Source organism: Aeromonas bestiarum, from assembly GCF_028751155.1.
Lineage (GTDB): Bacteria > Pseudomonadota > Gammaproteobacteria > Enterobacterales > Aeromonadaceae > Aeromonas > Aeromonas bestiarum.
In genome coordinates this window covers 795,001-1,256,373 of record NZ_CP064746.1, presented here as the reverse complement: position 1 = coordinate 1,256,373, position 461,373 = coordinate 795,001, and the positions used below count along the sequence as shown (strand labels likewise).

Annotated in this window: 416 protein-coding genes, 22 tRNA genes, 2 rRNA genes, 6 pseudogenes, 2 riboswitches and 1 other annotated feature (2 of these 449 cut by a window edge); of the genes and pseudogenes, 207 read left to right on the top strand and 239 right to left on the bottom strand. The window is 61.7% G+C overall.

The genetic code is table 11. The features are described 5' to 3' along the window. Positions 1–408 carry the 3' end of a helix-turn-helix transcriptional regulator gene (locus tag IU367_RS06125; RefSeq protein ID WP_084214094.1) on the top strand. Its footprint begins 459 nt before the window's first position, so only the last 408 of its 867 coding nucleotides appear in the window; its start codon lies beyond the left edge, outside the window; its stop codon occupies positions 406–408. A 111-nt stretch (positions 409–519) separates the two neighbouring features. Here the strand turns inward: IU367_RS06125 and IU367_RS06120 are convergent, their stop codons facing one another. Then, the gene (locus IU367_RS06120; protein ID WP_274453706.1) at positions 520–2,640 is read right to left on the bottom strand and encodes a sensor histidine kinase; all 2,121 of its coding nucleotides are present in this window, start codon (positions 2,638–2,640) and stop codon (positions 520–522) included. 25 nt (positions 2,641–2,665) lie between these two features. Next, the gene (locus tag IU367_RS06115) at positions 2,666–4,021 is read right to left on the bottom strand and encodes a sigma-54-dependent transcriptional regulator (protein ID WP_274453705.1); all 1,356 of its coding nucleotides are present in this window, start codon (positions 4,019–4,021) and stop codon (positions 2,666–2,668) included. Positions 4,022–4,260: 239 nt separating this feature from the next. Here IU367_RS06115 and IU367_RS06110 point away from each other — a divergent pair, with 239 nt between their 5' ends. The 7 genes from IU367_RS06110 (at position 4,261) to IU367_RS06080 (ending at position 10,291) form a co-directional block, all read left to right on the top strand. Then, the gene (locus tag IU367_RS06110) at positions 4,261–5,106 is read left to right on the top strand and encodes an ABC transporter substrate-binding protein (protein ID WP_241325123.1); all 846 of its coding nucleotides are present in this window, start codon (positions 4,261–4,263) and stop codon (positions 5,104–5,106) included. Positions 5,107–5,170: 64 nt separating this feature from the next. Beyond that, complete coding sequence (locus IU367_RS06105; protein WP_274453704.1) at positions 5,171–5,299, top strand: hypothetical protein; 129 nt, start codon at positions 5,171–5,173, stop codon at positions 5,297–5,299. Continuing rightward, on the top strand, positions 5,299–6,000 hold the full coding sequence (locus IU367_RS06100) for an ABC transporter permease (RefSeq protein WP_043137869.1): 702 nt from the start codon (positions 5,299–5,301) through the stop codon (positions 5,998–6,000). The genes IU367_RS06105 and IU367_RS06100 overlap by 1 nt, the downstream gene beginning before the upstream one ends. A gap of 115 nt (positions 6,001–6,115) precedes the next feature. Beyond that, positions 6,116–6,811, top strand: a complete 696-nt coding sequence (locus IU367_RS06095) for an energy-coupling factor ABC transporter ATP-binding protein (RefSeq protein WP_098983132.1) — start codon at positions 6,116–6,118, stop codon at positions 6,809–6,811. Further along, entirely contained in the window at positions 6,783–7,427 is a 645-nt protein-coding gene (gene mobA, locus IU367_RS06090) for a molybdenum cofactor guanylyltransferase MobA (RefSeq protein ID WP_274453702.1), read from the top strand. The genes IU367_RS06095 and mobA overlap by 29 nt, the downstream gene beginning before the upstream one ends. Then, complete coding sequence (locus tag IU367_RS06085; RefSeq protein WP_274453700.1) at positions 7,424–9,169, top strand: bifunctional molybdopterin-guanine dinucleotide biosynthesis adaptor protein MobB/molybdopterin molybdotransferase MoeA; 1,746 nt, start codon at positions 7,424–7,426, stop codon at positions 9,167–9,169. Before mobA ends, IU367_RS06085 begins: the two co-directional genes overlap by 4 nt. 63 nt (positions 9,170–9,232) lie before the next feature. After that, positions 9,233–10,291: an FUSC family protein gene (locus tag IU367_RS06080; RefSeq protein WP_274453699.1), complete on the top strand. Its 1,059-nt coding sequence runs from the start codon at positions 9,233–9,235 to the stop codon at positions 10,289–10,291. A gap of 68 nt (positions 10,292–10,359) precedes the next feature. Here IU367_RS06080 and IU367_RS06075 read toward each other — a convergent pair whose 3' ends face one another. The 5 genes from IU367_RS06075 to IU367_RS06055 form a co-directional block, all read right to left on the bottom strand. Next, entirely contained in the window at positions 10,360–11,733 is a 1,374-nt protein-coding gene (locus tag IU367_RS06075) for an HD-GYP domain-containing protein (RefSeq protein ID WP_274453698.1), read from the bottom strand. 86 nt (positions 11,734–11,819) lie between these two features. Beyond that, positions 11,820–12,377 carry a DUF3332 domain-containing protein gene (locus tag IU367_RS06070; protein ID WP_274453697.1) on the bottom strand — a complete coding sequence of 186 codons (558 nt, stop codon included), beginning with the start codon at positions 12,375–12,377 and terminating at the stop codon, positions 11,820–11,822. 167 nt (positions 12,378–12,544) lie between these two features. Beyond that, the gene (locus IU367_RS06065; protein ID WP_274453696.1) at positions 12,545–13,846 is read right to left on the bottom strand and encodes a methyl-accepting chemotaxis protein; all 1,302 of its coding nucleotides are present in this window, start codon (positions 13,844–13,846) and stop codon (positions 12,545–12,547) included. A gap of 48 nt (positions 13,847–13,894) precedes the next feature. Continuing rightward, on the bottom strand, positions 13,895–14,401 hold the full coding sequence (locus IU367_RS06060) for a GNAT family N-acetyltransferase (RefSeq protein ID WP_274453695.1): 507 nt from the start codon (positions 14,399–14,401) through the stop codon (positions 13,895–13,897). A 326-nt stretch (positions 14,402–14,727) separates the two neighbouring features. After that, complete coding sequence (locus IU367_RS06055; RefSeq protein WP_043136007.1) at positions 14,728–14,928, bottom strand: YbfA family protein; 201 nt, start codon at positions 14,926–14,928, stop codon at positions 14,728–14,730. 214 nt (positions 14,929–15,142) lie between these two features. Between IU367_RS06055 and IU367_RS06050 the strand changes: the two genes are divergently transcribed. Then, entirely contained in the window at positions 15,143–15,436 is a 294-nt protein-coding gene (locus IU367_RS06050; protein WP_043136003.1) for a hypothetical protein, read from the top strand. Between the two features lie 83 nt (positions 15,437–15,519). On the opposite strand, the gene IU367_RS06045 is transcribed toward IU367_RS06050, so the two are convergent. Together IU367_RS06045 and IU367_RS06040 are read right to left on the bottom strand one after the other, a co-directional pair. Next, positions 15,520–15,593 (bottom strand) — tRNA-Cys (locus IU367_RS06045). A gap of 57 nt (positions 15,594–15,650) precedes the next feature. Continuing rightward, positions 15,651–15,726 (bottom strand) — tRNA-Gly (locus IU367_RS06040). Between the two features lie 248 nt (positions 15,727–15,974). Here IU367_RS06040 and IU367_RS06035 point away from each other — a divergent pair. The 11 genes from IU367_RS06035 to IU367_RS05985 all read left to right on the top strand — a co-directional run bounded on the left by IU367_RS06035 (position 15,975) and on the right by IU367_RS05985 (position 32,570). Then, positions 15,975–19,412 carry an ATP-binding protein gene (locus IU367_RS06035; protein WP_274453694.1) on the top strand — a complete coding sequence of 1,146 codons (3,438 nt, stop codon included), beginning with the start codon at positions 15,975–15,977 and terminating at the stop codon, positions 19,410–19,412. A 402-nt stretch (positions 19,413–19,814) separates the two neighbouring features. Then, positions 19,815–21,500, top strand: coding sequence for an ABC transporter substrate-binding protein (locus IU367_RS06030; protein ID WP_043135998.1), 1,686 nt, complete (start codon positions 19,815–19,817; stop codon positions 21,498–21,500). A 117-nt stretch (positions 21,501–21,617) separates the two neighbouring features. Next, positions 21,618–22,601, top strand: coding sequence for an ABC transporter permease (locus IU367_RS06025; RefSeq protein WP_042867464.1), 984 nt, complete (start codon positions 21,618–21,620; stop codon positions 22,599–22,601). A 1-nt stretch (position 22,602) separates the two neighbouring features. Continuing rightward, a complete protein-coding gene (locus IU367_RS06020) occupies positions 22,603–23,511 on the top strand; it encodes an ABC transporter permease (protein WP_098983113.1) in 909 nt (302 codons plus the stop codon). Continuing rightward, positions 23,508–24,527, top strand: coding sequence for an ABC transporter ATP-binding protein (locus IU367_RS06015; protein WP_043556351.1), 1,020 nt, complete (start codon positions 23,508–23,510; stop codon positions 24,525–24,527). The genes IU367_RS06020 and IU367_RS06015 overlap by 4 nt, the downstream gene beginning before the upstream one ends. An 11-nt stretch (positions 24,528–24,538) precedes the next feature. Then, positions 24,539–25,531 carry an ABC transporter ATP-binding protein gene (locus IU367_RS06010; protein ID WP_042867462.1) on the top strand — a complete coding sequence of 331 codons (993 nt, stop codon included), beginning with the start codon at positions 24,539–24,541 and terminating at the stop codon, positions 25,529–25,531. A 114-nt stretch (positions 25,532–25,645) separates the two neighbouring features. Beyond that, a complete protein-coding gene (locus IU367_RS06005; protein WP_274453692.1) occupies positions 25,646–27,379 on the top strand; it encodes a glycoside hydrolase family 9 protein in 1,734 nt (577 codons plus the stop codon). Positions 27,380–27,478: 99 nt separating this feature from the next. Then, positions 27,479–28,351: a glucosamine kinase nucleotide-binding domain-containing protein gene (locus IU367_RS06000; protein ID WP_098985063.1), complete on the top strand. Its 873-nt coding sequence runs from the start codon at positions 27,479–27,481 to the stop codon at positions 28,349–28,351. A gap of 160 nt (positions 28,352–28,511) precedes the next feature. Further along, positions 28,512–30,377 carry a beta-N-acetylhexosaminidase gene (locus IU367_RS05995; RefSeq protein WP_274453691.1) on the top strand — a complete coding sequence of 622 codons (1,866 nt, stop codon included), beginning with the start codon at positions 28,512–28,514 and terminating at the stop codon, positions 30,375–30,377. Between the two features lie 214 nt (positions 30,378–30,591). Next, positions 30,592–32,145, top strand: a complete 1,554-nt coding sequence (locus tag IU367_RS05990) for a methyl-accepting chemotaxis protein (protein ID WP_274453690.1) — start codon at positions 30,592–30,594, stop codon at positions 32,143–32,145. A 68-nt stretch (positions 32,146–32,213) separates the two neighbouring features. After that, entirely contained in the window at positions 32,214–32,570 is a 357-nt protein-coding gene (locus tag IU367_RS05985) for an MGMT family protein (RefSeq protein ID WP_043135974.1), read from the top strand. A 74-nt stretch (positions 32,571–32,644) separates the two neighbouring features. Here the strand turns inward: IU367_RS05985 and IU367_RS05980 are convergent, their stop codons facing one another. Together IU367_RS05980 and topA are read right to left on the bottom strand one after the other, a co-directional pair. After that, positions 32,645–32,812, bottom strand: a complete 168-nt coding sequence (locus tag IU367_RS05980; RefSeq protein ID WP_005312189.1) for a hypothetical protein — start codon at positions 32,810–32,812, stop codon at positions 32,645–32,647. A gap of 114 nt (positions 32,813–32,926) precedes the next feature. Beyond that, complete coding sequence (gene topA, locus IU367_RS05975) at positions 32,927–35,548, bottom strand: type I DNA topoisomerase (protein WP_098983103.1); 2,622 nt, start codon at positions 35,546–35,548, stop codon at positions 32,927–32,929. Between the two features lie 361 nt (positions 35,549–35,909). On the opposite strand from topA, the gene astB reads away from it, so the two are divergent. Continuing rightward, positions 35,910–37,247 carry an N-succinylarginine dihydrolase gene (gene astB / locus IU367_RS05970; protein ID WP_274453689.1) on the top strand — a complete coding sequence of 446 codons (1,338 nt, stop codon included), beginning with the start codon at positions 35,910–35,912 and terminating at the stop codon, positions 37,245–37,247. Positions 37,248–37,317: 70 nt separating this feature from the next. Here astB and sohB read toward each other — a convergent pair whose 3' ends face one another. Continuing rightward, positions 37,318–38,325: a protease SohB gene (sohB, locus tag IU367_RS05965; RefSeq protein ID WP_274453688.1), complete on the bottom strand. Its 1,008-nt coding sequence runs from the start codon at positions 38,323–38,325 to the stop codon at positions 37,318–37,320. A 223-nt stretch (positions 38,326–38,548) separates the two neighbouring features. Between sohB and IU367_RS05960 the strand changes: the two genes are divergently transcribed. Both IU367_RS05960 and IU367_RS05955 read left to right on the top strand, forming a co-directional pair. Beyond that, positions 38,549–39,304: a YciK family oxidoreductase gene (locus IU367_RS05960; RefSeq protein ID WP_043135552.1), complete on the top strand. Its 756-nt coding sequence runs from the start codon at positions 38,549–38,551 to the stop codon at positions 39,302–39,304. Between the two features lie 109 nt (positions 39,305–39,413). Beyond that, positions 39,414–40,298 (top strand): LysR family transcriptional regulator, encoded by an 885-nt coding sequence (locus tag IU367_RS05955; protein WP_274453687.1) that lies wholly within the window; start codon positions 39,414–39,416, stop codon positions 40,296–40,298. 55 nt (positions 40,299–40,353) lie between these two features. Here IU367_RS05955 and IU367_RS05950 read toward each other — a convergent pair whose 3' ends face one another. After that, positions 40,354–41,526 (bottom strand): MFS transporter, encoded by a 1,173-nt coding sequence (locus IU367_RS05950; RefSeq protein ID WP_042867448.1) that lies wholly within the window; start codon positions 41,524–41,526, stop codon positions 40,354–40,356. A 161-nt stretch (positions 41,527–41,687) separates the two neighbouring features. Between IU367_RS05950 and IU367_RS05945 the strand changes: the two genes are divergently transcribed. Both IU367_RS05945 and IU367_RS05940 read left to right on the top strand, forming a co-directional pair. Continuing rightward, entirely contained in the window at positions 41,688–42,827 is a 1,140-nt protein-coding gene (locus IU367_RS05945; protein ID WP_274453686.1) for a MalY/PatB family protein, read from the top strand. Between the two features lie 183 nt (positions 42,828–43,010). Further along, positions 43,011–44,357: a TAXI family TRAP transporter solute-binding subunit gene (locus IU367_RS05940; protein ID WP_274453685.1), complete on the top strand. Its 1,347-nt coding sequence runs from the start codon at positions 43,011–43,013 to the stop codon at positions 44,355–44,357. A gap of 230 nt (positions 44,358–44,587) precedes the next feature. Here the strand turns inward: IU367_RS05940 and IU367_RS05935 are convergent, their stop codons facing one another. After that, on the bottom strand, positions 44,588–45,508 hold the full coding sequence (locus IU367_RS05935; RefSeq protein WP_043556333.1) for a LysR family transcriptional regulator: 921 nt from the start codon (positions 45,506–45,508) through the stop codon (positions 44,588–44,590). Positions 45,509–45,691: 183 nt separating this feature from the next. Here IU367_RS05935 and IU367_RS05930 point away from each other — a divergent pair, with 183 nt between their 5' ends. From IU367_RS05930 to ygjK, 4 genes are all read left to right on the top strand, one after another. Then, the gene (locus IU367_RS05930; RefSeq protein WP_274453684.1) at positions 45,692–46,948 is read left to right on the top strand and encodes an adenylosuccinate synthetase; all 1,257 of its coding nucleotides are present in this window, start codon (positions 45,692–45,694) and stop codon (positions 46,946–46,948) included. Between the two features lie 266 nt (positions 46,949–47,214). Next, positions 47,215–47,754, top strand: coding sequence for a YbhB/YbcL family Raf kinase inhibitor-like protein (locus IU367_RS05925; protein ID WP_098983090.1), 540 nt, complete (start codon positions 47,215–47,217; stop codon positions 47,752–47,754). An 11-nt stretch (positions 47,755–47,765) separates the two neighbouring features. Continuing rightward, a complete protein-coding gene (locus tag IU367_RS05920) occupies positions 47,766–48,569 on the top strand; it encodes a helix-turn-helix transcriptional regulator (protein ID WP_241325138.1) in 804 nt (267 codons plus the stop codon). A gap of 184 nt (positions 48,570–48,753) precedes the next feature. Continuing rightward, complete coding sequence (gene ygjK, locus IU367_RS05915; RefSeq protein ID WP_274453682.1) at positions 48,754–51,234, top strand: alpha-glucosidase; 2,481 nt, start codon at positions 48,754–48,756, stop codon at positions 51,232–51,234. Between the two features lie 87 nt (positions 51,235–51,321). On the opposite strand, the gene tyrS is transcribed toward ygjK, so the two are convergent. After that, the gene (tyrS, locus tag IU367_RS05910) at positions 51,322–52,521 is read right to left on the bottom strand and encodes a tyrosine--tRNA ligase (protein WP_241325140.1); all 1,200 of its coding nucleotides are present in this window, start codon (positions 52,519–52,521) and stop codon (positions 51,322–51,324) included. A 110-nt stretch (positions 52,522–52,631) separates the two neighbouring features. Here tyrS and IU367_RS05905 point away from each other — a divergent pair, with 110 nt between their 5' ends. Then, positions 52,632–53,954 (top strand): peptidoglycan DD-metalloendopeptidase family protein, encoded by a 1,323-nt coding sequence (locus tag IU367_RS05905; protein WP_274453681.1) that lies wholly within the window; start codon positions 52,632–52,634, stop codon positions 53,952–53,954. 367 nt (positions 53,955–54,321) lie between these two features. Next, positions 54,322–55,425 (top strand): anhydro-N-acetylmuramic acid kinase, encoded by a 1,104-nt coding sequence (locus IU367_RS05900; RefSeq protein ID WP_274453680.1) that lies wholly within the window; start codon positions 54,322–54,324, stop codon positions 55,423–55,425. A 126-nt stretch (positions 55,426–55,551) separates the two neighbouring features. On the opposite strand, the gene cfa is transcribed toward IU367_RS05900, so the two are convergent. Continuing rightward, positions 55,552–56,700 (bottom strand): cyclopropane fatty acyl phospholipid synthase, encoded by a 1,149-nt coding sequence (cfa, locus tag IU367_RS05895; RefSeq protein WP_274453679.1) that lies wholly within the window; start codon positions 56,698–56,700, stop codon positions 55,552–55,554. 259 nt (positions 56,701–56,959) lie between these two features. After that, positions 56,960–57,823, bottom strand: coding sequence for a patatin-like phospholipase family protein (locus IU367_RS05890; protein ID WP_274453678.1), 864 nt, complete (start codon positions 57,821–57,823; stop codon positions 56,960–56,962). A gap of 1,321 nt (positions 57,824–59,144) precedes the next feature. On the opposite strand from IU367_RS05890, the gene IU367_RS05885 reads away from it, so the two are divergent. Further along, positions 59,145–60,410 (top strand): RidA family protein, encoded by a 1,266-nt coding sequence (locus tag IU367_RS05885; protein WP_274453677.1) that lies wholly within the window; start codon positions 59,145–59,147, stop codon positions 60,408–60,410. 289 nt (positions 60,411–60,699) lie between these two features. On the opposite strand, the gene IU367_RS05880 is transcribed toward IU367_RS05885, so the two are convergent. Both IU367_RS05880 and tkt read right to left on the bottom strand, forming a co-directional pair. Next, the gene (locus IU367_RS05880; protein WP_274453676.1) at positions 60,700–61,125 is read right to left on the bottom strand and encodes a GNAT family N-acetyltransferase; all 426 of its coding nucleotides are present in this window, start codon (positions 61,123–61,125) and stop codon (positions 60,700–60,702) included. Positions 61,126–61,423: 298 nt separating this feature from the next. Then, positions 61,424–63,415, bottom strand: coding sequence for a transketolase (gene tkt, locus IU367_RS05875; protein WP_274453675.1), 1,992 nt, complete (start codon positions 63,413–63,415; stop codon positions 61,424–61,426). 350 nt (positions 63,416–63,765) lie between these two features. Here tkt and metK point away from each other — a divergent pair, with 350 nt between their 5' ends. From metK to gshB, 5 genes are all read left to right on the top strand, one after another. Then, positions 63,766–64,917, top strand: coding sequence for a methionine adenosyltransferase (gene metK / locus IU367_RS05870; protein WP_043135581.1), 1,152 nt, complete (start codon positions 63,766–63,768; stop codon positions 64,915–64,917). Positions 64,918–64,985: 68 nt separating this feature from the next. Next, positions 64,986–65,519 carry a SprT family zinc-dependent metalloprotease gene (locus IU367_RS05865; RefSeq protein WP_098983063.1) on the top strand — a complete coding sequence of 178 codons (534 nt, stop codon included), beginning with the start codon at positions 64,986–64,988 and terminating at the stop codon, positions 65,517–65,519. Positions 65,520–65,591: 72 nt separating this feature from the next. Continuing rightward, positions 65,592–66,275, top strand: coding sequence for an endonuclease (locus IU367_RS05860; RefSeq protein WP_043135585.1), 684 nt, complete (start codon positions 65,592–65,594; stop codon positions 66,273–66,275). Between the two features lie 125 nt (positions 66,276–66,400). After that, positions 66,401–67,132 carry a 16S rRNA (uracil(1498)-N(3))-methyltransferase gene (gene rsmE / locus IU367_RS05855; RefSeq protein WP_043135587.1) on the top strand — a complete coding sequence of 244 codons (732 nt, stop codon included), beginning with the start codon at positions 66,401–66,403 and terminating at the stop codon, positions 67,130–67,132. A gap of 51 nt (positions 67,133–67,183) precedes the next feature. After that, positions 67,184–68,137 carry a glutathione synthase gene (gshB, locus tag IU367_RS05850; protein WP_043135589.1) on the top strand — a complete coding sequence of 318 codons (954 nt, stop codon included), beginning with the start codon at positions 67,184–67,186 and terminating at the stop codon, positions 68,135–68,137. Positions 68,138–68,224: 87 nt separating this feature from the next. Here the strand turns inward: gshB and IU367_RS05845 are convergent, their stop codons facing one another. Then, complete coding sequence (locus tag IU367_RS05845) at positions 68,225–69,850, bottom strand: methyl-accepting chemotaxis protein (RefSeq protein ID WP_103471026.1); 1,626 nt, start codon at positions 69,848–69,850, stop codon at positions 68,225–68,227. A gap of 118 nt (positions 69,851–69,968) precedes the next feature. On the opposite strand from IU367_RS05845, the gene IU367_RS05840 reads away from it, so the two are divergent. Further along, entirely contained in the window at positions 69,969–70,523 is a 555-nt protein-coding gene (locus IU367_RS05840) for a YqgE/AlgH family protein (protein WP_042037546.1), read from the top strand. A 46-nt stretch (positions 70,524–70,569) separates the two neighbouring features. Beyond that, positions 70,570–70,992, top strand: a complete 423-nt coding sequence (ruvX, locus tag IU367_RS05835; RefSeq protein ID WP_042867427.1) for a Holliday junction resolvase RuvX — start codon at positions 70,570–70,572, stop codon at positions 70,990–70,992. A gap of 48 nt (positions 70,993–71,040) precedes the next feature. On the opposite strand, the gene dtpB is transcribed toward ruvX, so the two are convergent. After that, positions 71,041–72,546: a dipeptide/tripeptide permease DtpB gene (dtpB, locus tag IU367_RS05830; RefSeq protein WP_274453673.1), complete on the bottom strand. Its 1,506-nt coding sequence runs from the start codon at positions 72,544–72,546 to the stop codon at positions 71,041–71,043. Between the two features lie 745 nt (positions 72,547–73,291). On the opposite strand from dtpB, the gene IU367_RS05825 reads away from it, so the two are divergent. After that, a complete protein-coding gene (locus tag IU367_RS05825) occupies positions 73,292–73,693 on the top strand; it encodes a DUF6232 family protein (protein ID WP_274453672.1) in 402 nt (133 codons plus the stop codon). 97 nt (positions 73,694–73,790) lie between these two features. On the opposite strand, the gene ampC is transcribed toward IU367_RS05825, so the two are convergent. Continuing rightward, a complete protein-coding gene (gene ampC, locus IU367_RS05820; protein WP_274453671.1) occupies positions 73,791–74,939 on the bottom strand; it encodes an FOX/MOX family class C beta-lactamase in 1,149 nt (382 codons plus the stop codon). Positions 74,940–75,163: 224 nt separating this feature from the next. Here ampC and IU367_RS05815 point away from each other — a divergent pair, with 224 nt between their 5' ends. The 3 genes from IU367_RS05815 to IU367_RS05805 are packed head-to-tail and all read left to right on the top strand — an operon-like array spanning position 75,164 to position 79,048. Next, the gene (locus tag IU367_RS05815; protein ID WP_274453670.1) at positions 75,164–76,084 is read left to right on the top strand and encodes an AAA family ATPase; all 921 of its coding nucleotides are present in this window, start codon (positions 75,164–75,166) and stop codon (positions 76,082–76,084) included. Between the two features lie 14 nt (positions 76,085–76,098). After that, positions 76,099–77,088 carry a DUF58 domain-containing protein gene (locus IU367_RS05810; protein WP_274454349.1) on the top strand — a complete coding sequence of 330 codons (990 nt, stop codon included), beginning with the start codon at positions 76,099–76,101 and terminating at the stop codon, positions 77,086–77,088. Further along, positions 77,075–79,048, top strand: coding sequence for a transglutaminase TgpA family protein (locus IU367_RS05805; protein ID WP_274453669.1), 1,974 nt, complete (start codon positions 77,075–77,077; stop codon positions 79,046–79,048). The genes IU367_RS05810 and IU367_RS05805 overlap by 14 nt, the downstream gene beginning before the upstream one ends. Before the next feature lie 84 nt (positions 79,049–79,132). Here IU367_RS05805 and IU367_RS05800 read toward each other — a convergent pair whose 3' ends face one another. Next, positions 79,133–80,575, bottom strand: a complete 1,443-nt coding sequence (locus IU367_RS05800) for an alanine/glycine:cation symporter family protein (RefSeq protein WP_043135606.1) — start codon at positions 80,573–80,575, stop codon at positions 79,133–79,135. Positions 80,576–81,297: 722 nt separating this feature from the next. On the opposite strand from IU367_RS05800, the gene tal reads away from it, so the two are divergent. Together tal and IU367_RS05790 are read left to right on the top strand one after the other, a co-directional pair. Further along, positions 81,298–82,248 carry a transaldolase gene (gene tal / locus IU367_RS05795; RefSeq protein WP_274453668.1) on the top strand — a complete coding sequence of 317 codons (951 nt, stop codon included), beginning with the start codon at positions 81,298–81,300 and terminating at the stop codon, positions 82,246–82,248. Between the two features lie 159 nt (positions 82,249–82,407). After that, the gene (locus IU367_RS05790) at positions 82,408–82,590 is read left to right on the top strand and encodes a DUF3545 family protein (RefSeq protein WP_042867775.1); all 183 of its coding nucleotides are present in this window, start codon (positions 82,408–82,410) and stop codon (positions 82,588–82,590) included. Between the two features lie 50 nt (positions 82,591–82,640). On the opposite strand, the gene IU367_RS05785 is transcribed toward IU367_RS05790, so the two are convergent. Both IU367_RS05785 and ung read right to left on the bottom strand, forming a co-directional pair. Further along, entirely contained in the window at positions 82,641–83,189 is a 549-nt protein-coding gene (locus IU367_RS05785) for a hemerythrin domain-containing protein (protein WP_274453667.1), read from the bottom strand. Positions 83,190–83,412: 223 nt separating this feature from the next. Beyond that, positions 83,413–84,081 carry a uracil-DNA glycosylase gene (gene ung, locus IU367_RS05780; RefSeq protein ID WP_274453665.1) on the bottom strand — a complete coding sequence of 223 codons (669 nt, stop codon included), beginning with the start codon at positions 84,079–84,081 and terminating at the stop codon, positions 83,413–83,415. 734 nt (positions 84,082–84,815) lie between these two features. Here ung and grcA point away from each other — a divergent pair. Continuing rightward, a complete protein-coding gene (gene grcA, locus IU367_RS05775; RefSeq protein ID WP_042867771.1) occupies positions 84,816–85,196 on the top strand; it encodes an autonomous glycyl radical cofactor GrcA in 381 nt (126 codons plus the stop codon). Between the two features lie 164 nt (positions 85,197–85,360). On the opposite strand, the gene IU367_RS05770 is transcribed toward grcA, so the two are convergent. From IU367_RS05770 to hemA, 7 genes are all read right to left on the bottom strand, one after another. After that, the gene (locus IU367_RS05770) at positions 85,361–86,638 is read right to left on the bottom strand and encodes a dicarboxylate/amino acid:cation symporter (protein WP_274453664.1); all 1,278 of its coding nucleotides are present in this window, start codon (positions 86,636–86,638) and stop codon (positions 85,361–85,363) included. 304 nt (positions 86,639–86,942) lie between these two features. Beyond that, complete coding sequence (kdsA, locus tag IU367_RS05765) at positions 86,943–87,797, bottom strand: 3-deoxy-8-phosphooctulonate synthase (RefSeq protein WP_042037513.1); 855 nt, start codon at positions 87,795–87,797, stop codon at positions 86,943–86,945. A gap of 271 nt (positions 87,798–88,068) precedes the next feature. Next, positions 88,069–88,869, bottom strand: a complete 801-nt coding sequence (locus IU367_RS05760; protein WP_103471016.1) for a SirB1 family protein — start codon at positions 88,867–88,869, stop codon at positions 88,069–88,071. Positions 88,870–88,880: 11 nt separating this feature from the next. Beyond that, positions 88,881–89,270, bottom strand: coding sequence for a SirB2 family protein (locus IU367_RS05755; RefSeq protein WP_274453662.1), 390 nt, complete (start codon positions 89,268–89,270; stop codon positions 88,881–88,883). 43 nt (positions 89,271–89,313) lie between these two features. Next, a complete protein-coding gene (prmC, locus tag IU367_RS05750) occupies positions 89,314–90,168 on the bottom strand; it encodes a peptide chain release factor N(5)-glutamine methyltransferase (protein ID WP_274454348.1) in 855 nt (284 codons plus the stop codon). Between the two features lie 49 nt (positions 90,169–90,217). Then, positions 90,218–91,306 (bottom strand): peptide chain release factor 1, encoded by a 1,089-nt coding sequence (gene prfA, locus IU367_RS05745; protein ID WP_005317010.1) that lies wholly within the window; start codon positions 91,304–91,306, stop codon positions 90,218–90,220. Positions 91,307–91,359: 53 nt separating this feature from the next. Next, a complete protein-coding gene (hemA, locus tag IU367_RS05740) occupies positions 91,360–92,616 on the bottom strand; it encodes a glutamyl-tRNA reductase (protein ID WP_043135619.1) in 1,257 nt (418 codons plus the stop codon). Between the two features lie 121 nt (positions 92,617–92,737). Between hemA and lolB the strand changes: the two genes are divergently transcribed. The 13 genes from lolB (at position 92,738) to IU367_RS05675 (ending at position 100,783) form a co-directional block, all read left to right on the top strand. Further along, the gene (lolB, locus tag IU367_RS05735; protein WP_274453660.1) at positions 92,738–93,322 is read left to right on the top strand and encodes a lipoprotein insertase outer membrane protein LolB; all 585 of its coding nucleotides are present in this window, start codon (positions 92,738–92,740) and stop codon (positions 93,320–93,322) included. 26 nt (positions 93,323–93,348) lie between these two features. After that, positions 93,349–94,218 carry a 4-(cytidine 5'-diphospho)-2-C-methyl-D-erythritol kinase gene (ispE, locus tag IU367_RS05730; protein ID WP_274453659.1) on the top strand — a complete coding sequence of 290 codons (870 nt, stop codon included), beginning with the start codon at positions 93,349–93,351 and terminating at the stop codon, positions 94,216–94,218. Next, a tRNA-Gln gene (locus IU367_RS05725) sits at positions 94,198–94,272 on the top strand. Before ispE ends, IU367_RS05725 begins: the two co-directional genes overlap by 21 nt. A 311-nt stretch (positions 94,273–94,583) precedes the next feature. Then, positions 94,584–95,531: a ribose-phosphate pyrophosphokinase gene (locus IU367_RS05720; protein ID WP_033131039.1), complete on the top strand. Its 948-nt coding sequence runs from the start codon at positions 94,584–94,586 to the stop codon at positions 95,529–95,531. 99 nt (positions 95,532–95,630) lie between these two features. After that, complete coding sequence (locus IU367_RS05715; protein WP_274453658.1) at positions 95,631–97,619, top strand: bifunctional metallophosphatase/5'-nucleotidase; 1,989 nt, start codon at positions 95,631–95,633, stop codon at positions 97,617–97,619. 197 nt (positions 97,620–97,816) lie between these two features. Then, complete coding sequence (pth, locus tag IU367_RS05710) at positions 97,817–98,413, top strand: aminoacyl-tRNA hydrolase (RefSeq protein ID WP_274453657.1); 597 nt, start codon at positions 97,817–97,819, stop codon at positions 98,411–98,413. Between the two features lie 232 nt (positions 98,414–98,645). After that, the gene (gene ychF, locus IU367_RS05705; protein ID WP_274453656.1) at positions 98,646–99,737 is read left to right on the top strand and encodes a redox-regulated ATPase YchF; all 1,092 of its coding nucleotides are present in this window, start codon (positions 98,646–98,648) and stop codon (positions 99,735–99,737) included. Between the two features lie 235 nt (positions 99,738–99,972). Further along, positions 99,973–100,049, top strand: a tRNA-Met gene (locus IU367_RS05700). A 13-nt stretch (positions 100,050–100,062) separates the two neighbouring features. Further along, positions 100,063–100,137 (top strand) — tRNA-Gln (locus tag IU367_RS05695). A gap of 47 nt (positions 100,138–100,184) precedes the next feature. After that, positions 100,185–100,259 (top strand) — tRNA-Gln (locus IU367_RS05690). 146 nt (positions 100,260–100,405) lie between these two features. Then, positions 100,406–100,480: transfer RNA gene (locus tag IU367_RS05685), tRNA-Gln, on the top strand. A 134-nt stretch (positions 100,481–100,614) separates the two neighbouring features. After that, positions 100,615–100,691, top strand: a tRNA-Met gene (locus IU367_RS05680). Between the two features lie 8 nt (positions 100,692–100,699). Further along, positions 100,700–100,783, top strand: a tRNA-Leu gene (locus tag IU367_RS05675). Between the two features lie 182 nt (positions 100,784–100,965). On the opposite strand, the gene IU367_RS05670 is transcribed toward IU367_RS05675, so the two are convergent. Next, complete coding sequence (locus tag IU367_RS05670; RefSeq protein WP_098983016.1) at positions 100,966–102,798, bottom strand: SLC13 family permease; 1,833 nt, start codon at positions 102,796–102,798, stop codon at positions 100,966–100,968. A gap of 296 nt (positions 102,799–103,094) precedes the next feature. On the opposite strand from IU367_RS05670, the gene pnuC reads away from it, so the two are divergent. The 9 genes from pnuC (at position 103,095) to nifJ (ending at position 115,061) form a co-directional block, all read left to right on the top strand. Next, positions 103,095–103,817 carry a nicotinamide riboside transporter PnuC gene (gene pnuC, locus IU367_RS05665; protein ID WP_043135629.1) on the top strand — a complete coding sequence of 241 codons (723 nt, stop codon included), beginning with the start codon at positions 103,095–103,097 and terminating at the stop codon, positions 103,815–103,817. Next, positions 103,814–104,539, top strand: a complete 726-nt coding sequence (locus tag IU367_RS05660; protein ID WP_274453655.1) for a nucleoside phosphorylase — start codon at positions 103,814–103,816, stop codon at positions 104,537–104,539. The genes pnuC and IU367_RS05660 overlap by 4 nt, the downstream gene beginning before the upstream one ends. Before the next feature lie 128 nt (positions 104,540–104,667). Continuing rightward, positions 104,668–105,339 carry a Crp/Fnr family transcriptional regulator gene (locus tag IU367_RS05655; protein ID WP_274453654.1) on the top strand — a complete coding sequence of 224 codons (672 nt, stop codon included), beginning with the start codon at positions 104,668–104,670 and terminating at the stop codon, positions 105,337–105,339. A 34-nt stretch (positions 105,340–105,373) separates the two neighbouring features. Continuing rightward, positions 105,374–105,691 (top strand): N(4)-acetylcytidine aminohydrolase, encoded by a 318-nt coding sequence (gene yqfB / locus IU367_RS05650; RefSeq protein WP_274453653.1) that lies wholly within the window; start codon positions 105,374–105,376, stop codon positions 105,689–105,691. A 78-nt stretch (positions 105,692–105,769) separates the two neighbouring features. Beyond that, positions 105,770–106,150: a DUF1622 domain-containing protein gene (locus tag IU367_RS05645; protein WP_241278492.1), complete on the top strand. Its 381-nt coding sequence runs from the start codon at positions 105,770–105,772 to the stop codon at positions 106,148–106,150. Positions 106,151–106,338: 188 nt separating this feature from the next. Next, positions 106,339–108,045 carry an alpha-glucosidase gene (locus IU367_RS05640; protein ID WP_274454347.1) on the top strand — a complete coding sequence of 569 codons (1,707 nt, stop codon included), beginning with the start codon at positions 106,339–106,341 and terminating at the stop codon, positions 108,043–108,045. Positions 108,046–108,414: 369 nt separating this feature from the next. After that, entirely contained in the window at positions 108,415–109,974 is a 1,560-nt protein-coding gene (locus IU367_RS05635; protein ID WP_274453652.1) for an ABC-F family ATP-binding cassette domain-containing protein, read from the top strand. Positions 109,975–109,984: 10 nt separating this feature from the next. Continuing rightward, positions 109,985–111,121: an MFS transporter gene (locus IU367_RS05630; RefSeq protein WP_274453651.1), complete on the top strand. Its 1,137-nt coding sequence runs from the start codon at positions 109,985–109,987 to the stop codon at positions 111,119–111,121. Between the two features lie 409 nt (positions 111,122–111,530). Then, positions 111,531–115,061 (top strand): pyruvate:ferredoxin (flavodoxin) oxidoreductase, encoded by a 3,531-nt coding sequence (gene nifJ, locus IU367_RS05625; RefSeq protein ID WP_274453650.1) that lies wholly within the window; start codon positions 111,531–111,533, stop codon positions 115,059–115,061. An 84-nt stretch (positions 115,062–115,145) separates the two neighbouring features. Here the strand turns inward: nifJ and IU367_RS05620 are convergent, their stop codons facing one another. Next, entirely contained in the window at positions 115,146–116,510 is a 1,365-nt protein-coding gene (locus IU367_RS05620) for an MDR family MFS transporter (RefSeq protein WP_241278498.1), read from the bottom strand. 186 nt (positions 116,511–116,696) lie between these two features. On the opposite strand from IU367_RS05620, the gene IU367_RS05615 reads away from it, so the two are divergent. After that, on the top strand, positions 116,697–117,293 hold the full coding sequence (locus IU367_RS05615; RefSeq protein ID WP_241278499.1) for an HAD family hydrolase: 597 nt from the start codon (positions 116,697–116,699) through the stop codon (positions 117,291–117,293). 7 nt (positions 117,294–117,300) lie between these two features. Here IU367_RS05615 and IU367_RS05610 read toward each other — a convergent pair whose 3' ends face one another. The 21 genes from IU367_RS05610 to tapM form a co-directional block, all read right to left on the bottom strand. Then, complete coding sequence (locus IU367_RS05610; protein WP_274453649.1) at positions 117,301–117,516, bottom strand: hypothetical protein; 216 nt, start codon at positions 117,514–117,516, stop codon at positions 117,301–117,303. Beyond that, the gene (locus IU367_RS05605; RefSeq protein ID WP_156140160.1) at positions 117,516–117,767 is read right to left on the bottom strand and encodes a hypothetical protein; all 252 of its coding nucleotides are present in this window, start codon (positions 117,765–117,767) and stop codon (positions 117,516–117,518) included. Before IU367_RS05605 ends, IU367_RS05610 begins: the two co-directional genes overlap by 1 nt. An 81-nt stretch (positions 117,768–117,848) precedes the next feature. Then, positions 117,849–118,103 carry a hypothetical protein gene (locus IU367_RS05600; RefSeq protein WP_043135646.1) on the bottom strand — a complete coding sequence of 85 codons (255 nt, stop codon included), beginning with the start codon at positions 118,101–118,103 and terminating at the stop codon, positions 117,849–117,851. 184 nt (positions 118,104–118,287) lie between these two features. Next, positions 118,288–119,085 carry a DUF1338 domain-containing protein gene (locus IU367_RS05595; RefSeq protein WP_274453648.1) on the bottom strand — a complete coding sequence of 266 codons (798 nt, stop codon included), beginning with the start codon at positions 119,083–119,085 and terminating at the stop codon, positions 118,288–118,290. Positions 119,086–119,215: 130 nt separating this feature from the next. Beyond that, positions 119,216–120,685 carry a succinylglutamate-semialdehyde dehydrogenase gene (gene astD / locus IU367_RS05590; RefSeq protein ID WP_274453646.1) on the bottom strand — a complete coding sequence of 490 codons (1,470 nt, stop codon included), beginning with the start codon at positions 120,683–120,685 and terminating at the stop codon, positions 119,216–119,218. 71 nt (positions 120,686–120,756) lie between these two features. Beyond that, entirely contained in the window at positions 120,757–121,776 is a 1,020-nt protein-coding gene (gene astA, locus IU367_RS05585) for an arginine N-succinyltransferase (RefSeq protein ID WP_043135651.1), read from the bottom strand. A 75-nt stretch (positions 121,777–121,851) separates the two neighbouring features. Next, positions 121,852–123,069: an aspartate aminotransferase family protein gene (locus IU367_RS05580; protein ID WP_241278504.1), complete on the bottom strand. Its 1,218-nt coding sequence runs from the start codon at positions 123,067–123,069 to the stop codon at positions 121,852–121,854. 277 nt (positions 123,070–123,346) lie between these two features. Then, the gene (locus IU367_RS05575; RefSeq protein WP_241278505.1) at positions 123,347–123,928 is read right to left on the bottom strand and encodes an aminodeoxychorismate synthase component II; all 582 of its coding nucleotides are present in this window, start codon (positions 123,926–123,928) and stop codon (positions 123,347–123,349) included. 21 nt (positions 123,929–123,949) lie between these two features. Then, positions 123,950–124,165 carry a hypothetical protein gene (locus IU367_RS05570; RefSeq protein ID WP_042867714.1) on the bottom strand — a complete coding sequence of 72 codons (216 nt, stop codon included), beginning with the start codon at positions 124,163–124,165 and terminating at the stop codon, positions 123,950–123,952. Positions 124,166–124,288: 123 nt separating this feature from the next. After that, on the bottom strand, positions 124,289–125,293 hold the full coding sequence (trpS, locus tag IU367_RS05565) for a tryptophan--tRNA ligase (protein WP_042867712.1): 1,005 nt from the start codon (positions 125,291–125,293) through the stop codon (positions 124,289–124,291). 39 nt (positions 125,294–125,332) lie between these two features. Next, positions 125,333–126,001, bottom strand: coding sequence for a phosphoglycolate phosphatase (locus IU367_RS05560; RefSeq protein WP_274453645.1), 669 nt, complete (start codon positions 125,999–126,001; stop codon positions 125,333–125,335). Further along, positions 125,988–126,662 carry a ribulose-phosphate 3-epimerase gene (gene rpe, locus IU367_RS05555; RefSeq protein WP_042867708.1) on the bottom strand — a complete coding sequence of 225 codons (675 nt, stop codon included), beginning with the start codon at positions 126,660–126,662 and terminating at the stop codon, positions 125,988–125,990. The genes IU367_RS05560 and rpe overlap by 14 nt, the downstream gene beginning before the upstream one ends. 373 nt (positions 126,663–127,035) lie before the next feature. Beyond that, positions 127,036–127,908, bottom strand: a complete 873-nt coding sequence (locus IU367_RS05550; protein WP_043135660.1) for a Dam family site-specific DNA-(adenine-N6)-methyltransferase — start codon at positions 127,906–127,908, stop codon at positions 127,036–127,038. A 70-nt stretch (positions 127,909–127,978) separates the two neighbouring features. After that, positions 127,979–129,580: an SPOR domain-containing protein gene (locus IU367_RS05545; RefSeq protein ID WP_274453644.1), complete on the bottom strand. Its 1,602-nt coding sequence runs from the start codon at positions 129,578–129,580 to the stop codon at positions 127,979–127,981. Beyond that, positions 129,573–130,652: a 3-dehydroquinate synthase gene (aroB, locus tag IU367_RS05540; RefSeq protein WP_274453643.1), complete on the bottom strand. Its 1,080-nt coding sequence runs from the start codon at positions 130,650–130,652 to the stop codon at positions 129,573–129,575. The genes IU367_RS05545 and aroB overlap by 8 nt, the downstream gene beginning before the upstream one ends. A 14-nt stretch (positions 130,653–130,666) precedes the next feature. Then, positions 130,667–131,185: a shikimate kinase AroK gene (gene aroK, locus IU367_RS05535; protein ID WP_005298388.1), complete on the bottom strand. Its 519-nt coding sequence runs from the start codon at positions 131,183–131,185 to the stop codon at positions 130,667–130,669. A gap of 191 nt (positions 131,186–131,376) precedes the next feature. After that, on the bottom strand, positions 131,377–133,575 hold the full coding sequence (locus tag IU367_RS05530) for a type IV pilus secretin PilQ (RefSeq protein WP_274453641.1): 2,199 nt from the start codon (positions 133,573–133,575) through the stop codon (positions 131,377–131,379). 15 nt (positions 133,576–133,590) lie between these two features. Then, on the bottom strand, positions 133,591–134,121 hold the full coding sequence (locus IU367_RS05525; RefSeq protein ID WP_274453640.1) for a pilus assembly protein PilP: 531 nt from the start codon (positions 134,119–134,121) through the stop codon (positions 133,591–133,593). Further along, positions 134,118–134,717 carry a PilO family type IV pilus biogenesis protein TapO gene (gene tapO / locus IU367_RS05520; RefSeq protein ID WP_274453639.1) on the bottom strand — a complete coding sequence of 200 codons (600 nt, stop codon included), beginning with the start codon at positions 134,715–134,717 and terminating at the stop codon, positions 134,118–134,120. The genes IU367_RS05525 and tapO overlap by 4 nt, the downstream gene beginning before the upstream one ends. Continuing rightward, on the bottom strand, positions 134,714–135,292 hold the full coding sequence (tapN, locus tag IU367_RS05515; RefSeq protein ID WP_043135670.1) for a PilN family type IV pilus biogenesis protein TapN: 579 nt from the start codon (positions 135,290–135,292) through the stop codon (positions 134,714–134,716). The genes tapO and tapN overlap by 4 nt, the downstream gene beginning before the upstream one ends. After that, positions 135,280–136,353 (bottom strand): PilM family type IVa pilus assembly protein TapM, encoded by a 1,074-nt coding sequence (gene tapM, locus IU367_RS05510; RefSeq protein ID WP_156994840.1) that lies wholly within the window; start codon positions 136,351–136,353, stop codon positions 135,280–135,282. The genes tapN and tapM overlap by 13 nt, the downstream gene beginning before the upstream one ends. A gap of 285 nt (positions 136,354–136,638) precedes the next feature. On the opposite strand from tapM, the gene IU367_RS05505 reads away from it, so the two are divergent. Beyond that, complete coding sequence (locus IU367_RS05505; RefSeq protein ID WP_103470991.1) at positions 136,639–139,128, top strand: penicillin-binding protein 1A; 2,490 nt, start codon at positions 136,639–136,641, stop codon at positions 139,126–139,128. Positions 139,129–139,191: 63 nt separating this feature from the next. On the opposite strand, the gene oxyR is transcribed toward IU367_RS05505, so the two are convergent. From oxyR to IU367_RS05485, 4 genes are all read right to left on the bottom strand, one after another. Further along, the gene (oxyR, locus tag IU367_RS05500) at positions 139,192–140,088 is read right to left on the bottom strand and encodes a DNA-binding transcriptional regulator OxyR (protein ID WP_043135675.1); all 897 of its coding nucleotides are present in this window, start codon (positions 140,086–140,088) and stop codon (positions 139,192–139,194) included. A gap of 161 nt (positions 140,089–140,249) precedes the next feature. Then, positions 140,250–141,890, bottom strand: coding sequence for a methyl-accepting chemotaxis protein (locus tag IU367_RS05495; protein ID WP_241278513.1), 1,641 nt, complete (start codon positions 141,888–141,890; stop codon positions 140,250–140,252). A gap of 225 nt (positions 141,891–142,115) precedes the next feature. Next, on the bottom strand, positions 142,116–142,751 hold the full coding sequence (locus tag IU367_RS05490) for a DsbA family protein (RefSeq protein WP_274453637.1): 636 nt from the start codon (positions 142,749–142,751) through the stop codon (positions 142,116–142,118). An 82-nt stretch (positions 142,752–142,833) separates the two neighbouring features. Further along, complete coding sequence (locus IU367_RS05485; protein WP_043555148.1) at positions 142,834–143,694, bottom strand: Vmh family MBL fold metallo-hydrolase; 861 nt, start codon at positions 143,692–143,694, stop codon at positions 142,834–142,836. A gap of 127 nt (positions 143,695–143,821) precedes the next feature. Between IU367_RS05485 and IU367_RS05480 the strand changes: the two genes are divergently transcribed. Then, a complete protein-coding gene (locus IU367_RS05480; RefSeq protein ID WP_043135682.1) occupies positions 143,822–144,721 on the top strand; it encodes a LysR family transcriptional regulator in 900 nt (299 codons plus the stop codon). Between the two features lie 66 nt (positions 144,722–144,787). On the opposite strand, the gene IU367_RS05475 is transcribed toward IU367_RS05480, so the two are convergent. Beyond that, entirely contained in the window at positions 144,788–145,564 is a 777-nt protein-coding gene (locus tag IU367_RS05475; protein ID WP_241278514.1) for a BPSS1780 family membrane protein, read from the bottom strand. Between the two features lie 177 nt (positions 145,565–145,741). On the opposite strand from IU367_RS05475, the gene IU367_RS05470 reads away from it, so the two are divergent. Both IU367_RS05470 and IU367_RS05465 read left to right on the top strand, forming a co-directional pair. Continuing rightward, positions 145,742–146,587, top strand: coding sequence for a hypothetical protein (locus IU367_RS05470; RefSeq protein ID WP_274453636.1), 846 nt, complete (start codon positions 145,742–145,744; stop codon positions 146,585–146,587). 47 nt (positions 146,588–146,634) lie between these two features. Beyond that, positions 146,635–147,459 (top strand): M23 family metallopeptidase, encoded by an 825-nt coding sequence (locus tag IU367_RS05465; RefSeq protein ID WP_274453635.1) that lies wholly within the window; start codon positions 146,635–146,637, stop codon positions 147,457–147,459. 99 nt (positions 147,460–147,558) lie between these two features. Here the strand turns inward: IU367_RS05465 and IU367_RS05460 are convergent, their stop codons facing one another. Next, complete coding sequence (locus IU367_RS05460) at positions 147,559–148,893, bottom strand: MATE family efflux transporter (protein WP_274453634.1); 1,335 nt, start codon at positions 148,891–148,893, stop codon at positions 147,559–147,561. A gap of 155 nt (positions 148,894–149,048) precedes the next feature. Between IU367_RS05460 and mscM the strand changes: the two genes are divergently transcribed. The 7 genes from mscM to frdD all read left to right on the top strand — a co-directional run bounded on the left by mscM (position 149,049) and on the right by frdD (position 158,887). Next, the gene (gene mscM / locus IU367_RS05455) at positions 149,049–152,330 is read left to right on the top strand and encodes a miniconductance mechanosensitive channel MscM (RefSeq protein ID WP_241325186.1); all 3,282 of its coding nucleotides are present in this window, start codon (positions 149,049–149,051) and stop codon (positions 152,328–152,330) included. Positions 152,331–152,354: 24 nt separating this feature from the next. Further along, positions 152,355–153,041, top strand: coding sequence for a glycerophosphodiester phosphodiesterase (locus tag IU367_RS05450; protein ID WP_274453633.1), 687 nt, complete (start codon positions 152,355–152,357; stop codon positions 153,039–153,041). Positions 153,042–153,197: 156 nt separating this feature from the next. Beyond that, positions 153,198–155,075 carry a methyl-accepting chemotaxis protein gene (locus IU367_RS05445; protein WP_043555132.1) on the top strand — a complete coding sequence of 626 codons (1,878 nt, stop codon included), beginning with the start codon at positions 153,198–153,200 and terminating at the stop codon, positions 155,073–155,075. A gap of 517 nt (positions 155,076–155,592) precedes the next feature. Beyond that, positions 155,593–157,377 (top strand): fumarate reductase (quinol) flavoprotein subunit, encoded by a 1,785-nt coding sequence (frdA, locus tag IU367_RS05440; protein ID WP_043555131.1) that lies wholly within the window; start codon positions 155,593–155,595, stop codon positions 157,375–157,377. After that, positions 157,370–158,104: a succinate dehydrogenase/fumarate reductase iron-sulfur subunit gene (locus tag IU367_RS05435; RefSeq protein ID WP_043135695.1), complete on the top strand. Its 735-nt coding sequence runs from the start codon at positions 157,370–157,372 to the stop codon at positions 158,102–158,104. The genes frdA and IU367_RS05435 overlap by 8 nt, the downstream gene beginning before the upstream one ends. A gap of 16 nt (positions 158,105–158,120) precedes the next feature. Continuing rightward, positions 158,121–158,519 carry a fumarate reductase subunit C gene (locus tag IU367_RS05430; protein ID WP_021138209.1) on the top strand — a complete coding sequence of 133 codons (399 nt, stop codon included), beginning with the start codon at positions 158,121–158,123 and terminating at the stop codon, positions 158,517–158,519. An 11-nt stretch (positions 158,520–158,530) separates the two neighbouring features. After that, positions 158,531–158,887 carry a fumarate reductase subunit FrdD gene (frdD, locus tag IU367_RS05425; RefSeq protein ID WP_042867662.1) on the top strand — a complete coding sequence of 119 codons (357 nt, stop codon included), beginning with the start codon at positions 158,531–158,533 and terminating at the stop codon, positions 158,885–158,887. Between the two features lie 54 nt (positions 158,888–158,941). Here frdD and IU367_RS05420 read toward each other — a convergent pair whose 3' ends face one another. The 3 genes from IU367_RS05420 to IU367_RS05410 form a co-directional block, all read right to left on the bottom strand. Continuing rightward, positions 158,942–159,718, bottom strand: a complete 777-nt coding sequence (locus IU367_RS05420; RefSeq protein WP_274453632.1) for a substrate-binding periplasmic protein — start codon at positions 159,716–159,718, stop codon at positions 158,942–158,944. A 57-nt stretch (positions 159,719–159,775) separates the two neighbouring features. Continuing rightward, positions 159,776–160,999, bottom strand: coding sequence for a winged helix-turn-helix domain-containing protein (locus IU367_RS05415; protein ID WP_274453631.1), 1,224 nt, complete (start codon positions 160,997–160,999; stop codon positions 159,776–159,778). Between the two features lie 144 nt (positions 161,000–161,143). Beyond that, the gene (locus IU367_RS05410) at positions 161,144–161,782 is read right to left on the bottom strand and encodes a class I SAM-dependent methyltransferase (protein ID WP_274453630.1); all 639 of its coding nucleotides are present in this window, start codon (positions 161,780–161,782) and stop codon (positions 161,144–161,146) included. 219 nt (positions 161,783–162,001) lie between these two features. Here IU367_RS05410 and IU367_RS05405 point away from each other — a divergent pair, with 219 nt between their 5' ends. The 7 genes from IU367_RS05405 to IU367_RS05375 all read left to right on the top strand — a co-directional run bounded on the left by IU367_RS05405 (position 162,002) and on the right by IU367_RS05375 (position 168,460). After that, complete coding sequence (locus IU367_RS05405; protein ID WP_241325192.1) at positions 162,002–162,646, top strand: thermostable hemolysin; 645 nt, start codon at positions 162,002–162,004, stop codon at positions 162,644–162,646. Further along, positions 162,643–164,109, top strand: coding sequence for an AMP-dependent synthetase/ligase (locus IU367_RS05400; protein WP_274453629.1), 1,467 nt, complete (start codon positions 162,643–162,645; stop codon positions 164,107–164,109). The genes IU367_RS05405 and IU367_RS05400 overlap by 4 nt, the downstream gene beginning before the upstream one ends. After that, positions 164,106–164,765 (top strand): iron-containing redox enzyme family protein, encoded by a 660-nt coding sequence (locus tag IU367_RS05395; protein ID WP_274453628.1) that lies wholly within the window; start codon positions 164,106–164,108, stop codon positions 164,763–164,765. Before IU367_RS05400 ends, IU367_RS05395 begins: the two co-directional genes overlap by 4 nt. Continuing rightward, the gene (locus tag IU367_RS05390; protein WP_274453627.1) at positions 164,762–165,607 is read left to right on the top strand and encodes an SDR family oxidoreductase; all 846 of its coding nucleotides are present in this window, start codon (positions 164,762–164,764) and stop codon (positions 165,605–165,607) included. The genes IU367_RS05395 and IU367_RS05390 overlap by 4 nt, the downstream gene beginning before the upstream one ends. Before the next feature lies 1 nt (position 165,608). Next, positions 165,609–166,247 (top strand): tetratricopeptide repeat protein, encoded by a 639-nt coding sequence (locus IU367_RS05385; protein WP_241325196.1) that lies wholly within the window; start codon positions 165,609–165,611, stop codon positions 166,245–166,247. A gap of 84 nt (positions 166,248–166,331) precedes the next feature. Further along, positions 166,332–167,021, top strand: a complete 690-nt coding sequence (locus IU367_RS05380) for a response regulator (RefSeq protein WP_043555117.1) — start codon at positions 166,332–166,334, stop codon at positions 167,019–167,021. After that, positions 167,018–168,460 carry an ATP-binding protein gene (locus IU367_RS05375; RefSeq protein ID WP_274453626.1) on the top strand — a complete coding sequence of 481 codons (1,443 nt, stop codon included), beginning with the start codon at positions 167,018–167,020 and terminating at the stop codon, positions 168,458–168,460. The genes IU367_RS05380 and IU367_RS05375 overlap by 4 nt, the downstream gene beginning before the upstream one ends. A 78-nt stretch (positions 168,461–168,538) precedes the next feature. On the opposite strand, the gene rloA3 is transcribed toward IU367_RS05375, so the two are convergent. Continuing rightward, a complete protein-coding gene (gene rloA3, locus IU367_RS05370; RefSeq protein WP_274453624.1) occupies positions 168,539–169,045 on the bottom strand; it encodes a retropepsin-like aspartic peptidase RloA3 in 507 nt (168 codons plus the stop codon). A gap of 393 nt (positions 169,046–169,438) precedes the next feature. On the opposite strand from rloA3, the gene IU367_RS05365 reads away from it, so the two are divergent. From IU367_RS05365 to IU367_RS05345, 5 genes are all read left to right on the top strand, one after another. Next, positions 169,439–170,482: a GMP reductase gene (locus tag IU367_RS05365; protein ID WP_042867634.1), complete on the top strand. Its 1,044-nt coding sequence runs from the start codon at positions 169,439–169,441 to the stop codon at positions 170,480–170,482. Between the two features lie 94 nt (positions 170,483–170,576). Further along, on the top strand, positions 170,577–171,818 hold the full coding sequence (gene earP, locus IU367_RS05360) for an elongation factor P maturation arginine rhamnosyltransferase EarP (RefSeq protein WP_274453623.1): 1,242 nt from the start codon (positions 170,577–170,579) through the stop codon (positions 171,816–171,818). A gap of 45 nt (positions 171,819–171,863) precedes the next feature. Then, positions 171,864–172,430, top strand: a complete 567-nt coding sequence (efp, locus tag IU367_RS05355) for an elongation factor P (protein WP_042867629.1) — start codon at positions 171,864–171,866, stop codon at positions 172,428–172,430. A gap of 119 nt (positions 172,431–172,549) precedes the next feature. Beyond that, the gene (locus IU367_RS05350; RefSeq protein WP_103470965.1) at positions 172,550–173,314 is read left to right on the top strand and encodes a DUF3530 family protein; all 765 of its coding nucleotides are present in this window, start codon (positions 172,550–172,552) and stop codon (positions 173,312–173,314) included. Positions 173,315–173,442: 128 nt separating this feature from the next. Next, positions 173,443–174,399 (top strand): D-2-hydroxyacid dehydrogenase, encoded by a 957-nt coding sequence (locus IU367_RS05345; protein ID WP_241325200.1) that lies wholly within the window; start codon positions 173,443–173,445, stop codon positions 174,397–174,399. Between the two features lie 82 nt (positions 174,400–174,481). On the opposite strand, the gene IU367_RS05340 is transcribed toward IU367_RS05345, so the two are convergent. Together IU367_RS05340 and IU367_RS05335 are read right to left on the bottom strand one after the other, a co-directional pair. After that, positions 174,482–174,952, bottom strand: coding sequence for a YMGG-like glycine zipper-containing protein (locus tag IU367_RS05340; RefSeq protein WP_043555106.1), 471 nt, complete (start codon positions 174,950–174,952; stop codon positions 174,482–174,484). A gap of 210 nt (positions 174,953–175,162) precedes the next feature. Continuing rightward, positions 175,163–176,722 (bottom strand): GGDEF domain-containing protein, encoded by a 1,560-nt coding sequence (locus tag IU367_RS05335; RefSeq protein ID WP_274453622.1) that lies wholly within the window; start codon positions 176,720–176,722, stop codon positions 175,163–175,165. Positions 176,723–177,010: 288 nt separating this feature from the next. On the opposite strand from IU367_RS05335, the gene IU367_RS05330 reads away from it, so the two are divergent. Further along, positions 177,011–177,613 carry a nitroreductase family protein gene (locus tag IU367_RS05330; RefSeq protein WP_043135718.1) on the top strand — a complete coding sequence of 201 codons (603 nt, stop codon included), beginning with the start codon at positions 177,011–177,013 and terminating at the stop codon, positions 177,611–177,613. Positions 177,614–177,670: 57 nt separating this feature from the next. On the opposite strand, the gene IU367_RS05325 is transcribed toward IU367_RS05330, so the two are convergent. Together IU367_RS05325 and IU367_RS05320 are read right to left on the bottom strand one after the other, a co-directional pair. After that, on the bottom strand, positions 177,671–178,324 hold the full coding sequence (locus IU367_RS05325) for an HAD-IA family hydrolase (RefSeq protein WP_043135720.1): 654 nt from the start codon (positions 178,322–178,324) through the stop codon (positions 177,671–177,673). Continuing rightward, entirely contained in the window at positions 178,321–178,566 is a 246-nt protein-coding gene (locus tag IU367_RS05320) for a hypothetical protein (RefSeq protein ID WP_274453621.1), read from the bottom strand. Before IU367_RS05320 ends, IU367_RS05325 begins: the two co-directional genes overlap by 4 nt. A gap of 114 nt (positions 178,567–178,680) precedes the next feature. Between IU367_RS05320 and IU367_RS05315 the strand changes: the two genes are divergently transcribed. Continuing rightward, entirely contained in the window at positions 178,681–179,589 is a 909-nt protein-coding gene (locus IU367_RS05315; protein WP_274453620.1) for a LysR family transcriptional regulator, read from the top strand. A gap of 45 nt (positions 179,590–179,634) precedes the next feature. Here IU367_RS05315 and IU367_RS05310 read toward each other — a convergent pair whose 3' ends face one another. The 4 genes from IU367_RS05310 to IU367_RS05295 form a co-directional block, all read right to left on the bottom strand. Then, positions 179,635–180,591 carry a sensor domain-containing diguanylate cyclase gene (locus IU367_RS05310; RefSeq protein ID WP_274453618.1) on the bottom strand — a complete coding sequence of 319 codons (957 nt, stop codon included), beginning with the start codon at positions 180,589–180,591 and terminating at the stop codon, positions 179,635–179,637. Between the two features lie 261 nt (positions 180,592–180,852). Next, positions 180,853–181,503, bottom strand: coding sequence for a cold-shock protein (locus IU367_RS05305; RefSeq protein WP_274453617.1), 651 nt, complete (start codon positions 181,501–181,503; stop codon positions 180,853–180,855). A gap of 119 nt (positions 181,504–181,622) precedes the next feature. Beyond that, on the bottom strand, positions 181,623–182,189 hold the full coding sequence (locus tag IU367_RS05300) for a cysteine hydrolase family protein (protein ID WP_274454346.1): 567 nt from the start codon (positions 182,187–182,189) through the stop codon (positions 181,623–181,625). A 33-nt stretch (positions 182,190–182,222) separates the two neighbouring features. Continuing rightward, entirely contained in the window at positions 182,223–183,386 is a 1,164-nt protein-coding gene (locus IU367_RS05295) for an FAD-dependent monooxygenase (RefSeq protein WP_274453616.1), read from the bottom strand. Between the two features lie 267 nt (positions 183,387–183,653). On the opposite strand from IU367_RS05295, the gene miaB reads away from it, so the two are divergent. The 5 genes from miaB (at position 183,654) to lnt (ending at position 189,614) form a co-directional block, all read left to right on the top strand. Then, on the top strand, positions 183,654–185,087 hold the full coding sequence (gene miaB / locus IU367_RS05290) for a tRNA (N6-isopentenyl adenosine(37)-C2)-methylthiotransferase MiaB (RefSeq protein ID WP_103470955.1): 1,434 nt from the start codon (positions 183,654–183,656) through the stop codon (positions 185,085–185,087). Between the two features lie 56 nt (positions 185,088–185,143). Further along, on the top strand, positions 185,144–186,184 hold the full coding sequence (locus tag IU367_RS05285) for a PhoH family protein (protein ID WP_274453615.1): 1,041 nt from the start codon (positions 185,144–185,146) through the stop codon (positions 186,182–186,184). Beyond that, positions 186,181–186,651, top strand: a complete 471-nt coding sequence (gene ybeY, locus IU367_RS05280) for an rRNA maturation RNase YbeY (protein ID WP_042867601.1) — start codon at positions 186,181–186,183, stop codon at positions 186,649–186,651. The genes IU367_RS05285 and ybeY overlap by 4 nt, the downstream gene beginning before the upstream one ends. Before the next feature lie 295 nt (positions 186,652–186,946). Further along, positions 186,947–187,831, top strand: a complete 885-nt coding sequence (corC, locus tag IU367_RS05270) for a CNNM family magnesium/cobalt transport protein CorC (RefSeq protein ID WP_042034712.1) — start codon at positions 186,947–186,949, stop codon at positions 187,829–187,831. A gap of 286 nt (positions 187,832–188,117) precedes the next feature. Then, positions 188,118–189,614 (top strand): apolipoprotein N-acyltransferase, encoded by a 1,497-nt coding sequence (lnt, locus tag IU367_RS05265; RefSeq protein WP_274454345.1) that lies wholly within the window; start codon positions 188,118–188,120, stop codon positions 189,612–189,614. A gap of 74 nt (positions 189,615–189,688) precedes the next feature. On the opposite strand, the gene IU367_RS05260 is transcribed toward lnt, so the two are convergent. Next, complete coding sequence (locus tag IU367_RS05260) at positions 189,689–190,171, bottom strand: zinc ribbon-containing protein (protein WP_043135733.1); 483 nt, start codon at positions 190,169–190,171, stop codon at positions 189,689–189,691. Between the two features lie 145 nt (positions 190,172–190,316). On the opposite strand from IU367_RS05260, the gene leuS reads away from it, so the two are divergent. The 14 genes from leuS to lipA all read left to right on the top strand — a co-directional run bounded on the left by leuS (position 190,317) and on the right by lipA (position 205,066). Beyond that, positions 190,317–192,896 carry a leucine--tRNA ligase gene (leuS, locus tag IU367_RS05255; RefSeq protein WP_274453613.1) on the top strand — a complete coding sequence of 860 codons (2,580 nt, stop codon included), beginning with the start codon at positions 190,317–190,319 and terminating at the stop codon, positions 192,894–192,896. Positions 192,897–193,012: 116 nt separating this feature from the next. Next, entirely contained in the window at positions 193,013–193,495 is a 483-nt protein-coding gene (locus IU367_RS05250) for an LPS-assembly lipoprotein LptE (protein ID WP_042867584.1), read from the top strand. A gap of 13 nt (positions 193,496–193,508) precedes the next feature. Next, complete coding sequence (holA, locus tag IU367_RS05245; protein ID WP_274453612.1) at positions 193,509–194,543, top strand: DNA polymerase III subunit delta; 1,035 nt, start codon at positions 193,509–193,511, stop codon at positions 194,541–194,543. Between the two features lie 76 nt (positions 194,544–194,619). Further along, entirely contained in the window at positions 194,620–195,264 is a 645-nt protein-coding gene (gene nadD / locus IU367_RS05240; protein WP_043135740.1) for a nicotinate-nucleotide adenylyltransferase, read from the top strand. 173 nt (positions 195,265–195,437) lie between these two features. Further along, positions 195,438–195,779: a ribosome silencing factor gene (gene rsfS, locus IU367_RS05235; RefSeq protein ID WP_043135742.1), complete on the top strand. Its 342-nt coding sequence runs from the start codon at positions 195,438–195,440 to the stop codon at positions 195,777–195,779. Positions 195,780–195,801: 22 nt separating this feature from the next. Then, positions 195,802–196,269 (top strand): 23S rRNA (pseudouridine(1915)-N(3))-methyltransferase RlmH, encoded by a 468-nt coding sequence (gene rlmH / locus IU367_RS05230; RefSeq protein WP_042034723.1) that lies wholly within the window; start codon positions 195,802–195,804, stop codon positions 196,267–196,269. A 101-nt stretch (positions 196,270–196,370) separates the two neighbouring features. Beyond that, a complete protein-coding gene (mrdA, locus tag IU367_RS05225; RefSeq protein WP_043135745.1) occupies positions 196,371–198,287 on the top strand; it encodes a penicillin-binding protein 2 in 1,917 nt (638 codons plus the stop codon). Then, positions 198,280–199,383 (top strand): rod shape-determining protein RodA, encoded by a 1,104-nt coding sequence (gene rodA, locus IU367_RS05220; RefSeq protein WP_043135747.1) that lies wholly within the window; start codon positions 198,280–198,282, stop codon positions 199,381–199,383. The genes mrdA and rodA overlap by 8 nt, the downstream gene beginning before the upstream one ends. After that, positions 199,383–200,381, top strand: coding sequence for a lytic murein transglycosylase B (mltB, locus tag IU367_RS05215; protein WP_274453611.1), 999 nt, complete (start codon positions 199,383–199,385; stop codon positions 200,379–200,381). Before rodA ends, mltB begins: the two co-directional genes overlap by 1 nt. Further along, positions 200,323–201,303: a septal ring lytic transglycosylase RlpA family protein gene (locus tag IU367_RS05210; protein ID WP_274453610.1), complete on the top strand. Its 981-nt coding sequence runs from the start codon at positions 200,323–200,325 to the stop codon at positions 201,301–201,303. Before mltB ends, IU367_RS05210 begins: the two co-directional genes overlap by 59 nt. Before the next feature lie 195 nt (positions 201,304–201,498). Continuing rightward, on the top strand, positions 201,499–202,689 hold the full coding sequence (locus tag IU367_RS05205; RefSeq protein WP_043555087.1) for a D-alanyl-D-alanine carboxypeptidase family protein: 1,191 nt from the start codon (positions 201,499–201,501) through the stop codon (positions 202,687–202,689). A 279-nt stretch (positions 202,690–202,968) separates the two neighbouring features. Beyond that, on the top strand, positions 202,969–203,232 hold the full coding sequence (ybeD, locus tag IU367_RS05200) for a DUF493 family protein YbeD (RefSeq protein ID WP_042867550.1): 264 nt from the start codon (positions 202,969–202,971) through the stop codon (positions 203,230–203,232). Positions 203,233–203,325: 93 nt separating this feature from the next. After that, complete coding sequence (gene lipB / locus IU367_RS05195) at positions 203,326–204,015, top strand: lipoyl(octanoyl) transferase LipB (RefSeq protein WP_241325213.1); 690 nt, start codon at positions 203,326–203,328, stop codon at positions 204,013–204,015. A gap of 85 nt (positions 204,016–204,100) precedes the next feature. Continuing rightward, a complete protein-coding gene (lipA, locus tag IU367_RS05190) occupies positions 204,101–205,066 on the top strand; it encodes a lipoyl synthase (protein WP_042867544.1) in 966 nt (321 codons plus the stop codon). A 127-nt stretch (positions 205,067–205,193) separates the two neighbouring features. Here the strand turns inward: lipA and IU367_RS05185 are convergent. After that, positions 205,194–206,344: pseudogene (locus IU367_RS05185) on the bottom strand (IS3 family transposase). Positions 206,345–206,409: 65 nt separating this feature from the next. On the opposite strand from IU367_RS05185, the pseudogene IU367_RS22105 reads away from it, so the two are divergent. After that, positions 206,410–206,586, top strand: a pseudogene (locus IU367_RS22105) (hypothetical protein); the annotation flags it as partial. Positions 206,587–206,778: 192 nt separating this feature from the next. Here the strand turns inward: IU367_RS22105 and IU367_RS05180 are convergent. Next, a tRNA-Ser gene (locus tag IU367_RS05180) sits at positions 206,779–206,866 on the bottom strand. A 198-nt stretch (positions 206,867–207,064) separates the two neighbouring features. Between IU367_RS05180 and IU367_RS05175 the strand changes: the two genes are divergently transcribed. Next, positions 207,065–207,814 (top strand): DsbA family protein, encoded by a 750-nt coding sequence (locus tag IU367_RS05175; protein WP_274453609.1) that lies wholly within the window; start codon positions 207,065–207,067, stop codon positions 207,812–207,814. Positions 207,815–207,994: 180 nt separating this feature from the next. Here IU367_RS05175 and galE read toward each other — a convergent pair whose 3' ends face one another. The 21 genes from galE to IU367_RS05070 all read right to left on the bottom strand — a co-directional run bounded on the left by galE (position 207,995) and on the right by IU367_RS05070 (position 225,676). Beyond that, complete coding sequence (galE, locus tag IU367_RS05170; RefSeq protein ID WP_043554742.1) at positions 207,995–209,020, bottom strand: UDP-glucose 4-epimerase GalE; 1,026 nt, start codon at positions 209,018–209,020, stop codon at positions 207,995–207,997. Between the two features lie 85 nt (positions 209,021–209,105). Continuing rightward, a complete protein-coding gene (locus IU367_RS05165) occupies positions 209,106–210,113 on the bottom strand; it encodes an FAD-binding oxidoreductase (protein ID WP_274453607.1) in 1,008 nt (335 codons plus the stop codon). 132 nt (positions 210,114–210,245) lie between these two features. Further along, complete coding sequence (gene hcp / locus IU367_RS05160; protein ID WP_043554876.1) at positions 210,246–211,895, bottom strand: hydroxylamine reductase; 1,650 nt, start codon at positions 211,893–211,895, stop codon at positions 210,246–210,248. Between the two features lie 218 nt (positions 211,896–212,113). Continuing rightward, positions 212,114–212,581, bottom strand: a complete 468-nt coding sequence (locus IU367_RS05155; RefSeq protein WP_021140949.1) for a Dps family protein — start codon at positions 212,579–212,581, stop codon at positions 212,114–212,116. A gap of 129 nt (positions 212,582–212,710) precedes the next feature. Further along, a complete protein-coding gene (locus tag IU367_RS05150; protein WP_274453606.1) occupies positions 212,711–213,253 on the bottom strand; it encodes a DUF3833 domain-containing protein in 543 nt (180 codons plus the stop codon). A 14-nt stretch (positions 213,254–213,267) separates the two neighbouring features. Next, positions 213,268–213,810, bottom strand: coding sequence for a chalcone isomerase family protein (locus IU367_RS05145; protein WP_274453605.1), 543 nt, complete (start codon positions 213,808–213,810; stop codon positions 213,268–213,270). After that, a complete protein-coding gene (locus IU367_RS05140) occupies positions 213,767–213,985 on the bottom strand; it encodes a TIGR02450 family Trp-rich protein (protein ID WP_274453604.1) in 219 nt (72 codons plus the stop codon). Before IU367_RS05140 ends, IU367_RS05145 begins: the two co-directional genes overlap by 44 nt. Next, positions 213,982–214,461, bottom strand: coding sequence for a DUF2878 domain-containing protein (locus IU367_RS05135; RefSeq protein WP_274453603.1), 480 nt, complete (start codon positions 214,459–214,461; stop codon positions 213,982–213,984). Before IU367_RS05135 ends, IU367_RS05140 begins: the two co-directional genes overlap by 4 nt. Positions 214,462–214,463: 2 nt before the next feature. Continuing rightward, a complete protein-coding gene (locus IU367_RS05130; protein ID WP_274453602.1) occupies positions 214,464–215,720 on the bottom strand; it encodes an SAM-dependent methyltransferase in 1,257 nt (418 codons plus the stop codon). Beyond that, entirely contained in the window at positions 215,720–216,472 is a 753-nt protein-coding gene (locus tag IU367_RS05125) for a DUF1365 domain-containing protein (RefSeq protein ID WP_274453601.1), read from the bottom strand. Before IU367_RS05125 ends, IU367_RS05130 begins: the two co-directional genes overlap by 1 nt. Continuing rightward, positions 216,469–217,728 (bottom strand): NAD(P)/FAD-dependent oxidoreductase, encoded by a 1,260-nt coding sequence (locus tag IU367_RS05120; RefSeq protein ID WP_274453600.1) that lies wholly within the window; start codon positions 217,726–217,728, stop codon positions 216,469–216,471. The genes IU367_RS05125 and IU367_RS05120 overlap by 4 nt, the downstream gene beginning before the upstream one ends. After that, positions 217,725–218,459: an SDR family NAD(P)-dependent oxidoreductase gene (locus IU367_RS05115; protein ID WP_274453599.1), complete on the bottom strand. Its 735-nt coding sequence runs from the start codon at positions 218,457–218,459 to the stop codon at positions 217,725–217,727. The genes IU367_RS05120 and IU367_RS05115 overlap by 4 nt, the downstream gene beginning before the upstream one ends. Next, a complete protein-coding gene (locus IU367_RS05110) occupies positions 218,456–218,884 on the bottom strand; it encodes a nuclear transport factor 2 family protein (RefSeq protein WP_098984874.1) in 429 nt (142 codons plus the stop codon). The genes IU367_RS05115 and IU367_RS05110 overlap by 4 nt, the downstream gene beginning before the upstream one ends. Before the next feature lies 1 nt (position 218,885). Beyond that, positions 218,886–220,307: a deoxyribodipyrimidine photo-lyase gene (gene phrB / locus IU367_RS05105; RefSeq protein WP_274453598.1), complete on the bottom strand. Its 1,422-nt coding sequence runs from the start codon at positions 220,305–220,307 to the stop codon at positions 218,886–218,888. Next, positions 220,304–221,191 (bottom strand): MerR family transcriptional regulator, encoded by an 888-nt coding sequence (locus IU367_RS05100; RefSeq protein ID WP_274453597.1) that lies wholly within the window; start codon positions 221,189–221,191, stop codon positions 220,304–220,306. Before IU367_RS05100 ends, phrB begins: the two co-directional genes overlap by 4 nt. A gap of 59 nt (positions 221,192–221,250) precedes the next feature. Next, positions 221,251–222,195: a YbgA family protein gene (locus tag IU367_RS05095; protein WP_274453596.1), complete on the bottom strand. Its 945-nt coding sequence runs from the start codon at positions 222,193–222,195 to the stop codon at positions 221,251–221,253. Positions 222,196–222,368: 173 nt separating this feature from the next. After that, complete coding sequence (locus IU367_RS05090) at positions 222,369–222,998, bottom strand: outer membrane beta-barrel protein (RefSeq protein ID WP_274453595.1); 630 nt, start codon at positions 222,996–222,998, stop codon at positions 222,369–222,371. Between the two features lie 207 nt (positions 222,999–223,205). Then, on the bottom strand, positions 223,206–223,754 hold the full coding sequence (locus IU367_RS05085; protein WP_274453594.1) for a DUF3157 family protein: 549 nt from the start codon (positions 223,752–223,754) through the stop codon (positions 223,206–223,208). A gap of 97 nt (positions 223,755–223,851) precedes the next feature. Beyond that, a complete protein-coding gene (locus IU367_RS05080) occupies positions 223,852–224,724 on the bottom strand; it encodes an adenine nucleotide alpha hydrolase family protein (RefSeq protein WP_043554728.1) in 873 nt (290 codons plus the stop codon). Between the two features lie 45 nt (positions 224,725–224,769). Then, positions 224,770–225,048 carry a DUF6482 family protein gene (locus IU367_RS05075; protein ID WP_274453593.1) on the bottom strand — a complete coding sequence of 93 codons (279 nt, stop codon included), beginning with the start codon at positions 225,046–225,048 and terminating at the stop codon, positions 224,770–224,772. 31 nt (positions 225,049–225,079) lie between these two features. After that, entirely contained in the window at positions 225,080–225,676 is a 597-nt protein-coding gene (locus IU367_RS05070; RefSeq protein ID WP_274453592.1) for an HAD family hydrolase, read from the bottom strand. Positions 225,677–225,845: 169 nt separating this feature from the next. After that, positions 225,846–225,968 (top strand) — a sequence feature (Phe leader region). 38 nt (positions 225,969–226,006) lie between these two features. On the opposite strand from IU367_RS05070, the gene pheA reads away from it, so the two are divergent. Beyond that, positions 226,007–227,179, top strand: coding sequence for a prephenate dehydratase (pheA, locus tag IU367_RS05065; protein ID WP_043139906.1), 1,173 nt, complete (start codon positions 226,007–226,009; stop codon positions 227,177–227,179). A gap of 60 nt (positions 227,180–227,239) precedes the next feature. Here the strand turns inward: pheA and IU367_RS22100 are convergent. After that, a pseudogene (locus IU367_RS22100) lies at positions 227,240–227,362 on the bottom strand (LPP20 family lipoprotein); the annotation flags it as partial. Between IU367_RS22100 and IU367_RS05060 the strand changes: the two are divergent. The 3 genes and pseudogenes from IU367_RS05060 to IU367_RS05050 all read left to right on the top strand — a co-directional run. Next, a pseudogene (locus tag IU367_RS05060) lies at positions 227,360–227,984 on the top strand (IS1595 family transposase); the annotation flags it as partial. The pseudogenes IU367_RS22100 and IU367_RS05060 sit on opposite strands and share 3 nt — an antisense overlap. A gap of 130 nt (positions 227,985–228,114) precedes the next feature. Continuing rightward, positions 228,115–228,618 (top strand): GNAT family N-acetyltransferase, encoded by a 504-nt coding sequence (locus tag IU367_RS05055; RefSeq protein WP_274453590.1) that lies wholly within the window; start codon positions 228,115–228,117, stop codon positions 228,616–228,618. Positions 228,619–228,755: 137 nt separating this feature from the next. Next, positions 228,756–229,328 carry an RBBP9/YdeN family alpha/beta hydrolase gene (locus IU367_RS05050; RefSeq protein WP_274453589.1) on the top strand — a complete coding sequence of 191 codons (573 nt, stop codon included), beginning with the start codon at positions 228,756–228,758 and terminating at the stop codon, positions 229,326–229,328. A gap of 41 nt (positions 229,329–229,369) precedes the next feature. Here the strand turns inward: IU367_RS05050 and nqrE are convergent, their stop codons facing one another. The 4 genes from nqrE to IU367_RS05030 all read right to left on the bottom strand — a co-directional run bounded on the left by nqrE (position 229,370) and on the right by IU367_RS05030 (position 233,233). Beyond that, positions 229,370–229,969 (bottom strand): NADH:ubiquinone reductase (Na(+)-transporting) subunit E, encoded by a 600-nt coding sequence (nqrE, locus tag IU367_RS05045; protein ID WP_042867538.1) that lies wholly within the window; start codon positions 229,967–229,969, stop codon positions 229,370–229,372. 154 nt (positions 229,970–230,123) lie between these two features. Then, complete coding sequence (locus IU367_RS05040) at positions 230,124–230,435, bottom strand: hypothetical protein (protein WP_274453588.1); 312 nt, start codon at positions 230,433–230,435, stop codon at positions 230,124–230,126. Positions 230,436–230,820: 385 nt separating this feature from the next. Continuing rightward, positions 230,821–232,551 (bottom strand): single-stranded-DNA-specific exonuclease RecJ, encoded by a 1,731-nt coding sequence (gene recJ / locus IU367_RS05035; protein ID WP_274453587.1) that lies wholly within the window; start codon positions 232,549–232,551, stop codon positions 230,821–230,823. Beyond that, positions 232,517–233,233: a disulfide isomerase DsbC N-terminal domain-containing protein gene (locus IU367_RS05030; RefSeq protein ID WP_274453586.1), complete on the bottom strand. Its 717-nt coding sequence runs from the start codon at positions 233,231–233,233 to the stop codon at positions 232,517–232,519. Before IU367_RS05030 ends, recJ begins: the two co-directional genes overlap by 35 nt. Before the next feature lie 260 nt (positions 233,234–233,493). On the opposite strand from IU367_RS05030, the gene mscL reads away from it, so the two are divergent. After that, entirely contained in the window at positions 233,494–233,901 is a 408-nt protein-coding gene (mscL, locus tag IU367_RS05025; protein WP_005317444.1) for a large-conductance mechanosensitive channel protein MscL, read from the top strand. A gap of 66 nt (positions 233,902–233,967) precedes the next feature. On the opposite strand, the gene xerD is transcribed toward mscL, so the two are convergent. Next, positions 233,968–234,879, bottom strand: coding sequence for a site-specific tyrosine recombinase XerD (xerD, locus tag IU367_RS05020; RefSeq protein ID WP_043555079.1), 912 nt, complete (start codon positions 234,877–234,879; stop codon positions 233,968–233,970). A gap of 207 nt (positions 234,880–235,086) precedes the next feature. On the opposite strand from xerD, the gene fldB reads away from it, so the two are divergent. The 6 genes and pseudogenes from fldB (at position 235,087) to IU367_RS04985 (ending at position 239,999) form a co-directional block, all read left to right on the top strand. After that, on the top strand, positions 235,087–235,605 hold the full coding sequence (fldB, locus tag IU367_RS05015) for a flavodoxin FldB (RefSeq protein ID WP_042867526.1): 519 nt from the start codon (positions 235,087–235,089) through the stop codon (positions 235,603–235,605). A 144-nt stretch (positions 235,606–235,749) separates the two neighbouring features. Then, positions 235,750–235,872, top strand: a pseudogene (locus tag IU367_RS05005) (flavodoxin FldB); the annotation flags it as partial. 188 nt (positions 235,873–236,060) lie between these two features. Beyond that, positions 236,061–237,461, top strand: a complete 1,401-nt coding sequence (locus IU367_RS05000; RefSeq protein ID WP_274453585.1) for a TldD/PmbA family protein — start codon at positions 236,061–236,063, stop codon at positions 237,459–237,461. Continuing rightward, positions 237,461–238,801, top strand: a complete 1,341-nt coding sequence (locus IU367_RS04995) for a TldD/PmbA family protein (protein ID WP_274453584.1) — start codon at positions 237,461–237,463, stop codon at positions 238,799–238,801. The genes IU367_RS05000 and IU367_RS04995 overlap by 1 nt, the downstream gene beginning before the upstream one ends. Before the next feature lie 276 nt (positions 238,802–239,077). Then, a complete protein-coding gene (locus IU367_RS04990; protein WP_274453583.1) occupies positions 239,078–239,470 on the top strand; it encodes a VOC family protein in 393 nt (130 codons plus the stop codon). A 229-nt stretch (positions 239,471–239,699) separates the two neighbouring features. Continuing rightward, positions 239,700–239,999 carry a type 1 fimbrial protein gene (locus IU367_RS04985; protein ID WP_274453582.1) on the top strand — a complete coding sequence of 100 codons (300 nt, stop codon included), beginning with the start codon at positions 239,700–239,702 and terminating at the stop codon, positions 239,997–239,999. Between the two features lie 72 nt (positions 240,000–240,071). On the opposite strand, the gene IU367_RS04980 is transcribed toward IU367_RS04985, so the two are convergent. From IU367_RS04980 to IU367_RS04960, 5 genes are all read right to left on the bottom strand, one after another. Further along, complete coding sequence (locus IU367_RS04980) at positions 240,072–240,998, bottom strand: L,D-transpeptidase family protein (RefSeq protein ID WP_043135772.1); 927 nt, start codon at positions 240,996–240,998, stop codon at positions 240,072–240,074. Positions 240,999–241,267: 269 nt separating this feature from the next. Further along, positions 241,268–242,551 carry a glycosyltransferase gene (locus IU367_RS04975; RefSeq protein WP_274453581.1) on the bottom strand — a complete coding sequence of 428 codons (1,284 nt, stop codon included), beginning with the start codon at positions 242,549–242,551 and terminating at the stop codon, positions 241,268–241,270. Then, on the bottom strand, positions 242,551–243,426 hold the full coding sequence (locus IU367_RS04970) for a TauD/TfdA dioxygenase family protein (RefSeq protein WP_274453580.1): 876 nt from the start codon (positions 243,424–243,426) through the stop codon (positions 242,551–242,553). The genes IU367_RS04975 and IU367_RS04970 overlap by 1 nt, the downstream gene beginning before the upstream one ends. Before the next feature lie 10 nt (positions 243,427–243,436). Further along, a complete protein-coding gene (locus IU367_RS04965; RefSeq protein WP_241278555.1) occupies positions 243,437–244,411 on the bottom strand; it encodes an L-tyrosine/L-tryptophan isonitrile synthase family protein in 975 nt (324 codons plus the stop codon). 544 nt (positions 244,412–244,955) lie between these two features. Continuing rightward, positions 244,956–245,804, bottom strand: coding sequence for a patatin-like phospholipase family protein (locus IU367_RS04960; RefSeq protein WP_274453579.1), 849 nt, complete (start codon positions 245,802–245,804; stop codon positions 244,956–244,958). A gap of 141 nt (positions 245,805–245,945) precedes the next feature. Between IU367_RS04960 and IU367_RS04955 the strand changes: the two genes are divergently transcribed. The 6 genes from IU367_RS04955 to fumC all read left to right on the top strand — a co-directional run bounded on the left by IU367_RS04955 (position 245,946) and on the right by fumC (position 254,532). Next, complete coding sequence (locus tag IU367_RS04955) at positions 245,946–247,310, top strand: endonuclease/exonuclease/phosphatase family protein (RefSeq protein WP_274453578.1); 1,365 nt, start codon at positions 245,946–245,948, stop codon at positions 247,308–247,310. Between the two features lie 224 nt (positions 247,311–247,534). After that, complete coding sequence (locus IU367_RS04950) at positions 247,535–249,229, top strand: sensor histidine kinase (RefSeq protein WP_274453577.1); 1,695 nt, start codon at positions 247,535–247,537, stop codon at positions 249,227–249,229. Continuing rightward, entirely contained in the window at positions 249,223–249,960 is a 738-nt protein-coding gene (gene btsR / locus IU367_RS04945; RefSeq protein ID WP_274453576.1) for a two-component system response regulator BtsR, read from the top strand. The genes IU367_RS04950 and btsR overlap by 7 nt, the downstream gene beginning before the upstream one ends. Before the next feature lie 216 nt (positions 249,961–250,176). Beyond that, a complete protein-coding gene (locus tag IU367_RS04940) occupies positions 250,177–251,985 on the top strand; it encodes a carbon starvation CstA family protein (RefSeq protein WP_103470929.1) in 1,809 nt (602 codons plus the stop codon). A 286-nt stretch (positions 251,986–252,271) separates the two neighbouring features. Then, positions 252,272–253,012 (top strand): dipeptidase PepE, encoded by a 741-nt coding sequence (gene pepE, locus IU367_RS04935; RefSeq protein ID WP_274453575.1) that lies wholly within the window; start codon positions 252,272–252,274, stop codon positions 253,010–253,012. A gap of 125 nt (positions 253,013–253,137) precedes the next feature. Beyond that, positions 253,138–254,532 (top strand): class II fumarate hydratase, encoded by a 1,395-nt coding sequence (gene fumC / locus IU367_RS04930; RefSeq protein ID WP_274453574.1) that lies wholly within the window; start codon positions 253,138–253,140, stop codon positions 254,530–254,532. A gap of 65 nt (positions 254,533–254,597) precedes the next feature. On the opposite strand, the gene IU367_RS04925 is transcribed toward fumC, so the two are convergent. Continuing rightward, complete coding sequence (locus IU367_RS04925; protein ID WP_043140218.1) at positions 254,598–254,972, bottom strand: DUF1090 domain-containing protein; 375 nt, start codon at positions 254,970–254,972, stop codon at positions 254,598–254,600. A gap of 178 nt (positions 254,973–255,150) precedes the next feature. On the opposite strand from IU367_RS04925, the gene IU367_RS04920 reads away from it, so the two are divergent. Both IU367_RS04920 and IU367_RS04915 read left to right on the top strand, forming a co-directional pair. Continuing rightward, positions 255,151–255,504: a DsrE/DsrF/TusD sulfur relay family protein gene (locus tag IU367_RS04920; RefSeq protein ID WP_274453573.1), complete on the top strand. Its 354-nt coding sequence runs from the start codon at positions 255,151–255,153 to the stop codon at positions 255,502–255,504. Positions 255,505–255,638: 134 nt separating this feature from the next. Then, positions 255,639–256,721, top strand: coding sequence for a protoglobin domain-containing protein (locus tag IU367_RS04915; protein WP_241278565.1), 1,083 nt, complete (start codon positions 255,639–255,641; stop codon positions 256,719–256,721). Here IU367_RS04915 and IU367_RS04910 read toward each other — a convergent pair. The 16 genes from IU367_RS04910 to rlmE all read right to left on the bottom strand — a co-directional run bounded on the left by IU367_RS04910 (position 256,718) and on the right by rlmE (position 273,447). Then, positions 256,718–257,938 (bottom strand): MFS transporter, encoded by a 1,221-nt coding sequence (locus IU367_RS04910; RefSeq protein ID WP_274453572.1) that lies wholly within the window; start codon positions 257,936–257,938, stop codon positions 256,718–256,720. The two genes, IU367_RS04915 and IU367_RS04910, sit on opposite strands and share 4 nt — an antisense overlap. A gap of 132 nt (positions 257,939–258,070) precedes the next feature. Continuing rightward, positions 258,071–260,212 (bottom strand): polyribonucleotide nucleotidyltransferase, encoded by a 2,142-nt coding sequence (gene pnp, locus IU367_RS04905; protein ID WP_043140206.1) that lies wholly within the window; start codon positions 260,210–260,212, stop codon positions 258,071–258,073. Between the two features lie 167 nt (positions 260,213–260,379). After that, entirely contained in the window at positions 260,380–260,649 is a 270-nt protein-coding gene (gene rpsO, locus IU367_RS04900) for a 30S ribosomal protein S15 (RefSeq protein WP_005317514.1), read from the bottom strand. Between the two features lie 129 nt (positions 260,650–260,778). Then, entirely contained in the window at positions 260,779–261,729 is a 951-nt protein-coding gene (truB, locus tag IU367_RS04895; RefSeq protein WP_274453571.1) for a tRNA pseudouridine(55) synthase TruB, read from the bottom strand. 1 nt (position 261,730) lies between these two features. Continuing rightward, positions 261,731–262,162 (bottom strand): 30S ribosome-binding factor RbfA, encoded by a 432-nt coding sequence (gene rbfA / locus IU367_RS04890; protein ID WP_042866616.1) that lies wholly within the window; start codon positions 262,160–262,162, stop codon positions 261,731–261,733. Positions 262,163–262,217: 55 nt separating this feature from the next. Next, positions 262,218–264,914, bottom strand: a complete 2,697-nt coding sequence (infB, locus tag IU367_RS04885; protein ID WP_098982805.1) for a translation initiation factor IF-2 — start codon at positions 264,912–264,914, stop codon at positions 262,218–262,220. Between the two features lie 20 nt (positions 264,915–264,934). Then, a complete protein-coding gene (gene nusA, locus IU367_RS04880; protein ID WP_043140200.1) occupies positions 264,935–266,437 on the bottom strand; it encodes a transcription termination factor NusA in 1,503 nt (500 codons plus the stop codon). A 14-nt stretch (positions 266,438–266,451) separates the two neighbouring features. Then, positions 266,452–266,910, bottom strand: a complete 459-nt coding sequence (rimP, locus tag IU367_RS04875; RefSeq protein WP_005317527.1) for a ribosome maturation factor RimP — start codon at positions 266,908–266,910, stop codon at positions 266,452–266,454. 166 nt (positions 266,911–267,076) lie between these two features. Continuing rightward, a tRNA-Met gene (locus IU367_RS04870) sits at positions 267,077–267,153 on the bottom strand. Between the two features lie 92 nt (positions 267,154–267,245). Continuing rightward, positions 267,246–267,330: transfer RNA gene (locus tag IU367_RS04865), tRNA-Leu, on the bottom strand. Between the two features lie 9 nt (positions 267,331–267,339). Next, positions 267,340–267,666 (bottom strand): preprotein translocase subunit SecG, encoded by a 327-nt coding sequence (gene secG, locus IU367_RS04860; RefSeq protein ID WP_025326063.1) that lies wholly within the window; start codon positions 267,664–267,666, stop codon positions 267,340–267,342. Next, a complete protein-coding gene (gene tpiA / locus IU367_RS04855; RefSeq protein ID WP_098982802.1) occupies positions 267,667–268,431 on the bottom strand; it encodes a triose-phosphate isomerase in 765 nt (254 codons plus the stop codon). It abuts the gene before it with no gap. Positions 268,432–268,562: 131 nt separating this feature from the next. Next, complete coding sequence (gene glmM, locus IU367_RS04850; protein WP_043140194.1) at positions 268,563–269,897, bottom strand: phosphoglucosamine mutase; 1,335 nt, start codon at positions 269,895–269,897, stop codon at positions 268,563–268,565. A gap of 17 nt (positions 269,898–269,914) precedes the next feature. Further along, positions 269,915–270,760, bottom strand: a complete 846-nt coding sequence (gene folP, locus IU367_RS04845; RefSeq protein ID WP_274453570.1) for a dihydropteroate synthase — start codon at positions 270,758–270,760, stop codon at positions 269,915–269,917. 62 nt (positions 270,761–270,822) lie between these two features. Continuing rightward, positions 270,823–272,772, bottom strand: coding sequence for an ATP-dependent zinc metalloprotease FtsH (gene ftsH, locus IU367_RS04840; protein WP_098982797.1), 1,950 nt, complete (start codon positions 272,770–272,772; stop codon positions 270,823–270,825). A 45-nt stretch (positions 272,773–272,817) separates the two neighbouring features. Next, positions 272,818–273,447 (bottom strand): 23S rRNA (uridine(2552)-2'-O)-methyltransferase RlmE, encoded by a 630-nt coding sequence (gene rlmE / locus IU367_RS04835; protein WP_042866625.1) that lies wholly within the window; start codon positions 273,445–273,447, stop codon positions 272,818–272,820. Between the two features lie 97 nt (positions 273,448–273,544). Between rlmE and yhbY the strand changes: the two genes are divergently transcribed. After that, positions 273,545–273,841, top strand: a complete 297-nt coding sequence (yhbY, locus tag IU367_RS04830; protein ID WP_042035811.1) for a ribosome assembly RNA-binding protein YhbY — start codon at positions 273,545–273,547, stop codon at positions 273,839–273,841. A gap of 105 nt (positions 273,842–273,946) precedes the next feature. Further along, on the top strand, positions 273,947–274,540 hold the full coding sequence (locus tag IU367_RS04825; RefSeq protein ID WP_043555046.1) for a hypothetical protein: 594 nt from the start codon (positions 273,947–273,949) through the stop codon (positions 274,538–274,540). Between the two features lie 47 nt (positions 274,541–274,587). On the opposite strand, the gene greA is transcribed toward IU367_RS04825, so the two are convergent. The 3 genes from greA to pomA all read right to left on the bottom strand — a co-directional run bounded on the left by greA (position 274,588) and on the right by pomA (position 276,866). Then, on the bottom strand, positions 274,588–275,064 hold the full coding sequence (gene greA, locus IU367_RS04820) for a transcription elongation factor GreA (protein WP_042866628.1): 477 nt from the start codon (positions 275,062–275,064) through the stop codon (positions 274,588–274,590). Between the two features lie 144 nt (positions 275,065–275,208). Beyond that, positions 275,209–276,102 (bottom strand): flagellar motor protein MotB, encoded by an 894-nt coding sequence (locus IU367_RS04815; protein ID WP_274453568.1) that lies wholly within the window; start codon positions 276,100–276,102, stop codon positions 275,209–275,211. 5 nt (positions 276,103–276,107) lie between these two features. Further along, entirely contained in the window at positions 276,108–276,866 is a 759-nt protein-coding gene (gene pomA / locus IU367_RS04810) for a flagellar motor protein PomA (protein WP_043140183.1), read from the bottom strand. Between the two features lie 220 nt (positions 276,867–277,086). On the opposite strand from pomA, the gene xseB reads away from it, so the two are divergent. From xseB to dxs, 3 genes are read left to right on the top strand one after another with little or no spacing between them, the layout of a single operon-like run. Next, the gene (gene xseB / locus IU367_RS04805; RefSeq protein ID WP_005317577.1) at positions 277,087–277,338 is read left to right on the top strand and encodes an exodeoxyribonuclease VII small subunit; all 252 of its coding nucleotides are present in this window, start codon (positions 277,087–277,089) and stop codon (positions 277,336–277,338) included. Next, positions 277,339–278,229: a (2E,6E)-farnesyl diphosphate synthase gene (gene ispA, locus IU367_RS04800; protein ID WP_274453567.1), complete on the top strand. Its 891-nt coding sequence runs from the start codon at positions 277,339–277,341 to the stop codon at positions 278,227–278,229. A 21-nt stretch (positions 278,230–278,250) separates the two neighbouring features. Then, positions 278,251–280,116: a 1-deoxy-D-xylulose-5-phosphate synthase gene (gene dxs / locus IU367_RS04795; protein ID WP_274453566.1), complete on the top strand. Its 1,866-nt coding sequence runs from the start codon at positions 278,251–278,253 to the stop codon at positions 280,114–280,116. A gap of 211 nt (positions 280,117–280,327) precedes the next feature. Here the strand turns inward: dxs and IU367_RS04790 are convergent, their stop codons facing one another. From IU367_RS04790 to glyA, 15 genes are all read right to left on the bottom strand, one after another. Next, positions 280,328–281,269 (bottom strand): ABC transporter permease, encoded by a 942-nt coding sequence (locus IU367_RS04790; RefSeq protein WP_043140174.1) that lies wholly within the window; start codon positions 281,267–281,269, stop codon positions 280,328–280,330. Between the two features lie 101 nt (positions 281,270–281,370). Then, positions 281,371–282,345: an ABC transporter permease gene (locus IU367_RS04785; RefSeq protein ID WP_043140172.1), complete on the bottom strand. Its 975-nt coding sequence runs from the start codon at positions 282,343–282,345 to the stop codon at positions 281,371–281,373. 97 nt (positions 282,346–282,442) lie between these two features. Beyond that, positions 282,443–283,999: an ABC transporter substrate-binding protein gene (locus IU367_RS04780; protein ID WP_241278572.1), complete on the bottom strand. Its 1,557-nt coding sequence runs from the start codon at positions 283,997–283,999 to the stop codon at positions 282,443–282,445. A gap of 70 nt (positions 284,000–284,069) precedes the next feature. Continuing rightward, positions 284,070–285,794, bottom strand: a complete 1,725-nt coding sequence (locus IU367_RS04775; RefSeq protein ID WP_241278573.1) for an ABC transporter ATP-binding protein — start codon at positions 285,792–285,794, stop codon at positions 284,070–284,072. Positions 285,795–286,305: 511 nt separating this feature from the next. Then, on the bottom strand, positions 286,306–286,800 hold the full coding sequence (locus tag IU367_RS04770) for a phosphatidylglycerophosphatase A family protein (RefSeq protein ID WP_043555036.1): 495 nt from the start codon (positions 286,798–286,800) through the stop codon (positions 286,306–286,308). Then, a complete protein-coding gene (thiL, locus tag IU367_RS04765; protein ID WP_043140161.1) occupies positions 286,797–287,756 on the bottom strand; it encodes a thiamine-phosphate kinase in 960 nt (319 codons plus the stop codon). The genes IU367_RS04770 and thiL overlap by 4 nt, the downstream gene beginning before the upstream one ends. Before the next feature lie 57 nt (positions 287,757–287,813). Beyond that, a complete protein-coding gene (gene nusB, locus IU367_RS04760; RefSeq protein WP_042035824.1) occupies positions 287,814–288,227 on the bottom strand; it encodes a transcription antitermination factor NusB in 414 nt (137 codons plus the stop codon). Between the two features lie 14 nt (positions 288,228–288,241). Beyond that, positions 288,242–288,712 carry a 6,7-dimethyl-8-ribityllumazine synthase gene (gene ribH / locus IU367_RS04755; RefSeq protein ID WP_042866640.1) on the bottom strand — a complete coding sequence of 157 codons (471 nt, stop codon included), beginning with the start codon at positions 288,710–288,712 and terminating at the stop codon, positions 288,242–288,244. Positions 288,713–288,843: 131 nt separating this feature from the next. Then, positions 288,844–289,953 (bottom strand): bifunctional 3,4-dihydroxy-2-butanone-4-phosphate synthase/GTP cyclohydrolase II, encoded by a 1,110-nt coding sequence (gene ribBA / locus IU367_RS04750; protein ID WP_043140152.1) that lies wholly within the window; start codon positions 289,951–289,953, stop codon positions 288,844–288,846. Between the two features lie 142 nt (positions 289,954–290,095). Then, the gene (locus IU367_RS04745) at positions 290,096–290,749 is read right to left on the bottom strand and encodes a riboflavin synthase (RefSeq protein WP_274453565.1); all 654 of its coding nucleotides are present in this window, start codon (positions 290,747–290,749) and stop codon (positions 290,096–290,098) included. Between the two features lie 55 nt (positions 290,750–290,804). Continuing rightward, positions 290,805–291,914: a bifunctional diaminohydroxyphosphoribosylaminopyrimidine deaminase/5-amino-6-(5-phosphoribosylamino)uracil reductase RibD gene (ribD, locus tag IU367_RS04740; protein ID WP_274453564.1), complete on the bottom strand. Its 1,110-nt coding sequence runs from the start codon at positions 291,912–291,914 to the stop codon at positions 290,805–290,807. Between the two features lie 189 nt (positions 291,915–292,103). Next, on the bottom strand, positions 292,104–292,553 hold the full coding sequence (gene nrdR / locus IU367_RS04735; RefSeq protein ID WP_042866644.1) for a transcriptional regulator NrdR: 450 nt from the start codon (positions 292,551–292,553) through the stop codon (positions 292,104–292,106). A gap of 134 nt (positions 292,554–292,687) precedes the next feature. After that, positions 292,688–293,020, bottom strand: coding sequence for an NIPSNAP family protein (locus IU367_RS04730; protein ID WP_098982781.1), 333 nt, complete (start codon positions 293,018–293,020; stop codon positions 292,688–292,690). A 65-nt stretch (positions 293,021–293,085) separates the two neighbouring features. After that, positions 293,086–293,514: a hypothetical protein gene (locus IU367_RS04725; RefSeq protein ID WP_241278576.1), complete on the bottom strand. Its 429-nt coding sequence runs from the start codon at positions 293,512–293,514 to the stop codon at positions 293,086–293,088. A 108-nt stretch (positions 293,515–293,622) separates the two neighbouring features. Next, positions 293,623–294,876 carry a serine hydroxymethyltransferase gene (gene glyA, locus IU367_RS04720; protein ID WP_043555030.1) on the bottom strand — a complete coding sequence of 418 codons (1,254 nt, stop codon included), beginning with the start codon at positions 294,874–294,876 and terminating at the stop codon, positions 293,623–293,625. 350 nt (positions 294,877–295,226) lie between these two features. Between glyA and IU367_RS04715 the strand changes: the two genes are divergently transcribed. From IU367_RS04715 to IU367_RS04680, 8 genes are all read left to right on the top strand, one after another. Beyond that, a complete protein-coding gene (locus IU367_RS04715; protein ID WP_274453562.1) occupies positions 295,227–295,457 on the top strand; it encodes a hypothetical protein in 231 nt (76 codons plus the stop codon). Continuing rightward, positions 295,447–295,734 carry a hypothetical protein gene (locus IU367_RS04710; RefSeq protein WP_043140140.1) on the top strand — a complete coding sequence of 96 codons (288 nt, stop codon included), beginning with the start codon at positions 295,447–295,449 and terminating at the stop codon, positions 295,732–295,734. The genes IU367_RS04715 and IU367_RS04710 overlap by 11 nt, the downstream gene beginning before the upstream one ends. Positions 295,735–295,760: 26 nt before the next feature. Then, positions 295,761–296,165 carry a GFA family protein gene (locus tag IU367_RS04705; RefSeq protein WP_043140138.1) on the top strand — a complete coding sequence of 135 codons (405 nt, stop codon included), beginning with the start codon at positions 295,761–295,763 and terminating at the stop codon, positions 296,163–296,165. Positions 296,166–296,313: 148 nt separating this feature from the next. Continuing rightward, positions 296,314–296,958 (top strand): molecular chaperone TorD, encoded by a 645-nt coding sequence (torD, locus tag IU367_RS04700; RefSeq protein ID WP_274453561.1) that lies wholly within the window; start codon positions 296,314–296,316, stop codon positions 296,956–296,958. Positions 296,959–296,962: 4 nt separating this feature from the next. Next, positions 296,963–297,331, top strand: coding sequence for a hypothetical protein (locus tag IU367_RS04695; RefSeq protein ID WP_043140136.1), 369 nt, complete (start codon positions 296,963–296,965; stop codon positions 297,329–297,331). Between the two features lie 169 nt (positions 297,332–297,500). Beyond that, entirely contained in the window at positions 297,501–298,640 is a 1,140-nt protein-coding gene (locus IU367_RS04690) for a hypothetical protein (RefSeq protein ID WP_043555023.1), read from the top strand. After that, positions 298,630–299,268: a porin family protein gene (locus IU367_RS04685; RefSeq protein WP_274453560.1), complete on the top strand. Its 639-nt coding sequence runs from the start codon at positions 298,630–298,632 to the stop codon at positions 299,266–299,268. Before IU367_RS04690 ends, IU367_RS04685 begins: the two co-directional genes overlap by 11 nt. Before the next feature lie 150 nt (positions 299,269–299,418). Further along, positions 299,419–301,869 (top strand): sensor domain-containing protein, encoded by a 2,451-nt coding sequence (locus tag IU367_RS04680; RefSeq protein ID WP_043555019.1) that lies wholly within the window; start codon positions 299,419–299,421, stop codon positions 301,867–301,869. Positions 301,870–301,909: 40 nt separating this feature from the next. On the opposite strand, the gene IU367_RS04675 is transcribed toward IU367_RS04680, so the two are convergent. Beyond that, positions 301,910–302,209, bottom strand: coding sequence for a hypothetical protein (locus IU367_RS04675; RefSeq protein ID WP_274453559.1), 300 nt, complete (start codon positions 302,207–302,209; stop codon positions 301,910–301,912). A 168-nt stretch (positions 302,210–302,377) separates the two neighbouring features. Between IU367_RS04675 and acs the strand changes: the two genes are divergently transcribed. The 8 genes from acs (at position 302,378) to IU367_RS04635 (ending at position 310,367) form a co-directional block, all read left to right on the top strand. Then, positions 302,378–304,324 (top strand): acetate--CoA ligase, encoded by a 1,947-nt coding sequence (gene acs / locus IU367_RS04670; RefSeq protein ID WP_043140130.1) that lies wholly within the window; start codon positions 302,378–302,380, stop codon positions 304,322–304,324. 2 nt (positions 304,325–304,326) lie between these two features. Further along, entirely contained in the window at positions 304,327–304,449 is a 123-nt protein-coding gene (locus IU367_RS04665) for a hypothetical protein (protein ID WP_262108529.1), read from the top strand. A gap of 265 nt (positions 304,450–304,714) precedes the next feature. After that, positions 304,715–305,164 carry a type II 3-dehydroquinate dehydratase gene (gene aroQ, locus IU367_RS04660; protein ID WP_043140128.1) on the top strand — a complete coding sequence of 150 codons (450 nt, stop codon included), beginning with the start codon at positions 304,715–304,717 and terminating at the stop codon, positions 305,162–305,164. A 36-nt stretch (positions 305,165–305,200) separates the two neighbouring features. Continuing rightward, positions 305,201–305,656 (top strand): acetyl-CoA carboxylase biotin carboxyl carrier protein, encoded by a 456-nt coding sequence (gene accB, locus IU367_RS04655; RefSeq protein WP_043140125.1) that lies wholly within the window; start codon positions 305,201–305,203, stop codon positions 305,654–305,656. Between the two features lie 15 nt (positions 305,657–305,671). After that, entirely contained in the window at positions 305,672–307,012 is a 1,341-nt protein-coding gene (gene accC, locus IU367_RS04650) for an acetyl-CoA carboxylase biotin carboxylase subunit (RefSeq protein WP_042866664.1), read from the top strand. A gap of 127 nt (positions 307,013–307,139) precedes the next feature. After that, a complete protein-coding gene (locus IU367_RS04645) occupies positions 307,140–307,403 on the top strand; it encodes a YhdT family protein (protein ID WP_131729601.1) in 264 nt (87 codons plus the stop codon). Further along, positions 307,393–308,850 carry a sodium/pantothenate symporter gene (gene panF, locus IU367_RS04640; protein ID WP_241278585.1) on the top strand — a complete coding sequence of 486 codons (1,458 nt, stop codon included), beginning with the start codon at positions 307,393–307,395 and terminating at the stop codon, positions 308,848–308,850. The genes IU367_RS04645 and panF overlap by 11 nt, the downstream gene beginning before the upstream one ends. An 89-nt stretch (positions 308,851–308,939) precedes the next feature. Then, a complete protein-coding gene (locus tag IU367_RS04635; protein WP_274453557.1) occupies positions 308,940–310,367 on the top strand; it encodes a PTS transporter subunit EIIC in 1,428 nt (475 codons plus the stop codon). 2 nt (positions 310,368–310,369) lie between these two features. On the opposite strand, the gene IU367_RS04630 is transcribed toward IU367_RS04635, so the two are convergent. Continuing rightward, positions 310,370–311,242: a LysR family transcriptional regulator gene (locus IU367_RS04630; protein ID WP_043140115.1), complete on the bottom strand. Its 873-nt coding sequence runs from the start codon at positions 311,240–311,242 to the stop codon at positions 310,370–310,372. A 100-nt stretch (positions 311,243–311,342) separates the two neighbouring features. Between IU367_RS04630 and IU367_RS04625 the strand changes: the two genes are divergently transcribed. From IU367_RS04625 to IU367_RS04610, 4 genes are all read left to right on the top strand, one after another. Beyond that, the gene (locus tag IU367_RS04625; RefSeq protein ID WP_274453556.1) at positions 311,343–312,359 is read left to right on the top strand and encodes a zinc-binding alcohol dehydrogenase family protein; all 1,017 of its coding nucleotides are present in this window, start codon (positions 311,343–311,345) and stop codon (positions 312,357–312,359) included. Between the two features lie 527 nt (positions 312,360–312,886). After that, positions 312,887–313,765 carry a 50S ribosomal protein L11 methyltransferase gene (prmA, locus tag IU367_RS04620; protein ID WP_043140108.1) on the top strand — a complete coding sequence of 293 codons (879 nt, stop codon included), beginning with the start codon at positions 312,887–312,889 and terminating at the stop codon, positions 313,763–313,765. 215 nt (positions 313,766–313,980) lie between these two features. After that, complete coding sequence (locus IU367_RS04615) at positions 313,981–314,955, top strand: D-2-hydroxyacid dehydrogenase family protein (RefSeq protein ID WP_274453555.1); 975 nt, start codon at positions 313,981–313,983, stop codon at positions 314,953–314,955. Positions 314,956–315,065: 110 nt separating this feature from the next. Then, positions 315,066–315,620, top strand: a complete 555-nt coding sequence (locus IU367_RS04610) for a sugar O-acetyltransferase (RefSeq protein WP_274453554.1) — start codon at positions 315,066–315,068, stop codon at positions 315,618–315,620. A gap of 507 nt (positions 315,621–316,127) precedes the next feature. Here the strand turns inward: IU367_RS04610 and IU367_RS04605 are convergent. After that, positions 316,128–316,676, bottom strand: coding sequence for an NAD(P)H nitroreductase (locus IU367_RS04605; RefSeq protein WP_043555009.1), 549 nt, complete (start codon positions 316,674–316,676; stop codon positions 316,128–316,130). 100 nt (positions 316,677–316,776) lie between these two features. Continuing rightward, on the bottom strand, positions 316,777–318,792 hold the full coding sequence (locus IU367_RS04600) for an NADPH-dependent 2,4-dienoyl-CoA reductase (protein ID WP_274453553.1): 2,016 nt from the start codon (positions 318,790–318,792) through the stop codon (positions 316,777–316,779). 331 nt (positions 318,793–319,123) lie between these two features. Between IU367_RS04600 and sppA the strand changes: the two genes are divergently transcribed. Then, positions 319,124–320,968, top strand: coding sequence for a signal peptide peptidase SppA (gene sppA, locus IU367_RS04595; protein ID WP_241325248.1), 1,845 nt, complete (start codon positions 319,124–319,126; stop codon positions 320,966–320,968). Positions 320,969–321,034: 66 nt separating this feature from the next. On the opposite strand, the gene IU367_RS04590 is transcribed toward sppA, so the two are convergent. Together IU367_RS04590 and IU367_RS04585 are read right to left on the bottom strand one after the other, a co-directional pair. Beyond that, the gene (locus IU367_RS04590; protein ID WP_043140095.1) at positions 321,035–321,592 is read right to left on the bottom strand and encodes an NUDIX domain-containing protein; all 558 of its coding nucleotides are present in this window, start codon (positions 321,590–321,592) and stop codon (positions 321,035–321,037) included. 5 nt (positions 321,593–321,597) lie between these two features. Further along, positions 321,598–322,398 carry a DUF2989 domain-containing protein gene (locus tag IU367_RS04585; protein WP_274453551.1) on the bottom strand — a complete coding sequence of 267 codons (801 nt, stop codon included), beginning with the start codon at positions 322,396–322,398 and terminating at the stop codon, positions 321,598–321,600. Between the two features lie 197 nt (positions 322,399–322,595). Between IU367_RS04585 and IU367_RS04580 the strand changes: the two genes are divergently transcribed. Both IU367_RS04580 and IU367_RS04575 read left to right on the top strand, forming a co-directional pair. Further along, positions 322,596–324,026, top strand: coding sequence for a glyceraldehyde-3-phosphate dehydrogenase (locus tag IU367_RS04580; RefSeq protein ID WP_274453550.1), 1,431 nt, complete (start codon positions 322,596–322,598; stop codon positions 324,024–324,026). Positions 324,027–324,066: 40 nt separating this feature from the next. Then, positions 324,067–324,360, top strand: coding sequence for a YeaC family protein (locus IU367_RS04575; protein WP_043140085.1), 294 nt, complete (start codon positions 324,067–324,069; stop codon positions 324,358–324,360). A 251-nt stretch (positions 324,361–324,611) separates the two neighbouring features. Here the strand turns inward: IU367_RS04575 and ansA are convergent, their stop codons facing one another. Next, complete coding sequence (ansA, locus tag IU367_RS04570; RefSeq protein WP_274453548.1) at positions 324,612–325,619, bottom strand: asparaginase; 1,008 nt, start codon at positions 325,617–325,619, stop codon at positions 324,612–324,614. 472 nt (positions 325,620–326,091) lie between these two features. Here ansA and gltS point away from each other — a divergent pair, with 472 nt between their 5' ends. Beyond that, positions 326,092–327,291, top strand: a complete 1,200-nt coding sequence (gene gltS / locus IU367_RS04565; RefSeq protein ID WP_042866683.1) for a sodium/glutamate symporter — start codon at positions 326,092–326,094, stop codon at positions 327,289–327,291. Positions 327,292–327,528: 237 nt separating this feature from the next. Here gltS and IU367_RS04560 read toward each other — a convergent pair whose 3' ends face one another. After that, on the bottom strand, positions 327,529–329,400 hold the full coding sequence (locus tag IU367_RS04560; RefSeq protein WP_274453547.1) for a methyl-accepting chemotaxis protein: 1,872 nt from the start codon (positions 329,398–329,400) through the stop codon (positions 327,529–327,531). Positions 329,401–329,652: 252 nt separating this feature from the next. Between IU367_RS04560 and prfB the strand changes: the two genes are divergently transcribed. Continuing rightward, a protein-coding gene (gene prfB / locus IU367_RS04555; RefSeq protein ID WP_098982715.1) for a peptide chain release factor 2 occupies positions 329,653–330,751 on the top strand; the annotation gives its coding sequence in 2 pieces (ribosomal slippage) (positions 329,653–329,727 and positions 329,729–330,751; 1,098 coding nt in all). A gap of 23 nt (positions 330,752–330,774) precedes the next feature. After that, positions 330,775–332,313, top strand: a complete 1,539-nt coding sequence (lysS, locus tag IU367_RS04550) for a lysine--tRNA ligase (protein WP_042866684.1) — start codon at positions 330,775–330,777, stop codon at positions 332,311–332,313. A gap of 120 nt (positions 332,314–332,433) precedes the next feature. On the opposite strand, the gene IU367_RS04545 is transcribed toward lysS, so the two are convergent. Then, positions 332,434–333,240, bottom strand: a complete 807-nt coding sequence (locus IU367_RS04545) for a PhzF family phenazine biosynthesis protein (protein ID WP_274453546.1) — start codon at positions 333,238–333,240, stop codon at positions 332,434–332,436. A 199-nt stretch (positions 333,241–333,439) separates the two neighbouring features. Between IU367_RS04545 and IU367_RS04540 the strand changes: the two genes are divergently transcribed. The 3 genes from IU367_RS04540 to IU367_RS04530 are packed head-to-tail and all read left to right on the top strand — an operon-like array spanning position 333,440 to position 337,762. Next, complete coding sequence (locus IU367_RS04540; RefSeq protein WP_274453545.1) at positions 333,440–335,230, top strand: assimilatory sulfite reductase (NADPH) flavoprotein subunit; 1,791 nt, start codon at positions 333,440–333,442, stop codon at positions 335,228–335,230. Continuing rightward, on the top strand, positions 335,230–336,954 hold the full coding sequence (gene cysI, locus IU367_RS04535; RefSeq protein ID WP_274453544.1) for an assimilatory sulfite reductase (NADPH) hemoprotein subunit: 1,725 nt from the start codon (positions 335,230–335,232) through the stop codon (positions 336,952–336,954). The genes IU367_RS04540 and cysI overlap by 1 nt, the downstream gene beginning before the upstream one ends. After that, the gene (locus tag IU367_RS04530; protein WP_274453543.1) at positions 336,944–337,762 is read left to right on the top strand and encodes a phosphoadenylyl-sulfate reductase; all 819 of its coding nucleotides are present in this window, start codon (positions 336,944–336,946) and stop codon (positions 337,760–337,762) included. The genes cysI and IU367_RS04530 overlap by 11 nt, the downstream gene beginning before the upstream one ends. A gap of 128 nt (positions 337,763–337,890) precedes the next feature. Here IU367_RS04530 and proX read toward each other — a convergent pair whose 3' ends face one another. From proX to IU367_RS04495, 7 genes are all read right to left on the bottom strand, one after another. Further along, on the bottom strand, positions 337,891–338,886 hold the full coding sequence (proX, locus tag IU367_RS04525; RefSeq protein WP_103472631.1) for a glycine betaine/L-proline ABC transporter substrate-binding protein ProX: 996 nt from the start codon (positions 338,884–338,886) through the stop codon (positions 337,891–337,893). Next, positions 338,883–340,034, bottom strand: a complete 1,152-nt coding sequence (gene proW / locus IU367_RS04520) for a glycine betaine/L-proline ABC transporter permease ProW (protein ID WP_043140069.1) — start codon at positions 340,032–340,034, stop codon at positions 338,883–338,885. Before proW ends, proX begins: the two co-directional genes overlap by 4 nt. Next, positions 340,031–341,227, bottom strand: a complete 1,197-nt coding sequence (proV, locus tag IU367_RS04515) for a glycine betaine/L-proline ABC transporter ATP-binding protein ProV (RefSeq protein WP_043556197.1) — start codon at positions 341,225–341,227, stop codon at positions 340,031–340,033. Before proV ends, proW begins: the two co-directional genes overlap by 4 nt. A gap of 488 nt (positions 341,228–341,715) precedes the next feature. Next, positions 341,716–342,210, bottom strand: a complete 495-nt coding sequence (folA, locus tag IU367_RS04510; protein WP_274453542.1) for a type 3 dihydrofolate reductase — start codon at positions 342,208–342,210, stop codon at positions 341,716–341,718. Positions 342,211–342,234: 24 nt separating this feature from the next. Continuing rightward, positions 342,235–342,702 (bottom strand): threonine/serine exporter family protein, encoded by a 468-nt coding sequence (locus IU367_RS04505; RefSeq protein ID WP_042866694.1) that lies wholly within the window; start codon positions 342,700–342,702, stop codon positions 342,235–342,237. Next, a complete protein-coding gene (locus tag IU367_RS04500) occupies positions 342,699–343,496 on the bottom strand; it encodes a threonine/serine exporter family protein (RefSeq protein WP_052159096.1) in 798 nt (265 codons plus the stop codon). Before IU367_RS04500 ends, IU367_RS04505 begins: the two co-directional genes overlap by 4 nt. A gap of 233 nt (positions 343,497–343,729) precedes the next feature. Continuing rightward, positions 343,730–344,071, bottom strand: coding sequence for a DUF3135 domain-containing protein (locus tag IU367_RS04495; protein WP_043140058.1), 342 nt, complete (start codon positions 344,069–344,071; stop codon positions 343,730–343,732). Positions 344,072–344,481: 410 nt separating this feature from the next. On the opposite strand from IU367_RS04495, the gene mog reads away from it, so the two are divergent. Further along, positions 344,482–345,012 carry a molybdopterin adenylyltransferase gene (gene mog, locus IU367_RS04490; RefSeq protein ID WP_274453541.1) on the top strand — a complete coding sequence of 177 codons (531 nt, stop codon included), beginning with the start codon at positions 344,482–344,484 and terminating at the stop codon, positions 345,010–345,012. Positions 345,013–345,046: 34 nt separating this feature from the next. Here the strand turns inward: mog and IU367_RS04485 are convergent, their stop codons facing one another. The 18 genes from IU367_RS04485 to IU367_RS04400 all read right to left on the bottom strand — a co-directional run bounded on the left by IU367_RS04485 (position 345,047) and on the right by IU367_RS04400 (position 360,941). Then, entirely contained in the window at positions 345,047–345,463 is a 417-nt protein-coding gene (locus IU367_RS04485) for a DUF2541 family protein (RefSeq protein WP_274453540.1), read from the bottom strand. Between the two features lie 90 nt (positions 345,464–345,553). Then, positions 345,554–346,780, bottom strand: a complete 1,227-nt coding sequence (locus IU367_RS04480; protein ID WP_274453539.1) for a beta-ketoacyl-ACP synthase — start codon at positions 346,778–346,780, stop codon at positions 345,554–345,556. 91 nt (positions 346,781–346,871) lie between these two features. Beyond that, positions 346,872–347,597, bottom strand: coding sequence for a 3-ketoacyl-ACP reductase FabG2 (locus IU367_RS04475; protein ID WP_274453538.1), 726 nt, complete (start codon positions 347,595–347,597; stop codon positions 346,872–346,874). Continuing rightward, positions 347,594–348,067, bottom strand: a complete 474-nt coding sequence (locus IU367_RS04470; protein ID WP_274453537.1) for a hotdog family protein — start codon at positions 348,065–348,067, stop codon at positions 347,594–347,596. Before IU367_RS04470 ends, IU367_RS04475 begins: the two co-directional genes overlap by 4 nt. Beyond that, positions 348,064–349,245, bottom strand: a complete 1,182-nt coding sequence (locus IU367_RS04465) for a beta-ketoacyl-[acyl-carrier-protein] synthase family protein (RefSeq protein ID WP_274453536.1) — start codon at positions 349,243–349,245, stop codon at positions 348,064–348,066. The genes IU367_RS04470 and IU367_RS04465 overlap by 4 nt, the downstream gene beginning before the upstream one ends. Next, the gene (locus tag IU367_RS04460) at positions 349,242–349,799 is read right to left on the bottom strand and encodes a DUF3261 domain-containing protein (protein ID WP_274453535.1); all 558 of its coding nucleotides are present in this window, start codon (positions 349,797–349,799) and stop codon (positions 349,242–349,244) included. Before IU367_RS04460 ends, IU367_RS04465 begins: the two co-directional genes overlap by 4 nt. Continuing rightward, positions 349,796–352,156, bottom strand: coding sequence for an MMPL family transporter (locus IU367_RS04455; RefSeq protein WP_274453534.1), 2,361 nt, complete (start codon positions 352,154–352,156; stop codon positions 349,796–349,798). The genes IU367_RS04460 and IU367_RS04455 overlap by 4 nt, the downstream gene beginning before the upstream one ends. 50 nt (positions 352,157–352,206) lie before the next feature. Then, complete coding sequence (locus IU367_RS04450; protein ID WP_241278604.1) at positions 352,207–352,821, bottom strand: outer membrane lipoprotein carrier protein LolA; 615 nt, start codon at positions 352,819–352,821, stop codon at positions 352,207–352,209. Next, positions 352,818–353,243 (bottom strand): acyl-CoA thioesterase, encoded by a 426-nt coding sequence (locus tag IU367_RS04445; protein WP_103472620.1) that lies wholly within the window; start codon positions 353,241–353,243, stop codon positions 352,818–352,820. Before IU367_RS04445 ends, IU367_RS04450 begins: the two co-directional genes overlap by 4 nt. Positions 353,244–353,367: 124 nt before the next feature. After that, a complete protein-coding gene (locus tag IU367_RS04440) occupies positions 353,368–354,930 on the bottom strand; it encodes an HAL/PAL/TAL family ammonia-lyase (protein ID WP_274453533.1) in 1,563 nt (520 codons plus the stop codon). Beyond that, a complete protein-coding gene (locus tag IU367_RS04435) occupies positions 354,917–356,620 on the bottom strand; it encodes a glycosyltransferase family 2 protein (protein WP_274453532.1) in 1,704 nt (567 codons plus the stop codon). The genes IU367_RS04440 and IU367_RS04435 overlap by 14 nt, the downstream gene beginning before the upstream one ends. Then, positions 356,617–356,988, bottom strand: coding sequence for an ApeI family dehydratase (locus tag IU367_RS04430; RefSeq protein ID WP_274453531.1), 372 nt, complete (start codon positions 356,986–356,988; stop codon positions 356,617–356,619). The genes IU367_RS04435 and IU367_RS04430 overlap by 4 nt, the downstream gene beginning before the upstream one ends. Continuing rightward, entirely contained in the window at positions 356,972–358,342 is a 1,371-nt protein-coding gene (locus IU367_RS04425) for an AMP-binding protein (protein ID WP_274453530.1), read from the bottom strand. The genes IU367_RS04430 and IU367_RS04425 overlap by 17 nt, the downstream gene beginning before the upstream one ends. Continuing rightward, complete coding sequence (locus IU367_RS04420) at positions 358,339–358,926, bottom strand: COG4648 family protein (protein WP_169047518.1); 588 nt, start codon at positions 358,924–358,926, stop codon at positions 358,339–358,341. The genes IU367_RS04425 and IU367_RS04420 overlap by 4 nt, the downstream gene beginning before the upstream one ends. 19 nt (positions 358,927–358,945) lie before the next feature. Further along, positions 358,946–359,194, bottom strand: coding sequence for an acyl carrier protein (locus IU367_RS04415; RefSeq protein WP_043138192.1), 249 nt, complete (start codon positions 359,192–359,194; stop codon positions 358,946–358,948). A 3-nt stretch (positions 359,195–359,197) separates the two neighbouring features. Then, on the bottom strand, positions 359,198–359,464 hold the full coding sequence (locus IU367_RS04410; protein WP_005317803.1) for a phosphopantetheine-binding protein: 267 nt from the start codon (positions 359,462–359,464) through the stop codon (positions 359,198–359,200). Positions 359,465–359,481: 17 nt separating this feature from the next. After that, entirely contained in the window at positions 359,482–360,240 is a 759-nt protein-coding gene (locus IU367_RS04405; RefSeq protein ID WP_274453529.1) for a lysophospholipid acyltransferase family protein, read from the bottom strand. Further along, positions 360,225–360,941, bottom strand: coding sequence for a beta-ketoacyl synthase chain length factor (locus IU367_RS04400; protein WP_274453528.1), 717 nt, complete (start codon positions 360,939–360,941; stop codon positions 360,225–360,227). Before IU367_RS04400 ends, IU367_RS04405 begins: the two co-directional genes overlap by 16 nt. A gap of 250 nt (positions 360,942–361,191) precedes the next feature. Between IU367_RS04400 and IU367_RS04395 the strand changes: the two genes are divergently transcribed. Genes IU367_RS04395 through IU367_RS04385 form a run of 3 tightly spaced genes read left to right on the top strand, consistent with a single transcriptional unit; the run spans position 361,192 to position 362,938 of the window. Further along, positions 361,192–361,584 (top strand): hypothetical protein, encoded by a 393-nt coding sequence (locus IU367_RS04395; protein ID WP_241278612.1) that lies wholly within the window; start codon positions 361,192–361,194, stop codon positions 361,582–361,584. Positions 361,585–361,602: 18 nt separating this feature from the next. Beyond that, entirely contained in the window at positions 361,603–362,679 is a 1,077-nt protein-coding gene (locus IU367_RS04390) for a methyltransferase (RefSeq protein WP_274453527.1), read from the top strand. A 43-nt stretch (positions 362,680–362,722) separates the two neighbouring features. Then, positions 362,723–362,938 carry a hypothetical protein gene (locus IU367_RS04385; RefSeq protein ID WP_043138177.1) on the top strand — a complete coding sequence of 72 codons (216 nt, stop codon included), beginning with the start codon at positions 362,723–362,725 and terminating at the stop codon, positions 362,936–362,938. A gap of 37 nt (positions 362,939–362,975) precedes the next feature. On the opposite strand, the gene IU367_RS04380 is transcribed toward IU367_RS04385, so the two are convergent. From IU367_RS04380 to IU367_RS04370, 3 genes are all read right to left on the bottom strand, one after another. Next, entirely contained in the window at positions 362,976–363,731 is a 756-nt protein-coding gene (locus IU367_RS04380) for a DNA/RNA non-specific endonuclease (RefSeq protein WP_241278614.1), read from the bottom strand. Between the two features lie 248 nt (positions 363,732–363,979). After that, the gene (locus tag IU367_RS04375; protein WP_274453526.1) at positions 363,980–364,957 is read right to left on the bottom strand and encodes a cytochrome-c peroxidase; all 978 of its coding nucleotides are present in this window, start codon (positions 364,955–364,957) and stop codon (positions 363,980–363,982) included. A 248-nt stretch (positions 364,958–365,205) separates the two neighbouring features. Then, the gene (locus tag IU367_RS04370) at positions 365,206–365,340 is read right to left on the bottom strand and encodes a hypothetical protein (protein WP_274453525.1); all 135 of its coding nucleotides are present in this window, start codon (positions 365,338–365,340) and stop codon (positions 365,206–365,208) included. Positions 365,341–365,405: 65 nt separating this feature from the next. Between IU367_RS04370 and IU367_RS04365 the strand changes: the two genes are divergently transcribed. Further along, the gene (locus IU367_RS04365; RefSeq protein WP_274453524.1) at positions 365,406–366,131 is read left to right on the top strand and encodes a carbonic anhydrase; all 726 of its coding nucleotides are present in this window, start codon (positions 365,406–365,408) and stop codon (positions 366,129–366,131) included. Positions 366,132–366,369: 238 nt separating this feature from the next. Here IU367_RS04365 and IU367_RS04360 read toward each other — a convergent pair whose 3' ends face one another. From IU367_RS04360 to IU367_RS04315, 10 genes are all read right to left on the bottom strand, one after another. Next, a complete protein-coding gene (locus IU367_RS04360; RefSeq protein WP_065402598.1) occupies positions 366,370–367,278 on the bottom strand; it encodes a pseudouridine-5'-phosphate glycosidase in 909 nt (302 codons plus the stop codon). Continuing rightward, positions 367,272–368,363, bottom strand: coding sequence for a PfkB family carbohydrate kinase (locus tag IU367_RS04355; protein WP_043138162.1), 1,092 nt, complete (start codon positions 368,361–368,363; stop codon positions 367,272–367,274). Before IU367_RS04355 ends, IU367_RS04360 begins: the two co-directional genes overlap by 7 nt. Positions 368,364–368,508: 145 nt before the next feature. Next, complete coding sequence (nirD, locus tag IU367_RS04350) at positions 368,509–368,931, bottom strand: nitrite reductase small subunit NirD (RefSeq protein WP_274453523.1); 423 nt, start codon at positions 368,929–368,931, stop codon at positions 368,509–368,511. Beyond that, the gene (gene nirB / locus IU367_RS04345) at positions 368,928–371,513 is read right to left on the bottom strand and encodes a nitrite reductase large subunit NirB (protein ID WP_274453522.1); all 2,586 of its coding nucleotides are present in this window, start codon (positions 371,511–371,513) and stop codon (positions 368,928–368,930) included. Before nirB ends, nirD begins: the two co-directional genes overlap by 4 nt. Positions 371,514–371,539: 26 nt before the next feature. Continuing rightward, the gene (locus IU367_RS04340) at positions 371,540–372,361 is read right to left on the bottom strand and encodes an ABC transporter ATP-binding protein (RefSeq protein WP_098982638.1); all 822 of its coding nucleotides are present in this window, start codon (positions 372,359–372,361) and stop codon (positions 371,540–371,542) included. 107 nt (positions 372,362–372,468) lie between these two features. Continuing rightward, positions 372,469–373,398: an ABC transporter permease gene (locus IU367_RS04335; protein ID WP_098982635.1), complete on the bottom strand. Its 930-nt coding sequence runs from the start codon at positions 373,396–373,398 to the stop codon at positions 372,469–372,471. 14 nt (positions 373,399–373,412) lie between these two features. Continuing rightward, positions 373,413–374,771 (bottom strand): CmpA/NrtA family ABC transporter substrate-binding protein, encoded by a 1,359-nt coding sequence (locus tag IU367_RS04330; RefSeq protein WP_274453521.1) that lies wholly within the window; start codon positions 374,769–374,771, stop codon positions 373,413–373,415. Positions 374,772–375,060: 289 nt separating this feature from the next. Next, a complete protein-coding gene (locus tag IU367_RS04325; RefSeq protein WP_043138149.1) occupies positions 375,061–375,645 on the bottom strand; it encodes an ANTAR domain-containing response regulator in 585 nt (194 codons plus the stop codon). Between the two features lie 139 nt (positions 375,646–375,784). Beyond that, positions 375,785–376,543, bottom strand: coding sequence for a uroporphyrinogen-III C-methyltransferase (gene cobA / locus IU367_RS04320; protein WP_098982629.1), 759 nt, complete (start codon positions 376,541–376,543; stop codon positions 375,785–375,787). Positions 376,544–376,712: 169 nt separating this feature from the next. Further along, positions 376,713–379,355 (bottom strand): nitrate reductase, encoded by a 2,643-nt coding sequence (locus tag IU367_RS04315; RefSeq protein WP_274453520.1) that lies wholly within the window; start codon positions 379,353–379,355, stop codon positions 376,713–376,715. A gap of 365 nt (positions 379,356–379,720) precedes the next feature. Here IU367_RS04315 and IU367_RS04310 point away from each other — a divergent pair, with 365 nt between their 5' ends. Next, positions 379,721–380,236 (top strand): RNA methyltransferase, encoded by a 516-nt coding sequence (locus tag IU367_RS04310; protein ID WP_098982624.1) that lies wholly within the window; start codon positions 379,721–379,723, stop codon positions 380,234–380,236. Between the two features lie 238 nt (positions 380,237–380,474). On the opposite strand, the gene IU367_RS04305 is transcribed toward IU367_RS04310, so the two are convergent. Then, positions 380,475–381,212, bottom strand: a complete 738-nt coding sequence (locus IU367_RS04305) for a type 2 periplasmic-binding domain-containing protein (RefSeq protein ID WP_241278624.1) — start codon at positions 381,210–381,212, stop codon at positions 380,475–380,477. Positions 381,213–381,420: 208 nt separating this feature from the next. On the opposite strand from IU367_RS04305, the gene IU367_RS04300 reads away from it, so the two are divergent. Then, the gene (locus tag IU367_RS04300) at positions 381,421–381,849 is read left to right on the top strand and encodes a universal stress protein (protein WP_043138135.1); all 429 of its coding nucleotides are present in this window, start codon (positions 381,421–381,423) and stop codon (positions 381,847–381,849) included. A gap of 77 nt (positions 381,850–381,926) precedes the next feature. Here the strand turns inward: IU367_RS04300 and IU367_RS04295 are convergent, their stop codons facing one another. From IU367_RS04295 to gpt, 6 genes are all read right to left on the bottom strand, one after another. Next, complete coding sequence (locus IU367_RS04295; protein WP_043138133.1) at positions 381,927–382,562, bottom strand: murein L,D-transpeptidase catalytic domain family protein; 636 nt, start codon at positions 382,560–382,562, stop codon at positions 381,927–381,929. Positions 382,563–382,718: 156 nt separating this feature from the next. After that, positions 382,719–383,972 carry a glutamate-5-semialdehyde dehydrogenase gene (locus tag IU367_RS04290; protein WP_274453519.1) on the bottom strand — a complete coding sequence of 418 codons (1,254 nt, stop codon included), beginning with the start codon at positions 383,970–383,972 and terminating at the stop codon, positions 382,719–382,721. A gap of 26 nt (positions 383,973–383,998) precedes the next feature. Beyond that, entirely contained in the window at positions 383,999–385,102 is a 1,104-nt protein-coding gene (gene proB, locus IU367_RS04285) for a glutamate 5-kinase (RefSeq protein ID WP_043138127.1), read from the bottom strand. Positions 385,103–385,309: 207 nt separating this feature from the next. Continuing rightward, positions 385,310–385,702 carry a sigma factor-binding protein Crl gene (crl, locus tag IU367_RS04280; protein WP_043138124.1) on the bottom strand — a complete coding sequence of 131 codons (393 nt, stop codon included), beginning with the start codon at positions 385,700–385,702 and terminating at the stop codon, positions 385,310–385,312. 62 nt (positions 385,703–385,764) lie between these two features. Further along, complete coding sequence (gene frsA, locus IU367_RS04275; protein ID WP_043138123.1) at positions 385,765–387,033, bottom strand: esterase FrsA; 1,269 nt, start codon at positions 387,031–387,033, stop codon at positions 385,765–385,767. 119 nt (positions 387,034–387,152) lie between these two features. Beyond that, positions 387,153–387,620 (bottom strand): xanthine phosphoribosyltransferase, encoded by a 468-nt coding sequence (gene gpt, locus IU367_RS04270; RefSeq protein WP_042866764.1) that lies wholly within the window; start codon positions 387,618–387,620, stop codon positions 387,153–387,155. A 928-nt stretch (positions 387,621–388,548) separates the two neighbouring features. On the opposite strand from gpt, the gene IU367_RS04265 reads away from it, so the two are divergent. Continuing rightward, positions 388,549–390,000, top strand: coding sequence for an aminoacyl-histidine dipeptidase (locus IU367_RS04265; protein WP_274453518.1), 1,452 nt, complete (start codon positions 388,549–388,551; stop codon positions 389,998–390,000). Positions 390,001–390,674: 674 nt separating this feature from the next. Here the strand turns inward: IU367_RS04265 and IU367_RS04260 are convergent. The 5 genes from IU367_RS04260 to IU367_RS04240 form a co-directional block, all read right to left on the bottom strand. Continuing rightward, positions 390,675–391,676, bottom strand: coding sequence for an ABC transporter ATP-binding protein (locus IU367_RS04260; protein ID WP_098982605.1), 1,002 nt, complete (start codon positions 391,674–391,676; stop codon positions 390,675–390,677). Further along, positions 391,673–392,731, bottom strand: a complete 1,059-nt coding sequence (locus IU367_RS04255; protein ID WP_098982603.1) for an ABC transporter ATP-binding protein — start codon at positions 392,729–392,731, stop codon at positions 391,673–391,675. Before IU367_RS04255 ends, IU367_RS04260 begins: the two co-directional genes overlap by 4 nt. Positions 392,732–392,756: 25 nt before the next feature. Beyond that, positions 392,757–394,574, bottom strand: a complete 1,818-nt coding sequence (locus tag IU367_RS04250; protein ID WP_098982600.1) for an extracellular solute-binding protein — start codon at positions 394,572–394,574, stop codon at positions 392,757–392,759. Positions 394,575–394,656: 82 nt separating this feature from the next. After that, positions 394,657–395,700 (bottom strand): ABC transporter permease, encoded by a 1,044-nt coding sequence (locus tag IU367_RS04245; RefSeq protein ID WP_172955286.1) that lies wholly within the window; start codon positions 395,698–395,700, stop codon positions 394,657–394,659. Between the two features lie 210 nt (positions 395,701–395,910). Continuing rightward, on the bottom strand, positions 395,911–396,936 hold the full coding sequence (locus IU367_RS04240; RefSeq protein WP_337999332.1) for an ABC transporter permease subunit: 1,026 nt from the start codon (positions 396,934–396,936) through the stop codon (positions 395,911–395,913). Positions 396,937–397,669: 733 nt separating this feature from the next. Here IU367_RS04240 and IU367_RS04235 point away from each other — a divergent pair. From IU367_RS04235 to IU367_RS04205, 7 genes are all read left to right on the top strand, one after another. Then, complete coding sequence (locus IU367_RS04235) at positions 397,670–400,225, top strand: TonB-dependent receptor (protein ID WP_274453516.1); 2,556 nt, start codon at positions 397,670–397,672, stop codon at positions 400,223–400,225. Between the two features lie 109 nt (positions 400,226–400,334). Continuing rightward, on the top strand, positions 400,335–401,099 hold the full coding sequence (locus IU367_RS04230) for a DUF3450 domain-containing protein (protein WP_098982590.1): 765 nt from the start codon (positions 400,335–400,337) through the stop codon (positions 401,097–401,099). Beyond that, positions 401,096–402,469 (top strand): MotA/TolQ/ExbB proton channel family protein, encoded by a 1,374-nt coding sequence (locus tag IU367_RS04225; RefSeq protein WP_274453513.1) that lies wholly within the window; start codon positions 401,096–401,098, stop codon positions 402,467–402,469. The genes IU367_RS04230 and IU367_RS04225 overlap by 4 nt, the downstream gene beginning before the upstream one ends. A gap of 10 nt (positions 402,470–402,479) precedes the next feature. After that, positions 402,480–403,007, top strand: coding sequence for a MotA/TolQ/ExbB proton channel family protein (locus tag IU367_RS04220; RefSeq protein ID WP_043138094.1), 528 nt, complete (start codon positions 402,480–402,482; stop codon positions 403,005–403,007). Between the two features lie 67 nt (positions 403,008–403,074). Then, entirely contained in the window at positions 403,075–403,482 is a 408-nt protein-coding gene (locus tag IU367_RS04215) for an ExbD/TolR family protein (protein ID WP_010633018.1), read from the top strand. 16 nt (positions 403,483–403,498) lie between these two features. Continuing rightward, positions 403,499–404,134 (top strand): energy transducer TonB, encoded by a 636-nt coding sequence (locus IU367_RS04210; RefSeq protein WP_043138091.1) that lies wholly within the window; start codon positions 403,499–403,501, stop codon positions 404,132–404,134. Positions 404,135–404,145: 11 nt separating this feature from the next. Continuing rightward, positions 404,146–405,381, top strand: coding sequence for a tetratricopeptide repeat protein (locus IU367_RS04205; RefSeq protein ID WP_274453512.1), 1,236 nt, complete (start codon positions 404,146–404,148; stop codon positions 405,379–405,381). A gap of 373 nt (positions 405,382–405,754) precedes the next feature. Here IU367_RS04205 and IU367_RS04200 read toward each other — a convergent pair whose 3' ends face one another. Then, positions 405,755–408,790 carry a glycosyl hydrolase family 18 protein gene (locus IU367_RS04200; protein ID WP_420796492.1) on the bottom strand — a complete coding sequence of 1,012 codons (3,036 nt, stop codon included), beginning with the start codon at positions 408,788–408,790 and terminating at the stop codon, positions 405,755–405,757. A gap of 116 nt (positions 408,791–408,906) precedes the next feature. Beyond that, positions 408,907–408,992: riboswitch (cyclic di-GMP riboswitch) on the bottom strand. Positions 408,993–409,287: 295 nt separating this feature from the next. On the opposite strand from IU367_RS04200, the gene IU367_RS04195 reads away from it, so the two are divergent. Then, positions 409,288–411,432, top strand: a complete 2,145-nt coding sequence (locus IU367_RS04195; protein ID WP_274453511.1) for an ExeM/NucH family extracellular endonuclease — start codon at positions 409,288–409,290, stop codon at positions 411,430–411,432. Between the two features lie 139 nt (positions 411,433–411,571). Here the strand turns inward: IU367_RS04195 and IU367_RS04190 are convergent. The 7 genes from IU367_RS04190 to gltX all read right to left on the bottom strand — a co-directional run bounded on the left by IU367_RS04190 (position 411,572) and on the right by gltX (position 413,950). Further along, positions 411,572–411,647 (bottom strand) — tRNA-Ala (locus IU367_RS04190). A gap of 48 nt (positions 411,648–411,695) precedes the next feature. Then, positions 411,696–411,771: transfer RNA gene (locus IU367_RS04185), tRNA-Ala, on the bottom strand. Positions 411,772–411,830: 59 nt separating this feature from the next. Continuing rightward, positions 411,831–411,906: transfer RNA gene (locus IU367_RS04180), tRNA-Ala, on the bottom strand. Between the two features lie 64 nt (positions 411,907–411,970). After that, positions 411,971–412,046: transfer RNA gene (locus tag IU367_RS04175), tRNA-Ala, on the bottom strand. 28 nt (positions 412,047–412,074) lie between these two features. After that, positions 412,075–412,150: transfer RNA gene (locus IU367_RS04170), tRNA-Ala, on the bottom strand. A gap of 237 nt (positions 412,151–412,387) precedes the next feature. After that, complete coding sequence (locus tag IU367_RS04165) at positions 412,388–412,519, bottom strand: glutamyl-tRNA synthetase (protein WP_223955721.1); 132 nt, start codon at positions 412,517–412,519, stop codon at positions 412,388–412,390. A 15-nt stretch (positions 412,520–412,534) separates the two neighbouring features. Beyond that, positions 412,535–413,950: a glutamate--tRNA ligase gene (gene gltX, locus IU367_RS04160; RefSeq protein WP_098982580.1), complete on the bottom strand. Its 1,416-nt coding sequence runs from the start codon at positions 413,948–413,950 to the stop codon at positions 412,535–412,537. Positions 413,951–414,224: 274 nt separating this feature from the next. On the opposite strand from gltX, the gene IU367_RS04155 reads away from it, so the two are divergent. The 3 genes from IU367_RS04155 to IU367_RS04145 all read left to right on the top strand — a co-directional run bounded on the left by IU367_RS04155 (position 414,225) and on the right by IU367_RS04145 (position 417,564). Beyond that, positions 414,225–416,327 carry a methyl-accepting chemotaxis protein gene (locus tag IU367_RS04155; RefSeq protein WP_241278636.1) on the top strand — a complete coding sequence of 701 codons (2,103 nt, stop codon included), beginning with the start codon at positions 414,225–414,227 and terminating at the stop codon, positions 416,325–416,327. A 99-nt stretch (positions 416,328–416,426) separates the two neighbouring features. Further along, positions 416,427–417,083: a LysM-like peptidoglycan-binding domain-containing protein gene (locus IU367_RS04150; RefSeq protein WP_043556257.1), complete on the top strand. Its 657-nt coding sequence runs from the start codon at positions 416,427–416,429 to the stop codon at positions 417,081–417,083. Between the two features lie 271 nt (positions 417,084–417,354). Further along, positions 417,355–417,564 carry a cold-shock protein gene (locus IU367_RS04145; protein WP_005327092.1) on the top strand — a complete coding sequence of 70 codons (210 nt, stop codon included), beginning with the start codon at positions 417,355–417,357 and terminating at the stop codon, positions 417,562–417,564. A gap of 470 nt (positions 417,565–418,034) precedes the next feature. Here IU367_RS04145 and IU367_RS04140 read toward each other — a convergent pair. The 6 genes from IU367_RS04140 to orn all read right to left on the bottom strand — a co-directional run bounded on the left by IU367_RS04140 (position 418,035) and on the right by orn (position 419,270). Continuing rightward, positions 418,035–418,110: transfer RNA gene (locus IU367_RS04140), tRNA-Gly, on the bottom strand. Between the two features lie 25 nt (positions 418,111–418,135). Continuing rightward, positions 418,136–418,211: transfer RNA gene (locus IU367_RS04135), tRNA-Gly, on the bottom strand. A gap of 25 nt (positions 418,212–418,236) precedes the next feature. Continuing rightward, positions 418,237–418,312 (bottom strand) — tRNA-Gly (locus IU367_RS04130). A gap of 35 nt (positions 418,313–418,347) precedes the next feature. Further along, positions 418,348–418,423, bottom strand: a tRNA-Gly gene (locus IU367_RS04125). 36 nt (positions 418,424–418,459) lie between these two features. Continuing rightward, positions 418,460–418,535: transfer RNA gene (locus tag IU367_RS04120), tRNA-Gly, on the bottom strand. A gap of 189 nt (positions 418,536–418,724) precedes the next feature. Beyond that, entirely contained in the window at positions 418,725–419,270 is a 546-nt protein-coding gene (gene orn, locus IU367_RS04115; RefSeq protein WP_241278638.1) for an oligoribonuclease, read from the bottom strand. Between the two features lie 91 nt (positions 419,271–419,361). On the opposite strand from orn, the gene rsgA reads away from it, so the two are divergent. Genes rsgA through IU367_RS04090 form a run of 5 tightly spaced genes read left to right on the top strand, consistent with a single transcriptional unit; the run spans position 419,362 to position 422,219 of the window. Then, positions 419,362–420,396 (top strand): small ribosomal subunit biogenesis GTPase RsgA, encoded by a 1,035-nt coding sequence (gene rsgA, locus IU367_RS04110; protein ID WP_042870911.1) that lies wholly within the window; start codon positions 419,362–419,364, stop codon positions 420,394–420,396. Positions 420,397–420,426: 30 nt separating this feature from the next. Continuing rightward, the gene (asd, locus tag IU367_RS04105; protein ID WP_098985053.1) at positions 420,427–421,299 is read left to right on the top strand and encodes an archaetidylserine decarboxylase; all 873 of its coding nucleotides are present in this window, start codon (positions 420,427–420,429) and stop codon (positions 421,297–421,299) included. Further along, positions 421,296–421,565, top strand: a complete 270-nt coding sequence (locus tag IU367_RS04100; RefSeq protein WP_274453507.1) for a VF530 family protein — start codon at positions 421,296–421,298, stop codon at positions 421,563–421,565. Before asd ends, IU367_RS04100 begins: the two co-directional genes overlap by 4 nt. After that, positions 421,555–421,818, top strand: coding sequence for a DUF2960 domain-containing protein (locus tag IU367_RS04095; RefSeq protein WP_005317932.1), 264 nt, complete (start codon positions 421,555–421,557; stop codon positions 421,816–421,818). The genes IU367_RS04100 and IU367_RS04095 overlap by 11 nt, the downstream gene beginning before the upstream one ends. A 2-nt stretch (positions 421,819–421,820) precedes the next feature. Further along, positions 421,821–422,219 (top strand): hypothetical protein, encoded by a 399-nt coding sequence (locus IU367_RS04090; protein WP_098982569.1) that lies wholly within the window; start codon positions 421,821–421,823, stop codon positions 422,217–422,219. Between the two features lie 213 nt (positions 422,220–422,432). On the opposite strand, the gene IU367_RS04085 is transcribed toward IU367_RS04090, so the two are convergent. Next, positions 422,433–422,927, bottom strand: a complete 495-nt coding sequence (locus tag IU367_RS04085) for a hypothetical protein (RefSeq protein ID WP_017410927.1) — start codon at positions 422,925–422,927, stop codon at positions 422,433–422,435. Positions 422,928–423,098: 171 nt separating this feature from the next. Here IU367_RS04085 and IU367_RS04080 point away from each other — a divergent pair, with 171 nt between their 5' ends. Next, entirely contained in the window at positions 423,099–425,072 is a 1,974-nt protein-coding gene (locus tag IU367_RS04080; protein WP_098982566.1) for a sensor domain-containing protein, read from the top strand. Positions 425,073–425,095: 23 nt separating this feature from the next. Here the strand turns inward: IU367_RS04080 and IU367_RS04075 are convergent. From IU367_RS04075 to IU367_RS04055, 5 genes and pseudogenes are all read right to left on the bottom strand, one after another. Beyond that, a pseudogene (locus IU367_RS04075) lies at positions 425,096–425,450 on the bottom strand (IS4 family transposase); the annotation flags it as partial. 287 nt (positions 425,451–425,737) lie between these two features. After that, positions 425,738–426,436, bottom strand: coding sequence for a DUF3334 family protein (locus IU367_RS04070; RefSeq protein WP_042865686.1), 699 nt, complete (start codon positions 426,434–426,436; stop codon positions 425,738–425,740). A gap of 98 nt (positions 426,437–426,534) precedes the next feature. Beyond that, positions 426,535–426,972, bottom strand: coding sequence for an HIT domain-containing protein (locus IU367_RS04065; protein WP_241280046.1), 438 nt, complete (start codon positions 426,970–426,972; stop codon positions 426,535–426,537). A 71-nt stretch (positions 426,973–427,043) separates the two neighbouring features. After that, entirely contained in the window at positions 427,044–427,676 is a 633-nt protein-coding gene (locus tag IU367_RS04060; RefSeq protein WP_043141793.1) for a DUF2057 domain-containing protein, read from the bottom strand. Positions 427,677–427,754: 78 nt separating this feature from the next. Then, on the bottom strand, positions 427,755–428,654 hold the full coding sequence (locus tag IU367_RS04055) for a LysR family transcriptional regulator (RefSeq protein ID WP_241280047.1): 900 nt from the start codon (positions 428,652–428,654) through the stop codon (positions 427,755–427,757). A gap of 97 nt (positions 428,655–428,751) precedes the next feature. On the opposite strand from IU367_RS04055, the gene IU367_RS04050 reads away from it, so the two are divergent. After that, positions 428,752–429,354 carry a short chain dehydrogenase gene (locus tag IU367_RS04050; RefSeq protein ID WP_043141788.1) on the top strand — a complete coding sequence of 201 codons (603 nt, stop codon included), beginning with the start codon at positions 428,752–428,754 and terminating at the stop codon, positions 429,352–429,354. Positions 429,355–429,479: 125 nt separating this feature from the next. On the opposite strand, the gene IU367_RS04045 is transcribed toward IU367_RS04050, so the two are convergent. The 3 genes from IU367_RS04045 to dapA all read right to left on the bottom strand — a co-directional run bounded on the left by IU367_RS04045 (position 429,480) and on the right by dapA (position 432,730). Then, positions 429,480–430,583, bottom strand: a complete 1,104-nt coding sequence (locus tag IU367_RS04045) for a phosphoribosylaminoimidazolesuccinocarboxamide synthase (RefSeq protein WP_043554624.1) — start codon at positions 430,581–430,583, stop codon at positions 429,480–429,482. A gap of 142 nt (positions 430,584–430,725) precedes the next feature. Then, the gene (gene bamC, locus IU367_RS04040) at positions 430,726–431,850 is read right to left on the bottom strand and encodes an outer membrane protein assembly factor BamC (RefSeq protein WP_103473022.1); all 1,125 of its coding nucleotides are present in this window, start codon (positions 431,848–431,850) and stop codon (positions 430,726–430,728) included. Continuing rightward, positions 431,843–432,730, bottom strand: coding sequence for a 4-hydroxy-tetrahydrodipicolinate synthase (gene dapA / locus IU367_RS04035; protein WP_241280048.1), 888 nt, complete (start codon positions 432,728–432,730; stop codon positions 431,843–431,845). Before dapA ends, bamC begins: the two co-directional genes overlap by 8 nt. Positions 432,731–433,016: 286 nt before the next feature. On the opposite strand from dapA, the gene IU367_RS04030 reads away from it, so the two are divergent. From IU367_RS04030 to IU367_RS04020, 3 genes are all read left to right on the top strand, one after another. After that, complete coding sequence (locus IU367_RS04030; RefSeq protein WP_241280049.1) at positions 433,017–433,550, top strand: glycine cleavage system transcriptional repressor; 534 nt, start codon at positions 433,017–433,019, stop codon at positions 433,548–433,550. A 17-nt stretch (positions 433,551–433,567) separates the two neighbouring features. Further along, positions 433,568–434,032, top strand: a complete 465-nt coding sequence (gene bcp / locus IU367_RS04025) for a thioredoxin-dependent thiol peroxidase (protein ID WP_241280050.1) — start codon at positions 433,568–433,570, stop codon at positions 434,030–434,032. 438 nt (positions 434,033–434,470) lie between these two features. Then, positions 434,471–434,971, top strand: a complete 501-nt coding sequence (locus tag IU367_RS04020) for a YfbU family protein (protein WP_043556017.1) — start codon at positions 434,471–434,473, stop codon at positions 434,969–434,971. Between the two features lie 60 nt (positions 434,972–435,031). Here IU367_RS04020 and yfbV read toward each other — a convergent pair whose 3' ends face one another. Next, positions 435,032–435,472 (bottom strand): terminus macrodomain insulation protein YfbV, encoded by a 441-nt coding sequence (gene yfbV / locus IU367_RS04015; protein ID WP_042865674.1) that lies wholly within the window; start codon positions 435,470–435,472, stop codon positions 435,032–435,034. Positions 435,473–435,774: 302 nt separating this feature from the next. On the opposite strand from yfbV, the gene IU367_RS04010 reads away from it, so the two are divergent. Further along, the gene (locus IU367_RS04010; RefSeq protein WP_043556015.1) at positions 435,775–436,977 is read left to right on the top strand and encodes an acetate kinase; all 1,203 of its coding nucleotides are present in this window, start codon (positions 435,775–435,777) and stop codon (positions 436,975–436,977) included. A gap of 70 nt (positions 436,978–437,047) precedes the next feature. Further along, the gene (gene pta / locus IU367_RS04005; protein WP_043141774.1) at positions 437,048–439,201 is read left to right on the top strand and encodes a phosphate acetyltransferase; all 2,154 of its coding nucleotides are present in this window, start codon (positions 437,048–437,050) and stop codon (positions 439,199–439,201) included. Positions 439,202–439,606: 405 nt separating this feature from the next. Here pta and ilvN read toward each other — a convergent pair whose 3' ends face one another. The 6 genes from ilvN to IU367_RS03975 form a co-directional block, all read right to left on the bottom strand. Continuing rightward, positions 439,607–440,101, bottom strand: a complete 495-nt coding sequence (gene ilvN, locus IU367_RS04000) for an acetolactate synthase small subunit (RefSeq protein ID WP_040097800.1) — start codon at positions 440,099–440,101, stop codon at positions 439,607–439,609. Positions 440,102–440,180: 79 nt separating this feature from the next. Next, the gene (locus IU367_RS03995; RefSeq protein WP_043141768.1) at positions 440,181–441,899 is read right to left on the bottom strand and encodes an acetolactate synthase 3 large subunit; all 1,719 of its coding nucleotides are present in this window, start codon (positions 441,897–441,899) and stop codon (positions 440,181–440,183) included. 389 nt (positions 441,900–442,288) lie between these two features. Beyond that, complete coding sequence (locus tag IU367_RS03990) at positions 442,289–442,441, bottom strand: hypothetical protein (protein WP_010673158.1); 153 nt, start codon at positions 442,439–442,441, stop codon at positions 442,289–442,291. Positions 442,442–442,477: 36 nt separating this feature from the next. Next, positions 442,478–443,587: an MJ1255/VC2487 family glycosyltransferase gene (locus tag IU367_RS03985; protein ID WP_274453504.1), complete on the bottom strand. Its 1,110-nt coding sequence runs from the start codon at positions 443,585–443,587 to the stop codon at positions 442,478–442,480. After that, entirely contained in the window at positions 443,584–444,087 is a 504-nt protein-coding gene (locus IU367_RS03980) for a phosphatase PAP2 family protein (RefSeq protein WP_043125038.1), read from the bottom strand. Before IU367_RS03980 ends, IU367_RS03985 begins: the two co-directional genes overlap by 4 nt. Before the next feature lie 127 nt (positions 444,088–444,214). Then, positions 444,215–444,838 (bottom strand): TetR/AcrR family transcriptional regulator, encoded by a 624-nt coding sequence (locus IU367_RS03975; RefSeq protein WP_042865668.1) that lies wholly within the window; start codon positions 444,836–444,838, stop codon positions 444,215–444,217. A gap of 407 nt (positions 444,839–445,245) precedes the next feature. Between IU367_RS03975 and leuA the strand changes: the two genes are divergently transcribed. The 5 genes from leuA (at position 445,246) to IU367_RS03950 (ending at position 451,074) form a co-directional block, all read left to right on the top strand. Continuing rightward, positions 445,246–446,820, top strand: coding sequence for a 2-isopropylmalate synthase (leuA, locus tag IU367_RS03970; protein WP_241325508.1), 1,575 nt, complete (start codon positions 445,246–445,248; stop codon positions 446,818–446,820). A gap of 2 nt (positions 446,821–446,822) precedes the next feature. Continuing rightward, on the top strand, positions 446,823–447,908 hold the full coding sequence (gene leuB / locus IU367_RS03965; RefSeq protein WP_274454343.1) for a 3-isopropylmalate dehydrogenase: 1,086 nt from the start codon (positions 446,823–446,825) through the stop codon (positions 447,906–447,908). A 33-nt stretch (positions 447,909–447,941) separates the two neighbouring features. Next, positions 447,942–449,339, top strand: a complete 1,398-nt coding sequence (leuC, locus tag IU367_RS03960) for a 3-isopropylmalate dehydratase large subunit (protein ID WP_098980669.1) — start codon at positions 447,942–447,944, stop codon at positions 449,337–449,339. Positions 449,340–449,351: 12 nt separating this feature from the next. Then, positions 449,352–449,951, top strand: a complete 600-nt coding sequence (leuD, locus tag IU367_RS03955; RefSeq protein WP_098980670.1) for a 3-isopropylmalate dehydratase small subunit — start codon at positions 449,352–449,354, stop codon at positions 449,949–449,951. A 193-nt stretch (positions 449,952–450,144) separates the two neighbouring features. Further along, positions 450,145–451,074: a transglutaminase-like domain-containing protein gene (locus IU367_RS03950; RefSeq protein ID WP_274453503.1), complete on the top strand. Its 930-nt coding sequence runs from the start codon at positions 450,145–450,147 to the stop codon at positions 451,072–451,074. A gap of 83 nt (positions 451,075–451,157) precedes the next feature. Here the strand turns inward: IU367_RS03950 and IU367_RS03945 are convergent, their stop codons facing one another. After that, entirely contained in the window at positions 451,158–451,448 is a 291-nt protein-coding gene (locus IU367_RS03945) for a PilZ domain-containing protein (protein WP_274453502.1), read from the bottom strand. Positions 451,449–451,540: 92 nt separating this feature from the next. Beyond that, positions 451,541–451,631: riboswitch (TPP riboswitch) on the top strand. 54 nt (positions 451,632–451,685) lie between these two features. Between IU367_RS03945 and thiB the strand changes: the two genes are divergently transcribed. From thiB to thiQ, 3 genes are read left to right on the top strand one after another with little or no spacing between them, the layout of a single operon-like run. Further along, a complete protein-coding gene (gene thiB, locus IU367_RS03940; RefSeq protein ID WP_274453501.1) occupies positions 451,686–452,666 on the top strand; it encodes a thiamine ABC transporter substrate binding subunit in 981 nt (326 codons plus the stop codon). Then, positions 452,663–454,285 carry a thiamine/thiamine pyrophosphate ABC transporter permease gene (gene thiP / locus IU367_RS03935; RefSeq protein ID WP_274454342.1) on the top strand — a complete coding sequence of 541 codons (1,623 nt, stop codon included), beginning with the start codon at positions 452,663–452,665 and terminating at the stop codon, positions 454,283–454,285. Before thiB ends, thiP begins: the two co-directional genes overlap by 4 nt. Continuing rightward, positions 454,272–454,979 carry a thiamine ABC transporter ATP-binding protein gene (gene thiQ, locus IU367_RS03930; protein WP_274453499.1) on the top strand — a complete coding sequence of 236 codons (708 nt, stop codon included), beginning with the start codon at positions 454,272–454,274 and terminating at the stop codon, positions 454,977–454,979. The genes thiP and thiQ overlap by 14 nt, the downstream gene beginning before the upstream one ends. A gap of 69 nt (positions 454,980–455,048) precedes the next feature. Here thiQ and IU367_RS03925 read toward each other — a convergent pair whose 3' ends face one another. From IU367_RS03925 to IU367_RS03900, 6 genes are all read right to left on the bottom strand, one after another. Then, positions 455,049–456,419, bottom strand: coding sequence for a PhoH family protein (locus tag IU367_RS03925; protein WP_043556002.1), 1,371 nt, complete (start codon positions 456,417–456,419; stop codon positions 455,049–455,051). Positions 456,420–456,630: 211 nt separating this feature from the next. Continuing rightward, entirely contained in the window at positions 456,631–457,314 is a 684-nt protein-coding gene (locus tag IU367_RS03920; protein WP_274453498.1) for a TSCPD domain-containing protein, read from the bottom strand. Between the two features lie 9 nt (positions 457,315–457,323). Continuing rightward, the gene (locus IU367_RS03915) at positions 457,324–459,471 is read right to left on the bottom strand and encodes an adenosylcobalamin-dependent ribonucleoside-diphosphate reductase (protein ID WP_274453497.1); all 2,148 of its coding nucleotides are present in this window, start codon (positions 459,469–459,471) and stop codon (positions 457,324–457,326) included. 210 nt (positions 459,472–459,681) lie between these two features. After that, positions 459,682–460,131: an early set domain-containing protein gene (locus tag IU367_RS03910; protein ID WP_043141731.1), complete on the bottom strand. Its 450-nt coding sequence runs from the start codon at positions 460,129–460,131 to the stop codon at positions 459,682–459,684. A gap of 298 nt (positions 460,132–460,429) precedes the next feature. Beyond that, positions 460,430–460,544, bottom strand: a 5S ribosomal RNA gene (gene rrf, locus IU367_RS03905). Between the two features lie 126 nt (positions 460,545–460,670). Further along, positions 460,671–461,373, bottom strand: a 23S ribosomal RNA gene (locus tag IU367_RS03900) (it continues 2,187 nt past the right edge of the window).

Genomic DNA, 461,373 nt, shown 5'->3' with positions numbered 1-461,373 from the left:
CAGCCGCAGGAGGCAAAACAGGCGCTCGACTGGCGCTGGGCTATGCGCCAGGAGGGGGCCGGCAGCCAGCGCGCCCTGCAGGAGTGGCTGCAAACCCAGGGGGAGTCGCTGACCCGGCTGGAGAGCACTGTGCAGGTCAACAGCGAGCGGGAGCTGGCCGCCGCCATCAGCCGGGGCGATGCCGACGTGGGGCCCGGCGCCCAGAGCACGGCCACCGAGTTTGGCCTCGGCTTTATGCCTCTGTCGCAGGAGTGCTTCGATCTGGTGATGCCGCAGGGGGTCTTCTTTCGCACCCTGTTGCAGCAGCTGATCGGCTGGCTGCAATCCCCCGAGGGGCGCGAGCTGGCGGCCCGCCTCGGCGGCTATGACCTGACCCAGAGCGGCAAGCTGGTGTGGAGCCCGCAGTAGCGAAAGCGGCCATCCCCTCTCTTTGCGCCACCAGCCCTGACCAGCACGGGCCTGCCACCCTGGCAGGCCCGTCTGTTTTATTGCCATCCGCTCTGATAAATGAACAGGCGCTTACCCAGGCCTTGACTCATCCGCTGCCGAGTCAGGCTCATGCCCCGCCGAGCCAGATCCACGCCCCTCGGCCCCGAGCGCAATGCGCCACCCCTCCAGCTGAGTAGGCTCGCCGCCGCTGGGCAGCAGGGCATGGCTGCGCAGCCTGATGGTAAAGCAGCTCCCCTGCCCGGGAGTGGAGTCCACCACCAGCTCCCCGCCCCAGCGGCTGATGATGCGATGGCTCAGGGCCAGCCCCAGACCTGTGCCTGTGGCCCGAGTGGTGAAGAAGGGGTCGAAGATCTTGTCCATGATGGCGGCATCTATGCCGCTGCCGTTGTCGATGACCCGCACCTCGGCCCCTTGCAGCCCACCCGCCTCGTCGAACCAGTCGCGGCTCTCGACCCGGATCTCCCCCTGCTCTCCCAGCGCGTGGCTGGCGTTGACCAGCAGGTTTATCAGCACCTGCAACAGCTGCTGGCGATCCGCCTCTATGGGCTGCTGGGCCTGCAAGTCGGCCACCAGGTTCACCTGCTGCTGGCGCAGGGCGGAGCGCACCAGGGTCAGGCTCTCTTCGATGATGGGGGTGAGGTGCTGCCACACCGGCGCCGTCTCGTAGTCGCCGGGGCGGGAGTATTGGAGCAGGCTGCGGGTGATGGCGCGAATGCGCTCTATCTGCGTCAGCACCAGCGCCAGCTCCTCGCTGACCGGGGCGGCGGCCTCCCCCAGCTCCAGCTTCATCAGCTCCACATTGCCGAGGATCACCGCCAGCGGGTTGTTGATCTCGTGGGCCACCCCGGCGCACAGCTCGCCGAGGGCCGCCAGCTTCTCGCTGATGAGCAGCTGCTGGCGCGCCTGGGTCAGCATATGGATATGGTGCTCCAGCTCGGCAGTCTTTTGCTCCAGGCTGCCCGTGCGCTCGGCCACCTTCTGCTCCAGCTCGTCGGCGCTGCGGGCCAGCTGCTGCTGGTGCGCCGCCTGCCGATCCAGCATGGCGTCAAACTGGCGCCCCAACTGGGCCAGCTCGTGGTCGGGGTCGAGCGGCAGCGCCCCCACCCTGGCCGACTGGTCATGCTGCACCTGACGCACCACGCCGTGCATACGCTCTATGGGGGTGAAGAGATCCCGGGCGCCGCGATAGACCAGCAGGCCCGAGAGCAGCAGGAGCAGCACCACGCCTGAGCCCAGCTCCAGCAGGTTGGTGAGGTAGGTACGAATGAAGGGCCACTCCAGAAAGCCGACGTAGAGCATGCCGATGCGCTCGCCGTGCGCCCCGAGCAGGGGCTCGTAGCCGGAGACATACCAGGCGTCGTGCACGAAGGCCCGGTCGACCCACAGCTCCCCCCGATCCAGCACCTGCTCGCGCACCGGCGCCGAGACCCGCGTCCCCACAGCCCGCCCCAGCTGGCGACTGCTGCTGGCGGGCACGTTGGTGCTCACCCTCAGATCGCCGAGAAACAGGGTGACAGTGCCTATGCTCCCATCCGGCAGGGTGTTCTTGGCAAACACCTGTCCCTTGAGCTCGTCCACCAGCCGGGTGCTGCCGTTGATAAGCTCGCCCCCCTCCAGCACGGCCCAGAGGCTGCCGTCCCGTCCCATCACCGGGGTCAGGGAGAGGCTGACGAGCCCCCGGGTCTCCTGGCCCAGAGCGGCCGTGTGCTCCCTGTCCAGCACGGCGCGGCTGGCAAGGGCAGGCGAGAGGGCCAGCAACTGCTCCCGCGACCAGACCACGAAGTGGCTGACGCTGCGCCCGGCGGCGAGGGCCGTGCGCTCCCTGGCCGTCAGCAGATCCAGTTCGGCGCCACTGCGCAGGCGCAGAAAGTCGAGATCGTAGTTGGCTGCCAGCGGCATCACCCAGGCCGGCAGCGCTTCGGGCGTCTGGCGCAGCCGCAGCTGGAAGGCCCAGGCATCGCGCAGGTGTTCCAGATGTTCGGCCTGACGCTGCTGCTGCACATTGACCGCATGGTGGGCCACCCCCAGGTCGCCGCGCACATTGGTGAGCAGGTTCTGCCAGCTGTAGGTGAGGGTCCAGTAAAGCGTCAGCCCTATCATGCCCACCAGGGTCAGCATGATGGGCACCGAGGTGAGCAGCAGCAGGCGCCAGCGTACCTTGGTCTTGAGCCAGCGCGGCAGCAGGGTCATAGTGGTGCCGTCCGGTTGCGGGTTGTCATTCGATGGCCCACTCCTTGAACTTGCGCTCCAGGGTCTTGCGCGCCACCCCCAGCACCCGGGAGGCGGCGGATTTGTTGCCATCATGGCTCGCCACCACTTGCAGGATATGGGCCTTCTCCACCTCGGCCAGCGGCCACGCCAGCGGATAGCCCTCCTCGCTCGCCTCCTGTTCTGCCGCCTTGCTGCTCTGCCAGTAGTCGGCGGGGGGCTTGCCCAGCAGCAGGCAGCGCTCGATCAGGTTGCGCAGCTCGCGCACGTTGCCGGGCCAGGGATAGGCCTGCATGGCCACCACGTCCTCGTGGGTCCAGCTAAGCGAGCCCATCCCCATCTCGGCGGTGAGCTGGCGGGTGAAGTGGTGCACCAGGGCCGGGATGTCGTCGACGCGATCGCGCAGGGGCGCCACCGGCAGCGCCACCACGTTGAGGCGGTAGAAGAGATCTTCCCGAAAGCGGCCCGCCTCCACCTCGGTTTTGAGGTTGCGGTTGGTGGCGGCGACGATGCGCACATCCACCGACAATTCACGTTCGGCGCCGACCGGCCGAATGGCTTTTTGCTCCAGCACCCGCAGCAGGGACGATTGCATGGCGAGCGGCATCTCGCCTATCTCGTCCAGAAAGAGGGTGCCCTGGTGGGCGACCCGGAACAGGCCGTCGCGCCCCTTGCGGGCGCCGGTGAAGGCCCCCTGCACGTGGCCGAACAGCTCGCTTTCGAGCAGCTCGGGGGCGATGGAGGCGCAGTTGAGCGGCACGAAGGCCCCCATGCGGCCGGAAAGCTGGTGCAGGGCGCGGGCCACCAGCTCCTTGCCGGTGCCGGACTCCCCCTCCACCAGCACGGCGGCGTTGGAGGGGGCCACTCTGGCGATGAGCGTCTTGAGCTCGCGGGTCTTGGCGCTGTCGCCTATCAGGGTGGGCGGGAACAGCTTGCTCACCTCCCGGCGCAGCAGCAGGTTCTCCCGCTCCATCTGGCGGCGCTCTATCACCCTGTCCACCGCTTGCACCATCTGATCCAGGTTGAAGGGTTTGAGGATGAAGTCGCTGGCGCCGAGCCGCAACGCCTTGAGGGCTGTCTCCATGTCGCCGAAGCCGGTCATGAAGATGATGTCGCTGCGCCGGGTGGCAGGGTCTATGGCCTCGTGCCACTCGATGCCGGAGCGCCCCGGCAGCCGGATGTCGGCGATGATGAGATCGAAATGCAGACGGCAGCGCAGGGCTTCCGCCTCCTCCACGCTGGCGGCCGTCTCTATCTGGGCGAAGCGCCTGGCCAGCGCCTTGGCCAGAAAGCTGCGCATGCCGGGCTCGTCATCGACGATGAGCAGAGAGAGGGCGGACCAACGGCTGGCGGGTGCAGTCATGAAAAAAGTACCTCAGATTCGACAAGGTTCCGGGATTGTCCCACCGACCTTATAAACTGTGGGACATTTTGTCGCTAACCGGCCCCGAGTGCCAACCCCCTTTATTAAAAGCAACGGGGCCATCACGCAATTAACACCCTTAACCGACTGTTTTAGCATTGAAAACCTCGCTGCTGGCAGCTTGGCACCCTGCTTGCTTAGTCCTGCCCTCTCCCCATCACCCGGATACGATGAACATCATGATCACAGGAACCGTGCGCCAACGTCTCGCCCTTGCCCTCTCCACCGCCCTGCTGCTGAGCCTGCCCTTGTTGAGCACAGCCAGCCACGCCGAGAGCGCCAAGGCGCCCATTCGCCTCGCCACCACCACCAGCACGGAGCAGTCCGGCCTGCTGGGCTGGCTGCTGCCCCAGTTCACCCAGGAGACGGGTTATCCGGTACAGGTGATGGCGGCCGGTACCGGCCAGAGCCTGAAGATGGGTGAGAACGGCGACGCGGATCTGGTGATGACCCATGCTCCGTCTGCCGAGAAGGCGTTCGTCGACGCGGGCTTTGGCATAGAGCCGGTGCACCTGATGTACAACGACTTCGTCATCGTAGGCCCGGCGAAAGACCCTGCGGGTCTGGGCAAGCTGCACGACGCCGCCAGGGCGCTGCAGGCCATCAAGGATAAGAAGCAGACCTTCATCTCCCGCGGCGACGAGTCCGGCACCCACATCAAGGAGAAGACCCTGTGGCAGGCGGCCGACGTCAAACCCGAGTTTGCCGGCTACAAATCCATCGGCCAGGGCATGGGCCCGACCCTGACCATGGCTTCCGAGCTTGGCGCCTATACCCTGACCGACCGCGGCACCTGGCTCGCCTATCAGAGCAAGCTGGATCTCGCCGTGCTGCTGGAAGGCGACAAGCGCTTGTTCAACCCCTATCAGGTGATCCTGGTCAACCCCAAGCGCTACCCGGATCTCAATACCGAAGGGGCCCGCACCCTGAAGAACTGGCTGGTCTCCGAACACGGCCAGACGCTTATCGGTGACTTCAAGGTGGCAGGCCAGGCGCTGTTTGTGGCCGATGCCAACGGGAAATAATGCAGCCCTTGTTCCATACGATCACATGGATGGCTCTCGCCCCGCACGATAGGGGAAGCGTCTGATGCCGACCCTGGTCGAAACGACGCTGGCCGCCCTCGCCCTACCCCATGAGGAGAGACGCCTGATGCCGACCCTGCTGGATATGACTGCATTGACGGCCCTCGCCCTGCCCCATGAGGCAAGCGTCTGATGCCGACTCTGCTGGATACAACGCTGGCGGCGCTTGCCTTGCTGTTCGGGGGCGACACAGATCTGTGGCAGGTGGTGGGGGTCTCCTTCTCCGTCTCCTGCCTGGCACTGGCGCTGGTGCTGGTGCCGGCCCTGCTGCTCGGCTTTGCGCTCGCCTATCTGCCGATCCCGGCGCGCTGGCTCTGGCTCTCCTGCATCAATACCCTGCAGTCGGTGCCGACCGTGGTGATAGGCCTGCTGCTCTACATGCTGCTGTCGCGGGCCGGCCCCTTCGGCGACTGGAAGATGCTGTTCACCCAGCAGGCCATGGTGGTGGGGCAGATGCTGATCGCCTTCCCCGTCATCGCCACCATGGCCCACGCCGCCTTTATCCAGAGCGACAGGCGCGCCTGGGAGACGGCGCTCACCCTGGGGCTTTCCTGGCCGAGGGCGCTGCTCGGGCTGATGCGCGAGTGCCGTTTCGGCCTCTTGGCTGCGGTGATCGGCGCCTTCAGCCGCATCGTCACCGAGGTGGGCTGCTCCATGATGGTGGGGGGCAATATCCTGCACTTCACCCGCAACATCCCCACCGCCATCGCGCTGGAAACCCAGAAGGGCGCCTTTGCCCAGGGGGTGGCGCTCGGCATAGTGCTGCTGAGCCTGGCCCTGCTGCTCAACCTGCTGCTGACCGCGTGCCGCGGTCACAGTTATTTGAAAAACTGACCATGGCGCCGCGCACTATTATCCCTGACCGGATGCTGCTGACCCCATCTCTGTCGTGGTCACAGCGAGTTGAAGAACCGACCATGCCCCCACTGTTTATCAACTGGAGTACCCCATGGCCCTGACCGCCCACCAGCTGATGATGCGCTTTGGCGAGCGCAACCTGTTCCAGATAGAGCGGCTCTCCATCGCGGCGGGCGACGCCATCTGGCTGCGCGGGGCGAACGGGGTGGGCAAGACCACGCTGCTCAAGATACTGGCCGGCCTGCTGACGCCGACCCTAGGCCACACCAACCTGGCCCGGGGCTGGCGCGCCAGGCTCGAGCAGTGGATCACACGGGATCCCGGCCCGGGCCGGGTCACCTACCTGCACCAGACCCCCTATCTGTTCGATCGCAGCGTGCACGACAACGTGGCCTGGGCCCTCGGCCATCAGGCCGCCGACGAGGTACGGGTGTTCGAGGCGCTGCGCCGGGTCGAGCTGGAGGGGCTGGCGCGGGAGCACATCAGCATTCTGTCCGGTGGCGAGCGCCAGCGTCTGGCCATGGCCCGCGCCTGGGCGCTGCAGCCCGCCTTCTTGCTGATGGATGAACCCACCGCCAATCTGGATGCACATTCGGTTGCCCTGATGGCCGCCTTGGCGCAAGATCTGCGGGAACAAGGCAGCGGCCTGGTCATCATCAGCCACCAGAGCAACGATCTGACCGACCTGTGCGAGCGGCAATGGACCCTAGCCCGGGGCCGGCTGCACGAACCCACCCCTTTGAAAATCATCGAGCGACATGACCTCAAACAGCGAACCCAGAACTGATGCCTTCCCCGTCTCTGCCGTGATCCTGGCCGGTGGCCGCGCCACCCGCATGGGGGGCGAAGACAAAGGCTGGGTCCAGCTTGCGGGCCGCCCGCTCATCGACCACGTGCTTGACCGGCTAAGGCCCCAGGTGGACGAGATACTGATCAACGCCAACCGCAGTCAGGCCCGCTATCAGGCGCTGGCCCCTGTCATCAGCGACGACAACCCGGACTATCTGGGCCCGCTGGCGGGCATGCAGGCCGGCCTTGCCGCCGCCCGCCACGACTGGGTGCTGTTCGTCCCCTGCGACGGCCCCGCCCTGCCGCACGATCTGATGAGCCGCTTTCGCGCCGCCCTCACCCCGGATACCGAGCTGGTGGTGGCCCACGACGGCGACTGGCTGCAACCCGTGGTCGCCCTGCTGCACAAGTCCCTGCTGCCGTCGCTCACCCGAGCCCTGGCCGAAGGGGAGCGCAAGATAGATATCTGGTTTGCCCGCCACCGGATGGCGGTGGTGAGCTTTGCCGACCAGCCGGATGCCTTCATCAATCTCAACAGTCCGGCCGAGCTGGCCGCCTACGAGGCGCGCCTGCTGAACTCGTCTACCGACCCCCAACAAGGAGCCACCCCATGACCCCGGCCCCCACCCTTCCCCTGCTCGGCTTTGCTGCCTGGAGCGGTACCGGCAAGACCACGCTGCTGGAGCAGCTCATCCCCCTGCTGGTGAGTCGTGGCCTGCGCCTCGGGGTGCTCAAGCACGCCCACCACGACTTCGACATCGACCAGCCGGGCAAGGACAGCCATCGCCTGCGCAAGGCCGGCGCCAGCCAGATGATGGTCGCCTCGCGCCGCCGCCATGCACGAATGATTGAAACCGAGCTGGCCGAGGCCGATTTTCGCGAGCTGCTGGCCAGCTTCGATCAAACCAGCCTCGACCTGCTGCTGGTGGAGGGGTTCAAGCACGAGCACTTCCCCAAGATAGAGCTGCACCGCGCGGCGCTCGGCAAGCCGCTGCTGTTCCCGATTGATCGCGACATAATCGCCCTGGCAAGCGATCAGCCCCAGGAGACAGCCCTGCCCCGGCTCGACATCAATGATCTGGACGCCATCGCCGACTTCGTCTGCGCCTACCTGACGCAGAGCCGGCAGCAGGAGCAGGCGCCGGGGGCAGGTTTTCTGTCGGTGGAAGGGGCCCGCAGCGCCATTCTGGACGCCCTCACACCCACAGCACGCAGCACGGACACGCCGCTGGCCCGCTGCCACGGCGCCGTGCTGGCCGCCGATCTGGTCAGCCCCATCAATGTGCCCCCCCACGCCAACTCGGCGATGGACGGGATTGGCCTGCGCGGCGACGACCTCGCCGCCGGTCGCTGGCAACTGGTGGGTCAGGTGTTGGCAGGCCAGCAGCGCCACGAGCCGGTACTGGCGGGTCAGGCGGTGCAGATCATGACGGGGGCGCCGCTTCCCCCCGGCGTCGATACGGTAGTGATGCGCGAAGAGACTCAAGTTGACGGCGACTGGGTCACCATCAGCGCTCCCATCAAGGCGGGGCAGAACGTGCGCCAGGCCGGTGAAGATCTGGCGCTGGGCGCGGTCGCCATCCCGGCCGGGACTCGCCTCGGCGCCCCCCAGCTGGGACTGGCGGCATCGCTCGGTCAGGCCACTCTCAACGTGCGTACCCCGCTCAAGGTGGCGCTGTTCAGCACGGGTGACGAGGTGCAGGCGCCGGGCGAGACGCTGGCCCCGGGCCATATCTTCGACAGCAATCGCTTCACCCTGATGGCGCTCATCGCCGCCGCCGGCTGCGAGGTGATGGACTTGGGCATCATCCCGGATGATCCCGCCATACTGCGCCGACAGCTGGCACAGGCCGCGGCCGACGCCGATCTGGTGCTGAGCTCGGGCGGCGTCTCGGTAGGCAATGCCGACTTCATCAAGCAGGTGCTGGCCGAGCTTGGCCAGATAGCCTTCTGGCGCATCCAGATGCGGCCGGGCCGCCCGCTGGCGTTTGGCAAACTGGGGCAGACCCCCTTCTTCGGCCTGCCGGGCAATCCGGTGGCGGCCATGGTCTGCTTCCTGCAATTTGTCGAGCCCGCCATCGCCCGCCTGCAGGGCCGGCTCTGGCAGCCGCTGCGCCTGTCGGCACAGGCCGAGCAGAAGATGCAGAGCCGCCCTGGCCGCACCGAGTTTCTGCGCGGCGTCTTCCATCAGGATGCCAGCGGCGTGCTGCGGGTGCGCACCACAGGGCCGCAGGGCTCCGGCATTCTCAGCTCCATGGCCGATGCCAACTGCCTGATTGAAATTGTCCCCGCCCAGCCGGCCATCGCGGTCGGCGAGCGGGTCTGGATCCACCCACTCCAGGGACGAGTGGCCTGATACATAGCGATCACCCCGCCGGGCGTGGCGGGGTGGCTGCACCCATGACCCGAGGCTTGTCCCTTGCGCCTGAATACCCCGCTCTCCCGGCTCGATCTGCTGATCTATGGCCGCTATCGCATCGTCCACGGCCTGCGCATCGCGCTCGCCTTCATGCTCACCTTTCTGCTGACCCGTGAACTCAAGCTGCCGGAAAGCACCTGGCCGCTGATCACGCTGGTGGTGGTGATGGGGCCCATCTCGTTCTGGGGCAATGTGCTGTCACGGGCCCTGCAACGGGTGGTCGGCACCATCTTCGGTGCCGGTTGCGGTGTGGTGGCCCTCTATCTGGAGCTCTACTCCCTGCCGCTGACCCTGGTATGGTGCGGCTGCATCATGTTCCTGTGCGGCTATCTGGCGCTCGGCAAGCGCCCCTACGTGGGGCTGCTCATCGGCATCACCCTGGGCGTCACCATGGGGGCCATGCCGGGGGACATAGAGACGGCGCTGTGGCGCAGCGCCGACGTGATCCTGGGCTCCCTGCTGGCGCTGCTGTTTTGCAGCATCTATCCCCAGCGCGCCTACAGCCACTGGCGGCTGCAGATGCACGACACCCTGCTGCAGGCGCACCGGCTCTACCATACCCACCTCTCCCCCAACATTCTGGAGCGACCCAGGCTGGCCCAGAGCCACTCGCGCCTGCTCTCCAAGATGGTGAGCCTACGCCCCCTGCTGACCCCGGCGGTCAAGGAGACCCGCCTTGGCAGCGCCCTGTTCGAGGCCATCCAGACCACGATGCGCAACACCCTCTGCACCCTGGAGATGCTGGCCAACACCTACTGGCGCGATCGCCAGAGCCACTTTCTGATGCAGAGCACCCCCGAGCTGCGCGCCTGCCAGCAGGCGACCGAGGCCGTGATGATCCAGCTGGCGCTCATGCTCAAGAGCGGCGAGTTGAAGGGGGCTGAGCAGGCCATCAGCGAGTTGCAGGAGGCCGCGACCCGGGTGCGGCTCGATGCCGGGGGCGAGGCCGCCATCAGCGGCTATCTCTGGCTGAGCCTGCAGCTCACCGAGCAGCTCACCCATTTGCGCCGCCTGCTGGGGCTGGTGATGTACCCGCCCCGCAGCCAGAGCCACCCATAGCAAAACGCCCCGCAATGCGGGGCGTTGTCATATCGCGCTGACCACTCAAGCCATGTACGCAACCCGCGTTAACTGGCATCCGCCAGCGGCTGCTCGGCTGTGAGGTAGATGGAGAAATCCTTGATCCCCGCCTCCAGCGCAGCAAAACAGTCGGGGTCTATGGCAGATCCCAGTTGCTCGGCCATCATCTCCAGCGCCTGGGGCACGGGAATGGCACCACGGTAGGGACGCTTGGCGGTGATGGCATCGAAGATGTCAGCCGTGGTGATGATGCGGGTCTCAAGGGCAATCTCCTCTGCCTTGAGTCCCTTGGGATAGCCCTTGCCGTCGAGCCGCTCATGATGAGCCCCCGCCACCTGGGCCAGCTCCTTGAAGGCACCGATCCGGCTCAGGATCTCCTCGGTATAGGCGGCATGCATCTGCACCGCCACCCACTCATCGGCATCAAGCTTGCCCGGTTTGTCGAGAATGGCGTTGCTCACCCCGAGTTTGCCCACGTCGTGCAGCAGAGCGCCGCGCTTGAGCCAGCGCCGCCGCGGCTCCGGGATCCCCATCTGGGTGGCGAGGATGTCGGTATAGAGCGCCACCCGGCCGCTGTGACCGGCGGTGTAGGGGCTCTTGGAGTCCACCACCTGACCGAAGGCGGCGGCAATCTCGTCCAGATAGTCCTCGTCGAGCGCCACTTCCCCCTGCCCGGCCGGATGGATAAATACCCACTCAGCCAGCTGGGGATCCGCCAGCCCTTGCCAGAAATGCTCATCGGCCATGGCTTCGAACTGCCTGACCAGCTCGGGGTCGAACCAGCTGCCACTGCGCCCGCGCAGCTCCTTGAGCACGGCCTGCGGGCCTACGGCGGCATGAAACACATCCACCACCTGACAGAGCAGGGCGATGCGGGAGAAGAGCGGGATCGCCTCGCCAGCCAGCTGCAGCGGCCGCCCCTTGCCATTCCAGTGCTCGTCGAGAGAGAGGATGCCGCCGGCGACCTCATCGCTGAAGCGCAGCTGGCGAGCGATATCGGCGCCGCGATGGCAGCGGGTCTGGATCAGCTCGTTGGCAATCTGATCGCCGTTGCGAAAGATGTGAAACAGGCTGCGAAAGCGCCCCAGCAGATCGGCCTGCAGGCCGGTGTGGCCCAGCACGAAGTTGACCACCTCGGAGAGGGAGCCATCCACCAGCTTGAAATCGCGTTTGAAGTGCAGATCGTCGGTGAGATAGAGCTCGCAGATGCGGGCCGCATTGCTGCTGCAACCGAGATCCTTGAGCAGCAGGGTGTAATAGAGGTCGTGGCGCTGCCCGGCATCCAGGCCAAGCTGCTCCCCCAGCCGGGAACCAATCCAGCAACAACGGATGCAGTGCCCTCTGGGCTGCCCCTCAGTCATGTCGAGGGCATGACTGAGGGAACCGATCAGTTCCGATAATCGCAGACCGCTGAAGGTCATAAGCTACTCCCTGGCCACAATAGCAATGTTGCATGCAGGGAATACTATACCCAATTCAGGCCAGAACGGATCTCGGACCTGCAGGATCAGGCCTGCACACGGCCAGCGACCGCAGCATCGTCCAGCTGGGCCTGAGTCAGGGTCGAGACCAGCCGGCCATCGAAGTAGATATCAAGCAGCTCGCCGCGCCTTTCACCGCGCATCAGACTGCTGCGACCATCCAGGTAGTGCACCTCCATCTGGGCGGTACGCTCGTCCGGATAGCTCATCTCGACCTCGCGCACCCCTTGCGGCAACATGGCCAAGGGCACCTTGTTGAGAGCCGGGTCCAGATGCTGGTTGACCTTGATCAGGGCATCGAGCTTCTGATCCACCAGCGCAGGTGACTTGCCGGTGATGGGGTTCTTGCCCGACCAGAATTCGATGGTATTGAACACGAACAAGTCCGCCGTCGCCGCCAGACCATAGACGGGGGAGAGCAGCAGGAAGACCCCGGCCCGACCGTAACGGTTGTCCACCACGCTGAGATTGCCCTTGGTCACCATGGAGGAGAGCCCCATCTGCCCCATGCAACCACTCAACCCCATGCTCGCAAGCATGCCCGCCAACAGGGCCAAGGCCCTGCTTTTTGCTCTTGTTGCCATTACGTTTTCTTGCTCCAGAATCGTGAGGCGGCAAGCCTAAACAGGCCGCCCCCGGCGGGCAATTGACAAGCAGGGGGTGATACAGCAGGGGTTCAGATTGGTGAGCTGACCGCTCGGATTGTGCACAGCCGCCAGGACGGCAGCCGTGCTTGGGGAGGAAAAATGACTCAGGCGCCGATGGCCAGACCCGAAACAGTCTGGGTCACGTTGGTCGCCCCCTGCTCTATCTGTACCATCACGCTGCTCACCTCGACGATCTGTTCCTTGCCACGCAGGGCACTCACGGCGACTTCGTTGATGTTGTTGGTGATCTGTGCCGTCAGTTCACGGTTTTTCTGTACCACGCTGTCAATCTCGCTGGTAGAGAGGGAGGTTCGGGCGGCCAGTTGCCGCACCTCATCCGCCACCACGGCAAAGCCACGGCCCTGATCCCCGGCCCGCGCCGCCTCTATGGCCGCATTGAGCGCCAACAGGTTGGTCTGCTCGGCGATGCTGCTGATGGTGGAGACGATGGCCTCGATACTCTTGGATTGCTCGTTGAGCAGCCCGATCAGATCGGACATCCTGCCCACCTGCTCCGAGATGGCCGTGGAGATGCTGACCGAGGAGTTGAGCAGAGTCGCCCCGGTTGCCGCCGCCCTGGTCGTCTCCTGCGATATGCTGTGGGCGATGCGGGCCGCCTCGCTCACCGCCTGCGCACGCTGGATCCGCTCGGTCACATCGCTGGCAAACTTGATCACCTTGATCACCTTGCCGGCCTCGTTCTTGATGGGGTTGTAGCTCGCCTCCAGCCAGATCTCGTTGCCATGGCTGGTGCGACGCAGGAACAACCCGGACTTGACCTGTCCCTTGGCCAGATCCTCCCAGAAGTGCGGCTGCTCCCGATAGAAGCTCTCATCGCAGAAGATCCTGTGATGCTGGCCCTTGAGCTGCGACAAGGAGTAACCCATGCAGGAGAGAAAGTTCTGGTTGGCGCTGACAATCTCCCCCTTGGGGGTGAACTCTATGATGGCCTGGGAACGATCGAGGGCGGTCGAGGTGGCCTCCTGGCTCAGCAGCTGCTCATGGCTGTGTGTGATGTCGGAGGCAATCTTGATCACCCGCACCACACGCCCCCCCTGCTTGACCGGGAAGTAGGTGGCATCCAGCCACAGGGTGTGGCCCTGCTTGTTCAGCCGCCGGAACACGCCACTGTGGCTGCGCCCCTGACGCAACTGCTCCCAGAACTGCTGGTAAGCGCTCGACTGGGCATACAGGCCGTCACAAAATATCCGGTGCGGCTGGCCCACGACCTCCTGCTCGCTGTAACCCACCACGCCCAGAAACAGCGGATTGGCATCCAGGATCAGCCCCTCTGGGCTGAAGGTGATCACCGCCACCCCGCCCTTGACCGCATCGATAAAGGTCTGTGCCTGCGTCAATTGCTCCTGACAAGCCAGCAGTTCGGCTTTGAGTTTAAGATTGAACATCTTGTCTATACCTCGTCATCAGGGAAAGCTCCCCCGCCTGAATTGATCTTAGTCAAGGTTTCTAGCTTCTCGGCGCTCAGATAGCAACGGGGAAGGGGTGGCCGGCCACTCCAAATAGGCCGGGTTGGCCACAAAACCGACTCGTTCATACAGAGGGCGCCCCTCATCGCTGGCATGCAGCCACACCTTGCCCAGTCGTTCCGCGCAGGCATGGGCCACCATGGCATCGAGCAGGGCGCTGGCCATGCCCTGCTTGCGGTAGGCCGGCAGTGTATACATGTTGAGCAGATAGGCCTCCCGTCCCGACAGGTTGCCGGGATAGGGCGGCCGCACAAACAGGGCCAGCGTGCCGCTCGCCACCACCTCACCCCCGACCTCGGCCACCCAGGAGCGCGCGCTGCCATCGGCCTGCGCCGTGCTGAAATAGGCACGGGTCGCCTGCCAGAGATCCAGATCGGCCAGCGGATCGCTCAGCTCGCCCACCTCGCAAAACAGCCCCATGCGCAGACTCACCAATGCGGGAATATCAGCCTGCGTTGCCTGACGAATGATCATCTGCACCTCCTGGTGTCATCACGGCTCCAAACATGACAAGGCGCCCCCGAAGGCACGCCTTGTGGAGGGAGCAGTGTGTGCAGATATGTCCCCCTTGGCAAGGCGACCGGGCTCCCGTACCCGGGGACGCCGACTCTCACGGGCCAGCCACATCCAGCCCGCGGCGGGCGATCAAAAAAGCCCCGCCAGAGGACGGGGCCAAGCAGCCTGACAGCCAGGGTGAACCGGGCGAGACATGACCTGGTCACCCACCAGGCCGGTTGCTGCAATCTCTTGATAACAATAAAAAAGACAGCCGAAGCTGTCTTTTTTGTCTGAAGCCGAGCTTAGTAGAAGATCCGCTCGCCACGTTCGCTCATTTTGAGCCACACCGGCTTGGTGCTGGTCTTGCTCCAGATGCGGTGCAGATAGCTGTAGAAACGGGCGCGATCACTGCGAAACAGCATCACGGGGAAGGCCAGAATACCCACCAGCAGCACATAGATGCGACGAAGAATTATCTGAGTCAGGGAATAGGGATGAAACATGATAGCACTCCTTACTGGTAAGACCACTGAGCAAAGATTACTCCACAATTTGTAGGATTACTACACCAACAACTTCGTTTTTTCGCAAAAAAGTTCGTCAAAAGCCACAAAATGAAATTAGGTTACATCCATTAACTTACAAGCAACAAAATCTGGCAAAGCGGCGCCGTTTGACCAGATTTAATGAGTTGGCAGTCAACATGGAGTCTGTGCGATGAAACCCGCAGAAGTGGCGATCATAGGAGTGTTGGGCCTGTTGCTCTGGTCGGAGTGGCAGGATTGGCGGCTCAATCAAAACGACAGCATAGAGCTGGCCTACAAGGGGGCTCCGACCATCAGCCTGTGGCAATGCGGCCAGTTGAAACAGAAGATGATGGATCTGACCGAGCATTCGGCCGAGGTGCAGTTTCAATTCCGGGGACAGGATCTGGTGGAGGTCAATCGCTATCTGGAACGGGAGTGGCAACAACAGGGCTGCGAACCCTTGCTGACGCAGCAGGGATATTGAGAAAACCGGAATAGCGGGAAACAAAAACACACACATGAATGTGTGGGAGCTTGGTGCAAGTACGAGGCTGAACAGAAAGATGATGGAGGCACGTTCCGGAGTCGAACCGGACTAAACGGATTTGCAATCCGCTGCATAACCGCTTTGCTAACGCGCCATGCTGACAAGGCTGATTGCCTTGAAAGTGATACCCATAGTTGGTGCTATGAGAAATTGGAGCGGGAAACGAGACTCGAACTCGCGACCCCGACCTTGGCAAGGTCGTGCTCTACCAACTGAGCTATTCCCGCCTGACTGCCGTGTGCCAGTTACCTGACAACGAGGCGCATTATACGTACCCCAAGCGCGGGCACAACCCTTTTTTCGCACTTTTAGCCCTTGCCCGTGCTGTTTGCTCAGGGTTTAGACGGCTTGGCCAAAAAAACCACATCAGGCTGTGACCCCACGGGCGAATTTAAGATAAAGTCATTGAAATGATTAGTCTTTAGTCAGAGACTTGTGGCGCTTAGTAACTGGATTCTCAATTGAAAATCACACGATGAAATGGATCTTCAAGCCTCGTGGGCTCAGGCCGCAGCTAATGCTGGCTTTTTTCATGCTGGCCATGGTGCCCTTCCTGGTCGTCACCCTGTTCTTCCTCTACAGCCACGGCAAAGATCTTACCACCCAGACCTCCAATCATCTGGTGTCGGTGCGCAACATCAAGAAGAGCCAGCTGGAGGATTACTTCGGCAACCTCAAAGAACAGATCATCAACTTCTCCCAGCAGGATTTTGCCGGCAACAGTATCGGCCGCTTCTATGGCTTCACCGGTGCCTTCGAAAAACTCGGCGTCACGCCACAGGAGGCCCGCGCTCGCGCCCAGGCCCGCTATGTGCCCGGCTCCTGGGATCAGTTGCAAAAACCCGACGACAAGGCCGACATAGAGCCCTCCATCAGCGCGCTGATCCTGGCGGACGAGATGTATGGCCGGGTGCACCAGCGCTTTCATCGCGGCTATGCCGACATGGTGCGCAAATCCAACTACAGCGACATCTTCCTCATCGATCTCAACGGCGACGTGGTCTACTCGGTCACCAAGCGCCCCAACTTCGCCACCAACCTGCTCTCGGGCCCCTATCAGGCGAGCGGCCTTGGCAGCACCTTCGCCAAGATCAAACGGCGCCTCGACGGCGGCCAGAAGCCGCAGCAGATCTTCGAATTCACCGACTTTGGCCGCAACGAGCTGACCGGCCAGGTGGTCGCCTACATGGCCGCCCCCGTGATGCAGTACGACTATGTGCGCGGCGTGGTGATCTTCGAGCTGCTGCCGGACAAGCTCAACCAGATCATGGCGGAGCGGGAAGGCCTCGGCGAGACCGGCGAGACCATCCTCATAGGCCCGGACAAGCGGATGCGCGCCAACGCCTGGCTGGCGCCGGAATTCAGCGTGGAGAACAGCTTCAGCCCCAATTTCAGGCCCCTGCAGACCCCGCTGGTGGTCAAAACCCTCTCAGGTGAGCAGGGAGTCGGGCTGTTTCGCTCCTATCACGATGACGAGGTGCTGGCCGCCTACACCCAGGTGAAGGTGTTCGACACCGAGTGGGCCTTCATCGCCGAGATCTCCACCAGCGAGGCCTACCGCCCCATCCGTCAGCTGGAGACGCTAGTGATCCTGCTCGGGGCAGGCTCCCTGCTGCTGCTGATCCTGTTCTCGCGCTGGCTCTCCCACTCCATCACGGCCCCGCTGCGCTCCCTCACCGCCGCCGCCGAGCAGGTGGCGGACGGCGCTTTGGATCACCCCATCACAATCCCCCGCACCGACGACGACATAGACAGGCTGGCCCAGGCGTTTCGCCACATGCAGCGCTCGGTGAAGGACAAGATAGAGCTCATCGAACGCCAGACCCAGGAGCTGCAACAGCAGGTCAAGCTGACCCACAAGCAGAACCTCAGCCTGCAGCAGGCGGACAAGCTCAAGGATGAGCTGCTGGCCAACACCTCCCACGAGCTGCGCACCCCCATCCACGGCATCAAGGGGATGGCCGAATCCATGCTCGCCAGCCAGCAGGATCTCACCGAGGGGCAGCAGAAGCAGCTCGGTCTCATCATCAAGAGTGCCGACGGCCTGGCCCGGCTGGTGGACGATCTGCTCGACTACCACCAGATGCGCTACGGCCAGCTGGAGATACACCCCCAGCCCGTCGCCTCCAAGGGAGTCATACGGCTGGTGCTGGATCTCTGCCAGCACCTGGTGCAGGCCAAGCCCCTCACCCTGGTGGACATAAGCCCGGCGGAGCTGCCGCCGGTGCTGGCCGACGAACAGCGGCTCGAACAGGTGCTCTACAACCTGGTGGGCAACGCCATCAAGTACACGCCGCAGGGCAAGGTGGTGCTGAGCGCCCTGGTGGAGGGCAACTTCCTGCGCATCAGGGTGACCGACACCGGCATCGGCATAGCCCCGGACCATCTGGAGCACATCTTCGAGCCGCTAGTGCAGATGAGCCCGGAAGTGAGCAAGCAGGGGGCGGGCCTCGGCCTCTCCATCACCCGCCAGCTGGTGCACCTGATGGGGGGTGAGCTGTTCGTGGAGAGCGAGCCGAGCGTCGGCTCCACCTTCGCCTTCACCCTGCCGCTCGCCAGCGGCAAGGCGGGCAGCCTGACGCTGGACAGCCGCCAGATCGAGCACCAGCTGGTGCGCCAGCAGCCGCTCATCCTGCCGGACTGGGAGAGCGATGACCTCCCCCCTCCCCCCGAGGATGCGCCCCTCATTCTGGTGGTGGATGACGAACCCATCAACCTGCACATACTGCGCCACCTGCTGCAGCCCTGCGGCTACCGCATACTGCCCAGCAGCGACGGCCACGATGCGCTGGCCAAGCTGGCCCAGGAGCCGGTGGACCTCATATTGCTGGACGTCATGATGCCGACCCTGTCGGGATTTGACGTCTGCCGCCGCCTGCGCCAGCAGCATCCCAAGGATCAGCTGCCGGTGCTGCTGCTCACCGCCCTCAACCAGCCCAAGGATATAGAAGAGGGCTTCAACGCCGGCGCCAACGACTATCTGGTGAAACCCTTCTGCAAGGAGGAGCTGTTTGCCCGGGTCAGGGCACTGCTGGAAGCCCGGGCCGGCCGCGCCTCTCTGGTGGAGAACCGGTTGCTGAAACAGGAGATAGAGCACCGCCTCACCCTGCAGGAGCGGCTGCATCAGGATCAGGAGCGGCTGCTGGCCCTGCTCGGCGAAGGGGCCGATCCCATGGTCTTCATCGACGAGCAGGGCACAGTGCTGTTTGCCTCGCGGGTGCTGGCCCGCTTGCTGGGCCAGGAGCCGGAAGCCATGGAGGGTCAGCTGCTGGACGACTGGCTGGCCAGCCCGCTGGCCACCCAGTGGCCCGATCTGAAGGCCCGCCAGGAGCAGCGTCTGGAATTCCTGGTGGCCGGGCTGAAGGACGAGCTCAATGCCCGTGCCCTGCCCATCAGCCTGGGGGGACAGGCCGCCTTCGCCCTCACCCTCAGCACTGAACCGCGCCAGGACGAGAACCGGGTGATGGCGCTGGAGAATGCCCTCAAGAGCCTGTCGCGCCAGGCCATCATAGAGGACGGTCAGCTGCTGGGTGAGCTGAGCCGGTTGGGGGGAGAGTTCCGATCGCTCGCCGACGATCTCATCCGTCAGCAGGATGACGAGCCGCTGCGCCGGGCCCTGGTGGATACCATGCGCCTCACCCTGGATGCCTGGCAGCAGAGCACGGGCAAGGGCAAGATAGTGCTGGCGGAGAAGAGCAAGCTGTGGCGGGTCTACATGGACAGATCCAGCCCCCAGACCCGCACCCTCGACAAATACCTGAGCCTGGACACCCTGCCCAAGGCGCCGCGCTGGAAGACGGTGGTGGCCACCGCCGAGTACGTGCTCACCCACGGCCCCCTGAGCGATCCCCAGCGCCAGCAGTTGCACCACAGCGCCCAGACCCTGCGTCAACTCGCCAACCGCAAACCCTGACATACCCGCCTCGATCTGCGCCCTGGCTCACACTTGCCGGGGCGGTTTTTTTTTGTGCAGAATTAAGCTGGCAAAAGGCGTCAAAACGAGAGCCGATCCAATTCACACAATTGTCATGACGAGCGTATGGATGGGGACTTATTACGCCAAAGCAAATAACATAACTTAATGATTTAAAATGAGTTAAAAGTCATTTTGACGGAATTGACGTAAGGGCCGTGATTTTTACGATATCGACGAACGGAACAGTTGTTGTTTTCCTGTTAACTCTGCTTTGCTAGGGACGTTGGATGACACAACTACAAGGGTGAAAAACCTGACCAACATTGAGGGCCGACCTCCACAGCATGCGATGTCGGTGCTCAAATCCGAACAAGGAATATAAATAAGAAAGGACATAATATGCTTGCCAAAGTATCCAAAATCTCTACTGCTGTACTGCTGGGAACCATGATGCTGGCCGGAGCTGCCGGCACTGCCATGGCTGCCGACAACAAGACGGTGCTGACTCTGGTCGCCCAACAGGAGACCGCCTGGGTCAAGAACTTCAACCCCTTCCTGCAAGCGGGCCTGCTGCACACCACACGTCACTTCATCTATGAACCCCTGGTGATCTTCAACGATATGCAAGGGGGCAAACCCGTCTATCGTCTGGCCACCAACTACGCCTTCAGCGATGACCTGAAATCCGTCACCTTCGATCTGCGTGACGGGGTCAAGTGGTCTGACGGTCAGCCCTTCACCGCCGACGATATCCTCTTCTCCTTCAACCTGGTCAAGGCCAACAAGGCGCTGGACGAGCGCTCTATCTGGACCCAGATCAAGAGCGTCGAGAAGCTGGCCCCCAACAAGGTCAAGTTCGAGCTGACCGACGTCAACACCAACGTGGTGAATGACCTGGTACTGGTGCCCATAGTCCCCGAGCACCAGTGGAAATCCGTGAAGGATCCGGTTGCCTTCACCAACGACAAGCCGGTCGGTACCGGTCCCTTCACCGAGGTGGACAACTTCTCCGCCCAGCTCTACACCCAGTGCCGCAACCCGCACTACTGGGACAACGCCAACCTCTCCATCGACTGCCTGCGCATGCCGCAGATGGCCACCAACGATCAGGTGCTGGCCGCCGTGATGAAGGGTGACGTGGACTGGTTCGGCTCCTTCGTGCCGGACATAGAGCGCCTCTACGTCGGCAACGATCCGAAGAACAACAAGTACTGGTTCCCGGCCTCAGGTACAGTGGCATTCAACGTCAACTTCCAGACCAAGAATCCCGGCAACCACGAAGCCTTCAACGACATCAACTTCCGCCGCGCCTTCTCCATGGCGATGGACCGTCAGTCCATGGTGGACATCGCCGGCTACGGCTACCCGACCGTCAACGAATACCCGTCAGGTCTGGGCAAGGCGTTCGCCTCCTGGGACAACCCGGAAGTCGAGAAGAAATACGGCAAGTTCAACAAGTTCGACCTGGAAGGGGCCAAGGCCCTGCTGAAACAGGCCGGCTACAAGGACTGTGACGGCGACAAGTTCCTCGACACCCCGACCTGCCAGAAGATCACCTTCAAGGTGCTGGTACCGAACGGCTGGACCGACTGGGTCAACACAGCCCAGATCGGGGTCGAAGGCTTGCAGGCCCTGGGTCTGAACGCCAAGACCGCCACCCCGGAAGCCACCGTCTGGACCGAGAACCTGATCACAGGTGACTTCGACGTTGCCCTGCAGGGATACTTCGCCGGTGCCAACCCGCACAAGTACTTCGAGACCGCCTTCCACTCCCGCAACATGGGTGAGCGTGGCAACCGCTTTGCGGCGCCCCGCTACAAGGATCCGGCACTGGACAAGCTGATCGATGACTTCACCCAGACCGCCGATGCCGCCAAGCAGAAGGCCATCATGTTCGAGATCCAGGACAGGGTCGGTGCCAACCAGACCATAATCCCTGTGTTCAACAACCCGACCTGGTACGAATACAGCACCAAGCGTTTCCACGGCTGGTTCAGTGCCGACAACCCGGTCGCCAAGCCGCAGGTTCACCCGGATACCCCGGAGCGTCTGCTGCACGTGTTGTCACTCAAGCCAAACAGCTAACCACCCCGGCCCCCTGCGGGGGGCCATTTTCCCCGCCATGTCTTCCATCCCTCTGATTGTTCGGGGTTGGGGGAGCTTTGCCCGGCGCGGGGCAGGCTTGCAGTAAAAGGGTTTACCATGGGATTTATACTGAGACGTTTCTCCTTCTATCTGGTCGCCTTCCTGGTGGCCGCCACCATCAACTTCCTGCTACCCAGAGCCATGCCGGGGGATCCTGTCTCCGTCATGTTTGCCCGGGCTGGCGCCATGATGGAACCCGCCGCACTGGAGGCCCTCAAGGCGACCTTCGGCTTTGTGGACGGCCCCATCAGCACCCAATTTCTCACCTATGTGAAGAGCGTCTTCACCTGGGATCTCGGCACCTCGGTGCGCTACTACCCCCAACCGGTCGCTGACGTGCTCGGTCGCGCCATCGGCTGGACCCTGTTCCTGGTGGGCACCTCCACCATCCTCAGCTTCTCCATCGGCTCCATCGTCGGCATCTTCGCCGCCTGGCACCGGGGGGGACGCATGGACAGCATCCTCTCCCCGCTCACCCTGGTGATGCAGGCCATTCCGCCCGTGGTCATCTCCCTGCTCGCCCTCTTCCTGTTCGGGGTCAGTCTGGAGTGGCTGCCCATCGGCTATGCCTACAGCCCGGAGATCACCGCCGATTTCGGCTGGGAACACATCAAGAGCATCATGCTGCACGCCGTCATGCCGGTACTGACGCTGGCCATGGTGCAGGTGGGGGGCTTCCTCATCACAATGCGCAACAACATGATCAACCTGCTGGGGGAGGACTACATCACCATGGCCAAGGCCAAGGGGCTCTCCAGCAATCGGGTCATCTTCAACTACGGTGCCCGCAACGCCATACTGCCGAGCGTCACCGCGCTCTCCATGGCGCTCGGTTTCGTCATCGGCGGCTCCCTCATCACAGAGGTGATCTTCAACTATCCCGGCCTGGGTCTGACCCTCTATCAGGGCATCCTGGCCCGCGACTACCCGCTCATTCAGGGGCAGTTGCTCATCATGACCATCACCATGCTCAGCTTCAACTTCCTGGCCGACGTGCTCTACGTCTTCCTGGATCCCCGTCTGCGTACAGGAGGCAAATAAGATGCGCATGCCGACTATCTTGAAAATCCTGCTGGGCAACAAGAAGGCCGCCTTCGGCCTCTTCATTGTGGTCAGCTTCGTGCTGATGGCGCTGCTCGCCCCGCTGCTGGCCAGCAACGAACCGACCAAGCGGGTCTCCCGTCCGCACCAGCCCCCCAGCGCCGAGTACGTGATGGGCACCACCCGCATGGGCCACGACATCTGGTCCCAGTTTGCCAACGGCGCCCGCATCTCCCTGATGGTGGGCTTCGGGGCCGGCATACTGGTGTGCGCCCTCGCCATCACCATCGGCATCACAGCCGGCTACTTTGGCGGCGTGATCGACGAATGCCTCACCTTCCTGATGAACGTGGTGCTGGTGATCCCCAACCTCCCCCTGCTACTGGTGCTGGCGAGCTTTATCGGGGAGGCGTCACCGACGGTGATTGCGCTCATCATAGGCTTTACCTCCTGGGCCTATGGCGCGCGCGTCATCCGGGCCCAGACCCTGGCCCTGCGCGAGAAAGAGTTCGTCATCGCCGCCGAGGTGCTGGGGGAGCCGGCCTGGCGCATCATTCTGGTGGAGATACTGCCCAACCTCATCTCCATCATAGGGGTCAGCTTCATCGGCTCCATCATCTACGCCATCGTCACCGAGGCAACCCTGGAGTTCCTGGGGCTCGGCGATCCGACCGTGGTCAGCTGGGGCATCATGCTCTACAACGCCCAGACCTCCAGCGCCATCCTGGTGGGTGCCTGGTGGGAGATCCTGGCCCCCTGCTTCGCCATCGCCACCCTGGGCGCGGGCCTGGCCCTGCTCAACTTCGCCATCGACGAGATAGCCAACCCTCAGTTGCGATCCCATAAAGGGCTCAACCGCTGGAAAAAACTCGCCGCGCCCGTCTCAGCACCCCAGGAGAGGACAGCATGAAGACCCCACCCCTGCTGTCGGTACGCAACCTCTGCGTCGACTACATCACCGAGAGCGGCGACGTGCGCGCCGTCAACTCGGTCAGCTTTGACATAGCCCCCGGCGAGGTATTCGGCCTCGCCGGCGAGTCCGGCTGCGGCAAGTCCACCATCGCCTTCTCGGTGGCCCGGCTGCACAAGCCGCCCGCCTACATCAGCGGCGGCGAAATCCTGTTCAAGGGCGAGAACATACTCCACTACGGCGAAGAGCGGTTGCGCTCCTATCGCTGGCAACAAGTCTCTGTGGTGTTCCAGTCCGCTATGAACGCGCTCAACCCAGTGCTGCGCATGGAGGAGCAGTTCTGTGACGTGCTGCTGGCCCACAACCCCGGCATGACCCGTTATGAGGCGATCAAGCGCGCCCAGGTGCTGCTGGAGATAGTCGACATACACCCGAGCCGGCTGCGGGATTATCCGCACCAGTTTTCCGGCGGCATGCGCCAGCGGCTGGTGATCGCCATCGCCATGGCGCTCAACCCCGAACTCTTGATCATGGATGAGCCGACCACGGCGCTGGACGTGGTGGTGCAGCGGGAGATATTGCAGAAGGTCTACGCCCTGAAAGAGCAGTTCAACTTCTCCATCCTGTTCATCACCCACGACCTCTCGCTCATGGTCGAGTTCTGCGATCGCATCGGCATCATGTACGCCGGTGAGCTGATCGAGGTGGCGCCTTCCAAGGCGATCCTGACCTCGCCCCTGCACCCCTATACCCGCGGGCTCGGCAACTCCTTTCCGCCCCTGCACGGCCCGAAAACCGTGCTGGAGGGGATCCCGGGCACCCCTCTCAACCTGCTGGAGGTGCCGGTCGGCTGCCGCTTTCAGGCCCGCTGCGGCAAGGTGCACGCGCGCTGCCGCCAGGAGTACACCCGCCTGGTCGAGATCCGGCCGGGACAACAGACCGCCTGCCACCTCCATGAGGCGCAGGATGAGCAACAAGATCCTCTGATCTATCTGGACAAGGCCGCTGGCTGTTAAGGATGTCTGTCATGCAAATCGCCCAAACCGACGCGCCCATCATCGAAGTCCAGCACCTTTACAAGGACTTCCCCGTCAACTCCAATGCCATCAAGAGCGGCAAGATGCGGGCCCTCTCCGACATCACCTTCAACCTGCACCGGGGCCGCGCCCTGGCGGTGGTGGGGGAGTCGGGCTCCGGCAAGAGCACCATCGCCAAGATCATCGCCAAGATGTACAAGCTCTCCAGCGGCCGCATCCTCTATCGCGGCCGGGACCTGGAGGAGTTCAACAAGGGCACGGCCCTGCTCGACTATCGCCAGAGCGTGCAGATGGTGTGGCAAGATCCGTTCGGTTCGCTCAACCCGACCCACACCATCTACCACCACATAGCCCGCCCCCTGCTGCTGCACAGCAAGGTGATCGACAAGAAAGATCTGCCGGACATGGTCCATGCCCTGCTCGAAAAAGTGGGGCTCACCCCGGCCAAGGCAACGGCGGCCAAGTACCCGCACCAGCTCTCCGGCGGCCAGCGCCAGCGGGTCAACATAGCCCGCAACCTGGCGGTGGAGGCGGAAGTGGTGCTGGCGGATGAGCCCACCTCCATGCTCGACGTCTCCATTCGCATCGGCATCCTCAACCTGATGGAGCAGATGAAGAACGAGCTGGGCGTCTCCATGCTCTACATCACCCACGACATCGCCACCGCCCGCTACGTGGCGGAAGACTTGGCGGTGATGTACGTGGGCCACATGGTGGAGTGGGGCGAGGTGGACGAGATACTGCACCACCCCCAGCACCCCTACACCCAACTGCTCATCTCGGCGGTGCCCGACCCCGAGAAGAGCATCCACGCCGAGCTGGAGGGGGGCCGCAAGGGAGAGATACCACTCTGGACGCCGGAATCCTGCGGCTGCCCCTTTGCCGGGCGCTGCAATCAGGCCATGGCCCGCTGCAAGGATGAGCTGCCCCCCATCACCAAGCTCGCCGACAACCACTTCGTGCGCTGCTACCTCTACGAATGAGGGTGAGCCTTATAGCGGCCGGACAGCACTGTCCGGCCATGCCTCGCTACGGGGCAGCCACAGCCCCGTGATGTGCCTCACCGCCCGTCGGTGAACCACAGGAGTAATACCTTGATGGAACTCTTGATCAATCAGGTGGGCTACGAGTGCGACGGGCAGAAGATAGCCCTGCTGCAGACCACCACCCAGCTGGCTATCAGCGGCCATGTCAGGCTGCTGCGCCAATGTGATGACCAGATCCTGTTTGAAGCGCCGCTGCAACAAGCCGGCAGGGTCGATGGCTGGCAAGGCCGAGCCTACTGGCGCGCCGATTTCTCCTCTTTCAAGGAGCCCGGTCACTATCGGCTGGAGGCGATTACGGCCCCCACAGCCGCGATGGATGAGCGCATGGTCCGCTCCGCCCCCTTCACCATCGGCCAGGGGTTGCTGGCGAGCCACTGCCTCTCCGACGTCATTCACTACTTCAAAGGCCAGCGCGCCAGCGGCGTCTTCGATCGGGCCGACCGCACCGCCCGGCTGTTTGGCGCCGATCAGCGCAAAGACGTACACGGCGGCTGGTTCGATGCCAGCGGCGACATGAGCAAATACCTGAGCCACCTCTCCTACGCCAACTACCTCAACCCCCAGCAGACCCCCATGGTGGTATGGGCCCTGCTCAGGTGTAGGGAACTGCTGGCATCGCGCCGCGACATAGACGGGGTCAACCTCTGCAAGCGGCTCAATGACGAGGCGCTGCACGGGGCGGATTTTCTCTGCCGGATGCAGGATGAGAGCGGCTTCTTCTACATGACGCTGTTCGACAAGTGGAGCAAGGATCCCGAGCAGCGCGAGCTGTGCGCCTACGCCACCCAGCAGGGGCTCAAGTCTGCCGACTGGCAGGCGGGTTTTCGGCAAGGGGGCGGCATGGCCATCGCCGCCCTGGCCCGCGCCGCCCGCGAGAGCGTCAGCGGCGACCTTGATGCGAGTCACTATGCCGAGGCGGCCAGGTGCGGCTACCTGCACCTGCGCGAGCACAACCTCGCCTATCTGGACGACGGGGTCGAGAACATCATAGATGACTACTGTGCCCTGCTGGCTGCGGTCGAGCTGACCAAGACCCTGGGCCATGAGTGGCTAAGCGAGGCGAGGGAGTGGGCCGGCAAGCTTTGCGCCCGCCAGCGCCCGCACCCCGATCTCGGCCACCATTGGTCCGCCAACCAGGATGGCTCGCGTCCCTACTACCACGCCGCCGAGGCGGGACTGCCGGTGCTGGCGCTGCTGGAATACCTAGGCGTAGAGCCGGACAAGGAGCGCAAAGCCCAGGTGCAAACCGTGGTGCAGCAGGCGCTGGCCGCCGAGCTGGCACTGTGCGCCCGGGCAGGCAACCCCTTCGCCCTCGCCCGCCAGTATGTAAAAGGAGTGGATGAAGCGCCTCGCGTGAGCTTCTTCATCCCCCACCACAACGAATCCGGCTACTGGTGGCAGGGGGAGAACGCCAGGCTGGCCTCTCTGGCCGCCATGGCCTTTGCCGCCGCCGAGCAGCTCCCGCCACAATCCGGGCCGCTGCTCGACTTCGGCCAGCGCCAGCTCGACTGGATCCTGGGGCAAAACCCGTTCAACGCCTGCATGCTGGCGGGCCACGGCATCAACAACCCGAGCTACACAGCCGGTTATCCCAATGCCCTCGGCGGCATCTGCAACGGCATCACGGCCGGCTTCGATGACGAGGCTGATGTGGCCTTTATTCCTGAGCAGTACAAGGATCGGCTGGACCAGAACTGGCGCTGGGGCGAGCAGTGGATCCCCCACGCCGCCTGGTTTGCCCTGGCCATCAGCTGGCAGAGCGCGCTGGGAGGCCGGCATGATTGAGACGTACAAGGATCGGCTGGATCAGAACTGGCGCTGGGGTCTGCCATGCATTCTGGTTTGCCCTGGCCATCAGCTGGCAGAGTGCGCTGGGAGGCCGGCATGATTGAGTTCTGGGTCGGCGTGGATGGTGGCGGCACCCACACCCGCGCCCGCATTCGGGACCGGGCCGGCAAGCTGCTGGGCGAGGGGCGCGCCGCCGGCTCCAACCTGGAGCTGGGCATAGAGGTCGCCCACGCCAACGTGCTGGCCGCCATCGAGCAGGCCCGCACTGCGGCCGGTCTGCCGGCGGCAAGCGTGCAGCAGATGGGGGTCGGGCTGGCGCTCGCCTCCGCCGAGCTGGCGGAGTGCTATCACGCCATGCTCGAGATGCCCTTCCCCTTTGCCAGCGTGCGGCTCACCTCGGATGCCTTCGGTGCCTGCCTGGGTGCCTTTGGTGGCCGGGAGGGGGCCATTCTCATCGCCGGCACCGGCTCGGCCGGGCTCCTCTATCGGCATGGCCAGCTCCACACCTGCTCCGGCCGCGGTTTTCCCATCTCGGATCTGGGCAGCGGCGCCTGGCTTGGGCTGCGTGCCATCCAGCAAGCCCTGCTCTGCCATGACGGCATCCTGCCCCCCAGCACGCTCGCCATCCGCTTGCTCGACCACTTCAAGCGGGATCAGGCCGACGTCGTGCGCTGGGCATCCCGCGCCATTCCGGCCGATTATGGCCGCTTCGCCCCCTGGGTGTTCGATGCTGCCAGCGACGGCGACGAGCTCGCCTGCCAGCTGCTGGACGAGACCTGCGAACAGTTGCGGATCCTGCTGGAGGGGATGCAACAGCTGGGGGCCAGCCAGATTGCCCTGCTCGGTGGCATCGGCATGCGCCTCGCCCCCCGGCTGGCGCACCTCAACCTGGTCAACCCCAAGGCCGATGCGCTGGAGGGGGCCATACTGTTTGCCCAGTCGGAGGCGTTCCCATGTCTGCACTGCTGAGCCTTGTCCAATGCGATCTGCCCGCCGGCGGGGACAGAGTCCCCCTCTGCCCGCTCCGGGGTGTGCCCATCTCAGCACTCGGGCTCCCTCCCCGGGTTGACCAGTACCACAAGGAGATGATCGCCTTGTTTGTTCCCTTAACTCCATCAGAGGAATTTTCATGTCTGCACCCCTGATCCACACCCAGGTCGACCGACGCGATGGCGAGGACGTCTGGTTCCGCTTCAACCTGAGCCAGCTGCCGGCCGTCCCCTGGAAGCTCCACTTCTGCCTGGCGCGCCACATAGACCCGGCCTCGGTGCAGGGGGGGGAGCTGGAGCGCCAGAGCGGCAGCTACAAGGTGCTGATCCCGGCCGAGGGGCAAAGCGAGCTGCGTTTTTGCTGTCGCAACACTCCCATCAAGCGGCTCTCCGACATGCCGCGCGGCTTCTTCCTGAGCCTGCCCGAGGCCAGCACGGGCCCGCAGCTGATGCCTGTGGTGCTGGCCGATGAGGCGCTGGGCCTGCCGCCAAGCGCGCCCGGCGCCCCGGATCTGCCCGAGGTCGAGTCCCTGGCTGGCATAGTGCCCCAGCCGGATCAGCTGGTGCTGCTGGAGGGCAACTTCCGCTTGGCAGAGCGGGCCCATGTCAGCGGGCCCGGGTCGCTGACCGGCCTGCTGGCCCATTTCAACGAGCTGACCGGGCTGGCGCTGGAGCAGGATCACGATGCCGAGATCCGGCTGCTCGAGGAGCCTTTGGCTGCGGAGGCCTATCGCCTCATCATCACGCCTGAGGGGGTGACCATAGCCGCGGCCGGCGAGGCCGGTTGGCGCCATGGCCTGACAAGCCTGGCCCAGTGGGCCCTGCAGCACGGGGAGAGCCTGCCCTGCATCGAGCTGGTCGATGCCCCCCGCTTCGGTTTTCGTGGCATCTTCCTCGACTGTGCCCGCCACTTTCACAGCCTGCCCACCCTCAAGCGCCTGCTCAAGCTGATGAGCCTCTACAAGTTCAACCGCTTCCACTGGCACCTGACCGATGACGAGGGGTGGCGGCTCGAGATCAAGGCCTTCCCCCAGCTGACGGAACGGGCCGCCTGGCGCGGCCACGCCCTGCCGGTGGGGCCCCAGCTCAGCGGCGGCGCCGAGCCCTACGGCGGCTACTACAGCCAGAGCGAGGTGCGCGAGCTGGTGGCCTATGCCGCCGGGCTAGGCATCACAGTCATTCCCGAGATCGACATACCGGGCCACTGTCATGCGGCCATCAAGGCGCTGCCCGAGCTGCTGGTGGAAGCAGCCGACAGCTCCCGCTACCTGTCGGTACAATATTTCGACGACAACGTGCTCAACCCGGCCCTGCCCGGCACCTACCGGTTCCTGGAGGCGGTGATCGACGAGGTGTGCGAGCTGTTCCCGGGTCCGCTGGTACACATGGGGGGGGACGAGGTGCCGACCGGAGTCTGGACCGACAGCCCGGCCTGCCGGCAGTTGATGGAGCAGCAGGGGTATCAGGATTGCCGCGAGCTGCAGGGCCACCTGCTGCGCCACTGCCAGCAATATCTGGCTGGCAAGGGCAAGCGGATGCTGGGCTGGGAGGAGATATTGCACGGCGACAAGGTGAGCCGGGATGCCACCATCTTCGCCTGGACCAGCTTCCAGGCAGGGCTGGATGCAGCTGCGGCTGGCTATCCGGTGGTGATGGCACCGGCCCAGCACCTCTATCTGGATCTGGCCTGGAGCCAGGACATCCATGAACCCGGCCTCTACTGGGCGGGCACCCTCAATCTGGAGCAGGTCTATCGATGCGATCCTGCCCCGGCCGATTTCCATGCCAACGATAACATCCTGGGGGTGCTGAGCCCCTTATGGTCGGAGCTGGTGACCTCTCGTGACCGCCTCGACTATATGTTGTTCCCGCGCATGCTGGCCACCGCCGAGGTGGCCTGGAGCGATCCCGCCCGCAAGGCGTGGGATCACTTCGCCGCCCGCCTGCCGGGCCAGCTGCAGATCCTCGACCAGCTACAGGTGCGTTACCGGGCGCCGCAGAGGTAGTGTTATCTTTCTGTTTGGCGACCTTTCGGTCGCCTTTTTTTACCATCCACCAACAAAAAACCAACTTTCCCCTACCATTCATCCGCCATTGTTGGCAAAATTCAGCCCCCTATGAAGCCGACTTGGCGCACCCTGACAAGCACCTGCAACCACGCCCGGATCTGCCACAATAACAACGATAAAATTATCAACAAGAACATCGGAGCCTATCCCTATGACTCGCAGAGACGTCCATACCCTGGACAGCGAAGTGGAGTTTCCTGCCGACGAACAACTGGTTTCCACCACGGACCTGCGCGGGGTGATCACCTACGCCAACCCTGCCTTCTGTCGCATCGCCGGCTACCCCGTTGAAGAACTGGTCGGCCACAACCACAACCTGGTGCGCCACCCCGACATGCCCAAGGCCGCCTTCGCCGATCTCTGGGCCCGCCTCAAGGAGGGCAAGCCCTGGCGCGGCATGGTGAAGAACCGCTGCAAGGATGGCCGCTACTACTGGGTCGATGCCTATGTGACCCCCATCTACGAGGGGGGCAGAGTCAGCGGTTACCAGTCGGTGCGCTGCAAACCTGAACCCCAGCTCAAGCGAGTCGCCAGCCAGACCTATCAGGCCCTGCTCAAGGCGGAGCGCGGCGCGGCCAGCAGCCTCCCCTCCCTAGCCCGCGTGCGCCTGCCTGTGCTGGGCCTGCTGTTGCTCGGCCTGTTTGGCTGGGCCTTCAGCAGTCAGGGCCCCATGACAGCCCTGCTGATGCTGCTGCCCCTGCTGCTCATAGGCGGCGCTTGCTGGCGCGAGCTCTTTGCCCTGCCGCTCTATCTGCAGCAGCTCGGCCGCGAATACGACAGCCTGACCCGGCTGGTCTACTCGGGCGATGGCCCCGGCGCCATCGCCGACTTTCACATCAAGATGCTGCAGGCCCGCATCCGCACCGTGCTGGGCCGGGTCAACGATGCGACCCAGCCGCTGCAGACCCTGGCTACCAACCTGAAACAGGCGTCCCATCAGGCCTGCCTCGACATCAACGAGCAGGATGCCCAGACCCAGCAGATGGCTGCCGCCATGACCCAGATGGCCAGCACGGCCCACGAGATAGCCCACAACATCCAGGACTCCAACGGCCAGGTCAACGAGGCCCGCAGCCGCTGCGAACACACCAATCAACAGCTGAGCCAGACCGAGCAGCGCATCGAGCAGCTCGCCAGACAGGCGGAGCTGGCGTTCAACTCGGCGGTGGCGCTGGCCAGCGAGTCGGAGCGGATCGGCAGCGTCATGGGCGAGATCCAGGGCATAGCCGATCAGACCAACCTGCTGGCCCTCAACGCCGCCATCGAGGCGGCGCGGGCCGGTGAGCAGGGCCGCGGCTTTGCGGTGGTGGCCGACGAGGTGCGCACCCTGTCGACTCGTACCCACAAGGCGACCGAGCAGATCCAGGGCAGCATACAGCAGATCCAGCACACCCTGGGCCGCTGGAAGGGGATGATGCAGGAGAACCTGCAACAGACCCGCGAATGCGCCGAGATGACCCGCCAGGGCGCCAGCAGCCTGCACTCTGTGCTGGAAGAGATAGAGCTGGTCACGGAGCACTCAACCCAGATCGCCGCCGCCGCCGAGCAGCAACAGGCGGTGGTGGAGGAGATCAGCCGCAGCATCAACCAGATCTCCCAGTACTCCCACGCCAACAGCCAGAAGATGCAGGAGGTCGACGACTCCAGTCAGGAGCTGCTGGAACGCACCAAACAGCTCAAGGGGCTCAGTCAGACCTTTGGTTGAAGCGGTTGCCACCCCCATCACAGAAGCGCCACAATGGTGCTTCTGTTGTTTCTGGAGAGTCATTACCCATGAGAATGGAGCCAGCCCCTGTCACCCTGAACAAGGTCGCCCGCATCGAGGCGATCCTCGCCCTGATCCCGGCCGGCAAGGTGGTCAGCTATGGTCAGGTGGCGGATCTGGCTGGACTGCCCGGTCGGGCCCGGCTGGTAGGCAAGGTGCTGCGGGAAACGGACAAGGTGCTGCCCTGGCATCGCGTGCTGGGCGCAGGCGGCACCATTTCACTGCCAAAAGGGTCGACAGGCTTCACGGAACAAACGGGGCGATTGCAGCAGGAGGGAGTGCCTGTGGTAGGCGGGCGGGTCAGGATGCGGGAGTGGCAATGGCAGCCCGACCTGGCCGAGCTGCTATTCCTCATTCCCTTTTAAACCAGGGTGTCACGGCTTCTCATGACGTTTTGTTGAGCCAAAGAGCGCCCATGACGCCTTGCCTTCCTGGTACATCACAGCGTGAGAGGAGCCAGGATCTCGTCGCTGCGCACCTGCACGGGTATGGTTTCATACTCCCGTTGCAGCAACACCAGCAGACTCTGCCTGTCCACCTCCAGCACATAGGCAGTCCCTTCCCGGGTCAGACAGGTCATTCCCGGCCGGATCTCGTTAATCTCCATCACAACCTCCGTGTACAGCGCTGCCATCCTTGCAGCGGTTTCAGTATACCGCCATCTCCCAACAAAAAGGCCCCAGCAAGGGGCCTCTTTCATCATAGTGTGAACTGCGCGCCATCAGGCCTTCTTCGACTTGGCCAGGCTCTCCTGCCACTTGCCGTTGTCGTAGTGCGCCGTCCAGCCCGTTGCCTTGCCGTTGACCTCCGTCATCACGTACTGCTCCTTGGTCTTGCGACTGAAGCGCACGATGGAGGCGTTACCGTCAGGATCTGACGCCGGGGCGTCGGCCAGGTACTGGTGCTTGGGCGAGAGGCGATCCTTGAAGCGCTTGAGCTCTTCCACCAGGGGCGCACGGGTCTCACGGGATTTCGGGAAGTTGCTGGCAGCCAGGAACAGGCCGGCCGCCCCGTCACGCAGCACGAAGTGGGCGTCAGACTGGGTGCACTTGAGCTCGGGCAGCGGTACAGGATCTTCCTTCGGCGGCGCTATGTCGCCGTTTTTCAGGATCTTGCGGGTGTTCTTGCAAGTCTCGCTGGTGCAACCCATGTACTTGCCGAAGCGGCCGTTCTTGAGCTGCATCTCGGATCCGCAGCGATCGCACTCTATGCTCGGCCCTTCGTAGCCCTTGAGCTTGAACTGGCCCTTCTCTATCTCGTAGCCGTCGCAGTCCGGGTTGCGACCACAGACGTGCAGCTTGCGGCTGTCGTCAATGATGTAGGCGTCCATGGCGGTGCCACAGATGCCGCAGCGGTGCTTGGCGCGCAGCGCCTCGGTTTCGGCCTCGTCACCGTCGGTGGCGGAGACGAATTCGTCGGCGGAGACCAGGTTGATGGTCTTCTTGCAGCGCTCTTTCGGCGGCAGGGCGTAACCTGAGCAGCCGAGGAAGACACCTGTGGTGGCGGTACGAATGCCCATCTTGCGGCCGCAATCCGGGCAGTCGATGTCGGTCAGCACCATCTGGTTGGCACGCATGCCCCCCTCTTCCGCGTCCCGATCCGCTTTTGCCAGCTCCTGGGTGAATTCTTCGTAGAAGGCGTCCAGCACCTTCTTCCACTCCAGGCTGCCTTCGGCTATGCCATCGAGCTTGTCTTCCATCTTGGCGGTGAACTCGTAGTTCATCAGCTCGACGAAGTTCTCGACCAGACGGTCGGTGACGATTTCACCCATCTTCTCGGCGAAGAAACGGCGGCTCTCGACCCGCACATAACCGCGATCCACGATAGTGGAGATGATGGAGGCGTAGGTGGACGGACGGCCAATGCCGCGTTTTTCCAGCTCGCGTACCAGGGCCGCTTCGGTGAAACGCGCAGGCGGCTTGGTGAAGTGCTGACGGGGATCCAGCTTGACCAGTTTGAGGATCTCACCCACCGTCACCGCCGGCAGCTGGCTGTCGTCGCCCTTGCGACCCATGGGTGGCAGCGCCTTGGTCCAACCGGCGAAGCGCAGGGTGCGACCACGGGCCTTCAACTCGAACTCACCGGCCTTGACGGTCAGGGTGGAGGAGTCGTACTGGGCCGGGGTCATCTGGCAGGCGACGAATTGACGCCAGATCAGGTCATAGAGCCGCATCGCATCCGGCTCCATGCCTTCCAGCATCTCGGCCGTGACCAGTACGCTGGAGGGACGGATCGCCTCGTGGGCCTCCTGGGCACCGGCCTTGGAGCCGTAGAGATTCGGTTCGCTCGGCAGATAGGCGGCGCCATACTGCTCGCCGATATATTCCCGCAGCGCCTCGACCGCCTCTTTGCTGAGGTTGGTGGAGTCGGTACGCATGTAGGTGATGTAGCCCGCCTCATACAGACGCTGGGCCATCATCATGGTCTTCTTCACCCCGAAGCTCAGACGGGTCGATGCCGCCTGTTGCAGGGTGGAGGTAATGAAGGGGGCGGACGGCTTGGAGCCGGTCGGCTTGTCTTCCCGGTTCACCACCTTGTAGTCGACCCCTTCCAGGGCGGCCACGGCGGCAAAGGTCTCGGCCTGGGTGACCGGCTTGAAGTCGGCGCCGTTGCGGCTGACCACTTCCATGCGCAGGTCGGCCTTGTCACCGGTCAGCAGGTCGGCGTTGAGATCCCAGAACTCCACCGGCACGAACGCCTTGATCTCGCGCTCTTTATCGACGATGAGACGCACGGCGACGGACTGCACCCGGCCGGCGGAGAGACCGCGAGCCAGCTTCTTCCAAAGCAGGGGGGAGACCATGTAACCCACAACCCGATCGAGGAAACGACGGGCCTGCTGGGCATTGACGCGGTGGATGTTCAGCTCGGATGGCTGGGCAAACGCCTCCTGAATTGCGGTCTTGGTGATCTCGTTGAACACCACCCGCTTGTAGCGGCTGTCGTCACCACCGATGATCTCGCGCAAGTGCCAGGCGATCGCCTCTCCCTCTCTATCCAAGTCGGTTGCGAGATAGATGGTGTCAGCCTTGGCGGCCAGACTTTGCAACTCACTGACCACTTTCTCTTTGCCGGGCAAAATCTGGTAGTTGGCCTGCCAGCCTGCGGTCGGATTGATCCCCATCCGTGAGAACAGGGCATTGCGATCCTTGGCAGCCTTCTCTGATTCGCTCAGCTTGATGCCGCGAATGACAGGTTTTTTGGGCTCGTTGCTGGCGCTGCCACTGGTGGGCAGATCGCGAACATGACCGACGCTGGATTTCACCACGTAGTCCTTGCCCAAATATTTGTTGATGGTCTTGGCCTTGGCCGGAGACTCCACTATGACCAGTGATTTGCCCATGCTGTAACTATTATCCTCATTGCACCCGACGGGGTTGGTGTGCGGTTTTGTGGGGCTGTATAAGAGATTTGACGCGAAAAAGCAATCTTGTGAGCAAATTAGCTCACCCGCCCGAACCAGCTGACCTCTTTATTTATTAATGCGAAGCCGAGCCGCGGGAAGCAACCGCTTTTTTATTTTTATGCTATATCCACCCCCTTTTTATATTTGAAACGACATAACCAACCGCTCTTGTAACATAACAAACCACTTTGGTTATCAGCTTGTTACAAAAGACAAAATCTCCTTATAATGGCTGCATCCCGCAGCTTTGTGCGCGGAAGGAACCGCTACCCATATAAAAATCGAAAGGATGTACGCAATGAAGCACTTCGAGGTCAACTTCGACGGCCTGGTCGGCCCGACCCACAACTATGCCGGCTTGTCCTATGGCAACGTCGCCTCCCAGAGCAACGCCAAGGAGGCGTCCAACCCGAAGGAGGCGGCCAAGCAGGGGCTGCGCAAGATGAAGGCGCTGACCAAGCTTGGCATGACCCAGGGGGTGCTGGCACCGCAGGAGCGGCCGGATCTCGCCACCCTGCGCCGCCTCGGCTTCACCGGCAATGATGCAAGCGTGCTGGCCCAGGCCGCGAAACAGGCGCCCGCCGTGCTGGCCGCCTGTTATTCGGCCTCCAGCATGTGGACCGCCAACGCCGCCACCGTCTCCCCGAGTGCCGATACCCAGGATGGCCGCATTCACTTCACCCCCGCCAACCTGACCAACAAGTTCCACCGCTCCCTCGAACCCGAGGTGACGGGCCGCATACTGCGCGCCGTGTTCAACAACGATCGCCACTTCTATCACCACCAGCACCTGCCGGAGAACGACCACTTCGGTGACGAGGGCGCCGCCAACCACACCCGGCTGTGCCGTGCCTATGGCGAGGCCGGGGTCGAGCTGTTCGTCTATGGCCGCAGCGCCTTTGACGTCTCCCAGCCCGCCCCCAAACGCTACCCGGCCCGCCAGACCCTGGAGGCCAGCCAGGCCATCGCCCGTCTGCACGGTTTGAGCGAAGAGAGCGCCGTCTTCATCCAGCAGAATCCGGAGGTGATCGATCAGGGGGTGTTCCACAACGACGTGATAGCGGTAGGCAACCAGAACGTGCTCTTCTTCCACCAGCAGGCCTTCCTCAACACGGCGTCGGCGCTGGCCGAGGTGCGCACCAAGTTCGGTGACGGGGAGCTGCACTTCATCGAGGTGCCGACTGCCGAGGTGTCGGTGCAGGATGCGGTGAAATCCTATCTGTTCAACACCCAGATCCTGACCCTGCCCTCCGGCGAGATGGCGATCATCGCCCCCACAGAGTGTCGCGACAATCCGGCCGTATCGGCCTACCTCGGCCAACTCCTCGCCCAGGGCACCCCCATCAAGCAGGTGCACTACATGGACGTGAAGCAGAGCATGCGCAACGGCGGTGGCCCCGCCTGCCTGCGGCTGCGGGTCGCCATGAACGATCAGGAGCTGGCGGCGGTCAATCCGGCCTGCCTCATCAACGACAGCCAGTTTGCCCGCCTCGACAACTGGGTGGATCGCCACTACCGCGACAGCCTGGCGCTGGATGATCTGCGCGACCCGGCGCTGGTACAGGAGTCCCGCAGTGCGCTGGACGAGCTGACCCAGATCCTGAAACTCGGCTCCGTCTATCCCTTCCAGCGCTGAGTCGCTGGATAGCAAAAGCCGGGCAAGTGCCCGGCTTTTTCATGTTCATGCCCGTAGTGCAAGCGAGGCCTCAGCGCCAGGGGCTCTGCTGCCACAGGCGACCCAGGCTCGACTCCAGCGCCAGGGCGGCCTGCTGGCCCAGTTTCTGGGTCAGGCTCTTTGGCTTGCGATAGCTGATGCCGACCACCTTGTGATGGCTGGCCTGGGCCAGCAGGTAGTCGTCGCTGGTGCAGAGGGTATCCACCAGCCCCAGCCCCTTGGCCTGACTCGCCAGCCAGTGCTCCCCCGTGGTGACGCTGTCTATGTCGAGGTGGGGCCTGTGCTCGGCCACGAACGCCTTGAACCGCTCGTGGATGGCGCCCAGCTCCTCGCGAAACTTCTCCCGCCCCAGATCGTCGTTCTCACCGAACATGGTGATGGTGCGCTTGTACTGGCCTGCGGTGTGCATCTCGAATTCGATGTCGTGCTTTTTCAGGAGCTTGTTGAAGTTCGGCAACTGGGCTATCACGCCGATGGAGCCGACGATGGCAAAGGGTGCAGCCAGGATCTGATCCGCCACGCAGGCCATCATGTAACCGCCGCTCGCCGCCACCTTGTCGATGGCCACTGTGAGCTTGATGCCCTTGTCGCGCAGCCGCTGCAGCTGGGATGCGGCCAGGCCATAGCCATGGACCACGCCGCCGCCGGATTCTAGCCGCAGCAACACCTCGTCACCGGACTGGGCGACGCCTATCACGGCGCTCACCTCTTCCCGCAGGGAAGCCACCTCTTTGGCATCCATGCTGCCGTTGAAATCGAGCACAAACAGCCGGCTGCGCTCGTCTTCTGTCTTGGCGCGGGCCTTGTGTTCGGCCTTGCGGGCCTTCTCCAGCTGCTTGCGCTCAGTCTTGCCGGCCAGCGCCGCCTGCAACTGGTGACGCCCCTGCTCCAGTTCGCTGGAGAGATCTGTCACCACCAGCTCACCCTTGCGGGATTTCGGCTGACGGCTGCTGATCACCATCAGGATGACGGCGGCTATGGCCAGCAGTAAGGTGAGGGTCTTGGCCAGGAACAGGCCATATTCGGTCAAAAATGCCACTTGATGCTCCGCTCAGTGTTCGAGTTTTTCACATTCTAGGGAGTTTGCCGGGCTCGCGCAAAAACTCTGCGACAGTGGCTCAAAAAACACACTCTGCAATCACAACCCCTCTATTTTCTTCACATTTTTGCCGTCTCATACTGGTCAAATGCCGTGCGGGGTCAGTACACTTGCCCCTCTATTGCCGCGCGCATCTGCCACGAACTTGTTAACAGGAGTTGTCATGCTCGATTATCAGGCCCCCCGGGATCTGCTCAAGCACAAGGTCATTCTGGTCACAGGTGCCGGTGACGGCATAGGCCGCGAAGCCGCTATCACCTATGCAGCCCACGGCGCTACCGTGATCCTGCTCGGCCGCACCAGCGCCAAACTCGAGGCGGTTTATGACCAGATCGAGGCCGCCGGTTATCCCCTGCCCGCCATAGTGCCGGTGGACCTGAAAGGTGCGACCGCCGCCCACTACCGCGGCATGGCCGAGACCTTCGCCCAGCAGTTTGGCCGCCTCGATGGCGTACTGTTCAACGCCGGCCTGCTCGGTACCCTCTCCCCCTTCGAACACATCCAGGAGCAGGAGTGGGACGAGGTGATGCAGGTCAACGTCAAATCCGAATTCCTGCTGACCCAGGCGCTGCTGCCGCTTATCCGCCAGACCGCCAAGGAGCACGGTGAGGCCTCCATCGTCTACACCTCCTCCAGCGTGGGCCGCAAGGGCCGCGCCTACTGGGGCACCTACGCCATCTCCAAGTTCGCCATCGAGGGCATGATGGAGGTGCTGGCCGACGAGCTGGAAAACACGGCGGTGCGGGTCAACACCCTCAACCCGGGCGGCACCCGCACCAAGATGCGCGCCAGCGCCTTCCCGGCGGAAGATCCCCAGCAGCTCAAGACGCCGGCCGACCTCATGCCGCTCTATCTCTATCTGATGGGGGCCGACAGCCGTGGCAAAACCGGCCAGACCTTTGTGGCCCAGCCCAAATAAATCAACAAAATAACCGGAACCCTGCGCCGCATGGGGTTAAATTCAATAGGGTGCCGCCGGCACCCCGTTGCAGCCCCTTACCACATACGATCCCTGATCAGGTTGAGATATGTTTCGTCCCAAGAGCACGTTTGAGCAATGGCGGATCTTTCAGGCCGTGGTGGACTGTGGCGGTTATGCCCAGGCCGCCGAGGCGCTGAACAAGAGCCAATCCTCTCTCAATCATGCGGTGGCCAAGCTGCAGCAGAGTCTGGGGGTGCCTCTGCTGGAAGTGAGGGGGCGCAAGGCGGTATTGACCCAGGCCGGGGAGATCTTCCTCAAGCGGGCGCGTCAGCTCAGCCAGCAGGTGGAAGAGCTGGAGAACCTGGCCAACAACCTGGAACGGCAGTGGGAGCCGCAGATCAACCTCTATGTTTCCGTGCTGCAGCCACGGGAGCGCCTCTATCGGGCGCTGGCCCACTTCTATCCCCGCAGCCGGGGCTGCCGTGTCAATCTGCACGAACGCATTCACTGCCACTTCAACGCCTTGCAAGTAGGGGATCTGATGCTCTCCGAGCACCTGCCCCAGGATCGCACCGGCCTGCCGCTGGACGAGGTGTGCCTGCTGCCGCTCTGCTCGGCCGACCATCCCCTCGCCGCCCTGGCCGGCGCCGTCTCCACCGACGAGCTTGCCAGCCACAACCAGATAAGCCTGCATCCCCCCATTCACCGCTCGGTGGACTGGAACGATGCGGACGACACCGGCTGGAAGGCGACCCACTATCACGAAGTGATCGCCATGCTCAAACTCGGCCTAGGCTATGCCTGGCTGCCTCGCCATCTGGTGCAGGAGGAGCTGGCCAGCGGCGTCCTGATGCCGCTGGATCTGGCAAGCGGCAACGAGCGCCATCTCTACACCTATCTGCTGACCCCGTCAGCGGATTCGCTGGGGCCGGCCACCGAGCTGCTGCTGCGCTGCCTGCGCAACGAATATCAGAACGACAACGACAAGTAAGCCCAAGCCGTCAGGCAGCCTGCGTCACCCATAGCCAACCGGTCACAGACCCGCCTCACACATTGGGCACCCGCCAGCAGGCGCCCAGTGCCGCCAGCGCCAGCGCAGTCGCCACCATGAAGACCCCGTGAAAACTCCAGATCTCGGCCACAGTCCCCGCGATGGCCCCCGCCATGATGGAGCCGGTGCGTATGCTGTTGGCAAACAGGGTAGTCGCCACCCCGGCGCGCCCCGGCATCAGATCCTGGAAGTAGGACATGCCGATCCCGGCGACTATGCCGATGAAGATGGCGTTGAGCAGTTGCAGCGCGATGAGCGCAGACTGGCTCGACAGGGTGACCAGCCCCACGTAGAAACCCACCCCGGCCAGCACGGCCACCAGCATCATGGGACGCTTGCCGAAGCGCTGGGTGTAGTAGCCTGCCAGCAGCATGAAGGGGATCTCGAGGGCTGCCGCCGTGCCCATCAGCACACCGGCCAGCTTCTCCTCCAGCCCCAGCTCGCGGGTGATGTAGAGCGGCATGTTGATGAGGTACATGCTGTTGCAGGTCCACATCAGGGTGGAGGCGATGAACAGCGCCCGCACCGAGGGATCCTTCCAGCTGCTGACCCGCTCAACCTCGCTGTTTGGCGTGGGCAGCGGCAGGGAGGGCAGCCAGCGCCACACCACGAAGGCACAGATGAGGTAGGCCAGGGCGGAGGCGAGATACATCACCTCGAAGCCATAGCCGATGGCCAGCGCGAAGGCGATGGGAGGGCCAATCACCCAGGCCAGGGAGAACTGGGCCCGCAGCACCGAGCTGAACATGTCCGCCCGCTTGTTGCGGCTGTCGGCATATTCCCGCGCCAGAGCAAATAACTGGGGGCTGGCGGTGGCGGCCAGGCTGGCCAGCACCACCCCCAGGCTCACCAGCAGCCAGTAGTTGCGATTCCAGGCGAACAGCAGGGAGAGCACCACCCCCGCAAAGCAACAGCGCAGGATCAGCCGCTTGCGATCCCCCTTGCTGTCGGAGCGGTGGCCGAGCCACTGGCTGATGAGGATGCCGATCACGGCGTTGACCGTGTAAAACAGTCCGACCAGCAAGGGGCGCACCTGCACCTCTTCGGCTAGAAACAGGCTCAAGGTAGGCACCTGGAGCGCCACCGCCACCCCGGTCATAAAGGTCACGGCCAAAAAAGAGAGGGAGACGGGATCCGACCTCTTCAGAGCGGCGGTCAACAAGCTCATAGGATTACCACTGATTGGGGGGAAGAAAACTGGCCAAAATTCGGCAAGTGCATGAAATAGCGTCGCTTATTTTATGTCATTATCAAGAGTCACCTCAAGGCTTGCGACCCCGCGCCCGACCCCGTACATTGAAAGCCCACTGCCCAGCATAAGGATTTCACATGTTTGATTTTGACCGGGAAATAGATCGTCGCGATACCATGAGTCTGAAATGGGACAAGTACAAGGGACAGGACGTGCTGCCCATGTGGGTAGCCGACACCGACTTTGTCTCGCCGCCCGCCGTCGTCGAGGCCCTCACCCAGCGGGTCGCCCACGGCATCTTCGGTTACTCGCGCCCCTCTGCCCGGCTGATCGAACTGATCATGGCGCGTCTGGCCAGCCGCTACGGCTGGACCATCCAGCCCGAGTGGCTCGTCTTCCTGCCCGGCGTGGTACCCGGCTTAAACCTGGCCTGCAAGGCCTGGAGCCAGCACGGCCGCGGCATCATCACCCCCAAGCCGGTCTACTACCCCTTCCTGCAGGCACCCGGGTTCAACGATCGCCCCCTGCTCACAGTGCCCATGGTGGAAGAGGCCGGTCGCTGGGTGCTGGATCTGGAGGAACTTGAGCGTCAGGCCCCGGCGGCGGATCTGCTGCTGCTGTGCAACCCGCACAACCCGGGCGGTACAGTGTTCACCCGCGCCGAGCTCGAAGCCATAGACGCCATCGCCGAGCGCCACAATCTGGTTGTCTGCTCGGACGAGATCCATTGCGACCTGCTGCTGGACAAAGATGCCCGCCACATACCCTATGGCGCCATCAGCCCGGACGCTGCCGAGCGCTGCGCCGTCATGATGGCACCGAGCAAGACCTTCAATATCGCGGGTCTGTGCTGCGCCTTCGCCGTGGTGCCCAACGCCCGCCTGCGCCTCAAGCTGCAACAGGCGATGCGCGGCATCAGCGCCGACGTCAACCTGCTGGGCTTCGTGGCGGCCGAGGCGGCCTATGAGGGAGGCGACCCCTGGCTCAGCGAACAACTCGACTACCTGGCCGCCAACCTGACGCTGATCGAGCAGGCGGTCGCCCGCTGGCCCGGCATCAAGCTGGCGCGCCATCAAGCCACCTACCTCGCCTGGATCGACGTCAGTGCGCTCGGTCTCGAGGATCCCATCGCCTTCTTCGAGCAGGCGGGGGTGGGACTCTCCCCCGGCGCCCAGTTCGGCGATGGCCAGTTCGTGCGGCTCAACTTCGGTTGCACCCGGGCACGGCTGACCGAGGCGCTGGCCCGGATGGAGAAAGCGATCCAGACTCGCATCTGATGGCAATAGGGTATATTTTTGCGGCTGAATGTCAGCTGCACCAGCCACCGCCATAAGCGATGAGATCGGGTTTGAATGGCACATGCCATGCAAACCCGGCTCTGCGCCAAACAGCGGCAGGCCGTGATGTCAGACGGGATGGGCTTGGCCCATCCTTTTTATCAGCCATTGATCCGGTTCATTATGTTGCCAAGCGCCCTGCACCACCTGTCGACCCTGTCTCATACCGCCCTGCCCTGGCTGGCTGCAGCCCTGGTGCTGCCCCTGCACGCCGCCACGCCGGCCTATCTCACCATAGGCACGGGGGCGCTCAACGGCGTCTACTATCCGGCGGGAGGGGCCATCTGCCGCCTGCTGAACGAAGATAACGCCAACCACGGGCTGCACTGCGCCGTGCAGAGCACCTCGGGCTCCCTCGCCAACCTGAAGGAGCTGGGCCAGGGGAAAATCCAGCTGGCGCTGGTGCAGTCGGATGTGGTGCACCACGCCGCCCACGGCACAGGCCCCTTCGTGGGCCAGCCGCCCAACGACCGGCTGCGCAGCCTGTTTCGACTCCATCAGGAGTCGCTGACCCTGCTCGCCGGTGCCAACAGCAACATCAACACCCTGGCCGACATCGAAGGCAAGCGGGTCGATCTGGGCAATCCGGGGTCGGGAGAGCGCGTCACCAGCCAGGCCCTGCTCAATGCCATGGGCTGGCAGGAGAGCAGCTTCGCGCCCGTCATTCCCTCCTCCATCAACAACCGGCTGGAGGGGCTCTGCGACGGCACCCTGGACGCCGCCTTCATGGTGGCGGGCCACCCCAATCAGGGCATAGGGGATCTGACCGGTCGCTGCAAGGCGCGCATCATCCCCATCGAGGGGGAGCAGATCGATCGCCTGCTCAAGAACCACCCTTATTACCAGCGCGGCCGCATCGGCGCCAACCTCTACCCGGGCCAGCCCAGCGGCGTCAACACCTTTGCCGTCACCGCCGAACTGGTTGCGCTGGACAGCCTGCCAGACACCCAGGTGCGCACAGTGCGCGATGTGCTGACCGCACGGCTCAAGCAGTTCACCCGTCTGCATCCGGCGCTGACCACCCTCACCCTGGACTCCATGCTGGCGGAGGCCGAGGTGCCGCGTCACCCGGGCATGGAGGATGCCGTCCTGCCGCCGCCATCACTGCTCCCCGAATCCCTGACCCCCCAGGAGTCAGAGGACTCGGCGGCGACGGCAAGCCTGGCAGCCCAGTCGGCAGCGCAGGCCACCGGGGATGGCGCAGCAGCACAGGCAGCAATCTCGGGTGCAGTGGCAACCCAGCCGGTGGCACCCGTCTCGGCCGCCCAGACCACGCAAGCTGTGACTGTGGACGCCCCCTCGGCCGCCCAGACCACGCAAGCCGTGACAGCCGCTGCAGCCACACAAGCCGCCTCGGCCGCACTCGGCTCGGCGCCAGCCGATACGCAAGGGGCTGCGCCCAGTGCCGCCAGTAGCAGCCTGAACCAGCCCCTGCCGGTCACCCCTTCGGCAAGCGTGCCCGCCCAGTAATCTCAGCCACCGCCAACGAAAGAGGCCACCTGTCTGGGTGGCCTCTTCTTTTGCATTGCAGCTGTTGCCTTGCACCTTTTACCTTGTTCTGTAGCAACTCATGCGCACACGGGCCGCAACACTGTGGCCGATCGCTATCTTCCCTCCCGGCCCAGCCAAACCCGGTCAGGCACTCGCCGTGAAACCGGCCGCACAAGGCGCATCCCGCCTGCTTGTTCCGTCTGACCTGATCAGCCTTCTGCCCTGGGCGCCGCTTGATGGCGGGCGTCGGGCTGCAATATCTCCTCCTCCACCCAGTGCAGCAGCTGTTTGATGGCCCGCGACAATACCTGATTCTGGCGCACCACATAGCCCAGGCTGGTGCCGGGAAAGTCGGTCAGACGGGCCACGGGCGCGGTGAGCTTGAGGCGCGGGTGGAGCGAGAAGTCCGGCACTATGGCGACCCCGAAGCCCGCCTCGGCCCAGTCGAGCTGGGCATCCACGCTGCCCACCTCCATGATGCGGCACGTCGGCAGCCCGAGCAGGGGCAGCGAGGGGTCGATCAGGGCCCGGGTGCGGGTGTCGTGGCCGAGCAGGATCAGGGTTGGCTCGTCGAGGGGATCGCTCTCACCCGCCTTGGCCCTCGCCTGCCAGCGGGCCAAGCCGTGTCCCAGCGCGCACCAGGTCACCTGCTGCAATTCTGTGTAGAACAGCGGTTCGCTGCGCTTTTGCGCCATCACGAAGCCGAGATCCGCCTTGCCGGCCTTGACCAGCTCGGCCGCCTGATCCGAGGTGGTGTTGAACAGGGTGAGGTCGATGCCGGGAAAGGCCTGCTTGAAGCGCTGGAACGGCTGGATCAGCAGCAGGCGGGAGATGATGTCGCTGGCGGCGATGGCCAGCGTGCCCTGGCTCAGCTGGTTGAGGGCATTGAGATCGGACTGGCACAACAGCAGCTCGTTGATGGCGCGCTCGGCGCTTTGCAGCAGTCGCTCACCGGCCTGGGTCAGCCGAAACGGGCTGCGTTCAATCAGCTTGACCCGGGTGGCCTGCTCCAGATTCTTGAGATGCAGGCTGACGTTGGGCTGGGTCATGTGCAATTCGGTGGCGGTCTGGCCGAAGTGCTGCAGGCGGGCCAGGGTAACGAAGGTGTGCAGCCAGTGAATGTCCAGCATGGGGGTCCTCTTGTTTTTCCACATCTGCGCCCATGACGCGGGCCAGCGCGGCAACACTGGGTGTCTTGCCGGTAAATTCACCACGAGTATATGGTTTTCTTATCGGAATTATAAAGATAATTAATTTTTCTAATCCGCCCCAGCCTCCTAGGATGGACGCCTAACGTCTTAGGAGAAAGAGTCATGTCGTCTATCGTAGTCGTAGGTGCTAACTGGGGTGATGAAGGCAAAGGCCGCATCGTCGATTATCTGGCAGGTCAATCCGCCGCCAGCATCCGTTTTCAGGGCGGCAACAACGCCGGCCACACCGTCGTCAACGACCTGGGCACCTTCAAGCTGCACCAGTTGCCGAGCGGCGTATTCAACCCGGAGTGCCTGGTTGTCCTCGGCCCTGGCATGGTCATCAGCCCGGAGCCGCTGACCCGCGAGCTGGCTGAAGTGAAAGCCGCCGGCGTGACCCCGAAACTGGCCATCTCAGATCGCGCCACCTTCTGCCTGCCGATCCATGCGCTGGAAGATACCCTGGAAGAAGTCCGTCTGGGTGATGGCGCCTATGGCTCCACCCGTCAGGGCATAGCCCCGGCTTACGGTGATCGGGTCATGAAAAAAGCGATCCTAGTCGGCTGGCTGAAACAGCCGGACGTGCTGGTCGAGCGCATCCAGTTCTTCCTCGACTGGAAACTGCCGCAGCTCAAGGCCCTCTACCCGAGCTTCGAGTTCAGCCAGACCGCCCAGGAAATGGCCGACTGGCTGCTGGAAGTGTCCGCCCCCTGGATCGACGCCGTCTGCAACGTCAGCGAGCCGCTCAAGGCGATCCAGGCCCAGAACGGCACCCTGCTGTTCGAAGCCCAGCTGGGCGCCGGCCGTGACCTCATCTACGGTGAGTACCCCTGGGTGACCTCTTCCCACGTTTCCGGCGCCTACGCCGGTATCGGTGGCGGCCTGCCGGCCCTGCGCCCCGAGCGCGTGATTGCCGTGGCCAAGGCGTTCAGTACCTCTGTCGGTACCGGCACCCTGATCACCGCCATGGAGAACCAGGAAGAGTTCCGCAAGTTCGCCAACGAGTTCGGTGCCACCACAGGCCGCCCCCGTGACATCGGCTACTTCGACGCCGTTGCCACCAAGCAGGGTCTGGAGATCCAGGCCGCCAACGAGATCGCCCTGACCAAGCTGGACTGCCTCTCCGGCATGCCGGATCTGAAGATCTGCGTCGCCTACGAAGGCGCCAACACCGAGAACCCGATCTGGCCGCAGACCGCCGGTCTGAAGCCGGTGTACGAGTCCATGGAAGCCTGGAGCGAAGACATCTCCCACATCCGCAAGTTCGAAGACTTGCCCAATGCTGCCCAGCACTACGTGCTGCGCATCGAAGCCCTGCTGGGTGTGCCGGTTCCCATGGTCTCCGTCGGCCCGGGCCGCGAGCAGATGATACTGCGCTAAGCCGCCTCGCTGCTGCCAGCAAGATGTCAAAACCGGCCTCCATGAGGCCGGTTTTTTTATGGCCGCCATATACCACAAGCCGTCCACTCCCTTACCACCTCGCCGTCCCACTCTTTTCCCGCCCAGATGCAGTTCGGCTCACAATCCGCCACCGACAACCCGATATTGAGCCTTTTGGTTGCACCCGAATCGCCCCGCTTCGCTAGACTGATCCCGTCATCAGGATCCTCCCGGCGGGATCCCCTCATCCATAAAGGAGCACCACAATGAAATTACCCCTGCGTTCCACCCTGCTCTCCCTGCTGTGCCTGGCGGCCCTGCCCGCCTCTGCCATGACCTTGAAGAGCGCTGACATTCAGGAAGGCCAGCTGATGGACAAGGCGTTCAGCTTCAACGGCTTCGGCTGCAAGGGGGAGAACCGCTCGCCCCAGCTGAGCTGGCAGGATCTGCCGGCCGGCACCAAAAGCGTCGCTATCACCGCCTATGATCCCGACGCCCCCACCGGCAGCGGCTGGTGGCACTGGCTGGTGGTGAACCTGCCGGCCAACCAGAGTTCACTTGCCAGCAACGTCTCCGGCAAACTCAAACAGGGCCTTGAGCTCAGAACCGACTTCGGCAGCCAGGGCTACGGCGGCCCCTGCCCGCCCGCCGGTCACGGCATGCACCGCTACCAGTTCACCGCCTGGGCTCTGCCCGAAGCCACACTCGAGGTGAAGGCAGATACCCCGCCCGCCATGGTAGGCTACATGCTCAATGCCATGGCGCTGGGCAAGGCCACCCTGACCGCCACCTTCGTCACCCCCTAGGAGCCCGCCGGATGAGCGCCCCCTTGCTGCAACTGCATCACTATCTCGGGATCCGTCAGCAGCCGCTGCACAGGGTGCTCATCTATGCGCCGACCATCATCTGGGTACAACAGGGCCACAAGCAGCTGTGGTGGCAGGACAGGCGCCTGTCGTTTGACAAGGGGAGCTGGCTGCTGATCCCGGCAGGCCACCAGCTCACCTTCGTCAACCAGCCCGAACAGGGCAAGTTCAGCTCCCATGCCCTGACCCTGCTGACCCCGCCCCCTACCGAGTGGCTGACTGACGCCCCGGGCACCCGGCTCAGGGAACCACGCCTTGAGATAAGTCCGGCGCTGGCGTTCTGCTTCGAGCTGATCTGCTCCATGGCCAGCCGCACGCTGAGCCAGGCCACCCAGACCCAGCTGCTGCACGGCTTCTATGCCGAGCTGCAGGCCGCCGGCGGTCTCGACCTGCTGTTTCCCGCCAGCACAATGACGCTCGGGGAGCGGCTGGCCCGCTACCTCGGGGTGGAGCCGGGCGCCGACCACAGGCTGGAGACCATAGCCCCCCACTTCGCCATGAGCCGCGCCTCCCTGGTGCGCAAGCTGGCCGCCGAGGGGCGCAGCTTTCGCCAGCTGCTGACCCAGGTGCGCATGAGCCACGCCCTCACCCTGCTGCAACAGGCCCTCACTCCGCTGGAGGTGGCCCTCGCCTGCGGTTATGACTCTCCCAGCCGCTTCGCCGCCCGTTTCAAGCAGGAGTTCGGTCTGACTCCCCACCAATATCTGCGTACCTGTCCCTCAATGGACACTCAACGCCAAGTAAATAGTTACTAAAACACCCTGCAATGTAACCTCGTGTAACCCGGTGATCCGGCTCACATCCCCTCGCTCCACAGTGTGACGAAGCGCCAATATGGCCCGCGGCATTCCCCTACAATGTCTCTTGCAAACGATTTCACTAAAATAAACGCTAAAAAAGCACCTTCCTTAACCTACAAAATCGTAATTGGAGCGAGACATGTTTCGTAAAAGTTTACTTTCCATCACCCTGAGCGTCGCCCTGTTTGGCCTCACCGCCTGCAACGGCAATGACTCCAGCGCCCCGACTCCGCCCAGTGCGACCCTGGCGAGCCAGTACCAGAACGTGATCGATCGCAGCGGTACCCCGCTCCAGTTCCGAGACTTTGACGGCTACTCCAACCTCAAATACAACCCGCTGCTCGATCTGGGGGCCTGGCACGGCTTCCTGCTGCCCGCCAGCGACAGCGAATGGGGTGGTTTCACCGGCCCCATGGTCATCTCGGAGGAGTACAGCCTCTTCTTCGCCAGCGAGCTGGACCGGCTCAGCCTGAGCGATGAGAGCGGCCGCTCCTATCCGCTCACCGCCGCCAGCAAGTACGAGATCTACGCCATCCCGGGGGCGCTCATCCAGCGATTCGAGTTCGCGCCCTTCACCCTGGAGTTGGAGCTGCGCTACGGCGATGCCCGCACGGCCCTGGTCCGAACCCGACTCATCAACAATCAGGACGCGCCGCTCACCCTCAACCTGACCTGGCAGGGGGAGTTGCTCCAGCAGTGGGATGCCAACAAGACGGTGGCCGAGCAGTACCCGGATTGGACCCGCACCATCAGCCAGAGCGAGCAAGGCATAGAGTTCCAGTTCGGCGAGCTGCGCAGCACCTGGAACATGATGCAGAGCGGCAGCGCCCGCTATCGCATCGATCGCACCCTGCCCAGCCGCACCATCCTGGACGAGAAGGCACTCGGCTACCGGAGCGAGGCCAGCCTCACCCTGGCCGCCAAGGGGAGCGAGGATATCTACACCCTGCAGAGCTACGTTCACAGCAGCGATGACGCCAGCCGCTTCCAGCAGAGCCGCAACGCCCTGCTGGCCAAGCCCGCCAGCTATTTCGACGACTCCATCCGCCGCTGGGAAGGCTATCTCGAGCGCGGCCTCTCCAACCAGGGGATCCCGGAAGCCGAGCGGCGCATCGCGGTCAAGGCGATGGAGACCCTCAACGGCAACTGGCGCTCACCGGCCGGCGCCATCCTCCACGACGGGGTCACCCCCTCCAACACGGCCCGCTGGTTCGACGGCGTCTGGGCCTGGGACAGCTGGAAGCACGCCTACGCCATGGCTCACTTCAACCCCGAGGTAGCCAAGAACAACGTGCGCGCCATGTATGACTACCAGATCCAGCCCGATGACCCGGTGCGCCCCCAGGACGCCGGCATGGTGATCGACGCCGTCTTCTACAACAAGCTCTCCGATCGCGGCGGCGATGGCGGCAACTGGAACGAGCGGGACACCAAGCCGCCGCTCTCCGCCTGGGCCATCTGGGAGATCTACGGCGCGACCCAGGACAAGGCCTTCATCGCCGAGATGTATCCGAAGATCCAGGCCTATCACAACTGGTGGTACAGGGCGCGGGACAACAACCACAACGGCATCATCGAATACGGCGCCACCAAGCACGTCGAGCACAACGACGAATTCGGCAATATCACCTTCAAGGTGCAGTACGCCAGTGGCGTGCCCGCCGGACTGGATCTGTCGAGCTGCACCGCCGAGGGGGACGGCTGGTACGGCTGCGCCGGCATGGCGCTCTATCAGCAGGTATTGAGCGTCGGCGGCTACGCCGACATGGATATAGGTGCCCAGCACGGCGCAGGCTGGGAGTCCGGCATGGACAACGCCGCCCGCTTCGGCTTCATCGAGCCGGATCAGCTGCAGCGCTACGCCGACAAGACTTACGCAGGGGATCTAGCCAAGGCGCGCCAGGACTGGAACGTCGCCTTCTTCGAGAACCACGAAGATGACGGCAGCCTCATCGGCTTTTCCATCGATCAGGAGTCGGTGGAGCTGAACGCCTTCCTCGCCAAGGAGAAGCGCATCCTGGCGGACATGGCCGATCTGCTCGGCAAACCGGACGAAGGGATCCGCTACCGCGAGGGCGCTACCCAGCTAGCCGGTTACATCAATACCTGTTTGTTCGATGAGGCCTCCGGCTTCTATTACGACCGCCAGATCCATCAAGGAGATGTCGCAGACGCCAATGGCTGCGTCGGCAAGCTGCTGACCGCCCGCGGCCGTGGCCCGGAAGGCTGGAGCCCGCTCTGGGCCGAGGTAGCGGACAAGGAGAAGGCGGCGCGGGTGCGCGAGGTGATGCTGAGTAGCCAGGAGTTCAACACCAGGGTGCCGCTCGGCACGGCGGCCCTGACCAACCCGGCCTACGACCCCGACATCTACTGGCGCGGCCGAGTCTGGCTGGATCAGTTCTACTTCGGGGTGAAGGGGCTGGAGAACTACGGCTATCGCAGCGATGCCCAGCTGCTGGTCAACAAGCTGTTTGCCAACGCCGAAGGGCTGGCGGGCAGCGGCCCCATCCGCGAAAACTACAACCCGGAGACAGGCGCCATGCAGGGGGCCAGCAACTTCAGCTGGAGCTCGGCCCACCTCTATATGCTCTATCGCAACTTCCTTAAAACAGAGGGCTGATACTCGTACCCCTTGGGAATGACGCAACAAAAAGGCCTCCGTGATGGAGGCCTTTTTTATCGGCAGCGCGGGGCTGACGGGAGGGGCTTACTTGACGGTCACCCGGGCAAACTTGCGCTTGCCGACCTGATAGACGGCGGTGCCGGCACCTATGAGTGCCTTGCCATCGTCCAGCTTGTCGCCGTCCACCTTGACCGCGCCCTGCTTGATCATGCGCAGCGCCTCTGAGGTAGTGGTCACCAGATCGGCGTCTTTAAGCAGGTTGGCGATCGGCAGACCTTCGCCTTCCAGTGCCAGCTCGACTTCCGGCATCTCGTCCGGAATGGCGTTCTTGGAGAAACGCTGGGTGAAATCTTCGTGAGCCGCTTCGGCTGCCGCTTCATCGTGGTAGCGGGTGATAATCTCTTTGGCCAGCCAGATCTTCACATCGCGCGGGTTCAGGGTAGCGGCAGCGATGCCCGCCTTGAAGCCTTCGATGTCGGAAAGTGGGCGAGAGGAGAGCAGCTCGTAGTAGTTCCACATCAGGTCATCTGTGATGGACATGATCTTGCCGAACATCTCGCCCGGGGCGTCGTGCACGCCTATGTAGTTGGCGGCGGACTTGGACATCTTCTTGACGCCGTCCAGACCGACCAAGAGCGGCATCATCAGCACGCACTGGGCGGCCATGCCGGCATCTTTTTGCAGCTCGCGGCCCATCAGCAGGTTGAACTTCTGATCGGTACCACCCAGCTCGACGTCCGCCTTCAGCGCGACCGAGTCATAGCCTTGCAGCAGCGGATAGAGGAATTCGTGAATCGCGATGGATTGGCCGCCGGTGTAGCGCTTCTTGAAGTCGTCGCGCTCCATCATGCGGGCCACTGTCTGCTTGGCCGCCAGCTTGATCATGCCGGTCGCGCCCAGCTCGCCCAGCCAGCTGGAGTTGTACTCGATACGGGTCTTGGCGGGATCGAGGATCTTGAACGCCTGCTCGGCATAGGTGAGGGCGTTGTGCTTGATGGCCTCTTCGGAGAGCGGCGGACGGGTGCTGTTCTTGCCGGAGGGGTCACCCACCATGGCGGTGAAATCGCCGATCAGCAGGATGATCTCGTGGCCCAGATCCTGGAAGGTCTTCAGCTTGTTGAGGATCACGGTATGACCCAGGTGAATGTCGGGGGCCGTCGGATCCATGCCCAACTTGATGCGCAGCGGGCGCCCTTCCTTCAACTTGGCGACAAGTTCTTCTTCCACCAGAATTTCTTCCGCTCCGCGCTTGATCTCGGCTAGCGCCACCTCGAGCTGGGACATTTTTTGACTCTCCAATCACGATTCCACAGGGCCAAACATATTACTGGAATGGCGGGCCAATTGGAAAGGCTGTAAAATCCGCCCATTCTGCCCGACTTCGTCAGCTTCGCATGGTTATTTGGAACGCCTTCAACTCTCTCCCCACCTGGCACCGCAAGATGGTGCTGATCCTGAGCATCATGGTGATGATGCTGGCGGCCTGGCCAAGCGAACAGGCGGTCGCCACTCGGGTCGATGACAGCGGCAACGAGCTTGCCGCCGAGCCGCAAGCCGACGAGGACGAGCTGCTGGCCCAGGCCGAGCTGCCCGTCACCCCGCCCAAGCCCAGCTACATCACCAAACAGGTGAAGGTACGCAGCGGCGACAACATGGGGGTCATCTTCCAGCGCCTTGGCCTCAGCACCACGGATCTGCACCTGATCGATCAGCTCGAGGGCACGGATACCCTGCGCCTGCTCAAGCCCGGCCAGGAGCTCACCTTCAAGCTGACCAAAAATGGCGATCTGCACAGCCTCTATTATCCCCACAGCCTGGAACAGGCGCTGAAAGTGAGCCGCAAGGCCGACAGCTTCGTGGCCAGACCGGTCAAGCTGGAACTCGATACCCGCGAGCAGGTGGCCAAGGGCGAGATCCGCTCCAGCTTCTGGGGCGCCGCCGCCGAGGCGGGCATGACAGAGGATCAGATCATGGATCTCGCCGCCATCTTCGGCTGGGACATCGACTTCGCCCAGGACCTGCAACCGGGGGACAGCTTTCGGGTGGTCTATCAGGAGAAGTATCAGGATGACGAGCGGGTGGCCTCCGGCGACATCCTGGCCGCCGAGTTCGTCAACCAGGGCGCCACCTATCGCGCCGTGCTGAACGAAGATGGCAACTACTACACGCCGGAAGGCAAGGCGATGCGCAAGAGCTTCCTGCGCGCGCCGGTCAACTTCAAATACATCAGCTCCAACTTCAATCCGCGCCGCCTGCACCCGGTCACCGGCAAGATCCGCCCCCACAACGGCATCGACTATGTGGCGCCTGTGGGCACCCCCATCATGGCGGCGGGTTCCGGCAGCGTGGTGGCCGCCGGTTACAACCAGTTCAACGGCAACTATGTCTTCATCAAGCACGCCGGCAACTATGTGACCAAGTACCTGCACCTCTCCCAGCGCACCGTCAACAAGGGCCAGCGGGTGAAGCAGGGCCAGACCATAGGCAAGCTGGGCGGTACCGGGCGCGTCACGGGCCCGCACCTGCACTATGAATTCGTGGTGGGCGGCGTGCACAAGAACCCGCGCACCCTCAATCTGCCCCAGGCCGAGACGCTCAGCGGGCGGGCGCTGGCCAACTTCAAACTGCTGGCGATGCCGCAACTGGCCAAACTCGACCAGCTTGACAAACCTGAGCTGCAGCTGGCCCAGAACAAGCGGACCAACGGCGGTAACTGAGCCGCCGTTGCGGGCCAGAGACCTCGACCCACAAGGAGCAGTCATGAGCGAACGCTATATCGGATGGGTGTCGGGTACCAGAATACGGTATGGGATAGAGGCCGCTCCCTCTCTCAAGTACTTTTTCCCGGCCTGCAAGTAAGGAAGCCCCATGACCGAACGCTATATCGGCTTGATGTCAGGCACCAGAATACGGTATGGGATAGAGGCCGCGCCCTCTCTCAAGTACTTTTTCCCGGCCTGCAAGTAAGGAAGCCCCATGACTGAACGCTATATAGGCTTGATGTCCGGCACCAGAATACGGTATGGGATAGAGGCCGCTCCCTCTCTCAAGTACTTTTTCCCGGCCTGCAAGTAAGGAAGCCCCATGACTGAACGCTATATAGGCTTGATGTCCGGTACCAGCATGGATGGTATCGATGCCGTGCTGGTGCTGATCGAGGGGGATGAACTGAGGGTCGAAGCGGCCCTCAGCCACCCCTGGCCCACCGCTCACGAGCTGCACCGGCTCTGCACCCCGGGCGACAACGAGATCGACCGCATGGGGGTTGCCGACAACCTGGTCGCCCGCGAGTTTGCCGCAGCCACCCACGCCCTGCTGGCCAAGGCCGGCCTCACGCCTGCCGATATTCGCGCCATCGGCAGCCACGGCCAGACCATCCGCCACCGCCCCAAGCTCGGCTTTACCCTGCAGATCGGCAACGCGGCCCTGCTGGCGGCGCTGACCGGCATCGATGTGGTGGCCGATTTTCGCACCATGGACATGGCCCTCGGCGGCCAGGGGGCGCCGCTGGTGCCCGCCTTCCATCAGGCTTTCTTTGCCCGCCCCGGCGCCCTGCGGGTGGTGCTCAACCTCGGCGGCATAGCCAATATATCTGTGCTGCCGGGCCAGGCCGACGGCGTCTATGGCTTCGATACCGGCCCGGCCAACACCCTGCTCGATGGCTGGTATCGCCGTCATCACCCCAAGGGGGCCGGCTACGATGCCGGCGGCCAGTGGGCGGCCAGCGGCAGGCTTGTCCCTGCACTGCTGGAGCAGTTGTTGGCTCACCCCTACTTTGCCGCCCCCCACCCCAAGAGCACGGGGCGGGAGATGTTCACCCTCGACTGGCTCGATGGCGAGCTGGCTGGCCACGCCCATGTCCCGGCGGATGTGCAGCGCACCCTGCAGGCGCTCACCTGCCACAGCATAGCCCGCCAGCTGCCCGCACTGGATGATGCGCAAAGCTGGCCCGAGCTGTATGTCTGCGGCGGCGGCGCCCATAACGCCCCGCTGCTGGCGGAGCTGGCCAGCCTGCTGCCCGGCTGGCGCATCGCCAACACGGCCGAGCTGGGGATCGCCCCCGACTGGATGGAGGGCGCGGCGTTTGCCTGGCTGGCACAGCGCTTTATCCACCGCCAACCGGGCAACCTGCCCGCCGTTACCGGTGCCAGCCGTCTTGCAGTCCTGGGCGCCCTCTATCCCGCCTGAGCACCAACCGGGACCACCACCTTTACCTATCACTGCCAGCCAGCACCTCTAACGGCGCCATTGAGTGCACAATGGCAGGAATGGCAGGATCAGACAGGCTCCCATTGAACGGATGCCGGCATGCCGCTATCGAGGCACCCGGATCCCGCCAGCCACCCCTTTCGGGCTGAAGAGCACCTGCCAGAGCTGGATATTCCGGGCACGAAATGCCCCGGCACAGGCGCCCAGATAATAGGTGAACATCCTGTAGAATTGCTCATCGTAATTTGCCTTCAATTTTTTCCAATTGGCATTGAAACGGGCTAACCAGGCCATCAGCGTGCGATCATAATCCGCACCGAAGTTATGCCAATCCTCCATGACAAAATGCTTTTCACTGCTCTGTGAAACCTGAAGTACCGAGGGAAGGCAACCGTTGGGGAAGATATATTTATCGATCCATGGATCCACATCAAGATCGCTTTTATTGGAACCTATGCTGTGCAACAAAAATAATCCATCATCAACCAGACTCTTTGCTACCACATCAAAGTAGGCGGCATAGTTTTTCGGCCCAACGTGCTCAAACATCCCAACCGAGACGATTCGATCAAATTGCTCATCAAGATCGCGATAATCTTGCAAGCGAATATCCACGGGCAAACCGGCACAATTTTTCTGCGCCAGAACCTGCTGCTCCACCGATATGGTCAGCCCGACGACAGAAACACCATAATGCTCTGCGGCAAAACGGGCTAATCCTCCCCAGCCACAGCCAATATCCAGCAGCCGCATATTTTTCTGCAGTTGCAGCTTCTCGCATATCAGATGCAACTTGTCGTTCTGCGCCTGCTCCAACCCGCTGGCATTAGCCCAGTAGCCACAGGAGTACTGCATGTAGGGATCCAACATAAGCTCGAACAGATCGTTACCCAGATCGTAGTGCTCCCTGCCTACCTGCCACGCCCGCTTACGGCTCTGCTTGTTGATGAGACGGCTCGACAGCACATAGAGAATATCGGCAAAGTGGCGCGGCATGCGCTCCTCCACCCCGGTGGCAAGCAAGCGACTGAACAATATGTCGAGGCGTGGGCACTCCCACCACCCATCCATATAACTCTCGCCCAATCCTAGTGATCCCTCTTTAATGACTCGCTGAAAGAAGAGGGGATTATGTACATGAATATCATAGGGATGGGGACCATTAATCGTGATCCCAGAATATAAGAGCAGTTCTTCTACAATCTTATAATAATGGTTTTTAGGCACATTCAGATTCAACACTTTTGTTGCCATTGCAATATTCCTGTTTTTTATTTTTATGCGACTGACCATGACATTAAGACAGTCGCAACGAGTGGGCTTGGTAAAAAGTTGAAAAATGCAGATATTCTCGATGCAGAGATAATTAAAAAACATCTGGCATATCATTCATCCAAGCTTATGAAGTCAATTCATGCACATCCCGGTCTGGTAGGGATATATAACGAAGAGGCGAGGCGTCAAACAACAGGGTTGTTATTATTCTGGCTCGGACAAACCGGCAGGGTCAGGCTCAGGCCACCTCTCTCGCCTCGTCGGCAGCCCGCAGCAGGCTCTGGCGACCGAGCCAGTAACCCTGCAGATAACCGGACTCCAGCTTGGAGAGATCCTGAGTAAAGCGGGAGACCCGAAAATCGGCCGGCGGCGCTATCACCTCGATCTCGCAATCGGCGGGAGGATTGGCGATGAAGTCGAGGGCACTGTTGTAGGAACGATCCCGCTCCAGCAAGGCCTGTACCAGTGCCGGCTGGGTTTTCAGCAGCGCTTTCAACATCCAGCAGAAGCGGGGGGGCTTCTTGCGATAGCCATGGGGTTCAGATAACACCACCGTCATCCGGCGCACACCACGGCGATAGGCTTCTATCACAGGTATGGAGTCGCTGATCCCACCATCGGCCATGGGGCGGCCATCGACGCAAGGGGTATCGTGCTGCACCACCGGCAGGGCGCAGGTCGCGGTGAGCACCTCGTCCATGTTATCGGGCCGAACCTGCAGGTAGACGGCGGCGCCTGTCGTCACATCGGTCGCGACCGCATAGAAGGGGATCTGGTGGGCGCAGAAGGTCTCGAGATCCAGCGGGAAACGATGACGACTGGTCCGCCACAACCAGCCAATATCCACCAAGTCCCCCCCTTTTACGAAGCGCATGGGATCGAGAAAATCGCTGCTACAGGCCAGCTCGGTGATGATGTGATGGCTGCGGCGCGGCTGTTCGCTCAGGTAGGAGACCAGATTGGTCGCACCGGCCGACACCCCGATGATCAGATCGAAGGGGTAGTAACGGCTTTCAACAAAGGCATCGAGCACACCGCTGGCAAAGATGCCGCGCATCGCACCTCCCTCGACAATCAGGGCGGCAGAATGAGAATTTACCATGACAAGGCTCCGTCAGCTGTAATAGGCACAGGGAATAATCCTGCCCAGCGATGGACGCCTTCATGCAGAACACCAAGACGCCGCAGCAGGACGGATCAGGCAAGCATTCTGCGAGGCGAGGGCCAGGCAGGTGCAAACCTGAGACCGTGAAGCGGCTCCCAGTATATGCAGAGCCATAACCTTCAAAAAATGAATTTAAATAATAAAAAACATGCCATTTTGGAATGTTTTGTTTCACCACAGCCTGGCTGACGAAATGCATCCGCCTGCAGTGGCCCGCCGGGATCAGGGCAGACCCGGTCAGGAGGTCTCTTTGGGGGGCTCTATGGTAGTCCCTGACAGCCAACATCCCCCCGGCAACGGCTGGTCTAGCTCAAACAACCGCCGCTGATGAGCTTGGCAAACCGGGAGAGCAATCGCTGCTCAAGAACTTGTTGTAGTTCGACCAGTTGACGACAGGGTGACTGGATTTCCCCATGGTGAGGCTAAGAGACTGACACCACAGGCTGCAAGACTTCGTCCTGCCCTCCCTACCTCTGGCGGCGAGACGGCTCTCATATCATCCAGGTGCCTCCGCAAGAATGCGGCGATGGCCTCGCCGGCGAGGAGCGCTGTCAGCCCCCATTGATACGCGATCGATGGCGGCAGATCCCGTCATCAAGGTGGCACGCCCAGAGACTGGCAGCGGATCTCTTTCCCCGTGGCTTATCAACGAGAGCGGGCCGGAAAATATATGCCTGATCCAATGAGTAATATCGCGCCCCGGCGCCTCCCTGATACATTCCCCATGCAGAATGACTGAATCATATTTCAGGGGCATCTTATTGGCGGCAAACTGGTCGTCGGCTAGCATATTTCGAGTCGGCTTGATAGCCCCTGAAAGGGTTTTAAAATACATATCTATGCACAATAAAAACTATTAACTGCAGGATGGCGAATATTTTTAACGCCTCATTCACAGCACAGCCCCTCCCCACTGGAGGGAAGAACCCAGTCTACACGGGCTCGCCCGCGATACCAGACCTGTTTGATCCACTCAGGAATGGTATTCACCCTGAATTGAATAGCAAAACAGCTATATTTCCAAGCGTTGAGCCATCTCATAGAAACGTAATCACCGGTTTGCATCCCCTGATTAGCACTCATAGAATCGCCTCGTCTGAAATAATCAACCCCGTCCCTTCCTCTCTTATCCCATTCAGCTAGTGAGTGGATTAAACATAATAACCTTGGATGCACCCGCTGGCGCAGTCGGCTGGCGCTCTTGGACGGGACGAACCTGTACCTGAGTTAACAACGAATACTAAAAAGAGGAATATCTATGAGTGGCACCATCATCAAGGCTGCAAGAAATACCACCAATGCCCCCCAGGATCTGGGCCCCTACACCCAGACGGTGGCCTTCTCTCATTACAACAATATTTCTGCCCAGCTGCCGGTCGATCCCAAGACCGGCAAGATGGTGAGTGGCGACGTCAAGGTACAGGCCAGACAGTGCCTGAATAACCTCAAGGCGATCATAGAGAGCATCGGCCACGTGATGGACGATATGGTCAAAGCCACCATCTTCCTGAAAGACATGGCGGATCTGGAGGCGGTCGACGCCGTCTATCGCGAATTCTTCCCGGGCTATCTGCCGACCCGCACCACACTCGCCGTGGCCGCCCTGCCGCTGGATGCCCAGGTGCAGATCGACGCCATCATCTCCAATGGCGAAGGCACCTTCCCGCAGGCGCCCTGCGCTCTGGTGAAGCTGGCCCGCAACAGCGACAAGGCCCCGCACAACCCGCTCTCGACCCATACCGTTGCCTTCTCCCACTACAACAACATAGGCGCGCAACTGCCGGTCGATGCGGCCTCGGGCCAGCTGGTCGCCGGTGGCATCCGCGAACAGGCGGGTCAATGTCTGCGCCACATCAAAACCGTGCTGGAAAGCATCGATGTGCCGTTTGACGACATCGTCAAGGTGAACATCTACCTGACCAGCCTCGCCGATCTGGACGCCGTCAACGAGGTCTACACCACCTTCTTCCCGGACTCCGCCATTGCCCGCGCCGTCGCCTATCTGCCGGCCCGCTCCGTGATCAGCGCCACTGCCCTGCCGCTGGGAGCCAGGGTGCAGATGGATGCGGTCATCTCCCACGGTGACGGCACACCGCCGCAGCTGGTAGAAGACAGACACAATCTGGTGATCGCTGCCCGCAATACCGACAAGGCGCCACGCAGCCCGCTCCATTGCCAGACAGTCGCCTTCTCCCACTACAACCATCTGGCCGCTCAGCTGCCGCTGGATATCACCACTGGCAAGATCCTGACCGGTTGTGTCAAAGAGCAGACCGCCCAGTGCCTGAGCCATATCAAAGCCATCGTCGAGAGCATCGACCACGTGATGGACGATATCGTCAAGGTCAATATTCAGGTCAAAAACATCGCGGATCTGGATGTGATCAACGCCATCTATACCAAATACTTCCCGAGCTATCTGCCGGCCCGTACCGTGATTGGCGTGAGCGAGCTGCCCGCCGGTGCCCTGGTGCAGATGGATGCCGTGCTCTCCAATGCGGAAAGCACCCCGCCGCAAGCGTAATAGATATTGAAATACAGGACCTTACGAGAAACCTGTTACCAGGTCATTGCCAAGGTCCTGTTCCATTTCAGTACCACTGACTTGCCCCTATTTGGTTTTCCAGTCAGGAAAACGTATCCACAAGTCCATTTCGCAAGCTGATATGCGATGTGAAATGGTACCGAGCCTAAATAATATGAAACAAGGCCTCAGTCTCACCTTAATACAGTGAAACTGAGGCCTTGATATAAAACATCACTGCAATCCGTCATATCACATTTCAAAATTACCGTTCAGCATGCGATGTCACTTATAGATACTTGATCAAAAATGTTTTTGTAAGCTTGCTGTTGCTTTTATTTACGCGAACAAACTCGATATCATAACCACATTTTTTGTAGAACAGAGGGGCTTGAAACTCATTGGTGACGAGATTTATATTGTTGTAGCCCTTGCCATCAAAGTAATGCTCAAGCGTTTGCAATAATTTTCTGCCATACCCTTTTTGACGAAGAGACTCATCAACCCACAAGTCCTCAATATATATCTCTGAATATGCTGTGTATGCGCTAAGTACACCAAATACCTCCCCTTTTTCATCAGATAAAGTAAAAGAGAAGTTTTTAAAATTTATCGCTATGCCATTTTCACGCTCATAATTTTCATGACCTTCCGTCATTTTTGCATCAGCGGCTTCACTTAAATCTTCTGTATATTCAATATGTAATTCATTCACTGTATGACTGCCTATATAAAATGGGAAAGCCCACTGTTTCCATTTCTACCGACTATGATGCCATAAGTTCAGTGCTTAGTGCTAAACGAGAGTCTTGCTGGCAAGGGAGCGTATGACGCCATAAATGGAAGAAACCCGTTGCCCGAAGGCGATGAACGGTTATAGTCTGCTCTGAAATAGTCAGCGCTATACACTGCACATCACCCAATAAAAACACCCTCCATCTTGCGATGGAGGGCGTTTTATCGTTCCGGCTATTGGGCCAGGTTGGCCCAATGTTCAGGAATTACAGGGGCTGTTACAGGGACTCTGCGGTCGCAACCACGTTTTCCACGGTAAAGCCGAATTCCTTGAACAGCAGCTCGGCCGGCGCGGACTCACCGAAGGTGGTCATGCCGATGATCTTGCCGCCGAAGCCCACGTACTTGTACCAGTAGTCGGCGATACCCGCTTCGATGGCGACACGCTTGGTCACGCTCATCGGCAGGACGGACTCTTTGTACTCGGCAGACTGGGCGTCGAACACATCGGTACAAGGCAGGGAGACCACGCGCACGGCACGGCCCTTGGCAGTCAGCTGATCAAAAGCGGCCACGGCCAGCTCCACTTCGGAACCTGTGGCGATCAGGATGAGTTCCGGGGTACCGGCGCAATCCTTCAGCACATAACCACCCTTGGCGGTATCGGCCAGTTGCTGGGCAGTACGGTCCATCTGGGCCAGGTTCTGGCGGGAGAAGATCAGGGAAGTCGGACCGTCGGTACGCTCGATGGCGTGCTTCCAGGCGATCGCGGATTCAACCTGGTCACACGGGCGCCAGGTGCTCATGTTCGGGGTCAGACGCAGGGACGCGATCTGCTCAACCGGCTGGTGAGTCGGGCCATCTTCACCCAGACCGATGGAGTCGTGGGTATAAACGAAGATGACGCGCTGCTTCATCAGGGCGGCCATGCGCAGGGCGTTGCGGGCGTACTCCATGAACATCATGAAGGTGGCGCCGTAGGGGATGAAACCACCGTGCAGGGCGATGCCGTTCATGATGGCGGACATGCCGAACTCGCGTACACCGTAGTGGATGTAGTTGCCGGACGCATCGTCGTTGGTCAGGGACTTGGAGCCGGACCACATGGTCAGGTTGGACGGGGCCAGGTCGGCGGACCCCCCCATGAACTCGGGCAGCAGCTTGCCGAAGGCTTCCAGAGAGTTCTGGGACGCTTTGCGGGTCGCAATCTTGGCCGGGTTGGCTTGCAGGGTTTCGATGATCTTGGCGGAATCGCTTGCCCAGTTGGCTGGCAGCTCGCCTGCGGTACGACGCTTGAACTCGGCAGCCAGCGCCGGGTGAGCGGCTTCATAGGCGGCAAACTTGGCAGCCCAGTCGGCTTCCAGCTTGGTGCCCTTCTCCTGACCATTCCACTCGGCGGCGATGTCAGACGGGATGACGAAGGGCGCGTGGTCCCACTTCAGGAAGGCACGGGCGGCGGCGATCTCGTCATTGCCCAGCGGTGAGCCGTGGCAATCATGGGAGCCGGACTTGTTCGGTGAACCGTAGCCTATGATGGTGCGGCAGCAGATCAGGGTCGGCTTGCCGGTCTCGGCCTTGGCGGCTTCGATGGCGGCATTGATGGCTTCCGGGCTGTGGCCGTCAACGGCGGCAATCACGTGCCAGCCGTACGCTTCGAAACGCTTGACGGTGTCGTCGGTGAACCAGCCTTCAACGTGACCGTCGATGGAGATGCCGTTGTCATCCCAGAACGCGATCAGTTTGCCCAGTTGCAGGGTGCCTGCCAAGGAGCAAGCCTCGTGGGAGATGCCTTCCATCAGGCAGCCGTCGCCCATGAAGGCGTAGGTGTAGTGGTCAACGATGTCGTGACCCGGCTGGTTGAACTGCTCGGCCATGGCCTTCTCGGCGATCGCCATGCCCACGGCATTGGTGATGCCCTGACCCAGCGGACCCGTGGTGGTTTCAACGCCCGGCGCATAGCCATACTCGGGGTGACCCGGGGTACGAGAGTGCAGTTGGCGGAAGTTTTTCAGGTCGTCGATGGAGAGGTCATAACCGGAGAGGTGCAGCAGGGAGTACAGCAGCATGGAGCCGTGGCCGTTAGACAGAATGAAACGGTCGCGGTCGGCCCACTTGGGGTTGTTCGGGTTATGCTTGAGGTGGCTGCGCCACAACACTTCGGCGATATCTGCCATTCCCATGGGGGCGCCCGGGTGACCGGAGTTGGCTTTTTGAACGGCATCCATACTCAATGCGCGAATGGCATTGGCAAGCTCTTTACGAGAAGGCATCTGTATCTCCTGCGATTGCTTCATTTGATGGCCAAGATTAAGGCGCGTTATTGTCCCAGCAGGGCGCGTGCGGTGCAAATATTATCTGGGCGAATAAAGTGGCTTTGGGAGCTCAATCGCTTTTCTGGCCGGGGCAAACGATTGAGTTGTAAACGGCTTGCACCCCAAATGGGGTAAAGCACGGATCTTGTTCGGCCAGCGCGCGGCAAAACCAAAATAGTGCTGGCAATCGAGGGGGGCGCTAACTAAAATGGACGTCCAGATGTAGATACCTCTACAATCATCCTATCATCCTATCATCACCCGGTTATTGCTGTGGCGATAACCCCAGACAAGCTGAGAATCCCATCATGGCAAAGCTGTTTACTTCCGAGTCGGTCTCCGAAGGCCATCCCGACAAGATTGCGGACCAGATCTCCGATGCGGTACTGGACGCCATCCTCAAGCAAGATACCAAGGCCCGTGTTGCCTGTGAGACCCTGGTCAAGACCGGCATGGTCATGGTGGCCGGTGAAGTAACCACCTCTGCCTGGGTTGATATCGAAGAGATAGTGCGCAACACAGTGCGTGACATCGGCTACACCCACTCCGACATGGGCTTCGATGCCGACTCCTGCGCCGTGCTGAACGCCATCGGCAAGCAGTCCCCCGACATCAACCAGGGTGTTGACCGCAGCGATCCGCTGGAGCAGGGCGCCGGTGACCAGGGCCTGATGTTCGGCTACGCCACCAACGAAACCGACGTGCTGATGCCAGCCCCCATCACCTATTCTCACCTGCTGGTGAAGCGTCAGGCCGAAGTGCGCAAGAACGGCACCCTGCCGTGGCTGCGTCCGGATGCCAAGAGCCAGCTGACCTTCGCCTACGACGACGCGGGCAAGATCCTGGGTGTGGATGCCGTTGTGCTCTCTACCCAGCACAGCGAGTCCATCAGCCACAAGGATCTGGTGGAAGCGGTGCGAGAAGAGATCATCAAGCCGGTGCTGCCGGCCGAGTGGATCACCAAGGACACCAAATACTTCATCAACCCGACTGGCCGTTTCGTCATCGGCGGCCCCATGGGTGACTGCGGTCTGACCGGTCGCAAGATCATCGTCGACACCTACGGCGGCATGGCCCGTCACGGTGGTGGCGCCTTCTCCGGCAAAGACCCGTCCAAGGTTGACCGCTCCGCAGCCTACGCCGCCCGCTACGTGGCCAAGAACATAGTCGCCGCCGGTCTGGCGGATCGCTGCGAGATCCAGATCTCCTACGCCATCGGTGTGGCCGAGCCGACCTCCATCAGCGTCGAAACCTTCGGTACCGCCAAGGTGGCCGAGGATCTGCTGGTCAAGCTGGTACGCGAGCACTTCGAACTGCGCCCGTACGGCCTGATCCAGATGCTGGATCTGAAGCGCCCCATCTACCAGGCTACCGCTGCCTACGGTCACTTCGGTCGCGAAGAGTTCCCGTGGGAGCAGACCGACAAGGCCGAGCTGCTGCGCTCCGCCGCTGGCCTCTAAGCCACTCAGTTGTGATAAAAGGGGAGCCTGGCTCCCCTTTTGCTTGTCTGCCGACCGACGGAAATCCCATGTCTGCCACCCCAGCTCAACTCGAACAACTGCTGCATCAGCGGGTCGAGGCCTGTTTCGTGCAGGCCGAGGCGCGCCTCGGCCGCACCTTTGCCCGCCCGCGCATCCACTGCAACATGCGGGGCCGGGCGGCGGGCTCGGCGCGGCTGCAGACCTGGGAGCTGCGCTTCAACCCGGCCCTCTACCAGGCCAACCAGCAGGCGTTTCTGGACGAGGTGGTGCCCCACGAGGTGGCCCATCTGCTGGTCTATGCGCTCTGGGGCCAAGGGCGCGGCAAAGCACGGGTGCTGCCCCACGGCCAGCAGTGGCAGTCGATGATGCGGGAGCTGTTCGACCTTGAGCCCAAAACCACCCACAGCTTCGATCTGACTGTGCTGGCCCAGCGCACTGTGCCCTATCGCTGCCACTGCCAGCAGCATCAGCTGTCGGTGCGTCGCCACAACAAGGTGGTGCGCGGCGAGGCCCGCTATCACTGCCGCCGCTGCAAGCAGCCGCTGGAACGGGAACGGCAGGTGCCTGTGCCTGCGCAGTAAGCCAGCCCGTGTCGCAACCCTGTGCTAGGGTGCCCCTCTCTTCATCCAACCACTTCATTGCCAAGGATCTTCATGTTTCGTCCCCTGTTTTCGTTCACTCTGGCCCTGCTGGTCAGCCTGCCCCTGCATGCCCAGACCTTTCGCGCTGCCAAGCAGGATCTGAACCGCCTCTATCAGGATCACCCCGTCACCTTCTACTGCGGCTGCAAGATTGAGTATCAGGGCAAGAAAATGAGCCCGGATCTGGCCAGCTGCGGCTATGAACCGCGCAAGCAGGCCAAGCGCGCCAACCGCATCGAGTGGGAACACGTGGTGCCGGCCTGGGAATTCGGCCACCAGCTGCAGTGCTGGCAGCAGGGTGGTCGCAAGAACTGCGGCAAGAGCGACGAGTTCAACCAGATGGAGGGGGACATGCACAACCTCTTCCCCGCCATCGGCGAGGTGAACGGGGATCGCGCCAACTACCGCTTCTCCGACTGGAACGGCACCCCGGATCAGTACGGCCAGTGCCAGATGCTGGTGGATTTCAAGGCGCGTCAGGTACAGCCGCCCAAGGGGCTGGTACGGGGCCAGATCGCCCGCGCCTACCTCTACATGAGCCAGCAGTATGGGCTGCGCCTCGCGGCGCAACAGCGTAAACTGTTCGAAGCTTGGGACAGGCAGTACCCGGCCGATGGCTGGGAGTGCGAACGCAATCGCCGCATCGGCAAGTTGCAGGGCAATACCAATCCCTTCATTGAAAAGCAGTGCCAATAACCCCATTTGACAGGGAGGGATCACACCCCTCCCCTAACGAGACGCGTCAATAGTCGAGTGAGCCGTGAACCCGGCCTCACAGCAAGACATTGACGCGTTTCCAAGCAAGAGACTGACACTTAGCCATGCGCATTCCACGTATCTATGAAGCGGCCGCCCTGCAGGTTGGCCAGACCCTAGCCCTGTCGGAAGACGGCGCCAACCACATAGGCCGGGTGCTGCGCATGCAGCCGGGCCAGCAGCTGGAGCTGTTCAATGGCGACGGCAATCAATATGCCGCCACCATAGCCCTGGTCGGCAAGAAGTCGGTGGAGGTGACCATAGACGGCTGCGAGGCTCAATCTGTGGAGTCCCCCTTCGCCATCCATCTGGGCCAGGTGATCAGCCGGGGCGACAAGATGGACTTCACCATCCAGAAATCCGTCGAGCTGGGCGTCACCTGCATCACGCCGCTCTTCTCCGAGCGCTGCGGCGTCAAGCTGCCGGCGGACAGGCTGGAGAAGAAGCGCGAGCAGTGGCAGAAGGTGGTGATCAGCGCCTGCGAACAATGCGGCCGCAACCTGGTGCCCGAAGTTCGGATGCCCATGGAGCTGGACGCCTGGCTGGCGGAAGAGACCAAAGAGCTCAAGCTCAACCTGCATCCACGCGCCGAGTACAGCATCAGCACACTGCCGGTGCCGGAGCACGGGGTGCGTCTGCTGATCGGCCCGGAAGGGGGCTTGTCCGGCGACGAGATCGCCCGTACCGTGCAGGAAGGTTTCAAGGAGATGTTGCTGGGTCCGCGGGTGCTGCGCACCGAAACCGCCGCCCTGACCGCAATAACAGCGCTGCAGTGCCGCTTCGGCGATCTGGCCTGAAACGGGTTCTGACAATCTCAAACGCAATCGAGCTACCAGAAGGACATTCGGATGACCATTAAACTCGGCATAGTGATGGACCCCATCTCGGCCATCAATATCAAGAAGGACTCCAGTTTCGCCATGCTCGAAGAGGCGCAAAAGCGCGGCTATGAGCTCTTCTATCTGGAGATGTCGGATCTTTACATGGAGGCGGGCCGCGCCTTTGGCACCATGCGCCCGCTGACGGTCAAATATGACTACGCCGACTGGTTCAGCCTGGGCGAGGTGGTGGATCAGCCCCTCTCCACCCTGGACGTGATCCTGATGCGCAAGGATCCGCCGTTCGATACCGAGTTCATCTACGCCACCTATATGCTGGAGCGGGCCGAGGATGAGGGCTGCCTCATCGTCAACAAGCCGCAGAGCCTGCGCGACGCCAACGAGAAGCTCTACACCGCCTGGTTTGCCGAGCACACCCCGACCACGCTGGTGACCCGTCGCTCTGACAAGCTGCGCGCCTTCCACGCCCGGCACAAGGACGTGATCTTGAAGCCCTTGGACGGCATGGGCGGCGCCTCCATCTTCCGCATGAAGGAAGATGACGCCAACGTGGGCGTCATCATCGAAACCCTCACCGAGCACGGTAGCCAGTACTGCATGGCCCAGACCTATCTGCCCGCCATCAAGGACGGTGACAAGCGGGTGCTGGTGGTGGACGGTGAACCGGTGCCTTACTGCCTGGCCCGTATCCCGGCACAGGGGGAGACCCGTGGCAACCTGGCGGCCGGTGGCCGTGGCGAGGCGCGCCCCTTGAGCGAAGCGGACTGGGCCATCGCCCGCGCCGTCGGCCCGACCCTGAAAGAGAAGGGCCTCATCTTCGTCGGCCTCGACATCATAGGCGATCGGCTGACCGAGATTAACGTCACCAGCCCGACCTGCATCCGCGAGATCGAGGCGGCCTTCCCGGTACACATCACCGGCATGCTGATGGATGCCATCGAGCGTCGGCTGGCGAAAGCCTGAGTGGCCAGAAGCTAAACGGCAATAACAACAGAGGCGGCCCCGGGGCCGCCTCTGTTGTTTCTCCTGCCAGAACGCCGGGCACGCCCCTCAGCAACGGAACTGCCCCACCTTCACCTTGAGGTCGCTGGAGAGCTGCTCCAGCTCATGGCAGCTCTGATTCAGCTCGGAGGCCGCCGCCGTCGACTCGGTGGCAATGTGGGCAATATTGACCACGTTGCGGCTGATGTCCTCCGCCACCTTGCTCTGCTCCTCCGCCGCCGTGGCGATCTGGGTGTTCATCTCGTTGATCACGTTGACCGAGCTCACTATCTCGCCGAGTGCCTGGCCGCAGGCCAGCACGGTACGATTGGACTCTTCCACCTGACTCAGTCCCAGCTCCATGCTGGAAGCCGCCTGGGTGGCCCCCTGCTGCAGCTTGACTATGGTCTTGCCGATCTCTTCGGTCGAACGCTGCGTGCGCTGGGCCAGGGTACGCACCTCGTCGGCCACCACCGCAAAACCACGGCCCTGATCGCCGGCCCGCGCCGCCTCGATCGCCGCATTGAGCGCCAGCAGATTGGTCTGCTCGGCGATGCCGCGGATGGCATCCATCACGCTGCTGATATTGCGGCTGTCATCCGCCAGCTGGGTGATCATGGCGGCCGTGTTCTGGATCTGGGCGGAGAGACCGGACATGCGCAAGATGGCATCTTCGACTATGTGGTGACCGTGACGGGCGCTCTCGTCAGCATGGTGCGCCGCATCGGCGGCGGCGTTGGAGCTGTTCGCCACCTCGGCCACTGTGGCGCTCATCTGGTTCATGGCGGTCGCAGTCTGATCCGTCTCCGCCTGTTGCTGGGCGAAACGGCCCCGGCTCTGGGTGCCGATATGGGCCAGGTGAGCCGACTCTTTGGCGAGCTGCTCCGCCATGCCGTTGATCTGGGTGATGAGGTCACGAAAATGACAGATCACCTCGTTGAGGGAGTGGGCCAGCCCGCCCATCTCGTCCTTGCGCAGCACGGGCGCCAGCTTGCTCAGGTCGAGATCCGTCTGCATGCCGCGCAAGATCCCGCCCATGGCCGCCAACGGCTGGCTGACGCTGCGCCCCGCCCACACGCCGAAGAACAGGATACAGGCGCCACCCACCACAAACAGCAGGATGAACAGCCGGATCAACTGCACCCTGAGTTCATTGAGCTCGGCCATGTTCTTCTCGGCCTCCTGCAACTGGTACTCCACCAGGGCGCTGACCCCGTCACTGACCGGGTCGATCACCCGATAGAGTGGCATGATATGGGCGGCCAGCTGGCCCTGGTTGTCACCCTGCATGCTTGCCAGTATCTGCATCACGGACTCAATTTCCCGATCCGCCGCCGCGAACAGCGCCTGCATCTTGTCGGCTTCCCGCTGCTCGGCCTGGCTCATCTCCTGACCGCGATACTCTCGCCAGATCCGGTTGATCTCCTGCTGGGCGGCGCTCATGTCCGCGCGCGATTTGGCGGGGTCAAAGCCCCCCACATTGGCCTTGTTGGCGGCGTCTATCACCTTGACCGCGTAGAGATCGGCGATCTGCTTGAGCTCCTTGAGCTGGACGACCTCCCCCTGATACATGGCATTCATGCCCGCCATCAACTGGGACATGGCCTGGGTCGCCCCTATCACCAGCAGCAGGAGCGTCAGCAGGGGAACCACACACCCCAGGATCAACTTCTGTCTGATCGAAATACCTTCCATGGCGTTCTCTCCATCCTGACCATGTCGCTGGACAGGACCGCAAGCGATAAAAAGCGGTTTTGCCCGACACAGTGAGCTGCCATAATTGACCCAAATACCTTTGCAATATTTGGCCCATATGCAAACACTGCAAAATCATTTCCTGCTCGCCATGCCGAGCCTCTCCGATCCCTATTTCGAGCGTTCGCTGGTCTACCTGTGCGAACACAACGAGGAGGGTGCCATGGGGCTGGTGGTCAACATACCGGTGGACATGTCGCTGGACGCCATGCTGACCCAGCTCAAGCTCGCCCCCCCGGCCAGCCCGGACCTCAAGCAGCCCGTGCTGCAAGGGGGGCCGGTACACGCCGATCGCGGTTTCGTGCTGCACAGCTTCCGCCCTGGGTTCAACTCAACCCTGCAGGTGGGGGATGAGCTCATGGTCACCACTTCCAAGGATATACTGGAAACCCTGGGCACAGAGCAGGCCCCGGATCACTGGCTGGTGGCGCTCGGCTACGCCGGCTGGAGTGCGGGTCAACTGGAACAGGAGCTGGTGGACGGCGCCTGGCTGGTGATACCGCCCAACCCGGATCTGGTCTTCAAGACCCCGATCCATCAGCGCTGGCAGCAAGCGGCCGCCAGCATAGGGGTCAATCCCATTCATCTATCCAGCGACATCGGCCACAGCTGATGCCGTTTGCCACGCATTTTGCGATGCGTTTTGAGGAAAAAATTCAATGTCATCACGCAGTATCATGGGCTTTGACTACGGCACCAAGAGCATAGGGGTCGCCATCGGCCAGGAGCTCACCGGCACGGCCCAGCCCCTGCGCGCCATCAAGGCCAACGACGGCGTCCCCAACTGGGACGACGTCGAGAAGCTGCTCAAGGAGTGGCAACCGGATCTACTGGTGGTCGGCCTGCCGCTCAACATGGATGGCACAGAGCAGGAAATCACGGTACGGGCCCGCAAGTTCGGCAACCGTCTGCACGGCCGTTTCGGCAAGCAGGTGGAGTTCAAGGACGAGCGGCTCACCACCACGGATGCCCGCGCCCGCCTGTTTGAACGGGGTGGCTACAAGGCGCTCGACAAGGGCAGCGTGGACGGGGTCTCAGCCCAGCTTATCGTCGAAGCCTGGATGGAAGAGCAGTACGGTTGACCGGCAAGGGGGAGGCAGCGAACGCCTGCCTCCCCCTCACCATATCCATCAGGCCTTGGCCTGTTGCGGGAGCAGATCCTCCCCTTCTTCACCCTGACCGGCATGCATCATGCGGTTGAGCCAGGGCACCATCAGCGCCATCACCACGGCCACCAGCAGGGTCGCCAGTCCTATCTTGCCAAACACATCCGTATAGATCGGCAGCGTCAGCAGCGGATCAGTCACCCCTTGCGGCACTGCGGTAAAGGTCGCCACATAGCCCCCCAGCAGGGATGCCATCGCCTGGGTCAGGAACCACATCCCCAGGATGAAGCCCATCAACCGCTGCGGTACCAGCGCCGCCACCATGGCCAGCCCCAGGGCGCTGATCATCAGCTCGCCCAGGCTCTGGAACAGGTAGATGAGCACCATGAACCAGGGCGAGGTCAGCCCGCCGGCATCGGCAAACCAGATGCCCGCCGCCGCCGCGGTCAGGAAGCCAAGGGAGCAGAAGAACATGCCCAGGGTAAACTTGAGCGGCATGGTCAGATCCCGCCCCTGGCTGCCCATGCGGGTATAGATCATGGCCAGCACTGGGCTGCCCACCACCACCCAGAAGGGGTTCAGGGCCTGAAAGCTGATCGGATTGACGGTAAAGCCCAGCATCTCATGGTGCATGTTGTTGATGGCAAAGAAATTAAGCGAGGTCGGCATCTGGGCATAGAGCACATAAAACACCACGGCCTCCAGCATCAGCACGAAGGCCACGTACATCTTGTTGCGGTGGATGCGATCCAGCTTGAACGCCTCGCGGAAGAAGAAGATCACCACCACCAGGGTCACCGTCATCAACACCATGTTGGCGATCACCACGTGGTGCATCAGCCAGGCGCAGAAGAAGACCAGCGCCACCGCCCCCAGCAAGACCAGCAGCAGCTTGCCGTAATCGAGCGGCAGATGATCCGGCTCCGAGCCTATGTCCCTGACCATGTTGCGGCAGGCAAAGAAGGTCAGCAGCGCTATGATGAGGCCGACCCCACACAGGTTGTAGGTCACCGTATAGCCGTAATGATCGGCAATGACCGGGGCCAGCGAGAGAGAGATCAGGGAGCCAATGTTGATCGACATGTAGAACAGGGTGAAGGCCCCGTCCAGACGGGGATCCCTTGGCCCATAGCACTTGGCGAGCAGGCTGGCCGGGTTGGCCTTGAACAGGCAGTTGCCCACGGCAATGGTGCCCAGGGCATAGAAGATGAGGTCGGGATTGTAGATCGACATGCCGGTCATGAAATAGCCGATGACCAGCACTATGGCCCCCAATACCATGGTGCGCTTGGTGCCCAGAATATGGTCACCCACATAGCCGCCGACCGAGATCAGTCCATATACCAGCGCCGAGAAGGCGCCGAAGGTAATAAACGACTGCTCCTGTGAAAAACCCAGTTGCTGGACAAAGAAAACCGCCAGAATGCCTTGCACGCCGTAATAGCCAAAGCGTTCCCAGAGTTCGACGAAGAAGATCATGAAAAACGGTTTGGGTTGCTGTAACAACCCGGTCGGGGCGGATGGATGCATACTAACCTACCTGTGTGTATGTTCTTTTATTCATGTCAAAGCGGCAGGGTCCACGCATTGATGCGCAGTCCTGCGCCTGATATGTCATATGGGGCGACAGCCAGGCTCGACGAGATGAATATTCATCTACCCGCAGTCATGCTTATTTGGCCTGTATCAGGGTGCCTGTTTAAATATCGGAGGCGGACACTGAGTTCACTTGGCAAATGGCTAAATAGCGCGGCCTCGCGCAGACAGCATTGCCTGATCTCACCCGTGCCTCCTCTCCCCCGGATCAGGTTCCCTATTCTGATGTAATGGCGCCTGGTACCCCGCTCACCGGCTCGGCCAGCAGGCAAGGCCGCACTTCGCAACCAACCAGACAAGGTTAAAACCATACGATCAAGGATTGGCATGCTATATCACTAGCATCTGACGAACTTAATGGTTGATCACACCAGAAGATAACCAATTAATGACATTTTCTAATGAAACCGGATTACTTTTTGTAGCGCAAACAGCGCCATATGGGGCGTGAATTTTCGACCCTGACATGCCTGGCAAGCGAGCAGGTGGTATGGCGAACAGGGTGGCGGCAACCACCATCACTGACATGAAGAGAGGGGCAACAGACCCGTCATGACCCAGGTACTGACAAATACTGATACGCACCCGCGAGTATTAACCAATCTGGTCCGTTGACGCCCCCGGGTATATCAATTCCAATGGGCCGCCCGCATGATGTCGGGCGCTGTGGGAGTGAAACATGTATCAGTCATCGGATTTTGATATCGGCGGAGATCGACTCAGGATCAAGCGGGAGCAATATCCGCTCGCCAAAATAGTGAATATCAAGGCCAGACAATCCAGCCTGACAAAACAGCTGCTGCGGGCGGCCGGCATAGGCCTGATATTCTCCTTCGCCGTCTGGCTGCTGCCCCTGTTCAATACAGCGCCCGAGGTGACGACCATATTGGCCCCCCTGCTGTTTATTGCGGGCATGCTGTTCGCACTGCTGCAATACGCCAGATATGAGTTGCTCATCGAGGTGCGGCATGGGGATGAGACCGGCATCCAATGGATCACTGTGGCCAGAAGCCGCCGCCAGCAAGACTTCGCCCTGTTCCGGCAACAGGCGGATATTCTCACCCGTCGGCTGATGCAATAGTCCGGGTGCCTGACACGAATACGCCGGGGCAGCCCCGGCGTATTTCATGACATTTATCCATAGCCCCCTTGGCCGACAGACAGATGGATACGGCTGATCACAACGCCAGCTGGCTCAGGATGGCGTGGGCCGCCTTGACCCTGGCCTCGTTGGGATAGTTGCGGTTGGCCAGCATGACGATGCCGATTCCCTTGGCGGGCACGAACGCCACATAGGCGCCAAAGCCGTTGGTCGAGCCCGTCTTGTTGTAGAGTCGCGCCAACCCCGTCTCTTGGGACGCGGCAACGGGTTTGACCGGGTTGGCATTGTAAATCACCGCCGAGGAGTTGCCCGCCAGCAATGTCTGCTCGGTGACGGGATAGGCGTAACTCTCCCAGCCCAGTCCCTGGGTCATGTCCCCCACAGAGTAGAAACCTGTGTGGGTCAGCGCGATCGCGCTCTTGACTGCCTCATCCCCCTGATAGCCGATGTTGGCCTCGACAAATCTCAGCAGATCCGCCGAGCCGGTCTTGATGCCATAGGCCTCTGCCGCCAGCACGCCCGGATTGACCCTGATGGGCTTGTCTTCCTTCGAATAGCCATAGGCATAGTTCGCCATGGCCGCGTCGGGGACCTGAATATAGGTGTGGTGCAGACCCAGCCTGGGCAGCAGAGTCTGGCTCATCAGTTGCTCAAACGGCTGGCCCAGGCTGCTCGCCGCCAGGTGGCCGAACAGGCCTATGCTGGGGTTGGAGTATTGGCGATGGCTGCCCGCCGGATAGGCCGGTGCCCAGTGCCGGTAATACGCCCGCATCTTGTCGCTCGAATCCACCTCGTCGGGGAACTGCAGCGGCAGGCCACCCGCGCTGTAGGTGGCGAGCTCAGCCATTGTGATGCCATCAAAGGCGGAGCCTTTGAGCCAGGGCGCATGCTGGCTCGCCTTGTCCTCCAGCTGAAAACCACCCTTGATCGCGGCATAGGCGCCAAGGGTCGCGGTCAGGGTCTTGCTGACCGAACCAATCTCGAACAGGGTCTGCTCGCTGACGCGAGCACCGCTCTCCCGATCCGCCACCCCGTAGTTGAAGTAGTGCGCCTTGCCATCCTTGAGCACGGCGACCGCCATGCCCGGAACCCTGTGCTCCTTGAGCAGAGGCTGGATGACGCCGTCGACCACGGTCGTCAGGGGATCCGCCCCCTCGCCGTGGGACAGGGGGGAGAGCAGCAGGGCACTCAGTGCAAGCAGTGACACGGCAGTGTTTTGTTTCATTGGATGAGTCTCGCGATGGATAAAAGCGCCGGCATGGTGGCAGGCGTGGTCAAGGTGTGAGACCAGCATAACCGGCCAGCATGTGTCCACTGTGCGCCTGGGTGAAGTCTGTGTGAAGTCGCCCCCAAACATGACCCATCTCAAGGGTTTATCCCGGAGTTGCCCGCCTTCTCCCGCCGCTGACGTATAAGCTGTAGGGGCGAAAGGAGACAAGGGAGGCGCGGGTGAAGGGACAAGAGCACATAGCACGACTGCTGGCGGCACTGGAGCAGGTGATCCTGGGCAAGCCGCTGCAACTCAAGATAGCCCTGGTGACCCTGCTGGCCCGTGGTCACCTGCTGATCGAGGATCTGCCCGGCATGGGCAAGACCACCCTGGCCCATGGACTGGCGCAGGTGCTGGGACTGGATTGTCGACGGGTGCAGTTCACCGCCGATCTGCTGCCAGCCGACCTGCTGGGGTTGCAGATCTTCGACCCCCACCAGCAGCAATTTCGCTTTCACCCCGGCCCCGTCTTTACCCAGGTGCTGTTGGCGGACGAGATCAACCGCGCCAGCCCCAAGGTGCAGAGCGCCCTGCTGGAGGCCATGGCCGAGGGCAAGGTGAGCATAGAGGGCCACACCCACCCGCTCCCCTCCCCCTTCTTCGTCATCGCCACCCAGAATCCGGCGGATCAGGCGGGCACCTATCCACTGCCAGAATCCCAGCTGGACCGCTTCGCCGTGCGGCTGTCGCTTGGCTTTCCACCACGGGAAGCGGAGCGTCAGCTGCTGCGTGGCCACCGCCAGAGCCAGCCCCTGCCCCCGCAGTTGCATGCCACCGAGCTTGCTGCCCTGCAGGCCGAAGGGGATGCCATCCATGTCTCCGATGCCACCCTCGACTACCTGCTGGCCCTGGTGCAACAGAGCCGTTTCGATGCCGAGCTGCCCCAGCCCCTCTCCCCCAGAGCAGCCCAGACCCTGCTGGCGGTGAGCCGAGCCTGGGCGCTGGTGGCGGGGCGCCGCTTCGTCACTGTGGAAGATGTGCAAGCCGTCTTCCCCTATGTGGCCGAGCACAGGCTCAGGGGCAGCTTCGGCGTGCAGCGCGGCGAGGCCTGTCCCCTGAGTCAGCGCCTGCTGGCCAGGGTCGATCCGGACAATCCTTGATGAGACGCTCCCTGATGGGCTGGCGCCAGTTGAGGGAGCGCTGGCAGCAACGCTGGCTGGCCCGCCGCATCCCCCCGGCCCGCCAGATGACGCTGGGGCCGCGCAGCCTGTTTATCCTGCCTACTCGCATGGGGCTGCTCTATCTGCTGGTGATGATCGCCATCTATCTGCTCGGCACCAACTACCAGAACAACCTGGTGCTGCTGGTATCTTATTGCCTCGGCAGCCTCTTCATGGCCGCCATGTGGCTCACCCATCGCAACCTGCTGGGGCTGGCATTGCTGGGAGGACCCGCTGTGCTGGGAGAGGCGGGCAGCCAGCTGCCCATGCGGGTGACGGTGCAGAGCCCGCGCCCGGTACAGGCGCTGCACTTCAGTCTCAACGAGGGGTCGCTCTGGCTGGCACAGGCCGGCTCGGCTCCCCAGTGCCTGACCCTGGCGGTGCAGGGCCTGCGACGGGGCCGTCTGCCATTGGGCCGCTTGCGGGTGGAGAGCCGCTACCCCCTCGGCCTGTTTCGCTGCTGGTCGCTGCTGGATCTGCAACTGGAGGCCTGGCTCTCCCCCAAGCCCCTGCATGGGCTGTTGCGAAGCGAGGAGCTGTCAGCTCAGCACGGCGCGCAGGGCCAGCCAGGCCCGGCCCCCCTCGGCGACTTTGACATGCTGCGGGCATACCAGAGTGGGGAGCCTTTCGGCCGGATCGCCTGGAAGCAGCTCGCCCAGGGACGCGGCCTGCTGGTCAAGCAGTTCCACGAGCCTAGGCTGGATGACACGCACCTCAGCCTGGCGCGGGTAACGGGCACGGATCTGGAGCAGCGGCTGGCGGTACTGGCCTGGTGGTGTGGTGATTACGGCAGGCGGGGCATTCCCTTTACCCTGACCCTGGCGGGGCAGACGCTCGGCCCTGACTGTGGCCCCGCCTTTCTCCAGCGCTGCCAGCTGGCGCTGGCCAGCGTCGACAACCCGCAGGCTCAGGCAGACGAGGCCAGCCCGTATGCCGCTCGATAACCGGCGCCTGCTGCCCCTCATCGCCCTGCAACAGCTGCTGCTGGTGCTGGCACTCTGGCCCCAGCTGCAGCTCTGGATCGTCGCCGTCGGCGCCCTCACCCTGAGCGTGCGAGCCATGATGCTGTGGCGGGGCTGGCGCGCGCCCCCCGCTCGCGCACTGGCGCTGCTGGCCATCACCGGGACCCTGCTGCTGGCCTGGCAGTGGCGGGCGCTGGGCACCTTGCCGGCCCTCATCAACCTGCTCTGGCTCGGCTACAGCCTGAAGATCATAGAGGTGCGGCGGGAGCGGGATATAGAGCAGGTATTGCTGCTCGCCTTCTTTCTCATCGCACTGACGCTGGTGCAGCGCCAAAGCATGGGCTGGACCCTGGCGATGGCGGGGGCCCTCTGGCTGGCGGTGACGGCGCTGGTGACCGCCGTGGCCCCCGAACAGAAACAGCCGTGGCGCAGCGCGGGTTTCTCGCTGCTGCTGGCCCTTCCCCTGCTGCTGACCCTGTTTCTGGTGCTGCCCAGGCTGCCGCCGCTCTGGCAGATGCCGACCACCAGCCGCGCCCTGTCGGGTCTTTCGGAAGAAGTGGCCCCCGGCGACATCAGCGATCTGGTCAACTCTTCCGAGCTGGCCTTTCGTGTCACCTTTGCCGACGACCCGCCCCCCGCCAATGAGCGCTATTTTCCCGTGATGCGCCAGGAGCTGTTCGATGGCCGGCGCTGGCGGCTGAGCGACGGGATCCGGCAGTGGCAACAAGCCCAACCCATGCAGACTGCGCCCCTTCAGGCCAGTGCAGGGGCTCTGCCTGGCGCCAGCTACGAGGTGATCGCCGAACCCCAGCGCCACCGCTGGACCCTGGCCCTGCCCAGGCCCAGGGTGGTGAGCGGCCCGGTGCAAGTCAGCCCGCTCACCACCCTCTATCGCCGGGACCGGGGGGATCAAAGGATCAGCTACCGGGTCACCAGCGAGCCAACAGCGCCCAAGGCCGACCTAGCCGCCCGGCGGCTCAACCTGCAACTGCCCCCGGCCGGCAACCCCAGGGCCCGCGCCCATGCCCTCACCTTGGCAGCCCGTTATCCCGACCGGGCAGCGCTGGCCTCGGCCCTGCTCGATGAGTTTCGGCGCGAACCCTTTTACTACACACTGCAACCGCCGCGGCTGGGACCGGATGGGGTGGATGACTTCCTGTTCAACAGTCGGCGCGGCTTCTGTGGCCACTACGCCATGGCCACCGCCTTCGTGCTGCGGGCGGCCGGCATTCCGGCGCGGCTGGTGACCGGCTATCTCGGCGGTGAGTGGAACCCCAGGGGCAACTACCTGGAGGTGCATCAGTTCGATGCCCACGCCTGGGTGGAATACCTGAATGAGCAGGGCGACTGGCAGCGGCTGGACCCCACGGCGGCGGTGGCACCGCAACGGATAGAGGGGGGCATGACGGCGGCCCTGAGCGACGAGTTCACCGCCGCCGATCCCCTCTCACTGCAGCGCTATCGCAACTGGGCCCTGCTCAACCAGTTGCGCTGGTGGGGCGCCAATCTCGACTACCAGTGGACCCGGCGGGTGCTCAACTACGATGCCGCCCTGTTGTGGCAACAGGTGGGAGCGCGCTGGCCTGTGTTGGCCAGCCACACCGCCTGGCTGATCCTGGCCTGCCTGCTGGGGGTGGCCACCCTGGTGGGTACGCTGCTGTTGTGGCCGAGGCGGGCGCCGCCGCAACAGCGGCTGTGGCGCCCCCTGCGCCGGCGTGCCGCCCGCCAGGGGTGGCAACCCGCCGAGGGGGAGAGTCTGGCCAGCTGGTGCGCGCGGCTCGGCTCCCTTGTCCCTCTGCTGGCGCGGCCGCTGGCACGCTGCGCCTGGCTCTATCGGCGCTGGCGCTACGCCCCCCTCTCCCCGAGACAACGACAGCGGGTCTGGCAGCAACTGCAGCGACGGCTGCGCCAGACCTGCCGCGCATGGGATGGACAGAGATAGCGCCGGGCGCCCATCAGGATCCCGCGCAAGCAAAAGGGGAGCCAGTGGCTCCCCTTGTTCATCAGGCAACAGTGTGCGTCAGGCTCAGGCCTGCTTGCTGCTCTGGGGCGGGTTGTCCCAGATCCCCTCTTCCAGCTGGCTGCGGATCTCGGGGTACTTGTTGGCATCGAAGGTGGGCACCTTGCCCAGCTTGAGCTGATCGTTGTAGTCCTTGGCCAGCTTGATGGCCACGCCGGAGAGCAGCAGTATGGCCACCAGGTTGACGATGGCCATCAGCCCCATGGAGACATCCGCCATGGCCCACACGGTCGGCAGCTCACCCACGGAACCGAACATCACCATGCCCAGCACGAACATCCGGAACAGCATCAGGCCGCCCTTGTGGTTGTGCTCCAGGAACACCAGGTTGGTCTCGGCGTAGGAGTAGTTCGCCACTATGGAGGTGAAGGCGAAGAAGAAGATGGCCGCCGCGATGAAGATGTTACCACCGCCACCTATCTGGGAGGAGAGCGCCCGCTGGGTCAGCTCGACCCCTGTGATGCCGGAGCCAGGTTCAAACTGGCCGGACATCAGTATGATGGCCGCGGTACAGGTACAGATGACGATAGTGTCGAGGAAAACCCCCAACATCTGCACATAGCCCTGGGAGGCCGGGTGCGGCGGATAGGGGGTCGCGGTCGCGGCGGCGTTGGGGGCTGAGCCCATACCGGCTTCGTTGGAGAAGAGACCGCGCTTGATGCCGTTGATCATCGCCTGGGAGATGGCGTAACCCATGGCGCCGGAACCCGCCTGCTCGATGCCGAAGGCCGACTTGATGATCAGCACAAACACCCCTGGCAATTCGCTGATGTTCATCGCCACCACGAACAGCGCCATCAGTATGTAGGCCAGCGCCATGAAGGGCACCACCAGTTCGGCGAAGCGGGCTATGCCACGAATGCCGCCGAAGATGATGAGGCCGGAGAGCACCACCAGCGCCAGGCCGGTCGCCCAGTCAGGAATGCCGAACGCCACGTTCATCGCCAGGCTGATGGAGTTGGCCTGCACCGCGTTGAACACCAGGCCGAATGCCAGCAACAGACAGAGGGAGAATACCACCCCCATCCAGCGCATGCCGAGGCCGCGCTCCATGTAGTAGGCGGGGCCACCACGGTAGTTGCCATCCTCGTCCTTCACCTTGTAGAGCTGGGCCAGAGTGCTCTCCACGAAGGCCGTCGCCATGCCGATGAAGGCGATCAGCCACATCCAGAAGATGGCACCCGGGCCACCTAGGTAGATGGCCACGGCCACACCGGCCAGGTTGCCGGTACCCACGCGGGCGGCAAGGCTGGTACAGAGTGCCTGGAAGGAGGAGATGCCGGCCTTGTCCGATTTGCGGCTATTGCGCAACACGGAGAACATGTGGCCGAAATGGCGGATCTGGATAAAGCCCAGCCGGAAGGTAAAGAAGATGCCGACCCCGATGAGCAGGTAGATGAGCACGGCTCCCCACATCAGGTCGTTAATCATTGCGATCAAGGTGTCCATATTTCTCTCGTTGTTATCACGTCCATGGCCAGTCTGCGCTGGCCCCTTGCTGTCTGTTTCTGAATTAGCGGTTCACTAAAGGGGCGGAATCTAGCATAGCGAGGGAGTTCAGAATAGTGATCGCGATCACTGAGAAAACAAAAAACGAGCTGTCCGGCGCAATAAAGCTTCATTTAACACGCAAATTTTCAACAAAACTTGAAACTCAATCAATCAGCCGACAAATTAGACCCAAAAGAGCACAATTTGGCAATTATCTACATAGAGGTAGATGCGTTCACGGGGAAGCAAATCAGGGCGCAAGCGTTTACCTGAAATGGATTTCAAAATGGCCCCATTTTGCCAAACGTTTTACACGTAATAAAATTTCAAGTGGCTGACCACACAATTTATGTGACCGATGACACAAAACCGATAATCAACCAAAAAAGTTGTTTTTATCGGGGGATAAATCCATTTGCTGGAAATAGATAAAAGTCGTTTTTTATCAATTACTTTTATCCACTTCTTCCCCGCGCCGCCGGCGACTGGCTGATAAGCATACAAGCCCCCCTATTGCAGGATGCGCCACATCCGTATTAATTAGGCAGGCAATGGCGATGGGCCTCCCCCATCGTGCTTTTCTGAGCCTGAGCCGCCGGGATTTTGTAATTTTATTTCAGAACTGTCGTCTCATGCCCGCAACCCCGGGATCCCTCCCTCATTAAGAGATGATATTTGCTATGGCCGATAAATTAACCCAGCTGAAAGCCCTGACCACAGTTGTCGCCGATACCGGTGATATCGAAGCCATCAAGCGCTACCAGCCCATCGATGCCACCACCAACCCCTCCCTGGTGTTGAAGGCATCCGAGATCCCCGAATACGCGGCGCTGATCGAAGACGCCATCAACTGGGCCAAAGCCCAGAGCCAGGACAAGGCACAGCAAATCATCGACGCGGGCGACAAGCTGGCGGTCAACATAGGTCTGGAAATCCTGAAAATCGTTCCGGGCCGCATCTCCACCGAGGTGGATGCCCGTCTCTCCTTCGATACCGCCGCCAGCATCGCCAAGGCCCGCAAACTGATCCGCCTCTACAACGAAGCCGGTATCAGCAACGATCGCATCCTGATCAAGCTGGCCTCCACCTGGGAAGGGATCCGTGCCGCCGAGGTGCTGGAGAAAGAGGGTATCCAGTGCAACCTGACCCTGCTGTTCTCCTTCGCCCAGGCCCGTGCCTGTGCCGAAGCCGGCGCCTTCCTGATCTCCCCGTTCGTGGGCCGCATCCTCGACTGGTACAAGGCCAAGCACAACCGTGACTACACCGCGAGCGAAGATCCGGGTGTGGTTTCCGTCACCGCCATCTACGACTACTACAAGCAACACGACTACCCGACCGTGGTCATGGGTGCCAGCTTCCGCAACACAGGCGAGATCCTGGAACTGGCCGGCTGCGACCGCCTGACCATAGGCCCGGCCCTGCTGGAAGAGCTGAGCAAGACCGAAGGCGCCGTGGTACGCAAGCTGAACTACACAGGCGAGCGCAAGGCCAAACCGGCTCCGATGAGCGAGGCCGAATTCCGCTGGGAACTGAACCAGGACGCCATGGCCCACGAGAAGCTGGGCGAGGGCATCCGCATGTTCGCCGTCGATCAGGGCAAGCTGGAAACCATGCTGGCCAGCCGCCTCTAATCAGGGCGCCAAGAGCAGACAAAAACCGGACTCCCGCGAGGGAGTCCGGTTTTTTTATGGGCGCCGGACCCCTGTCATGAGTTCGTCACGAAAACGTTTTAATTTTAATGGCGTTATGTTATACGGGTGATGAAAACGAGAATAACCAAGGAGGGAGCCATGGAAATGTTCAACTTCGATTATGACGATGTGGTTGAGCTCGGTTCACGTAGCCGCGGGACAACGGGAAAGAAACGTAAATGGCGTGAGATTGAGGCGTTGAAAGACAAGCATCGCCTGCAGAAGGAGCTGCAATCCATCGACATCGCCTACGAAGGTCTCTCGGAAGAGATCGAACTGTAAAAACAGCGCCCCGGTTAACCGGGGCGCTGTTTTTTAGTGGCTTGTGACTGTCAGGAGGAGAGTGGTAACGACAGGCGTTTGGCCAGCTCCTGGAAATGCTGGCTGATCTCGGCGCCAAACAGGGGATCCCCTATGGCCCGGTTATGCCAGATCTGCTCCAGGTGACGCCAATCGTCCTCGGTCAGCGAATCGCGCAGATGGGGGAAGATGACCCCCTCTTCATAGTTCATGTGCGCCTCTTGCAGCACCACAAACTGCTCCAGCTTGGCCGTGAATTGATCCAGCGGGATGACCGCATCCATCAGTATCATCTCCACCATCTCCTTGAGCTCGGCACCGGCCTCCAGCAGTCTGGCGTGCTCCTCCTGCAACCGGTTGGCGACCTCGCCCTCCACCACCCGGTATTTCAGGTAGTAGTCGTAGATCATGTCCTCTTTCGGGTGGTGGTACTTGTCCGACACCTCCCGCAAATAATCCACCACATCCCGGATAAGAAAGTAGCTGACCGGCTGTTCACTGCGAATGGCGGCAAGCTTGTTCTTGAGCAATTGCAACAGCTTGGCGATGTTGAGGTGGTCCTTATGCAGACTGGCTAACATGGGCACTCCTTGCACTGATTTGAGAAAGATCCTGTCTCGAGTATACGGTCATTTATTGCGCTAACTTTGCACTCAATCAAATCTGACGCAGACAATCCCGGCTCATACCTCCTCCTTCAGATGACCTCGCTTGCCGCCTCCTGCCTGTCCGCAGACGACCAGAAACAGTGCGAGCCCTCTCGGGCTCGCACTGTCGGGGTCACATCAGTCTGGCCTGGGCCGGCTACTCGCAGACCGAATGCCAGTTGATGGGGCTCATCCCCTGCAGGGCCAGCAGACGGTTGGTTTCGGAGAAGTGGCCACAACCTATGAAGCCGCGATGGGCGGAAAGCGGGCTGGGATGAGGGGCACTCAGCACGTGATGGCGCTGCCGGTCGATGAAACGGCCCTTCTTCTGGGCATGAGCCCCCCACAGCAGGAAGACAACCCCCTGACAGCTGGCGTTGATCTGCTCTATGACCCTGTCGGTGAAAGTTTCCCAGCCCAGATGGGCGTGAGAATGGGCCATGCCTGCCTGCACCGTCAGCACCGTATTGAGCAACAGCACGCCCTGCTGGGCCCAGGACTCCAGAAAACCGTGATTGGGTGTGACAAAACCCGGCAGATCCCGCAGCATCTCCTTGTAGATGTTGACCAGCGAGGGAGGCGTGCGCACCCCGGGCAACACGGAGAAGCAGAGGCCATGGGCCTGGTTCGGGCCGTGATACGGGTCCTGACCCAGGATCACTACCCTGACCCGATCCAGCTCGGTCAGCTTGAAGGCGTTGAACACCTCGGTCGCCGGGGGGTAGATCAGCTTGCCCGCTTCCCGCTCGCTCCTGACGGTCGCCAGGGTCGCCTTGAAATAGTCCTGCTCTTTCTCAGAGCCAATCACATCTGTCCAGCTCGGCACCCCAGCCTCCTCAATCAATGCGGCAGGATCAGACCCCTGCGGTCCTCTCCCTTTCTCCTCTTTCTCCGAATCCAGTACATCTGTCCAGGTCAGCACCCCAATATCCTCAATTAATGCGGCAAGGGGCTCAGGATAGGGGGGCAGACCACAAGACGCAACCGCAGCGCCGCCGGCTGAGCCCCATATGGCTGGTCGCCATGGCCATTATGCCCCCTTCATCGAGAGCGGCAGAAAACGCGGGGGGCCGAACCAGCCCGCTTCGCCAAGTATGCCAAGGCGGAGGGCCTCACCTTCCTCTGACCCCCTGCCGGCGGATCCGCTTCCTTTTATAGCGAAGACGAGAATCCTGGGTTGCCGGACGATGGACATCCAGCCCTGCACCCTGGCCCAGTCAACCGGTGGGGCCGGCTGCGCCCTGACTTCCACGGAGTGAAATAGCCATAACATGTAGTTAAATTACTAGATTTAATTAATGAAAGATGCATAATCTGGATATCTTACATAATCAGAAAAATGACCTATTTTTGATTAATCTCAATAATTTAATCCCTACAGACAGGCACAAATCGCGTATTTTTTGATTTAGATCAATTTTCGTATTATTACCATCGTGGTATATATGACCCAACAAAGTAAAGGTGTAAGGCAAGGGCCCTTTAAATCATCCCGGTGGTTTAAATACATCAGGGTAATTTCCTTACAGTTGAATCCGCTTTCCTATGAGGAGTCATACCATGATCAAGGGCATCCAAATCACCCAGTCCACCAACGCAGCTCTGCTGAACTCTTTCTGGCTGCTGGACGAAGAGAAGCAACAGGCTCGTTGCATCTGCGCCAAGGGCGACACCTTCACCGCCGATCAGGAAGTCAGCGTCTCTGACCTGGGTCAGTTCGAATACCGTGAGCTGCCGGTTCAAGCCGAACCTGCCGTGGAAGGTGGTCAGCACCTGAACGTCAACGTCCTGCGTCGCGAGACCCTGGAAGACGCCATCGCCAACCCGGAGAAGTACCCGCAGCTGACCATACGTGTTTCCGGCTATGCCGTGCGCTTCAACGCACTGACCCCGGAACAGCAGCGTGACGTGGTCACCCGTACCTTTACCCAGAGCCTGTAATTCCCTCTGCGGTGATCTGCACCATGAAAAACGGCCCTCTCGGGCCGTTTTTTTATGTCTGACTGTCCGCCCCTGGCTGGCCTATGGGTCAGTGCCTGCGGGCGGCAAATCTGGCTCTGGCAGGGCCCGGTGCATGACAGCCATGCCCCGGGCCCCGCTCGTCGCTATCCCTGTTGATCCGCCTTCTGGGCCGACGATCCCAGCACCGCGTTCATCTGCTGCTCATCGAGCTGATCGCAGTAACGGGCCACCACCACGGTAGCCACCCCGTTGCCGATCAGATTGGTCAGGGCACGCGCCTCCGACATGAAGCGATCTATCCCCAGGATCAGCGCCAACCCGGCGAGCGGCAGGTGCCCCACCGCCGAGATGGTGGCCGCCAGCACGATAAAGCCACTGCCGGTGACACCGGCCGCCCCTTTCGAAGAGATGAGCAGCACCACCAGCAGGGTTATCTGCTGGAACAGATCCAGCGGCGTGTTGGTCGCCTGGGCGATGAAGATGGCCGCCATGGTCAGATAGATGGAGGTGCCATCCAGGTTGAAGGAGTAACCGGTCGGGATCACCAGCCCCACTACCGACTTCTTGCAGCCGAGCGCCTCCATCTTGACCAGCATGCGCGGCAACACGGATTCGGAAGAGGAGGTTCCCAGCACGATCAGCAGCTCTTCCTTGATGTAGGAAATAAAGCGCAGGATGCTGAAACCATTCGCCCTGGCGATGCTGCCCAACACCAGAAAAATGAACAGCAGACAGGTCATATAGAAGCAGGCGATCAATTGGCCCAGCTGGATCAGCGAGCCAATACCGTATTTCCCTATGGTAAAGGCCATGGCTCCAAATGCCCCGACCGGTGCCAGTCGCATGATCATGTTGATGATGCCGAAAATAACCTGGGAGAAGCTGTCGATGACATTGAAGATTAATTTTCCCTTCTCGCCAATATGATGCAGGGAGAAACCAAACAGCACAGCAAACAGCAACACCTGGAGAATATTGCCGCTGGCAAAGGCGCCGATCACGCTGCCCGGGATCACGTCAAGCAGGAAGGCGATGATGCCCTGCGACTTGGCCTGCTCGGCATAGGCCGAGATGGAACTGGCGTCCAGCGTGGCGGGGTCCACGTTCATGCCCACCCCGGGCTGCAACAGGTTGACCACGCACAGCCCAATGACCAGCGCTATGGTGCTCACCACTTCAAAGTAGAGCAGCGCTATGGCACCGGTTTTCCCCACCGCCTTCATGCTCTCCATGCCGGCGATACCTGTCACCACGGTACAGAAAATAACGGGGGCTATGATCATCTTGATTAATTTAACGAAGCCATCACCCAGTGGTTTCATATCCGCCCCGAGGTCGGGATAGACGTGTCCCAGAAATACCCCCAGGGTGATCGCAAGCAGCACCTGGAAATAAAGGCTGCTGAATATTTTCTTTCGCATTATTAACGTCCTGTTAATTAATCGACATCTCATATGGCAGAAATAAGCATGCAGGGAGCCGTAACGAGAGATCATAGTTCTCTCGCCAGCTTCATGCTATTTCGTCATCGTAACGGCGCCACTTTCACACGTTATAAGAAGCAATTAAGAGACATTAATCACACAACACATTTAACATCATTAACACCACGGCAACCGTGATATATTTAGTCGGTGATTTATTTAAGGCTTTATTGAATACCTTTCGGATATAAAAATGCCCCGCATGGCGGGGCACTTGGCATCACGACACAGGCGCCGTGGATCAGGCGGAGGTATCGAGGGGCTCGAAGCCCTTGATGAGATCGTCGATCGCCTTCATCTGCTTGAGGAAACCTTCCAGCTTCTCCAGCGGCAGGGCACTCGGGCCATCGCAACGGGCCACTTTCGGGTCCGGGTGTGACTCGATGAACAGACCGGCCAGGCCGACCGCCATGCCGGCACGGGCCAGCTCGGTCACCTGATCCCGACGACCACCCGAGGCAGCCCCCAGCGGATCGCGGCACTGCAATGAGTGGGTCACGTCAAAGATCACCGGATAGCCGCCTGTGCTCTTCTTCATCACCCCCAGACCCAGCATGTCCACCACCAGGTTGTCATAACCGAAGTTGGCGCCGCGCTCGCACAGGATCAGCTGATCGTTGCCGCACTCCTCGAACTTGTCGGTGATGTTCTTCATCTGGCTTGGGCTCAGGAACTGCGGTTTCTTGATGTTGATGACGTTGCCGGTACGGGCCATGGCCTCCACCAGATCGGTCTGACGCGCCAGGAAGGCGGGCAGCTGGATGACGTCAACCACTTCGGCCACCGGCTTGGCCTGATGCACCTCGTGCAGATCCGAGATGACCGGCATGCCGAAGGTCGCTTTCAGCTCCTGGAAGATCTTCATCCCCTCTTCCAGGCCCGGGCCGCGGTAGGAGTGGATGGAGGAGCGATTGGCCTTGTCCCAGCTCGCCTTGAACACGAATGGTATGCCCAGCTTGCTGGTCACTTCCACGTACTTCTCGCACACCGCCATCGCCATGTCGCGGGATTCCAGCACGTTCATGCCACCGAACAGCACGAACGGTTTGTCGTTGGCTACATCGATGTCATTGATCTTGATATTCTTCTGTTCCATCTCAGGCATCCTTAAGTGAAGGGGCTTGAATCCAAATTAGTCCGCTGCGCCTTGGGCACACCGGCCTTGATACTCTTCTGTTTCAGTTCCCAGCCATCCTTGAGTGAAGGGGCTTGAATCCAAATTAGTCCGTTGTGCCTTGGCACACCGGCCTTGATACTCTTCTGTTTCAGTTCCCAGCCACCCTTGAGTGAAGGGGCTTGAATCCAAATTAGTCCGCTGCGCCTTGGCACACCGGCCTTGATACTCTTCCGTTGCAGCTCCCGGCCCCTTAATGGAGAGGCTTGGGGCTCAGATCCAGCGCGGCCAGTTGCACCTTGAGCACATCGGCCACAGGATCGTCCGGACATTGTTCAATAAAGTATTCAAAATCGTCGGCGGCGAAGCGCGGGCAGTCGAGTTGCTCGTAGATGAAGCCGCGATCCCGCGTCTCCAGCGGATCGCCAGGCTTCATGCGCAGCAGCAGTTCGCTGCAGCGCAGCGCTTCCGTCATGCGATCTTCCCGCAGCAGGGCACCCTTGCTGACGTTGAGCAGCCGCTCGATGATTTCCCACTGGCCCGAGGGCTGCAGGTGTTCGGAGGTCAGGGTGGCCAGATTGCCCAAGGCGCCGCGCAGCAGCAGCTCGATGCGGTGCAGGCTCAGCTCGTCGCCGGTGAAGGGGTCCACATAGACCTCGCCTTCGCTGCCGGCGAAGCTCACCAGGAAGTGACCGGGGAAGCAGATCCCCTCCACATCCAGCCCGAGCTTGCGGCCAAGCTGTATGATGAGGATGCCGAGGCTGACCGGAATGCCCTGCTTGCGGGCGAGCACCTGAGCCAGATCGCAATTGGCGGCGGAGAAGTAATCCTGCCAGTCACCGTGAAAACCCAGGGTCTGGTAGAAGCCCTGCAGCAGCTGACGACGCACCTCGTCGCAGTTGCCCTCGTCGATCGTCTCGTCCAGCCAGGCATCGAGCCGGGCCAGCTCGGCATCGCCACGGCCGCCGATACCATGGATCTCGTCGCTCACCGACAACGCCAGCTCGGCGATGTCGTGGGCCTCGAAATCGGTCCATTCGTCTACGCGTATCATAGTCATCATCCTTAACCGAACAGACCGGCCTGCTTCTGCAGCGCAAGCTTGGCGATAAAGAAGAGCCAACCCAGGGCACCGAGGAAGGCAAACCAGCGGATACCCTTGTTGCGGGCCAGCCGCAGCGCCATCATGGCCAAAAAGGCCACCACCAGGATGGCGGTCAGCTTCTCGCTGAGCCAGGGGGTGCCATTGTTGAGCGGATTGAGATCCAGCACCATGCACAGCAGCACGCCGGAGAGCACCACCAGCCCATTCAACCAGCCGCTCAGTTGCAGGACCCGGCTGCCATAGGCGCCGGCCGTCCCCTTCTGAACCCAGTAAAAACGCAGCATAAACATCAGCACGGCCGAGGCGATCAGCACCAGATGCAGATGCAGATGTTTGAGAGCAACATACATAACATGTCCTTGAACAGAGGCAGGCCGGGCCCGCCCGTCATCATCACCGAGCCAGGCGCCCCAGGGTCACCCGCTCGTTATCGCCGTAATCGCGCACGGTTTCCACCTGGCTGTAGCCGTGCTGCAGCAGGAGTTGACGCACCGCCTCACCCTGTTGCCAGCCGTGCTCCAGCAGGAGCCAGCCACCGGGCAGCAGATGGGCAGGCGCACCGGCCACTATCAGCCGGATATCCGCCAGCCCCTGCTCGTCGGCCACCAGGGCGGAGCGCGGTTCGAAACGCACATCCCCCTCGGCCAGATGGGGGTCGGCGCCGTCGATGTAGGGCGGGTTGGAGACTATCATCCCGAAGCGCGGCGCGCCCGAGAGCGGTTCAAACCAGCTGCCGTCCCGCACCTCTATGGGCAACCCCAGCGCGGCGCTGTTGGCGCGCGCCAGTGCGGCCGCCTCCGGCATACGATCCACCGCCCATACATCGGCATCAGGTCGCTCCGACTTGAGCGCCAGTGCGATGGCCCCTGTGCCTGTGCCGAGATCCAGCAAGGTACAAGGCGCCTGATCCGGCGCGACTGGCCTTGGGGGCAAGCGCGCCAGCGCCTGCTCCACCAACACCTCGGTGTCGGGGCGCGGGATCAGGGTGGCCGGGCTCACCTTGAGCGGCAGTGACCAGAACTCCCGCTCGCCGATGAGGTGGGCAATGGGCTCGCCGTCGAGGCGACGGCTCAGCCAGTCTTGCAGCCTTCCCTGCTGGGCCGCATCCAGGGTGCGCTCCGGCCAGGTCATCAGATAACTGCGCCGGCAACCGAGCAGATGGCAGAGCAGCACGTCGGCGTCGGCGCGGGGAGACTCGCCCCCGGCCAGGGTTGCCATTATGTGGGCGCGAGCCTGCTGGATCTGCATCAGCGGCACGCCATCGCCGTGACGGCGATATCTGCACAAACGGGCTGCATCAGCTGTTTTCCGCCAGGGAGGCGAGCTGATCGGCCTGATACTCCTGGATCATGGGGCTGATGATGCAGTCCAGATCCCCCTCCATGATCTCGCCGAGGCGATAGAGGGTGAGGTTGATGCGGTGCTCGGAGAGGCGGCCCTGCGGGTAGTTGTAAGTGCGGATACGCTCGGAGCGATCGCCGGACCCCACCAGGTTGCGACGGGTGCTCTGCTCGGCGGCGCGGTGGCGCTCATCCTCGGCCGCCTGCAGGCGGGCGGAGAGCACGGACATCGCCTTGGCGCGGTTCTTGTGCTGGGAACGCTCATCCTGACACTCCACCACCAGGCCGGTCGGCAGGTGGGTGATGCGGATGGCGGAATCCGTCTTGTTGACGTGCTGGCCACCGGCCCCGGAGGCGCGGAAGGTATCTATCTTCAGGTCGTTCGCATTGATCTCGATCTGCTCGGCTTCCGGCACTTCCGGCAGCACGGCAACGGTACAGGCGGAGGTGTGCACCCGGCCCTGGGATTCAGTCTCGGGTACCCGCTGCACCCGGTGGCCGCCGGATTCAAACTTGAGGCGGCCGTAGACGTGCTCGCCGTCCACCTTGGCGATCACCTCCTTGTAGCCACCGTGCTCGCCGTCGTTGCAGCTGACGATGGAGATGCGCCAGCCCTGACGCTCGGCGTAACGGGAATACATGCGAAACAGGTCACCGGCAAAGATGGCCGCCTCGTCACCGCCGGCACCGGCCCGGATCTCGAGGTAGCAGTTGTTGTCATCCTTGGGATCCCGCGGCAGCAGCATCACCTGCAGTGCCTGCTCCTGCTCCTCCAGCGTGCTCTTGGCCAGCGGCAACTCCTCCTGCGCCATCTCGCGCAGGTCGGCGTCATCCTCTTCCAGCATCAGCTTGGTAGCCTCCAGGTTCTCTTCGGCCTGGCGGAAACGCTGGAAGGCGTGAACGATATCTTCCAGCTGGGCATATTCCCGGGTCAGGGCGCGGTAGCGATCCTGATCCGAGGCCACCCCGGGCTCGCCGAGCATGGCCTGTACTTCTTCGTGGCGCTCGATGAGGCCTTCCAGCTTTCTGATCAGTGACGGATTCATAAATCTTGTTTTCTCGATGGAGGAAGGGGCCGCCAGCCGGCCACCCCGAACAATTACTCTGGTGACAATCCCAGCACCTGACGCAGGCGGGAGAGCTGATGGTGATCCCCCTGGGCCGCCGCCTGGCGCAAAGCCTGGGTCGGTGCGTGGATCAACTTGTTGGTGAGGCGGTGCGCCATGGCCTTGAGGGCCTGCTCGGCATTCTCGCCCTGTTGCAGGGCCAGCAAGGCGCGCTGCAACTCCTCATCGGCCACCTGCTGGGCCTGATGACGATAATCGCGGATGAGGTCCACCGAATGCTGGCTGCGATACCAGCCCATGAACTCATCGCGCTCTTCCTGCACTATGAGCTCCGCCTCGGCGGCGGCCCGTTTGCGGGTCTCCAGGTTCTGCTCGATGATGCCCTGCAGGTCATCAACCGTGTAGAGGTAGGCATCGGAGAGCTCGTCCACCTCGGCCTCGATATCCCGCGGCACGGCGATATCCACAAGGAACATGGGCTTGAAGCGACGGGCCTTGAGGGCGCGCTCCACCATGCCCTTGCCGATGATGGGCAATGGGCTGGCGGTCGAGCTGATGACGATGTCCGCCTCATGCAGATAATCGGGGATCTCTTCCAGGGTCATCACCCGGGCGCCGAACTCCTCGGCCAGCAGCTGGGCCCGCTGCAGGGTACGGTTCGCCACCATCATCTGGGTGACGTTCTGCTCGCGCAGATGGCGAGCCACCAGTTCTATGGTTTCGCCGGCACCGACCAGCAGCACCTTGGTCTGGGAGAGATCGGAGAAGATCCGGCGACCCAGGCTGACGGCGGCAAAGGCCACCGACACGGCGCTGGCGCCTATCTCGGTGTCCGTGCGCACCCGCTTGGCCACGGAGAAGGATTTCTGGAACAGCCGCTCCAGCGACCCCTTCACCGCCTCGGACTGCTGGGCATGGGCATAGGATTGCTTGATCTGCCCCAGGATCTGCGGCTCCCCCAGCACCAGGGAATCCAGGCCGCAGGCCACCCGCATCAGGTGACGCACCGCCTCTTCGTCCCAGTGCTGGTAGATGGCGGACACCACTTCGGCCGCGTCCAGGGCATGGAAACGTTGCAGCCAGTGCAGTACCTGCTCCCCCTGCCCCTGCGCCAGGCTGCAGTAAAGCTCGGTGCGGTTGCAGGTCGAGACGATCACCGCCTCGCTTACGCCGGGTTGGGTGACCAGCTCACGCAGGGCGCGATCGATGCAGTCCGGGCCGAACGCGACCCGCTCCCGCAAGGCGACACTGGCGGTGTTGTGGTTGATTCCGAGGGCAAGCAAACTCATGAGTGGGTGGTGATCGTATCTGTGCGCTGGGAGTAAAGGCCGTCAATTGTACGAGAAAGGGTAAGGCTTTAAAAGCAATACGGCCGCCCCTTATACTGTGGCAAATCCCCGTATCTGGAGCATGACCTTGTTGTTGCGTATTTTCACCTTCGCCTGCCTGCTGTTGCTGGCCGGTTGTGCCACCACCCAACCCCAGCGGGATCAGGTCAACTGGCAGCAGGAGCGGGCCCGTCTCGAGCAGCTCACCCACTGGCAGCTGTCGGGCAAGATGGCCATCATCACGGTCCAGCAGAAGGGCAGCGCCCGGGTCAACTGGCAGCAGGATGGGGACGACTATCGCCTCAACCTGAGCAGCATAGTCGGCACCCACATACTGGAGCTCTCCCGCAGCAAGGGCGAGATAACCCTGATCGACAACGAGGGCAAGCCGCACCAGAGCCAGGATGCCGAGGCGCTCGTCTATCAGCTCACCGGCTGGAACATACCGGTGCAGGGGCTGCCGGAGTGGATCAAGGGGCTGCCGGGCAAGGCCGAGTTCGAACTCAATCCCGACAGCAGCCTGGCCAGCGTACGTGACGGCCAGTGGCAGATCGTCTACGGCGACTACCGGGATCAGGACGGCTACCGCCTGCCGCACCAACTGACCATGACGGGCCAGGGCAGCCGCCTCAAGTTGCAGATCAACCAATGGACGCTCGTTCGCTGATGGCTGCGACTGACAAGGAGGCGACAATGACCGCCACTCGCTGGCCCGCACCGGCCAAACTCAACCTCTTCCTGCACGTCAATGGCCGTCGTCCGGACGGCTATCACGAGCTGCAGACCCTGTTCATCTTCCTCAGTCACGGCGACTGGCTCGAATTCGAGCCACTGCCAGACACGGACCTGCTCACCCTGAGCCCGGCCATTCCCGGCGTGCCCGATGAGCAGAACCTCATCATACGCGCCGCCCGCCTGCTGCAGGCACGGCTGCCGAGCCCGCAGGGGGCCCACATCCGGCTGGAGAAGGTATTGCCCATGGGCGGCGGCATAGGCGGCGGCTCCTCGGATGCGGCCACCACGCTCGTCGCCCTGAACCATCTCTGGCAGGCGGGCTTGAGTGAAGACGGGCTGGCGGAGCTTGGCGTGCAGCTGGGGGCCGACGTACCAGTGTTTGTGCGCGGCCGTGCCGCCTTTGCGGAAGGGGTGGGCGAGCGACTGCAACCGGTCGAATTGCCAAGCGCCTGGTATCTGGTGCTCAAGCCCGATTGCCATGTGGCCACCGCCGCCGTTTTCCAGGATCCGGACCTGCCCAGAGCGACGCCGAAAATGGCATTTCACAACCTGCTGGAAGGCGAGTGGAAAAACGATTGCGAATTGCTGGTGAAAAAGCGCCACCCCGAGGTTGCCAATGCGCTCGGCTGGTTGCTAGAATACGCGCCGTCAAGAATGACGGGCACAGGAGCCTGCGTCTTTGCTCAATTTGAAGACGAAGAGGCTGCTCGGGAAGTGTTGGCAAAAGTGCCGAAGAGATGGGATGGGTTTGTCGCCAAGGGCGAGAACATATCACCACTGTTCGTGACATTGCAACAAATCAGTGATTGGGGTATCGCCAAGCGGTAAGGCAGCGGGTTTTGATCTCGCCATTCCTAGGTTCGAATCCTAGTACCCCAGCCATTATCTTGGTGATTGACACGGGTGTGTCGGTAAACCGGCCGCAGAGGATCTTGACAGAGCGCAATCTCGTCAAGCCCGTCTGCAACCATTATCGTCCCCTTGTCACTCGCAAAGAGGTCATCGATCTCCTGGATGACGGCTGCCTGCAAACGCGACAGCCATCCGATTTGAAACATGTAACGATATGCACCTAGCCTGAAAGCAGCCTATAGTGGCCTGACCCGTCAACTTGATAAATCGTTTGCCCCAAAACGATACGGGTCTGAATCAGACTCCCCCACATACTGGATGCAACCCCGAGGTTTCAAACCGTGCCTGACATGAAGCTGTTTGCTGGTAACGCAACGCCGGAACTAGCCCAGAAGATCGCAGATCGCCTGTTTATCAAACTCGGCAATGCTGCCGTAGGTCGCTTTAGCGACGGCGAGATCAGCGTACAGATCAATGAGAATGTACGCGGTGGCGATATCTTCATCATTCAATCCACCTGTGCCCCGACCAACGACAATTTGATGGAATTGATCGTCATGGTGGATGCTCTGCGTCGTGCTTCAGCTGGCCGTATTACTGCCGTTATCCCCTACTTTGGTTATGCCCGTCAGGACCGCCGCGTCCGCTCCGCCCGTGTACCCATCACCGCCAAGGTTGTCGCCGACTTCCTCTCCAGCGTGGGTGTGGACCGTGTGCTGACCGTTGACCTGCATGCCGAGCAGATCCAGGGCTTCTTCGATGTCCCGGTCGACAACGTGTTCGGCAGCCCTGTGCTGCTGGAAGACATGCAGTCCAAGAACCTCGAATCCCCCGTGGTTGTGTCGCCGGACATCGGCGGCGTGGTGCGTGCCCGTGCCATCGCCAAGCTGCTGGACGATACCGACATCGCCATCATCGACAAGCGTCGTCCCCGCCCGAACGTCTCCCAGGTCATGCACCTGATCGGTGACGTAGCCGGCCGCGACTGCATTATCGTCGACGACATGATCGACACCGGCGGCACCCTGTGCAAAGCCGCGGAAGCCCTGAAAGAGCGCGGCGCCAAGCGTGTATTCGCCTACGCCACTCACCCGGTCTTCTCCGGTTCCGCCGTGGAAAACATCAAGAACTCGGTCATCGACGAGCTGATCATCACCGACTCCATCCCGCTCACCGCGGAGATGAAGGCGGTCGACAAGGTCAAGCAGCTGACCCTGTCAACCGTACTGGCGGAAGCCATTCGTCGTATCAGCAACGAAGAGTCCATCTCTGCCATGTTTGAGCATTGATAGACGCCGTTGTGACAAAAACCGCCAGCTGGCGGTTTTTGTCTTTTTAGCCCAGTTACACCCGGTATTGCCCTGCCCCGGCAGGTTAAGGATAGATCCATGAATCGCTTGCGCCCGCTGCTGCTCCTCGTCCTCTGCAGCTTCCTGTTCGCCTGTCAGCCCGGCAAAGAAAACCAGCCCTTCGTGCTGACCCTGGCGCACATGAACGACACCCACTCCCAGTTTGACCCGGTCAACGCCGAGCTGAAGGGGCCCATCTTTGGCAAGCAGGGGGAAACCGACACCCTCTACACCCGCTTCGGCGGCTATCCGCGCCTGCTCACCATGGCGAAATCCTTTCAGGCCGAGGCGCTGGCCAAGAACCAGCCGCTCTTGCTGCTGCACGGTGGCGATGCCTGGCAGGGCAGCGGCTACTTCAAGCTCAACGAGGGGATGGCCAATGCCGAGCTGCTGAGCCAGTTCGGGCTCGATGCCATGGCCCTGGGCAATCACGAATTCGATCTCGACAACCACAAGCTGGCCCGCTTCATCCAGGGGGTCAACTTCCCTGTGCTGGCCGCCAACCTGGACACCCGTGACGACCCGGATCTGCGCCACGCCACCAACCTCAAGCCGTTCGTGGTCTATGCCTTCGAAGGCAACCGGAAGAGCCCGGTCACCGATCTCAACAACCTGCCCCAGGGCAAGCAGCTGGTCGCCGTGATGGGGCTGGTGCTGGAAGACATGGCCAACATCTCCCCCAACGTCGGCAAGCTGCGCTTTGGCAAGGAGGTCGCCTCGGCCCAGGCGACCGTGGATCTGCTGCGCCAGAAGGGGATCCACCACGTCATCGCCCTGACCCATATCGGCAACCAGCGGGATCTCGCGCTGGCGGCCGAGGTGAACGGCATAGATGCCATCGTCGGCGGCCACTCCCACAGCCTGCTCGGCGACTTCAGCAATATCGGCTGGGGCAAGACAGGCGAATACGCCCAGCTGGTCACCAATCCGGACGGCGTCGGCCTGACCTGCGTGGTGCAGGCGGGCTCCTACGCCCAGGCCATCGGCCTGGCCCGGGTCAGCTTCGACGGCCAGGGCCGGGTCATCGCCTGCAAGGGCCAGAACCAGCTGCTGGCCAGCCGCGACTTCTTCGCCGATCCTGCCCGCAAGCAGGTGCTGGATGAGACGCGGGGCAAGCAGGCGGGCAAGTTCATCGATGCCCAGCCCAACCTGGTGACTGTGGATGAAGACCCGCGTCTGCGCGGCATCATCGACAGCCACTACAAGCCGGCGCTGGAGCAGGCGTTCGGGCCCGTCATCGCCACCCTGCCGGCGGCGCTGCAAAATGCCCGCCGCCCCGGCGACAACGGCAGCGACAGCCACGGCTCCGACGTCGCCCCCCTGGTGGCCGAAGGCCAATACTACTGGGCCAACACCCCGGCGGTGCAGGCCCTGACCGGCGGCCCTGTCCACTTCGCCCTGCTGGCGGTGGGAGGCGTGCGCGCCGATCTGCCCGCCGGCGAGTTGCGCGAAGGGGACGCGGCGCTCACCCTGCTGCCGTTCAAGAATCAGCTCTCCGTGCTGACCCTGACCGGTGCCGAGGTACGCGCCCTGCTGACCGAGACCATCACGGCCACCCTGCCTGCCAGCGCTCACGCCGGCAAGTTCCCCTACGGCGGCCACCTGCGTTACACCTTCACCGAAACCGTGCCGGGCAAGCGTGGCGAGCTGACCCGACTGCAATGGCAGAGCACCGAAGGGCAGTGGCAGGATCTGGTCGATGACCAGCGCTACCGGGTGGTGATGAACGCCTACAGTGCCAATGGCAATGACGGCTGGCAGGCACTCGCCCGCGCCCAGCGCCAGCAGGCCGAGCGGCTGGATCTCGCCTGGGTGGATGGCAAGCTGACCGGCTTCCCCATCGAGAAGGTGGAGCAAAGCGGCGATCAGCTGAGCGCCCGCTATGCGCCGGGTCAGCAACTCGACTGCAAGGCCAGCGGCGTCAACTGCGGCACTGACGCCGCCTCCTTCGTACAATACGTGCGAGAGCAGCGGCCGACCCTGACCGCATTGACGGAAGAGACGGTCACGCTGCTGCGGGCCAAATAAGCCGCCAACCCAGCCAACACCGACCTGCACGGGCCTCGACAAGGGGCCCGTTTTGCTGCCATTGGCAACCCGATCAGCGGTTATTCCCTCACGGTTGCCGAGCTTTGGTTGAGTGATCGCCAGTCGGCGGCTAGAATATTGCGTCCCATTGCCTTGGGCAGTCTGCCCATTGCAAGTAGCGAGTGAAGACATCAAGCGTGACAAGCCAAATCAAACTGATCGTGGGACTGGGCAATCCCGGCCCCGAATACGCCAAGACCCGCCATAACGCGGGCGCCTGGTATGTGGAGCAGCTGGCTCGCTGGCACAATGTCAGCCTGCGCGAAGAGCCCAAGTTCTTCGGCCACACGGCCCGCATTCAGGTGGAAGGTCAGGATGTGCGTCTGCTCATCCCGAACACCTACATGAATCTCTCCGGCAAGGCCGTGGCGGCGCTGGCCCGTTTCTATCAGATAGAACCGGAAGCCATGCTGGTGGCCCACGATGAACTGGACCTGCCCCCCGGCATCGCCAAGTTCAAGCAAGGTGGTGGTCACGGTGGTCATAATGGCCTCAAAGACATCATCACCAGGATGGGCAACAACAATAACTTCTTCCGGCTGCGCCTCGGGATAGGCCATCCCGGCGCCAAGGAGCTGGTGGCCGGATTCGTCCTGACCAAGGCCCCAAGCAGTGAACAGAGCCTGATCGAGGCCGCATTGGATGAGTCCCTGCGCGCCACCGATATCCTGTTCAAGCAAGACATGACCAAGGCCATGAATCGCTTGCACAGCTTCAAGGCCGAAAAAGTCTGAATACAGATGCCTGACACGCGTCAGGCTCGCACAATATGACAGGGTCGCCCAAGAACCTGTCCACGCACTGTGACGAGAGGTCGTCAGCAAGGTGAAGCGCAGCGCAGGAACCGGAGCGTATAGGCATACGTGAGGATTCCGAGCAGCACATGAGCCTTGATCACGGCCTCGCAGTAAGAGCGTGAACAGGTTAAGCGGCCCTCAACAGCATCCATCAATAAGGTAACAATCCATGGGTTTTAAATGCGGTATCGTGGGCCTGCCCAATGTAGGTAAATCCACCCTGTTCAATGCGCTGACCAAGGCCGGCATCGAAGCCGCCAACTTCCCGTTCTGCACCATTGAGCCGAACACGGGTGTGGTTCCCATGCCGGATCCGCGTCTCGACCAGCTGGCGGCCATCATCAATCCCCAGCGTATCGTGCCGACCACCATGGAATTCGTGGACATCGCCGGTCTGGTTGCCGGTGCCTCCAAGGGCGAAGGTCTGGGTAACCAGTTCCTGGCCAACATCCGTGAAACCGAAGCCATAGGCCACGTGGTGCGCTGCTTCGAGGACGAGAACATCATTCACGTTGCCGGCAAGGTCTCTCCGGCCGACGACATCGAGGTGATCAACACCGAACTGGCCCTGTCGGATCTGGACGCCTGCGAGCGCGCCATTCACCGCCAGTCCAAGCGCGCCAAGGGCGGCGACAAGGATGCCAAGCTGGAAGTGGAAACCCTGGAGAAGATCCGGATCGCCCTGGAAAACGGCCAGATGATCCGTGGCATGAAGCTGGACAAGGATGAGCTGGCCGCCGTGAGCCACCTCAACTTCCTGACCCTCAAGCCCACCATGTACATCGCCAACGTGGCGGAAGACGGTTTCGAGAACAACCCCTTCCTCGACAAGGTGCGTGAAATCGCCGCTACCGAGAACGCGGTTGTGGTGGTGGTCTGCTGCGCCATCGAATCTGACATCGCCGAGCTGGACGACGACGATCGCGCAGAATTCATGGCAGATCTTGGCATCGAAGAGCCGGGCCTGAACCGGGTGATCCGCTCAGGTTACGAGCTGCTCAAGCTGCAGACCTATTTCACCGCCGGCGTGAAGGAAGTGCGTGCCTGGACCATTCCGGTCGGCGCCACAGCACCGCAAGCGGCGGGCAAGATCCACACCGACTTTGAAAAAGGCTTTATTCGCGCCCAAACCATCGCCTTCGAAGACTTTATCACCTACAAGGGTGAGCAAGGCGCCAAGGAAGCAGGCAAGATGCGCGCCGAAGGGAAAGACTACATCGTCAAAGATGGCGATATCATGAACTTCCTGTTCAACGTCTAATCCCATGAGAGGCCAGCATTTGCTGGCCTCTCTTTTATCTGGCATAACGCCGTATCTTCCGGCAAATGTCGTAAAAAAAACCAGATTGTTGGGCTTTTGCACGACAGCGACCAATAACTCGCCAAACGCACCCAAATTCGGTTTTTCTGGCAAAAAAAGGGTTGACGCCCCAGAGCCAGATACGCATAATTCGGCCCGCACAGTGACGAGGCAACGACTCACTGGAAGCACGGTTGGCTATGTAGCTCAGTTGGTTAGAGCATCGCACTCATAATGCGAGGGTCACAGGTTCGAATCCCGTCATAGCCACCATTAATTGTTCAGTTGGGGTATCGCCAAGCGGTAAGGCAGCGGGTTTTGATCTCGCCATCCCTAGGTTCGAATCCTAGTACCCCAGCCATTTTTAAAAGTTCTTTGACCAGTCACATGACTGTCGAGGAGCGCTGTTGGGGTATCGCCAAGCGGTAAGGCAGCGGGTTTTGATCTCGCCATCCCTAGGTTCGAATCCTAGTACCCCAGCCATTATTGCCTTTCATCGACCTCGTCGGTGATAGCTGTGGTGAACGTAAGAGGTTTTTATCTCGTCAACGTTCCTAGGTTCGTATCCTAGTGCCACAGCCATTTTTAAAAGTTCTTTGACCAGTCACATGGCTGTTGAAGAGCACTGTTGGGGTATCGCCAAGCGGTAAGGCAGCGGGTTTTGATCTCGCCATCCCTAGGTTCGAATCCTAGTACCCCAGCCATTTTTACCCGTCATCGACCTGTCGATGATTTGCTGTGGTAAGCGTGAGAGATTTCGATCTCGTCAACGTGCCTAGGTCCAAACCCTAGTACCCAGCCATTTTTGACTTGTCAGCAATGACATTGGTGACAAGACGGCTATGTAGCTCAGTTGGTTAGAGCATCGCACTCATAATGCGAGGGTCACAGGTTCGAATCCCGTCATAGCCACCATTAATATTGCGGAAGTGGCGAAATTGGTAGACGCACCAGATTTAGGTTCTGGCGCCCTAGGCGTGAGAGTTCGAGTCTCTCCTTCCGCACCATTAATAGCAGTACCAAACAGACCAGCTCAGGCTGGTTTTTTTGTGCCCGTTTTTCGCCCTCTCCCCTTGCCATCCTGTCTCTGCCTCGCTCCCCCCTCGCTCTGCTGCCACCCGAGCTCATGCGGAGCGACAAAAAAGCGGCCCTCAGGCCGCTTGTCTCTCTTTTCCCTGGATCAACCCGGTCAGAACGGGAAGAACCAGGGGATGGCGATCACGCTCACCACCATCACCAGCAGGGTGAAGGGCACGCCGATGCGTACGAAATCCACGAACTTGTAGTTGCCGGGCCCGAGCACCAGGGTATTGACCGGTGACGAGACCGGCGTCATGAAGGCCGCCGAGGCCGCGATGGCGATGGTCATGGCAAAGGGATAGGGGGAGATCCCCATCTGCTGGGCCGTTCCCAGCGCAATGGGTGCCATCAGCACAGCCGTCGCGGTATTGGAGATGAAGAGCCCGATCAGGGCGCACAGGGCGAACAGGCTGGCCAGCATCACGCGAGGGCCCATCTCACCGACGGCCGCGATCAGACCGCCGACAATCAGGTCCACCCCACCGGTCTTCTGCAGCGCCAGGGCAAAGGGCAGCATGCCGACGATCAGGATCAGGGTGGGCCAGTGGATGGACTTGTAGGCACTCTCCATGTCGATGCAGCGGAACTTGCCCATCAACAGGCAGGCCACCAGCGCCGCGATGACGTTGGGCACGGGATCCGTCACCATCAGCACCACCATGACCCCGAGACAGATAAGGGCGTGGATGGCCTGGCTGCGAGCCGGTGCCATCTCGTCCACCTCGGCGGGCAGGCCCAGCAGCAGGAAGTCGCGGCTGTGGGTCTGCAGCAGGCGGATCAGGCTCCAGTTGCCCACCACCAGCAGGGAGTCGCCCATCTGCAAGGGGTCATCCACCAGCTTGCCGGTCAGCGCCTCGCCGTTGCGGCGGATCCCCACCACGCTCAGACCGTAGTGGGAGCGAAAGGCCACCTCGCGAATGCTCTTGCCGAGCAGGCGGGATTCGGGGATGAGCGACACCTCGGCCATGCCCACCTCCCGCGCCTGATCGGAGAAGTATTCCCCGCGCAGTATCATGGGCTCGAGCCGCGCCTCGCTGCAGAACTCTCGCACATCCACCTCGGGGTCGGACATGTCGATCAGCAGCACGTCCTTGGCCTGGAACTCGGTGACGCCGGAGACGGTCACCATCACCCGCCGAAACTTGCGCCAGCGCTCCACCCCGATGACGTTGGCACCATAACGGGCCCGCAGTTGCAGCTCGTCCAGGGTCTGGCCTATCAGGGGGGAGTCGGGCCGGATCGCCAGCCGGCGAGCGCGCCCGGCCAGCCGGTAATCGCGAATGAGATCGCGCATTGTGCTGCGCCCCGCCTGCTTGCCTTTGCCCTCCTCCCCTTCACGCACCAGGGAACCCCGCATCAACAGCATGTAGAGTATGCCCATCACCAGGATAATCAGCCCCATGGGGGTGAAGCCGAAGAAGCCGAAACCATGGATGCCGTGGCGCATCAGCTCACTGTTGACCACCATGTTGGGCGGGGTCGCCACCAGCGTCATCATGCCGCTGATAAGGCCGGCAAAGCCGAGCGGCATCATCAGGCGGCCAGCCGGGATCCCCATGCGGTTCGCCACGCTCAGCACCACAGGGATGAAGATGGCCACCACCCCTGTGCTGCTCATCACGGCCCCCAGCAGGGAGACAGCCACCATCAGCAGCACCAGCATGCGGATCTCGCTGCTGCCCGCCACCTTCACCAGCATGTCCCCCACCTGATAGGCGATACCGGTGCGCACCAGCCCCTCCCCCACCACGAACAGGGCGGCGATCAGAATGACGTTGGGATCGCTGAACCCCGCCAGCGCCTCCGGCAGGGTCAGAGTGCCGCTCAGCACAAACAATATGATGATCAACAAGGCGACTACGTCCATGCGTACCTTGTTGGTAATAAACAGATAGATGGCGCCCACCAGCATGCAGAGGACCCAGATCAGTTCGGAATTCACACTTGCTCCTTTCGTTCATGTCAGCCACTGCACAATGGGTGAAATGGCGGACTCCATCAGACCACAGCTTGTTCTGCCCCGGTTTGTTACATATCAATAAAGGGCAAGGGCCATCATCGCATATCGAGGCCCCCTGCGGTCCGCAAAAAATGGCGAGCCTTTACCACCACCCTTTATCCATTCTTTGATGTGGCTCAGGCCGGCTCGGACAAAAGTCCTGCGTTGGCCCCCGCGCAGCCCCTAGAATAGGCTCGTTCCGATCACCCCCTTCTTCCAAATTTTCAAAGGAAACGAAAATGAGCATATTCGAGTGGTTCAGCATCAATCACACCCTGGTGACCATACCGCTGGGCGGCGGTTACGCCATGTCGTGGATTGAAGCCATCGGCACCCTGTTCGGCCTGGCCTGCATCTGGTTCGCCAGCCAGGAGAAGACCATCAACTACCTGTTCGGCCTCATCAACGTCAGCCTGTTTGCCATCATCTTCTTCCAGATCCAGCTCTACGGCCTGCTGATGCTGCAGCTGTTCTTCTTCTGCGCCAACGTCTACGGCTGGTACGCCTGGACCCGCCCCGCCAACGAGCAGGGTGACAGCCTGCAGATCCGCTGGCTGAGCAAGTCCAAGCTGATGGTGACCGCCGCCCTGAGCGTGCTGGCCATCGCCCTGCTGACCCTGTTTATCGACCCCGTGTTCGCCACCCTGGCACGCACCTCGGTCGCCCTGCTCAACCTGTTCGGGGCCGGCCTGGCTACCCCTGAGCCCTCCCCCGACGCCTTCCCGTTCTGGGATGCCAGCATGACGGTGCTCTCTGTGGTGGCCCAGATCCTGATGACCCGCAAATACGTGGAGAACTGGATCCTCTGGGTGGTCATCAACATCATCAGCATCGGCGTCTATGCAGCCCAGGGCGTCTACGCCATGTCGCTGGAGTACCTGATCCTGCTGTTCATCGCCGCCAACGGCACCCGCCTCTGGATGCTGGCCGCCAAACGTCCGCAGCAGGAAGTGATCGCATGAGCCTGCTGCCCCATCTGCAATGCCGCCCGGACCAGATTGCCGAGCGGGTGGTGCTGTGCGGCGATCCGGCCCGGGTCGATCGCATCGCCAGTCAGCTGCAAGGGTGCGAGTCGCTCGGCCAGAACCGGGAGTTTCGCCTGATCAACGGCCATCATCAGGGGCTGCCCGTCACCGTCTGCAGCACAGGCATCGGCGGCGCCTCCGCCGTCATAGCGCTGGAGGAGCTGGTGCAGGCGGGTGCCCGCTCACTCATCCGGGTCGGCTCCGCCGGCGCCCTCCAGCATGAGATGGCGCTGGGGGATCTTATCGTGGTGGAGGGGGCCGTGCGCCACGATGGCGCCTCGCTGGCCTATCTGCCCCCCGAGTACCCCGCCTGCGCCGACATTCGGCTGCAGGCCGCCCTGCTCGACCATATCGCCGCCAGCGGCCAGCCTCACTGGCACGGTCTGGTGCGCTCCCACGACAGCTTCTACCGGGATGACGAGCAGGCGGTGTGCCGCTCCTGGCACGAACGCGGCCTGCTGGGGGCGGACATGGAGACGGCCTCCCTGCTCACGGTCGGTCGGCTGCGCAAGGTGCGGGTGGCCGCCGTGCTCTGCAACGTGGTGGCCTTCGAGCAGGACGTGCAGCAGGGGGTAAGCGACTACGCCAGCGCAGAGGCGGCCATGATGGCCGGCGAGCGGCTGGCCATCGCAGCCGCGCTCCATGCGCTGGCGCAATAGACCGGGTCTGCCGGGGCCGCAAGGCCCTGGCAAAACGTTAAGCCCGGCACATTCAGAGGCGCCGGGGCTGGCATCCCGACTGCGCTCTTGCTAGCCTCATGGCCCTCGTTTCCCCGCGCGGGTTTCTCATGCAGCAACAACCCTATCCCCTCGGTCGCTTTCACGCCGAACTTGCCGCACTCGAACCGCGCTTTGCCGCGGCGCTGGAGGCCTGCACCCTGTTTCTGCGCCGCTACCTGCCGGGCGAGCCCATCATGCGTCAGGGGGAGCTGAGCGAATGCCTCTATCTGGTGGCGACGGGACGGGTCTCCCTCAACAGTGCCGTGCACTCGGGGCGCCTGTTTCAGCTCGGGGAGATAGCGTGCCAGCGCCAGATCTTCGGCGAGATGGAGTTCTTCAGCGCCACCCCGGTGCAGTGGAGCGTGGTGGCCGAGACAGAGCTGGATGCCAGCGTCATCTGTGCGCACAAGCTGGCCCAGCGGCTGCTGGCCGAACCCGAGCTGACCCTGTTCTTCGCCTCGGCGCTGGCCAGCGACTATCTGGATACCCTGGACATCACCACCAGCCGCCTGCTGCACCCCATCGCCTACAACATCGCCTTTGAACTGTGGCGCGAGCGCCAGCGTACCCCCATGCTGGGCTCGCGCAAGCGCTCCCACGAGGCGGCGCGCTTTGGCACCACGGAGCGCGTCTACCGCCGCGCCCTCAAGGAGCTGGTCGAACAGGGGATAGTGTGCGAGGGCGCTGACGGCCCCACCATCGCCGATCTGGCAAGGCTGCGCGCCTATCTCGACCTTTAATCTCGATTCACTCTTCACCCCTATCGGAGCATCCATGTCTACCTATCCCGAGTTCACCTTCTTCAGCCGCTTCGTGGCCGATATTCAAGCCGGCCGCAAGACCATCACCATACGCGACGAAAGCGAAGCCCAATGGCAGCCCGGCCATCGGCTCTCACTCTTCACCAATCCCGAGCAGCAGCCGTTCGGTGCCATAGAGGTGATCTCTGTCACTGCGGTCGCCTTCGATGAACTGAGCGAGGAACACGCCCGCCAGGAGAACATGACCCTCCCTGAGCTCAAACAGGTGATCCGCGACATCTACCCCGCCCTGCCGCCACTCTATGTGATTGAATTCAAATTGATTGCCTGATTGATGACCCGAACCGGATTTGGCCCTGGCCGAGCAATATGTTAATAGTGTTCCTTTTGAATCGTGGAGAAGCCGAACGTGTTTGAGATAGCGAGCCTGAAAGAGGGCATGATGCACGGGGTCGAGCTGTTCCAGCTGCTGCTGGAGATCATCTCCATCGCCTGCGTGGTGATAGGGCTTGGCAAGACGCTCTGGCTGGCGGCACGAGTCCGGGATCACGCCCCCGGTTTCCCCCGTATCCGCCTCTGTTTTGGCAGCTGGCTCATTCTGGCGCTGGAGTTCCAGCTCGCCGCCGACATACTGGCCACCACAGTGGCGCCGAGCAAGGAGGAGCTGATCCGTCTCGCCATCATCGCGGTGATCCGCACCTTCCTGAACTACTTCCTCGGCAAGGAGCTGGAAGCCCAGGCTGAGCGCCAGCAGGAGCAGCACGGCGAACCGGCCAGGGCAGCCCAATAACACGCCCGAAGCCGCTTGCGCCAAGGCGCCGCCATCCCTGCCCCGGCACAGGATGGCGGTATTGTGACCCTCCCCTCACTTTTGACAATCAGTCACTTATGGAACCCTTTTCAGCCACTCCCCCGCCCTGTTGAGGCCAACCCGGAGCGCCTAGAATGGGGTTACCCCTTCCCCAGCCGACCCGCGCCATGATCCCTCTCGACACCTGTGTGATTTACCAGATCTACCCCATGAGCTTTCAGGACAGCGATGGCGACGGCATGGGCGACATCAAGGGCATCTGCCAGCGCCTGGACTATCTGGCGACTCTGGGGGTCGACCTGCTGTGGCTCACCCCTGTCTATCGCTCCCCCAAGCGGGACAACGGCTATGACGTGGAGGACTACCGCGCCATAGACCCCGCCTTCGGCACCCTGGCCGAGATGGAACAGCTGATCAGCGATGCGGCCGCTCACGGCATCGGCATCATGATGGACATAGTCGCCAACCACACCGCCACCGAGCACGCGTGGTTCAGGCAGGCGCTGGCGGGGGATCCCCATTATCAGGCCTACTACGTGTTTCGGGATCAGGCCTTTGTCGATGCCCACCCGGTGGAGTCCATCTTTGGCGGCAGCGGCTGGCAATACGTACCGGCGCTTGATCGCTACTATCTGCACAACTTCGACATGAGCCAGGCCGATCTGGACTGGGACAACCCGGCGGTGCGCGCCGAAATGGCGGAGGTGATCAACTTCTGGCTGGCCAAGGGGATAAAGGGGTTCCGCTTCGATGTGATCGACATGGTGAGCAAGACCTGGTCGCCCCTTGCCATGAGCAACGGCCCCCGCCTGCACGACTATATCCGCGAGCTCAACGCCGCCAGCTTCGGCAACAAGGGGATCGTCACGGTCGGCGAGACCTGGGGAGCGGATCTCGCCCACATGCAGCACTATTCGAACCCGAATGGCAGCGAGTTCAGCATGGTGTTCAACTTCGAACACCTGGGGCTGGGGCAGGACAAGTGGGCATCGCATTTTGACCCCCTCGCCTTCAAGCGGGCCATGGTCCGCCACCAGCAGGGGCTGCACGGCCAGGGCTGGAACAGCCTGTTTCTCAATAACCACGACCTGCCCCGCGCCGTCTCCCGCTTTGGCGACGACAGGCCAAAGTGGCGCGAGCCGAGTGCCAAGCTCTGGGCCCTGGTGCTGCACATGATGCAGGGCACCCCCTTCATCTATCAGGGAGAGGAGCTCGGCATGACCAACCGCCACTGGCAAGCCGATGAGCTGCGCGATGTGGAGGCCATCCACTACAGTGCCAGCCAGCCGGATCTGGCTCCTGCCGAGCTGAGCCGACGGCTGGATGCCATCGGCCGCGACAATGCCCGTACCCCGATGCAGTGGGATGCCGGCCCTCACGCGGGCTTCAGCACAGCCAAGCCCTGGATCGCGCTCAACGACAACCACATCGAGATAAATGCCGCCGAGCAGCTGGCCCGCCCCGACTCGCCGTTTCACTGCTATCGCCAGCTGATTGAATTGCGCAAGGCCCACCCCGTCATTCGCCACGGCGACTTCGAGCTGCTGGATGGGGAAGACCCCGAGCGCATCGGCTACCGCCGCCACTGGCAGGATCCGGCAAGCGGAGAGCGGCACACCCTGCTGCTGCTCGCCAACCTCACCGCGGGCACCTTGCCCATGCCCCAGCTTGAGCTGGTAGAAAAGGAAGCCACCCTGCTGATGGGCAACTACCCGGACGCACCCACGGCCACCTTCGCCCCCTATCAGGCCGCCGTCTGGCTGATGCAGGCAAGCGAGCAGCCACAGGGAGGGATTGAACCAGGCGGAGGCCCTGCTCAGGGGCAGCGGTGGCCTGGATTGCATCACCTTGCACCACGAGTAGCGAGCGCTTGAGTCAAATGTTCAACCGACGGTCATTTGACTCGCAGGCGGGTTCTGTGTACTTTGCGACCAGAATTTTTGTTGGACTGCTTTTCCATGTTGTACATCCTGTTCAAATGCTCTGTCAGGAGGCTGTGCTCCGTGCACTAACACGATGAAGTGTTGCCCGGAGCCATTCCTCTTCTGAATCTTCATCAGCTGCGTGCATGCCCTCTCACAGGGAGGCTGCCCCGCATCTGATGAAAACAGGAGACTCAGGCCGGCGAGATGCTTCATCGCCGGCCTTTTTGTTTCTGATATTCAGGACAAAGTTTCAATATTGCTTGAAACGGGGGGCCGGTACGCCAAGTACCGCCCCCCGTTTTTTATGGATGTAGCACCATGAGTTTACTCACCATTCAAAACCTGACTTGTCACCTGGGTGACAAGACCCTCTACCAGCAGGCCAACTTCACCCTCTTCGCCGGTGAGCATATCGGCGTCACGGGCAAAAACGGCGCGGGGAAAAGCACCCTGCTGAAACTGCTGCAGGCGGAGCTGTTGCCCGACGGAGGCGACATCCTCTGGCAGCCCGCGGTGCGCCTCGGTTATCTGGATCAGCATGGCGAGATGGATCCGCAGACCAGGGTGCGCGATCAGCTGCAATCCGCCTTTGCGGATCTCTACCGGCAGGAGGCCGAGATGATGGCCATCTACGCCTGCCCGGCGAAAAGTGCCCAAGCCCGCCACCTAGCACGCGCCGCCACCCTTCAGGCCAGCCTGGAAAGCCGGTCGTTTTATCAGATCGACAGCCACATAGATGCGGTGGCTGATGGCCTGGGGATCACGCCATTGGGCATGCATACCCGGCTGGGGGAATTGAGCGGTGGACAAAGGCACAAGGTCATGCTGGCCCGCCTGCTGTTGCTCGCGCCGGATGTCCTGTTGCTGGACGAGCCGACCAATTATCTGGATACCCGTCACCTCGACTGGCTGGCGGACTATCTGGGCGGCTTCAAGGGAGCCTTTATGCTGGTCTCCCACGACCAGGCCTTCCTGAACCGGATTGCCACGGCCATTTGCGACATAGACAGGCAGAAAATCCGCAAGTTCAAGGGCAATGTCGACAAGGCCATGGCCCAGAAAGCCAGCGAGGATGCCGCCCACGGGAGGCAATATCTGGCGCAGCAGCGACATATCGACAAGCTGGAACGGTTCATCGACAAAAATGGGGCCGGGGTCAATGCCAGCATCGCCAATGGCCGCAAGAAGCAGCTGGCACGCATAGACAGGCTGGCCGCACCGGGACAGGAGAAGCCCCTCTCCTTCTCGTTTCGCTCGGCCCCGCACAATGGCCAGCAGCTGATCGCCGCCTCGAAACTGGTCATTGGCTATCAAGGCCCCTTGCTGGCGCCCATCTCGCTGACCCTGAGCCGTGGCGACAAGCTGGTGATTGCCGGGTTCAACGGCATAGGCAAGTCCACTCTGCTGAAAACCCTGGTGGGGGAACTGCCCGCGCTGGCCGGTCAGCTCGCCCTGTCACCGGCGCTCAAGCTCGGTTATTTCGAGCAGGCGCTGTGCTGGCGCTACCCGGATGCCACACCTGTCAATCTGGTGAAAGCTGTGTGCCCGGGCGTGGATGACAACGCGGCCCGGCAGCATCTGGCGCGGTTTGGCATCACGGGAAAGCAGGCCGTGCAGCCGATTGCCTCCCTCAGTGGTGGCGAGCAGACCAGAGTCAAGCTGTGCCGACTGGCCCTGCAACCCAGCAACCTGCTGGTGCTGGATGAACCGACCACGCACCTGGATGCCGGCGTCAAAGCGGCCCTGCAACAGGCATTGCAGGACTATCCAGGTACCGTGGTGCTGGTCTGCCACGAACGGGAGTTCGTCGCCCACTGGCCGGATCGGGTGGTGGAGATCCCGTCCCTCACCGCCGCCGACCACATTGAGCATCGTTAAGGTAGAAGATATGTTATTGAAAATATTACTGTTCTTGATTGCATTCCTGGTGGGTGCCGATGAACTTATGCTGGGCCCCATACTGGCGCCCATAGGCCGGGAGCTGGGGGTTCAGCCCGAGCGCGTGACCCTCTTCATCACGGCCTACAGCCTGGCGCTGGCGATGATAGCCCCCTTGCTGGGTACCCTCTCGGATCGTCTGGGCCGAATGAAGGTGATGCTGCCTGCCACCCTGCTGTTTGGCGCCGCCTCTGTGGTCACGGGTCTGGTGGTGAGCTTTGAATGGGGGCTGGCAAGCCGGGTGCTCACCGGCCTCGCCAGTGCCGGCATGCTGCCCATCGCCTTTGCCATGGCCGCAGACAGCGCGGGGACAGACGCCATGAAGCGCATTGCCTGGGTCCAGGCAGGCCTGACCCTGGGCATGATAGCGAGCCCGGCCATCGGGGCTCTGCTGACCCAATGGCTCTCCTGGCGGGCTGCCTTCATCCTGCTCGGCGTGTGCGCCTGGGGGGTGGCGGCGGCGCTGACCTTGCTGCCCGCAGGTCAAGATCCGGCAGAAAAATCGGCTGCGCATCAGGAGGACAAGGACCCCCGCCTGCTGGCCATCCCGGGCGCGGTCGGGGCCCTGCTGGCCATGTGCCTGGGCCTTGGCGGCGGCATAGGTCTGTTCAATCTCGTCGGTCAGCACCTGCGCGATGCCCAGGAGTGGTCCATCGGGTCCGTGGGGGGCTTGTACGCCCTGCTTGGCATCATCAGCGTCGTCGGCAACCTGCTGATGCCCCGCCTCTCTGGCCGGGTCGAAAGCGGGCGTACCCTGATGCGCCTGGCCTTGATGGTCTGCCTGCTGGTCAGCGTCTGCTTCTATCTCTCTCCGGCCGGGCAACTCATGCTGCCGATACTGCTGCTGTGGGCGCTGGCGGGCGGCATAGGCTCGCCGGCACTGCAGGGCTATATTGCGCAGCTCTCCAGCGCTCACAGAGGCATGCTGATGTCGCTGGCGATGACCATGATGCACCTCGGGGTCGCGCTCTGGTCCGCCGTCGCCGGGTTCGCCTACAGTGCCGGGCCTCTGGCCATGGCGCTGCTGGCCATGCTGCTGTTCGGCAGCGCCATTGCGCTGCTGCGCCCCGTCAAGCCCGCCGGCTGAAAAAGGGAGCGCGTACTTCGGGCCCACGCCCATCCCGTACACGGGCCGCCCATCCGCCAGGATCGGCGGCCCCATATCTCACTGTGCCGGCACTGCCAGCCCGCACGCTTCCCACTCACACCATACTCGCTGGCCCTCATACCAGGCTCAGCTCTCGCGATGAAGTATCTTAATCTATTGATTTATCTGACGTAAAAAGCGCATTTCAGCTTGCTCATATCCACCGCCAAATGCGCTGAGGCAAATAGATCCCATTGCGTTCAGGGTGCGGACAATGAATAAAAGATGTATTCACTGATTATTTATCCCGTTTGATGCCTTCTCTCCAACCCTCTTACTATGCCTGCGACCTATCCATGGCCGGTTGCCTGCAACCGGCCTTCAAACTGGCATAGCAAGTGGACAACTCATGATCACCACAGACGGTAACAACGCGGTCGCCTCAGTGGCGTACCGCACCAGCGAAGTCATCGCCATCTACCCCATCACCCCCAGCTCCAGCATGGCGGAGCAGGCGTCGGCCTGGTCGAGCGATCGGGGCCTGAACCTGTGGGGCGACGTGCCTCGCGTGGTCGAGATGCAGTCGGAGGGCGGGGCCATCGCCACCGTCCACGGCGCCTTGCAGACAGGCGCACTGGCGACCTCCTTTACCTCATCCCAGGGCCTGCTGCTGATGATCCCCAACCTCTACAAGTTGGCGGGTCAGCTCATTCCCTTCGTGCTCCACGTGGCGGCGCGTACCGTCGCGACCCATGCCTTGTCCATCTTCGGCGATCACTCGGACGTGATGGCGGTGCGCCAAACTGGCTGCGCCATGCTCTGCGCCAGCAACGTACAGGAGGCCCAGGATTTTGCCCTGATCTCCCAGGTGGCCAGCCTCAACAGCCGGCTGCCCTTTATCCACTTCTTCGATGGCTTTCGTACCTCCCACGAGATAGCCAAAATAGTGCCGCTGGCGGACGATACCCTGCGTGCCCTGCTGCCGGAGGCGGCCATCCGTGCCCACCGCGAGCGCGCCCTGAGCCCGGATCACCCCGTCATTCGCGGCACCGCCGCCAACCCGGACACCTATTTCCAGTGCCGGGAGGCCACCAACCCCTGGTATGACGACGCCTACCGTCACGTGAGCGAGGCGATGCAAGCCTTCGGTGAACAGACCGGCCGTCACTACCAGCCGTTCGAATATCTGGGTCACCCGGAGGCCGAGCGGGTGCTGGTGCTGATGGGGTCCGCCATCGGCACCTGTGAGGAAGTGATAGCGCGGCTGACTGAGCAAGGGGAGAAGGTGGGGCTGGTGAAGGTGCGCCTCTACCGTCCCTTCTCAGCCTCGCATCTGCTGGCTGTCATTCCCGAGAGTGCCCGCAAGATTGCGGTGCTGGATCGCACCAAGGAGCCGGGTGCCCATGCCGAGCCGCTCTATCTGGACGTGATGAGCGCGCTGGCCGAGGCGGTCAGCCGGGGCGAGCGTGCCAACCTGCCGCGGGTCATCGGCGGTCGCTACGGCCTCTCCTCCAAGGAGTTCAATCCGGCCTGTGTGCAGGCCATCTTCGATGAGCTGATGCTGGACAACCCAAGGCCGCGCTTCACCGTCGGCATCTTCGACGACGTCACCGGCCTCTCCCTGCCGCTGCCGACGTTGGATTATCCAAGCCAGAGCAAGCTGGAGGCACTATTCTACGGCCTTGGCAGCGACGGCACCGTCTCGGCGGCCAAGAACAGCATCAAGATCCTCGGCAACCACACAGAGCTCTATCCCCAGGGCTATTTCGTCTACGACTCCAAGAAGGCGGGCGGCCTCACCGTCTCCCACCTGAGGGTGAATGAACGGCCGGTACAGTCGGCCTACCTGGTGGACGAGGCGGACTTCATCGGCTGCCACCAGTGGCAGTTCATCGACATGTACCAGATGGCGGAGCGACTCAAGCCGAACGGCATCTTCCTGCTCAACAGCCCCTACGACGCCGATCAGATCTGGCAGCGACTGCCGCAAGAGGTGCAACAGGTGCTGCACGAGAAGCGCGCCCGCCTCTACACCATCAACGCCGCCAAAATTGCCCGGGAGTGCCAGCTCGGCAGCCGCATCAATACCGTGATGCAGATGGCCTTCTTCCAGCTCACCGCCATCATACCGCCGGCAGAGGCCACCGAGTTGCTCAAGCAGGCCATCGCAGCTAGCTACGGCAACAAGAGCGCCGAGCTGGTCGAGCGCAACTGGCAGGCGCTGGCCGCCACCTGCGAGGCGCTGATCCCGGTGCCGCTGCAGGCGCTTGACCACTCCAGCCACCAGCGCCCCCCCGTGGTGTCCGCCAAGGCCCCCGACTTCGTCCAGACCGTCACCGCCGCCATGCTGGCGGGGCTCGGCGACAGCCTGCCGGTCTCCGCCTTCCCGCCGGACGGCACCTGGCCGGTGGGCACCACCCGTTGGGAGAAGCGCAACATCGCCAAGGAGGTGCCGATCTGGCAGGCGGATCTCTGCACCCAGTGCAACTACTGTGTGGCCGCCTGCCCGCACTCGGCCATCCGCGCCAAGGTGGTGGACAAGGACGCGCTCGAGGGTGCCCCCGCGACCCTGGATGCGCTGGATGTGAAAGCCCGCGACATGCGCGGCCAGCAATATGTGCTGCAGGTGGCGCCTGAGGATTGCACCGGCTGCAACCTCTGCGTCGAGGTCTGCCCGGCCAAGGATCGCACCGATCCGAGCCGCAAGGCGATCAACATGGCGTCCAGGCTCGACCATCTCGATGCCCAGAAGGCGAACTACGACTTCTTCCTGGACTTGCCCGAGCGCACGGCCGAGCAGCTGGAGCGCATCGACATTCGCACCTCCCAGCTCATCTCGCCGCTGTTCGAATACTCGGGCGCCTGCTCCGGCTGCGGCGAGACTCCCTACATCAAGCTGCTGACCCAGCTCTACGGGGACAGGCTGCTGATCGCCAACGCCACCGGCTGCTCCTCCATCTATGGCGGCAACCTGCCCACCACCCCCTACACCACCAACGCCGAGGGCCGTGGCCCAGCCTGGGCCAACTCCTTGTTCGAAGACAACGCCGAATTTGGCTTGGGCTTCAGGCTCACCGTGGATCAGCACCGTGAGCGGGTACGCCGCCTGTTGACCGGTCTGGGGGACGCCGTTCCGGCCGAGCTGCAACAGGGGCTGCAAGACGCCAGCCTGCCGGTCTCCGAGCAGCGCGCCCACATTGAGCAGCTGCGCAGCCTGCTGCAGGGTCGCACCGAGCCTGGCGCGGCTGAGTTGGCGAAGGATGCGGATCACCTGGTGGACAAGTCGGTCTGGCTCATCGGCGGCGATGGCTGGGCCTATGACATCGGTTTCGGCGGGCTCGACCACGTGCTGAGTCTGGGGGAGAACATCAATGTGCTGGTGCTCGACACCCAGTGCTACTCCAACACCGGCGGCCAGCAGTCCAAGGCGACGCCGCTCGGCGCCATCACCAAGTTTGGCGAGCAGGGCAAGCGCAAGGGGCGCAAGGATCTCGGTGCCAGCATCATGATGTATGGCCACGTCTATGTGGCGCAGATCTCCCTCGGCGCCCAGATGAACCAGACGGTGAAGGCCATTCAGGAAGCGGAAGCCTATCCGGGCCCATCGCTCATCATCGCCTACAGCCCCTGCGAGGAGCACGGCTACGATCTGGCCCAGAGCCACGAACAGATGAAGCAGCTGACCGCCACCGGCTTCTGGCCGCTCTACCGCTACGACCCCCGTCGCAGCGAGGAGGGCAAGGCACCGCTTGCGCTGGACTCTAGGGCGCCAAACGCCTCGCTGACCGAGACCCTGCAGCAGGAGCCCCGCTTCAAGCGGCTGGAGCGCCAGCTGCCGGAGATCGCCACCCAGCTCTACCGGGAGGCGGAGCTGGATGCAAACCGCCGCTTCGCCTGGCTGAGCCAGCTCGCCGGCAAGGAGGCCCCCTCGCAGGAGTGATCAAACTGCCGGCGACCAGTGAAACCGGATAACGAAGAGGGCTCCCCGCGGGGAGCCCTCTTGCTATTGCATGCCAGCGGTTGCTCAGGCGTGGATGCTGGCCAGCTCGTGGCGTTTCAACGCCAGCAGCGTGATGAGGAAAGCCGCGGTGGCGATCAGCGCCATGCCGATATAGGTGGCACTGAAACCGGGAGCCAGCTCGGCCGGGCTCAGGCTGGCCAGGTTGTGGCTGGTGCCCGCCGGCAGGGCGGAGTGGAACAGCACGGAACAGATGGCGACCCCGACCGCGCCCCCCAGCTCACGGCCGAAGTTGAACAGGGACATGCCGATGCCGCGATCTTCCCGTGGCAGGGCATTTTGCACCACCACGGAGAGCGCCGGCAGCACCAGGCCCAGCCCCAGACCGGCGAAGCCCAGCCCCAGATTGGCCCAGACATCGAAATGGATCTGCCACAGCGCCAGCGCCGACAGGGCGAAGCCCACCACCACGAAGCGTTTGTAGTAACCGGTGCGGCCGATCAGCTTGCCGCCGACGAAGGCTCCCGCCGTGATGCAGACCATGAAGATCACCATGTAGAGACCGCTCTCGCTGGCTCCCATCCCCTTCTGCCACTGCATCTGCAACGGCAGATAGACCAGCACGGCAAACATCAGCAGCTGGGAGGCCAGCGCCAGCAGCACGCTCACCAGATAGCCGGGCAGCCGGACCAGATGGGCAGGTAATATGGGGTCATGGGCGCGCCGCTCCACCAGGATCAGCAGCAGCAGGGCTATCGCCAGTCCTGCCGCCAGCCAGATGGCGGGCAGCGCCGTCTCGGGCGAGAGCAGCAGCAGGCTCAGCGTGGTGACGGTGATCAGCAGCGCCGCCCCCTTCCAGTCGAAGCGACTGTGGCGGCGCACATTGAGGTGGCCCAGGTTGCGGTTCACCAGCCAGAGCGCGAGCGCCCCGAGCGGCAGATTGATCCAGAAGATCCAGCGCCAGCTCAGCTGTTCGGTGAAGTAGCCGCCGAGCAGGGGCCCGGCGATGCTGGAGACCGCATAGACGGCTGAGATGTAGCCCTGATACTTGCCCACCTCCCGCGGCGGTATGCTGTCGGCGATGACGGTGAAGGCGAGCGCAATCAGGCCGCCGCCCCCCAGCCCTTGCAGCACGCGGGCCGCCAGCAGGGTCGGCAGATCCTGGGCCAGGCCGCAGGCCACGGATCCGGCCAGAAACAGGCCGATGCCGATGTTGAGCATGCGCACCCGGCCGAACATGTCGCTCAGCTTGCCGTAAATGGGCAGGGCGGCGGTGGCCGCCAGCAGGTAGGCAGTGACCACCCAGGTGAGGGCGGCGCCGGCGTTCAGCTCGGCGCCTATGATGGGCAAGGGGGTGGTGACTATGCTCTTTTCCAGTGAACCCAGGGCGATCACCAGGGCCACGCTCGAGAAGATGGTTTTTGGGGACATATAGGGGCTCGCTAATTTGAAATGCCAGAATCTGCGGCGCAGAACTTGTTATTGTCTCATAAATCACCAGCCGATGGCCAAAACCACTGCCATGGCGCCGCCAGCCCGCAACCATGACGGCGGTCGCGGCACTGCCTCCTGCATTCTGATAGGCTGGCTGTTCACACCCCAAGAGGAAGCAGCCCCATGTCCGAGCAGTTCCGGTTTGATCAATACGACGCCCTGATTTTCGATATGGATGGCACTCTGGTGGACTCCATGCCCCTGCATCTGGATGCCTGGGAGGCAACCAGCGCCGAGTTCGGTCTGCCGTTTGATCGGGCACGGCTCAATGAATACGGCGGCATTCCCACCCGCAAGATAGTCGCCATCCTGGCCGAGCAGCATGGGCTGGAGATCGATGTGGATGCCTTCACCCGACGCAAGGTGGCGCTCTATCTGGCGCATATCGACAAGGTCAGCGTGTTTCCCGCCATGTGGGAGCTGGTCAAGCGCTGCCACGGCAAGGTGCCCATGGGCATAGGCACGGGCTCATCGCGGGATCATGCGCAGCGCATTTTGAAAAATACCGGTCTGGATGCCTATATCTCTGTGCTGGTCAGCGCCGATGACATCGACAACCACAAGCCCCACCCCGACACCTTCCTGAAAGTGGCCGAGCTGCTCGGCGCCAATCCCGCCAACTGCCTGGTGTTCGAAGATACCCAGATCGGCATTCAGGCAGGCAAGGCCGGCGGTATGGCCACCCTGCTGGCCACCGAAGGCGAACTGCAGCGGGTGTGAGACCGGGTTAGCGACGCGCCCGCCACTGCTGCCAGAGTCCGCCAAGGAAGGCGAGCAGGAAGAGGCCCAGGGCCATCTCCCAATGGAAAATGAAATAGAGATCCTCTGGCAGGGACGCCAGATAGATAAACAGGGCGCTGAACAGGCCGCGACAGAGCGGCCCTTTCAAGACAGACCAGCGCAGCAGCGTGGCAACGCCGGCCCCCTTGCCAGACAGGGCCATCAGCTCATCCCCAGCAGGCCGAGAATGCCGGCGACTGTGTACCACGGATTGTGCACCCTGCGCTCCTCTTCCAGCGCCTCATGATCCTGCAACAATGTCAGCGCCTCGGCCGGGGTATCGGCAAAAGAGGGGGCAACGACAGTCACAAACCCCTGCTCGACCAGTTGGCGACGCTCATCGTCATAACCGACAGCCCAGGTATCGAGATAGGTAAATGACTGACCTTGTTTGAAGAAGTGATAGCGAGACATGGCGGGCTCCGAGGCATTGGACCCCCACTCTACACCGGCGGTTGCAAACTGGCTCACCCCGAATGGGTAGCCAGCTCACTCTCAGTTTGCCGTCACCTCATCCTCCCCCTTGTCACCGCCAGGGGCGGCGCCCGTCGGTCTGGCAAAACCCAGCTCGGCCATGCAGCTGTCAAACGCGGCCTCCCCCGGTTTGCCACTCTCCTTGCAGCTCTCAAAGGCCGCCTTCATCTCGGCCGACATCTCGCGAGGCGGCTTGGGCGGGGTGCGGCTGCCCTGATCGGCGGCCATGGCGGTGGCAGTGGCGAGGAATAACAACAGGGGCAGAACACTCTTCATGGCATGACTCCGAATAACGCGCGACATCCACCGCCGGAGGGCGGCGATGGCCCGCTCAAGCGGGCGGTTTCATGCTAGCGAAAAATCAGGAAAAGCAGGGTCAAGGCGGGGTAAAGGGGACGTCAGGCCTGCGTAAAACCCATAAAAAACGCCCCTCGCGGGGCGTTTTTTCCAACCATCGCCGTTACATGGCGTTGGTGGATTCGAAGATCTTGTCGGCCGAGGCTTCGACGAAGCCCGGGTAGAGTACGCCATCGGCCTGCGGGTAGCGCAGGGCGAACTCGTAGAAGCAGCTCGGAATGGTGCGCACGCCGTCGCTGAAGGGTACATCCGCCTTGTCGGCCATGGTGGAGGATTGCTCCAGCATCACCTGCGGGTCTCCTTTCACCTCGCCACCCACGCCGTTGAGCACGAAGCCGGCCGCCTTGAGGGCGGCGTTGACCTGTTGGATGGTATCGAACTGCTTGAGGCGATTGATATTGACCGTGAAGTGATTGGCACGATAACCCCAGGCCGCCATCCAGGCTGCGTACTCACTTTCCGCCAGCAGGGTCTGGTAATCATCCCAGGAGACCTGCCAGGGAGCGCCCGTATAGAGGAATGCCTGGGTATCGGTCAGGTGATCGGGTACCTGATCCGCCAGCTTGTGAATGATGGCCTGGGCAGCCTCGGAGAGCACTTCCACCTTCAGCTCGCTGATGAACACCTTGGGGGCATCCGGATCTTGATGCTCGAAGTGCTTGGCGTAGAGCTTCTTGGCCTTGAACACGTACTCGCCCTTCTGCTCGTAGCCGAGTGCCAGGAAGTGGGCGGCCAGCTTCTCCAGCCCCAGCTTGGGCAGGTTGTAGGTGCGAAACGCCACGTGATCGTTGACGATGGGCTCGCCGCCACCCAGCAGGGTGTGGACCTTGAGGGCACTCGGGGTGACTTGAATGTAGTTATCCCACAAGTGACCGAACAGGGTGTCGATATCCTTTTGCATCTCTCTTTCCTTTGATTGCGGGTACAGACAAGGGCACCTGTTCAGTGCCCCTTTTATTTTTTGTTATCAGCGCTCAGCGCAGAGGAGGACAGTGTCAGCCGTGGCGGCCTTGCTGCCGGCCTCTTCCTTGTTAAAAGGTCAAACCCGGAGACAGCTGATCCGGCATGGCAGCCTTGCTGTCTTCGACGGAAGCCACCGGGTACGCACAGTAGTCGGCAGCGTAGTAGGCGCTCGCCCTGTGGTTGCCGGAGGCACCTATGCCGCCGAACGGCGCGGCGCTGGAGGCGCCCGTGATGGGCTTGTTCCAGTTGACGATACCGGCGCGGATCCGCTTGAAAAAGTGCTGCCAGTCCGCCTCGCTGTCACCCAGCAGGCCGGCCGAGAGGCCGAAGCTGGTGGCGTTGCCCTGGTCGATGGCGGCATCGAAGTCGTCGTAGCGAATCAGCTGCAGCAGCGGGCCGAAGTACTCTTCGTCCGGCAGCGTACCAACCGCGGTCACGTCAATGATGCCCGGGGAGACGAAACCGGTGCCCGCTTCCAGGTGCTTGAGGGAGAGCAAACTCTCGCCACCCAGCCCTTGCAGCTTGGCTTGCGCCTCAACCATGCCGAGCGCAGCTCGCTCGCTGATCATGGCGCCCATAAAGGGTTGTTCGGCGGCGTCATAGAGACCGACCCTGATCTGGCCGACCACCGCCACCAGACGCTTGACCAGGGCATCGCCCCGGGCGCCGCGCTCGACAAACAGACGGCGCGAGCAGGTGCAGCGCTGGCCTGAGGTGATGAAGGCGGACTGGACTATGGCGTGAACTGCGCCGTCGATATCGCTCACATCCTTGACGATGAGCGGGTTGTTGCCGCCCATCTCCAGCGCCAGGATCTTGCCGGGCTGACCGGCAAACTGCTGATGCAGGAAGTGGCCGGTACGGGACGAACCGGTGAAGAAGAGACCGTCGATATCCGGGTTGCCCGCCAGCGCCTTGCCGGTTTCCACCTCGCCCTGCACCAGGTTGAGCACGCCCTTGGGCAGCCCCGCCTCCTGCCAGATCTTCAGCATGGCCTCGGCCACCATGGGGGTCAGTTCGGAAGGCTTGAACACCACGGAATTGCCGGCGATCAGCGCAGGCACTATGTGACCGTTTGGCAGATGGCCCGGGAAGTTGTAGGGGCCGAACACGGCGACCACGCCGTGGGGCTTGTGGCGCACGAACGCCTTGGCGCCCGGCATGGGGTTTTCGACCGTGCCGGTGCGCTCGTCATGGGCGCGGATGGAGATGGCGATCTTGCCCTGCATGGCGGCCACTTCGGTGCGGGTCTCCCACAGCGGTTTGCCGGTTTCGCGGGCTATGGTGAGCGCCAGCGCCTCCTTGTGCTCGCCGAGCAGCTCGGCGTAACGGCGCACTATGGCAAGACGCGCCTCCAGGCTCATATCAGACCAATGGTAGAAGGCGCTGCGGGCGGCCTTGACGGCGGCATCCACCTGGGCGGCGCTGGCGGCGCCCCCTTGCCAGATCACCTCGTTCTTCGCCGGATCCCTTGACTCGAATGGCTTGCCTTCACCGGCAAGCCATTGACCGTCTATCAGTTGTACTAACTGGCTCATCCATTCACTCCCTGTGGTTCGCAAGCAGCCTTGGCTGCCTGTTTCATATGCGGTTTTACTGCCAATACGGCTCAATCGAGATCGACGGCCCGTACCATGTCGCCATCTTGCACCTTGAGTGCCGTCGCCATCTTGGGCGGAATGATGGCCTCGTGCTTGTCCAGATCGACCCGGATATTGCCGTAGCAGGCACGGTAGTGCTCGTAGCGGGCATTGCAGACCAGGTGGATCTTGCCACCTATGGGTTCGCCGATCAGCACCCGCAACTTCTGGCTGCGGCGCACGCTGCGGATATTCTTCACGTCACACTCGACTGTAGGGCCGGCATCGAAGATGTCGACATAGCCCCGGTTCACGAAGCCTTCATCCTGCAGCATCTTGATGGCCGGGCGGGTCTTCTCGTGGGTCTGGCCGATGACGGCGCGCGCCTCGTTGCTCAGCAGGTTGACGTAGATGGGGTACTTGGGCATCAGCTCGGCGATGAAGCGCTTCTTGCCGATGCCGGTGAGATAGTCGACGGTGGGAAAATCCATCGAGAAGAAATGCTTTTGCAGCCACTCGTAGAAGGGGCTGTGACCATTGCCATCGGAGACGCCACGCATCTCGGCAAAGACGGTATCGTCGAATAATTCCGGGTGCTCGGCCATGAACAGGAAACGGTGCTTGGAGAGCAGGCGGCCGTTGAGCCCCTCGCGGGCGCATTCACGCAGAAACAGGGTGCAGAGTTCGGAATTGCCTGTGTAGTCATTGGACAGGGTGAGCGTCTCGACCACGTTGTAGATGCCGAGCTTGGGGGAAGAGTGGACCACCTTGCCGATGTGATAGTTGTAGAACGGCTGGGACAGGCCCACGGCCGCATCGATGGCACAGGTACCGACCATTTCGCCGGTCTCCAGATCCTCAGCCACGAAGAAGTAGAGGCAATCACCCTTACCTGCCGGTTTGTCCGAGAAGGTCTGGGTCGAAGCATCTATCTTGCGCTGCAGCAGTTCATCGTTGACGGGCAACGAGGTCATGCCGGTGCCGGATTCGATGGCACAGGTCTTGAGACCGGCAAAATCTTTTTGCTCGATGGGACGGATAACCAACATAAATGACAACTCCCTTTCATTGACGACAGGTGGGGTCCCGGCTCCTGCCGGGAGGGCTCCCCACCTCAATTTGGATCAGGCGTTAACCACCTGGGCAACCGCTTTCTCGAACCGGGCCAGCCCTTCCTTGATGTCCGCTTCCGGGATAACCAGCGAGGGGGCGAAACGCACCACGTTGGTACCCGCGACCAGTGCCATCAGCCCCTGATCGATGGAGGCCAGCAGGAAGTCACGGGAACGGCCCTTGTAGTCGTCGTTCAGCACGGCGCCGAGCAGCAGGCCCTTGCCACGCACTTCGCTGAAGCAGTGGTACTTGGCATTGATGGCGTCGAGCCCAGCGCGGAACAGCTGCTCGCGGTGCTTGATGCCGCTCAGCACTTCCGGGGTGTTGACCACGTCGATCACCGCCTCGGCCACGGCGCACGCCAGCGGGTTGCCGCCGTAGGTGGAGCCGTGAGTACCCACTTTCAGGTGAGCCGCGATCTCGTTGGTGGTCAGCATGGCACCGATGGGGAAGCCGCCGCCGAGCGCCTTGGCGCTGGTGAGGATGTCAGGCGTAACGCCCAGACCCATGTAGGCAAACAGATCACCGGTACGGCCGACCCCGGATTGCACCTCGTCATAGACCAGCAGGGCATTGTGCTTGTCGCACAGCTCGCGCACGCCCTTGGCAAACTCGTCGGTCGGACGAATGATGCCCCCCTCCCCTTGCAGCGGCTCCATCACCACGGCGCAGGTATTGTCGGAGATGACGGCAGCCAGCTCCGCCAGATCGTTGTAAGTCACATGGGTGATATCCGCGGGCTTGGGACCGAAACCATCGGAGTAGGCGGCCTGGCCACCGACGCTGACGGTAAAGAAGGTACGACCGTGGAAACCCTGATGGAAGGCGATGATCTGGGTCTTGTGCTCCCCGAACTTCTCGATGGCGTAACGACGGGCCAGCTTGAGGGCCGCCTCGTTGGCTTCGGCGCCCGAGTTGCAGAAATAGACCTTGTCGGCAAAGGTGGCGGCAACCAGCTTCTTGGCCAGACGCAGAGCCGGCTCGTTGGTCATCACGTTGGAAAGGTGCCACAGCTTCTCACCCTGGGTTTTCAGGGCTTCGACCAGCTTGGGATGACAATGGCCGAGGCCATTGACGGCAATCCCGCCGGCAAAATCGACATACTCACGGCCTTCCTGATCCCAGACACGTGACCCTTCACCACGCACCGGGATGATCTTGGCGGGCGCATAGTTGGGAACCATCACTTCATCAAACACTTCACGTGTCACTGCCAACAACTCTGACATATTGCTCTCCTTCGATCTGGCGACAGAATAATCCACCGCCCAAAAGTTAAATCCATGTAAACACATCGGCATTGTCACAGAAAAAAAGCTAAAAGTCTGCAACAAAGCGAGTTACAGGGAACAATGTTCGATTGCCTGTGAGATTTTAGGCAACCGCATTGCATAACGGCTCAGGGGGTATTGGCAAGAGATAATTTGGACAGGGAGGGAGGTGAATAAAGTGTCAGGGAAAATATTTTTGGCCTCATTTCGATTCTGGGAGGCCGATCACAACTATTCAGGAACTTGCTAAAAAATTGGCCAGCAATTGGTGGCCCTGTTCGCTCAAAATGCTCTCCGGATGGAACTGAACCCCCTCTATATTCAACTGCTTGTGGCGCAGGCCCATGATCTCGTCAAAGGAGCCATCGGCGTGCTCGCTCCAGGCGGTGATCTCGAAACAGTCAGGCAGTGTGCCCTGATCCACGATCAGCGAATGATAACGGGTGACCCGCAGCGGGTCGTTCAGACCGCGAAATATACCCTGCCCCTGATGGCGGATGAGCGACGTCTTGCCATGCATCACCTGACGGGCGCGCACCACCCGAGCCCCGAAAGCCTGCGCCAGCGACTGGTGGCCGAGACAGACGCCCAGAATGGGAAGCTGGCCGGCAAACCGGCTGATGGCAGCAAGGGAAATGCCCGCCTCATTGGGGGTGCAGGGGCCGGGAGAGATCACCAGATAACGGGGGGATAGCTGCGCTATGGCGTCCAGCGTCAGTTCATCATTGCGCTTCACCACCACCTCTTGCCCCAGGGCGCCAAAATACTGCACCAGGTTCCAGGTAAAGGAGTCGTAGTTATCGATCAGCAACAGCATGGGGTAACCAGAAACAGAGAATCAACGATCCAGATAACGACCCTGTTCCATTTCGCGCTCGCGCTGACACTCGGCCAGATAGATGGCGGCGGCGATGGCAGGGGTCTTGTGGTATTTGTCGATGGCGTTGGAGACCATCAGCTGCAGGGTATTGAGGTTCTTGGCCTTGCGAAATTTACGCAGCCAGTGACCCTTGTCGCCCAGCTCTTCAATCATGGTATTGGATTCGACAGACATGCTTACTCTTGGGGCAGAAGCCCGCGTTTGAAATTGGAAGATGAATTAACGAATAGCAGGTCGGGTAAAACAAAGAAAGCCAGGCAAATACCCAGCTCTCTTCTACTACACCTTCCCAGTATGTCAGGCTCGAGGAACGAAGCCGACTACATCATATACGCTGGTCAGGGTTTTTTCAGCCCTTTCACGTGCCTTTTGTGCACCTGCCGCCAAAATTGTTTGCAGATGAGCCTCATCCTGACGCAGCTCGCGGAAGCGCGCCTGGATGGGTTCCAGCAAGGCGACGACCGCCTCGGCAGTCTCGGTCTTGAGGTGACCGTACATCTTGCCTTCGAAGTGCTGCTCCAGCTCTGGGATGGAGCGCCCCGTCACCCCGGACATCAGGGTCAGCAGGTTGGAGACACCCGGCTTGTTTTCCGGATCGAAGCGCACCACGGCCGGCTCGTCGGAGTCGGTTACCGCCCGCTTGATCTTCTTGACGATCTGCTTGGGATCTTCCAGCAGGCCGATGAAGTTGGCCTCGTTGTCGTCAGATTTGGACATCTTCTTGGTCGGATCCTGCAGACTCATCACCCGCGCCCCGTCGGTGGGGATGAAGGGCTCGGGCAGAGTGAACACCTCGCCGTGCAGGTTGTTGAACCGGGTGCAGATGTCGCGAGTCAGCTCCAGATGTTGCTTCTGATCGTTGCCGACCGGCACCTGATTGGCCTGATAGAGCAGGATATCGGCAGCCATCAGCACCGGATAGCCGAACAGGCCGACGTTGACGTTGTTCTCGAAACGGGCGGACTTGTCCTTGAACTGGGTCATGCGCGACAGCTCGCCCATCTGGGTGTAGCAGTTCAGGATCCAGCCCAGCTCGGCGTGCTGTGGCACGTGAGACTGGATGAAGACGGTGCTCTTGGCCGGATCAATCCCCACCGCCAGATAGAGGGCGGCGGCATCGAGACACGCCTTGCGCAGGGCAGCCGGCTCCTGGCGGGTGGTGATGGCGTGCAGGTCGACGATGCAGTAGAGGCAGTCGAAATCATCCTGCATGTTGACCCACTGACGCAGGGCCCCCAGGTAGTTGCCTATGGTCAGCTGGCCCGACGGTTGGGCCCCGCTCAGTACGATTGGTTTAGTCATGAGAGTGTTAATCCTTGTTATTCGGCCAGCCCAGCAGCCTTATTCGGCCAGCAGCGCATCGAGCTGGGCAAACTGCTCGCATACCCAGTCCGGGCGGGAATCTGCGATGGGGCGGCCGTAGTTATAGCCGTAGGTCAGTCCCACCACCTTCATGCCGGCGGCCTGAGCGGCCAGCACGTCATTCTCGGAGTCGCCCACCATCAGGGTGCGCGACGGGCTGACGCCCAGCTCGTGGCAGGCGTGCAGCAGCGGATCCGGGCTGGGTTTTTTAACGGGCACGCAGTTGCCGCCCAGCCAGAGCGCGAAACAGTCGCCGATGCCGAGGGCATCCAGGATGGGCTGCACAAAGTGACTCGGCTTGTTGGTCACCACGGCCTGTTTGTAACCCAGTTTTTGCAGGCGGCGCAGACTCTGCTCCACCCCCTCATACATGGCCAGCCCTTCCAGCAGACAGGCCTGATAATGCCGATCGAACAGGGGGCGCGCCCTGGCAAACAGTGCAGGAGCCTCGCGGTAATCCAGCGCGCGCTGGATCAGCTTGTCGGCGCCATTGCCGACCCAGGTACGCACCACGGCCTCGTCGGCCTCGGCCAGTCCCAGTTCGGTGAGGGTACGGTTGACCGCCAGCGCCAGTTGAGGGGCGCTGTCGATCAGGGTGCCGTCCAGATCGAACAGCACCAGATCAAAATCACGCTCAGCGTTCGACATGGGCAAGCTCCGCACGCATACGGTCGATCACTGCCTTGTAGTCCGGCTGGCTGAAGATGGCAGAACCGGCCACGAACATGTCGGCACCGGCTTGTGCTATCTCGCGAATGTTGTCGACCTTGACGCCGCCGTCGATCTCGAGACGAATGTCACGGCCACTCTCGTCGATCAGGCGACGCACCTGGCGCAGCTTATCGAGGGTGCCGGGGATGAAGCTCTGGCCACCGAAGCCCGGGTTGACCGACATCAGCAGGATCACATCCAGCTTGTCCATCACGTATTCGAGGCAGGAGAGCGGCGTCGCCGGGTTCAGCACCAGACCCGCCTGACAGCCCTGCTCCTTGATGAGACCCAGGGTGCGATCCACGTGATCGGACGCTTCCGGGTGGAAGGTGATCAGATTGGCGCCCGCCTTGGCGAAGTCCGGGACTATGCGATCCACCGGCTTGACCATCAGGTGCACATCGATGAGCGCCTCTATGCCATAGTCGCGCAGCGCCTGACAGACCATGGGGCCTATGGTCAGGTTGGGGACATAGTGGTTATCCATCACGTCGAAATGCACCACGTCGGCACCGGCGGTCAGCACCCTGGCGACATCATCGCCCAGACGGGCGAAATCGGCGGAAAGGATCGAGGGGGCAATCAGAAAGTCTTTCATCAGCGTCATCCATTGGCTAGCGGGCAGAAAAAGCGGCGCAATTTTACCGCAAATATCCGATGAAAACGACCCGAACGCGGGGAGGAAAAAATGGGCCGCGGCTTTACCGCCCATATCCGATGAAAACACCCCATACACAGGGAGGAAAAAATGGGCCTGCGGCTTTACCGCTCATATCCGGCGAAAACAACCCGAACGCGGGGAGGAAAAAACGGGCCGCAGCTTTACCGCCCATATCCGATAAAAACGCCTCATACACGGGGAGGAAAAAACGGACCTGCGGCTTTACCGCCCATATCCGGCGAAAACGATGCGAACACAAGGATAGCGACAGGCAGAAACAGCGGCGGCACCCAAAGGTGCCGCCAGAAGGTCAGCCGAGTGAGACAAGCTCGGCGTCGCTGGGGTAGTAACCCTGCTCCGGCTCGATACCGGGCGGATAGAGCGCCAACAGCTCGGCCACCTTGTTGCGGCTGCCGCCGTTGCGGCTGATGGTGCGCTTGACCAGGATCTCGTCCAGTCGCGCACCACGGTAGAGCTCGCGGGTCAGCTCTATGTCGTGGTTGCTGATGAGTACGGGCACCCCCTTGCGGGCCGCCGTGTGACGGGCCAGCCGCGCCAGTATGGCCTGATCATCCAGCGTGAAGCCGCCTGCGGAATAGGTAGTGAAGCTCGCCGTGGTGGAGAGCGGCGCATAGGGGGGATCGCAGTAGATAACCCAGTCCGGTTCGGCGCGCTTGATGGCATCGGCGTAGCTTTCGCAGATGAAGGTCGCCTTCTGCGCCTTCTCGGCAAAAGCCCACAGCTCTTTCTCCGGGAAGTAGGGCTTCTTGTAGGAACCGAATGGCACGTTGAAGCCGCCCTTCTTGTTATAGCGACACAAACCATTGAAACCGTGACGGTTGAGAAACAGGAACAGCAGCGCCCGCTCGAAGGTGGTCTCGGTCTGGTTGAACTGGGTACGCAGCCGATAGTAGGCCGCCTTGTGGTTGTGCTCGGCCACAAACAACTTGCGCGCCTCGGCGATGAATCGATCAGGCGTCAGCTTGAGATGGTTGTAAAGGCAGATCAGATCCGGATTGATGTCGTTGAGCACATAGGCGTCGTAGTCGGTGTTGAGAAACACGGACCCGGCCCCGACGAAGGGCTCCAGCAACACACGCCCAGCCGGCAAGCGCTCGGCAATCTCTTCAACCAGGGAGTATTTTCCCCCGGCCCATTTTAAAAAAGCGCGTGTTTTTTTCATGGAAATCCGGTGTTAAGAAGGCATCGACCAAAAAAGGGGGACGATTCTACCCCCTTACCGGGCGCAATGGCTATTGCTTCAACTCTTTTTGTACCTGAGCAAACGACTTGGGCCAGGGCTGACCCTTGAGCAGGGCGGGCGAGAGCTTGCGAATGGCGGCCTTGGCCTGGGCGGCGTTGGCATAATCCCCTTGCAGTACCACGTACCAAGGGCTGCCACGGAACTGGGTTTTGTAAACCCAGATATTGCCGGCCAGCGCATGCTCGGCCACGAACTTGTCGACGGCCTTGGTGTTGCTCGCCCCCATCAGCTGGACGCTGTAATGATTCCTGGGCTTCTTGTTCAGGGTCGCCGCCGGCGTCAATGCCACCTTGGGTGAGGGGGCCGCCACGGGTTCAACCACGGCTGGCTTGGCCGCCGGTTTGGTTGCAACCGAGGTGCTCTGGGTCTTGGGCGCAGTGGCCGGCTTGGCAAGCAGGCCCTGGGTCGATGCATTCTGAGCCTGGGCAAGCTGAGTTGCAACGACCTGGGAACCGGCACCGGTCAGCTCATCCACCACGGCCGTGGGCAAGGCACCGCTGACGTCAGGCTGCTTCATCAGTTTCTCGACCACTTCATCTGAGATCACCACCCGGCGTCCCTCGTAGTTGGTCGATTCCGTGGTCACAGTCTCGCTCTCGACCGCCTTGGGCAGCACCTTGGCATCCGGCTGCCAATCGCGCACCACTCCACCAGGATTGCCAGCGCCGCCATCATTGGTTGCGTTCTGATTGCCATTCTGGCTGGTGTTACTGCCGCCTATGGTCAGCGGATCCCCGCCAGAAACGGGTATGGGCAAGGCGGTGGTTTGTGCAGGTTCCAGCGCAGTGCTCTTGCTCTCACCGTTGAACAGGGCTGGCAGCAGATAGCTCAGGGCCAGCAAACCGGCGGCAACCAGTGCCAGCACGGTCGCAATCTTCTTGACGGGCAACTCGGCCTGACGCTTCTTGGGCCTTCTGTCGGTCATGATATCCTCCAGTAACTGCATGATGGTGGACGGATGTCCATTTGCCGCTTTCAGGATCTCTTCCACTTTCAGCTTGGGCAAGAGGGCTGTCGGGATCTTGAGCTCTTTGGCTTTCTCATACAAGAAGATACGTTGCTCTGGCGCGCTCAGTGGCGCGACTTCCAGCTCCAGTGCCGGCATGGCCCGCCCTTTCAGCTGCGCCTTCTGGTTGCGACACCAGACGTCACTGCCGGAGAGCACTATGGCCAGCTGATGGGGTACGGTCAGAGTATCGTTGTGACGACAGAGGCTCCACAGCTCGCCGACCAGCTCGGCGGGCAACTCGTCGGCGCGTTCGATCAGCAGCAGCAGGGTGGCAGGTTTGCCTTCCAGCATGCGAAAGAAGCTGTCGGCCAGCGCATCCTGTGGATTGAACAGCGGCCTTGCCACCACCTGCGGCAACAGCAACTGGCGCACGTCCGCCATCTTCATGGCAGAGCTGCCAATCAGGCTCACCACCCGTACTTTTTCGGGCAGGGCGCCGAGCAGGGATTCACACAGGGTGCCGCGACCACTGCCGTGCTTGCCACAGAGAAAAATAAAGGGGTGATTGAACTCAATCAGGTGCAGCAGCCGGTCAACCAGCTGCCGCTGGGAAGGAAGTTTAAGCAGTTTATTATTACTCACGACCAGACTCGATCACCGCCAACAATTCAGCATCAGAGACATCGGCCACCACCTGTGCATGACCGATACCGACCGGCAGCACCAGTCGCAGCTTGCCTTCCAGTACCTTCTTGTCACGCCGCATATGGCGAATGAAGGCATCAAAATCCATCTCGGCCGGTGCTTGTACCGGCAGATTCGCGGCCAGCAGCAGATCGCGAATACGGGCAACCTGCCGGTTATCCAGCTCGCCACGCGCCTCGGCCGTGAATGCGGCCAGCATCATGCCTGCGGCAACGGCTTCGCCGTGCAGCCAGTTACCGTAGCCTTTCTCGGCCTCGATGGCGTGACCAAAGGTGTGGCCCAGGTTCAACAGGGCACGCACACCGTGCTCCGTCTCGTCCTGCCCCACCACATCGGCCTTTATCTCGCAGCAGCGACGAATAGCATAGGCCAAGGCAGCCGGTTCCAGCGCCTGCAGACGGGACATGTTGGTTTCGAGCCAGGAGAAGAATTCGGCGTCCCATATGATGCCGTACTTGATGACCTCAGCCATGCCGGCGGCAAATTCACGGGCAGGCAGGGTCTTGAGGCATTCGGTGTCGATGACCACATGCTTGGGCTGATAGAAGGCCCCAATCATGTTCTTGCCGAGGGGATGATTGACGGCGGTCTTGCCGCCGACGGAGGAATCAACCTGGGAGAGCAGTGTGGTAGGCACTTGAATAAAAGGAATGCCACGTTGGTAGCTTGCCGCAGCAAAGCCGACAACATCCCCTATCACACCGCCCCCCAGGGCGATCAGTGTAGTGTCCCGACCATGGTTGGTTTCCAGCAGAGCAGACATGATCCGCTCGAAGGTTGCCAGGGTCTTGTAGGCCTCACCGTCCGGCAGGATCAGGTGTTCTACCTGAAAACCGGACAGCAACTGGATAATCCGCTCAAGATACAAGGGTGCGACAACGGTATTGGTCACTATCATGACCCGCTTGCCCTTGATGGTTTGTGTCAGCACCTCTGCATGCTGCAACAGACCCGCCGCTATCTCGATGGGATAGCTGCGTTCACCCAGTTCGACCTTCAACCTTTCCATGGACGTCCTCTAGATTACATGCCAATCAACTTAACAATTTGATTGGCAACAACTTTAGCGCTCTGATCATCAGTCTGGATGACAAAGTCAGCCACTTCTTCATACAGCGCATTGCGCTCTTGTGCCAGACGCTCTAGTACTTCGCGCGGCGGCTCTTCGGTTTGCAGCAGTGGGCGGCGCTTGTCTCTTTGTGTGCGCGCCAGCTGCTTCTCAATCGTTGTTTCGAGGTACACCACGATACCGCGAGCAGAGAGCTTGTTCCGTGTTTCACGGCTCTTGATGGCACCGCCACCCGTCGCCAGCACGATACCCTGCTGTTCTGAAAGGTCGCCTATGACCTTCTCTTCGCGGATCCGGAAACCCTCTTCGCCTTCAACATCGAACACCCAGCCGATATCGGCACCACTGCGGCGCTCAATCTCATGATCTGAGTCGAAAAACTCCATATGCAGTTGTTCTGCCAGATGTCTACCTATGGTGCTCTTGCCCGCACCCATGGGACCTATCAGGAAAATATTGCGTTTCTCAGCCATGTCTTTTCATTAGTAATTACAAACTGTACGACCCCGACAAACACTCGATCGGGGTACCTATGAACCTTGTCTTGCGATGGATCAGGAGGGGGATTATCTCAATAGAAATCGGGACTGGCAACCGCAGCCCTTACGCCCCAGCCTCATTGGGGCGTAAGGTTATATGTGTTTTACCCTCACATGTAAAGCATTCAGAAGGCGTCGGTGACTATCTTCGGCGTCACGAAAATCAGCAATTCCCGCTTTTTATTCTCGCTGGTTGTCTTGCGAAACAACACGCCAAGACCCGGGATATCACCGAGCAGAGGCACCTTGCTGACGTCGCTCTTGATGGTCTGTTGATAGATACCGCCAAGCACCAGAGTCTCGCCATTGTTGACCAGCACCTGAGTGGTGATGGACTGGGCATTGATGGAGACGGCATCACCGGTACCGGTTGGTACCGTCTCACCCTTGGTATCCTGGGTCACGGTCAGATCCAGGATAACCCGGTTGTCCGGCGTGATTTGCGGCGTGACCTTGAGGCTCAATACTGCCTTCTTGAAGGTGACCGAGGTGGCACCACTGGAGGAGGACTCCACATAGGGGATCTCGGTCCCCTGCTCGATCAGCGCCGGTTTCTGGTTGGCTGTGGTAACACGGGGGCTGGCGATGATTTCAGCCTTGCTCTCTTTTTCCAGCGCCGACAGCTCGAGGTCCAGCAGGGTGCCATCCGCCAGACGGGCCACCTGGAATGCCAGGGTGCCAGCGGCATTGGTCACCGGCAGATTGACGTTCAATCTGTCATCCACCCCGGGACGGGTGATGGCCGAACCGCCATTGTTATTGCCGGAGCCGTCATTGCCTTCGATGGTGCCTGACGTGCTGTTGCCGTGACCGTCGTTCTTGGTCACCCCCCAACGCACCCCGAGCGCCTCGTCGAAACCATCATCTATGGTCACCATGCGCGCTTCAATCACCACCTGTTTGACCGGAATGTCCAGAATGTCCAGCATGCGCTTGATGTTGCTGATGACATCTGCCGTATCTTTGACCACCAGCACGTTGGTCCGCTCATCGACACTCACGGCCCCCTTGGAAGAAAGCAGCTTGGTGCTTTCGGAGGAGAGCAGCGCCGCCACCTCGGATGCCTTGGCATAGTTGATCTGCAGGTATTCGGTATAGAGGGGTGCCAGATCAGCCACCTGATTGCGACTCTCCAGCTGCTGCTTCTCGCGGGCGGCTATCTCTTCTGCCGGCGCCACCAGCAGAATGTTGTTATCCAGTCGTTTATCCAGCCCTCTCACCTTGAGGATGATGTCCAGTGCCTGCTCCCAAGGCACGCCATCAAGCCGCAGCGTGATATTGCCCGACACCGAGTCCGTGGTGACCAGGTTGAGGTTGTTGAAATCGGCGATGAGCTGCAGCACGGTGCGCACCGGGATGTCCTGGAAGTTCAGCGAAATCGGCTTGCCCTGATACTGCTTGCCAGCGGTCACCGCGGTGCGTTTTTTCACCTCGACGATGAACGTCTTGTCCGCCTGATCGTAGCGATAATCAAACTGGCCGTTGATGGAGAGCTCGAACAGGGTGTCATTGCCCTGACGGAACACCTCCACCTGGGAGACGGGGGTGGCAAAGTCCTGCACATTGATCAGATTGAGCAGGTCATCCGGCACCCTGGTACCATGGAACTTGGCCAGCACTGTCTGGCCACGGCTGCTGACATCGACTGCCGCCGAGCTGTTGTCCAGCGTGACCAGAAACTCCCCCTGCCCCTCCTTGCCACGTCTGAAATCCACCCCCTTGACGGAGTTGAAATAGGCGCCGCTCGCCCCGGTTTGAGCCGCAGACAAGACGGGTTTACTGGCCACTGGTGCTGCCACCGGGGCTGACTGGGCGACCAGCTGGGTGTTAATCAGGGCTGATTGCGCCACTGGTTGAGGATCGACAAAGGCGGGCGAAGCCGCTGGTGATGAGACCATACCAGCCGACTGGGTCGAAGCCGGCAGCGGCATGGTTGCCTTTTCTCCCAGAGCGACCAGCAGCTTGTTGCCCTGCTGGTGCACCTGATAAGGGGTCAATTGATCGAGCGCTATCTTGATGTCGAGCCCGGCGCCCTTGCCCTCGACCTTGAGGTTATCGACACCCTGCTGCTTGATTGGCAGCGGATTGACATTGAGTGCCCCCACGGCTCCCGGCACATGCAGCAACAGCTGATTGGGCTCATAGGATAGCCGGTCGGTAAAACCGCTTACCGGTTCACTGAAGCTCAACTCCAGCAACAGCTGGTCGGCCATCAGCGGATTCACCTTCACCTCTTGCAAGGTGGCCACAGCCCAGGCCTGGCTCCATGCTCCGGCGCAAAACAGCAGGGCAACTCTGGTTACAGTACCGATTGTTGTTCTCATCGCAGTCATCCCTGATTATCGTTTTGCTTCAAGATTGGCCATGCCCAACTGGGTTTCTCTGGTGACCCAGCATCCTTTGCCATCCGGTATAGTCTCAATCAAATCCACGTAAGTGTCAGTGATCCTGATCACCCGACCCTGATCCAGTCCCATATGTTGGTTGAGACCCACCCGGACGGATTGGCCATCCGGCGTCCGGATCAAGGCCCACAACTGGCCCTGCTTGCCGAGCGATCCCTGCATGACCAGGCTGGCAAGCGAATAGCTCTCCAACACTTCCTTCTCTCTGTTGGCGACTATCTGGGCACAATCCGGTTTCACCTTGGCATCCACCTTGGCGCTGCTGGCCTCTGGCTGGGGCGCAATGAAGGGGCTGCGCTGATCGCTGAGGTGATAGGCCATGGGCGAAAAGGGTTTGATTTCAGGCAGCGGCTCGATAGGCACAGGCTGTCTGGCCTTGGTCTGAGCCACATAGTTATCCATGTCATCCTGCCCACCGCAGGCTGTCAGCAGACAGACGGGCAACAGTACGCAGATCATTCTCATTTTTTCTGCCCCACTGTCTTGCCGTTGTACTTGTAGGTCTTGGCCAGCATCGACATGCCGATCATCTCGTCCGGCTCCTTGCTCTGACCCAGGGTGAACGACTCCAGGATGACGATCCGCGGCAGCGCCGCCATGTCGGCCGTGAACTTGCCAATCTCATGGTAGGTGCCCACCACCTCGATCCGCATGGGCAGTTCGGTGGAAAACTCGTGCTTTATCTCGGGCTCCCAGTTGATGCGATTCAATTTGAGACCATTGTCGGTCGCAATGAAGCTGATATCGTCCAGCAAGCCGGCCACTTCGTGCGTATTGGGTAACTGTTTGAGCTGGGTATCGACCAACTGCTCAAGCTGTACCATCTGTATCTTGTATGCCCCCAGATTGGCCGCCAGCATCGCCTTGCTCTCGAACTGCGCCTTCAGTTCAGCCTCCTTGTTGGTTTCCTCTGTCAACAAGGTCAATGAATGCGCAATCACGTAGTAATAGATGGCACCGCCCAGCAAGGCACAGAAAAACAGGATGAAAATGCCTTTGGCCAACTTGGGCCAGCCAGCAATGTTGTTGAGATCCAGTTCATTGAGCTGTTGCAGGTTCATTCTTGCCCCTTAACCGCATCGACGGTGGCGCCAGCCGCAGCTGCGACCTGGAACATCATGGAGAACTGGCTCAGCGAGACAGGCGCAACGTCGGCCGCAAAAATCGTGCTGATCTGTGACTGCCCCAGCCAGCCGGAGCCATCGATGCGTCGCATCATGCTGGCAACCCGGCCATAGGCCTCGGTCTTGCCGTTGACGTCGATCCGGTTGTCTTGCAAGGCCAGCGTGTTCAGATACACACCATTGGGCACCAGCGAGGGCAACTGGTTGAACAGCCGAACCGGCAGATTGCGACGCATCTGCAGATGCTCGATCAGTTGCATGCGATCGATCAGCTCCTTGCGCCTTTCCTTGAGCAAGCGGATCTCGCCGAGCTGTGCGTCGAGTATGGTCATCTCCTGCTGCAAGCGTTGATTGCGCTGCTGTTGATGACTGATCTGCTGCTCCACCAGCCAGTCGGCGGCAAAGCCGAGGGAAGCGGTGATCGCCAGGAAAATCCCGAGCATGACCCCGAACTGTTTCTTCTGTCGCTGAGCTCTGGCTTCGCGCCAGGGGAGTAGGTTTATATTTGACATGGCGTGAAGCTCCTCAATGCCAGACCCAGCGCCGTCATGTACTTGGCACCATGGGCAAGCCCCCCCTCCCCTTTGGGTTTGCCAAACAGGGCGAAGGGATCGGGATGCAATACTTCACAATTGAGTTCATTGCCGACCTGGGCGACCAGCCCGGGTAGCAGGCTGCCACCGCCAGTCAGCACCAGCTTGGAGAGCTCCCTGTGTCCGGAGGAGCTGCAAAACAGCTGAACGTTGCGCCTGACTTGCTGCAGCAAGGCATTAATGTGAGGCAGCAGCACATCCAGCTCGTAATCAACCGGCAATTTGCCCTGCAGCTTGGCCTGCTCTGCATCGTCCAGCGACAGGTTGTAGAAAGAGGCCAATGCCTGGCTGTATTGATCACCGCCGAAATTCTGCAGACGGGAGTAGATCACCTCGCCCTTGACTAGCGCGGCAAAGGTCATGGCACTGGCACCGATATCGATAACGCCAACCGGCTTTTCCCAGGCAAGCAAATCGGGCAGACAGGCGAGGACGGCGCGGCCCAGCGCATGAGCCCCCACGTCCACTACCTTGGTGGTCATCTCGGCTTCGGCCAGTGCCGTGACCCGACCGCTCACGCTCTCGGTACGGGCGGCGCTCAGCAGCACCTCCTGGCGATCCTGATCATTGACCTTGCCGAGGATCTCAAAATCCAGGCTCACTTCATCGAGGGGGAATGGGATGAGCTGTTCGGCCTCCATCTGGACCTGATTTTCCAGCTCGTTCTCACCCAGGCTGGCATCAACCTGAATGACTTTGGTGATCACATTGGAACCGGTGACGGCCGTCGCCACGTACTGGCTGTTGCCAGAGATGAGGCGCTTGAGGGCCTTGAGAGACTGGCTGACCCGTTCGATATCCTGCAACTGATAATCGACCAGGGTGCCCTTGGGGGTCGCCACTTCGGCCACAGATTCAAAATGCAGCTTGCCGGGGCGCCCGGTGATAGTGACAGCCTTGATGGTCTGGCTCCCAAAATCAATACCCGCCAGAGGAAGCAGGGAACCTTTATTGAATAGCCCAAACATATACACATCCATGCGTTATTGGGTTTTAGGATTGATTGTAGGACAGCTAATCAGATGATGATGACTTAACTCATCCTAAATGCTCTATCTATCAATGTCATAAAGTTTACACCGAAAAGTGATGCATCTCGCTTTCTTGCCGCCCCCGCCTCCCCTTGGTTATTGAGCCGCAGAATGCTAACCTCCCGCCTCTTCTCGAGGAGCCTGACTGCTGACAGGAAAACCTCGAATTCCCGGAGGCAAAAGGGCTATACTCTGCGCCCGTTGGCTAATTTTAAGACGATTGGTAGTTCTTCCATGCTGAAATGGCTCGTACGCCTGTTTATTGTCATGATGCTGGGTGCAGTGCTGGGTGTTGCCAGCCTCATCGGCATCTACTTCTACATCAAGCCCCAGTTGCCCGATGTGACCGCGCTGCGCGACGTCAAGCTGGCCACCCCGATGAAGGTGTACAGCCGGGATGGGGAATTGATCTCCCAATTTGGCGAAATTCGTCGCATCCCGCTGCGTCTGGATGAAATTCCCCAGTCCATGATAGATGCCGTGCTCGCGACCGAGGATGCCCGCTTCTATGAGCACCCGGGAATAGACCCGATCGGTATCATTCGAGCCGCCACCGTCTGGGCCGTCTCCGGCCATGCCCGCCAAGGCGCCAGTACCATCACCCAGCAGGTCGCCCGCAACTTCTTCCTGAGCAATGAGAAGACCATAGTGCGCAAGGTCAAGGAAGTGTTCCTGGCCTGGCGTATCGAGCAGAATCTCTCCAAGGACGAGATACTGCAGCTCTACCTCAACAAGATACCGCTCGGTTACCGCGCGTTCGGGATAGGCGCCGCCGCTCAGGTCTACTTCGGCAAAGAGGTCAAAGACCTGACCCTGGACGAGATCGCCATCATAGCCGGCCTGCCCAAGGCGCCGTCCATGTTGAACCCGATCCGTTCACCGGAGCGTGCCTTCGCCCGCCGCAACGTGGTGCTGGGTCGCATGCTGGAAACCGGCAAGATCACCCAGGCCCAGTATGACGAGGCCTCCAAGATGCCGATCAAGGCCCGCTATCACGGCGCCGAGATCACCCTCAATGCCCCTTACCTGGGGGAGATGGTGCGCCAGAAGATGGTGGAGCAGTTTGGTGAAGACGCCTACACCATGGGCCTGCACGTCTACACCACTGTTACTGCCAAGCGCCAGCGTGCCGCCCGTCTGGCCCTGCTGGATGGCGTGTTCGACTACGATACCCGTCATGGCTACCGCGGCACGACAGCCCAGCTGTGGAAAGCGGGAGAAGCCGACTGGGATTACGACCAGATCATGGCGCACCTGGCCAAGCAGCCCACTTACGAGCCTCTGATGGCCGCCGTGGTCACCAAGCTGGGTGACAAGAGTGCGACCCTGGTGCTGAAAAATGGCAAGCAGGCAGAACTCGGCTGGAACGGCATCAAATGGGCTCGCGCCTTCATCACCGATGATCGCCAGGGCTTCGCCCCCCGCTCCGCCCGTGACATGCTGAAAGTCGGCGCCCAAATCTGGGTGCGGGAGAAGGGTGAAGAGCTGCTGCTCTCCCAGATCCCCGAGGTCAACGCCGCCCTGGTGGCCATGAACCCGCAGGATGGCGCCATCGAGGCCCTGGTCGGCGGCTTCAGCTTCGAGCTGTCCAAATTCAACCGGGTCGATCAGGCGCGCCGTCAGATAGGCTCCAACATCAAGCCCTTCCTCTATGCCACCGCGCTGGAGCAGGGCTATACCCTGGCCTCCCTCATCAATGATGCGCCGATCAACCAGTGGGACCCCTCCAAGGGCCCCATGTGGCAGCCCAAGAACTCCCCGGCCATCTACGAAGGTCCCACCTCGCTGCGGCTCGGTCTTGCCAAGTCCAAGAACGTGATGTCGGTGCGACTGATGCGCGCCATCGGTCTGGATACCTATATCGACGGCCTGACCCGCTTCGGGTTCGCACGCGACACCATATCCCGCAATGAATCGCTGGCGCTGGGCGCCGCCGAATTCACCCCGCTGGAAGTGGTGCGCGGTTATTCCGTCATGGCCAACGGCGGCTTCCAGGTCACCCCCTATTTCATCACGGACGTGACCGACAGCTTCGGGGAGCCCCTGTACCAGGCCAACCCTGCCGCCGCCTGTCGTGATTGCGGCGTGCTGGCCGCGGCAGGTCTCGACAGTGCCGATGCCTACGCCAATACCGGCGGCGACTGGAAGGCCCAGTGCCCGATCGATCCTGTCGTGCCCAACAACATGGCACCGCAGACCATCAGTGCCCAGAGCACCTTCCTGGTCACGGATACCCTGACCACCGCCATCTGGGGTGGCAACGGCTGGCGCGGTACCGGCTGGCGGGCGGCTCGCGACCTCAAGCGTCACGACATCTCCGGCAAGACAGGGACCACCAACGAATCCCGTGATGCCTGGTTCTCCGGTTACACGCCGAACCTGGTCGCCACCTCCTGGATAGGTTTTGACAACCACCAGCGGGGTCTTGGCCGGGCCGAGTTCGGCGGCGGCGCGGCCCAGCCTATCTGGATCGACTTCATGAAGACGGCGCTCAAGCAGGTGCCCGAGCGCAAGATGCCGGTACCCGAGGGGATCATCACGGTACGGGTCGATCGCGAGACCGGTCTGCTGACCAATCGCACCGATGGCAGCAGCACTGAAGAGTTCTTCAAGGAAGGCACTGAGCCGACCCGCTATGCGACCCAGAGCTCGGACGGCAATCAGGTGTATGGCGGCGACGGCTCGCCCACTGACGGACCCGTCTCTACCGACGATATCTTCTAAGCGACAGCTCAAGATAAAAAAACCGGCGCCTTGGCGCCGGTTTTTTTATCTGCTTCGGAAATATCAACCAAGCAGGCTCTTCATCAGACTGGAGATACGGGCAGCCAGCTCGTTGAAGCAGGGCCTGCGTACCGAGTAGTGGCGATAGAGCAACGAGATGGCACGGCCCGGCACCGGGTCAATCACGGGGCGATAACTGACCCCCCCTTCCTCCGCATTGGCAGGCACGGCCAGTTTGGGCACCAGCGTCATGCCGCTGCCCGCGGCGACCATGTTGCGCAACGTCTCCAGGCTGGTGCCCTTGAAGCGCTGATCCTCACCAATACCCGCGGCGAAGCAGAACCCCATCGCCTGATCCCGCAGACAGTGGCCATCGGCCAGCATCAGCAGTTTCTTGCCCTTGAGATTGCTGAGCGGTACCGACTTGGCCCTGGCTTCCGGGTGATGCTGCGGTACCGCCAGCCACATGGGCTCCTGATAGAGGGGAATCGAGCCAAACCCTTCCATCCCCTCAAGTTCGGCGAGGATGAGACAATCCAGCTCCCCTTCCTCCAGCCGCTTGAGCAGCACCTGGGTCTGCTCCTCATAGAGATAGAACTCCAGCTTGGGAAAATGCTCGCGCAGATCCTGGATGATGTGGGGCAGCAGATAGGGGCCGACAGTGGGAATGAAACCGATATGGATCTCTCCGGACATGGGTTCGGCGAAGTGCTGGCCTATGCTCTTGAGCTCACGCACCTCTTTTAGCACCTTGCGGGCCTGATGGGCCATGGCGTCACCGGCCGGGGTAAACAGCACCTTGCGGGAGGTGCGCTCGATCAGGATCACCCCCAGCTCGTCCTCCAGCTTGCGCAGTTGGCCGCTCAGGGTCGGCTGGCTGACGAAGCAGCGCTCCGCCGCCTTGCGAAAGTGCTTCTCCTCTTCCAATGCCACCAAATACTCGAGATCGCGAAGGTTCATACATCCAGAATCCTGCCAACCAATTGGGCCATTAGCATGCCCAAGAAAGACTGGAGGGACAAGGGATGGTGACTGAATGGAAAAAGAGGGGTAGATGGAAAAACAAAACGGGCCCGGATCCAGGATCCGGGCCCGCTCAAGCGGCGAGTGTCAAACCCTCATTACACCCGGAAGCGACGTACCATCTCCTGCAGCTGGGTCGCCAGGTGGTTAAGGTCGTTGCAGGCCTGTGCCATCTGGGTCGCGCCAGCCGCCACCTCTTCCGAGGCATGGCTGATGTTGACCACGTTGCGGTTGAGCTCTTCGCTCACAGCCCCCTGCTCTTCGGTCGCGGTCGCGATCTGTATGTTCATGTGGGAGATGCTCTCCACAGAGCCACTGATCTCGGAAATGGACGCTCCCGCCTCCCGCGCCGTGCTCACTGTGGAGTTCATCATGTCCTGGCTCTGCTGCATGGTGGTGCCGGCCTGTTCGGCCCGCTGCTGCAGTTCGGCAATGATGGTGTTGATCTGGGAGGTGGAATCCTGAGTCCGTTTCGCCAGGGTACGCACCTCATCGGCCACCACGGCGAAACCACGACCCTGTTCACCGGCCCGGGCCGCTTCTATGGCGGCGTTGAGCGCCAGCAGGTTGGTCTGTTCGGCGATCCCGCGGATCACTTCGAGCACCATGCCGATGTTGCGGCTGTCATCGCCGAGCTGACGGATCACCACGGCCGTGCTCTCGATGGCGCCAGCCACCTGCTCGATGCGCTTGATGGAGTCGTTGACGGTGCGAGCCCCCAGCTCGGCCGTGCTGCTGGCGGCACTGGCAGCACTGGCGGCATCGCTGGTATTGCGGGACACCTCCTGCACCGTGGCCTGCATCTCGTTCATGGCGGTCGCCAGCTGGTTCAGCTCATGCTGCTGGCTGTTCATATTGTTGGCAGACTGACGGGCTACTGCGCTGATCTCTTCCGCCGCCGAGCTGAGCTGTACCACTGAACCGGACACCTCGCTGACCAGGTTGCGCAAGTTTTTCTGCATCTCGCCAAAGCCTTTGGCCAGTTGGCCCAGTTCGTCGTTGTTGAACTGTCTCAAGTCGAGGTGCGTCGCCAGATCGCCGGCAGAGACCTTGCGAGTCTGCTCCAGCAGGGCCATGACGGGATTGCGGATCTGGCCGGTCAGCAACCAGGCCACGACGACGACGAACGCCAGCGTCATCACTCCCACCAGGATGCTCATGTTGCGCGAGTTGCTGTAAAGCTCGGCGACCGATTTGACCATGCCGTCGGCAATTTCGTTGTTGATCTCGCGCAGACGATAAGATTTGGAACCCACCTCCTCCAGTGCGATCCGGGTCTCGTTCTTGCGCAGGCTCTTGACCTTCTCCAGATCCCCGTTGGCAAAGGCGGCCACCAGCTCCTCATGCACGGAGAAATATTTGGCACCGGCAGCAATCAACTGCTCGTAGGTCTGCCGCTCTTCATCCGTGCTGAAGGGCAGCGAGCCATATTTTTGCGCCGCCGCATCAAACTCCTGCTTCGCCTTGTTAAAGGTGGCGGTGCGGTCACTGACCTCCTGGGCATCCTTGTTCAGGCCGCCGATGACCTGAGCCAGCTCGGAGCGACGGGCATCGAGAATGGCCACATGCATCTGGCTGGCATAGCGGGTCGATGGCAACAAATTCCCGGAGATGGTTTCAGTATCACCGTAGAGGCGTGACAGCTGAGCGATGGAAAACCACGCCAACCCCAGCACCAGCAAGGCCAATACGGCAAAGCCGGCACTCAACTTCTGACCTATAGACATATTTTTGAACATGATTGGTATCCTTGGCGGCTAGACGCAAACCCGTGGAGCCGAACTCCCGAGCCATCACCCATAGAGCATAGCGCGATGATCGCAAGCGGATGATTTTCAAACTATCCGCTAGTCAATATATCGTCATGCCCACGGATAGCATGAGGATCAAGCGGGTAGGAAAAATCTGTCCCTCTCAGCCTGGGTTTGCTCGTCATCCTGCCCACCAATCGACAAGACGGGGTTTCAGCGTCCCATCACCGCCTGGATCTGGCGGGCAAAGGCCGCCGGCTCGCCCAGGAAGGAAGAGGCGGACAGCGGCGTCACCTTGTCCCCTTGCACCAACCCCAGGGTCGGGTAGCCCTGCCCACCGAGGCGGCGCATCCAGCCCTGGCTGGCTGCCAGATGGCCGGCCAGATCCACGTTCTGATAAGCATCTGCAAATGCCGCGGCATCGATGCCCTGCTCCGCCGCCAGGCTGCTCAGCTGCTCGAGGGAACCGATCCAGATGCCGTCGCGGTAGTGGGACTGCTGGATGCGATGCAGCAGGGTCAGACCATTGCCGCCCAACGTCGACATCGCCAATATGGCGCGGATGGGTTGCTCCGAGTCGAGCAACAGGCCATCGCGCAGCAGCAAGTCGTTGAAATAACCCTCACCGAAGGGCTGGCCAGTCAGGGCCTGGATCCGCTCGTCATGAGGGCGGACGTAGTCACGCAGGGCCTGACCCATGGGTTGACGACGCTCGCCCAGCCAGAGGCCGCCGGCATGCAGCTCTATGTGAAGACCGGGGATCCCGGCCGCCGCTTGCAGCAAGGGGGCAGCACCATAGCACCAGCCGCAGAGGGGGTCGTATACGTAATGCAGGCTTGTCTCGTTCATGTGATTCATTCTCGATTGTTTGGCTAAAAAAACCGGGCCCTAGGGCCCGGTAAAAAAACACAGGGAAGCAGGCGTCAGGCAATTACCACTTCATTTCACCGGTGTTGACCTTGGCACCTATGGCCAGACCATCGTCGACCGGCAGGGACGGGAAGGCTTTCTTCAGGCCTTCAATCAGCTCGCCGGAGTTTTTGGACTTGGCCAGCTCCTGCTCGAAGCGCTGAACATAGTCACGGGTGAAGGTCACGGCTTCGGTACCCTTGGGCGCAGTCCCCAGGAAGTGGCCTGGCACGACACGCTCGGGTTTCATGGCCAGCAGCTCGTTGAGGGTCTTCACCCAGTGAGCGCGGGCTTCCTTGGTCTGGCTGTCCGCCATCCAGACGTGCACGCCGCTGTAGACGGGCACACCACCCAATGCTGTCTTGATGGACGGCGCCCACAGGTAAGCGGTCGGCGTGTTCATCTCCTTGATCTCGATCTTCTCGCCTTCGAGGGTCAGGTAAGAGGCGGTCATCACTTCCGGTACCGTCAGAGCTTTGGGTGCACCTGCGCCCAGGATGGGTCCCCAATAGGTCAGCTTGTCATCCTTGGTCTTGTTGATGTGGTCGACCACATGCTGGTCCGCCAGGACTTTGACTTTCGGAAACGCCTTCATGATGGGCTCCAGACCGAAGTAGAAGTCGGGATCCCCCGCGCTGATATAGACGGTGGTCAGCTGCTTGCCGCTTTGCTTGATCATGTCGACCAGGGCCTGGCCATTTTTCACATCAAACTGGGCATCGATCAGAATGGCCTCTTTGTCACCGGCCACTAGGGAAGAGGAGACAGGGAAGATGGCCTTCTCGCCCGGGTTGTAGACGGTCACTGTCAGGGGGGCTGCCATGGCGGCGCCACTCAGCAGGGTGGTGGCCAGGGTCAGGTTGCGGATCAGGGTGTTGTTCATCGGGTATTCCTCATCAAGTCATCAGGGGTTCATCAGATGGACACAGTTTATTGGATCATTAACGGTACAAATACAGCATAATAAGCACATCACTGTTGCATTAATCGAGCATATAGAGGGCCTGCAGATGGATCGACTGACCGCATTACGGGTCTTTGTCAGCGTAGTCGAACAGGGCAGCCTGAGCGGCGCCGGGGAGAAGCTGGAGATGTCGCGCGCCATGGTGACGCGCTACCTGGCTGAACTGGAGCAGTGGATGGGGGCCCGTCTGCTGCACCGCACCACCCGGCGGTTGAGCCTGACAGGACCTGGTGAAGAGGCATTGAACCGCGCCAGGGCCATGCTGGCACTGGGGGAGGAGATGGAGCAGATCGCCATCCGCGGCGATGAGGCGCCCAAGGGGCAACTGCGCATCACCAGCAGTTACTCCCTCTCAGAGGCCCTGCTGGTGGGGGCCGCCAACGACTATCTGGCCCAGTATGCGGGCACCGCCATCGACATCCTGCTGCTGGACCGCACCGTCAACCTGGTGGAGGAGCGGATCGATCTGGCCATTCGCATCACCAATGATCTGGATCCCAACCTGGTGGCCCGCCGGCTCGGCACCTGCCACTCAGTGGTCTGTGCCAGCCCGGCCTATCTGGCCAGACACCCGACGCCGCACAAGGTGCAGGATCTCGCCCTGCACAACTGCCTCACCTACACCTATTTCGGCAAGAGCCTGTGGGAGTTTCAGGGACCCGCCGGGCCTGAATCCGTGCCGGTCAGCGGCAATCTCAGTGCCAACATATCCAACCTGCTGCTGGAGGCGACCCTGGGTGGCGCCGGCATCAGCATGCAGCCCCGCTACTCGGTGCAATCCCAGCTGGAGAGTGGCGCCCTGGTGCCCCTGCTCGAGGCATGGCAACCCAAGCGCCTCGGGGTCTACGGTGTCTATGGCACCCGCAAGCAGATGTCGCCCCTGCTGCGCAGCTTCCTCGATTTCCTGGTGGTGCGCATGGCGGCCGATCCCATGTGGCAGGAGTAACGCCACCATGCAAAAGGGGCCCGCAGGCCCCTTCTTGTTCATGACATCCGATTACCCGCATCCGGATCAGGCTTCGAAGCCGGTCAGCGGAGCCTCGGACGGCGCCTCCTGCGACACATCCAGATAGATGTCCCGGTACGCCACATAGATGGAGTAATTGAGGGCCGGTATCACCACCAGCAGGCCGATCAACATCAGGGCGGCGCCAAACAGCATCAAGCCGGCGGCAATCAGCCCCCACCAGAAGAAGGGCCACATGTTGGTCAGGCAACCTTTGAAGCTGAGCTTGGCGGCCTGCAATATGCCGACATCGTGGAAATAGATGAGGGCGGGCGCGAAGGTGATGGCCATCAACACCGGGATCAGCAGTGCCAGCCCCAGCAGCAGGCAGAGCAGCAGCCCCTGCGCCTGCGCCACGCTCACCACCATGGACTCGGGATCCTGGGTCAGCAGGGAGGTCAACCCCCACATGGAGAGCAGCCCGAGGCAGATGAGCCCGATCAGAATGAACAGGGCCAGCACCAGCAGGCCACCCAGCATCAGCGGGGTCAGCTTGTTGCGAAACCCGGCGAAGAAGTCGGCAAACTTGAGCTGATTGCCCTCGTAGCCACGCTGGGCCACCACCACCCAGCCCGCGCCCCACACCATGTAGAGCAACTGGGAGATGAGGCCGCCCGCTGGCAGGCGTTCCAGCAGCAGGCCGACCGCGAACCAGATCAGGACCATGGCGACACTGACGCCCATGCCCTTGTTGAAAATATCGAAGCCGGATCGCACCCAGACCCAGCCACGCCCGATGGGGTGACGGGCGGGCTCGGCGCGCAGGGGGGACAATCCATTCATAACGTTTCCTCAGATGATGACGGGCTGGCTGCCGATTCTAGAGCCATGGGCCGGCTGACTCAATGGCGGACGATCGCGGGTTGCGGCTTCGCACGTCAGGGCTGCTTGTATCAGACGTTACGGTTATCATAAGAGACCCCCGCACCAGGGGCATTCACTTATTCAAGAGAATCCAAGATGCGTACACTTCATCTGGCGCCGATCCTGCTGGCCTCCCTGCTGCTCAACCTCTGGCAATGGCAGGATCAATCCACCCCCCCAGCGCCCCAGCCGCAACCCGACGCCGCTGACAGCTCAGCCCTGGCCCAGTGCGATACAGCGGCCAGCCAGAGTGCCAGTCAGAACCTGATGGCCAAGCTGCCCGGCAAGGGATCGCAGGGTGAGCCCGCCCCCGCACAGGAGGCCATGGCCCCCAATCCGGAGCTGGAGGCCGCCATCAGCCAGTGGAGCCAGTCCAGCGACGGCTCTGTGCTGATAGAGCGGCTCTACGATGCCGAGCAGGGCAGCCAGCTCACCACAGTGTTCGATCGGCTGGACGTGGTGGAGGACGTGCGCGCTCAGGTACAGGAGCAGCTGCGCGAACTTTATCGCCTCGGTTTCGATCACCCCGATGCCTACGAGCAGGAGAGCCAGCGCATCTGGAGCAACATCAGCAACCTGCTGGGTGACGACACCCGCACCCGGCTGGAACAGGAGCTCTACTCGGGCGACATCAACCGCCTGCTGGAGATCCAGGGCCGACTGGCGGAGCGCGGCGAGCTGCTGGCCCCGACCCAGCGCCAATCCCTGACGCGTCTGCTGAGCGATGCCAACCAGCAACTGGCCCAGCAGGAGAGTGGCGATGCCGGCACCTATCTGGAGAACCAGAAGGCCTATACCCAGCGCGTGCTGGAGAGCAGCCGCGCCTTCCTCAACCCGAGCCAGCTGAAAGTCGTGCAGGACATGCTGGAGCTGGATCTGGTACGCCAGGAGGTGTCGGTCCAGATGGAAGCCATCTATCAGCGCTTCCAGCCCGCGTCCTGATGCCCTTGCCCTGGTTCGTTTGACCCAACCCATAACGTGGAACCGTCATGAGAGTCGTTTGTTGTATCTTGTTGCTGCTGGCCAGCCAGTGCGCCCTCGCCGAGGGATTTATCAGCCGTCTGCTCAACCATCCGGTGCCGGGCGGCGTTGCCGTGGTGCCGCTTGGCAATGCAGCGCAGGCCCCCGCCGCCCGTTATCAGGACAAGCCCGTGCTGGTGGTGCGGGAAGAGGATCGCCGCTGGATCGCCATCGTCGGCATTCCCCTCAAAAGCCAGCAAGGGGCTCATACCCTGACGGTGAATGATGGTCGCACCCTCGGCTTCACGGTCGGCAACAAGCACTACCGCGAGCAGCACATCAAGCTCAAAAACAGCCGCCAGGTCAACCCGCTGGCCGAAGACATGACGCGCATCAACCGCGAACTGGCGGAGCAGACCCGCGCCTATCAAACCTTCAGCCCGACCCAGCCCAGCAACCTGCTGTTCGACAAGCCGGTGCAGGGCCCGCTCTCCAGCCCGTTCGGCCTGCGCCGCTTCTTCAACGGCGAAGAGCGCAACCCCCACTCAGGCCTCGACTTCGCGGTCGGTGCCGGCACCCCCATCAAGGCCCCGGCCTCCGGCAAGGTGATCCTGATCGGCAACTACTTCTTCAATGGCAACACCGTCTTCGTCGACCACGGCCAGGGGCTGATCAGCATGTTCTGCCACATGTCGAAGATCGACGTGAAGCTGGGCCAGACCCTGCCCCGCGGCGGCATAGTCGGCCGGGTCGGTGCCACCGGTCGCGCCACCGGTCCCCACATGCACTGGAACGTCAGCCTCAACGACGCCCGCATCGATCCCGCCATCTTCATCGGCGCCTTCAAGCCCTGACTCGAGACAGCCAATCCCGTCCATCTGCTGTGATGAGCAGGCAGGATAAAATGAAAAAGGCAGCCCGGGCTGCCTTTTTCATGGACGGATGACGGCGTATCAGGCGGCGGCGTGCAGGCCGGCCTCCTTGCGCATGGCCCACCACATCACCAGCACCAGCACTGTGCTGCAAGTCGGCAATGCCAGCCAGACCCCGGCCACCCCCCACAGGGAGGAGAAGCCCCACAGGAAGCCGCCAATCAGCACCAGCTTGCCGCCGGTGAGCAGGGAGGCGATGCGGGCCCGGTTGATGGCCTGGAAGTAGGTGGCCCCCACCAGCAACAGCCCTTCCATCGGCAGCCCCCAGAAGTAGAGCCAGATGCCGAGGCTCGCCACCGGCAAGAGGGCCGCGTTGTCGCCGGCAAACAGATAGACGACCCCTTCCGGCCACAGATAGAGCGGGATCATGCCGCACAGCGCCACCAGCAGGGTGACGCCCAGCGCCAGGTTGCGCACCCGCAGCACCCGTTGCCAGTTGCCCGCCCCCGCGTTGAAGCTGGCGATAGGCTGTATGCCCATGGCGATCCCCTCGAAGATGAGATAGAAGAAGGCCTCGCTGTAGCTGATGACGCCATAGGCGGCCACGTGCAGCGAGGTACCCACCGCCAGCAGCGCCTTGTTGTGCAACGCCAGCACCACCGACAGGTAAAGGTACATCAGAAAGCTCGACATCCCGAGCCGCAGCGTCTCCCGCATCAGTCGCCAGTCCGGTACCAGCGTATCCCAGCGAATGCGCAACTGGCTGCGCGGGGTGAAGAAGTGCCACAAACAGAGGCCGCCGGTCACCGCCTGGGAGAGCATGGTGGCGATGGCCGCCCCCGCCAGGCCCCAGGGGACGACCGCCATCAGCAGGTAATCGAGCAAGACGTTGAGTACGCCGCCGCCCACCAGGATCCAGGTGGCGAGACCGGGTCGTCCGTCATTGCGCAGCAGGGCGGTGAACGCCATGGAGAGCACGGCAAACACCCCGAGCCAGGCGTACCACTGCAGATAGGCGAGCCCGGCGTCGAATATGAGCCCCTCGGCCCCCATCCAGGCCAGCATCTCATCCCCATAATTGATGCCGATAAAGGCGAGCACGGCCGAAGCGAGCAGCACCATCACCAGCGCATTGCCGACTATGTGGCGTGCCTTCGCCTGCTCCCCCTTGCCGAGGTAGAAGGAGGCGAGCGACGAGGAACCCATGCCGATCAGCGCCCCCACCGCATAGAGCACGGCGCAGATGGGATACGCCAGCATCATGCCCGCCAGCCCGTCCTGGCCCAGGATATGGCCGACGAAGATGCCGTCTATGGTGACATAGATGCCGGTGACCAGCATGGCGGCCACGGTCGGCGTGACGTAGCGCCAAAACAGGCGGGAAAGGGGGGCCGTGCCCAGATCGACTGCTGACATAAGATGCTCTAAGGAGGGGAAAACGGCCGGAATAATAGCCAAACAAGGACCTGATCGCCCGTTATTTATGTTACAAATCATTAATATGGAAAACTTTACCCGCCTCGGCCCCTGCTTTAGGCTAGGGCGACCTCTCATGAACGGAAACGTGCGCCATGTTGCAACGCCTGCTCTCCCTGCTGCTGCTCTCCCTCTGCCTCTCCCCCGCATTCGCTCAGGCCAATGACGCCATCACCCAGGTGGAGGAGCTGCTGCAGAGCGTGCCCAAGACCGACAGCCCGGAAAACCAGAAGTTGCGGGAAAGTTATCAGCAGGCGCTGCAATTTGCCCGGGAAGCCCAGCGCTATCGCGAGCAGGGCAAGGCCTATCAGCAGATCCTCATCGACTACCCCAAGGAGTCGGCCCGCCTCAAGGAGAGCCTGCACAACTATCAGCCCCAGTCTCGCCCGCCGCTCTCTTCCCTCAAGGAGGAGCCGCTGCGCCAGGCCATAGGCCTGAGCAGCAACCGCCAGCTCAACCTGCGCAAGGAGCGCCAGGCTGTGATGGACAGCCTCAACCAGCTGGAGAGCACGGGCCAGGAGTATCACCTGCGGGTCGACGAGCTGCGCAAGCAGTTGCAACAGACCCGCACCCTGCTCGATCGGCTCAGCTTCAGCAGCGAATCGGATCGCCAGCAGGAGGCCCAGCAGCTGGTCACCCGCCTCAAGGAGCAAAGCCTCTCCGACCGGATCCAGATGCTGGAGCTGGAGCAGCTCTCCGCCCAGCAGCGCAACGATCTCGGCAAGCTGAAGCTACAGGAGCTCAACCTCGCCATCACGGACGAGGACGAGTGGCAGACCAGCCTGCTCAACCAGCAAAACCAGCTGCGACGGGAGAAGACGGAGCTGGCGCTGGCGGAGAGCGAGCGGCTGCGCAAGCAACTCACCTCCGACATGCCGCTGCTGCTGGAGCAGCAACAGCAGAACCAGGCGCTCTCCATCCAGCTCGGTGCGCTGGAAGATCAGATAGAGCGGGTGCAGGACGATCAAAGGGCCATCGACAAGAACCTCTCGGCCCTGAACGATCTGGTCAACTCGGTGCGGGAGCAATTGGAGTGGCTGCAGATCAGCAATGCCTACGGCGAGAACCTGCGCAGCAAGCTCTCCGATCTGCCGGCCTACTTCCCCCTCGACAAGCTGGAATCCGCCATCGTCAACGCGCGCATGGCCAAGTACCAGTACGAGACGGAGCAGGACGCGCTCAAGGATCCGCGCCAGCTGCGCGAGCAGCTGATGGCCACCGATGAGATGGCCCTCGACCGATCCCAGCAGGCTGTGCTCGACAACCTGCTCAAGGCCAGGCGGCAACTGCTGACCCGCCTCAACGACGCCTCCGACAGCCTGATCCAGGAACAGACCCGGCTCAAGCTGCTCTACAGTCGCCAGAACAGCAAGATCGACGAGATCCGCGATCTCAGTGCCAGCCACCTGTTCTGGATGCCGGATGTGCGCCCGCTCACCCCGGCCGTGCTGCTCGGGGTACCGGCGGCCCTCGGCCTCGCCCTCAACCCGGTCAACTGGTTGCAACTGCCCCAGGCCATCGCCGAGAACAACCCCATCACCCTCACCTTCGCCGGCATAGGCATCCTGGTGCTGGCCTGGTGCTGGTTCAAGCTGGCCCGCCATCTGACCCAATACAGCCAGCACATAGCGCCCCGCATCGGCAAGGTGACCCAAGACAAGTTCAGCCTCACCAGCCGGCTGCTGATGCGCTCCCTGCTCGCCTCCCTGCCCCTGCCCGCCATGGTGCTGATGGTGCGCGGCCTGCTCGACGGCGCCTGGCAATATCCGTTCGCGGTGGCGGTGGCCCGCGGTCTCGGCGAGATCTGGTTCCTGCTGCTGGCACTCTTGATGGCACGTCACCTGACCCTGGAGAAGGGGATCCTGATCCTCCATTTTCGCTGGCAGAAGGAGCGGGTGCAGAAGGTGTGGAGCCAGTTTCGCACCCTGCTGCTGGTGATCATCCCGAGCTTCTTCGTGCAGGGCATGGCCAACAGCTATCAGGATCACGCCTTCTACGACTCCCTCGGCCGGATGGCCTTCATCGTCGGCGCCCTCTGGCTGCTGCTGTTCTTCGCTCGTCTCAACCGGGAGCGGCTGCCGCTCACCTGGGGCCAGGCCGACATGACCAAGCCGCATTTGCTGCACCACTTCATCTGGAACAGCCTGATGCTGGCCCCGCTGCTGGCTGTGATCGGCTCCCTGCTCGGCTACTTCTACACCTCGCGCATCCTGCTGCGCCAGTTGGAGCTGAGCCTGCTGATGGGGCTTGGCTGCCTGCTCGTCTACTATCTGGCGCACCGCTGGATGCTGATCCAGCGCCGCCGTCTCGCCTTCGAGCGGGCCAAGAGCAAACGGGCCGAGATACTGGCCCAGCGCGGCCGGGAGGAGGGGCACGACGAGCTCAGCTCGGAGATCCCGGACGTGGTGGAAGATACAGAGCTGGATCTCGATACCATCAGCGCCCAGTCGCTGGGGCTGGTGCGTACCCTGCTGATGCTGGGCTTCACCATGCTGGTGGTGGTGCAGTGGTCCGAACTCAACTCGGCGTTCAGCTTCCTGCGCAGCATAGAGGTGTGGCAGGTCACCAGCAAGATTGGCGGCATAGAGCAGCTCTCCGCCATCACATTGCAGGATCTGATGCTGACGGCGTTTACCTTCATCCTGACCGTGGTCACGGCCCGCAACCTGCCTGGCCTGATGGAGCTGACCCTGCTCCAGCACCTGAGCCTCTCCCCCGGCACCGGCTTTGCCATCACCACAGTCACCAAATACATAGTGCTGGTGGTGGGGGCGCTGAGCGGTTTCTCCATCCTCGGCATCGACTGGTCCAAGGCGCAGTGGATGGTGGCTGCGCTCTCTCTCGGCCTGGGTTTCGGTCTGCAGGAGATCTTCGCCAACTTCGTCTCGGGTCTCATCATTTTGTTCGAGAAACCGATCCGGCTCGGCGACACAGTCACCATCCGCGAGCTGACCGGCACAGTCACCAAGATCAAGACCCGCGCCACCACCATAGTGGATTGGGACAGGAAGGAGATCATAGTCCCCAACAAGGCCTTCATCACAGAGCAGTTCATCAACTGGTCCCTGTCCGATGCCATCACCCGGGTACGGCTGCGCATCCGCATCGGCCTGACCCAGGAACCCAGGCGGGTACAGACCATTCTGGAAGAGTCGATCCGGGCCTCCACCCTGGTGCTGGAGACCCCCTCCCCCGAGGTGTTCCTGATCGAATTCACCGACTCGGCGCTGATCTACGAGATCCGGCTCTATGTTAACAGCATGGATCACCGCATGCCCATCACTCACGAGGTGCACTCGCTGGTGCTGGAGAAGCTGCAACAACAGGGGCTGGGGCTGCCGCACCAGCAGATCGACATTCGACTGAGCCGTGCCTGATCGCGGCGCAACAGGAGCCATATCATGCAGATCATCGCCCATCGCGGCGCCAGCGGGCTGGCGCCGGAAAATACCCTCAAGGCCATCCGGCTGGCGCTGACACTGGGCGCCCAGGCCATAGAGATAGATGTACAGCGGGCCGACGGCGAGCTGTGGGTCTTCCACGACCGGCGACTGGAGCGTTGCACCGACGGCCTCGGCGTGCTGACGGCGCAATCCCGTACCTATCTGGCGGGACTTGATGCGGGGGAAGGAGAGCCCATCCCGACCCTGTGGCAGGTGATGGAGGCCATCGCCGGCAAGGCCGAGCTGCATATCGAGCTGAAAGGGGCACAAACAGCCGACGAGGTGGCCCGACTGACCCGGCGCGCCGAGGCGGAGCTCGGTTTCACGCCAGCGCACTGGGTCGTCTCCTCCTTCCACCATCCTGAGCTGGCCCGCTTTGCCGCCTTGCGGCCCGAGATCCGGCTGGGAGCCTTGACCGCCACCATACCGCTCACCCTGGCGGCGTTTGCGGCCGAGCTCGGAGCCTGGTCGCTCAACTGCGACCTGGACTTTGTCGACGCAGCACTGGTCATGGATGCCCATCGACGGGGATTGAAGGTGCTGGTCTATACGGTCGATCACACTGCCGACCTGGCGGCACTGGCCGCCATGGGGGTGGACGGGATATTTACCAACCGGCCGGACCGCTTCCTTACTGCGGCCTGATCGGACTCATTATTTCGGCAGGAGATCGATAAATGCTGATTTAGGCTATAAATTTAAGTGCGCACCGGGATACAAAAAGTTCGACTTTGGCCGATAACAGTTGGCTCATAACAATAAAACGACACATCGCAGACTGACGCTCACAAGGATGTAAATATGAACTTATCCATCAAGAACAAGCTTGTCCTCGCCATCGGGGTCATTATCCTGGTCATCACAGGCCTGCAGGTCTGGTACAACACCTCCCAACTGAGAAGCGAAACCCAACGCCTTATCTGGAGTTTCATCGACGACAGCTCGGCTGCCAATGTGAAAGGCATCTCCCGCTGGCTGGATGCCCGGATCAGCATGGTCACCTCCACCAAGGAGGCCTTCACCAAGGAAGACGAACCCATCAGCCATCTGGCCCAATCCATGAATGCCGGCAACTTCGATCTGGTCTATGCGGGCACGAAAGATGGCAAGATGATCCAGAGCAAGCCGACCAATCTGCCAGCCGGCTATGACCCCCGTCAGCGCCCCTGGTACAAGGACGCCATGGCTGCCGGCAAGCTCGCCATCACGGCGCCCTACGCCGACATCACCACGGGTCAACTCATCATCACCATCGCCGAGCCCTTCACCCGCGGCAATACCCAGGGGGTGATCGCCGGTGACGTCTCCATCGATGCGCTGGTACGCGATGTGCTGGCCATCAACTCGGAAGGCACCTACGCCATCCTGGTGGACAGCAATGGCACCATCATAGCCCACCCGGACAAGGAGCTGGCCCTCAAACAGGCGACCGCCATCTCCCCGGATCTGACCGCCGCCAAGGTCAACGAGCTGGCCCATGACAACACCATCTCCGAGATGGAGATCAGCGGCAAACCCAGCGTGTTCGACCTGACCGAGATCCCCAACACCAACTGGTATTTCGGCATAGTGGTGGATGAGGCGGTTGCCTATCAGTCCGTGTCGCGCATGGTCACCTCCGCCCTGCTGCAGGGCCTGCTCACCATTCTCATCGTGGCCGGCTTCTCTTATGTCGCCATCAACGGCTCCCTGGCCCCGCTGAAAACCCTGGGGGAGGCCATCGCCGACCTCTCTCGCGGCAACGGTGACCTGACTCGCCGCGTCAAGATCGAGCGTGAAGACGAGGTGGGGGTCGTGGCCAAGCACGTCAACACCTTCATCGATCGCATCCACGTGATGGTGCAGGATATCTCCAACTCCTCCGGCCAACTGAACCAGCAGGCCAAGTCCTCCCACAACATGGCGGAGAAATCCAGCCAGGGCTTGGCTCGCCAGCAAAACGAGATCTCCCAGATCGCCACTGCGGTGCACGAGATGTCCGCCACCGCGGTGGAAGTGGCCAGCAACGCCGAACAGACCGCAGATGCGGCCCGCAGCTCCTCCAGCAGCTGTGATCATGGCAAGCAGGTCATAGCCCGCAACCAGCGCTCCATCACGGATCTCGCCACCCAGGTCAAACAGGCCTCCGGCATCATTCAGGAACTGGAGAAGAACGCGCAGGAGATCAACACCATACTCTCCACCATCCAGGGCATAGCCGAGCAGACCAACCTGCTGGCGCTGAACGCCGCCATCGAGGCTGCGCGGGCCGGTGAACAGGGTCGTGGCTTTGCCGTGGTGGCCGACGAGGTGCGGGTGCTGTCACAGCGTACCCACAGCTCCACCGTCGAGATCCGCAGCATGATAGAGACGCTGCAACGCAACACCCAGGGCGCCGTCAGTACCATGCACGAAGGCCAGCTGCTGGCCCAGAACAGCGTGGAAGATGCGAACGATGCCACGCAGGCGCTGGAGCAGATCACCGCCTCCATCAACCAGATCTCCGACATGGCCACCCAGATCTCCAGCGCCGCCGAGGAGCAGCGCGCCGTGACCGACGAGGTCAGCCGCAACATCCAGGCGGTCAAGGATGTGTCGGACGAACTGGCGGTCGACGCCGACAGTTCTCGCCATCTGTCTGAACAACTTAAAAATATTTCAGGTGAACTGAGCAATCAGGTCGGCATGTTCCGCATCTGATCGGCGTAAATCAAAGGGGCCACACAGGCCCCTTTTTTTATGAAAAAATGCTTTTGTTTCAATAGTTATTACCACATCAACGATCGGGACTATGGGGATGAAAATTCTCATACGAAGCGGTATCTCGTCATAAAACAACGCATCACGATCGACATTCGGATTAGTTTTTTGAACCAATCCGCGCCATTAGCCAATCCGTGAATAATTCTTATTAAATATTTTTGATAAAAAACTTAAAAACTTTATGGGTAATACCTAAAAAGAGAGGTATTTCTCATTTTTTTGAAAGAAAACTACGTATAATCCTGAGCTTAAAATAACCATAGCAATGACAGCGGCTGATACCGATAACTGAAGGATGGCGATAATTACGGCGTTTTCATCCATGGAATGGGGTGATTTTGATAAAAGTCACCATTGCCAAGCACTAAAACAAACCAGTTTGACTTGCATCAAGCCTGAATTTTTTTCATAGAGCAAAATCGTGCCCAGCAAATCTATCCCTAAGGAGGCAGATGTGGATATTATCAAGACCGATGTCGCCATCATCGGTGCCGGTGGTGGTGGCCTGCGTGCCGCAATCGCCATAGCAGAAGCACACCCGGATCTGGACATCGCCCTGATCTCCAAGGTCTACCCGATGCGCAGCCACACAGTGGCCGCAGAAGGCGGTGCCGCCGGTGTTGTCCGTGATGATGACTCCCTCGAAAACCACTTCAACGACACCGTATCCGGTGGCGACTGGTTGTGTGAGCAGGACGTGGTCGACTACTTCGTCAACAACGCCACCAACGAGATGATCCAGCTGGAGCACTGGGGTTGCCCCTGGAGCCGCAAGCCGGACGGCAAGGCCAACGTGCGTCGTTTCGGCGGGATGAAGATCCCGCGGACCTGGTTCGCGGCAGACAAATCCGGTTTCCACATTCTGCACACCCTGTTCCAGACCTCCATCAAGTACCCGAGCATCAAGCGCTTCGATGAGCACTTCTGCATGGACTTGATCGTGGACGACGGTCGCGTGCAAGGCGTGCTGACCTTCGATATCCAGAACGGCGTCTCCCGCTTCATCCAGGCCAAGTCCGTCATTCTGGCCACAGGTGGCGCCGGTCGCGTTTACCGCTACAACACCAACGGCGGCATAGTCACAGGTGACGGCATGGCGCTGGCCTACCGCCACGGCGTGCCGCTGCGCGACATGGAATTCGTTCAGTATCACCCGACCGGTCTGCCGGGCACCGGCATACTGATGACCGAAGGTTGCCGTGGTGAAGGCGGCATCTTGGTCAACAAGGATGGTTACCGCTACCTGCAAGACTACGGCCTGGGCCCGGAAACTCCGGTCGGCCAGCCGAAGAACAAACACATGGAGCTGGGTCCGCGCGATCGTCTCTCCCAGGCATTCTGGCAGGAACAGCAGAAAGGCCGCGTGATCCAGGGCCCCATGGGCGACGTGGTTCACCTCGACCTGCGCCACCTCGGCGAGAAGTACCTGAAAGAGCGTCTGCCCTTCATCTGCGAGCTGGCCAAGGCCTACGTGGGTGTGGATCCGGTCAAGGAACCTATCCCGGTACGTCCGACCGCCCACTACACCATGGGTGGTATCGAGACCAACGGTCAGTGCGCCACCCGCATGCCGGGCCTTTACGCCCTGGGCGAGTGTGCCTCCGTCGGTCTGCATGGCGCCAACCGTCTGGGCTCCAACTCCCTGTCCGAGATAGTGGTATTCGGCAAGGTAGCGGGCGAGCACGCCGGTGAATTCGCCAAGACCCAGGCGCACGGCGACACCCAGGCACTGGCCGCCAAGGCCGAGCAGTTGATCAAGCAACACCTCTCGCTGATGGACATAGACGGTACCGAAAACCCGGCCGATATCCGCAACGAGTTGGGCATGTCCATGGAAGCCGGTGTCGGTATCTACCGTACCGAAGAGCTGATGCAGGGCACCATCGACAAGATCAACGAGCTGAAGGCCCGTTACAAGAAGGTCAAGATCAACGACAAGTCCTCTGTCTTCAACACGGATCTGCTGTACGCCATCGAACTGGGCTACATGCTGGACGTGGCCGAAGCCATGGCACATTCCGCCATCAACCGGAAAGAGTCCCGCGGTTCCCACCAGCGTCTGGACGGTTATGAAGAGCGGGATGACGTGAACTACCTCAAGCACTCCCTCTCCTTCTACAACCAGGAAGGCGCCCCGACCATCGATTACTCCGATGTGAAGATCACTAAATCCCAACCGGCAAAACGCGTATACGGTTCCGAGGGTGAGAAACAAGACGAGGCTAAGAAGAATGGCTGAGATGATCGAAATTGAAATCCTGCGTTATCGCCCTGAGCAGGACAACGAGCCCTGGATGCAGACCTTCCAGGTGCCTTATCTGAAAGAGATGTCCCTGCTGGATGCGCTGCAATACATCAAGGATCAGCTCGACTCCACCCTGAGCTTCCGCTGGTCCTGCCGCATGGCGATCTGCGGCTCCTGCGGCATGATGGTCAACGGTATTCCGAAGCTGGGTTGCAAGACCTTCCTGCGTGACTATCTGCCGGGCAAGATGACCATAGAGCCGCTCAACAACTTCCCGATCGAGCGCGATCTGGTGGTCGACATGTCCGATTTCATCGAGAAGCTGGAGAGCATCAAGCCCTACATCATCCCGAGCGAACCGCGCAGCCTGTGCGAGGGCGAGTACACCCAGACCCCGGCCGACATGGCGAAGTATCACCAGTTCTCCATGTGCATCAACTGTGGTCTGTGCTACGCCGCCTGCCCGCAGTATGGCATCAACAAGAAGTTCACCGGTCCGGCGGCACTGGCACTGGCCTATCGCTACAACGCCGACAACCGCGACAGCGCGTCCAAAGAGCGGATGAAGATCATCAGCCAGGACGAGGGCGTCTGGGGTTGTACCTTCGTGGGTTATTGCTCCGATGTCTGCCCCAAGGGTGTGGATCCGGCCGCAGCCATCCAGCTTGGCAAGGTCGAGAGCGCCAAGGACTACATGATCGCCATGTTCAAGCCAGATTGAGATCAGGAATGAGACCATGAACAACACCAATAGCAAACGTAAGCCTTACGTCCGCGAAATGAAGAAAGACTGGTGGCTGAAGAATGCCTTCTACACCGGTTACATGATCCGCGAAGGCACCAGCATCTTCGTCTCCATCTATGCCGTCGTGCTGATGTGGGGTCTGCTGCGTCTGGTTCAGGGTCAGGAAGCGTTCAACGGCTGGCTGGAATCCCTGCAAAGCCCGATCGCCATCCTGTTCCACGTCATCGCGCTGGCGGCCTGCCTGTTCCACGCCAAGACCTGGTTCGCCCTGGCGCCCAAGGCCATGCGCATCTTCCGTGGTGAAGACCTGGTGCCGGAGAAGCCGATCGTCATCGCCCAGTATGTGGCGCTGGCAGTGGTATCCCTGCTGATCCTGATCATCGTGGCTTGAGGAGATTAATGATGAGACGTTCTGACGAACCCATTTACTGGGGACTGTTTGGTGCCGGTGGCATGGTGGTTGCCATGTTGCTGCCAGTGATTGTCCTCATTACCGGTCTGCTGGTGCCCATGGGCATCATGGACGTGGAGACCATGAGCTACGAACGCGCACTCGAGTTCGCCAGCTCCTGGTGGGGTGCCTGCATCCTGCTGGTGATCATAGCCCTGCCCATCTGGCACGGCATGCACCGCATCTACCACGGTCTGCATGATCTGGGGATCCACACCACCAAGCTGCACCACTATGTGTTCTATGGCTTCGCCTTCCTGGTGTCTGCCATTACCGTCGGTCTGCTGATGGTGCTGGTATTCCAGTAAGCGCATCCTGACGCAATGACAAACCGGGCCCTGTGCCCGGTTTTTTTATGGCCATCACTCCACCGGCGGCAAGAATCTGCGCATCACCTCGTCGCTGTAGCCGCTGTCCTGAAACTGGATGAGCACCTGATTGATACGGGTCACCAGCTCATAGGCGCGTGGTGAGCCCTTGCTCACCAGCAGATAGAAGCCCTTGCGACTGGGCAGGGCGAGGTTGAGCAGACCGCTCTCGCTCTGGTAGATGCCAAGGCCGATCCCGCTCGTCAGCGGCTCGATTTCACTTGGCAGAAAGTCGCAGCGATCCCGCCCCAGCATGTCCAGCGCCTGCTGCAACTGCTTGACCCGGCGCGGCTCCAGCACCAGCCCATAGGGGGCATAGTTGTAGCCAATCACACCACACACACGGGAGCGGTTGACCGTCTGCAGATCGGGCACCTCGGGGAAGCGGCGCTTGAGGTAGAAAAATCCGAGGTGGGTGTAGTAGAGCGGCACGCTGTAGAAGGCATACTCGGCCCGCTCGGGTTTGTAACTGGCATCCCAGGTCAGTTCGCACAGTCCGTTCTGGCGATAATCCGCAAGTTCCTGCTGCACCCGTGCCCAGGGCAGGTAGCGGATCTGGTGTGACAGTCCCAGTTTTTTCAGAGCATCGAGCACCAGTGTGGTGGCCGAGCCGGTGAGACGGCTGGTGTCGGGCACGCCATCCTTGCGCTCCCAATAGGTGAAGGGGGCCCACTCATTGCCCTCCCCCAGGCAGATCTGCACCTCGGGCTCCGCCGCCTCCACCAGCCCGGCCAAGCCCCATCCCAGCAGCAACAACATGGATCGCGTCATCGTCTCCCTCCTTCGCTACCCTTGCAGCTTAGTTCAGAGGGCTGAGCCGCTCATCCATCAGGCGCCGCCAAGATCGCGCCACAAGGCCAGCAGGGGCGCGGGAATGGCGCCGTACTGCAGGCTCGGGGTCTGATGCCACTCCGCCAACCGTTGCAGCGCCCTGGCCAGATCCTGCGCCAGGGTACGGGTGACCCTGACCCCCGCCTCCAGATAGAGACTCTTTATCTCGAAGATCCCCTGCTGGCGATGGGCCTTGGCGTCCATCCTGCCCACCAGCTTGCCGCGATGCAGCAGCGGCAGCACGAAGTAGCCGTACTGGCGTTTGGGCGCCGGGGTATAGCACTCGATGCGATAGTCAAAGTTGAACAGTTCACTGGCTCGCTTGCGATCCCAGACTAGCGGATCAAACGGCGACAGCGCCGTGGTGTGGGTCGCCTTGAGGGTGCCGGACAGGGCCTGGGCCAGCTCGTCTGCCAGCGAGGCGTGCACGAAGGCGCCGTGCTGCCACCCCTCCACCCGCACCGGCAACAGTTCTCCCTCATCCGCCAACTGGTGGAGCAGGGCGTCGTATTTGCCACGGCGCAACCGATAGTAATCGGCGACCCAGCCGGTCTTGACCAGCCCCAGCGCCCGGCAACTGGCCCGCACCATGTCCCTTTGTGCTTGTTCCGGGCTCGGCAGATCCCGCTCGTCACGCCAGTCGGGCATGATCCGCTCGGCCAGATCATAGACCCGCTGGAAGTTGCGCCGCTCACGCACCATCAGCTGGCCCGCGGTAAACAGCACCTCCAGATGGCGCTTCTCCGGCTTCCAGTCCCACCAGCCGTTGCCCTTCTCCCCCTTGCGCTCGAAATCGGCCGCCCGCACCGGGCCATGCTGGCGAATGCGCTCGATGATTTGGCCTATCTCCTGCTGATGGGTGGCGAGCCAGTTGGCCGAAAACTTCCAGCCCATGGCGGCGGGATCCAGCATGCGGTGACGCAGCAGGCGGTAATCCTCGCGCGGCACGAAGCAGGCCTCGTGGGCCCAGTATTCGAAAATCTCGCCATCGGCCAGCAGTTGCTCCAGCCAGCGCGGCTCGTACTGGCCAAGCCGGCTGAACAGCACCAGGTAGGGGCTGCGCGCCACCACAGAGATGGTGTCTATCTGCAGCAGCGCCATGCGGCGGATGGTGGCCAGCAGATCGGCCGGGGTCGCTTTGCTGCGACGGGGGGCAAGCAGGCCCTGGGCCGCCAGTTGCAGATGACGGGCGTCCTGCAGCGAGAGATGGGGGATCGACATGAAAAACCACTCCTTGGTTTCAGGGTGCCGCGCTTGCCGCCTCGTCGCGGCTCGCAGCGCCAGTCCGACGATAAACGGGGAAGGTAACGCCTTGCGGTCAGGCCATCAGCATGCCCAACTCGGCGGCAAATGAAAACGCCCTGCTCAGGGTTTGGTGATGACGGCCACATCGGCGTGGGGAAAGAGAACGTCTGCCTGCCAGCGGGCCGCCAAGGCGCGAAACGAGGCCTCGGCGAAGAAGACGATGTGAGTCGGATCGTGACGGTAGCGCCAGCTCTTGAAACGCTCGTCACCCAGCACCCGCTGGGTCTGCAACACCAGGATGCCGCCGGGCTTGAGGCAGGCCCAGAGCCCGTCCAGCACGGCGCGCGGGGCGGCGATGTGCTCTATCACCTCGGTACTGGTGATGAAGTCGTACTGCCGCGTCAGCAGCTCGGGGAGGTCGGTGTAGAACTTGTCGTAGCCCGCCATCTGATAGCCCGCCTCCCGCCCCATGGCGATCAGCGCCGGGCCCGGACCGCAACCGAAGTCGAGGCCGCTGGCCGGCGGCGGCAGCCGGCTCAGCACCTCGCCGAAGGCCCGCATCAGAAAGCTGCGATAGCGGGGATCATCCACCTGGTTGTCGTGGCCGTCATAGACCGCCTTCTCGCGCTCGGGATCCAGGTGCTCTGCCGCATCCAGCCAGACCAGCTCGCAGGCCCGGCAGCGATGATACAGCTTGCCGGCCACCGGCAGCCCATAGGCATCGGTGGCACAGCAGAGCGGGCAGGATAAGGGGATCATGGCATCTTCTCTCGAAAGCGGGGGGCGGTCTGAAATGGCCGCAGCTTGCCTGCCTGTCTGCTGGCTGACAAGGTTTTTGTCCTGCCAATCGGATGGCTCGTTACAGCTTCGCTTCATTTTTCAGGACGTTACATCGCCCTGATACAAATTTTTTACCTCTTAAGGGTTTCTTAAGTTTGCCCCTTTAGTCTGACAGCAACAGATCAGAAGGAGCCATCCATGACCACAGACATTCAAGCCCCCTACCGTTTGGTACTGGCCGATACCCCGCAACAGGTCATGGCATTGCAGGCCTACATACAGGCGGCCTACAGCCAGGAGTTCAACGCCCGCATTCCCCATTTTCTGCCCTGCCTGCTCGGTCTCTACCGGGCAGACGGCATCTTGGTTGGCGCCTGCGGCCTCAAGTTGGCAAGTGATGAACGCCTCTATCTGGAACAGTATCTGGACCACCCCATAGAGGTCGCCATCGAGACAAGGCTGGGTGCCCCCGCCCGGCGAAATCGCATCGTAGAGGTGGGCAATCTCGCCTGCAGCGAACCGGGCAACGCCCGTCTGATGTTTGCTGCGCTCTGCCGCCTGCTGTGCGACAACGACCTCGATTATGTTGTGTTCACCGGCACAGCCCGGCTTCGCAACAGCTTCCATCGCCTCCACCTCACCCCGGTGGAGCTGGCCCCTGCCCAGGCCGACAAGGTGGGTGACGATGCCAGCGCCTGGGGCGCCTATTACCACTGCCAGCCCAAGGTGATGGTCGGGGATCTCGGCCAGGGACGGCAGGCACTGGCCCAGGGCAGCCTGCTGCTCTCCCTGCTGGCCCCCATGCCCTCCCTGTTCAACTGCCCGCACCGGAACGCCCTATGATGCTGTTTGACCAGATAGCCCATTTCGCCCGCCATGCCCCCCACAGCCCGGCCCTGAGTGGCGGCGAGCATAGGATCAGCTACCAACAGTTGTGGCTGCAGGTGTCCGCCCTGGCCGACCGCCTGCAGATGGCCGGGATCAGCCGACTGGCGCTGCAGCTGGACAACGGCCTGCCCTGGGCGCTCATCGATCTCGCCTGCGCCATGGCCGGTATAGTAGTGATCCCGATCCCCCACTTCTTCAGTCTGGAGCAGCAGGAGTGGTTGCTGGAGAGCAGCGGCGCCGACGCCCTGATCGGCCCCCACCATCCGGGCTGGCAGGCCAGCGATCCGCTGACGCTCGCGGTCGGCGAGCTGCCGCTGTGGCGCCGCACCCCTGCCAGTCTGCCACCCCTGCCGGCCGGCACGGCCAAGATCACCTACACCTCCGGCAGCACGGGACAGCCCAAAGGGGTCTGCCTGTCGCTGGCCCAGATGATGGCGGTCTGCGCCTCGCTGGCCGAGCGGGTCGCCCCGGCCAACGTCGAGAAACACCTGACCCTGCTGCCGCTTACCACACTGCTGGAAAACCTGACCGGCCTCTACGTGCCGCTGCTCACCGGCGCCAGCAGCCGCATTCCCTCGCTGGGAGAGCTCGGCTTTGCCGGCTCCAGCAAGCTGGACCCGGCCACCCTGGCCCAGGCCCTGCTGCGCTGGCCCACCCACAGCCTGGTGCTGGTGCCCGAGCTGCTGCGCCTGCTGCTGGCCCTGTGCAGTGCCAACCCGGCGCTGGCCGAGCAGCTGGCCGGCCTGCGCTTCGTCGCAGTGGGCGGCGGCAAGGTCTCCCCCGAGCTCATCAGCCGGGCCCGCAAGCTGGGGCTGCCTGTCTATGAAGGTTATGGCCTGTCGGAGTGCGGCTCAGTGGTGGCGCTCAACGGTCCGGATGGACACAGCCTGGGCAACGTCGGCCAGCCACTGCCCCACTGCCGGGTATCGATCGCCGCCGACGGCGAGATCCTGGTAGAGGGGGCTGCCATGCTCGGCTATCTGGGCAGCGATGAACCGGCGCCAGAACTGGTCGCTACCGGCGATCTGGGCCACCTGGATGATGAGGGCTACCTGCACATCACGGGGCGCAAGAAGAACGTCCAGATCACCGCTTTTGGCCGCAACTTCTCCCCCGAGTGGATCGAGGCGGAAGCCCAGCTCTGTCCCGCCATCGCCCGCATCGTGATCTTCGGTGACGGCCAACCGGCCAACGTCGCCCTGATCCAGCCACTGCCCGGCGCCGACGCCCAGCTGGCTCAGCAGATCGAGCAGCTCAATCACCGCCTGCCCGACTATGCCCGTATCCATCACTGGCTGCCGGTGGCGCTGGATCAGCATCCGGAACTGCTGACCGCCAACGGTCGCCCCCGCCGCGAGCGGATTTATCACCACTTTTCCCGGCAGATCAGCCAATGCCTTACAGGAGAGACCTCATGAGCTTCTATCAAGTGCTGCAACAAGCCACAGCTCCGGCCCGGGAGCATCTGTTCAAGGCCCCCATCATAGAGGCGTGCCGCAAGGGGGAGATCTCCCGCGACATCTACCTGCGCTTCCTCGCCCAGGCCTTCTATCACGTGCGCCACACGGTGCCGCTCTTGATGGCCACCGGCGGCAAGCTGGGCCAGGAGTATGAATGGGTGCGCGGCGCCATTGCCGAGTACATCGACGAGGAGTACGGCCATCAGGAGTGGATCCTGAGCGACATCCGCGCCTGCGGCGGCGATGCCGAGGCGGTGCGCCACGGCCAGCCCGAACTGCCCATCGAACTGATGGTGGCCTTTCTCTACGACCAGGTACAGCGCGGCAACCCCATGGGCTTCTTCGGCATGGTGCAGGTGCTGGAAGGCACCAGCGTCGCCATCGCCCTGACCGTAGCCGATCAGCTGAAAACGGGTCTCGGCCTGCCCCTCCAGGCCATGAGCTACCTGAGCTCCCACGGCGCGCTGGATCAGGAGCACCTCAAGTTCTTCGAATCCCTGATGAACCGGGTGGAAGACCCGGCGGATCAGGCAGCCATCATTCACTCGGCCAGGGTGGTCTACCGCCTCTACGCCGACATGCTCTATCAACTGACGGAAAACCAGACATCATGAAGCTTGAAGGAAAACTCGTGCTGCTCACGGGCGCCAGCGGCGGGATCGGCGAAGCGCTGGCCCAGGAGCTGGCGGCCCAGGGGGCACACCTGTTGCTGCATGGACGCAGAGCCAGTGCGCTGGAGCGCCTCTGCAAGGAGCTGCCGCACCCGGAGCGCCACCAGACGGTGATCGCCGATCTGGGCTCGCCCCAGGAGCGGACCAGACTGCTGCAACATCCGGCGCTGGACGAGGGGCTGGACGTGCTGATCAACAACGCCGGCTGCAACCAGTTTGCCTGGCTGGAAGATCAGAGCAGCGAGCAGGTCGAGCGCCAGCTGCTGCTCAACATAGAGGCGCCAATCCAGCTCACCCGCATGCTGCTGCCCCGCCTGCGCAAGCCGGCGGTGATCATGAACATAGGCTCCAGCTTCGGCGCCATCGGCTACGCCGGCTACAGCGTCTACTGTGCCAGCAAGTTCGCCCTGCGCGGCTTCAGCGAGGCGCTCGGCCGCGAGCTGGAGGGAACCGGCATCCAGGTGCTGCACTTTGCCCCCCGCGCCACCCGTACCCGCCTCAACTCAGAGGCAGCCTACGAGATGAATGCCGAGCTCGGCACTCACACCGACAGCCCGCAGGACGTGGCCGAGGAGGCCGTCATCGCCCTGTGCAACGAGACCCGCCGCAGCTGGCTCGGCTGGCCGGAGAAGCTGTTCGTGCGGCTCAACGCCCTGCTGCCCGGCCTGGTCGATCGGGCGCTGGCCAAGCAAAAACCCATCATAGAGCGCTATGCCCGCCACACGGCGCCCGGTGCCGGCAATCCGGGGCACTCCACTTCCGTCATGACAGAGAAGGAACGTTAAGATGAAGCACGCCACTTTCCGCCCCCGTTTCAGCCACGGCGCCCTCCTGCTGCTCATGCTGGGTTCAGGTCTGGCCCAGGCCGCCGACGCCCTGCCCGTCATCCAGCAGCAGTGGGCCGTCTGTCAGTATCAGCAGACCGGCAAGGCCAAGGAGAACTGCCTCGAGCAGTTGAGCAGTCAGGCCGATCAGGCCAGCGCCAAGGAGGCCTTTCGCACCGACCTCTTGATCTGGTCTGCCATCGTCAAGAGCACCTGGGCCGGCGCCAAGGGCGGGCTGGGGGCGCTGGGCCTGGTCAAGGAGGCCAAGGCCAAGCTGGAGATAGCCCTCAAGCAGGATCCCAAGGCGCTGGAAGGCTCCGCCTACACCAGCCTGGGCTCGCTCTACTATCAGGTGCCGGGCTGGCCGGTGGGCTTTGGCGATGACGAGAAGGCCGAGCAGCTGCTCAAGCAGGCGCTGCTCATCAACCCGACCGGCATAGATCCCAACTTCTTCTACGGCGACTTCCTGCTCGATCAGGGCCGCAAGGATGAAGCCAAAACCTATCTGGACAAGGCACTGGCGGCGCCGGACCGCCCCGGCCGCGAGCTGGCGGATCAGGGCCGTCGCATCGAGATCCGGGACCGCCTCGCCAAGCTATAAAAACAAGCCGGATCAAACAGCTATTTAAACTCTGCCCGCCCGCTTGCATACTGGTGGGCAGCGTCGTTTAAGGGGGGAGTGACTATGCGGATCCTGTTGGTCGAAGATGATGTGATGCTGGGTGATGGCATGGTGGATGCCCTGCGCAGCAGTGGCTACACGGTGGATTGGCTACAGCAGGGGCTGCCCGCCCTGTCGGTGCTCAAGAGCGAGGAGTTTGCGGCCCTTATTCTGGATCTCAACCTGCCGGATATCGACGGCATCAGCCTGCTGCGCAAGCTGCGCCGGGAAGGCCAGACACTGCCGGTGCTGATCCTCACCGCCCGCGACGCCCTGGACGACCGGGTACTGGGGCTGGATGCGGGCTCCGACGACTACATGGTCAAGCCCTTCGCCCTGCAGGAGCTCAACGCCCGCCTGCGCGCCCTGGTGCGGCGCAGCAAGGGCCAGGCCCAGGCGATGCTGGAATATGGCGAGCTGCAGCTCTATCCCGAGTCTCAGCAGGTCATCTATCGGGGCGAGCCGGTCAAGCTGACCCCCCACGAATACAAGCTGTTGCAGGAACTCATCACCCAGAGCGGCCGGGTACTGAGCAAGGATCAGCTGCAACAGAGCCTCTACGGCTGGGATGAGGGGGCCGAAAGCAATGCTGTGGAGGTCCATATCCACCACCTGCGCAAGAAGTTCTACAGCGACCTCATCCGCAACATTCGCGGGGTCGGCTACATCATTCCCCAGCTTGAGCAGGCCCAACGCCGGGACGGCCGGGCATGACGAGTCCCCGCTCCATCCGCCGTTTTCTGCTCTCCGGCATACTGGCGCTGGTCAGCGTCAGCCTGGCCATCAGCGCCCTCATCGGCTATCTGGAGGCCAGCCACGAGATGGAGGAGCTGTTCGATGCCCGCCTCGCCCAGTCTTCCCGCATCACCAATCAGCTGCTCAGCCGTTATCTGGAGCAAAATGGCGAGCTGCCCGCCAACGGCACCGTCTACGAAGATTGGGAGCAACACAACCCGGATCAGTGGCAAAAGGACACCAGCCTCAATCTGAGCGGCGAAGACAGGGAGCTGACCCCCTTCGGCCACGAGTTCGAACGCAACCTCTACTTCCAGCTGCTGAACGAACAGGGCAGCATACTGCTGCGCTCCCCCAGCGCTCCGAGCCAGCCACTGGTCGAACTGGCCCCCGGCTTCAACACGGTCGAGAAAGACCAGCATCAGTGGCGCACCTTCACCCTCTACAACCGGGGCGAACATACCTGGCTGGTGGTGGCGGAGCGGGACGACGAGCGCAGCGAACTGGCCAGCAAGATGGCCACCCTGACCATGCTGCCGCTGCTCATCACCTTGCCCTTCCTGCTCTGCCTGCTGTGGTGGCTCATCTCCCGCGGCCTGGCACCGTTGCGGCTGCTGGCCCAGGCCATAGGCGAACGCCACCCCGCCAACCTGAGCCCGCTCAACCTGAAGATCCGCGCCCAGGAGCTGACCCCGCTCACCAACGAGATCAACCGCCTGATGCACGCCCTGGCAGACACCATAGAGCGGGAGAAGCAGTTCACCAACGAGGCGGCCCACGAGCTGCGCACCCCGCTGGCGGTGCTGCGCATCCACAGCGAAAACGCGCTGGCAGCCGAGGATGACGCCAGCCGCGAGCAGTCGTTGCAAAAGATGCTGCTGGCGCTCGATCGCAGCGATCGCCTGCTGCGCCAGCTGCTGACCCAGGCCCGTATCGACAACCAGCAGGGGCTGGAGCTGACCGAGCTCAATCTGAACCAGCTGCTGCAAGGCACCCTGGCCACCCTGGCCCCCATAGCCCTGAAAAAGGATCAGCAGCTGTCGCTGGAGGGGCCGGAGCAGCTCACCGTGATGGGGCAAGCCACCCTGCTGGAGCTGATGTTCAGCAACCTCATCGACAATGCGCTGCGCTACACCCAGGCGCAGGGCGAGATAGCGGTCGAGGTGCGGCACGAAGGCAACAGGGTCAGGGTCGATATCCGCGACAACGGCCCCGGCATCCCCACCGCCGCCCTGTCACGCCTGTGCGAGCGCTTCTTTCGGGTCAATCCCCAGCAAGGAGACGGGGTCGGCCTCGGCATGGCCATCGTCTCGCGCATCGCCCAGCTGCACGGCGCGGATCTGGACATCCACAACCGGTCAGAGGGAGGACTGGAGGTAAGCGTGCTGCTGCCCGTGCCGCCGCAGCCTTCTTCATGATACCGCCTCGGCGCGCATGGAAAACGGGGGCCTGAGCCCCCGTTTCTGTTGTTTGCAGCGCCTCTGGCGCGACACCACTCAGCGGCAGCCGGGCTGCACAGTGAAGGTACGGCTCGAATCCACCGCCCCCAGATCCGCCAGCAGACGGCGACCGAGCAGCACCGGATAGATCATCTTGCTGCGATCCCGCAGGGTGAACCACTCCTCATACACCTTGTCGCCCAGGCAGATGGACATGGTGACCGTGGGGCGCTGCTCCATGCCGCCGGCGCCGCGCACCGTCACCATGTGCTCCACCGGCCGCTCCAGGGTCTGGCGCACCTGCCGGTCGGTATTGGCATCCGTCACCAGCAGGGTAAAGCGCACCCAGGGTTTGCCATCGCGCTTGAAGTGGTGCAGATCCCGCGCATCCATCGAGGAGGTGAGCGCCCCGGTATCCAGCTTCATCTTCACCGCCACGCCGCTTGGCATGATGAGCCCCTTCTCGATCCAGCCGTACACGGCGGGAGCCGAGGCGGCACGGGCAGCCCCCGGCAGGGAGAGGCAGGCCAGCAGCAACAGCGGCATCATTCGCGATCCAAACATGTCAGTTCCTCGTCCAGACAGGGCCCAGGCTGGCCCGAGAGGCCCAGAATGGGGATGCAAACGGCGGCTGTCAACTGGCGAAGCGCGGCGGCAGACGGACTTGTTCCGCCCGCGTCGAAGGCGCGACATGGGTTGGTAAAAAGGCGTGATTGAGGAGTGTGTTCGCGGGGAGGTTCAGGCCGAAAAGCGGTGTTGGATGACACCCGAGGCTGCGCTCAGGTTGTGACGCCAAAGGCTAACACAATGATGAGTGAATTATCAGTCTTGTTCTGGCGGGATTTTTGCCTACACTGTTGTAAACCGGAGGCCATGAAAACCGCCGGTTTTTTTGCGCCTGCCGAAAATTGACCACTGCAAAAGTGACTTTCAACAAGGCTCAATAAGGAATTCGTCATGCGTATCGAAGAAGACTTGAAGCTAGGTTTCAAGGATGTTCTGTTCCGCCCCAAGCGCTCCACTCTCAAGAGCCGTTCCCAAGTCAGCCTGACCCGTCAGTTCACCTTCAAGCACACCCAGACTCAATGGCAGGGCGTTCCCGTCATCGCCGCCAACATGGATACCGTCGGCAGCTTCGCCATGGCCAGAACCCTGGCCGGTTTCGAGATGATGACCGCAGTACACAAGCACTACAGCCTTGCGCAGTGGCAAGCCTTCGTGAACGAGACAGACCCGGCGCTGCTGGGCCATGTGATGGTATCGACCGGCACCTCTGAAGAGGACTTCATCAAGACCCGCCAGATCCTGGCCATGTCGGCGGCCCTGCGCTTCATCTGCGTGGACGTGGCCAACGGCTACTCCCAGCACTTCGTCGAGTTCCTGCGCAAAATACGTGAAGCCTGCCCGAACCACGTCATCCTGGCCGGCAACGTGGTCACAGGCGAGATGGTGGAGGAGCTGATCCTCTCCGGCGCCGACATCGTCAAGGTCGGCATAGGCCCGGGCTCTGTCTGCACCACCAGGGTCAAGACAGGGGTCGGCTACCCCCAGCTCTCCGCCATCATAGAGTGCGCCGATGCGGCCCACGGCCTCGGTGGCCAGATCGTCGGTGACGGCGGCTGCACCTGCCCGGGTGACGTGGCCAAAGCCTTCGGCGGCGGCGCCGACTTCGTGATGCTGGGCGGCATGCTGGCAGCCCACGAGGAGTGCGGCGGCGAAGTGGTGGACGTGGATGGCACCCCCTTCATGAAGTTCTACGGCATGAGCTCATCGAGTGCCATGGACAAGCACGCCGGCGGCGTCGCCGACTATCGCGCCTCCGAGGGCAAAACCGTGCTGCTGCCCTACCGTGGCCCGGTCGAGAACACGGTGCGCGACATCCTGGGCGGCGTGCGCTCCACCTGCACCTACGTCGGCGCCAGCCAGCTCAAAGAGCTGACCAAACGCACCACCTTTATCCGGGTGCGCGAACAAGAGAACAACGTCTACGGCAAGGAGTAACCTGCCGCAGCCACCGTCACGCGCTGACGGTTAGAAGCCAGCCAACCGGTGTGCTACCCTGCGCACCGGTTTTTTTGCATCTGGATGCCCTGACATGACCAGCCCCCTCCCCCCGTTTGACTGGGATATCTTCTGCTGCGTAGTGGACAACTTCGGCGACATAGGCGTCACCTGGCGACTGGCCCGCCAGCTGGAGCGGGAAGGGCATGTCCCGACCCACGCTAGCGAAGCAGAAGAAGGGCTGGCCCACGGCAGTGAAGCAAACGTCAGGCTCTGGGTGGACGATCTGGCGAGCTTTGCCCGCATCTGCCCGGGACTCGATCCCGCGCAAGATGGCCAGTGGGTCGCGGGCATCTATATCCAGCACTGGCACGACGCGCTGCCGGCGGATGTGATCCCGGCAAAGGTGGTCATAGAGGCGTTCGCCTGCGAACTGCCCGCTCCCTTCATCGAGCGCATGGCCAGCCAACCCAGGCCCCCCTGCTGGATCAATCTGGAGTACCTCTCGGCCGAATCCTGGGTCGAGGATTGCCACGGCCTCGCCTCGCCGCAACGTCTCGTTAACCAGAGCCTCGGCGACCTGAGCCTCAACAAATACTTCTTCTTCCCGGGCTTCACCCCTAAAACCGGCGGCCTCTTGTGCGAGCGGGGGCTTATCGCCGAACGTGAACAGTGGCAACAGGATAAGGCCGGTCTTGCGGCCTATTGGGCCGGCCTGGGGCTGCCACCTCAAGCGAACGACGAGCTGAGGGTCAGCCTCTTTACCTACGAGAGCGACGCGCTGCTGAGTCTGGTCAACAGCTGGTGCCAGAGCCCAACCCCCGTCACCCTGCTGCTGCCCCTCGGCCGCTCCCTCGATGACGTGCTGCGCGGCGCCGGCCTTGAGAGCGCCATCGCCACCGCGCAAGCGGGGGACCTGCTGCATTCGGGCACTCTGCGCATCAAGCTGCTGCCCATGACCGATCAGGCCGGTTACGATCGGCTGCTGTGGAGCTGCGATCTCAATCTGGTGCGCGGCGAGGACTCTTTCGTGCGGGCCCAGTGGGCAGGTCGCCCCTTCCTGTGGCACATCTACCAGCAGGAAGAGCAGGCCCACATGGTCAAGCTGGACGGCTTTCTCGATCACTATCTGGCAGACTTGCCCGCGGACACGGCCCAGTGGCTGCGCGCCTTCAGCCACGCCCTCAATCAGGGGGAAGCGACCCGCGAACTTTGGGCCCAATGGCCGCGATACGGTGCCATTTGGCGGCAACATGCGCGAAGCTGGTCACAGAAGCCACTCGCGGACGGGGATCTCGTCACGCGGTTGGTGAAATTTTTAGAAAGCCGTATATAATCTGGCAGTTTTTATCCGTCCGTTTCACGAACAGGAATTTTTTACATGAAAACCGCACAGGAAATCCGCGCTGGTAACGTAGTCATGATCGGCACCGAGCCGATGGTGGTCCAGAAGGCTGAGTTCAACAAATCCGGCCGTAACTCCGCCGTGGTCAAGATGAAACTGAAGGGTCTGCTCAACGGTAGCGCGACCGAGACCGTATTCAAGGCCGACGACAAGCTGGACGTGGTTCAGCTGGAGCGTAAAGAGTGCACCTACTCTTACTTCTCCGACCCTCTGTATGTCTTCATGGACACCGAGTACAACCAGCACGACGTCGAGAAAGACAACCTGGGTGACGTGCTGAACTACCTGGTAGACGGCATGGAAGACATCTGCGAAGTGACTTTCTACAACGAGAAAGCCATCTCCGTCGAACTGCCGACCACTATCGTGCGTGAAGTCGAGTACACAGAGCCGGCCGCCCGTGGCGACACCTCAGGCAAAGTGACCAAGCCTGCCCGTCTGAAGGGCACCACCTACGAGCTGGCCGTTGCCGCCTTCGTAGAGATCGGTGACAAGATCGAAATCGACAGCCGCACCGGCGAATTCAAGCGTCGCATCTCCTGATCGACCCCTTGAGTTGAATGCAAAAAAGCGAGCCAATGGCTCGCTTTTTTATTGATGCCATACCCGCGCTTCAGAAAACCGGCCCCGTGCCGCTAACCCAGTTAACCGGGGAGCGCACTATGGCCAGATTATCCTTATCACTGCTGTTACTGACCCTGCTGGCAAGCAACCCTTTGCAGGCCAGCGATGTCGCGCCCCCCGTCGCCGAGCCACAGCCCCTCGACTACTGGCAAAACAGCGACTGGCAGGGGCTGCCCAACAGCACCCAGATAGACAAGCAGACTGTGCTGTTTGCCAAGCACGACAGCGACAGCTATGTCGGGCTGGCGATCCTGCTGCCGGACTGGCAGCGCAGCGGCCAGCTGTGGCAGCTGACCCGGGCCCTCGGCCGGCTCGGCTTCGATACCCTGCTGCTGCTCCCCTCCCCCCAGCAGATTGAGCTGGATCCCGCCGCCGAGAAGAAGCAGCAGGCCATCGATGACTTTCGCAAGCAGTTTGCCACCCGCATCAGCAAGCTGGGGGACGCCAAGCTGCAGGAGGGGGGCTTCAAGCTGATACTAGCGCAGGGCACCAGCGCCGCCTGGGCCACCAACCTCATCGCCAGCGAACAGTTGCCCGCCCCGGATGCCCTGGTGCTGCTGGACGGCTTCTTCCCCAACCAGCAGAGCAACCAGACCCTGGCCAAGCAGGTGGCCCAGGCCACCATGCCGACCCTGGATCTCTATCAGGAAGCGGGCGGCCGCTGGCCTCTGCTCGCCGCCGAGGCCCGCCAGAGCGAGAGCCGCCGCAGCCACAAGCTCAACTACCGTCCCTACGCCCTGATGGAGCTGGATGAGACGCCAACCCGCATTCAGGGCTGGCTCACCCACCTCGGCTGGCTCTGAGCCCTGCCGCAGCACCAAAATGCTGCCTGCCTCACATCCGTCGCGATCGGATCGCCGCTGAGCCCGTTCGGGCTGGCCCCCGAGTGCCCATGTTTGGCATCATGTCCGCACCAATGGCAGGAGGCGTCATGCAGCAAATTGTGTTTCTCGACAGCGATACCCTGGATGCGGGTGTCACCCTGCACCATCCCGGCTTCCCCCACCACTGGCAGAGCCATCCGAGCACAGATCCCGAACAGGTGGTGGAGCGGCTCCAGTGCGCCAGCATCGCCATCATCAACAAGGTGCGCATCGGCGCCACCGAGCTGGCCCAGCTGCCGGATCTGAGACTCATCGCCCTGGCTGCCACCGGCAGCGACAACGTGGATCTGGAGGCGTGCCGCGCCGCCGGGGTCGGGGTGTGCAACATCCGCAACTACTCGGGCCCCTCGGTGCCGGAGCACGCCATGGCGCTGATGCTGGCCCTGTCGCGCAATTTGTTCGCCTGGCGCCAGTCCCTGCTGGAGGGGCGCTGGCAGCAGAGCGGCCAGTTCTGCTTCTTCGATCACCCCATCATGGATCTGCACGGCAAGCGACTCGGCATCATAGGCAAAGGCACCCTGGGCCAGGCGCTCGGCGAGCGGGCCAGGGGGATCGGCATGGAGGTGCGCTACGCCCAGAGCCAGGTGGGGGCCAGCCACGATGAGGATCGGCTGCCGCTGGACGCGCTGCTGCAAAGCGCGGATGTGATCAGCCTGCACTGCCCGCTCACCCCCTATAACCGCCATCTGATAGGCGAGCGGGAGCTGGCGCTGATGAAACCGGGCGCCCTGCTCATCAACGTGGGTCGTGGCGGCCTGGTGGATGAAGAGGCCTTGCTGCGGGCACTGGCCAACGGCCGACTCGGTGGCGCCGGCTTCGATGTGGCGAGCGTCGAGCCGCCGCCCCCCGATCACCCGCTGATGCAGGCCCTGCAATACCCCAACTTCATCCTGACCCCGCACGTGGCCTGGGCCAGCGAGGAGTCAATGCAGCGCCTCGCGGATCAGCTGATCGACAACATCAACGCCTTCGCCGAGGGACGGCGCCAGCACCGGCTGGTCTGAGTCACACCATACAAAAAGGGGCCTGTTGGCCCCTTTTTGTCTATGGCTCGCCACCATGGCACGCCAGCCAGCACGGCTGACATCAGTCATCGTCGTGCCATCTGTGTTTCTTGTGCTTCTTGTGTTTCTTGTGGTGCCTGTGCTCATCGTCGTAGTAGCGATCGTTGCTGCTCTTGTGACCGTCTCCCGTCTTGGCACCTATGGCCGAGCCGCTGGCGCCGCCGATGCCGGCACCGATCAGCTGACCCGTGCTGCCTCCCACGCTCTTGCCGATGGCCGCCCCACCCAGGGCACCGACAGCGCCCCCCAGGGCGGCTTCATTCTTGTTGCCCTTGTTGGCGGTGGCGGCGCCACCGGCCGCACCACCGACTGCCGCTCCCACCAGGGCGCCGGTATCGCCCCCCAGCTCCTTGCCTATCATGGTGCCCGCCACGCCACCGGCACCGCCGCCGAGTATGGTGTTGAGGGTTTCCGAGGCCTGCACTGCGCCGCTCGCCAGCAACAGGGAGCCCAACAGGGCCAGGGCGCTCATGCCGTGCTTTTTCATCTCCATGGGGTACTCCTGCCAAACCTGATTAATTTCCCCGAACTATACAATTCCCGACAAACGGCGCCACTGTCGCAGGAGAGCGACACACAGCCCCATTCACCTCGTCCAGGCTGACAAGTTAATTCGTAACACATTGAATTTATTTGCCAAAAAAGCACAAGAAGGAAACCGTATGCAGAAGGGGTCCAAGGTTGACCGAGCGACGGAGATCACTTAACCGTTATCGCTCTGACAGGATCTGTCAGCACCCTCGCCCTGTCGGTTCCGCTCTGTCAGCGACCAGCAGTCGCGCCCCAGCCGCTTGCTCCGATAGAGACACTCGTCGGCCCGCTCGAACAGAAAGAGGGCATCATCCGGATAGTGGGCGCCGCCCGCACTCAGGGTGACCTCTGCCCTGAACTCCCGCCACTGCTGATTGCGTACCCGGGCCAGCAGCTGGTTCAGCCGGGGCTCCAGCTCATGGCGCGTCCACGGCAGCAGGGCAGCAAACTCGTCCCCCCCGATCCGGTAGGCGCTGCCGCTGCCAAGCTCGGCCACCATCAGCTCAGCCACCCGGCAGAGCACGCCATCCCCCACGCTGTGGCCCCAGCTGTCGTTGATGCATTTGAAATTGTCCACATCGAACAGCACCAGCCAGTGGGGCGTCCGATTTGCTTCCAGCTCGCTGCGGCGCTGGGTAAAGGCGCGCCGGTTCATGATGCCGGTGAGGGGATCGTGCAGCAGCGCATCCTGTCCCTGCAGGAAGCTGGTGCGGACCTGCTCTATCTCGCTGAGGCTGTTGCGTACAAACCAGGTTTTCAGATGGAGCGAAGGCTTGGGACAACAGGGTGCTTGCACTATGCCGGTCAGCGAACCCGAGACCAGCGCCTGCTCCTGACGGAACACCCGCACCAGAAAATTGATGCTGCAAAACCAGATGATGAAGAGGGAGAGCAGCGGCAACACCACCATCAGCAGGGCCTCGTAGAGGCTGTCACGAAACAGGGCGGGAGGCAGATAGATGTTGAGGTCCCAGTCTATGTCCTCCAGCTCGCGCCTCAGGTGGCTGCCATGCCAGATCACATCCAGCCCCAGCAGATGGGGCTCTGCCGTCGCGTGCGCCCTGTCATAGAGCGCCATCTTGCTGCCCACCAGCAGGCGGTCACTGCCCCGCTGGCTGAGGTAGATGGCCGCCTGGTTGCTGCCCATGGCCCGTTGCAGCGCCTGCTGAATGGCGTTGAACGACATGTCCACCATCAGGAGGCCGAGCAGCTTGCCCTCATCATCCTTCACCCGCTTGATCAGGGTGAGGATGCGCTCGTGGGAACTGTACTCCTGATAGGGGCCAAACCAGACCAGCTCGTCCCCTTTCATCGACAACACCCGGTACCAGGGGCGCAGGGCGGCGCTGTATTCGGCTGGCTGTTCCCAGAGGGGATAACTGCTGATCCGATCGAAGCGGGAGTTGTAGAAGTAGATGTAGTGATCGTCCCGCTTGATCTGATGGGCTATGGCCCAGATCGGGTTGTCGGCGGGCTCGCCACGGGCGATGGCGGCCTTGTCCAGCGATGCCTCCAGCACGGCCAGCTGACGCTGGTTGGCCAGCACCAGCTCGTGAATGAGCGCCGCCTCTATGGAGGAGATCATGTGACCGTAACCGGCCATCGTCTTGTCTATGCTGCGCAGATAACTGACCGCAGCCAGGGTCAGGGTGGCGACCAGCACCAGAGCGCCCAGCAGGAAGGAGCACGAGGTCAACACATAGTAGCGCCGGTTGAGCACCCACTGGATCATCATAGCTCCCTGAAAACAGCCGACGTGACAGGATTTTATGGTGAAAATGCCGGATTAATCATTGATTGAAATCAGCTGAATGAGGGCTAGTTGACAAGAAACATAAAGATGCGAGGTGGCTCATCCAGACTGCGCATATGAATATCCACAAAAAGTAAAAACAGTGACCACTGTGCGTTGACGGTTCAGCGGGAAGGGGGTGTTATAGTCTATAGCTTGAACAATCGGAGCCGGATGGCCTTCTTGCTGGCCGCCGAATGCGATTTTCTGTCAAACCAAGGAGATGTTATGAGCAGTCCGTTTATCGAACAGATCAAAGTACGTCGTACCATCTATGCCCTGGGCGACCAGGTCTCCCACACGCCGGAGCAGCTCACGGCCCTGATCCAGGATGCCATCAAGCACAGCCCCTCCTCTTTCAACTCCCAAACCTCCCGTGCCGTCATTTTGTTTGGCGCCCAGCACCACAAGCTGTGGGATATCGTCAAGGCGGAGCTGAAGAAGATAGTGCCGCCAGAGGCCTATGCCCAGAGCGAAGCCAAGGTGGATGGCAGCTTCCGCGCCGGTTTCGGTACTGTGCTCTTCTTCGAAGACACGGATGTGATCAAGGATCTGCAACAGAAGTTCGCCCTCTATGCCGACAACTTCCCCATCTGGTCCGAACACGGCACGGGCATCGCCCAGTTTGCGGTCTGGACCAGCCTGGCACAGGAAGGGATAGGTGCCTCCCTGCAGCACTACAATCCGCTGATCGACGAAGCGGTGCGCAAGGAGTGGAACCTGCCCGCGAGCTGGCTACTGCGTGCCCAGATGCCCTTTGGCAGCATCAAGCAGCCGGCCGGTGACAAGACCTTCATGGACGACGCAGTGCGTTTTCGCGTCTTCAAGTAACCCGACTCGTCATCCCAAGCCCCCGCTCGCCGGGGGCTTTTTGTTGGCGGCGCCCCATCAGATCAGCAGCGTCACCTGCAACGCGCCCTCCACCCCATCACCCACACTCACCTGGCGCCAATCCTGGATCACCGCCGCCACGGCCGGATCGAGCCGCCGGTTGCCACCGACCTGCACCACTGTGCAACCGGCCCGCAGGGCACTCTCTATGCCAGCCGGTGCATCCTCGAACACCAGACAGTCGGCGGGGGCAACCCCGAGCCGCGCCGCGGCCAGCAGATAGGGCTCGGGATCCGGCTTGCCCCGCATCACGTCTTCCGCCCCCACCAGCAGGGCTGGCAGTGGCAGACCTGCGCTCGCCAGCCGATGGCGGGCGACCCTCTGACTGGCGGAAGTCACCAGCGCCCAACGTCCGGCGGGCACGCTGGCCAGCACGGCCCGGCACCCCATGATGGCCTCGCCGCGCCCCGTGTGATGGATCTCCAGCTCATCGAGCAGGGCCACCTCCTGCGCCATGTCCAGCTGAGGTGCCAGGGCCCGGATCACCTCCCGCGAGCGCAGGCCGTGACACATGGCCAGCACGGGCTCGGGCGCCAGCTGATGACGTCGGCACCAGAGCCGCCACACGGTTTCCACCTCGCCGGTGGAGTGAACCAGGGTGCCATCCATGTCCAGCAGCAGGGCGGCGGCCCGCAAGGTGAGCCGGGTCATGACGGGGCTCCTGCCAGCACGGGCTCAGCCCCTGCCAGCACGCTGGCGAGGACCGACTGCTGGGCCGCCTGCTCATAACAGGCCAGCGCCTGCTCGGCATTGCCCGCCCAGACCTGCTGGGGGGCCACCACAAATCCCTGTTGCAGCAGGCTCGCCAGTAGCTCTCCCGTCTCCGGCGCCGCCAGAGGCTGGGCCATCACCAGGGTTCCCTTGATCAAAAACAGATAGCGTTCGCTAGACATGACATGGCTCCTCGTTGTGCGTCAGGCGGGCAGATGGCCCGTTACGAGACCATTAGAACAAGGCGGTTAGATAATTTATAATCAATAAATCGCCACATTGGATAACCAAACGGAATGAAATTCGACTTGAGGCAACTACAGGCGTTCGTGATGCTGGCCGAGACCGCCAACTACCGGGAGGCCGCCAGTCGGCTGTTCATCACCCAGCCGGCGCTGACCAAGCAGATCCAGGGGCTGGAGCTGGCGCTCGGCAGCACGCTGTTCAACCGGGGGCGCCACGGCGCCGAACTGACCGCCATGGGGGCACAGCTGCTCACCCAGGCCAGCGCACTGGTCGAACACGGCAAGGGGTTTGAGCGCCACGCCCTGGCGCTGGCGAGCGGCATAGCCGGGCGGCTCAAAATTGGCTTCGGGCTGTCGAGCTTCGCGCTGGCCCCTTCGCTGGTCGCCCGTTTCAAGCAGCAGGTACCAGATGTGATGGTGCATCTGCAGGACATGACCTCCGCCATCCAGCACGAGCGATTGCTGTCGGGTCAGTTGCAGCTGGGATTCATGCGCCGGCCGCACGCGCCGCAACTGCGGGAGCACAGGCTGCTGACCGACCGGCTGGTGCTGGCCGTGCCCAGCCAGATGACGAGGCCGGATCCGGCTGCGTTCGACGTGGAGTGGGCGCTGGCCCATCAACCGCTGTTGCAGATGGTCGGGCACCGCTGCCCGGGCCTCAGCCAGCAGATCGCCAGCTTCCTCGGCGCCAACCGGCTGACCGGCATGGTGCAGGAGGCGGAAGATATCCAGACTCTGGTCGCCCTGGTGGCCGCCGGCATAGGCAACGCCATATTGCCGCGCAGCGTCAGCTTCATTGCGGGCCAGGATGTTACCCTCTATCCCCTGTCCGGCCCCTGGTCAGAATGGGAAATCAGCCTGGTCTGGAATCCGGCATTTGCCGATCCCATCCGCGATCGTTTCCTGCAACTGGTCATGGCGGCGCATCCCACGCCATGCTCGGCCGTGCCCGAGCGCTGAGGCGGCTTATGCGCAAAAAAAAGCCCCATCAAGGGGCTGTGGTGCTCAAGGAGCGGGTAATGGCGGACAGCCGACGCTGTGGCAGCGATTCTTGCCCCCCTTTTTGGCCATATAGAGCGCCATGTCGGCCGCTGCCAGCAGCTCGTTCTCCGAGCCCGGCAGTTGCTCAGGGATCTGGGTGGCAATGCCGATGCTGGCACTGAGTCGGGCATCACCCGCCTCCTCGGTACTCAAGGCGTGGATCCCTAGGCGGATCGCCTCCCCCATCCGCAAGGCGGCCTCCTTGCCGGTATTGCCGAGGACCAGCGCAAATTCATCGCCCCCGAACCGACTTGGCAAGTCTGCTGGCCGCTGGCAAAAGGCGTTGAGCAGGTGGCCCACCTGCAGCAGGAAATCATCCCCGACCTGATGGCCGAAGCGATCGTTGCACGCCTTGAAGTTGTCCAGATCCAGCATGATGAAGGAGATGGGCGTACGCTCCCGCATGCTGCGGCGCCACTCGTTATGCAGGAAGCTGTTGAACAGACGCCGGTTGGCCAGGCCGGTCAGGGGGTCGTGCTGGGAGAGGTGGGTCACGTCCAGCTCCTGCAACTTGCGCTCCGTGATGTTGATGTGGGCTATGGTGTAAAACTCGACATCCACCCCCAGCACGGGAGAGACACGCATCATGAACCAGCGCTGGATATCCGGGCTGTGGCAGGGATACTCCAGAGAGAAGTGCTCCTGCTCACCACACAGCACGCGGCGGATCCCCTCTGCCGCCATCAGAACCAGAGGATCGACCAGGCTGTCGAACACCCTCAGATAGTTGACCCCCAGCCAGTTGTACCCTGGCGGCATGCCATTCTGCTCGGCAAACCGGTTCCAGGCGAGATTGGTATAGTGGATCACCCCATCCCGATCAATCACGGATATCTGGTCTTCCAGCGAGTTCAGCAAGGCCGCCAGATACTGCGCCCGATCGGAAAAGTGAAACAGAGAGCCCCGAAAATCATCCACCATGACCGTCATCCTGAAATGAAAACGCCAAGCAAAAATTAGAGACAAATGAGTCATCACCAGAAGTAAAGCAGCCCTGACTCACTTCGCCAAATGCCGTCACCGACCACAGAGGAACAAGGGGATGGCCCCTTCTCCCCGACCGTGATGACCCTTCAGGATAAAGAGCCCTTGATTATCAACCTGTTAGTCGCGACAACAATTGATCAATCCGGCCTCAGTGGCCACACGACTTAGTCGCGGCGGCGAGCGAACAGGCCGGGCTCAGTGACCACACCACTGACTTTCACAAGGAATGCCATTGCCTCTCCCTCTGCCATCCATCTTGGTATTGGGGCAATTTTGCAAAAACCAGGTCGCCTCCTCGCAGGAGGTCATCTGGGAGCAGTACTGCCGACCGTCGCACTGACGGACGAAGGTGGGGCTGTATGAGCTGCCGGCCTCCTCCTGACTGAAAGAGGAGGCCGGCGGAGGTGAGACAGACTCGGCCGAGAAGCGGGAGTAGACAGAAAACAGGCCCGCCAGTACCAGCAGGGGGATCAACTTGCCGCGCCAGTTGCTCTTGCGGCGATAGGAGGGGCCAGGGCGGGGCCTGGACGAAACGGCTGGCTGTGCTCCCCTGGCCACCGGTCGGCGGACCGAGTCTTTGCCGGACAAGGGGGGCGTGGAGGTATCAGCCAGCGACAGCGGCCGGTCGGGAAAGAACACCTGCACGGCCCTGGGCTTGTCGTCCTTGCCCCTGCCTATCTGGTAGGAGACCCGCTCCCCCGCCTCGGGCAGCCGGCCATCGGATTGCAGCGCCGAGATGTGCACGAACAGCTCGCGCCCTTGCTGCTCGCCCCCCTGCTGCTCCGGCGTGATAAAGCCGAAGCCTCGCGCCTCGTTCCAGCTCGCGATCCGTCCCTGATAACGCATGCCCTCATCCTTGTGGCCATCAATGCTGACTCCATGTTGCCCTAAAACGGCGCTGGCTCAACAGGGGACTGGCGACAAAATGTCAAAATAGTGAGCGAAAACAGCCTTGACCGGCGGGATCACGCCAGCTGGGCCACCTTGATGATCTCGGCGATACGGCCGAGCATCCGCAGCGAGCCCCGGTGCTCGCTGGCGTCGGCGGCGGCGCAGGCATCCTCCAGTATGGTGATGGCGTAGTCCCGATCGTGGCCGTCCCGGGCCGCAGCCTGAATGGCCCAGCTGGTGCTCACCCCGCACAGATAGAGGTGACCGATGCGATTGGCCCGCAGCGCCGGCTCCAGCGCGGTGCCATAGAAGGGGCTGACCCTGGGCTTGGTCAGCACCAGATCGCCGGGTTGCACGTCGAGGTCGGGGTGAAAGTCGGTGCCACTGTCCGCCAGGGAGAGCGCACCAAACTGATTGGCCCGACCAAACATGGGAGACCCCTTGGGTTGCAGCAGGTAGCCGCCGTCAAAGCCGACCTTGATCAGGATCACCAGCCAGCCGTGGGCACGGGCATGGGCCAGCGCCTGATTGGCATGGGTGATGGCATCCTGCTCCAGCACATGGGCCGCCGAGGTGGCGATGCGCCCATCCGGATGGGCTATGTCGTTGATAAAATCGATCGCCAGCAGTGCCTTGTTCATCATCTCAGCTCCCTCGTGATGGCGCCCGGCGCCTTATACCAGCCCCAATGCGTAGCGCAGCGCCATCTCCTTGAGCGGGCCTGCCTTGTCCGCCAGATTGAGGGCCAGATTGCGGGCCAGCTTGAGCGGCCCTATCTCGTTGCTGAACACACCATAGAAGAGATCCATCCCCGACTGCATCAACAGGTTGTCGGGACGACGGCGACGCTCGTAGCGCTCCGCCAGGGCCGGCTGATGCCAGTCGGCCCCCGCCTTTTCCAGCAACCCGGCCCAGCAGGCCACGTCCTTGAAACCGAGGTTGACCCCCTGCCCCGCCAGCGGGTTGATGGTGTGGGCGGCATCGCCGAGCAGCAGCACCCGACCGGCGTGATAGTCGTTGGCGTGGCGCCGCACCAGCGGGAAACTCCCCTTGGCCGTGACGGTGAAGCCGCCGAGCCGGGCCGGAAAGTGGCGGCGCACCTCCTCCCCCAGCTTCTCGTTGCTCATGGCCGACAGGGCGCGAATGCGGGCCGGGCTGTCATACCACACCAGGGAGCCGTGCCGGCCGGGCAGCGGCAGGAAGGCGCGCGGGCCGCTCGGGGTGAACTGCTGCCAGGTGATGTCTTCCTGTTCGAAGTCGGTATCGATATTGATCAGCATGCAGTGCTGGCGATACTCGAAGCGCGACACGCCTATGCCCGCCAGCCGGCGCATCTGGGATTCGGCGCCGTCGCAGGCCAGCACCCAGCGGGCGGCGAGTTCGGTGCCATCGTCCAGGGTCAGCACCGCCTCGTCGGCGCCCTGACGCAGACTCGTCACCGCCGCCGGTGTGTGGGTCTGGATAGTGGGGAAATCCTCCATCCTCTTGAGCAGGGCCAGCTGCACCAGCCGGTTCTCTATGATGTAACCGAGCTGGGGCAGGCCGAGATCGGCCGCGTCGAAGCGGGTGGCAAAGCCGTCCAGCTCCCAGGTCTCCAGCCGGCGGTAGGGACAGAGCCGCATCTGCTGCAGGTGTTGCCAGGCACCGGCCTGCTCCAGCAGCGCCACCGAGGCCTGGCTGATGGCGGAGACCCGCAGATCCAGCGGCTGCTGTGGGGCATATTGCTTGGGCAATTGAGTCTCTATGACCCGGATGGAGAGGCCCTGCGCCGCCAGCAGACAGGCGGTGGCGGCGCCGACCATGCCGGCGCCGACGATGGCGATATCACACTGTTCCATAACTTGATTCCTGAAAGGGGACGCCCCGGACAAGGGTAGGCGGGGCCAAACCGAATGGGGACATGATACCGCAAGGGACCGGCAGAAACAGTGAGACAAATTGCGAATTGCCGCGCCAAATCAAGGAGAAAGGCCGAGCAAATAGCGACTGTTCAGGAGGGAGAGAGACCCATGACGGGCTGGATATTAGCTAGGCAGTATCCAGATTGCGGAGTAAAATGCCCGGTCCTTTGACCATGCCGATTTCAAAACAAGTCAAGAGAAGCAATGAGCAAGAAACTTCACATTAAAACCTGGGGTTGCCAGATGAACGAGTACGACTCGTCCAAGATGGCCGACCTGTTGGATGCCAGCAATGGCTATGAACTGACCGAGGAGCCCGAAGAGGCAGATGTCTTGCTGCTCAATACCTGCTCCATCCGCGAAAAAGCACAGGAGAAGGTATTCCACCAGCTGGGACGCTGGAAAAAACTCAAGGCCAACAAGCCCGGTCTGGTGATCGGCGTGGGTGGCTGTGTCGCCTCCCAGGAGGGGGACAACATTCGCACTCGCGCCCCCTATGTGGATATCGTCTTCGGTCCACAGACACTGCATCGCCTGCCCGCCATGATCAAGCAGGTGCAGGAAGGGCGCGGTGCCCAGGTGGACATCGCCTTCCCCGAGATCGAAAAATTCGACAGCATGCCGGAACCCCGTGCCGAAGGCGCCACCGCCTTCGTCTCCATCATGGAAGGCTGCTCCAAATACTGCTCCTTCTGCGTGGTGCCCTACACCCGTGGCGAGGAGGTGAGCCGGCCGATGGACGACGTGCTCTACGAGATCGCCCAGCTCGCCGAACAGGGCGTGCGCGAGGTGAATCTGCTGGGCCAGAACGTCAACGCCTATCGGGGCCCGACCTTTGATGGCAGCATCTGCTCCTTCGCCGAGCTGCTGCGACTGGTGGCCGCCATCGATGGCATAGACCGCATTCGCTACACCACCAGCCATCCGATCGAGTTCACCGACGACATCATAGAGGTCTACAAGGACACGCCGGAAGTAGTCAGCTTCCTGCACCTGCCGGTGCAGAGCGGCTCCGACCGTATCCTGACCATGATGAAGCGCCCGCACACAGTGCTGGAGTACAAGTCCAAGATCCGTCGCCTGCGCGCCGCCCGTCCCGACATCACCATGAGTTCCGACTTCATCGTCGGCTTCCCGAACGAGACGGACGAGGATTTCGAGGCCACCATGAAGCTGATCGAAGAGATCAACTTCGACATGAGTTTCAGCTTCATCTACAGCCCGCGCCCCGGCACCCCGGCCGCCGACATGCCAGACGACGTCGACATGGAAGTGAAAAAGGCCCGCCTGGCCCGCCTGCAGCATGTCATCAACAACCAGTCGATGCAGATTGGCCGCGCCATGCTGGGCTCCACCCAGCGCATCCTGGTGGAAGGACCGTCCCGGCTCGACCCCATGCAGCTGTGTGGCCGCACCGAGAACAATCGGGTGGTCAACTTCGAGGGACAGCACACCCTGATAGGCGGCTTTGCCGACGTGGAGATCACAGAGGTGCGTCCCAACTCCCTGCGCGGTCGTTTTATTCGCGGTGAGGATGAGATGAATCTGCGCATCGCCACCGCGCCGCGCGAGATCCTGGCCCGCCGCCCGGACAACGTGCCGGACGCACTGGGCGTTGCCGCCTTCACTCCCCACTAATCTCTTCGTGCCCATCCGGCTTGGCCTGATGGGCACTGCGTCAAGACGAGGATATTTTGAGCCGACACATCTCGACCCTGAACCTGCATCTGGAGCCCGCCGACAATCGGCGCCTCGCCAGCCTGTGCGGTCCCTTCGATGACAACATCAAGCAGCTGGAACGCCGCCTCGGCGTCGAGATCAGCTATCGTGACAGCCACTTCCAGCTGGTTGGCAAACAGGCCCAGCTGGATGCCGCGGCCGTCATCCTCAAGCACCTCTATGTGGAAACCCAGCCCCTCAAGGGCGGCAAGGTGACCGACATAGTGCCCGACATGGTGCACCTGGCCATTCAGGAGTCGCGGGTGCTGGAGCAGGACGACGAACCGGCCGCCGGCATGCCTTATGGCAAGGAGGTGACGGTCAAGACCAAGCGTGGCCTCATCAAGCCGCGCAGCCCCAATCAGGCGCAGTACATCGCCAACATAGTCCAGCACGACATCAGCTTCGGCATAGGCCCGGCCGGTACCGGCAAGACCTATCTGGCGGTGGCCGCCGCCGTGGATGCGCTGGAGCGTCAGGAGATACGCCGCATCCTGCTGACCCGCCCGGCGGTGGAAGCGGGCGAGAAGCTGGGTTTTCTGCCCGGCGATCTCTCCCAGAAGGTCGATCCCTATCTGCGCCCGCTCTACGACGCCCTGTTCGAGATGCTGGGGTTCGAGCGGGTCGAGAAGCTGATGGAGCGCAACATCATCGAGGTGGCGCCGCTCGCCTATATGCGCGGTCGCACCCTCAATGACGCCTTCATCATCCTGGATGAGGCCCAGAACACCACCACGGAACAGATGAAGATGTTCCTGACCCGCATCGGCTTCAACTCCAAGGCGGTGGTCACCGGTGACATCACTCAGGTGGACTTGCCGCGCAGCACCAAATCCGGTCTGCGCCACGCGCTGGAAGTGCTGCAAGGGGTCGACGGCCTGTCGTTCAACTTCTTCGAGTCCAAAGACGTGGTGCGCCACCCTGTGGTGGCTCGCATAGTGCAGGCCTATGAGGCGTTCGACGCCGCCCAGGCCGAGACCATCCCTGCCAAAGCCAATAAAGAGAGTGCCCAATGAGTGTGACCCTGGATCTGCAACTGGCCTGCGCTCAGGCGGAAGATCTGCCGAGCGAAGCCAAGCTGCAAGGCTGGCTTGACGGCACCATACTCGGCTTCCAGACCGAGGCCGAAGTGACGGTGCGCATCGTCGACGAGGCGGAGAGCCGCGAGCTCAACCTCACCTACCGCGGCAAGGACAAGCCCACCAACGTGCTCTCCTTCCCGTTCGAGGCACCACCTGGCATGGAACTGCCGCTGCTCGGCGATCTCGTCATCTGCCGCCAGGTGGTGGAACAGGAGGCCGTCGAGCAGAACAAACCGCTGGAGGCCCACTGGGCCCACATGGTTGTGCACGGCAGTCTGCATCTGCTAGGTTATGACCATATCGAGGATGAGGAAGCCGAAGAGATGGAGCAGTTGGAGCGCGACATCATGCAAGAGCTCGGTTTTGCCGATCCTTATCAGGACGATGAAGTAGCAGAGTAGACAGGAGAACAAAGCCGAAGAGATGGTGCCACGCCTAGAGCGCGACATCATGCAGGAACTCGGTTTTGCCGATCCTTATCAGGACGATGAAGTAGCAGAGTAGACAGGAGAACAAAGCCGAAGAGATGGTGCCACGCCTGGAGCGCGACATCATGCAGGAACTCGGTTTTGCCGACCCTTATCTGAACGACGAAGAGTAAAGGACGGGAGAGTCATCGTCTTGAAACAGCCGATGGCCATCCTTATATCACCAAGACAATTTCAAATGTGTTCAAGCGAGTAACCAAGAGAAAAAATGACCGACGATCACCCTAGTACCGGCTCGCCGAAGAAAACCTGGCTCGACAAACTCAGCCAACTCTTCCAGGGCGAGCCAAAAGACCGCAACGATTTGGTGGATGTGATAGCCGATGCCGAGGAGCGCGATCTTATCGATCAGGACACCAAGGACATGATTGAGGGCGTGCTCGAAATTGCCGAGCTGCGCGTTCGTGACATCATGATCCCCCGCTCCCAGATGGTCACCATAGAGAAGTCCCAGCCGGTGGACGACATCTTGCCCGTGATCATCGAATCAGGTCACTCCCGCTTTCCGGTGATCAACGAAGACAAGGATCATGTGGAGGGCATCTTGCTCGCCAAGGATCTGCTGCCGTTCGGTTTCGGCGGCCACCATGCCAGCGAGCCGCTGCAGCTCGAGAAAATCTTGCGCCCTACGGTGATCGTGCCCGAGAGCAAGCGGGTCGACCGTCTGCTCAAGGAGTTTCGTGAAGAGCGCTACCACATGGCCATAGTGGTCGACGAATTTGGTGGCGTCTCGGGTCTGGTGACCATTGAAGACATACTGGAGCTCATCGTCGGCGAGATAGACGACGAGTTTGACGACATCGAAGATGAGCCGGACGAGATCCGCCGCATCAGCAAGCGGGTCTTCTCGGTCAGTGCCCTCACCGAGATCGAGGATTTCAACGACTTCTTCGGCACCCAGTTCAGCGATGAAGAGGTGGATACCGTGGGCGGTCTGGTGATGCACGCCTTCAGCCACCTGCCGAAAAAAGGCGAGGAGATAGAGCTGGACGGCTACCTGTTCAAGGTGATGCACGCCGACCGGCGCCGCCTGCAGCAGCTGCAGGTGAAGATCCCCGACAACCATGTCGCGGCCCAGTCTGAAGCCCAGTAAATCCAGCGCGGCCCCCGGCCAGCCGTGAAGCATCAGCGCCCCGCTCGTCGGGGCGCTTGCCATTTGGCCACGGGGCAAGGCAACCATATCCTCCAACCCCGCACGTCATCCCCTGCCCGACAGACCGCCCTTTATTTCCCGATCCCAGCCCGGTTGCGCCCGCCACAGCCGGGAGGCTCGCCGTTGACCGCATTTACAGGTTAAGATACCGGCCAATCAACCTGTTGCAGTCCAATCCGAGCCTCTATTGCCCGTGAAATCGAAACTCCTGACAAGCCTCTGTGCCATGGCATCCGGCGCGCTCGCCGTGCTGGCCTTCTCCCCCTTCAACTACTGGCCGCTGGTGATCCCGTCCCTGCTCGGCCTCTATGCCCTGCTGGACAAGGCCAGCCCCAGGCAGGCGGCCTGGCGCGGCTTTGGCTATGCCATGGGGCTGTTCCTGCCAGGGCTCTGGTGGATCCACGTCAGCATGACCATGTTTGGCGGCATACCGCTGCCGGTCGCCTTCGTGCTGCTGGCCGGCCTGTCGGCCTATCTGGCGCTCTACCCGACCCTGGCCTGCTGGGCCTTCGCCCGCTTCTTCAGCGGTCGCCACTGGAGCCGCTGGCTGCTCGCCTTCCCGGCGCTCTGGCTGGTGGCGGACTGGCTGCGCGGCTGGGTGATGACAGGCTTCCCATGGCTCTGGTTTGGTTACAGCCAGATCGACGGGCCGCTCAAGGGGCTGGCCCCCATCCTCGGCGTGCAGGGCATCACGCTGGCGCTGCTGCTGTCGGCCTCCGCCCTCTGGCTGGTATGGCAGAGCCGCAAGCCGGTCTGGCTGCTGCTGCCCGTCGCGCTGATCGGTGCCGCTCAGGGGCTGATGCAGCTCAACTGGGTGACCCGCGGCGAGCCGGTCAAGGTCGCCCTGGTGCAGGGCAACATAGAACAGTCCCTAAAGTGGGATCCCGAGGCGCTGGTGCCGACGGTGCGCACCTATCAGGATTTGAGCCGCGAGAACCAGGATGCCGACATCATCATCTGGCCGGAATCGGCGATCCCGGCCATCGAGAAGGAGATGGGCAACTACCTGGAGAGCCTGGACAAGGCGATGAAGGTGAACGACACCGGCCTGCTGGCGGGTATCATTCATTACGATTTCGAGCAGCAGCGCTTCTTCAATACCGTGCTGGGCATGGGAGTGCAGGACGCGGACGGCAAGGAGTCGTATCACTACGAGCACAAGAACCGCTACTACAAGTACCACCTGCTGCCCATCGGCGAGTTCGTGCCGTTTGAAGATCTGCTGCGCCCCATAGCGCCCTTCTTCAACCTGCCCATGTCCTCCTTCAGCCGCGGGAATGAGCAGCAACCGAACCTGATCGCCAAGGGGCTCAAGTTCGCCGCCGCCATCTGCTACGAGATCATCTTCCCGGACGAGGTGCGCCGCAACGTGCAGCCGGATACCGATTTCCTGCTGACCGTTTCCAACGATGCCTGGTTCGGCACCAGCATAGGTCCCTGGCAGCACATGGAGATAGCCCGCATGCGCGCGCTGGAGCTGGCTCGCCCGCTGCTGCGCGACACCAACACCGGCATCACAATCGTCACCGAGATCGATGGCAGCATCATAGCCCAGCTCCCCCAGTTCGAGGCCGGGGTGCTGAGAGCCGAGGTGCGTCCCGCCCACGGTTCGACCCCCTACCTGCGCTTTGGCAGCTGGCCGCTGTACGGGCTGACCGCCCTGCTGCTCGGTCTGGCGCTGGCGCTGCGCCCCCGTGCCCACCCCTGGGCCCGCGAGCTCTGAACCGGCGCTCCGGTTCGTCGCTGAATGAAAGAGGCGCCCCCTGGGCGCCTCTTTCATCTGGTTGTCTGACGGGATCAGGGCGAGAGCGGCTCGCGGTGATACTCATGGCCGCCGCACTCGGGGCAGGTATCGAGCGGTTGCGGGTGCAGCACAGTATGGCGCCAGCCGCACTGCTCGCACACCATGACGCCGAGGCCCACCCAGTCACCCGCCTCGTAGACGCCCTTGTGCTCCAGCTCGTCCGCCAGCTCGCGCCACTCCACCTGAGCACGGTCGGTCACGTCCGCCAGCCAGGACCAGGCGGTGTCCTTGAGCGCCAGCATGAAGGCGGACTCCTCCACCTCTGCGCGCCCCTCGTCATAGTTGCCCAGATCCCGCTTCACATACTCGGCGATCAGCGCCAGCTCATCCTGGGTCAGGTCGCCGGCCGCCTCCAGATAGGCCTGCACCTTGGCGATCATCCGGTTGAGGCGCTCCCCCTGGAACTCTTCAGTCTCTTGCCACTGCTTTTGCAGCTCTGCAATGAAGGCTTCGTACCCTTTTTGACGTTTGTCCATGGTCGTTACTCCTCTACTGAACCCTGATCATGCCCGGCATAAGGCCTGACGGATGCTGGCGGTTGTTGCCGCCGCTGGATATGGGTATTCTATTGCGATTTCCCAGCTGATTTATCTATTCATTTCACAGATCCGGATGTCACCAATGCAAGAGCAATACGTTCCCCAATCCATAGAACCAGCAGTGCAAAAGCACTGGGATGCCAAGAAAACCTTCAAGGCGGTGGAGAAAGTAGACAAGGAAAAGTTCTACTGCCTCTCCATGTTCCCCTATCCGTCTGGTCGTCTACACATGGGGCACGTTCGCAACTACACCATAGGTGATGTGATCTCCCGTTATCAACGCCTCAATGGCAAGAACGTGCTGCAACCCATAGGTTGGGACGCATTCGGCCTGCCGGCGGAGAACGCCGCGGTCAAAAACAACACGGCACCGGCGCCCTGGACCTACGAAAACATCGAATACATGAAGAACCAGCTGAAGATGCTGGGTCTGGGCTATGACTGGGATCGCGAGCTGGCGACCTGCAAACCGGATTACTACCGCTGGGAGCAGTGGTTCTTCACCAAGCTGTACGAGAAAGGTCTGGTCTACAAGAAGACCTCCTCCGTCAACTGGTGCCCGAACGACATGACGGTACTGGCCAACGAGCAGGTGATCGACAACTGCTGCTGGCGCTGTGACACCCCGGTGGAGCAGAAAGAGATCCCCCAGTGGTTCATCAAGATCACCGACTATGCCGAAGAGCTGTTGAACGACATCGACAATCTGGAAGGCTGGCCGGAGATGGTCAAGACCATGCAGCGCAACTGGATTGGCCGCTCCGAAGGGGTCAACATCCACTTCCAGGTCGCCGATCAGGATGGCGACCTCGAGGTCTACACCACCCGTCCCGATACCCTGATGGGCGTCACCTATGTGGGCATAGCCGCCGGTCACCCGCTGGCCCTGCAGGCTGCCGCCGGTAACCCCGAGCTTGCCGCCTTTATCGACGAGTGCAAGAACACCAAGGTGGCCGAAGCCGAACTCGCCACCATGGAGAAGAAGGGCATGGCCACCGGCCTGTATGCCATTCACCCGCTGGATGGCCGCAAGGTGCCGGTCTGGGTCGCCAACTTCGTGCTGATGAACTATGGCACAGGCGCCGTGATGGCCGTTCCGGCCCACGACCAGCGCGACCATGAGTTCGCCACCAAGTACGGTCTCGAGATCAAGCCTGTCATCAAGCAGGCTGACGGTGAAGCGCCAAACGTGATCGAGGCCGCCTACACCGACAAGGGCGTGCTGTTCGCCTCCGGCGAGTTCGACGGTCTCGAGTTCCAGGCCGCCTTCGATGCCATCGCCAGCAAGCTGGAAGCGATCGGCAAGGGCAAGCGCACCGTCAACTTCCGTCTGCGCGACTGGGGTGTCTCCCGTCAGCGTTACTGGGGTGCCCCCATCCCCATGCTGACCCTGGCCGACGGCACTGTGGTGCCGACCCCGGAAGATCAACTGCCGGTACTGCTGCCGGAAGACGTGGTGATGGATGGCATCCAGAGCCCGATCAAGGCCGATGCCGAGTGGGCCAAGACCACCTATAACGGCCAGGAAGCGTTCCGGGAAACTGATACCTTCGACACCTTCATGGAGTCCTCCTGGTACTACGCCCGCTACTGCTCCCCGGACTACGACAAGGGCATGCTGGATCCGGCTGCCGCCAACCACTGGCTGCCGGTGGATCAGTACATAGGCGGCATCGAGCACGCCTGTATGCACCTGCTCTACGCCCGCTTCTTCCACAAGCTGCTGCGTGATGCCGGGCTGGTGAACAGCGATGAGCCGTTCAAGCGCCTGCTCTGCCAGGGCATGGTGCTGGCCGACGCCTTCTACTACAAAGACGAGAAGGGCGGCAACGTATGGGTCAGCCCGGTTGACGTCAAGGTCGAGCGTGACGACAAGGGTCGCATCACCAAGGCCATCGACAACGAAGGCCGTGAAGTCATCCACTCCGGCATGACCAAGATGTCCAAGTCCAAGAACAACGGCATAGACCCCCAGCTGATGGTGGAGCGTTACGGCGCCGATACCGTCCGTCTGTTCATGATGTTCGCCTCGCCGGCCGAGATGACCCTGGAGTGGTCCGACTCCGGCGTTGAGGGGGCCCAGCGCTTCCTGCGTCGCCTGTGGCGCATCACCTTCGAACACGTCAGTGGCGGTGCCGCCCCGGCACTGGATGTGGCTGCCCTCACCGGCGACCAGAAAGCCGTTCGCCGCGAGCTGCACAAGACCATCGCCAAGGTGAGCGATGACGTGGGTCGTCGTCAGACCTTCAACACCGCCATCGCCGCCATCATGGAGCTGATGAACAACCTCTCCAAGCTCGGCACCGACGAGCAGGATCGCGCCCTGATGCAGGAAGCGCTGGAAGCCGTGGTGGTCATGCTCTCCCCCATCACCCCGCACATCGGCTTCGAGCTGTGGAAGATGCTGGGCAAGGGCGACGACCTGGACCACGCCGCCTGGCCGGTGGCCGACGAGGCTGCCATGGTCGAGACCGAGAAGCTGGTGGTGGTGCAGATCAACGGCAAGATGCGCGGCAAGCTGACAGTGCCGGCCGAGATAAGCCAGGCCGACGTCGAGAAACTGGCCATGGCCGATGCCTCTGTGCAGAAGTTCACCGATGGCCTGACCGTTCGCAAGGTCGTCTATGTGCCGGGCAAACTGCTCAACATAGTGGCCAACTGATGCCATATCGCGTGGCAACGCAAGCTGACTGCCTGGTTGCCAAGCGGTAACGACAAACGGATGATAACGGCGGGCCCTGCGCCCGCCGCTTTCCCCTAATGCAAAGAGGATTTCATATGGGCACCCCCCTCATTCGCTGGATGGCCATAGTGCTGATGGGCCTGCTGCTGCAGGCTTGCGGTTTTCAGATGCGAGGCACCGCCATCCCGCCCGAGTTGATGACCATGAAGGTGGTCGGTGACAACAAGAGCGACTTCTACCGACTGGTCACCACCCGCCTCAAGGCGGCTGGCGTCAAGCTCGCCGACAAGGAGGGCATACCTGTGCTGACCCTGTCCGGCGTCGGCAGCACCAGTCAGGTTGCCTCGGTTGACTCCATAGGCCAGGCCCGTGAGTACGTGCTGGGCTACAACACCCAGTTCACCGTCTCCATGCCGGGCAAACCGACCCAGGTCTTCCCCATCACCTTCAACCGCAGCTTCCTGAACAAGCCGGATGCGGCGCTGGCCTCCTCCCGCGAGCAGGAGCAGCTCGGCAAGGAGATGCAGGAGCAGGCCGCCAGCCTGGTGATCCGCCAACTGAGCCAGGTCAAGTTCTGATGCGAGTATCTTGATGAGAGTCTATCCCGAGCAGTTTGCGGATCATCTCAAGGCAGGGCTCAAGCCCTGCTATCTCGTTTTTGGTGACGAGCCTCTGCTCAAGCTGGAGGCCATCGACGCCATCCGTCAGGCCGCCCGCAAGCAGGGGTTCGATGAGCGCCATACTTTCGTGGTGGAGCAGGGACTGGACTGGAATCAGGTCTACGATGCCTGTCAGGCCATGAGCCTCTTCTCCGCCCGCCAGATCATAGAGCTGGAGCTGCCGGCCAAGGTCGACAAGGATCTGGCCGCCCGCATCACTGAAATTGGCAAGCAACTGCATCCGGATCTGCTGCTGGTACTGAGCGGCGCTCGCCTCAACCAGACCCAGATGAAGGCAGCCTGGTTCGACAAGCTCAGCCAGAACGGCACCTATGTGCCGGTCAATCACCCCGAGCCCCGCTTCTTTCCGCGCTGGATGAGCGCCCGCTTCCAGCGTTTCGGCCTCAAGGCGCTGCCGGATGCCATCAACTTCATGTGCCACTCCTACGAGGGCAACCTGCTGGCCGCCAGCCAGGAGATAGAGAAGCTGACCCTGCTGGCACCGCCCCAACCCATCAGCGTCGCCTATCTGCAAGAAACCATCATACGCCACGCCCATTTCACGCCGTTCCAGCTCATCGATACCCTGCTGGAGGGCAAGGTGAACCGGGCCCAGCGCATCCTGCTGGCCCTGCGCGCCGAGGGTACAGAGCCCGGCATGCTGGCCTGGGCCCTCTGCCGCGAGCTGGAGCAGCTCACCGAGCTGGCCCTGGCCGCCAGAGCCGGCCAGCCGCTGGTGGAGCACTTCTCCCGCCTGCGCATCTGGCAGAGCCGCCAGCAGCTGATCCAGCAGGCCCTGACCCGGCTGCCCTTCACCAAGTTGCAGCAGCTGTGGCAGCTGATGGCCCGGCTTGACGACGCCCAGCGTCGCTTCGACACAGAGCAGGCCTGGCTGATGTTGCAGACCCTGGCCCTGGGTTTTCGCGATGGTACGCCGCTGCCCCTGCTGGAGCCCGCCTCATGCTGAAGGCCCCCATCGACCTGCTGGCCCGAGCCACCTTAGACCCCATCCACATAGGTCCCCTTACTGCTGAGGACTGCTCATGCTGAAGCCACCTATCGGGCTGCTGGGCGGGACCTTCGACCCCATCCATATCGGCCACCTGCGCCCGGCCATAGAGGCGCGGGACGCCATAGGGCTGGCCGAAATCCGGCTGATCCCGAACCATATCCCCCCCCATCGCGCCAACCCCTTCTGTTCGAGCGAGCAGCGCCTCGCCATGGTCAAGCTGGCGGCGGCGGAGAATACGGGATTCGTGGTGGATGAGCGGGAACTGAAGCGGGACACCCCCTCCTGGACCATAGACACCCTCATCGAATTGCGGCAAGCGCTGCCGGGCACCCCGCTCTGCTTTCTGATGGGGATGGACTCCCTGCTCGGCCTGCCGAGCTGGCATCGCTGGCAAGAGCTGCTCGACTATGCCCATCTGGTGGTGAGCGTGCGGCCGGGCTGGCAACCTGACTACCCGGGGGAGGTGGCCGAGCTGCTGGCTCGCCATCACACCACGGATGCCACCGCGCTGCACCGGCGCCTTGCCGGCCATATCTGGCTGGCGGACAACCAGCCCATCGAGCTGTCGGCCACCCGGCTCAGAGCCCTGCTGGCGGCCGGGGAGGATCCCCGTTACCTGCTGCCGCCGTCGGTAGCCGATTACATTCGCCAGCAAGGCCTCTACCAGCCAAGCTGACCACAACCGGCGCCGACTATTGTCCCGGCCGGTTGCGCACTATATTGATCAACAGGGGCCTGGTTTGCCACACGGGCACGGCCCCCGTTCCACTCCCCTTCATCGGACTGGGAAACGGGAGTGACCATGATATAATCCGCCGCCCTCAGGCGTCGGAACACAGGAGAAGATCATTGCAAGGCCAAGAACTGCATGCCTTTATCGTCGACAAGATCGATGACATGAAAGGCCGCGACATCATCACCCTCGATGTGCGCGGTAAATCCAGCATCACAGACACCATGATCGTCTGTTCCGGCAACTCCAGTCGCCACGTCAGCGCCATCGCCCATCACTTGGCCAGCGAAGCTCGCCATGCCGGGCTCGATCTGCTGAGCGTGGAAGGCCAGCTCACGGGGGAATGGGTACTGGTGGACTTGGGGCAAGTCATAGTGCACGTGATGCAGGACGAATATCGCGACTTCTACCAACTGGAAAAACTCTGGGGCGCTACCGCTCAAGTGAATGCGCAATAACAGAGCACAAGTGTAACAAACGATGAAGATCCAGTTGATTGCAGTGGGCACCAAGATGCCTGCCTGGGTAGAGCGTGGCTTCGAAGAGTACCGTCGCCGTTTCCCCAAAGACATGCCGTTCGAGCTGGTCGAGATCGGCGCCGGCAAGCGCGGCAAGAATGCCGACATCCCCCGCATCCTGCAAAAGGAGGGGGAAGCCATGCTGGCCGCCGCCGGCCGTTCACGCATAGTGACCCTGGATATTCCCGGCAAGCCCTGGACCACGGAGCAGCTCGCCGTACAACTGGAAGCCTGGAAGCTGGATGGTCGCGATGTGGCGCTGCTGGTCGGGGGCCCGGAGGGGCTGTCGCCCGAGTGCAAGGCCGCCGCCGAGCAGAGCTGGTCGCTGTCGCCGCTGACCCTGCCCCACCCGCTGGTACGGGTGCTGGTGGCTGAGAGCCTCTACCGCGCCTGGAGCATTACCACCAATCATCCGTATCACAGGGAATGAACCATGCACATCTGGCGCATCACCCCCTTATATCACCCGTATCACAGGGAATAACCCATGGGGTTTTTGTCTTCTCCCTTCGTCTGTCATAAGGTAGCGGCATGCTGAAGAATCGCATCGAAATGCGCGACCACAGCGCCGAGGGTCGCCTCTTCTTCCGACGCACCCTGGTCGCCTATATCGGCATGATAGTGCTGATGCTGGTGCTGCTGGGCAATCTCTATTACCTGCAGGTCGAATCCTTCGAGACCTATCAGACCCGCTCCAACGACAACCGGATCCGGGTCGTGCCCGTGGCGCCGCCACGGGGCCTCATCTATGACGCCAACGGCGTGCTGCTGGCGGAGAACCGCCCCGTCTACAGTCTCGAAATCGTGCCGGAAGAGACCAAAGACCTGGACAAGACCGCCGACGAGCTGATCACCCTGCTGGCGCTGCCGGAAGGGACCAAGGAGAAGTTCCTGGCCGAGGTCAAACGCCAGCGCCGCTTCAAGCCGGTGGCCCTGTTCGAGAAGCTGACCGAGTATCAGGTCGCGCTCTTCTCGGTCAACCAGCACAACTATCCGGGCGCCAGCATAGAGGCCTACCTCAAGCGCTACTATCCGTTTGGTGACACCCTCACCCATGCGCTGGGCTACGTGGCCAAGATCAACACCCGTGACGTGGAGCGCCTCGACAAGGAGGACAAGCTCGCCAACTATGCCGCCACCAAGGATATCGGCAAGCAGGGGGTGGAGAAGTTCTACGAGGATCAGCTGCACGGGGTGGCCGGTTATCAGGAGGTCGAGGTCAACAACCGCGGCCGCGTGGTACGGACCCTCAAGTTCCAGCCGCCGGAGCCCGGCAAGGACATCTACCTCAACATCGACATTCGCCTGCAACTGAAGGCCCAGCAACTGCTGGCCGGTCGCCGGGGCGCCATCGTCATGATGGATCCCAATACCGGCGCCATCCTGGCCATGGAGTCGAGCCCGAGCTATGACCCCAACCTGTTCGTGACCGGCATTTCCAACACCAACTATTCGGCGCTGCTCAACGATCCGGCCCGTCCGCTGGTGAACCGCACCACTCAGGGCATCTATGCCCCCGCCTCCACCGTCAAGCCCATGATGGCGGTGATGGGACTCAACGAGGGGGCCATCACCCCCAACTACCGCTACTTCGGCGGCCCCAGCTTCTCCATCCCGGGCACCACCAAGAAGTTTCGCGACTGGCGCCGCTGGGGCCACGGCTGGCTCGACGTCTACCGCGCCATCGAGGTGTCGGCGGATACCTATTTCTACGATCTCGCCTATAGAGTCGGCATCGACAAGATCCACAGTTACATGACCAAGTTCGGTTTCGGTCAGTACAGCGGGGTGGATCTGTACGAGGAGACCAAGGGCGTCATGCCCTCTCGCGACTGGAAGATGGCACGCTGGCGCCAGCCCTGGTATCAGGGTGACACCATTTCCATCGGCATAGGTCAGGGCTACTGGAGCGCCACCCCGATCCAGCTGGCCAAGGCGATCAGCATACTGACCCAGAACGGTCACGATGTGACGCCGCACCTGCTCAAGAGCACGGCCTCGCTGGATGGGGTGGTCAACGCCCCGGTCAACCCGAACATGGCGCTCAAGGCCAAGAACGATGCCTATTGGCAGGTGGCCAAGGACGGCATGTGGCGCGTCATCAACGGCAATGAAGGCACGGGCCGACGCGCCTTTGCCAACACGCCCTACAAGGCCGCGGGCAAGTCAGGTACCGCCCAGGTGGTGGGTCTGAAAGAGAACCAGGTCTACAACGCGGCCACCACCAAGGTGGAGCACAGGGATAACGCCCTGTTCGTCTCCTTCGCCCCGTTCGAGGCACCCAAGGCCGTAGTGGCCCTGGTGCTGGAGAACGCCGGGGGCGGCAGCAGCATGGCCGCGCCCGTGGCACGTCAGATGCTGGATGCCTATCTGGTGCCACCAGAGCCCCAGTTGCCACCGGCTCCCAAGCAGCCGTCCCCATCACGCGAGGCCGTTTCCCATGAGTAATTCCGCGCAGCGACAGAGCATCTGGTACCGGCTGCATATCGACCTGCCGCTGTTTCTCGGCCTGCTGGCCCTGATGTCCCTCTCCATGGTGGTGCTCTACTCCGCCTCCGGTCAGAGCGTGGACTCCATAGTGCGCCAGCTGGTGCGTGGCGGCCTGGCCTTCGCCCTGATGATAGGCATGGCCCAGCTGCCCCCCTCCCTCTACGCGCGCTGGTCCGTGCCCCTGTTCGTGGTGGTGGTGCTGCTGCTCATCGCGGTGGACGTGTTCGGTCATATCGGCAAGGGTGCCCAGCGCTGGCTGGATCTCGGCTTTATGAAGTTCCAGCCCTCCGAGGTGATGAAGCTCTCCATGCCCATCATGGTGGCCGCCTGGCTCAGCCGCCATTCGCTGCCCCCCAAGTTCAGCCATGTGGTGATCGCCCTGGTGATGGTGCTGCTGCCCACCCTGCTGATCGCGGCCCAGCCCGATCTCGGCACCTCCATCCTGGTGGCCGCCTCCGGCTTCTTCGTCATCTTCCTGGCGGGGATCAGCTGGTGGCTGATCGGGCTGGCAGTGCTGCTCATCTGCGCCTTCATGCCGGTGCTCTGGTTCTTCCTGATGCACGACTACCAGCGCCAGCGGGTACTGATGCTGCTCGACCCGGAGAAAGACCCGCTCGGCCGCGGCTATCACATCATCCAGTCGAAGATTGCCATCGGCTCCGGCGGCGTCTTTGGCAAGGGCTGGCTGCAGGGCACCCAGTCCCAGCTCGAGTTCCTGCCCGAGCGCCACACCGACTTCATCTTCGCGGTGTTCAGCGAGGAGTTCGGTCTGGTGGGCGTCGCCCTGCTGCTGGTGATCTATCTCTACATCATCAGCCGCTGCCTGTTTATCTCCATGCAGGCCCAGAACAGCTTCGAGCGCCTGCTCGGTGGCGCCCTGACCCTCACCTTCTTCGTCTATGTGTTCGTCAACATGGGCATGGTGAGCGGTATTCTTCCAGTGGTAGGGGTCCCCCTGCCGCTGGTGAGCTACGGCGGCACCTCCATGGTGACCCTGATGGCCGGCTTCGGCATCCTGATGTCCATCCAGACCCACAGAAGGCTGCTGGCCTGATGAGAGGTGCCTGGCTGGCGCTCTCCCTGTGCTCGCTGACGGCGAGTGCAGCCCCTGTGCCCGAGCGGCTGGCGTTGCTGGCCGAGCAGCAGCAGGTACCGCTGGCCGAATTGCAGGAGGCCACGGCGCAGGCCCGGCTGCGCCAGGAGATACTCGACACCATCAGCAAGCCGTGGGAAGCCAGGCCCTGGCACAGCTACCGGCCCCTGTTCGTGACCCAGGCCCGCATACAGGACGGGGTCAACTTCTGGCAACGCCATGCCGATGCCCTGGCGCGGGCCGAGCAGCACTACCGGGTGCCTGCCTCCCTCATAGTCGCCATCATAGGCATAGAAACCTTCTACGGCCGCCAGATGGGCCGCCATTCCGTGCTCGACAGCCTCTACACCCTGGGATTTCACTACCCAGCGCGCGAGGAGTTCTTCGCCAAGGAATTTGCCCAGCTGGTGCTGCTGGCCAAAGAGGAGAAGTGGCCACTCACCCGCCTCAGGGGCTCCTACGCGGGCGCCATGGGCATGGGACAGTTCATGCCCTCCAGTTACCGCCACTACGCGGTCGATTTTGACGGAGATGGCAAGCGGGATCTGTTTGCCAATCCGGTGGATGCCATCGGCAGCGTCGCCAACTATTTCGCCCTGCACCAGTGGCGCTGGGGCGAGTCGGCCGTCGAGCCCGCCTTGATCGGGCTGGCGCCAGTGAGTACCCTGCTTCGGCCCGAACCCGAGCTCAAGCAGCAGTGGGCAGAGCTGGCTGCCGCCGGGATTGAACTCGCCACCCCGCTGGCACCCGACACGCCGGTGAAACTGCTGGCATTGGAACAGGCCGATGGACCGGAATACTGGGTCGCGCGCCACAATTTTTATGTGATCACCCGCTATAACCGCAGCCCTCTCTATGCGATGGCGGTGCATCAACTCAGTCAAGCAATCCAGGAAGCGTATGCATTACAGCCACAAACTTCTCCCGCTCAGCCTGAGCTTGTTGCTGGCCGCCTGTAGCAGCCAGCCGGAACAGGCTCCCCTGCCGCAGGAACCCGTCCAGCAGGAAAAACCTCAGGTCATCGAGATCCCGCAAGCCACGGGCGCCATTCCGCGTCCCGAGCCCCTGAGTGCCAGCGGCAACCGGGACTACTGGATAGGCAAGCAGAAGAACGAGGTGTGGCGCGATATCAAGCACTACACGGAAGAGGGTACCGCCAGCTGGCTGGCCCAGGATCTGGACGGTCAGCAGACCGCCAACGGCGACGTGCTGGACAGCAAGCTGTTCAGCGCCGCCCACCGCAACCTGCCGCTGCCAAGCTATGTGCGGGTCACCAATCTGGACAACGGGCTGGAGACCATAGTGCGGGTCAACGATCGCGGCCCGTCCGACAGCACTCGCCTCATCGATCTCTCCTACGCCGCCGCCAAACAGCTGGACATGGTGGAGAGCGGCGAGGCGCGCGTGCGGCTGGAGCTGATCAACGACAAGCCGGATCAGATGGTCGAGATGGTGCCCATGATGACGATGCAGCCCATGCAAGCGGCGCAGAGCCCGGTGACCCCGGCCGCTCCGCAGACTGCGGCGCAGGAAGGTTTTCTGGGTGAGCCGACCGCGCTCGCCATGGCCACGCCGGCCGCCGCTGAACCGGCCCCCGTCAAGGCCCCCGCGGCCAAACCCGCCAAACCGGCAGCGGCCAAGGCGGCCGCCCCCGCCGGCAGCGGTGACGGCAAGATGATCCAGGTGCTGGCCAGTGGCTCTCAGCCCAGGGCCGAGGCCATGGGCAAGGTGATGACCCAGCGCTACGGCGTGCCGTATCAGGTGGTGGCCCACGGCGCCATCTTCCGGGTCCTGCTGGGACCGGTCGCCGCCGATCAGCAGGCAAGCTTGCTGGAACAGATCCGTCAGGGGGGGCTGGAGCAAGCCTTTATCGTCCCCTGACACCATGCGGCTCACCTCGGGTGAGCCACCGCCGGGCGCCCGTCGTCACGTCGTTTCCCGGCGTGACGGCGGCTCCCGATGGATAAAAAACCAGACCAGATGGCACGTCGGACTATGACCGACGGTCGCTTCTGGTATAGTGAAGCCCGCATTTTTAACTTGGGTTACCCCCATCCAGGCTCCAGGAATTTCAAGATGTCCAAATTTGCCCGTTCAGTTATTCTGGCCTCCCTGTTAAGCGCCACCGCCCAGGCCAACCAGCCTGTACCGACCCCGAACGCAACCCCCATGGTCGTTCCCGCCGCGCCGGAGATCTCCGCCAAGGCCCATATTCTGATCGATTACTACTCGGGTCAGGTGCTGGCCGAGCAGAACGCCGAAGAGCGTCTGCCGCCCGCCAGTCTGACCAAAATGATGACCTCCTACATCATCGGCCAGGAGCTGCTGAAGGGGAACATCAAGCGCACCGACATGGTGACCATCAGCCAGAACGCCTGGTCCAAGAACTACACCGACTCCTCCAAGATGTTCATCGAGGTGGGCAAGCAGGTCTCCGTCGATGATCTCAACAAGGGCATCATCATCCAGTCCGGCAACGATGCCTGTGTCGCCATGGCCGAATTCCTGGCCGGCAGCACAGACTCCTTCGCCAGCCTGATGAACTCCTGGTCCGCCAAGCTCGGCATGAAGGACAGCCACTTCATGAACCCGCACGGTCTGGATGCGGAAGGCCACTACAGTACCGCCCACGACATGGCCCGTCTGGGTCAGGCCCTGATCCGCGATCTGCCTGAGGAGTACAAGATCTACTCCCAGAAATCCTTCGTGTTCAACGGCATCACCCAGCACAACCGCAACCGCCTGCTGTGGGATCAGTCCCTGCAGGTGGATGGCATCAAGACCGGCCACGTCAGCCAGGTCGGCTACAACCTGGTCTCCTCCGCCACCAACAACGAAGGCATGCGCCTGATCGCCGTGGTGCTGGGCGCCAGCAGCGAGGGTTCCCGCGCCGCCGAGAGCAAGAAGCTGCTCACCTATGGTTTCCGTTTCTTCCAGAGCCTGACCCCGTACAAGGCTGGCACCGAGCTGGTCACCCAGAAGATCTGGATGGGCGACAAGTCTGAAGTGAAACTGGGCGTCGACAAGGACGTGTCCGTGCTGGTCACCCGTGGTCAGGGCAACAACCTGAAAGCGGACTTCCAGCTCGAGAGCGAACTGAAAGCCCCGCTGGCCAAGGGCCAACGGGTCGGTACCGTGTTCCTGAAGCAGGGCGACAAGGAGATCAAGCAGGTGCCGCTGGTCGCGCTGGAAGAGGTGCAGGAAGGCGGACTGATGAGCCGTCTGTGGGATTACCTGGTGATGCTGGTCTCCAGCTGGTTCAAGTAAGAGAGACGCACAATCCTGACCAAACAGCGGCGCCAACAGGCGCCGCTGCTGTCTTTACCCGGTCATACCAGCGAATAACCCTGCAATCTGCAGGTTCCGCCGACTGGCGATTTGTGGTAAAAAGCAGCATCTCCATGTCTTGTCGCGCGGCCCGGGCCTTGATCTCTGCCCGGGCTATGCCCATATAGACTTGTACATGACGGCCTGATGAGCCATTGGCCACCAGCCACGCAAGATTAAAGATGAAGTCATCCCGTGATGACGCCAAAAGGTGAGTAGATGAATACCAAGTTTGATGAACTGCTGGAGTTCCCCTGCAAGTTCCCGTTCAAGGTGCTCGGCATTGCCGACCCGGCCCTGCCGGATCAGGTGGTTGAAGTGCTGCAGCAACACGCCCCCGGTACTTACAGCCCGACCGTTCAGCCCAGCTCCAAGGGCAACTACCACTCGGTCCGCGTAACCGTGACAGCCCAGAGCAAAGAGCACATCGAAGCGATGTACCATGCCCTTGGCAAGATCGAGCTGGTGAAATACGTACTGTAATTTCTCTCTCGCCCCGCCAGGGGCGATTGATTTTGCGTCACCCCCGAGCGCTGACCCATGGTGCCGACTCAAGCGCCAGCCTGTGAGGAAAAGATGTCACCCCAGATCCCCGCCCAGCCACAGCTGCTCGTCAGACACCTGGGTCGCCGCCCCTACCAGCCGGTATGGGACGCCATGAAGGCCTTCACCGACAGTCGCACCAGCGACACCCCGGACGAGTTCTGGGTGGTGGAGCACGACCCCGTCTACACCCAGGGCCAGGCCGGCAAGGCCGAGCATCTGCTCGCACCGGGCGACATCCCTGTGGTGCAGAGCGATCGCGGCGGTCAGGTGACCTATCACGGCCCCGGCCAGCTGGTGCTCTACGTGCTGGTGGATGTGCGCCGCAGCAAGCTGACGGTGCGCGAGCTGGTGACCTGCCTGGAAACCGCCATCATCAAGACCCTGGCCAGGAGCGGGATTGAGGCTTATGCCAAGCCCGACGCCCCCGGCGTCTATGTGAAAAGCGAGCTCGGCGCCTCGCTGCAGACAGAAGCCAAGCTGGCCTCGCTGGGCCTGCGCATCCGCAAGGGCTGCTCCTTCCACGGGCTGGCACTCAATATCAACATGGACATGACCCCCTTCCTGCGCATCAATCCGTGCGGTTATGCGGGCATGGCCATGACCCAGACCAGCGCCCTGGGCGGCCCGCAGAGCGTGGCCGAGGCGCAGGCCATTCTGGTGGCCGAACTGGCCAGCCTGATTGGCTATGAGACGATCACCCATACCGAAGAGGCGGCATGAGCGAGCCCATGCTGCGTGGCCATGAGGGCACAGAGATGACCCCGACGGCTATCTACCAAACAATAACAAACACCGAGAGTGAATCATGAGCAAACCCGTTCGTATGGAGCCGGGCGTCAAGCTGCGCGATGGCGACAAGATGGCCCTGATCCCGGTGAAATTCATGCCGGATCCCGACGAGGAAGTGCTGCGCAAGCCGGACTGGATGCGGATCAAGCTGCCGCCGTCGAGCCAGAAGATCGAGCACATCAAGAGCACGCTGCGCAAGAACAAGCTGCACTCAGTGTGTGAAGAGGCCTCCTGCCCCAACCTGGCCGAGTGCTTCAACCACGGCACGGCCACCTTCATGATCATGGGCGCCATCTGCACCCGTCGTTGCCCCTTCTGCGACGTGGCCCACGGCCGCCCGCTGGCGCTGGATCCCGACGAGCCGCACAAGCTGGCACTCACCATCAAGGAGATGGGGCTGAAATACGTGGTCATCACCTCGGTGGACCGCGACGATCTGCGCGACGGCGGTGCCCAGCACTTCGCCGACTGCATCAAGCAGATCCGCGAGCACAGCCCGCAGACCCGCATCGAGATCCTGACCCCGGACTTCCGCGGCCGGATGGAGCAGGCGCTGGAGGTGTTCCGCGAGACGCCGCCGGACGTGTTCAACCACAACCTGGAAACAGCCCCGCGCATGTACCGGGTCGCCCGCCCCGGCGCCGACTACAAGTGGTCCCTCGAGCTGCTGCGCCGCATCAAGGAGATGCACCCCCATGTACCGACCAAGTCCGGTGTCATGATGGGCCTTGGCGAGACCAACGAAGAGATCGTGCAGGTGCTCACCGATCTGCGCGAGCACGGCGTCAACATGCTGACCCTGGGCCAGTATCTGCAGCCAAGCCGCCACCACCTGCCGGTGAAGCGCTACGTGCCGCCCGCAGAGTTTGACGAACTGAAGGATGTCGCCATGGGGCTGGGCTTCTCCCACGCCGCCTGCGGCCCCTTCGTCCGCTCCTCCTACCATGCGGACCTGCAAGCCAAGGGCGAAGAGGTGAAGTAACCTCATCCACCCATTAGCTACTCCTTAAATGTGTTTACACATTTTCAGTTACTCAACGCCCCGATGTAACGTATCGAGGGCGTTGTATTTCAGCGAGAGATATGGACCACTTAACTCACTGTAGTGGTCAACTAAATCCAGACACACAGTTAAGCCGATTTTCGGCCTCTGCTGGCGGTATCCCATCATTGTGTTGATGTGGACGCCGCCAGTTATAGTAATCCATCAGGTAGGAACTGATATCCCGCTTCGCTTCCCGCAGGCTCATGTACCCCGTGGTCGGAAGCCATTCCGTCTTAAGGCTCCTGAACAGCCGCTCCATCGGCGCGTTATCCCAACAGTTGCCACGCCGACTCATGCTCTGGGTCATGCGATAGCGCCACAGCCGTTGCCGAAATACCCGACTGCCGTATTGGCTCCCCTGGTCGGAGTGAAACAGCACAACCTCGTTGCTGATACGCCATCTCGAGCGCTTTCACGGCCAAGTCAGCATCAGGTCTGTCAGACATTGACCAGCCCACGACCCGCCGGGTATGGAGGTCGAGCACCACCGCCAAGTATTGCCAGCGACCGCCGGCCCACACGTAAGTGATATCGCCACACCACACCTGATTGGGCTGCGGGGCAGCAAATTCACGCGCCAGCAGATTCGGGATGTCCGGTCGTTCAGCCCGGGCGACCTTGTAGGCATGAGAGCCGGGGTGCTTGGAGGTCAGCCCGGCTTCCTTCATCAGACGACGCACCTTGAACCGGCCAATCTGATGCTCCAACTCCCGCATCATCGACATCAAGGCCCGGCTGCCAGCTGAGCCTCTGCTCTCGTTGAACAGGCGCCGCAACTCACTTCTTTGTTGCACCCGCTCACGGTCAATTATGCGCCTGCGAGCCAGATAGTCGTAAAAACAGGCGGTTGGGATACCGCAAGCGCAACAGACCAGCGTGGTGGGGGCTTGCTCCCTTAATCGGTCTATCAGCGCGTACGTACGAGCTCGTCCGCCATCAAGAGAGCCGTAGCTTTTTTAAAATGGCCTTTTCACGTTCAAGCCGGTTGATGCGGGCTTCCAGCTCCTGGATTTTCTGCTGCTCTGGGGTCAGAGCCTTGCTGATAGGGGTTGTGCCAGTTCATTCGGATTGAAGTTGCTAAATCCATCGGCGAAGCACGGTTTCACCGACACCCAGTGAACGGCTGGCTTCGGGGACGGAATAGCCTTGGTCGAGCACCAGGGATGCGGCTTCCAGCTTGAACTCGGCAGTGAATGAGCGACGTAATCTTGTCATTGAACACCTCTGGTCATGGTGGCGACTGTACCACCTAAAACGGTGTCCGGGATGATTAGACCACTACAGTGGAGCAGATGCAGACAGGCCTGGATAGTTACCTGGAACACTACAACACCCAGCGGCCACATCAGAGCAGGATAATGGAGGGGCAAACCCCCTACAGCATGTTCAAAAAGGGTCTGAAATTGATACCGAAAGAAGTGCGCACTAAAAGTAGCGTAAACAAGGCACCGGTTTGAGGCCGGTGTCAGGTGATAACTAGATCTGTACATCTAATGAAGATTACTAACAAGGACACGGCTTATTATGCTGTCTTAAAGAAGTGTTACTAAGTAGTAAGGCCAGCCAACATCTAATGGCATACTCACTGGCACACCAAAAATCAAAAATACAAAAAAGCCCAACCGAATCAATCAGTTGGGCTACATAGATGGCGGAGGAGGTGGGATTTGAACCCACGGATGGTCGCCCATCGCCGGTTTTCAAGACCGGTGCATTCAGCCGCTCTGCCACCCCTCCGCGACAGTGCGGCGAATATTACCCATGGCGATCCGGCTTGTAAATCCCCTCGCGGTGCGTTTGCCGATTTATTGGGCTAAATGACGCATAAAGTCGACAAACTGAGCATAAGCAGCGCTTTTTCAACCAGATAACTTGACTTGAAAACAGACTCACCCACTATAGTGGCCATCACGAAATTTCCAGCAAGATGGACTTATGAGAATCAAACATGCCCTGCTTTGCGCCCTGACTGGCGCCACCCTGCTTGCGGCGCCGGTTCAGGCAAGCGAGCTGACCAAGAGCGATGTCGAGCAAATCGTGCGCGACTATCTGGTCAAGAATCCGGAGATCCTGGTCGAGATGTCCAATGCCCTGCGCTCCAAGCAGGAGAGCCAGCAGGCGGCCAACGACAAGAGCCTGATCCAGACACACGCCAAGCAGCTCTATGCCAATCAGGATCCCGAGAGCGGCAACCCCAAGGGCAGCCTGACCGTGGTCGAGTTCTTCGATTACAACTGCGGTTACTGCAAGCGCGCCCATCCGCTGATCAAGCAACTGCTGGGTGAAGACAAGGACATCCGTTATATCTACAAGCAGTTCCCCATCCTGAGCGAGACCTCCTACTTCGCCGCCCGTGCGGCGCTGGCGGTGCAGCTGGGTCAGCCTGACAAATACCAGGCCTTCCACGAGAAGCTGTACGCCCATCAGGGCCCGCTGTCTGATGAAGCCCAGGTGAAGCAGCTGGCGGAAGCGGCCGGGGTGAACTGGAGCAAGGTCGAGGCCAAGATCAAGGATGGCAGCATAGATCAGAACCTCGGCACCAACCGGGCGCTGGCCGAAGCCATGAGCATCTCAGGCACACCGGCCTTCATCATAGGTGACCAGATACTGCGTGGCGCCCCTCGCGATCTGGCGAGCCTGAAAGGCTTCATCAAGGATGTGCGCGCGGGCAAGAGCATTCAGTAACCCAGCCCTTCGCCCATAAAAAACGCCCCGGCATTGCGATGCCGGGGCGTTTTGCCATTCAGGCTTCAGTCCCTCAGGCCTGATGGGCCGTCGCGAGGAGCTGTCAGCAAGGCGAAGAGCTGCGCAGGGACCGGAATTTATATGAATAAATGAGGCTCCCGAGCAGCGCATGATCCTTGATCACGGCTTCGCAGTAGGGCCATAGCCGTTCGGGTTCTGGCTTTGCCAGCGCCAGGTGTCCACCATCATCCGCTCGAGCCCGCGCTCCGCCTGCCAGCCCAGCTCGTCACGGGCCTTGTGCGGCTCGGCCCAGCATTCGGCTATGTCACCGGGGCGGCGAGGTTTGATCTGGTACGCTATGGTGCGGCCGCTGGCCGCCTCAAACGCCCTGATCATCTGCAGCACGGAATAGCCCTGGCCGGTACCCAGGTTGTAGGTGAAGACACCGGTATCGGCAGCGATGCGGGCCAGCGCCTTGAGATGACCGAGGGCGAGATCCACCACGTGAATGTAGTCACGCACGCCTGTGCCATCCGGGGTCGGATAGTCATTGCCAAACACCCCCAGCTCCTTGAGCTTGCCGACCCCCACCTGGCTGATATAGGGCAGCAGGTTGTTGGGGATGCCGTTGGGATCTTCGCCTATGAGGCCGCTCTCGTGGGCGCCAACCGGGTTGAAGTAGCGCAGCAGCACTATGGCCCAGCGCGGATCGGATTTGGACAAGTCACGCAGTATCTCTTCCACCATCAGCTTGGAGCGACCATAGGGATTGGTCGCGCTGGTGGGGAAATCTTCCCGCAGCGGCACAGAGGCCGGATCGCCATACACGGTGGCGGAGGAGCTGAACACCAGCCGGAACACGCCCGCCTTTGCCATCTCCTCGCACAACACCAGGGTACCCGTGATGTTGTTCTGGTAATAGGTGAGCGGGATCTGGCTCGACTCCCCCACCGCCTTGAGGCCGGCGAAGTGGATCACGGATTCAATCTTGTGGGCGGCAAACAGCTGCTGCAGACAGGCTCTGTCCAGCACGTCCCCTTCCACGAAGATGACCGGCTTGCCGGTGATCCGCTCGACCCGCTTGAGGGACTCGGGGGAAGAGTTGGACAAGTTGTCCAGCACCACGACCTGCTGCCCGGCATTGAGCAGCTCAACCAGGGTATGGGAACCTATGTAACCGGCGCCACCCGTAACCAATATTGTCATTTTTTATCCCGTGTTCTGGTGAAACTGGGGCAGAGTCTACCCGCCCTGCCCGCTCGGGAAAAGAGTGAGATACTAATGACGCCCCTCAATAGTCGAGGCTGACATCCCCCCTGGCGGTACAGGAGCAGGCCAGTGCGACGCCGCCCTCCAGATCCTGCGCACTCAGCGTCATCACGCTCTGCCGTTCGATCTCGCCAGTCGTGGTACAGCGACAGGCGCCACACACTCCGGCGCGGCAGGCAGCCATCATGGTCTCGCCAGCCCCTTCCAGGGCAGCCAGCAGGGTCTGGCCCGGCAATATCTTCACCTTCTTGCCGCTCTTCTTGAGGGTCAGCCAGAAATGGTCGCTGGCGGCCGCAACCGGCGCCGCGCCCGATGTAACAGCAGGCAGGCCGAACGACTCCTGATGCAACTGCTCCGCTGGCAACCCCAGCTCCGCCAGCATGGCGCAGACGGCGGTCATGTAAGGCGCAGGGCCGCACAGATAGACGTGGCGATCGAGCAGGTCCGGTGCCAGCTCCTTGAGCATGGCGGGAGTGAGCCGGCCAACCCAGGGATGAGCGGCCGAAGCCTGCTCCAGCACCAACCCATGGCGCACGCCGGGGTGAGCCTCGGCCAGCGCAGCCAGTTCGCTTGCGAAGATCAGATCCTGAGGTGAACGGGCGCTGTGAATGAAGCGGATGTCCGCCTCGGAGCGCTTGGCCAGCTCGTCGCGCAGCATGGCCCACATGGGGGTGATGCCGGAACCGGCGCTCAGCAGCAGCGGTCGCTCGCAGGGCAGCGCCGTCAGGTTGAAGTCGCCGAAGGGGCCGTCGACCCGGATCTCGTCCCCCACCTGCAGGCTCTGGTGCAGATGGTGGGAGACCCGCCCCACATCCTTGATGGTGACTTGCCAGCGCGCGTCCTGCGGGCTGGAGGAGAGGGTATAGGCACGGCACATGGGCTGGCCGTCGATCTCTGTGTGCAGGGTCACGCACTGGCCGGCCAGCACGGGGGGCAGACTGCCTGCAAGCGGCGCGAACTGCCAGCTCACCACATCATGGGTGTCGGCGCGACGACCGATGCAACGCAGGGTGAGAGAGGTGGAGGTCATCACAAGGCTCCTCATTTTGAAAACATGTTTTTGAAACACGACGCGTTGAAAAAAAGGCGAGCTATCAGGCTCGCCAAAGGCTTACAACACGCTGAGATGATCAGGCCTACACGGCCTGCGCTATCACCGGATTCAGGCCGCCAGGATCTCGGCGAGATCCGCTTCGGCCGTGGTGGTCCCTTTCAGCCCGAACTGCTCCTCCAGCACCTTGAGCAGGGCCGGGGTCAGGAAGGCCGGTGCGGTCGGACCGGTGCGAATGTCTTTCACACCGAGCGCCAGCAGGGTGAGCAGGATGACGATGGCCTTCTGTTCGAACCAGGAGAGCACCAGGGTCAACGGCAGGTCGTTGACGCCACACTCGAACGCCTCGGAGAGCGCCAGTGCGAGCTGGATGGCGGAGTAAGCATCGTTGCACTGACCCACGTCCAGCAGACGGGGAATACCGCCGATGTCGCCAAAGTCGAGCTTGTTGAACTTGTACTTGCCGCAGCCCAGGGTGAGCAGCAGGCTGTCTTGCGGGGCTGCCTTGGCAAACTCGGTGAAGTAGGCGCGCTCGGCCTTGTCGCCGTCACAACCGCCCACCAGGAAGAAGTGGCTGATCTCACCGGCTTTCACCTTGTCGATCACCGCTGGTGCCGCCTGCATCAGGGCATTGCGGGCAAAGCCGATGGTGATGAAGTGCTCGAGTTCTGTGTGTTTGAAACCGTCCAGCGCCAATGCCTTCGCCACCACGGCGGAGAAGTCATCCCCTTCCAGGTGAGTCACGCCCGGCCAGCCGACGATGGAGCGGGTAAAGATGCGGTCGCTGTAGTCGCCCACGTTAGGGTCGATGATGCAGTTGGAGGTCATCACCACGGCGCCGGGGAAGTTCGCAAACTCCTTCTGCTGGTTCTGCCAGGCGGAGCCGTAGTTGCCCACCAGGTGGGGGTACTGCTTGAAGAAGGGATAGGCCAGCGCCGGCAGCATCTCGCCGTGGGTGTAGACGTTGATGCCAGTGCCTGCGGTCTGCTCCAGGATCAGCTTGAGATCCATCATGTCGTGGCCGGAGACCAGGATGCACTTGCCCGGCACAGGGGTAACGCGCACCTGGGTCGGTTCCGGGTGACCGAAGGCGGTGGTTTCACCGAGATCCAGCATCTCCATGATTTTGAAGTTGAGCAGGCCGATCTCCATGGCACATTTGAACAGGGGATCCAGCTCGCTCGGGTCAGTGCTGAGCCAGCTCATGATGCGATGGAACTCGGCGGCCACGGCGCTATCCTGCTGACCCAGCACCCGGGCGTGCTCCATGTAGGCGGCGGCGCCCTTGAGGCCGTAGAGGCAGAGCAGACGCAGCCCCATGATGTCTTCGTGCACCTCGCTCTTGCCGCGATTGACCGCGGTTTGCGGCGCATGGGCCAGCTGGGCGAGCAGCTCGTCACCCGGCTCGAAACCGGCAGCCTCGGGCAAGCCGGTGACTTGCACCGCCAGTGCAGCCAGACGGTCGGCCAGCTGCTGACGATGAGCCAGCGCCTGATTGACATAGCCAACGATGCGGGCGGAGTCAAAGTTGACGTTGGTGAGGGTGGCGAAGAAGGCCTTGGGCACGAAGGCATCGATCTCGTTGTCGATGACGCCGTGCTCGCGAGCGGCCAGCGCCCAGGCACTGAGGCCCTGCAGCGCATAGATCAGCACATCCTGCAGATCCGAGGTTTCGGCCGTCTTGCCGCACATGCCTTGTGCATAAGCACAGCCATTGCCTGCCGGGGTACGAATTGTCTGTTCACATTGCACACAAAACATCATGCCTCTCCTAATTGGACATTTCAGTTACTTGTTTTGTGGCGATTCTATGCCCCTCGCCAAAAACTTAATAGGCATTCAATTTGCCAATTAAGTTTTCATTGATGCAGATCAAAAACAAAAAAGCCGCCCAAACAGGGCGGCAAGCGGGTGGATAAAAGGAGAGACAACTCGGGTTTACAACAAAGGTTTACAACAAAACTCGCTTCAACAAAGGGTCAGGCCAGGTAGGCGCGCAGCATCCAGACCAGTTTTTCCTGCTGCTGCACATAGTCGGAGAGGATGGATGCCGTCCCCTCGTCACCGGCCTCGGCGGCTTGTCCCAAGATCCGGCGTTGGGCGACCAGCAGCTCACGGAAGCTCTCAAGCAGGGATTCGACACAGGCACGGCCGTCATGCAGTCCCTTCTGCTCCGGGATGGCAGAGACTTTCAGGTAGTCGCTGAAGCTGTGCATGGGCACGCCATCCAGGGTGAGGATGCGCTCGGCCAGGGCATCGACCTTGAGCAGCAGATCGTTGTAGATCTCTTCAAATTTCAGGTGTAGTTCGAAGAACTGGTTGCCGCGGATATTCCAGTGGAAGCCACGGACGTTCATGTAGAGGATCTGGTAGCTGGCCAGCAACTTGTTCAGCTCGGCGGCCAGGGCTTGTGATTGAACGGTATCAAGACCAATCGGACTTTTCATGTTTCACCTCCAGATTTGACGACGGAGCCAGATTAGCTCCCTTCAGACTCAAAAGGTAATAGTTGCTGCCTAACTGATTGATAGCGAGCGGCTATCGCCAAGTGCACCCGTCAGATGATCTGGCATGCCTCACCCCGGACGCCGCTCGATATAGAGGATCACCTCGCCCAAATGAATGCCGAACTTGCTGATCTCGGCCCGATTGATCAGGCGATCTTCATCCAGCAGATACATCCAGTCATCGAAGCTCACCCGCACCACTTCCCCATCCGGCAGGGCCAGATCGAGTTGATAGCGCCAGTTGAGGGCAAAGCCTTCCGTCTTGCCTATCGCCTCCCCCACTACATCGGATGCGGTACCGCGCCAGTGACCATCGTCCCCCTTGCTCAAGAACCAGGTGCGGGTCTGCCGGCGGCCGTCATCGAAATAGAACTGCTCGAACAACTCCCCCTTGCCACCCTGCCAATGCCCCTGCATCTCGACCCGGAAGCGACTGGTCACTTCGCCGCTGCGGTCTGTCACCAGGCCATGGGCCACCAGCTTGCCGTTGAAGAAGCGGGCGAGATCCCAGCTCGGCTCCTGACCACGGTAGTCATCCAGACTGCTGCCACACCCCGTCAGTACCACGAGTGACAACAGCAGCAGAAAGCGACAATAACGATAGAGAGACATTGAGTATTCCAGCATCAGAGTTGACCCCGCAGGCGGCGGGTGAGCGCGGGATCACGACTGTTGTCGGCGAGCCAGATGGCCAGAAAGGCTGCGGAGAATTGGGGATCGGCGAGGCTGCCGAGCGGCCGTTCGTGCCACCAGAAATGGCCAAATCCGGCCTCATCCACATAGAAGGCGAGCCTGTCTCCCGCCCCCACATCGGGCCAGAGCGCCGCCAGCTGATCGAGCCAGCGCCGGCGATCGGCATCGCTGCCGAGCCCGAGTCGCTGCCACTCCTCGGCGGTGGCGGTGAGCAAATCACTGCGTTTGATCTCTCTGGCGTAGGTGAGGATCAGCGCCTGTGGATAATGGCCCGGCTCATAACGGCCACTTGCGCTGTAGAGGGTAGCGTCGTAGAGCTTGAACCAGAGCCAGCTCATCTCCCCCTGCCCCACGGCTCGCAGCGGCTGCCAGGGGGTGGAAGGGGCCTCTTTGGCCAGTGAACACGGGCTGCTCAAGGCCACGATCAGCAGGCTAATTCCACCCCATGTGCCAGCTCGCGGGATCTTCCAGTTCATGCCAATCCATCTCCTGTTCCAGCAGGGTGTTGATATCCTGCATCACCACGCAGGCCAGTTGCCCCTGCGCATCCCGCTGGCATGACACCACCAGATAGAAGCGCTCGGTCAGCTCGTGCTGGCTCTCTTTGGTCCACTTGGAAAACAACAAGGTGTCGGTCGAAAAGGTGTTCATCTCGCTTCACCCTCCAGCTTGACCGTTACCCACAGGAGTACGGGTAACCACCACATCCAGATCACCGCCAGCAGTGCCGTGCTGATCCAGATGCCCCAGGGTAAGTGTACTGCGCCCATGGCTGCTCCCGCCACATAGGAGGAAGCACCACCCGCCATACCAAACAGCCCCTGCTGCCAGCGGGGCAAGGGGCGCAACCAGCGCATGCCGTGGGCCAGCGTCAGGGCAAAACCGAGCCAGAGCAGTACCAGCCAGAGGGGGAAACCGGCCGAAAATTGAAACAACCCGAGCTGCCAGAGCAAGCCATCGAGCAGACAGCCGGCCAGGGCCACCGGCCATAACCGCAGATCGCGCCTGCGGCTGGGGGAGAAGAGAAAGTGGAGCAACAGCATCAGCAGCAGTGGGCCCGGCTGCTGCCACTTTACCGCCAGCAACCAGTAGAGGTTGAACCCCAGCAGCTGGGCCCACTGCCACATGGTCAGTGACCGCTTACTGGCAGGTCCCCCGACCAGCCAAGGGGGCCCGGCTTGGCCGCTTCCAGCTGGACCAGGCTGATGGCCCGCTCCCAGAAGCCACCTTCGCAATAGGCAAAGTAGAAGTGCCACAGCCGGATGAAATCCTGGCTGTAGCCGAGCCTCGGCAGCTCGGGGGCCAGCGCCAGAAAGCGCTCGCACCAGTGCGCCAGGGTGCGGGCGTAATGGTGGCCGTGATCGTGCAGCCGCACCAGCTGCATGTCGGTCTCGCGGGCCAGCAAGCCCGCCATCTGGGAGACGCTCGGCAGGCAGCCGCCGGGGAAGATGTAACGCTGGATGAAATCGACCCCGCGCAGATACTGGGCGTGGCGCTGATCGGCTATGGTGATGGCCTGAATGAGCAGGCGACCACCGGGTTTGAGCAGGCGCGACAACTGGCGGAAATAGTCCGGCAGGAAGGCATGGCCCACCGCCTCTATCATCTCGATGGAGACCAGCTTGTCGAAGGTTCCCTCCAGCTTGCGGTAATCCTCCAGCAGCAAGGTAATACGATCGTCGAGCCCCTCCCGCGCAATCCACTCCTTTGCGTAGTCGTGCTGGGCCCGGGAGATGGTCGTCGTGGTTACCCGGCAGCCGTAGTGGCGAGCGGCATAAATGGCAAGGCCGCCCCAGCCTGTGCCTATCTCCAGCAGATGGTCGTCAGGTTTCAGCGCCAGCCGCTCGCAGATGGTGTGCAGCTTGGCCTGCTGCGCCTGCTCCAGGCTTGCGTCGGCACTCGGATAGATGGCACTCGAATACTGCATATGACCATCGAGAAAGCCCTGATAGAGGGTATTGCCGAGATCGTAGTGGGCGGCGATGTTGGATCTCGAGCCTGTCAGGGTATTGCGGTTGAGCCAGTGGCGCGCCTTGTTGAAGGGGAAACTCAGCCAGCCGAGCCGCCGCTCCAGGCTGTCGAGCAGCGTCAGGTTGCGGGCCAGCAGCCGCACCAGAGCCACCGGATCCGGGCTGGTCCAGAGCCCCTCCACCCAGGTTTCACCGGCGGCTATGCTGCCCCCCAGCAACAGACGGCGATAGAAGGCCGGATCCTGCACAACCACCTCGGCGTGCAGGTCAGTGCCCGCCACACCGAAACTGTGGCGCTCGCTGCCATCCCGCAGCAGCAGTTGACCATGCTCGAGACGCCCCAGCAGATTCAGCAGCAGTTGCCTTGCACCTTTGTCGATGAAAGAGGCAGAGAGGGTTGATTGCACAAGTTCCATTAGCGGCTCTCCGGATGAGTGAAGATGGGGGTTCGTTTGATAAAAAGACGCAGGGCCTGCCAGTAGATCCCGAGCAGCACCTTCAGGGTCATCCAGGGCCAGCGGGCGAGCAGCGCCACCAGCCCCTTGCGCGACAGCGGCTCACGGCTCAGCGCCAGGGTGGCGTCGAACAGCTTGGCCTCGCCAGACCTGGGATGACTCTCGATGTGGATCAGTGTCTCCTGCGCGGGCGGACGAATGCGCCAGTGGTAGCGCATGGCCAGCCCCATGAAGGGGGAGACGTGAAAATCCTTGTCGTGGGGCGCCAGCGCCGCCAGATCCAGCAGGTAGTAGTGGCGCTCGTTCCAGGGGGTGTTCGACACCTCGGCCAGCAGGTAACGCGCCTCCCCCTGCCGGTAACAGAAGTAGAAATTGACCGGGCTGAAATAGAAGCCCAGGCAGCGTACATTGCCGAGCAGCAAGACGCGCCCGTCCGGCTCGGCAGCGCCGCCAAGCTCGGTCACCTTGTCCCACACCGCCTGCTTGAGGCTTCCCTCGCGGCCTTTGAGGTAATCATTGCGGTGAAAGGAGAGCAGCCCGGCCCGCTCCACGGCGAACCAGCGCCCCTGGCCGAGGCTCGGCAGCTCGTCCAGATCCAGCCCCAGCATGAAGAGGCTGTAGGAGAAGGCATGGGCCCTGGGTGCGAAGCGACGATGGCGCACCGAGCCCTGCCAGATGGCGCTGACGGTCTGAGCCATGGCGGCAGTGCTCATAGCTCGGCTCCGAAGCGTCTGGCGACGTCCAGCGCGCTGCGCACCCCGTCCTCATGAAAGCCGTTGTACCAGTAGGCGCCGCAGAAATGGGTGTGCTGCTGGCCGCAGATCTCCAGCCGCGCCTGCTGCGCCTCAATGGATGCCTGATTGAACACAGGGTGGTGATAGACGAAGCGGCGCAGCACCTTGCTCTCGTCCACCTTGCCCCTGGGATTGAGGCTGACGCAGAAGGGCACTGGCGAGCTCACCCCCTGCAGAATGTTCATGTTGTAGCTCACCAGCGGCCGCGCCTCATCGTCCCCGTCCAGCTGATAGTTCCAGCTGGCCCAGGCCTTGCGGCGAGTGGGCAGGCAGCTGGCATCGGTATGCAGCCAGACGTCATTGGCCTGATAGGCCATGTCGCCCAGAATCGCCTGCTCCCGCTCGCTGACATCCTGCAACAGGGCCAGCGCCTGATCGCTGTGGCAGGCGAGGATCACCTCGTCAAACTGCTCCTCGCCATAGCGACTCTGGATCGACACCCCCTCGGCCTGCCGCCGGATCCCCTGCACCGGACAGGCGAGGCGGATCTGCGGCTGCCAGCCTGCGGTGAGCGGGCCTATGTACTCCCGCGAGCCCCCCGGGATCACGTACCACTGGGGGCGGTTGGCCACATCGAGCAGGCCGTGGTTGGCAAAAAAGCGCAGGAAGAAGGCCAGCGGAAAGGCTCGCATGTCCGCCAGGGTGGAGGACCAGATGGCCGCCCCCATGGGCAGAATGTAGTGGCGGGCGAAGTAGTCGCTAAAGTCCCCCACCTGCAAGAAGTCCCCCAGGCTCAGCGCGGGACACTCGCCATGGCGTTGGCCGTCGGCCAGCCAGGCACGGGCTTCCCGGTTGAAGCGCAGTATCTCGGCCACGAAGCGGTAAAAACGCGGGCTCAGCAGATTGCTGCGCTGGGCAAACAGGGTATCCAGATTGTGACCGTTGTACTCGAGCCCCTGCGGGCTCTTCACCGAAAAGCTCATCTCGGCCGGCTGGCGCGCCACCCCGATCCGCTCAAGCAGCTTCAGGAAGTTGGGGTAGGTGCGATCGTTGAACACGATAAAACCGGTATCGATGGCATAGCTGCGACCGGCCAGGCTGACATCGACGGTGGCGGTATGCCCCCCCAGAGTGGGGGCCGCCTCGAACAAGGTGATGTCGTGGCGCTTGTGAAGCAGAAAACCGGCGGTAAGCCCGGAGATGCCAGAGCCGACGATGGCAATTTTTTTCTTCATGAAGGGCGTCCTTTCGAAACAAGCGTGCTGCCAAGCCGCAGCCAGAGTCCCACCGGCAGTGCGCCAAGCAGGCGCAGCAACCAGATGAAGCGGCGGGGAAAGTGGATCTGGTGACGACCGGCGGCCAGTCCGGTCAGGATGGCGCGAGAGGCCTGCTCCACCGTCACCAGGCAGGGCATGGGAAAGTCATTTTTGGCGGTGAGCGGCGTCTGCACAAAGCCGGGGCGGATCAGGGTCACGGCTATGCCCCTGGCCCTGAGATCGAGACGCAGGGTATCGGCCAGATAGTCGAGGGCCGCCTTGGAGGCACCATAGGCTTCGGCCCTTGGCAGCGGCAACCAGCTCACCGAGGAGCCGACGATGGCGAGCCGGGCACCCCGTTCCAGCAGCGGCAGGAAGGTGGCCAGCGCCTGGCCGGTAGCGATGAGGTTGGTCTCGATCACCCGGGCAAACAGCTCGCCATCGAACCCCTCAGCCAGATCCATGTATTCGCAGCTACCGGCATTGAGGATCAGCAGATCCAGCGGCGGCAGGCTGGCCGCCACCTCTGCCATGGCAGCCGCATCCCGGCCATCAAACTGCAAGGGGGTGATGCCGTGGCGACCCAATGCCAGCAGCCGATCGCCATCGCGGCCGCAGCCCCACACCTGCCAGCCCGCCTGCCGATAATCGAGTGCCAGCTGGCGGCCCAGCCCGGAGCTGGCCCCCGTGATCAGCACACGTCCGCTCATGATCCCAGCCTCCCCTTGATGGTGCGCACCAGGGATCCGAGCAGCGGCAACTGCTCGTAGAGCATGGCGCCGAGATCGAAGTAATCGCGATGCAGACACACCTTGTCTGCGGCGTCGAACTCAAGCCGGGTCGCCCCCTCCACAGTGACGGGCCGCCCTCCGCCGAGCCTTGGGTGGGAGAAGGTCATGACCCAGCTTATCCAGGCCTCGCGACCCTGTTGCTGCTGGCTGATGATCTCGAAGCGACAGTCGGCGAGACGCTGATACAGAGCAGCAAAATAGTCGGTGAGCGCCGTCAGCCCCTCGATACGGTGGGCCGGATCGATGAAGATCACCTGCTCGGCATAGACGTCCGGCAAGCGATGCAACTGCTGCTTGTCCAGTTGCTGGTAAAGGGCAATAAAGCGGGCCAGCGGCGCGTTCATCCTATTTCTCCAGGTGTCGAAACATCTCTATGGCTCTCACCCGGGCGACGGCGTGATCCACCATGGGTGCCGGATATCCCCTTCCTCCCTTGAGTCGCAACCAGTCATGGGGCTGGTGCACATAGGCGGCGGGGACATCGGCAAGTTCAGTTACCCAGGTACGGATAAAGTCTCCTTGTGGATCAAATCGTTGCCCCTGAGTGGTGGGATTGAACACCCGAAAGTAGGGGGCCGCATCGGCACCCGTACCCGCCGCCCACTGCCAGCCGCCGTTGTTGGCCGCCAGATCCCCGTCAATCAGCTGGCTCATGAAGTAATCCTCCCCGAGCCGCCAGTGGATGTGCAGATCCTTGGTCAGGAAGCTCGCCACTATCATCCGCAGCCGGTTGTGCATCCAGCCGGTGGCGTTGAGGCAGCGCATGGCCGCATCGACGATGGGATAGCCGGTGCGCCCCTCGCACCAGGCGGCCAAGGCCTCCGGATCCCAGCCCCAGGGCAAGGCGGCTGTCTCGGGTTTGAACGGCAGGTTCATGGAGAGGGTCGGCACCAGCACCAGCAGGTGGCGATAGAAGTCGCGCCAGACAAGCTCGTTGAGCCAGACGAAACCAGGCTGCGCCTTGGATTGGGGCCGGTAACCGAGCCGCTGTTGCAGCGCCCCCACGCACTGGCGCGGACTTATGATGCCCACTGCCAGATAAGGCGAGAGGATGGAAGTGCCCGCCTGCGCCGGAAAGTCCCGGGTCTCGCCATAGTCGAGCACCGCCCGTTCCAGAAAGGCGTGCAGACGGCGCTGTGCCTCGGCCTCCCCCACGGGCCAGCGCGGATCCGGCGTCACTTCACCGAGATCTGCATCGACAAGTGCCCTGTCGGCCAGCGGCTGCCACAACAGCGGCTCGCCCCGTGGTACGGGGGCTCTGTGAATGACGAAGCCATCCTCCTCCAGCGCCTTGAGCCAGGCGCGGCTGAAGGGGGTGAACACCTTGAACATCTCCCCAGCACCTGTCAGCACCCGGCCCGGCGGCAGCACGCAGCAGCCGTTGAACCAGTGGCAACTTGTCTCCTGCTCCGCCAGCACGGCGCTGACGGCACGGTCGCGGCGCTGTTCATCGAGTTCGATGGCCTGGTTGGCATAGAGATGAGTGACACCCAGCTGCCGGCTCAGGGCCGCCAACGCCGCCGGCAGCTCGGTAAAGGTCTCCACCCGCAACAGATGTAGCTGGATGCCGAGGGACGCCAGTTCGCGGCCCAGCACATCGACCTGCGCCAGCATAAAGCGCTGACGGATGGGGGCCATCTTGTGTTGTCGCCACTGGGTCGGGGAGATGACAAACAGGGCGGCTACCTCCCCCGTCTCGGCGCAAGCGTGTCGCAAGGCCGGGTTGTCGGCGAGGCGCAAATCATTGCGAAACCAGACCAGCTTCATGGGGTCTTGCTCCCGCGCACGGCGCCGCCACGGGCTGCCGGTTGCTCCAAAGAAACCTGTGCAAGGGTGGGCTGCCAGCCGTGAGCCGCCAGCCAATCCGTGTCATAGAGGCGCCCCAGCTCGCCAAACAAGCGGGTGCCCGTCGGCCAGCCGGTGGCCAGATCCTGCTTGCCAAGCCCGGCCCCCAGCAGCACCAGCCAGGGAGTGGTCGCCCGCCCCTCCAGCAGGGCGAGGTGGCGCGGCTCGACCGCCCCCAGCAGTTGCACCTCGTAACCCTGGCCGATCAGCTCGTAGGCAGACCAGACCAGATCGAGGGGGCCGACCTGGCCCCAGCTCGCCAACGTGATCGGCACACCCTTCTCCTGCTCGATCAGGTGACGGGCGAAGCGGGTATGAAGCCAGCCCAGCCACACCTGCTGCAGCAGCTCGCCATCGGGCCGCTCGCGCCACAGGCCGAGCAACTGCTCCACCAGGGGTTGCAGCACCCGGCTGCGCACCAGCTCGAATGGATAGCTCGCCAGCAGGTCATTCAGTTGCGCCTCCACCTTGCGCTGGCTGAGAGCGAGCACCGCCTGGCACAGCTGCTCCAGGGTCTGCTGCCAGTGATCGCTCACCAGCTGGGATTGGGGCTCGCTCAGCAATCCCTTGACCTGGCCTATGCTCACCCCCCGCTCCAGCCAACTCAGGATCTCGCCTATCTGGCGAATATCCTGCTCGCTGTAGAGGCGGTGCCCCTTCTCGGTGCGGGCCGGCTGCACCAGCCCGTAGCGGCGCTGCCAGGCGCGCAGGGTCACGGCATTGACGCCGGTGAGGCGGGAGACCTCGCGAATGGGGTAGATCCCCTCCTCCGGCGAAGGAGAAGCGGCGTGCGGTAAATCAGACATAACGGCATCCAGCAAAGGTTGAGGGAGAGGCCCCGGCCATCAGGGCCTGCACAGGATATTCAGAGCCCGTAACGCAATTTCAGCGTATCGGGGTGCGGATTGAGATAAACCTGCTGCGCCAGATAGGGATTGGGGTATTCCCGCAGGTAGTGGCGGATCAGGGTCAGCGGCACCAGCAAGGGGAAGATGCCGGTGCGGTACTTGTCTATGGTATCGGCCAGCTCCTGCTTCTGGGACGGGGTCAGTACCCGCTTGAAGTAACCCTGCAGGTGCATCAGCACATTGGTGTGGCTGCGGCGATTGGCACGCAGGGTCAGGGCCGCCATCAATCCCTTGATGTAGCTGTCGGCCACCTGCTGCAGGTTGGCCTTGCCGAGGTTGCCCAGCAGCTTGCCGAGCGCCCGGTACTGGGGGGTGGCATGGGAGAGCACCAGATACTTGTAGCGGGAGTGAAAACGGATGAGCGCCGCGGCGCTGAGCCCCAGGGCGCAGAGCTGCTGCCAGTCGTGGTAGGCGAAGACCCGCAGCACGAAGTTCTCCCGCAAAATGGGGTCGCACAGGCGGCCATCTTCTTCCACCGGCAGCAGGGGGTTGGCCTCCATCAACGCCTTGGCGAACAGGCCTATCCCCTCCTTGGCACTCCCCTCGTTGTTGGCGCCGTAGATGCGCACCCGCTCCATGCCGCAGCTGGGGGACTTGGCGCAGAGGATGTAACCGGAGATGAAGTCGAGCTGACGGGCCTTCTGCTCGCTGAAGGCGATCAGTTGCTCGGTGACATCGAAACTGCCGTTGCTCGCCTCGGCGCGGATCTCGCCATGGCGCTTGACCAGCCGGATGGCGGCGCGCGGCGCCCCCAGGCCGATGGCCATCTCGGGACAGACGGGGTGGTAATCGAAGTGAGCGCCAAGATCCCGTTCGCAGAAGCTGGAGCGCTTGTGGCCCCCGTCGAACCGCACTTCCTGTCCCAGCAGGCAGGCACTGATACCGACTTTAATCTTGTACATGTTGACACCCCTTGTATAAGCCTGAGTTCAGTTATAGAAGTTATACAAAGAAAGGAAAGTTGTATAACTATTACGGACTGATACGGCACAAGGGCGAAAACAGGATCACCAGAAAATGAAAAAGCCCATGACAGACGTCATGGGCAAAAATGAAGACACTACAGGAAACAGGATTAGAAGCTGTACTTCACACCCAGGCTGGAGATGGAACCCTGTTGCAGGTCCCACTTGCGGTAGGTGTAATCGGCGGTGAGGGCCAGGTTCTGGCTCACCTTGTAGGCGGCGCCCACTTTGAAATCGTGCATGTCGTCGGTCATGTTGGCGTAGCGGTAGCCGGTGGAGAGCTCGACGGCGCCGATGTCGTAACGCAGGCCCACTTCACCGTACATGCTGCCGCTGTTCTTGCGGGTGATCACATCCCAGCCGCTGTCCTTCACGTTGGCAGTCACCTGACGCTCCATGGTGTAACCCATCAGACCCGCTTCACCATACAGGTTCAGACCGGTACTGAGCGGGGTGTAGACACCCAGACCCAGGCTGGAGAGGCCCATGCTGTCGTTGCCATCGTTGCGGGAGGTGAATTCGCTGCCCAGACGGCCGTAGAAGTTGGAACCGAAGCTCTTGGAGAGATCCAGGCTCAGGCCACCGAAGTCGCGGTTGTTGCCGTCTTTGCCGCCGATGTAATCGGACTTGGTGTGTGCCCAGGTCAGGCCGCCCTTGGCGTAGCTGAAGGCATCCTGTGCCAGAGCAGAAGTAGAAGCGAAACCGGCCAGAACCAGAACAGAAAGTGCCACTTTTTTCATTTTGATGACTCCACGTGTTGAGCTAGTTGAGACCTAGCTGGAATGGAACCATTGTGCCGAGCAGGAGGGGGAATGCCGAGCGGCAAGCTGTTGCCAAATCATGTCAGATGTAAGCAACTGTTGCTGGCGGTTACCGGATTAACAATTGAATCCAAACAGGCTCGGTGATGGAGCCTGTTTGGCAGCTGGTGTCTGTGTGGCGAGGGGTTAGCGGAACTCCACTTCCTCAATCTCGACCCGCACCAGGGGCTTGCCGGTCAGACCGGCCGGACGCGGCATCTCCAGCACCAGGGAGGGACGCTGCTGGCCCTTGCGCAGGTAGGACTCCGGCAGGCGGTTCTCGCCCACCCAGAAACGGGCCTCCTGCTTGACCAGCTGGGCACCCTGCTCGCTGAACAGGGTGACGCTGCCGCGTACCCGCACCACGCTGCGGCTGCCCGTGTTGCTCACAATGAATTGCAGCGACAGGGGATCCGAGCCCTCAATCTTGTCGAGCTTGACGCTTATCCCGTCCTTGACCGCCTGGGCCAGCAGATCCGGATTGGTCATCGCCTGCTCGGTCAGCACGGGGACGGCCACCGCACCCGTGACCACCTCACCGCTCGCCGTCGGCTTGATCAGCAGGTATTCCCAGGTGAAGTCATCGTTGAGCTGCACCTGGCGGCCATCCGGCAGGGTGACCTGGGTCAGGGGCGCAGCCTGTGCCAGCAAGGGCGACAGACAGAGGGCAACCAGCAGGCGGGACAAGGGTTTCATAGGGTGATGGCTCGGCGTCGATGGAAAAGGGCGTCAGTATAAAGAGTCGGCTCCGACTTGCCTATGACCCGACTCACGTTCTTGCCCTCTGCCGCCGTCAGCAAGCCAGCTCCTGCCGATCCTCCTCCTGCACCATGTCCAGCGTCACCAGATCGAACTCTGTGCTCTTGAGGGCATTGAGAATGTCCGGTTGCAGGTCGAATGCCTGGGCACGCAGCCGCAGCGGTACGCGCACCCGTGCCAGTGTGGTCGCCTGATCCGAAAGGGTATGAAAGAACACCTGCGCCTCCTCCAGCCCCATGTCGGCCAGCATCTGCTCCGCCATGTCCACCATGCGCAGATGGCGCTTGTCCACCAGCTCGGGATCGGAGAAGCGACGGCTCAGGCAGCCATGGGCGCTCTTGCCCCAACGCCCCAGCTGCCGTTTGTTGAAGCCGTAACGAAAGTCCCTGTGGGTCATGCCCTGCTTGGCAAACAGCCAGAGGGTGTTGGCCGGCAGGCTGCCGAAACGGCGCAAATACTCCTGCAACTCCTCGACCGGGGCGGGCAGCAGCATGGGCAGATGGCTCCAGTCGGTTTCGAGCGCGGTGAGATGGCAGATGTAGCGTACCGGGTCTATCACCTCGTTGAGGTGACGCAGGTGATCGCAGAAGATCATCTCGTCGGTCTTGATGACTCTCTGCTCTATGCCGTAGCGCTGGCAATAGCGTTTGGCCCGCGCCACCTCCTTGCGGCTGCGGGTCGGGCTGTCCAGGGTGAGGGCCCGGATCCGGACCCCGCTGGCGCGGCACAAATCCATGCTGTAGCAGGATTCCAGTCGGCCGGAGAAGGAGACCACCAGTTCGCCGTAGCTGGCCAGGGTCTCGACAAGCTGCTGCTCCCTGGCCTGAAAGGTCTGATCGTATCCTCGATTCAGCACAACTATATTGGCATCCATAACGACTACACCGGATGATGAATTGGTCGCCATTGTGCCGCAACAATCCTGAATAAACCCTTAAAGGAGAGGGATAAATCAGAATTTAATGATCATCTCCTGCCAATTACCATCATTTTCATCCTGTTGCGCATCATAAATCCGCAGTTTCGCCTGATGCACCTGATGGGCTCGCAAAAAGCCCTCAGCCTGCTCGAGGGAGCCGAACGTCAGCCTGCCCTCCTCGCTGTCGGTGAGGCACTGCATCTCGCCGTCGACCTCGACACAGAGCTGGTAACCGCTGCCATCCAGGCAGGCGATCAGCAGGCCGGCATCCGGATAGTGACTCAACCAATTGCGAAACCGGCCATGCTCCATAACGTCTCCTTGAGCACTCCAGACTGTCGGCTCAACCGGGCAGATAGCCCAGCGACAGCAGCTGCTGACGACAGCTGGGCACATCGGTAAACACCAGCCCCCCGATCCCCAGCGCCTGCGCGGCAGCCACGTTGGCGGGGCTGTCATCGATGAACAGGCACTCGTCGGCCTTCAGGTCGAACGACACCAGCAGATAGCGATAAATATCCGGCTCCGGCTTCATCATACGTACCCGCGCCGATACCACCTTGCCGCTGAAGAAGCGCCAGAATGCGTGCTGCTCCAGCCAGTCGATGCTGGCATGACCCATGTTGGAGAGCGCATAGAGGCGGTGGCCCGCCCCGTGCAGCGTCTCTATCAGGGTCAGCATAGCGGGATCCGGCAGGAGCGATGCGGGCACCGCCTGCAAAATGGCGAGATTCTGGGCCGCAGGCAGGCCGGTGCGCCCCTGCGCCTGGCGGGCCATGGTGTGCAGCGACAGGGTGCCGCGGTCCACCTCCAGCCAGTCCGGGTGGTTGAACAGCCGCTCCGCCAGCGCCTCGGCGTCGTCAGGCCCTCGCACCGAGCGCACTATGGCTACCGGATCCCAGCTCACCACCACCCGTCCCAGATCGAGAATAATCGCCATTGTGACCTCCTCCTGATGCCTCTGCCTCCGAGCCAATCGCCGCCACATGGCGCTTGAACAGCTCGTCTGCACACGCCAATACCCTGCCCCGTTCGCCTCCCCCGGGCAAGTTTTACTTGCATCCCAGGCCCAAATCCCTTAATGGTTATGACGATATTTTCAGGATCAGACCCATGCACGCACCATTCCTCTTTGCTTTCTCGTTTATCCGGCCCACATGAGGGAAGGCCCTGTCGTCGCATGAACAGAAAGCAAAGACGAATCGAGCCTCCCCTAGCGGAGGCTTTTTTTTGCAGCTACCACACTCGATTATTTGGATAGGGAACCACCATGGCTACACTCGACGAGATCAGACAAGACATCACCCGCTTGGATCAGGAGCTGCTTGCCCTGCTGGCCAAGCGCAAGACCCTCAGCATAGAGGTCGCCCGTGCCAAGCAGGCCAATCCCCGTCCCATCCGCGACACCCAGCGCGAGCAGGATCTGCTGGTCGCCCTGATCCAGAAAGGGCGTGTGCTGGGGCTGGATGCCCAGTACATCACCCGCATCTATCACACCATCATCGAAGATTCCGTGCTCTCCCAGCAGGCCTATCTGCAGAGCCTGCTCAACCCGGAGCAGCAGGAGCCCATGACCAGCGTCGCCTATCTGGGCCCGCGTGGTTCCTACTCCAGCTTGGCGGCTCGCAAGTATCTGGCCCGCTACAAGGATCAGGTGATAGAGGTGAACTGCCAGAACTTTCGCGAGGTGCTGGATGCGGTGGAGTCGGGTCGCGCCGCCTTCGGCGTACTGCCCATAGAGAACACCAGCTCGGGCTCCATCAACGAGGTGTATGACGTGATGCAGCACACCAGCCTCTCCATCGTCGGCGAGCTGACCTACCCCATAGAGCACTGCATCCTGACCGCAGTGCCGACCGAGCTTGGCCGCATCAAGACCTTCTATGCCCACCCGCAGGTGTTCCAGCAGTGCTCCCACTACCTGAGCAAGCTGGAAGGGGCGCGCCACGAGATCTGCGACTCCTCCTCCAGCGCCATGATGAAGGTGAAAGAGCTGGCAAGCCCGGAGGCGGCGGCGATCGGCAGCGCGGCTGGCGGTGAGCTGTACGGACTGGACGTGCTGGCCGAGCAGCTCGCCAACCAGAAGGAGAACTACAGCCGCTTCATCGTAGTGGCGCGCAAGCCCATCGACGTGGCGCCGCAAATTCCGGCCAAGACCACCCTCATCATGTCCACCTCCCAGAAGCCCGGCTCCCTGGTGGAGGCGCTGCTGGTGCTGCGCAACAACGAGATCAACATGACCAAGCTAGAGTCCAGGCCGGTACAAGGCAACCCCTGGGAAGAGATGTTCTATCTGGATGTGTCCGCCAACCTGCAGACCCCGGCCATGCAGGCCGCGCTGATGGAGCTGACCAAGATCACCCGCTACATCAAGGTGCTGGGCTGTTACCCGAGCGAAGACGTCAAGCCAACCACAGTGCCGCCGGTACTGATGGGCAACTGACCGTTTTTGCCAACAAAAAAGGCGAACATCATGTTCGCCTTTTGTTTTTCTGCCTCACCGTCAGAACTGACCGGCCATCAACTGGTTGATGTTGTAGAGGGCGCGGGTATCGAGCTCCATCTCGGTGGCATAGGTATTGCCACGGGGATAGGAGGCCACCACCCGGGCGCCACGCTCGCTGCCGACTTAGCCCCCTGGGGCTGGAGCCGAGGACTGCGTCGCTACCGCTGCAAACAGTGTTTGCATACAAGTTCCGTTCTCACCAGTCCCCCCTTGGCCAGATTGCGCAAGGCCGCATGCTGGGAAGCCTATGCCCAGGCTCTCATCGGCGGGCTCACCGTCCGTCAAGCAGCCATACGCTGCGGAAGGAGATACGAGAGGAGGGGATCGTGGAAGTGGATGAAATCTTCGTCCTCGAATCGCTTAAAGGACAATGAGGCTTACTTCGCCCGGCAAGGCATCGTGATGGTAAAGGGCGAACCCGTGGGACCGACCCGGATTACAGTCCCGGTGATGGTGGTGCAAGACCGTGCAGGCCAGCTGGCAGACTTCCAACTGGGTAAGATGGACACCCAAACGGTCAGGGCGGTGTTGGTCCCCCTCATCGCCCCCGACGCGATGCCCTGTAGTGATGGCGCTGGGGTATATGCCAGTTTCAGCACGTTATCACCAGGTAGTGTGTAATCGCCAAGGTGAGCGGGTCATTAGGGCATATCACATCCAGCACGTGAACGGATATCACCGTCGGCTAAAGGAGTGGATGGAGCGGTTCCATAGTGTGGCGCCCCATGCAACACGTAATTGGGACATAGCCTTTTTTATGGGCCAGCCGCGGGCTGACGCCGTTCCGGCTCCCGACAGCAGCCAGCGCCGTTTGCGCTCACTTCGCCGCCGGGTTAACGTGAACCCCCTTCTCCCTTTGAGTGATGTGCTGTATGCCAACCCCCCTCGTTCGCCTGATCCCCATGAGCCAGGCCCACTACCCCGCCTATTGCACCTACTTCATCGAGGACTATGCGCAGGATATCGCCAGTAATCATGGCCATGATCTCGCCACCGCCCGTCGCAAGGCCGAAGCCTCCCTGCTGCACTCCCTGCCGCAGGGGATAGCCACCGCCGGCCACAGCCTGCTCTGCATCCTGCCCGCAAGCGAAGAGGGGTCGCTTGCGACCTCAGAGGTGCAGCCACTGGGCTATCTCTGGCACGCCATCGACCCCGATGCCAGCGCCACCTTTATCTATGACTTCTATGTCGCCCCGGCTCACCGCAGCCAGGGCATCGGCAAGGCCGCCATGGCGGTGCTGGAGGCCGAGCTCAGGGCCCGTGGCATCAGCCAGATCAAGTTGCGGGTCGCGTACGACAACCCGCGTGCCCTGGCGCTTTACCAGGAGGCGGGCTTCGCCATCACCGGCTACAACATGGCCAAGCGCCTGGGCTGAGCGGTTTGTCCCTCCCCTGTATCACCCGGACAGGGACGTGTCGGCACCCAGGGGCGCTGGTATTATGTGGCCGCCCTGGCCAGTTGCCGCAGCGGCACGGTTTTCATTCCCTGTTGCCCCGTTTCAGGATCATGCTCATGTCACACACCCGCGTCTTCATAGTGCACGGCTACACTGCCTCCCCCCAGTCCCACTGGTTCCCCTGGCTCAAGCAGCAGCTCGAAGCCCGCGACATTCAGGTCGAGGTGCTGGCCATGCCGGACCCGCACCTGCCGGAACCGGCCGCCTGGGATGCCGCCATGGACAGTCTGGTCCGGGATCACGATGAGCGCACCTTCCTGCTCGGCCACAGCCTCGGCTGCATCGCCATACTGCGTCAGCTCAGCCGCCTGCCCGTCTCCCGCCGGGTGGGCGGGATCCTGCTGGTGTCCGGTTTCGATCAGCCGCTGCACACCCTGCCGGAACTGGATCCCTTCATGCAGCCGGGCTACGACCCGGCGCACATCATGACCCTGGCGCCCCAACGCGTCGTGGTTGCCTCCCGCGACGATGCCATAGTGCCCTATCGCTACTGCCAGCACCTGAGCGAGCAGCTGGCCGCGCCGCTCTACAGCCTGGAGCAGGGTGGCCACTTCCTCGACCGGGACGGCTTCCTGACACTGCCGTTGGTCCACGACCGGCTGCTGGGGATGATAGCCCCCGCCGCATAGCAAAACGGCCACGCAAGTGGCCGTTTTCACAGGTGGCGTGCCTAGAGCGACATGCCGGAGAAGGACATGAAGCCGAGCGACATCAGCCCGGCCACTATGAAGGTGATGCCGATGCCGCGCAGCCCCTCGGGCACATCCGAATACTTCATCTTCTGGCGCAGGCCGGCGATGGCGACGATGGCCAGCAACCAGCCAAGCCCTGAACCCGCCCCATACACTATGGATTCGATGAAATCGTAATCCCGCTGGGCCATGAACATGACACCGCCGAAGATGGCACAGTGCACCGTCAAGAGCGGCAGATAGATGCCCAGCGCGTGATGGAGCGCCGGGAAGTGCTTGTCGAGCACCATCTCCATCACCTGCACCAGCGCGGCCAGCACCCCTATGTAGACGATGAAATCGAGAAAGCTGAGATCAAACTCGCCGAGGAAGGTGCTCTCGGGCCGCAGGATATGGCGGTAGATCAGGTTGTTGAGGGGAATGGCGATCACCATGACCACCAGCACCGTCAGGCCCAGGCCGAAGGCGGTATTGATGTTCTTGGAAACGGCCAGGAAGGTACACATGCCCAGAAAGAAGGCCAGCGCCAGGTTTTCGACAAAAATCGACTGAATAAACAGGTTTACATAATAATCCATCGGATCGGCTCACAGCTTGTGCAGATAAGGGCCCGGCTCCCGCACGGCGGGTGGGATAGCAGGGGCAACAAGGCGCGGCAACCGATCGCAGGCGTCAGCCAGCAGAGGGGTCAAACAGTCAGTCGACGGGGAAACGCCGGGATCCGGTGCGCGCTCAGCAGCAAGCCGGACGCGAGTGGCCGTGGCAGAAGCGAAATTGCAGGTGATGGCAGACCAGCAGGCGTTTGTGCAGGTAACCGAAGTAATCGGACAGCTGCCTGAGGTAGATGAGGGGCAGGAAGAACAGCAGGCCGTAGAGCAGACCCAGGATCTCGTGCTGGAACCAGGCCAGCAGCATCTGATAAAGCTCGGGGTGGCCGGCGCTCTCCAGCCGCCGCCCCTGCTCGAAGCTGAGCCGCCACTGGCCGCCCGGCGGCAGGCTGACGCTGTTGACGAACCCGGGATCGGACGGCTCGTGCAACTGCATCGCGGCGCCCTGGCCGACCGAGGCCTGACGAACGGCTGCACCGACCTCTGCCGCGGCAAAGGCGGCAAGTCACAGCAGACTGGCGATGGCAAGAGCCATCGCCCAGGTCGAGAGTCGGCCAGAGGGTGACAAGCGGGCAGTCCCTTCTTGAAAAGAGGATTCAGCGAGGCCGAATATATCACAATCCATCTTTTTATTGAATTTGAAACCCTGCAAATCAGCGTGGATTGATACTAAAAACCCTCGTTATCAATAAAGCCGGCAATTTAAAACCACCATGCGCGAAGGGAACATTCGCAGTGTGGGCCCCGAAGTGCAACCGCCCACAACAACACGGCCACCCCGAGGGATGGCCGTGACAAGACAGCTGACAGGCGACCAACGGCTAGAGACCGGCCGCCTCCAGATGCTCCACCAGCAGCTGCACGCTGCGGTTGCCGCGCCACTCGTTGACATCGAGCCGATAGACCAGCCGCACCCGCTTCACCGAGGCGTCCGGCCAGCGCTTGAGATCGACCCCGAAGGCGATGGCATCCACCGCATGGCCCGAATCCGTGGTCAGCATCATCTTGAGGTGCTTCTCCCCCACCAGCCGCTGCTGCACCAGCACGAATTCGCCGTCAAACAGCGGCTCGGGGAAGGCCTGGCCCCAGGGGCCGGAGGCGCGAATAAGCTCCGCCAGCTCAAGGCTTAGCTCATCGGGCAGCAGTTCGCCGTCGGTGAGCAGCACCCCGGTCAGCAGTTCGGGGGTCACCAGCTCGCTTATCACCGTCTCGAAGGCCCGGCCGAAGGCCTCGATATTGGCCTTGGGCAGGGTCAGCCCGGCCGCCATGGCATGACCGCCAAACTTGCCCATCAGGCCCGGATGACGGGTATCGAGCAGCTCGAGGGCATCGCGCAGGTGCACGCCGGGGATGGAGCGACCCGAGCCCTTGAGCTCGGTGTCGCTGCTCTCGGCGAAGGCGATCACCGGTCTGTAGTACTTCTCCTTCACCTTGGAGGCCACCAGCCCCACCACCCCCTGATGCCACTCGTCTCTGTGCAGCACTATGCCGGAGGGCACCTCGCCGTCCCGGAAACGGATCTGCTCCAGGGTGGCGAGCGCCTCCTGCTGCATCCCCTGCTCTATCTCCTTGCGCTCCTGGTTCAGGCTGTCCATTTCGGAAGCGAGCTGGCGCGCCAGATTGAGGTCATCGCTGAGCAGACAGGCGACCCCGAGGGACATGTCGTCGAGCCGGCCCACGGCGTTGAGGCGCGGCCCCAACGCGAAGCCGAGATCGGCGGCGGTGAGGCGGCGGCCGTCCCGGCCCGACACGTCCACCAGCGCCTGGATGCCGGGACGGCAGCGACCGGCCCGGATCCGCTGCAGCCCTTGGTGCACCAGGATGCGGTTGTTGCCATCCAGCGCCACCACGTCGGCGACCGTGCCAAGCGCCACCAGATCCAGATAATCCGCCACATTGGGGGCGCGAATGCCTTGGCGCTCGTACCAGCCCAGCTGGCGCAGGTGGGTGTTGAGGGCCGCCATCAGATAGAAGGCCACCCCCACCCCGGCCAGGGACTTGGAGGGGAAGTCGCAGCCGTGCTGGTTGGGGTTCACTATCGCATCGGCGTCAGGCAGCTCCTGGCCCGGCAGGTGATGATCGGTGACCAGAACCTGCATGCCGGCCGCCTTGGCCGCCGCCACCCCGGCGATGCTGGAGATGCCGTTGTCTACCGTGATGAGGAATTCGGCGCCGCGCGCCACCGCCAGCTCGACTATCTCGGGGGTGAGGCCGTAACCGAACTCGAAGCGGTTGGGCACCAGAAAGTCGATGTGCTTGCCGCCCATGGCCCGCAGCGCCAGCACGCACAGGGCCGAGCTGGTGGCGCCGTCGCAGTCGAAGTCACCAACGATCAGGATGCGCTGCTGGGCGGTGAGCGCCGCCGCCAGCAGCGGCACCGCCTGCTCCATGCCGAACAGGCGCTGGGGCGGCAGCAGCGAGCTGGCACTGCGCTCCAGCAGGACGGGATCCTCTACGCCACGGCTGGCGAAGACTTGACGAAGCAGTGGATGCAGGGTGGCGGGCAGATGGGAATCATCAACTCGCGGACGACGACGGATTTGCAGGGGCATTGATGTGATCCAGTATCTTGAGCAGTTGTTCAGGGCTCTGATAACCCCGAACCAGATCCCCGTTTGGCAGGACCCAGCTCGGCAGCGCCTTGATCCCGAGCCACTGGCTCAGGCCGATATGATGGGCAAGGATCTCATTACAACCGGCCGCAGGCAAACGATCACTGAGACTGAGTTCACTGAACAGGGCGGGATCGCACCAGCGCGCCTGCGCCTCGGCCAGATCGGCGAAGGTACTCAGCGCAGGCAGCAGCTGCACGCTCACCCCCTGCGCCTGCAGTATGGGCAGCTCATCGAGCGAGGTACGGCAGCTGCGGCAGGTCAGATCGGTAAAGAGTGTGATGCTGTGACGCTCGGGCACCGCCTTGAGCTGCATACGCCGTTCGCCGATCTGGGTCAGGGCCCGCTGCCGTTGTTGACGCTGGCCCAGCATGGTGAGGTTTTTCATGTCGTGGCCCAGATCCAGCATGATGCCCTGGAGCACATAGTCTCCCTTGGCATCGGCATAGAGCGGCCCCTGACTGGTGCCCAGCATGAAGAGGCCGGGCATGGGGGTCGCATCCACCAGATAGACCTGAACCCCGAGCCGCTGCTCTATACGCTGTTTCAATAATTGGGGATCCATCCCCGCGCTGGCAGCCAAGGTGCACAGCAGCATCATTCCCAGTAGTAAATGCTTCACTCTTTTACTCACTTGGCATGAACGAATGGACTCACAAGGTAACTCAGGCCATATACTGGCCTCAACCTGTTAATTACTGATTGATTAATAGCGAGGGCTGCAAAAAAATCCCTCCCTGACAGGTTGCCAATTGGGCAGAGGCCCAGCAAGCTAGCCGTGACGACAGGAAACAAGACGGTCATCCCTCTGTTTTCCTGATGCTTTATTATTCAAACCTTGGTGCGGCAGCGGCCGCACTCTGCCCATTTTTGGAGGGAAACATGAGTCTGATTCAAGAGTTCAAGGCCTTTGCAGCCAGGGGCAACGTCATCGACATGGCGGTCGGTATCATCATAGGTGCCGCCTTCGGCAAGATAGTCTCCTCCTTCGTGGGTGATGTCATCATGCCGCCAATTGGTCTGATCCTGGGGGGAGTGGACTTCAGCGATCTCGCCGTGACCCTGAAGGCCGCCGAGGGTGCGACCCCGGCCGTGGTCATCGCCTACGGCAAGTTCATCCAGACCATCATAGATTTTCTGATCATCTCCTTCGCCATCTTCATGGGGCTCAAGGCCATCAACACCCTCAAGAAGAAGCAGGAAGAGGCAGCCGCCCCCGCTGGTCCCACCAAGGATCAGGAGCTGCTGAGCGAAATCCGCGATCTGCTCAAATCCCAGCAGGGAAAATAAGCGCCAACTCCTGTCGTGTGTTTAAAAAAACCGCCCTCGGGCGGTTTTTTGTTGCGCGTCAGCGGCTCAGGCGCGGGGGTGGTGCTCCCCGTGCAGCGCCTTGAGTCGCTCGTTCGCCACATGGGTGTAGATCTGGGTGGTGGAGAGATCCGCATGACCCAGCAGCATCTGCACCACCCGCAGATCGGCGCCGTGGTTGAGCAGATGGGTGGCAAAGGCGTGGCGCAGGGTGTGAGGAGAGAGCTCGCCCTGGATCCCGGCGCGCAGAGCATAGAGCTTGATGCGATGCCAGAAGGTCTGGCGGGTCATCATGCGGGCCAGCCTGGAGGGGAACACCACATCCGAGCTGGTGCCCCCCAGCAGCAGGGTGCGGGCCTCCCGGTAGTAACGCTCGAGCCAGTGGATAGCCTCCTCCCCCATGGGCACCAGCCGCTCCTTGTTGCCCTTGCCCACCACCCGCACCAGCCCCTGGCGCAGGCTGACATGCTCGGCGGTGAGCCCCACCAGCTCGGAGACCCGCAGCCCGGTGGCGTAGAGCAGCTCCAGCATCGCCTTGTCCCGCAATTCCAGTGGATCGTCCACCAGCGGCGCCGCCAGCAGCGCCTCCACCTCCCCTTCACTGAGATCGGAGGGGAGCTTCTTGGGCAGCTTGGGCCCCTCCAGCAGCACGGTCGGGTCATCACTGCGCAGCTTTTCGCGGTTCAGATACTGATAAAAGCGGCGCAGGGCAGACAGAAAGCGGGCCGTGCTGCTGGCAGCGAACTGGTGATCCACCCGCCAGGCGAGGTAGTGCTGGATCTCGTCCATCCCGGCCAGCAGCAAAGAGCTGCCCTGCTCATCGAGCCAGAGGGCAAACTTTTCCAGATCGCTGCGATAGGAGCTGACAGTGTTGTCAGACAGACCCCGCTCCAGCCAGAGGGCGTCGAGGAAGGGTTCGATCAGGGGATGATTGTGCACGGCAGGCGCTGGCTTGGTCATGGTACTGGGTCTTGGGCAAACGGTGGCCCATTGTAGCGCGCCCGGCGCCGGGCGACAGCGGGATCTGATGAGGCCTGCACCACGCTTGCCCCGTGAAGGGTGCCGGGCAATCTGTTAAACTGGCGCCCCTCCCTGCTGCCTCCGCGCGCGCCAGCCCCACGCGCCGCCAGGATAAAGAGCTATCTGTTTTACGGTAAGGACAGTGCGATGAAGATAGGTTTGTTTTACGGTTCCACCACCTGTTACACCGAGATGGCCGCCGAGAAGATCCGCGCCCTCATAGGCCCGGAGCTGGTCGATCTCCACAACATCAAGGATGTGCCCCTCATCCGCATGCAGGAGTACGACATCCTGATCCTCGGCATCTCCACCTGGGACTTTGGCGAACTGCAGGAAGATTGGGAATCCCGCTGGGAGGACATCAAGGATGTCCATCTGGAGGGGCGCATCATAGCCCTGTTCGGCCTGGGCGATCAGCTGGGCTATGGCGAATGGTATCAGGATGCCCTCGGCCTGCTGCACGATCAGCTGGTACCCAAGGGGGTCAAGCTGGTGGGTTACTGGCCCAGCGAGGGGTATGAGTTCGATGCCTCCAAGGCGCTGATCGACGATGGCCGTCACTTCGTCGGCCTGGCGCTCGATGACGCCAACCAGTACGACCAGACCGAATCCCGCATCGAACAGTGGGTCGACCAGATATTAAGCGAGATCCACGAGCTGCTCTGACTTGCCGGTTTGACGATGGCCATCATCTTGCGTCGGCCTGGTCCTCGACGACGCCAGCCAATGGGACCAGACCGACCCCGCATCGAACAGTGGGTCGACCAGATCCTGAGCGAGATCCACGAGCTGCTCTGATCCAGGTGGTTTGACGATGGCCATCATCTTGTCGTCGGCCTGGTCCTCGACGACGCCAACCAGTACGACCAGACCGAATCCCGCATCGAACAGTGGGTCGACCAGATATTGAGCGAGATCCACGATCTGCTCTAACCTCTCCTGCCGGCGGCCTGGATCTGGGCCGCCGGGCGCACGAATCGCACCGATTTTCTCAATCGGTATCATCGCATGACGCTATAGCGACTTTTTTGTGCTGGTCTGCAACAATGCAATCGACACCCCATAACACAATCAGAAGGGTGTCGGAAGCAAACAGGAAACAGACCAGAAAAGGATATTCTATGACCTCATTCTCCCTGTTGGCCCCCGCCATTGCCCGCGACGTGCTCGATCACGCGCTGGCGCTCGGTGCCGACTTCGCCGAGCTGTTTGTGGAGCGCAAGCGCCGCAGCCAGCTCAGCCTGCTCTCCAGCCAGATAGAGAACATCAGCGGCGGCCTCGATTTCGGCATAGGCGTGCGCCTCTGCTACGGCCACAAGGTGCTCTACGGCTACACCAACCTGGCCGATCGCAACGAGCTGCTGCGCATCGTCACCCTGCTGGCGGCCAAGGACAGACGCAACCCAGTAGTGACCGCCACCGCCTTCGACTTCAGCCGTTTCACGGACCGCAACCCGGTCACCCTGCCGCTCGGTGCCGACAAGCTGCTGGAGCAGAAGATTGCCTATCTGCACGCCATGGATGCCGCGGCCCGCGCCGAGAGCACCAAGGTAAGCCAGTTCTCGGGCAATGCCCTGGGCTGGGAGCAGGAGGTGGAGATCTTCAACAGCGAAGGGCTGCAAGTGGCCGATCGTCGCCACTACAACCGCATCATGGCCCAGACCATAGCCATGGAAGGGAGCGAGCAGAGCGTGGGCTACGAGGCCCCCGGCGCCATGATGGGCTGGGAACACGCGGCCCTCATAGACCCGCGCGAACTGGCCCTCACCGCCACCCGCCAGGCGCTGGTGAAACTCGGCGCAGCCCCCTGCCCGAGCGGCACCCTGCCGGTCATCATGGAGAGCGGCTTTGGCGGCGTCATCTTCCACGAGGCGTGCGGCCACCTGCTGGAGACCACCTCGGTGGCCAAGAAGGCCTCGGTGTTCCACGACAAGATGGGCCAGCTCATCGCCAACCCAGTGGTCAACGCGGTGGACGAAGGCTTGCAGGGCAACGCCTGGGGCTCCATCAACGTCGATGACGAGGGCATGGCGACCCAGCACACCCAGCTCATCAAGGATGGCGTGCTGACTGGCTTCCTGGTCGATCGCATGGGAGCGCTTAGAACCGGCTATGCCCGCACCGGCTCAGGAAGACGCGAATCCTATCGCTTCGCCCCGGCGTCGCGCATGCGCAACACCTATATCGAGGCGGGCAGCCACAGCCTGGACGAGATGCTGGCGACGGTGGAACACGGCATCTATGCCAAGCGGATGGGCGGCGGATCTGTGCAGCCGGGCACAGGCGAGTTCAACTTCAACGTGCAGGAGGCCTACCTCATCGAGGGGGGCAAGATCACCCGGCCGCTCAAGTCGGCCACCCTGATCGGCACAGGGCCCCAGGTGCTCAAAGAGATCTCCATGGTGGGCCGCGATCTCGCCATCGCTGCTGGCATGTGCGGCTCTGTCTCAGGCTCGATCCCGGCGTCCGTCGGCCAGCCACCACTCAAGGTCGACAATATTCTGGTCGGAGGTAACGCCTGATGAGCCAACTCGATATGAACACTCTGCTCACCCGCCTGCTGGACAAGGTCGCCGATATCAATGCCGAGGCGGACATCATAGCCAATCGGGACAAGGCTTTCTCCCTCAAGGCCGACAAGGGCGAGCTGGGTGAATACAAGGTCACCAGCAGCCAGCAGATCGGCATCCGCCTCATCAAGGATGGCCGGGTCGGCATCGCCTACTCGGAATCCCTGGATGAGCCGGCGCTGGATGCCATGCTGCAGGATGCGCTCGATGCCAGCCGCTTCGCCAAGCTGGATGCGGATCAGCGCATCTCGGTGGCCAACAGCCGGATCACCACCGACTGCGCCGAGATAAACCAGCCCGACACCACGGCGGCGGAGGAGAAAATCGCCCTGGCCCTGCGCCTCGAGGCGGACATGCTGGCCCTGCCGGACGTGACTGGCGCACCTTACAACAGCTTCTTCGAGGGGGAGAGCCGGCTCTGGCTCGCCAACAGCCTGGGCAGCCTCTGCCAGCACAGTGAATTCAGCGTCGGCTGCTACACCTCGGCGCTGATCGAGCGGGCTGGCCGCCAGTCCATGCATTCCCAGGGGCAGTATGGCCGTCGCTTCGACGAACTCGACAGCCAGTCCCTCATAGCGCAGATCCATGCCGTGGCCGACGGCCTGCTGCCGGGGGAAGCCGTGCCGAGTGGTCACTACAGCGCTATTTTCAGCACCAACTGCTTCGCCAGCCTGTTTGGCTGCTTCCAGGCGGCGCTGTCGGGCAAGTGGGCCCAGCAGGGGATCAACCCCTGGCGGGGCAAGCTGGGCCAGTCTGTGGCCTCCCGCTGGCTCACCCTGGAGAGCCGGGCCTATATGCCGGGCGGCATGAACATCAAGGCGTTTGACGGTGAAGGGGCCCCCACCTCGGATCTGCTGCTGATTGGCGAGGGCGAGCTCAAGACGCTGCTGCACAACAGCGCCACCGCTCACCACTTCGGCCTGGCCAGCAACGGCTCGGCAGCGCGCAGCGCCCGCGGCGCGCTGGATGTGACGGCGCGCCACCTGGTGTTTGGCACAGGCCCCCACAGCGAGGCCGAGGTCAAAACCGGCGAGTATCTGGAACTGGTCAAGCTGGACGGTCTGCACTCCGGTGCCGATGCGGTGAGCGGCGACTTCTCGTTCGGGGCGTCGGGCTTCCTGTGCCGGGACGGTGTTCGCATCCAGCCGGTGCGCGGCATCACGGTGGCGGGCAACTTCTATCGCCTGCTGGGCGAGCTGGAGGCGGTCGGCGATCGGCTGCACCACGACGATGGCAAGGGCTTCTACGCGCCCCTCATCCGCTTTGGTGGGCTAAATATCGCAGGCAAGTAACTGTATCTCGAGGGGAAAAGACTTCACTTCCCCACCCAAAAACGGCGCCATCAGGCGCCGTTTTTTTGCCTCTGGCGTCCCTCAGTGGCCACTCCTACCCTCTAAGAACCTGTCTACGACCTGTCGCGAGAGGCCGTCAGCAAGGTTAAAGAGCAGCGCAGGAACCGGAGCGTATACATATACGTGAGGATTCCGAGCAGCGCATGAGCCTTGATCACGGTCTCGCAGCAAGATCGTGGACTGGTTCCAAGAGCCGCCGGTCGCATCGGCCGGAACATGCTGGAGATCACCAAGATGGACAATACCCTGGTCTGGGCCGACATTCCGACACGGGATCTGGATCGCGCCATGGCCTTCTACTCGGCCCTGCTCGACGTGCCGGTCACGCCGATACAGGAGGAGATACGCTTCGCCATGCTGCGCCACGATGGCAACAACGCGGCGGCCTGCCTCGGCCCCATGGATAAATACCACCAGCCGGGCGGCACTGGCCCTCTCATCTACCTTGCCTTGAATGACCGCCTGAGGGAGGCCGAGCAGATGGTCCCAAGGCTAGGCGGACGCGTGCTCGAACCCTTGCACAGCATCGGCAGCGGCCATGGATCCCGGGTCATCATAGAAGATACCGAAGGCAACTGGCTTGCCCTCTACGCCCCTCCCGCCCCCTGAGCCAGATGAGCGCCGCGTCTGGATGTACGCGGCCTTGTCACCCGCAGCCGGCGGCCATAGCAAGGGCAACCTCTGGGTTGCCCTGTTTTTTCAGTCAACCCGCCAGCGCCGGGCGACATGGCAAGCGGTCAAATAATACTCAGATCCATTCTGGTCAGGTCGATAGTGACAGTGCAAGGCAATGAAAAAGTGGTTTCCTACCAGCGTGCAAGACAATCAGGAGGTCTGCATGAAGACAATCGCAGTAGCGCTCACCCTCGCCACCATCTCCACGGCACAGGCGGTGCCGGCAACCAGTACGGGACGCATCAGCTTCAGCGGAGCCATAGTGGAAGATGCCTGCCGTATCAAGCAGCAACAGGATCAGATGCAGGTCACCTGCCTCTCGGGCCCAGCGCAAACCACAGAGACACTCAATCTGCAGCAGTTGGCGAAACAGTCGCCACTGCGTCTCGCCAGCAGCCAGGTTTCCTGTCGATGGATTGACCAACGCCATACCATGGCGGTGATCACCATCAGCCACGAATAGCTCTCACCAATGCCAGAAACAACAACGGCGACCACAAGGTCGCCGTTGTTCATTACCGGGTCTCCCGGGCCATCAGGCCTGCGGGTTGAGACGGGTCGGCATGCCGGTACGCTGTTCCAGCACCTGCTTGACCACATTGGAGTCGCTGTCCATGTGGGCGATGAAGCGGGTGATGGCCGGGGTCATGGGCAGCGGCACGGACGTGGTGGAGTTGAACTCCTCCTCGTTGCGCGACAGCGGCTCATGGACTTCCATGTAGCGACCGCCATCCGGCTCGACCGTGGACTTGACCGGCTGGTTGACGAACTGGACACGGGTACCGACCGGAACCTTGTCGAACAGGTACTTGATGTCGTCGGCACGCAGACGCACGCAACCACTGCTCACCCGCAGACCTATGCCGAAGGTGGCGTTGGTGCCGTGGATGGCATACAGGTTGCCGATGTAGAGGGCGTGCAGACCCATGGGGTTGTCCGGACCGGCCGGCCAGACCGCAGGCAGTGTCTTGCCCTGGGCGGCGTAGCGGCGACGGATGTTCTCGGTCGGGGTCCAGGTCGGGTTGGCGCGCTTGCGCTCCACCTTGGTGATCCAGTTTTCCGGGGTATTCACACCCAGCTGGCCTATGCCGATGGGCAGCACTTCCACCACATTCTTGCCTTTGGGGTAGTAGTAGAGGCGCATCTCGGCCACGTTGATGACGATCCCTTCACGGGGCGCATTCGGCAGGATCAGCTGATGGGGGATGACCAGCTTGCTGCCCGGTGTCGGCAGATAGGGGTCGACGCCCGGGTTGGCTTCCATGATGTTGGTCAGGCCCAACTGGAAGTCGGAGGCGATCTGCTCCAGCGGACGGTTGTCCGCAGGCACCACGTATTCCTGGTTCTCACCGATCAGGCGGCTGTTGGCCGCGGGCAGTGTGTATTCAACGGCGGCGGCCTGATGGCTGACCAGCGTCAGAGTACATAAAAGGGCCGAAGCGGCAGTGCGAAGGGGATTCATAAAATTCCTGTGTGGTTTCCTGTACCAAGTTGGCCGGGGGCCGTGTCATCCTCGGTCTGGCCTGTGACGAGTCACCCTGCGCCCGAGGTCAATAACCGAGCGCGCATTCTTTCCTGAGTCGGCCAAAAATTCAACGTCGGGATGGCTCTTTTTGCATGAAAAAGTGCATCCATCGCCGCCGGCGCCTGCTCTTTAGCTGGCAAGCAGGCTAACAACCGCAAACTGAGCAGAAGCTGAACAAAAAGGGAGGCCAGATCGGCCTCCCTCCGTTATCGGGTGTTGGCGAGCAGGGTCGTCACCGCCCCGGCGATGGCAGCCCTGGCATCCAGCCTTCCCATCTCGTCGGCCAGCAGGCGCGCCCGAGCCCGATAGCGCGGCTCGCGCACCAGCTTGCGCACCGCGGCGGCCACGGCCTCTGCCGTCGGCTCGTTGCTGTGCAGATTGATGCCAACGCCACTCCACGCCACCCGGGTCGCCACCTCAGCCTTGTCCTCCCCCGTGCCCGCCACCACCAGCGGCACCCCGTGGGCCAGTGCGGCCTGCACAGAGCCATAGCCGCCGTTGGTCACCAGCACGGCGGCGCGGGGCAGCGCCAGCTCGAACGGCACATGCTCGGTAACGATGGCATTGGCGGGGATGGATGGACCCAGCAGCGCCGGATCCCGTCCGCCCGTGGTCAGCAGCAGTTGCAGCTCGTCACCCGCCAGCCCCTGCATGGCCGGGATCAGCAGCTGCCCCAGATCCACGTTGGCCAGGGTGCCCTGGCTGACGATGACCAGCGGCCGTTCATCCAGTTGCTCCCACCAGGGCGGCGGCACCAGCTCAATCCGGGGTGGCAGCAGGGGGCCGACATAACGGATCACCCCCTCTAGCTCGGGCCGCTCGTATTCAAAGCCGGCGCAGGAGAGCTGCAGGAAGGCATCGGGCGCCGTCACCATCACGTCGGTGAAGGGGGCCGCCAGCGGCGGTGCCCCCGCCTCGGCCAGCGCGACATCGAAGCACTGCTGTACCTCGGCCTGCAGTCGCCTGGTCTGTTCATCCAGCCAGGGCAGCTCGCCAAGGGAGCGACGCAGCTCGGGAGGAATACGCGGGCCGTAGAAGATGGCATCCGGGCTCGAGAAGGAGACAGGGTTCACCCCCAGCATCAGTATGGGAAGGCGCCGGCTGCGCGCCTGCTGCAACAGCGGCAGCACACCGTAGAAGCCGTTCTCCACCAGCAGCAGATCCCCCCCCTCTTCCGCGATCAGCGCCCGCAAGCGGCGGCCGTGCTGCGGGATGGGCGCGGCGAAGAAACGCCTGAGCGCCAGCGCCATCTGGGCGGTACCGCTCAGGCTGGCCCGCTCGGGGAAGTGCTGCTCCAGCGCCCGGTAGTCAAAATCCAGCTCGGGGGAGAAGGGCACAAACTCGGCGCCGCTCTGGCGGATGCGCTGCTCGAACAGGGCGCCGCACAGCATCAACACCCTGTGCCCCTCCTCCACCAGCAGGCGGGCCGCCGCCAGCATGGGATTGACGTGGCCCGGGGTGGCGGTGGCAGCCAGCAAAATGGTCGCCATCACGCCGCTCCTTGCGGCGCCAGCGCCGGGTTGAGGCAGAGCGGGCTGGCCTGGATATGGACCCGCTGGATGTGGCGCGCCGAGCGGGCGGTGAAGCCTTCCCGCCCGTGCAGCAGGCCGAGGTTGTCGGCGATCACCACGTCCCCCGGCTGCCACTGGTGGGCATAGAAGTAGCGCGGATCGTAGAGTCGCTCGTGCAGATCCTGCAGGAAGGCGGCCTGCTCATCGGGCAGGATCCCCTCAATCTGCAGCGCATGCTGATTGAGGAAGCGCACCCCCTCGCGCGGCGGCTCGTTGTAGCGCATGACGGTCTCGCCGCTCACCGGGTGGGGCACCAGCAGGGGCGAGCTCACCTCGCCGCCGTAGTGCACCACCTGCTTGATGCGATAGGTGATATGCACCCGCTCCCAGCGGGCCAGCCGCTCGCCATCGAGATCCACCAGCAACTGGCGGGTATTGATGAAGGTGGTGCGCCCCCCCTCGTCGGCCGCCGGAGCGTGCACGCAGTGAAACAGCTGGAACTCGGGCAGGGTCGGCTTGTACATGCCATCCCAGTGCAGCGGCACATAGCTGGAGTCGAAGATGTGGTCGGTGGCGTTCTCGTGCTCCTTCACGTCCAGCACGGCGCCGAACGGCCACATCATGATCTCGCCCCACGCCTCGCCATAGCGGGTCAGCCGCTCGGGGTCGGTGAAGCCGGACTCGAATCCGCGCAGGATCAGCACGCCGTGACGACGGGCCAGTTCACGCAGCGCTTCGACCGGCAGGGCCTGCACAGCCTGCCCCTCCCGGGCCGGTTCGATCAACAGACCAAAGGGGGCCTGGGGGTGAATGCGGCAATGCTCGCCGCCGAGGGGAATGATGGATGCTGTCATGGTGAACTCCTCAGGCGGCGGCCTGCTTGCTGTGGATCAGGTAATGACTGGGACGGCCATGGATGTGGACCAGTTCGTGCTCCAGAGCCAGCACGTCGCGCCGCTTCATCAGCACGAACTGGCCATCCAGATTGGCCGCCACCCCGTGCCAGGGGGTGAGCCAGTCATCCCGGGTCGGCAGCATGTGAATGCCCATCTTCAGGCTGTGGCTGGCCTGGGGGTGGATGGAGAGGCGGATGGCCTCGGGGAAGCGCTCAGCCAGCAGGTTGCCCCAGGCGCGGCTGCGCTGGATCACGGCATGGGTGCGCGACTTGGCATCCCGCTGCAGCGCCGTGTTGGAGAGTGGCGTGTCCGGCAGCTGGCTGTCTTCGTAGAGGAAGCGGGTCATGGCGCGATAGAGACGAACCCCCTCCTCGGTGGTCTTCACCTCTTCACTGATCTGCGCCAGCGGCTCGGCATAGCGCTCGACCAGCTGTTCGCGCAGGGTGTCGAAGTCGCGGCTGGCGCAGAACTCGGCCATGCCCGCCACCATCCCCAGGTGAAAGACCCCGAGGTGGGTCGCCCCCAGCTCCAGGATCAGCTGCTCGATATGGGCCTGATAGGCGTCGATGGCCGGATCCGGCACCCGGATGAGGTCACCGAACACGTGGCCATCCGAGCAGATGAGGATCCGCATGCCGGGCCTGTAGTGCAGCTGGATGCGCTGGCAGAGGTGATTGAGAAAGCTGAGGGAGAGGCGCTCCGCCATGTCCGGCAGGGTGCCCAGCACCTTGTTCGGGTTCGGTGACTTGGTGGGGAAGGCGGGCAAGACGCAGGTGATGGTCTCGCCCCGCTCGATGAAGGCCTGCAGCCGGGGGATCTGGATGGCGGCCACCTCCTGCTCTTCGCTGTGCCGATCCAGGATGGGATCGGGGAAGCGGCGACGATAGGGCAACAACTCGGCAAATATCTCACGGGCAATTTGATGGGAAGATAAACCACTCATTATTCCGGCTCCTTTGGCAGGATTAAAATCAATAAAGATGACTCTTTATCAATGCGTCCAGTCTCTGTCGTTATTATTGATGTATCCGTTTGCTACCCAAACGAATCGAGAGGGGACAGTAGCCGAGATGAAGTCAGGCTATCAATTCGCCATTAATGTAAAGAGATTCAACCCAGCGCTAATAATCTATTTCGCATAAGCTAACTCACACTATGTATATGAATAAAAACAGATTTAATGAATATAGAGGCGCATTAAAAATGCGCCAGTCAGGAAAGTTCCCCACCGGCTTTATTATTCAGTCACAATTTGACTCGTGGATTATTTAGCTCAACTTAATAGTGATATTTCTTCATGCCGGCAATGCTGACCATTTCGCTTTAAATATCGCAAACAATTATCCAGCTGCATATTAAACGGACGAAAAAAAGCTGGCTCTGGTCATCAAGACGGGGAGTGCGGGTGGGATGATTCATCCCTGACCCGCAGCGGCATCGCCATGGTTTTGCATGATGGCGGCCCCGGGCGGAGCCGCTCAGGGGACTCAAGGCTGGGTCGGGTCGGCCGCCAGATAGTCCAGGGCCGCCTGCCAGCCCATCTGGTAGCCCTGCTCCAGCCTCCCCTTGTCTGTGGTCATGCGGCCGACCCGAAAACCCGCCGGCGGGTGTATGAGCCGGATGCGGCAATCGGCCGGTGGCTGGCGGATGAAATCGATGGCGTCGTTGTAGCTGCGGTGGCGCGCCAGACTGGCGCGGGCCAGAGCCGGCGTCCCGCGCAGCAGATAACGGTGTAGGGCCGGCAGACGTGGCGCTCGCTTGCGATAACCGAGGGGGCGGGAGAGCACCACTGTGATGTCGCGTGCCCCCTGTTCGTAGGCATGACGCACCGGAATGGAATCGGCCACCCCGCCATCCGTCATGGCTTCCCCGCCGATGCGCACGAAGTCGCGATAGACCAGGGGCACAGAACAGGAGGCCTTGATCTGCTGCTCCAGCTCGGCCGCATTGGCCTTGAGGTTGGCGGCCTGACCATCCGAGACCCGGGTGGCCACCACGGTCAGCGGCACCGGATTGGCGGCGAAGCGGGCCAGATCGAGTCGGCACTCGCGGATGGTGATCGCCCACAGCCAGTCGAGATCGAGCCAGTGGCCGCCGCGCACAAACCTGGCCAGACTGATGAACTCGGGGCGGCAGGAGTAGTCGGTGATGACGCTGTGGTTGCGCCCCCGCTGGCCGGCCAGAAAGGCCGCCAGATTGACCGCCCCCGCCGAGACCCCGATGCAGTGATCGAACGCCGTCCTGCCCTGTGCCAGAAAGGCATCCAGCACACCGGCGGCAAAAATGCCGCGCATGGCGCCCCCCTCGACCACCAGGGCCGTCTGTCGCCGACTCATCTCGCCTCCCCGTTTTGCTCTGTGAATGGTCTCACACTTTGGCTCATCCGGCGCCCGGCCCGGGGCCGGGATCCCTATAATGGGCGCGCCTCAACGCTCGTACCAACGAGATATAACTTATTGATGCTACGGAATATTACAATGAAAAATATCAGCAAGTCCCTACTCGCCGCTGCCATTTCCCTCGGATTGATGGCAGGCTGTAACAGCCAAAACGACTCCGAGACCCCGACCCCCATGGTTCGCTTCGCAACTTTCAACCTCTCCTTTGATCGCACCGCTCCCGGCATGCTGAGCGGGGAACTGGCCCTGACCCGCGCCGAGCAGGACACCCTGCTGGCTCGCCTCGCCGACGGCACCTTGAGCGGCGCAGAGAAGACCAAGGCCCTGGACGTGCAGCAGATCCGCAACATCGCCGAGATAGTGCAGCGCACCCGGCCGGACGTCTTCCTGCTCAACGAGTTCGACAACGACGGCAAGGGCGCCGGCACCGCCGACCTGAAGGCGTTCAACGACAACTATCTGGCCCACGCCCAGCACGGCGAGGTGACCGCCATCAGCTACCCTGTGCTGCAAAACTTCGCCACCAACACAGGCCTGATGAGCGGCCATGACCTCAACCTGGATGGCAAGGTCAACAACGGGCCGGACGACGCCTGGGGCTTTGGCAACTACCACGGCCAGTACGCCTTTGCGGTGATGTCCCAGTACCCCATCGATACCAAGCAGATCCGCACCTTCCAAAAATTCAAGTGGAAGGACATGCCGGGCGAAGCGAACCCCGTCATCGACGACTGCAACAATGCCAAGGCCCCGATCCCGGCCGGCCGCCAGTGTGGCGATGCCTGGTATGACGACGCCGCCTGGCAGGCCTTCCCGCTCTCGTCAAAGAACCACGCAGACGTGCCGGTGCGCATCAAGCGCGGCAACAAGGAGGAGGTGATCCACTTCCTCGTCTCCCATCCGACCCCGCCCATCTTCGGCAACGCGGCGCGCCACAACGTCAAGCACAACCGCGCCGAAGTCGCCTTCTGGCAGGACTACGTGGAGACCGCCAGCTACATGGTGGATGACGCCGGCAAGGCCGGTGGCCTGGCCGAGGGCGCCAAGTTCGTCATCGCCGGCGATCTCAACGCCGATCCCCAGATTGGCGATGGGGATCTCACCGCCATCCAGGATCTGCACAACCATGTGCTGGTCAATCAGGCGGTCACCAACGGCGCCATCATACCGGTCAGTCAGGGCGGCCCCGAGTGCCTCGCCAGCCAGCCGGATCAGTGCAAGCGCAACAACAACCGCCCCACCCCGGAGCGCATCACCAGCAGCAGCGGCCTGCAGCTCGATCATGTGCTGCCCTCCGCCAACCTGAACGTGGTCGCCTCCGGCGTGTTCTGGCCGGCCAGCTTCGAGCCGGGCTATCACCTGGTGTACGACGCCAAGCTCGGCATCGCCAAGGGAGTCAGCTCGGATCACCGCCTGGTGTGGGTCGACTTCAAGCTCGACTGATTTGATGGTGTTATCAACAATCAGGGGGCCCGCGGGCCCCCTGATTGTTGACAGCTTTCGTGAATGGGCAGGCCAGGCGGCGACATGGGATGCCTTTGGCTCAGGCTGTCAACCAAATCTGTGCGCAACCCCGCTATTCCGGCGCCCGTGGCTTGCAGCGCAAATCTGGGTTTGCTAATACTCCGCGTCCATTGGATGAGCATCCCCTTTCGAGATAGTGTGCCGTGGCTTTCGAACAATTCGCGCTCGTGATATCTCTCTTCCAGCAGCTCTGCGTCTATCTGGTGATCGCCTGGCTGCTCTCCAAGACGCCGCTGTTCATGCCGCTGACTCAGGTGACCCTGAGCTGGCCCCACAAGATCCTCTGCTACCTCATCTTCTCCGGCTTCTGCGTGATGGGCACCTATTTTGGCCTGAGAGTCGAGGACTCCATCGCCAACACCCGCGCCATCGGCGCCGTGCTGGGGGGCATAGTCGGCGGCCCTGTCGTGGGGCTGCTGGTGGGGCTCACCGGCGGCATCCATCGCTATTCATTGGGAGGCTTCACCGCCCTGGCCTGCACCTTCTCCACCATAGCCGAGGGGCTGCTCGGCGGTCTGGTGCATCGCCACTTCGTCGCCCGCCACCGGCTCGACCTGCTGTTCAGCCCCTGGGTAGTGGGATCTGTGGCCCTGGTCGCCGAGCTGATGCAGATGGGCATCATATTGCTGGTGGCCCGCCCGTATGATGACGCCGTCCACCTCATCGAGAACATCATAGCCCCCATGCTGGTGGCCAATACCCTGGGGGCCGCCATGTTCATGCGGATGATCCTGGATCACCGCGCCATGCTGGAGAAGTACTCGGTCGCCTTCTCGGCCCGCGCCCTCAAGATCGCCGAACGGGCGATGCGGGTGCTGGACAAGGGCTTCACCCAGGAGGCGTGCCAGCAGATGGTGCGCATTCTCTACGAGGAGACCGGAGTCGGCGCCGTCGCCATCACGGATCGGGAGAAGCTGCTCGCCTTCATCGGCATCGGCGAGGATCACCACCTGCCGGGCACCGCCATCAACTCGGCCCACACCTTCAAGGCGATCCAGCACAACGAGGTGGTCTATGCGGACGGCAACCTGATCCCCTACAGCTGCAACCTGCATCCCCAGTGCCGGCTCGGCTCCTCACTGGTCATACCGCTGCGGGGGGAAGAGGGATCCGTGGTGGGCACCATCAAGCTCTACGAGCCCAAGCGCAAGTTCTTCTCCTCCATCAACCGCACCCTGGGGGAAGGGATTGCCCGGCTGCTCTCCGGCCAGATCCTGGCCAGCAAGTACAACGAGCAGAAACGGCTGCTGGCCCAGTCGGAGATAAAGCTCTTGCAGGCGCAGATCAACCCGCACTTCCTGTTCAACGCCCTCAACACCCTGGCGGCGGTGATCCGGCGCGACCCCGAAGATGCCCGCACCCTGGTGCACCACCTCTCCACCTTCTTTCGCAAGAACCTCAAGCGCCAGGGGGACGAGGTGACCCTGGCCGACGAGCTGGAGCATGTGAACGCCTATCTGCACATAGAGCAGGCTCGCTTCGCCGAGCACCTGAGCGTGGAGATCCATATTCCCGAGCCGCTGCTGGAGTACCGGCTGCCCACCTTCTCCCTGCAGCCCATAGTCGAGAACGCCATCAAGCACGGCATCTCCCAGATGTTCGAACCGGGCAGGCTGACCCTGACGGCGCAGGTCGAGGGGGAACGTGTGGTGCTGGAGGTGTGTGACAACGCCGGCCTCTATCAGGCGAACCGGGAGGAGAGCGGCCTTGGCATGAACATAGTGGACAGGCGCATCAAGGCCCGTTACGGCGCCGAGTACGGGGTCACAATTCACTGCGTACCCCATCAATCCACCCGGGTGAGGATCACCCTCCCCCTGCAGGAGAGCCCATGCTGACCGCCCTTATCGTCGACGATGAACCCCTCGCCCGCGAGGAGCTGCGGCTGCTGCTGGAGCAGGCAGGCAACATCCGCCTGCTGGGAGAGTGCGCCCACGCCATGGAGGCGCTGCCCGCCATCCATCGCCTCAAGCCCGACCTGCTGTTTCTCGACATCCAGATGCCGCGCATCAGCGGGCTGGAGCTGGTGAGCATGCTGGATCCTGACTTGCGCCCCCACATCGTCTTCATCACCGCCTACGACGAGTTTGCCCTGCGCGCGTTCGAGGAGAACGCCCTCGACTACCTGCTCAAACCGGTCACGGCAGAGCGGATGAACAAGGCGCTGGAGCGCATCCAGCGGCTGCTTTCGCCAAAAGGTGAGCTGGCGGGCCAACCGCTGCCAGACCCCACCCGCATCGCCCAGCCCCTGCGCAGCATCCCCTGCAGCGGCCACAACCGCATCCTGCTGCTGCCCCTTGGCGAGGTGGAGTTCGTCCACAGCGATCTGGCCGGCAACAAGGTGGTGAGCGCCCAGCAGCAGGGCACCACAGAGCTGACCCTGCGCACCCTGGAGGAGAAGACCGGCTTCGTGCGCTGTCACCGCCAGTACCTGCTCAACCCCGGCCAGATCCGCGAGATCCTGCTGCTGGAGGGCGGCCTGGCAGAGGTGGTGACCCAGGGCGGTCACAAGGTACCGGTGAGCCGCCGCTACCTCAAACCCCTCAAGGAGCTGCTGGAGATCCCCTGATAGGGTGGGCCACTCACCCCGCTCCTGCTCTGCCCGCTACCACTCACCCGCCTCCCACGCCCGCCAGCTCCCCCCTCAAACCGCTCGGGGCCCCTTTTCTGCCGCTCACGGGCGGCCCTCTGCCACTGACCTTTTCTGCGCTCCCCTTTCCCTGCCGCCTGCGTAAAGTGCAGCCTGAGCCCGGCCGGATTGGCCGCAGGAAAAGGAAACTCCGTCATGCAACACGCAATCACCTTCGTCATTGCGGCCCTCTGCATCCTCGCCATCGCGTACCGCCTCTACGGCGTGTTCTTCGTTCGCAAGGTGCTGATGGCCGATGACAAGCTGGTCACCCCCTCCCACCAGCTGGAAGATGGCAAAAACTATGTGCCGACCAACAAGTGGGTCAACTTCGGCCAGCACTTCGCGGCCATCGCCGCCGCTGGCCCCCTGGTGGGCCCGGTACTGGCCGCCCAGTACGGCTACCTGCCGAGCTTCCTCTGGCTGCTGATCGGCTGCGTCATCGGCGGCGCCGTGCACGATACCGTGGTGCTGTTCGCCTCCATGAAGCATCAGGGCAAGTCCCTCTCCGAGGTGGCCAAGGCCGAGCTCGGCCCCATCGCCGGCTGGTGTACCGGGCTCGCCATGCTGTTCATCATCACCATCACAATGGCGGGTCTCTCCATGGTGGTGGTACACGCGCTGGAGCGTAACGCCTGGGGCGTGTTCGCGGTGTTCATGACCATCCCCATCTCCATGGTGGTCGGGATCTGGCACAAGCTGACCGGCAACCTGCAAGCCGCCTCCTGGGTGGGCTTCGCCGCCGTGCTGGCCTGCGTCTTCTTCGGCCCCTACGTGCAGGAGAGCGCCTTCGGTGTCTGGCTGACCCTGCGCGCCGAGACCATCAGTCTGGCGCTGCCCGTCTACGCCTTCTTCGCCACCGCCCTGCCGGTCTGGCTGCTGCTCACCCCCCGCGGCTACATCTCCAGCTTCATGAAGATCGGCGTGTTCGGCGCTTTGGTTATCGGCGTCATCTGCATCAACCCGGAGATCCAGTTCCCCGCCATGACCCAGTTCGTCCACGGCGGCGGCCCTGTACTGGGCGGCCCGGTCTGGCCCTTCATCTCCATCACCATCGCCTGCGGCGCCATCTCCGGCTTCCACGCCTTCATCGGCTCAGGCACCACCCCGAAACTGGTGGACAAGTGGAGCGACATACTGCCGGTCGCCTTCGGTGCCATGCTGGCCGAGTGCGTGGTGGGCGTGATGGCGCTGATCGCCGCCACCGCCCTGCACCCGGCTGACTACTTCGCCATCAACGCCACCCCGGAGGCCTTCGCTAAACTGGGGATGCAGGTGGTGGACCTGCCCTTCCTCTCCCAGGAGATCGGCATGGATCTGAACGGCCGCACCGGCGGCGCCGTCACCCTGGCGGTAGGCATGTCCTACATCTTCACCAAGGTGCCCTGGTTCAGCAATCTCGCCTCCTACTTCTTCCAGTTCGTGGTGATGTTTGAAGCTGTGTTCATCCTGACCGCCGTCGACTCCGGTACCCGGGTCTCCCGCTACCTGATCCAGGACTTCTTCGGCGAGTTCTACCCGCCCCTCAAGCGCATCGACTGGATGCCGGGCGCCATAGGTGCCAGCGTGCTCGCCTGCGTGATGTGGGGGTATCTGCTGATGTCCGGTGATATCGGCTCCGTGTGGGCGCTGTTCGGGGTATCGAACCAGCTGATGGCCTCGGTGGGCCTCATCATAGGCGCCACCATCATATTGCGACTGGCCAGCAAGCGCCGCTACATGCTGACCTGCCTGATCCCGCTGGCCTACCTGTTCGTCACCGTCAACTACGCCGGTTACTGGATGGTGAGCCATGTCTACTTCAACCCGGAATCCAAGGGCTACAACCTGCTCAACGGCGGCATCTCGCTGCTGATGCTGGGGCTGGGCGCCATCATACTGGTGTCGGCCATCCGCAAGTGGATTGAGCTGTGGAAGCTGCGCCAGCAGCCCGAGTTCCAGATTGCCCCGGCCAGCGCCAGCTGACGGGAAACGTCCTCAAGGAATCAAGGCCCCACCTCGGTGGGGTCTTTCGTATTTGAAACGCGGCGGGAGGCAGATCACCGCCGGTTTCGGCGACCCGGCGGATGCATATCAAGCCACGGGCAATGGCACAGAGAGTGGCGGCTTGATAACCGGCCAGAGGGCAGCCTCATCGGGATACATGAACCGATCACAGAACCCTGCGGCCAATCGGGTTAGAATGGGGACTCCTGTCGCCACGGCACGCCCTGGCGACCCTCCTCCGCTTTCACTCATGAGGACACTTTTCATGGAACTGCTTCTTCTCAGCAACGGTAAAGCCACCGAATTTCCGGGTCTGCTCGGCTGGGCACGGGATCGGGTGCAAACCCTGCTCGCCCGCAAACAGGTCAAGCGCATCCTGCTCATCCCCTACGCGGTGATCCGCAGCGACTGGGATGCCAGGGCCAATGAGCTCGGCGAAAGCCTGGGGGTGGAAGCCATCAGCATCCATCAGTTTGACGATCCGGTGGACGCAATCCAGCAGGCCGACGCCATCTTTATCAGTGGCGGCAACACCTGGCGCCTGAACCAGCTGCTGCACGAGAACGGCCTGATCGTGCCCATCCAGCGCGCCGTGCGCGAGCGGGGCGTGCCCTATGTGGGCTGGAGCGCAGGTTGCAACGTAGCAACCCCCAGCATTCGCACCACCAACGACATGCCGGTGTGCAACGCCGCCGTGCTGCCCGCCCTTGGCCTGTTCCCGCTGCAGATCAATCCCCACTATCTGGACGCCAGCATCAGCGGCCACATGGGGGAGACCCGCGACGAGCGACTGGCGGAGTTCTGCGCCATCAACCCGAGCGAACACGTGGTGGCCCTGCGTGAAGCCAGCCTGCTCCAAATAAGTGGCGAGAGCAGCGGCAACACCCTCGAATACTGGAGCGCCCGCGGCGAGGGCTTCAAGATCTTCAAGCACGGCGAGGCGATTCAGGAATGCATGGATGCCAGCCCGCTGGCGGCGCTGACGCCGTTTCGCCCCCACGGCTGAATCATGATGCAAGAGGGCACGCCACAACGTGGGTCGCCATTCTGAGCGACCTGGCCTGTGGTTTGCCATGCTGTGAGGGGCAAGGGATATTCCCTCGCCCCTTTTCTTTTCGGCGGGAGGATGCAATGACGACACGGATAGAACACGACAGCTTCGGGGAGATAGCCGTTCCGGCCGAGCGGCTGTGGGGGGCCCAGACCCAGCGCTCCCTGCACCATTTCGACATCTCAGGGGAGCGTCAGCCCATGGAGCTGATCCACGCCCTGGCGCGCATCAAGTCTGCCTGTGCCCGGGTCAATCACGCCAAGGGACTGCTGCCCGCTCGCACAGCCCAGGCCATCATGAGCGCCGCCGATGAGGTCCTCTGTGGCCAACACGGGGAAGAGTTTCCACTCAGGGTCTGGCAGACAGGCTCGGGCACCCAGACCAACATGAACGTCAACGAGGTGCTGGCCAACCGGGCCAGCGAGCTGCTCGGCGGCCCGCTCGGCGAAGCGCGTCTGGTGCACCCCAACGACGAGGTAAACAAGAGCCAGTCGAGCAATGACGTCTTCCCGAGCGCCATGAACCTGGCGGCCGTCAGCGCCATCACGCTGCAACTGCTGCCCGCCCTGATCACCCTGAGCGCCACCCTGGCCCGCAAGGCGCACGCCTTCGACGACATCGTCAAGATTGGCCGCACCCACTTGCAGGACGCCACCCCGCTCACTCTGGGGCAGGAGTTCTCCGGCTGGGTCGCCCAGCTGGAACAGGCTGAGCGCCACATTCGGGCCGCCCTGCCCCACCTGTGCGAGCTGGCGCTGGGAGGCACGGCCGTCGGCACGGGCCTGAACACGCCACCCGGCTTTGCCGACGAGGTGGCGGCCACCCTGGCGGAGCAGACGGGCCTGCCGCTGGTGAGCGCCCCCAACAAGTTCGAGGCGCTGGCGGCGAGCGACGCCCTGGTGCATGCCCACGGCGCCCTCAAGACGCTGGCCGCATCGCTCATGAAGATCGCCAACGACGTGCGCTGGCTGGCCAGCGGCCCCCGCAGCGGGCTGGGAGAGCTGCTGATCCCGGAAAATGAGCCTGGCTCCTCCATCATGCCCGGCAAGGTCAATCCGACCCAGTGTGAGGCGCTGACCATGCTGTGCGCCCAGGTGATGGGCAACGACGTGGCCATCAACATAGGCGGCGCCAGCGGCAACTTCGAGCTGAACGTGTTCCGCCCGCTCATCGCCCACAACTTTTTGCAGAGCGTGCGGCTGCTGGCCGACGGCATGCAGAGCTTCCACGATCACTGCGCCATCGGCATCACGCCGAATCGGGCGCGCATCGATGATCTGCTGGCCCGCTCCCTGATGCTGGTCACTGCGCTCAACCCCCACATCGGCTACGACAAGGCGGCCGAGATAGCCAAGCGGGCACATCATGAGGGGCTTAGCCTGCGGGAGGCGGCCATTGCCTCCGGCCATCTCACGGCGCAGCAGTTCGATGCCTGGGTGGTGCCGGCCAACATGGTCGGCCGACGGGGAGCATGATAGGAGGGATCACTGAACAGCAAAAAGCCGGGCATGCCCGGCTTCTTCACGCTGCAATGCGGCGATCAGGGGGTGATCAGCTTGCTCAGCGCATCCAGCTCGTTCTGGGCTGCCAGCAATTTGGTCTGGGCCTCTTCCAGCTTGGCCTGCTTCTTGGCGATCTTGTCAGGCTTGCCCGACACCCGCGCATTTTGCAGCTCGAGCAGCCGCTCGTTCACCTGCGCTTTCAGCTCGGCTACCCGTTGCTGCTGCTCCTTGAACAGGCCCGCATCGGTGCAGTGAGCCTCGATATTGCGCAGCGCCCGCTCCAGCCCGGCCACCTGATCCGCGTTGTTGTGCGCCTTGGCGAAGACCAGCTGATCCGCCACCGCCTGTTGCCGTGCCTTGCAGCCCACCTCCTGGCTGCCATAAGCCTGACCGGCCAACAGCAGCATACTCATTCCGATAACCTTCCACATAACGACCTCACTCCTCTGTCATGTTTGATGGCCGCCTATCAGACCGCACTCGGCCGGACGGGTCAAGCCGTGTGCCAACCGGTACGACAGAGTTTGTGCAACATCACGCCAGCGCGGCCCCGACGAGTCTACAATAGCGGCTTTCAGGATGGAGTCTTTTATGAATCAACGTATTGTCATCATCGCCAACGGCGCACCCTACGGTAGCGAATCCCTGTTCAACGCCCTGCGGCTGGCCATTGCCCTGGGAGAACAGGGCGGTGCCAGCCTGCAACTGTTCCTGATGTCCGATGCAGTCGGCGCCGCGCTGGCGGGGCAAGCCCCGGCCGAGGGGTACAATCTGCGCCAGATGCTGGAGATCCTGCTGGCCCAGGGCGTCATCATCCGCCTGTGCAAGACCTGTACCGATGCCCGCGGCATCACGACCCTGCCGCTCATCGAGGAAATCGAGATCGGTACCCTGCCGCTGCTGGCCCAGTGGACCCTGGCGGCCGACAAGGTGCTGACCTTCTAGTAGATAGAGCGATGGGTGCAGCCGTTGATCTGCAACAAGCCTGCGCCATTTGAAGACCTGCCCCTTGCTGTTAATGTCTACACTGTCAGTTAGATAACAAAGTGCGCGCCGTCATTTTCGTTCAGGGAACAGCCATGAATCCAACCGAACAGACTCTGCTGGAACAGATGCGGATCACAGAGTTCGAAATAGCCCATCGCAAGGAGCTGTTGCTGCTGGGCGAGGACGATTTCACTCTGCTCGCCAGTTATCGCATCAAGATAGAGCCCCACATAGATGCGCTGGTCGACAAGTTCTATACGCTGCAGACCGGGATCACCGAGATTGCCCTGCTGATCGGCGATGCCGATACGCTCACCCGGCTGCGGGCGGCCCAGCGCCGTTACATCCTCGACCTGTTCAGCGGCCAGTATGATCTGGAGTACGTCAACAACCGGTTGCGGATCGGGCTGGTGCACAAGCGGATCGGGGTGGAACCCAAACTCTATCTGGCCGCCATCAACACCCTCAAGGGGCTGCTCATCGAGGATATCTTCACCCAGATAGAGCATGAGCAGAATCGCATGACCATGCTGACCGCCCTCGACAAGCTCTTCCTGTTCGACATCACCCTGGTGTTCGAGACCTATATCCGCAGCTTGGTCTCGGAGATAGAGTCATCCAAGGAGAAGTCGGAGATCTACGCCAAGACGCTGGAGGAGAAGGTGCGCGAGCGCACCCAGCAGCTGGAGGAGATGAGCCGGACCGACTCCCTCACCGGCCTGCTCAGCGTGCGCCACCTGCAGGAGAACCTGACTCGCACCCTGCGCACCTGCCAGCGCCGCGCCGAGCCCGTGGTCATCGCCTACCTCGACATCGACGACTTCAAGCAGATCAACGACACCCAGGGACACCAGCGGGGAGATGAGATACTGCGCATCGTCGGCGCCTGCATTCGCAAGGTGTCGCGGGCGGAGGATTGCTGCTTTCGCTACGGCGGGGATGAGTTCTGCCTGATCCTGCCCAACTGCAACGAGGATCAGGCCAGGGACGTCTATCTGCAACGGCTGACCCACACCCTGGCAGAGCAGCTAGGCGACGTGACCCTCAGCATCGGCATGGTGCAGACGGGCCCCATCCAGTTCGACGAGGGCAACAGCCTGATCCGGCTGGCCGACGAGCGCATGTATGCCGCCAAGAAGGCGATGAAGCAGGTCAACCTGAAGGAGACCCACTAACCCTCGCGGGAACAGGCTTTCGCCACCTCGGGGCGCGGGATCCGCGCCCCCCACTCGTACAGCAGAAAGGTCAAGATGCAGCACAGCGCCATCAATATGTAGAGTGACGGCCCGCCCCACAGCTCCAGGATCCAGCCCCCCAGCACGGCCCCTATGGCACCGCCCAGCCCGGCCAGCGCACCGGCCCCGAAATAGCTCCCCTTCAGATGAGGGGGCGACATCTGATCGATAAGCACGTTGAGCAGCGGGAACAGTATGGTCTCCCCCACGCTCAGCAGCAGCACGGCCCCGATCCAGTGCGACCACTGTGCGGGATCCCCCAGCGCAAACAGCACCTGAGCCCCCAGAAACAGCGTGATGCCAAGCTGCAGCCGTACCTTGCCTGGCCAGCGGGCGAGCAGATGCAGCAGCGGGAATTGCAGCAAGACCACGGTCAGCGCGTTGATCGTCACCAGAATGGCGACCAGCCGCGCCACCTCCGGGGTCTCGGCCCGGGTCAGGTACTGCACCAGGGGTGAGTGAAACTGGGAGTAGACCAGCACCATCAGCAGGTTCGCCATTACCAGCAGCAGAAAGCCCCGATCCAGCCACAGCACCTTGATGGCGGCCCGCAGACCCAGGCCGCCACCGCGCCGCTCTTCCTCATTCAGCCTGCGAAAGCCCCAGACGAAGGCGGCCCCCAGCAACAGATAGCTGCCGGAGAGCAGCAGGAAGGTCTGCTGCTGGGCGCTGATGCCCAGAGTCACCCCTAGCAGGGGCCCTGTCGCCGCCCCCAGGTTGAGCAGGAAGTAGCGCATATGCAGCGCCAGCTCGCGCGCCTTGGCCGAAGCGAGACTGTCGGCCATCAGCGCCTTGCCCGGTGCATCTATGAGACCGGAGGAGAGACCGCTGCCGATCACCCCGACCCCGAGCCAGAGCACTGAGTGGGAGAAGCCGAGCAGGCCGTAGCAGAGCAGCGCCACCAGGCAGCCAGCCAGCAAGATGTTGCGCCGCCCCAGCCGGTCCGACAACCAACCGCCATAGAAGCTGATCAGGGTGGAGAGCGCCGCACTCGCTCCCAGCATGGCCCCTATGCTGGTGGCCGAGAGGGCATACTCCCGATAGAGCAAGATGGAGAGAAAAGGCCAGACCATGTAATAGCTGGTGCGCACCATGAAGGTACCCAGGATCACGGTCCAGACCAGCGGGGGAAACTGCCTGAGGAGGGCCCACGACATCATACTGCTCCTTGTTGCCCGTCGCGCGGGGAGCCCATTGTTGTAACAGAGGGCTTCATAAGAAACAACATCGCCGCCGAGCAGGCACAAAAAAGCCGACCCTGAGGTCGGCTTTTCAACGGCACGGCAGCCTTATTCGGCAGTCGGCTCTTCGGCAACAGCCACGTCAGCAACCGGTGCGGCGGCTTCGGTCGGTGCATTCGCTTCCTTGATGGAGAGACGCACGCGGCCTTGACGGTCCACTTCCAGTACCTTCACCTTCACAACATCACCGATCTTCAGGAAGTCGGCCACGTTTTGCACTCGGGCATCGGTGATTTGGGAGATGTGTACCAGACCGTCTTTACCCGGCAGGATATTGACGAAGGCGCCGAAGTCGGCCAGACGCACAACCTTGCCTTCATAGATGCGGTTCACTTCGATCTCGGCGGTGATGGCCTCGATGCGACGAATGGCTTCCATGGCGGCTTCGTTGGCAACGGCGGAGATGCGGACGGTACCGTCATCATCCAGCTCTATGTTGGTGCCAGTCTCTTCGGTCAGCGCGCGGATCACGGAACCACCCTTGCCGATCACGTCCTTGATCTTCTCAGGATTGATCTTGATGGTGTGGATGCGCGGGGCGAAGTCGGAGATTTCGCTACGCGGCGCCTGGATGGCTTCGTCCATCACTTTCAGGATGTGCAGGCGAGCACCACGGGCTTGCTTGAGGGCAATCTCCATGATCTCTTTGGTGATGCCTTCGATCTTGATGTCCATCTGCAGCGCTGTGATACCTTGAGTAGTACCGGCCACCTTGAAGTCCATGTCGCCCAGGTGATCTTCGTCACCCAGGATGTCGGACAGCACGACGAAACCTTCTTCTTCCTTCACCAGACCCATGGCGATACCGGCAACGGAGGCCTTGATCGGCACACCCGCGTCCATCAGCGCCAGGGAGGAACCACAGACGGAGGCCATGGAGGAGGAACCGTTGGATTCGGTGATTTCAGACACCACGCGCACCACGTACGGGAACTCGGCGGCGCTCGGCATCACGGCAGCAACGCCGCGCTTGGCCAGACGACCGTGACCGATTTCACGACGCTTCGGGCTACCCATCATGCCGGTCTCACCGACGCAGTACGGCGGGAAGTTGTAGTGCAGCATGAAGCGGTCGGCACGGTGGCCAGCCAGCTCGTCGATGTTCTGGGCGTCACGCTCGGTACCCAGGGTCGCTACCACGATGGCCTGAGTCTCACCACGGGTGAACAGGGCGGAGCCGTGAGCGCGCGGCAGAATGCCGGTGCCGACGGACAGGGCGCGGATCATTTCCGGATCGCGACCATCGATGCGCGGCTCGCCACGGACCACACGGCCACGGACGATGCGGCTTTCCAGGCTGTGGAACTCTTCGCCGATCTTCTTGGCATCTTCTTCCACACCGGAGGCGATCACTTGCTCAACCACACGGGACTTGATGGCACCGATGGCGGCGTAACGCACGGCCTTCTCGGTGATGCGGTAGGCTTCACCCAGCTCGGCGGTGGCCAGCTCGGCAACCTTGGCTTTCAGCGCTTCGTTGGTCGCAGGCGGGGTCCAATCCCACGGCTGGGTACCCACCTCGGCGGCGAATTCGTTGATGGCGTTGATCACGACTTGCATCTGCTCGTGGCCATAAACGACGGCGCCCAGCATGGTCTCTTCAGACAGGATGGCCGCTTCGGATTCGACCATCAGTACCGCGTTGGCGGTACCGGCAACTACCAGGTCCAGATCGCTCTGGGGCAGTTCGGCTGTAGTCGGGTTCAGCACGTACTGACCGTTCATGTAACCCACGCGAGCCGCGGCAATCGGGCCACCGAACGGGATGCCGGAGATGGCCAGTGCAGCAGAGGCACCGATCATGGCAACTATGTCCGGGGAAACCAGCGGGTTCACGGACATGACGGTGGCAACCACCTGAACCTCATTGAGGAAGCCTTCCGGGAACAGCGGACGAATAGGACGGTCGATCAGGCGGGAGGTGAGGGTTTCGCCTTCGCTCGGACGGCCTTCACGACGGAAGAAACCACCCGGGATACGACCAGCAGCATAGGTACGCTCCTGGTAGTTGACGGTCAGCGGGAAGAAATCGCGACCGTGATCGGCCTCTTTCTTGCCTACTACGGTCACAAATACGCAGGTATCGTCCATGCTGACCATTACGGCCGCAGTGGCTTGACGGGCCATCACACCGGTTTCCAGAGTGACGGTGTGTTGACCGTACTGGAATGACTTTACAATAGGATTCACGTGAATTTCCTTTTTACAATTTGGCTCTTTAAATTCGCGTGCAAGTATACTTGATTCGAACCAAAAGGTAAGCAGTGACACAAATTCTGTGAAGCCGGCAACAGCCTGACGCGCAATAAAAAAGGGGAACCCTGAGGTTCCCCTTTTTCGCGAAATCTGATGGTCGATTAACGACGCAGACCCAGCTTGGCGATCAGAGCAGCATAACGCTGAACATCTTTACGCTTCAGGTAGTCCAGCAGCTTGCGACGCTGGGAAACCATGCGCAGCAGACCACGACGACCGTGGTGATCTTTAGCGTGCTCTTTGAAGTGACCTTGCAGATGGTTGATCTGGGCAGTCAGCAGGGCAACCTGCACTTCGGGGGAGCCAGTGTCGTTGGCGCAACGAGCGTTGTCAGCAACGATGGAAGCTTTGATCTCAGCATTTAGAGACATGGTATTACTCCAAGTAGAGTGTTTAAAGGTTCACAGCCAATCTCTAATTCAGCCGTGAAATGAGGGCGGTATCATAATCGTCCCCGTCACTTTTCGCAACGGGAAAGACGCCCTGATACCGCCGGAGGATCACTCCTCGTCGTGGTAGCGCACCAGACGCTTGGGGGCAACCCGCCCTTCGTCGTCGATCTCGCCCACCCCGATGAACTCACGCTCAGGGCCGACCGTCATGCGGACCTGGCCGCTTTGCGGCGCGCCAGCTACCTGCACGGCCTGACCCTGGTTCACATAGGCGGCGACTGCCGCCAGCATGTTCACCTCGGGCAGCGCAGCCACGGCGGTATCCATCGGCAGCAACAAGGGGTCGAGCTGCTCCCGTGGCGGGATGCTTTCAGCCTTGGCCTGTTCGAAGATGCACTCGAGCTGTTCCAGGGTCAGCATCCGCTCATAGGGATAGCTGGCCACCTGGGTGCGGCGCAGCTGGGTGACGTGAGCGCCACAACCCAGCACTTCTCCCAGATCGTCCACCAGGGAGCGAATGTAGGTGCCCTTGCTGCAGTGCACCTCCAGCTTGACCTCATCCCCTTCAAAGCTGATGAGCTTGAGCTCGAACACAGTGATGGGGCGGGCTTCGCGCTCTATCTCTATGCCTTCACGGGCATATTCGTAGAGCGGGCGACCGTTGTGCTTGAGGGCGGAGTACATGGACGGCACCTGCATGATGGGGCCGCGGAACTGGTCCAGCGACTCGATCAGGGTGCCCACGGCCACGTTCACCGGCCGGGTGGAAACCACCTCGCCGTCGGAGTCGCTGGTGTTGGTGCGCTCGCCCAGCTTGGCGGTCACCTCATAGCGCTTGTCCGCTTCCAGCAAATACTGGGAGAACTTGGTGGCCTCGCCGAGACAGATCGGCAGCATGCCGGTCGCCAGCGGATCCAGAGCACCGGTGTGACCGGCCTTGGCGGCGTTGTAGATACGCTTGACCTTCTGCAACACATCGTTGGAGGTCAGACCGGTCGGCTTGTCCAGCAGCAGGATGCCGTGTACATCACGACCCTTGAAACGGCGTCTACGAGACATCTCAGGCTTTATCCTCTGTATCATCCGGTGCGGCTTCGTCTTCTTCACGGCCGGCTTCGGCCATGCGACGCTTGTCGTCACGCACTGTGTTGGACACCAGGTTGGAGATGCGCATCCCCTCGACCAGGGTCTGGTCGTAGTAGAAGCGCAGCTCGGGCACCACCCGCAGGCGCATGGCGCTGCCGAGCAGGCTGCGGATGTAGCCGGCCGCTTCGGTCAGGCCCTTGAGCCCTTCCGCGATGCGCTCGGCATCGATATCCAGCTGCAAGAAGGTGACATAAACCTTGGCATAGTTGAGGTCCTTGGACACTTCCACGTCCGAGACGGTTACCATGCCGATGCGCGGGTCCTTGACCTCACGCTGCAAGATCAGCGCGATTTCACGCTGGATCTGCTGGCCGACCCTGTTGGTCCGGCTGAATTCTCTGGCCATATTCTATCCTGCGATAAAAGGGGGCCGCGGCCCCCTATTTTGTCTAACTCTCGGCTTACAGAGTCCGTTGAATTTCAATGGTCTCGTAAACTTCGATCTGGTCGCCTTCGCGTACGTCGTTGTAGTTCTTGACCGCGATACCACACTCGTAACCGTTGCGGACTTCGTTGACGTCATCCTTGAAGCGGCGCAGGGATTCCAGCTCGCCTTCATAGATAACCACGTTGTCACGCAGAACACGGATACGGTTGGAACGCTTGACCACACCTTCGGTAACCATACAGCCGGCAACGGCGCCGAACTTGGGTGACTTGAAGACGCTACGCACTTCAGCCAGACCGATGATCTCCTGACGATACTCAGGAGCCAGCTTGCCGCTCATGGCCTGCTTCACTTCGTCGATCAAATCATAGATGACGGAGTAGTAACGCAGATCCAGGCTCTCGGACTCGATGACCTTGCGCGCAGAGGCGTCGGCACGGACGTTGAAGCCCACCAGGATGGCGCTGGAAGCCGCAGCCAGAGTGGCGTCGGTTTCGGTGATGCCACCGACACCCGAGCCCACGATCTTGACCTTGACTTCGTCGGTAGAGAGCTGGACCAGCGCATCGCAAATCGCCTGCACCGAACCCTGTACGTCGGCCTTGATCACCACGTTCACTTCGGACACTTCGCCCTCGGTCATGTTGGCGAACATGTTTTCCAGCTTGGCCTTCTGCTGGCGAGCCAGCTTGACGTCGCGGAACTTGCCCTGACGATAGAGTGCCACTTCACGGGCCTTCTTCTCGTCACGTACAACGGTGGCTTCATCACCGGCAGACGGCACCCCGGACAGACCCAGGATTTCCACCGGCAGGGACGGACCCGCTTCCTTGATTTCACGACCCAGCTCGTCACGCATGGCACGGATACGACCGTATTCCAGACCACACAGTACGATGTCGCCCTGGCGCAGAGTACCTTCTTGTACCAGCACGGTGGCAACCGGACCACGACCCTTGTCCAGGAAGGATTCGATCACGACGCCGCTGGCCATGCCATCGACAACCGCTTTCAATTCCAGTACTTCGGACTGGATCAGGATGGCTTCCAGCAGGTCGTCGATGCCTTCGCCAGACTTGGCGGAGACGTGAACGAACTGGCTGTCGCCACCCCAGTCTTCGGACATGACGTTGTAACGGGCCAGCTCGGTCTTGACGCGATCCGGATCCGCTTCGGGCTTGTCGATCTTGTTGACCGCAACCACGATGGGCACTTCTGCCGCCTTGGCGTGCTGGATGGCTTCGATGGTCTGCGGCATGACGCCGTCATCGGCAGCAACAACCAGAACGACGATATCGGTCGACTTGGCACCGCGAGCACGCATGGAGGTAAAGGCCGCGTGACCCGGGGTATCCAGGAAGGTGATCATGCCACTGTCGGTTTCGACGTGGTAAGCACCGATATGCTGGGTAATACCACCGGCTTCGCCAGCAGCGACCTTGGCTTTACGGATGTAGTCGAGCAGCGAGGTCTTGCCGTGGTCGACGTGACCCATGATGGTCACGACAGGTGCGCGCGGCTTGGCTTCGGAGGTCTCGTCACGATCGGACAGTACCGCCTCTTCCAGCTCGTTCTCACGACGCAACACAACCTTGTGACCCATCTCTTCGGCGACCAGCTGGGCTGTCTCCTGATCGATCACCTGGTTGATGGTCGCCATGGCGCCCATCTTCATCATCGCCTTGATGACTTCCACGCCCTTGACGGCCATCTTGTTGGCCAGTTCGGCCACAGTGATGGTTTCGCCGATGACGACGTCACGGTTAACCACGGCAGCCGGCTTGTTGAAGCCGTGCTTCATGGCGTTCGGCATGGCCACCTTGCCGCGCTTGCCTTTACGGGCACGCGGGTTGCGGGAGTCGCGATCATCTTCACGACGACCGGCCTTTTTCGGCGCCTTGACGGCGGCGGCGGCGGTACGACGGCTGGTCTCTTCCTTCCGGTCCAACTCGTCTTCTGCGGCTTGCGCATGCTTGTTGGTGGTCAGATGATAGTCACTGCTCTCTTTGGCGCGAGCAGCTTCTTCTTCAGCCCAGCGAGGGCCGTTTTGTTCCGCCATGACGCGAGCCTCTTCGGCTTTCTTCGCGGCGAGTTCTTCTGCTTTTTGCAAAGCGGTTTGATCCTGTTGGCGCTTCAGTTCTTCTGCTTCGCGCTTGGCCATCTTTTCTGCCTCTTGCTGAGCTGTGCTACTGGCTGCTTTGGCGGGCTGTGGAGCCTGTCGAGCCTTTTGTTGTGCCTCGATCCGCGCCTTTTCCTCAGCTTCACGACGAGCCTGCTCAGCCTCACGGCGAGCCTTCTCTTCAGCATCGAGACGAACCTTGTTTTCGGCCTCGCTACGAGCTTTTTCTTCTGCTTCCAAACGCGCTGTTTCCTCGGCTTCCGCCTGGCGCTGTTCATCTTCCAGCGCCGAGCGTCTTACGTAGGTGCGAGATTTACGCACTTCAACCTGCACTTCCTTGTTCTTGCCGCCAGTCCCCTGAACACTGATGGTGCTCTTGGTCTTGCGCTGCAAGGTCATGCGGGCAGGTGCGGTGACCTCGTCACCTCCATGCTGTTTCTTCAGATGGGTCAGCAGAGTCTGTTTCTCAGACTCGCTAACCATGTCGTCGGCCTTGCTCTTGCTGATACCGGCATCGACAAACTGCTGGAGAAGACGATCAACCGGTGTGTCGATGTCAGTGGCAAGTTGTTTGACTGATACTTCTGCCATTCATTTTCCTCCGTTTGATCTTACTCAGACTGCTCTTCTCCGAACCAACAGATATTACGAGCAGCCATAATCAGCTCACCGGCTTTCTCTGCCGTCAGCCCTTCAATATCAGCAAGGTCATCGATGCCTTGCTCTGCCAAATCTTCCAGGGTGCCGATACCGCGAGCGGCCAGGGCATACGCCATGTCACGGCCAAGGCCGTTCAGATTGAGCAGATCTTCGGAAGGTTCTACACCTTCAAAGGATTCTTCTTTGGCCAGAGCCTTGGTGGTCAGCGCATTCTTGGCGCGCTGGCGCAGCTCTTCAACCATGTCTTCGTCCAGGCCATCGATGGCCAGCAGCTCGTTGACCGGTACGAAGGCGATCTCTTCCAGGGTAGAGAAGCCTTCTTCCATCAGCAGACCGGCGAAATCATCGTCGATGTCGAGGGTGCTGGTGAACAGGGTCAGGATGCGGTCGTTCTCGGCCTGGTGCTTGGCACGCATGTCCTCAACGGTCATCACGTTCAGCTCCCAACCGGTCAGCTGGGATGCCAGACGCACGTTCTGACCGTTGCGACCGATGGCCTGGGCCAGGTTGGCGGCTTCCACGGCGATATCCATGGTGTGGTTGTCTTCATCCACTATGATGGAGGCCACATCGGCAGGCGCCATGGCATTGATCACGTACTGGGCGGGGTTGTCATCGTACAAGACGATGTCGGCACGCTCACCGCTCAGCTCGGCGGAGACGGCTTGCACACGGGCACCGCGCATGCCGATACAGGCACCGATCGGGTCGATACGACGATCGTTGGTCTTCACCGCTATCTTGGCGCGGGAGCCCGGGTCACGGGCGGCACCCATGATTTCGATCATCTCTTCACCGATTTCCGGTACTTCGATGCGGAACAGCTCTTTCAGGAAGTCCGGGCTGGAACGGCTGACGAACAGCTGGGAACCACGGGCTTCAGGACGCACGGCGTAGAGCAGGCCACGGATGCGGTCGCCCGGACGGAAAGTCTCGCGCGGCAGCATGTCGTCACGGAAGATCACGGCCTCGGCATTGCTGCCCAGATCCAGGATCACGTTGTCACGGTTGCTCTTCTTGACCACACCGCTGATGATGGTGCCTTCCTTGTCCTTGAACTGGTCAACGACTTGGGAACGCTCGGCTTCGCGCACTTTCTGCACGATAACCTGTTTGGCGGTCTGGGTGGTGATACGGTCGAAGGTCACAGAGTCGATCTGGTCTTCTACATAGTCACCGAGCTGGATCTCGGGCTGCTCGATCTGAGCGGCTTCGAGGGTGATTTCACCGTACGGGTTCTCCATTGCAGCCTGATCGGCCACCACAACCCAGCGACGATAGGTATCGTAGTCACCGGTCTTGCGATCGATTTCGACCCGAACTTCAATCTCGCCTTCATATTTTTTCTTGGTCGCAGTCGCCAGCGCGGTCTCCAGAGCCTGGAAAATTTTCTCGCGGGGCACAGCTTTCTCGTTGGATACTGCGTCAACGACCAGCAAAATCTCTTTATTCATATCCGATAGCCTCGTTAACCAAAGTTCGGCACTATGTTCGCTTTTTGGATATTGGTGAAAGCCAACACGTCGTCCTTACCATCTACTGTCAGGGTGATCATGTCGCCTTGCACAGCTTTGATTACGCCTTTGAACTTGCGGCGGTTATTTGTTGCCATCCGCAGCTGCACCGCCGCCTCTTGGCCAACGTATTTTTCGAACTGGGCAACCTTGAACAGCGGACGATCCAGACCAGGGGAGGATACTTCCAGGAAGTATTCTTCTGTGATGGGATCCTCGACATCCATGATGGCGCCAACCTGATGGCTGACTTCAGCACAGTTCTCGACAGTCACACCATTCTCGCCGTCGATAAAGACACGCAAAGTGGAGTGGTTACCCGCGCGGATAAACTCAATACCCCAAAGTTCAAAACCCAAGGCAACGACCGGAGCCTCGAGCAGATCGGTCAAACGTTGTTCCAACGTAGCCAAAGTCACCCTCCGAAAAACAAAAAAAGGGCATAAAGCCCAGATAGAGATCGATTCAGAGTAAATCGCACATAACAAAAAGCCCCGATGTCAAATCGGGGCTTGGCGCTTTACCCTGATTGTCGCCTCGCAGCGACCGCCTTCCTGAGCGTAGGAAATGCGTGAAATTTGGTTGCGGGGGCCGGATTTGAACCGACGACCTTCGGGTTATGAGCCCGACGAGCTACCATGCTGCTCCACCCCGCGTCCGAAATCGTGCGAGATTATAGCCAGTTCATTCTCTTCACACAAGACTGACTGGCTATAATATACCCGGTTGCCCGAGCTCACTACTTAATTGGTGCCGTGGGCGGGACTCGAACCCGCACACCCTAGAGCACTACCCCCTCAAGATAGCGTGTCTACCAATTCCACCACCACGGCAAAACTCACTTATTCGGGAACGTCAGTGTCTTTCTTTACTGGCGCTTTGGTCTGCTCAACCTGTTGGGTTTGTTGCAGATTTTCCCATTCACTACCCTGTTTGACCTTGTTGCTGGACATAGAGCCGAGCACCAAGCTAATCAGAAAGAACAGAGTAGCCAAAATTGCTGTTGTTCGGGTCAGGAAACTACCTGAACCACCGGAGCCGAATACGGTATTCGATGCCCCTGCGCCGAAGGAGGCGCCCATGTCAGCCCCTTTACCTTGCTGAATCATCACCAGACCAATCAGGGCCAGTGAAACCAGCAGATAAACGACTAAAAGAATTTCGTACATTTAACTTGCACCCTTTGCCGCTTCAACAATTCCTAAAAACGTCTTGTCATCGAGACTCGCTCCACCAATCAGGCCGCCATCAATGTCGGGCTGGGCAAACAAATCTCTCGCATTGGTCGGTGTCACGCTCCCACCATAGATGATTCTAACTTTCTCACCTATTACCGGAGTATCCTCCGCCAAGCGACCACGTATAAAGGAATGAACCTCTTGTGCCTGCTCGGGTGTGGCGCATTTACCTGTACCTACAGCCCAAATCGGCTCGTAGGCGATGATAGCATTATCGAAAGCCATCGCGCCATTTTTCTCTATGACGATGTCCAGCTCTTCGGCGATCACCTCGAAGGTTCTTCTCGCCTGCCTCGCTGCGCCCGATTCACCCAAACAGAGGATGGGGATCAAGCCTGCCGCTCTGGCTGCCGCAAACTTTTCTGCGACGATAAAGCTGGTCTCACCAAAGAGACGCCTGCGCTCGGAGTGCCCTACCAGTACGTAACGACACCCTGCCTCAACCAGCATCTGACACGAGACTTCACCCGTGTAAGCGCCAGCCTGGTGCTGACTCACATTCTGAGCCCCCAACTTCATCACCTTCTGCTCGTTGAGCAGAGCGGCCGTGAAGTCGAGATGCACATGGGATGGACACAAGACCACATCTACTCGCTCATCCATGCCTTGCAGGCACTGGCCAGTAAACTGCTCTAACTGCGACCTACTACCGTGTAACTTCCAGTTGGCGGCTACAAACGGCTTGCGATGTCCCATCGGCAACTCCCTTGCGAAAGCGGGGCTGATAATATCCAGAGGATTGTCAGCTGACAAGCGCTATTTTTGAATTTTCGAATCGTTTGAACAAGATACAACCAGGGCGGCTAAAAAGCCGCCCCTTTTGTTCATTAAAACGCCGATTCGACCTGTTGAGCGATGCGTTGTGCCATATCACGCACCTGCTGCTCATGCTCACCTTCCACCATGACCCGGATCAGGGGTTCGGTGCCGGATTTGCGCAGCAGGACGCGGCCACGGCCAGCCAGCTCCTGTTCCACCTTGGCCACTTCCTGGTTGACGGCATCAGCCGCCAGCGGATCCTTGCCCTCGGCAAAACGGACGTTCACCAGCACCTGCGGGAACTTGCTCATGCCGGAACGCAGCTTGGCCAGCGGCATCTCGGCGGTGCAGATGGCCATCAGCACCTGCAGGGCAGCGACGATACCGTCCCCTGTGGTGGTCTGATCCAGGCAGATGATGTGACCGGAGTTTTCACCCCCGATACGCCAGCCCTTCTCGTTCATCATCTCCAGCACGTAGCGGTCACCCACCTTGGCACGGGCGAACGGGATGCCCAGGGTCTGCAGCGCCAGCTCCAGGCCCATGTTGGCCATCAGGGTACCGACCACACCACCCTTGAGGCGGCCGTTGCGCAGCGCATCGCGGGCGATGATGTAGAGGATCTCGTCACCGTCGATGATGTAACCCGTGTGGTCCACCATCACCAGGCGATCGCCGTCACCGTCGAAGGCCACGCCGAGATCGGCCTTGCACTCCAGCACCTTGGCCGCCAGTGCGTCGGGAGCGGTCGAGCCGACACCGTCGTTGATGTTGAGGCCATCCGGGCTGCAGCCGATGGCTATCACCTCGGCGCCCAGTTCGCGGAACACGGAGGGGGCTATGTGATAGGTAGCGCCATTGCCGCAGTCGACCACCATCTTCAGCCCTTCCAGGCTCAGATGGGAGGGGAAGGTGCTCTTGCAGAACTCGATATAGCGACCCGCCGCATCCTCGATGCGCACGGCTTTGCCCAAATCGGCAGACTCGACGCACTTGATCTCGTGATCCAGCTCGGCCTCGATGGCCATCTCGACCTCGTCAGGCAGCTTGGTGCCATCGGCTGAGAAGAACTTGATGCCGTTGTCATAGTAAGGGTTATGGGAGGCGCTGATGACGATGCCGGCCTCGGCACGGAAGGTGCGGGTCAGGTAGGCAACGGCCGGGGTAGGCATGGGGCCCATCAGTATGGCCTTGAGACCGGCGGCGGAGAGACCCGCTTCCAGCGCGGACTCCAGCATGTAGCCGGAGATGCGGGTATCCTTGCCGATCAGCACTTTACGGGTGCCCTTCTTGGAGAGCACCTTGCCTGCGGCCCAACCCAGCTTCATCACGAAATCAGGGGTGATCGGGAATTCGCCAACCTTGCCGCGGACACCATCGGTGCCAAAATACTTTCTTGCCATTGTCTGTTCTCGTTTTTTTATTTGGATATGAAATCTTGTCCCGTCATTACCATCCAGCCGGCGCGCAGGGCATCCATGGTCTCTCGCACATCGTGCACCCGGATGATACGGGCGCCACGCTGCATCCCGATGAGCGCACAGGCCAGACTGCCGGCCAGCCGTTCATCAACCGAGCGGCCGAGCAGGTTGCCTATCATAGACTTTCGCGACATACCGACCAAGAGCGGAAGCTGGTAATCGAGCAACTTCTCCTGCCAGGCCAGCATCTGATAGTTGTGCGCCAGCGTCTTGCCAAAGCCGTAGCCCGGATCCAGCAACAGCTGCTGGCGCCCTATACCGGCGGCCAGACAGGCGGCGATACGCTCGTCAAAGAAGGCCCTCACCTCCCCCAGCAGGTCGTCATAGTGGGGCTCGGCCTGCATGGTTCTCGGCTGGCCTTGCATGTGCATCAGGCACACGGGTACGTCAGCTTCTGCGGCGGCGGCCAGGGCGCCGGGTTCGAGCAAGGCCCGCACGTCGTTGATGAGGTGGGCCCCCGCCTTGCAGCCTTCCCGCATCACGGCAGCCTTGGAGGTATCGAGGGAGATCATCACATCCAGCTCGGCGACCATCCGCTCGACCACGGGGATCACCCTGTCCAGCTCATCCTGCTCGCTCACGTCGGGGGCACCCGGACGCGTCGACTCGCCGCCGATGTCGATGAGCGTTGCTCCGTCGGCGATCATCTGGCGAGCATGGGCCATGGCCCGGTCAATCTGATTGAAATTGCCGCCATCGGAGAAGGAGTCGGGTGTCACATTGAGGATCCCCATCACATGGGGACGATCGAGGGAGAGGCTGAGCCCCTTGCTGGTTAGCTGCATCTTCGCTTCCATTTACATAAAGAAAAACCCCGGGACCAGCCCGGGGTTTATATCATCACGATTTATTTGGCCGGGAGATCGTTGGCCTTGTCGATGTCGACATCCGCCACCGGCTCCACGTCGGTCACTGCCGGTTTGGCATCCGCCGCGACAGTGGCACCGCCTTGCGGAGTGTCGCTGTGCTCGTCATGCCAGTTGCTGGGAGCACGCACCTCGCGACGGGCCATCAGATCGTCGATCTGCTTGGCGTCGATGGTTTCGTACTTCATCAGCGCATCTTTCATGGTGTGCAACACGTCCATGTTGTCCAGCAGGATCTGCTTGGAGCGGGCGTAGTTGCGATCGATGACCTGCTTGACCTCGGCGTCGATGACGCGCGCCGTGTCATCGGACATGTGCTTGGCCTTGGCCATGCTGCGACCGAGGAACACTTCGCCATCTTCTTCCGCATAGAGCATGGGACCGAGACGCTCGGACATGCCCCACTGGGTAACCATCTTGCGGGCGATGTCGGTCGCACGCTCGATATCGTTGGATGCACCGGTCGATACCTTCTCGGCACCGTAGATCAGCTCTTCCGCCAGACGACCGCCGTACAGGCTGGAGATCATGGACTCCAGGTGCTGCTTGGAGTGGCTCCAGCGATCCTGCTCTGGCAGGTACATGGTCACACCCAGCGCACGACCGCGCGGTATGATGGAGACCTTGTAGACAGGGTCATGATCCGGTACCAGACGACCTATGATGGCGTGACCCGCCTCATGGTAAGCCGTCATCTCCTTCTCGGAGTCTCTCATCACCATGGAGCGACGTTCCGCCCCCATCATGATCTTGTCCTTGGCCTTCTCGAATTCGGTCATGGAAACCACACGGCGGCTCTCACGGGCGGAGAAGAGGGCGGCTTCGTTGACCAGGTTGGCGAGATCAGCACCGGAGAAACCTGGGGTACCACGGGCAATCAGGGCCGCATTGACATCATCTGCCAACGGCACCTTGCGCATGTGCACCTTCAGGATCTGCTCGCGACCGCGCACATCCGGCAGACCGACCACGACCTGACGGTCGAAACGGCCCGGACGCAGCAAGGCAGGGTCCAGAACATCGGGACGGTTGGTGGCAGCGATGACGATGACGCCTTCATTGCCTTCAAAACCATCCATTTCGACCAGCATCTGGTTCAGGGTCTGCTCACGCTCATCGTGACCACCGCCGAGACCGGCGCCACGCTGGCGACCGACCGCATCGATTTCATCGATGAAGATGATGCAGGGGGAAGACTTCTTGGCCTGCTCGAACATGTCACGCACCCGGGAGGCACCGACACCCACGAACATCTCGACGAAGTCGGAACCCGAGATGGTGAAGAAAGGCACCTTGGCCTCGCCCGCAATGGCCTTGGCCAGCAGGGTCTTACCGGTACCGGGAGGGCCTACCAGCAGTACGCCGGTGGGGATCTTGCCACCCAGTTTCTGGAACTTGCTCGGATCGCGCAGATAGTCGACCAGCTCTTTCACCTCTTCCTTGGCCTCATCGCAGCCTGCGACGTCGGCAAAGGTGGTCTTGATCTGATCTTCACTCATCAGGCGAGCCTTGCTCTTGCCGAACGACATGGCACCCTTGCCACCACCGCCCTGCATCTGACGCATGAAGAAGACCCAGACACCGATCAGCAACAGCATCGGGAACCAGGAGATGAAGATAGAGGTCAGCAAAGACGGCTCTTCCGGCTTCTCGCCCATCACTTTGACATTATGATTGAGCATGTCGTTGAGCAGCTGGGGATCCGGCGCCGGTATGATGGTGGTGAAGCGTTCACCAGTGCGCTTGACGCCATTAATGACCTTGCCATCCATCCGCACTTCACGGATCTGCTCTTGGGTCACTTCTTTAACGAAGCTGGAATAGTCCAGCTGGCGACTGGTGGTATCGCTGGGGCTGAAGCTATTGAACACCGACATCAACACGACGGCGATGACCAGCCACAGGATTAGGTTTTTCGCCATGTCACTCAAATCAATGACCTCGCAGACTGACAGTTAACGATGAAGGTTAGGGTACTACAGTTTAAAACCGGTAGCCACAATGTAGACTTCTCGTGAACGGGCACGAGACGAGTCTGGTTTACGAATCTTGACAGCAGAGAAAAGTTTACGAATTTCATTGAGATAGGCATCAAACCCCTCTCCCTGGAATACCTTCACCACGAAGCTGCCATTACTGCGCAATACCTGGTTGCACATGTCGAGCGCCAGCTCGACCAGGTACATGGCGCGGGCCTGATCCACCTGCTGGGTGCCACTCATATTGGGCGCCATATCAGACATGACCAGGTCCACCTTGTCCGGACCGACACGGGCCAGCAAGGCGCCGAGTACAGTTTCCTCCCGAAAGTCCCCTTGCAGGAAATCGACACCGGCAATGGGATCCATCGGCAAAATATCACACGCGATGACCCGTCCATCGTCACCCACCTGCTCAACGGCAAACTGGGACCAGCCACCCGGGGCCGCTCCCAGATCCACCACTGTCATGCCGGTACGGAGCAACTTGTCCTTGCCCTGGATCTCATCAATCTTGAAAACAGCGCGGGAACGCAGCCCCAACTTCTGGGCTTTTTTGACGTATTGATCGTCGAAATGTTCTTTTAACCAGCGGCTTGAGCTGGGGGAACGTTTTTTCTGGGTCATGATTGTCGACTTTAAAAAACCACAAGGGTTATTAGTATTAAGGGCTAAGTGGGGGTAGAATACGCCCCTTTCAACCCTGACTTATGAAGAAATTGCCATGATTCTCAACAATAAACAGAAACAGTACCTCAAGGGCCTTGCCCACAGTCTGAAGCCCGTTGTCCTGCTGGGTCAACATGGTCTGACCGAAGGCGTACTGGCCGAGATCGATCTGGCCCTGAACTACCACGAGCTGATCAAGGTTAAGGTTGCGTCTGAAGATCGTGAGATGAAACAGCTGGTTATGGATGCAATCGTCCGTGAAACCGGCGCGGTCAAGGTACAGAGCATCGGCCACGTGCTGACCATCTACCGTCAGGCCAACGAGCCGAAAATCCAACTGCCCCGCAAGTAACAGGAAAGAGCCTCGCTCTTTCCTTCATTTCCCTTCTTCCCAAGTCGCTTGCCAAAGTAGTCTCCAGGCCCTTAACCTGCGATGAATACTCGTGGACACCCCGCTATGGATCACCATCAGATTCTCACCGAAGATGAACTGGCCATGTTACGGGACTTGGGGAGCAGTCAGGAGACGGCCGCCGGACAATCCCTGAGTGGTTATCTCGCCACCCCCTTGCTCGGACTGCTGCAACGCGCCGATCAACTGGTGCTCGAAGCCCGCTTCGCCGGGCATCAACTCCGCTTTCCGCTGCGCTTCACCCAGGGGGACGATGGCTTTGTCGAACCGCGCATCGCCGCGCCCGTCATCAAGGAGCTGGGTTATCCCCATCTGCGCGCCTGGCGCCTCGACCAAGAGGCACGCCTGAAAGTGGCCGATACCGAGTGTCTGGTGCACAGCCTGTCGCTGGACGGACTGGTGGTGGAGGGCCTGCCCGCCGGCCTGACGATCGGCGCCACCCTCAGCGGCACCCTGCTCATTCATGAACTTGCCCCGCTGCCCCTCTGCGCCGAGCTGGTCAGGCACATCCATCAACGCAATGGAGTACAGGGCTGGGCACTGCACTTCCAGATGGCCAAGCCGGATCTTGAGCAACTGCGCAGCTGGATGTTCCAGCGCCATCAGGACGCCTTCACCCAGGCTTACCAGCCCCGCTAAATACAAACAGGGGAGCCGGGCTCCCCTGTTTCAGGCATCACCTCACATCAGAGGTAAGCGACGGCCAGAACTTCGTATTCCACATCGCCGGCCGGCGTCTTGACGATGGCCACATCGTCCACTTCCTTGCCGATCAGGGCACGGGCGATGGGCGAGTTCACTGAAATCATGTTCTGTTTGATGTCAGATTCGTCGTCACCCACGATACGGTAGACAACTTCCTCTTCCGTCTCGCTTTTCAGCAGGGTCACGGTCGCCCCGAAGATGACGCGACCATTGTTGGTAATCTTGGTGACATCGATCACCTGGGCATTGGAGAGCTTGCTCTCAATTTCCTGAATGCGGCCTTCACAGAAGCCCTGCTGCTCACGGGCGGCATGGTACTCGGCATTTTCTTTCAGATCACCATGTTCACGGGCATCTGCAATCGCTTCGATAATCTGCGGACGAAGCTCGCTCTTCAGATAGTCGAGCTCTTGACGCAGCTTTTCAGCGCCGCGAACAGTCATCGGAGTATGATTCATAGTCGAAACCTGGGTTGCTTGAAAAGAGAAGCTGCGGCTATCAAAGAGAGCCGCAGCTATCGGTTCGGATGAGGCATCTTAATATGAAGCCGGCACAAAATCCATGTCAGTCCCTGCGAGCGGGATCGCGCTTTGCCATCGACACTACTTCTGCTCAGAGACGCCGATTGGGGCCGATACTGTCGGCTTGCCCTGCATGATGGCGATCTCCACCCGCCGGTTCATGCGCCGGTTTTCCGGGGTGGTGTTCGGCACCAGCGGCTGGGAATCGGCCATGCCCTGCACCACCAGTCGCCCGCCGTCGAAGCCGGGGACCTTGATCATCTGATGGGCCACCGCCACCGCGCGCTGGGAAGAGAGCTCCCAGTTGGACTGAAACAGCTCATCTTCGGTGGCCACATCATCGGTATGACCCGAGATGGTGATCTCCCCCGGTACATCCTTGAGCAGAGTCGCCACCTTGCGCACCACGGGCCAGAACTGGGGCTGCAGGAAGGCGGAACCAGCCGGGAAGGCGGCCTTCTCGCGGATCCGTATGATGATCTGCTGACCCAGCGCCTCCACTTCGATGGCACCATCCTGGATCTGGGCCTTCATCTGCTCCGCCAGCTCCTTGGCCAGGGCATTGGACTGCTCCTGCTGTTTCTGCGCCTCCTGCCGGGTGTCGCCCCCCACCAGCTTGTCTTCGCTCTTGTCATGACCCCCGGCCTGATCGGCATCACCGGGCTGGAAATCCAGCTCTGTCTGGGTCATGTCAATGGTCTGCTGCATGATGGTGTCTATGGGGGTCGGCTCGGGGCGGCCCGGCCTGAACTCGAGGGCAACGACGGACGTCCCCTTGGGAATGTCTTTGACCTCCAGAATATTCTGCACCCCGAACGCCTTCTCCATGGAGCCGGCGATCTGCTTGAACTTCTGCACATCCATCTCGGCGAAGGAGAGCAGCAGCACGAAGAAGCACATCAACAGCGACATCAGATCGGCGAAGGTGCCCATGTAACCGGGCAGACCAGGTGGCGGACACTTGCACTTAGCCATGGGGATTACTCGCTGCCATTGTTGCGTTTGGACTGGTTCAGGTAATTTTGCAGCATGGACTGGATCACCCGCGGGTTCTGGCCATCCTGAATGCCCATGATGGCGTCCAGCACCAGACAGCGGCTCAGCTGCTCTTCACCGCTGCGCAGCTCCAGCTTGTCGGCGATGGGGATAGCAATCATGTTGGCCTCGATGGCGCCATACAGTGTGGTGAGCAAGGCCACCGCCATGGCCGGGCCTATGGATTTGGGATCGCTCATGTTGGCCAGCATGGCAACCAACCCCACCAGCGTGCCTATCATGCCCATGGCGGGCCCCAGATCCCCGAGCGCGCGAAACACCTTGATGGCGATGACATGCCGTTCGGCGGTGAGCTCAATGTCCTTCTCCATCACGCCGCGGATGACATCGGCATCGTGCCCGTCCACCAGCATGTCGATGCCTTTTTTCATAAAGGCATTCGGCACTTCAGCGGCTTCCAGCGCCAAAAAGCCCCCTTTACGGGCCGCATCGGCCAGTTCAACCGCCTTGATGATGAGGTCATCCAGCTTGTCGCCCTTGTAGATGAATGCCTTGCCGGCCACCTTGAACGCCATCAGGAACTGACCGATGTTGAACTTCATCATGCAGATAAAGAGGGAACCCAGTATGGTGATATAGACCGAAGGCATATCCACATACATGCTCATGGGGCCACCCAGCAACATGCCGTACACCACGACCCCAAATCCCAGCACTATGCCAATCAGACTACCTAGATCCACATCCCTACTCCTGTCAGCTGAAATTCGTTGTATCTGCAGTTTGTTGAATTTTCTGCTATTGGCTCATCAGCGGCAAGGGCCACCACGTTTTTCCTAGTTCACAAGATGGCTTATTATCGGCCACTTTTCCGAGAGTTTAAGCCGACCGCACTTTTCAGCCTCCCCCCTGCCCGCCGTCGATGTTAAGATAAGCCGTTTTTTTCAATCCCCGAGGATGGACATGGCCAGTAAAAAAATCGACCGCCTGAGTTTTGATGCCACTCTGGAAGAGCTGGAAACCATAGTTCATCAACTGGAACAAGGTTCCTTACCGCTGGAAGAAGCGCTCAAGCAGTTCGAACAGGGTGTCCACCTGGTGCGGGCCGGCCAGCAGAAGCTGGAACAGGCCGAACAGAAGATCCAGATCCTGCTGACTCAGGCCGATGGCACAGAGCAAGCGGTCCCCTTCCAGCCAGAGCAAGGAGAGGAGTGAGTGACGCTGGACGATTTTTCCCGTTTGCATCGTCAACGTATTGACGACTGCCTGTCTGCACAACTTGAATCCTTGCCCGCCATGGCCCCGCGTCTGCGCGATGCCATGCGCTACGGCCTGCTGCTCGGCGGCAAGCGGGTGCGCCCCTTCCTGGTCTACGCCGTAGGCGAGATGCTGGGTGTCAAGAGCGAGCTGCTGGATGGCCCCGCCGCCGCGGTGGAGTGCATCCACGCCTACTCATTGCTGCACGACGATCTGCCCGCCATGGACAACGACGACTTGCGTCGCGGCCAGCCGACCGTGCACAAGGCATTTGACGAAGGCACCGCCATCCTGGCCGGCGATGCCCTGCAGACCCTGGCCTTCGCCATTCTGGCCGATCACCCCATGCCGGCCGCCCTGATGGCCAACCGGGTGCGGATGCTGAGCGCCCTGGCCCACGCCTCCGGCTACCTTGGCATGTGTGGTGGTCAGGCGCTGGATCTGCAGGCCGAAGGGCGCCAGATCAGCCTGCCCGAGCTGGAGCAGGTGCATCGCCACAAGACCGGGGCCCTGATCGAATGCGCCGTGGCACTGGGTGCCCTGTGCAAGCCCGACGTGGACGCCACCACCTTGGCGGTGCTGCAACGCTACGCGGCAGCCATCGGTCTCGCCTTCCAGGTGCAGGATGACATCCTCGACATCACGGGCGATACCGCTACCCTGGGCAAGCGGCAAGGCTCGGATCTAGCGTTGGAAAAAAGTACCTATCCGGCGCTGCTCGGACTCGACAATGCCCGTGAGCTGGCTCGCGAACTGCACGGTAAAGCCTTAACAGCCTTGCAATCTTTGCCCTACAATACCGACATTCTGGAAGCGTTTGCCGATTACATCATCGAGCGAACCCACTAAACGCTGGATAACAGTAACAATATGAGCGTTGATATAAGTAATTTCCCCAACCTGGCCCTCGCGGATACGCCGGTCGAGTTGCGATCCCTGCCCTTCGAGCGACTGCCCGTACTGTGCGACGAACTGCGCGAATATCTGCTGCGTTCGGTGAGCCGCTCCAGTGGTCATCTCGCCTCCGGGCTCGGCACAGTCGAACTGACGGTGGCGCTGCACTACGTCTACAACACGCCGTTCGATCGACTAGTGTGGGATGTGGGCCATCAGGCCTATCCCCACAAGATCCTGACCGGTCGTCGCGACCGTATGCAGAGCATCCGCCAGAAAGACGGCCTGCACCCCTTCCCCTGGCGTGGCGAGAGCGAATATGACGTGCTCTCGGTTGGCCACTCCAGCACCTCCATAGGTGCGGCACTCGGCATGGCGGTCGCCGCCGAGAGCGAGGGTCTGGGTCGCAAGGTGGTAGCGGTGATAGGTGACGGCGCCATCACGGCCGGCATGGCCTTCGAGGCGCTCAATCACGCCGGCGATGTCCACAAGGACATGCTGGTGGTGCTCAACGACAACGAGATGTCCATCTCCGAGAATGTCGGGGCGCTCAACAACCACCTGGCCCGCATCATGTCGGGCAAGCTCTACACCACCATACGCGAGGGTGGCAAGAAGGTGCTGGCGGGTCTGCCGCCGGTCAAGGAGCTGGCCAAGCGGGCCGAGGAGCATCTCAAGGGCATGGTGGTGCCCGGCACCCTGTTCGAAGAGTTCGGCTTCAACTACATAGGCCCCATCGACGGCCACGACATCAACGCCCTGGTCGAGACACTGCGCAACATGCGCAACCTCAAGGGACCCCAGCTGCTGCATGTCAAGACCAAGAAGGGCAAGGGCTACGAGCCTGCCGAGAAAGACCCTATCGGTTATCACGGCGTGCCCAAGTTCAATCCGGACGAGTGCACCCTGCCCAAGGCAAGCGGCGGCAAGCCGAGCTTCTCCGCCATCTTCGGCCAGTGGCTGTGCGACATGGCGGCAAAAGACGAGAAGCTGGTCGGCATCACCCCCGCCATGCGCGAGGGCTCAGGGCTGGTCAAATTCAGCCAGCAGTATCCGGATCGCTACTTCGACGTGGCCATCGCCGAGCAGCATGCGGTCACCTTCGCCGCCGGCCTCGCCATCGCCGACAAGAAGCCGGTGGTCGCCATCTATTCGAGCTTCCTGCAGCGCGCCTATGACCAGTTGATCCACGACGTGGCGCTGCAGGAACTGCCTGTGCTGTTCGCCATCGACCGGGCCGGTCTGGTGGGCGCCGATGGCCCGACCCATCAGGGGGCGTTCGACATCAGCTTCCTGCGCACCGTGCCCAATATGGTGGTGATGACGCCGTCCGACGAGAACGAGTGTCGCCAGATGCTCTACACCGGCTATCAGTGCAACCAGCCTGCGGCGGTGCGCTACCCCCGCGGCAGCGGCACAGGCATCGAGGTGCAGACCGAGATGCAGGCGCTGGCGCTCGGCAAGGGCCGTGTCATTCGCGAGGGCAAGGGCACCGCCATACTGGCGTTCGGCACCCTGCTGCAACAGGCCAGGGCCGCCGCCGAGGCGCTCGACGCCACTCTGGTGGACATGCGCTTCGTCAAGCCGATGGATGAGGCGCTGGTGCTCTCCTTGGCCGCCAGCCACGACCAGTTCGTGACCATAGAGGACAACGCCATCATGGGCGGCGCCGGCTCTGCGGTGAACGAGCTGCTGATGCGCAGCAAACAGTGCAAGCCGGTGCTCAATCTGGGCCTGCCGGATCGCTTCGTGGAGCAAGGCACCCAGGAGGAGATCTACGCACTGCTGGGACTCGACAGCACTGGTATTCAAGCCAGCATCGAAACCTGGCTGCTGGCCTGATCAGGCACGTTGACTAGCAAATAAAGAAGGGCGCCTGATGGCGCCCTTCTTGTTATCCATTATTTCAAACCTGTGCACACACTGTCGCGAGAAGGGCGTCAGCAAGGTGAAGAGCAGCGCAGGAACCGGAGCGTATAGACATACGTGAGGATTCCGAGCAGCACATGAGCCTTGATCACGCCCTCGCAGTAAGTGTGAGGACAGGTTTTTATCAGCCTTTGTAGATCTTGGGGTTGAACACATCCCGCAGCCAGTCGCCCAGCAGGTTGATGACCAGCACCAGCACCACCAGACAGATGCCCGGGAAGGCGGTGATCCACCAGGAGCCGGAGAAGATGTAGTTGAAGCCGACGCTGATGAGAGAGCCCAGCGATGGCTGATCCACCGGCATTCCCAATCCGAGGAAGGAGAGTGCCGCCTCGCTCATGATGGCGTTGGCCACCTGCACCGTGGAGATGACCAGGATGGGTGACAGACAGTTCGGCAGAATGTGGCGGAACATGATGCGTGGGGCACGGAACCCCATCACCTGCGCCGCTTCCACATACTCCTTCTTCTTCTCCGCCAGCACAGAGGCACGCACGGTACGGGCGTACTGCGGCCACTCGGCGATGCCGATGATCACCACCAGCATGACGATGGCAAATTCGGAGTAAACCTCGGAGCCAAAACTGGCCTGGAAGATGGCGGAGATGATGATGGCCACCATCATGGTGGAGAACGACAGCTGCACATCGGCGAAGCGCATCAGCAGGTTGTCGATGCGGCCACCGAAGTAACCGGCGATAAGGCCAATGACGATGCCGAGCACCAGTTGCAGCCCCACCGCAAACAGCCCTATGGTCAACGAGATGCGGGCACCATAGAGGATGGTGCTCCAGATGTCGCGGCCCTGGTTGTCGGTGCCGAGCCAGAAGCGCTCCTCGCCCCCTTCCAGCCAGGAGGGCGGCAGCTCGGCATCCATCAGATCGAAGCTGGTCTGATCGTAGACGTTGTGCGGCGCCAGCCAGGGTGCCAGCAGCGCGGCCAGCACGAACACCACGAACACGGCGAAGCTGAACATGGCGACTTTATCGCGCAGGAAGTAGTAGACGATATCGGAATTTTTAAAACGTGCCCAACGGCTTGGGCTTGCAGTTACTGCGTTACTCATGCTTACCCCTTCGTAGCCAGGTAGATAGCCGGGTTGATGGCAAGACCCGCGTGGTTGCGCCATGTCAAACAGCGGCTCACAGTCACAGCGTCAGTCATCTGTTACCCCTTGGCAGTCAGGTTGACGGTCGGGTTGATGAACCCGTAGAGCAGGTCGACCAAGGTATTGGTCACCACGAAGATCAGGCCGACGAAGATGACGTAGGCGGTGATCAGCGGGGTATCAACCCTGTGGATCGCCTCGAGGAACAGGAAACCCGTCCCCGGCCACTGGAACACGCTCTCGGTCAAGATGGTGTAGGCAACCATGGTGCCGATCTGCACGCCACCGACGGTAATGACCGGCAGCATGGTGTTCTTCAGAGCGTGCTGGTAGTAGACCTTGTTGTTGTCCAGTCCCTTGGCACGGGCGAACTTGACGTATTCGGAAGAGAGCTGCTCCAGCATCTCGGAGCGCACCAGCCGGATGAACAGCGGCAGCATGATGGAGGAGAGCGACACCGCGGGCAGGATCAGGTGCTTGATGCCATCCCAGGTGAAGAAGCCCGACTCCCAGCCCAGCAGGTTAAGGGTCTCGCCACGGCCATAGGCCGGCAGCCAGCCGAGCTGGATGGAGAACAGATACATCAGCATGATCGCCGTCAGGAAGACAGGGATCGAGATGCCGATGCTGCTCACCGCCATGATGAGCTTGGTCAGGAAGCTGCGTGGCCTTATCGCCGAGTAAACCCCCAGCGGAATGGAGACGGCGACGATGATCAGTGCAGCGGCAAAGACCAGCTCAAGGGTAGCCACCAGCTTGTCGAGTATCACCTCGAGAGCGGGTCGCTTGAAGAAGTAGGAGGTGCCCAGATCCCCTTGCACTGCATTTTGCAAGAAGCGGCTGTATTTCACCAAAAAGGGATCGTTAAGGCCCATCTTTTCGCGCAACTCATGGCGCACGGACTCGGAGACGGATTGTCCCACCAGCTCGCGCAGCGGATCCCCCAGGTTGTCCTGGATGGAGAAGGCGACCAGGCTGATGACGAACATCACTATCACGGCCTGATAGAACCGTTTCAGCAGGAATGTAAACATGCTTGTCCTTCTACGTGGCCTGTGTCTTGGCACAGGCTTCTGTTAATGGCGGGGGCGCCCATGGCTGCCCCCGCCAGGTCCTTCTTTACGACCCTGCTTACTTGTTGACCACCAGGTCACCCAGGTAAGGGAAGTTCATCACGTTGACCACTGGCTTGATGTCGACGTTTTTCTTGGCGCCATAGGCCAGGTCTTCCCAGTGCAACGGCACATAGGCGGCGTCGTCGATCAGCATGGCTTCCACCTTCTGCAGGATGGCGGCACGCTTGGCCGGATCGGTTTCGGCGTTGGCCTGCTCGACCAGCTTGTCAGCCTCTGCGTTGGCATAACCGCCGCAGTTGTACTGACCCATGCCGGTCTTGGCATCCTTGGTGAAGGTCAGGAACTCGAAGAAGTTCGCACTGTCTTCGGTGTCTGAGTGCCAGCCGATCAGCTGCATGTCTGCCGCACACTTGTCAAACTCGGGCCAGTACTGGGCCACCGGCATGGTCTTCAGATCGACCTTGATGTTGATCTTGGACAGCATGGCGGAGACAGCCTGGGCAATCTTGACGTCGTTGACGTAGCGGGCAGCCGGGGAGATGAAGCTCATCTTGAAGCCCTGCTCGAAACCGGCTTCCTTCATCAGCTGCTTGGCCTTGGCCAGATCATACTGGGGCTTGAGCGCCTCGTTGTGACCGGCATAGCCTTTCGGGCTCAGCTGGCCGGCCGGGGTGCCGAAGCCTTTGTTGATCTTGTCGACTATGCCGACTTCGTTGATGGCCAGGTTGATCGCCTGACGCACGCGCTTGTCTTTCAGAGCCGGGTTGGTGTTCTGGTTCAGCTCTATGATGATGGCGCGGGTACCGGACAGGGTCACCAGTTGGGAATCCTTGCCATTCTTCACGCGCTCCAGATCGTTCGGAGCAACCGGGTAGATCATGTCCACGTCACCGCCCAGCAGGGCGGCCACACGGGTGGCGTCTTCCTTGATCGGTACCACGGTCAGGTTCTGAACGTTGCCCTTGGAAGCCTTGTCCCAGTAGTTGGCGTTGCGCACGTATTCCAGCTTGACGCCCTGCTCGCGGAACTTGACGCTGAACGGACCTGTACCGGAAACATGGGTGGAGGCATAGGAGCTGCCGTTCTTGACGATCTCGGCCTTGTCTTTACCGGTTTCATCCTTGCCGGTGTAGAACTTGGAGTCCATCGGGAAGATATAGGTGACGGTCTGCAGCACCAGCGGGAACGGCTTGGCGGTGATCAGATCGACGGTCAGATCATCGACCTTCTTCACTTCGGCGATGGGGTCGAAGATGGCCTTGAAGTCGGGAGAGGCCTTCAGGCGGTTGACGGTCCACACCACGTCATCGGCGGTGAAATCATTGCCGGAGTGGAACTTGACGCCCTTGCGCAGGTGGAAACGCACCGTCTTGTCGTCGATACGTTCAAACTTCTCGGCCAGACGCGGCTCGAACTTCAGATCCTGGGTGTAACGCATCAGGGGATCGAACACCAGGTGAGACATCTCCAGGGTCTGACCGGAGAGCTGCTCCTGCGGATCCAGCGAGGTGGCGTCGGAGGCAACGGCCACTGTGATGTCGGCGGCAGAGACGTTAAACGCGAGACCCGCGGCGAACAGCGCCATGGCAATCTTGGATAATCCTTTCTTCATGTCTTTCTCCATGCTTTTGGCTTTTTATTGACACTTTTTGTGACAAGCAGACCGGCGAGCCGGCTCTTTCCTAGCTTGCGATTTCCAGCCCCTCGCGGGACATTCCCTTGAACTCCGGCATCAGCGAGATCAGCTTGCGGCTGTACTCATGCTCGGCATTGGTAAACAGTTTTTCGGTCTCGGCCACTTCCACCAGATGACCGTGCTGCATCACGCCGATGCGATCACACATCTGGCGGATCACCGGCAGATCGTGACTGATGAACAGCATGGTTAGCCCGAGCTCCTGCTGCAGATCCTTGAGCAGGTTGAGGATCTGAGCCTGTACCGAGACATCCAGCGCCGAGGTAGGCTCGTCGCAGATGAGGAAGCGCGGCCGGGTCGCCAGGGCACGGGCGATGGAGATGCGCTGACGCTGACCGCCGGAGAACTCGTGGGGATACTTGACCCCGGCACCGCGGCCGAGCCCCACGTGATCGAGCAGATCGTTGACGATGCCCTCGATCTGGCTCTCGCTGCCTGCCAGCTTATGGAAGCGGATGGGCTCGGCGATGATGTCACGCACCTTCATGCGCGGGTTCATCGAGGAGTAAGGGTTCTGGAACACCATCTGCATCTGGCGGCGCAGCGGACGGCGCTCGTGCTCCCCTTTCAGAGCCGTCAGATCGATCCCCTCGAAGAAGATCTTGCCGGTATCGGGCGGATAGAGGCCTGTGATGGCACGGGCTATGGTGGATTTGCCGGAACCCGACTCCCCCACCAGACCGAAGGTTTCCCCTTCGAAGATCTCGAAGCTGATGTTGTTGCAGGCGCGCACATACTGGCGGCGGCTCGGGAAGATGGAGTCCTTGGTGACGAACCTCAGATCCACGTTCTCCACCCGCAGCAGGGCCCCCTCGTAGGTGCGCTCATCCTGACTCTGGCCGAGCCAGTGGGTCTTGAGATCGATATTGGTATCCGGCGCACTGGCATCCTCGATATAGGAGACCAGCGGGAAGCGCACCAGCTTGACGTCCGAGCGGGGCACAGCCGAGATGAGACTGCGGGTATAAGGGTGAGTGGGGCGACCCAGCACCTGTTCGGTGGTACCGAACTCCACCAGATCGCCGCGATACATGACCGCCACCTTGTCGGTGACGTTGGAGACCACACCCATGTCGTGGGTCACCAGCATGCAGCCCACCTGGCGCTCTTTGCAGAGGTTGCGGATGAGCTGGAGGATCTGATCCTGAATGGAGACGTCGAGGGCCGTGGTCGGCTCATCGGCGATGATGAGCTCGGGATCGCACGACAACGCGATGGCGATGACCACCCGCTGGCGCATGCCGCCGGAAAACTGGTGCGGATACTGCTTGATACGCAGCTCGGGCTGCGGGATCCCGACCGCGCCCATCAGCTCGAGCGCCTTGGCAAAGGCGGCATCGCGAGAGAGCTTGGTATTGGCCAGTATGGTCTCCATCAGTTGCTGTTCAACGGTGAACAGCGGATTGAGGGAGGTCATGGGATCCTGGAAGATGAAACCGATGCGGGAACCACGGATGGCCCGCATCTCGTTCTGGCTCTTGCCGGAGATGAGTTCGCCGTTGAGATAGATGTCACCACGGGCGATGCGGCCCGGCGGGCTCAGCAGATCGATGACGGCATTGCCTATGGTGGATTTACCGGCGCCAGATTCGCCCACCACACCGACGATCTCCCCTTTTTCGACACACAAAGAGAGATCTTTGACCGCGGCCAGCACCCCATAGCGGGAGGGGTACTCGATCCGCAAGTTTTTCACTTCGAGCAAGGACATGTTTACCTCTGCGGGGGACATCCGTCCCAAATAATTCGTCCGTAAATCGGCCGCAGATGCCAGTTGTGCCTTGAGTACTGATCTTGAGTGCTTTTCTGAGTAATAAACGCTCAATCCATGAGGCAGCGAAACCAGCGATCCGGGCGGGTTTTTTGCATTTTTTTGGAATAACCCGCGAGTAACTTAGACGGTTTGACCGCGAGTGTAAATGATCGGGTTATACAATTTCGCAATACTTTGCTCAGTCAGTGGCCATTGCAGCAGTCATAAATGATGACTTGTGTCACATAACTAGACTATATGACCACCATCAAGATTTTTTAGTGCTTTTACTTTCAACAAAGACGCAACAGGCGGGAATAATCACTATTGGTACAATAGCATTAAGCTTCGAATGAGTAGTGAATATTTATGTGAAATGATTTTTTAACGGCAGCATATGCCGATGAATGAAAACTAAACAGAGCTATATAGGGGGATGCCAGGCTGGCGATCCCCCTTGCGGGGAGATTCACCCCAGCCAGTATGCCAGCAATTGCATACAAAACAGGGCGAACAGGCCGGCGATGAGATCGTCCAGCATGATGCCGAGTCCGCCGTGAATGCGGCGATCGAACCAGGAGATGGGCCAGGGCTTGAACACATCGAACAGCCGGAACAGCACGAAGCCGGCCAGCACCCACTGCCAACCGGCTGGCGCCGCTATCATGGTCACGCCAAAACCTATCACCTCGTCCCAGACGATGGCACCGTGATCCGGCATGCCGATGGCATCGGTGGCACTCTGGCAGATACGAATGCCCGCCACGAACCCCACCGCCAGCAGGGCGATGAACCAGGGCGTCGGCAGACCGCTCACCAGCAGATAGAGCGGAATGGCGACCAGCGTCCCCATGGTGCCCGGCGCCCTGGGGGAGAGACCGGAGCCAAACCCCACCGCCAGCAAGTGCAGCGGGTGCTTCAGGTTCAGTCGTGTCAGCTCGGGCTTTATCCTGAACAAGCTCATGCGAAGTGATCCCACCCTTTCAGTTGCAGTTCAACCACTTGCTCGCCTCTCAGGTAGTCGATGCCCACCTCGCCCGCTACGATGCGGCCGATGCGGGTGAACTTGACGCCACAGTTGGCCAGCGCCGTATCCAGCGCGCCGCGATACTCCTCCGGCACCGTGAAACAGAGCTCGTAGTCATCGCCACCGGCCAGCGCCAGCTGCCAGGCATCCTGCTCGGGCACCGCATCCTGCAGCACGGGCGAGAGGGGCAGCAGGCCGAGATCGATCTGGGCCCGCACCCCGGAGGCCTTGAGGATATGGCCGAGATCCGAGGAAAGCCCGTCGGAGAGATCCAGCGCACTGCTCGCCAGCCCGCGCAGGGCCTGCCCTGCCAGAATGCGGGGATGGGGATGATCGAGCCGTGGCAGCACGGCGGCCAGCTGGTTCTCGTTGAGGCTGCGCTTGCCGAGCAGATGGGAGAGCGCCAGGGCGGCATCCCCCAGGGTGCCGGTGACATAGATGCCGTCGCCGGCCTTGGCACCGCTGCGCATCAGGGCGCGACCGGCGGGGACGGATCCCTTCACCGAGACTGTGATGGAGAGCGGGCCGCGGGTCATGTCCCCACCCACCAGCGCCACGTTGTAGTATTCGGCCAGTTCGAGAAAGCCTTCGGCAAAGCCGGCGACCCAGGGTTCGTTGATGGCCGGCAGCGTCAGTGCCAGCGACACCCAGCGCGGCTCGGCGCCCATGGCGGCAAGGTCGGACAGATTGACCGCCAGTGCCTTGTAGCCGAGATCCACCGGATCCATGTCGGGGAAGAAGTGGACGCCGCTCACCAGGGTATCCGTGCTCACCGCCAGCTGAGTATCGGCCGGCAGGGTCAACAGGGCGCAGTCATCTCCAGGGCCCATCACCACGTCCTTGCGGGCGTGGGGGACCTTGAAGTACTTATCAATCAGCTCAAATTCACCCATACAGTAAAAAGCCAGCGGTTAGGCTGGCTCCTCTCTTAATGCTGACGGACAGCAGGATCAACGCTTGGCCAGCGTCTTGATCACCTTGTCCAGTACACCGTTGACAAACTTGTGGCTGTCATCGGCAGCAAAGGCCTTGGCCAACTCGATCGCTTCGTTGATCACCACACGCGGCGGCACATCATCACGACGGGTCAGCTCATAGGTCGCCAGACGCAGGATCGCCTTGTCCACCATGTCCACTTCTTCCAGCGGACGGGAGAGGAAAGGGGAAAACACCTTGTCCAGCTCGTTGCAGTGGAGGGCTACCCCGAACAGCAGATCGCGGAAATAGTTCAGGTCCACACCCTTGGTGTCCTGATCTATCTTGAACTGCTCTTCGATGTCGCCCACGTTGGCCCTGGTCATCTGCCACTGGTAGATGGCCTGGGTGGCGCAATGGCGGGCTTTACGGCGCTCGGACGGTTTCAATGTACTTCTCCTCGTTACACGTCCAGCTGTTTCAGGACGTTGATCATTTCGAGCGCGCTCAGTGCAGCCTCTGCACCCTTGTTACCCGCCTTGGTACCGGCGCGCTCGATGGCTTGTTCAATGTTTTCTGTGGTCAGTACGCCGAAGGCAACCGGAATTTCATATTCCATCATTACCTGGGCCAGGCCCTTGCCGTTCTCGCTCGCCACCAGCTCGAAGTGGTAGGTGCCACCACGGATGACGGTGCCCAGCGCGACTATGGCGTCGTATTGACCACTCTTGGCCAGCTTTTTGGCTGCCAGGGGGATTTCGACGGCGCCCGGCACGCGCACCAGGGTCAGATTGCTGTCCTGGATCTGGCCTTGACGCTTCAGCACGTCCACAGCACCGTCCACCAGGCTTTCGTTGATGAAGCTGTTGAAACGGGCAACGACAATAGCAACGCGCGCCTCAGGAGCGGCGATATTTCCTTCGATAACCTTCATTGGAAATCCTGTATCTGTGCAATCAAAAGGGGCCGGAGTCAAAAGTGCGCACATTCTAGCACAACAGACCCACGACAAAAACCATGGCCGCAACGGGCGGCCATGATCTCAATGTCATTCGGACGACGCGCTTATTCGCCGACGTATTCCACCACTTCCAGGCCGAAACCGCCGAGGGCGTGGTATTTCTTCGGCGAGCTCAACAGCCGCATCTTGCCGACCCCCAGCGTCTTGAGGATCTGGGAGCCCACGCCGACCCGGCGCGAGGTGCCCTGCCACTTGGCCCCTTCCGGTTGCAGCCCCTTGTCGGCAGCTTCAAAGCCCTTGACCCGGGCCAGCAGCTCCTCGCCGTGGGCCTCGGCCCCCAGGATCACCAGCACGCCACCTTCCTGAGCGATGCGGGCCATGGACTTGGGCAACGGCCAGCTGCGGGCGGCGTGACGGTCGGTCAACAGCAGATCGCTCAGCACGTCGTGCAGATGGACCCGCACCAGGGTCGGCTGCTCGGCCTGTACTTCGCCTTTCTTCAGGGCAAAGTGCACCTGGTTGTCTATGGTGTCGCGGAAGGTGATGAGGTCGAACTCGCCGTATTCGGTAGGCAGCTTGCACTCGGCCACCTTCTCGACCGTGGTCTCGTGCTGGTTGCGGTATTCGATAAGGTCGGCGATGGTGCCAAGCTTGATGCCGTGCTGCTCGGCGAAGATCTCCAAGTCAGGACGGCGCGCCATGGTGCCATCCTCGTTGAGGATCTCGACGATGACGGAGGCCGCCTCGTAGCCTGCAAGACGGGCCAGATCGCAGCCCGCTTCGGTGTGACCGGCACGGGTCAGCACGCCGCCATCCTGCGCCATCAACGGGAATATGTGGCCCGGCTGCACCAGATCGGCAGCCTTGGCATTGGGCGCCACCGCCGCCTGTACCGTGACGGCGCGATCGGCAGCCGAGATGCCTGTGGTCACCCCTTCGGCCGCTTCTATGGTGACGGTGAAGGCGGTGGAGAACTGGGCATTGTTGCGATCAACCATCAGCGGCAACGCCAGTTGCTTGCAGCGATCCCGGGTCAGGGTCAGGCAGATGAGACCACGGCCATAGCGGGCCATGAAGTTGATATCCTCCGGGCGGACACAGGAGGCGGCCATGATGAGGTCCCCTTCGTTCTCCCTGTCTTCGTCATCCATCAGGATCACCATCTTGCCAGCCTTGATATCGGCAATGATTTCCTGGGTTGTGCTCAGCGCCATGGGTTACTCCATCAACATGCTTCGGGGATTGAGCCTGCCGGCTCGACTTGATACAGGATTATTCTGCTCTAGATGGGGGCACAAGGCCCCATTTCAATCGGAGCGGGATCACAGAAAAGCGTTTTTCCCGCGGCATCGGCCGTTACAGGAAGCCGGACTGGGTCAGCTTTTCCAGCGTCAGGGTCGATGACGAGCTGTCATGGGCCTTGCCTTGCATCAGTCGCTCCAGATAGCGGGCTATCTGATCCACCTCGAGATTCACGCTATGGCCCGGTTTCCAGCGCGCTATGGTGGTCTCCTGCGCCGTGTGGGGCACTATGGTCAGGCGGAACAAGTCCCCCTGCACGGCGTTGACCGTCAGGCTGATGCCGTCCACCGCGATCGAGCCCTTCTCCGCTATGTAGCGGGAGAGCGACCCTGGCGCCTTGATCCAGTATTCGATGGCGCGGCCGCTGCTGGACTTGCTCTTCACCTCCCCCACTCCGTCCACATGACCGGAGACCAGATGGCCGCCCAAGCGGGAGCTGGGCATCAGCGCCTTCTCCAGATTGACGGGATCGCCCACCTTGGCCGTGGCAAAGCCGGTGCACGACAGGGTCTCCAGCGACACATCGGCGCTGTAGCGCTGGTCGCCAAGGCCAATCACAGTCAGGCAGACACCGTTGGTAGCGATGGAGTCACCCAGTTTGACGTCACTGAAATCCAGGGTCGGGGCCTGGACTGTGAGAACCATGTCTTCACCCTGCCGACGCAGCTCGGCCAGGGTGCCCACAGCTTCGATAATTCCGGTAAACATGCAGATCACCTTGCTGATGACGGGGCCGGGCAGGCCCCAGATAAACATTGAAAAATCAGGCTATTTTCGCCGTGATGCGAATGTCCTGCCCCACCAGCCGCACATCCTTGATGTTGAGCTTGGGTGCCTGGAACAGCCGGGTGAGTTCGGGCAGATGGAACAGACCACGCCCCTCATCCCCCATCAGTCTGGGTGCCTGGTAGAGCACCAGCTCATCCACCAGCCCCTTGTTCAACAGGGCGCCACACAGCCGCGGCCCCGCCTCCACCAGCACCGAGTTGATGTGCTGCTTGGCCAGCAGCATGAAGAGACTGACCAGATCCAGCTTGCCATCCAGCAGCGGCAGCTCCAGTTGCTGCACCCAGGCCGGCCAGTCGCCGGTCGCCTTGTGACGGGCCAGCAAGACAGGGCCTGTGCTCTGGAACAGCGGCAGGTCCGGGGTGAGCCGGTTTTGCGAGTCGACTATGACCCGCAGCGGCTGGCGCAACGTCTCTTTGGGGTAGCTGGCCTTGACCGAGGGGGGCAGCTCGTCCCAGCGTACGGTCAGCGAGGCACCATCGGCCAGCACGGTTTCGGCGCTGGAGAGCACGGCATCGTGACGGGCCCGCAGTCGCTGCACATCGGCACGGGCCAGGGGACCCGTTATCCACTGGCTCTCGCCGCTTGCCATGGCGGTGCGGCCATCCAGGCTGGCGCCGAGCTTGACCGTCACCTGTGGGAAAGCGGTGCGCATCCGCTTGAAGAAGCCCGGATTGAGTGCCTCGGCCTCGGCGCTGAGCAGGCCGAAGTCGGTCTTGATGCCGGCCTCAGACAACATGCGCAGCCCGCGTCCGCCCACCTCTGGATTGGGATCGACCATGGCGGCCACCACCCGGGTCACCCCGGCCTTGATCAGCGCCTCGGCGCAGGGCGGGGTACGGCCATAGTGGGAACAGGGCTCCAGGGTCACATAGGCGGTGGCGCCACGGGCCTGTTCACCGGCGGCATGCAGGGCATAGACCTCGGCATGGGGTTCGCCGGCACGCTTGTGCCACCCCTCACCGACCACAACGCCGGCTTTCACCAGCACGGCACCGACGCAGGGGTTGGGCGCCGTGGTATAGCGGCCGCGGCGGGCCAGTTCGAGGGCCCGACTCATCCATTGGTAATCATCTTGACTAAACATCTGAGCTCCCGTTCAAAGCGAGAAAATGGGCGTTGCAGGTTCGATTAGCGCAGCGTGATCGGACGTTGGGGAAGCTTGTTTCTCCAACGTCGCCCTCTCTTCGCCGCCTCTTGCCATAAACAAGGTGAATCTCTTCGACGCCGCGATAGGTGGAAACGAAGCGGATATCAGCTTGCCCACCCGACAGCGTTACTTCTCCAGCTTGGCGATCTCTTCGCCAAATTCACGAATGTCTTCGAAGCTGCGATAGACGGAGGCAAAGCGGATATAGGCGACCTTGTCCAGGCCCTTGAGCTCATCCATCACCAGGTTGCCCACCAGCTGGGAGGCGACTTCGCGCTCACCTGTGGCCCGCAGGCGGGACTTGATGTGATTGACCCCCTTCTCGATGGCCTCCATGCTCACCGGCCGCTTCTCCAGTGCCCGCAGTATGCCGGCACGCAGCTTGTCTTCGTTGAAGGGTTCACGGGAGCCGTTGGACTTGATGACGCGGGGCATCACCAGCTCGGCCATCTCGAAGGTAGTGAAGCGCTCGTGACAGAGCAGACACTCACGACGGCGGCGCACCTGATGGCCTTCTGCCACCAGACGGGAATCGATCACCTTGGTATCAACGGCACTACAGAAAGGGCAATGCATCTGACCTCCGGCGTTAACTGAAAAGGCACCTGCCCCGCGGGGTCAGGATCTTGGTCGGCCAGTGTAGCACGGCCATCCAAAGCCGGTAAAAGCCCAGAAAAACAATATGTCACCGCAGCTGCACCTTGGCCGTCTCAGCCAGTGCGCAGCGCCTCTATGGCCTCGCCTGGCAACCAGAGCACAGTATTTGCATCCCCCTCGATCAGCGCAACGATGGCCTCTCTCGGGCCTGTTTGCCAGGCCTCGGTCCCATAGAATGCCGCCTGGGAGCGGTTCAGATGCTCAAGGTCATCGTAGGCCCGCATCAGAAAATAGGCGTCCGGATCATGCAAGGAGGGGCCATGGCTCACCACATCCATCCCCCAGGCAAGGTGCAAGGGCAGGCTCTGCTCGGTAACCAGCCGATGAAAAGCCGCACGGCTCCCGGCCTTGAGCCGATAGCTCCGGATCTCCAGCACTCGCTTCATCACGCTTTCTCCTGCTAAAAACGGTGTAAAAATGCCCGTATAGCGCCACTCAATCGACCAGAGGCTCAATCATCATAGGGCAAGGCGTCGGGGTCGCAGTCCACATGGTCGGGCGCCGGGTCTTGCTCGAACTGCACCGCATCGATATGGGTGTGGCCCTGCATCAGCGCCTTGCTCACCCTGTGCATGCCATCCATGACCCTGCCAGCACTGTCCAGAATGATGGGATAGGCGAGGTCGACGGCCAGCATCAGCTGACAGTGCTCGACTATGCTGCGCACCGTGGGCCGGATGTTCCCATGCCCGTACCAGTGCTCACTATCGAGCTCCGCGATCTGCGAGAGCGGCACAGCTTGCACCGGCAGCCTGCGGCTCAGCCGCACCAGACGGCGCACATCCCAGGCCAGCAGGCCCTCGGGGCTTGGGCGAAAGTGATACTGGGCGCGGATGGCAGAGATGAGTTCCTCATCACTGAGCCCGGTCTGATTTGGCATGATGTCTCCTCTGTCGGTCGAATGAGTACAGCCCTATGGCAAGGCCGGAGCAGAAACAACAATGCCACCCTGGGGTGGCATTGTTTTTATACCAGAGTCTCTGGCGTATCAGGCATAAACCGGGAAACGACGGCAGATATCCAGTACCTGCTCGCGCACTGTGGCCAGCACGGCATCGTTGTCATGGTTGTCCAGCACGTCGCAGATCCAGTTGGTCAGCTGAATGGACTCGGCTTCCTTGAAACCACGGCGGGTGATGGCCGGGGTACCGATCCGCACACCCGAGGTGACGAAGGGAGAGCGCGGGTCGTTCGGCACCGAGTTCTTGTTGACCGTGATGTTGGCCTTGCCAAGGGCGGCATCGGCCTCTTTACCGGTCAGCTCGCGGCCGATCAAATCAACCAACATGAGATGGTTGTCGGTACCGCCGGAGACGATCTTGTAACCACGCTCGATGAAGGTGGCCGCCATGGCTTTGGCGTTTTTCACTACCTGAGCCTGATAGGTCTTGAACTCGGGCTCAAGCGCTTCCTTGAACGCCACGGCTTTACCGGCGATGACGTGCATCAGCGGGCCGCCCTGGCCGCCCGGGAAGACGGCGGAGTTCAGCTTCTTGTAGAGCTCTTCGTCATCGGCGGCGGAGAGGATCAGGCCACCACGGGGACCAGCCAGGGTCTTGTGGGTGGTGGAGGTGACCACGTGGGCGTGGGGTACCGGGTTCGGGTAGACGCCAGCGGCAATCAGACCGGCCACGTGCGCCATGTCGACGAACAGCCAGGCACCGATCTTGTCGGCGATTTCGCGCATGCGCGCCCAGTCAACCACGCCTGAGTAGGCGGAGAAGCCACCTATCATCATCTTCGGCTTGTGCTCGACCGCCAGACGTTCCATCTCGTCATAGTCAATCTTGCCGGACTCATCGATACCGTAAGGAATGATGTTGTACAGCTTGCCGGAGAAGTTGACCGGGGAGCCGTGGGTCAGGTGACCACCGTGGGCCAGGTTCATGCCCAGCACGGTATCGCCCGGCTGCAGCAGGGCCATGTAGACGGCGCTGTTGGCCTGGGAGCCGGAGTGCGGCTGCACGTTGGCATAGGTGGCACCAAACAGTTCCTTGGCGCGCTCGATGGCCAGGGTTTCGACCACGTCGACGTACTCGCAACCACCGTAGTAGCGCTTGGCCGGATAGCCTTCGGCGTACTTGTTGGTCAGCTGGGAGCCCTGGGCTTCCATGACGCGGGGGCTGGTGTAGTTCTCAGACGCGATCAGCTCGATATGCTCTTCCTGACGACGGGTCTCGTCTGTGATGGCCTGCCACAGCTGGGGATCATAGCCTGCGATGGTCATGTCACGTTTCAACATCCGTTTCTCTCCTGAAAATCGTTTGCGCGTTAGGTGAAGTGGGCAGCGGCATTGTAACGTGAGCGAGATCAAAGAGACAGTCCAACCACCCAAAAATTTGTTTAAAAAATGTAAAATGTGTCGCAAATATCCAAGCCAGCGCCAGGTGAGCTGTCTCCCGAGAGGGTGCCGGTCAAGGCCCTCTTTCCCATGCCTCCTTCCCTGCTGTTCACTCCTCCACAGCGCAGCAAGCCGCCGCAAGCACAGCCAACAAACAGCAAAAACCAGAGCCGGATCATGGATATAGCGTTTACTAACAGATAACATCTTTGCGTGGCACAGTGGTTGCCCAGCCAAGATGGAGGCTAACAATGCCGAGCAAGGCCCTCACCCTGCTCCCGATGGATCTGGATCTGCACCTTCCCCTGGCGCTCACCCTCCGCCAGCACACCAGCCAACCCTGGGTTGGTGGCGACGACCGCCTGACTGAGCCGCCCAGCCGCCGCCGGCCGCCCCATTGCAATGCCATGTTCCCGACCCACTTCCGCCTCTGTCTTCCTTCTCTGCACCAGCGCTATACGGGAGTACGCCATGATGGATAACCTGATGCTTTTTCTGATCATATCGGTATTCGCTGTTTTCTATTGGGTCTACTATACCGGCAGTCGCAAGAGCCCCTTTACCCACCAGTGGGAGGCCTTGCCCACCCGGGAGCAGTATCTGGCCGCCCATCCGGAGGCCGTCGATGGCGATATCATCTTCTGCATTCATTGCGGCCATCATGAGCAGCTGGATGTCGGCCTGCTGCATCAGACCGACTTCCGGCGCCAGCATATCTGCACCCGTTGCAAGCAGGCGCTCTACCGCGAAGAGCGCTGAATCATCATCAGCCAAGGAACCGCAAGATGAAACAATTGACCGCCAGCTGCCTGTGTGGCGCCGTGGCCCTGAGCCTGCCCGACCGGTTCGACTACCTGGGCAACTGCCACTGCTCCGAGTGCCGCAAGTTCTCCGGTGCCGATTACGCCCCGGTCGGCGGACTGGACGGTGACAAGGTCACTGTCACCCGTGGTGAAGAGGCCATCAGCCGCTTTCAGAAATCCCCCGAGACCAGCCTCGCCTTCTGCCGCCACTGCGGCTCCAGCCTGTTCAGCGAGAAGCGCAGCAGCGGCAAGCTGAACCTGCGCCTCGGCATCCTCAACGAGGCGCCGACCCAGCGACCCGGCTTCCACATCTTCGTTGGATCCAAGGCCCCCTGGCACGAGATCTGTGATGCACTGCCGCAGTTCGAGACCCGCCCCACGCCCTGACGTCGTCGCCGACATGCCCTGAAAACGTCGCCTCCGGCGGCGTTTGTGCTGGCCTGTTCGGTGAATTGTCACCTATGGGTTAACTTTTCTGCCAAAGCCGTTAGAATCGGGCTCACTCTGTTTCCCGCTTGCCATCCACGGAGGAAAAATGCAGGAATTTCTGGCCACTAGCGAACGTCGGGCCGAACTGTACTGGTGGTTTGCCACCCTGTTTAGCGCCGAGCTCAGCGATGAACAGATCGCCGAATACGACAGCTACGATGTGCGAAGCTTCCTGAAGAGCCTCTCCACGCTGGATCCCATGCGCCCGGCCGTCGCCGAGCTCAACGAGGCCATCGCCCGTCTGTTGGTGCGCCCGGATCGGGCCCGAGCCCTGGCAGCCGATTTCAAGGCGCTGTTTCTGGCCGACCCGGCCGTTCAGCCTTATGAATCCGCCCATCTGACGGCCGCATCTCTGGTGCGCATGCAGCAACGGCTGGCACGGCTCGCCATCGACGTCAGCGCCAAGTACCCGCAGCCGGTCGATCATCTGGGAGTCGAACTGGATCTGATGGGCAATCTCATCATACGCGCCGCCGAAGCCACCAGTGCCGATCAGCGTGAGCTGTGGCTCGGCGAGCAGGAAGAGTTGCTGCACACTCATCTGCTGGTCTGGTTCCCTCATTTCGAGGCCGCCTGCCGCGCCGCCGATCCATTCGGCTTCTATGGCGCCAGCGCCCGCCTGCTGGGGATATTCCTCACCATGGATGCCAACTACCTCAGCCTGGTCAAACCGGCCCGTTCCGCCGACTGAGTCGATGAAAACCGCCCTGTTGCTGATCGCCTGCTGGCTGCTGACCCTGATCCCGCAGGATCAGGGTCTGACGCCGCTCTTCAGCCTGCTGTTCCATCCGGACAGAGACTTGTATGGTACGGCACAGCTCACCGGCTTTGGCGGCATATTGCTGACCCTCTACCTCGCCAACCTGGGGGTGGAGGTGGTACTGCGCCGCCGCTTTCAGATAGCCGGCATGCTCACCCTGCTGGTCGCCTGGATAGGTTTTATCAATGCCAGCGGCAGCGAGGCCCACTGGCTCTTGTTACTTGCCCTCTCCCTGCCCTTTCAGGTGCTAGGCCTGCTGGTACTGGCGCGCGGCATTCAGGCATTCGGCCGCCAGAAGGGCTGAAAAAGCGCCAAAAGTATTACAAATCATGACAGCCGGATCCGCAGATACCCCGTTATCGCGGGGCTGACGCAACCACAGCCGGTAACATCCGCTTACATTCAGCTCCCATTCAGTTTTGTTGCAACCGTTATAGTGCCGCTCCTTTTCCCACCGATACAGGAGCAACCCCATGCCTCCACAGGACGCACGCATCACGGGTCTCGACCTGTTGCGAGGGCTCGTCATCTTCATGGCCGTCTTCGAACACTACACCGGCTATCTCAACTACTGGTACATCGACTTCTTCACCCGGGAACAGGCCCTGTGGGACAGCTTCTATCTGTCGCACAAGGCCATGGCCGGCCATCTGCTGCCCATGGATCACACCACGGCCCAGGTCTCGGCCTGGCTCATTCCCTGGGTGAGCCAGATCTACCTGGCCCTGGCGGCCTTCAACCTGAGCCGTCGCGATCAGGCCAGCTTCAGACCGCAGCTGGGCGGCAAGCTGGTGCTGTTTGCCAGCATCATTCTGGTGCTCTATGTCGAGGGACTGGTCATAGCCCCCAACTTCGGCGAGGCCATCTCCTTCTATCCGGTCATGCTGTGGATGTGCCTGCTGGCGCTCTTCTCGCTGGTCTACGCCTGGTTCGGCATTCGCGGCATGCTGCTGCTGACCCTGCTCAGCCTGCTGCTGGATCAACTCGGCGTGCAGACCCTGCTCGGCCACATCGACGGCTGGATGAAGCTGCATGTGCACCCCGACTATGAGCTGGATGCCCGCCTCGATCTCTTCATGGCCAGCGGCTGCTTCGGCTTCCTGTATGGCTGGTGCTGGCATCAGCGTCCCCAATGGCGGGATCGCCTCAACGGCCTGGTGCTCACCCTCTCCCTCATAGCCCTCGCCGTTTACCTGGTGTTTGGCGAGAGCAGTTCGGTCGAACTCAACGACATCTACGCCAACGAGCATGAGCTGGCGATGGACATGACGGGCCGCGCCGGGATCTGGGGCATGGAGTTTCTGGTGATCGGGGTCGTGCTCTGGCTGCATCAGCGCAATATCCGCCTATGCTGGCGCCCTCTCAACTGGATCGGCATGTATTCGCTGACCGTCTTCATCTTCCACAAGAGCATCTTCGTGCACCTGTGGGGCCCCTTGCTGCTGTGGTGGACTGCGCGCCAGGGCACCATATTGCCCAACAGCTTCGGCCTCATCATGGCACTCAGCGCCACCAGCGTGCTGCTCATCTACGCCTTCCAGCGCTCCGGCATCATCTGCCACCTGATGGGCATGCATCAGGACAGAGACTGGGTGCGGCTCTATGGCAAGTAGTCATCGCTGGCCGCTGCTGGCCCTTGCCCTGGCGTTGCCCCTGTCAGCCAAGGAGCCGGACAACCAGTGGCAAGTGGGCGGCCAGTGGCAGCTTGGCAGCAATCAGGCGGGGGTCAGCGCCGACGCCAGCATGCAGTTCTGGCTCGCCTATGAACGGGAGACCCAGGTCGGCCTGCTCTTCGCCGATGGCCAGAGCGCCGGGCTGGCCTTGCCGCTATATAAAAAGAGCTTCTTTGCGGTCGGCGTCGCTCCCATGCAGGTGGTCGATCGCACTCGCTTCAGCGCGCTCTGGCGCCTCGGCTGGCAGCTGGACGAGGATCATCAGCTGACCCTGGGCCAGCTCTATGATGTCACCGGCCGCTATGGCCAGATCTGGTATATGGAGCACAGCCTGCCGCTGCCGGCAGATCTCTCCCTCAACCTCTGGCTGACCTGGGGCAGTCAGGCGCACATGGCAGCCTATGATGCCGATGCGGGTTGGCGGGACTGGGGGCTCACGCTGGAGCGCAGCTGGGCCTGGCAGCAGTGGCGGCTTGGCACCGAGCTCGGGGCCAAGCAGTGGCTGATCAAGGAGCACGACTGGCAGCCTGTGGTGTACCTGACCCTGAGCTATCGCTTCAGCTGGTAGCGCCCCCACCACGGCACCTTTGACAAGCCAGCCCCTGAACGGGTCAGGCACCAGATAGGGGGCAAATGCAGCCCCCTCTCTTCCCTCCAAAGCGCTTCATGCCATACTGACAACACCTTAAATGACAATAAAGTCAATTCAGGAGCCGTCATGCGTGAAGAGACATCCGAATCCATGCCTGATCCGCCGATACCGGGTCAGCTGAATCCAAACGAGCTGCAGCAACTGTTCGAGCTGGCGCCGTTTGGCATAGGCGTATTCGACCGCCAATTTCGCTGCCGCAGCGTCAATCAGACCCTCGCCGATATCAACGGCCTCTCCCGGGAGGATCACTACGGCAAATACCTGCGTGAGATAGTGCCGACGCTGGCGCCTGTGCTGGAACCCCTGTTCCAGCAGATCATCAGCAGCGGCGTCCCCCAGGTGGAGCTGAGCCTGAGCGGCCAGACGGCGGCGCATCAGGGCCAGCAACGGCACTGGCAGGCCATTTACAGCCCCATGCGGGATGAGCAGGGCACGCCTGACGGCATCCTGACCATAGTGCGGGATGTGACCGAGCAGGTCGAGGCACAGCAACGGCTGCAACTGGCCATGAGCGCCGGCCAGGTCGGGGTCTGGGAGTGGCATGTGGCAGAGGATCGGCTGCAATTTGATGGTCAGGTCGAGCGCCTGCTCGGCACGCAAGCCAATCAGTTTCAGGGGGGAATGGATCAGTTCATCAAGCGCTTCGACCCGGTATCGGGGGAGCAACTCAGATCGGCACTCAAGGGCACGGCCCCCCTTCATCTGACCCTGAGCTACCTGGGGCCCGATCAGGTGCGGGGCTGGGTCGATCTCCACGCCGATCACGTGGCGGCCACCGACAGTCTGGGGCGTCGCATCATGGGGGTGCTCCACGACGCGACCGATCGCTGCATTCAAGAGGACCGGCTGCGCCAGGCCAATGTGGTATTCGAAACCACGGCCGAGGGCATCATCATCATGGATGGCCAGCGCCAGATCATCTCGGTCAACCCGGCCTTCTGCAACATGACCCAATATGAAGCGGACGAGATAGTGGGCAAGTCGCCGGAATCCATCATGCATCCGCGCCGCCATACCGACATCGACTACCCCTGGCATACCCTGCTGCCCGGCAGCCATGCCTGGCACGGGGAGATGATGTGCCTGCGCAAGGATGGCGGCTACTTCACCTCCTGGCAGCATGTCAGCGCCGTCTACGACAGCCGCCACAACACCACCCACTACGTGATCGCCTTCTCCGACATCAGCGCCATCCGCAAGGCCGAGGCACAGCTCAATCACCTCGCCTATCACGATCCCCTGACCGAGCTCGGCAACCGCAACCTGCTGCAGGAGCGGCTCGAACTGGAGCTCAAGACAGCCCAGCTCAACCGGCAGCGGCTCGCCCTGCTGTTCATCGACCTCGACGGCTTCAAGCTGATCAATGACAACCTGGGCCACAGGGCGGGGGATCAGCTGCTCAAGCTGCTGGCCGAACGCATCCGCCTCTGCCTGCGTCACAACGATGTGGCCACCCGGCTCGGTGGGGATGAATTCCTGGTGCTGATCCCCTATTTCGAGCAGCCAGAAGAGCTGGAGCGGCTCGCCGAACAGCTGCTGGCCCGCCTGCGCGAGCCGGTCGAGCTGGCGCACGAGCAGGTCGCCGTCTCCGCCAGCATAGGCATAGCCCTCTACCCGGAACACGCCCAGAACCCGGATGCCCTGGTCAGCGCCGCCGACAACGCCATGTACGAAGCCAAGAGTCAGGGCCGCAACGGCTATCTGTTCTACACCCCCGGCATGGCCGAGCAGATCCGTGAGCGCATGAGCATGGAGCAGGGGCTGATCAAGGCCATAGAGCAGCATCAGCTCTGCATCCTGTACCAGCCCATGACGGATCTGACCAGCAACCGCCTGAGCGGGCTGGAGGCCCTGCTGCGCTGGCAGCATCCCGACGAGGGCATGATAGCCCCCGCCCGCTTCATCCCGGTGGCCGAGGAGTGCGGTCTGATAGAGCAGATTGGGGAGTGGGTGATGCGCACCGCCTGTCAGCAAGGGCAGACGTGGCTGGCGGCCGGGCTGTCGGTGCCACGGCTCTCGGTCAATGTCTCGGTGCGGGAGATGCGATCTCTTGGCTATGTGGAGCGGGTCGCCGCCATTCTGGCGGAGACAGGTTTCCCGCCTGAGCGGCTGGAGATAGAGGTCACTGAGAGCATCATACAGCGGGTCGATCAGAGCCTTTTGCTGTTCACCCGCCTGAAGGCGCTGGGGGTGCAGATCGCCATCGACGACTTCGGGACCGGCTTCTCATCCCTGAGCCTGCTGAAAAGCCTGCCCATCGATCGCATCAAGATAGACCGCACCTTCGTGCAGGCCCTGCCGGATGACAAGCACAGCCGGGAGCTGTGCCGCACCATCATCAACCTGGCCGACAGCCTGAACATGGCGGTCACCGCCGAGGGGATAGAAACCCAGGCTCAGCGCCAGTTTCTGCAATCCCTGCACTGCCAGGAGGGACAGGGCTATCTGTTCAGCCACCCCTTGACCGAACCCCATCTGGCGGCGCAGCTGGCTCCCCAGAAGGGAGTCTGGTGTTGAAACGGGCGTGGCAGCAGATGCTCGATGACAGATAAACAACTCACTCGCTGAACGTCAATCGGGCACCCCATCCCTCACTCTGCCCCTGGGGCGAGTCTGCCAGCAGCGAATTCTGTGGATAGGGCGACTTTTTCTCTTCGAGGGTGACGGACACCGGCGGTTTGCGGGCCAGAAATGCACTCCCCATCTGCTCGGCGACACGCTCCCGCACCGCTGGCGAGCCCGTCTGTTCGCGGGTCACGGCAAACTCTTTGGGCTGGGGAGCCGCCAGTGTGGCGTCATCGGCAAGCGGGGGGGCATCGAACTGCCAGAGAGAGGTGCAAAGGAGCAAGGACAGCATGGCTATCTCCATCGATAAAACCGATGTTTTTACTCAATCACCGATGAATTGTCACTCATGGCGCTGTAAGCGGATGTTTCCATCTATCCAAAAGTCTAATTGCCCTCCCTCGCCAAAGGTATAAGTTGTTATCTAATCATTACGAGAATGTATTCAAAGGAGTGACAGATGAGCGAGAGCAAGGTCTACCCGGTCAAGGCCCACATCAGCAAGGGCGCCCTGTTGGACAAGGCAGGCTATGAGGCCATGTACCAGGCCTCGGTGCAGGATCCGGATGCCTTCTGGGGTGAGCAGGGAAAAATCCTCGACTGGATCAAGCCCTATACCAAGGTCAAGAACACCTCCTACGACCCGGGCCACGTCTCCATCAAGTGGTATGAAGATGGCCTGCTCAACGTCTCGGCCAACTGCCTGGATCGCCATCTGGCACAGCGCGGTGACAAGGTCGCCATCATATGGGAAGGGGACAACCCGGCCGAGGATCGCAAGCTGACCTACCGCGAGCTGCACGCCGAGGTGTGCAAGTTTGCCAACGTATTGAAGGCACAAGGCGTGCATCGGGGTGACGTGGTCTGCCTCTACATGCCCATGGTGCCGGAAGCGGCCATCGCCATGCTGGCCTGTACCCGCATCGGCGCCGTGCACAGCATAGTCTTCGGCGGCTTCTCGCCGGAGGCCCTGGCCGGTCGCATCATAGACTCCGGCTCCTCCATCGTCATCACGGCCGACGAGGGGCTGCGCGGCGGCCGCCCTGTCCCGCTCAAGAAGAACGTGGATGAAGCGCTCACCAACCCGGAGACCCAGGTCAGCAAGGTGATAGTGCTCAAGCGTACCGGCGGCAAGGTCGCCTGGCACGGCCACAGGGACATCTGGTGGCACGAAGCCATCGCGACCGTCAGCGCCGACTGCCCGCCCGAGGCCATGGGTGCCGAAGATCCCCTGTTCGTCCTCTACACCTCGGGTTCCACCGGCAAGCCCAAGGGCGTGCTGCACACCACGGGCGGCTATCTGGTCTATGCCACCCTCACCTTCAAGTACATTTTCGACTACCACGAGGAGGACATCTACTGGTGTACCGCCGATGTGGGCTGGGTCACCGGTCACTCCTATCTGGTCTACGGGCCTCTCGCCAACGGCGCCACCACCATCATGTTCGAAGGGGTGCCCAACTACCCGGCCACCAACCGCATGAGCCAGGTGGTGGACAAGCACCAGGTCAGCATCCTCTATACGGCACCGACCGCGATCCGCGCCCTGATGGCCAAGGGCCGTGATGCGGTCGAGGGTACCTCGCGTTCGAGCCTGCGCATCATGGGTTCCGTGGGTGAGCCCATCAACCCGGAAGCCTGGGAGTGGTACTACCGCACCATAGGCGAGGAGCGCTGCCCCATAGTCGATACCTGGTGGCAGACCGAAACCGGCGGCATCCTCATCAGCCCGCTGCCCGGCGTCACCGATCTCAAGCCAGGCTCGGCCACCCGTCCCTTCTTCGGCGTGCAGCCGGCGCTGGTGGACAACATGGGCGAGCCGCTGGAGGGGGCCACCGAGGGCAACCTGGTGATCACCGACTCCTGGCCAGGCCAAATGCGCACAGTGTTCGGCGATCACGAGCGCTTCGAGCAGACCTACTTCTCCACCTTCCCGGGTCGCTACTTCACCGGCGACGGCGCCCGTCGCGACGAGGATGGCTACTACTGGATCACCGGGCGGGTGGATGATGTACTGAACGTCTCGGGCCACCGCATGGGCACAGCCGAAATTGAATCTGCGCTGGTCTCCCATCCCAAGGTTGCCGAAGCGGCCGTGGTGGGGGTGCCCCACGAGATCAAGGGCCAGGGCATCTACGCCTATGTCACCCTGATCGCCGGGGAAGAGCCGAGCCGCGAGCTGCACAAAGAGGTGAAGGAGTGGGTCCGCAAGGAGATTGGCGCCATCGCCACCCCGGATGTGATCCACTGGGCCGAGGGGCTACCCAAGACCCGTTCCGGCAAGATCATGCGCCGTATATTGCGCAAGATCGCTACCGGCGAGACCGACAGTCTGGGGGATATCTCCACCCTGGCGGATCCGGGCGTGGTCGACAAGCTTATCCGCGAAAAGTCAGAGGCGGCTTGATCATGCGCTCCATAATGCAGCGCAAGATCGCCACCGGCGAGACCGACAGTCTGGGGGATATTTCCACCCTGGCGGATCCGGGCGTAGTCGACAAGCTTATCCGCGAGAAGTCGGAAGCGGCCTAATCCCGCCCCTTATCCACCTCCAAAGCCGGCCCAGTGCCGGCTTTGTCGTCTCTGCTACTGAGCAACTTAACAGCGAACCAGCAAGCTCAAAAAACAGACAGATGTAGAGATTAGACCAGTAAAATGCTGCTAATTTTCACGAAATCAATATAATTGCGAAATCTGTGTACCAGTGCACACCGAATTGCGCAGAAAATGGCTAGATTTCTGGTAGTCCACAAGATAGCTGATAGATAGCAGCATTATCATCGAGGATGTACTCAATATGTCGCAACATCACCGAATTCTCCTGCTCAACGGGCCTAACCTGAACCTGCTGGGCAAACGGGAACCGGGCATCTACGGCAGCAAGACGCTCGACGAGATCGTTGCCGATCTGATGCACAACGCCAGCGAACTCGGCGCCACACTGGAACACCTGCAATCCAACGCCGAACATGAGTTGGTCAGCCGCATTCACCAGGCCATGGGCCAGGTGGATTTTATCATCATCAATCCGGCCGCCTTCACCCACACCAGCGTCGCCATTCGCGATGCGCTGCTGGGTGTGGCCATCCCCTTTATCGAGGTTCACCTGTCAAACGTCCATGCCAGGGAACCCTTCCGTCATCACTCCTATCTGTCTGATGTCGCCAGGGGGGTGATCTGCGGGCTGGGTGCCGATGGCTACCAATTCGCTTTAACCGCGGCCGTGCATCAGTTGCGCGCGGCTTGATAATCACTGATCAGATAAAGAAGAAAGAGAATGCTAATGGATATCCGCAAAATCAAGAAGCTGATTGAACTGGTTGAAGAGTCCGGCATCGCCGAACTGGAGATCTCCGAGGGTGAAGAGTCCGTTCGCATCAGCCGCAACTTCTCCGGTCAGGTGACCACCGCCATGCCGCAGATGATGATGCAGCCAGCCATGGCCCCTGCCGCCGCACCGGCAGCCAGCGCCGCAGCACCGACCGCAGAAGCGGCCGCGCCAAGTGGCCATCTGATGCGCTCCCCCATGGTGGGTTCCTTCTATCGCTCCTCCAGCCCGGAAGCCAAACCGTTCGCGGAAGTGGGTCAGCACGTCAATGTCGGCGATACCCTGTGCATCGTCGAAGCCATGAAAATGATGAACCAAATCGAGTCTGACAAGGCCGGCGTGATCAAAGCGATCCTGGTTGAAAATGGTCAGGCCGTCGAATTTGACGAGCCGCTGTTCATCATCGAATAAGGGAAATTGCCACCCATGTTGGACAAAGTAGTCATCGCCAACCGCGGTGAAATTGCCCTGCGGATCCTGCGCGCTTGCAAAGAGCTCGGGATCAAGACAGTGGCCGTTCACTCCACCGCCGATCGGGAGCTCAAACATGTGCTCCTGGCCGACGAAACCATCTGCATCGGCAAGCCTGCCAGCGGTGAATCCTACCTCAATGTGCCGGCCATCATAGCCGCCGCCGAGGTGACGGGTGCCGTTGCCATCCACCCGGGTTACGGCTTCCTCTCCGAGAACGCCGATTTCGCCGAAGTGGTCGAGAAATCCGGCTTCATCTTCATCGGCCCGCGCGCCGAGACCATTCGCCTGATGGGTGACAAGGTCTCCGCCATCGAGGCGATGAAGAAGGCTGGCGTACCTTGCGTACCCGGCTCCGACGGTCCCGTCGACAGCGATGCCAAGCACAACGCCGCCATCGCCAAGCGCATCGGTTATCCGGTGATCATCAAGGCCGCCGGTGGCGGTGGTGGTCGCGGCATGCGCGTGGTGCGCAGTGAAGCCGAGCTGGCTGCCGCCATCGCGCTGACCAAATCCGAAGCAGGCCAGTTCTTCAAGAACGACATGGTCTACATGGAGAAGTACCTGGAAAACCCGCGCCATATCGAAATTCAGATATTGGCAGACGGCCAGGGCAACGCCCTCTATCTGGGCGAGCGTGACTGCTCCATGCAGCGTCGCCACCAGAAAGTGGTCGAAGAGGCGCCGGCACCCGGCATCACCGAAGAGATGCGTAAGTTCATCGGCGAGCGCTGCGTGCGCGCCTGTATCGAGATCGGCTACCGCGGTGCGGGGACCTTCGAGTTCCTGTACGAAAACGGCGAGTTCTATTTCATCGAGATGAACACCCGGATCCAAGTTGAGCATCCGGTCACCGAGATGGTCACCAGCGTGGATCTGATCAAGGAGCAGCTGCGCATCGCCGCCGGTCAGCCCCTGTCGATCACCCAGCAGGACATCCGCATCCGTGGCCATGCCATCGAATGCCGGATCAACGCCGAAGACCCGGCCACCTTCATGCCGTCTCCGGGCCTGATCCAGCGCTTCCACGCGCCGGGTGGTCTGGGCGTACGTTGGGATTCCCACATCTACGCCGGTTACAAGGTGCCGCCTTACTACGACTCAATGATCGGCAAGCTGATCTGTTACGGCGAGAACCGTGACGTCGCCATCGCCCGCATGCGCCAGGCGCTGGACGAGCTGGTGGTGGAAGGGATCAAGACCAACGTCTCCCTGCAAAAAGAGATCATGAAGGACGAAAACTTCCAGCATGGTGGGACCAATATCCACTATCTGCACAAGAAGTTGGGTCTGTAAGGATCTAAGGCAGAACAATGACTTCCGATAGAAGTCAGCTCCGCAAGGAGCCTCTGTTGAAAAAGGGCCATGGCGACATGGCCCTTTTTTGTTATCCTTGCGCCCCTCAAAATTGTCGGAGGCCAAGGTGAATCGTTTCGCGCTCGCTCGCCGGGAAGCAGCCCTCTGCCTGCTGCTGACCCTGCTCTACTTCTTTGCCTGGTATGGCACTGCCTATTTCATCCCCGAAGAGATCGAATACTGGGACATGCCGCTCTGGTTCCTGCTCAGCTGCATGGTGATGCCGCTGCTGTTCATAGTGCTGTGCGGCCTGATGGTGGATCGCCTGTTTGTGGATATTCCCCTCGATACGCCTCATCCCCCTGCCAAGGAGTCCACCCATGAATCTTGAGCTGATGCTGCCGCTCATTATCTATCTGGTGCTGGTGCTGGGAGTCGGCTTCTGGGCCAGCCGCCACCGCGCCGGCGGCGACTTCGTGCAGGAGTACTTCATCGGCAACCGCAGCATGGGCGGTCTGGTGCTGGCCATGACGCTGGTGGCCACCTACACCTCGGCCTCCTCCTTTATCGGCGGGCCCGGTGCTGCCTACAAAATCGGCCTTGGCTGGGTGCTGCTGGCGATGATCCAGCTGCCCACCGTCTGGCTCACCCTGGGAGTGCTCGGCAAGAAGTTCGCCATCATAGCCCGCCGGGTCAATGCGGTGACCATCAACGACATGCTGTGGGCCCGCTACCAGAGCAAGGCGGTGGTGGTGCTGGGCTCCGTCACCATCATCCTCGCCTTTATCGCGACCATGGTGGTGCAGTTTATCGGCGGCGCCCGCCTGCTGGAGACGGCGACCGGCCTCAGCTATCAGCAGGGGCTCTTCCTGTTTGCCAGCTGCGTGCTGCTCTACACTGTGATCGGCGGCTTTCGCGCCGTGGTGATGACCGATGCCCTGCAGGGCATCATCATGCTGATCGGCACCGGCGCCCTGCTGGCAGGGATCCTGGTGGCAGGCGACGGCCTGCCCAACCTCATCCACCAGCTCAAGGTGATAGATCCCAAGCTGGTGAGCCCGCAGGGGGCCGGCGACATGCTGACCCAGCCCTTCATGCTGAGCTTCTGGATCCTGGTCTGTGTCGGTGTGGTGGGGCTGCCCCACTCGGCCCTGCGCTGCTTTGGCTATCGCGACAGCAAGGCGCTGCACAGAGGCATTCTCATCGGTACAGTAGTCAGCGCCCTGCTGATGTTCGGCATGCACCTGGCCGGGGCGCTCGGTCGCGCCATCCTGCCCGGCATGGACAGCCCGGACAAGATCATGCCCTCGCTGATGATGGAGGTGCTCCCCCCCTGGCTGGCCGGGGTCTTCCTGGCGGCGCCCATGGCGGCCATCATGTCTACCATCGACTCCCAACTGATCCAGGCCTCCGCGACCCTGGTGAAGGATCTCTACCTCAACTACCTCAGTCCGAAGCAGGAGAAGCTGGAAGTGCGCATTCCCCGCCTCTCCCTGCTCTGCACCCTGATCCTGGGCACGCTGGTGCTGCTGGCGGCGCTGCAGCCCCCCGAGATGATCATCTGGCTCAACCTGCTCGCCTTCGGCGGACTGCAGGCCGTGTTCCTGTGGCCGCTGGTACTCGGCCTCTACTGGTCGCGGGCCAACGGCCCCGGCGCCCTGGCCTGCATGGTGTCCGGCATCGTCTGCTATGGCGTGCTGAGTCAGTGGGGGATCAAGCTGGCCGGACTGCACGCCATAGTGCCGAGCCTGGGGCTGGGACTGGCCGCCTTCGTGGTGGTCAGCCTGATGACACCGCCACCCGGCCAGAGCGTGCGGCGATTGTTTGAACAGCAATAACAAATAGATTAATAAAGGGTTCCAAAACTATCCCCAAATGGGTGTTTTGCGGGTAAACTGTGCGCCAAGTCACAAAACGCCGCGCCCTTATGCCAGTACAGAACGCCAGACAGATCCTGACTCATGCCCTGCAACGACTCGGCTATGCCCTGTTGTTGCCGGTCTCCATACTGCCGCTGGCGGCCCTGCTCTATCGGCTCGGTCAGCCGGATGTGCTGGATCTGGCGGTGCTCTCCCTCACGGGGCGCGCTCTGTTCAGCCAGATGCCGCTCATCTACGCGGTGGCCATCGCCTTCGGCCTGAGCCGGCAGGGAGAGGGCACCCAGGCGCTGGCCGGGGCGGTCAACTTCCTGCTGCTGAGTTCGGCACTGGGCACCCTGGCCCCCGGCCTGCATGCGGACATGATCTGCGGCCTGCTGGCGGGCATGACCACGGCCATCGTCTACCCCTGGGTGAAACGGCACACACTGTCTGGCTGGTTGCAGAGAGTGAATGGGGACTTCCTCTGCCTGTTCGCCTCGGCGCTCAGCTGCCTGTTGCTGGCGTTCCCTCTCTCCCTGTTCTGGCCGTTGCTGGAACAGGGCATCACGCTGCTGGCCTCAGAGCTGCTCACCACCCCGCTGGGGGCCTTTTGCTATGGCGTGCTGAACCGCTTGCTGATCCCCCTCGGCCTGCATCAGGTATTGGGCAGCCTGATGGGGTTGGGCGAGAGCAACCTGCTGGCGCTGGCCAGCGCCCAGCCGCTGCACGAAGGCTATGTGGCCGGGCTCTACCCCATCATAATGTTCGGCCTGCCCGGCGCCTGTTTTGCCATCTGGCTGCACCGCCAGCGCATGCAGCGCCTGCCGCAGGGGGGCCTGCTGCTCACCCTGGCGCTCACCTCGGCGCTGGTGGGGATCACCGAACCCATAGAGTTCCTGTTCGCCTTCACCGCCCCCTGGCTGTTTCTGGCCCACGCCCTGCTGACCGGGCTATCGCTCGCCATCTGCAGCACCCTTGGCATCCAGGTGGGCAGTTACTTCTCTGCCGGCCTGCTGGATCTGGTACTGAGCTATCAGTCCGGCGAGCACAGCTTCTGGCTCATTCCGGTCGGCATCCTCTTCTTCGTCGCCTATACCCTGCTGTTCTATCAACTGCTGGAACGCGCCCCCCTCAGCCTGCCGAGCAAGCCCATCGCCAAAGAGCATCCACGGCTGGCGAGCGTCGCCCCCTCGGATCCCCAGATGCTGGCGATCCAGTATCTCAAGGTGCTGGGCGGGATGGACAACCTGCAGGCCATGAGCGTCTGCCTGACCCGTCTCAGCCTGCGGGTGCGCGACATAGCGCTGGTGGATCAGTCCCGTCTGCTGGGGCTGGGTTGCCTCTCCTGGATCCAGCTCAACGACCATCAGCTGGTGCTGGTGCTGGGCCCCAATGCCAGCCTGATCGAGGGGCAGATCCGCATGCTGGCGGAGCGCCAATCGGTGCCGCTCGGCCTCAAGCCCAACCAGGAGTCCGCCAGCCAGAGCAACTGGTAGCCTCAGGCAAACGGCAGCCGCTCGGCGACGAAGTCCATCAGCGAGCGCAAGGCGGGCGCCAGATGTTCCCGGCTCGGGTAGATGAGGTAGAAGGGATTGGGCGGTATGGGATGATCCGGCAACACCTTGTGTAGCCGCCCCGCAGCCAGATCCTGTTGGCAAACGTGATGGGGCAGCAGGGCAATGCCCCCCTCGTGCAACGCCAGCTCCCGCAACGCCAGCAAACTGTTGCTGATGCAGGCCCCTTGCGGCCGCCAGCCCCCCTCCTGCAGTGGCCACACCGGCAATGCCGAGTGCACCAGACAAGGGTGGAGTCCCAGCTCAGACAACTGCTGCGGCGCGCCATGGGTCGCCAGATAACCGGGAGCCGCCACCAGATGGCGCGGCACCTGACCGATGCGCCGGCAGATGAGGCTGGAATCTTTCAGCGGCGCCGCCCGTAGCGCCAGATCATAACCCTCCCCCACCAGATCCAGCTGCTCGTCACTCAGGGTCAGCTCCAGCACCACCTCGGGATAGAGGGCACGAAACTCGGCCAGGATCCGGCCAAGCAGCAGGGTGCCGGTCGCCTCGGGCGCAGTGATCCTTACCCGGCCAGCGGGGGCGGTGCGCAGCCGCGCCATCGCCAGGTTGGCACTGCGGGCCAGCGCCAGCAGCGCCCGGCACTGCTCCACGTAGATCTCTCCCTGCGGGGTCAGGCTCAGCCGGCGGGTGGTGCGCTGCAGCAGTCGCACCCCGAGCTGGGCTTCGAGCCGCGAGATCTTCTGGCTCACCGAGGACTTGGGCATGCCGAGCGCCTCGGCGGCACCGGTAAAACTGCCCTGCTCCACCACGGTAGCGAACAGCCCCATCAACTCCAGTTCGACATTGTTCATATATTCAAACAGTCTTTACCAATTACCCATCTTAATCAGGATAATCAATCAGACTAGAGTGGCTGGCAATCCCAATCCATCCGATTTGAAAGGAACTGCCATGAAAGCCATCGCCCTCACCCATTATCTGCCCAGCGATCACCCCCACTGCTTCATCGAGGCCAATCTGCCCGACCCGACCCCGGGCCCGCGGGATCTGCTGGTGAAAGTGACGGCAACCTCGGTCAACCCGGTGGACACCAAAGTCCGCGCTCCCAAGGCCAAGGTTGAGAGCACGCCCCGCGTGCTGGGCTGGGATGCGGTCGGCGAGGTCGTGGCCGTCGGCAGCGAAGTGAGCCTGTTCAAGGCGGGCGACAGAGTCTGGTATGCCGGCGACATCAGCCGCCCCGGCAGCAACAGCGCCCTGCAGCTGGTGGATGAGCGCATCGCCGCCCTCGCCCCCACCAGCCTGACAGACCCGGAAGCCGCCGCCCTGCCGCTCACCGCCATCACCGCCTGGGAGACCCTGTTCGAGCGCATCGGCCTTCACCGCGAGAGCACGGGCAAGCTGCTCATCATAGGCGGTGCCGGCGGCGTCGGCTCCATCACCATCCAGCTGGCCCGCCAGCTCACCAACATGGAGGTGATCGCCACCGCCTCCCGGCCAGAAAGCCGTGAATGGTGTCTGGCAATGGGCGCCCATCAGGTGGTGAGCCATCACCAGTTGCAGGCAGAGCTCACCGCCCTTGGTGTTACCCAGCTCGATGCCATCTTCTGCACCAATGCCACCGAGCAGCACTGGGATGCCATGGCCAGCCTGATTCGCCCGTTCGGCCACATCTGCACCATCGCCGAATCCAGCGAGCCCTGGGATCTGGGCCTGCTCAAGAGCAAGAGCGTCACCTTCAGCCAGGAGTTCATGTTCACCCGCTCCCTGTTCCAGACCCCTGACATGATCGAGCAACACAAGCTGCTCGGCCGGGTCGCCGCCCTCATCGACCAAGGGGTGCTCAAGACCACGCTCACCCGCACCCTGGCCGAGCTGACCCCGGTCACCCTGGCCCGGGCTCATGCCGAGGTGGAAGCGGGTCGCATGGTCGGCAAGCTGGTGATCGACATGAGTCGATTCGGCAACTAATCCCTTATAGGTAAAAACTGCACCATCATGGGGTGAATTCACCAGTGACAGGCCCCATCAGTGCACAGTTCACAAGCAGGCACCAGACAGTCACCACGCAGCATCACTCCAACAAACGATAAAAAAGGGGCCATCCCGCCGGGATGGCCCTAAATACCTGAACGTTGGGGTAACAATCACACACATATCCTTATGCAGGACATCCCCATCTTTGCATCTTGTGTGCCAATCCCCTGGATCTGCGCCCTTTCTTCACGCGCATCCCCACACAGCAAGCCACGCAAGCCTGCTAACCGCCAGCAGGAAAAAAAAAGCCACCCTAAGGTGGCTGAAAAAGATGACGGAACTTTCCTAGAGCAAAGCATTCAGCGGGAACAGGTTGCTTCCCGTCACCCAATGAGGAATACATTAACCGTGCCAACTCGGCAGAGTTCTCTTCCTGCGCCATGCCGACATGGGCAAACCACGACAGCACAGGCCCATGATGATAGAATCTCGCGGTTTCACATTTATGAAGAGTCGACGCCATGCCCTGGATACAAATTCGAATCAACGCCACTGCCAAGACAGCAGACAAGGTGAGCAACATGCTGCTGGGGCGTGGAGCCCAGGCCGTGACCTTTATGGATGCCCAGGATGTACCAGTGTACGAGCCTCTGCCGGGTGAAACCCCGCTCTGGGGCGAGACCGAAGTGATGGGCTTGTTCGATGCCGAAACCGATCCGGCCCCCACCATCGCCTTCTTCCAGCAGATCTTCGGCGAAGACGTGGGCTACAAGGTCGAACAGCTGGAAGACAAGGACTGGGTGCGCGAGTGGATGGATCACTTCCACCCCATGCAGTTTGGCGAGCGGCTCTGGATCTGCCCGAGCTGGCGCGACGTGCCCAACCCGGATGCGGTCAACGTCATGCTGGATCCGGGTCTGGCCTTCGGTACCGGCACCCACCCCACCACGGCGCTCTGCCTGCAGTGGCTGGACGGGCTGGATCTGGCCGGTAAAACCGTGGTGGATTTCGGCTGCGGCTCCGGCATCCTCGGCATCGCCGCCCTGAAACTGGGCGCCGCCCGCGTCATCGGCATCGACATAGACCCGCAGGCCATTCAGGCCAGCCATGACAACGCCGAGCGCAACGGTGTCGCCGGCCAGATCGAACTCTACCTGCCGGCGGATCAGCCGCAAGGGGTGGAAGCGGACGTGGTGGTGGCCAACATCCTGGCCGGTCCGCTGCGCGAACTCGCCCCCCTCATCGCCGGCCACGGCAAAGCGGGCAGCCTGATGGCCCTCTCCGGCGTGCTGGAGAGCCAGGCCCCTGAGCTGGAAACCATCTACGGCCAGTGGTTCGACATGGACCAAACCGCTGTGAAAGAGGAGTGGTGCCGTCTCTCCGGCCGCAAACACGGCTGATAACAGCCGGATTTCACCACCTCCCATACAAGCAGGGCTCCCATACGGGGGCCCTGCTTGTTTCAGTCCCCATGAAACCTGATCAGCCAATACGAGACTCGTTGGCTCGCCCATAGTGCCAGCCTGTCATGAAAAATATCCATTCGAGAACACATTCCGATTCTATTCCGGTAGTATGGCCATCAGACTAGAAATGATGGGAACGGAGACCCTTTATGCGCATTGCCATTCTGGATGACTACCAGGATCAGGTTCGTCATCTACCCTGCTTTGCCATGCTGGCGGGACATGATGTCATGGTACTCAACCAGAGTGAGCCAGATGCTGCACGTCTTGCTGCCAAGCTGGAAGGAATTGAAGCTCTGGTACTGATCCGCGAGCGTACTCGCATCGACGAACAACTGCTGATGGGGCTTCCCTCACTCAAGCTCATCAGCCAGACCGGCAAGATCAGCCAGCATATAGACCCGGTACTGTGCCAACGATACGGTGTTGCCATCGCAGAAGGGGTCGGCAGCCCCATTGCGCCTGCCGAGCTCTGCTGGGCCCTCATCATGGCGGCCTCGCGCCATATTCCGGCTTACTGCGAAGCCCTGACCAAGGGGCAGTGGCAGCAATCCGGCACACTGGGGCTGGGCCGTACCTTGCAGGGGCTGACACTCGGCATCTGGGGCTACGGCAAGATTGGCAGACTGGTGGCCGGTTACGGCCGGGCCTTTGGCATGTCGGTACTGATATGGGGCAGTGACTCATCCCGTCAGCGGGCAGAGCAGGATGGATTGGAAGCCGCTGCCGACAAGGACGCATTTTTCCGGCGGGCCGATATCTTGTCCCTCCATCTGCGGCTCAACGAGATCACTCGAGCCTGCGTCACCCGTGCCGATCTGGCTCGAATGAAAGCAGACTCTCTGCTGGTCAATATCAGCCGGGCCGAGCTCATCGAGCCGGGAGCCCTTTATGCCGAGCTCAGCGCCAATCCGACCAGGCAAGCTGCGCTGGATGTGTTCAATGTCGAGCCAGCCACGCTCGACAGTGAGCCCCTGCTGCGGCTGCCCAACGTGCTGGCCACACCGCATCTGGGTTATGTGGAGCAAAACAGCTATGAGCTCTACTTTCGCAAGGCATTTGAAAATGTGCTGGCCTTTGCCGATGGCAGACCACAAAACCTGGTGATACAGGCTCTGGGCTGAGGCTCACGCTTATTCTGCTGACAAAGCAGTAACATATGCCTCTGTCCGTACGCTTGTGCGGCAGCCTGCTGCCCAACTCGCCTCATGCCAATCAGAAATCAGGATGCCCCATGACCGAATATCAGAAGATGATCAGCAGCCAGCCCTATAACTGCATGGCGCCGGAGCTGGATGTCCTGCGCCGGGAGACGGCGCGCTTGTACCGCCGTTTCAATCGCAGCGACGAGGAGGAGGAACAGCTGGCGCTGCTGCAGGAGATAGTCGGCGAGCTGGCGGAGAACGCCTTTATCTGCCCGCCCCTCTACTGCACCTATGGCCGCCATATCAGCCTGGGGAAGGATTCCTATATCAACATGGGGGCCACCATGCTGGACAACGCACCGATCTGCATCGGCGCCAACGTCATGATAGGGCCGAACGTGCAGATCTATACCGCCGCCCACGCGCTGGCAGCCGATGAGCGCATCCAGGGGGTGGAGACGGCGCTGCCGGTGACCATAGAAGACAAGGTCTGGATCGGCGGCGGCGCCATACTGCTGCCCGGTGTCACCATAGGGCGGGAAGCCATCGTCGGCGCGGGCGCCGTGGTCACCAAAGACGTGCCGGCCGGTGCCAGGGTGGTGGGCAACCCAGCCCGGATCCTGCTTGCCAAAGCGGAGCGCTGACCCCTTCCCGTCGCCAGGCCGTCGCAGCAACCGCCAAGCGTGTCCCTCTTCACCTACCTACAGTGAAGCAACGGCAGGTATGTAGCAGTTTACGAGCGCCCATAAAAATAAAGCCCAATGTCATAACGACCACGCTGGTCTGTAAAAAGGGTTGCTTGCCGGGACTATGAAGCTGAGGGGCCGACACCAAAAAACGCAGATAAAAATGAAGCCCAATGTCATAACGACGTTGGGCTGTAAAAAGGTGCTACGGAATTGCGACTCTCATCGCAGAAAATTAGAAGGGGTCACCTTCTAAACTGGCACAGGGATATTAACGAGGCGCAAACGTTTTACATAGCGTAATCAACCAGGATTGAGAACAGCCTCTCACTATTTAAAAAATTCCCTGCCAAGCCCCATCCCCCTCTTGGCAAGCATTTATTTATCAGTACAGCCTAGGGCTCGTGATCGGGCGGGATCAAAAAAGCCCTGACAAGTCAGGACTTTGGCTGAAATTGATACGACTTAGAAGCGACGGACAAACTCATCCGGCGGCAGTTCGCGCAACTTGCGCGCCTCCAGCATGGGGGTGCCGAGGTAGAGGAAACCCACCAGTTGATCCTCCGGTGCCAGCCCCAGCCCGGCGTTAACCCGCTCATCGAAGATGAACCAGCCGGAGCGCCAGATGCCGTTGAAGCCCTGGGCCTGAGCCGCCATCTGCATCGCCATCAGGGCGCAACCGGCGGAGAGTTCCTGCTCCAGTTTCGGTACCTTGGGGTGAGCCTGATAGCGGGTGGCGACGGCCACCAGCAGCGGGGCCCGCAGCGGCGCCTCCTGGCACTTCTTGATGCTCTCCTCATCTTCGCCACGGGCACGGGCGGCCTCGGCCAGCAGGGCCCCCAGCCGCTCCCGCCCCTCCCCTTCAAACAGGATGAACTGCCAGGGCGTCAGGGTGCCGTGATCCGGCGCGCGCAGCCCCGCCTTGAGGATATTGTCGAGCACCTCACCGCTGGGGGCGGGTGTGGTCAGGCGGCCACAGGAGTGGCGGTTGAGCAACAGAGTGAGGGCATCCATGGGCAAATCCTTGTCAGGGGCTGTGATGGCGCTACCTTAGCACAGCGCAGAATGAAGAAAACCCCTGAGGCTCAGGGGTTTATCACAATGCCATGGCGAACTAGATGACGGCCGCCAGCTCGGCCCCCTGACGGATGGCGCGCTTGGCATCCAGCTCGGCGGCCACGTCGGCGCCACCTATGATGTGTACCGGCTTGCCCGCCGCCTGCAAGCCGGCTTGCAGCTCCTTGAGCGGCTCCTGCCCGGCGCAGATGATCACCTGATCCACCGGCAGGCACTGCCGGGTTTCGCCCACCTGGATGTGCAGGCCCTCGTCATCGATGCGCAGGTACTGTACCCCGGAAAGCATCTGCACCTTGCGGTTCTTGAGCACGGTTCTGTGGATCCAGCCGGTGGTCTTGCCCAGGCCGTCCCCCACCTTGCTCTCCTTGCGCTGCAGCAGCCAGATCTGGCGCTCGGGAGCGTCGATCTCGGGGGCCATCAGGCCACCGCGTTCGCCAAACTGCTTGTCGATGCCCCACTCCTTGAGCCAGTGATCGCGGCTGCGATCCCCCTTGCCCTCTACCAGATATTCGGCCACGTCGAAGCCGATGCCACCGGCACCGATCACCGCCACCTTGTCGCCCACCGGCTTGTGATCCCGCAGCACGTCTATGTAATTGAGCACCTTGGGATGTTCTATGCCTGGAATGTTCGGGGTGCGCGGGCGTATGCCGGTGGCGAGGATCACCTCGTCAAAGCCGCCGCCGAGCAGGCTCTCGGCGCTCTGGCGCTGACCGAGGTAGAGCTCGACGCCGCACTTCTCCAGCCGTTTGGCGAAGTAGCGCAGGGTTTCGTGAAACTCCTCCTTGCCCGGGATCTGCTTGGCGAAGTTGAACTGGCCACCGATTTCGCTCGCCTGATCGAACAGGCTCACCTGATGGCCGCGCTCGGCGGCGTAGCAGGCGAACGCCAGCCCGGCAGGGCCCGCCCCCACCACCGCCAGCTTCTTGGGCTGGGGCACGCGGCCGAAGGTGAGCTCGGTCTCGAAACAGGCGCGGGGATTGACCAGGCAGGAGGCGCGCTTCTGCTTGAACACGTGATCCAGGCAGGCCTGGTTGCAGGCGATGCAGGTGTTGATCTCGTCCGCCCGGTTCTCGGCGGCCTTGATGACAAATTCAGGGTCGGCCAGGAAGGGGCGCGCCATGGAGACCATGTCCGCCTCCCCCTGGGCCAATATGCGCTCGGCCACCTCGGGGGTATTGATCCGGTTGGTGGTGATAAGCGGCACACTCAGATGCTTCTTGAGCTCCGCCGTCACCCAGCTAAAGGCGCCGCGCGGCACGCTGGTGGCTATGGTGGGAATGCGCGCCTCGTGCCAGCCGATGCCGGTGTTGATCAGGGTCACGCCGACCTGCTCCAGCGCCTTGCCCAGCGCAATCACCTCTTCCAGGGTGGAGCCCTGCTCCACCAGATCCAGCATGGAGAGGCGGAAGATGATGATGAAATCCGTGCCCACCCGCTCGCGAATGGCGCGCACTATCTCCACCGGGAAGCGCATCCGGTTCTCATTGCTGCCGCCCCAGCCATCGGTGCGCTTGTTGGTGCGCTCGCAGATGAACTGGTTGATGAGATAGCCTTCCGAGCCCATCACCTCGACCCCGTCGTAACCGGCCGCCTTGGCCAGTTGCGCGGTGGAGGCAAAGTCACGGATGGTGCCGCGGATCTGCCGCTCGCTCATGGCGCGCGGCTTGAACGGGGAGATGGGCGCCTTGAGGGCGCTCGGCGCCAGGCTGAACGGATGGTAGGCGTAACGGCCGGCATGGAGGATCTGCAGCGCTATCTTGCCTCCCTCCTGATGCACGGCCTGGGTCACCTTCTTGTGCCTGGCGACCTGCCAGGGGAAGCTCAGCTGCGAACCGTGGGGCACCAGCCGCCCACGCAGATTGGGGGCTATGCCGCCGGTGACGATGAGGCCGACGCCGCCACGGGCCCGTTCGGCATAGAAGGCGGCCAGCTTGTCGAAGCCCCCCTTCTCCTCTTCGAGGCCTGTGTGCATGGAGCCCATCAATACCCGGTTCTTAAGCTGAGTAAAGCCGAGATCGAGAGGGGTCAGAAGCGTTGGGTAGCGGCTCATCATGAACTCCTTTTCGAGGCCGGTGCGCCGGAATCCATACGCAATGCCCGGTTCTTGAGCTGGGTGACGCCAGCGTCGAGGGGAGTCAGAAGCGTAGGGTAGCGGCTCACAAGGCCTCCGGTTAACTTTTTGTTATCAAATTGAAGCTAGAGTAAAGAATCGAAAATGCTTTTTCAAACAAATGTTTGGACATTTTTTCGGCGAACAGACGTGTTCCGAAGCAAGGAAGGAGAATCGCGCCATCGATCGCACCCAAGCGGAAATGGCAATTGGCGGGTCAACTGGTTAATAATGGCCCTTCTCTACCCATTAACAGGGCGATAACGCGGCTATGTCTATTTTCAAAGGTCTGGGGTGGCTGTTTCGCAGCCTCTGGCGTCTGCTCAACTTTACCCGGCTGATGCTGGTCAATCTGCTGTTTCTCATCGTCGTGCTGGTCATCATTTTCAGCGTCAGCCAGAAAGAGGCGCCCAGCGCCCCCATCGAAGGGGCCCTCACCCTCAATCTCTCCGGCGTGCTGGTCGAACAGCGCTCGCAAACCGATCCTACGGTGCAACTGCTGCGCCAGGTGGACAACAGCGAAGAGCTGCCCAGCGAGATAGTCCTCTCCGATCTGCTGTGGGCCATTCGCAGTGCCAAGGATGACGATCGCATCAAGGCGCTGGTGATCAAGCCGCAGGGGCTGCAGGGTACCAGCTTCTCCAAACTGCAGGAGGTGGCGACGGCCATCGACGAGTTCAAGGAGAGCGGCAAGCCGGTCATCGCCATGGCCGACTACTACAATCAGGGCCAGTACCTGCTGGCTGCCCACGCCGATCACGTGCTGCTCAACCAGAGCGGCGCCGTGCTGATCGAGGGGCTGGGCGTCTACCAGACCTACTTCAAGTCGGCACTGGAGCAACTCAACATCACCCCCCACGTGTTCAAGGTCGGCACCTACAAATCCTTCGTCGAGCCCTATACCCGCGACGATATGTCCCCCGAGAGCAAGGAGGCGAACCAGCGCTGGCTGGATCAGCTGTGGCAATCCTATGTGGCGGACGTGGCCGAGCAGCGGGAGATAGAACCCGAGGCCGTCGCGCCCGGCAAGGATCGCTTCCTCGAGCTGCTGCGCAAGGCCGGTGGCAACGCTGCCAACTACGCCCTCGACAACGGCCTGGTGGATCAGCTGGCCACCCGCGACGAGATGACCCAGGCGGTCATCAAGGAAGTGGGGGAAGACGAGGATCACGGCTGGAAAGGGGTCGGCCTGAAAACCTATCTGGCGGCGCTCCCCGAGCAATACCCCCAGAGCGGCAAGGATGAGGTAGGCCTCATCGTCGCCAGCGGCGCCATCATGGATGGCGTGCAGCCGGCCGGCACCATAGGCGGCGACAGCCTCTCCGATCTGCTGGCCGATGCCCGCCGTGACGACAAGGTGAAAGCCGTGGTGCTGCGGGTCGACAGCCCGGGCGGCAGCGCCTTCGCCGCCGAGCAGATCCGCGCCGAGCTGCTGGCCCTGAAGCAGGCCGGCAAGCCCGTGGTGATCTCCATGGGCAGCTACGCCGCCTCCGGTGGCTACTGGATCTCCGCCGATGCGGACAAGATCTTTGCCTCCCCCACCACGCTCACCGGCTCCATCGGGGTGTTCGGCATGTTCGCCACCATCGACAAGGCGCTCTCCCAGTACGGGGTGCACACCGACGGCGTCGGCACCACGGATTACGTCGGCGTCGGCCTGACCCGCGCCCTGCCGGATCACGTCGGCCAAGCCATTCAACTGAGCGTGGAAGACACCTATCAGCGCTTCGTCGGCCTGGTGAGCAAGGGCCGCGGCCTGAGCCCGGAAGAGGCGGAAAAAGCGGCCGAGGGCCGGGTCTGGACCGGTCAGGATGCCAAGGCGCTGGGGCTGGTGGATGAGTTTGGCAACCAGGAGGCCGCCATCAAGGCCGCCGCCGAGCTCGCCAACCTCAAGGAGTGGCAGGTCACTCCCATAGAAAAGGAGGAGTCCACCAGAGACAGGTTCCTGCGTCAGCTGTTCGACAGCAGCGCCCAGGCACTGGCCCCGCACCTGCAAAGCTGGTTGCCGGCAGGTTTTGGCAAGGCGCTGGCAGAGGTGAACCGCAGCCTGGATCCGCTGACCCGCTTCAACGACCCGCAGGGCACCTACGCCTTCTGCCCGGTCTGCGTGCCATAACCGGCAGACGCGCAACAAAAAACCGCCCTCGGGCGGTTTTTTTACATCTGCCTCAAGGGGCCCGAGTCACGCCAGCAAGCCGGACTCGTGCCAGTGGTGCAGCTCGGCCAGTACCCGGGTTTCGCGCGCCGTCCACTGGGGACAGGGGCCAGCCAGCTGGGTCTTGTTGGTCTGCAGCGCATCTTCCAGCTCGAACCAACCCGGCGTGAAGCCGAGTCGCACCTCGTAGGGCTGGGGACGCGGCTCGCTCCAGTCCTCCCCCACCTGGCAGAGGTAGTAGAAGGAGCGGATGCAGTAGGCGTCATAGTCGGCCTCGCGAGCGGCGCGATACTCCCGGGTCTGGCCGAGCAGGGCACCGACCGCCACCAGCTCGGCGCCACACTCTTCGCGCAGCTCGCGTGCCAGGGCGGCGCTGTGGCACTCCCCCTCCTCTATGCCGCCACCGGGAAACATGAGATCGCCGTTGACCCGGGAGTGAACCAGCAGCAGCCGGTCACCGCGCAGGACTATGGCCCTGACGGTGACGCGCTCCAGCTGGCGGCCACCCGGGGTCACCTGGCCGTGCATGAACTGGATGTCGAAGGGGTGAGGCCAGTCACTGGCCAGTTGTTCAATGTGATTCATCAGGTTCAGGGACGGTAAGTCCCGCTTTTTAGCTGCTCGACCAGGGTGGCGGCCTGGCTGTCCCAGGCCTCCTGATCGGCTTTGCTCAGGGAGTGATAGAGGCCGAAGCGCTTGGCCGAGACCTCGGGCGTATTCTGGAACGACTCGCTCACCTTGCCCCACAGATAGGCCAGACCGTACTGCTTCTGGCCCATGTAGAGGGTGCTGAGAGAGGTGAGGATCCGGCCGTTGACCGCATCCCCTTCCCGGTAGAGGGAGAGCGCATGGTGCATGAGCGCGATGGCCTTCTGCGGTTCGCTCTTGGCATGGATGCCCCCCAATGCCAGCTGCAACTCGGGCTCCTCCAGCACGGACTGTCCCTCCAGCGCCATGAACTGCTGGCGTGCCAGCTCGTTGGTGTTGTTGGTCCAGTGCCAGAGCAGCAGGTAGGGATCCTGCGAGTTGCGGGTAGCGGCATCGAGCCGGGCCAGCTGATCGCCGGCGGCCAGCATCCCCTCCACCCGAGGGCTCTTCTGCTCCCTGGCCGTCTTGTATTCGATGTTGGTGGAGCGCTCGGCGCACTTGAGGTAACGCTCCAGGCTGCGCATCACATCATATTTGCGCCTGTCCGTCCCCTCTTCCTGCAGATGGTAGCGAGCCCGGATGACGTCGGTTCGCTCATAGCGACACCAGCCGTCGTCCACCAGATCCTGACAGAGGGTCGGATGATTGCCGCAGATGTTGTGGATCCTGTCGTCGTTGCAGGCCGTGAGGGTCAGGCCGCAACAGAGAGCGAACAGCAGGGAGCGCGCTGGAAAATGGGTCATGGTTCACATCTTGTTGGTAACAATTGCAGCCTGTCACGGCCACCCTTGGCTAGCAAACAGATTACATATCCATTACAATACGCGCGCCGTATAAGGCCGCGACTGCAGAATAATATAACGAAATATACATCCCTACACTGATCTGCATTCGACGAATTTCTATTTGCCCCAACAACGTGAAATAAAGGATCTGGTTAATGACCCACGAGCACTACTTGCAAGCGTGGCAGGAGAGCCAGGAGCTCGCCGAAGCCATGCAACCCTTGATAGGTCGCCTCTACCGACAGCAAGGGATCGAGATCACCGTCTACGGACGTCCCCTGCAAAACGCCTCCACCATCGACATCCTCAAGGCCCACAGGGTCGTCCGCCGCCATCAGGGCGCCCCGCTGCCGATCCAACAGAGCTTCCCCCTGCTGCAGGACATTCTGGCCCTCAACCCGACCGCCGCCGAGATCGATCTGGGCAAGCTGGCCGTGGGTTACTGGCAGGATCACCAGGATGAGGCCGGTATCGACGACTACCTGCGCGCCAAGCTGGCACCGGCCCTGGGTCGCGGCGTACCGGCCCCCACCGATGTTGTGCTCTACGGCTTTGGCCGCATCGGCCGCCTGCTGGCCCGGCTGCTGATCGAGCGCACCGGCGCCGCCAACTCCCTGCGTCTGCGCGCCATAGTCGTGCGCGGTGGCCGCGAGGGGGATCTGGAGAAACGTGCCAGCCTGCTGCGTCGCGACTCGGTGCACGGCCCTTTCAACGGCTCCATCGAGGTGGATGTCGAGCGCAGCGCCATCATAGCCAACGGCACCTTCATCCAGGTGATCTATGCAAACAGCCCGGCCGACATCGACTACACAGCTCATGGCATCCAGAATGCGCTGATCGTCGACAACACGGGTGTCTGGCGTGACGAGGCGGGCCTGTCTGAACACCTGAAGGCGCGCGGCGCCGCCCGTGTGCTGCTGACCGCCCCCGGCAAGGGCGAGATGAAGAACGTGGTGTTCGGGGTCAACCACGAGGTGATAGGTCCGGATGACAAGATCATCTCGGCCGCCTCCTGCACCACCAACGCCATCACCCCCGTGCTCAAGGTGATGCAGGACAAGTACGGCATCCGCCACGGCCACGTGGAGACGGTGCACTCCTACACCAACGATCAGAACCTGATCGACAACTATCACAAGGGCGAGCGACGCGGTCGCAGCGCGGCCCTCAACATGGTGATGACCAGCACGGGCGCCGCCAAGGCGGTGGCCAAGGCACTGCCGGCGCTCAAGGGCAAGCTGACCGGCAACGCCATCCGGGTGCCGACCCCCAACGTGTCGCTGGCCATCATCAACCTGTCGCTGGAGCAGAGCACGGATCGGGATAGCCTCAATGCCTATCTGCAGCAGATGGCGCTGAGCTCGGCCCTGCATCGCCAGATCGATTTCAGTGCCAGCACTGAGCTGGTCTCCTCCGACATGGTGGGTTCGCGCTTCGCGGGCATAGTGGACTCCCAGGCCACCATAGCCGAGGGGGATCACTGCGTGCTCTACGTATGGTATGACAACGAGTTCGGGTACAGTTGTCAGGTAGTGCGGGTGATGGAGCAGATGGCTGGCGCGGTTCGCCAGGATCTGCCCGCCTGATCCCAATTCGTCATGGCTCAATGTGCAAGGAGAAGGCCGGATGTCGTTTCAACAGGGTGAGTTTCAACAGGCCATCAGACAGATGCCCAAAGAAGTGTATGAGCGGCTCAAGACCGCGGTCGAGCTCGGCAAGTGGCCCGATGGCAAGCCCCTCACCGACGAGCAGAAGGCCACCTCGCTGCAGGCCGTGATGGCCTGGCAGGCGATGCACATCGATAACCCCGAGCACATGAACATAGGCCGTGACGGCGAGATAGTGATGAAGAGCAAGAGCGAGCTCAAGCGTCAGTATCGGGATGAAGAAGAGATAGTCCGTATCGAGATCAGTCACTGAGCCTTGCCGCGAGCCCAGGCTCGCACGCCATAGCAAAAAGGGGAGCCATTATGGCTCCCCTTTTTTTTCCTATCTATGCAGGATGGCTCATCCCCCTCATCCCCAGCCCTTCTCCCGCAAGGGGAGAAGGGAGCAGGCTCGCACCTGCGAACAGTAAGCGGGCCACCAGCCGGCGATCTTCATGGCAAACCTCGCCACCTCGATCTATCCCCTCTCCCCTAGGGAGAGGGCCAGGGTGAGGGGGAAACCAGTCAGGGCGTCAGCTCGCCGCGCAGGGAATGCTGCATCAGCTCGCGGATGCGCGGCGCCGGCAAGTCCTGGCTCAGCAGGAAGTGCAGCTTGGTCAGCGCCGCCTCGGCCGTCATGTCAAAGCCCGAGATGACCCCGGCACGGGACAAGGCATTGCCGGTGGCATAGCCCCCCATGTTGACCTTGCCGTGCAGGCACTGGCTCAGGTTGACTATGATGACGCCGCGGGCCGAGGCCTCGGAGAGCAACGCCAGCATGGCCGGGTTCTGCGGCGCATTGCCCACCCCGAACGACAGCAGGATCAGCGCCTTCACCGGCTGCTGCAGAATATTGGCGATCACCTCGCTGGAGATGCCCGGATAAAGGGTCACCACGCCGATAGGCTGAGGGGTGATGTCGTGCAGCACCAGCGGCCGCTCGGACTGTGCGCCCAGCTCGCCCGCTTCCAGCGAGATGGCGATGCCGGCATTGAGCAGCGGCGGATAGTTCGGTGAGTCGAAGGCGTGGAAGCCATCGGCGTGCACCTTCTTGCTGCGGTTGCCGCGATAGAGCTGGTTGTTGAAAAACAGTGTCACCTCGTGGATCGGGTAGTTGGCCGCGATGTAGAGGGCGTTGAGCAGGTTCTGCTGACCGTCGGAGCGCAGCTCGGCGAGCGGGATCTGGGAGCCGGTGATGATCACCGGCTTGTGCAGATCTTCGAGCATGAAGGAGAGGGCCGAGGCGGTGAACGACATGGTGTCGGTGCCGTGCAGGATCACGAAGCCGTCGTATTTCTCGTAGTTGTCTCGAATGTCCTCGGCGATGCGCTGCCAGTCCGCCGGCGTCATGTCGGAGGAGTCGATGAGGGGATCGTATTCGTGAATATGGTAATCCGGCATCTCGGGGCGATGAAACTCGGGCATCCGCGCCAGACAGTCTTCCATGAAGCCCGCCATCGGCACATAGCCGTGGTCGGAGCGCTGCATCCCTATGGTGCCGCCTGTGTAGGCAATGTAGATGGACTTCTTCACACCCTCTCCTCTTTGATGGGCACAACACCCATGTTAATGGGCTGAATACCCGCAAACCATGAATCCCATGGGAAACGAACCTGTGTCTTCACATTCCGTTCGTTGCCGCTGATGGGCTGGAAACCGGCGAATTATAGAGACTGGCGCCCCAAATGACAGCCGGGAAATGGCCTGCATGCCGTATTAAACGGCGACTAACCCAATAGTGTTAAATGTCACAATAAAGTACAAATCTGACCATTAATCTGACAAATCTGGATATAAGCGGTGCTTTTTGCTACTATCCGCCGGATTTTTCATAAATCTCATCTGGATGCCTGATCCGTTCAGGCCCACATCGATCCCATTTTTGCGTGGGACGGGGGCATGTCGCCCCTTCTTTGTTGGCACGTGAGCCACACTGTTTTTATCCCGGCTGAATCTGTGAGTCTTCATCAACGAAAGACACAGCCAATCAACATGGGAGTACTGAATGCTACAACTTGATTCCTACGCCACCCTGGTCGCAGCCACTCTGGTGCTGCTGCTCGGTCGTTTGCTGGTGACCCGAGTCGGGCTGCTGCGAACCTTCAACATCCCCAAACCGGTTGCCGGCGGCCTGGTGGTCGCCCTGGTGCTGCTGCTGCTGCGCTCGACCCTGCAGCTGGAGTTGCAATTCGACACCAGTTTGCAGACCCCGCTGATGCTGGCCTTCTTCGCCTCCATCGGTCTCTCCGCCGATCTCGCCAGCCTCAAGCGCGGCGGCAAGGCGGTGATCACCTTCCTGATGGTGGTGACCGGCCTGCTGCTGGTGCAAAACAGCCTGGGTGTGGGTCTGGCGACCCTGCTCGGCCTGGATCCCCACATGGGGCTGCTGGCCGGCTCCATCACCCTCTCCGGCGGCCACGGCACTGGTGCGGCCTGGAGCGCCACCTTCGCCGAGAAGTACGGGGTGCAATCCGCCGCCGAACTCGCCATCGCCTGTGCCACCTTCGGCCTGGTGCTGGGCGGCCTGATCGGCGGCCCGGTGGCCCGCTATCTGGTCAAGAAGGTGCAGGTACCCGGTGAAGAGCACAACAAGGATGAGGCGCCCAAGGGCTTCGAGATGCCCGACATGGAGCGCCCGCTCACCACCTTCAGCCTGATCGAGACGCTGGCGCTGATCGCCATCAGCCTCAAAGGGGGCGAGCTGCTCTCCGCCTCCCTCAAGGGCGGCGCGCTGGAGCTGCCGATCTTCGTCTGCGTGCTGTTTGTCGGTGTGCTGCTGCGCAACCTGCTGACCCTGTTCAACTGGCATGAGGTGAGCGACCGCGAGGTTTCCCTGCTCGGCAACGTCAGCCTGTCGCTGTTCCTGGCCATGGCGCTGATGAGCCTCAAGCTGTGGGATCTCGCCAGCCTGGCGCTGCCCATCTTCATCCTGCTGGCCGCCCAGACGGTGGCGATGGCGCTCTACGCCATCTTCGTCACCTTCCGGGTCATGGGCAGCAACTATGACGCGGCCGTGCTGGCGGCGGGCCACTGCGGCTTCGGCCTGGGGGCCACCCCGACGGCCATTGCCAACATGCAGGCCATCACCCAGCGCTTCGGCCCGTCCCATCTGGCGTTCCTGGTGGTGCCCATGGTGGGGGCCTTCTTCATCGACATCATCAACGCCATGGTGATCAAGCTGTTTATGGCGCTCCCCTTCCTGTAAACCGCTCGGCCAGACGTGATATGAACAAGAGCCCACCTCATGGTGGGCTCTTTGCTTGCTGGCATCCTGGCTGTACGGCGCCATCGCCCGTTGGCACAACCACTCAGGCGACAGCGGCAAGCATGGCAGCCGCCTTCCCTGTCATGACACAGCCAGACCGCAGACAACAAAAAGCCCCGCACCAGGGTGCGGGGCTTTGTTCAGAATGGGACGCAGGCGTCCCATCGGCATCATTCCTTACAGGATAAAGGTCGACACCTGCTGGTTCAGGTCGGTGGCACGACCCTTGAGGCTATGAGCCTGATCCAGATCGCGCATGGCGGCGGCGGTGATCTCGTCACTCACATCCTTGATGGCGGTGGTGTTCTGGGTGATCTCGCCAGTCACCTGGGTCTGCTCCTCGGCGGCGGTGGCGATCTGGCCCGCCATGTCGGAGATGAGCGACACGGCCCGGGTGATCTCTTCCAGCGCGGCGGCGGCGGCATCGGCGTCTTTCACGCTGTTGTCGGCCAGCCCCTGGCTGGTCTGCATCAGGCTCACCGCACGGGCCGTGGTCTGTTGCAGCGTCTCTATGGTGGACTGGATCTCCTGGGTGGAGTCCTGGGTACGGCGGGACAGCACCCGCACCTCGTCCGCCACCACGGCGAAACCACGACCCTGTTCACCGGCTCGGGCCGCTTCGATGGCCGCGTTCAGCGCCAGCAGGTTGGTTTGCTCGGCTATGCCCTGGATGGTGGAGAGGATGCCGGAGATGGCCTGGGCGTGACGGCTCAGCTCGCCGATCACCTCGGTCGCCTGCCCCACCTCTTCGGCCAGGCCGTTGATGGACTGGCGAGTCTGGTTCACCAGCATCTTGCCCTGCTCACTGCTCTGGGCGGATTGCTGGGCGGCGGCGGCGGTGTTCTCGGCGTTGCCGGCGATCTCCATGGTGGCGCTCGCCATCTCGGTGACGGCGGTGGCGACCATGGTCACTTCCTGCTGCTGACGCTGCAGCTCGTCCACGGCGGCCTGGTTGGTCACCAGACTGCGCTCGGCATCGGCGTTCAGCTCGTTGGCCAGCTTGCGGATGTTGCCGATCAGCTGGTGCTGGCTGCCGACGAAGCGGTTGAAGCTGTTGGCCAGCTGGCCCACTTCGTCGTTGGCGTCGATCTTGATGCGCTGGGTCAGATCGCCGTTACCGTCGGCGATGCGGGCCAGGGCCTGGGAGACCTTGCTGAGCGGGCCGAGCAGCAGACTCACCAGCCAGGAGATGGCGATGATGCTGCCCACCAGCACCAGCAGGGCCAGGCCAAGCTGGGTCATCAGCAGAGAGGAGAGCGGAGCTTCCAGAGTTTCCTTGTCCAGCACCAGCACCAGCTCCCAGTCGGTATCCGGGATATCCACGGCCCACAGCAGCTTGTCACGGCCTTCGTTGTCGAAGTAGGCCGGGATCAGGCTGTTGCTGGCCTTGCTCTGTTCGATCAGGGAGTTGGTCAGATCGTTGTCGATCTCGGTGGCCGGCTTCATCGCCTTGGCCGCGTCCTTGTACGCGATGACGGTGCCGTCCTTGTGCATCATGATGGCGATACCGTCGGCGGGCAGCTTCATCCGGGTGACGTCTTCCACCAGGGAGGCGATGGAAAGGTCGCCACCGACCACGCCGCCCTGCGCCGGCTGGGCCAGGGTCACCACCATGATGTTGTAGGCCACGTCCAGATAGGGCTTGGTCACGATCAGGCCGCCCTTGCTCATGGCTTCCTGATACCAGCCACGGGAGCGCGGGTCATAACCGTCACGGTTGATGGAAGGGTCAGAGTCGTTCATCTTGCCGCTGCCCTCACCGAAGTAGGTGAGCTGGAAGCGACCCGAGACTTGCGCCTGTTGCAGGGCGTTGAGGGGGTCGGCACCGGCCTTGCTGCCGAGCGCCTGGATCACGTCGCGACGGGCGGAGAGCCAGTCACTGACACTGGCGGCCTGCTGGCTGCCGAGGCGTTGTACCTGTTCCTGACTGCCTTGCAGCAACAGGGACTTCTGGCTGGTATAGCTCTGCCAGGAGAGCAGCAGGATCACCAATGACAAGGCGATCACCACTGACAACAGTATCTTCTGCTTGAGTGATAGGTTTTTCATCATGATTTCTTCTTATGAGGTCAGGAACAGGATTTCCCAAAAGTGCACAGCACTGCATCGTTGTTAGCGACCCGCCAGGCCGAAACTGAACCTGAAAATGAGTCTGCGGGCGATATTTTCCACCGAGTTGGGGAAAACTGCACCAGAAATTGACTACAGGACGCGCACAAGGACAGGCGACCCTGTTTATTCCTTCCACAATTGGCTAGAATATCCCGTTTTTAAATCACATCGACCCCGAGAGTTTTCACGATGTTTGAAGTCAATCCTGTATTAAACAAGCTTAAGGAGCTGTCTGAGAGGACCGAGCTTCTTAGGGGGTACCTTTGACTATGACGCCAAGAAAGAGCGTCTAGAAGAGGTCAACGCCGAGCTGGAACAGCCGGACGTATGGAATGAGCCGGAGCGCGCACAGGCGCTGGGCAAGGAGCGCGTCACGCTGGAAAACGTGGTGGGCACCATAGACACCCTGACCCAGGGCGCCGAAGACGTCGAAATGCTGGTCAGCCTGGCGGTGGAAGGGGAAGACGAAGAGACCTTCAACGAAGCCGTGGCCGAAGCCGATGTGCTGGAAAGCAAGCTGGTGGATCTGGAATTCCGCCGCATGTTCTCCGGTCAGCACGACGCCTCCGACTGCTACATCGACATCCAGTCCGGCTCCGGTGGTACCGAAGCACAGGATTGGGCCAACATGGTGCTGCGCATGTACCTGCGCTGGGGCGATGCCCACGGTTACAAGCCTGAGCTGATCGAGCTCTCTGACGGCGACGTGGCCGGCATCAAGTCCGCTACCATCAAGTTCACCGGCGAATACGCCTTCGGCTGGCTGCGCACCGAGACCGGCGTCCACCGTCTGGTTCGCAAATCTCCGTTCGATTCCGGTGGCCGCCGCCACACCTCGTTCTGCTCCATCTTCGTTTATCCCGAGATCGATGACGACATCGACATCGAGATCAACCCGGCAGACCTGCGTATCGACGTCTACCGTGCCTCCGGCGCCGGTGGTCAGCACGTCAACCGGACCGAATCCGCGGTACGTATCACCCACATACCGACGGGTGTCGTGGTACAGTGCCAAAACGATCGTTCCCAGCACAAAAACAAAGATCAGTGTATGAAGCAGCTGAAAGCCAAGCTCTACGAGCTGGAAATTCAGAAGCAAAACGCTGAGAAACAAGCCCTCGAAGAGACCAAGTCCGATATCGGCTGGGGCAGCCAGATCCGTTCCTATGTGCTGGATGATGCGCGCATCAAGGATCTACGTACCGGCGTCGAAACCCGCAATACCCAGGCGGTGCTCGACGGCGACCTGGACAAGTTTATCGAAGCTAGCCTGAAGTCAGGCCTGTAAAAAACAGAACAGCAGGAATCACCATGTCTGAACAAACCACAACTCCGGAAGTCGACCACACTCTCGAACTGAACAACGAGATGACGGAGCGTCGTTCCAAGCTGGCCGCCTTGCGTGCCCAGGGCAACCCCTTCCCCAACGACTTCCGTCGTGACAGCCTCTCCGGCGATCTGCACGCCGAGTTTGGCGACAAGAGCGCCGAAGAACTGGTGGCCTTGGGTAAACAGGTGAAGATTGCCGGTCGCATCATGACCCGCCGGATCATGGGCAAGGCGTCCTTCGCCACCCTGCAGGACATGGCTGGCAAGATCCAGGTCTACGTGACCCGTGACGATCTGCCGGAAGGCTTCTACAACGAGCAGTTCAAGAAGTGGGATCTGGGTGACATAGTCGGCGTGGAAGGGACACTGTTCCGCACCAACACAGGTGAACTCTCGGTGCACGTCTCCACCATACGTCTGCTGACCAAGGCACTGCGTCCGCTGCCCGAGAAGCACAAGGGTCTGACCGACCAGGAAGCACGCTGCCGCCAGCGTTATCTGGATCTGATCGCCAACGAAGAGTCCCGCAAGACCTTCATGATCCGCACCAAGGTGGTTGCCGGTATCCGCAAGTTCTTCAACGACAAGCGCTTCATGGAAGTGGAAACCCCCATGATGCAGGTCATCCCGGGTGGCGCCTCCGCGCGTCCGTTCGTCACTCACCACAATGCGCTGGACATCGACATGTACCTGCGTATCGCCCCCGAGCTCTATCTGAAGCGTCTGGTGGTCGGTGGTTTCGAGCGCGTGTACGAGATCAACCGCAACTTCCGTAACGAAGGCATCTCGGTGCGTCACAACCCCGAGTTCACCATGATCGAGTTCTACATGGCCTATGCCGACTACATCGATCTGATGGACCTGACCGAAGAGCTGCTGCGCACCCTGGCGCAGGACATTCTGGGCGACACCAAGATCCGTTACGCCAAAGAGGGCGAAGAGGGTCTGACCATCGACTTCGGTCAGCCGTTCCAGCGCCTCACCATGGTGGACTCCATCCTGAAGTACGCCGATGGCGTTACCCTGGAAGATCTCTCCACACTGGAGAGCGCCAAGGCCGTTGCCAAGCGTCTGCACATCGAGCTGATGAAGGGCTGGGAGCTGGGTCACGTGATCACCGCCATCTTCGAAGAGACAGTGGAGCACATGCTGCTGCAACCGACCTTCATCACCGAGTACCCGGCCGCCGTCTCTCCGCTGGCGCGCCGCAACGACGTGAACCCGGACGTGACCGACCGCTTCGAGTTCTTCATCGGTGGCCGCGAGCTGGCCAACGGCTTCTCCGAGCTGAACGATGCGGAAGATCAGGCCAAGCGCTTCCAGGATCAGGTGAACCAGAAAGAAGCCGGTGACGACGAAGCCATGTTCTACGACGCCGACTTCGTGACCGCGCTGGAACACGGCCTGCCGCCGACCGCCGGTCAGGGCATTGGTATCGACCGTCTGGTCATGCTGTTCACCAACAGCCACACCATCCGCGACGTCATCCTGTTCCCGGCCCTGCGCCCGCAACAGAAATAAGCCCAAGGAGCAGGCCAGGCCTGCACCTCGATGGCAACAAAACGCCCCGCAACTGCGGGGCGTTTTTTATGGCGAAGGCAGCCCGGTGGCGAACCCCCGAGGGTAACGCACGCCGGCACCTCACGGGGTGGGCGGCAGCAACCACTCCCCCTGCCACAGGGTCAGCGCCTGGCCCGACATCCACACGCGATCCCCCTGCAACTCGAGCACAAGCTCCCCGCCCCGCGCCGAGATCTGGCGTGCCCTCAGCTGCGTCTTGCCGAGCCGCTCGGCCCAGAAGGGCACCAGGGCACAGTGGTTGGAGCCGGTGACGGGATCCTCATCCACTCCGACCCAGGGGGCGAAGTAGCGGGAAACGAAGTCATCATCCCCGCGGCTGGAAGGGGCCGTCACCATCAGGCCGCGACCGGGCAGCGCGCGCAGGACGTGAAAATCGGGGGTGAGCGCACGGACTTCCTCCTCGCTTGCCAGCTCCAGCAGGAACTTGGCGCCGGCGGCCAGGGTCTGCACGGGTGTGCAACCGACCGCCGCCCCATAGGCAGGATCCAGCGCCAGAGGCGTGAGCGGGATGCGCGGGAAGTCGAGCCGGATCCACTCTCCCTCGCGCCTGGCCAGCAGTTCGCCGCTGCGGGTCTCGAAGCGGATGACCTCCTGCGGTGCCACAGCCCCCGTCTGCCACAGCACATGGGCGGCCGCCAGGGTGCCGTGGCCACAGAGATCCACCTCCACCCTGGGGGTAAACCAGCGCAGCCGATAGTGCGCAGCCCCCAGGGGACTGAGGAAGGCGGTCTCCGACAGGTTGAACTCGGCCGCCATGGCCTGCAACTGCGCATCGGACTGGGCCGGCCCCAGTACCACCACGGCCGGGTTGCCGCCAAAGGGCTGCCGGCTGAAGGCATTGACATGAAACAGTCTGACAATCGACATTCGCATTTCCTGTGGTGCCACGACCGGGCTCATTCATCGCCGTTTATACCATGAAATCGGGCCCTGCCCGAACGGGCCCAGGAGCCCGCCAGGCACGTTTTTAATGCACTAATAGAATAAAAAAGACATTTTTATTCTTTGTTGTTATCCATCACACCCCTTAACCTGACCAAAAATCAGACCATGGAAGACGAGTGTGATGCAATTGAAGGATTCTCTGACCAACCTAGCCCCCCTCTCTGATGAACAACAACGTCAGCTGAACCAGGCGCTCTCGACCCTCAATACCCAGCAACTGGTCTGGGTGAGCGGCTATCTCTACGGTCTCTCCCAATCCGGCAGCCAGCCTGCGGCAGCCAGCGGTGCGCCGGCGGCACCCGGCGGCAGCCTGACCATTCTCTACGGATCCCAGACAGGCAACGCCAAGGGCGTGGCCAGTGCCATCAAGGCGCAGGCCGAGGCACGCGGCCTGCCGGTGACCCTCACCTCCATGGCGGACTACAAACCCAAGCAGCTCAAGAAAGAGACCCACCTGCTGGTGGTAGTGAGCACTTACGGGGAGGGTGAACCACCGGAGAGCGCGGTCGATCTGTTTGAGCAGCTCAAGAAGGGCAAGGTCGGCAAGCTGGAGGGGCTCAAGTTCGCCGTACTGGGGCTGGGTGACAGCTCCTACGAATTTTTCTGCCAGACCGGCAAGGATTTTGACGGCCTGCTGACCAAGGCGGGCGCCGATCGCGTGCATGAACTTGCCAGCCTGGATGTGGACTATCAGGAGGCCGCCAAGGCCTGGGGCGAGCAGGCGGTCAATACCATTGCCACCACCCTCTCCGCAGGTTCGGCCAGCAGCAGCGTGACGAACGCGCTGCAACAGGCGGTCGGTCACAGGCAGTACGACAAGGCCAACCCCTTCCCGGCCCGCCTGTCACTGAATCAGAAGATCACAGGCCGCGATTCCACCAAGGATATCCGCCATATCGAGATCAGCCTGGAGGCGTCCGGCATCACCTATCAGCCGGGGGACGCCCTCGGCGTCTGGTTCGACAACGACGCCGATCTGGTGGGGGAAGTGCTGGCCTTGGCCGGGCTGAGCGGTGACGAGGCGACCGCCCATGGCAGCCTGCGCGAGGTGCTCACCCGCAATCTGGAACTGACCCGGTTGCACGGCGGCTTTATCACGGGATTGGCAGAGATCTCGGGTAGCGCAGCGCTGAAAGACCTGGCCGGTGACAAGGCTCAGGTCAATGCCCTGGTCGCCTCTGCCCAGGTGGTGGATGTGCTGAAACGCTTCCCGACCCCCTTGAGCGCAGAACAGCTGGTCGGCCTGCTGCGCCCCCTCACCCCGCGCCTCTACTCCATCGCCTCCGCCCAGAGCGAAGTGGAAGAGGAGGTGCATCTCACCGTTGGCGTGGTGCGCTACCCGCAGGAAGATGGCACCGTGCGCAGTGGCGCCGCCTCCTCCTATCTGGCCGACCGGCTGATTGAGGATGCCGAGGTGCGGGTGTTCGTGGAGCACAACGACAACTTCCGCCTGCCAGCCAATCCCGATACCCCCGTCATCATGGTGGGACCGGGCACCGGCATCGCCCCCTTCCGCGCCTTTATGCAAGAGCGTGAGGCCCAGGATGCCTCGGGCAAGAACTGGCTCTTCTTCGGCAACCCCCACTTCACCCAGGACTTCCTCTATCAGGTGGAGTGGCAGCGCTATGTGAAATCGGGCCTGCTGTCGAAGATCTCGCTGGCCTTCAGCCGGGATCAGGCCAACAAGATTTATGTGCAGGACAGGCTGCGCGAAGCGGGCCTGGAGCTCTACCAGTGGCTGGAAGCAGGTGCTCACTTCTATGTGTGCGGTGATGCCAATCACATGGCGAAAGATGTGCAGGAGGCCCTGCTGGATGTGATTGCCGAACACGGCCACAAGAGCCGTGAAGAAGCAGAAGAGTATTTGAGCGAATTGCGTCGTGCCAAACGTTATCAAAGGGATGTCTACTGATGAGCAAGCAAACAATCTCGAAACAAGGAGCAGGACCGGTTGAAGGGCCACTGTCCGACAACGAACGCCTCAAGCGCGAGAGCAACTTCCTGCGCGGCACCATAGCGCAGGATCTGCAGGATCCCCTCACCGGCGGCTTCAACGGTGACAACTTCCAGCTGATCCGTTTTCACGGCATGTATCAGCAGGATGACAGAGACATTCGCCCCGAGCGCACCGCCCAGAAGCTGGAGCCGCTGCACAACGTCATGCTGCGCGCCCGCCTGCCGGGTGGCATCATCACCCCGGCCCAGTGGCAGGTGATCGACAAGTTCGCCGAGGAGCACAGCCTCTACGGCAGCATTCGCCTCACCACCCGCCAGACCTTCCAGTTTCACGGGGTCTTGAAGCACGACATCAAGCTGATGCACCAGACCCTCAACAGCACGGGCATAGATTCCATCGCCACCGCCGGCGACGTGAACCGCAACGTGCTCTGCACCAGCAACCCGGTGGAGTCAGCGCTGCACCAGGAGGCCTACGAGTGGGCCAAGCAGATCTCCGAACACCTGCTGCCCAAGACCCGCGCCTATGTGGAGATCTGGCTGGATGGCGAGAAGCTGGGTGGGGACGAGGAGCCGATCCTGGGCTCCAACTACCTGCCGCGCAAATTCAAGACGACAGTGGTGATCCCGCCCCACAACGACATAGACGTGCATGCCAACGATCTCAACTTCGTGGCCATTGCCGAAAACGGCAAGCTGGTGGGCTTCAACGTGCTGGTGGGCGGTGGTCTCGCCATGACCCACGGCGACACCAGCACCTACCCGCGCAAGGCGAGCGACTTTGGCTTTATTCCCCTCTCCCACGTGCTGGAGGTGGCGGCCGCCGTGGTCAGCACCCAGCGTGACTGGGGCAACAGGGTCAACCGCAAGAACGCCAAGACCAAGTACACGCTCGAACGGGTCGGTGTGGAGGCCTTCAAGGCCGAGGTGGAGAGCCGCGCCGGCATACCGTTCGGGCCTGTGCGTCCCTATGAGTTCACCAGCCGTGGCGATCGCTTCGGCTGGGTGGAGGGGATAGATGGCAAACACCACCTCACCCTCTTCATCGAGAACGGCCGCCTGCTGGACTTCCCGGGCAAGCCGCTCAAGACCGGCATGCTGGAGATAGCCCGCGTACATCAGGGGGATTTTCGCCTGACCGCCAACCAGAACCTCATCATCGCCGGCGTCCCCGCCAGCGAGAAGGCGCGCATCGAAGCACTCGCGCGCCAGTATGGCCTGCTGGATGACGGCGTGAGCGAGCAGCGCAAGCAGTCCATGGCCTGCGTGGCCCTGCCCACCTGCCCGCTGGCGATGGCCGAAGCCGAGCGCATGCTGCCCGCCTTCGTCACCGATATCGAAGGCTTGCTCACCAAACACGCGCTGGCGGATGACGCCATCATATTCCGGGTCACCGGCTGCCCCAACGGCTGCGGCCGCGCCATGCTGGCCGAAGTGGGTCTGGTGGGCAAGGCGCCGGGCCGCTACAACCTGCATCTGGGTGGCAACCTGGAGGGGACCCGCATCCCGCGCCTCTATCAGGAGAACATCACGGAGCCGCAGATCCTGGCGGAACTGGATACGCTTATCGGCCGCTGGGCCAGGGAGCGCGACGGTCACGAGTGCTTCGGTGACTTCGTGATCCGGGTTGGGGTGGTGGCGCCCGTCATCGACTCCGCGAGGGACTTCTATGCAGCCTGAACTGACTGATGGCGGGCGGCTGACACTGACCGCCGATGGCAGGCTCGACCTCAATGCCCTGCTCTCCTTGAGCCGGGACGAGCAGAGCGAGGCGCTGGCCCCTATCAATCAGGCTCTCGAGGCCATAAGCGCCCCCGAGCGGGTGCGCTGGGCGCTAGCGAACCTGCCGGGGGAACACGTGCTGTCGTCGAGCTTCGGCATCCAGGCGGCGCTGATGCTGCATCTGGTGAGCCGCGAGCGCGGCGATGTGCCCGTGGTGCTGACCGATACCGGTTATCTGTTCCCCGAGACCTACCGCTTTATCGATGAGCTGACCGAGCGCCTCACGCTGAATCTGAAGATATACAGGGCCGAGTTGTCACCGGCCTGGCAGGAGGCGCGCTTCGGCCTGCTGTGGGAGCAGGGAGTGGAGGGGATCAGCCGCTACAACCAGCTCAACAAGGTGGAGCCCATGGACAGGGCCCTGAACGAGCTGGGCGCCCAGACCTGGTTCTCCGGCCTGCGCCGGGAGCAGTCAGGCAGCCGGGGCGCGCTGCCGGTACTGGCCATCGCGCGCGGCCGCTTCAAGTTCCTGCCGGTGATCGACTGGAGCAACAAGGACGTCTTCTACTACTTCAAGGAGCATGACCTGCCCTACCACCCGCTGTGGGAGCAGGGTTACCTCTCGGTCGGCGACGTGCACACTACCGCCAAGTGGGAGCCGGGCATGAGCGAGGAGCAGACCCGCTTCTTCGGCCTCAAGCGCGAGTGCGGCCTGCACGAGGAGAGTGTCCAGGAAAGTGGCGAGCAGAGCGGCTCCGGCATCTGAACCTGCTGACAAGCCAGGATCCTGACAATAAAAAAACGCCCGGCAACTGCCGGGCGTTTTTTTATTGCTGAGGTGCAGCGGCCAAGGTGCGCAGGGAAGTACGCCCTGCACACCGCCACGCCATCCGCTTACTGCACGGCGGCGCGCGCCTGGGTCAGCCAGTCGTTGACCAGGGCCTCATGCCCCTTGAGCCAGGCCTCGGCGTGGCGCTCAATATCCGCCGGTTTGTTCTGACCCTTGTTCATCAGCCCGTTCTGGATGTTGATGTCGTTCAGCGGCAGCTTGACGATGCTGAACAGCTTGGCCGCCGCCGGGTTGGCCTCGGTGAACGCCTTGTTGGCCACTATGTGCATGGTGTTGACCGGAAAGCCATAATCCTTGCCGTTGGGCAGGCGGGTCTGGGCGGCATCCTTGGCACCGGCGGGCACTTCCAGCCACACCACGTCCCGTCCCGGCACCAGCTCACTGCTCAGCCAGTAGGGGGTCCAGGTGTAGTAGAGCACCGGCTTGCCACTCTGGTAACGGGCCCGGGTATCGGCGATCAGGGCCGCGTAGTTGCCCTGCTTGTGGGTGACGGTCGGGGTCAGGCCGAACTCGTCCAGATGATGGTTGATGGCCTCTTCACAGCCCCAGCCCGGGTTGCAGCCCACCAGATCGGCCTTGCCGTCGCCATCGCCGTCAAACAGCGCCGCCAGCTTGGGATCCTTGAGCTGACCCAGGTTGGTGATGCCGTACTGGGTGGCGGTCTTCTTGTCGATGAGGTAACCCTGGGCGGCGCCCGATACATAGGTGCCCTGGCGGAAGAACACCTTGTCGCCGCCGGCCTGTTCGTACTTGTTGTCCTGCAACGGGATCCAGTTAAAGGCCAGGAAGGTGCCATCGCCCTGCGCCACCGAGGCGTAGGCCACGTTGTAGTCCACCTCCTGCACCGCCTGGACGTCATAGCCCAGGCGATCCATCAGCTTGCTGACCAGCAGGGTCTGGAAGGTCTCTTCCGGCAGTGAGCTCTGCAAGGGTTGAACGCGGATCCCCTCCCCCGGCAGTTCGGCGCTGGCCATGGCGACCGAACTCAGCAACAGGGAGTTCAGCACCAGGGCGCTCAGGGTCTTAGTGATGAGTCTCATGCGTTTACTCCTTTGTAATCAATAACGTTACGGCGACCGCGCAGGCGCATCAGCAGGGCCACGGGACCATGTTGATACCAGCGGCCTGTGTGGCTGCGATCCCGCTGTCCCATGGCCTGGGTCAGACGGTCGAGCACTATGGCCAGCAGCACTATGCCGAGGCCACCGATGGAGGCGAGCCCCATGTCGAGGCGACCTATGCCGCGCAGTACCATCTGGCCCAGACCACCGACCGCTATCATGGAGGCGATCACCACCATGGAGAGCGCCAGCATCAGGGTCTGGTTGACCCCGGCCATGATGGTGGGCATGGCGAGCGGCAGCTGTACCTTGAACAGCAACTGGGAGGGGCTGGCGCCAAACGAATGGGCCGCCTCCACCAGATCCGCAGGCACCTGACGGATCCCCAGCATGGTCAGCCGGATCATGGGCGGCAGGGCGAAGATGACGGTCACCACCACTCCGGGCACGTTGCCGATGCCGAACAGCATGACGATGGGAATGAGATAGACGAAGGCTGGAGTGGTCTGCATGGCATCCAGCAGCGGCCGGGTCCAGGTGGAGAGCCGCTCGCTGCGGGCCAGCAGAATGCCGACCGGCAAGCCGATCAGGATGCAGAAGAAGAGCGAGGTCAGCACCAGCGACAGGGTCACCATGGCATCGGACCAGGCACCAATGAGGCCGATCCCGACGAGAGAAAGCAGGGTTCCGATTGCCATGCGACCGTTGACCAGCTGCCAGGCGATCAGGGTCAGCATCCCTATCATCAGGGTGGATGGCATCGTCTGCAGCAGATGGGTCATGCCGTTGAGGGTGACCTCTACCGGTGCCCGGATCAGCTGGAACAGGGGGCGCAGGTTCTCGACCAGCCAGCCGATGCCGCCCTCGACCCAGACATCCAGCGGTACCAGCGCCTGCTGGAAGGGATCCAGCCAGTCGACGGCCGCGGAAGTATCCGCCGCTTCAATCTGGCTCTGCCAGTCGGCGGCCTGGGTTTCGGTACTGCCCCAGGGATCCGTCGCCACAGTCGTGGCGGCCGTGGCGCCCCAGGGATCGGCCTGCGCCTCATCGGCCCGGGCGGGGGCGCTCGCCAATAACAACAGCGCCAGCAAGCCGGTCAGCAGACGATGAAAGGGTTTGATATTCATACCGGGGTACTCCTGTCCAGGGTGTTCAGCAAGTTGGCCTTGGAGATGAGCCCCAGATAGGTGCCATCTTGCTCGACCACGGGCACCTGACAGGGCGCTGCGGCCACCTGACTGATGAGTTCGTTGAGAGAGGTGTCGGCCTGGATGGGCTGGATATCGGCCAGCAAGGCCTGCTCCAGGCTTCCCTTGTTTTGCACCGCCTGACCGAGCGACTCGACCGAGACGACGCCGAGGAAGCGACGGCTGCGATCCACCACGTAACCGAACTCCCGCTCCTGATCCTTGAGCTGACGCAGGGCGTTGCCCGGCCCGTCCGTGGTGTGCTTCTTGATGAGTGGCATCTGCTTGCGACTGACGATATCGCGGGCACTGAACACGTTGGCCAGATCCACACCGCGAAAGAAGGCACGTACATAGTCGTTGGCGGGCTGGCTCAGGATCTCGTCGGGGGTCCCGACCTGGATCACCTGACCATCCTGCATGATGGCGATGCGATCGCCGATGCGCATCGCCTCGTCCAGATCGTGAGAGATGAAGACTATGGTGCGCTGATGGCTGGCCTGCAGCTTGAGCAGCTCATCCTGCATCTCGGTGCGGATCAGCGGATCCAGCGCGGAGAAGGCCTCGTCCATCAGCAGGATATCGGGGTCATTGGCCAGCGCTCGGGCCAGGCCGACCCGCTGCTTCATGCCACCGGAGAGAGCATCGGGGAAGGCGTCCATCCACTGGCCCAGGCCCACCTGATTGAGTGCCTGACGGGCACTTTCCTGGCGTTCGAGAAGCGGCACACCGGCCAGCTCCAGGCCGAAGGCGGTATTTTCCAGCACGGTCAGATGAGGCATGAGGGCGAAAGATTGGAACACCATGCTGATCTTCTTGCGCCGCACCTGGCGCAGTTCACTGTCCGAGATGGCGGCAATGTCCTCACCGTCGATCAGCACCTGACCACGGGTCGGTTCGATCAGCCGGTTGAAGAGGCGCACCAGGGTGGATTTGCCCGAACCGGACAAGCCCATCACCACGAAGATCTCTCCCTCGTGGATGGCCAGATCGACCCCATGCACACCCAGGGTCTGCCCGGTCTTCTGCAGAATGCTGGCGCGGTCGTGCCCTTTCGCCAGCAATTTGAACGCCTTTTCCGGCTGTTCTCCGAAGATTTTATAGAGTGATTTCACTTCGAGTTTGACTGTCATACTGTCCTTTTTTCATGGTCGACATCTTGGTAGTTAACCTGCCGAACGCGAACCAATTACTTTCTACACTAAGCAATTTTCATGAAAAACAAAAGAACCATAAGAGTCCACACAAAACAATGAAAACATAACATATTGATTTATAACTATTATTTTTGACAAGAAAAAGCCATAAATCGACAAACATGGGCCATGCCAGCACGAATTATTTGATTAGATAACTAATCATAGTTCTGTTTTGACAGGCCAATAAGAGGGGAAAATCAGGCAGACCGGGGGATGCCGCCAAGCAGGATCCTGAACAGGCTGCAGGGCAGGAGAAATCCTTACAGCCCGAATGATATGCAGGCAAAAAACGAGGGGATATAGGAGGGGGTTGAACGCAGCAATGTCAGAAGCCCTGCCTGCCGGACCTGCCCTTTGTTGCAAGAAAAAAGCCCCTGTGCAGCACGAGGGGCTTTTCGGCTTCAACGGTTATTCAATGCGATTCAACGCCGCTGCCAGGTTTCGAAGCAGTAGGGATGGGGGTTCTTCTCGTCGGACTCATGGGATTCGCGCTCAACGCAATGCCACTCGTCCTCCTCGAAGGCGGGGAAACGGGTATCCCCTGCCACCGCCAGATCGATTCGGGTCAGATAGAGGCTGTCGGCCCGTGGCAGCAGCTGGCCATAGAGATGACCGCCACCTATCACCATCAGCTCGTCTACCGCCTGACCGTCGGCCAGCAGCGCCAGCGCAGCCTCGACCGAATCGACCACCTCCACCCCGTCGGCCTGGTAATCTGGGTTGCGGCTGATCACCAGATTGCGCCGCCCTGGCAGCGGCCGACCTATGGATTCGAAGGTCTTGCGCCCCATTAACACCGGCTTGCCCAGGGTCACCCGCTTGAAGTGGGCCAGATCCGCCGGCAGGTGCCAGGGCATCTGGTTATCCAGGCCTATCACGCGATCGTTCGCCATGGCGGCAATCATGGAAATCTTCATGGGGTCAGCCTCTCACACCGTCTGTCAAATAATGGGCCGGTTACGGTACACGACCAGGGAGGGGATCGCCAAACCGAAACTGAGGGCCCCCACGATGAAGAGTGCCTTGAGCCCGTTCTCCACCGCACTCTGGATAAGATCCATGGTCACCCCGGAGATGTTGAGCTCCACCACGGCGATCATCGCCTTGAACGCATAGCTGCCCGGGATCATGGGGATGATGGAGGCGACGCTGAACACGGGGCGCGGCGCCAGCAATCGGCGCGACCAGTAGACGCAGACAAAGCCGACCGTGGTCGCCGCCGCCAGGGTGGCCCACTCGATGGGCATGCCGTAATGAATGAGCAAGGTACGCAGGCTGTGGGCCAGGGCACCGCCCATGGCGCAGTACTTCAACATGCGCGGCGGCACGTTGAACAGCATGGCAAACCCTACCGCCGGAATGGAGGACCAGAAGGCATCCTTGGCCAGCAACCAGACAAGATCCATCATACCTTCCACCCCCAGATACCGGTGACCGACATGGCCAGGATGATGCCGATGGCAGCGCTGATGGTGAGCAGGGTGGCGGTGCCCCAGCGCGCCAGCCCCATGTTGAAGTAACCCTTCACCATGTCGGAAACTGCATTGATGAGCGGGAAGCCCGGCACCAGCAAGAGCACGCTGGCGGCCATGGCGAGATAGGGTTGGGCGCCCCAGTTGAAGAAGGTGGCACTGGAGGAGAGCAGGGTGGCGATGAAGCCGGTCGCGGCAAAGTTGATGAGCGGGCTGTGGTGATGGCGGGCGATCAGCTGGCGCACTCGCATCGCCACGGCAGAAGAGAGGCAGGTCACCAGGAAGATGGGCCAGTCGCCACCAAACAGCAGGCTGAAGGCGCCGCAGGAGAGCCCCACCATGGGCACCACCAGCCAGGGGTGGTAATGAAACGGCACTATGCCGTCGAGCCGCTGACGCACCTCGCGCGCACCGATCAGCTCCTTCTCCGCCATGATGCAGATACGCTGGATCTCGCACACCACCTGCATGTTGATGCCGTGCTCCCGCACCCGGCGGGTGGTGGTGACGCAACTGCCCTGATAGAGGCTGGTGAGCACTATGGCGCTGGAGGAGATGGCCATCTCGACGCTCTCCAGCCCCAGCGCCATGCCGAGCCGGACCGTGGTCTGCTCTATGATGCGACTCTCGGCCCCGAACTGGGCCAGCATCTGGCCCACCTTGACGATGATACGGGTGATCTCTGTCTGCTGCTCCCGCGACAGCACCCGTCTTGGTGTGATACTTCTCATAATCCCTTCGAGTCGTAGCAAAATTAAAGTATCGCCATATTAGCCTAACTGTCGGCGCCATACATCCACACCGATCACGGCAATAATCAATTTTTAATAAAACAGCGAACGCCACGAAAATACATCAAATACATTACAAATCACCCCAGATAAATTAACGTCAGCAAGCGGACCTCACCCGATGACAAATATATAATGCGGGATATTATTCAGCCATTCCATCAAGAGGATATTTATTTCTTCTTGCGATAATAATCGAAGAAAGAAACCACATTATTTTCTCTGTAGACGGGGGCCTGGTCGGCATAGAGATTGGCATTGAGCTGGATCATCTCGCTGCGCATGGAATAAAAGGAGTCGTGCATCATGGCCGCAATACGAATACAGCTATCCATGTTGTTCTTGGCCAATTGACGCTGACAGTCGATACGAAACTGCAGGCCGCGCAATCGCTGCTGCTGCTCCGGACTGACCCGGTCGATCAACCCCTCTATCTGCTGGCGCAGCAACTCGTCGAGCCGCTCCGGCTCCGCCACCGCCAGTCGCCTCAAGGTATCAAAATCAGGCAACTCCATATGCCCTCCCGCGGCCAGCCGCTGCATGGTGATACTCAAACAACAACGATCAGTACAAGATTCAACCAACCGTATAATGAGTTATATAAGACGATTGCCCTCCAGGTTCAATCCATACCAAGGCCTTTCGAGGCTGACTGCGCCAAAAAATGACCGCCGTTCGGGGAATCATTTTCTTATTCGTTATGGATCAACCAATTAATCATCAATATGTCGGCTGTCTTCGTTTATACATTTTTAGGACGGCAATGCCGGAGCCTTATGTCTTATTGAAAGAGAGTCTGCAAGATTGCTTTTCATTCGACACTCCATCTTGTGCCCCAGCCTCGCCAACCCCTGACCTCGTTTAACATATCTCACTGATTATGTTATTTTATTTGCCACTTATTCTAGGCAACCAAGAGCAGACCATGAGCAAGGCAAGAATCGGCATCGTCACCGTCAGCGATCGCGCCAGTGCAGGCATCTACGAAGACCTCTCCGGCAAGGCCATCATAGAGACGCTGGGCGCGTATCTGACCTCTGAATGGGAACCCGTCTATCAGGTGATCCCGGATGAACAGGATCAGATCGAGGCGACCCTGATCCGGCTGGCGGACCAGGAGCAGTGCAGCCTCATAGTCACCACGGGCGGCACAGGCCCGGCCAAGCGGGATGTGACCCCAGAGGCCACGGAGGCGGTGTGCGATCGCATGATGCCGGGCTTTGGCGAGCTGATGCGGGCCGAATCCCTCAAGTTCGTGCCGACCGCCATCTTGTCGCGCCAGACCGCAGGCCTGCGCGGCAGCTCCCTCATCGTCAACCTGCCGGGCAAGCCCAAGTCCATCCGCGAGTGCCTGGATGCCGTCTTCCCCGCCATCCCCTACTGCATCGATCTGATGGAAGGGCCCTATCTCGAATGCGATGAAGCCGTCATCAAGCCGTTTCGCCCCAAGAAATAGGCCCTGAGTGGGCGGGGTGATCCCCGTCCATTTCTTATTTGCGGCCGTATACCTTGACCCCTGCCTTGCTCCCCTCCGAATTGCCATAGACCTCGATCCGCTTGATGCAGAGCCGGCTACCGAGGGATTTCCAGCCGGACTCCTGATCCTCTTTCAGATCCTTGTCGAAATTGAGGGTCTTGCTGCGATCATTGCCGTAAAACACCTTGACCCTGTCCAGGGTCAATTCCCGTCCCGCCTTGACCATGATGGACTTGGCCGGTCGGCAGACGATGATGGGAATAATGGCGGCATGATCGCCGACGCCGAGCAGCATTGTGCTGCCCAGCCGAAATTCATCATCGGCCATGGCAGGTGCGGGCAGCGCCAATAAAAGGGTGGACAGCAAGAGCGCATTGAAGCCACGGCGCAAGTGGGGCTGCGCCGCGAAAACAGCAGATGGAACGGACATTATGCCTCCCGAAAAATGGGAGGCATATTAATTCATCAAGGCTAAACCCAGGCTGTACCGGCGCCCTGCCCGCAGGCAAGGCGCACGGCCTCAGGACCAGCGCTTGAAGATGAGGGAGGTGTTGATGCCGCCGAAGGCGAAGTTGTTGGACATCAGATAGTCCACCGCCAGCGCGCGGCCATCACCCACCACATGATCCAGCGGGGCACAGGCCGGATCCGGCTCGGTCAGGTTGATGGTGGGGGCAAACCAGCCCTCCTGCATCATCTCCAGCGACAGCCAGGCCTCGATGGCACCGCAGGCGCCCAGGGTATGGCCGAAGAAGCTCTTGAGCGACGATATGGGGGTCTTGTCGCCAAAGATGGCTGCGGTGGCGTGGCTCTCGGCTATGTCGCCGCGCTCGGTGGCCGTGCCGTGGGCGCTGATGTAGCCGATATCGGCGGCCTCGAGCCCGGCCTGGGCCAGCGCCATCTCCATGCACAGCTGCATGGTCTCCTGCTGGGGCTGGGTCACGTGGGCGGCGTCGCAGTTGGTGGCAAACCCCACCAGCTCGGCGATGATGGTGGCCCCGCGCGCCTGCGCATGTTCCAGCTCCTCCAGCACCAGAGTGCCCGCCCCCTCGCCTATCACCAGACCGTCCCGCTGCCGATCGAACGGCCGCGGCGCCAGCTCTGGGTTGTCGTTCATCTGGCTGGTGGCAAACAGGGTATCGAACACCACGGCCTCAGACGGACAGAGCTCCTCAGCTCCGCCGGCCACCATCAGGGTCTGATAGCCGTGCTTGATAGACTCGTAGGCGTAGCCAATCCCCTGGCTGCCGGAGGTGCAGGCGCTGGAGGTGGGGATCACCCGCCCGCGCAGGCCGAAGAAGAGGCCGGTATTGACCGCCGCCGTGTGCGGCATCATCTGCACATAGGTGGTGGCCGTGATGCTGGCGGTACTCTTGTCGTTGAGCATGACCCCGAAGGCGCGGATGGGATCCGTGCTGCCGGTGGAGGAGCCATAGGCGATGCCGGTGCGACCGTCGGTCAGCACCGGGTGGTCGATAAGCCCAGCCCGCGCCAGCGCCAGCTCGCTGGCCACGGTCGCCAACTGGGAGACCCGCCCCATGGCCCGCGTCTTCTTGCGCGGATAGCTGGCAGGCAGCACAAAATCGGTAATGGGCGCCGCCAACCGGGTGTTGAGTCCTTCGTAGATGGCCCACTCAGGCATGGTCACCACCGCATTGCGCCCCGCCTGCAACTTTGCCCGCACGCTCGGCCAGTCCTGACCGAACGCCGTCACCCCGGCCATGCCGGTTACTACTACCCGCTTCATACCATACCGCCATTCACAGAGATAAGCTGGCGTGCCACAGAGACAGCACCATGTTGAGCCGACATCAGGCAAGTGCTCATAAGCATTCGCGTCATACCATGCCCCCGTTGATGGAGATGACCTGGCGCGTGACATAGCCGGCGATGTCCGACATCAGGTAGGAGACCAGGCCGGCCACCTCGTCCGCCTGTCCCATGCGCTTGAGCGGGATCAGCTTCATCGCCTCCGCCTGCACCTCGGCATCCACCATGCCGGTGTCGATGAGGCCGGGCGCCACGCAGTTCACCGTGATCTTGCGCTTGGCCAGCTCCAGCGCCAGCGCCTTGGTGGCCCCCATGATGCCCGCCTTGGCGGCGCTGTAATTGACCTGGCCACGGTTGCCCATCAGGCCGGAAACCGAGGAGATGGTCACTATGCGCCCGCCCTGGCGCAGGCCTATCATCGGCATGATGCAGGGCTTGAGCAGGTTGTAGAAGCCGTCCAGATTGGTGTGCAGCACCCCGTCCCAATCCTCGTCGGTGAGGGCGGGGAAGGCGCCATCACGTATGATGCCGGCGTTGCAGACCACACCGTAATAGGCGCCGTGTTCGGCCATGTCGGCTTCCAGCCGTTCGCGGCAGCCCTGGCGATCGGCGATGTCGAACTGGATCAGGCGCCCCTGCCCCCCGGCGGCTTGCAGGCTCGCCAGGGTAGCCTCGCCACCGGCGCGGTCGCCGTGGTAGTGCACCACGACGAGAAAACCGTCGGCGGCCAGCTTGAGGGCGATGGCGCGGCCTATCCCCTTGCTGGCGCCCGTGACCAATACGCTAGAGATCATGAAACGTCCTTCGCTAACAAATCGGATAATTCGCCGGGTGCGGGCTGATAGGTCGAGAGGCGCGCGGTGGCGCACTCCTGCCCATCTTGCAGGATCCGGCAATCGAAACTGGCCATGCCACCGTCTTGCAACAGGCAGCTGGCCTCAATGGTGAGCAGGGCCCCCGCCGCAAAGCGGGTGGGCTGGCAGCGGTATTTGCGGGTGCCGAGCAGCATGCCGATGCGCACCGGCTCACCGCGCAATCGCCCCTGCATGCCGGCCCAGGCAGCTATGGTCTGGGCCATCAGCTCGATGCCGACCCAGGCGGGCAACGAGCCCTCGCCATCGAGCAACAAGGCGTGCCGGATGCCGACCCGGGTCTCGCAGCACACCCGGCTCGCATCCACGGTGCAGAGCCTGTCCAGCAGCAGCATGGGGGCCTGATGGGGCAAGAGAGTGTCGATGGCGGGCAGCGGTACGAGCTCATTCATGAGGGTGATAATCCAAACAGCAGGCTGACATTGTTGCCACCGAAGGCAAAGGAGTTGGAGAGGACCCGGGGCGCCGCCAGCCCAGTGGCACCACTCACCAGCCGGATGGGAGCCAGCGCCGGATCCGGTGTCGTCACCCGCTGGGGCGGCAGCGGCAGGGCCCGCTCCAGCAGCAGGCAGGCGAGCGCGGCCTCTATGGCACCGGCGGCGCCCAGGGTATGGCCGGTGAGCGGCTTGGTGGAACTGCAGGGCACCTTGTCGCCGAACAGGCGATGCACGGCCTGGCTCTCCATGGCGTCATTGAGGCGGGTGGCCGTGCCGTGCAGGTTGATGTAACCCACCTGTTCCGGCGTCATGCCCGCCTGGGCCAGCGCCATCTGCATGGCCACCTCGGCCCCCACGCCGTCCGGATGAGGAGCCGAGATATGCCAGGCATCGGACGACTCGCCCGCCCCCAGCAAGGCCAGCGGCGCAGGAGTGCGGCTCAGCAGAAACAGCGCAGCCCCCTCGCCTATGTTGATCCCCTGCCGGCCGCTGTCGAATGGCTGGCAGAGGGTGCCGCTCAGGGACTCCAGGCTGTCAAAACCGTTGAGGGTCAGCCCGCACAGGCTGTCGGCACCGCCCACCAGCACAACATCCACCAGTCCGGCCGCCAGCATCCGCTGACCACTGATGAAGGCGCGGGCGCTGGAGGAGCAGGCGGTGGATAGAGTGTAGGCAGGCCCTTCCAGGCCGAGATAGCGGGCCAAAAATTCGGACGGGGAGCCCAGCTCCTGCTGGCGATAGTCAAAGGCCGGGGGAATCACCTCCCCCCGCCGGGCGGCGGCGATCGCCAGCTCGGCCTCGCCTATCCCGGCTGTGCTGGTGCCGAGCACCAGACCTACCCGCGCAGGGCCATACGTCGCCAGGGCCTCGTCGAGGGCGGGCCGCACCTGGGCCAGCGCCGCCAGCAGCAGGCGGTTGTTGCGCGAGGCATAAGGGGCCAGCGCCGCCGGTATTTCCGGCAGCGCACCCTCGACCCGCCCCACCGGGGTCAGGCGACCATCCAGCAAGGTCAGGTTGTGGCGGGTGAGCGGCGTAATCCCCTCTGTCTGCCAGGCCAGCAGGGCCTCGGCGCAGGCATCCCTGCCCCCCCCCAATACCGAAATGAGGCCGTAGGCCGCGATATAACAACTCATTGGCTCAGGGTCTCCAGCTGCAGACGGTAGTGAAACACATGCTGTTGCAGGCTGACCGGTTCCCGCACGCCGCCCTTGTCCTGGTACCCGATCTCGGTGACCAGGGCGCCATCGGGGGCACGCAGCCGGCGCGTCAGTCCTTCGTCCCGCAGCGTCCAGCCCGGTGGCAACTGCGGCTGCCAGCTGGCCAGCGGCCAGTAGCAGAGCATGACGTCCGCCAGCACCTGGGTCACGGGCGGCATGCCGGTGGCGAGCAGCGGGCTCAGCTGCTGAGTCGCTATGCCCTGCTGGTCGTAACGCACCCGAAACAGCCGCACCCCGCTCGGGGTCAGGCCGACCAGGGTCAACTGACTGCCATCGGCCTCCAGCACAGTCATCAGCTGATGGGCGCTCTCACCCACCGTGGCCGTCAGCAACTGCTGGCGATAGAAGGGGGTGGCAAGCACGGGAACCGGCAGCGTCATGACGCTGCTCTTGTCGAGATAGGCGGTGGGGGCCGGCTGGCTGCTGCAGCCACCCAGCAGGAGGATGAATAATGCGAACACTGATCTCATAGTGGCTCCGGCTCCCGGTCATCCCGCACTGGCGGGCTGAATACCGGCTTGTCCAATCCCTGTTTATCCAGCACCAGAGGTGACAACAGGAAGGCAGTAAAGATACCGCCACTCAGCACCAGACCGAAGCCCGCGATGGCAGAGGTGTGGCTCAGCGCCAATAAACCGAATGACAACTGGGTGGTCAGGTTGGCCAGCAGGATGGCGAACTGAGTCGAGCGTTGACGCAGGAGATCCCGGCCGCAGTAGGCAAAGAAGAGGCTGTAGTCGATACCGATGCCGAAGATGAGGCTCATGGCCAGCACCCCGAACAGGGTGAGCGGCTGCCCGCAGGCGGCCAGCAGGGCCAGACCGGCCCCCAACGAAAAGCCGCTGACCAGCAGGATCCGCGCGCTCTTGCGCCAGCCGAACCGGACCCACAGCAGCACCCCCACCAGGGCGATCGCCAGCAGCAGCAGTTCGGTCAGCTTGATGCGGTAGTGAGCAAACAGCTGGCTCCACTGGTTGCGAGGATCCTGCCAGAAGACCCCCTCCTGCCCCTGTGCCAGTTCTGCCACGGCGGCAACATCCGTCACCCCGTTGACCGGCAGCCAGAGCGCGACCCGGCCATCTGGCAGCTGATGCCAGAGCAGTCGACTGCCCTCGCTGACCGGGCTGGCCAGCCACTGCGCCGGCAGCAATGGCTGCCAGGGTCTGGGCTCGGCCTTGACCGGCACGCCAGCCTGATTGAGCCGCGCCACCACGTCGGGCAGCAGGCGAGTGAGGGCTGCATGATCCGCCCGCTGCCGTGCCAGAGACGGCAGCCATTGCGTCAGTGGCACAAAGTCCGTCAACTGACCCTGCGCCTTGGCCTGCGCCAGCTTGTGACCAAGGGCCTCGAGGCGCTGCAATGCCGTCTCGCCATCTGCCGCCGTCACCAGGAAGCCCGTCATGCCGCCCTGCTGGCCGGTGAGGCGCTGGATCTGCCGCTCCTGCGCCTGCAGCTCGGTGGGCAGGGGTTGCAGGTGAGCTATGTCGTCATCCACCTCCAGCCGGCTCAATCCCGCCACTATCAGCGCCAGGCAGAGCAGCGGCACGCCCCAGCGCAAGACACGCCGTTCCCGCCACCACCTGAGCCAGAGCGCCATCGGCACCAGGATGCGCGCCTCCCGCTGGGGCAAGGCACCGAGCCAGAGCGGGAACAGGCAGAGCACGGTAATAAACGAGGCCGTCAGACCCACCAGGGCGCACAGCGCCATCTGCTGCAAGCCGGGGAAGGGGGCAAGCCAGAGCAGGCCATAGCCGACCAGGGTGGCGAACAGCGCCATCGAGAGGCTTGGCAGCAAACGGGCGCGGGTCTGGTGAGGGCTCTCCTGCAACCCATGCAGGCGCCGCTCGGTCAGAAAGTGGATCCCGTAATCTATGATGCCGACCAGGCTGGAGCTGATCACCAGGGTGAACATGTGCACCTCGCCAAACCAGAGCAGCACGGCCAGCACCCCCCAGACGAGGCCGATGGCGATGGGCAGCAGGGAGATCCAGAGCGCCCGAAACGAGCGAAACGCCAGCCACATCAGCAGCAAGACCCCGACCGTGGAGCCCAGCCCTATGGTGGAGATGTCCTCCTGGGCCAGATCACTGGCATGCTGGCTGTAGAAGAGGGTGCCGCGGCGCAGCAGCTCCAGTCCCGGAAACTCGGCCTTGAGGCTCTGCTCCGCCTCGTTGAGCCGGTTCAGCAGCTCGGTATTGCGAGCGAGATCGAAAGCCGACAGATCCAGCTCGGCTCGCAGCAGAAACCACTGCCGCCCCGTCTCGTCCTGACTCATCAACCAGTCATGATCGAGGCGCAGTGTGCTCGTCATCTGACCCTGCACGCCGGCGCGGGTCAGCAGCAGGGGATCTGCCTGCCACTCGGCGCGGGAGACACCGCCGAAAGGGCTGTAGATCTGGCCGAGCACCCACTGGCTCCAGGCCTCGGTGCCGGCGGCCAACCTGGCCCGGCTGCCCTCGTCGAGACGCTGCCAGGCGTAGTCATGGATGAAGCCTTGCCAGGCGGGGGCCAGCTCCGGCTGGGCACCGCGCACAGCGCCGAGTTCGGGCAGGGCCTTCAGGGTCTTTGCCCACGCCTGCGCCGCGGGGCGACCATCCTGTCCCGCCGGCAGGCTCAGCATCCAGACCAGCTGCTTGTCGATCTGGCGCAGCAGGCCACCCCGCAGGGCCGGATCCAGCGTGGATCGCTCCTCGTGGGGCAGCAGATCCATCAGGCTGGTGTTGATGCGGCTCTGGGAGAGCTGCCAGCCAAGCAGCGCCACCGCAAGCAGGCTGAGCAGCAGCCAGAGGTATGAGAAGCGGCGCCAGGCGGTTTCAGATTGCAGCAAAGTCGGTTCTCCCGGCCAGACCACGGGCAGTAGCAGGGCGCGATACGGGTCTAGTGGGCAGCAAAGCGGGCCTGCTCCTCAGGGGTCAGTGGCAGGCTTCGCTCCTGCCAGGCGCTGAAACGGATGCGGGTGCTGTCACCCTGCTTGTCGGCGATGATGAGCTGATCCAGCTGCCCTTGCCCGCTCAGGGTGAGGCTGGCGAACACCTTGTCCAGCGGCGTCAGGGTTGGCACCAGCAGCAACTGCCAACCCGCCTCCGTGCTCTGAAAATCGATCTTGAAGTAGCGGCTCAGGGTCGCCTCGTCCGAGCCGAACAGCGCCAGCAGCATCTGGCTGAATTCGAGCAGTTGCGGACTGTCGATGACGGTGGCGGGCTGACCCGCCACCTGCTGCACCATGCGTTGCGGCGTCAGGGTCAGGGTCAGGGCAAAAGGCTTCTGCTGCTGCCACCAGAGACCCAGATCGCGCACCAGCAGCAGCTCGCCGGAGGCCCTGAGCGGCTGGCTAAGCCCCGCCACCTGTTTCTCCTGCTCGAAATGGGCCTGTCTGACCGGACTCAGGGTCAGCAACTGCTGCACCTGGTCACGGCTCAGGGGGGCCGCCTGCAGCGGCAACGCCAGCAGCAGGGCCAGTCCGACCATCAGCCGGTTCAGAAGACAGCTCATTGGCTCACCCCCAGCTTGTCCAGCAGCACCTGGGGCGAGGCCAGGCACATCTCGCCGCTCGCCTTGCTCACCGCCACCTGGATGCTGTAGCCCTTGCTGGTGCGGGTGCCGCTCGCGGCATCGCTCAGCAGGTAGTCGATCTTCAAGCGGTTCTGGTATTCGGCCAGGGTGGCGCGCACCCGCACCCGCTGGCCGAAGCGCAGCGGCGCCAGATACTTCATCCGGGTGTCTATGATGGGCCAGAGGTAACCGGAGGCCTCCATCTGCGGGTAGTTGTAATCGATGAGGTCGAGCAGGGCGCAGCGGGCCAGCTCTATGTAGCGAAAGTAGTGGCCGTGCCAGGCGACCGCCATCATGTCCACATCGTGGAAGGGGATGGTCACCTCGACTTCGGCGCTGATCTGCCAGGGTTCTTGCTGCATGGTTTTTCTCACAAGTAGTGCCCCCGCCAGAGCGACACAACCACCATGTCCACATCGTGGAAGGGGATGGTCACTTCCACTTCGGCGCTGATCTGCCAGGGTTCAGGCGTAGTCTGGATACGGCTCATAGCGAAGAGTCCTGATAGAGGGGGTAGTGACGCTGGCGGAGACGGGCGATCAACGCCCTGAGCTCCTGCTCCAGCGCCCTGTCTTCCAGCAGAGGCGCAAACTCGGCCCGCACCTGCTGCACCATATGGGCCAGGGCCGGGCTGAGCGGCCGGGTGAAGGGCGTGGGCTGGGCCAGGCGCAGCTCGACCCCCTGTACCGCCGCCAGCAGGCAGGCGGCCCCGACCTGCTCGGTCAGGGTCAGCACCCGCAGGGCATCGCGCGCCGCTATGGTGCCCATGCTCACCTTGTCCTGGTTGTGGCACTCGGTGGAGCGGGAGAAGACGCTGGCGGGCATGGTCTGCTTGAGCGCCTCCGCGGTCCAGGCCGAGACGCCGATCTGCACCGCCTTGAAGCCGTGGTTGATCATCTGCCGCCCGGCCGGCGCCCCCGAGAGGTTGCTCGGCAGGCCGCCGTTGAACTTGGTGTCCACCAGCTGGGCCAGCTGGCGATCCAGCAGGTCGGCCAGATTGGCGATGGCCGTCTTCATGCTGTCCATCGCCATGGCGATGTGGCCGCCGTAGAAGTGGCCGCCGTGCATCACGTGCTCCTCCTCGCCGTCGATCAGCGGGTTGTCGTTGGCGCTGTTGAGCTCGTTTTCGATGAGCTGACGCCACCAGGGCAGGCTGTCGGCCACCACACCTATGACGTGGGGGGCGCAGCGCAATGAGTATCTGTCCTGCAGCCGGTCGCTGTGGCGTGGCAGCTCGCCGGCCACCAGATCCGACCTCAGCCAGGCCGCTATGCCCTGCATGCCGGGGTGGGGCTTGGCGGCAAACAGCCGCTCGTCAAAGTGGAAGGCGTTGCCCCCCATGGCGACGCTCACCAGCGCCGTGATCCGGGTCGCCAGTTGCATCAGGTAGTCGGCGCGGGCATAGGCGAGGCAGGCCAGCGCCGTCATCACGGAAGTGCCGTTCATCAGCGCCAGCCCCTCCTTGGGTCTCAGGGTCAATGGGGTGACCCCCAACTCCCGATAGACCTCGGCGGCGGGACGCAGTGCGCCATCGTGATGGAGCTCGCGCTCCCCCACCAGCACGGCGGCGACGTAGGAGAGCGGCGTCAGATCGCCGCTGGCGCCGACGGAACCCTCTTGTGGTATGCGCGGTATGAGATCCTGCTCCAGCAACCAGCAGAGCCGCTCAAGCAAACCCGGACTGACCCCGGAGACCCCCTGCGCCAGGGAGCAGAGCCGGGTCGCCAGCACGGCGCGACCTGCATCGAGCTCAAGATCCGCCCCCAGCCCGCAGCCGTGGAAGCGGGTCAGGTGCAGCGGCAGCTCGGGCACCAGCTCGGCGGGCACCGGCCGGGTCACCGAATCCCCGTAGCCTGTGGTCACCCCGTAGATGACCCCCTCCTCGGCCAGCAGCCGGTCGAGAAAATCGGCCCCCCGCTGGATGCGGGCCATAAAGGCGGGATCCCGGTTCAATGCCGGGCGGGCACGACGCTCTGCCAGCGCCACCACATCTTCGATGGTCAACGGCTCGGCGCCGAAGGTGACGCACTTCATCTCACTCTTGTTCATCGGTCAGCTGCCAGAAATCAAAAAAGTTGAACCAGTCCAGCGGGGCACGCAGGCAGTGATGCTGCAGGCGATCGGCATAGGCCTGCACCCGGGACGCGAGTATCTGTTGTCGCCCCTGGCGCGGCAGGCTGAGGCTGTCGGCAAAGGGCTCGAAATGCACCCGAAAGCGCCCCTGCTCCTTGAGGCCGAACATCAGGTAAACCGGGCAACCCAGCACGCTGGCCAGGGCGAAGGGACCGAGGGGAAAGGGGGCCGGCGCGCCGAGAAAGTCGGCCCAGACCACCCGCTTCTCCCGGGTCACAGAGGTGCGATCGCCGACGATCACCACCCACTCCCCCTGATCCAGCTTCTCCTTGAGCAAGATGGCGGTATCGGCCCCCATCTCCTGCACCTGGATGAGGTTGAGCCGTGAATCCGGGTTGATCTGCTTGAGCAGGGCGTTGAAACGGGCCGCGTGGCGGGTGAACACCAGCGCATTGATGCGCACCTCCCCCCGGCGACTGCCAAGGGCCCGGCACAGCTCGAGATCGCCGAGGTGAGAACCCAGCAGCAGCAAGCCCTTGCCACTGTTGATGGCCGCCTCGTAGTGATCCCTCCCCACCAGCTCGACCTGATCCTCGGCTATGTCGCCGCGCCAGCCGGCCAGCTTGTCGAGCGCCGCCTCGCCAAAGCGCAGGAAGTGGCGAAAGCTCGATCTCGGCTCAGGGGGGAGCCGTATGCCCTGAGTGCGGGAGAAGGCCTCAAGCCGGGCCAGATAGGCTTGGGATGCCTGACGCTGAGTGCGGCCGGTCAGCCAGAAGTAGCCGATGACGGGGTAGAGCAGCAGGGAGAAGCCCCGTCGCCCCAGCAGGCGATAGCTGGCCAGCATGATCTGCATGCCGAGCAAAGAGCCGCGCTCAGGCGTACGCGACCAGTGGGTACGGCGCTCGCGCCACAGCCGGGCCGCCCATGACCAGAGGCGGCGGGGCCCGCTCGCCAGACGCAGCAGCAGATCCCACAACAGGCGGCACACCAGCCGGGTGTGCATCCAGGAGATGTCGCGGTTGTCGCGCCAGAGCTGGAAATGGGAGCTGCCATCGGCGGGATAGATGACACGGGTCGGCACGAAACGCACCGCCACCCCGGCCCAGTGCAGGCGCACCATCACCTCGGTGTCAAAATCCATCCGCCTGCCGAGTGCCACCCGTTCGAGCAGCGCACAGCTGGCCGCCAGCGGATAGACCCGAAAACCGCACATGCTGTCCTTGATGGCAAACGACAGCGTCTCGATCCAGACCCAGACATGGGTGATGTAGCGGCCATAGAGGCGCCCCTTGGGCACGGAATCATCGTAGACAGGCCGCCCCGAGATAAGCGCCTCCGGGTGCTTGCCCGCCTCGGCCAGCAGGGCCGGAATGTCTGCCAGATCGTGCTGGCCATCGGCATCCACCTGCAGGGCGTGGCTGAAACCGAGGCCATGGGCGTGGCGCAGTCCCGTCATCACGGCGCCGCCCTTGCCCTGATTGTGCGAATGACGCAGCAGGCTGACCCAGGGGTGGCGTGCGGCCAGCGCATCCAGCGCCGCGGCGGCGACGGGTTCGCTGCCATCGTCGATCAGCAGGCAGGGCAGCTCATATTCGGCCAGCCGATCCAGCACGGCGGCCAGCGGACCGGCGTGGTTGTAACAGGGGATCAGGATGCAGGGCGTCATGGGATGAAGCGCACCCGTCCGCTGCTCGCCGGCTCATCCCCCAGCACATAGCTGAAAACGAGTTGATCCTTCTGTGGCTGCCACTGCAGGCTCAGGCTGCACTCGGCCCCCGGCCATAGCGGGCGCTGAAACTTGAGCTGATCCAGCCCGTGAAACGGCAACTCCAGGTTGAGTCGGCTGGCGGCATAGTGCATGACCCAGTGGATCTGGGTGACCCCTGGCAGCAGGGGCGCGCCAGGAAAGTGGCCCGCAAACCAGGGCAGCTCCGGATCGAGCCGCAGGTGCAGGCGCACGCCGTCGGCCAGCGTCTCGCAGCCCAGCACTGTCGGCAGCGAGTTCATCGGCAGCGTGTCAGCAGAGAGGCTCATCGAACAGCTCCTTGAGTTGTGACCAGGGGCGTTTGCCCTGGGCGTTGACGGGCATGCACTCGACCCGGCGCAGGCTGCGCGGCAGGGCGACCGGTTCGAGCCAGGGGCGCAGCTGCTGGCGCAGGGCCAGCAGGAAGCGGCCCTGACCCAGCTCGGCCCAGCGGGCGGCCCCCAATTCGCTCAGCACCAGCACGGCGCCGAGGATCTGACGCTGGCCCTGCTGCAGAGGCAGCACGGCGGCCTGCTCCACCTCCGGCAGGGCTTGCAGGCGCGCCTCCACCTCGTCGAGGGAGATGCGCTTCTCCTCCAGCTTGATCACCCTGTCCTGGCGCCCCAGCAGCTCGAACCCGGCCCCCGTCATCAGGATGCGATCGGCGCAGGCCAGCCAGTCGTCCTCTGCCAGGAAGGGGGAGCGCAGCAGCAGGCCCTGATCCGGGCCGACCCGCACCTCGACCCCGGGCAAGGGGGTCCAGGGGGTCTGCGCCTGGTGGCGCTGGCGCCAGCCGATGCCGCCAGTCTCGCTGCTGCCGAAGATCTCCACCGGCAACTGGCCGAGCAGGGCCCGGGCCTGATGGGCATCCTCGGGTTGCAGAGGACCACCGGAGGAGACGATAAGGCGGCAGCCCGCGGCGGGAATGGCCGGATCGAGCCGGCTGAGAAACGCGGGGGAAGCGATCAGGGCCCAGGGAGCGGTTTGCACCGCCAGCTGCTCCGGATAGTCGATGCTGCGGCGATCGAACGGACGACCCAAGGCCAGCGGCAGCAGGATGCGAAACAGCAGGCCGTAGATGTGCTGGTGACTGACGCTGGCCAGCACCCGGGTACCGGCCAGGGCCTGGCCCCAGAGCGCCATCTGCACCCGCAGCTCGGCCTCCAGCTGGGGCCAGGCTTTGGGGATCGCCTTGGGCTCGCCGGTGGAGCCGGAGCTGAACAGGGTGAGATCGAGACGTTCGGGAACCCGGCTGGCGTGCTCTGCATCCAGCTCACCATGAGCGTCGGCCAGCGGCAGCCGCATCTGGGGCACATCAAGCCCATCGGCTGGCAGCTCGCCATCTGTGAGCAGGCCGTCAAACTGATCCCGCAGCGCCAGCAGCCCGGCCAGCCGTTGATGGCCCGGCAAGATGGCCTGATGACCACAGAGGGCGCAGGCCAGCAGGGCCTGGGCAAACAGCAGACTGTCATCGAAACAGAGCGCCCAGCGCGCGCGCGGCTGCCCTAGGCGGGCATGGCGGGCCATGGCCCTGGCCAGTTGCAGGCTGCCAAGACGCAGCTCGGCCAGGGTCACCTCGCCACCTTGGCCGAACGCCACCAGCTGGTCGTCGCCCCGCTGCCAGAGAGTCTGCAGCAAGGTCATGGGGCCAGCCTCTTCATCAGTCGTCGGCGTACCAGATACTCCCCAGCCATCAAAGCGCCCATCAATCCGTAGCTGATGAGGCCGTTGTAGAGGCTCCAGAGCGCCAGATCGCCATACCAGATGGTGAAGGCCGCCAGGGCGCCGTTGACCACGAAGAAACCGCACCAGATCTGGGTCACCCGCCGGGTGTAGCCGATGGCGACATCCGGCAGACGGGGATCCTGCAAGCGGGCCAGCCGTTCCACCAGACTCATGGGACGGGTCAGGCTCCAGCCAAACAGGCAGAGCAGCGCCAGGCTCACCGCCAGCGGGTAGTAAAGCAGCCAGTGACGGGCGTTGAACAGGGCCGACAGCAGGGTCAGCCCCAGCCCGATGCAGGCCAGCAGGCGGCCCAGCCAGAGCCACTCGGGCAAGGGGCCGAGACGGGCCCTGCCCTTGAGCAGACCCGGCAGCAGCCGCAGCGAGAAGATGACCAGCAGGCCAAGCAGCAGCGGGGTCTGACCGGCACGGGTCAGCCCCCAGTAGACCGCCAGCGGGTAGAGCAGCAGGGCGCCACCGGCCAGCCAGGAGAGCCAGCGCGTCATGGGCGGGGGCGCACCGGCATCAGGCGCCGGCGAGCAGACGCTCGACCGCATCCACCACGTCATTGACGCTGCGCACCGACTTGAACTCCTCCGGCTTGATCTTCTTGCCGGTCAGCTTCTGCAGGTGCACCACCAGATCGATGGCGTCTATGCTGTCGAGCTCGAGATCCTGATAGAGGCGAGCCTCGGGGGTAATGGCCTCTTCATCCACCTCGAACAACTCGACGAGGGCAGCCTTTATCTGGGCAAAGATGTCGTCACGGGTCATGGCTCAGGCCTCCCCTTTCGACTGGGCCTGCACCAGGGCGACCAGGGCCGCGACTGAGGCGAAGTGACGACGGGTATTTTCATCCTCGGCGGAGAGCACTATGCCGTAGCGGCCCTTGATGGCAAGGCCCAGCTCCAGCGCATCGATGGAGTCCAGTCCCAGGCCGTCACCGAACAGCGGCGCCTGGCTGTCTATATCCTCAGGGGTCAGCCCCTCGAGGTTGAGACTGTCGATGATGAGTTGTTTTATCTCTAGGTGCAGGTCTTGCATAACTGTTCCATACGCTGTCATTGGGGCCCCGTTTGCAGGGCCCGGGTGAGAAACCGGGTCAGCTGGCGCGCGGCCAGCGCACAGCTCTGGTCGGAGGCAACCACCTCGTCTGCCGCCACTTGCGGCAGGAATTCTATGGTGAAAGTCGGCTTATTTTCCGGGATCTTGAACCATTTGTCCTGTTTGGTGAGAAATCGGGTGCTGCAGTGGATCCGCACCGGCTGCAGGGGCACCCGGCTGCGCACCGCCAACTGGGCCGCGCCGCGCTGCAGCTTGATGGGTTCCCCCGGCGTGGTGCGGGTTCCCTCCGGGAAGATCAGCAGCAGGCCGCCAGCCTGGATCCGCGCCATGCACAGGGGCAGGAGGCGCTCCGCCTCCACATTGGGCAGGTAATCGGCCGCCCGCACCACGCCGCCCACGAAGGGGTTGCGCCAGAGGGACTGCTTGACGATGCAGTCGCACACCGGCATCTCGGCCGCCAGCATGACGTAGTCGAGCAGGCTGGGGTGATTGGCCACCACCAGGGCGCCGCGCAAGTCGGCAGGCATGCCGCTCACCCGATAATCCAGCACGCCCCAGCCGCGCAACACGCCGAGAAACAGCCGAAAGCTGTGGCGTATGGTCAGCTGGGCCAGGGTCCGCCGCTGCTCCCCGCGCAGGCAGAGCGCCAGCAGCGGAAACCAGCACAGGGAGAGCAGCAGGCCGCCCACCCCGAACAGGGTGAAGCCAAGGGCCGTGCCGATCAGTCGCCAGCCCCGGTTCAGCGCCGCCGCCATGTCCACTCCTGGCGGCCATCGCAAAGGGTCAGGATCGACTCATGCCGCAGCAGGGCCCGCCAGCAGGCCAGCGACTGAGGCAAAGCCGAAGGTGCATGGGGCTCGACTGTGCGACGCGCCCCCTCGCAGCGCCACTCGTCGCCAGCCTGCAGCACCAGCCCCAGCGCATGGGGCGGCGCCTCGTCCGGCAACCAGGGGCGATGAAACTCGGGCACAGGCCCCTCGAACGCCACCAGCAGCACCCGGCTGGCACCGGCGTGCAGCGCCGCCACCGCCTCGGTGAACCCCGCCATCAGCCCGCCCTCTCCCGCCGCCAGCGAGGTCATGGGAATGGCGGCCTTGCCCTGAATGGAGCTAAGGCCGGCGGCCGTGTTGTGCACCGACATGGAGAAATCGGTAGGGGACAGCGCCTGGCCGTCCGCCAGCGCCTGCAACAGGGTCACAGAACGGGCCAGCTCGCCGTGGCGGCTGACGAAGATGGCGTAATCAACAGGATGGCGAGCCAGCAGGCTCAGCCCCACCTGCACCGCCAGCCGGGAACCCTGGCTCAGGCGGCGCGCCATCATCATGGGCAGCAAGGGGGTCGCGGGAAACGGGGGGTCGGCGGGCCATTGTCCCTGCCGTGCCCACGCCTGCCAGTCGAGCGCGTCGACAAGGCCGGGTGACAGTGCCTGACTATCCTGCAGCGAAAAAGAGAGCATATTTCAGGCAACCTGTCCTTGACCTGGGTGTGAGCGCTTGGACGATAAAAGGCACTCACCCGGCGGGCAGTGCCTGCTCCCTGGGGATTATCCACCGGAGTCATCACATTAATACCGCGCGAATAATACCATTATTCATCAAAAATAATAGCTGGCGCGGATTATCCGTTGGCATTGTGATTGAAAATAAATGATTTGTGTTGTCTCATTGCCGGGCTCCATTTATTGAATGTCCTCGCAAGGAAATATTATGAAACTCATTAATAAAATATCCCTGTTGCTGGCCTGCGCCCTGCTGGCCGCCTGCTCCACCAGCCAGCCCATTCGCAATATGGCCGCCAACCCGGTTGCCTTCAATCTGACCGAAGATCAGGTGGCCAGCGCCATTATCACGGCGGGGATCGGCAAGAGCTGGGTGATGAAAAAAGAGAAGCCGGGACTTATTCGTGGCCAGGTCAATGTACGCCAGCATCAGGCGGTGATCGATATTCCATATAGCAGTCACGACTATTCCATTAATTATGTGAGCAGCATCAACCTTGATGACAAGGGCAAGGGCAGCATACATCGCAGTTATAACCGCTGGGTACTGGGTCTGAATCAGGCCATCCAGACCGAACTCGCCCGCGCACAGAGCCGTTAATCCGGCAGGAGCCACCCCGTGAACCATTATCAGGCAGACCCCTACAACGCGCTGGAGGCCATAGGCGCGGCCCAGAAGATCGCCTTCGGGCCCATGCTGTTCCAGGCCAGCTGGTGTCTGCGTGAAACCGGGGTGCTCGCCTTTCTCGAGACCCGTGGCCAGCAGGGCGCGCCGCTGGCGGACATAGCCCTGGCGTGCGAGCTAAGTGAATATGCGGTCAGCGTGCTGCTGGACATGGGGCTCGGCGGCGGACTCTGCTACCTGGCCGATGATCGCTATGTGCTGGGCCGGGTCGGCAAGTATCTGCAGCACGATGCCATGAGCCGGGTCAATCTCGACTTCACCCAGCACGTCTGCTATCAACCCCTCGCCCATCTGCTCGACGCCATCCGCGACGGCACGCCGGCCGGTCTGCAGGAGTTCGGCCCCTGGCAGACCCTCTATCCGCACCTGAGCGAGCTGCCCGAGCCTGCCCGCAGCAGCTGGTTTGCGTTTGATCACTTCTACTCCGACTGGGCATTCCAGCAGGCACAGGCGAAGGTGCTTGGCTATGAGCCGCGCCACCTCTACGATCTGGGCGGCAACACCGGCAAGTGGGCCATCGCCTGCGCCAACCGGGATCCCGCCCTGCGGGTCACCATACTGGACTTGCCCGAGCAGCTGGCGCTGGCCAGGCTGAATATTGAAGAGGCGGGTCTCAGCGATCGAGTGCAGGGCCATCCGGTGGATCTGCTGCAAGCGGGTACCCTGCCCGGCGAGGCCGATCTCTGGTGGATGAGCCAGTTCCTCGACTGCTTCAGTCACGAACAGATAGTCGCTATCCTGAACCGGATCCGGCTGGCCATGCAACCGGACGCCAGGGTCTGCATCCTGGAGCTGTTCTGGGACAGGCAGACCTTCGAAGCCGCCAGTTTCAGTCTCAACGCCACCTCCCTCTACTTCACCTGTCTGGCCAACGGCAACAGCCGCTTCTATCACTCCAAACAGATGTACCAGTGCCTGCGCGAGGCGCATTTCCACGTGGAGGAGGAGCACGAGATCCCGGGCCCGGGCCATACCCTGCTGGTTGCCCGCCCGCTGCACACGAGGCCATAATGCCGTCATCGGCATCAAGATGATGAAACGAGGAGGAGCACACATGACGCCTAACTACCTGGCACTGCTGGCACTCGGCCTGACCCTGGGCGCAGTGACCGGCGGCTGTGCCGACATCAAGGAGGCGGGCAGGACAGTGGGGCACACCACCCGCAACGTGACCCGCGAGATTGGCCACACCACCCGGGATGTGACCCGTGAAATCGGTCACGGCACCCGGGATACCGTCAAGAAAATCGGTGACGATCTGAACGACTGACAACAGGGGCCAAGGCCCCTGTTGTCATTACCGCAAGTCAGTTGCCCCACATGGCCATCAGCCGGGATTCCATGGCCTCTTCCTGCTCATCCGGCAGCTCGGTGAAGAAATCGAGCCCCGTCTGCTCCTCCACCGCATCCACAGTCACTATGTAATCCGCAAGCTTGCTGGCCGACACGTTCTGCTGCGGCAGGACGAAGGCGATCGCCTCCTGGTTGGCCACGTCCATCACCACCCGATAGTAGGCGTGGGGCACTGTCACACCGTTGCCAATGGCGCCATCGGAGTTGGTGAAGATGGGGCCCGTGATCACCTGTACATCCTGATAGGCGATGGCCCACTGGCGGGTCTTCTCCTCCAGAATGCGCCAGGCCCCCTGATTGAGCGCCGGCAGCTGCGGGGTCATGTTGGTCAACAGGAAGCTCTGCTTCATGGTGGTGGCGGTGGAGCGCATGTCCGCCGCGGGCGCCTGGTGGCCGCGGTCATAACCCGAGCCCTTGTAGTCCGCCAGGGTGGCGCGGTACTGCACCGGCACCTCTTTGTCTTCGGCAAAGGCATCCTTGCGCGGCACCTGGCCCTGGGCACTGGCGGCCGTCATCCGATAAGAGACCCAGTCAGAGACCTTGGTGTCATAGTTGTAACCGGCGGCGTAACCGTCACGGCACAGCAGCTGACTGGATTGGCTGGGGACCCCGAGCTTGACGTGGTCCTTGCACTGGAAGCCCGCCGCCAGGGTCGGGAAGGTGGTGAGAGTGAATCCGATAGCCAGAACTAATTTATTGATATTATTCATTATTATGCCACTCCTTGTATTAGGCGGAGTGATTTGACACCAGGTCGGATGAGTTAGGCAATCGAACAGATTGTGAGCGTGCCGGAAATGTGAAGAGGGCTGCAAATCGGTAAAATCGCCGCAGCCAGCTGGGGGATTGTCATCCCCTTGTCATTATGCTGAATACTGCACTTTGGCAGTGTTATCAGAGAGATAGGGCCATGAAAAGCGGGGCATCAGCCCCGCTCGATTTCAGAACCACGACCCGGTCAGCTCTTGACCTGAGGCCTGGGGGTGTCGGGTTGGGAGGGCGGCAGGATCGGCAGCACTATCTGCGGCTGCTCGCCGGTCAGACTCTTGAGGTAGGCGGTCATGTCGTCGGCCTCCTGCTCGCTCAGCGCCTGGCCCAACTGGATGTCCGCCATTATCTGCACCGCCTCCTTCAGATCCCACACAGAGCCGTCGTGGAAGTAGGGGTAGGTCAGCTCTATGTTGCGCAGGGTCGGCACCTTGAACCAGCCGATGAACTGCTTCTCGCCGGTCACGCCGCCACGGCCTAGGGCCGGGTTGTCGGTCTTGAACGGCTTGACCAGCCCCATCTTCTGATAGGAGTTGCCGCCGATGGCCACCCCGTTGTGGCAGGCGGTGCAGCCCTTCTCCTTGAACAGCTGATAGCCTTTCAACTGCTGCGCCGTCAGCGCCTTGCCATCGCCCTTCAGCCAGAGATCGAACGGCGCGTTGGGGGTAACCAGGGTCTCCTCGAAGGCGGCGATGGCGTCCGTGACCTCATCGATACCGAAGTCCGCCTTGCCGTAGACGGCGCCGAAACGGGTGCGATATTCGGGCAGGGTGTGCAGCGTCTCCACCGCCAGCTTGTGGGTGAAGGCCATCTCCAGCGGGTTCTCGATGGGGCCCGCCGCCTGCGCCTGCAGATCCTTGGCGCGCCCATCCCAGAACTGCACGAAGTTGAGGCTGGAGTTGAGCACTGTGGGGGAGTTGATCGGCCCCTCCTTCCACTTGTGACCGAGGGAGCTGACCTGATTGTCCACCCCGCCGGTGGCCAGGTTATGGCAGGAGTTGCAGGAGATGGCGTTGGATTTGGAGAGCCGCGGCTCGAAGAACAGCATCTTGCCCAGCTCGACTTTTTCCGGCGAGGTCACCTTGGGTACCTCTACCGGTTGAACCGGTTCAGCCGCCCACCCCGCCCCGGGCAGACCCAGCGCCAGCAACAGACAATATTTATTCATTTTTTCTCTCCCTTGTGACTGTGCATAACAGCAGCATCAGCCTGACCGGGAAAGCCTGCTTATTATTTGTTCAAGATCAAATGAGGCCAACAAAAACCACATTAAAAACAATGAATTAATATATTACAGGCGGATCGGTGGCGGGGACTTGCGAGCCAAAAAAGAGCTGAATTCTGATGGATAAATTATGAGCTAATTCATCTGCGATGACAGCCAATTAATTAGATTGCTGTCATTGAATAAAGCGATTATTCAATATGCAGGCGCTGCCGACTGTTAATTAGATTCATATTAAATGCATCATAAATATGATCGGTAATGCGGCGGTTAATAATAAACAATCCGGTCTGACATTCTGTATCCCGCATTTCAGATAATGCCATCCCCTGTTCCTTCACTTATTAAGGAAGCGGATGGCTGTGCTTTTCAATCAAGATAAGGATGTATGATGAGAAAGTCCCTGTTGGCCTGTGCCCTGTTGCTCTGTCCCACCGCCTTCGCCGCCGCCCCGCATTGGGAATACAGCGGTGAGGCCGGCCCGGCGCAATGGGCCAAACTGACCCCCGAATTTGGCCAGTGCGCGGGCAGCAACCAGTCGCCGGTCAACCTCGATGGCCTGGTGGAGGCCAAGCTGGCCCCGCTGCTGTTTCACTACCTGGCGGGTGGCCAGAGCGTCACCAACAACGGCCACACGGTACAGGTCAGCTATGCCCCGGGCAGCTCGCTTGAGCTCGACGGCATGCGCTTCGAGCTCAAGCAGTTCCACTTCCACGCCCCCAGTGAAAACCTCATCAAGGGCAAATCCTACCCGCTGGAGGGGCACCTGGTGCACGCCAACGCCAAGGGTGAGCTGGCGGTGGTGGCCGTGATGTTCGAGCCGGGCCACGCCAACCCGGCGCTGAGCCAGGCCTGGCAGCAACTGCCGGCGAAGGCGGGCGAAAGCCGGTCGCTGGCAACGCCGCTGTCGGCGGATCAGCTGCTGCCCACCAACCGCGACTACTACCGCTTCAGCGGTTCGCTGACCACACCGCCCTGCTCGGAAGGGGTGCGCTGGCTGGTGATGAAGCAGCCGGTGCAGGTGAGCCAGGCCCAGATCGACGCCTTCAAGGCGGTGATGCACCACCCCAACAACAGACCCGTGCAGCCGCTGCACGGTCGGCTGGTGTTGCAATAATCCACCCTGGCGATCACAGAGCAGAGATAGAAAAGAGGGCCAAGAGGCCCTCTTTTTCGTTTGCAGCAACTGATTACAGGCTGGCGGCGATACGCGCCCCCAGCGCGGCGTTGTTCAGCACCAGCTGGACATTAACGGCCAGGGAGTTACCGCCCCGGACTACCCGTTACAGGCTGGCGGCGTTGTTCAGCACCAGCTGGACATTAACGGCCAGGGAGTTGCCGCCCCGGACTACCCGTTACAGGCTGGCGGCGATACGCGCCCCCAGCGCGGCGTTGTTCAGCACCAGCTGAATGTTGGCCGCCAGCGAGTTGCCGCCAGTCAGCTCGCACACCCGGGCCAGTAGGAAGGGGGTGGACGCCTTGCCCTTCACCCCCTGCTCGTCCGCTTCCTGCAGCGCCTGTTTGATCGCGGCGTCGATGTCTGCCTTGGGCATGGCAAACTGGGTCGGGATCGGGTTGGTGACCACGGCGCCGCCGGCCAGTCCCAGCTCCCACTTGAGGCGCAGCGCCTCGGCGATTGCCGCCGGGCTCTCCAGCCGGTAATCCACCTTGAAGCCGCTCTCGCGGGTGTAGAAGGCGGGCAGCTCATCGGTCTGATAGCCGATGACGGGCACGCCCTGGGTCTCCAGGTACTCCAGGGTCAGACCGATATCGAGGATCGACTTGGCGCCGGCGCAGACCACGGCCACCGGGGTCTGGGCAAACTCCTGCAGATCCGCCGAGATGTCGAAGGTCTCCTGGGCGCCGCGATGCACGCCGCCGATGCCGCCGGTGGCGAACACCCGGATCCCGGCCATGGCGGCGATGATCATGGTGGAGGCGACCGTGGTCGCGCCCAGCCCCTTGTTCGCCAGCACGAAGGGAATGTCACGGCGGCTGCACTTGGTGGCGGCATGACCGGCCCGACCCAGCGCCTCCAGCGCTCCCGCATCCAGACCCACCTTGAGACGGCCATCCAGGATGGCTATGGTGGCCGGCACGGCGCCGTTGTCGCGCACCACTTGCTCTACCTGACGCGCCGTCTCCACGTTCTGCGGATAGGGCATGCCGTGGGAGATGATGGTGGACTCCAGGGCAACGACGGGTTTGCCGGCGGCCAGGGCCGCAGCGACTTCAGGTTGGATATCGAGGTAAGCGTTCAACATGGGTACTCCTCCAGCATGCGTTCAACGGCGGCCTTGGATAGGCCGGAAAAGACGGTATCGGAACAATTGACGGTGAGGGCGGCGCAACCGAGGGCGAACCGGGTTGTCTCCATGATGCCCTGCTCCTGCAACCAGGCGTGGGCCAGCCCTGCCATGAAGGCATCGCCACCGCCGGTCACGTTGACGACCGGGCTGCCGAGCACGGGCAGATGGCCCTGGCACCCCCCGTCGCTATAGAAGATCCCCTGATCGCCGAGACTCAGGAACAGCCGCTGCACCCCGGCGCGGTGGAACCAGGCCGCCGCCATGGGCCAGGTATCGGGCCCGGCTATGGTGAAGCCACACAGCTGCTCGGCCTCGCTGCGATTGGGTTTGAGGGTGTGGATCCGGTGCAGCCAGGGGCGGATCTTCTCCACCTTGGCCACCGAGACGGTGTCGACGAAGATGATGTGCTCGCCCTGGCGCTCGAACAGCCAGTCGAGGGTGTGGGTGGCGAGGTTGGTGTCGAGCACCCAGAGCCGCGCCGCCCCGAGAAAACCGCTCAAGGGGGTGAGCCGGGCCGGTGTCAGTTGATCGATGATCGCCATGTCGTTGACGGCGCAGCTCATCTCGCCGCTGCCATCGTGCAGGCTGAGGTAACAGGAGGTCGCCTGGCCATCCAGCATCAGCACCTGACGCACGTCGACGCCGGCGCGCTGGGTCACGTCCAGCAGGTGATGACCGTATTGATCGTTGCCCACCGCGCTCAGCAGCCGGGTATCTGTACCGAGCCGCGCCAGGTTCTCGGCTATGTTGCGCCCCACCCCGCCGGCCGAGGTGCGTACCTTGCCGGGATTGGAATCGCCGATGCGCAGGTTGTCGTGGCTGCAGCCGCAGATATCCATATTGGCGCCGCCGATCACCACGGCGTAGGGCCCTTCCCGCAGCACATAACCGCGCCCCTGCACATAGCCTTGGCGCATCAGGCTGGAGATGTGGCTCGCCAGCGCCGAGCGGCTGATGCCGAGCCTGTCCGCCAGCTCCTGCTGGGCAATCATGGGGTCCTGGCGCAGCAGGGCGAGGATCTCTTGCTCACGTTCCGTCATAGACAAACATCCAGTTACAAACGTTTGTCCATTATTTCCGAAAAACGTTTTCCCGCTATCACCCCGTGCAAAAATTGTCGGTTTGCGCACAAAAAATCACCGGGCAGAGCCCGGCGATGAAAAAACGGTTTTCAGATGATTCCACTCAGCCCAACAACACCCAGACTTCGCCAGCACTCTGCATCACGGGCCAGCAGGCCACCTTCAGCGCCGGGTCGTCCAGACAGCGGCCATCGGCCAGGGCATAACGCTGCTTGTAGAGCGGCGAGGCAACCACGGGCTCGCCACCGCAATCCCCCACCAGGCCCCGGCTCAACACGGCCACCCCGGCCAGGGGATCCAGGTCATCCAGCGCATAGACCCGCTCGCCGAGCCGAAACAGCGCCAGCGCCCGCCCCCCCAGCCAGGCGCTGCGCCCCGCCTGCTCCGGCAGAGCGGCCAGATCGCATGCCCGCAACCATTCGCCATGCTCGGAATGCAACACGTTCTCTCTGCTCGGCCCCATCTCTGCTCCTTGTCGCTGCTCATCCGGCATCTCTTGCCATGCACTCTGGTTGGCCCCGTTCATATCACCTCCTTGATACTGATATCCGGCACCCACTGGCCCCGCTCCTCCCGTCTGGGGGGCGTGCTCCCCTCCGGCTGGTTGACGAAGGCCTCAAACAGCTTCAGCTTGTCCGGATCCGCCAGCGTGCTCTTCCACTCGCACTGCCAGCTGCCCACTATGCCGTCCATCATGGCCTCCAGCTCGGCCCCTATGCCGAGCCTGTCCTCTATGATCACCGACTTGAGGTAGTCGAGCCCCCCCTCCATGCTCTCCATCCAGACCGAAGTACGCTGCAGCCGATCGCCGGTGCGCACGTAGAACATCAGCAGCCTGTCTATGTAACGGATCAGGGTCTGCTCATCGAGGTCGGTGGCAAACAGGTCGGCGTGACGCGGCCGCATGCCGCCGTTGCCGCACACATAGAGGTTCCAGCCGCGCTCGGTGGCGATGACGCCTATGTCCTTGCTCTGGGCCTCGGCGCACTCCCGGGTACAGCCGGAGACCGCAAACTTCAGCTTGTGGGGGGCCCGCAGCCCCTTGTAGCGGTTCTCCAGGGTCTGGGTCAGGGTCATGGAGTCCTGCACCCCGTAGCGGCACCAGGTCGAGCCGACGCAGGACTTCACTGTGCGCACCGACTTGCCGTAGGCCTGGCCTGTCTCGAAGCCCGCCGCCACCAGTTCGCCCCAGATGGCGGGCAGCTGATCGCGCCGGGCGCCGAACAAGTCGATGCGCTGGCCGCCGGTGATCTTGGTGTAGAGGCCGTACTTGCGCGCCACCTCCCCTATGGTGATCAGGCCATCCGGGGTGATCTCCCCGCCGGGGATGCGCGGCACCACCGAATAGGTGCCGTCCTTTTGCAGGTTGGCGAGGAAGGCGTCGTTGGTATCCTGCAGGCTGCGGTGGGGCTTCTCCAGCACATGCTCGTTCCACAGCGACGCCAGTATGGAGGCGACCGTCGGCTTGCAGATGTCGCAGCCAAGGCCCTGGCCGTGCTTGTCGCGCAGCGCCTCGAAGCTCTTCAGCTCGCCGACCCGGGCCAAGTGATAGAGCTCCTGGCGGCTGTGGGCGAAGTGCTCGCACAGCCCCTTGTCCGCCTCGACCCCGAGATCCGCCAGCGTCTGCTCCACCACCTGCTTGAGCAGGTTGCTGCAGCCGCCGCAGCCGGTGCCCGCCTTGGTGCAGCTCTTGACCGCCGCCAGCTCGTGGTTGCCTGCCTTGACGGCGGCCACCACGGCCCCCTTGCTGACGTTGTGGCAGGAGCAGAGGATGGCGCTGTCCGGCAGCACCAGGGGCGCCGCCGCGCCGCCCGCTTCCCCCACCAGCAGGGAGAGCGGCGGCTGGGGCAGCGCCACTCCGTTCTGGTAGTACTGCAGCAGTCGCTCATAATCGGCTCCGTCCCCCACCAGGATGGCACCGAGCAGCCGGCTCCCCTCGCCGTCGGTCACCAGCTTCTTGTAGATGCCGTTGACCCTGTCCAGCAGCAGCAGCTCCTGGGCGCCGGAGGTGCTGGCGTGGGCGTCGCCGATGGAACCCACATCCACCCCCATCAGCTTGAGCTTGGTGGACATGTCGGCCCCCGCGAAGCGGCTCTCGCCGCCGCACAGGCTGGCCACGGCGGCGCGGGCCATCTGGTAGCCGGGGGCCACCAGCCCGAAGATGCGCCCCTGCCAGAGCGCGCATTCACCGATGGCAAGGATGGCGGGATCCGAGCTGTGGCAGCCCTCGTCGATGCAGATGCCGCCGCGCTCGCCGACGCTCAGCCCGGATTGACGGGCCAGGCCGTCGGCGGGTCGGATGCCGGCCGAGAACAGGATCACGTCGGCCTCAAGATGAGAGCCATCCTTGAACCTCAGCCGCTGACGGGCCAGCTCCCCATCCTCGATGCACTCGGTGGCCTTCTCCACCAGCACCTCGACCCCGAGCGCCCGGATCTTGTCCCGCAGCACGGCGCCGCCGTTGTCATCGAGCTGCACCGGCATCAGCCGCGGGGCAAACTCCACCACCTGGGTCTTGAGCCCGAGCAGGCGCAAGGCGTTGGCCGCCTCCAGCCCGAGCAGGCCGCCGCCGATCACCACGCCGCTGCGCGCCTGGGCACAGGCATCGCGGATGGCGGCGAGATCCCCCAGGGTACGGTAGACGAAGCAGCCCTCCCGCTGATGGCCGGGGATGGGCGGCACGAAGGGGACCGAGCCGGTCGCCAGCACCAGTCGGTCGTAACCGAACGGCTCGCCATCGGCCAGGGTCAGGGTGCGGGTATCTCTGTCCAGCACCTCAACCTCTGCCCCCAGCCGCAGCCTGATGCCCTGCGCCTCATACCAGGCGGGATCCGCCAGTTGCAGCGCCTCGGGCGCCTTGCCGCCAAATACCTCGGACAGATGCACCCTGTCATAGGCGGAGTCCGGCTCGGCACCAAATACCGTCACCTCGAACCGGTTCAGGCCACCGGCCGCCACCAGTTGCTCGACAAAGTGATGACCCACCATGCCGTTGCCGATCACCAGCAGACGTTGTTTCTCACCCCTCTCGGGCGAGTCGACGAAGTGATGGTCCATCTCATCATCCATGCCGTTGCCCACCACCAGCAGTTTCTCTTTGTTAGCCATATTTCTCTTCCTTGAATTCTGGGGGCTCAGGCGCGCAGCTTGCTGCGCACCGGGTCGGCCGCCTTGAGCGGGGTCACCTTGCGCTGCTTCTCGTAGAGGAAGCGCAGCACCTGCTGGCGCAGCTTGTGATAGTGACCATCGTCCGCCAGGGCGACCCTGTCTCTGGGCCTTGGCAAGTCCACGGTCAGGATCTCTCCGACCGTGGCGGCGGGGCCATTGGTCATCATGACGATGCGATCGGAGAGCAGCACAGCCTCGTCCACGTCGTGGGTGATCATGATGACGGTATTGCCAAGCTCGGCCTGAATGGCCATCAGCGCGTCCTGCAGGTGGGCCCGGGTCAGGGCATCCAGGGCGCCGAACGGCTCGTCCATCAGCAGCACCTTGGGGGAGAGCGACAGGGCGCGGGCAATGCCGACCCGCTGCTTCATCCCCCCCGACAGCTCGTGGGGCATCTTCTGGCTGGCGTGATCCATCTGCACCAGGGAGAGGTAATAGTCGACCCGCTCCGAAGCCGCCCGCCGGTTCGGCTCAACCTGCCCCACCGCCAGCGCCACGTTCTGCCGGACGCTGAGCCAGGGCAGCAGCGCATGGTTCTGGAACACCATAGCCCGCTCCGGGCCGGGCCCCACCACCTCGCGCCCGTCCAGAATGATGCCCCCCGTGGTGGGCTCCAGCAGCCCGGCCACCAGGTTGAGCACAGTGCTCTTGCCGCAACCTGAGTGGCCTATGAGGGAGACGAACTCCCCCCGCTCGATGCGCAGGTTGACCCGGCTGAGGGCCTCGAAGCGCCCCTGCTCCGTCTCGAACGAGATGCCGACGTCGCTTATCTCCAGATAACTCTTCATTGGCTCTTCTCCTGCCTGAATATGTGTTTCGTCACTGAATCCTGTCCCTAGCGCAATACCTGGCGCTTGTCCTGAAGCAAAACCACTGCTGCAGGGCCTGGGCGGCCCTAGCGCAGCACCTGACGCTTGTCCCAGGAGAGCCACTGCTGCAGGGCCAGCATGCCCCTGTCCAGGCCGCAGCCGATGAGGCCAATGGTGACCACGGCCACCATGATGCGGGCCAGGGAGGCCGAGCCGCCGCTCTGGAACTCGTCCCACACGAACTTGCCGAGCCCGGGGTTCTGGGCCAGCATCTCGGCCGCGATCAGCACCATCCAGGCCACCCCGAGGGACAACCGCAGCCCGGTGAAGATCATGGGCAGGGCGCCGGGCAGCACTATGCGGCGCACATGGGTCAGGAAAGAGAGCCGCAGCACCCGGCTGACGTTGTGCAGGTCGCTGTCCAGCCCCGCCACCCCGACCGCCGTGTTGATCAGGGTCGGCCAGAGGGAGCAGAGGGTCACCGTCAGCGCCGAGGTGACGAAGGACTTGGCAAGCCAGGGGGCAGAGCTGGTGTAGAGCGCGCTCACCACCAGCGTGATAAGTGGCAGCCAGGCCAGGGGCGACACCGGCTTGAGCAGCTGGATCACCGGGTTGGCTGCGCGGTAGAGCCCCTGATTCATGCCGAGCAGCACGCCGCACGGGATGGCGATCAGGCTGGCCAGAGCGAAGCCGCACAGCACAGTGAGCAGGCTGGTGGCGATCTGATCGAAGAAGGTGGGGCGCCCTGTGTAGGGGCGCAGCCTCACCTCGGCCGCAGGATCCCGCGCCAGCCGCTCGGCATTGCGCACCTGCTGACGCTCGAGGAAGGCGCTCGCCTTCTCCCGCTCGGCCAGATGCTCCTGCCCCAGCGACCAGAGCTGGCTGGCGGTCGCCAGCGGCCCCGGCAAGGTGCCCAGGCTGGTCTGCACCTGACTCGCCCCCCACTGCCAGAGGCCGAGGAACAGCAGCACGCCGAGCAGGGGCTGCACCATGACTTTCCACTTGTGTCGTTTCATTGCGCTCTCCTCGCTCATTGCACCCGCTCATCGCCCTTGAGGCCGATGGCGAACTGTTGCAGATAGGCGTTGGGGTGGCGGCCGTCGTAGATGAGGCCATCGATGAAACCATCCTGGGGGCCGCGATAGCCCTGCTCACTGGCAAAATCGGGGAAATCCTGCGCCTTGAACTTGCCCTCGGCGATCAGCGCCTCGGCCGCCTGGCGGTAGACCTCGGGTTGATAGACGGCCCTGGCGACTTGCTCGAACCAGGCGTCCGGTTTGGCCGTCGGGATCTGGCCCCAGCGCCGCATCTGGGTCAGATACCAGATGGCATCCGAGTAGTAGGGATAGGTGGCCTGATGGCGGAAGAAGACGTTGAAGTCCGGCAGGTTGCGCCTGTCCCCCTTGGCGTACTCGAAGGTGCCCACCATGGAGTTGGCGATCACCCCCTCGTCGGCCCCCACGTACTCCGGCCGCGCCAGCAGCTTGGCCGCCTCGCGCCGGTTGCCGTTCTGCTCGGCATCCAGCCACCAGGCCGCCCGCAGCAGCGCCTTCACCAGCCGTATGTGGGTATTGGGATGACGCTCGGCCCACTGGCGGGTGACGCCGAACACCTTCTCCGGGTTGTTGCGCCAGATCTCGTAATCGGTGATGACGGGCACCCCTATGCCCCTGGCGACCGCCTGCTGGTTCCAGGGTTCTCCCACGCTGTAGCCGGCTATGGTGCCCGCCTCCAGGGTGGCGGGCATCTGCGGCGGCGGCGTGACCGACAGCAGCACGTCCGCCTGACGCTGACCCGAGCTGTCGCCGAGGGCGGGGGCATAGAAGCCGGGGTTCAGGCCGCCAGCCGCCAGCCAGTATCTGAGCTCGTAGTTGTGGGGGGAGACGGGGAACACCATCCCCATGTTGAACGGCTTGCCCGCCTGCCGGTATTGAGCCACCACGGGTTTGAGCGCAGCGGCGCTCACCGGGGCCGGCACCTGACCCGCCACCGCCTTGGGCAGATGGGGCTGCATGGCGGCCCACACAGGGTTGGCGACAGTGATGGCGTTGCCGTTGAGATCCATGGCGAACGCCGTCACCAGCTCGGCCTGGGTGCCTATGCCGACATGGGCGGCCAGCGGCTGACCCGCCAGCATCTGGGCGCCGTCCAGCTCGCCGTCGATCACCCGATCCAGCAGCACCTTCCAGTTCGCCTGGGCCTCCAAGGTGACGTAGAGCCCCTCATCCTCGAAATAACCGCGCTCATAGGCCACCGCCAGCGGTGCCATGTCGGTCAGCTTGATGAAGCCCAGCTTGAGCTCCTCCTGCTCCGGGGCCCCCACAGCCGCCAGCGCCGGCAGTGACAGCAGCGCCAGCAGCAGACCCGCACATCCTTGTCTCTTGTTCATTCGCCTTCCTCGCTCAGATCACAGTCATGGGCGGCCATTCCCCTGCGCCGTTGCAGGGTCGCGGCCAAAAAAAAACCTCACCGATCCGGGATCGGTGAGGCCTCTTTGCCCTGTTGCGAGTGACGGGCCCGTGGGCGCCATCACTCCTTGTCTTCTGGGTAATCCACTTTCCGTGCCAAATTGGCCAAGCCGCCGAAACGGGCCCTATTCCGCCTTTTTCCTCCCGCTTTGCCTTCTCGTTTGCCTCAATTAGGCGCAGTTGCACCAAAACGGTTTGCCAGCCCAGCCCTCACACCGGCAGTGCCAGCAGCAGTTGCCGTGCCAGCTCCCCCAGGCTCAGGTGCCGACTCATGGCGGTGCTGCGCATCAGGCGGTAGGCCTGCTCCTCGTCCAGCCCCTGATGACGCATCAGCCGCCCCTTGGCCTGCTCGACCAGGCGTCGTTCCACCAGCTGCTGGCGCAGTTCACTCTCGGTCTGCGCCAGCGCCTGCACCATGGCCAGCTGGCTGCGGGCCAGCCGCAGCCACTGCTCGACCGGCTCCCGCTCGCCGCACGGATGCGGCACCAGCAGCACCCCCTGCTGCAACAGGGCGATCTGGGGCTCGGTGCCGATCCGCTCGCAAAACAGCAGGCGCGGCACCCCGGGCCAGAGAGAGAGGCCGAGCCGCACCTCGGCACCGAACTGGCGACTGCTGATGAGCAGGGCATCCCCCTGTCCGTGCGGAGTCAGCAGTTGGCGACTGTCCAGGATCTGCGGCTGATGGCCGTAGTGGCTGACCAGCAGGGCCAGGCGGTTGGCCTGACCCGGCTCGTCGGCGTGGATCAGCAGGCGGGAAGGGGGGCCGGCACGGCCCCCGGGGGGAAGAGTGGTCATGGCGCTCCTTGCCAACGGCTAGCGCAGCTTGTCTGTCGCTGCTTGTTCACCACAGATGAGGCAACATGAAGGCCAACTATTTGAATCTACCCCCTTTTTATCTATCTGGAGGTAGTGGAGGTAGAGGCTGTAGAGGGGCTCAGGCCACCCGATCCAGCGCCTGGGTCAGCAGGGCGTTCAGCTCGCTGCGCAGGCCCACCACCTCCCCCATGATCATCAGCACGGGACTCTGCCCGAGCAGGGCCACGGCGGCCTCTGCCAGCATGGCCAGCCGGGTCTCATGCACCTGCTGCTGGGGGCTGCAACCGGCCACCACCAGCGCCACCGGCAGATCCGGCGAGGCACCGGCCGCCAGCAGTCCCTGCCGGATCTGCGCCGCCCGCTCCAGCCCCATGTAAAACACCAGGGTGTGGCCGGCCCGGGCCAGCCCCTGCCAGCCCTGATAGTCGCCCTCCTCCATCAGATGGCCCGTCACCAGGGTCAGAGAGCGGGCCAGCCCCCTGTGGGTCAGGGGGATCAGGCTGCTGGCGGCGCAGCCCAGCGCCGCCGTGATGCCGGGCACCAGCTCGGCGGCTATGCCGTGACGGGCCAGGTGCAGCGCCTCCTCCCCACCACGGCCAAATACCAGGGGATCGCCCCCCTTGAGCCGCACCACCCGCTTGCCAGTGCGGGCCAGCGCCAGCAGCAGGGCGTTGATCTGATCCTGGCTCGGGCTCGGCTCGCCGCAGCGCTTGCCCACGTCGAAACGGGCCGCGCCATGGGGAATGCGGGCCAGGATTTCGCTTCCCACCAGGCGGTCATAGATCACCACCTCCGCCGCCTCCAGCCGTTGCAGGGCGCGCAGGGTCAACAATTCGAGCGGGCCGGGACCGGCCCCTACCAGACTGACATGGCTCATCTCACACTCCTTGTATTTCTGCCCCCTAGAACCTGTTCACTGCCTGTCACGAGAGGCTGTCAGCAAGGTGAAGCGCAGCGCAGGAACCGGAGCGTATAGATATACGTGAGGATTCCGAGCAGCACATGAGCCTTGATCACGGCCTCACAGTAAGATCGTGTACAGGTTCTTAAGCTGAGGCGATAAAAACATGCTTAATCAATAGCTTGTCTATCTCTGGCAGGCAGGTGCCGCAGTTGCTGCCACAGCCGAGCAGGGCCTGCAGCCCCGCCAGCTCGCTCACCCCCTGCCGGGTGATGGCGTCGACGATGCGCAGCTCTGAGACCCGCAGGCAGGAGCAGACCAGTCGGCTATCCCCGGCCAGGGCCGCGCTCAGGGTCTGGCTCAGGGCTCCCGCCTGCAAGGGCGTGCCGAGCAGGCTGGCCAGCAGGTCGACCTTGATGTCTGGGCGCCGATCTCCCACCAGCAGCAGGCCCTCGATGCGATCCTGCACCAGCGCCACCGCGAGCCAGCCCTGCTTGAGCGGCAGCCGCAGCCAGCGGCCCGCCACCCCTAGCCGCTGCCACAGCGCCTGGGGCCCCTCCGACCAGGAGGCCAGCAGGGTGCAGTTGCCTTCGGGCAGGGGACGCCTGGCCCACCAGTCCACCGCCTCCCCCCAGGGTTGCTGACCGAGCCAGAGCCCCTGCCAGCGGGTTTGCTGCGGCTCGGCCATCACCCGCCCCTGCTTGAACATGGGCTGGCCCGAGAGGGGATCCACCACGGCGGCGATGAGGCGGTTGACCGCCCCCTGGCTGCACTGGCTGTCGGTCCAGTGCATGGGCAGGAAGGCCTCCCCCTCCCTCAGCCCCTCGTCCACCCCGATCAGCAGCCGTGCCTCACCGAGCCCGTTGCTCAACCGCACCAGATCCCCCTCGGCCAGCCCGAGCGCCAGCAGGCTGGCGGCGCCCACCCGCAGCTTGGGCCAGGGTTCGGCCTCCTGCAGGCGGGGCACGTGGCCGGTGCGGGTCATGGTGTGCCACTGATCCCGCAACCGACCGCTGTTAAGCAACAAGGAGAGGCCCGCCGGCTGCAGCACAGCTTTTGGCTCGGCGACGGCGACAGGTTCGGGGGGAAAGTGCTGGGCCAGCGGCAACAGCCGGGCCCGCCCATCCGGCGTGGAGAAGACCCCATCCTCGAACAGGCGGGCGCGGCCGCTGGGCCAGGCTGCGTTGACCGGCCAGCTCAGGGGTGCCAGCGCCTCGAATTCGGCCCGACTGAGGCGGGCCAGCCCCGAGATGTCGAACTGGCGTTGCCCCTCGTTCTCGAATCCCGACAGGGCCGCGTGTTCGCTGAAGATGTCGTGCTCGTGCTCATAGGCAAAGCCTTCGCCGAAGCCGAGCCGGCGGGCCAGCTGGGTCAGCGCCCACCAGTCGGGCCTGGCCTCCCCCGGCAGGGGCAAAAAGGCACGCTGGCGGCTGATGGTGCGCTCCGAGTTGGTGACCGTGCCGCTCTTCTCGCCCCAGGCGGCGGCGGGCAGCAGCAGGTGGGCGAGGCGCGCCGTGTCCGTGTCCGCCGTCACCTCGGAGACCACCAGCAGCTCGCAGCGGGCCAGCGCGTCGCGCACCCGGTTGCCGTCTGGCAGGGAGACGGCCGGGTTGGTGCCGAGCACCCAGAGCGCGCGTATCTCCCCGCGCGCCACCGCCTCGAACAGCGCCACCGCCTTGTGGCCCGGCCCGCGCACCATGGTCGGGCTCTGCCAGAAGCGCTGCACCCGGTCGCACTCGACCTCGCCAAAGCCCATGTGAGCCGCCAGCTGGGTCGCCAGCCCGCCCACCTCGCGCCCGCCCATGGCGTTCGGTTGCCCCGTCATGGAGAAGGGGGCCGCCCCCGGCTTGCCGATACGCCCGCACAGCAGGTGGGCGTTGATGATGGCGTTGGCCTTGTCCACCCCCTGATTGGACTGGTTGATCCCCTGGCAGAACAGGGTGACGGTTTTGGGGGTGCGGGCAAACAGCCGGTAGAAGCCGAGCAGATCCCCTGGCGCCAGGTCGCAGCTCTGGGCCACCGCCTCCAGCTGCCAGGCCGGATCGTCCAGCGCCGCCGCCAGCGCCTCGAAACCGCTCACATGGCGCGCCACGTAATCCTTGTCCCAACCGTCGTTATCGAGCAGATAACGGCACAGACCGTTCCACAGCGCCACGTCGCTGCCGGGTTTGAGGGCCAGGTGCAGATCCCCCTGCTCCGCCGTCATGGTGCGACGGGGGTCCAGCACCACCAGCTTGAGCTCGGGCCGCCGCGCCCGCGCCTGCTGCAGGCGGCGAAACAGCACAGGGTGGGTCCAGGCCGTGTTGGCCCCGGTGATCACCACCAGATCCGCCAGTTCCAGATCCTCGTAGCAGGCGGGCACCAGATCCTCGCCGAAGGCGCGCTGATGGGCCGCCACCGCCGACGACATGCAGAGCCGGGAGTTGGTATCCACGTTGGCGCTGCCCAGATACCCCTTCATCAGCTTGTTGGCAACGTAGTAATCCTCGGTGGTGAGCTGACCCGACAGGTAGATGCCGATGGCCGATGGCCCGGATTCGGCCAATATGGTGGCAAACCGGCTGGCCAGGGTATCGAGCGCCTGATCCCAGCCGATGCGCTGCCCCTGCCAGCGCGGATAGAGCAGACGGTCGGGAAAGTCGAGACTCTCCAGCAGGCTGGCCCCCTTGACGCAGAGGGCGCCCGCGTTGGCCGGATGCTGTTCATCCCCCTTCAGCTGCCAGCTTGCGCCCTCCCGGCTCAGCCGGATGCCGCACCCTACTCCACAATAGGCACAGGTGGTGTTCATTCCCTCGCTCCTTGTCGTCCGGCGACCCGGTTACGGGTTGCCTGATTGCCACGGCCCATAAAAAAGGCGTCCGCCCCTGATGGGGACGGACGCCTTTGTCCAGATGAGCCGCATTCACTCTCTCCAGGGATGACTGCAAACCCTGCGCCAAGATGTCAGCCCCTGCACCACTGCGACCAGGCAGGCAGTGGTTGCGCCGGGACGGTGCAATTGCCCCCTTCCGGGGCCCCGCCGAGCAAAAAGAGGCCACCGCCGGGTCAAGACGGAGCCTGCAAGCGGCGGCGCCCCCAGGCAAGCCTCGACATGCATGTCATGGGCAAAGCGCGAACCGGGAGTATAATGCGGCCGCCACAGAGGAGAACAAGATGAAAGAGTCAGGTTATGGCTGCCCAGAGCAGGCCGATCCACAGTCGCCAACGCAGGAGTCGCCGGGCTATTGCTGCATCGGACTGGTCAATCCCAAGTCACCGGAGAACGTGGGGGCCGTGATGCGCGCCGCCGGTTGCTATGGGGCGGACGAGGTCTACTACACGGGCAACCGCTTCGAGCTGGCACGCCGTTTTGCCACGGATACCAAGCAGATGGTGGACAAGATCCCCCTGCTCGGGGTCGATAACCTCATGGAGATAGTCCCGGCCGGGTGCGTCCCCGTGGTGGTGGATCTGATCGAGGGCGCCACATCGCTGCCGGATTATGTCCACCCGGAGCGGGCCTTCTATATCTTCGGCCCCGAGGATGGCACCCTGGATCCCGCCCGTTATGGCGCCGTGAAGGACGTAGTCTATGTACCGACACAAGGCTGCATGAACCTGGCCGCCTCGGTCAACGTGATCCTGTATGACCGCTTGGCCAAGCGCCTGCGGGCCGGGCTAACAGAGTAAAGTTGTAGTCTATGTAACCACACGGCAAGGCTGCATAAGCCTGGCCGCCTCGGTCAAGGTGATCCTGTATGACCGCTTGGAGAAACGCCTCCGTGCCGGGCTAACAGAGTAAAGCTGTGGTCTATGTGGCGACACGGCAAGGCTGCATAAGCCTGGCCGCCTCGGTCAAGATGATCCTCTATGACCGCTTGGCGAAACGCCTGCGGGCCGGCTTGTCATAACGGCGTCACTGCTCCCCTTACTTCTGCACCCTTTGTTCCAGCTCCTTGATAAAACCACGGTAGTAATCATGGAGTTGGTAACGGCGATAGATCTCGGCCAGGGTACCGCCCCGGATCAGCCGCACCATGCCCTGATCCCAGAGCTGTTGCAGACGCCCCCCTCGCTCGGTATCGGCAAAGATGGGGTAGGTCGGGATCCAGCGCAGGAAGGTGCGCTTCATGTTGGCGGGGATGGTATCGGCCGAGTAGAGCACACCTGCGGTCAGGTAATAGCGGTAGCGCTCCTTGGCCAGCAGCTGCAGCGCCATGTCGTGGCTGTCGATCTCGTGCCAGCGCATGTTGACCGGGATGTACTTGTCAAAGGCCCAGCCCCTCAGCCACAGCACTCCCTCTCCTTTCAAACTGGTTTCGCCAAGCCATTGGGGCTGCCACTTCTTGAGCATCAGCACGGTCAGATCGTCGGCCGAGGCGGGATAATCCGGCTGGCGCACACCGCTGACCTCATCCCGATAGACCCCCATCGCCATGTCTCCCCCTCTCTGCGCCACCACAGCCAGCGCCCGTTTGTAGGGCACTAGGTGCGGGATCACCTCATAGCCATGGGGCTGATAGATGGCCCTGACGATATCCAGATAGACACCCCGCCCATCCGGCTGGCAGAAGCCGGGCCAGTCATCGCAATAGACATGCAGGGGATCGGCCCGACCGGGCAGGGAAAACAGAAGAAGCAGCAACGACAGCAGCAGACGAACCATGTTTCACAATTTCCTCGGTGGCGATGTTTTCATCCGACGGATCAGCCAGCGCGATGAATGCACCCAAGCCATACCACATCATAAGAAGATATGGCGCTGAATCACCTCTTTTTCCCAGTTTTGAGAGCGAGTCGAGGGTTATTACCCTCTGAATGGGTATTATTGACAATAAGATTCATTAGTAGCCCAACCATAGGGGAGCCTTCATATGTCATCCATCAAAACCCTGCTCTGCCCCGTCGATTTTTCCCAGATGTCCCAGTCTGTGCTCGACTATGCGGTGTTCATGGCCCGGAGCCATCAGGCTGAACTCAAGCTGGTCCATGTGGTGGACCAACTGCACGGTTTCGACAGCTACAAGATCCTGCACATGACCGCCATCGAGATCACCCACGAGATGGAACGCCAGGCCAAGACCCAGCTGAAAGAGCTGGTCGCCAGCCTGCCCATTCCCGCTACCTTCGAGGTACGCTTCGGCCGCGCCGCCGACGAGATCGTCATTCAGGCGAAAGAGGAGAAGGTCGACCTGGTGGTCATGGGCAGCCACGGCCGCTCCGGCCTCAGCCACCTGCTGGTGGGCAGCGTCGCCGAATCCGTGGTGCGTCACGCCCCCTGCCCCGTGCTGGTCGTGCGTTAACGCCCGGCTCGTTCACCGCGTAACAGATAACAATAAGGCCAGCACTCGTGCTGGCCTTATGCATGGATGCGTGCACCTCAGCCGTGGGCATAGATGACGCTTCCCCCCTTGATGATGTCTATGATGGCCCTGGACTGCTCCTTGGGTAGCGCGGGGCAACCCCAGCTGCGGCCCAGCTTGTCATATTTGCGCAGGTGCCGCGGGCTGGCATAGTCGGCGCCGTGCACCACTATGGCACGCCTGCGGGCATTGCTGTTCTTGCCCGGGCTCAAGCCATCGAGGCGCAGCGAGTAGCCGTGCTTGCCCTGATAGGTCTCGGCGGTGCGATAGACGCCGAGGGAACTCTGCATGGAGTTGAGCTGGTTGGAAAACTGGCGGGCTGCCAGCTCACCCGAGTTGCGGCCGTGGCTGACCCAGGTGTGGTAGAGCAGCTTGTGGCGTTTCACGTCGATCACGAACAGTCGGCGCTGGGTCGAGGGTTTGCTGTAGTCGATGATGGTGAGTATGGGTTTGCGCTTGTGGCGCACGCTCTGATAACTGTTGATGGCCTGGCGAAACACCTGTTTGTCGAGCTTGCCTGCCAACCCCAGCTGGCGATAGAGATCCTGATCCCAACTGGCGTGGCTGCTGGTGCTGAAACAGAGCGCCCCCAGTAGCAGCGGCAAGCTCAACCAGAGCCATCCTGGCCGCGCAATCCAATCTGTTTGCTTCATCCTTGAATCTGCTCCCGTTTTTGTTGGTAGTGCAGTGTGCAAAATATCGCCACACCCTGCTGGATAGTTATATGCAAGCCCCTGATGGGGCGCAAGAAAAGAGCATAAAAATGCCGACCTGAGTCGGCATGGTTCCAGCAGGCGTTGGCAACGTCCTCAGGCACGGATCAGATAATCCGCCAATCCCACCCACTTGTAGCTGGTCAGCTCGGTCAGCCCCATGGGGCCGCGGGCGTGCAGCATCTGGGTCGAAACCGCCACCTCGGCACCCAGCCCGAACTGGCCACCGTCGGTGAAGCGGGTGGAGGCGTTGACGTAGACGGCGGCCGAACCGGCGCCATTGACGAACCGCTCGGCATTGCCCAGATCGTTGGTGAGGATGGCATCCGAGTGGCCGGCGTTATGCTCGCGCATGTGGGCCAGCGCCTCGTTCACGTCCACCACCAGCCGGACTCCCAGAGTCAACCCCAGCCATTCGGTATCAAAATCTTCCGGGCCCGCCTCGCGCAGCGTGTCGGCGCCAGCCAGCAACGCCATGGCGTTGGGGGCGGCCACCAGGGCCACCTTGCGCTCGTTCATCAGGCTGACCAGCTGCGGCAGCAGGGCGACGGCCACCTTTTCATGCACCAGCAGGGTATCGAGGGCGTTGCAGGCGGAGGGGCGCTGCACCTTGGCGTTGTCGATGACCGCCAGCGAGCGCGCCAGATCTGCGCTCTCGTCCACGAAGACATGGCTGATGCCAAAGCCGCCAATGATGACGGGGATGGAACTGTTCTCCTTGCACATCTTGTGCAGCCCGGCACCGCCACGGGGGATGATCATGTCCACGTAGCGATCGAGACGCAGCAGCTCGCCCACCAGCGCCCGATCCGGATTGTCTATGTACTGTACCGCATCGCGTGGCAGGCCGGAGGCGGCCAGCGCGCTCTGGATCACCCGCACCAGCTCCAGGTTGGAGTGGAAGGTCTCACGGCCACCGCGCAAGATGCTGGCGTTGCCCGTCTTGAGGCAGAGGCTGGCGATGTCGATGGTGACGTTGGGGCGCGCCTCGTAGATGACGCCTATGACACCGATGGGCACCCGGCGGCGAGAGAGGCGCAGGCCGTTCTCCAGCACCCGGCTGTCGATTTCGGCACCGACCGGATCATCCAGGGTGATCACCTTGCGCACGTCCGCCACTATCCCCGCCAGCCGGGCCGGGTTGAGCAGCAAGCGATCCAGCATGGCGTCCGACAGTCCGGCCTCACGGCCAGCCGCTATGTCCTTGTCGTTGGCGGCCAGGATCTGGTGGCTGCGCGCCTCCAGCTCATCGGCGATGGCGGCCAGCGCCCGGTTTTTCTGCGCCGTGCTGATGGTCGCCAGCTGATAGGCGGCTTCGCGGGCCGCCTGCCCCATTTTCTCCAGACTCATGATTTTGTCCCTTTCTGGGTGCCGCCTTACAGCAGCACCATATCATCTCTGTGAATGGCCACGGCACCATAGCCATAGCCCAATATCTGTTCTATCTGATCCGAGTGAACGCCCCGCAGCTTCTCCAGCTCCAGATGGTCGTAACGGCAGATGCCGCGGGCCAGCTCGACCCCCTTGGGATCGAGAATGCGCACCACGTCGCCGCGCACGAAATCCCCCTTCACTGAGACTATGCCCTTGGGCAGCAGGCTGGAGCCCTTCTCCTGCATGGCGGCCACGGCGCCCTGATCCACCTGGACTTCACCGTGCGGGGGCGGGCCGGCCAGGATCCAGCTCTTGCGCCCTTCCAGCGGCGAGGCCAGCGCCGGGAACAGGGTGCCGATGCGCTCGCCCTTGGCGAGACGGCCTATCACCTCCGGCATCTGGCCGGTGGCAATCACCACCTTGACCCCGGCCCGGCGCGCCACGTCGGCTGCCTGCAGCTTGGTCGCCATGCCACCGGTACCGAGGCCACCGACGCTGCCACCCGCCAGCTTGCGCAGTGTATCGTCTATGGTCTGCACCTCTTCGATCAGCTGGGCATCCGGATTGCTGCGCGGATCGGCGGTGAACAGGCCGGTCTGGTCGGTCAGCAGGATCAGCAAGTCGGCATCGGCCAGAATGGCGGCGCGGGCGGAGAGGTTGTCGTTGTCACCCACCTTGATCTCGGCGGTCGCCACGGCGTCGTTCTCGTTGATGACGGGAATGATGCGGTGATCGAGCAGGGTGCGCAGGGTATCGCGGGCATTGAGGTAACGCTCCCTGTCTTCCAGATCGGCGCGGGTCAGCAACATCTGGCCGATGTGCAGCCCATAGAGGTTGAACAGATCCTGCCATACCCGAATGAGCTGGGTCTGGCCAACCGCCGCCAGCATCTGCTTGTTGGGCAGGGTAGGCGCCAGCGGGGGGTGACCCAGATGTTCACGCCCGGCGGCGATGGCCCCCGAGGTGACCACCACGACCCTGTGGCCGTGACGGTGCAGGGCCGCACACTGTCTGACCAGCTCCACCATGTGGGCACGGTTAAGCTGGGAAGATCCCCCGGTGAGCACGCTGGTGCCCAGTTTGACGACTATGGTTCTGTTTTCCATGGGAGCAAGAAGGCTGAAAAGTAAGGAATCCCTTTATACCCACGGCCCTGTTGCCCTGCAAGGCAATTAAGCCCGCAAGCGCTGCGAGGACCAGGGAAGCTTGCCTTGTGGAGAGAGGCGGCAGGCTTGAAGAGAGAAATGGATAACGGGGGCAGCGAGACAAGATGGCCCTGCGAGTGAGTGGACGGCTCGCAGGGCATCAGTACATCAGGCGGCGGTGACGGTCAGCTCGTTGGTCACCTGCTCGGCAGGGGAGAGCCGACACTCAAGCGAGGTGAGCTTGTCACTGATGAGCTTGTAGAAGCGGTTGAGGGTACGATCGACTTCCACCTGATGCTTCTTCGGGATTGGCTTGTTGATCCAGGCCCCTTCCGCATTGTAGAAACCGACCTGGTAGTGATAGCTGAAGCTGTGATCCTGCTGCTCCAGCACCAGCCACCAGCCCCAGAACTCCCGCTTGTCCGGCGCCGGTTTGGCGCTGACGCAGACGGAGAGACAGTCGAAACGGTAGCGCCCCTCTTCACACAGATCTTCACGTAAATAGGGGCCAATCGCGGCAAACTGCCTCAGCAGTCGCTTGTAGGTCACTCTTTCTGACATGTTAACCTCCCTGTTGAACAAGCCACATCATCCTGGGATGACGTTATTTTTTTAGCGCTATATCATGTACATAGGTGCTTTTTAAGCCAGTCGACCATCTCTTTCAACGCCTCGTCATACACCTCCAGCAAGGGTTGCTTGTCGAACACCACCGCCTTGCCATTGCGGCTGGCGGACGCCAATGCCCGTACATCCTGCTCGGGACAAATAAAATCTTTCTTGTGTCCGATACTTAGTATCGGCACGGGAGTGCGAGTCCCCAGCAATCCTTGCGTCTTGAGGGAAAATACCTGGCACTTGGTACGCAGCGACTCCCACTGGGCCGCGTCGGCCCCCAGACGATTCGCCAGCCCGTCGCGCATCATGCGCGGGCAGCGGGCGAACATCTCCTGATTGGTGAACACCTGATTGACGCCCGCCCCTATGCAGACCACTGTCCTGAGCTTGAACGGCTCGATGAAGGCGAGGCGCGCCGCCACATTGCCCGCCAGACGAAAACCCACCATGGCGATGCGCTGATGATCGACCCAGGCCACCTCTGACAGGTGGTTCAGCACGGCCTGATGCAGCCGGCTGGTGTCTTGCACCAGTGGCCAGTGCTCGGCATAGCCGATGCCCGGCATATCCAGCGACAACATGCCGATGCCGTTGGGTTCCAGGCATTTGAGATAGAGGTTGAGGAAATCGACCTGCAACGAGTCGATGCCGCCGCTGACGATGACCAGGGGCACGGGTTTGTCCGTGGTCGGCAGATGCAGGTAGCCCTGAATGCTCTTGCCACGAAATGGCACCTGTATCTCTTTGAGGGGCACCTTGAACAGGCGGCCCGCCTCGCGGTAGGCCATGTTGCCGAGCAACTGGGCCTGATCCGCCAACTCGTCATTCTTCAGATGGGGATAACTGGCGATGGAGTAGTAACGCACCGCCCTGAGCAGATCCTTCAGGGCTGCCGCCGAGTCACCCTGCTCCACCAGGGCGCGGCCCTGATTGAAGTAACGGCCGGCCAGCTGGCTCCACTCATAGACCCAGTTGCCGGACACATAGCCCTTGATGGTATCCAGGTAACGCTCGTGGGTGCGTTCCCCTTTTCCCATGGCGATGCAGGCCAGCGTCTGTTCCACCTCGACCGGATCCGCCCCCTGCCAGGCCCAGGTTGGCCGGCGCAGCAGACGATACCAGCGCGACGACATGGAGCCATCGATAAAGGTCTCGTCCAGATTGGCATCTTGCTCTTCCACCGGGCTGCTGTTGGAGATCTCGGAGGTCTCCAGCACCTTCTTGACCCGGGTAAACAGCTTCTCGGTCAGGTTAAGGTCGTCGTTCAAGTCCAAAGTAATTACTCATACGGTCAGGCAATGGCTCCATCTTAACCACTTTTCCCGCCCGGCAGCCAGTTGCACCACAAAAAAACAGGGCTCCATATAGGAGCCCTGTGAAGCTGATTCAGTGCTTACTCTTCGTCGCAGATAGGCTGGGCAAACTCCAGCGCCATGTCCCAGGGCTGTTCGATCCAGGTGTCCTGCGGGATGGCGACTTCGAAGTCATCCAGCAGCTGCTCACCCATGGGCTTGGCGAAGATGGCGATGAACTTGGCCTTGGGGTAGAGCTCGCGGATCGCCTTGGCGGTAGTACCTGTGTCCACCAGATCTTCTACCACCAGCCAGCCTTCGCCATCACCGGCCGTGGTCGCCGCTTTGACGACCACCAGCTCGCGCTGGCTGTTGTGGTCGTAGCTGGAGATGCACAGGGTTTCGACATTACGGATGCCAAGTTCGCGGGCCATCAGCGCGGCCGGTACCAGACCACCACGGCTGACCGCTATGATCCCTTTCCACTGGCTGACAGGCAGTTGACGACGGGCCAGACGGCGCGCTTCACGTTGCAGGTTATCCCACGACACGTAGAATTTTTTTGGCATGTTATCGATCTCGAAGAGTTATATAAAACAATTACTTAAAAATAATCACCTCGCGTTTTCACGCGCGGCTGAGTCAATGCTGGCGCCCCTGCTTCCCGAATTCGGCTTGCACGTTGGCGGCCTCAGGGCTGGTACCTCGGCAGCAAAAACAGATGCAATGAAAGCAGGATGGGCATAGCTGGCGGCCATGTCGTTTGGAGGAAAGACCGCAGACAGGCTGTTGGGCCGGCATGATAGCATCGTTTGCGGATAAATTGACTGGCAAACGTATGCGAAATGCAGGAAAAAGCGTCCCGGCCCCCTGCCATCCCGCCCGGCGTCAGGCATATGCCCACGCTTCACCACACCCGTTCCCGCCCGTTGCAGATAAAAAAATAGCAGGGGGAGGATGACATCCTCACTCACCTGCTGCTTCACATCTTGCTGCTTGTCCCCGGCGGGGCGCCCCTGCTTAGCGGTAAGCGAAGGGATTCGGGTAGCTATAACCCTGGGTGTAGAGCGATTGGGCAAACCAATAGGTTGAATTGCTGCCTGACATAGTAAAACTCCTGATTGCTTAACAAGTTACGTACCTTTATGCGGGCTCAGATCCTTGAACAGACACTCGGTTCCATGGAGGCGCACTTGCTTTGCTTCGGTTCCCTGGAGGCATTCATCGTCATCCTGACGGGTGGCGAACCACGGCCACCAATTTACCAGCCGGCGCCATAAACACAATGTTTTTGTGACGTACATCACACAATTTCTTTTGTGCTGGGCATTGTCACCTCAACCTCGGCTGTACGCTGCGAACAACCCGATTACCAGCACAAGCCGCGCGCAATTTGCGCTGATCGCTCACATTTTTGTGTGATTGACTGTATTATCGTTATCCTCTTCCTCGGCCCTCTGGGCCCGGTCAATTTCCGTGCTGGTAAGGAGTCCCGACGTGGCACAGCTTAGTTCTCTCTCTCCCCAACTGATTTGGCATTTCTTCGAACAGATCTGCTCCATCCCCCACCCTTCCAAGCACGAAGCCCGTTTAAGCGCCTGGATAGTCGAGTGGGCCCAGGGGGAAGGCCTGGCGGTCAAGCAAGACGCCGTCGGCAACATCATCATCAAGAAACCGGCCACGCCGGGGATGGAAAACCGCAAGGGTGTGGTACTGCAGGCCCATATCGACATGGTGCCCCAGGCCAACGCCGACACCCAGCATGACTTCACCCAGGATCCCATCGATGCCTATATAGACGGTGACTGGGTGACTGCCCGCGGCACCACCCTGGGCGCCGACAACGGCATGGGCATGGCCGGCTGCCTGGCCGTGCTGGCCGACAAAAACCTCAAGCACGGTCCGCTGGAAGTGCTGCTGACCACGGACGAAGAGACCGGCATGACGGGCGCGTTCGGGCTGGAAGCGGGTTGGCTGGAAGGCGAGATCCTGCTCAACACCGACTCCGAAGAGGATGGCGAGGTCTACATGGGCTGCGCCGGCGGGGTGGATGCCAATATCCGCTTCCCGCTGGAGCAGGTCGCCGCCACCGAGGGCGAAGGGTTCGAGCTGCAGGTGAAGGGGCTGCGTGGCGGTCACTCCGGCGTCGATATCCACCGCGGTCGTGGCAACGCCAACAAGCTGCTGGTGCGCCTGCTGAAAGCGGCCGAGCCGCTGGGCCTGCGTCTGGCCGAAATCCACGGCGGCACCCTGCGCAACGCCATCCCGCGCGAAGCCCGTGCCAAGCTGCTGGTGCCCGCTGCCCACGTCAATGAATTCAAGGCCCTGGTCGACCGCTATGCCGGCATCTACCAGAGCGAGCTGGCAGCCACCGAAGCCAACCTGACAGTGCTGCTCACCGCTCAGGAGAAACCGGCCAAGCTGATGAGCGAAACCCTGCAGACACGCCTGCTGGACTCCCTGATGGCCTGCCCGAACGGCGTGATGCGCATGAGCGATGCCATTCCTGGCGTCACCGAGACCTCCACCAACCTCGGCGTCATCAAGACGCTCGACGGCGAGGTGTATGTGCAGTGCCTGATCCGCTCCCTCATCGACTCCGGTCGCGAGAGCGTCGAGCAGATGACCCGCTCCCTGTTCAATCTGGCCGGTGCCAGCTGCGAATTTACCGGCGCCTATCCTGGCTGGGCACCGGACGTGGACTCCCCCGTGATGGCGCTGGTACGCAACAGCTACCAGACCCTGTTCGGCGAGATGCCCAACGTCATGGTGATCCACGCAGGCCTGGAGTGCGGCCTGTTCAAGAGCGCCTATCCGGACTGGGACATGGTCTCCTTCGGCCCGACCATACGCGGTGCCCACTCGCCAGACGAGAAGGTACACATCCCGGCGGTCGAGCGCTTCTGGCAACTGCTGGTGCACGTGCTGGAGCAGATCCCGGCCAAATAAGGTGCCGATTCCTCTGTACTTGCAGTCGACCTGATGCATACCCCGCCAAGTGCGGGGTATTTTTTTGCACGCATGTGGCCGCCACCGCCATGCACGCCTGGCTCCTGAGGGTCGCCTTCCTTTCAATACCCTGGCCTTTCATCTGCCCATCAGGACTCACTTCCGGCTCGCCATTGTGCCCTGAGTGGCTCTGAAACCGTCTCCATGAACAGAACTGGGTTTGAAAACCCTTTCCATGATTTATGTAAATTTACCACACAAAAAGTTGATCCAGCTCACATAAGGCCATAGGATCAAATTGTGACACAGGTCACACACTACAACTAGATAACAGAGCGATGAGGTGAATATATGTTTGAGAACCTGGCAGTACTGTTCCACCTTAAGGGTGCAACCAGCAAGAAAGGCGCCGTAGAGAAAGACACCTACGCCCCGTCAACCCGTGAGTATTACTTCCGTTACGGTGCCTGATGCATCGGAGAAAGAGATCTAACGTAGTAAAATTACACACATCATAATCATTGCAACAGCCATCCCCTCTCGGGGCCGCTGTCCTGCCCTGGCCAGATGTTCCACGGCCAAACCTGAACTCCAACCATGAAGATGGGGCCCACAGGCCCCATTTTTTTACTGCTTGTCTCCCGTGCCACTCTGTTGCGATGCGGACACCGGCATCATATCGCCTTTCCCAGAGGCACAGCCTCCGCCTCCGCCAGGGGGAAGTGGCAGGCCACCTGATGAGCCGCCCCGTCACAGATATGCAGGCTCGGCGCAGTATGACGGCACAGATCCGTGGCATAGGGGCAACGCTGGTGAAAGTGGCAGCCGCTCGGCGGCGAGATGGGGGACGGCACATCGCCCGTCAGCAGTATGCGCTGGTTGCGACGGCGCGGATCCGGCACAGGAATGGCCGAGATGAGTGCCTGGGTATAGGGGTGGCGTGGCGCCAGATAGAGCGATTGAGCCTCCGCCAGCTCGACGATCCGTCCCAGATACATCACAGCAATGCGATCCGAGATGTGTTTCACCACCGACAGGTCGTGGGCGATGAAGATGATGGCCAGGTTCATCTCCCGCTGCAGGCTGAGCAGCAGGTTGATAATCTGGGACTGCACCGAGACATCGAGGGCCGACACAGCTTCGTCGCACACCAGCAGCTTGGGCTTGAGGGCGATGGCCCGGGCGATACCGATACGCTGACGCTGACCGCCGGAAAATTCATGGGGGTAGCGATCCACCGCACTCTTCGGCAGGCCCACCTTGTCCAGCAGCTCCAGCACCCAGGCTCGCCGCTGCTCAGTGTTGCCCTTGCCGTGGATGATGAAGGGCTCCTCCAGGATCTGGCCGACCGTGTGGCGGCTGTTGAGGGATTCTGCAGGATCCTGAAACACTATCTGCATCTCCTGGCGCAGAGAGCGCATCTCCCGGGGCGAGAGATGGGTGATGTCCCGCCCCTCGAAGCTTATCTGGCCTGCGGTCGGCTCGAACAGCTTGAGCAGGGTACGGCCCAGGGTGGACTTGCCACAACCTGACTCCCCCACCAGCCCCAGCGTCTCCCCCTGTTTGAGGTCGAAAGTGATGCCATCCACCGCATAGACACGATACTTCTTGCGCAGGAAACCACCGCCAAGCTGGAAGTGCTGTTTCAAATCCCGCACGGACAACAACGCCGTCATATCGTCAACTCCTTCCAGTGATGGCAGGCCACCCCATGCCGGGCACCGAGCTGCTCGGTCGCCGGAATGACTCTTATGCAGAGGTCGGTGGCGTGGGGGCAGCGATTGGAGAAGCGGCAACCCGCTGGCATCTCATGCAGAGCGGGCACCTGACCCTTGATGGTCTTGAGCAGGCTCTTGGGGACATCTTCCAGTCGCGGGATCGAGCTCATCAAGCCATGAGTATAGGGATGGCGCGGGTGGTCAAACAGCTCATAGACATCCGCCTGCTCCACCGCGCGACCGGCATACATCACCACCACCTCGTCGCACAGCTCGGCCACCACACCGAGATCGTGGGTGATGAAGATGATGGCCATGCCGGTCTGGGCCTGCAGCTCCTTCATCAGCTCCAGGATCTGAGCCTGAATGGTGACATCCAGCGCCGTGGTCGGCTCGTCGCAGATGAGCAAATCCGGCTCGCAGGAGAGCGCCATGGCGATCATCACCCGCTGGCGCATGCCGCCGGAGAGGTTGTGAGGATAGACGGCAAAGCGCTGGGCCGGCTCCGGGATCCCCACCTTCTGCAGCATGGCGATGGCCGCGGCTTTGCGCTGGGCCCGGTTGTAATCGGGTCTGTGCAGGCCGAACACCTCCATCAGCTGATCGCCCACCGTCTGCACCGGGTTGAGCGCCGTCATCGGCTCCTGAAAGATCATGGAGATGCGGTTGCCGCGCACCTTGTACATCTGATCCGGCGCCAGGGTGAGCAGATCCTCTCCCTGAAAGCGGATGGAGCCAGCCACCACCTGACCGTGGGGCTTGGGCAGCAGCCCCATGATGGCGAGCGAGGTGACGCTCTTGCCACAGCCGGACTCACCGACGATACCTAAGGTCTGGCCCGGGGCCACCTTGAAGCTGACCCCGTCGAGCACCTTGATCTTGCCGTCGTCGACGGAAAACTCCACCTCGAGATCGCTTACCTCAAGAATGGGGGCCTGGTTCTGGCCATTATCAGCGGTGAACTTCACCCCGTTATCCGGTACGTCGAGGATGGGGGCCTGTGTGTTGGACATGACTGCTGCTCCCTGCTCAATGGCATCAATGATGTGCATAGGTCTTGTCGAGCAGGGTGATGGGCGCCAGCGCCTCGTCCGCGTCCTTGGCTTTCAAGGTCGCTTCCTTCACCTTGGGATCGAGCCAGAGCAGACCGCCGCTACTGTGGGGATAGCCATCCATGGGCCAGTAGAGCAGATCCGGCGTGTTCTTGGTGGCGGGCACCTCGGGCAGCATCACATGGCGCCAGCTGCTGGCCCGCACATAGTTGAGCTGCACCCCGGGCACGAAGATGGCGAGATCATAGATCCGCTGCTGGATCTGTTGTGAGAGTTTGGCCCGCGTGTCCATGTCGAATTCGACGTTGTAGGCGTCGATCAGCGCGTCCAGCTCCTTGTCCGCCACGTTGAACAGGTTGTTGGTCTGCGGCTTGTTGGCGTTGGCGGAGTGGAACGACTCCCAATACTGTGGGTAGAGACCACCGCCAGCCCAGCCCATCCAGGCCGCCTCGTGTTTCTTCTCCAGCATCACCTTGAAGCCGGTGGCGCCATCCACCAGATTGAGCTCCAGATCCAGACCCGCTTTCTTGGCCTCTTCTTTTAGCACTGTCAGTCGCTTGGAGTGCTCCTGACTGGTATAGGTGAGCGCCAGCGTCAGTCGCTCGCCCTTGTCATTTTGCAAAATGCCGTCCGGCCCCGGCTTGGCGTAGCCGCCCTTGGCAAAGTACTCCCGCGCCTTGCCGATGTCATAGGCCCGCTCCGGCAGCTGGATGTCGGTGAACTCGCCAAAACCCGAGCCGAAGGTGGTGGCTCTGTCATAGTCGCCACGCAGCACGGTTTCGATCATCTTGTCGATGTTGAAGGCTTGCTGGATGCCGAGCCGCACGTTGAGGTCAGCCAGCTTGGGATTGGCCACATTGAGGTGCAGCCCCTGACCGCCCTGCTTGGTGTCTGTCATGGCCATCACCTTCTGCACGTACCCCTTCTTGTACTCCGGGGTGACCGCTTTTTCATGCCACCAGTTGGGCAGTATCATCTCGAAGGTATCCAGCTCCCCTTTCAGGAAGTGACGGAAGGCGATGTTGTGGTCGCGGATCACCTGCACCTTGATGGTGTCGAGGTTGAATCTGTGCTGGTTGTAGCGATCGTCCTTTGCCCACCAACCCTGCTGCTTGCTGAAGGTGACCGACTTGCCCTTCTTGACGTCGCTGATCACATAGGGGCCAGTGGTGGGTGCTATAGCCCAGTTGTACTGCTTCACCCAGTTGGGGGTCAGCTTGTAGTAGTGCCTGGGCTGAGGGTACAGCTCTGTGGTGTTGAGCAGATCCAGCTTGGCCTTGCGGTTGCCCGTTTTGACCAGAATGGTGTGGTCATCGATCTTCTCTACCGCCACCACTTCGGTGGTGTAGTAGTTGTTGTACCAAGGGGCGCGGATTTCTTTTGAGCGCATCATCTCGTAGCCGAAGGTGTAGTCGTCGGCATTGACCGGCTTGCCGTCGGACCATTTGGCCCGCGGATCCAGCTTGAAGTAGACGGTCTGATTGTCTGGCGCTATGGCCCAGTGGGTGGCCAGCGAGGGTATGGGGTTGCCGGTATTGGGGTGGAAGCTGATGAGCCGCAACTGGTTGTCCTGAATAAAGGAGCGGAATGCACCGTTGGAGTCGGGCCCCACGGTGCGGAACGTCAGCGGAAAGCTGTCGACAAACATGTTGAGGCTGCCGCCCGGCAGCGCCTTGGGGGAGGCGAACACAGGATCCGTGTCGTTGGTCTCCCATTTGAGATCCGCAGGCAGGCTGGCCGCCCACACCCAGGATCCGTTCACCAGCACAAAGAGAGCACCTATCCATTTGATTTTATTTTTCATGTTTGACTTCCAGGTCTGGCCCCTGCACTGGGGGCTTCTCAATTAAGGGTTGGATACACACGGCGATGAAGCATGCCGCGTGTCACTGATAACGGGTAAATTTGCGCGGGTCGAACGCCTCGCGGATCGCCTCGCCGATGAAGGAGACCATGATCAGCACCAGACTCACCGCCGCGACGACCGAGCTGACGATCCAGATGGCATCCAGGTTGTTGATGCCCTGGGAGAGCAGCTCGCCCCAGCTCGGAGTCGGTGGTGCCAGCCCGAAGCCCAGATAGTCCAGCGCCGTCAGGGTCGAGATATTGCCCACCACGGCGAACGGTGCCAGGGTGACTATCATCATCAGGGTATTGGGCAGTATGTGGTTGAAGATGATCCGTTTGGTGCTCGCCCCTTGCGCCCGCGCCGCCATCACATAGTCCCGCGCCCGCTCCTTGTAGGTGAGGGTGCGCATGTACCAGGTGATCCCCATCCAGCCGAACAGCACGTTGATGCCAACAAACAGGCCGAAGTTCGGCTTGGCCAGCGACACCAGGATCATGATGACGTAGAGAAACGGCACCTGGGACCAGATCTCGATAAAGCGTTGCAGGATGAGGTCAAACCGCCCGCCGAGAAAACCCATCATGCAGCCTATGCTGACCCCGATGGCATAGCTGGCCGCCAACGCGATAAAGGCAAAGCCGATGGCAATGCGAAAGCCATACACCAGCCGCGCCAGCACGTCACGGCCGCTGGTGTCGGTGCCGAGGAAGTGGCGCTCCTCGGCGCTGGGGGCGTAGGGCGGATAGGCATCCTGCTTGAAATCCTGCTCATAGGGGTTCCAGGGCACAGGGGGCAGCAGCACCCAGTCGCCCTTGCCTTCCTCTGCGAATTTGGCCTTCAGCTGGCGGTAGTTGGTCTCGTACTCGTAATCGAGCCCGAAGTGCTGGCCCGGGATCACGTCGCCATAGGTGGGGAAGTGGAGCTGGCCCTGATAGCTCACCATCAGCGCCCGGCTGTTGACCAGCAGCTCCGCCAGCAGGGAGAGCAGCACCAGGGTGGTAAAGATGACAAAGGAGTAGTAGCCGCGTTTTATCGACTTGAAACGCTTGAGTTTTTTTAAGGTGACCGGGTTCATGTTCACTCTCCAAACCGTACGCGGGGGTCAACAGAAGGTGCAACGCAGATATCGGAGACGATATGGCGTGATATCAACATCGGCATGACAAGAGAGATAGGGTTCATGCTCACTCTCCAAACCGTACGCGGGGGTCAACAGAAGGTGCAACGCAGATATCGGAGACGATATGGCGTGATATCAGCATCGGCATGACAAGAGAGATAGGGTTCATGCTCACTCTCCAAACCGTACGCGCGGATCGACCAGAGCAACGCAGATATCGGAAACGATATTGCCCACCAGCATCAACATGGAGGTGATGGCCAGTATGCCCATGACGGTGGGGTAATCTCGCTCGACGATCGCCTCGTAGCCGAGCAGGCCTATACCGTCGATGTTGAAGATGGTCTCGATGAGGAAGGAGCCGCCGAAGAAGACGGTGAGCACGGACCCCAGGTGACTGGCGATGGGGATCAGGCTGTTGCGCATGGCATGATCGGTCACCGCCTTGCGAAACGGCAGCCCCTTGGCCACGGCGGTACGCACGTAATCCGCCGACAGGTTCTCCATCAGGCTGTTCTTCATGGTCATGGTGAGGATGGCAAAATCCCCGATGGCGTAGGCGATGAGCGGCAGCAGGGCATGGGCGAAGACGGTGCGGATCTGGTCCCAACTGCTCTCCATGGAATCGAAATCGTCCCCCGGAAAACCGCCCATGGGCAGCCACTCCAGATGGAAGGCGAAGACTGTGATGAGGAAGATCCCCACCACGTAAGCGGGTAGCGCATAGGCCATGTAGATGAGCATGGAGCTGAGCGAATCGAAGCGGCTGTTGTGCCTGAGGGCCTTGGCTACCCCGAGTGGTATGGATACCGCGTAGCTCAGCAGAAAGGTGGCCAGCCCGAAGAAGGCGGTCACCGGCAACCTCTCCTTGATGAGGCCCCACACCGGCTCGTAATAGCGGGTCGATTCGCCGAGATCCAGCACGGCCAGCTTCTGCAGCCACTCCCAATAGGCGACCAGCATGGGCTTGTCGAGGCCGTAAAAGGCCTTGAGCTCCTCGATCTGCTCATCGGAGAGTGCCTGTGCCCCCTTGCTGCCACTGGAGCGTCCGGTCTCGTTTTGTGACACCTGCGCCTGCAGCAACATGCGTTCGACCGGGCCGCCCGGCACGAAACGGGTGATGGTGAAGACGAGCAGGGTGATACCGAGAAACGTCGGGATGATCAAAAGCATCCGACGTAAGAAATACGACAGCATGGTGAAACCTCGTCCTTGTTGTTCTTTTATGGCCAGTCACATCCGGTGACGGGCCTCTCCTTCCTGGCATTACTCACTGGATAGGCTGTTATTGGCAGACAATCCGCTGGGTCACTGTAAAAGCTCTGCAACAAAAATCAAGTAGAACGAAGAGGGCAGCATCTGCCTTTGGCAAATAGCAGAATTTACTGTGAGTTTTTTATGAAAACCCCAACTTCAAGATAAAAAACTACTCACAGAGCAATTCAACCATCGTTTAAATTTTAAATTAAAATAATAAAAAACAACCACAAAAACAAAAATGCTTTATTAAACATGGCATTAAATGAAAACTCATTAATTTACCCTATCTATATACACAAGTTTTAATTTCGCCAAACACCAAGTCTGAACAGAAACACAACACACCACAAAAACAGCTAATAATTCTATATAAGCAGCCTTTTACAAGATAAATATCAAGGGGACAGATCCCTTATCGATAAGTTCAAAATTAATCAATAAAATGGAAACACATCGATTTAACACCGATTTCACATCGTAAATGAATGCCAAGTCAGAATTAAAAACTGGCAATGGCGAACTAATAAAACATAGTCATCTTATTGCCCACCCCTACCCCATCCATACCGCCTCAATTGACGTCCACATCGAAAGCTTGATAAGCCTTACGCATCGCTCCAACGAGGGCGGTATGGAAGCAAACAAAAAAACAACCAGGAAGGATATAGCGATGCTTAGGAAAAGCAGACTCTCTGCTGCCGTTGCGTTTGCCTTGGCGAGCGCGGCAGTGGTAGTTACCCCCGCCATGGCCGAAGAAAGCCAAAACGTCGAAAAACTGCAGAAAATCAAGGTTACCGGCTCCCGCATCTCCCGTGTCGAGGTGGAAGGTGCCACCCCGGTCGTCGCCATCACCAAGGCCAAGATCGAACAATCCGGTCAGCAGACAGTGGCCGACTACCTGAAGCAGGCCTCTTACAACTCCTTCGGCAGCATCTCCCCCTCCTCCGGCAGCTCTGCTCAATCCCAGGCCACCGTTAGCTTGCGTGGTCTCGGCTCCGAGCGCACCCTGGTGCTGCTCAATGGCAAGCGGGTCGCCGGCTCCCCTTCCATGGGGGGCAGCTCCATCAACCTGAACTCCATTCCCATGGCAGCCGTTGAACGGGTGGAAGTGAACCTGGATGGCGGCTCGGCACTGTATGGTTCCGACGCCATCGGTGGTGTCATCAACGTCATCCTGAAACAGGATTATGAAGGGCTGGAATTCCAGGGTCGCATCGGCTCTCCCACCGAAGAGGGCGGCGACGAGAAGAGTGGCTCCATCGTCAGCGGCATCACAGGGGAGAAAGGCGCCCTGATGATGGTGTACGAGCACGACGTCAAGGACGAGATCTACTACAAGGATCGCGACTATCTGGCCCGTGAAGGTGCCTCTGCACCCAGCCTGTATGGCCGCAACATCAAGGGCATCGATGCCGCCACCGGCAAGACGGTTACCCGTACCCTGGATGGCATCGACTGTGCCAATACCGGCCCCGGCTTCGTGCCGGTCGGTACCGCCTGTCGCTTCGACTTTGCCCAGGTCGCCGCCAAGACAGCCTCCCGCACCCGGGATACTGTCTATGTAAATGGCCGCTATCACATCAATGACAGCGTCGACTTCGTCCCCCAGCTGATCGGCTCGCGGGTCACCAGCTTTGGCCGCTTCGCTCCGGCAGCCGGTCCCTTCTCCATCGACGGCACCACTCCGGGCGGCGCCCAGCTGCTGGCCGACAACGGCTTCATCGGCGAGAAGGCCACCGTTTACTACCGCTTCAGCAACGTCGGTCCCCGTGACAATGACGTCACCGACCTGACCGGCAGCATGAACCTGGGCTTCGAAGGCACGCTGCCGACCGAAGCGGTGGGTGATGTGGAGTGGAATGCGGGTTACATGTATTCCAAGACCGACAACAAGAGCCGCGGCACCGGCTATGTACTGAACCCGGCGGTCCAGCAGGAGGTCGACAGCGGTAACTTCAAGAACGGCGAGTTCTCCAGTGCCGCCACCGACAGCCTCTCCTACGACACCAGCCGCACCTCCAAGATGGACTTCTTCCAGTGGTACGGCGGTCTGGGCTGGAGCATGGGTGAACTGCCGGCCGGCCCAATCGGCTGGTACCTGGGGGCTGAGTACAACGACTGGGTCTACTCCGACACCTATGACAGCCAGTCAGCGGCAGGCAACGTCATCGGTTCCTCCGGTAACTCGGGTGGTGGCGTACGCGACGTCTTCGCCGCCTACATCGAGAGCCTGATCCCCATCACCGAGCAGGTTGAACTGAACCTGGCCGGGCGTTTCGACAAGTACAGCGATTTTGGCAGTGCCTTCTCACCCAAGGCGAGCCTGCGCTATCAGCCGCTGGACAACCTGCTGTTCCGTACCTCCTGGTCACAATCCTTCCGTGCTCCGGGTCTGGAAGACCTGTACGCGGCCGACGCAGACTCCGCCGACTTTGCCAAGGACTATGTCTCCTGCCAGGCAAACGGCGTGGCCAATTGCCCGGAAGAGCAGTACACCACGGTTCGTCAGTCCAACAAGAACCTGAAGGAAGAGACGGCTGACACCTTCGGCATAGGTACGGCGTATAGCCCGATCGACGATCTCAACCTCTCGCTGGATTACTACTACATCAAGATCGATGACGTGATCCAGCTGGCAACCACCCAGACCCAGTTCTATCAGGAGCTTAATACCGGCAGCAACCCGAACGTCATTCGCGATGCCAACGGCGATGTCGAGCAGGTCTATGCCGGCATGGTCAACCTGGGGCAACTCAAGACCAGCGGTCTGGATTTCAAGGCGGACTACAAGTACGACTTCGACGTCGTGACAGTGCGCTACGACTTCGGCAGCACCTACATTCTGAAATATGAAGAGGGTCTGTTCGCCGGTGGTCCCATGGTCGACAAGAAGGGCTGGAACGCCAAGCCTGACCTGCGCTTCAATTCAGGTATCGGTGCCAATGTACCCCAGTGGTGGAACATGGACGCCTACCTGAGTGCCAGCTACATCGACTCCCAGAGCCAGGACTACGTGGATGGTCAGCAAGAGGGCCATATCGCCTCCCAGACCACCTGGAACCTGAACGTCGGTGTGGACACCCCCTGGAACGGCAAGCTGCAAGCCGGTGTGAAGAACATGTTCAACGTAGGCCCCTCGCTCTCCAGTGACGGCTTCACCTACGAAGAAGAGCTCTACAGCATCGATGGGCGCATCGTCTACCTCGACTACACCCAGAAGTTCTAATCAACCTCGTTGATATACAACCCAAGCCGGCCCGGTCGGGCCGGCTTTGCCCAAGGTTCCAAGGAAGTTACGGAGATAGGGTAATCCTATGAAGACAAGGACAATTACAATGAAGAAAGCGCTCCTCGGCAGCCTGGTTTCGGCCGCCTTGCTGACCAGCTTCAATCTGAGTGCCGCCTCTGCCGGTCAGGCAGTGGACGCTCAAGCCGCCACCGACAATGCATCCAAAGTTTCCCAGCAGAAGATCGACAACTACGCCGAGTCTGCCGAGTCTGCCCTGGCGCAGTACAAGGCCGCCTTGCGTCAGGTCGACAGTCTGCGCACCTACAACGAGCAAGTGGGCAAGATGGTCGACTCCCAGACCACAGAGCTGGCCTCGATGCAGCGCCAGATCGCCCAGATCGACCAGACCAGCACCGAAGTGGTGCCCCTGATGCTCAAGATGATCGACTCCCTCGATCAGTTCGTCTCTCTGGATCTGCCGTTCCAGAAGGTCGAGCGGGAGGACCGCGTGGCGGCCCTGACCGATCTGATGAACCGGGCCGATGTCACCATCTCCGAGAAGTACCGCAAGATCCTGGAGGCCTACCAGATCGAGGAGGGCTTCAGCCGAACCATAGAATCCTACAAGGCCAGTCTGGACAAGGCCGGCACCGAGAAGACCTATGAGTTCCTGCGGGTCGGCCGCATCGCCTTGCTCTACCAGTCCCCGGATGGCAATGAGACCGGCATGTGGAACAAGAAGACCCGTCAATGGGAAGAGTTGCCCCAGGAGTATCGCAGTGCAGTAGAACAGGGCTTGCGTATCGCCAAGAAGCAGGCGCCCCCCGCGCTCATCAAGCTGCCGGTTCAAACTGCGGAGAAAACATCATGAAAGGAATCAAACTTGCCATTGCCTCCCTGATCGCGGGAGCCACCCTGATCACTCTGCCGGTGACTGCCGCCGAGAAACCGGTGGACTTGAACGCCCTGCTCAATCAGGTCAAGGCCGCCAGTACCAGCGAATCCCAGCTCAACAAGGAGCGGGAAGCCCGCTTCCTGGCAGACAAGAACGAGCAAGGCGCCCTGCTGGCCAAGGCCAAGGCGGAGCTTGCCGCCGAAACCGCCAAGGGGGAGAAGCTCAAGGCCACCTTCGATGCCAACGACAAACAGCTGACCGAGCTGACCGACACCCTGCGCCAGCGTTCCGGCAACATGGGCGAGATGTTTGGCGTGCTGCGCCAGTTTGCCGGTGAGTTCAAGGGGATCTTCAACGCCTCAGCCCGCCGGGTCGAACACCCGGAACAGGCGGAGCTGCTGACCCGCCTGGCAGAAAGCAAGGAGCTGCCCTCCAGCGATGATCTGAGCGCCTTCTGGACCACCACCCTCAGCCGCATGGTCGATGGCGGCAAGGTGAGCCAGATACAGGCAACCGTGGTGTACGGCGAGGGCAACCAGGCCGAGAAGACGGTCACCCAGATAGGTGAGTTCAATACCGTCTCCGAGGGCAAGTACCTCACGTTCGTGCCGGAAACCGGCAAGTTCGAGCAGTTGCCCCGTCAACCGGATAAGGGGGTGCTGGAGCCCATCGCCGAGTTTGAGCAGGGTGGCGGTGGCGTCAAGCCCATCTTCGTCGACCCGTCTCGCGGCGTGATCCTCTCCCTGCTGGTTCAATCCCCCACCTTCAAGGAGCGGGTCGATCAGGGTGGTGAAGTGGGTTACGTCATCATGGTGCTCGGCGTGCTCGGCACCCTGCTGGCCCTGTTCTGCGGCGCCCGCCTCTCCCTCATCGGCGGATCCATGCGCAAGCAGCTGAAATCCAATCAGATCATCAAGGGCAACCCCATAGGCGACATGCTGGGGGCTTACCAGAACCATCGTGGCGACAACATTGAGGATCTGGAATCCAAGCTCGACGAGATCATACTGCGCAACGTGCCCAAGTTCGAGAAGGGCATCAGCATCATCAAGCTGATCGCCTCGGTCGCACCGCTGCTGGGTCTGCTCGGTACCGTGGTCGGGATGATAGCCACCTTCCAGGCCATCACATTGTTTGGTACCGGCGATCCCAAGCTGATGGCGGGCGGTATCTCCGAGGCCCTGGTCACCACCATGCAAGGTCTGGTCGTGGCCGTGCCCATGCTGTTCCTCTACACCATAGTGCAGACCCAGAGCCGCCGTCTCATCCAGATCCTGGAAGAGCAGAGCGCCGGTTTCGTCGCCCGCTATCAGGAAAATCTGCACGCCGCCAAGGCCGCAGCCTAAGGAGTCACCCATGTGGTTCTGGTTGATTGAAGAAGTCGAGTCGGTCCGCCGGTTTCTGGGATTGGGGGGCGACGTACTGGTCGCCCTGTTCTTCCTGACCCTGCTGATGTGGGCCCTGCTGCTGGAACGCTGGTTCTACTTCATGACCGTCTATCCCAAGCAGGTGAAGCAGACCAAAGCCGCCTGGCTGGCCCGCAGCGACCACCTCTCCTGGTCCGCCAGGCAGATCCGGCGCGAGCTGGTCTCCCGGGTCGCCATGGCGGTGGACAAGGGAATGCCGGTCATCAAGGTACTGATTGCGCTCTGCCCGCTGATGGGGCTGCTGGGAACCGTGGTCGGCATGGTGCAGGTGTTTGACACCCTGGCCATCACGGGCACCGGCTCTCCCAGGGCGATGGCCTCGGGCATCTCAAAAGCGACGGTACCGACCATGGCGGGCATGATTGCCGCCCTTTCCGGCCTGTTTTTTGTCAACCAGCTCGATCACAAGGCCAAGCTGGCGGTCGAGAAGCTGGAAGACAACCTGAAACACGGTTGATGCAGGATGCACTCCCCCGCCGGGCGCGAGTCTGGCGGGGGCACAGAACAAGCAAGGAGTTTTTGCCATGAGAAAACGTCACAGCGACAGCAGTGCTGATGAGGCGGCCATCGATTTGACCCCCATGCTGGACATAGTGTTCATCATGCTGATCTTCTTCATCGTCACCACCTCGTTCGTCAAGGAGTCCGGTGTGGAGATCAACCGCCCGAGCGCCAGCACGGCCGAGACGGTGAAGAAGGGGAACATCATGGTTGCGGTCCGTGAAAACGGCCAGGTCTGGGTCGACAAGCGCATCGTCGAAGTGGGCGCAGTGCGCGCCAACATAGAGCGGCTGCGAGCCGAGAACCCGGAGAGCGCCGTGGTGATCCAGGCCGATACCGAATCCCGTTCAGGTCTGGTGGTCCAGGTCATGGATCAGATCCGCATGGCCGGTGTCCAGAACATCTCCATCGCGGCGAGCAAGAGCAGCTGATGCCGGAGCGAGCACCATGAGATACCTGATATCGTTGGCTGTCTCCTGTGTGGTGGTGTTCTTCCTGTTTCTGGGAATGAACAAGCTCATCACACCGGATCACCGGGAGTTGGTGGAATCCGAAGACGTCAGCATGACCGACTTCATTCGGGTTCGCCCTCAGGAGACACTGCAAGAGAGACAACGCGAGCTGCCCAAACCGCCGCCCCCGAACCGGCCGCCTCCCCCTCCCGAGATGGAAGTGGCCAGCACGGATCGGCCGCAGATGGAGAGCTCGCCGATGGACATGCCCAAACTCGACATCCCGGTCAACATAGGCGGCGGCAACGCCCTCGGTGCCTACAGTACCGGTGGCGGTGGTGGCGGCATGGGTGGCAACAACGGCGCCATCCCGATGGCGACCTTCGAACCCATGATGCCCCGCAAGGCGGCGCTGGCAGGACTCGCCTCCGGCAAGGTGCTGGTGGAGTTCACCGTCACCGAACGCGGCACCGTCAGCAACGTGCGGATCGTGAAAGAAGAGCCCCGCAGCTATGACCTCGGCAAGGAGGCGCGCAAGACCATCGCCAAATGGACGTTCAAACCGGCCATGGTCGATGGCAAGGCGCAGGCCACCCGCATGCAGCAAGAAATCGAGTTTGCGGTCAACTAAGGAAGGTGGCGATGAAAAAGTTACATACCCTGATCCTCGCCCCGGTCGCCATGGCGGTGCTGCTTTGCACCGCCAGCTGGGCCGCCGAGCAGCCTGCCCTCTCTGACCGCGCCTACCGCGCGGTCAACAAGGCACAGGCACTGATCACCGAGAAGAAATACGGCGAGGCCAATGCCAAGCTGCAGGAGGCGCTGTCCGGCGCCGGCGAGCGGGTCTACGACAAGGGGGTGATACTGCAGACCCTGGGCTTCGTGGCGGCGCAGCAGGAGAAGTACGGTCAGGCGACCAAGTACTTCGCCGATGCCATCGCCACCGGCGGCCTGCCGCAACCCGTGGCCCAGCAGGTGCGCTACAACCTGGCCCAGCTCTACATGGCGGAGGGCAATTTCAAGGCCTCCATCAGCACCATGAATCAGTGGTTTGCGAGCCTGGGCAAGGACGAGAAGCCGACCCCGCACGCCTACATCACCCTGGCCAACGCCCATGTGCAGCTCAAGCAATATCGGGAAGCCATACCGGCGGTGGACAATGCGATCAAGCTCTCCGCCGGCAAGGCACCGGAATCCTGGTATCTGCTCAAGATGGCGGCCCACTACGAGCTGAAACAGTACAAGCCGGCCACCGAAGTGTTGACCGCTCTGGTCGACCGCTATCCGGAGAAGAAGAAGTACTGGACCCAGCTGTCGGCCATGCACATGCAGGCGGGCAACGATGGCAAGGCACTGGCGGCGCTGGAGGCCGCCTACAACCTCGGCATGCTGACCGAGGCGGCCGAATTGCAACGCCTGGCCAACTACCTGGCCTTCGCCGGCATTCCCCACCGCGCCGCCCGCGTGATGGAGAAGGCGATGAAGGAGGGCACCATAGAGAGCAACGCGGCCAACTACAAGGCGCTGGCCAACTACTGGCATCAGGCCAAGGAGCTGGATCCCGCCATCGATACCCTGGCGAGATCCTACAAGCTGGCTCCGGATGCCGAGCTGCAACTGAAGATGGCGCGCATGATGATCCAGAGCAAACGCTATCAGGATCTGGTGGCCCTGGCCGCCAAGCCTGCGGCCAATGCCAATGGTGAACAGCGCGCCGATCTCAAGTTCCTGACCGGGGTCGCCTATTTTGAGCAACAGAAGCCGAAGGAGGCGCTCAGCGCCTTCACCCAGGCCGCCCAGAATGGCAACGTCAGTGGCCGCGCCTCCCCCTGGATCAACTTCCTCAAGGAGCAAGGGGGCGGCGCCCTCACTCAATAAACAAGGCCCCGACCTAGCGCAGCAAGGGGGCGGCGCCGTCACTCAATAAACAAGGCCCCGGCCTAGCGCAGCAGGGTGGCGCAGTCCCCCTAGAGGCGCGAACCGCGTGACGGCCCGGCCACCCGGCCTCGGCCATCACGTCATGGCACCCGGCAGGGCAGGCGCCCTCCCCGCCCGTCGCAGATAACAAGGGGTTCGCCCCGCAGGTTGCCTTGGTGGCAATTGGCCGCTCTTCGGAGCGGTCTTTTTTATTCCCCTCTTTATATATTCCGCCATAAAAAAATCCGGAGCCTGGGCTCCGGATTGTCATGCCGCTTGCTGGTGCTGCCTTGCTACGAATGGCGTCGGCAGCCCAGATTTCATGCAGGGGTTATCAGTAACTACATACCAGCTTCCAGCTGCCATCGGTGGCCTTGGGTTCGCTGCTGGTCCACCAGTTCGCCTGCCATACCACCTTGTTGTTGGTCATGCGATCGCCGCCATTGGCGTGATCCCCTTGCGGCCAGCTCGGATAGGCCTTGTAGGCCGCCGGGTTGACGTTCTGGCTGCTGCAGGTGGCGCCGCCCGGATTCTCGCCGCCACCCGAGCCCAGTACGGCCTCCGGCAGGGTCGGGAACTCGGCCTTGAGCCCTATGGTCTGGCTGCCGCTGATGATGCGCATGCCGCTCGGCACGCCGGCGGCCGGCAGATAGTAGGTCATGGCGACTTCGACCTCGGCACCCGGTGCCAGGGTCTGCCAGCTCGGCAGCGTCATGGCGACCTTGTGGAAGTCCTTCTCGTTGGCGATGCCTTCGGAGTTGTCGTTGCCACCGCTCTCCACCACCTTGAGCCCCATACCGCTCTGATCCGTGATGGTGTCAGAGGTGGAAGTGGGGACCAGGAACTCGATCCTGGCGCCGCCCGGGATGGTCTGGGTCGACTTGTTGACCAGCTTGAGTTTCGGGTTGATCGGGTAGTTGGAGTCCCCTTCCTTGAAGCCGGAGAGGCTCACGGCGATGTCGAGCTGGGCGCTCGGTGCCGCCAGATCGTTCTGCCTGGTGTTGTACTTGGTCGCCTTGGCGAACTTCTCGTAAGCAAGGGTAGTCAGAGTGCTGCCCATGCCGTACTCGTTCTTGGCCGGATCGAAGGCGTAGTCGCCTGCCATCTCCCAGAACATGACGCCCCCCAGACCCCGCTTGATGATGTAGTCCAGCTTGTGACCCATGGACTCTTCATCTTCGGTGGAGAGGAACACCTTCTTCTCCGCGTTCCACAGCCAGGGCGCCTGCGCCTTGTCATCGTAGTAACGCACGTACTTGCCCTGCATCACGTGGGCCGGATTGTTGGGATCCAGACCCCAGGCCGTGCCGTAGCTCGGCAGAGTCGTGATGCCGAGGCTGGCCGCGTTCTCCAGGTTCTTGGCATGCCACATGGGCACGGCGCCACCGCCTATCTCCTTGCCGTTCTTGTCCAGATCGTGCCAGATGTTGTCGATGCCGACCGCCCCGTTGCCGCACGGAATCGTGCTGCCACCCGTGCCGGGCTGACACTCGTTCTGGCTCGGCAGGGCCGCCTTGCCGCCCAGCCCGTTGCTGCCGCCGCTCACCCCTTGCCAGCCGCGGGTGTAATAGGGCACACCCACGTTGATCTTGCCGGCCGCCAGGGCGCCACGGAAGTAGTGGGCCGACCAGGCCGCGTTCAGATAACCGATGCCGCCGAACTGGGCCTGGCTATAGACGCCCCAGTGGGAGAGCTCGGGATCGGCATTGTTGTCGAACAGGGCCGCGTTGTGACCGACGAAGTGGTTCCAGGCGCCGTGGAAGTCATAGGTCATCAGGTTGACGTAGTCGAGGTACTGGGTGACCTGGAAGTTCTCCATGCCGCGCAGCAGGTAGGCCGACGCCGGCGAGGCTATGGTCAGCATGTACTTGCGACCGTCCTCGGTGCCGGCATTGTCGAGCCGCGCCCGCAGGGTCTTCATCAGCACCTCGTAGTTGGCGAACAGCTTGGCCCGGCACTGGTTGGAGAGCGGGAAGTCGTTGGGGTTGCCCGCATCCTTCATGGAGGTGGGGTACTCGTAGTCCACGTCCACCCCATCGAAGCCGTACTGGCGAATGAAGCTCACCGCCGAGTCGGCAAAGGCGCTGATGCCGGCGGTATTGACCGAGCAGTCACCCTTGGTGGTGGCGGTGTAGAAGCCACGGGTATCGGCCCAGCCTCCCACCGAGATCAGGGTCTTCACGTCCGGATATTGCTTCTTGTACTTCGACAGCAGGTTGAAGTGGCCCTGATAGGCGAATTCCGGGTCCATTTCGGCGCCCGGCACCCCGTTCCAGGTCATCTTGGTGGCGGCGTCGTCCACCTTGATCAGGTGGCTCTGCTCATCCACAGCCGCGAAGGCATAGTTGATGTGGGTGATCTTGTCCCAGGGGATGTCGCTCACCAGATAGGAGGGCAGACCGTTCTTGCCGGTGCGCCAGGAGGTGAAGTAGCCGATGACGCGACGGGCATGGTCATCCCCCATGCACTCGTAACCGTCCGGGCGATAGATCTGGCGGATGTCGCAGGAGAGGTTGCCACCTGTGGGTGGCAAGGCCGCCTCTTCCACCTGCACGTCGACCTGGGCCGACTCGCCGATGAGGTTCTCCTTGTCGGTCGCCACCAGCTTGAGGCCGGCAGCGCCCTTGCTCTGGGGCGTCCAGTTCACCTGCCAGGGGGCGCTGGTGTCTTCACCCACCTTCTTGCCATCGACGAACAGCTCGACCCTGGCCACGTCGTTGTTGGCATCGGTGACATTGCCACTGACCGCCACGCTGCGACCCAGGGTCACCTTGGCGCCGCTGGCCGGGCTGCTGATGCTCACCCTGGGCGCCTCAGGCGCCACCACGGCGTTGACGCTGAAACTGGCATCCGCCTCGCTCAGCAGCTTGCCATCCTTGTCCAGCCCACGAGATTTGAGTTGATGGGGGCCGACACCGGTAGCAACCCAGCCGGCCGACCAGGGGGATGCACTGCTCAAGGCGACCTGCTTGCCATCGACCAGATACTCGACCTTGACCAGGGCGCTGCTGTTGCCGCTCAGGGTCACAGCGAGCGCCACCGATGCGCCCTCGTTGAAAGCGCTACCAACGGCGGGCGAACTGATCGCCAGTCCGAGCGCCGGTGGTGGCACCTCGCCGCCATAGAGCTTCCAGGCATCGGCCCAGACCACTCCCACCCCGGGAGCGTAGTGATAGGGCGAGGCCCCGCACCAGCCGGAGTAGGGAAATTCTTTGCATTCGTAGAGGGAGCCTGCGTTGCTGACGATATCGCCAGCCTTGTAGGCGGTGCCGGCCTGATAGGCGGGATAAGACGCGGCTTGTGCCCAGGCGGGCATGGCAGCCAGGGCCACCAGCATGGCAAGCCTGCTGGGCCTAAAGGTCTGTTGCATATTGTTATCTTCCTTGTTTTGTCTTGGCATTGGTCACCAGGACAAAGAACAATCGCAACCTGCGTGATGGGGGGCAGACAACTGGCAATGGACCTGCCACAGACACCACCCTCACCCCGGGAAGCCCCGCTATCTGGATCGACTGATCTTGAGACCGGAGGCATTGCGTCCCGGCATCTCGGCCGGTTTGCCCTTTACCTGGGTTCCGTGAGGAACAAGCCGAGTATAGGAATCAAGCAGCCGAGTCTCAATCTTCATTCTCGAAGAAAAATATGTGGATGCCAGCCAGATCACAGTTTCCCGCCTTGAGTGAATTAATGATTTTGTCATTAATTTCATACTGTTAGCCAAGTCAAAAAAACCGAGATTGCCCTCATTTGCATCCCCGTAATGTGCGTTGGCTCACTGGTATGACATGCCGGAAATGTGACAATGCGCGCCCTTGGCCAATGAGCCAAGGCTATGGATACACTGGCAAAAATAAAAAAGGAACCGTTATGAAAGGAACACGTACCCTGCTGTCGCTGGCCGTGGGGCTTGCGCTCGCGTCCCCGTCCCTCCATGCCGCCGGCTTCAGCTGCCCGGCCGACAGTGCCCTCACCCCCATCCCCGTCATTCAGGGCAGCGGCGACAAGAGTCCGCTCATTCCCAGCGACAAGTTCGAGAGCCCCCAGAGCGTCATGGTCAAGGCGGTGGTCTCTGGCCTCGGCGAGAGCCTCAACAAGGGATTCTACCTGCAGGACGTGCAGGGCGATGGCAACCCCCAGACCTCGGACGGCATCTTCGTCTACCTCAACGACAAGAACTTCGCCAGCAAGTACCCGGACATCAAGCCGGGTGCCGAAGTCTGCCTGGAGGCCAAGGTCGAGGAGTACTACAACCACACCCAGCTCAAGCCGGTCGCTGACAGCGGCACCCCGCGCCTGCGAGTCCTCGCCCAGGGGACGGCCCCTGCCGCCGTGCCGCTGCGGGTACTGGAAAACGAGACCCTGGCCCGGGCGCTGGAGCGTCACGAAGGGATGCGGGTGCGCCTCGATGCTGACAGCGAGCTCAAGATAAGCCGCAACTTCAGCTATGACTACGCCGCCAAACGCAACAACCTGGTGCTCTCCCACCAGGCGCCGCTGATGAAGCCGACCCAGCTGCACGATGCCGACAGCAAGGCCGCCAAGGCACTGGCCAAGGCCAACGCCAACAACCGGGTGTTCCTCGAATCGGACTTCAAGGCCGCTGACGGCAAACTGCCCTGGCTGCCGGCCTGGGAACCGGAGCAGGGTTACCTGCGCATCGGCGATGCCCCGGTCAACCTGGATGCGCTGGTGGGCTACAGCTACAACGAGTACCGGCTGATAGTGCCGCAGGATCAGGTGATCACCGCCGGCGATCTGCTGCGCACCAGCGACAACGACCGCCAGAGCGCCCCGGCCCGTGCCGATGGCACCGATCTGCGCGTCGGCAGCTTCAACGTGCTCAACTACTTCACCAGCCACTCCAGCGTGGGCGGTGCCCTCAACGTGCTGTGCAAGGATCAGGCGGATGCGGACAGCGCCAAGGGCTGCAACCGCGGTGCCAAGAACCTGGAAGACTTCCAGCTGCAGCGCACCAAGATAGTCAACGCCATCACGGAGATGGATGCCGACCTGCTCGGCCTGATGGAGATGGAGAACAACGGCTTCGACAGCCACTCCGCCATCAGTGATCTGGTGCAAAGCCTCAACGCCCAGCAGAAGGATGCCAGCAAGCAGTACGCCTTCGTGGCCCTGCCCAAGGCGCTGCTTGGCAACGAGCGCTTCTTCGGCGGCGACGCCATCATGGTGGCCATGATCTACCGATCCGCCAAGCTGACGCCGCAGGGGGATGCCGGCGTCATCACGCTGCCGGTGCAGAAATACCTGGATGCGAAAGGGGTCGAGAAACAGGCCTCCCAGCGTGACTCCCTGGTGCAGAGCTTCACCGTCGAGGGCAGCAAGGAGCCGCTGACCCTGGTGGTCAACCACCTGAAATCCAAGGGATCCGGCTGCCTGGAGAACCTGGACGGCAAGGAGCCGGCCGATCTGCAGGGCAAGTGCACCGAGTTCAGGGTCAGCGCCACCAAGGTGCTGGGCGAGGCGGTGAACAAACTGCCGGGCCAGGTGCTGCTGGTGGGGGATTTCAACTCCTACGCCCGGGAAGATGCGATCCGGGTGCTGACCGACTATGTGCCGACCGAGGGCCAGCGCAAGATAGTCTCCGCCTCCCAGACCTTCCTCGGCGCTCAGGTCTTTGAGCAGACCGGCAGCGAGGTGAGCAAGAGCTACGGCCTGGTGGACATGAACGTCAAGTTCAACAAGGAGAAGGCCATCTCCTACAGCTACGAGGCCGAGCTCGGCACCCTGGACTATGCCCTCGCCAACCCGGCGCTGGCCAGCAAGGTAGTGGCGGTCGCCGACTGGCACATCAACTCGTTCGAGAGCAACCTGTTCGAGTACGGCCGTGACTTCAGCGGCGACATGATCAAGTCCGGCAACCCGTTCAGCGCCTCCGACCATGATCCCATCATCGTCGACCTCAAGCTGAAGGAAGAGAGCAACGGCGGTGGTGGAGCCATGGGCGCCCTGCTGCTGGCCCTGCTGCCGCTGGCCTGGCGTCGCCGCCGCGGCTGATGCAGCCTTGCCATAACGCCAAAAGCCCGCTGCGATGCGGGCTTTTTTACGGGCAAGAAACGGGCTGGACGCAAGAATGAGCCAAAACAAAAAGGCCACCGCGATAACGGTGGCCTTTCGGCTTCTTGTAACAAGAATTTGGTGGAGCTACGCGGGATCGAACCGCGGACCTCTTGCATGCCATGCAAGCGCTCTCCCAGCTGAGCTATAACCCCAAATTTCGTACTCGACAAATGGTTCTGGCGGCCATCTGTCGCAAATAGTGGTGGAGCTACGCGGGATCGAACCGCGGACCTCTTGCATGCCATGCAAGCGCTCTCCCAGCTGAGCTATAACCCCAAATTCTTTCTTCATTAGACAACCGGTTCTGGCGGCCGGTTGCCCTTTACTGCAAATAGTGGTGGAGCTACGCGGGATCGAACCGCGGACCTCTTGCATGCCATGCAAGCGCTCTCCCAGCTGAGCTATAACCCCACAAAGGTCGGCCTGGGTGATACACACCGCACTGCCCTGGGTACTTCATCTTCAATCAGGAACCTGGTGGAGCTACGCGGGATCGAACCGCGGACCTCTTGCATGCCATGCAAGCGCTCTCCCAGCTGAGCTATAACCCCTTGGATTCCAGATTGTTCGAGGAGAATTTGGTGGAGCTACGCGGGATCGAACCGCGGACCTCTTGCATGCCATGCAAGCGCTCTCCCAGCTGAGCTATAACCCCAACTCACCTCGGCGCTACCAAAGTTATCTCCGGCAACGGAGGCGCATGATAGGCATCACCCGCTTTGCTGTCAACCCAAAAATAACGCCGATTGGCGCGTTTAGTCAAAATTCAATCAGTTAGCTGTTTTTACCGGCAACCTTACCGCTATCTCGCTGTTTTATGTCACAAATCTGGTTAGCCAACAAAAACAAAGGGCCCCCTCGCGGGAGCCCTTTTGCATGCCATCACAGGCACTTATTCAGCAGCCATACGCGCTTCGATATACGCCAGGGCGCGATCAATGCGGGCGAGTACCCGCTCCTTGCCCACCAGCGCCATCACGGCGTCGATGCCGGGGGAGAGATTACCCCAGACCGGTGACGGCAATGTGCGACGGCAAGCTTACTCGGCGGCCATGCGTGCTTCGATATACGCCAAAGCGCGGTCGATGCGGGCGAGTACCCGCTCCTTGCCCACCAGCGCCATCACGGCGTCGATGCCAGGGGACTGGCCCAGCCCGGTGACGGCGACGCGCAGCGGCATGCCGACCTTGCCCATGCCCTGACCCAGCTCGGCGGCGGTCGCTTCGATCAGCTCGTGCAGCGCCTCTGTGGTCCAAGTTTCCAGCGCCGCCAGCTTGGCCTTGGCCAGGGTCAGCGGCTCGGCAGCCACACCGCGCAGGTGCTTCTTGGCGGCCGCTTCGTCGATGGCCTCGTACTCTTCGAACAGATAGCGGCTCTGGGCGGCCATCTCCACCAGGGTATTGCAGCGCTCGGCCAGCAAAGTGACGACCTCGGCCAGGGCCGGGCCCTTGCTGGTGTCTATCTGCTGGTTCGCCATGTGCCAGGCCAGGTGCTTGGCCACATAAGCCGGATCCAGGCTGCGCATGTAGTGGTTGTTCAGCCACAACAGCTTGTCGGTGTTGAAGGCGGAGGCGGACTTGGAGATGGCATCCAGGCTGAACAGCTTGATCATCTCGTCCAGGGTGAAGATCTCCTGATCGCCGTGGGACCAGCCCAGACGCACCAGATAGTTCAGCAGGGCTTCCGGCAGGTAGCCGTCATCGCGGTACTGCATCACTGAGACGGCGCCGTGGCGCTTGGACAGCTTGGCACCGTCGTCGCCCAGGATCATGGAGACGTGGGCAAACTCAGGCACAGGCGCGTTCAGGGCCTTGTAGATGTTGATCTGACGCGGGGTGTTGTTGATGTGGTCTTCGCCACGCACCACGTGGGTGATCTCCATGTCCCAGTCATCGACCACCACGCAGAAGTTGTAGGTCGGCGCACCATCGGTACGGCGGATGATGAGATCGTCCAGCTCTGTGTTGGCAAACTCGATGCGGCCACGGACGTGGTCATCGAATACGACGGAACCTTCGGTCGGGTTGCGGAAGCGAATGACGTGCGGCGCATCGGCCGGGTGATCGTGGGCCGCATCACGGCACTTGCCGTCATAGCGGGGCTTCTCGCCGCTGGCCATCTGGCCTTCGCGCAGCGCGTCCAGGCGCTCACGGGAGCAATAGCACTTGTAGGCGCGGCCATCGGCCAGCATCTCGTCGATGATGCCGTTGTAGCGATCGAAACGCTTGGTCTGGTAGTAGGGGCCCTCATCCCAGTTCAGCTCCAGCCATTCCATGCCCTCAATGATGGCGTCGATCGCCTCCTGAGTGGAACGTTCCAGGTCGGTATCCTCAATACGCAGCACGAACTCACCGCCCTGGCTCTTTGCAAACAACCAGGAATAGAGTGCGGTACGGGCACCGCCGACATGCAAAAAGCCGGTCGGGCTGGGAGCAAAACGGGTTTTGACTTTCATCTTTAAGCCTTGTGTAGAGGGCCTTGGGCCAATTCGTTAGAAAAAACCGTCGCATTTTAGCACTCAGAATCCCGGATGGGAAAACCATGAGGCGGCGGCGCGCTAAAGTAGGGGGTTAAATTGGCCGGGCGACCGCTTGGCACCTGATATTTGAGGGGGATCGCAAAACAGAAGCGCCATTTCCGATTTGCTATGGGAAGTGTTGGAGAGCTGCCTCCTCCGGCCGATATTCAAATAACTCTCACACTACTTCTCACGAAACAAGGAAGAGACGATGCAGTTCCGTTCTATCCAGAATCGCATTCTGGTGATGGCCGGGATCGCCATGACCACAGCCCTGGTCATATTGATCCTGCTCAACCAGTATTCCGGTCAACAGACCCAACAGCTGACCATCAGTTCCAGCCGTGCTGCCCTGCAGCAGGAGGCCTGGCAGAAGGTCAGTGCCAATGCGCGCGCCGAGGCCGCCACCATCACCCAGTTGCTGCAAAAGGGACTCTCCTATACCCAGCAGATGGCCAGTGCCCTCGCCCTGCAACAGGAGGGCAAGCTGCCGCTGGATCGCCAGCAGGCCACGGATCTGCTCAAGGCACAGCTCAACCTGGAACCGCAACTGTATGGCGCCTTCGCCGGCTTCGAGCCGAACGGCTTCGACGGCCAGGACGCCGCCTTCGCCGGTCAGACGGCGCTGGGCAGCGACAGCCAGGGCCGCTTCGTCCCCTACTTCTACCGTGACAAGGATCAGATAGGCACAGACCTGCTGCTCTCCATCGAGAAGAGCGATGCCGACGAATTTGGCAATCCGGCCAACGACTACTACGCCTGCCCGAAACGGGAGGGGCGCTCCTGTCTCATCGATCCCTTCAAGGTGGACATCAACGGCCAGCAGGTGCTGGTGAGCACCATCACCACCCCCATCATGGTGGCGGGTCAGTTCAAGGGCGTCGCCGCGCTGGATCTGGCGGTGGATTCCATCAGCCGGCAGGCCCAGTCCCTCAACAGCAACATCTATGACGGCAAGGGCGAGACCCTGATCGTCAGCGCCGCCGGCGTCATCACCGGCACCAGCGGCGATGCCAGCCTGCTGGGCAGCCGGGCCGACAAGCTGCTCGGCAACCAGTGGCAGCAGTATCTGAAACCGGAAGTGCAGCGCCAGGAGCTGGACGAGTCGTTTCGTATCTCTGTACCCATCATGGTGCCGGGCATGAGCCGCAACTGGGCCATCATAGTCACCCTGCCCTACAAGGTGGTGCTGGCAGGCGCCGACCAGCTGGAGAGCCAGCTGAGCGACATGAACCGGGCCGCCATGACCCAGCAACTGGTGGGCGCCCTCATAGTGCTGGTACTGGCGCTGGCCACCATGCTGGTGATAGCCCGCAGCATCACGGGCCCTATCCGCCAGATGGTCAGCCTGGTGGATGATATCGCCGATGGCGAGGGAGATCTCACCAAGCGCCTCACCACCCGCTCAGTCGACGAGCTGGGGGATCTCGCCAAGGGCATCAACCGCTTCATCGACAAGTTGCAGGTGTTGCTGGGGGATGTGCTGAAAACCGCCAGCGAGGTGAATCGCCACGCCGGCGATACCGACCGCATCGCCGGCCAGACCGACACCAACCTGCAGCATCACCAGGCGGAGATGGAGCAGATGCTGACCGCGGTGCAGGAGATGTCCTATGTCAGCCAGGAGGTGGCCACCCACGCCAACAACACAGCCGACTCGGCCAAGCAGGCACAGGGGGCGGCGGATCAGGGCAAGGTACGCTTCCAGCAGGTGATCCAGTCGATGCACAAGGTGGCGGCCGAGGCCGGCAAGGGGGCCGAAGTGGTCGAGGGGCTGGCCCACGACAGCGAGCAGATCACCAGCATACTGACCGTGATCCAGGGCATAGCCGATCAGACCAACCTGCTGGCGCTCAACGCCGCCATCGAGGCGGCCCGCGCCGGTGAGCAGGGCCGCGGCTTTGCGGTGGTGGCCGACGAGGTGCGCAAGCTGGCGGGCAACACCCAGCAGGCGGTGCAGAACACCCAGGAGCTGATCGAGAAGATCCGTCACAGCTCGACCAACGCGGTCAACGCCATCCAGCAGAGCCAGCAGCTGACCCACCAGGCGGTGGGTGAGGCGGATCTGGCGGAAGAGGCGCTGGGCAGCATCTACAAGGCCATCTCCACCATCAACGACATGACCTACCAGATAGCCTCCGCCGCCGAGGAGCAGAGCTCGGTTTCCGAGACGGTGTCCGGCAATCTGTCAAAAACCAACGCACTGGCCAACGACATCGCTCAGGATGCGACCGAAACGGCCAAAGCCAGCCAGGCATTGCGTCAGGCGGCCGAGCGTTTACAGCAATTACTGGGACAATTTCGTCTCAGCTGATAATTTTCCTCTCGCGGACTCTCCCCCTCGGGGGCGAGTCCGTTTACCATAGGCAAGGAATTTGCCTGATGGCAGGCAATGTAGTGAGAGGTAAATGCCGTGCCCACCCCGGACCGTCGCCCACGTGGCCATAACAGACGAGCCCAGCAGCGTCGACAAGACGAATCACAAGGATCCCTGCTCCATCGTATCAATGCCGCTACCCTGCCCCTGCGCCAGCGCATAGGCCAGGGGATGCGTGGCCTTGGCCAGCGCGGCCAGGAGGCCAAAGCAGGCAAATTCAAGCTGACCAGCCCGCTGCCCCGCAAACACACCATAGGCCTGCTGGTCCTGGTGCCCATCTGGCTGCTGTTGCTGGCCTGGGAGCCCGCGCCTGCTGCCCCGAAAGTCGCCCCGTCCGGCTCGCTCGAGGTCCCCCTCGCCGTGCCCGCCCAGGCCCTGACGGCCGGCAATGGCAGTTCGACCGCCGCCAAGCCGGTCGAAGAGAAAGTGGACGGCACCTGGCTGCAGCACGACGTGCAGGCCGGCGAGACCCTCTACTCCATCTGGCGCAAGTTCGAGCTGCCGGGGGCCGAGCTCAGCCGGCTGATCGCCATCGAAGGGCCTGATCGCCCGCTGACCCGGCTGCAATCGGGCAAGTCGGTGTTCATCCTGATCGATGACAATCGCCGCATCCAGCGGGTCGAGATCCGCTCCTACGGTCAGGCCATCTACCGCTATGACCGACAGGGCGAAGGGTTCGCCCTCAAGGAGTGATGAAACGGGAGGCCATGGCCTCCCGTTTTTTTGACCTGACGCCATGAAATAAGCCGCTGACTTCACAATATTTTTAGCTTGCTCAAAAAATGAAAAGCGCCAAATTGACAAGGGATCGCGCTCACGTACAATCGTTTGTGCTTTAGACAGGGATTGTTCTACATGCTACTGGGACAAATTGACGTGGTCAGTCATGCTGCAACCCCTGATTTCTAGGCAAATGCTGCCCAACAAGGCTTAGTTTCATTTTGTTATAGATAGGACTTACCACATGTCTGACATTCGCACCGGCCAAGTAAAATGGTTCAATGAGACCAAGGGTTTTGGCTTTATCGAGCAATCCCAGGGACCGGACGTTTTCGTTCACTTCTCCTCCATCCAGAGCACAGGCTTCAAAACCCTGGCTGAAGGTCAAAAAGTCCAGTTCACTGTGACCCAGGGCAAAAAAGGCCCTCAGGCTGAGAACGTTACCCTGCTCTAAGCCACGCCAGTGAGCCTGTAGGAGGAGACTTGCTCCTCCTATTTTTTTGTCTGTCATTCCCCGTCCCACAGCGCTACCGGTTATCGAGTCTCGCCCGCCTTGCCTGGCCGCCTTGTTTCGCCTCTCCTTTACTGCTGCTCATCCACCACGGCTGACGCCTATCGCCAGCGCATGACTGCAGATGCTGCCCACAGGTGAGGCATGTGAGCATGATGATATGTGAGCAGGCCCGAGACGCTGGACGCCGAGCAGACCAAGAGAAACGCGCCAAATAGCGGATATGCGAATGCATCGCAGCGCGATACGGGGAGGGATCAAAAGGAAAGAATGCAACTACGAAGAGAAATTGGAGCGGGAAACGAGACTCGAACTCGCGACCCCAGCCTTGGCAAGGCGTGGATCATGCTCTGCCAACTGGATGTGGCAATGAGTGTATTGAAATATTGGATTCGTGAACTTCGAAGAGAAATTGGAGCGGGAAACGAGACTCGAACTCGCGACCCCGACCTTGGCAAGGTCGTGCTCTACCAACTGAGCTATTCCCGCAACAGGATGTCACTTGCAAATGTGTTGGAGCGGGAAACGAGACTCGAACTCGCGACCCCGACCTTGGCAAGGTCGTGCTCTACCAACTGAGCTATTCCCGCAACAGGATGTCACATTGCAAATGTTTGGAGCGGGAAACGAGACTCGAACTCGCGACCCCGACCTTGGCAAGGTCGTGCTCTACCAACTGAGCTATTCCCGCAACATAAATGGTCGTTTTGCGCTGGTGAAGATGATTGGAGCGGGAAACGAGACTCGAACTCGCGACCCCGACCTTGGCAAGGTCGTGCTCTACCAACTGAGCTATTCCCGCATCGGGCTGGATTGAACCAGTTTCATCATCACATTTTGGAGCGGGAAACGAGACTCGAACTCGCGACCCCGACCTTGGCAAGGTCGTGCTCTACCAACTGAGCTATTCCCGCACACACCATAAAATGGCATCAAAACAAATCGTGCAGAATTTGGTTGCTTGCGCTACTGCACGGGAGCCGAATTATAAGAGCAGTCTTTCCAATTGCAAGGGCTTTTTCGTCTGGTTGCGCGCGTTCGCTCAAAAGCTGGCCGAACTGTCGATTTTAGCAACCGATCGATGGCAACTCCTTGCCTGGCACTCAGATCTTGAAGACATGGCTGCGATAGAAGCGCAACTCGGCGATGGATTCGCGGATGTCGTCCAGCGCCTGATGGGAGCCACTCTTGCTGAACTGATCCAGCAGTTCGGGCTGCCAGCGACGTACCAGCTCCTTGATGGTGCTGACGTCGACGTTGCGGTAATGGAAGAAGGCTTCCAGCTCGCCCATGTGCTTGACCATGAAGCGGCGATCCTGGCCTATGCTGTTGCCGCACAGCGGGCTGGTACGCTCCGGCACCCACTGGCGGATGAACGCGAGCGTCTCGGCCACGGCGCGGGCGTCGTCGTGCTGACTCGCCTTGACCCGGGCCACCAGCCCGCTCTTGGTATGGGTGTTGACGTTCCAGTCGTCCATCTTGGCCAGCTCTTCATCGCTCTGGTGGATGGCGATGACAGGCCCTTCGGCCAGCACGTTCAGATCCTTGTCGGTGACTATGGTGGCGATCTCCAGTACCACGTTCTCTTCGGGGTCCAGACCCGTCATCTCCATGTCGATCCATACCAGGTTCTGCGCGCTGACTGTCATGATTGCTCTCTCTATTGGGAGGAATGGCGGAATTTTGCCAATTTGCATGTATCATACTGGCTTTGGATCTGTTCATAAACTGGCGAATCGAGTGGCAAAGAAAGCAAAACTCAATCTGGGTCAACAAAGGCGCGTCCAGGCCAACCGCGAGCGGCGGCTGCAAAAAGATCACACTACTGTCGTGGATGACACCCTGTTTGGCCCGGCTATCGAAGGGGTAGTGATAAGCCGCTTCGGTCAGCATGCGGATGTGGAAGCCGTCGATGGCACCATACACCGCAGCAACCTGCGTCGCAGCAGCATCAGCAGCCTGGTGTGCGGCGACAAGGTAGTCTGGCGTCCCGGCCTCAATGCCGCGACCGCAGGGGTCATAGAGGCGGTGCATCCGCGCCACTCTGTGTTGACCCGGCCGGACTTCTACGACGGGGTCAAACCCATCGCCGCCAACATAGACCAGATCATCATCGTCTCGGCGGTGATGCCGGAGTTCTCCACCAACATCGTCGACCGCTATCTGGTGGCCGCCGAGGATGTGGAGATCCAGCCGCTCATAGTGCTGAACAAGGTCGACATGCTCGATGCCGCGGCCCGTGCCCGCATCGATAGCCAGCTCGACCCCTATCGCAAGCTGGGCTACCAGGTGATCCTGGTCAGCTGCGAGAGCGGCGAAGGGCTGGATGAGCTCAAGGCCCAGTTCGAAGGCAAGATCAGCATCTTCGTCGGCCAGTCCGGGGTGGGCAAATCGTCGCTCACCAACGCCTTGATGCCGGGGCTGGATGTGCTCACCGGCGAGATCTCCGAAAACTCGGGACTCGGTACGCACACCACCACCACGGCGCGGCTCTATCACTTCCCGAGCGGCGGCGATCTGATCGATTCCCCCGGGATCCGCGAGTTCGCCCTCTGGCATCTGGAGGCCGATCGCATCACCTGGTGCTTTATCGAGTTCCGCGACTACCTGGGTGGTTGCCGATTCCGCGACTGCACCCACAAGGACGATCCTGGCTGTGCCCTGCGTGCGGCGGTCGACCGTGGCGACATCAGCGCCGATCGCTTCCACAACTATCACCGCATCCTGGAAACCATGCAGGAAGCCCGCCACGGCCGGCAACAGGCCCGGCTGTGACCCATTCAACTTATTATTTCGATGAAGATCATGAGCATCACTGACAACCTGAAAATTGCCGGTCAATACTGCCTGCCCAAACACGCCCTCTCCCGTCTGGTGGGCAAGCTGGCAGCTGCCGAAGCCGGCAACCTCACCACCAAGGTGATAGAGGCGTTTATCAAGCAGTACGGCGTCGACATGAGCGAGGCGCTGCACGAGAGTCCGGCCCACTACAAGAGCTTCAACCAGTTCTTTACCCGTGAGCTCAAGCCGGGGATACGTCCGCTGGTAGAGGATGCCATGACTCTGGCCCTGCCGGTGGACGGCACCGTCAGCCAGCTCGGCCCCATCCATCAGGGTCGCATCATCCAGGCCAAGGGCCACGACTACAGCGCCCGTGAACTGCTGGGTGGCTATGAGGATCTGGTGGCGCCGTTCAAGGATGGCGACTTTGCCACCATCTATCTGGCACCCAAGGATTACCACCGCATCCACATGCCGCTGGACGGCGTGCTGGAGAGCATGGTGTTCGTGCCGGGGGATCTCTTCTCCGTCAACCCGCTCACCGCCGAGAAGGTACCGAACCTGTTCGCCCGCAACGAACGGGTGGTCGCCACCTTCCGCACCCCCCATGGTCCCATGGCGCTGGTGCTGGTTGGTGCCACTATAGTCGCGAGTATCGAGACCATCTGGGCCGGCAATATAGCGCCGACCAAGCAGAAGGAAGTGGTGCGCTGGGATTACAGCGGCGATGAGGCCATCACACTGCAAAAAGGGGCCGAGATGGGCCTGTTCAAGCTCGGCAGTACAGTCGTCTGCCTGTTTGGACCCGGCATGCTGGCTGGCTTCGAGCCGCATCTGGCCAACGGCATCACCACCCGCATGGGTCAACCCTTTGCCACCTTGGCGGCCAAGGCATGAGTGAGCAGCCAGGCGCCTCGCAACCAAAGAACCCGCTGCACGGACTGACCCTGGAGGCGATCGTCACCACCCTGGTCGAGCACTATGGCTGGGAAGAGCTGGGACAGCAGATCAACATCCGCTGCTTCACCGACGATCCCAGCATCAAGTCCAGTCTGAAGTTCTTGCGCAAGACTCCCTGGGCCCGGGAGAAGGTCGAAAGCCTCTATATCTATGTCCAGCGCAAGCAAGCCAAATCGAAGAAGGAAGGGCCAGATGGCGTTTAAGATCACCTACACCTACAAGAAACAGACCAAAGAGCTCGGCTATGCGAACGACAAGTTCCGCAGCATCTACGACGCCATTGCCGCCGCCGAAGGGCTGGATCTTTCCAGCTTCCACGCCATGGAGGCCCAGCTGGCGCAGGTCTGCCGCCGTGACAAGAAGAGCGTGAAGGATTACCAGGAGAACTACTTCAAGGAGCTGGGTTTCTCCAACATCGTCATCGAACGGGACAATCTCGAAGACAAGCAGGAGTAAGCATGCGCACTCTGACTCTGATGGCCGCCTCCCTGCTGCTGGCGGCTTGCAGTACCCCGACCCAGCATATGGTCGGCAATGATCAGGATATCCACGGCTGTCGTGCCAGCGCCGGTTATCAATGGTCAGCGCTGACCAACCAGTGCGTGCGTCTGTTCGAGCAGGCGGTGCGGCTGCAATCCCTCGAGGCGAATGAAACCGGCAGCGCCTTCGTGCTGTTCAACGCCGACCAGAGCCAGGCCGAACTGACCCTGCCAAGCGGTGAGCAGACCCGCCTGACCCGGCAAGGAGACGAGGGCAACTGGTCCTGGCAGGGCGGCGCCTATCAGCTCTTCCCCTGGAAGGGTTATCTGCTCAAATCCGGCGAGCAGGCACTGTTTCACGGCGACAGCGCCCTCTGATTGCCAGCCCATGCCATCAAGCGCCCCGGTTCCTGCCGGGGCGTTTTTTTATGGCTGGCCGCACCATGCTGGCATGCGGGAGTGGCCGCCAGGATAAGCGGATGGCGGCATTCCCCGCCTTGCGGCACGCGGCCCCAAAAACAAACACCCCGTTGCAGGCAACGGGGTGTTTGGTGCGAGCCGCCAGGCAAGCGGGCGGCTGACGGAGGCGGATCAGTTGCCCAGAGTAGAGAACAGGCTCTGTTCCAAGCTGCCGCGAGAGACGCAGACCGGGGTGATGGAGGGTGCCAGCACGCGCTCGCCGGAGGATTCGACGAAGTAGAGCTGGGTGTTGCCCTTGACGTTGACGGTCGCCACGCTGTTGTTGCCGCTCTGGGTGATGATCAGGTTGATCTGCAGATTGGGGTTGCCCAACGCCACTTTGGAACCCATGGTGCCGCAATCCAGCCACTCCAGGCCATCGGCCGAGTTCTCGACGTTGGCGGTCATCAGACCTGAGCCACGCTGGCTGTTCTCGATGTTGAGGCCGTGATCGCCAAACCACTTCTCGGCGCGGGCCCACACCAGATCCACCGGGATCTGCATCTCCTGGGTGTTGTTGGTCGCCTTGGCAACCGGCGGGGTATAGCGGTACTGCTCGCCGCCATTGTTGTCGCTGGCACAACCGGCCATCAACAGGGCCAGTGCTACTCCCACAATCTTTTTCATGCTGCTTCTCTCATCCATATAATCCGGCCATAGGCCAACCGGCGGCTATTATGGCGTCAGCGACACAGACTGTCAGCAGAGATCGACAGAAATGCATCAGCCTTAACCCAAGCTTTACAAAACCAGCCTGCTATCATAGATTTGCTCGAAATTTCCCCCGTGAGTGTCTGCGTGAATTCCTTGCTCACCCTGACTCTGCTGCAGCAGATCATCGATCAGTTACCCATGAATATCTTCTGCCGGGATACGGCCGGACGCTACCTGTTTGCCAACCGGGTCTTTACGGAGCAGGCGGGGCTGTTGCAACCGGCGGATCTCATCGGCAAGACGGACGCGGACATGCCGTGGGGCGACATCTTTCGGGAAGAGGATCAGCAGCTGCTGACGGATGGCAAGCCCCTGCTCTATCAGCAGTTGCACTGCCACAGCGGCGATGCCACCAGCTGGATGGAGATCCACAAGATCCCGCTCTATGACGAGCAGGGCAAGCCGGTCGCCCTGTTCGGCATGGTCAACGAGATTGGTCAGCGCAAGGAGCTGGAGCAGACCTTCCGCCAGCAACAGCTGCTGCAGCGCCGCCTGCTGGACGCCATCCCGGATCCCATCCGGCTGGAGGATCATCAGGGCCTGCTCATCGACTGCAATCAGGCCTTTCTCGACTTCATGGGCATGGTGGCGAGCGAGGCGCTCGGCCAGCGGGTAGCTCACCGCCTCTCCACCGAGCTGCCGATGGGGCGCGGTGAATACTGTCTGGTGGATGCCAGCGGCCAGGGCCGCTACCTGGAGGTCACCCGGGTCGATGTGCCGGACGACGAGGGCAACTCCCTCGGCATCCTGACGTTGAGCCGCGACATCACAGGGCTGCGTACCACCCAGGCCCAGCTGCAGCAGGAGCAGCACTACGACAGCCTGACCGGCCTGCTCAAACTCTCCCACTTTCTGCAGACCAGCCGCCATCTCGGCGCCCGCAAGGCCAGCCTGCTGCTGGTCGATCTGCAACACTTTCGCGAGATCAACGACCGCTTCGGCATCCGGGTGGCCGATCGCCTGCTGAGTCAGGTGGCCCGCCGCCTGCAACAGCTGGCGCCACCCCAGTCGCTGGTGTGCCGGGTCGCCGCCGACGACTTCGCCATGCTGCTGCCCGAGCTGACCGAACCGCTGGCCGACTGGAGCCGCCGCCTGCAAGGGGAGCTGATGGTGCCCTATCAGGTCGAGGAGCACAGGATCCAGATCCCGGTGTTCCTCGGCATAGCCCACGGCAAGGCCAACGATGCGGAGCGGCTGCTGAGCCATGCCGAGGCCGCGCTGGCCCAGGGCAAGCGTCAGCAGCAGCACTGCACCCTGTTCGATCCCGAACTCGACGCCAAACTCAAGCGCCGTCAGCTGATCGCGGCCCAGTTGCCGCTGGCCATCAAGTCGGGTCAGCTCACCGCCGTCTATCAGCCCATCATCAGCACCCGCAACAATCAGCTGCACGGGGCCGAGCTGCTCTGCCGCTGGCCTCACCCCGAGCTCGGCATGATCTCGCCGGATGAGTTCATCCCGCTGGCGGAGGAGCTGGGGCTCATCGGCCAGCTTGGCCAGCGCATGCTGGAGCAGGGCTGCGCCCAGCTGGCGCGCTGGCAGGCGGCGGCGCCGGATCTGGTGCTCTCCATCAACCTGTCGCCGCTGCAATTTCGCGACCCCGAGCTCTGCCCGCAGATCTTCGCCTGCATCGAGCGCCACGGCCTGGCCCCCTGGCAACTGGAGCTGGAGATCACCGAAGGCGTGCTGATGGAGAACGCCGACGAGATCGAGAGCAACCTGGCCAACCTGATCGAAGCGGGATTCCAGCTCGCCATCGATGACTTCGGCACGGGTTACTGCTCGCTCGCCTACCTGCCGAGGCTGCAGGTAGCCACCCTCAAGCTGGACCGCAGCTTCACCCAAGGGCTGGCCACCAACCAGGCGACCACCGCCATAGTGCGCTCCGTCATAGGTCTGGGCCACGAGCTGGGGATCAGGATCACGGCCGAAGGGGTCGAAACCCCAGAACAGCAGGCCTGGCTGGTGCAGGCCGGTTGCGATCGGCTGCAGGGCTACCTGTTCAGCCGCCCCCTGCCCCCCGACGAGTTTGCCCGCAGCTACCGGTTGCCCGGCGCCTGACCGCCAGCTGGTTAGCTATAAACTGGCATGCACATTTGGCGGTTAACTCTTCCATATTGGATGCGCAGCAACAGGTCGGTACTAAAGAACCCTTTATCCAGTAGGGTCAACAAATCGTCAGCCCGCGATGTGATGAAATCGCTGACCAGAGCGATTCCCCCTTGTGATAAGGGGTGATGGCCGCATTGGCTAGCACATGCGAGCGGATATTCATCAACGTGATCAGCGCCACATCGGATCGGGGGTCTACTGGTCAGTTACGGTGTTACCCGAGCCGAAATGGGCTTTGAGCTCAGAAATATCCTGCGTTCTGAGCAGAGCACCATTGATGACGAAAACTTGCAAACCTTGCCACTGGTTCTGGAGATAGCGCTCTCGTCACCAGGCACCGGCGGTTTACTTGTAGTGGTCTAATCATCCCGGACACCATTTTAGGTGGTACAGTCGCCACCATGACCAGAGGTGTTCAATGACAAGATTACGTCGCTCATTCACTGCCGAGTTCAAGCTAACCGGCGTAACTGTGTGTCCGGATTTAGTTGACCACTACAAGCCAGTCCAGCCGCGTCAGTACCGGCCTGCTCTACAACTTCTAAGCCCTTCCCCGGCAACAAACAACAAGGCCACCCCATGGGTGGCCTTGGCATCTTCAGCGTGGGCTGACGTCAGATACCGAGCGAGTCGAGCAAGTCGTCATGCTCATTGGCGACCGGCGCGGCCACCGGGGCCGGCTTGGCGGCCGCCAGCTTGGTCTGGGCGATCAGGGCATCCGGATCCAGCTCCTCCTCATCCATGCCATCGTTGTGAATGCGGATGAACTCTGTCCTGTCCATCGCCAGCTCCAGATAGAAGATGTTGTTGCGAGCGGTGAAGAAGGTGACCCGGCGCGCTTCCGGGTTGTCGAGGTTGGTATCGACGCTCAGCATCACCTGCTTGTTCAGCGCCAGCATCTTCGGCTGGTTCTGGGTGATGTGAGTCTGCAGATCCCGGCCAACCTTGACGGTGAAGCTGCCGACTATCTGGTTCATCAGCTCGCCCATGACGTTGCTCACCTCGTCCGAGGTGTGGGAGATGGCGAGATCTTCCTTGGAGAGGCCCATGCTGAGCATGTAGCTCTCATAGAGCTCCATGGCCGCAGAGGCGGAGAAGTTGATCACCACCAGGCCGGAGAAGCCGCCATCAAACAGCACGAAACAGCCGATATCCGGCTTGAGGCAGGTCTTGCTGATCCGCTGCACCATGCCGGAGAAACGCACCTGACTCTGGGTCGCCGCACTCAATACGTCCGTAACCGAATGACACAGACTCAGCAGCACATCCTCTGTGGTCAATACGGCATCGTTGTCGGCTCTTGTCACTATCATGGGACCTTCCTGAACATCGAAAATGGGCTTATCTATACCATAACTCTAACAGATAGCGCGGCTTGGGCTTCGAAATAGCGAGCCGCCTCTCACTTGACTCAATTATCAGCGGCAAGCGGAATGAAACCGGCCAGATGGCCGAGCTTGAGACGCCAGCTGGCGGCCTCCTGCTGCAAGCTGGCCTCGTCATGAGGCAAGGAGGGATGAGCTCCCCAGATGGGACCTGGCCATGCCCGATCCGTGGTAAAACGGGCGACATGATGCAGATGCAGTTGCGGCACCAGATTGCCGAGCGCCGCCACGTTGATCTTGTCCGGCTGCAGCGCCTGCTCCATCAGGGTGGCCAGGGCGCAGGACTCCTGCATCAGCTGTTGCTGCTGCGCGGGCGCCAGATGGTGAATCTCCCGCAAGTTGGCGACCCGTGGCACCAGGATGAGCCAGGGATACTGGCTGTCTTTGGCAAGCAGGACACGACAAAGCGGCAGATCCCCGAGCAACTGGGTATCCGCCTGCAGGCGAGTGTGCAATTCAAACATGAAGACCTCGTTGGATAAGGTGGGCGCAATGCACGAAGAGAGCCCCCACGTTACTGCAACGGGCCGCAAACTTAAAGTCGCGGCACGGCCCAGCCGATGAAGCGCTTGCGAAGCTCGGGATCCGCTTTGAGGAACAGCTGCTGCAACTGCCCTTCCAGCTCGCGGGTAGCCAAGGCGGGAGCCGTGGCGCCTGCGGTTGCAGTGGTGGCCACGGCGGCTGTCGTCAGCGCCGCCTTACCGGCGCCGCGATTGTACTCATCGAGCCGGGCACGCCAGTCCATGCCGAGCAGCATGCCGCTGGTCACCAGCGCATCCTGCTGGATGGAGAGCGCCCGGCCATCCGCCTGCAACGCCACCACGGGGGCCCTGGCATAAAGCTGCATCCCCTTTTCGGTAGCCGGTACGCTGGCCACCAGTTGCAGGCGCTGTTGGCTGGCCTGATAGCGCAGCACCTGCGGCTCGGATCGCACCTGCCGATCGTTTTCGCTGCTATTGCGGCTCGGGATCACCCCCTCATAGCGCACCAGCAGTTGCTGCTCTCCGTCCGCCAGGGTGGCGTGCTGCTCATCCTGCAACTTGCCACTGCTCACCGCCAGGATCTGGAAATCCGTTGGCACCGCCACCTCGACCTCGGCCTGCGCCGTACTCATGCCCGTCGCCGCGCACAGCAGCGTCAATCCAACCCAACCCTGATAACCCTTCATGCTCGCTCATCTTCCTGATCGCTGTGATGGGCGCAGGGTAACAGCCGAAGATGACAGAAAAATAACGGCGCAGAGCCCTCACAACAGGTAGTGGGGCCGCTCGGCAAACCACTGGGCCAGCACCTGCTTGAACAGCCGGATCTTGCGCGGAACCCGCCGCTGCTGGGCATGCAGCACGTGCAGCGGGTGCAGACCTGTCTGCCACTGATCCAGCACAGCCACCAGCTCGCCGCTCGCCAGCCAGGGCTCCACCAGCATCAGCGGGCATTTGGCGTACCCCATGCCCGCGCGGGCCAGTTGCAGTACGGTACTGTAGTGATTGGCCCGCACCTTGCCCTGCACCAGAATGTGAGCCTCCTCCTCTCCCTTGCGAAAGTGCCACTGCTCCCAGGCCGGGTTGTGGCCCTGCAACAGGCAGGGGCGGCCGCTCAGTTCATAGGGCGTGGCGGGGAGGCCTTCCCGCGCCAGCAGGACGGGACTGGCCACCACCACATCCTTGAGCTGACCGAGCGGCAGCGCCACCAGGTTGTCGGGTATGCTGCTCATGGCGCGCAGGGCTATGTCGTGCTCCCCCTGGCTCATGTCGACCATGGCGTTGGTAAAGTTGAGCTCGACCTGCACCCCGGGACAGAGCTCGGCAAAGCGGCCAAGCAGCTCGCTCACCATGCGATCCCCCGTGCTGACCGGGCAGGTGAAGCGCAGCCGGCCACTGTCCTCCTCGGTCAGCGCTTGTATGTCCTGCTCCGCCTGGCGGGCCAGTGCGAAGATCTGCCCCGCCTGCAAGTAGAGGGTCTTGCCCGCCTCGGTCAGGCTGAGGCGGCGGGTGGTGCGCTGCAACAGCTGGGCATTGAGGGCAGCTTCCAGAGCGCTGACATGGCGGCTCAGCATCCCCTTGCTCACCCCCAGGGCATCGGCGGCGGCGGAAAAACTGCCCCGCTGCACCACCTCGTAAAAACTGGTCAGATGGGAGATATCCATCATTAGCTCCAATATGGAAACAATGCGTTTATTTTACGCGCTTTTTCTCTCTTTTTATCGCGCTAGAATCAACACATCCCAACCAGGAGTGAAACAGATGAAGATTGTGATTGTGGGTGCCTCCGGCACCGTCGGCTCGGCCGTCAGTGAGTTGCTTGCCAAAGACCACCAGGTGATCCGGGTCGGTCACAGTCGCGGCGATGCCACTGTCGACATGCGTGACCCCGCCTCCATCAAGGCGCTGTTTGCCAAACTGGGGACGTTCGATGCACTGGTGGTGGCCAGCGGCAGCGTGGCCTTCAATGGCCTGACCGAAATGACGGACGAGCAGTGGCAAGTGGGGATCGAGAGCAAGCTGATGGGCCAGATCAATCTGACCCGTGCCGCCATCCCCCACCTGAATGACAAGGGTTCCATCACCCTGATCAGCGGCATTCTGAGCGAGGAGCCCATCAACTGGGGGGCCAGTGCGACCACCATCAACGGCGCCATAGAGCACTTCGTCAAGGCGGCAGCCTGCGAACTGCCCAAGGGGCTGCGCATCAACGTGGTGAGCCCGACCGTGCTGACCGAATCGATGGACAAATACGCCGCCTTCTTCCCGGGCTTCGTACCAGTGCCAGCCGCCCGGGTGGCCCAAGCCTACCAGAAATCCGTGCTCGGCGTGCAGACCGGCCAGGTGTTCAAAGTCAATGGCTGACGCCTTGCCAACACCGTTGAAAAACCAATAAAAACGGGCCCCGCACTGGGGCCCGTCTGTTTGTCGGCTGTTCCTTTCGCCACCGGCAAACGTTTGTTTCCCGGCGACAAAAAAAGCGGCGATCCTTAGTCGATCAGACCGTACTGTTCCCGCAGCACCTCAATGATCTCCTGCTTGGGATTGGCACTGCGCACCAGCGGCTGACCGATGATCTTCTCGGCGATCCCCACATAGGTGTTGGAGATATCCATCATCACCTCGGTCGGCAACTTGTTGTCACGGGCCAGGGCGAAGCGTTCCGGCATGCGGTGCTTGTTGAGCAGGATATCCGGATCCGGGAAGTGGTTCAGCAGCCACTGGCGGAAACCCTCTTTGGACTTCTCGACGATCTGGCCGTCGCGCAGGGCGGCGCCATCCCAGATGCGGGAGCTGTCGGGGGTACCCACTTCATCCATATAGATGAGCTTCTCATTGCCGGCCGCGTCCTGGACATAGCCAAACTCGAACTTGGTATCGACGAAGATCTGATCCAGCTCGGCCAGGGCGTCACTGATGACGTTGAAGCCTTCCTTGAGCAGCACTTCGTAGCGGTCGATATCGGCCAGCTTGCTGAAGTTAAAGCCCTGGTAGTGGCGCTCTATATCGGCGCGGGAGACGTTGACGTCATCGGCCTCAGGCACGCCATCCAGCCCTGTCAGCACACCCTTGGTGGAGGGAGTGATGAGGATTTCCGGCAGCTTCTGATCCTTTTTCAGGCCTTCCGGCAGGGTGATGCCGCAGAACTCGCGTTCGCCATCCTTGTAGGCACGCCACATGGAGCCTGTGATGTACTGGCGGGCGATCGCCTCGATCATCACGGGGCGGGCTTTTTGCACGATCCAGACGAAGGGGTGCGGGATATCCAGGATGTGGCTGTCGGCCAGTCCCTTCTCCTTGAACAGCTTGAACCAGTGGCTGGAGATGGCGTTGAGTGCCGCCCCCTTGCCAGGTACACCGTTCAGCCCGTCCACACCTTGCCAGATGCAGTCGAAGGCAGAGATGCGGTCGCTGATCACCATGAGGGCAAGCGGCGCATCGGCTGGCACATCATAGCCTTTCTCCTTGATGAGCCGGGCACTGTCTGCGGGGGTCAACCAGTAGACGCTGCGCACTTTGCCGGAATGGACAGGTTTATCGGTACGGATCGGCAAATCGTCATTCACCGCCAATACTTGATCTGCAAGACTCATGGCTAATAACACTTCCTGTTTGTGGGAGGAATAAAACAGGAGCACAGGGCCCCTGTTTCTGGGGGTTAACATATCAAGCGCATCAGACCCTGTATTTACAGGGGGATTAACCTAACAAAACAGGGGCACTAGGCCCCTGTTTCTATTCTGTTTTTGCTGCCTGGTCAGCCAGGCCCTTGGCGAATGCCTCGGACAGGCTGATGTACATCTGGGAGATGACACCGGACGACACTGGCTTCTTATCCTTGTCGAACAGTGTGATGGAGGTCTTGCCCCCAGCCATCTCGCCAAGCTGGAAGCGATACTTGTCCTCTTCCAGTTTGAACGGCTCGCTGCCCTTGGCCTTCCAGAAGTCGCTGCCCGGCTCGTCGTACTCGACGTCGATCCAGCCCAGAGACTGCTGGGTATCCTTGATGGTGAAGCCATAGCCAGGCAGCACCTGGTTGAGGCGACGCCACACCTGATCAAAGGAACCGTCGGCAATCCAGGCACTCAGCTCGTTGTTGTCCAGCCCCAGCTCCAGCCCCATGCCATCGTTGGCCTTGTGCTGTTCGCGGGACTTGAGCTGCTTGTCGTAATAGAGGGAGAACTGGTTCAGGGCGCGGGTGGCGTAGCGCTGGGCATCGGCCGGCGTCAGCACAGTGCTGGTCTCGCCGTCTATGGTCTCTTCGTGATCCAGCACCCGCACCGACATGTTGACCGCGTGACGCTGGACATCGTTGCGCAGGGTGAACTGGTAACGCTGACGGATGTTGAAGTCGTCATCCTCTTCGCTCCAGCCATCGAGGGCCTTGGTGTTGTCAAACCAGCCGGTCTGCAACACGCCGGCCTGCTGATCCAGCTTCTCTGTGGTCACCTTGTACTGGGCCAGGAAGTTCATCAGGAAGGCCCAGGTATCGCGCTCCACGCTCTGGGAGGTGCTCAGGGCATAGAAGGCCACTGTTGGCTCGCTGGCATTGGGCACCACCTGGCTGCCCGGTACCACGGTCAGCAGCTGAGCGGGCGGGCGCACGTCAATCTTGGCGCCGAGGGCACCTTCGCGGCTGCTCTCGGGCAGCGCCGGGATGTCGAAGCTGCTGTTAAAGGCGGGGGTACTCAACCCGGCCGGCACCAGGAACGCGCGGCCTTCAAGGCGGGCATCCTCGTACTCGAAACCACGGTTGGCCATCTTGCGCTCTTGGGGTGAGCTACAGGCTGCCAGCACGGCAACGGTCGCCACACTCAGCACCAGGCGCACTGCATTTCCCTTTCCATTTGCTTTAAACACTCGCCATCAACTCCGCAGTGGTCAGTGCTCGCGTCATCGCTTGTTCGCCCTCGGGGGTGAGGTCGGTGAGCGGCAGACGCAAGGTCGCCGTCGCCATCAATCCCAGTCGGGCACAGGCCCACTTCACCGGGATGGGACTCGGTTCGCAGAACAGAGTCTGATGCAACGGCATCAATCGATTGTTGATGTCATGGGCCAGACCGGCATCACCGGCCAGCGCTGCACGACACATGTCGGCCATCTGGGCCGCTGCAATATTGGTGGTGACCGAAATGACTCCATCGCCACCTTGCAGCATAAAATCACATCCACTGGCATCATCGCCACTATAAAGCGCGAATTCCGCTCCGCACAGCTCACGCAGCAGCGGAGTACGGCTCAGATCCCCGGTGGCCTCTTTCAGACCTATGATGCCGGGCACCTTGGCCAGTCGGGCTACCGTCTCCGGTTTGAGATCGCAACAGGTGCGACCGGGCACATTATAAAGAATTTGGGGCAGACCACTAGCCTCGGCGATCGCACAATAGTGACGATAGAGACCTTCTTGGGTGGGTTTGTTGTAATAAGGGGTAACCGAGAGACCCGCCACCACGCCCGTTTCGGCGAATCGTTTGGCCAGGGCGATGGCATGGGCGGTATTGTTGGAGCCGCAACCGGCGATGACGGGAATGCGTCCGGCGGCCAGTTCCACGGTTTTTTCCACGACGGCAATGTGCTCCTGCTCGCTCAGGGTCACCGATTCCCCCGTGGTGCCAACCGCAACTATGGCGGTGGTGCCTGCGCTGACATGATAATCGACCAAGGCGGCCAGACTGGTCCAATCGACTTCGCCTGAAGCCAGCATGGGGGTAACGAGGGCAACGATACTACCGCGTAACATGGATATTTCTCCCGATTTTCAGGGGCGTTATGGTAAAGCTGCCCCCTTGGAAAAACAAGGGAGGCAGGGGGCAAGCCGTGATACCATTCTGCACAAAAAGCGGTGCGCGAGCGCGACGGCCTGCGCCAATCCCGGGTCTTCTCGACCCGAGACAAGGCTCGCGGCCACGGCATTCTTACAAGGTTGCCATGTAACAGCGCAGGGAATGGCCCAAGGCCGGCCACCCGGTCAGGGCGGCGCCCACTGCGCTCACATTCGCAACAAGCTAATGGACGAGAGAAGATTTATGACTCACTACCTGGTCGTAACGGCCATAGGCACGGACAGGCCTGGCATAGTCAATGAGGTCACCCGCCACGTCAGTGGCTGTGGTTGCAACATTGTCGACAGCCGTCTTGGTATCTTCGGTAATGAATTCACCTTCATCATGCTGCTGTCCGGGGACTGGAACAGCCTGATGCAACTCGAGATAAGCCTGCCCCTGCGCAGTCAGGAGTGGGATCTCATCACCATGATGAAACGCACCGAGCGCCACCACTCACTGCAGTACGACATCAGCGCCAACGCCGAGATCCTGATCCGCGACCAGCCCGGCATCGTAAGCCAGTGCACCCAGTTCTTCAGCGACCACGGCTGGGACATCCAGGCCATGCAGACCATGACCCTGGAACAGCAACCCTTCAACCTGCTCAAGGCGAGCTTTCAGCTCAATCTGGCCAAGCAGGGAGAGACCGCCGGCTCGGAAACGGCCTTCGCCGGATTCTGTCGCGAACTGGGCGCAGAATCGTTCGAATTCATCGTCAACAACAAACACGCCTGACGGCGTTCGGAGACCCCATGCAACCACTACAGGCTGGTACCCAGGCCCCCGACTTTTCCCTGCCCGATCAGGACGGCAACCCGGTTCGTCTTGCCGATCTGCGCGGCAAGAAGGTGCTCATCTATTTCTACCCCAAGGCGATGACCCCGGGCTGTACCACGCAGGCCTGCGGTCTGCGTGACGTCAATGGCGAGCTGGCAGCCCTCAACGTGGTGGTGCTTGGCATCAGCCCGGATCCGGCCAAGCGCCTGAAGAAGTTCGAGGAGCGCGACAGCCTCAACTTCCGCCTGCTGGCCGATGAAGATCACGCGGTGGCCGATGCCTTTGGCGTCTGGGGCCCGAAGAAGTTCATGGGCAAGGAGTATGACGGCATTCACCGGCTGAGCTTCCTCATCGATGAAGAGGGCAAGGTCGCCCACCGCTTCGACAAGTTCAAGACCAGCGACCACCATCAGGTGGTGCTCGACCTCATCAAGGGTTGAACCCGCCCGGCCTGAAAAACACCCAATACAAAAAGGGCCTGCAACTGCAGGCCCTTCGCTTATCTCGTTCGCCAGTCTCGCTGCGTGATGATGGCATCAGCCAGCGCATCCCGGCGGGGAGTCATCTCGGCCGGCCTTTCCCTTGCCCCATCGGCCAGAGCCTGTGGTCACGGTGACTGAGTCATGGTTGTAATAGTCGTGCATGCTCCTGTACTCGGGGACTTTGGCATGTCAGTTGGTGCAACCCAGATGACACCCACACTGTTGCCAGCTCAGGCCGAAACACAAGTACGCAGCCGCTACCATTAATTCACCCGTCGCAGAGCCATTTTGAGTTCCCGACCCGGCTTTCTCGCCAACCTCCCCTGCCAGATCAAAAAATTCATCTGAGATATGGGTTAACGTGACCCCAGTTTCATTTTCCAGTGAGAAAAGCCCATGAACATGAGCCACACCGAACGCCTGATCCTGAGCAACCAGTACGAGATCCTGGCCAAACTCAATCCGGAGAAAGCGGCGTCTTACCAGCGGGCCAGCACCATCATAGCGCGCGGCTACTGCCTGCAGATCCTCGAACTGGAGAAGAGCTTCGGTCATCTGGATCTGGCCACCTGCCAGGAGGTGATTGACACTCTGGAGCTGCACCATGCACTGGCCATCTCCTGGGGCAACCTGGATGGCGCCGATCAGGGTGAAATCAACGCCAGCCGGCTGGAGTTCAACGGCTACAGCCGCAGCCAGGAGCGGGAGCTGGCCGACTACGTCTGCTTCCTGCTGGAAGTGGACAAACGCTTCCCCGAACTCAAGTGCCCGTGTGACGAGCTCTCCAGCGATATCGCCATGCGTGACAAGTACCAGCGCATGCTGACCGTATGGCGCCAGTGCCCCCGTCAGTACAAGCTCTCCATCCAGGAGATCCGCAAGGTATTGGCGGCCTGATCGCCATGGATGGAAAAGGCGCCTCTGGGCGCCTTTGTTTGATTGGAAAACCTTGTTCGTCTATTCGTAGAGAAAGGATTTGTCCAGCTGCTTGAAGGCGGCATTGAGGGTATCGGCCAGCTCTTCGTAACGGGGCTGGGCCACCAGTTGGCGATGTCCGCCCTGCTCGTTCATCTTGCCGTTGATCTCGCGATACCAGCTGGCAAGGGAAGGAGGCAGGCGGGTATCGGCGCGCTGACCGAGCCAGTAGTAACCTTGCAGCGGCAAGCTGAGCAGAAACAGCACAGAGGCCATGACCGAAGGCCAGTAGTGCAGCTCACCAAGCTGGAACTGCAGCATGACGCTGAGCACCGCCAGCGCCGGGATGATCTTGAGGGCGAATTCGGTGGCCTTGATCACCCGGTTCTCGGGAAACATGGAATTAAGCTCGGGACGGCGGGGCCAAAGGGTCATATAATGACGGCCTTGCTGTAATTTAGTTCCAAAAATGTTCATGCTCATGCTACCTCCGAGCTTTTTTTGAACGTATTAACGGCAAAACCTCGACTATATTTGATGTGCAATAACAAAGGTTGAGGATGACTTTGTTATTTTTCAACAATCGGGTTATCCTTTGTACGCCCAATTTTTGCGCCAACGGCCTGCCGTTGCGCTGTCAGGGACGTCTGGATTTCGGGTCTTGTATCACTATACAAGGGGCAAGCAACAGATTGCCAACCCTCATAAGGATAAGTTGAAAGTTTTTGGACGCAACGCGTCCAACGCATCCTCCTACACAACCCAATCTGCGATAGGATTTATTCATGAGTAAGCTGGTTCTTGTACTTAACTGTGGCAGCTCGTCCCTGAAGTTTGCTGTCATTGACGCAACCACCGGTGATGACCTGTTGTCCGGCCTGGCCGAGTGTTTCAACCTCGACGACGCCCGCATCAAGTGGAAACTGAATGGCGAGAAAGGCAGTGCCGATCTGGGCGCAGGTGCCGCTCACCAGGAAGCGCTGGACTACATCGTCAACAAGATCCTGCCGCTCAATCCGGAACTGTCCAAGAATCTGATCGCCATCGGTCACCGTGTTGTGCACGGTGGTGAGCGCTTCACCTCCTCCGTCGTGATCTGTGATGACGTGATCGCCGGCATCGAAGCCGCCGTACCGTACGCACCGCTGCACAACCCGGCTCACCTGATCGGTATCCGTGAAGCCCGTCGTATCTTCCCGGCCCTGGCCGACAAGAACGTGGCCGTGTTCGACACCGCCTTCCACCAGACCATGCCGGAAGAAGCCTTCCTGTACGCCCTGCCGTACAAGCTCTACAAAGAGAACGGCATCCGTCGCTACGGCGCGCACGGCACCAGCCATTACTACATCAGCCTGGAAGCAGCCAAGCAGCTGGACAAGCCGGTGGAAGAGCTGAACATAATCAACTGCCACCTAGGCAACGGCGGTTCCGTCTGTGCCATCAAGAACGGCAAATCCGTTGATACCTCCATGGGTCTGACCCCGCTGGAAGGCCTGGTCATGGGTACCCGCTCCGGCGATCTGGACCCGGCCATCATCTTCTTCCTGCACGACAAACTGGGCATGAGCGTGGCGGATATCAACACCATGCTGACCAAAGAGTCCGGTCTGCAGGGTCTGACCGAAGTCACTTCCGACTGCCGTTTCGTTGAAGACAACTACGACAGCAAAGAAGAAGCCAAGCGTGCCATGGACGTTTACTGCTATCGCCTGGCCAAGTATATCGGCGCCTACGCCGCCGCCATGGACGGTCGTCTGGATGCCGTGGTCTTCACCGGTGGTATCGGTGAAAACTCCGCCCCGATCCGTGAAATCACCCTGAACAAGCTGGGTCTGCTGGGCTTTGACGTCGATCACGACGCCAACCTGAAGGCTCGTTTTGGCAAGGGTGGCGAGATCACCAAGGCTGGTTCCACCAAGGCCCTGGTTATCCCGACCAACGAGGAGTGGGTCATTGCCCACGATGCGCTGGAACTGGTCGGCGCATAATTTCGCTGTAGAGCAAGGCCGCCCCAGGGCGGCCTTTTCCTGATCCCAAAAAATGAGCAAGGGGTATTAAGTGGCACGCACTATTATGCTTATCCCGGTCGGCACTGGTGTCGGCGTAACTTCCGTGAGTCTTGGCGTTGTCCGCGCCATGGAACGTCACGGTGTCAATGTCAGCTTCTTCAAACCGGTCGCCCAGCCGCGTCCGGGTGAAACCGGTACCGAGCGCTCCACCGCCGTGATCCGCGCCGCTGCCAACATCAACCCGCCCGAGCCGTTCGCCCTCTCCTACGCCGAGAACATGATCACCTCCAGCAACACAGATATCCTGCTGGAAGAGATAGTGGCCCGCTTCGAAGAACACGTGAAGGCGAGTGGTGCCGAGGTGCTGGTCATCGAAGGCATGGTTCCGACCGACAAGCAGCCGTTTGCCAACAAGCTGAACTACGACGTCGCCAAGGCGCTGGATGCCGACATGGTGTTCGTGACCCACCCGGGCAACGACTCCAGCCAGAAGCTGAAAGAGCGCATCGAGCTGGCCTGCTCCAACTTCGGTGGCGTCAGCAACCCCCGTATCGTGGGTTGTGTCATCAACAAGGTTGGCGCTCCGGTTGACGAGCACGGCGTGACCCGCCCCGACCTGACCGAGATGTTCGAGGCGCACCACCACACCTCCGAAGCAGCTCACAATCTGGAAGTGCTGCAGGTATTCGGCAAGAGCCCGCTGCGCATCCTGGGTTGCATCCCCTGGAATACCCAGCTGATCGCCCCGCGCGCCAAGGATCTCGCCAAGCACCTGGCCGCCAAGATCCTGCACAAGGGTGAGCTGGACAGCCGTCGCCTGCAGACCGTGACCTTCTGTGCCCGTTCCATCCACAACATGGTTGAGCACTTCCGTCCGGGCAGCCTGCTGGTCACCTCCGGCGACCGTTCCGACGTCATCGTCTCCGCCTGCCTCTCCGCCATGAACGGCGTCAAGCTGGGTGCCCTGCTGCTGACCGGCAACTACCATCCGGAACCGCAAGTGCTGGCCCTGTGCCAACAGGCCATGGCCACCGGCCTGCCGATCATGATCACAGGCACCAACACCTGGCAGACCGCCGTCAGCCTGCAGAACTTCAACGTCGACATTCCGGAAGATGACCGCGAGCGTATCGAACTGGTGCAGGACTATGTGGCTGGCCACATCGACAAGCACTGGATCGAGTCACTCTCCGCCAAGTCCACTCGTTCCCGTCGTCTGAGCCCGCCGGCCTTCCGTTATCAGCTGACCGAGCTGGCCCGTCAGGCCAACAAGCGCGTCGTGCTGCCGGAAGGCGAAGAGCCGCGTACCATCAAGGCTGCCGCCATCTGTGCCGAGCGTGGCATAGCCCGCCCTGTGCTGCTGGGCAACCCGGAAGAGATCCGTCGCGTCGCCGAACAGCAGGGCGTGGTGCTGACCGACCGTGTCGAGATCATAGATCCGCTGGAAGTGCGTGAACGCTATGTGCCGCGTCTGGTCGAGCTGCGCAAGAACAAGGGCATGACCGAAGTGGTTGCCCGCGAACAGCTGGAAGACAACGTGGTGCTGGGCACCATGATGCTGGAGCGTGGCGAAGTGGACGGTCTGGTCTCTGGCGCGGTACACACCACCGCCAACACCATACGTCCGCCGATGCAGATCATCAAGACAGCCCCGGGCTCCTCGTTGATTTCGTCGATCTTCTTTATGCTGCTGCCTGATCAGGTGCTGGTGTACGGCGACTGCGCGATCAACCCGGATCCCACTGCCGAGCAGCTGGCCGAGATCGCCATCCAGTCCGCCGACTCCGCTGCCGCTTTCGGCATAGAGCCGCGCGTCGCCATGATCTCCTACTCCACCGGTACCTCTGGCGCCGGTGCAGATGTAGAGAAAGTGCGTGAAGCGACCGAGCTGGCCAAGGCCAAGCGCCCCGACCTCATCATCGACGGCCCGCTGCAGTACGACGCGGCCATCATGGAGAACGTGGCCAAGTCCAAGGCACCGAACTCACCGGTTGCAGGTAAGGCCACAGTGTTCGTGTTCCCGGACCTGAACACCGGCAATACCACCTACAAGGCGGTACAGCGCTCCGCTGACCTGGTCTCCATCGGTCCCATGCTGCAAGGCATGCGCAAGCCGGTCAACGACCTGTCCCGTGGCGCCCTGGTTGACGACATCGTCTACACCATAGCCCTGACCGGTATCCAGGCAGCTCAGGCCGAGTAATCGACCTTCAGCCGACCCTATGAAAAACCCGCCGAGAGGCGGGTTTTTTTATGGCGGGCGGATGACATGTTGATCCGCAAGATCAAATCAGGATCCTGACCGGATCCCAATCCTCATCGCCATCGCCTGCCTGGCAAGGGAGAGAGGATAAGCAAACACTCACACCCGCCAGAGTGGATTGCACAATTGCACCCCAGCAGAGATCAGATCCAAATACCCCTTTAAGATCAGCTCACTAACGCTAGACACACCGCTAATCTACAGAGTTTTCCACAGCTTTTGTGGATAGTTTACTGATCATTTGAAAGAAAATGACAGACTCGCACTTCCCCCTTGCTCACCTTGCGCCCATGAAAAAGGGCTCCGCAGAGCCCTTTTGGAATAACAGCCTCATCGGCGAAACAATCAGGGGCGCAGTGCCTTGTCAGCCCGGGAGATACCACAGACCCCCGAGCGCACCACCTCGATGATCTCGTTGGTCTGGGCGGCTGTCTTGATGAAGGCGTCCAGCTTCTCGCTGGTGCCCACCAGCTGCACCGTGTACTGCTCCGGGGTCACATCGACGATCTGGCCACGGAAGATGTCCGCCAGCCGTTTCAGCTCGTCGCGAGCGCCACCGGCGGCACGCGCCTTGATCAGCGCTATCTCCCGCTCGATATGCTCACCCTCGCTGAGATCGCACACCTTGAGCACGTCCACCAGCTTGTGCAACTGCTTCTGGATCTGCTCCAGCACCCGCTCGTCACCCATGGTCACTATGGTCATGCGCGACAGGGTGGGATCCTCGGTCGGCGCCACCGTCAGGGTCTCGATGTTGTAGCCGCGCTGGGAGAAGAGACCTACCACGCGACTCAGGGCGCCGGACTCGTTTTCCAGCAGTACTGAAATGATATGTCTCATCAGATTTCCCCCGCCTTGCTCAGCCACATCTCATCGACGGCGTGATCCACCAGTACGACCGAAATAATATGTTCCATCGTCAGGTCCTCTCCGTCTTGCTCAGCCACATCTCGTCCATGGCGCCAAACTTGATCTGCATCGGGTAGACATGCTCATCCGGATCGACCGAGATATCCATGAACACCAGCCGATCCTTCATGGCGAAGGCCCTCTCCATGGCGCTCTCGAGCTCCGCCGGATCGCTCACCGCGATGCCGACGTGGCCATAGGCCTCCGCCAGCTTGACGAAGTCCGGCAGGGATTCCATGTAGGAGTGGCTGTGACGGCCGCCGTAGAACATCTTCTGCCACTGCTTGACCATGCCGAGGGCGCGGTTGTTGATGGAGATGATCTTGATGGGCACACCGTACTGCAAACAGGTGGAGAGTTCCTGGATGTTCATCTGCACCGAGCCGTCACCGGTGACGCAGCAGACCACGGCATCCGGGTTGGCAAACTGGGCGCCCATGGCGGCCGGAATGCCGAAGCCCATGGTGCCGAGGCCACCGGAGTTGATCCACTGGCGCGGCTTGGCGAACGGATAGTAGAGCGCGGCAAACATCTGGTGCTGACCCACGTCGGAGGCGACGAAGGCCTCCCCTTTGGTCACCTTGTAAAGCGCCTCTATGACCTGCTGCGGCTTGATCAGGGTGGGATGGGTTTCATAGGCCAGACAGTTGCGGGAGCGCCACTGGGCGATCTGGCTCCACCAGTCCGCCAGCGCCTGCTTGTCGTTGTCGAAGCCACACTCGCGGATCACTTCCAGCATCTGCTCCAGCACGGTTTCCACCGAGCCGACGATGGGCACATGGGCCTGCACCGTCTTGGAGATGGAGGTAGGATCGATATCGATGTGAACTATGGTGGCGTTGGGACAGAACTTGGCCACGTTGTTGGTCACGCGGTCATCGAAGCGGGCACCCACGGCGAAGATGAGATCCGCGTTGTGCATTGTCTTGTTCGCTTCGAAGGTGCCGTGCATCCCCAGCATGCCGATGAATTGCGGATGAGTGCCGGAGAAGGCCCCCAGCCCCATCAGGGTGGTGGTCACCGGCAGGTTCAAGAGCTCCGCCAGCTTGGTCACCAGATGATCCGCATTGGCATTGATGGCGCCGCCGCCCACGTACATGACGGGGCGCTGCGCCTCCACCAGCAACTTGGCGGCCCGCTTGATCTGGCCCTTGTGTCCGGCCTTGGTCGGATTGTAGGAGCGCAGCGAGACGGTCTCGGGATACTGGTAGGGAAATTTCTCTTTCGGGTTCTGCACGTCTTTGGGCAGATCCACCACCACGGGCCCCGGGCGGCCACTGGCGGCTATGTAATAGGCCTTCTTGATGGCCTCGGGGATCTCGCTCGCCTTCTTGCACAGGAAGCTGTGCTTCACCACAGGACGGGAGATGCCGATCATATCGGTCTCCTGGAACGCATCCTCCCCGATCATGCTGGTCGGCACCTGGCCGGACAGGATCACCAGGGGGATGGAGTCCATGTAGGCGGTCGCGATCCCCGTGATGCAGTTGGTGGCGCCGGGACCCGAGGTCACCAGCACTGTGCCCACCTTGCCGGTGGAGCGGGCGTAACCGTCCGCCATGTGCACCGCGGCTTGCTCGTGCCGCACCAGGACATGCTCCATCTTGCCGTTTTCAAAGAGAGCGTCATAGATGTCGAGCACTGAGCCACCAGGGTAGCCGAAAACGTGCTCAACTCCCTGATCTTCCAGCGCTCTAACCACCATCTGGGCGCCTGATAACATCTCCATGATAAAGCCCTCCAGGCTTTGCTCCGTTAAGCGAAAGCTATCGACAGTCCGCTGCTTCCCGGCAGCGCCGGTCCGTGTTTTGTTGTTGTCTGAATACGGGCCAGGCGAGTTCGGTGCCGTCGATAGTAGAAAAATAGGTTTTTTCCATCATTCACCCGCAAAGCGGGTGAAAAACCAACTTAACCCGCTTGTGAACGCTTGTCCACGGCTTTGTCTGACCATAACAGTCATAAATTTCAAACAGCTATTAACATTCAGTGACTTGGTGAAACGGGTGGGAACAATGCGGGGAAGATGGGGGACTGGCTAGCTGATCATGCTGTCACAACGAGGCAATCTGGAAAAAAATAGCCCACCCCTTGGGGCGGGCCGTCGAGCAGAGCACAGACTTACTGTTCGTCTTCCGGCTCTGCCAGCCAGATCTGCTGATCCGGGTCCGTCTCTTCGCAGACAGAGATGCTGACCCCCATGTCCAGCAATTCGTGCAGGGTCAGGTTGTCTGCCAGGGTCATGGTGTCGCCGTTTTCATTGGTAAAGCGCATGGTGTCCGTCCTCTCCTTGGTGGGATCACTTTCAGTCTAGTCAAAGGCGCTCACTTGCGATAACCAACTGCTGCTCAACGGGCATCCGCCTTCCAGCTCGCTCAAGCGATCACACACCTCTTCCGGAAACAGGGTGCGAGCCCACAGCCGGCGCGAGAGCTCGGCCACGCTCTCCTTTGCCCCGTCCGCCAACCAGCCGGCAAGTTCGCCCGCCACATCGGGATAGAGGATCTGGCCCGGGGCCGAGGCATCCAGCCAGGCCCGCACCGCATTGGCATCGAGCGCATCCATCAGCCGGGCCAGCCCCATCAACTCCAGCGTCTTGGCGTTGGTCAGCTGCTCGAACTGTCCTCCCAGCGGCTTGACCAGCAGCTTCTTGCCGAGCGTCAGCGCCTCCGAGGCCAGTTCGAAACCTCCGTTGGTGATGACGCCGCGACAGCCGGCCAGCACCTGCTTGAAGCTTTCCCGCGCCTGCGGCTCGAACGCTATGTTGCGCCACTGGCTGGCACTGCGAATGGCCGGGTGAAAGCAGACGAAGCGCTGCTGATTGAAGCGCGACAACAGGGCCGCGATAGCCTCGGTCTGCTCAAACGGCAGATAGACCAGGATCTGCTGATTGTCGTGGGCCTGGGCGATGGGATCTATGATGGGCGGCAGCAGCGGCTGACCGAAGTGAAACCAGTGCAGTCCGAGGGACTGGCGGACCGGGGCGAAGTGGCGCATCAGCTGGCGGTTGAAGCCGCTCTCGCCCCAGCGCGGGATCGGCCAGTCGAAGCTGGCCTGATGGCTGATGGTGAGGCTGGGCTTGCTCCAGCGACGGGCGGCATGGGCACTGAGTGGCTCAAAATCGCTGATCACCAGATCGTAATCGCGGCAATCCAGGGCCCGCATGTCCCGCCAGAAGCGCAGGGGCGAGAGCCCCTTGAGGGTACGCCAGCCCGAGATGGCACCCTCGTGGCTGACGAAGGTGATGCCGGCAAAGGTGCGATAATCGCCAAACTCGGCCATCTCGAAATAGCCGTCGGCGGGGCGACCGCTGAACAGGTAGTCGACCTCAAGCCCACGGGCGCGCAGCGCCCGTGCTAGGGTGCGACTGCGGCTGATGTGACCGTTGCCTGTGCCCTGCACCCCGAACAGTATCCTCATCCCTGACTCCAGCTGAGCGCCAGCAGGGCGCAGCCACCACCGAGCAGGGCACCGGCCACCAGATCGCTCAGGTAGTGCACCCCGAGCAGCAGGCGTGACGCCCCCACCAGCGCGGCCCAGGCAAACAGCAGGGGCGCCCAGAGCGGGAAGCTGGCGGCCAGCACGGTCGCCATCAGGAAGGCGGCTGCGGTATGGCCGGAGGGCAAGCTATAACGATCGGAAGGGGTGATGAAGACCGGCAGGCCTGCCGGACGCTGGCGTTTCAGCGCGTTCTTGAGCAGCAGATAGAGCGGCAGTTCGATGGCAAAGGCAAGCAGGGCCACCCCCACCAGCTCACGCTCCGCCTCCCCCTGCCACCAGAGCAGGGCAGCCAGCACGGCGTAGAGCGGGCCGTCACCGGTGCGGGAGATGAGTCGGCTGATCCTGGCCTGCGGCCGGTTGTAGGCGTGGAGCAGGCAGATGCGGCACACCTGCAGGTCCCATTGCTGGATCTTGTTCATAACCCCTCCTTCCCTGAAGTCTCAGTGCAGACTAGGGCGGCGAGGTGACACTTGGTTGACGGTCAGATAACAGATTGATGAAAAAAAGGGCCGAATGGCCCTTTTTTACGACAAGCGCGGCAAATGATCAGTTCAGGGTGCCGCGCAGACCACTCTCCATCAGCCGGCAGTTGTGATCCGCCAGACGGGCCATGAAGTGCTCATCCACGGTCAGGCCAAACACCTGCTCGTAGAGATCCTTCATCACGAATGGTTGCCACATCATGCTGAGGAAGGAGATCTTCAGCATCTCGGGATCCAGGTTGTCACCCAGTTCACCGTTGTTCTTCATGGACTCCAGCAAGGCATCGAACTGGGGCAGTTGGCGCTCCAGCAGACGATTCAGCACAAAATCCCGACCCGGGCTCTTCTCGGTCGATAATGCGCTGGAGATGGCGGAGGTCAGTTCGCTGTTGGGGGCCATCACCTGATAGTAGGTGTTGAGCAGATCATTGAGGCTGCGATTGCCGGTCTCATCATGCCAGGCCTGGTCCAGCGGCTCGGCGACATCGCCCAGCACCGCCTTGTAGAGGCCCTCTTTACTGCCGAAGTAGTAATGGATCATCGCCAGATTGGAGCCAGCCAGCTCGGCGATCTCGCGGGTAGTGACCTTGCTGTAGGGCGTATTGAGAAAACGCTCACGAGCAGCGGAAAGCAACTTGTCACGAATGTCAGAACGCCCGACCGGACGACCAGGTCTACGTTTTTCCATTGAATACCTCAGATAATTCAGCAAAAACTGATAAGTCGATCTGATTGCGCAGGTGATCGAGTACAGCAGGAATGACCAGATAATCGGGCAAGGGCCGAATATGGGACAAGTAAATTTGCACTCCTTTACAATCCGATTAAATAAACCAGCGGATTGAACCTGTGAGTTCGGGTTGACACAGCATAAAAATCTCGATATTGGTAAAAGCGTTATCGACTGGAAGGATTGACTCATCATGCCTATTGCCGCTCCGCTACTACTACTCTCCCTAATCGCGACCAGTCGCGCGGGATCCTTGTAGCCGGGCTCAGGCATAGCCGGAATTTACAAAAACCCGTGCACCCTGCACGGGTTTTTTTATGCCACCGCAGGATGCACGTCACCGAACTTAGGAAGAGGGAAGTCACATGTCAGATAGGGTCATCATATTCGACACCACCTTGCGTGATGGTGAGCAGGCCCTGGCGGCCAGTTTGACAGTCAAGGAGAAGCTGCAGATAGCCCAGGCGCTGGAGCGGCTCGGTGTCGACATCATGGAGGTGGGATTCCCGGTCTCCTCCCCCGGTGATTTTCAATCGGTGCAGACCATAGCGCGCCACATCAAGAACAGTCGGGTCTGCGCCCTGGCCCGTGCCCTGCCCAAAGATATAGACGCCGCCGGCGAAGCTCTGCGGGTCGCAGAGGCCTTTCGCATCCACACCTTCATCTCCACCTCCTCCATCCATGTGGAGAGCAAACTCAAGAAGAGCTTCGAGGATGTGCTGGAGATGGGCATCAGCGCCATCAAGCATGCCCGCCGCTACACAGACGATGTGGAGTTCTCCTGCGAGGATGCGGGGCGCACCCCGATTGATAATCTCTGCCGCATGGTCGAGGCCGCCATCAAGGCGGGTGCCCGCACCATCAATATTCCGGACACCGTGGGCTACACGGTACCGACCGAGTTCTCCGGCATCATCCAGACCCTGTTCAACCGGGTACCCAACATAGATCAGGCCATCATCTCGGTGCACTGCCACGACGATCTCGGCCTCTCGGTGGCCAACTCCATCGGCGCCGTGCAGATGGGGGCCCGCCAGATCGAGTGCACCATCAACGGCATCGGCGAGCGAGCCGGCAACTGCTCGCTGGAAGAGGTGGCCATGATACTGAAAACCCGCGCCGATCTGCTCGGGGTGCACACCAACATCCGCCACAGTGAAATTCATCGTACCAGCGCCCTGGTCAGCCAGCTCTGCAACATGCCGGTGCAGCCCAACAAGGCCATCGTCGGCGCCAACGCCTTCTCCCACAGCTCCGGCATTCATCAGGACGGCGTGCTCAAGGCGAAAAACACCTATGAAATCATCACCCCCGAGAGCATCGGCCTGACCCAGAACAACCTCAACATGACCTCCCGCTCCGGCCGCCACGTCATCAAGCACAGAATGGAGTCCATGGGCTACGCCGAGAGCAGTTACGATCTCGACGACCTCTACGGCAAGTTCCTCACCCTGGCCGACAAGAAGGGGCAGGTGTTCGACTATGACCTCGAAGCGCTGGCCTTCTTCAGCCAGATCCACGAAGAACCCGAGCACTTCAAGCTGGAGTATCTCGGGGTCCAGAGCGGCAGCTCTGTGATGGCCACCGCCTCGGTGAAATTGAAGGTGGGCCAGGAAACAATCAGCGAAGCGGCCACCGGCAACGGCCCTGTGGATGCGGTCTACCAGTGCATCAATCGCATCACAGGCTACGAGATCCGCATCGACAAATACGAACTCAAGGGCAAGGGCGAAGGCAAGAACGCCCTCGGCCAGGTCGATATAGTCGCCGAATACAAGGGCCGCAAATTCCACGGCATGGGCCTGGCCACCGACATCATAGAGTCCTCGGCCCAGGCGTTGATCCATGTGATCAACAGCATCTGGCGCGCCGATCAGGTGGCCGAACAGATGGAACGCAACGTCACAAAAACAGACAAGATCAATACGGAGAGTGTGTGAGTATGAGCAGTTATCGGATCGCAGTATTGCCGGGTGACGGCATAGGCCCGGAAGTGATGGCCGAGGCCGTCAAGGTGCTGGAAAAAGTGCAGGCCAGATTCGGCTTCGCCCTCGACTATGATCGCCACGACGTCGGCGGCATCGCCATCGACAACCACGGCACCCCGCTGCCGCAAAGCACGATCAAAGGCTGCGAGGCGGCCGATGCCGTGCTGTTCGGCTCGGTGGGCGGCCCCAAGTGGGAGCACCTGCCACCGAACGATCAGCCGGAACGCGGCGCCCTGCTGCCCCTGCGTGCCCACTTCAAGCTGTTCTGCAACCTGCGTCCGGCCCGCATCTACACAGGTCTGGAGCAATTCTCCCCGCTGCGCGCCGACATCTCGGATCGCGGCTTCGACATCGCCTGCGTGCGCGAGCTGACCGGCGGCATCTACTTCGGCCAGCCCAAGGGGCGTGAAGGGGAAGGGGCGAACGAGAAAGCGTTCGATACCGAGGTCTATCATCGCTTCGAGATAGAGCGCATCGCCAAGATTGCATTCGAATCGGCCCGGGTACGCCGTAGCAAAGTCACCTCCATCGACAAGGCCAACGTGCTCGCCTCCTCCATCCTGTGGCGCGAGGTGGTGACGCAAGTCGCCAAGTCCTACCCGGACGTGGCCCTCAACCACATGTACATAGACAACGCCACCATGCAGCTCATCAAGGATCCGTCCCAGTTCGACGTGCTGCTCTGCTCCAACCTGTTCGGCGACATCCTCTCCGACGAGTGCGCCATGATCACCGGCTCCATGGGGCTGCTCCCCTCCGCCAGTCTCAACGAAGCGGGCTTCGGCCTGTTCGAGCCGGCCGGTGGCTCGGCGCCGGACATCGCAGGCAAAGGCATTGCCAACCCCATAGCCCAGATCCTCTCCGCCGCCCTGATGCTGCGCTACAGCCTGGGCCAGGAAGCCGCCGCCCAGGCCATAGAGCAGGCCGTGGCCCAGACCCTGGCAGAGGGTTACTTTACCGCCGATCTGCATCAGGCGAGTGCACAGCACCCGGTGCAGAGCACGTCCGAGATGGGCAGCCAGATCGCCGCCCGGATCTGAGCCGCACAACAGATAACAAGGAAGAGAGAAGCAATGGCCAAGACCCTCTATCAGAAAGTATTTGACGCCCATGTGGTGCGTGAAGTGGCAGGCGAAACGCCCCTCATCTACATCGATCGTCACCTGGTGCACGAAGTGACCAGCCCGCAGGCATTCGACGGCCTGCGCGCCATGAAGCGCCCGCTGCGTCGCCCGGATCTGACCTGGGCCACCATGGATCACAACGTCTCCACCACCACCAAGGACATAGCCGCCTCCGGCGAGATGGCCCGCATCCAGATGGAGACGCTCGCCGACAACTGCAAGGAGTTCGGGGTTCGTCTCTACGATCTGAACCACAAATACCAAGGCATAGTCCACGTGATGGGCCCCGAGCTCGGCATCACCTTGCCCGGCACCACCATAGTCTGCGGCGACTCCCACACCGCTACTCACGGCGCCTTCGGCTCGCTGGCCTTCGGCATCGGCACCTCGGAAGTGGAGCACGTGATGGCGACCCAGACCCTGAAACAGGGCCGCGCCAAGACAATGCGCATCTCGGTCAACGGCAAACTGAGCGATGGCATCAGCGCCAAGGACGTGGTGCTGGCCATCATAGGCAAGGTCGGCCACGCCGGTGGTACCGGTTACGTGGTGGAGTTCGCTGGCGAGGCCATTGCGGGCCTCTCCATGGAAGGGCGCATGACGGTGTGTAACATGGCCATAGAGCTGGGAGCCAAGGCGGGCATGATAGCCCCCGACCAGATCACCATCGACTACATCCGTGGCAAGGAGTTCGCCCCCAAGGGCGAGTCACTGGAACAGGCCATCGCCTACTGGCAGAGCCTCAAGAGCGACGAAGGCGCCCGCTTCGACGCCGACGTGGTGCTCGACGCCGCCGACATAGCGCCACAGGTGACCTGGGGCACCAACCCTGGGCAGGTGATCGCCGTCAATGAGCCTATCCCTGCACCGGAATCCTTCGCCGATCCGATGGAGCAGCAGTCCGCCCGCAAGGCGCTGGCCTACATGGACTTGCAGCCGGGCCAGAAGCTCACCGATGTCGCCATCGACAAGGTGTTCATCGGTTCCTGCACCAACAGCCGCATCGAGGACTTACGCGCCGCCGCCGCCATCGCCCGTGGTCGGAAAGTGGCCACCGGGGTACAGGCGCTGGTAGTGCCGGGCTCAGAGCAGGTCAAGGCCCAGGCCGAGGCCGAGGGACTGGACAAGATCTTCCTCGAGGCGGGCTTCGAGTGGCGTCTGCCGGGTTGCTCCATGTGTCTGGCCATGAACAACGACCGGCTGCAACCGGGGGAGCGCTGCGCCTCCACCAGCAACCGCAACTTCGAAGGCCGCCAGGGCCGTGCCGGCCGCACCCATCTGGTGAGCCCGGCCATGGCCGCCGCCGCCGCCATCACAGGTCATTTCGCCGACATACGCGCACTGTAAGAGGGAGTTAACATGACAGGTTTCAAGCAACACAAGGGGATCGTCATCCCCCTCGACAGCGCCAACGTCGACACCGATGCCATCATTCCCAAGCAGTTTTTGCAGAAGGTGAACCGCATCGGCTTTGGCAAGCACCTGTTTAACGACTGGCGCTTCCTGGATGATGCCGGCCTGCAGCCCAACCCGGCGTTCGTGCTCAACCAGCCGCGCTATGCCGGTGCCAGTATCTTGCTGGCCCGGGAAAACTTCGGCTGCGGCTCGAGCCGCGAGCACGCCCCCTGGGCGCTGGCGGATTACGGCTTCAAGACCATTATCGCCCCGAGCTTCGCCGACATATTCTATGGCAATGCCATCAACAACGGTCTGGTGCCGGTGCGTCTGAAAGAGGAAGAGGTTGAGGCGCTGTTCCAGCTGGTCGCCGCCCACCCAGGCCTGCTGATCGAGGTGGATCTGGAGGCCAACCAGGTGCGAGCCGGTGAGCTCAGCTTCGGGTTCGAGATCGACGAGTTTCGCCGCTACTGCCTGCTCAACGGGCTGGACGCCATCGGCCTGACCCTGCAGCACGAGGCGGCCATCAGCGCCTTCGAGGCCAAACAACCGAGCTGGATCTGAGCGGCCCCCTCACAAGCGCAAGGCCGCCCTCGGCGTCTTCGAGACTGTGCAAGAGAACCGAGCTGGATTTGACGCGCCAGCGGCAATAAAACGAGTAGAATCAACAGGGAGCCTTGGCTCCCTGTTTTATTGTCCGGCCACGCCGCCCACCACGCATGGCTGGCCATCACGGCGCCACAGAGAGGAAACCTTGATGAAGAGAACGAGCAACATCCTCCTGCTCTACTGCCTGTGGTTCGCGCTCCCGGCCAGCGCCGGGCAGACCTATTTCAACAGCCACGGCGGTCAGCTCAACGTCGGCTGGCAGAACAAGGATGGCAAGGCGCAGCAGCTCACCTACCGGCTGGAGTCGGGCAAGTTGCCGCCGCTTATCGCCTATAGACCCGCGCGAATGCAGGAGGAGGTGTTGCAGAGCCTGCTGCAACAGGCCGCCACCGAATTCCCCGCCGTGCAGATCGCCCTCTCCCGTCCCGACATGGAGCTCAAGATCAAGGGGCGCCAGCCCGACCAGGTCAACAAGGCACTGGCCTGGCTCACCCAACAACGTGACAAGCTGGAATCCGAGTGGCTCAAGCAGCATTACTTCCAGCCCTTCACCGCCCCCGACGGCGTCGCCGCCATCAAGCAGGACCATGTGCGCATCGCACTGGAGAGCCGGACCGAGCTGGCCCCGCTGGCCGATCAGCTCAAACAGGCGGGCACCACAGAGACGGAGGCCCGCCAGAAGACGGTGGCCCATATGCTCGGCTTCATCCAGGCCATCCCCTATCAGCTGCTCGACAGCCAGTCGGGGCGCTCGGGCAAGGGCTTCCTCAGCCCGCGTCAGGTGCTGGAGCAGAACCGGGGGGATTGCGACAGCAAGGTAACCCTGATGGCAGCCATGCTGGCCCAGCTCTTTCCCGAGCTGAAACAGGCCATGGTGTTCGTGCCGGGGCATGCCCTGCTGGGGGTAGCACTGCCGGCCAAGCCGGGTGAGGCGACCCTGAGCTGGGAGGGCGAAACCTACCTGCTGATGGAGCCGACCGGCCCGGGTCAGTTTGCCATGGGCCGGATCGCATCGACCAGCCAGACGCTGGTTGATAGCAAGCAGTTGAGTGTTCAGCAGGTGCAGGCCAGGCAGTGACACTCGGGCCAAATACCAAAACCCAAAATGACACAAGCCAGCGAACTGCTGGCTTGTGGTAGATGGTGGGTTCTGTTGTTGGTTCAGACCTGGGATTGAAACTCGATGGCCAGCAGCAGGCCCTCTTCCCCTTCCAACACCCGAATGATGCGGGCCTGGGCCTCGAACGGCGGCAGCAGGTTGTTGTTGGTGGCCAGGCTAACCCGGATGGGCTGGCTCACATCGAGCCGATGCTCGGCGACGGCGATCCCCATGCCATTGGCGCTGAGATCCCGACAGATCCCCTCCAGCACCTGCTGTTGCTGGACGACGGTGACGGGGGCGTTGATTATCATGCGCTGGAAGGCGCGTCTTTCCTTGGTACTGGTGATCACGCGAACATCCTCTGTTGTGCTGACGCCATCTCGGTGGCCCACAGGAACAATTGTGCTGGCCTCCCCCCAAGAACGTTAATACAATGCGGTTCGTTTCTCAAACGGGGTGCGGTTTACCGCTGAGATTATACCCGTGTACCTGATCCAGATAATGCTGGCGGAGGAATTTGAGGCATGGCGCTCATTTTTTGCGCCCTCATCCGCTGGCACCTCATCATTAACAGGGAGTGCCACTTGATGAAAACCCTGCTGCTGGTTGCCACCGGCCTGCTCAGTACCCAGGCCTTCGCGGCCGACACCCTCACCGTCTATACCTACAGCTCCTTCACCGCCGAATGGGGACCCGGTCCCAAGATCAAGCAGGCGTTCGAGAAAGAGTGCGGTTGCAACCTCAATCTCGTGGCGCTGGAAGATGGCGTCGCCATCCTCAACCGGCTGCGGCTGGAAGGCAAACACAGCAAGGCCGATCTGGTGCTGGGGCTGGATGATGCCCTCATCAGCGAAGCCAAGCAGAGCGGCCTGTTCGCCCCGCACACCACCAGGCTGGATGGCATCAAGGTGCCGGGCGGCTGGCAGGATGACACCTTCGTCCCCTATGACTACGGCTACTTCGCCTTCGTCTACAACAAGGACAAACTCAAAGCGCCCCCCAAGAGCCTGAAAGAGCTGGTAGAACGCCCGGATCTCAAGGTGATCTATCAGGATCCGCGCACCTCTACGCCGGGTCAGGGGCTGATGCTGTGGATGAAGTCGGTCTACGGGAATGAGGCGCCGGCAGCCTGGGCTGAGCTTGCCAAGAAGACGGTCACTGTCACCAAGGGCTGGTCCGAAGCCTATGGCATGTTCCTCGATGGGGAAGCGGACATGGTGCTCTCCTACACCAGCTCCCCCGCCTATCACCTGATCGCCGAGAACAAGCCCCAGTATCAGGCCGCCGCCTTCGAGGAGGGTCACTACCGTCAGGTGGAAGTGGCTGCCAAGCTGAAAAGCGCCAAACAGGGCAAGCTGGCCGACCAGTTTCTGCAGTTCATGATAAGCCCCGCCTTCCAGCAGGAGATCCCTGCCGGCAACTGGATGTATCCGGTAACAGATGCGCCGCTGCCCAAGGGCTTCGAGCAGATGATCACAGTCAGCAAGCCGCTGAGTTTCACCAGCGATGAGGTGGCCGCCAATCGCAAAAACTGGATCCGCGAGTGGCTGCAAGCCGTCACCCAGTGAGCCGTCTCTTCGTAAAACCACAGGTTCGCCCCCTCTGGTGGCTGCCGGGTAGCGCAGCCACCCTGTTGATCCTGCTGTTATCCCTGGGGCCGCTCGTCGCCCTGCTGTGGCAGGCCGGTTCGCTGGCCCCCCGCACCCTGCTGGCCGATCCCTATCTGCGCCATGTGCTGGGCTTCAGCCTGGGGCAGGCGCTGCTCTCCACCCTGCTGAGCCTGGGGCTCGCCATTCCGGTGGCAAGAGCGCTGGCGCGGCGCCGCTTCATCGGTCGACGCCTGCTGCTCAAGCTGTTTGGCCTCTCGCTGGTGCTGCCGGTCATCATCGCCATCTTCGGCATAGTGGCGGTGCACGGCAAACAGGGCTGGCTGTCGCAGTTGCTGCGCGGCTTGGGGCTGGATCCCGGCAACTACCTGTACGGCCTGTTCGGCATACTGCTGGCCCACGTCTTCTTCAACATGCCGCTGGCGGCGCGCCTCATGCTGCAGAGCATAGAGAGCATACCGGAATCGAGCTGGCGTCTCGCCAGTCAGCTGGGCATGCGCTCTTCCCACATCTTCCGGCTGCTGGAGTGGCCGCTCATTCGCGGTATCTTACCGGGGCTTGCCAGCCTCATCTTCATGCTCTGCTTCACCAGCTTCACCACTGTGCTGGCGCTCGGTGGTGGCCCCAGGTCCACCACGCTGGAAGTGGCCGTCTATCAGGCGCTGCGCTTTGACTTCGACCTCGCCACCGCCGGCGGCCTGGCGCTGGTACAGCTGCTCCTGACCGCTGCCCTGCTCGTGCTGCAGCACAAGCTGCAGACCACGCCAGCCAGCCGGATCAGCAGCCATCGCCCCTGTCTGCGACCGGATCGCCATCAGCCGGGGACAGGCCTGGTAGATACAGTGGCGCTCTGCACCGGGCTCGCCGTCTTCCTGCCCCCGCAGCTGGCGATCCTGGTGGCCGGTTTCAATCCCGGCCTGCTGACGGCGCTGGCCTCGGCGCAGCTGTGGCAGGCCAGCGGCCAGTCGCTGCTGATCGCGCTGGCGGCGGGAACCCTTGCCACCCTGCTCGGCAGCGGTCTGCTGCTCACCAGCCGTCATCTCAAGGTGCGCACCCGTCAGCGGCGGGCCGCCGCCATGTGGGAGGCCAGCGGCTCCATGATCCTGATGATACCGGCGGTCGTGCTGAGCACAGGCCTCTTCATCATGTTCATGCCCTTTACCGATGTGTTCGCACTGGGGCCCTGGCTGGTGGTACTGGTCAACGCCCTGATGGCGTTGCCCTATGTGCTGCGCACCCTCTCAGCTCCCATGCAACTGGTGGTGCGCCAGTACGATAGACTGGCCGACAGCCTGGGGGTGCGCGGGCTGCATCGCCTGCGGCTGGTGGAGTGGCCCCTGCTGCGCCGCCCGCTGGCACTGGCGATGGCGCTCTCCATGATCCTCTCGCTCGGGGATCTCGGTGCCATCGCCATGTTCGGCAGTCAGGAGCTCACCACCCTGCCCTGGCTGCTCTATCAGCAGCTCGGCAGTTACCGGCTGACCGAGGCGGCCGCCACCGCCCTGCTGCTGCTCATTCTCTGTTTTTCCCTGTTCTGGCTGGTAGAACGCGGGCTTGGAGGAAAAAATGCTGAACATTGATGGGCTGGTCACCAGCTACCCCGATTGGCGAGTCAGCTTCAGCGCGACCCTGCCCAAGGGAGAGATCACTGCGCTGATAGGGCCAAGCGGGGCGGGCAAGTCCACCCTGCTCGGCATGATCGCCGGTTTCGTGCCGGTAGAGTCCGGCACCCTCAGCTTCGATGGGGAAGATCTGCTGCCGCTGGGGCCTGCCGAGCGGCCGGTGACCACCCTGTTTCAGGATCACAACCTGTTCCTGCACCTGTCGGTGTTCGACAACATCGCCATCGGCCTGCATCCGGGCCTGCGTCTGAGCCCGGCTCAGCGGGCACAGGTGAAGCAGGCCGCAGAGCGGGTCGGCCTTGGCGACATGCTGGCGCGGCTGCCTGAGCAGCTCTCTGGCGGCCAGCAGCAGCGGGTCGGGCTGGCGCGTGCCCTGGTGCGTGGCAAGCCCTTGTTACTGCTGGATGAGCCTTTCTCGGCACTCGATCCCGCTCTGCGCCGGGAGATGCTGGCAGAGGTGGCCCGCCTCGCCTGCGAGCAAAGCATCACAGTGCTGATGGTCTCTCACAACCCGGAGGATGCCCAGCTCATCGCCGACCAGGTGCTCTTCATCGACGAAGGGCGCATCGCCCTGCAGGGCAAACCCGACATACTGCAAAACAGCGATCACCCCGGCCTGCTGCGCTACCTTGGGCACACGCAAGGGTCATGACCGGCGACGGGATCAAAAAAGGGGAAGCCGCTTGGCTTCCCCTTTTTCATATGAAGACAGTCAGTTAAATCAGAGATTTTCCTCGGCGAAGGAGGCGAGCTTGCTGCGCACCACCCCGTTCAGGAAGATGTTGGCACTGCCGTCGAAATCCTTGAAACGCTCGACTATGTAGGTCAGACCCGAGGTCACCGGGCTCAGGTAGTTGGAGTCGATCTGGGCCAGGTTGCCGGAGCAGACGATCTTGGTGCCCTCGCCGCAACGGGTGATGATGGTCTTGATCTGGGACGCGGTCAGGTTCTGGCACTCGTCCAGCAGCACGAAAGTGTTCTGTATGCTGCGCCCGCGCATGAAGTTGACCGATTTGAACTGGATGTTGGCCTTCTCCATGATGTAGCTCAGCGAGCCGCTCATGTTCTCGTCCTGCTTGTGCAGCACCTCCAGGGTATCTGTCACCGCCGCCAGCCAGGGCATCATCTTCTCTTCTTCGGTGCCGGGCAGGAAGCCTATGCTCTCGGCGATTTCCGGGGTGTTGCGGGTGACGATGACTTTCTCGTAAATCCCCTTCTCAATCACCAGTTCCAGCGCCGCGGCCATGGCCAGCAAGGTCTTGCCACAACCGGCCGGGCCGGTCAGGATCACCAGATCGATGTGCGGATCGAGCAGGGCATCCAGCGCCATGCCCTGATAGACGTTCTTGGGATGGACACCCCAGGCCTTGCGCGACATCAACCGCTCGCGGCCCAGATCCTTGATGCGGATCTTGTGGCCATCGTTGCTCAATACCCTGGCGGCGAAGAAGTTCTCCTCGTCGAGCAGGTACTGGTTGACGTGCACCCCCTCCAGCAAGTTCGAGTCGATCACATGGACGGTATCGCGGCCATGGGTCTCGCTGTCACACTCGCCGACCCGCTCCCAGAAGCTGCCGGGCACCACCTGAAAGCCTTTGGCCAGCAGACGGATATCGTCGATCAGCTGGTCGCTACGGTAATCTTCGACGTGCGCCAACCCGGCCCCCTTGGCCTTGAGGCGCATGTTGATGTCCTTGGTGACCAGCACCACCTGGCGTTTCATCTCATGCTTTTGCAGATAGAGGGCCGCGTTGATGATGCGGTTGTCGGCCTCCTTGTCGGTGAACACCTCGGCATCCTGGGGCAGATGGTGGTCACTGAAGATACAGATATTGCCGCTCGCCTCACCCGCCAGCGGTACGCCCTGGGTGATCTGCTCCGGCGTTGCATCGCGGAACACGTCTTCCAGCGCACGAATGGCCACCCGCGCATCGCGGCTGACATCCTTGTGGCGATCCTTGATGTTGTCGAGCTCTTCCAGCACCGTCATGGGGATGAGCACGTCGTGCTCTTTGAAGGAGTAGATGGCGAGGGGTTCGTGAAGCAGAACGTTGGTATCCAGGATAAACAGCTTTCGGTCCGTATTGTCCATAAGCATCCTCCTTGGCACTGAAGGTGCCACGTGTGTGAATCTCAGATGTCATTGAAACCACACGAGCGTGACAGTTTTATTACCCCCAACGCTACGCTCGATTTTACCATCACGCAACAAATCGCTTGAGCGGCAGGATCGTTCAAACAGAAAAGCAGCAATAAAAAAGACCGGCTCTGTGGCCGGTCTTGTTCAAGTGCTCGGTGGCTTGTCAGCCACACTTGGAGTCACCGCAGTTGAGACAGGTCATGCAGCCATCCTTTTGCACCAGCGCCTTGGTATTGCACTTGTAGCAGAGTGCCGCACTGACCGGGAAACCACTGCCGGCCTGCTGTTCTTCTGCCTGCTGCCGGACCTGCAGTTCGGCCTGTTTCTCGGCCAGAAACGCCTGCTGATGCTCATCCAGCCCCGGCAGCGTGATCATGCCGATCTCGGTGAGATGGGTCTCGATCACGTTGCCAATTTCGGCGATCAGGGAGGGAACATACTTTCCCTTGTTCCAATAGCCGCCCTTGGGATCGAACACGGATCTCAGCTCCTCCACCAGGAAGGTGACATCCCCCCCCTTGCGGAACACGGCAGAGATGATGCGGGTCAGCGCCACTATCCACTGGTAGTGTTCCAGACTCTTGGAGTTGATGAAGATCTCGAACGGGCGGCGGGTCTCGTGAACCGTGCCCTCGTTGAGAATGATGTCGTTGATGGTGATGAACAGCGAGTGCTCGGAGACATGCTCCGGCGTCTTCAGCTTGTAGGTGGTGCCCATCAGCCGCTCCGGGCGCAGCACGGTTTCGTGCATGTGCACCACGTCATCCTGCGGGGCCAGATCTTCCTGCGGCTCATCCCGGGTTTTCACCTTGTAGGCGACGATTTTCTTGTCGATCTTCTTGACCATAATCTGTTCTCAGAATTTACCGTAATAGCCTTCTTTCAAGGCGTCATAAAGGTTGGCGGCGGTATGCAGCTCGCCATCGTATTCGATCTCTTCGTTCCCCTTGACGGAGATGACGGAGCCATCCTCCAGAGTGAACTCGTACTGAGTGTTCTCCAGATCCTTCTCCTTCACCAGCACGCCCTGGAAGGCCTCAGGGTTGAAGCGGAAGGTGGTGCAGCCCTTGAGCCCCGAGTCCGAGGCATACATGTAGATGTCCTTGAACTGCTCGAACGGGAAATCGGTCGGCACGTTGGCCGTCTTGGAGATGGAGGAATCAATCCAGCGCTGGGCCGCGGCCTGAATGTCCACGTGCTGGGCCGGACTGATGTCGTCGGCCGTGATGAAGTAGTCAGGCAGGCGGCTGGCGTCATCTTCGGTGTAGGGCATCGCTGCCGGGTTCACCAGCTCGCGGTAGGCGAGCAGCTCGAACGAGTAGACATCCACACTCTCCTTGCTCTTCTTGCCCGGCTTGATGACATTGCGGCTGTAGTGATGGGCAAAGCTCGGCTCGATACCGTTGCTGGCGTTGTTGGCCAGCGACAGGGAGATGGTGCCGGTCGGCGCTATGCTGCTGTGGTGGGTGAAGCGACCACCCACCTCGGCCAGTTCGGCCACCAGAGCGGGATCCACCTCGGCCACCTGCTGCATGTAGCGGCTGTAGCGCGCATGCAGCACCTTGCCCTTCACCTTGTCACCCAGCTTGATGCCATCGGCCGCCATCTCGGGGCGCAGTCGCAGCATCTTGCCGGTCACCTCGAACTCCTGCTCCATGATGGGAGCCGAGCCCTTCTCCCTGGCCAGACGCAGGGACTCCTGCCAGCCGGTCATGGCCAGCTCCTGGGATACCTGCTCGGTGAAGGCGACGGAAGCCGCAGAACCATATTTTATCTGCAGCATGGTGAGGGTCGAGCCGAGGCCGAGGAAGCCCATGCCGTGACGGCGCTTGGCTGTGATCTCCTCGCGCTGCCTGGGTAAAGGCAGCTGGTTGATCTCCACCACGTTGTCCAGCATGCGGGTGAAGATGGCCACCACCTTGCGAAACGCCTGCCAGTCGAAGGCAGCCCGCTCGGTGAAGGGCTCCCGCACAAACTTGGTCAGATTGACTGAGCCCAGCAGACAGGCGCCATAAGGGGGCAAGGGCTGTTCACCGCAGGGGTTGGTGGCGCGGATCTCTTCGCAGAACCAGTTGTTGTTCATCTGGTTGACCTTGTCGATCAGGATGAAACCGGGCTCCGCATAGTCATAGGTGGAGCTCATGATGACGTTCCACAGCTTGCGGGCAGGCAGGGTCTTGTAGATCTTGCAGGCCACCTGCCCCAGCGCGTTGATGACCACACCTTCCTTGTTGGGCCAGTCGGCCCAGAACACCACTTCGGGATCGCCCAGCGCAATACCATCCTGCTCCACCTCTTTGGCCGTGTAGGGGAAGATCAGCTGCCAGGGGGCATCCTCCTTCACCGCCTTGACAAAATCTTCGGTGATGAGCAGGGAGAGGTTGAACTGGCGCAAGCGGCCATCTTCGCGCTTGGCCTGGATGAATTCGATCACATCGGGATGACGGATATCCATGGTGCCCATCTGGGCGCCACGGCGACCACCGGCTGACGAGACTGTGAAGCACATCTTGTCATAGATATCCATGAAGGAGAGCGGGCCCGAGGTGTAGGCACCGGCACCCGAGACGAAGGCGCCGCGCGGGCGCAGGGTCGAGAAATCATAACCGATGCCGCAGCCCGCCTTCAGGGTCAGGCCGGCCTCGTGCACCTTGCCGAGAATGTCATCCATCGAATCTTCGATGGTGCCGGAGACGGTGCAGTTGATGGTCGAGGTCGCCGGCTTGTGCTCGAAGGCACCCGCGTTGGAGGTGATACGCCCCGCCGGGATGGCGCCGTTGCGCAGCGCCCACAGGAAGGGCTCATACCAGGCATCGGGCTCCAACTCCTGCTCGGCCAGGGCGCGGGCAACCCGCTGGTAGGTCTCGTCGATGGAACCATCTATAGGGGCCCCATCCTTGCTCTTGAGACGATACTTGCTGTCCCAGATCTCGAGGGACGTTTCCTGCAGGGGGATGAGGCGGGAGCCGAGTTCACTCTCCTGCACCGGGTTGGATTTAGCCATTTTCAATCAACCTTATGTGAATGCATCAACGTCATGACAGCGATAAAAACACAACCAATAGTTACATTTATAAAAAATAACACAATATATAGTACAACTACTGCCATGAGGGCGCCGATTCTATCCTAAAAAAATGCCCCGGCCAGCAGGTTTCTGGGCCGAGGCATTTAACTGATTCATTTCCTGAAAGATTTAGCGATCAGGAAGCACTCAGGGTTTCTTGACGTACACGGTCGGCGTCTCGCCAGCCATGTTCAGATAGAACTCGTAGACCCCATCCGCATCCGGCGAGAACTTCATGTCTTCATACTTGGAGCAGGGGTTGACCGGCACGGCTTCCCCACCCAGCACGGCGACACCGTCACTCGGGCTCTTGTAACCGAAGTTGGTGCCACAGCTCCAGCCGGAGTCGGCAAACTTGAACTTGTAGGGAGCCCACTCTTTCTTGAGCGTGCCTTTGGCCATGTAGAGCTTGTCAGCGACCTTGACCACCTTGCTCGCATCGGTTGCCATCCAGTCGTTCATCTCCCCACGCAGGTAGATGGACTTGCCACCGAAATCGCTGTTGTCTGCCGCCTGTTCTGCACCACCATGAGATGCGCAACCGCCTAATACCAGGGTTCCCGCCGCCAGCATCATCGTTACTGTTCTTTTGAACATGTGTCCATTCCTCAAATTATTGTGATTCCTTGGCCCATCGAACGTGAGCAGACGAATTAAAGCAGAGCGGGCATCACAAGAAAGGTAGAGGCATCACATTCTGTGCTTTTTATATTCAGACAAGCGACATGGACGGGGATATATGACGCTGGATGGCGCAGCCATCCGGAACAATGCGGGGGAGAAATGAACAGCTGAGGGGGCAAAAAGGAAAGCATCACCTGGCTATTGCAACCCGGCGCTTGAATATCAGGCAATAAAAAAGCCCGCTCAGATGAGCAGGCTTTCAATGTTGGGTGCCTGGCAGTGTCCTACTCTCGCATGGCGAATGCCACACTACCATCGGCGCTACCGCGTTTCACTTCTGAGTTCGGCATGGGATCAGGTGGTTCCACGGCGCTATGGCCGCCAGGCAAATAACTTCAATCTCGGAAAGCTGACGTGAGTAACGACTCATTGGCTGTTGCCTGGTCGCTATCACTGAATTTGTAAGTAGTCTCGCACTTGCTACAAGGCCCAGAACACTTCTTGGGTGTTGTATGGTTAAGCCTCACGGGTAATTAGTATGGGTTAGCTCAACACGTCGCCGCGCTTACACACCCCACCTATCAACGTTGTGGTCTCCAACGGCCCTTTAGGACCCTCAAGGGGTCAGGGATGACTCATCTCAGGGCTCGCTTCCCGCTTAGATGCTTTCAGCGGTTATCGATTCCGAACTTAGCTACCGGGCAGTGCCACTGGCGTGACAACCCGAACACCAGAGGTTCGTTCACTCCGGTCCTCTCGTACTAGGAGCAACTCCCTTCAATCATCCAACGCCCACGGCAGATAGGGACCGAACTGTCTCACGACGTTCTGAACCCAGCTCGCGTACCACTTTAAATGGCGAACAGCCATACCCTTGGGACCGACTTCAGCCCCAGGATGTGATGAGCCGACATCGAGGTGCCAAACACCGCCGTCGATATGAACTCTTGGGCGGTATCAGCCTGTTATCCCCGGAGTACCTTTTATCCGTTGAGCGATGGCCCTTCCATTCAGAACCACCGGATCACTATGACCTACTTTCGTACCTGCTCGACCTGTCCGTCTCGCAGTTAAGCTGGCTTATGCCATTGCACTAACCTCCTGATGTCCGACCAGGATTAGCCAACCTTCGTGCTCCTCCGTTACTCTTTGGGAGGAGACCGCCCCAGTCAAACTACCCACCAGGCACTGTCCGCGATCCCGATTCAGGGACCT

Bases quoted from the DNA above. Each gene is read 5' to 3' on its own strand.
- IU367_RS06120 (WP_274453706.1), bottom strand. From the start codon at position 2,640: ATGACCCTGCTGCCGCGCTGGCTCAAGACCAAGGTACGCTGGCGCCTG.
- IU367_RS06115 (WP_274453705.1), bottom strand. From the start codon at position 4,021: ATGACTGCACCCGCCAGCCGTTGGTCCGCCCTCTCTCTGCTCATCGTC.
- IU367_RS06110 (WP_241325123.1), top strand. From the start codon at position 4,261: ATGATCACAGGAACCGTGCGCCAACGTCTCGCCCTTGCCCTCTCCACC.
- IU367_RS06105 (WP_274453704.1), top strand. From the start codon at position 5,171: ATGCCGACCCTGGTCGAAACGACGCTGGCCGCCCTCGCCCTACCCCAT.
- IU367_RS06100 (WP_043137869.1), top strand. From the start codon at position 5,299: ATGCCGACTCTGCTGGATACAACGCTGGCGGCGCTTGCCTTGCTGTTC.
- IU367_RS06095 (WP_098983132.1), top strand. From the start codon at position 6,116: ATGGCCCTGACCGCCCACCAGCTGATGATGCGCTTTGGCGAGCGCAAC.
- mobA (WP_274453702.1), top strand. From the start codon at position 6,783: ATGACCTCAAACAGCGAACCCAGAACTGATGCCTTCCCCGTCTCTGCC.
- IU367_RS06085 (WP_274453700.1), top strand. From the start codon at position 7,424: ATGACCCCGGCCCCCACCCTTCCCCTGCTCGGCTTTGCTGCCTGGAGC.
- IU367_RS06075 (WP_274453698.1), bottom strand. From the start codon at position 11,733: ATGACCTTCAGCGGTCTGCGATTATCGGAACTGATCGGTTCCCTCAGT.
- IU367_RS06070 (WP_274453697.1), bottom strand. From the start codon at position 12,377: ATGGCAACAAGAGCAAAAAGCAGGGCCTTGGCCCTGTTGGCGGGCATG.
- IU367_RS06065 (WP_274453696.1), bottom strand. From the start codon at position 13,846: ATGTTCAATCTTAAACTCAAAGCCGAACTGCTGGCTTGTCAGGAGCAA.
- IU367_RS06060 (WP_274453695.1), bottom strand. From the start codon at position 14,401: ATGATCATTCGTCAGGCAACGCAGGCTGATATTCCCGCATTGGTGAGT.
- IU367_RS06055 (WP_043136007.1), bottom strand. From the start codon at position 14,928: ATGTTTCATCCCTATTCCCTGACTCAGATAATTCTTCGTCGCATCTAT.
- IU367_RS06050 (WP_043136003.1), top strand. From the start codon at position 15,143: ATGAAACCCGCAGAAGTGGCGATCATAGGAGTGTTGGGCCTGTTGCTC.
- IU367_RS06035 (WP_274453694.1), top strand. From the start codon at position 15,975: ATGAAATGGATCTTCAAGCCTCGTGGGCTCAGGCCGCAGCTAATGCTG.
- IU367_RS06030 (WP_043135998.1), top strand. From the start codon at position 19,815: ATGCTTGCCAAAGTATCCAAAATCTCTACTGCTGTACTGCTGGGAACC.
- IU367_RS06025 (WP_042867464.1), top strand. From the start codon at position 21,618: ATGGGATTTATACTGAGACGTTTCTCCTTCTATCTGGTCGCCTTCCTG.
- IU367_RS06020 (WP_098983113.1), top strand. From the start codon at position 22,603: ATGCGCATGCCGACTATCTTGAAAATCCTGCTGGGCAACAAGAAGGCC.
- IU367_RS06015 (WP_043556351.1), top strand. From the start codon at position 23,508: ATGAAGACCCCACCCCTGCTGTCGGTACGCAACCTCTGCGTCGACTAC.
- IU367_RS06010 (WP_042867462.1), top strand. From the start codon at position 24,539: ATGCAAATCGCCCAAACCGACGCGCCCATCATCGAAGTCCAGCACCTT.
- IU367_RS06005 (WP_274453692.1), top strand. From the start codon at position 25,646: ATGGAACTCTTGATCAATCAGGTGGGCTACGAGTGCGACGGGCAGAAG.
- IU367_RS06000 (WP_098985063.1), top strand. From the start codon at position 27,479: ATGATTGAGTTCTGGGTCGGCGTGGATGGTGGCGGCACCCACACCCGC.
- IU367_RS05995 (WP_274453691.1), top strand. From the start codon at position 28,512: ATGTCTGCACCCCTGATCCACACCCAGGTCGACCGACGCGATGGCGAG.
- IU367_RS05990 (WP_274453690.1), top strand. From the start codon at position 30,592: ATGACTCGCAGAGACGTCCATACCCTGGACAGCGAAGTGGAGTTTCCT.
- IU367_RS05985 (WP_043135974.1), top strand. From the start codon at position 32,214: ATGAGAATGGAGCCAGCCCCTGTCACCCTGAACAAGGTCGCCCGCATC.
- IU367_RS05980 (WP_005312189.1), bottom strand. From the start codon at position 32,812: ATGGAGATTAACGAGATCCGGCCGGGAATGACCTGTCTGACCCGGGAA.
- topA (WP_098983103.1), bottom strand. From the start codon at position 35,548: ATGGGCAAATCACTGGTCATAGTGGAGTCTCCGGCCAAGGCCAAGACC.
- astB (WP_274453689.1), top strand. From the start codon at position 35,910: ATGAAGCACTTCGAGGTCAACTTCGACGGCCTGGTCGGCCCGACCCAC.
- IU367_RS05960 (WP_043135552.1), top strand. From the start codon at position 38,549: ATGCTCGATTATCAGGCCCCCCGGGATCTGCTCAAGCACAAGGTCATT.
- IU367_RS05955 (WP_274453687.1), top strand. From the start codon at position 39,414: ATGTTTCGTCCCAAGAGCACGTTTGAGCAATGGCGGATCTTTCAGGCC.
- IU367_RS05950 (WP_042867448.1), bottom strand. From the start codon at position 41,526: ATGAGCTTGTTGACCGCCGCTCTGAAGAGGTCGGATCCCGTCTCCCTC.
- IU367_RS05945 (WP_274453686.1), top strand. From the start codon at position 41,688: ATGTTTGATTTTGACCGGGAAATAGATCGTCGCGATACCATGAGTCTG.
- IU367_RS05940 (WP_274453685.1), top strand. From the start codon at position 43,011: ATGTTGCCAAGCGCCCTGCACCACCTGTCGACCCTGTCTCATACCGCC.
- IU367_RS05935 (WP_043556333.1), bottom strand. From the start codon at position 45,508: ATGCTGGACATTCACTGGCTGCACACCTTCGTTACCCTGGCCCGCCTG.
- IU367_RS05930 (WP_274453684.1), top strand. From the start codon at position 45,692: ATGTCGTCTATCGTAGTCGTAGGTGCTAACTGGGGTGATGAAGGCAAA.
- IU367_RS05925 (WP_098983090.1), top strand. From the start codon at position 47,215: ATGAAATTACCCCTGCGTTCCACCCTGCTCTCCCTGCTGTGCCTGGCG.
- IU367_RS05920 (WP_241325138.1), top strand. From the start codon at position 47,766: ATGAGCGCCCCCTTGCTGCAACTGCATCACTATCTCGGGATCCGTCAG.
- ygjK (WP_274453682.1), top strand. From the start codon at position 48,754: ATGTTTCGTAAAAGTTTACTTTCCATCACCCTGAGCGTCGCCCTGTTT.
- tyrS (WP_241325140.1), bottom strand. From the start codon at position 52,521: ATGTCCCAGCTCGAGGTGGCGCTAGCCGAGATCAAGCGCGGAGCGGAA.
- IU367_RS05905 (WP_274453681.1), top strand. From the start codon at position 52,632: ATGGTTATTTGGAACGCCTTCAACTCTCTCCCCACCTGGCACCGCAAG.
- IU367_RS05900 (WP_274453680.1), top strand. From the start codon at position 54,322: ATGACTGAACGCTATATAGGCTTGATGTCCGGTACCAGCATGGATGGT.
- cfa (WP_274453679.1), bottom strand. From the start codon at position 56,700: ATGGCAACAAAAGTGTTGAATCTGAATGTGCCTAAAAACCATTATTAT.
- IU367_RS05890 (WP_274453678.1), bottom strand. From the start codon at position 57,823: ATGGTAAATTCTCATTCTGCCGCCCTGATTGTCGAGGGAGGTGCGATG.
- IU367_RS05885 (WP_274453677.1), top strand. From the start codon at position 59,145: ATGAGTGGCACCATCATCAAGGCTGCAAGAAATACCACCAATGCCCCC.
- tkt (WP_274453675.1), bottom strand. From the start codon at position 63,415: ATGCCTTCTCGTAAAGAGCTTGCCAATGCCATTCGCGCATTGAGTATG.
- metK (WP_043135581.1), top strand. From the start codon at position 63,766: ATGGCAAAGCTGTTTACTTCCGAGTCGGTCTCCGAAGGCCATCCCGAC.
- IU367_RS05865 (WP_098983063.1), top strand. From the start codon at position 64,986: ATGTCTGCCACCCCAGCTCAACTCGAACAACTGCTGCATCAGCGGGTC.
- IU367_RS05860 (WP_043135585.1), top strand. From the start codon at position 65,592: ATGTTTCGTCCCCTGTTTTCGTTCACTCTGGCCCTGCTGGTCAGCCTG.
- rsmE (WP_043135587.1), top strand. From the start codon at position 66,401: ATGCGCATTCCACGTATCTATGAAGCGGCCGCCCTGCAGGTTGGCCAG.
- gshB (WP_043135589.1), top strand. From the start codon at position 67,184: ATGACCATTAAACTCGGCATAGTGATGGACCCCATCTCGGCCATCAAT.
- IU367_RS05845 (WP_103471026.1), bottom strand. From the start codon at position 69,850: ATGGAAGGTATTTCGATCAGACAGAAGTTGATCCTGGGGTGTGTGGTT.
- IU367_RS05840 (WP_042037546.1), top strand. From the start codon at position 69,969: ATGCAAACACTGCAAAATCATTTCCTGCTCGCCATGCCGAGCCTCTCC.
- ruvX (WP_042867427.1), top strand. From the start codon at position 70,570: ATGTCATCACGCAGTATCATGGGCTTTGACTACGGCACCAAGAGCATA.
- dtpB (WP_274453673.1), bottom strand. From the start codon at position 72,546: ATGCATCCATCCGCCCCGACCGGGTTGTTACAGCAACCCAAACCGTTT.
- IU367_RS05825 (WP_274453672.1), top strand. From the start codon at position 73,292: ATGTATCAGTCATCGGATTTTGATATCGGCGGAGATCGACTCAGGATC.
- ampC (WP_274453671.1), bottom strand. From the start codon at position 74,939: ATGAAACAAAACACTGCCGTGTCACTGCTTGCACTGAGTGCCCTGCTG.
- IU367_RS05810 (WP_274454349.1), top strand. From the start codon at position 76,099: ATGGGCTGGCGCCAGTTGAGGGAGCGCTGGCAGCAACGCTGGCTGGCC.
- IU367_RS05805 (WP_274453669.1), top strand. From the start codon at position 77,075: ATGCCGCTCGATAACCGGCGCCTGCTGCCCCTCATCGCCCTGCAACAG.
- IU367_RS05800 (WP_043135606.1), bottom strand. From the start codon at position 80,575: ATGGACACCTTGATCGCAATGATTAACGACCTGATGTGGGGAGCCGTG.
- tal (WP_274453668.1), top strand. From the start codon at position 81,298: ATGGCCGATAAATTAACCCAGCTGAAAGCCCTGACCACAGTTGTCGCC.
- IU367_RS05790 (WP_042867775.1), top strand. From the start codon at position 82,408: ATGGAAATGTTCAACTTCGATTATGACGATGTGGTTGAGCTCGGTTCA.
- IU367_RS05785 (WP_274453667.1), bottom strand. From the start codon at position 83,189: ATGTTAGCCAGTCTGCATAAGGACCACCTCAACATCGCCAAGCTGTTG.
- grcA (WP_042867771.1), top strand. From the start codon at position 84,816: ATGATCAAGGGCATCCAAATCACCCAGTCCACCAACGCAGCTCTGCTG.
- IU367_RS05770 (WP_274453664.1), bottom strand. From the start codon at position 86,638: ATGCGAAAGAAAATATTCAGCAGCCTTTATTTCCAGGTGCTGCTTGCG.
- kdsA (WP_042037513.1), bottom strand. From the start codon at position 87,797: ATGGAACAGAAGAATATCAAGATCAATGACATCGATGTAGCCAACGAC.
- IU367_RS05760 (WP_103471016.1), bottom strand. From the start codon at position 88,869: ATGATACGCGTAGACGAATGGACCGATTTCGAGGCCCACGACATCGCC.
- IU367_RS05755 (WP_274453662.1), bottom strand. From the start codon at position 89,270: ATGTATGTTGCTCTCAAACATCTGCATCTGCATCTGGTGCTGATCGCC.
- prmC (WP_274454348.1), bottom strand. From the start codon at position 90,168: ATGCAGATCCAGCAGGCTCGCGCCCACATAATGGCAACCCTGGCCGGG.
- prfA (WP_005317010.1), bottom strand. From the start codon at position 91,306: ATGAATCCGTCACTGATCAGAAAGCTGGAAGGCCTCATCGAGCGCCAC.
- hemA (WP_043135619.1), bottom strand. From the start codon at position 92,616: ATGAGTTTGCTTGCCCTCGGAATCAACCACAACACCGCCAGTGTCGCC.
- lolB (WP_274453660.1), top strand. From the start codon at position 92,738: ATGACCTTGTTGTTGCGTATTTTCACCTTCGCCTGCCTGCTGTTGCTG.
- ispE (WP_274453659.1), top strand. From the start codon at position 93,349: ATGACCGCCACTCGCTGGCCCGCACCGGCCAAACTCAACCTCTTCCTG.
- IU367_RS05715 (WP_274453658.1), top strand. From the start codon at position 95,631: ATGAATCGCTTGCGCCCGCTGCTGCTCCTCGTCCTCTGCAGCTTCCTG.
- ychF (WP_274453656.1), top strand. From the start codon at position 98,646: ATGGGTTTTAAATGCGGTATCGTGGGCCTGCCCAATGTAGGTAAATCC.
- pnuC (WP_043135629.1), top strand. From the start codon at position 103,095: ATGAGCATATTCGAGTGGTTCAGCATCAATCACACCCTGGTGACCATA.
- IU367_RS05660 (WP_274453655.1), top strand. From the start codon at position 103,814: ATGAGCCTGCTGCCCCATCTGCAATGCCGCCCGGACCAGATTGCCGAG.
- IU367_RS05655 (WP_274453654.1), top strand. From the start codon at position 104,668: ATGCAGCAACAACCCTATCCCCTCGGTCGCTTTCACGCCGAACTTGCC.
- yqfB (WP_274453653.1), top strand. From the start codon at position 105,374: ATGTCTACCTATCCCGAGTTCACCTTCTTCAGCCGCTTCGTGGCCGAT.
- IU367_RS05640 (WP_274454347.1), top strand. From the start codon at position 106,339: ATGATCCCTCTCGACACCTGTGTGATTTACCAGATCTACCCCATGAGC.
- IU367_RS05635 (WP_274453652.1), top strand. From the start codon at position 108,415: ATGAGTTTACTCACCATTCAAAACCTGACTTGTCACCTGGGTGACAAG.
- IU367_RS05630 (WP_274453651.1), top strand. From the start codon at position 109,985: ATGTTATTGAAAATATTACTGTTCTTGATTGCATTCCTGGTGGGTGCC.
- nifJ (WP_274453650.1), top strand. From the start codon at position 111,531: ATGATCACCACAGACGGTAACAACGCGGTCGCCTCAGTGGCGTACCGC.
- IU367_RS05620 (WP_241278498.1), bottom strand. From the start codon at position 116,510: ATGTCCCCAAAAACCATCTTCTCGAGCGTGGCCCTGGTGATCGCCCTG.
- IU367_RS05615 (WP_241278499.1), top strand. From the start codon at position 116,697: ATGTCCGAGCAGTTCCGGTTTGATCAATACGACGCCCTGATTTTCGAT.
- IU367_RS05610 (WP_274453649.1), bottom strand. From the start codon at position 117,516: ATGGCCCTGTCTGGCAAGGGGGCCGGCGTTGCCACGCTGCTGCGCTGG.
- IU367_RS05605 (WP_156140160.1), bottom strand. From the start codon at position 117,767: ATGTCTCGCTATCACTTCTTCAAACAAGGTCAGTCATTTACCTATCTC.
- IU367_RS05600 (WP_043135646.1), bottom strand. From the start codon at position 118,103: ATGAAGAGTGTTCTGCCCCTGTTGTTATTCCTCGCCACTGCCACCGCC.
- IU367_RS05595 (WP_274453648.1), bottom strand. From the start codon at position 119,085: ATGCAAAAGGATATCGACACCCTGTTCGGTCACTTGTGGGATAACTAC.
- astD (WP_274453646.1), bottom strand. From the start codon at position 120,685: ATGAGCCAGTTAGTACAACTGATAGACGGTCAATGGCTTGCCGGTGAA.
- astA (WP_043135651.1), bottom strand. From the start codon at position 121,776: ATGTTGGTTATCCGTCCCATCGAGCAAAAAGATTTTGCCGGTCTCAAG.
- IU367_RS05580 (WP_241278504.1), bottom strand. From the start codon at position 123,069: ATGTCAGAGTTGTTGGCAGTGACACGTGAAGTGTTTGATGAAGTGATG.
- IU367_RS05575 (WP_241278505.1), bottom strand. From the start codon at position 123,928: ATGCTGTTGCTGATCGATAACTACGACTCCTTTACCTGGAACCTGGTG.
- IU367_RS05570 (WP_042867714.1), bottom strand. From the start codon at position 124,165: ATGTCTGTCGAATCCAATACCATGATTGAAGAGCTGGGCGACAAGGGT.
- trpS (WP_042867712.1), bottom strand. From the start codon at position 125,293: ATGACTAAACCAATCGTACTGAGCGGGGCCCAACCGTCGGGCCAGCTG.
- IU367_RS05560 (WP_274453645.1), bottom strand. From the start codon at position 126,001: ATGTCGAACGCTGAGCGTGATTTTGATCTGGTGCTGTTCGATCTGGAC.
- rpe (WP_042867708.1), bottom strand. From the start codon at position 126,662: ATGAAAGACTTTCTGATTGCCCCCTCGATCCTTTCCGCCGATTTCGCC.
- IU367_RS05550 (WP_043135660.1), bottom strand. From the start codon at position 127,908: ATGAAAAAAACACGCGCTTTTTTAAAATGGGCCGGGGGAAAATACTCC.
- aroB (WP_274453643.1), bottom strand. From the start codon at position 130,652: ATGGAAAGGTTGAAGGTCGAACTGGGTGAACGCAGCTATCCCATCGAG.
- aroK (WP_005298388.1), bottom strand. From the start codon at position 131,185: ATGGCTGAGAAACGCAATATTTTCCTGATAGGTCCCATGGGTGCGGGC.
- IU367_RS05530 (WP_274453641.1), bottom strand. From the start codon at position 133,575: ATGAGAACAACAATCGGTACTGTAACCAGAGTTGCCCTGCTGTTTTGC.
- IU367_RS05525 (WP_274453640.1), bottom strand. From the start codon at position 134,121: ATGAGAATGATCTGCGTACTGTTGCCCGTCTGTCTGCTGACAGCCTGC.
- tapO (WP_274453639.1), bottom strand. From the start codon at position 134,717: ATGAACCTGCAACAGCTCAATGAACTGGATCTCAACAACATTGCTGGC.
- tapN (WP_043135670.1), bottom strand. From the start codon at position 135,292: ATGTCAAATATAAACCTACTCCCCTGGCGCGAAGCCAGAGCTCAGCGA.
- tapM (WP_156994840.1), bottom strand. From the start codon at position 136,353: ATGGATGTGTATATGTTTGGGCTATTCAATAAAGGTTCCCTGCTTCCT.
- IU367_RS05505 (WP_103470991.1), top strand. From the start codon at position 136,639: ATGCTGAAATGGCTCGTACGCCTGTTTATTGTCATGATGCTGGGTGCA.
- oxyR (WP_043135675.1), bottom strand. From the start codon at position 140,088: ATGAACCTTCGCGATCTCGAGTATTTGGTGGCATTGGAAGAGGAGAAG.
- IU367_RS05495 (WP_241278513.1), bottom strand. From the start codon at position 141,890: ATGTTCAAAAATATGTCTATAGGTCAGAAGTTGAGTGCCGGCTTTGCC.
- IU367_RS05490 (WP_274453637.1), bottom strand. From the start codon at position 142,751: ATGAACGAGACAAGCCTGCATTACGTATACGACCCCCTCTGCGGCTGG.
- IU367_RS05485 (WP_043555148.1), bottom strand. From the start codon at position 143,694: ATGAACAACACCCTGATCCGCAACCTGACCCTGGCCACCACCCTGCTG.
- IU367_RS05480 (WP_043135682.1), top strand. From the start codon at position 143,822: ATGGATCGACTGACCGCATTACGGGTCTTTGTCAGCGTAGTCGAACAG.
- IU367_RS05475 (WP_241278514.1), bottom strand. From the start codon at position 145,564: ATGAATGGATTGTCCCCCCTGCGCGCCGAGCCCGCCCGTCACCCCATC.
- IU367_RS05470 (WP_274453636.1), top strand. From the start codon at position 145,742: ATGCGTACACTTCATCTGGCGCCGATCCTGCTGGCCTCCCTGCTGCTC.
- IU367_RS05465 (WP_274453635.1), top strand. From the start codon at position 146,635: ATGAGAGTCGTTTGTTGTATCTTGTTGCTGCTGGCCAGCCAGTGCGCC.
- IU367_RS05460 (WP_274453634.1), bottom strand. From the start codon at position 148,893: ATGTCAGCAGTCGATCTGGGCACGGCCCCCCTTTCCCGCCTGTTTTGG.
- mscM (WP_241325186.1), top strand. From the start codon at position 149,049: ATGTTGCAACGCCTGCTCTCCCTGCTGCTGCTCTCCCTCTGCCTCTCC.
- IU367_RS05450 (WP_274453633.1), top strand. From the start codon at position 152,355: ATGCAGATCATCGCCCATCGCGGCGCCAGCGGGCTGGCGCCGGAAAAT.
- IU367_RS05445 (WP_043555132.1), top strand. From the start codon at position 153,198: ATGAACTTATCCATCAAGAACAAGCTTGTCCTCGCCATCGGGGTCATT.
- IU367_RS05435 (WP_043135695.1), top strand. From the start codon at position 157,370: ATGGCTGAGATGATCGAAATTGAAATCCTGCGTTATCGCCCTGAGCAG.
- IU367_RS05430 (WP_021138209.1), top strand. From the start codon at position 158,121: ATGAACAACACCAATAGCAAACGTAAGCCTTACGTCCGCGAAATGAAG.
- frdD (WP_042867662.1), top strand. From the start codon at position 158,531: ATGAGACGTTCTGACGAACCCATTTACTGGGGACTGTTTGGTGCCGGT.
- IU367_RS05420 (WP_274453632.1), bottom strand. From the start codon at position 159,718: ATGACGCGATCCATGTTGTTGCTGCTGGGATGGGGCTTGGCCGGGCTG.
- IU367_RS05415 (WP_274453631.1), bottom strand. From the start codon at position 160,999: ATGTCGATCCCCCATCTCTCGCTGCAGGACGCCCGTCATCTGCAACTG.
- IU367_RS05410 (WP_274453630.1), bottom strand. From the start codon at position 161,782: ATGATCCCCTTATCCTGCCCGCTCTGCTGTGCCACCGATGCCTATGGG.
- IU367_RS05405 (WP_241325192.1), top strand. From the start codon at position 162,002: ATGACCACAGACATTCAAGCCCCCTACCGTTTGGTACTGGCCGATACC.
- IU367_RS05400 (WP_274453629.1), top strand. From the start codon at position 162,643: ATGATGCTGTTTGACCAGATAGCCCATTTCGCCCGCCATGCCCCCCAC.
- IU367_RS05395 (WP_274453628.1), top strand. From the start codon at position 164,106: ATGAGCTTCTATCAAGTGCTGCAACAAGCCACAGCTCCGGCCCGGGAG.
- IU367_RS05390 (WP_274453627.1), top strand. From the start codon at position 164,762: ATGAAGCTTGAAGGAAAACTCGTGCTGCTCACGGGCGCCAGCGGCGGG.
- IU367_RS05385 (WP_241325196.1), top strand. From the start codon at position 165,609: ATGAAGCACGCCACTTTCCGCCCCCGTTTCAGCCACGGCGCCCTCCTG.
- IU367_RS05380 (WP_043555117.1), top strand. From the start codon at position 166,332: ATGCGGATCCTGTTGGTCGAAGATGATGTGATGCTGGGTGATGGCATG.
- IU367_RS05375 (WP_274453626.1), top strand. From the start codon at position 167,018: ATGACGAGTCCCCGCTCCATCCGCCGTTTTCTGCTCTCCGGCATACTG.
- rloA3 (WP_274453624.1), bottom strand. From the start codon at position 169,045: ATGTTTGGATCGCGAATGATGCCGCTGTTGCTGCTGGCCTGCCTCTCC.
- IU367_RS05365 (WP_042867634.1), top strand. From the start codon at position 169,439: ATGCGTATCGAAGAAGACTTGAAGCTAGGTTTCAAGGATGTTCTGTTC.
- earP (WP_274453623.1), top strand. From the start codon at position 170,577: ATGACCAGCCCCCTCCCCCCGTTTGACTGGGATATCTTCTGCTGCGTA.
- efp (WP_042867629.1), top strand. From the start codon at position 171,864: ATGAAAACCGCACAGGAAATCCGCGCTGGTAACGTAGTCATGATCGGC.
- IU367_RS05350 (WP_103470965.1), top strand. From the start codon at position 172,550: ATGGCCAGATTATCCTTATCACTGCTGTTACTGACCCTGCTGGCAAGC.
- IU367_RS05345 (WP_241325200.1), top strand. From the start codon at position 173,443: ATGCAGCAAATTGTGTTTCTCGACAGCGATACCCTGGATGCGGGTGTC.
- IU367_RS05340 (WP_043555106.1), bottom strand. From the start codon at position 174,952: ATGGAGATGAAAAAGCACGGCATGAGCGCCCTGGCCCTGTTGGGCTCC.
- IU367_RS05335 (WP_274453622.1), bottom strand. From the start codon at position 176,722: ATGATCCAGTGGGTGCTCAACCGGCGCTACTATGTGTTGACCTCGTGC.
- IU367_RS05330 (WP_043135718.1), top strand. From the start codon at position 177,011: ATGAGCAGTCCGTTTATCGAACAGATCAAAGTACGTCGTACCATCTAT.
- IU367_RS05325 (WP_043135720.1), bottom strand. From the start codon at position 178,324: ATGACCCGGCTCACCTTGCGGGCCGCCGCCCTGCTGCTGGACATGGAT.
- IU367_RS05320 (WP_274453621.1), bottom strand. From the start codon at position 178,566: ATGTCTAGCGAACGCTATCTGTTTTTGATCAAGGGAACCCTGGTGATG.
- IU367_RS05315 (WP_274453620.1), top strand. From the start codon at position 178,681: ATGAAATTCGACTTGAGGCAACTACAGGCGTTCGTGATGCTGGCCGAG.
- IU367_RS05310 (WP_274453618.1), bottom strand. From the start codon at position 180,591: ATGGTGGATGATTTTCGGGGCTCTCTGTTTCACTTTTCCGATCGGGCG.
- IU367_RS05305 (WP_274453617.1), bottom strand. From the start codon at position 181,503: ATGCGTTATCAGGGACGGATCGCGAGCTGGAACGAGGCGCGAGGCTTC.
- IU367_RS05300 (WP_274454346.1), bottom strand. From the start codon at position 182,189: ATGAACAAGGCACTGCTGGCGATCGATTTTATCAACGACATAGCCCAT.
- IU367_RS05295 (WP_274453616.1), bottom strand. From the start codon at position 183,386: ATGGAACAGTGTGATATCGCCATCGTCGGCGCCGGCATGGTCGGCGCC.
- miaB (WP_103470955.1), top strand. From the start codon at position 183,654: ATGAGCAAGAAACTTCACATTAAAACCTGGGGTTGCCAGATGAACGAG.
- ybeY (WP_042867601.1), top strand. From the start codon at position 186,181: ATGAGTGTGACCCTGGATCTGCAACTGGCCTGCGCTCAGGCGGAAGAT.
- corC (WP_042034712.1), top strand. From the start codon at position 186,947: ATGACCGACGATCACCCTAGTACCGGCTCGCCGAAGAAAACCTGGCTC.
- lnt (WP_274454345.1), top strand. From the start codon at position 188,118: ATGGCATCCGGCGCGCTCGCCGTGCTGGCCTTCTCCCCCTTCAACTAC.
- IU367_RS05260 (WP_043135733.1), bottom strand. From the start codon at position 190,171: ATGGACAAACGTCAAAAAGGGTACGAAGCCTTCATTGCAGAGCTGCAA.
- leuS (WP_274453613.1), top strand. From the start codon at position 190,317: ATGCAAGAGCAATACGTTCCCCAATCCATAGAACCAGCAGTGCAAAAG.
- IU367_RS05250 (WP_042867584.1), top strand. From the start codon at position 193,013: ATGGGCACCCCCCTCATTCGCTGGATGGCCATAGTGCTGATGGGCCTG.
- holA (WP_274453612.1), top strand. From the start codon at position 193,509: ATGAGAGTCTATCCCGAGCAGTTTGCGGATCATCTCAAGGCAGGGCTC.
- nadD (WP_043135740.1), top strand. From the start codon at position 194,620: ATGCTGAAGCCACCTATCGGGCTGCTGGGCGGGACCTTCGACCCCATC.
- rlmH (WP_042034723.1), top strand. From the start codon at position 195,802: ATGAAGATCCAGTTGATTGCAGTGGGCACCAAGATGCCTGCCTGGGTA.
- mrdA (WP_043135745.1), top strand. From the start codon at position 196,371: ATGCTGAAGAATCGCATCGAAATGCGCGACCACAGCGCCGAGGGTCGC.
- rodA (WP_043135747.1), top strand. From the start codon at position 198,280: ATGAGTAATTCCGCGCAGCGACAGAGCATCTGGTACCGGCTGCATATC.
- mltB (WP_274453611.1), top strand. From the start codon at position 199,383: ATGAGAGGTGCCTGGCTGGCGCTCTCCCTGTGCTCGCTGACGGCGAGT.
- IU367_RS05210 (WP_274453610.1), top strand. From the start codon at position 200,323: ATGCATTACAGCCACAAACTTCTCCCGCTCAGCCTGAGCTTGTTGCTG.
- IU367_RS05205 (WP_043555087.1), top strand. From the start codon at position 201,499: ATGTCCAAATTTGCCCGTTCAGTTATTCTGGCCTCCCTGTTAAGCGCC.
- ybeD (WP_042867550.1), top strand. From the start codon at position 202,969: ATGAATACCAAGTTTGATGAACTGCTGGAGTTCCCCTGCAAGTTCCCG.
- lipB (WP_241325213.1), top strand. From the start codon at position 203,326: ATGTCACCCCAGATCCCCGCCCAGCCACAGCTGCTCGTCAGACACCTG.
- lipA (WP_042867544.1), top strand. From the start codon at position 204,101: ATGAGCAAACCCGTTCGTATGGAGCCGGGCGTCAAGCTGCGCGATGGC.
- IU367_RS05175 (WP_274453609.1), top strand. From the start codon at position 207,065: ATGAGAATCAAACATGCCCTGCTTTGCGCCCTGACTGGCGCCACCCTG.
- galE (WP_043554742.1), bottom strand. From the start codon at position 209,020: ATGACAATATTGGTTACGGGTGGCGCCGGTTACATAGGTTCCCATACC.
- IU367_RS05165 (WP_274453607.1), bottom strand. From the start codon at position 210,113: ATGACCTCCACCTCTCTCACCCTGCGTTGCATCGGTCGTCGCGCCGAC.
- hcp (WP_043554876.1), bottom strand. From the start codon at position 211,895: ATGTTTTGTGTGCAATGTGAACAGACAATTCGTACCCCGGCAGGCAAT.
- IU367_RS05155 (WP_021140949.1), bottom strand. From the start codon at position 212,581: ATGAAAAGTCCGATTGGTCTTGATACCGTTCAATCACAAGCCCTGGCC.
- IU367_RS05150 (WP_274453606.1), bottom strand. From the start codon at position 213,253: ATGTCTCTCTATCGTTATTGTCGCTTTCTGCTGCTGTTGTCACTCGTG.
- IU367_RS05145 (WP_274453605.1), bottom strand. From the start codon at position 213,810: ATGAACTGGAAGATCCCGCGAGCTGGCACATGGGGTGGAATTAGCCTG.
- IU367_RS05140 (WP_274453604.1), bottom strand. From the start codon at position 213,985: ATGAACACCTTTTCGACCGACACCTTGTTGTTTTCCAAGTGGACCAAA.
- IU367_RS05135 (WP_274453603.1), bottom strand. From the start codon at position 214,461: ATGTGGCAGTGGGCCCAGCTGCTGGGGTTCAACCTCTACTGGTTGCTG.
- IU367_RS05130 (WP_274453602.1), bottom strand. From the start codon at position 215,720: ATGGAACTTGTGCAATCAACCCTCTCTGCCTCTTTCATCGACAAAGGT.
- IU367_RS05125 (WP_274453601.1), bottom strand. From the start codon at position 216,472: ATGAGCACTGCCGCCATGGCTCAGACCGTCAGCGCCATCTGGCAGGGC.
- IU367_RS05120 (WP_274453600.1), bottom strand. From the start codon at position 217,728: ATGAAGAAAAAAATTGCCATCGTCGGCTCTGGCATCTCCGGGCTTACC.
- IU367_RS05115 (WP_274453599.1), bottom strand. From the start codon at position 218,459: ATGAGCGGACGTGTGCTGATCACGGGGGCCAGCTCCGGGCTGGGCCGC.
- IU367_RS05110 (WP_098984874.1), bottom strand. From the start codon at position 218,884: ATGAACGCGCCGCTGGCCCGCTTTATTGCCCTTTACCAGCAACTGGAC.
- phrB (WP_274453598.1), bottom strand. From the start codon at position 220,307: ATGAAGCTGGTCTGGTTTCGCAATGATTTGCGCCTCGCCGACAACCCG.
- IU367_RS05100 (WP_274453597.1), bottom strand. From the start codon at position 221,191: ATGTCTGATTTACCGCACGCCGCTTCTCCTTCGCCGGAGGAGGGGATC.
- IU367_RS05095 (WP_274453596.1), bottom strand. From the start codon at position 222,195: ATGTACAAGATTAAAGTCGGTATCAGTGCCTGCCTGCTGGGACAGGAA.
- IU367_RS05090 (WP_274453595.1), bottom strand. From the start codon at position 222,998: ATGAAAAAAGTGGCACTTTCTGTTCTGGTTCTGGCCGGTTTCGCTTCT.
- IU367_RS05085 (WP_274453594.1), bottom strand. From the start codon at position 223,754: ATGAAACCCTTGTCCCGCCTGCTGGTTGCCCTCTGTCTGTCGCCCTTG.
- IU367_RS05080 (WP_043554728.1), bottom strand. From the start codon at position 224,724: ATGGCGACCAATTCATCATCCGGTGTAGTCGTTATGGATGCCAATATA.
- IU367_RS05075 (WP_274453593.1), bottom strand. From the start codon at position 225,048: ATGGAGCATGGCCGGTTTCGCAATTGGTTGAGTCACTATCCGGATGCC.
- IU367_RS05070 (WP_274453592.1), bottom strand. From the start codon at position 225,676: ATGGCGATTATTCTCGATCTGGGACGGGTGGTGGTGAGCTGGGATCCG.
- pheA (WP_043139906.1), top strand. From the start codon at position 226,007: ATGGCTACACTCGACGAGATCAGACAAGACATCACCCGCTTGGATCAG.
- IU367_RS05055 (WP_274453590.1), top strand. From the start codon at position 228,115: ATGCCAACCCCCCTCGTTCGCCTGATCCCCATGAGCCAGGCCCACTAC.
- IU367_RS05050 (WP_274453589.1), top strand. From the start codon at position 228,756: ATGTCACACACCCGCGTCTTCATAGTGCACGGCTACACTGCCTCCCCC.
- nqrE (WP_042867538.1), bottom strand. From the start codon at position 229,969: ATGGATTATTATGTAAACCTGTTTATTCAGTCGATTTTTGTCGAAAAC.
- IU367_RS05040 (WP_274453588.1), bottom strand. From the start codon at position 230,435: ATGCAGTTGCACGAGCCGTCCGATCCCGGGTTCGTCAACAGCGTCAGC.
- recJ (WP_274453587.1), bottom strand. From the start codon at position 232,551: ATGCCCCTGCAAATCCGTCGTCGTCCGCGAGTTGATGATTCCCATCTG.
- mscL (WP_005317444.1), top strand. From the start codon at position 233,494: ATGAGTCTGATTCAAGAGTTCAAGGCCTTTGCAGCCAGGGGCAACGTC.
- xerD (WP_043555079.1), bottom strand. From the start codon at position 234,879: ATGACCAAGCCAGCGCCTGCCGTGCACAATCATCCCCTGATCGAACCC.
- fldB (WP_042867526.1), top strand. From the start codon at position 235,087: ATGAAGATAGGTTTGTTTTACGGTTCCACCACCTGTTACACCGAGATG.
- IU367_RS05000 (WP_274453585.1), top strand. From the start codon at position 236,061: ATGACCTCATTCTCCCTGTTGGCCCCCGCCATTGCCCGCGACGTGCTC.
- IU367_RS04995 (WP_274453584.1), top strand. From the start codon at position 237,461: ATGAGCCAACTCGATATGAACACTCTGCTCACCCGCCTGCTGGACAAG.
- IU367_RS04990 (WP_274453583.1), top strand. From the start codon at position 239,078: ATGCTGGAGATCACCAAGATGGACAATACCCTGGTCTGGGCCGACATT.
- IU367_RS04985 (WP_274453582.1), top strand. From the start codon at position 239,700: ATGAAGACAATCGCAGTAGCGCTCACCCTCGCCACCATCTCCACGGCA.
- IU367_RS04980 (WP_043135772.1), bottom strand. From the start codon at position 240,998: ATGAATCCCCTTCGCACTGCCGCTTCGGCCCTTTTATGTACTCTGACG.
- IU367_RS04975 (WP_274453581.1), bottom strand. From the start codon at position 242,551: ATGGCGACCATTTTGCTGGCTGCCACCGCCACCCCGGGCCACGTCAAT.
- IU367_RS04970 (WP_274453580.1), bottom strand. From the start codon at position 243,426: ATGACAGCATCCATCATTCCCCTCGGCGGCGAGCATTGCCGCATTCAC.
- IU367_RS04965 (WP_241278555.1), bottom strand. From the start codon at position 244,411: ATGAGTGGTTTATCTTCCCATCAAATTGCCCGTGAGATATTTGCCGAG.
- IU367_RS04960 (WP_274453579.1), bottom strand. From the start codon at position 245,804: ATGAGTCGGCGACAGACGGCCCTGGTGGTCGAGGGGGGCGCCATGCGC.
- IU367_RS04955 (WP_274453578.1), top strand. From the start codon at position 245,946: ATGAAAAATATCAGCAAGTCCCTACTCGCCGCTGCCATTTCCCTCGGA.
- btsR (WP_274453576.1), top strand. From the start codon at position 249,223: ATGCTGACCGCCCTTATCGTCGACGATGAACCCCTCGCCCGCGAGGAG.
- IU367_RS04940 (WP_103470929.1), top strand. From the start codon at position 250,177: ATGCAACACGCAATCACCTTCGTCATTGCGGCCCTCTGCATCCTCGCC.
- pepE (WP_274453575.1), top strand. From the start codon at position 252,272: ATGGAACTGCTTCTTCTCAGCAACGGTAAAGCCACCGAATTTCCGGGT.
- fumC (WP_274453574.1), top strand. From the start codon at position 253,138: ATGACGACACGGATAGAACACGACAGCTTCGGGGAGATAGCCGTTCCG.
- IU367_RS04925 (WP_043140218.1), bottom strand. From the start codon at position 254,972: ATGAGTATGCTGCTGTTGGCCGGTCAGGCTTATGGCAGCCAGGAGGTG.
- IU367_RS04920 (WP_274453573.1), top strand. From the start codon at position 255,151: ATGAATCAACGTATTGTCATCATCGCCAACGGCGCACCCTACGGTAGC.
- IU367_RS04915 (WP_241278565.1), top strand. From the start codon at position 255,639: ATGAATCCAACCGAACAGACTCTGCTGGAACAGATGCGGATCACAGAG.
- IU367_RS04910 (WP_274453572.1), bottom strand. From the start codon at position 257,938: ATGTCGTGGGCCCTCCTCAGGCAGTTTCCCCCGCTGGTCTGGACCGTG.
- rpsO (WP_005317514.1), bottom strand. From the start codon at position 260,649: ATGTCTCTAAATGCTGAGATCAAAGCTTCCATCGTTGCTGACAACGCT.
- truB (WP_274453571.1), bottom strand. From the start codon at position 261,729: ATGTCTCGTAGACGCCGTTTCAAGGGTCGTGATGTACACGGCATCCTG.
- rbfA (WP_042866616.1), bottom strand. From the start codon at position 262,162: ATGGCCAGAGAATTCAGCCGGACCAACAGGGTCGGCCAGCAGATCCAG.
- infB (WP_098982805.1), bottom strand. From the start codon at position 264,914: ATGGCAGAAGTATCAGTCAAACAACTTGCCACTGACATCGACACACCG.
- nusA (WP_043140200.1), bottom strand. From the start codon at position 266,437: ATGAATAAAGAGATTTTGCTGGTCGTTGACGCAGTATCCAACGAGAAA.
- secG (WP_025326063.1), bottom strand. From the start codon at position 267,666: ATGTACGAAATTCTTTTAGTCGTTTATCTGCTGGTTTCACTGGCCCTG.
- tpiA (WP_098982802.1), bottom strand. From the start codon at position 268,431: ATGGGACATCGCAAGCCGTTTGTAGCCGCCAACTGGAAGTTACACGGT.
- glmM (WP_043140194.1), bottom strand. From the start codon at position 269,897: ATGGCAAGAAAGTATTTTGGCACCGATGGTGTCCGCGGCAAGGTTGGC.
- folP (WP_274453570.1), bottom strand. From the start codon at position 270,760: ATGCAGCTAACCAGCAAGGGGCTCAGCCTCTCCCTCGATCGTCCCCAT.
- rlmE (WP_042866625.1), bottom strand. From the start codon at position 273,447: ATGACCCAGAAAAAACGTTCCCCCAGCTCAAGCCGCTGGTTAAAAGAA.
- yhbY (WP_042035811.1), top strand. From the start codon at position 273,545: ATGATTCTCAACAATAAACAGAAACAGTACCTCAAGGGCCTTGCCCAC.
- IU367_RS04825 (WP_043555046.1), top strand. From the start codon at position 273,947: ATGGATCACCATCAGATTCTCACCGAAGATGAACTGGCCATGTTACGG.
- greA (WP_042866628.1), bottom strand. From the start codon at position 275,064: ATGAATCATACTCCGATGACTGTTCGCGGCGCTGAAAAGCTGCGTCAA.
- IU367_RS04815 (WP_274453568.1), bottom strand. From the start codon at position 276,102: ATGGCTAAGTGCAAGTGTCCGCCACCTGGTCTGCCCGGTTACATGGGC.
- xseB (WP_005317577.1), top strand. From the start codon at position 277,087: ATGGCCAGTAAAAAAATCGACCGCCTGAGTTTTGATGCCACTCTGGAA.
- dxs (WP_274453566.1), top strand. From the start codon at position 278,251: ATGAGCGTTGATATAAGTAATTTCCCCAACCTGGCCCTCGCGGATACG.
- IU367_RS04790 (WP_043140174.1), bottom strand. From the start codon at position 281,269: ATGAGTAACGCAGTAACTGCAAGCCCAAGCCGTTGGGCACGTTTTAAA.
- IU367_RS04785 (WP_043140172.1), bottom strand. From the start codon at position 282,345: ATGTTTACATTCCTGCTGAAACGGTTCTATCAGGCCGTGATAGTGATG.
- IU367_RS04780 (WP_241278572.1), bottom strand. From the start codon at position 283,999: ATGAAGAAAGGATTATCCAAGATTGCCATGGCGCTGTTCGCCGCGGGT.
- IU367_RS04775 (WP_241278573.1), bottom strand. From the start codon at position 285,794: ATGTCCTTGCTCGAAGTGAAAAACTTGCGGATCGAGTACCCCTCCCGC.
- IU367_RS04770 (WP_043555036.1), bottom strand. From the start codon at position 286,800: ATGAGCTTGTTCAGGATAAAGCCCGAGCTGACACGACTGAACCTGAAG.
- thiL (WP_043140161.1), bottom strand. From the start codon at position 287,756: ATGGGTGAATTTGAGCTGATTGATAAGTACTTCAAGGTCCCCCACGCC.
- ribH (WP_042866640.1), bottom strand. From the start codon at position 288,712: ATGAAGGTTATCGAAGGAAATATCGCCGCTCCTGAGGCGCGCGTTGCT.
- ribBA (WP_043140152.1), bottom strand. From the start codon at position 289,953: ATGGCGCTGAGCACAACCCAGGAAATCATTGCCGATATCAAGGCTGGC.
- IU367_RS04745 (WP_274453565.1), bottom strand. From the start codon at position 290,749: ATGTTTACCGGAATTATCGAAGCTGTGGGCACCCTGGCCGAGCTGCGT.
- ribD (WP_274453564.1), bottom strand. From the start codon at position 291,914: ATGTTTAGTCAAGATGATTACCAATGGATGAGTCGGGCCCTCGAACTG.
- nrdR (WP_042866644.1), bottom strand. From the start codon at position 292,553: ATGCATTGCCCTTTCTGTAGTGCCGTTGATACCAAGGTGATCGATTCC.
- IU367_RS04730 (WP_098982781.1), bottom strand. From the start codon at position 293,020: ATGAAGCGAGTGCTGGAGATCCGGAGCTATCGGCTCAAGGCCGGGAGC.
- IU367_RS04725 (WP_241278576.1), bottom strand. From the start codon at position 293,514: ATGCCAAATCAGACCGGGCTCAGTGATGAGGAACTCATCTCTGCCATC.
- glyA (WP_043555030.1), bottom strand. From the start codon at position 294,876: ATGTTGAAACGTGACATGACCATCGCAGGCTATGATCCCCAGCTGTGG.
- IU367_RS04715 (WP_274453562.1), top strand. From the start codon at position 295,227: ATGCCGAGCAAGGCCCTCACCCTGCTCCCGATGGATCTGGATCTGCAC.
- IU367_RS04710 (WP_043140140.1), top strand. From the start codon at position 295,447: ATGATGGATAACCTGATGCTTTTTCTGATCATATCGGTATTCGCTGTT.
- IU367_RS04705 (WP_043140138.1), top strand. From the start codon at position 295,761: ATGAAACAATTGACCGCCAGCTGCCTGTGTGGCGCCGTGGCCCTGAGC.
- torD (WP_274453561.1), top strand. From the start codon at position 296,314: ATGCAGGAATTTCTGGCCACTAGCGAACGTCGGGCCGAACTGTACTGG.
- IU367_RS04695 (WP_043140136.1), top strand. From the start codon at position 296,963: ATGAAAACCGCCCTGTTGCTGATCGCCTGCTGGCTGCTGACCCTGATC.
- IU367_RS04690 (WP_043555023.1), top strand. From the start codon at position 297,501: ATGCCTCCACAGGACGCACGCATCACGGGTCTCGACCTGTTGCGAGGG.
- IU367_RS04685 (WP_274453560.1), top strand. From the start codon at position 298,630: ATGGCAAGTAGTCATCGCTGGCCGCTGCTGGCCCTTGCCCTGGCGTTG.
- IU367_RS04680 (WP_043555019.1), top strand. From the start codon at position 299,419: ATGCGTGAAGAGACATCCGAATCCATGCCTGATCCGCCGATACCGGGT.
- IU367_RS04675 (WP_274453559.1), bottom strand. From the start codon at position 302,209: ATGCTGTCCTTGCTCCTTTGCACCTCTCTCTGGCAGTTCGATGCCCCC.
- acs (WP_043140130.1), top strand. From the start codon at position 302,378: ATGAGCGAGAGCAAGGTCTACCCGGTCAAGGCCCACATCAGCAAGGGC.
- IU367_RS04665 (WP_262108529.1), top strand. From the start codon at position 304,327: ATGCGCTCCATAATGCAGCGCAAGATCGCCACCGGCGAGACCGACAGT.
- aroQ (WP_043140128.1), top strand. From the start codon at position 304,715: ATGTCGCAACATCACCGAATTCTCCTGCTCAACGGGCCTAACCTGAAC.
- accB (WP_043140125.1), top strand. From the start codon at position 305,201: ATGGATATCCGCAAAATCAAGAAGCTGATTGAACTGGTTGAAGAGTCC.
- accC (WP_042866664.1), top strand. From the start codon at position 305,672: ATGTTGGACAAAGTAGTCATCGCCAACCGCGGTGAAATTGCCCTGCGG.
- panF (WP_241278585.1), top strand. From the start codon at position 307,393: ATGAATCTTGAGCTGATGCTGCCGCTCATTATCTATCTGGTGCTGGTG.
- IU367_RS04635 (WP_274453557.1), top strand. From the start codon at position 308,940: ATGCCAGTACAGAACGCCAGACAGATCCTGACTCATGCCCTGCAACGA.
- IU367_RS04630 (WP_043140115.1), bottom strand. From the start codon at position 311,242: ATGAACAATGTCGAACTGGAGTTGATGGGGCTGTTCGCTACCGTGGTG.
- IU367_RS04625 (WP_274453556.1), top strand. From the start codon at position 311,343: ATGAAAGCCATCGCCCTCACCCATTATCTGCCCAGCGATCACCCCCAC.
- prmA (WP_043140108.1), top strand. From the start codon at position 312,887: ATGCCCTGGATACAAATTCGAATCAACGCCACTGCCAAGACAGCAGAC.
- IU367_RS04615 (WP_274453555.1), top strand. From the start codon at position 313,981: ATGCGCATTGCCATTCTGGATGACTACCAGGATCAGGTTCGTCATCTA.
- IU367_RS04610 (WP_274453554.1), top strand. From the start codon at position 315,066: ATGACCGAATATCAGAAGATGATCAGCAGCCAGCCCTATAACTGCATG.
- IU367_RS04605 (WP_043555009.1), bottom strand. From the start codon at position 316,676: ATGGATGCCCTCACTCTGTTGCTCAACCGCCACTCCTGTGGCCGCCTG.
- IU367_RS04600 (WP_274453553.1), bottom strand. From the start codon at position 318,792: ATGAGCCGCTACCCAACGCTTCTGACCCCTCTCGATCTCGGCTTTACT.
- sppA (WP_241325248.1), top strand. From the start codon at position 319,124: ATGTCTATTTTCAAAGGTCTGGGGTGGCTGTTTCGCAGCCTCTGGCGT.
- IU367_RS04590 (WP_043140095.1), bottom strand. From the start codon at position 321,592: ATGAATCACATTGAACAACTGGCCAGTGACTGGCCTCACCCCTTCGAC.
- IU367_RS04585 (WP_274453551.1), bottom strand. From the start codon at position 322,398: ATGACCCATTTTCCAGCGCGCTCCCTGCTGTTCGCTCTCTGTTGCGGC.
- IU367_RS04580 (WP_274453550.1), top strand. From the start codon at position 322,596: ATGACCCACGAGCACTACTTGCAAGCGTGGCAGGAGAGCCAGGAGCTC.
- IU367_RS04575 (WP_043140085.1), top strand. From the start codon at position 324,067: ATGTCGTTTCAACAGGGTGAGTTTCAACAGGCCATCAGACAGATGCCC.
- gltS (WP_042866683.1), top strand. From the start codon at position 326,092: ATGCTACAACTTGATTCCTACGCCACCCTGGTCGCAGCCACTCTGGTG.
- IU367_RS04560 (WP_274453547.1), bottom strand. From the start codon at position 329,400: ATGAAAAACCTATCACTCAAGCAGAAGATACTGTTGTCAGTGGTGATC.
- lysS (WP_042866684.1), top strand. From the start codon at position 330,775: ATGTCTGAACAAACCACAACTCCGGAAGTCGACCACACTCTCGAACTG.
- IU367_RS04545 (WP_274453546.1), bottom strand. From the start codon at position 333,240: ATGTCGATTGTCAGACTGTTTCATGTCAATGCCTTCAGCCGGCAGCCC.
- IU367_RS04540 (WP_274453545.1), top strand. From the start codon at position 333,440: ATGCAATTGAAGGATTCTCTGACCAACCTAGCCCCCCTCTCTGATGAA.
- cysI (WP_274453544.1), top strand. From the start codon at position 335,230: ATGAGCAAGCAAACAATCTCGAAACAAGGAGCAGGACCGGTTGAAGGG.
- IU367_RS04530 (WP_274453543.1), top strand. From the start codon at position 336,944: ATGCAGCCTGAACTGACTGATGGCGGGCGGCTGACACTGACCGCCGAT.
- proX (WP_103472631.1), bottom strand. From the start codon at position 338,886: ATGAGACTCATCACTAAGACCCTGAGCGCCCTGGTGCTGAACTCCCTG.
- proW (WP_043140069.1), bottom strand. From the start codon at position 340,034: ATGAATATCAAACCCTTTCATCGTCTGCTGACCGGCTTGCTGGCGCTG.
- proV (WP_043556197.1), bottom strand. From the start codon at position 341,227: ATGACAGTCAAACTCGAAGTGAAATCACTCTATAAAATCTTCGGAGAA.
- folA (WP_274453542.1), bottom strand. From the start codon at position 342,210: ATGAAGATTTCCATGATTGCCGCCATGGCGAACGATCGCGTGATAGGC.
- IU367_RS04505 (WP_042866694.1), bottom strand. From the start codon at position 342,702: ATGATGGATCTTGTCTGGTTGCTGGCCAAGGATGCCTTCTGGTCCTCC.
- IU367_RS04500 (WP_052159096.1), bottom strand. From the start codon at position 343,496: ATGAGAAGTATCACACCAAGACGGGTGCTGTCGCGGGAGCAGCAGACA.
- IU367_RS04495 (WP_043140058.1), bottom strand. From the start codon at position 344,071: ATGGAGTTGCCTGATTTTGATACCTTGAGGCGACTGGCGGTGGCGGAG.
- mog (WP_274453541.1), top strand. From the start codon at position 344,482: ATGAGCAAGGCAAGAATCGGCATCGTCACCGTCAGCGATCGCGCCAGT.
- IU367_RS04485 (WP_274453540.1), bottom strand. From the start codon at position 345,463: ATGTCCGTTCCATCTGCTGTTTTCGCGGCGCAGCCCCACTTGCGCCGT.
- IU367_RS04480 (WP_274453539.1), bottom strand. From the start codon at position 346,780: ATGAAGCGGGTAGTAGTAACCGGCATGGCCGGGGTGACGGCGTTCGGT.
- IU367_RS04475 (WP_274453538.1), bottom strand. From the start codon at position 347,597: ATGATCTCTAGCGTATTGGTCACGGGCGCCAGCAAGGGGATAGGCCGC.
- IU367_RS04470 (WP_274453537.1), bottom strand. From the start codon at position 348,067: ATGAATGAGCTCGTACCGCTGCCCGCCATCGACACTCTCTTGCCCCAT.
- IU367_RS04465 (WP_274453536.1), bottom strand. From the start codon at position 349,245: ATGAGTTGTTATATCGCGGCCTACGGCCTCATTTCGGTATTGGGGGGG.
- IU367_RS04460 (WP_274453535.1), bottom strand. From the start codon at position 349,799: ATGAGATCAGTGTTCGCATTATTCATCCTCCTGCTGGGTGGCTGCAGC.
- IU367_RS04450 (WP_241278604.1), bottom strand. From the start codon at position 352,821: ATGAGCTGTCTTCTGAACCGGCTGATGGTCGGACTGGCCCTGCTGCTG.
- IU367_RS04445 (WP_103472620.1), bottom strand. From the start codon at position 353,243: ATGCAGCAAGAACCCTGGCAGATCAGCGCCGAAGTCGAGGTGACCATC.
- IU367_RS04440 (WP_274453533.1), bottom strand. From the start codon at position 354,930: ATGAACAAGAGTGAGATGAAGTGCGTCACCTTCGGCGCCGAGCCGTTG.
- IU367_RS04435 (WP_274453532.1), bottom strand. From the start codon at position 356,620: ATGACGCCCTGCATCCTGATCCCCTGTTACAACCACGCCGGTCCGCTG.
- IU367_RS04430 (WP_274453531.1), bottom strand. From the start codon at position 356,988: ATGAGCCTCTCTGCTGACACGCTGCCGATGAACTCGCTGCCGACAGTG.
- IU367_RS04425 (WP_274453530.1), bottom strand. From the start codon at position 358,342: ATGACCTTGCTGCAGACTCTCTGGCAGCGGGGCGACGACCAGCTGGTG.
- IU367_RS04420 (WP_169047518.1), bottom strand. From the start codon at position 358,926: ATGACGCGCTGGCTCTCCTGGCTGGCCGGTGGCGCCCTGCTGCTCTAC.
- IU367_RS04415 (WP_043138192.1), bottom strand. From the start codon at position 359,194: ATGACCCGTGACGACATCTTTGCCCAGATAAAGGCTGCCCTCGTCGAG.
- IU367_RS04410 (WP_005317803.1), bottom strand. From the start codon at position 359,464: ATGCAAGACCTGCACCTAGAGATAAAACAACTCATCATCGACAGTCTC.
- IU367_RS04405 (WP_274453529.1), bottom strand. From the start codon at position 360,240: ATGGCGGCGGCGCTGAACCGGGGCTGGCGACTGATCGGCACGGCCCTT.
- IU367_RS04400 (WP_274453528.1), bottom strand. From the start codon at position 360,941: ATGCTCTCTTTTTCGCTGCAGGATAGTCAGGCACTGTCACCCGGCCTT.
- IU367_RS04395 (WP_241278612.1), top strand. From the start codon at position 361,192: ATGAAACTCATTAATAAAATATCCCTGTTGCTGGCCTGCGCCCTGCTG.
- IU367_RS04385 (WP_043138177.1), top strand. From the start codon at position 362,723: ATGACGCCTAACTACCTGGCACTGCTGGCACTCGGCCTGACCCTGGGC.
- IU367_RS04380 (WP_241278614.1), bottom strand. From the start codon at position 363,731: ATGAATAATATCAATAAATTAGTTCTGGCTATCGGATTCACTCTCACC.
- IU367_RS04375 (WP_274453526.1), bottom strand. From the start codon at position 364,957: ATGAATAAATATTGTCTGTTGCTGGCGCTGGGTCTGCCCGGGGCGGGG.
- IU367_RS04370 (WP_274453525.1), bottom strand. From the start codon at position 365,340: ATGGCATTATCTGAAATGCGGGATACAGAATGTCAGACCGGATTGTTT.
- IU367_RS04365 (WP_274453524.1), top strand. From the start codon at position 365,406: ATGAGAAAGTCCCTGTTGGCCTGTGCCCTGTTGCTCTGTCCCACCGCC.
- IU367_RS04360 (WP_065402598.1), bottom strand. From the start codon at position 367,278: ATGTTGAACGCTTACCTCGATATCCAACCTGAAGTCGCTGCGGCCCTG.
- IU367_RS04355 (WP_043138162.1), bottom strand. From the start codon at position 368,363: ATGACGGAACGTGAGCAAGAGATCCTCGCCCTGCTGCGCCAGGACCCC.
- nirD (WP_274453523.1), bottom strand. From the start codon at position 368,931: ATGAACGGGGCCAACCAGAGTGCATGGCAAGAGATGCCGGATGAGCAG.
- nirB (WP_274453522.1), bottom strand. From the start codon at position 371,513: ATGGCTAACAAAGAGAAACTGCTGGTGGTGGGCAACGGCATGGATGAT.
- IU367_RS04340 (WP_098982638.1), bottom strand. From the start codon at position 372,361: ATGAAGAGTTATCTGGAGATAAGCGACGTCGGCATCTCGTTCGAGACG.
- IU367_RS04335 (WP_098982635.1), bottom strand. From the start codon at position 373,398: ATGAAACGACACAAGTGGAAAGTCATGGTGCAGCCCCTGCTCGGCGTG.
- IU367_RS04330 (WP_274453521.1), bottom strand. From the start codon at position 374,771: ATGAACAAGAGACAAGGATGTGCGGGTCTGCTGCTGGCGCTGCTGTCA.
- IU367_RS04325 (WP_043138149.1), bottom strand. From the start codon at position 375,645: ATGACCACTCTTCCCCCCGGGGGCCGTGCCGGCCCCCCTTCCCGCCTG.
- cobA (WP_098982629.1), bottom strand. From the start codon at position 376,543: ATGAGCCATGTCAGTCTGGTAGGGGCCGGTCCCGGCCCGCTCGAATTG.
- IU367_RS04315 (WP_274453520.1), bottom strand. From the start codon at position 379,355: ATGAACACCACCTGTGCCTATTGTGGAGTAGGGTGCGGCATCCGGCTG.
- IU367_RS04310 (WP_098982624.1), top strand. From the start codon at position 379,721: ATGAAAGAGTCAGGTTATGGCTGCCCAGAGCAGGCCGATCCACAGTCG.
- IU367_RS04305 (WP_241278624.1), bottom strand. From the start codon at position 381,212: ATGGTTCGTCTGCTGCTGTCGTTGCTGCTTCTTCTGTTTTCCCTGCCC.
- IU367_RS04300 (WP_043138135.1), top strand. From the start codon at position 381,421: ATGTCATCCATCAAAACCCTGCTCTGCCCCGTCGATTTTTCCCAGATG.
- IU367_RS04295 (WP_043138133.1), bottom strand. From the start codon at position 382,562: ATGAAGCAAACAGATTGGATTGCGCGGCCAGGATGGCTCTGGTTGAGC.
- IU367_RS04290 (WP_274453519.1), bottom strand. From the start codon at position 383,972: ATGAGTCTGGAGAAAATGGGGCAGGCGGCCCGCGAAGCCGCCTATCAG.
- proB (WP_043138127.1), bottom strand. From the start codon at position 385,102: ATGGAAAACAGAACCATAGTCGTCAAACTGGGCACCAGCGTGCTCACC.
- crl (WP_043138124.1), bottom strand. From the start codon at position 385,702: ATGTCAGAAAGAGTGACCTACAAGCGACTGCTGAGGCAGTTTGCCGCG.
- gpt (WP_042866764.1), bottom strand. From the start codon at position 387,620: ATGCCAAAAAAATTCTACGTGTCGTGGGATAACCTGCAACGTGAAGCG.
- IU367_RS04260 (WP_098982605.1), bottom strand. From the start codon at position 391,676: ATGACGGCGTTGTTGTCCGTGCGGGATTTGAAACAGCACTTCCAGCTT.
- IU367_RS04255 (WP_098982603.1), bottom strand. From the start codon at position 392,731: ATGTCCAACACACAGGCCCCCATCCTCGACGTACCGGATAACGGGGTG.
- IU367_RS04250 (WP_098982600.1), bottom strand. From the start codon at position 394,574: ATGAAAAATAAAATCAAATGGATAGGTGCTCTCTTTGTGCTGGTGAAC.
- IU367_RS04240 (WP_337999332.1), bottom strand. From the start codon at position 396,936: ATGCTGTCGTATTTCTTACGTCGGATGCTTTTGATCATCCCGACGTTT.
- IU367_RS04235 (WP_274453516.1), top strand. From the start codon at position 397,670: ATGCTTAGGAAAAGCAGACTCTCTGCTGCCGTTGCGTTTGCCTTGGCG.
- IU367_RS04230 (WP_098982590.1), top strand. From the start codon at position 400,335: ATGAAGAAAGCGCTCCTCGGCAGCCTGGTTTCGGCCGCCTTGCTGACC.
- IU367_RS04225 (WP_274453513.1), top strand. From the start codon at position 401,096: ATGAAAGGAATCAAACTTGCCATTGCCTCCCTGATCGCGGGAGCCACC.
- IU367_RS04220 (WP_043138094.1), top strand. From the start codon at position 402,480: ATGTGGTTCTGGTTGATTGAAGAAGTCGAGTCGGTCCGCCGGTTTCTG.
- IU367_RS04215 (WP_010633018.1), top strand. From the start codon at position 403,075: ATGAGAAAACGTCACAGCGACAGCAGTGCTGATGAGGCGGCCATCGAT.
- IU367_RS04210 (WP_043138091.1), top strand. From the start codon at position 403,499: ATGAGATACCTGATATCGTTGGCTGTCTCCTGTGTGGTGGTGTTCTTC.
- IU367_RS04205 (WP_274453512.1), top strand. From the start codon at position 404,146: ATGAAAAAGTTACATACCCTGATCCTCGCCCCGGTCGCCATGGCGGTG.
- IU367_RS04200 (WP_420796492.1), bottom strand. From the start codon at position 408,790: ATGCAACAGACCTTTAGGCCCAGCAGGCTTGCCATGCTGGTGGCCCTG.
- IU367_RS04195 (WP_274453511.1), top strand. From the start codon at position 409,288: ATGAAAGGAACACGTACCCTGCTGTCGCTGGCCGTGGGGCTTGCGCTC.
- gltX (WP_098982580.1), bottom strand. From the start codon at position 413,950: ATGAAAGTCAAAACCCGTTTTGCTCCCAGCCCGACCGGCTTTTTGCAT.
- IU367_RS04155 (WP_241278636.1), top strand. From the start codon at position 414,225: ATGCAGTTCCGTTCTATCCAGAATCGCATTCTGGTGATGGCCGGGATC.
- IU367_RS04145 (WP_005327092.1), top strand. From the start codon at position 417,355: ATGTCTGACATTCGCACCGGCCAAGTAAAATGGTTCAATGAGACCAAG.
- orn (WP_241278638.1), bottom strand. From the start codon at position 419,270: ATGACAGTCAGCGCGCAGAACCTGGTATGGATCGACATGGAGATGACG.
- asd (WP_098985053.1), top strand. From the start codon at position 420,427: ATGAGCATCACTGACAACCTGAAAATTGCCGGTCAATACTGCCTGCCC.
- IU367_RS04100 (WP_274453507.1), top strand. From the start codon at position 421,296: ATGAGTGAGCAGCCAGGCGCCTCGCAACCAAAGAACCCGCTGCACGGA.
- IU367_RS04095 (WP_005317932.1), top strand. From the start codon at position 421,555: ATGGCGTTTAAGATCACCTACACCTACAAGAAACAGACCAAAGAGCTC.
- IU367_RS04090 (WP_098982569.1), top strand. From the start codon at position 421,821: ATGCGCACTCTGACTCTGATGGCCGCCTCCCTGCTGCTGGCGGCTTGC.
- IU367_RS04085 (WP_017410927.1), bottom strand. From the start codon at position 422,927: ATGAAAAAGATTGTGGGAGTAGCACTGGCCCTGTTGATGGCCGGTTGT.
- IU367_RS04070 (WP_042865686.1), bottom strand. From the start codon at position 426,436: ATGATAGTGACAAGAGCCGACAACGATGCCGTATTGACCACAGAGGAT.
- IU367_RS04065 (WP_241280046.1), bottom strand. From the start codon at position 426,972: ATGTTTGAATTGCACACTCGCCTGCAGGCGGATACCCAGTTGCTCGGG.
- IU367_RS04060 (WP_043141793.1), bottom strand. From the start codon at position 427,676: ATGAAGGGTTATCAGGGTTGGGTTGGATTGACGCTGCTGTGCGCGGCG.
- IU367_RS04055 (WP_241280047.1), bottom strand. From the start codon at position 428,654: ATGGATATCTCCCATCTGACCAGTTTTTACGAGGTGGTGCAGCGGGGC.
- IU367_RS04050 (WP_043141788.1), top strand. From the start codon at position 428,752: ATGAAGATTGTGATTGTGGGTGCCTCCGGCACCGTCGGCTCGGCCGTC.
- IU367_RS04045 (WP_043554624.1), bottom strand. From the start codon at position 430,583: ATGAGTCTTGCAGATCAAGTATTGGCGGTGAATGACGATTTGCCGATC.
- dapA (WP_241280048.1), bottom strand. From the start codon at position 432,730: ATGTTACGCGGTAGTATCGTTGCCCTCGTTACCCCCATGCTGGCTTCA.
- IU367_RS04030 (WP_241280049.1), top strand. From the start codon at position 433,017: ATGACTCACTACCTGGTCGTAACGGCCATAGGCACGGACAGGCCTGGC.
- bcp (WP_241280050.1), top strand. From the start codon at position 433,568: ATGCAACCACTACAGGCTGGTACCCAGGCCCCCGACTTTTCCCTGCCC.
- IU367_RS04020 (WP_043556017.1), top strand. From the start codon at position 434,471: ATGAACATGAGCCACACCGAACGCCTGATCCTGAGCAACCAGTACGAG.
- yfbV (WP_042865674.1), bottom strand. From the start codon at position 435,472: ATGAGCATGAACATTTTTGGAACTAAATTACAGCAAGGCCGTCATTAT.
- IU367_RS04010 (WP_043556015.1), top strand. From the start codon at position 435,775: ATGAGTAAGCTGGTTCTTGTACTTAACTGTGGCAGCTCGTCCCTGAAG.
- ilvN (WP_040097800.1), bottom strand. From the start codon at position 440,101: ATGAGACATATCATTTCAGTACTGCTGGAAAACGAGTCCGGCGCCCTG.
- IU367_RS03995 (WP_043141768.1), bottom strand. From the start codon at position 441,899: ATGGAGATGTTATCAGGCGCCCAGATGGTGGTTAGAGCGCTGGAAGAT.
- IU367_RS03990 (WP_010673158.1), bottom strand. From the start codon at position 442,441: ATGCGCTTTACCAATGAAAACGGCGACACCATGACCCTGGCAGACAAC.
- IU367_RS03985 (WP_274453504.1), bottom strand. From the start codon at position 443,587: ATGAGGATACTGTTCGGGGTGCAGGGCACAGGCAACGGTCACATCAGC.
- IU367_RS03980 (WP_043125038.1), bottom strand. From the start codon at position 444,087: ATGAACAAGATCCAGCAATGGGACCTGCAGGTGTGCCGCATCTGCCTG.
- IU367_RS03975 (WP_042865668.1), bottom strand. From the start codon at position 444,838: ATGGAAAAACGTAGACCTGGTCGTCCGGTCGGGCGTTCTGACATTCGT.
- leuA (WP_241325508.1), top strand. From the start codon at position 445,246: ATGTCAGATAGGGTCATCATATTCGACACCACCTTGCGTGATGGTGAG.
- leuB (WP_274454343.1), top strand. From the start codon at position 446,823: ATGAGCAGTTATCGGATCGCAGTATTGCCGGGTGACGGCATAGGCCCG.
- leuC (WP_098980669.1), top strand. From the start codon at position 447,942: ATGGCCAAGACCCTCTATCAGAAAGTATTTGACGCCCATGTGGTGCGT.
- leuD (WP_098980670.1), top strand. From the start codon at position 449,352: ATGACAGGTTTCAAGCAACACAAGGGGATCGTCATCCCCCTCGACAGC.
- IU367_RS03950 (WP_274453503.1), top strand. From the start codon at position 450,145: ATGAAGAGAACGAGCAACATCCTCCTGCTCTACTGCCTGTGGTTCGCG.
- thiB (WP_274453501.1), top strand. From the start codon at position 451,686: ATGAAAACCCTGCTGCTGGTTGCCACCGGCCTGCTCAGTACCCAGGCC.
- thiQ (WP_274453499.1), top strand. From the start codon at position 454,272: ATGCTGAACATTGATGGGCTGGTCACCAGCTACCCCGATTGGCGAGTC.
- IU367_RS03925 (WP_043556002.1), bottom strand. From the start codon at position 456,419: ATGGACAATACGGACCGAAAGCTGTTTATCCTGGATACCAACGTTCTG.
- IU367_RS03920 (WP_274453498.1), bottom strand. From the start codon at position 457,314: ATGGTCAAGAAGATCGACAAGAAAATCGTCGCCTACAAGGTGAAAACC.
- IU367_RS03915 (WP_274453497.1), bottom strand. From the start codon at position 459,471: ATGGCTAAATCCAACCCGGTGCAGGAGAGTGAACTCGGCTCCCGCCTC.
- IU367_RS03910 (WP_043141731.1), bottom strand. From the start codon at position 460,131: ATGTTCAAAAGAACAGTAACGATGATGCTGGCGGCGGGAACCCTGGTA.